This window comes from Erythrobacter sp. S249 (genome assembly GCF_057364975.1).
Genome location: NZ_CP200287.1, coordinates 1884829 through 2342796 on the forward strand (window position 1 = coordinate 1884829; position 457968 = coordinate 2342796).

Genomic DNA, 457968 nt, shown 5'->3' on the forward strand with positions numbered 1-457968 from the left:
AATCGCCGCGCTGCTCACGTCAACAATGTTCGCCGCTCCAGCCTTGGCGGATGCTGGCGATCCTATCGAGATTGGTGAAGGCGTGACGCTCGATCCGATCCTCGATGTGCGGTTTCGGATTGAAACGGCCGATCAACCAACTTTTCCCGACAATGCAAGCTCGGTCACTGTTCGCGCACGGGCAGGCGCTCAGATCGCCAGTGGAGGGTTCTCTTTCCTCGCCGAAGCGGAGGGGACCGTCGCGCTCGATGACAATTACAACGATACGATCCCGGGTAATGGGATTGAACCATTTCCGGTCATCGCGGACCCGGACAGTTTCGACCTAAACCGGCTGCAAGTGGCCTATAAGGGCGACAATTTCGGCGTCACCGTTGGTCGCCAGCGGGTCATCCTTGGCGACGCGCGCTTTGTCGGCAATGTCGGCTGGCGTCAGAACGAACAGACCTTTGATGCTGTGCGCGGGACCGCGAAATTCGGCCCGGTCTCGCTCGATGCGACCTATGTCATTCAACAAAACACGATCTTTGGCAGCGAAAGCCCGAACAGCGATTTCGACGGCGACTTCGTTTTCCTGAACGGCAGTCTCGACCTCGACGTGGTGAAGGCAACCGCATATTCCTACACAATCGATTACGACACACGGCTGGCGTTCTCCAGCCAGACCTTTGGCGGCGTGGTATCCACGAGTATTCCGGCTGGCCCGCTCAAAATCGGTCTTCGCGCAGGAGTGGCGACACAGTCGGACATCGGCGGAAATCCTATCGTTTATGATGCTGGATACCTCGTCGGGGAAGCAAGTGCACAATTCGCAGGCTTTACCCTGCGCCTGCAATATGAAGAGCTGGGCAGTGATAATGGGATCGCCGCGTTCCAAACCCCGCTGGCCACCGCGCACAAGTTTAACGGCTTTGCGGATCTGTTTCTTGTGACGCCCGCCACGGGCCTGCGCGACAGCAATGTGCGCCTGGCCAAGAAGTTCACCATCCCAGGGCTCACCACTTTCACAGCGGCCGTGACCTATCACGAATTCGACAGCGATTTTGGCGGTATCGACTACGGTACGGAATTTGACGCTGTCGTAAGCTTCAAGGCCGGGCCGTTCGGTATCCTTGCCAAATATGGCAGCTACAACGCCGATAATTTCGCCGTCGATACCGACCGTTTCACGCTGCAAGCCGGCATCAGTTTTTGATCCTCAGACACACGCAATCAAGCAAACGGAGAGAGCAAAGTGAACGCGCAAACAAGCTTTGAAAGCGGCGCAGGTTTGGAAGGCCGCGAACGTCTGGTCGTGATCGGCAATGGTATGGCGGGCTGCCGCGCGGTGGAGGAAATCCTTGCCGCTTGCCCGGATCGCTATGCCATTACGATCTTCGGCGCAGAGCCTCGGGTCAACTACAATCGCATCATGCTCTCTCCGGTATTGGCAGGCGAAAAGACCTTCGACGAAATCGTCATCAACACCGAGGAATGGTACACTGAAAACGCGATCAAGCTGATTGCAGGCGATCCCGTGGTTCATATCGATCGGGAGGCACAGCAAGTCGTATCGCGCGGCGGGGTGATCGAGAGTTTTGACAAGCTGTTGATCGCCACCGGCTCTGATCCTTTCGTCATCCCGGTGCCCGGCAAGGATTTGGACGGTGTCGTGACTTTCCGCGATCTCGATGATGTCGAAACAATGCTGGCCGCCGCCAAAACCAGCACAAAAGCTGTCGTGATCGGCGGCGGTTTGCTGGGGCTTGAGGCGGCGCACGGACTTTCATTGCGCGGTATGGAAGTGACCGTTTTGCACCTGATGCCGACGCTGATGGAGCGGCAGCTTGATGAAGCGGCAGGTTTCTTGCTCAAGTCCGAGCTGGAAGGCCGGGGCATGACCATCCTTACCGGCGCTGACACAGGTGAAATCGTCGAAGCGGATGGCAAGGTCGCTGGCGTCAAACTGAAAGACGGCACGGAGATTGAAGCCGATCTGGTCGTCATGGCGGTTGGCATCCGTCCCAATGGCACACTAGCAAAAGCATCCGGGATCGACGTTGAGCGCGGCATTGTTGTCGATGACCACATGGTCACATCGGACCCCAATGTGCTCGCCGTGGGCGAATGCGTTCAGCATCGCGGCGCGTGCTACGGCCTTGTCGCACCGCTGTGGGATATGTGCCGTTCACTGGCGGCTGGACTGGCTGAGCAGCCCAAGGGGTATGAGGGTTCCGTCACCTCCACCAAGCTCAAAGTTTCAGGCGTTGACCTATTTTCCGCTGGTGACTTTTCCGGCGGCGAGGATTGCGAAGACATCGTCATGCGCGATGCCTCTCGCGGGATCTACAAACGCGTTGTCGTCAAGGATAACAAGGTCATCGGCGCCGTCCTCTACGGCGACACCCAAGACGGCAATTGGTATTTTGACCTCCTCAAGAAGGAAGAAGATGTCTCGGATATCCGTGAAGCCCTGATCTTTGGTCAGGCTTTCGCTTCAGGCGGCGTATCGCTGGACCCTGAGGCCGCCGTTGCAGCATTGTCCGACGACGCAGAAATCTGCGGCTGCAACGGCGTATCAAAAGCTCAGGTCGTCGGATGCATTAATGATGGCGCAAACAGCGTCGATGCGGTGCGCTCCACCTGCAAGGCCTCGGCCAGCTGCGGATCGTGCACCGATCTGGTCGAGAGCCTGCTCGCGCTGACATTGGGTGACGAGGTTGAGAAAAGCGCCAATACGATGTGCGGCTGCACTTCGTTTGGTCATGACCATGTGCGCCGAACCATTGTCGAGCGTGAATTCAAGTCCATTCCAGAGGTCATGCAGGAACTGCACTGGTCGACGCCGGATGGCTGCTCCAAATGCCGCCCGGCGCTCAATTACTACCTGCTGTGCGCATGGCCAGGCGAGTATATTGACGATCAGAAAAGCCGCTTCGTCAATGAACGCCTGCACGCCAATATCCAGAAAGACGGCACCTATTCGGTTGTCCCGCGCATGTGGGGCGGTGTCACCAATCCGCGAGAGCTGCGCGCGATCGCTGACGTGACCGAGAAATACAATGCCCGCATGGTGAAAGTCACCGGGGGTCAGCGGCTCGACATCTTTGGGATCAAGAAGGAAGACCTGCCTGCCGTTTGGGCCGATCTCAACGCTGCGGGCATGGTGTCAGGCCACGCCTACGGCAAGTCGCTTCGGACGGTTAAGACCTGCGTGGGGTCCGAATGGTGCCGCTTTGGAACGCAGGATTCCACCGGGCTTGGTATCAAGCTGGAGCAGATGAGCTGGGGCAGTTGGATGCCGCATAAGTTCAAGATGGCTGTCTCTGGCTGCCCGCGCAATTGCGCTGAGGCGACGATCAAAGACTTTGGCGTGATCTGTGTCGATTCTGGCTACGAAATCCATATTGGCGGCAATGGCGGCATCAAAGTGCGCGTCACCGACCTGATCGGGCGCGTCGAAACCGAAGAGGAAGCGCTTGAGCTCTCCGCCGCCTTTATCCAGCTTTACCGGGAAGATGCCTGGTATCTGGAACGCACGGCACCTTGGGTGGAGCGCAAGGGTCTGGAATGGGTGAAATCGCAGCTGTTTGATGATCCCGCGACCGTGCCCGCTTTGGCTAAACGTTTCCGCTTTTCACAAAGCTTTAGCCAGGATGATCCATGGGCGCAGCGTGCCTCTGGTGATCGCGCTGACCTGCACAGCCATCTTGGTTCTATCGGAGCGGGTCCGCCCACCGATGGCGCGATCAAGCAAGTGGAGCCAGCAGAATGAGCGCGCCAGATTGGGTAAGCGTTTGTTCGAGCAGCGCCATCGAGCCCGGCATGGCTGGCACTGTGCCGGTTGATGGCGGGCCAGAGATTGCGGTCTTCCACACGATCGGCGGCGATTTTTACGCGCTTGTCAATTCCTGTCCGCACAAAGGCGGTCCGCTCAGCCAAGGCATCGTCCATGGCGACAGCGTTTCGTGCCCACTTCACAATTGGCGTATTTCGCTCCGCTCCGGCGAGGCGCTGGGGGACGATGAAGGCTGCACGCCAACCATTCCGTTGAAGGTTGAAGACGAGCTGATTTGGCTTGACCGGGCGGCGATAATGGCCCGGCAAGGGGCCTGAGTTACAGCCGATGGGATCGATCAAAACCACTTGTGCCTATTGCGGTGTCGGATGCGGCATCCGCGCCGAGGTGACAGGGGAACGGTCGGTCACGATTGCAGGCGACACGGCGCACCCCGCCAATCGCGGTTCGCTGTGCTCAAAGGGCACGCATCTGGGGGAAACGGTTGGGCTGGAAGGGCGCCTGTTGCACCCCATGATCAATGGTGAGCGCGCCGCTTGGGACACAGCAACCGCCGAAGTTGCCGCTCGCATGCAGGCCTGCATTGACGAACACGGCCCCGATAGCGTCGCGTTCTATGTCTCAGGGCAATTGCTCACCGAAGACTATTACGTCGCCAACAAGCTGATGAAGGGCTTCGTTGGTAGCGCCAATATCGACACCAATTCCCGGCTTTGCATGGCGAGCGCGGTGGCCGCGCATAACCGCGCCTTTGGTGAGGATGTGGTTCCTTGCACATATGACGATCTGGATGCGGCGGATCTGGTCCTGCTGGTCGGGTCGAACACCGCTTGGTGTCACCCCGTCATCTGGCAGAGGTTGGAAAAAGCGCGGGATGAGCGCGGGACAAAGCTGGTTGTCATTGACCCACGCCGCACCGAGACCGCCGAACGGGCTGACCTGCATGTACCCGTTGCTCCGGATGGCGATATCGCATTGTTCAATGGTCTGCTGGCGGCGCTGCGTGACCGCGGGCTGATCGACCAAGCGGCGCTTGAGCAAACGTGCGAAGCGCCCGGCAATTTTTGGGACGATCTGGCATGCGATCCCGGGATTGACCCGGAATTATTCGAAAAACTGATCGATCTCGTCATCGCACATCCGCGCATGATTACTCTGTTTAGCCAGGGCGCCAATCAATCCGTTTGCGGGACGGATAAGGGCAATGCCATCATCAATCTCCACCTTGCCACGGGGCGGATCAACGCGCCCGGCATGGGACCGTTCAGCATAACGGGACAGCCCAATGCGATGGGCGGACGTGAAGTGGGCGGGCTTGCCAATATGCTGGCATGCCATCTTGGCTTTTCGGCCCCTGAGCGCGAGGGTGTCGCCGCGTTTTGGCAGGCTGATCAATTGTGCAGTGGCCCGGGCCTGAAGGCAGTCGACTTGTTTGAGGCAGTGCATCGCGGTGATGTGAAGTTCATCTGGGTCATGGCCACCAATCCGGCGGTTTCCATGCCCAATGCTGGCCGTGTGCGAGAGGCGTTGGCGAAATGTCCGACGGTGGTCGTATCCGATGTGATGGCCGATACGGATACGGGCAGGTTTGCACATATCAATCTGCCAGCTCTCGCATGGGGCGAGAAAGATGGCACTGTGACCAATTCAGAGCGGATGGTGAGCCGTCAGCGCGCCCTCTTCGCGCCGCCGGGTGAAGCGCGCGCTGATTGGCGGATCATATGCGATGTGGCGAGCGCGATGGGTCACGCAGCGGCATTCGATTTCCCGACCAATGCCGATGTTTTCCGCGAATATGCGGCCATGACCGCCCTCGCCCAGCAGCATGGTCGCAAGCTGGATCTCACGGCATGGGCGGAGTGTGCCAATACGCAATATGATGCGATGGAGCCGTTCCGATGGGGCGGTGAGCACCCGTTCAGCTCGCGCTATTCCACACCCAGCGGCAAGGCCCAGCTACTTGCCGTTAACCCACCTGCAGCGCGCCAGGTCGACCCTGATTTTCCGCTCCGGCTCAATACGGGTCGTTACCGCGATCAATGGCACACAATGACTCGCACTGCGCTTAGTCCGACACTCTCCCTTCATCGCCGTGAGCCGCTGGTCGAAGTCCATCCCGAGGATGCGCAGAAATTTGCGCTGACGGATAAAGGATTGGCTGAAGTCAAAACGCCTTATGGCGTATCACTTTTCCGTGTTCACATCACGGATGCCCAGACACCCGGCACGATCTTCACACCAATGCACTGGACGGATATCTTTTCGGCTGCGGGACGGACTGGTTATCTTGCGAAGCCAGAATGCGATCCATACTCCAGCCAACCTGGGTTTAAGGATACGCCAGCAACGCTCGCTTTGTTCGAACCTGAATGGCGAGCCTTTCTCGTTAGCAAAGATGCGGCTGCGCCAGAGTGTGAATACTGGACCACCAGCGCCGTTAAGGGCGGCTATCTCACTGAATTGGCCGGCACCGGATCGATTGATCTGGAGGGATTATTGCCAGCCGGAGCACGCTCAGAAGTGTCTGACATGGCCCGCGGCATGCGGCGCGTCGCGGTATGTGACAGGGATGGCCAATTACTGGCCGCTGTGTATCTCACGCGTTCTGGCGAGCTGCCCCAGCGGGATTGGGTCGCTGCGCAATTGGGCCAAAAGGGCAGCGTGCTTGCCGAATTGCTGGCTGCACGGCCAGCCAAACCACTTCCGCCGACAGGACCGATTGTGTGTGTGTGCCACGGCATAGGGGAACAACAGATCCTGGCCGCAATTGATGGCGGCGCGCACAGCGTCTCGGACATTGGCAGCTGCACCAAAGCTGGCACCAATTGTGGTTCATGCCGCCCGGAAATTGCCCGCATGCTGGGACAGGTCCAACCCGCAATCAAGGAAGCTGCGCAATGAGTAACATGACCATGAATGACTTTCCCAAAGGAAGCGTCTGGCTGGTCGGGGCCGGGCCGGGTGATCCAGAGCTGTTGACGCGTAAGGCAGAGCGCCTGCTGAAACACGCAGATGTCGTGTTTTACGATGCTCTGGTTAGTGACGGGATACGCGCCCTCATCCCGGATCAGACACCGCAGAATTCGGTTGGTAAGCGCTCCGGCAGGCATTCTGTCCCACAACCGATGATCTGCGATTACATTGTCAAAGCGGCCCTGTCTGGCAAACGCGTAGTTCGTTTAAAAGGCGGCGATCCTTCCATTTTTGGCAGAGCCAATGAAGAAATTGACGCCTGCCATGATGCGGGCATACCGATCCAAGTCTGCGCCGGTGTTACCACCGCGAGCGCAGCGGCAGCATCGCTTACCACATCTCTCACCACACGCGGTCTCGCCCGCCGGCTCACTTTCGTGACCGCGCATACAAAAAATGGTGCTGTTCCTGATCTCGATTGGGCGGCCCTTGCCGACCCGCAGGCGACAATTGCGGTTTACATGGGCAAAGCCGCCGCTCCGCATATATCCGGCGGTCTTATCAGCGCAGGACTAGCGCCCGACACGCCCGTAGTGCTCGTCGAAAACGTCAGCCTGCCAAGCACGCGTGAATTTCACACGCGGCTCGACATGCTGCCTATCGCGGCGATATCGGCGCTGGGCGATGGCCCGGCAATCATCCTGATCGGGGAAGCCATGCGGTGCAGCGCAGAACGTGCACCAGCCCGCGCGCACGCAATCTCAGAATTGACGGAAAGTTTGGCTTAGTGCTTGCGCTGCGAGTGCGCACCTGCACAATCATTCCATGACGAAACTTGTCGACATTCCCGTGTGCATCTTGGCCGGTGGTTCGGCGCGGCGATTTGGTTCAGCCAAAGGCTTGGCCAGTCTCAATGGCGAGCGACTGATAGATGTTGTGATCAATCGATTGCGGGACCAGACCTCTGGCCCAATCGTCATCAATGGAGAAACCGGCGGTCCCTACGCCGAACTTGGACTGCCCATCATTGCTGACCGCTTGAAAGAAGTCGGCCCATTGGCCGGAATACATGCCGCAATGGTCTGGGCAGGCGCATCCGGATTTGATCACGTGGCAACCTGCACGATCGACGTACCGTTTCTGCCGACCAACACCCTTGCCCAATTGGCGGAGGGCGCAGGGCCATCAATTTGCTCCAGCGCAGGCCGCTGGCATCCGCTTATCGGGTATTGGCCAGTTGAACTGGCTGGCAAACTTGAGGTGTTCCTTGGTTCTGGACCGCGTTCCGCACATGCGTGGGCCGAGCATTGCATGGCAATTGTGAGGGAATTTCCCTTGGGTCCAGAGGGGCAAGACCCGTTCTTCAATATCAACACCGAAGAGGATCTGGCAAAAGCTGGCAAATAGATGCCCGCTTTCGCCCCCAATAACAGGCGCTGTCACCGCCCGCGTCAGGTCTTCGCGCGCACACTTGGGCCGCAGCAAGGGCAAATTTGCTGCAGCGAGTTACCTACTCGACCTCAAACTCCCTCACATTCCCCGCCTCATCCACCATGAACAGCGTGCCGTAATCCTGCTCGGTCAGCTCCGGCGCAGTGTTGCCGCCGAAACGCGTCACCAGGTCGCCAACGGTGTTGCTATGGCCGACCACCAGCACTGATCCTTTGCCCGCTGCAACCTCAGCGACCAGAGCATCGGGATTGCGCGGATCGTACGGTGTGATTGCAACGCCGAACTGGCCCGCGAGCGGTGCGCCCGTCTCCATCGCGCGGCGCGTGCGGGTGGCGTAGACCGCGGTGATGTTTGTGTCCGCCAGCATGGCGGCAAGGCGCTGAGCGTTGGCGGCTCCCTCGCTGGTGAGGACGGGATCGTCGCCTTTCGCCTTTTGCAGATGCCTGATGATGTAAACCGCGCCTGCATCTGTGTTTGATGCGCTGGCATCTAAACTGCCCGACGGAGCAGACATGCATGCCCCCACTGAGAGCACCAAAAGCAAGACCATCGCTCGCAATTTAGTCATAGCATGTCTCCGTTTTGCTCGGCGCTCTTACAAGCCGCGCCAGATCTTTGCGCGGACCCCGTCCTTTGCTCCGTAGCGGCTTGATGTGCAGCGGGCCGGGCGGAAGCGTTTGTTGTAGCACAGCCGGATTTCCTCCAGCCAGCCTCGGCGGTTCAGCTTCACGCCGACTTGGCTGGCGCTCCACCCGCCATTGGCATCCGCGAATGCTTGGCGGATGCGCCCGGCGGTGAGGCCATCCTCGCGGCTGATCCGGTCATAATCGGGAATGCGCAGGCTCTCCCACAAAATCCGTGTGACCTTGAAATAGGTGTCGGGTCGTTTGGTCATGCAGCTGCCGTGTTTCGCCCATTGCCGCGCGACCAGCCGCGCACTTGGCATCATGCACATATTGCGGCGCGTTTCGGTGGGCGTAAGCCGCCCCTGCGTGGCGCACCATTGCGGCCATGTCCGCCCGCTTTCCGGCCACAGGCCATGGACGATCAGGCCAAAACTGCCGTTGTCGCCGCTGCATTGGGTAGAATGCGAGCGGCTGTCCTGCCGCGTGCGGCAAAAGGCCGGCGACCAGCTAAGCGCCATAGTGTAGCCGGTGATCGGCAGCTTGCGCGTCTGTCCGTTCGCCGAGACCTGCGGTACGCTGCTGATCCGGGGCATCTCGCATTGATAGGCCTGGGCGCTGGCCTGAGCCGGCAGGAGGGCGAGCACAGCGCCAGTGCAAAGGGCGCTAGTCAAATACCGCAAGATCAGGCTCCTTAGTTTGGCGAAACCAGCGATTGGCGCTGGGTGTGAACAGCATGATGAGCGCCAGCGCAATCAAGACTGGTTCGCGCAGATACATGATATTGATGTACGGGCCTGAGACCCACAGCATGAACATTCGCGGGAAGCTTAAAAGTTTGAGCAGTGAGAACCCGGTAACAAGCCAGCGCGCCACCCGGCTCGCGCGCAGATAAATCCATGCCACCGGAATGAAAGCAATGGAGAGGATCGCGGACAGGGCAACGATCGTCCAATCTTGTGACCAACCCGGCCAGGGAAGATAGAGCGCAAATATCTCTTGCTGGATCGGCAGATTGGTCAAGTTCAGGACATAGGTCGATATCGCTGCGGTCAGGAAGAACGCCGCAAACAGCTTGATTGATAGCGGACGGGGGCCTTGCGCCAGTTTCATCGACTATGCGGCCTTAAACCGGCTTGAAGTCCAGACCAATGTCCGCGGCTGGCGCGCTTTGTGTCAGGCGCCCGACTGAGACGAATTGCACTCCGGTGGCGGCCTTGGCCTTGATCGTGTCGAGATTGATCCCGCCTGATGCCTCGCACGGCACGCGGCCATCGACCATCGCCACCGCCTCGCGCAGGGTCTCTGGCGACATATTATCCAGCAGCAAGTGATGCGCGCCCGCTTGCAGGGCTGGGCCGATCTGGTCGAGTCGGTCGACCTCGCAGATGATGTGCTCAACCCCTGCTTCCCACGCGCGGCGCACCGCTTCACCGACAGAGCCCGCGACGGCGACGTGATTGTCCTTGATCATCGCGGCATCCCACAGGCCCATGCGGTGATTGCTCGCCCCGCCCATGCGGGTCGCGTATTTCTCCAGATGGCGCATGCCGGGAATGGTCTTGCGCGTGTCGAGCAGGGTGCAATCGGGGTTGTCCATCGCGGTCACATATTCGCGGGCCATGGTGGCAATGCCGGAGAGGTGCTGGACGGTGTTGAGCGCGCTGCGCTCTGCAGTGAGGAGCCCGCGCGCATTGCCGGCAAGCCGCATGAGGTCCGTGCCCGGCTCCACCGCATCGCCATCTTGCACGAGCAGTTCGATCTCTATCTCTGGCTCCAGCGCGCGGAAAAACGCCTCGGCAATGGGCAGGCCGGCGACGACGATCGCATCGCGGCTGTCCATTACGCCAGCAAAGCGGGCATCAGCGGGGATGACGCTTTCCGAGGTGACATCGCGCCCACCGCCGATCAGTCCTTCGCCCAAGTCCTCCGCCAGAGTGCTGCGGACGAACTGGTCGAGATCGAAGCCAGGGATGGTGAACGTCATTCAATATCTCCGTTCGCCCTGAGCCTGTCGAAGGGCTGTTTTTCAACTTATGCACGAAGCTAAGAGGAAAAGCAGTGCTTCGACAAGCTCAGCACGAACGGTTTTGCAAAAAAGGGCCTTAAAACCTGCCCTTGCGGTGCCTCTCGTCGAATTCAGCCCTCAAGCTAGCTAGCTCGCGCTAGTTCGAACCCGATAGGGTTCGCAAGGCCGACTGGCCGCCCGCAGGTGCACCGTAGCGAAGCGGAGGAGCTGCACCGAGGACGAAGGCGCGGATGCGCCTTCGAAACAAACTAATGCACAAACCGCGCGACGACATCGCGGTAGCTGCGGCTCACCTTCACCTCAGCACCCGAATCCAGCACCAGGAAGCACTCGCCATTGGTGTGCGGCTTCACTTGGCGCACTTGGTCAAGGTTGACGATGGTGGAGCGATGCACGCGCTGGAACTTACGCGGGTCAAGACGGCGCTCCAGATCCTTCATCGTCTCGCGCAGGATCAGCGAATTGTCGCCGGTGTAGATGCACATGTAATCGCCAGCCGCCTCGATGTGTTCGATCGATTCGACCTCTACGCGGAAGATCTGTCCGCGATCTTTGACATTGATCAGCTTTTCAAAGCGCTCAGCGGTCTCCGCTGCGGCTTCGCAGAACTCATCGGCTTTGTCGGGTGCGACTTCGGCCAGCACGTCTTTCAGCTTCTCGGCCTCTTCCGCCGATTTCTTCTCTGTAATGCGTTGGCGCACCCGCTCCAGCGTATCGGCGAGCTTATCCTCGTCGACCGGCTTCATCAGGTAATTCACCGCATTGGTCTCAAACGCGCGGATCGCGTGTTCTTCAAAGGCGGTGACGAACACGAACAGAGGCGGTTCGATTTCCATCACGCCTTTGACGACAGAAAATCCGTCGAAGCCGGGCATTTGGATGTCGAGAAACACCAGATCGGGCTTTTGCGTCTTGATTTTGCGAATGGCTTCGCGGCCGTTTGAACAGGTGTCGATAATTTCGACATCGTCAAACGCCTCGAGCCTGAGTTGCAGGCCTTGAATGGCCAGTTTCTCATCGTCGACTAGGATTGTGCGTATGGTCATGCAGCAGGTCCAATGGCGCGTCTGGGATTAAGGGTAATCACCGACGCTGGCTGGGGGTTGGTGCCGGGGGCGGCAGAATTGGCATCCGCGGGGTCGGAGCCGGTTGCGCTTGCGCCTTGAGCATCAGGGCCAAGTGCAAATTCGTCTTCCATCTGGAAGGGGATTTCAATCGTGACGGCAAAGCCGCCGCCGGGATCAGAGTGGGTCTCAAACTTATGATCCGGGCCGTAAGCCTGCATCAGGCGGTTGCGAATATTGGCCAGGCCAACGCCGGTGGAGACCGGCTGGTTCGCTTTGTCTTGCTCATAATCGAGCAGCTCGTGCCGAACGGGGGCATCGGTGCCCGGGCCAGTGTCTTCGACCATGATGCGCAGGCGCCCGGCCATGATCCGGGCGGACAGCGTGATCTGCGCGCCTTCTTCCTGCGCGGACACAGCGTATTTCACTGCGTTTTCGACCAAGGGTTGAAGCAGCATCGAGGGCAGGCGCGCATCCATTGCGTCGTCTTCGATGGCGAATTTGGTGCGCAGCCGCTCTTCAAACCGCATCCGCTCAATATCGAGATAGAGTTGCAGCGTTTCGACCTCTTGCGCCAGGGTCACCTGACTGCCCGGTTCGCTGACCAGAGTGTGTCGCAGGAAGCTGGAGAGGCGAGTGAGCATCGCATTGGCGGGCTCGGTCTGTTTCAGCAGCACCAAAGTGCTGATCGAGTTCAGCGTATTGAACAGAAAATGCGGGTTCAGCTGATACCGCAGCATCGCCAGCTGAGCGCTGGTCGCTTGCGCCTCGAGCCGTTCCAGCCGGTCGGCCTGTTCTTCAACGGTGAGGAAGTAACTGATCGCGTAATACAGCGCACTCCACCCGCCCAGCAGGGTCAGCGGGATGAAGGAGCTGCCGATCAGGCGCTGCGCAAAACTCGTCTCGCTCGCGCCGCCGATGTAGAGGTTTTGCACCCAGGCATCGATCGAGGCGTGAATCATAACCGCCACGAACACCGCGACAGCGGTTGTTCCCCAGGTGACGATGGGCTGGCGCCCAATCAGCTGGCGATAAATCACCGACAGCACCAGCGTGATGGAAAAGCCGGTAATAGTCGTCAGCAGCAGCAAGACCACCAGATCAAGCGGCTGATCATTGGCGACCGCGACGACGGTTCTCAGCAGAAAATACCCGCCCCAGCCGGAGAGCTGGAGGGTCCAGAACGCTCTGTTCTTGCTGGCAAAGAACGGCGTAGGCTGAATAGGTAGCATTGCCATGGCCGACCCTTGTAGACGAATTGTGCGATGGATGGCAGCTAGTTTTGCTTGCGGGTGATCGCGTGGGCCGCACTTTCTGCCCCGGAAAACCGCCGATTGCGTAGAGAATTGAGCGGTTTGGCCTGCCCAAAGGTTAGTCAGTTAGTCGCTTTGCGGGCGGCCTTGATAGGGGTGCTGCCCGAAAATTGGGCACACCGTGAGCTGCGAATTGCAGGGTTCCGCACCCTGCCTATTTCTTAGGCGCAGAGCCGGGATCAATTTCGCGGCGGAAGCCTGTTCGCCAATCGGCTCCTTCAAATTCGGGCGATTTTTGTAGGGCTTCGATCAATTCAACCTCTGCTTGAATGAACTCGGCGCGCTCGTCCCAGCCGTCATGTGTGCGCCCGCGAAACAGGCCGCCATCGTGCTTTGGGCCCCATCGCAGCATGAACCGGTGCGCCGCGCTCGGCTCATAGCCCGCATTGGCGAGCAGCCACGGCATTAGCCGGTCCGCCTCGCGCTCGGTCAGGCGCACGTTTTTTCGTTTGCGGCCATTGGCATCGAGCCATGCCCGGTGCCCCAGCAGATTGTGCGCCAGCTCATGCGCAATCGCGGCGGCGAATTCGTCTTCCGCATAGCCAAAGCCAACAAATTTCGAGCCAATCACAACGCGCGAACCCTCTGCCAGCGCGCGCTTGCTGCCGCCTGCAAGCTCAAAGCGGGTGGCGCAGGCCTTTTCTGAAGGGATCAGCAGATCGCCGCCGCTCGCCAGCCCGATCATGATCCGGCCATCCTCGGCCAGCACGGCATCGACATAATCATGCGCGCGGGTCAGGCGCTGCCAATGGGAGCTATTTTCCGCGGGCCACTGATTGATCTCTTGCTCGTTCAGCCGCGTGATTTCTCTGCCAAAGCTGAGGCCGCCTGCATTCCAGGCGGGCGATCCGTTAGCGACCGTCTGCACCGCGAAATCACCGGTAAGGCCAAGGGCGGCGCGTGGCGAGGTCGGCTCTTTAAAGGCGACCATATCCTGCAATTGCAGACCGATCGATTGCACAGTTTTTGAGCAGTAATCGGCGTTGCCGCGCACCAATTTCCAGCCAACATCCTGCAGCCTTTGGTCGAGCGCGTGATATTCTTCCAAGGCGGTCAGTTTTGCGGAGGGTTTTAGCTCAGAAGGTGCGGCGTCGCTTTGCGCCAATCCGGGCGTGCCTAGCAAACAGGCAAGCACTCCAGCCAGCGCGCGGTGCCGAAATTGACCTTGCCTAAGCATTAGGCGCCAGAGGAATATTGCGCTTCTGCGCCAGCCTCGCTCAGCGCTTCTTTCAGCCCGTCATAACCGACCGCTCCGCCGATCACTTGATTGCCGGTCACCCAGGCGGGTGTGCCGGAAAAGCCAAGCTGCTGCGCAAGCGAGAGATTGCGGGCCAGCTCCACGCTGACCGGATCGGACACGGCGTCTGCCTGTGCCTTTTCCCAGTCGAGGCCCGCTTCGCGTGCGGCGGCTTCAACCGTTTCAGGTGTTGCCGGGCCAAGGCGGAACATTGCCTCGTGGAAGGCCACGTATTTGCCTTGCATTGCCGCGGCCAGCGCCATGCGCGCGGCGCCTTCGCTGCCGTCAAAGATCGACCATTCGCGCACGACCACCTTCAATTCGGGGTCTTCCGCGACCAAACGGTTCACATCCTCAAGGCTCGCCTCGCAATAGGGGCAATTGTAATCAGTGAATTCGACCAGAAGCTTGCTGCCATTGGGATTGCCGATCACTGCGCCGGGGAAGGGGGTGACCACTTCTTCGCGGACATCGGCCAATTGCTCAGCGGACTCCTTATTGCGCAGCGCCTCGACCATTTCGGGCAGCATCTCAGGATTTTCCATCATGAAAGCCCGGGTGCGATTGTCTGCGAGGCCAGTGTAGGACCAGGTCGCCGCGCCCAAAAAGCCAAAGACGAGCGCCAGAAACGCGGTTGCGAATGTCTTGATCAAAATGCTGTTCCCAGTGTTTGCGCGGCCAGCAAAGGCATGACCGCTCTTGGCCGTGCTTTAGCGGCTATCGCGCAGGCGTTCCAGTTCGCTGCGCGCTTGCAGAGAAATGTCTTGCGCTCTGATCCAATCGGGCGTGCCCACGGGCAATCCTGCTTCGGCGGCCTGCGCGCTGCGCAAAGCCTCGGGATAGCGGCGGGTCATCACCTGCTGTTCAGCGCTGGCGAGGCGGGCACGCGGCATGTCTCCGCGCGCGGCATAGACCACGCCGAGCTGATACCAGGCGAAGGGATTGAGCCGGTCGCGCGATACGGCGGCGCGCAGCACGCGCTCGGCCTCGGCAAAGTTCGCCTCATCTTCGGTTGCGATCAGAGCGTGGCCAAACATCGATGCGATCAGCGGCTGGTTGAGCGTGATATCGGTTGCGCGGCGCAGCGGGATCAGCGCCTCTTCCGGCTTGCCGGATTCGAGCAGGATTTGCCCCTTCACTTCGAGGAAATACGGGTTGTCCGCATTGATCGCGAGCAGGCCGTCGGCCTCTGCCAGAGCGCGCTCGATCTGCGCATCCTTGTGGAAAGCATAGGCGCGGGCGTAACGCGCCGCGACGCTTGTGTCGCTTTCAGGGAAGCGGTTCAGCGTGCGCTTGGGATCTTGCAAAAAGCCATAGAGCTTGGCCTTCACCCGCTCGAACCGAGCCTGAAGCGCGGCATCATCAGGCGCGTCCCATGCGGGATCAACCGTGTAGACCTCGCGCAGGCGGGCGATGCGATTGCTGGACAGCGGGTGGGTGCGGGTGAATTCGGCTTCGTCATCGCGGGCATAGCCATAACGGCGCGCTTGACCTTGCAGTTTTTCAAAGAACGCGATTGAGCCGCGGCCTGAAATGCCCGCCTCTGAAAGATAGCGTGCGCCCGCCGCATCAGCGGCGCTTTCTTGCACCCGGCTAAAGGCGAGGAACCGGCCGAGTGCCGCGCGCTGGCCCGCCATAATCGCGCCGATCGCTGCATCGCCGGCCCCGGCCAGAGCCGCGCCAACGCCGATCAGCAGCGAGAGGATTGAGATGTTGCTGGCGGCGGTGGTGCCCTCGTTAAAGCGCACGATGTGCCCGCCGGTGATGTGGCCCAGCTCGTGCGCGATCACGCCCTGCACTTCATTGGCGGTGTCCGCCGCATCGATCAGGCCGGAATGGATATAAACCACCTGACCGCCCGCGACGAAAGCGTTGATCGATGGATCATTGATCAGGACAATATCGACATTGCCCGGTTCCAGCTCCGAGGCTTCAATTAGCGGCGCGGCCATATCGGCCAGCAGCGCCTCGGTTTCCGCATCGCGCAGGATCGATTGCGCCGAGGCAGTCTCTACCGCCAGCGCAAAACTGGCAATCAGCGCAAACGCTGCCGCCGCGAGGCGAGAGGAAGGCTGGGCGAAAGGGTGCAAAAGCGCGCGCATGCCCGCAGGACTAGCGCGATTCGTCCTGAACCGGAACTGAAGTCTTCGCCTGCGCGGCAACTTCTTTCGCAAATTGCGCGATTGTCTCGTCCACATCGCGCGAGTTCCGCCATGGCGCGGCCATCGAAACGAGCGGGTCTGTATGATCCATCTCAGGATAGAATTTGGTCTGCACGCTGCCGCCAGCCGCCGTAATCTGTTTTTCGAGCTCGCGGGTGTTGCGCGGATAGACGACCGTGTCCGCCTCTCCGTGGATCAGCAGCATCGGCGGGGCATCGCCGCGAATGTGATTGACCGGCTGGGTCGCCTCTGGGTCTTCAGCCGGGCCGAAGGAGTTTTTCGTCGAATCGCTGTCGAACGGATAGAAATCATAAGGGCCAGACAGGCCGACCACACCGGCGATATCACTGGTGGAGAGCGCGCGCGCGCTGAGCCATTGCTCCTCCAGCGCGGCCATCATCACGTTGTAAGCCCCGGCAGAATGGCCAGCGACGAAGATCTGCTCTGGATCGCCGCCAAATCGATCAATCTCCGCTTTGGTCCAGGCGATTGCTCCGGCGGCGTCTTCCAGCATGGCGGGATAGACCGCCTCTGGGTGCATGCGGTATCCGGCGAGCACGACGACAAAGCCCTTGGGCACGAAAGCGCGGCCGATAAAGCCATAGTCTTCTGGATCGCCGGAGCGCCAGCTGCCGCCGTGAACGAACAGTAAGACCGGCCGTTTCGCTGCGTCCTCGTCCGCATTTTCAGGGCCCCAGACAAATAGGTTTTGCGCCTCGCTCTCGCCGAAAGAGGCCTCGGTTAGCAGCGCGACATCGTCTGTGCCGCCGGTCAGCCGATCAACTGCGGTCAGTACGGCGGGGCCATTGCGCGAAATCGCAAATTGCAGCGCCAACCCGCCCACCAGAACCAGCGCCACGATCGCGGCAAGCACCCACAGCATAACGCGCACCTTCTTGCTCTTCATTGCATGCCCCAAAAGGCCTTTGGCGCTGCTATCTTGCCAAGAGGCTCTCGATTGAATTGAGCGCGCGCGATAACGCCTCCGACCCTATGCGTATAGGGCCGAAGGCGTCAAAAATTCGCGAGGCTGTAAGTTCGCTCTGGCGGTGTTAGCCGACCAGCTTGCGGGCAGCGCGCTCGATCATTGGAATGTCTTGCTCGATCTCGCCCAGCAGCTCGACTTCGCCAAGCTCATTACGGCGGACCATGACCAGGCCAAATTCTGGCCCTTCATGTCCCAGCGCTTCCAAGGTGAGAGCTTCGAGCTCGCGCAGCTTGTCGGCCAGCTCAGCGCGGACCTTGCCAGCGTCTTCAACCGGCTTGCCCGCTTCTTCGCGGCGCAGACGGCGCTCTGTGCTGACGACGCCTTTGAGGCCGCCGTCCGCTTCGCGCAGGAAGCCAGCGAGGCTGCCCCGTTCCAGACCAACACGGTGCGCATGGGTCAGGACGGTGGCATATTCGGTGAGACGCGTTTTGTCGTAATCGCTGCCGAACACCAGTTTCACAACCGGGGTCATCGGCGCGCGTTCTTGGACGGTGAGGCCGCTTTCCGCGATCAGGTCAGCATAATCCTCTGGCGCATCCTTAGCGGCGAGCGAGAAGTCGTAGGCGCGGCCAACAGCGGCATAGAGCGCTTGGCGGCTGCGATCTTCTGAGGCGTTTGCGGTCTCAGCGAGTTCGCGCGCTGAGGCAAGGCAATCGTAAAGGCCTGCGTCCTCTGGCAGTTCGTCGGCAAGGCTGATCGCATCGGCCACTTCGTCGAGCGACGCGGTTTGCGGCACTGCCGGCGCGGTTGGTGCTTCTTCTGCCGCTGGGGCAGGGGTTTCGGCTACTGGCTCAGGCGCAGTGATCTCTGGTTCTTCAGCGATAGCCTCTTCAGCGGGGGCGTCTTCAGCCACAGGCTCAGGCTCGCTGACAACAGGTGCCGCAGGAACAGGATTTAGCGGACGCACGTCATTTGCTGGCTCATCATGCTCTGGCTCTGCGTGATCATCGGCGTAATCCGCCGCATCATCATTGCCAGCATTGTATTCTGCCGGAGTGAAATCGCTCGGATCGTAATCGGCTGGATTGTACTCGCCCGAACCCATCTCAGCGTTTTCGCTTTCGAGCTCGTCTGGATCCATTTCCAGCGCTTTCGCCTTTTTGGTCGGCGCTTCGATGTAATCGGTCAGCGAGGCAAAGCTGTAATCGGCTGAGGAATCTTCTTCCTCGTCCTCTTCTTCCGGCTCGTCGAGCCCGTATTCGCCAAAGGCGGGCATGGGCAGGTCTTCGCTGTCCTCTTCGCCGTAGTCTTCGTCTTCGTCGTCATAGTCGTTCGCAGAACCTACCGCGCCGCCAATGGAGGCCATGCTGGCAAATTCGCCCAGGTCGAGCGGTGATTTTTTCTCTTCAGCCATCTCGTCCAGCTCCAGCACTTCTGGTTCAGGGGCTTCGGCGTCTTCAGTCTCGCTCATTTCGGTCGCAGGCGAATCGGCCCACTCAGACAGAGCGTCGGCCGCATGCTTTTGCGGTTCATCCGCTTCGGCTTCGATTTCTTCTTCGCTTTCCAGTGCCTGATCAATCTCAAGCAGCAGCTCATCGGCTGTCACTTGGTCGGCCATTTCCTTCCAATTGATCACGCCATAGATGAAATCGATGGTGTCATCATTGCTGGAAAACGGAAGCAGGATGCCGCGATACAGGATCGCAATGCCGCGCTGATTTACAAACTCTGCTTCAAAACCAATCGGGGCCTGATTGGCGAGAATTTGCATATAGTGATCGGTGATCCGGCTCAGCAAAGAGCGCGGCGGAACATCGGAAAGCTGCGAGATATGGCCTTCTGCGCCGCATTCTTCGGCGAGCAGGCCACCCAAGAAGCGCACAGCGGGATCATCAATGCCGCCCGAGAAATCGAGCACGACGGAATAGGGCCCGAAATCGGGCAGGTTTTCCGGCTCTAGCGAATCAATCGCAGGGAAGTTGCGCTCGCCCAGCAGGCTGGCCCAGTGATTATAGGCGCGCACTTGCATGCGGCGCTCATCCTGGCCGATCGAATCCGGCGGCAGGTCGCGTGCGTCCTGCTCTTCACCCGTATCCCAATCCTGATTGTCGTCGGCTGGTTCCGTAGAATCGAAAGCGCCCCGAAGATTGTCCATGGCCCGTATTTGCCCCTTGTTAAACGGTTCTTGGAAGCGTTTTGAAGGTGCATGGTAAACATGTCGTTAAGTTGCGCGGGAAAGTTGTGCCGTCATCAAATTTCGCACCTTTGCGCGCAGCAACGGCAGTATTGCTGGAATGACGTCGCGAGGTTTTACTTAGTCTGGCGGTTAAGATCGGACCGCGCCCTAATGCGTCTCCGGCGCGTTGGCGTCAGCCAGCCAATTTTCCGCGCCACACCGGCTCACAGCATATAGCGCATCTTGATCGTCATCGCCTGTTTGGCGGTGCCATGCTCAAACACGGCGTCCTTATATTTGGGCGGGCCCATGCGAACCTTGGCGTCGCGCGAAAAGCCGAACCCTTCCTTGGGCATCATGCCAAGCGCTCGGTCTGCTTTGCCATTGTCATTCTCATCATGCAGCAGCGCAATCGCATAGCTGCCCGGTGCAACGCCGGTGAAGCGGATCTTCGCATTCTTGGTGGCGGGCACGACGACACGCAGGGCATTGGGATCTTTGCGGCAATTGGGAAAACTTTGCTTTTCCTTGGTGAGGCAAGCGCGCACCACGCCCTTGGTCGAGCGAATATTGGTGACCGAAATCTCCACCTCGCTCGCCTGAGCCGGGGCGGCCATGCCAGTCGCAGCGGTGCCTGCGATCAAGCTGGCGGCGATGATCCGGCTCATACCGGCGCGCGTCCGGCCTGTTCGACTATGCGGCGCGACAATCCGGAATCGGTTTTGCAAATTCTGTCCCATATTCTGAAATAAAGCCCGAAATTGCATCGATAATCCTCATGATGTCGCTCGTGATGGCTGGCTGTTATCACCCAATTCCCCAACGCAGAGTGAACAACCCAGCGCGGAAATATCTCCCACCCCATGTGATTGGTCACCCCCATCACCGTCATCACGGTCAGGACAGTGCCCAGCATCACCAAGTGAATGGGGATCACAAACATAAGCAGCGGGATGATCACCGCGCCGCTCACCGCCTCAATCGGGTGAAAGCTCATTGCGGTCCACGCCGTCGGCGGGCGGCTGTCATGGTGGACGCGGTGCGCCAGCTTAAACCAGCGCGGGCGGTGCATCAGCCGGTGGGTCCAGTAGAACCAGGTGTCATGCGCCAGCAGATACAGTATTAGCGACACTGGCAGATACCACAGCGGATAATCGCTCATATCGCTGTACAGCATTGTGAGGCCGTGATGGCGCCAGCTCCAAATCGCAGCGGCAGCGGGCACGCCGAATATTCCAGCTGACAGCAGCGACCAACGTATCTCGCGCGCAATCTGCTTGCCTTGTCCATCATACAGTCCGGGTCGTACCTTGCGGGTTATGAGGTCAAACAATCCGCTGGTCAGCAGATAACGCAGGGCAATGATCACCGTCACCGCCGCGCTGCCCAGCGCAATCGTCGCCGGGATGCTGTAGCCCTCAATCATAAACCGTGCCCATTGACGTGAGTATGACTGAGAATGGCCGCTTTGCCCATGGGGTTGTGCGCCCGGTCTTCTGTTCGCGGGGCTAGCCGAGCGCCAGATCACTGCAGTCAGGATCGAGTATCGCGGTGTGCCGCCGCATCGCTGCTCTGGCCAGGCGCTCAACCTGCGCTTTGCGCCGCGCCGGGGCAAGCGGTTGCAACGGTGCATGGCGCAGGATTTCTGCGTCATATCCATCGGCAACGATCACGCCGCAGACATCGGGCTGATAGGCCTCACTGTCCAGCGGGCTGCGATCCAATCCGGGGGCAAGGCCCCAGAAAAAGCGGTCGCAAAAATCCAGGTAATCGGGCCATTTGCTATCGCCGAGCAAATCACTGCGCGCGACCTTGATCTCGACGATCACGATCTGCCCTTTGGCATCGACCCCCATCAAATCCGCGCGACGCCCGTTTTTGAGCGGCATTTCCGGCAGGCACCAAATGCCATTGCGCGCAAACAGCCGCATGATCCCGCGCGCCGCGTCTTTGGCGGTCACAGGGGGCGGGCAGGCCGCTGCACCGCCAAGGCGCTGCGAATCGATAATGGTGGAGGTCTCACTGGTCATTCAGCGAAATTGGAACATAGCAAGAACTTGGTCAAGCCTCTTGCGTCATATTCGGCTCAATTTTCAGGCGGCATTGCGCCCGATAGCGGCGCTGTGATCCGCGCCGGTCAGACGCAGGATCGCACCGCGCGCGCAGTGAAACTCACGCCACAGCGCCAGCGCCGGCACCGACGCATCTTGGCCGCGCGCGGTGATCGTACGCAGAGCGGTCAGCCCCGGCTGCAGCATCGCATCAATGTCCTCGATCCCCTGCCAGGCGAGTTCTTGCGCTGCTTCACCAGCATCACAAAGATGACCGGGGAATGCAGCAATCTCACCCTCGAACTTCTCGCGGGACAGCCCGGCAAGCTCCGCCACTTCGCCAGCCTGATCGTGCAGACGCTGCCAATCTTGCGCAAATTGGGCGTGTGGCTTCGGCGCGGCGGCGGTGCGGCGCATGGCGCGGGCTTGGTCGGGATAGAATGCTGACATAAGGTCATCAGGACTAGCCTAGGCGAGTTGCCGATCAGTTAACTGCGCGCGGCCAAATGCGCGCTAGCACGCGTTTTTGGGTGGTGCGGCGCTGAGGAGCTTGCTAGAGGCGCGCCCCAGATGCCATGAGGCGTCGCGGCACCCGTAGCTCAGCTGGATAGAGCGCTGCCCTCCGAAGGCAGAGGCCAGAGGTTCGAATCCTCTCGGGTGCGCCATTATTTTCCAATAAAATCAGATGTTTGTGCTTTGTTGGTGGCTCGTGGCGAACCACGTCGTTCACAGAATGTGCACAGAACGAAGGTCTTTGGCCCTCCAGACCGATGGCCTAAACGAAAAACCGCCAGAAGGGCTGGCACCCTTCTTGGCGGCAAATTTCATAGCTGCGTAGCTACTTATCTTGTTTACTCGACCGATGAATCAGCTGCAAGGTTAAACCTTGCGGGAGGTGCCAGATGAGCATGTCCCTTACGCACAGTGGCTTGCCCGATGGAGCAAGCCAGTTTGGTCTTTGCGACCTCATCGACCAGATTGCTTCTGGCAGTTGCAAGGAAGAGCGGCTCTCGGCGACTGCGGTACGCCTCCTGCAATACTTCATTCGAGCATGCCGACAATCCGACTTCGAGCCTGGCAAAATCTGCGGAACATGGGAGCAGCCACAGAGTATTGCAGCTTCGTTACGAATCTCGACCAAGGTCCTGCACAATGCCGAGGCACAGCTCCGCAAAGCTGGATTTATCGAGCGCACCTATAGTCCGCATGCCCGGCGTAGCGGGAAGCGGTATGATGGAGCGATCGTCGCACTGGCTGGGATCAGTCTGCGACCGCTAATTGATGACTGGGCGAAATGGCAGGCTCGGCGCGAAGCAATCGAGCTGCAAGCGAAAGCGGTGTTTTGCCTAAAGCAGGAGGTTGCAGCACTCAATCGCGAAGCGAGGGCCTCAAGCAATCCTGAGGTGAGCGAACGAGCACAGGAGATCCTGCCAAACGGCCGTATCTCGCGCATCAACAATCCGGAGAAGCTGGAAGCGATCAGGGATGCGCTTGAAGCGCTCCTCGTGTTGCTGGAAGTTCCGTCTGGTGCAACGAAGTCTTCCGACCGGACGGAAGAAATCGTTACACCCATTATACCTGAATCAAACTCATCCCAAAACCGTAGCAGGGCTCGTCGCGACAGAAGTGACGAGGATCGTGTGACTAAGATCACGCCCGAAATGGTCGCTGGAATTGCTAGCTCCGACTATAAAAGCTTGTTGCCGAGACGAACGTCGCCAAACTGGCGCGATCTGGTCGATGCGTCAGCCAAGGCCTGTCGCTGGCACGGCATTTCACCGGCCGCATTCGGCGCAGCATGCGAGAAGTTGGGGCGCGAGCGAGCAGCGCTCTGCGTCGTGGTTATCGATCGAAATGCCCGATTGCCTGGCGAACACAGCTATCGCGCACGATCAGGTCGAAAATGCTTAGCTGGACTGGTGTGCAAACCCACCGGTCTCTTGCCGATGCTCAGGGCAGCACAATGCTATCCAGAGGGACGATTGGGCGAAGATCCATTCACACCAGAACCGCCGAGCCAGGATGATCAAGGTAGCTTCGGAAACCTTGCCTCTGTGGCCTTGGCAAAGCTGGCCAGATGAGGTGCAGCATGACCTCGCTGAAAGAGCGCCGCAAGATGGCGCTGAGGATCTTGAAGCTGCGGTCGCGCAATATCCGACGGCACCCACAACATCAAAAACGCTGGAGTGCGTCGAAGCCGTTACCATGAGCAATTCTCAGTCCGTGCTATTCGTGGATGTACCGGTAGCCGATGGCAAGATTGCTACGATGTGCTGGATCCAACCAAGTTGACTCATTTGTCGAAGCGGGGCTGATTCTGCATTTTCCCTCTGGGACCGCACTCGCTCCTTATGTTCCCGAAAGCCGACTTTCCGCTTACGACCCAAAATCGGACTTTGTCCAACCCCAGCGCATTGCAGCCTACTGGCGAAAGCAGTATCGTCCAACGACAACACGCCAAATAGACGGGTACTTACAAGAACAAACCGATGCGGATTGCAGTTCTAATCTTCGCTTGGATCGCTCTACTTGGCTGCGCGCAAGGTGCAAACTTAAATGCATCCGAGATTTCAGAACCAAATGATCGGTGCGCCTTACCAGATGGGTGGGAGGCGATTGCCGAACGTGATCCTGAGTTTGTTGTTTTTGGAGAACGGCATGGCACTCGCGAAGCACCTGCTTTCTTCGGCTCGCTTGCCTGTCATCTCGTCCAGAATGGCGAACGGGTCTTGGTCGGAGTCGAGTTCGGATCTTACTACAATGACGCATTACAAACCGCCTGGAAGGCGAATGAGGAGCAGTTTGAAAATCTATTGCTTGATGCTGGCTGGCGCGGGAGACGCGATGGCGTTGGCAGTCAAGCAATGTTCGAAATGCTGAGAGATCTTCATCGTCTGCGCCTCGAAGGATACGCAATAGATATCGTCGCATTCAACGGCGTTCGAGATGACGACCAAAGGGCTCGTTTTGCTAACCTCCCCAGCCAAGGTCCTCACGAGGCAGCACAGGCAGAAAACATTGGAAGGGCTGCTGAGGCCGGTTCATATGACAGGGTGCTCGTCCTTGTGGGCAATCTTCATGCACTCAAGCAGCCTTATAATTTTGGCAGCGGACGCTTCGATCCAATGGCGAAGCGACTTGAGTTTTATGGCTCAGTTTTGTCCTTTAGCATGAGACATGCCGGCGGGACGAATTGGAGTTGTCAGCGCAACTGCGCAGCCAACCTAGCCGAGGCTAACGGCTCTTTTGGCCGCGCGCCTTTTATCGCCTTCAATGACGATCAGGCTGATTGGCTCGAGTCGAAGTATGATGGATTCTATTGGGTCGGGGCTATCTCCTCATCTCCTCCAAAGGCACCCGATTACGAATGAGTCCCAATTTCAATCGAGCCCGAGCTTACAGTAAGCGTAATTCCGAGCAGCGTCACAGGCTCGGCCAAATGCAGCTAAAAACTCTTCTGGTTGCTCGATTTAGCTTGCTCAGTACTGATTGCACTACACAGTATTTTCATGGCCCAGATCACCTTTCGATGGATACAAGTGCACGCGGTGCAAAATTAAGCAAAGAGTAGCCCAATACACTTCACCGTAAATTCTCAACGTACCCATATATTCAGCGCGATCTTTTGACCTACTGTCACAGGCATTCCTTGATGCTCAGCCTGCCATCTTATTCGTCCATCAGGCAGTATATTGTCCCACGAAATGCAGCGGCCCGCGACTGGGCTGAAAGTCTGCCCAATACGACCAAAACGTGTTTCTCCGCCCACGAAATCGTCATTAACATAAATTAGGAACGTCTTCCTCCTTAACGTTGGGACGCCTCCATCAAAATGCGGGCCGAAAAACTCATTCACACCATATCTCACTAGCTGGATTAGTTCGATCGCAGTATCGCTGCACTGTTCAAGAGAGCAAATCTTTTGCCGCAAATCTTGGGCCCATCGATTTTTAGAGTGCGAGACTCCGATCGAGGAGCTTACACGGATCTTTGCGTCTGAACCTTTAGCCACAAGTCCGTTTCTATCTGAAACGCGGCTCGGAGCCCATGAGGTTTGGTTTGCGAATTCAAGAATTTGCAATCGTAGCTTCTCATCAATAAAATCGTTTCGAACCTCTATTGAGAAAGGTGAGCTAAGCCTGTCATCGCAATCAAGTTGGTCTGATTCTGGCGAGTGCACACACACTATTGAACGCGCGGATTTATCTCCTAGCTTGGCATTCGATAACGTCCAGTGAGTACTCATACCGTCGCGATCAACAGCTCTAAAGGACTGGCCCTCTATGCCCCTGACGATCATCGGCCAGGACTGATCTTCTTTGTGAGTACCAAAAAGAAGAAATGGAACGTCTAGAGCTGCAAGATCCTGATCATCAACTGTCGCCAGTTTTAGCGGAACTCTATTGCTTTCAAAACCAGACTGGATTTCCCCGAGTGTTAATCGAGAAAAATCGGCGCATTTCATCAGCAACCTATCTAGCGCATCGATGGCTCCTGGTTCCGCATGGGCAGCAAGCAGTTCGGAAAAGGCGGAGGCAAGATGCGATCTTACATTCTTATTGTAAGTCGAGGCGTTGCTTTCAGCCAGTTGATCGATAACTTCGCTCATATTCGGCTAATTCCCTCTTGCCATTTGACCAAAATATCTCGCAACGGCTGCAGAGAGATCTGGTGCGCCTTCAACTCTCTGAAGTGCCATCCACTGACCGCTTGGATTACATTCAAAAAAGACCTCGCTTCCATCTTCACCCACAGCGAAGTCCAGGAGCCCAAGATCAAGATCGAGGTGCTTAAGAAGTAATCGGATGCTCTCGCTTAATTCCGGCGGCAGTGTGGTGTACGAGTAGATTGAGAGATCCCGTTCCCCTTTTCGCCAGTCAAGAGACGTCAACTCAGATTTTTGCGAGTCAATCTTGAAGGCGAAGATCTCAGACCCAACTGCCAAAACTCTCAGTTCGTATGACTTCCGAACCTCCTCCTGAATCAGGAGTGGTACGGATTCAATCTCCATCGGAGTGTGGGAATCTACCTCTTCTCGGGTTATACGCTCAGTCATGATCCAGATAGGATCGTACTTCCTTCCTTGACCGTCATAGCAGCCAGGGACAAGGTTTTTGCCTAGAGCCTTGCAGATGCTGTTTTGGTTAGAAACAAAATTGAGAAGCTTGGCTTTGGACGTACTTACAATCGTCGCGGGGGTGCGCAAGCCAGCTTTGTGCGCCGCCGAAATTTGAGATATTTTCTCATGCGATCCGAGCAGATCTTTGCCGCGATTAATCACGGGCAGCTCAAATAGATCGATTAATCCCTCAACGAATGTCTGCCGGGTGTGCAATTCCAAAAAGAGTCGTTGATCCACATCATCTACGTAATTTTTCTGCAACATCTTTCTACGAAGCCAAACCAAAGGTTTAACTTCGTCGTCGATGCGAAGCCCATTGATATTCGCGCTTACCTTACCGTCGGAACTTTGAAGTGATACATCAAAGTGGCCATGGTCGGACACAGGAGAAAGAACCTCCACGAGTAGACCGCTCTTCCGAAGGCAATCCACCACACTGTAAACGTGGGGGTCATCGTCAAACCCAAAAACTAGAATGTCTAAAGTGCTTTGATCTGAATCAGTATCCACACCGCACTCCAAAAACACGAAACGCCTCTTGCATATCTTTTGGGGACCTAATTCACTAAAGTTCAGTAGATGGCCTAGGCTAGTTCTGACATGAGAGTGATGAGGATGAATCTGTCAGGCAAAATCATTTCCGGATTAGATTTAACTGTCATCAGGTATGTGTATTTGCAAAATAATGGCCGCCCCTGAAGGCGGCCATTATTGCGTTCAGACAGCCCTCATGGATTGTCGACACGTGCCGACCGCTCGTTTGGGCCGTTATTGTCGTAGGTCCATTCAATTGGATCAAGGTTGATAGGCTCTCGCTCACCATTGCCGCCGACGATCAAGTCTTTTTCAGATTCTGTAAGAGGTGTAAGTGTCGCACTCTGCTTAGAACGCTTCGAAAATGCTAACGGGTTCATACAATATCCTTACTTTAAAGTGATTGCGGCAGAATAGCCAATAAAGAAGGTATAGTGATAGAATGGTGTTTTCAATAAAAAATATCGCAATAAGCGGGCAGTTGAGCGCAGATATTAGTTTTTGAATGAAACTTTAAAGTGATCGTGTTGCCTTGTGCTGAAAGCCACACCTGTCACAAATCCTCGACCCAACGAGAAAGCTGTTTACGGGTAAAGTTTCATTTGTATTGTACATGACTTATGGCAGCGCAAGTGCCCTGATTCGCTGAATAAATCGAGAGCAAAATGTTTCGAACCGAAGTCTTGAATAAGTCGCAAGATAGGCTCTCAGGAAATGTAAGCATAGCCGTTCCAATGTCGTGGACTGTGATTGGCTACCTATTTTTGACTGCGTTAGTTGCAATGGTAACTTTTCTATCGTTTGCCAGTTATTCGAGAGTTGAGAGCGCAAACGGTTCGATAACTACGGACAAAGGTATTTCGGCGATACCACCATCGCGTCCTGGCGTTGTAGTCGAACTGAGGGTGTCAGAAGGGGATAGGGTAGAAGAAGGCGACTTGCTGGTCGTGATCCGCACGGAGGAGGACAGCGACGAGGCGCTATCGTCAGCAGCCCAAATCGAGCAAGCTATCGCCATGCAGGACCGTAGTCTTGAAGCGCAAATTGCCGCAGACAACGCGGCGGCTTCCGCTCAACTAAGTCAACTATCCGCCGAGCAAGCTGGTATTAAGGCTGAGATCGAGCAGATCAAATCGCAAATTTCTTTGCAGAGGACGCTAGTCGATAAAGCACGCGAAGATCTCGACCGCGCGCTCGAAGTAGCTGAGCGCGGCTTTATAAGTGGTCGCGACCTGCAAATTCGCGAAGAGGCATTGGTGGCACGTCAGCAGCGTTTGGCTCAGCTCAATCAAACTTTGGCAGCGCAATCGACTGCGCTGATTGCAGCTCAGCGGTCCAACTCCCAAATATCGGCCCAAGCGCGAGCGAACGAAGCCAATTTAACGGCAGCGCGCTCTCAGATTGGGCAACAAGCTGCTAGTGCTGCTGGGTCGCGCGCCTACGCAATCAGAGCGCCGATCGGCGGTACGGTCACTGCTTTGACCGTGTATGTCGGTCAGGCAGTAGGTACGGCATCCCCCCTCATGGCGATTTTGCCACAAGGTGCGGAGCTTCAAGCGCAGTTGATAGTACCGAGTTCAGCGATCGGTTTCGTTAAAGAGGGACAACAAGTGAACCTCGCTATTGATGCTTTTCCCTATCAGCGCTTCGGCACGGTTTCAGGGAAAATCGTCACAGTTGCTGAGAGCGCGCTAAGCCAAAAGAGTCCGGACGGGAACGCGATCGCAGTCTATCCGGTTCGAGTGAAGCTTGAGAGTCATGAGATCACAGCTTTCGGACGGAATGAAAGGCTTATGGCGGGGATGACGCTTTCAGCACGCATTGTTACAGAAAAGCAATCCCTAATTGAGTGGTTGTTCGAGCCACTTTTCGCCATCCAACGACGCTGAGCGTAACCATGCTTGACCTTGGCCTTTTCGCCCGATCGCAGATCAGAATCGTCAGGCAAACCGAAATCGCTGAATGCGGATTGGCTTCGATAGCAATGGTAGCTAGCTATCACGGCTTCGACACGGACATCGCAGCACTTCGCCGTCGTTTCTCTCCATCTTTGAGAGGCTCAAATATACGTTCTTTGATGGCGATTGCGGACGGAATCGGGCTTACGCCACGTGCAGTCAAGCTATCTTTGGACGATCTGGACAGCTTGCAAATGCCTTGCGTGTTGCACTGGGATATGAACCATTATGTGGTTCTTGAAAAGATTGAGCGCGGCTTGAAGGGCCAGAGCGCGCTAATACACAATCCCGAGGGCTACTCAATCATGATGCCGATTGAGGAAGTGTCACAGCATTTTACCGGTGTTGCGTTGGAGTTGTTACCAAGCGATGATTTTACAATTGGTAGTGAACGTCAGCGTCTCAGACTTTCCCAATTGTGGGGCAGTATAACGGGGTTCAAGCGCGCAATCCTTCAAACACTGGTTCTTACAATAGTGCTGCAAGCTTACGTCCTGGCTTTACCCTATTATAGTCAGATTGCGATTGATACTGCATTGCCCGCACTCGATCTGAGTTTATTGGCAGTTTTAGCTATCGGTTTTGCCCTATTCACGATCCTAAATGCCGGAGCCGAGTTTATTAGGTCTTACGTGGTGTTGGTGGCCGGAACAACGGTTGGTTACGCGCTCGCTGCGAACATAGCGCGACGGCTATTTCGTCTGCCGATTGATTGGTTTGAGCGGCGGCATACCGGTGATATTCTCTCTCGCTTTCAGTCGGTCATACCAATTAAGGATATGCTTACCCAGGGGACTGCTGCTGCCATTGTGGATGGCTTGCTAGCGATTCTGACTCTAGCGCTCATGTTCTGGTATAGTACTTTGCTGGCAGTTATAGCAGTTGTTGCTTTTGCCCTATTTGCCATTGTCCGCTTGGCCCTGTTTTCAGTTGAACGTGAAGCGCAAGAGGCCTCGATCATAACTCGCGGTGAGGAACAAACAATCCTCATTGAGACGCTGCGCGGGATGACGACGCTTCGCCTATTCGGGCGCGAGTCCCTTCGTCATGCCTTTTGGCAAACGAAACTCACTGACGCAGTGAACTCCGATGTTCGTTTGGCGCGAGTTGGGATCTGGCAAATGACCGCCAACGCACTAATCTTTGGTATCGAGAATGTTTTGGCACTCTATCTCGCTGTTTCGTTCGTCATCGACGGCGGCGGTTTCAGTCTTGGGATGGTGTTCGCTTATATGGCTTACAAAGCTCAGTTTGTGCAAAAGTCAGCAACTCTGATCGAGAGCGCGCTCGCCTTCCGGATGCTCAGTCTGCATCTTGAGCGCTTGTCAGACATTGCGCTGAATGAAGAGGACATTAGCTTTGGTGAGAGTTTTGAGCGGCAGACAAAACTAATCGGCGAGTTAGAATTGTGCGACGTTTTTTATCGGTATGCACCAACGGATCCGATCATCCTTCAGGGCCTCAACCTTAAAGTTAAGCAAGGCGAGTTTGTTGCAATTACCGGCCAGTCTGGTGAAGGTAAGTCGACGCTTGTCAAAGTGATGCTTGGCCTTGTTGAGCCCGAAAGTGGCGAAGTGCTAGTCGATGGGTTGCCGCTCAGTCGCTTTGGTCACAAGAGCTACCATCAACAAATTGCCTCCGTGCTTCAGGAGGATTCCCTGTTTGCTGGAACATTAAGCAGCAACATTGCTCTGTTCGACGAAAATTTCGATATGGATCGGGTGGTAAGTGCGGCGCGGGCCGCCGCGATCCACAACGATATCTTGCAGATGCCGATGCAGTACCAGACGCTCGTTGGTGACATGGGTTCCACACTATCTGGGGGGCAGAAACAAAGAATATTGCTGGCTCGCGCATTGTATCGCAAGCCTCGTTTGCTGATCATGGACGAAGGTACAGCGCATCTTGATCTAGAGCATGAAAGAGCGGTCAATACCGCCATCAAAGAAATGGGCATTACCCGTATTATTATTGCCCATCGGAAGGAAACGATCGAAGTCGCCGAGAGAATACTCGTGATGAAGAACGGTCGTCTCGAAGATTTGAAATGATCTCAGTTGTAGGTACGCTCTCACAGCATAACGAATACCAAGGTCCGCAAAATGGATAGACGCTAGCGCAAGTGAGAACAGGCATTGGTCAGATAGATCGTATGCAACGTAGAGCTTATTAGGCAAAGTTGCATTCTGCGGAAGATTTTTTCTCGACCTGTAAACTTCAAAATCTAAACCGAAATTGGGCGATTGGAGGCTGCTGTGTTGGGGGCGGGTGCAGTATTTAACACCCGATCAACTGAGCTAAGTGTTTACTTCGGAGGCTTGCAATCGTGACTGAAAGGCGCTTTCCTAAGAAAGTCGAGCGGTGTTCTTCAAGGTCGAAAACGAACGTCTGCTTTTACCCCAGTCTCGGTCATTTGGCCGCTCCAATGAGTCGATCGCAACTAGACGCAGGAGTAAATTTGATCGGGATCAGCACGTCACAAATCTCCATCCGCCCTTTCTCAGACCTTCCTCTTCCACGCCTGGCAAACTCGGCCTATAATTAGATCAGAGGAACTCTTTGATGACCCAACTAGTGGACCCCATAAAGATGGACCCAGCTGAGCAGCTGGCGAGCATTCGCAGGCGCATAGCGGAAATCGATCGAGATCAGGAGGAGATGGCACGGTTTGTGGCGGAGCTCAAACCGGGGAGGACCTTAATCGGCGGCATGCTGTTTGGCGCCGCCCTGTCCGCAGCGACCATAGTGTTAACCAAGCTTTTCCTGTAAGACTTCGCAAAAGGATAGCGAATGAGCGGCGCGGCAACGCGCCGCTCATTTTTTCATATAAGCACCCAAATGGAAGACCTCGCCACTCTGGGTGCGCGAGCCAAACTGAATTGATTGTGGTGTGGCCTAGCGTCCATCGGAGCACGTCCGAAAGAGCCGTTTAGGGATCATCCAGCAAGCCGATGAGCGCCGCATCGAGCATGTTGAAAGTGCCTGTAGAAAGTAAGCAGACCTTATACGGCTGCCCCGTGAGCTAAGTGATTGAAACTGTAGGATGTACACCATCGTTAACGGTGCACCATCGTTTACTTGGGCTGTGCACGATGGTGCACAGCCTGATTCACGCATATATTCAACGTATTAGCGGGCGTGGAGCGCGTGCACATATGTGCACGCGATTCATTCCAAAATTTTGCAAATTGGACCCGTGAAAATGGAACTTGTCAGCCCAACGCCCGCCCCGTAGATATTACAATGCGATAACTCAGCCACAGACCTCCAATTGGAGCATTCATGTGGTTAAAAATAGACTCACCAGCATCGGCGTTAGATTGCCGCCCACTTTTCTTGCGCAAGTTGATGACTTTGCAGCAAGTCGAGGTATCAGCCGAACAGAGGTGATGCGTATCTCTGCTATGCTCGGCCTGCCTCTGCTCAAAGCGGGCGTCTCACCAGACATCCGGCGCGTCATCCTTTTGCTCGAATATCTGAATTTGGGAATGACCCTGCTGCTTGAGAAAGAACACTTCCACTTGCTCGATAGAATGGCCGAGCTGGCCGAAGAGAACGTAGAGCTGTTCCACGGATAAAGTCGCCCGCGAAACGAGATCCGTTCCAGTTGAGAGTAGAGCCACCGATGGCGTCTAACCATCCGGCAGGCGCTGCGAACACACTTGTATTCATCTTCCATGCCCAAAGTCGAGAGGGCGAGGGTTCAAACTGGGCTGTTTCCTGACTGTGCGGATTTCGTTGTGCGGGATTGGAAAGCAGACGTTGAGCGGGCTCGTGTCTTAGCTGGAACGGCGTGATGTCTCTGTCTCCAGCCTAAGGTTGGAGGTGAGGCTTGGTTTCACCAAATTTTGCATCGCAACGGCTAGGACCCTGCTTCAGTGCTACGCGAAGAAACACAACAGTCACTACTTTCGTCCAATCTTGCGTGTGACCCATTTCCAAAGGCGCTTCCACCATGGAGCGTAGAGATCATTGTAGTAGCGTTCGCGGCGAACCTGCTCGGCTCGTCGACCTGCTAAGATTTCTTCTTCTGTCCATTGCGCACACCATTCAACTTGACCGTTCGTGATGAAATAGTGCGAGCGGCATGGCCTCTGCCAATTGCCGATGGAAGGACGAAGCGTCGGTCTAGAATCTGGACCGGTTAGGTGCCATTCGGTCGGAAGGATAGGCGTACGTATCTTCGAACCGCAACCACACGCGCACAAATGCGCTGCGGTCTCGAATTCCTCGGACACATAAAGTATCTCCGGCTCGAGCTGCTTCGGCATGAAATGGACGCGCTCTACCTCAAAAGTCATCTATCGATCTCACGTTGATGATGCTCAGGTCCGCTATTTCAAAGAGGCTGTTGATGCTCGATTCATCATTCCGATAGAATAAGCGAAGCTGCTTATAGCGGATCATGGCAATACATGCGTTCAGTGCGTTGAGTTCACCGATTTGGATGTTCTCGCGATAGAGATTGTCCACACCATCTTTCGTCTCGGCCAACCCTTTGGCTTTTAGCTCACTTGCAGCGTCAGGCTGGAAATACGTGGTCCTCATCATTCCGCTAATTGGCCCATCCTTGCGTTTTAGGCCCATGCCGACGTCGATAAACGGGATGCCGAGCTCGATCAGTAGGTCAAAGATTTCGTTTCGTGCGGAACCTTTGTCGACGCAAACGAAAGCAAACGTAACCCCTTTGAACTCATCACCTGATTCACTTGTGATGTAGGTGGCTCTTAGCGTGAGGCCCCGTCGGAAAGGCTCATATCGCGCCTGATAAACATCCGCCTTCTTGCGTCCGAGTTCTTCCTCGTCGAGCTTACCTGGTGATCGGTAGGCATTATGGACGTGAAAATCGTCGCCATCGAACCCGACGATCTCGGGTATGCGGGCCTTCACAACATAATCGAGGAGGAATGCGCCAGTGCCGCCCAGTCCGATGATTGCGATTTTCTCGTTGGCAAACCCAGCATTAAGTTCTGCGATGCCCGCTCTGCTGGTCAAGGTGTCCTGGAGTTTGAATATCGGATCTGAAACTTCGGTTTTGTCCGCTCTGTAAGTGTAGGGCGTGGCCCCATGCTTCTCGATCGCCGGACCGGAAATGATGGCCACGTAGCTCTCGATTTTGGCAAAATGGTCGGCGAACTTTCCGGTGTTCTTTGGCTTGTTCGAGAACGAGCGTTGCACGACAACGTCCGAATGCTCAGCAGCTAAGGCGATGGAGGTCGCACCACCACCCAGGTTCAGTATAGGCTGCCCTTGGAGGTCATGCGGATGCGATCCTGCGAAGTAGATCTGGTGATCCTGCTGTTGTATCACCTCGCCATCGACCGCGACCAGTTTGGAAACGATTGCGCCTGATTGCAAATTCGCATTAGGGTCTAGGTAGGGAATGTCTCTCACTATCAGGTGACCTTGATCAAAAGCCACGGCGTAACCTCGCTCGACAAGTCGAGCGAGGTCCGGATTACGACTGACCAGTTTCTGAAACACTGAACCGCATTCCCTCTTTGACCTTCACAGAAGCGCCCGCAACGAGCGTGCCTTCCGGCTTGTTGCCCTGGCCCCGCTTGTAGGTCACCGAGTAGGTGATGTTTGGATTGCTCGCGAAGCAAGGTTCTTCGAGTGTCACGACCTCCTCGTAGCTGATCTTGCCCTTGGGCCACTGATGCGGGGTCCCCTCCACGAAGATTGTTACTTCCTTCTCTCTATCCTTAGCCATGCGGCTGCCCTTTATGTTGTGACACGCCGCCATGTTCAGCACCGCTTCATCACTTAATAGCTAAATAGTAGCTATCGCAAGGCTAGTCAATAGCCATTGTGAATTGACAATTTGGCTTTAAAGTGTATGTGGACGTACCCGAATGGAGACAGGACATGGCAACCAAACGAACAATGACACTCAACCTTACCGACGCGGAAATGTCGGTGGTTGAGAACTTCAGTGCGCGAAAGGACATGAGTAAAACCGCGGTCATGCGGCAGGCCTTGCGCCTATACCAACTGCTCGAAGCTCGTGTTGAAAAGGGCGATAAACTCTATGTCGAGAATGAAGTGACGAAGGACAAAGCCGAGATCATGATGATATGAGTGAGAATGCTTTAAAGGTAACGTTGCTCGATACCGCTACAGGAGAGCCTCGCGAAGCAGAGCTACTGTCGTCGATTACCGAGAAGCAATTGACCGATGTGGAGGGTGAGTGGAAACCCGCCCTTTATGACCACTTCCGTGAATTCAAGCGCGCGGGTAAGCCCCCGACTGAGTGGCCTGGCGCCGAGAACAGGCATTGGGATTGGCGCCAAAAAGTTGGGATGCTGCAAGGATTGCTCTCGCATGATGGCTATTGCTTGACCTGCCAAGGCATGACCGAAGGCATGATGCTGATCGATACGAGCAGTTATCGCTGTCGCTTGCCCGAGAACGAGAAGCGAAATTTGGTTTATATTGACTATGTCGAGAACGCGCCCTGGAATAGGCCGGAGCTCGAACAGGTGCCTCGCTATCGTGGTATCGGCAGCATCTTGGTGGGTGCCGCAATCGAACGCAGTATCGCCGAAGAGTTCAAAGGCCGCATCGGGCTCCACGCCCTTCCGCAGGCCGAGACTTTCTACAGTGCGACCTGTGGCATGACCGACCTCGGACCCGACGAAACAAAACAGGGATTGCGATATTATGAGATGACGGCTGCGCAAGCAGAAGCGTTCATCGCGAAAGGAAAGAATCGATGAGCACCCATATGACCAAAGAGTGGTGTCTTAGAATGGCAGAGCTCGAAGGCGACGCTTCGATCGCTGCTGGCGTGCTGGCGCTTGACCCGGTTTTTGAAGAAGCACCAGATGTGACCGATACAGATGAGGCCAATGTTGCATTCGGCCGCTTTGTGCGACTCATGCGTCGCTCGCAAAAGATGTCGCGTGAAGAGCTCGCCGAGGATGCGGATATCGACATCAAAGAGCTTATCGAGATTGAGGACGATGTTCGGCATAAGCCGGATATTCGCTCGGTCTATCAGCTCTCCGGCGTCTTCAAACTCCCTAGCGCGAAGCTCATGCAGGTTGCTGGCCTCGCCAAGGCCCGCAACGACAATATCGAACGGCATATGGAGCGATTTGCCGCACGCTCGGATCCTATGGCAGACCTTACGGACGAGGAGCGTGCTGCTTTAGAGGATTTCGTTGCGCAGCTAAGCTCTGACAATTGATAGATAGGCGCCAAAGGGGGCACGATTGGCAAAGAACCGAATTCTTTCGGAAAGAACTGCGGCAGATATCGACCTCCGGGTTGCGAAGGTATTGGATGGCCTTGGCAACCCGGAGCCCCCTTTGGAGTTGTCCGACGTTCGCCAGCTTCTGCGGCTAGATAGACAATTCTACACAGCTGCCGACACGAGTGCTGTTCGAGAAACTGTTAGCCGAATAAAGGTCGCGACGGTTCAAATCTACGAGCGGCCCAAGCTCCTCCTCGAAGCTATTCGGAAAATGTCGCTGAAGGCACTCTACCTCCCAGACCAACGCCGGATCCTGCTTGATGAGAACGAGCCGAAGTTGAAACACCGATGGAACGAGGGGCACGAAATTGGCCATAGTTTGCTCCCGTGGCACCACGACGTCATGCTGGGCGACGATGGCTTTACCTTATCTCATGATTGCCACGATCAGATCGAAACTGAAGCCAACTATGCGGCCGGCCAGCTACTGTTCCTCCAAGGTCGCTTCGCCGACGAAGCCTTGGATCTCGCACCAACGCTCGACAATTTGAAAGAGTTGAAGGGCGCGTTCGGCAATACGTTCTCGACTACGCTGTACCGCTTTGTGGAGCATCGTGGCCGGGAAGTACCGATGGTGGGGATGATTAGCGCCCACCCACATCGATCAAGGCGACCAGCGAACTTTGATCCAGCAAAGCCTTGCCGGCATTTCATTCAGTCGCCTGCATTTGCTGAACGTTTCAGCCGCCAATCGGAAGTTGAAGTGTTTCGAACCATAGCCAGCTACTGTGGTTCTCAAGGAGGCGGCCCGCTCGGTGAAAGTGAGCTAATTCTGACTGATGACAATGGCGCTCAACACCGCTTTTTCTTCGAAACCTTCTTCAACCGGTATGACGCTCTAACGCTTGGCTCATATCTGCAGCCGGAGCCCACCAAAGTTTATGCCTCGGCCTCGATCCCTTAGTCTGTCGAGCAATGTCATCCCGTTCACTCCGGTTTCGTTTGAATGTTCGCGGACCACATCCAGACAGCCAAGGCCCGTAGGGCATAAATTGGTCCGCTATCGGTAGCTCTACCCTAGAGAGTGAATGTCCGATATTGGGGCGCGAAGCCGACGCTTTGGCTGTCAGCGCCCGCGACGTTGGCTGCGCTACGGCCTCAGCTCTGCCTGGGCAAAATTGCGAAGCAACGAGTACAATACGCGGCAAAGATGGAGAAGAGCATGACTTGCCCGCTGCCTACTGTTTTGACGAGCTTGAAGGGCGCATCGAAATAGTCGGGGCAATGTCGGTTGGTTAGAAGAGCGCTTGGATGCGTTTGTCGTGCACTTTGCGATGAGCCTCTCTGTAGACGCGACGCATTTTTGGGCCAGTTTCAAAACGCCATTGTTCAGCGTCAAACGGGTTCCCGCCTCTCAAAACCAATTTGCCGAGAATCTTCTCAAATTGCTCCACGAGTAGCCACAATCCCGTTGCAGCAATCAAAATCCCCAACGCGAATGCCTTCGCTTCTGGAAAGTCCGGCGTTGCCAAGAAGACAAAGTACGAGCTTACGAAAAGCGTGAGCAATACGATCGGCCTCACCCAGGCGAAAAAGTGCGCTGCTGACCTGAGGATATGCCGAATTTGTTGACGGCTTACCTCTAACGCGATCGATTGCGAGACGATATGGGCTTGCGCCTGTGCTCTATTGGGGAAGTGTTCCTCGCAAAAAGCAATCAGATCTTTTTCCGCACGAGCATCTTGATCGTTGTCATTCGTTGGCTGCAAGTTTCTGCCCAAGGGTATTTGCCATTTCATCGGATATCTCACCATTCTCCGTCAAATACTGAAAAAACAACTTAGCCAAAGCGAGCTGTTTTTCCCAATTCGGTGCCTCGGTGTACTTCAAGTGGAAGTCCCGAGATAGTCGAACCGCTCTTTCGAACAAAGCTAGCTCGTCGTCGCGGTTCGGAATTCCTGTTCCGAGAAGCAACCACGAAGGGCTAACGCTGTACCGCTGGCACAATGCAGACATGGCTGATGCTGGTGGATCACGTCCATTACGCTCGTAAGTGACTAGCGCGGACTGCGACACGCCAAGGTTGGTTGCGAACTCTGACTGAGTTTCGCCAGCTCGGCGTCGCACCTCAAAAAACCGATTCCCAATGGACAAAAATACACCACGCCACTTGCGTAATATCACGATTGTGATAAATCGGTACGATATTACTAATTTCAGATCATCAACCAGCATATGAGGATTTTCGTATCATGCAAATGCTCACCATCCCTCAATTAGCGAAAGCCTCAGGATGGCCGGAACCGAGGATCAGAAAATTAATCAAGAAAGGAAGACTTGATCATCTTCCCGATGATGGACTGACGTTACTGCCTCACGACGCAATCGAGAAATACATCAAGCAGAATTTGGTGAAAGCATGCCACGACAGTCACAAGGACCAAGCCTTCGAATGCGGCCGCGTCGACCAAATTGGTTCATCAGATATAAGGAACCGAAAAGCGGTACCTTCCGATATGAATCAACTGGCACTTCGGATCGCCGAGAAGCGGAGCTAATCTTCGCCGAGTTTCTTCTCAAGTACGATGAACCGATTGAGAAGCGACTGCGACGTGACGGAATGCTCATCTCCGAAGCGCTTGCGCGATACGCCCTACGTCCGGTGAAACCTGAAAAAGAAAAGTCGAAAGACAGGTTGAGCTATTCAATCAAAAACCTCGTGCCTCTCATTGGCCATCGGCGAATCTCTGAAATCGATGAGGATCTCATTGTTGAGTATCAGCTCGCCAGCCCAGAACGGGCCAAGTCAACCATACGGCGCGAGCTGTCGGATCTCCGGTCTGCAGTAAACTACGTCGCGCGAAAGCGATTTATAGAACCTATCATTTTCCCTGAATTGCCGGAGGATGGCGAACCGAGAATGCGCTGGCTGACCGAGGCGGAGTTTGCCCATCTTCTTTGGTGTGCTCGCAAGATCAAACTCTCTAGGTTCAACCTTCTGACCTTTCTTATGATCGCCTTCTACACTGGGGCGCGCAAATCAGCGATCATGGCTTTGGAATGGTCTCAAATCGACTTCAAAGACAATGAAATCCGGTTCTTGAAAGAGCGCAGCTCTCAGTCCAACAAACGAAAAGCGGTCACGCCGATCGCTAAACAATTGCGCCTCCACCTGCAGCGCCGCCGCCGGATGCTGGGAACAGAGAGTCAGTTTGTCTTTGTTCAGAAGAGGTTTCGCGAGAGAAAAATCTCGTCCGTTGACACCGGCTTTGAGACAGCCGCGAGAATGGCTGGCTTTACCGATGTAACTCCCCACACTCTGAGGCATACGCGCGCAAGTCTGATGATTCAGGCAGGCATTCACATGAAGGTGACTTCTGCCATCCTCGATATGTCTCTTGAGACCTTAGATAAGATCTACGCCCACCTTTCGAAGAAAGAACTGAATGAGATGGGCGATTGGATGGGGCGCAAAGCCACGATGCGTGCGCAGAATGTGCGTACAACACTCGACCGAAAAAGGAATGATCGCGCAAAATCGAAAAGATAGGAGATATTTCGAATGCAACAAAATGATTTAAATATAGATGCTTACTGCTACTCTATGTCCTCCGAAGGCAGAGGCCAGAGGTTCGAATCCTCTCGGGTGCGCCATTTTGGTTTGGCCGGTTGAGACCTGAGTTCTCGGCATGCTCGGCTGCACACACACCCACACTAATATCGCGGGTTACGCCGCCTTCTTAAACGACAGCAGCTTCCCACTGCGCTGCTTGATCGATTTCGACAGCCAGCCGCCTTTTTGCCGTGAGGTGATTTCTTTGAGTTCTGCGGCGGCGCGTTGCAGGGACACTTGCTCTGCAATCAGCGCTTTGTAGATCTTGTCAGAGGTGCGGCGGCGGCGCACGGCATCGCTTGGGTCGATAAAGCCCTCGGCCATGTTGATCAGGCGGTCGGCGGCTTCTTTGAGAGCGCTGCGCGTTTCATCATCGCTGCCATCTTCATTCGCATCGACTGGATCCTGCGCGCGAACTTGCTTGTCGAGCCGCGCGGCGAGAGCGTCCAATTGCGCGGACGAAATGCTCGGTACGGAATTGAGGTGTGTGCGGGCCGAGTCGATGCTTTCCAGCACGGCGCGCTCGCTCAAAATGCCAAATTCCTGGAAGCTGGCGAGTGCGCGATATCCGCGCTCGATCTCGGCTGGTTCGTCAGAGGCGAGTTGTTCGCAGGCCTTGGCGACGGTCTCCCACGCCTGCCAGCGGTACACCCAATCAAGGCCGGTGCCCTTGATGTTTTGCATGCCCATGATGCGGTTGGTGAGGCCCGGCGGGGTGCTGTCGGCCACCAGACGTACAACCGCCTCGCCCTTAGTATAGGTGTCGCGCACCGGCAGCAGCTTTGCCTTGAACGCCTTGCCCAGCAGCGCGCGCATTTGCGCATCTAACGCAGCTGCGTCGCCGCCTTTGGCGACCGCTTGCTGGAGCTCGGAGAGGGCGCGTGTGCTTTCCGCCATGGCCTCGTAATGCGAAAGAATGGCCTCATGGTTCTGGATACCAGCGCTGTTCAGGGTTTCGGCAAGCTGACCAGTTTTAGCCGCGGTAATCGCGTCTGCTGCGCTCAGCACATCCGCCTGCGGCGCCAGCATAGCGGCGAGTAGCCCGTCGAGGCTTGCTTGGTCTTGAGCGACGCGCTGATGCTTGGTCAGAGCTTCCAACTTTGTCAGTGGCTCGATGTCGTCCTCAAACAGGGTGAGGTTGGCGGCATAGGCCTCCCATTCCTCGTTGATGAAGCCGATCAGCCCCTCAACATTGGATCCGATCAACACGTGGCGATCGGCCGCGACATCATGCACCAGCATGCGCGCAAACACGCGGCTGCGCGGCACGCGGTCGGCGCGGTTGTTGACGACGGTGCTGATGAAGATCTCTGGGTCTTTCGCAAGGTCATGCTCGGCCATGCCCATGCGGTCCCAATTGCCCATCGCGCCAAAGCGTTCATTGGCCGACATGCCCATGATAAATTCCAGCGTGCGGCCATTGATGGTGGAGCGCGGATAGGTTTTCAGCACGCCCAAATCGGCCACCACCCGGTCCGACATTTCGCGCACGCAGTAATCGTGTTCCAGGCCCAGCTCATCGCCCATCGCCGTCACCAAAGCGATGTTGTAGGGGTGCTCTTCATAGGGAAAACGGTCGAGCAGATCCTGATGCACTAGGCCGGCCTCTTTCCAGCCGACGGTGCGCATGTCCGTCTGACCTCTGGCCGCGCCCTCTTGCAGGATCGGCAGCATTTCCTCTTCGGTCGTGAGCAGCTGTGATCCGTTCGGGATGAACTCGCACATGACCTCTGGAATATTACGTCCAGCCGGGCCTTGGATATCCTCATGATCGGGATAGGTGTTGGTGATGGTTCCGATATCATCGCGCATCCAATCCTGCTGCAAGACGCGGACGTAATCGGGATTGAGACCCATGCATTCCCACAGGAATACCCGGGTTTTGAGGCCCTTGGAGGTCTTCATCAGGTTGAACTGTTCCCAGATCGTCGCCTTATCATAGGGGCGGAACAGGAACATTTCCGTGAGCCCGCCAAACGGCGTGCCGATCAGGAACATCGCCTCACAGCCCGTGGTTTTCGAGACGATGGATGGGCCCACCGCATTCATCAAGCCTGCCTTCAGCCGCTCTGTGCCGGATTTGCCGCGCGTGCCCCAGCCGCCGAGCACCAGGCTCAGCGATTTGCGCAGTCGCCGGGCGTACCAGCCAAGTACGATGTGCCGGGTGAAGAACCACAGGCTGGCAGCGGCGAGGAAAATCGCCAGCTCAATGAGATTGTTCTCATAGACGGTGGAGGCATAGACAAAGGCTTTGTCGACCAGTGGGGAGAGCGTATCAATCATGCTGGCTCCTCCGCTCCGAAGAACTTGGCGATTTCAGGATTGGCTGGCTGCTCCGCATCATAGCCGCGGAATGCGGTGTCGATCCCATGTCCGCGCAGAGCCTCAAGGTATTCCGCAGGCTCTCGGTTGCGCTGATTGGCGAGCGCCGCGAATTCGCGCGAGATGCGCCAGAATGCGCGCGCGCGGTTGAATAGGCCGGCTGGCGGGGTCAGGGTTGTGATCCCGGCGCTGGTGAAGATCTCGAGCGGCTGGCCATGGTCGAGCGCGGCCAGCACCATATCGATCAGCGGAAGGTAATTGCGCCAGCCGCCCTCGCTGCTTTCAAACAGAGGTTCGCCCGGCACTTTGGTTGGGGCAAGTTCGGCCATGCGCGCGCTTGGGGCGAGCACTGTGCCGAAATAATGGCGTCCGGTGGTGTGGATATGCGCCTGGCGTTTGTCGGTGGCGGAATTGCGCCCCTCGAACAGGACGCGCCACAGCCGCCGTTTGATCCACTCGCCGCGCTGAATGCGTGGGCGGCGACCATTTTTGAGCGAGAGGCCAAAATCATTCTGGGCGAGCACAGCCATCACCCGGCCCACGCGCTCGCTATTCTCAGCGAGCCAAGGTTTGAGCGCTTTGATCGGGCGGATATCGGCTTCCCGCTGATCACGCGTCACCTCGCGGATGGATTCGGCAATTTCCAGCGCATCAATGTCAGACATCAGCCATGCGCGCTCAGCCGCTTCATCGGCCCAACGCAGCAGCTTGGGCGAGAGGCGGCGGGCCTGAAACGCCGTGATGTGCTGGCGGATTTGCGCGATGGTCCGATCGGATCCCAGGTCGCCGGATTGGCGGCAAAACGCGGCAAGCGCAGAGGCCGCGTCCAATGTGATGCGCAGCACAAATTCGTCGCTATCATGGGCCAGGACGTGGCCGATATGCACCGCATAGTCGTCTGGTGACATTGCCTGCAGCAGGCGCGGCACATCGGCAAAGATCGCGGCGCGAACTTGGTGGTCGCTGTCATCGCGCAGGGCGACGAACGTCTCCGCTGCGACCGGCTTTGGCAACAGATGCAGCGTATCGGCGAGCGATTGGCGCACGGCGCCGCTTTCGTCTTCGCCGAGCTTCTTAAGTAGCCGCGCAAACGCCTCATCCAGCGCGAAATTTGCGCTGAGCAGGCGCACCAAATGGCGGCGCAGGAACAGTTCATTGTCCGCAGCGCGCGCAGGCTTGGCCGAGAGCGGCTGTTTCAGCCGCGCGTTCACAGCGGTCGCGATGGATTTGGGCGAAAGCGCGAGCAATGCGTCAAAGGCGGCGCATTGCACCCACACATCTTCACTTTCATCGAGGCACACCCGGCGCGTTGCGCTGAGCACCGCCTCCAGCCACGCGCCGAAGGGCCAATGGTCGATTTGTTTGGCAATGGTCGCCAGGCAAGTGTGCGCGGCGCAGCGGATGCGCGCATCCCCGCGCCAGCTGCGCATTGCGTCCAGCAGATCGTCGAACAGATCGACGAAGAATGCGGTGTGGACCATCATCGGGTCGGCGGCGACGGCATCGGCGGCGATCAGGCCGAGCCGCTCAACCGCATGGGCTAATGCCCGCTCGCGCTCACCGACGCGCTTGTGGAAGCGCTCGACGGCTGCATCGGCATCGAAATAGACATCAAACGCCTTGCGGTCGCTGTTCAATTGCTTGCGGTCTGCGCCCAATGCTCGGGCGAAATCGAGGATCGCAGCGCGCTCTTCCGCTTGGTCAATAGCGTTGGCGTGGCGGGTCTGAAACTCGCGCTCGGCAGTGGCCAGCGCGGCGATGGAGTCACTTTGCTGAGCGCAATATTTCGCCAGCAGCTCGGCGTGCACGCGCGGATCGGCAAATTCGCTTTGCTTGTCGGTCAGCGCCAAAATTTCGGCGTGGACGTCTTCGAACACGGGGCGCATTTTGGGCGCGAGCCCAGCGGTCAAACGGTCGGCCAGCAGGCGTTCCTGCGGCGCGGCGAGCCCGGCATCAATTTTGGTGTGGACGCTCATGTCGCGGCCTCCACCAGGCACGCGCCGAGCTTTGCCCGCAGGGCGCCATCCTCGATCATGGCTGCGCGCAGGTCGGCAGAGATTTCGATATGGACAAAGCCGTCGAAACCGGCCTCGCGCAGCAATTGCCCCTGAGCGTTGGACAGCGCGCCCAGCTCGCCAGTGTCGCCGGGATAGACGAGCACGGGAACGGGCGCGAAGGCCATGCTGAGGCAATCCGCTAGATCAAGCAGACGCTCGCTCGGCTCCTCAGTACCATTGCTCAGAATCATGCCAGCACTTTGCGCAGCCACGCTGTCTCGGCGATCTCCGTCAAAGCCGTGCAGCTGCACGTTGAGGCCATTTGGCGCAGCCTCTGCAAAAGCAAGCGCAAAGGCGCTGAACAGGTGATCCTTGGTGCGGGCCAAATCGAGCGCATACTCGCACCCGCTGGTCTTGCGGCGCGGCGCAGAATTCCACGCGGCGGCCCGCGCGCTGGTTTCTAAGAACAGGGCAGAGGCGAGGCTGCCGGTGTGACGATCTGAACCGCGATGCGGCGCAGTGATCGCGAGTGGCGGCCCGGCCCCTTCGCGCACCCAATAGATCCCGCGTGCCTGACAATCGCCAGCGCCTTCGCTTAGCAGCATAGCGCCTTCAGCGCCGGGCACAGCCGAACCATTAAGGCCCAGCTCTGCAAGGTCAGCCAAGCGATCCTTGTTGCCGGCAAGCAGTTCAGCAAAGGCGCTTTGCGCGCGGGCCAGATCGGCATTATCGGCAAAGGCTGTGCCTTGTACCTCGCCAAAGGGAGGGAACAGATAGGCTGCGCCCGCGAAAATTGCGGCAGCAGCGCCGCCCGCTAGGATTGGTTTTGCGCGGCTCATGGCGCATCACTTTCGCCAAAGCTCTCGGAGATATCGTCGCGCGATGCCTCATACAGCACCAGCATGGTGTAATCACGCCCGCTAATGCCCAGCGGACCCACCGCACGCCATTGGTTGCGGCCCAGGTAAAAGCGCTCTTCACGGGTGAGCATTTCGGCGGGAAAGGCATTGGCCTCGGTCAGGCGGTCACGCGTCTCATCGCTTAGCCGCCGATACGCTGCGAGCGATTGCGCGCCGAGATAGGTGCGCTGTTCGAACACCTGCACATCCACGCCGACAATGCCGCGCTCAATGTCGAACATTTCCAGTTCCAGCCGCGCGGCGGGCACGGGGCTTTCGACCAGCAATTGGTCTTGCTCGGCGACCAATTCGGCCTGAGTACGGAAGAACCGCCAGGTGTTGCCTGAGGCAAACACCACGTCCGGCGAATCCGCTTGCAGATAGGCGTCATGGACAGAAATCTCTTCGCCATCTGCGCTAATCCAGCGCATCCGCAGGCCGTAGACAAAGCCTTTTTCGAGCCCGCGCACATCCTCTGTCACCGAAGGGGCGAGCAGGATTTTGGCTTGGGTCACCGGCTGAGAGAAGGTGAAGGCCAGCTCGTCATTTTCTGGAATTCGGTAAACGATGGAGCGTTTTGAAATGCGGGCATCGCGCGCGGTGATATCGCGCACATCGGTGAGATAGTTTGCGAGCGGGATTGCATATTCGCGCCCGGCCCAGCCCGAGGCCAGCGCCAGCACAGCAAACACCAAAGACTTGGCGAGCATGGACAAAGTCATTCTGCACGCTCCCCGATGCCAGGGAACATTAACCAGCCAAAGGCATAGCGCCGCTCGCTGGTGCTTTCGAAATAGCGCAGCGACATGCTGGGACGAGCCTCCATGCCCGCCTGATTGTGAGCATTGGTAACCGTTTCAGCGCGCAGCCCGGCGCTGCGCAGGGCAGAGATGACCTCGCCAAATGCAGGCTGTTCTGGCCCAATGCGGTCTTTCGCCACCAGCACATCAACGCCGCCGCGATAGTTGACTGCTTCACGTGGGCGGGCGCGTAATTGGAAGACCATCGGATCCTCCACGCCTTCTTGGCTGCGGACCCATTCCTGCCATGTGACATCAAAGATCGTGTGCGGATCGCGCAGGAAACTGTCGCTTCGGTTGGCGACGAACAAGGCGTTTGAACCCCATTTGCCATGCACCGCTACGCCAACCCGGGCGGGCAGGACGCCGCGTGAGTTTTCAAAGGTCAAAACTGCTTTTTGCGGCTCTTGCCCCTCGGCGAGGAAGATATTGCCTTCATCGCGGCCAGCCGCCGACAGGCTCCAGTGCGTTTTGGAGCCGAAGCGGCAGCGAGTGATGTCCATGCCGGCCATTTGCGCCCCGGCGCTGGCAATTTCTGGTGTTTCACCAGCACGGACGCGCTCGATCATAGGCGCAGCGATTTCGAACCGGGCAAAGGCGAGTTGAGGCAGGTCGTCCCAATGGCTGTCTTCAGCCGCGCTGCGGGACAGGGTGCACACCTTTGGTTGTTCAGTCGGCCGTGCGGGCGTGGTCAGTCCGGCGATATGGCGCAACGACGCCTCGCTCAGCTCCAAGGTTGCATAGTCACCGCGCAGCCCGCGCCCTTCGCCAGCCAGGCTGACTTTGAGGTCGGGCGCGACTTGGCGCAAAGCCGCAACGTTGGCGGCGGCGGCTGCGCCATCGGCAAAGGCAAAACGCGATTCAGCATCCGGGCCCGCTGCGCTGACCACGATATGCGCAGTTTGCGTTGCATCGATAAAGATCTGAGCGATATTGCTGTCGCTAGTGCGTCCGGCTGGCGCTGGCGCAGCAAGCACGAGCCAGCGTGCATCCTGATTGCGTTGCAGAGCTAGCGCGGCATTGGCGAGGCCTGGCATGGCTGTGGGGTCAGGCAGGATGATCGCCTGATCGCGGGCAGCATTGGGGTCGAACACCAGCAATTCTGCGCCTTTGTCGTCATCGCGGATAATCGCGAGGCGACCGTCCTCGATCCGCAGCAAACGCCAACCGCTGGCGCGTTGATGAAATTCCGGCGCGATTTCAGGCACGCCTTCTTCGATCAGTTCAACCAGCCGCGAGAGGGTGCGACGGCCCTCGTTCGACAACGGCTGAGCCGCGCCGCGCATCACGCGGGTGTGCGCATCGCCGACCGCATTTACGATCAGCGCGTTGAGCTGAGGCGAATTGCCAGAGCGCAGGCCGTCAGCCTGAACCGGGCCATCGTTCCATGGCGCACGCGCGGTCGCAGCGGTCAGTGTAAAGCCAACGAAATTGCCGATCACCGCGCCAGCAAGGCTGACCTGCAAGGTGGAACGGGCAACGCGCGGGAAGATGTCTTTGTCATGCGCTTTGATCGCGATCAGCGTGGAGAGCAGATAGCCGAAGCCGAAGAAGTCGGTCGTCTTTACGTCAATCCCCTGCCACACGATGAACCAGCCCAGCGCCATTTTCCAAGCGAAGCTGATGTTGAAGAAGAGCAGCAGTTTGCGCCCGCCCTCCAGCGTGACATTGGCCATAAACGGCAGCTGCAGGATCATCCGTGCGATGCAATAGATCAGGATCGCCTCGCCGAACGAGGTCAGGATTTTGGTCGGCTGATACCATTGCAGCGCGATCAGCGCCGGGATCAGAATGCCGGAGAAATCCCAGCCATATTTGACGTTGTAATGGCTCGCGATCAGCGCTGTCAGCGTCAGGATGATATAGGCTTTGGGGCTGGCGAGGATCGAGCTTGCGAGCCCTTCATAGAGGTAGAACACGCCGCTGATGCGGAAATTGGTGATCTCCATCAGGCCGTAGCGAACGATCAGATAGGTGAGGCCGATGGTGACGCAGGCCATTGGCAGGCCGCGTTTGAGGCCCGGTTTCCAAAACTGGTTCGCCATCAATGAGATGATGACGAGGCCGAAGCTTTGCAGATTGTTTTCCCAATCGATCCGCCGGTCAAAGTTTTCCTCCAGCCAGCCTGAAAATTCCGGCAGCAGCAGGCCGTCAAACGACAGACGCACCGCGATGCTGGCGAGGATCAGACCCATGAAACGGTCGCGGCCAAACAGGCTGGGGAAGCGACCCGGCGCAATCTTTTGCGAGAACACCCAGACGATGAGATACGCGACGATCGCCTCAACACTGATCACGAGCGCCGCGAACGGCTTCACGATCATCAGCGGGACGAGATAGCCCGGCACCACCAGACCCGACAGCACCCAGCCATAGCGCAGGTTGAAAAAGCACATGACGAACACACCGACCCACACGGTCGTGATGATCGATCCGGCCAATCCGCCTTCAGGAAATATGGTGAGAGGAAAAAGGTCCACGGCGTATTATCTCAGCCCTGCTCCGCCGCTGGTTCAGCCGATACCGGCGCGCTTCCACCCGCCAGCGCGCGGGCTGCGCGTTTGACCAGTTCAGCAGGCTCCACCGGCTTGCGAGCGATATCGACCACACCCAGGGCATGATACTGCTCGGTCAGCTTCTCTTCGGTTGCAGAGGACACGATCATCACTGGCGGGCGATGCGCGCCGCTTTCGGCCAGCAGACGCAGGAATTTGATCCCGTCAATCTTGGGCATAACAAGGTCGAGCAGGATCAGGTCAAAGCACGTTGCTTTAACCTGTTTGAGGCCTGCATCTCCGTCGCTTGCGACGTCTACGTCATAGCCTTCTAGCTGCAGCGTCAGCTGCAACAGCCCCGCCAGAATGGGATCGTCATCGATCACCAGAATACGCGCCGCCATCAGCCGACCCCCCGCAAATCTACATTAAATCCAAAGCCATTGGACTGGCTGCCCCAATAGGAAACGCTGGCTGACCAGCGCGTGACCTTGGCCATGCCCTCGCCGATCACGCGGTATTCGCCGACCGCGCCTTCTTCGTAATTGGCGATCAGCCACAACAGCCGGTCAAAGCCGATTCCGAAGCCGCCAGAAATGCGGATGTGCGTGCGTCCTTGCAGCTCCTCGAGCTTCAGTTTGACCACGCCGTGCTGCGGCGTATCGGCGATCACCACGCGCAGCATCGCGACCAGCATGTCAGCCAGCGCATTCGGCTCTGCCAGAGTGAAACCGCTGACGCTGGGGTGCTCTGCTTCGATGATAACGCCAAGCTCGTCGGCGAGGGTGGAGGCGCGCGCGATTGCGTCTTTGGCAACGGCGGCGGCATCCACTGGATAACAGGCCTCGGTAAGGTCGCGCGTGTCAGAACGGATCAGCCCAGCAACCTCGTCCAGGCGGCTGGTCGCGCGGCGAGCGGTCTCGCTAATGCGCTCAACCACGCTGCGCACTTGCTCGCTGGCCAGGCGCTCGTCACTGGCGAGCTGAGAGCCGAGCAGGATCGCCTCAAAATCATTGCGCAATTGCAGATCGATGAATTTCGCCACCGCTTTTCGCAGGTCAGCGGCGCGGTTCACGTCGCGCATATCAATCGCTTCAAGCACCAGAATGCGGTCCGCCCCGTGAGCATGGCTGACAGGCGCGGCAAGTCGGAGCATCCGCTCGCTTTGGCGATTGCCGTCGCCCAGATCGCGCATCGGCATGCGCATTTCAGAGCCGTTGAGCATCAGATCTTCGATCAGCGCCTCGACCCGCTCTGCATCGAGCTCTGTCAGCGCCAGCAATGCCTCCGACAGCGAGGTGTCGAACAGGCCTAGCCCCGCTTCACGGTACAGCTCCTGCATCGCTTCATTGGCGTGCAGGGGAGAGCCGATAAGGTGGAAAATGATGACGGCGGTGTCGATTGTGTCGAACCCGCGGCGCACTTGCTCAGATTCGTTGGCGACCAGCGCGATGGCGCTTGCGACCTTATCATCAAGCGGCAGATAGCGGCTGTCCTGGCTGGCCCGCGCGTTAAGCTCAGCGCGCCAGCGGAACAGCTCGCGGAAACTCGTGACAATGGCGCGCACCAGATGCGCCGATTTGCCCGGTGTTGCGGTGTCGGGCCGGGTGTGGAGCCAGAACAATTGCTGATCGCCCGCACCGACCCAGCCGATGCGTGCTTCGCCAGCCCAGCTGGGGACGATGTCGGCGGCATCGCGCACGGCAAAGGTCGCGCGCAGGTCTTTCAGGATCGCGGCGAGTTGTTTCGGCGCAATGGCAATGTCTTCAATCGAGGCATTGTTTGCCGCGACCGGCTCCAGCTGGCCATTGGGCAGCAATTCGACCAGCAGGCTGCGCTCAACCCCGGCATATTGCGCGGCGGAACCAAGCAGCTGCGGCAGGCGCGCGCCTTCGCGCAAGGCCGAGCGGTTGAACGAGGTTTGCACTGCGCGTGAGGCGGTGCGTTCCAGGCGGCGATCTTGTGAGGTTTCGCGCTCGATCACGCGTTGGAACGTGATGATCCACGGCGCCAGCATCAGCGCGGCGACGGGCAGCAGGGTGTTCGTAAACAGCAAAACGGCCCAGCAGGTCGCGGCGATGAGCAGACTGAAACTGATCGGAACCAAGACCGCCAATCGCTTGGGATCGGTCTCTCGGTAGACCAGCGCCAGCAGCGCGCCGAGCGCCAGCAGCATGACCCAAACTTGCCAATCGCGGGCGTAATAGCTGATTTGATCCGTTCTCAGCGCGTTCACCGCATGGGCGCGGAAAATCGCCTCGCTGGTGGAATGATCATTCGGGCTGAGCGGTGTGCTGAGCGAACCGCGCAGTGCCTCTGGCCGCACCACCATTGCGACCAGCCCGGCCAGTTCGCCCGGTTGGATCTCGCCGCTGGTTAGCTGGCTGGCCTTCAGGATCGGAATGCTTTGACGGCTTGGCATCGGCACCAGAAACTCGCCGCGCGCCGGGCTTTTGCCCGCGAGCGCAGCGCCAAACACAGGAATGCTTTCGCTGCGTCCCGGCAGAACCGCCGATTGCGCGCGGTTGATGCCATATTGCGCCGGGGCCAGGGACCGAGCCGCTGGGATCGCTGATCCGGCATTGCCTGCGGCCTCTAGCTCCCAGCTTTCATTTTCGGGCAATTGCTGCGCTGGCAGACCAACAATGACGGGAACAGAGCTTGACGCCACGCGGCCGCGATCAGCGCCGAGATAGCCGATCCGCTCAACGCCCAGATTGGCAAGCGAGCGCTCCAATGCAGTAAATTGCGCTGGGTCTTGCGCGGCAAATCTAGGATCGCGCTCAATCACCACTACGCTGGGTTGGCTGCCTGCTTGATTGACGGTGACGGCATCGAAGAAACGTCCATCCATTTGCGCAAAGGCGCCAAACTGATGGAGGACGGCCAGCGCAATCGCGACCAGCAGCGGACCGAGCCATTGGCCCAGCAGCTCTCGCCGGACAGCGCGCATGCGCCGCGAGCCGCGCGAGTTCGTGCGCGCGGGTGCGGAGCTTGATGGTTTGCTGTCTTCCAGCGCAGGTGTAGGCGAAAGCGCGGTCACGATGTGTATGGGATCAGCAGATGATGGAGCATTGCGGCCTCATTCGCCCCTGCCGCGATGCGGGCAGATACGAGAATGACGACAATGCTTACCCAGCTGCCAATATGCCCCAGACCCCCTTTGTTTTCCCGCCCAAGCTGGCCGTTTCATCGGCCATGAATGGGTGGGCGCGGCCGGAGCGATCCGGCCAAGCAGCCAGCAAAGCTGCCTTTCATGGTTATTACTCAGGGTCTGGCGCTAAGGAATTATCCCTAATTAACCGTTAATCATCACGGGCTTGTTTATTAGGGGGCTGTGCGGCCTGTGCAGGAAAGACGGCTGCAGAGCACGCGAGATGTAAAATGACGTCACGAAGGAGTGAACGCGTTTTCAGCCCGCTGGCTTAGGTAAACATCGTTAGCTCCGTCTTAATCATATTCTTACATAAGCGCCGGGTGAAACAAGCATCAAACACCCAGTGGGCGACCGCCAAAGCCGGTGCCAGCGCGAAAGCGCTGCGCGTTCTGCTGGCCGAAGACACGCCGATCAGCGCTGAGGCGATGCGGGCCATGGCCGAGCATTTCTCGGTCGAGATGGATATTGCCGCCAACGGGCTGGAAGCGATCGACATGGTCGAGGCTGCAAAAGCCGAAGGACGGCCCTATTCGCTGATGCTGGTCGATGTGATGATGCCGATTTTGGACGGTGTTGAGACCACCAAGCGCCTGCGCGCTCGCGGGTTCGACGCCGACGCGCTGCCGATTATTGCGGTCACGGCCGCCACCAGCTTTGACGAGATCCGCTCCTACCGCGCCTGCGGGATGCAGGCCTTTCTGGCCAAACCGGTCGCGCTTAAGGATCTGGGCGCCACTTTGGAGGCGTGGGGCCACAAGGCGGATAAACGAGGATCAAAACCAGCCTCCACGATTGAGCCAGCGCTGATGGAGGCGCTGGAACAGCAGTTTCGAGACCGCAATACGCGCACGCTGAAACTGGTTGAGGCCGCGATCAAAAACGCTGATTTCAGCGATGCAACCATCGATGAAATCAGGCACTTGCTGCATCAAATCGCTGGAACCGCGACAACGTTTGGCGACCCCAAGCTAAGTGAGATGGCGCGCCGCCATGAGCATGCGCTGATCGAAGCAGAAATGGATGAGGAGGAGCTCAAGGAGCGCCTCCGGAAGGCTGCGAAAAGCCTCAATGAAAGGATCAAGCCGTGAAGTTTCCGTTTGTTATGGCCATGCCGCAACGCATGAAATGGCTCGGCCCGGCTCTGGCTTTGGCCGTTCTCGGCTCGCCTGCGGGCGCGCAGGTGACCGGCCCGCAAGAGGACGTGGTCGCCGAAAAAACTGCCATTGAAGACCGCGTCCAGTTCGACGGTCTGGTCGAAGTTCGCGGCGTCGAATCCGATCTGGATTTCGACCAAGGCGATGCGATAGACAGCTCCGGCGTCGGCATACGCGCTCGGCTTGGCGTGACATTTGACCTCAGCGAGACGACCAGCGTCCGGGCGGAGGCCGAAGGACGCCTGTTTGAGTTTCGCGATGACGGCCGCGACGGCCTGGAAACGGCGGTTGGACGTCTGCACGTGACGCATCAGGTATCTGACGAGTTTCAGCTGCGCGGGCATTTGCGCCGTTATGAAAATATTGCGGTTTTGGAGGCGTTTAGCGCCGATCAGACCAGCGTCGGCGCGCGCGTGCAATGGCAGCGCGGCAACGACCGTGTGCGCGCCACCGCCGAATATCGCGAGCGCGAATATGACACCACTGTGGGCGGTGATGGCGATGGCTATCAGGTGACCGCGCAATACAATCGCCGCCTTGGCCCCTATCACTGGGTTCGCTTGGACGTCCGCCAAGAGGACATGCAAAGCGATAATGAGCCGCGCCGCAGCTTTGAACGGCAAAGCGCGCGGGTGAAATACAGCCTCCCGATTGCCAAGCGTCTGCGTTTTCGCCCGTCGCTCGAATATCGCCAGTGGGATTATGACGCCCGCGTGGCTCAGGGCGATCCCAACGGCGCGCTGCGTGAAGACAGCTATGTCGCGCCCGCAGTGGAGCTTGCCTGGGGACGCGCATCGCGCGGTCTCTATGCCAATGCCAGCGCGGAATACCGTCTCAAATCCTCCAATGATGAACGGTTCGACGATGACGCAATCCGGGTCGGTGTGCGGGTAGGCTATCGCTTCTAAGCTGGGCTGAAGAGCCCCTCAGCGTCGCCTGATCGGCCCATGGCGACGATTCGCTTTGCCGTGATCGACCTGTGCAAATTAAGGGGTTCAAAATCCGCTCTACCGGGCGTGAGGGCCCGAAAATTAACTTCCTTTTAGGTACATTGGTTTCCTTTTTCTAACGAGGTCCATGCGTATTGTTGCTGAGCGACGGGCACATCAGTGTCCATGATTCGTTTAGGAGACCAAATAATGAAAACCGCATTGATTGCCGCTGTTGCCGTACTCTCGGCTAGCACCTCAGCTTTCGCTCAGGATGCGACCAGCACAGACACCGACGTAACCGTCGATAACGATCTGGTTGATGTCGATACTGACGTGACCATCGTTGAAGACAGCTTCGACGACAACACCGACAACTTTAACGATAGCTTCGACGATAACTCGGACAACAACAGCTTCAACGACAACTCAAACCGTGAGTTCAACGACAGCTTTGATGACAACCGCGATTACGTTGACAGCTTCGACGACAACTCGGACAACATCGCTCAGGGCGTAGGTTCGAACAAAAACTACAACTTCAACGGCGCTGCAATCGTTGCAGACACCGCTCTCTCGAACGTCGTAACCGGCGTCGACGTTGACTACGGTGATCTTGGAGACACATCTCGTCTCAGCAACAATCTCGTCAACCGTGGCAGCTCTTTCCGCAATTATGCAGGCAACAATGCGCTGAACCAGAACACTGGTGTGGGCGCATCGCAAAATGCCAGCGTTACCATCGCTGTTTCAGGCGACAGTTTCGGCGGAAACTAAGTCGTATTTCAGGTCTGCCTCGCGCCGCCTTCTCGCATGGGCGGGCTGGCGCAGGCACCTGAAAAACAAGGAGTCTAAGCTATGACTAAGATTAGCATGGCATTTGCACTGGCTGCCGCTGCGGTTGCTTCTCCGGCACTTGCCGAAGACGCGAAACCAGCGATTGCAGAGCAAAGTGCGCCTGCGGCAAAGTCAGTTTTTGCTGATGCCACTCCGGTGGACGAAGGCAAGCTGGCGAAAATCGCTGGTAAAGAAGATCTCACTCAGCTGACCAATTCGGATCAGACGAACAGCGTTGGCGGCAATAGCGTCGGCGACAATTCGAACACGGGTACGATCTCAATCAGCGACAATGCCTTTAACAACATGAATGGCATGACCATTCTCAATGCCAACACCGGCAATAACGTTGCGATCAACGCCTCTATCCAGGTGAACATCGCGCTTCCGGCGCAATAAGCCAGTACTGCACTATGGCATTTCGCGGCGTCTCACGAATGATCACGGCAATGGCAGGGGCTATGCTCCTGCCAGCTTGTGCCGCTGTGCCCGTCGATGACGGCGGGTTTCAGCTCACAACACATGCCGGCTCGCTGGCGCTGGAAACCGCGCCGCGCAGCATGGTCGAGACGCGCTATGACACGGTCGTTCGGCAGCAATTTGATTTCAGCTGCGGTTCTGCCGCGCTAGCAACGCTGCTGACGTACCATTACGGGCGCGAACAGGGCGAAGGCTTGGTGTTTCGCGGCATGTGGCGTGATGGCGATCAGGCGGCGATTCAAAAGCAGGGTTTTTCCCTGCTCGACATGAAACGTTACCTCGCCGCTCAGGGAATTGACGCAAACGGCTATAAGGTTTCGCTTGACCAAGTTCGCCAGGCTGAAACCCCGGGCATCGCGTTGATCGCGCCGAATGGATACCGCCACTTTGTGGTGGTTAAGGGCATTGAAGACGGCTTCGTCCTGGTCGGAGATCCCTCGCTGGGGCTACGCCGGATGGACCGCGAAGAATTCGAAGAAACCTGGAACGGCGTCTATTTTGTCGTGACAGGTGGAGCAAATATTAACCATCTTGCCTTTAATGCAGACGCGCAATGGGGCCGCGTCGCAGCATTTGGGGCGGACCAGGGCATGTTCCAGCCGGTGAGTCAGCAAGTGCTGAACCTTACCGCGCCGGGCTACGGGGAATTTTAATGACGCGATTTATTCGCTTTCTTGCTGTGATACTTGCCTTTGTGGCTGCACCTGTCGCTGCGCAATCGCCATTTGGCGTGGTTGCCGCGATGGATGACGCTGCTTTGGCGGGCGAACGCGGCGGATTTATTCTTCCCGGTGGCATCGATCTGGACATGGCTATCACCCAGGAAACCAGCATTGATGGAGAGCTCGTATTGCGCTCGTCCTATGTGCTGGCTGAGGGCGGACCCGTTGTATCGATTGAGCAAGTGTCTCAGGACGTGTCGGTGGAAACCGATGGCGACGATACAGGCAGCCGTATAACCATTTCGGTTCCTCAAACTCAGGTTGTTCACCTGGCAGGCCGGGCAACCGGCAGTATCATCACCAATTCCGCCGATGATCGCACCATTTCGACCGTCACCACCGTTGATCTCGACCTGTCGAGACTGGCAGTTGGTCAAATTGGTTCGCTTATTCCGTCTCTGGGTTCGCTTGCTGAGGATGCAGCAAACTTCAGTTTCGACTGACCTTAGTCGCGACTGTCCGGACGGATGGTAATACACAATGCGCAACGCATTTCTGAGCTTCGCTCTTATGGGCGCCGCTTTGCTCGCAGGGCCCGCAGCGGCCCAGGACGCTGGGCAAGGCGCTGGCACGCAGACGCGCGAAATCGAAATGGTTTCGCGGCCCGTGGTGCAGCCTGTTGGCACACGCTCTGCCACACCAGCGGCGCGCGTTGCTACAAAGCCGGACACACAGACTAAAACTCCCACAAATGCAGCTGAACTCGCGCAATTGCGCGCGGAAGTGTCGGCGCAGCGGGATTCGATCGCGCAGCAGATTAGCGCGCTTCAAGCTCAGCAAAACCAATTGGACGCGATGGAGCGGCGCTTGGCGCTTGCTCTAGGCGAAGAGCCAGTGGCTCGCCGGGCGGCCGCTACGCCTTCTCAGGCTCAGCCTGAGGCCGCGGCGCGCCGTGTCGCCTCTGCCGCTCCACAAGGTACTCAGAATGCGCCAGCGAGCGGTTCTCAGGGCCGTCCACAGGGCGCCGTGGGTGTTGCACCGGAAGATGCCGATCGCCAGCCAGAAATTGCCGCGCTGGGCCGTCAGGGCAGCGCAATCACCCAAAAGGGCAAGTTGAGCGGCGAGGTTGAGTGGAGCTATGCCCGCGCAGACCGCAACCGCGCCTTGTTCCGCGGCGTGGAAGTGGTCGAATCCGTCCTTGTTGGCGTGTTTGACATCAATGAAAGCCGCCAGGACGTGTTCACACAAAAGGTTGGCCTGCAATATGGCCTGACCGATGATCTCGAAATTGGCGTCGATGTGCCGTTTATCGCCCGTTGGGACACCTCAGTCCTGACGCCGGTCGCTGGGCCTGATGCCAACGGTGAAACGCGCGAGATCGACAACAGCGCCAACGGCTATGGCATTGGCGATGTCGAAGTGCTGCTGCGCAAGCAATTGCATGCTCCCAAGGGCTTTGGGGCCTATTTGATCGGCAATCTGCAGGTTGATATTCCAACCGGAAAAGGCCCATTCGAACTCACTCGTAACCAATTTGGTGAAGCGAGTGAAGCGGCAACGGGGTCAGGCTTCTGGGGTGTAACACCGGGCATCACCGCAATTATTCCAAGCGATCCTGGCGTTCTGTTCGGTAGCCTCAGCTACACCAAGAACTTCGCGCGTGACGTCAATGCGGTATTGCCGCCAGTGCAGATCGAGCGAGTGGATCCCGGTGACGTCATTTCCTTCAGCGCTGGGGTTGGCCTTGCGCTCAACCCGCGCCTGTCGCTCAACTTTGGCTATGCCCACAGCTGGGGCTTTGGCACCGAGACCACCACCCGGGCTCTAACCGAGGGTGCGGAAGCGGTTACTCAAAGTTCACGCGATCTCCAAATTGGACGCTTCCTGTTTGGGACGACCTATAAGATCAATCCGAAGACGAGCGTGAATTTCGGGATCGAAGCGGGCCTCACCGATGATGCCACCGATATGCGGGCGGTCATTCGCTTCCCGTTCGTATTCTAGAGAATCTTTTTTGTGGCGCGGTTCGTCTTAAAGACTCAAATCACGCCCAGCCGTTTTCAAGAAATTCCAGCGCGCAGCCAGCGAGCATCGCTGCGCCTCTAGGCAGTGCGCTCTCGTCAACATGCATACGCGGTGAGTGAATGGCGCAGCAGCTGCTCCAGTCCTCCCCATCCGGCGCCACGCCGAGGAAGAACATCGCGCCCGGCACCTTTTCCAGCACGTAAGAGAAATCCTCTGCGCCCATGATCGGGTCGGCCAGGTCGCGCCAGGCGTCTGATCCGCTGTCGCTCAAAGCACTCGCAACCTTGCGGCCCAGCTCCACCGCGCGGCCATCGCACAGCGTCACGGGAAAGCCCGGTTCGATCTCGCAAGCCGCCGTGACGCCATAAGCCGCCGCCGTATTAGACGTGACGTCAGTCATCAGCCGGTGCACTTTCGCGCGGTTTTCTGCGGTTAAAGTGCGGATCGTGCCTGACACAGTGGCGTCATCTGGGATGACGTTATGCGCCGTGCCAGTGTGGATTTGCGTCACAGTGACCACGACGGCGCTGGCGGCATTGAAGCGCCGCGTTACCATGGCCTGCACAGCGCCAACGATGGCTGCGGCGGCAGGAACGGGGTCTTCGCAATCATGCGGCATAGAGGCGTGGCCGCCCTTCCCCGTCACGGTAATCGTGAATTGGTCGGCGGCTGCCATCAGCGGCCCCGGCTTGCCCGCAACCACGCCATACGCAGCGTTCGGCATGATGTGCAGCGCAAAGGCGGCATCGGGCAACGGGCGATCGCCCACGCCTTCCCCGCCAAGCAACCCATCTTCCAGCATAAAGCGCGCGCCGTGATATCCCTCCTCACCCGGTTGAAACATGAAATCGACCTCGCCTGCGATATCGGCGCGGCGCGCAGCGAGCAGCTTGGCAGCTGTCACCAGCATGGCGGTGTGGGTATCATGCCCGCAGGCGTGCATTCGCCCCGGGATCGTGGAGGCAAACTCGAGATCGGTTTTCTCCGCCATCGGCAAAGCGTCCATATCTCCGCGCAGGACAACCCGTTCGCGGCCCGATGTGCCCGGTTTCGCGCCTTTCAGCGTCGCGACCGCTCCGGTGCAAGAAGTGCCGATCCGCCATTCAAGATCGATATCAGCCAGCGCCTCGCGCACTTTCGCCAGCGTTTTGGGTGTCTCCAGGCCCAGTTCCGGTTCGGCATGGATCGCACGGCGCAGAGCGACAAGGCTAGGGCCAAGCTCCTCAGCAGAGGCGGCAAGATCGGGCGAAATGAGCGCGGATGTCAGCATAAGACGCAGTCTAACCCCGCTCACCACCTGCGGGCCAGCCCGAATTGTGCGCGCTGCACCGTATCTGCTGCACAGATGCCTCGGACGGTCGCAAAACTGGGCTTGCCATGGGCAATTTAGCCTCGATGTAACCAGCAGCGCCCGCCAACCGTAACGTCAGCAGAGCGAGAAATTTCTGGCAGACTAACCCCGTTTGCCGCTAGGAGCCGCAATTATGGGCACGTCGATATACGAATTTCCGCAAAGTTCGCAGCCGGATGCTGCGCGCGGAGCCGTGTCTGCGCCCCGTTCTGGGCCGCGCCGCCCGCGCGCGCCGGGTGAAGCGCCGACTGTTGGCGTGATCTACAATCCGCGTAGCCACCGCAACAAAGGCCAGGACTTTGACTGTGGGATCAGCCCGGATGTTTACATCGTGCAGCCCGGCGATCGCAATCAACTGCCTCAGGCCCTGTCCAGTCTCGCCAAGCGCGGGATCGATCTGCTCGTCATCAATGGCGGCGACGGAACCGTGCGCGATGTGCTGACCTGCGGACAGAGTATTTTCGGCGATGATTGGCCGCCGATTGCGGTCTTGCCGAAGGGTAAGACCAATGCGCTGACGGTTGATCTCGATGTACCGCTCGATTGGACGCTGCAAGGCGCGATCGATGCGCTCGATAATGGCGGCCGGATTTTGCGCCGCCCAATGGCGCTGACCGCGCTGACCGGACCCAAGTCACGCGTTCTGGGCTTTATCATGGGCGCGGGCGCATTTGCCCGGGCAACCACGCAAACTGGCCAAAGCGCGCATCGGCTGGGTGCTTTCGATTCCGTCGTTGTGGCCGTGGCCACCGCATGGGTGATCCTGCAATCGCTGCTTGGTTCGCCTACTAATGTTTGGCGCCGCGGCGCGGAGATGGAACTGAGACTTGGGCCGAACGGCGCGCTGATGGAACATAGCGGACACGGCGATCCTAAACGGCGGCAATTGCTGTTTGCCTCCACCTTGGAGCGCTTGCCTGCTGGCCTTAAGCCATTTGGCAAGCTCACCAAGGGCCTGCGACTGGTCGCACTCGATCAAATCACCCGCCGTACCGCTGCTTTGCTGCCGATTTTGACGCGCGGGTGGACGCCGAAGAACCTGCGGGAACGCGGCATTCATCAGGTTAGCGCGCCCAGCTTTACGCTCGATATTGATGGCCAGGTGATTTTGGACGGTGAGGCATTTCCGGCTGGGAAATACCGGATCGAGCAAAGCCAAGAGCTGGAATTCGTAACCCCGTGAACGCGCAGAAGCAGGCGCCAGCGGCGCTTGAGGCGCGCATCACCAAACAATTGGCCGCGCCGATTGGCGATGAAGTGCGCAGCTTTGCAGCCGCTCTGGGCGAGGCGGCGGGTGCGCGCGCAGTGCTGTTCTATGGGTCGAACTTGCGCACCGGATCGCTTGAAGGCGTGCTCGATTTTTACGTCCTGCTGCCTGGTGATCAGATCGAGCGGATTTGGCCGCGCGTCAGCTATCATGAGTGGGAGATTGGCGGAGGCGTCACGCTGAGGGCCAAGGTTGCGACCATGTCTTTGGCCGCTTTTGCGAGAGCCGCGGCAGGAGAACTCACCGACACCACGATTTGGGCGCGCTTCGTTCAGCCCAGTGCGCTGATCTGGACCAGTGATGACGCTGCGCAGGCTGACGTCACGGCGGCTGCCGCACAGGCAGCGATGACCGCGGCACGGCTGGCCGCCGCGCTAGGGCCCAAAACTGGCAGCGCAGAGGATTATTGGCGCGCTCTGTTTCAGGCGACTTACAAAGCGGAATTCCGGGTCGAAAAAGCGGGACGCGAGAACGATATTCTCTCGGTCAATGCGGAGCATTTTAGCGGCCTGCTACCACTTGCACTCGCCGCACAAGGCATTGAATTTGATAGAGATGGTGAGCAATTAACGCCGCACCTCCCGGCGGCCGAGCGTGCGCGCATATTGGCTTGGTGGAGCAAGCGCAGACGGCTAGGCAAACCGCTCAATTTCCTGCGGCTGATCAAAGCCAGCACAACCTTTGAGGGCGCAGCGCGCTATGCCGCGTGGAAGGTGGAGCGCCACACCGGAATGCCGGTCGAAGTGACGCCGTTTCGCGAGAAATACCCTCTATTGGCGGCGCCCGGCGTGCTGTTTGCACTGTGGCGGCACCGCCGTCAGAGCTGAGCCTTAGCTGAAATACTTCATCTGAATGGCAATCGAGCTGACGCCTGCGCCGGCGTTAAAGCGCGTTTTGCTCACACTCGGCTTGCCCAGATTGAAGATATTGATCGATGGGTTGCGCGACATCGCGCCGCCATCCTGACGAATATCGGTTTCGCCATTGCCATTGGCATCATGTCGCGCGGCGATCGCATAGCTACCGCTCGCGGGCACGGGCATGCAGAACGTCATATTGCCCTTGCGCGCGGGCACCTCAATCCGGTTGAGCCAGCGCCCTTTCGCAAGCCATTCGGTCTTAGTACCGCGATACAGCTGCACCCGAACCTTGCCGGTTGCGCTTTTGATGCCGGACACGGTCACGCGCACGGCGGGCCCTTTGCCAGGCGCGCATTTGCGCATGTCATTGGAGATTTTCTGGCGATATTCGCTCTGCGCTGCGGCGGGCGTGGACAGCGCAGCCGCGCCTGCCAGCGCCAGTCCAAGCGCGCTCAATCCTGCGAAAATAGTCTTCATACTAACCTTCAATTTCTGTCTTTTGCCCCGGCTGCGCCGTTTTGATACGCAGCGTTTCTAACCCATTGTTGGGCCTGTACACCCACGCTTATGGCCGTGCCGCGCTGAATTACGGCTGAATTCGTCTGATTTGATGCGTTCAGGCTTGGTAGAGGCGCAGCTCGGCTTAACTCCCGTGGAAAAGGGTAAAACGGCGGTTGTTCGCCGATTCGCAGGCCCTTACTTCGGCATTAACCTGGCATAGTGCAAATTTCGTGTCGCTAGGACACACGGCAATGGACCCGTCATGGCAGCACCGCTGATTTCTCCCTCTATTCTATCGGCTGATTTTTCGCAGCTCGGCACAGAAGTGCGCGCGATTGATGAGGCGGGCGCTGATTGGATCCACATTGATGTGATGGATGGGCATTACGTGCCAAATATCACCATTGGTCCTGATGTGGTGAAGGCGCTGCGTCCGCACACGGCCAAGACGTTTGACGTGCATTTGATGATTTCGCCGGTTGATCCCTATCTTGAAGCATTCGCTGAGGCGGGCGCGGATATCATCACCGTTCACCCAGAGGCTGGGCCGCATTGCCACCGGACATTGCAGGCGATCCGGGCGCTCGGCAAAAAGGCGGGGGTGGTCTTGAACCCTGGCACACCGGTCGAAGTGCTCGACAATCTGATTGACCTTGCCGACCTGATCCTGGTGATGAGCGTCAATCCCGGCTTTGGCGGGCAGAGCTTCATCCATTCGCAATTGGCCAAGATTGAGCGCATTCGCGCGATGATTGATGCGACGGGCCGCGATATTCACTTGGAAGTGGATGGCGGGGTGAACCCGGAAACCGCTCGGATGTGCGTTGATGCCGGGGCCGATGTGCTGGTTGCCGGGTCTGCCACGTTTAAAGGCGGACCAGATCATTACGCTGCCAACATTTCTGCGCTGAAGGGCAAGGGGTAATGGACTCGCTGTTTCGCGACACTGAGGGGGAGGCCCGCGATGAAGCGGGGGCAAACGCGCCTGCTCAGCCTAGCGAAACAGAAACGGATGAGCGCCAGCCCAGCCTCGCGATCCCGCTGCCCGATGGCGATGAGCGGTTGATTGCGCCAGCGGGTGACGGCTCTGACGGCGCGCCTGAATATGGCGAGACGCCTGCACCCTTGGCGGCTGACCGCGCGCTAGCGCTAACCGATGTGATTGCCCCGCGGGCCAGCCCGGGCGAAGCGATGCTTCGCTTTGCTTACCGTCTCGGCGTGCCGGGTCATGCATTGTCCGCGCCATTCCGCCGCCCGCGCAAAACGCGCGTTTTGGCGACGGTCGACAGCCCTCTGAAGGGGGATCGGTCTTCTGGCATTGCGCTGAGGGCGGGACATTTCCTGATCAATGGCGCGAAATTGCCAATTGCGCGGGTTGAATTTGATTCCTCCAATCGTCTTGGTCCTGTGTTTGATCAGCTCGTTCACGGCTTTGGCTGGCTGCGCGATCTTGCGTGCAGCGCGCCGCGTGAAGACTGCGTGCCTGTGGCAGAGCGGATCACCCGCGCCTGGCTCAATTCCTGCCCATCGACCGGCAAAGGCCGGGCCTGGGATGTGGAGCTGACCGGGCAACGGCTGCTCGCTTGGTTGGTTCATGCGCCGCTGGTGCTGGCGGGCGGCGATCCAAAGCTTAAGGTGCGGCTGCTCAGCGTGATCGAGGACACCGCGCGCTGGCTTGATCGCAATGTCTCCAACAGCGGGGTCAGCGGGCTGGGTCAACTCGCCGGTTGGTCTGCGATCACCGCTGCGGGATTGTTGCTGCCAGAGGGCCGCCCTCGCCGCCTCTATGGTGAGGCTGGCCTGATCCGCGCATTGGGCGATCTGGTGGCGGAAGATGGCGGCGTTTTGTCGCGCTGTCCCGATGCTCAAATGCTCAGCCTCGCGCTGCTGATCGATCTTGATGCCTGTTATGAGGCGGCGAATATCGAGCCTCCGCAAGCCTTTGGCGTGATGCGCGAATTGCTCGTGCCGCCGCTTTTGACCTTGCGCCATGGCGATGGGGCGCTGGGCAATTGGCAGGGCAATGGCGCGATCAGCGCGGACCGGGTCTCGGCTTTGATCGCGGCAAGCGGCATTCGCGCGCGTCCGCTCAAAGATGTCGAACATTGGGGCTATCAGCGGCTGCGCGGCGGCCAAACGGTGGTGCAATTTGACGCGGCCCCGCCGCCGCGTGCGCGCCACACCCGCTGCGGCTGCGCCTCCACTCTGGCGTTTGAAATGTCCGACGGGCCTCAGCGTTTGGTTGTCAACTGCGGCGGCTCCGCGCTAGCTGGCGGGCAAATCCCTGCCCGCATTCGCCAGGGCCTGCGCGCAACAGCGGCGCATTCCACTCTGGTGCTGAACGATGCCAATTCCACGGCAGTGAAACTGCACGGTAAGCTCGGCAAAGGCGCGGAGCTGGTCGAGGTTGAACGGCGCCTGATCGGAGAGGGCAGCTCTGGCAAAGGCAGCCATGCGGCGACCTTGATTGAGGCCAGCCATGATGGCTATGCGGCCCGCTTTGGCTTGACGCATCGCCGCACATTGGCGCTGCGCGGCGACGGCACGGAGCTGTCTGGGCAAGATGTATTGCTGCCCGCATCGCGCAAGACCAAGCGCGGCAAGATCAGCTTTGCCATCCGTTTCCACCTTGGGCGCGGGGTTGAGGTGCATCTGTCCGATGACAAGCGCGGGGCCAGCCTGCTGCTGCCCGATGGCGGCCTGTGGCAATTCCGCATGCGCGGCGATGACGAGACGGCCACTTTGAACTGCGAAGACAGTCTGTGGGTCGACGGCGCAGGCGCGCCGCACGCGACCGAGCAATTGGTTATCGAAGGTATGACATCGCGCAGCGGAGGGGAATTCTCCTGGCTGCTAAAGAAAATGGGGTAAGGCCCGGAGGGCCCATCTATGGCTGATAAAACGATCAAACGGGCATTGCTTTCAGTGTCCGACAAAAGCGGATTGGCAGAGCTGGGCAAGGCCTTGGCAGCGCGCGGGGTTGAGCTGGTCAGCACTGGCGGCACGGCAAAGGCGCTGCGCGAGGCGGGTCTGGACGTGCGCGATGTTTCTGAGCTTACCGGCTTTCCAGAGATGATGGATGGCCGGGTGAAAACCCTGCATCCAACGGTGCACGGCGGATTGCTCGCGCTGCGCGACAATGATGAACACGTTGCTGCAATGGATGAGCACAGCATTGGCGCTATCGATCTGGTTGTCGTCAATCTCTACCCGTTTGAGGCAACCGTTGCGAAAGGCGCGGACCGGGCCGAGATCATTGAGAACATCGATATCGGCGGGCCAAGCATGGTCCGCTCTGCGGCGAAGAACCACGGTTTTGTGACGATCATGACCGATGCCGCTGATTACGCAGAACTGCTGGAAGAGCTGGACGCCAATGATGGCGCGACGTCAGATGCGTTTCGCCTCCGTATGGCGGGCAAGGCCTATGCCCGCACGGCGGCCTATGACGCGGCGATTGCCAATTGGTTTGCGTTCGGCGATGCCTTTACCAATCCGCTGGGTGCAGAGGCGCTGAAAGCGACGCCATTTGTCGACACCATGCCACTGGCGTTCAAACGTTCAGACACTTTGCGTTACGGCGAGAACCCGCATCAGCAGGCGGCGGTCTATGTTCCGCAATCGGTTGGCGCAGCGGGCGTTCCGCAGGCGGAGCAATTGCAGGGCAAGGCGCTCAGCTACAACAATTTGAACGATGCGGATGCGGCGCTGGAATTGGCGGCGGAATTTGCGGGCAGCGACCCAGCGGTCGTGATCGTCAAACACGCCAACCCTTGCGGTGTCGCTCAAGGTTCCAGCCTGGTCGAGGCATGGGATGCGGCGCTCAAATGCGACAGTGTCTCTGCCTTTGGCGGGATCGTTGCGGTCAACACGGAGCTGGACGGAGCAACCGCAGAGCAGATCGCCAGCATCTTCACCGAAGTCATCATCGCGCCCAAAGTGAGCGCCGAGGCGCGCGAAATCTTCGCCAAGAAGAAAAATTTGCGCGTGCTCGAATGCGGCGCTCTGCCGGATCCGCGCCGCGGCGGCTTTATGATGAAGACCATTGCAGGCGGCATGCTGCTGCAGATGCGTGACAATGGTGCGGTGCTGCCGGATGATTTGAAGGTGGTGACCAAGCGCGCGCCGACGGAGCAAGAGCTGAAGGATTGCCTGTTTGCGTGGACCGTCGCGCGGCATGTGAAGTCGAACGCGATTGTCTATGCCAAAGACGGCGCGACCGCAGGCATTGGCGCAGGTCAAATGAACCGGCGCGATTCCGCCCGGATTGCTGCGATCAAAGCGGCGGAAGCGGCGGAGACCTATGAATGGGATGCGCCGCGCACTCAGGGCAGCGCCGTGGCCTCAGACGCCTTCTTCCCATTTGCCGATGGCTTGATCTCCGCCGCAGAGGCGGGCGCGACCGCTGTTATTCAACCAGGCGGATCAATCCGCGACGAAGAAGTGATCGCAGCCGCCGATGAGGCGGGCCTGGCCATGGTCTTCACCGGGATGCGGCACTTCAGGCATTGATCTCTTGCGAGGGCGCATCTGCGCCCTCGTCCTCGGCGATACTCCTCCGCTTCGCTACGGATCGCCTGCGGGCGCCCGGTCGGGCTTGCGGTCGGCTAGTCGCCGACCGAGTTTCGCGACCAAAGCAGTAGAATTGGACTGAATCGGCGCCGTAGGCGTCGCAAGGGCGACTGCCCGCCCGGAGCGCTTTGCGCGGAGGATAGCCAAGTGAGCGGATGCGAACGCCGGCGCTTGAGGCGAAACAAGGAATTCCGAGGATATCGCGCGCCGGATGGCGTGCGGACCAACAAAGACGCAACTTTTTTGCGTGCCCATGCGTAACTTTTGTGTTTGATCCAACGAAACACAGTCTGAAGCCATCGTTCACCAGTTGGAAAGCGCCGGGTGTTAAAGACCCTCGCCAACAACAATTAAACTGTAAGAGAAACCCCATGGGACTGTTCAAATCTGACCTCTATCGCAGCTTCGCCGTCGGCTTTGCCGTTGGTGCTGTTCTGGTGGGTTTGAGCGCGACCGACGGGCTGAGCGGCGATTTCGCTAGCCCGGCTCAGGCGGCAGAAATGCAGAAATTTGATCCGGTGCAAGCTTCGAGTGAGTTCATCATCGAGAGCGAATAATGAAGTCTTTTGCCATTCTAGCTGCCAGCGCGGGCCTTGCCCTGGCTGGTTGTTCTTCCCCCGCTGAGGCGCTTGAAAAACCGGTCAATGCCCCCGCTTCCAAGACTATAGCCAAAGAAGGCGCGGGCCTGAAAACGGCCGTCTTTGCCGGCGGGTGTTTCTGGGGTGTGGAAGGCGTGTTCAGCCATGTCAAAGGCGTGAAATCGGCCGTCTCCGGCTATCACGGAGGCAAGGCTTCAACCGCGAAATACAACACCATCATCAGCGGCATGACCAATCACGCCGAAGCGGTGCGGATCACTTATGATCCCTACGTCGTGCGCTATGATGAGCTGCTGCAGATTTTCTTTTCTGTTGTGGCTGACCCAACCTTAAGGAACCGCCAAGGCCCCGATGTAGGCGCGCATTATCGCTCTGCGCTTGTCCCGCAAAATGCCGAGCAGCGCCGCGTTGCGCGCGCTTATCTCAAGCAGATGGGCGCGTCGGGCAAATGGCGCGGACCGATCGTGACGAAGATTGAGAGCTATAAGAAGTTCTATCCGGCTGAACGCTATCATCAGGACTTTATGCGCAAGAACCCGCGTCACGGATATATCGTGCGCTGGGACGCGCCAAAGGTGCGTGCGCTCAAATCCATGTATCCTTCGCAATATCGCGCATCGTTCCTCAGCGACGGCTGACTAGAAACGCAGGTCAAAGGCGCCTATATTGCTGCGCATGGCAACAGCGCACGATCACCACTCGCATGAAGAACACTCTGGCGAAAACCTGATTGAGGCCGCTCAGTCGGCGTTGATCGCGGCCGGCGAGCAATGGACCAGCATGCGCGAGGCGGTGTTCTCCGAGCTTGCCAAGCATGAACGGCCAGCCTCCGCTTACGATATTGCTGACAATCTTTCTGCCTCGCGCGGCAAGCGTGTGGCGCCCAATAGCGTGTACCGCATCCTCGACCTGTTCGTGAGCAACAATCTCGCGCTCAGGGTTGAAAGCGCGAACGCCTATCTTGCGAACACCCATCCCGGCTGTGCGCATGATTGCATTTTCCTCGTTTGTGATGAATGCGGCGATACTGCGCATATTGATGATGACGAGGTCAGCCGCACTGTTCGAGGCTTGGCCGGCGCCCGCGATTTTCAAACGCGCCGACCGGTGTTGGAGATTCGCGGCCTGTGCCGCGCATGCACCTAAGCTGCTGGCGAGCGACACAGCGTTGCATTTCTCGCATCGAGCGACGATGAAGCGTGCTTCATAAGCGACAAGGCGTTCATCGACAGTTTTGTTTTGAAGGTGTAAGGCTCTTCAAATGACATCTAAGCCCGACACTCCGCTGCTCGATACGGTCAACAATCCCGCGCAACTTCGGGAGCTTAAGACCGAGCAACTCCGCCAACTATCTGACGAATTGCGTGAAGAGATGATCGATGCGGTCAGTGTCTCTGGCGGGCATCTGGGGTCGGGTCTTGGCGTGGTCGAGCTGACTGTGGCGATCCATTATGTCTTCAATACGCCGGACGATAAGCTGGTGTGGGACGTGGGCCACCAATGCTATCCGCACAAAATCCTGACCGAGCGGCGAGACCGTATTCGCACCTTGCGCAGCGGCGGCGGTCTGTCTGGCTTCACCAAGCGGGCGGAAAGCGAATATGATCCGTTTGGCGCGGCGCACTCGTCCACCTCGATTTCAGCCGCGCTCGGCTTTGCCGTTGCGAATAAGTTGAAGGGTGAGCCAGGTCGCGGAATCGCGGTGATTGGCGATGGCGCGATGAGCGCTGGCATGGCCTATGAGGCGATGAACAATGCCGCTCAAGCCGGCAATCGCCTGGTCGTGATCCTCAATGACAATGACATGTCGATTGCGCCGCCGGTTGGCGGGCTGTCGGCCTATCTCGCGCGCATGGTCTCCTCCAGCGAATATCTCGGCCTGCGCAGCCTTGCGAGCCGCGCGGTCAAGAAAATGAGCCGCCGGATGCATCAAGGCATTCGCAAGGCAGAGGAATACACGCGCGGCATGGTGACCGGCGGAACATTGTTTGAAGAGCTCGGCTTTTATTATGTCGGCCCGATCGATGGGCACAATCTCGATCACCTGATCCCAGTGCTGGAAAATGTGCGCGACACATCCGAAGGTCCGGTCCTGATCCATGTCGTCACCACCAAGGGCAAGGGCTACAAATTCGCTGAGGAAAGCGCCGACAAATATCACGGCGTGCCAAAATTTGACGTGGTCACCGGCGAGAAGAAAAAGGGCGCGGCTGGCCCGCCTGCATACCAGAACGTGTTTGGCGACACTCTGGCAAAGCTGGCCGAGACGGACGAGCGCATCTGCGCGATCACCGCGGCGATGCCGTCGGGCACCGGGGTGGACCGCTTTGCCACTGCCCATCCGACACGCAGCTTTGACGTCGGCATTGCCGAGCAGCACGGCGTCACTTTTGCCGCTGGTTTGGCGGCGCAGGGAATGCGCCCCTTTGCCGCGATTTACTCAACCTTCCTTCAGCGCGCCTATGACCAAGTGGTGCATGACGTCGCGATCCAAAACCTGCCCGTGCGCTTCGCGATTGACCGAGCCGGTCTGGTCGGGGCCGATGGCGCGACCCATGCGGGCAGCTTTGACATCACCTATCTCGCCACCCTGCCAAACATGGTGGTGATGGCGGCGGCCGATGAAGCTGAGCTGGCGCATATGACCTACACAGCGGCGGAGTATGACGAGGGGCCGATTGCCTTCCGCTATCCGCGCGGCAATGGCATCGGCGTGCCGATGCCAGAAACGCTGGAGAAGCTGGAGATCGGCAAAGGCCGGATCGTGCGCGAAGGCACCAAGGTAGCGATCCTCTCGCTCGGCGCGCGACTGGAAGAGGCCAAGAAGGCCGCCGATCAGCTGGAGGCAAAGGGGCTTTCAACCACCATCGCCGATATGCGCTTTGCCAAGCCGCTCGATGAGGAATTGATCGCCAAACTGATGCGCACGCATGAGGTTGTGGTGACGGTCGAAGAGGGCGCGATTGGCGGGCTGGGCGCGCATGTGCTGACCTATGCTAGCGATGAAGGCCTGACGGATGGTGACAGTGGCACGGCCTTGAAGGTCCGGACTTTGCGCCTGCCGGATACGTTCATCGATCAGGATTCCCCGGACAAGCAATATGACGAAGCTGGCCTCAACGCGCCGCAAATCGTCGATTGCGTGCTGAAAGCGCTGAAGCACAACAGCGCAGGCGTTTCCGAGAGCGAGGCAGAGGCGAGGGCTTGAATAATTCTGTCGAGAAGGCGGACTTAGAAAAGCTCTGGGCGTTTGTCCGCGATGATCTTACTCCTCGCTCTTCACCTCACTGGTGGCGCGATTTGCAGATATGCGAGGCCTGCCGAACGAATTGGCTCGTTGCGCAGGAAGAGCGCATTTTCGACGAATGGTTTATCGCTCGGCTGACAGATAGCGAATTTGCTTTGGCGAAAAATGGCCATTGGCCCGAACGTTTCTCAACGTATTATGACGTCTTGGCTGAAGGCCGAAAGTTGGCGACTCCGTGTGTTTTCTTTGACGTAAATGCTCACAGTCTCGTTTGTACCGTTGAGGACATGCTGCGCGAAAAACCCGACATTGAGAAACAGGAAATCGCTTATCTGCTTGGTGTTTCGGAAAGAAATGTCGATCAATTGATTAAGAACGCCCGAGCAAATCACAATTAGGCTGAGACCCAAAAGGACTTCCTGCTCAATGACCCTCCTCCAAACCACCCGTGACGGTCCTGTCACCACCCTCACCATTGACCGTGCAGATAGGATGAACCCGCTTGGCGCGCCCGGCGATGGCGATGAATTTCGCGCCGCTTGCGATGCGATCAACCGCGATATGGATGTGCGCTGCGTTATCCTGACCGGGGCGGGCCGCGCCTTCTCGGCGGGCGGCGATATCAAGGCGATGCAGAGCAAGACCGGCACGTTTGGCGGGTCTGCGCCCGCCATCTCCGACGGTTACCGTGACAACATCCACCTCATCTTGCGCGCGCTGTACGGCCTGCGCGTGCCTGTGATCGCGGCGGTCAATGGCCCCGCGATTGGGCTCGGCTGCGATGTCGCCTGCCTTGCCGATATCCGCATCGCCTCCGACAAAGCGAAATTCGGCGTTACCTTCCTAAAGCTCGGCATTATTCCCGGCGATGGCGGCACGTGGATCCTGCCGCGCGTCATCGGGCAGGCCCGCGCGTCTGAGCTATTCTACACCGGCGATGTGATCGGTGCGGCCAAGGCGGAGGAATGGGGCCTGGTCAGCCGCGTTGTCGAACACGATGCCTTGCTGGAAGAATCCCGCGCTCTGGCGAATAAGGTTGCGGTCATGCCGCCCCATGCCCTGCGCCATGCCAAGATGCTGCTGCGCCAGGGCCAGCAAGTCAGCTATGACAGCGCGCTCGAAATGGCGGCCAATACGCAGGCGCTGATGCACACGACACAGGATCACGCAGAGGGTGTTGCGGCCTTGATTGAGAAGCGCGTGCCTGAGTTCAAAGGCGAATAGCCCGCCATGACTGCGATCCTGATCCGCTTGCTGCTGGTGGGCGCGGCGCTGTATCTGGCGCTGATCATCCTGCTTTGGACGATGCAGGCCAAGATGATCTATCCCGCGCCGCAGGATGCCGCGCCGCTGATCCCCGGCTATGAAGAGGTCTCGCTCACCACTGAGGATGGCCTGGCCCTGCGCGCGTTTTATCGTTCCGCGAGCGGCAACCTGCCAACGCTGGTGTACTTCCATGGCAATGGCGGTTCGCTGACCGGGTCGGGCGTGGCCAATGCCGCGCTGGCAGATCGCGGGTTCGGTGTGCTGATGGTCGAATACCGCGGCTATGGCGGTAATCCGGGTGAGCCATCAGAGGAAGGCCTCTATAAGGATGGCGATGCGGCCATCGCTTGGCTGCGCGCGCTCGGCATACCGGCGGCGCAAACCGTGATTGTCGGCAATTCCATCGGCGGCGGCGTGGCGACGGAAATGGCTCTGCGCCATGATCCCGCGGCGCTGATCCTGGTCTCGCCGTTCACATCCCTGCCAGAGGCAGCAGCGGCGAACCTGTGGTGGCTCCCGGCAAAGCCACTGGTCCGTGATCAATACCGCAATCTTGATAAGATCTCGCAGCTTAATATGCCGGTGCTGGTCCAGCACGGAACGCGAGATGGCCTGATCCCGCAAAGCCAAGGGCGCGCTTTGGCTCAGGCGGCGCCTGATGCTGAGTTTCAATCTTTCGACGGGTTGGGGCACGAGCTGTCGTTTGTGCGCAGCTCTGGCGAGGCGCGGGCTGATTGGATTCTTTCCTTAGAGCTGGGGGGCTCAAACGCAGAAGCGCCGCGAGCGCTGCCTTAGAACCAGCGCCAGATCCCAGCGGAAAATCCGCCCAGCGGCGTGTGCAGCCAGCTAAGGAAAACGAACAGGATCAGCCCGGCGGTCCATGGCAATGCGCCCGCGCCGAGCAGCTTGCCCCATCGCGGCCAATAGCTCGTCTTGCTCTCCCACTGGACCCACGCATCGCCCATTAGGACTTGCTTCTTGCTGTCCTGCATCTTCGCGCCGACCAGCGCCAAAAACCCCATCGACAGCGCGACGATCATCGTACGCCAAGACCAAAAGAGGATGATGTGAGAAAGCGCCCACAGCGCAAAGCTCCACATCATTGGATGGCGAGTGACCGCAAACACGCCCCTCGGCTCAGCGCGCGCTTGCTCTTCGGCCATAGGCGTCGGCAAGGCGGGATTGCCGATGTAGGACCCGGCGAGCAAGACCAGCGCTGGCAAGGTCAGCACTGTGGCGATGATCCATCCGATCTCGCCAGAGCCGGGCAAATCGCCGCTCGGCGCATCGACAAAGGCGAAATAGACCCAAGCTAGTGTCGTTGCGCTCACCAGCGAATAGAGGATTTGAAAGCCGACCTTGCTTGTCATGCGGACGAGCCCCGCGCGCAGCGGGTGCGACATCGCAAAATGCGTGCCGACAAAGGCGGCGTTAGCGGCGGTGAGTTCAAGCAGAGCGCTGTTCATGGCTGGGAGCCTAACATTGAAACAGCGCGCGCGACAAATCGCTTACTCGGCGATCGCGATCAGCTCTATTTTGAAGATCAGCGTCGCATTGCCTGGAATGGACCTGCTGCCCCGAGCGCCATAGGCGAGGTCAGCGGGCACCGCGATTTCAATCGTCTCACCCACTGCCATTTTTGGGATCGCAAGCTGCCATGCCGGTATCAGCCGCGCGAGTGGGAATGTTGCTGGCTCGCCGCGGCGATAGGAGCTGTCGAATACCGTCCCATCGATCAGCGTGCCTTCGTAATGCACCGTAACCGTGTCTGAGACGTTGGGGCGGTTCTCGCTGCCATTGTATTCGAGCCAGCGCCAGCGGATGCCGCCGTCGATATAGCGCCACCCATCGGCGGGTTTCAGGCCCAGCAGATAGGTTTGCTGCGCGGTGTGCCATGACAGGCTTTGCGCATCGTCAGCGGCGCTAGTTTCTGGCGCTTCACTTTGCGCAAAGGCCGGGGCGGCAGACAGGAAAACGGCGCACGCACCAGCACAAAAACCTTCAGTCCATTTTCGCATTGTTTGCTCTCAGTTCCCGACCAATTGGCAGTGTTTATCACGAGACGAAGTGCGATTGCCTGAAATCAAAACTGATCACCCACCGTGCGTCCTTGCTCTCTCGCCTCTCTCCAGAGTTTTTTGCGGAGCAAGCGCTTCAGGTATTTCTTGTCTGAGCCTTTGTCTAACAGCGTTTGCGCATCCATGCCTTCGACCGCCCAACAAAAATAATCGAGAAACTTGTTATACGATGCTCTGGTGCTGTGACCAATCCTGCTGCTGCCACGATAGCCAGCCCATTGATCATCCATTCGGCCATCATCGAGGAAAGCGTTGGTCGAGCGTGCCACCCAACCATCGATGTGCTTGTCTCTATAACCCCAGATTGTCGAATAACCCAGGTTTTGGGCGCTTCTTCCGTGAAAACTGATCCTGAAAAAAGACTGCACGATCTCGACCCGCTGGAACCTGCTGGCATCGCTCAGCACACCATTCAAAGACTTCTGCAGCGCTTCGGGGCTGTCACAGACAATTACTGCGGCGGCATCATCTTGCGCACTGGCGGCTGGTACTGCCGCAACGGATGAAACGAATAAGGCGGTGGCGAAGGCGCGGACGTAAAGCATGATGGCTCCTAAAAGGCTCTGTTTTTATAGGCTTAGACCAAATCACCGCCTCTGCCTAGCTGAGACGTGCTTTGTCCCTCACCAGTCATACGCCTTTGGCAGCTGGCTCTCATCAAGATCGAGATAGCGCTTGGCCAGCTCGCTCTGATGATTGTCCAGCGGTTGTTCGATACCGGCAATGAACACTCTGCTCGGCACGGAATCGACCTCCAAAGGGTCGCCGTCCCAGATCACGACATCGCCGATTGCGCCCGCTTTCAGGACGCCGAACTTGCCGCCGTGTCCGGCGATTTCTGCCGGAATGGAGCTGATCGTGGCGAAGGCCTGACCCCAGGACAGCCCGCTCGCGCCGGGCACTTTTCCCAGGGCCACCAGATTGCCCGCAAATTGTGCGGCGCTGCGTGGATGGCCATCGGTGCCCCCGGACATGCGCCCGATTGCGACCTTTACGCCCGCGGCTGCCATGCGGCCGACATTGGATTGAGTCGCGCCCAATTGCTCAAAACTGGCGGGCAGGTCATCGAGTGCATCAGCGATCACCGGTACGCGCGCGGCGGCAATTTCACTCGCCACCAGCCAGCCTTCGCTTGCGCCAACCAGCACCAGATCAAGCTTGGGATACGTACGTTTCAGGCCGAGCACATTGCGAATATCCGCTGCGCGTTCGACCTCGACATAAAGCTCCTGCGAGCCATTGATCACCGGCACCAGAGCGGCGGCATCGGCGCGGGTCAGCAGAGTTTCCTCGCCATCCCACGATCCGCTGGCAAAGGCGCGGGCTTCACGCAGCGCGTTTTCCAGTTCTACATAGGCTGCGGTGCGGCTGCCCCCCGATAGACGCGCGCCTTGCTCGCCAAGGTTGGCCATTTGGAAGGCTCTGGCCTCCATCACCGCATTGGCGTCTGCTCCCAAGTCAATCACTGCGCCTTGTCCGGCAAACAGCGAATTCCCGTGCGCTGGCGTAACCAGTGCGCGGGTAACGCCGCCAGCGCGGCTGACCTTTATGTGCTGAGAGCTGGGGTTGATCGCAGGCGCCACATCGAGCGCGGCGTTAAACCGTGCATCACGCGCAGACCTGTCATTGCTCGCGCCGACAGCGCCGACATCATAGAGGCCTAGGTCGGTGACCGCGGCGACAATGCCCGGGGTGACGAATGCGCCCTGTGCGTCAATCAAAGTCTGAGTTTCAAAGGTCCGGCCTTGGGCCGTGCCCGCATAAACGACTTTGCCGCCGTCAATCACAACCGCGCCGCTTTCGATGGGTTCGCTGCCATCACCAACAACGATCTTTGCGTTGTAAATTATCACGTCTTGCGCTGCGGCAGGAGCGGCAAATGCGATCGCGGCACAGGCCGCGCTGGTCAAAAGACGCTTCATCATTTCACATCTCCTGCACCGGGCTGGCCAAGTTCAAAATCGCTCACCGGCCTGCGTTTTGGATCATTTGCATCGTAGAGCAGAGCGCCATCAACCCAGACTTTCTCGGGCCGTGAATAGACACTTAGCGGGTCGCCATTCCACAGCACCACATCGGCCATTTTGCCAGGCTCAAGGCTGCCGGTCATATCATCAATGCCCATCGCTTTCGCTGCGTTTAGAGTGATCCAGCTGATCACGTCAGCATCGCTGATATTGACGCCCATACGCGCGCCGGCGGCCTGCGCTTTCGCGGCCTCTTGGTTCAAGCGTTGGATTGAGTTTTCATCGTCTGAGTGGATGACCACGCAGGCGCCTTCGCGTTGAAGGTAGGCGGCGTTTTGCGGAATGCCGTCATAGCTTTCCATTTTAAAGCCGTACCAATCGGCCCAGATGGCGCTGCACACGTCGTTTTCGCGCAGCAGATCACCGATCTTATAGGCCTCAACCGCGTGGTGAAACGCGGTGACTTTATAGCCCATTTCCTTGGCCATATCCATCACCAGCGCCATCTCATCCGCGCGGTAGCAATGGTTGTGAACCAAGATATCGCCGTCCAGCACGCCGACCAATGTTTCCTTGCCCAGATCGCGCTTGGGATCATCATTTTCAGCGTAGGCAATCGCGTCGAGCCAGGTCTGGCGATTGACCGCGAAATTGCCCATCCGGGTCGAAGGCTTGCGCCCGCGCCCGCCGTAAACCCGCTTTGGGTTCTCACCGCAGGCCATCTTAAAGCCATAAGGCGCGCCGGGGAATTTCATGCCCTGCACGGTGCGGCTCGGCACGTTTTTGAGCGTAACTGAACGACCGCCCATCAGATTGGCAGAGCCGGGTAGGATTTGCAGGCTGGTGATCCCGCCATTGGCCATGGCGCGGCTGAAGCCGGGGTCTTGCGGCCAGACCGAATGCTCGGTCCATACATCCGGCGTGGTGGGCGCGGTGGCTTCATTGCCATCGCTATGCGCCGGGACGGAAGGGGTGGGATAATCGCCCAGGTGTGAGTGAATATCGATGATGCCGGGCGTTACGAACTTGTCCGAACCATCCACGACATTGGCGACCTCTGGCGGAGCGGTGGTTGGCCCGCCAACGGCCACGATCTTGCCATCGCGAAAATGCACCCAGCCATTGTCGATCCGCCCGCCTGCACCGTCAAAAACGGTGGTCGGGATGATCAAAGTGTCCGCTCCGGGATAAGCGCGGTAGGTCGAGGGGAAGGGCACATTGCCGTCTTCGCCCAGAAACTCCGTGCGCGTATCGCCGGTGTTGGCGGCAGAGGCCGATTTAACCGAGCCCTCGCCCGAACCGGCCGCGGTGCAGGCGCTGAGCGCAAAAGCGCCGCCCACACTCATGAGAAGCGCTTTTGCTCGCATCATATTACCCCGTTTTCCTATTATTCTGCCGGACGCGTGGCCGGACGAATGCCTGCCTCTTGCGCTTCCAAACCGGCCTCTGCTGCGCCAGCCAGACCTTCATCGTCGGTCAGCGTGTCGAGGTGCATCAGCTTCTTGATCAGCGGACTGATCACCAGCACGCCGATGCCAACCGCAACGGCCACCCAACCAACGGTCGAGTAAACATCGAGAACGACTTGCTTGCCAGCTTCTTCGCCGACGCCTTCCGCCCCCGTGGCGGCCGCAATCAAACCAGCGGCGAAGTTGCCCGTTGCCGAAGCAAAGAACCACATGCCCATGATGAGCGATGCCATGTGTGCAGGCGCCAAGCGATTCATCGCTGACAGGCCAACAGGGGAAAGACAAAGCTCACCCGTGGTGTGCAGCAGGTAGATCAGGAAGATGAAGATCACCGGCGTTGGCACGTCAATGCCAACCGAGCTTGCACCCCAAACCAGCACCAAGAAGCCCAACCCGACCTGAATCACGCCGAGGCCAAACTTAAATGGCGAGGACGGCTCCACGCCCTTGCGTCCCATCCATGTCCATGCCGTTGCAAAGAGCGGCGCGAGCAGGATGATGTAGATCGCATTGATCGATTGGAATGTCGAAGCCGGCACACCGCCGCGATCAACATGGCGATCGGTGAACAAGTTGAGCGACGAGCCCGCTTGTTCAAACAAGGCCCAGAAGATGATCGAAGTGATGATCAGGAACATCGCTGCGAAAATCCGGTCACGGTCTTCTGGGTCAAGCTTGGTGACCGATGTGAAGATCACATAGGAAACCAAGAGAAGCCCAAAAATGCCAAGTAGCCAGCCGACAACTTGCTGATACTGAATGAGTACCCAGCAAATTGCGACGAGCGCCGCGCCGATGCCGTACATCTTCCACTCGGTTGCTTTTGCCAACGGTTTGGGTGGCTCACCCCGACCTAGCAGCATTGGCTTGCCCCAAGTGAATACGAGTAGGCCAAACAGCATGCCGATCCCTGCGAGGCCAAAGCCGTAAGCCCAGCCATAAGTCTCACCAATGTAGCCGCACAGCAAAGAGCCGAGAGCAGCACCGAGGTTAATGCCCATGTAGAAGATCGTGTAAGCGCCATCACGGCGCACGTCAGTGCGCGGATAGAGCTGTCCAACGATCACGGAGATGTTCGCTTTGAGGAAGCCCGAGCCGACAATGATCAGCGCCAAGGCTAGCCAGAAGACATAGATCACCGGATTGTCGGTGTTGCCCGCGGCGGCTTCGCCCTCGAAGGCCATAAAGAAGTGCCCCAGCGTCAGCAGAACAGCGCCAAAGGCCACCGCCTTTCTTTGCCCCAACACCTTGTCGGCCATATACCCGCCGACAACCGGCGTGATGTACACCAAGGCGGTGTACGCGCCGTAGATGATGCCGGCATCGCTATCTGAAAACAGCCAATGTTTGGTCAGATAGAAAATGAGCAGAGCGCGCATGCCGTAGTAGGAAAAGCGCTCCCACATTTCGGCAAAGAATAGGACGAAGAGGCCCTTGGGGTGGCCGAGGATAGTCCCGGCGCTGTCCCCATGAGCAAGTTGCTGAGTTGCCATTTGAGTGTGTAATCCCTCTTGTGTGGTCACCCTCCCCAGGGAACCAGAATGACGCGCACCCTAGCGCCTGTTTCTCGCCTGTGAAGCCTTAGTTACACGCAAATGGGGCGCGGCTGGCCGCAAAATTGCAGCGAAAGCGGATTGTTCGGGAACTTGACGCGCATGAGTGTATTATGTCACTGATGCACCTAGCGAGGATCTATGAGCCAAAGTCGACCCGTTTATCTTAAGCTGCGCGATCAAATCGCCGCCGCCATTATCGAAGGCAAATACCCGGAAGGGGAGATGTTGCCATCGGTTAGAGCGCTCGCGGCGGAGCAGGGGGCCAACCCGCTGACAGTCGCGAAAGCCTATCAGCAATTTCAAAATGACGGGCTCGTAGAGGTCCAGCGCGGGGTCGGCATGTATGTCGTCATCGGCGCGGCAAGCCGGCTGTGTTCGAGTGAGCGCGAGCAGTTTTTGCGCGAAGAATGGCCAGAAATCCGCAATCGGATGGAGCGGTTGGGCATTGACCTGGCGGAACTCGCGGACACCTTAGAGGCAAATTAAGCAAATGTGGGGCGAGTGTTTGCTTGCAAATACAATATATTAAACGCTTTAGACTCGCCCATTGGACAGTTTTGGACTATTCAGTTCGGTAATATTTTGGTGCTGACTTGCAGGAATGGCTCCGCTCTGCCAGTGTGCGTTGCATAGTTCGCAACCCAGCGGGTCGGGGTTAGGCAATAATTTGGGGGAGACCCCGCGGGCGGCGTCGTAGAATGACGTAGGCCAGGAGTTCGACATGATCAGATCCGAATTGCTCCAAGCGCTGCACAAGGACAACCCTGAGCTGCGCGCTGAAGAGATTGAGCAAGTCGTCGACATTTTCTTTGATGAAATCTCGCAGAGACTTGCCGAAGGCGGCCGGGTTGAGCTGCGCGGGTTCGGAGCGTTTTCGACCCGTGAACGCGAAGCACGTCAGGGTCGCAATCCGCGCACTGGCGAGTCCGTGAGTGTCCCTGCGAAACGCGTGCCTTACTTTAAGGCAGGCAAGGAAATGCGCCGCCGTCTCAACGGCGAGTAAGCATCCGCCGACATTGTTACTGTTATAGCCTGCGCAGCTGCGCTGCGCTTCATGCTGCGTCCTGCATTGTTTCCGTTCGAAACTTGCTCTGCAATGCTCGGCACTTTGCTGGCGCAAGATGGCGCTGGTGCCCATGGCTGCTCGCGCATTGCAGCGCGTCAAATCTCTCGCTAGGGCAGCGGCCGAGCGGGTGTGGCGGAATGGTAGACGCCGGGGACTTAAAATCCCCTGATCTTTTGATCGTGCGGGTTCGAGTCCCGCCACCCGCACCAGCAAAAATCTCGGAAACTCTGGTTCAAGGCTCTTGGTCGATGACTTCTTCGATCTCCCAGGCTGCTCTAAGTTTGATAGTGCTTTTGCATATTGTTAAAGTCGCGCCAGTTGGGCCAGAAATGATGTCCCTAAATCGGAGTTGGATGGTTGGATCGTGAGCAGACCGAAAATTCGGAAGATGGCCTGCTCGCTACATTAATTGAGAACGAGGACAGCCTTCTGCGGTTCTTGATCGCTCGCACTCGAGACCGTGATCTGGCCGAGGACTTGATGCAAAATGCGCGGGTCAAGCTGCTTGAAAAAGTGGACAATCAGAGCGTTTCTGATCACTTGCCTTATCTCTACCGGCTGCTTGAAAACTTGGTCCGCGATTATCGACGATCCGAGCGGAGCCGCGACCAGCGCAACCAAGATTGGGGAGACGGCGGAGAGGGCATAACCGCTTTACGCGCGGACCCAATAACGCCCGAACGCGCTGCGATGGAGCGGGACTATCTCGACCGGGTCCTTGCTGAGCTGGACAACCTGCCTGAGCGCACCCGAAGTATCTTTCTGGCTTACCGTGTTGAGGGTGTAAGCCAGAGAGACATTGCCGCCCAAAACGGCATCAGTTTGAGCGCCGTCGAGAAGCATTTGCAACGCGCCTATCGCTTGGTGATGAAGCTGCGTGAGAAATTTGATGCGGGAGTTGGCCGATGACATCGTCTTATGAAGCAGGGGACAAGTCGGCGATGCAAGAAGCGCGTATGCAAGATCAGGCCATCAAATGGCTGCTTAAACAGTCGGACGGCACCATGAAAACTGCCGATTGGGAGGCGTTTACGCTCTGGCTGGAGGAAGACGATCGCCACGCAGCCACTTTTGATGCTGCGGTTGAGGCGGACCAAGATTTAGAGGCGCTTTCCGATAATCAGCACATCGAAGAACCAGAAGTGGCCGAGAGCCCGGTTGCCGCAAATGACAATCCGATTTCTCGTATTCTTCCCTGGGCAATGGTTGCTGCTGCCGTAATGGCAATGGCTGTATTCGTTTTCCCATTTGGCAGCGGCACCCCGCAGGCCACAATTGTTGCGACAGCGCCGGGTGAAATGAAGACTCTGGCTCTCACTGACGAAATCTCGGTCACATTGAATGGGGCCAGCGAAGTCACAATTACCGAGGGGGAACCCACCATTGTGGTCGAACGGGGTGAAGTGGCGTTCGCCATTGATGCCGCCGAACCCACTCGGCTCAGAGTCGAAGCTGCTGACCTCGTGCTCACTGATTACGGAACTGTCTTCAATGTTTCGCTCGACGATGACAACCTGACTGTGTCCGTTGCCGAGGGGATCGTTATTGTGAACCCCGATGGGGAAGGCCTTCAGGTCCAGGCAGGCGAGGCAATTGGCAAGTCGCTGGGCAGTGCAGAACTGACCTATCGAGATGTCGAGGCAGAGACTGTCGGATCATGGCGTGAGGGCCGATTGGAGTTTGATGATACGCCTCTTGCGCAGGCGCTTTCACAGATTGAGCGGAGCACCGGATTGAAGATCGAAGTTTCGTCTAGGCTTGCGCAAGCCCGATTGACCGGATCGATCTTGATCCCTCAAGACACCGAGGCAGAGACAGGTTTTGTATCTTCGATTGCCAGCTTTGCGGGCGGCAGCGCGAGGCGTGTGCAGGATGGCTGGATTATCGAATAACTGCTGACGGCACGCCATCAGGCCAGTCTTGCTTGCAAGATTGCGGTGATTTACTGCGCGGTGATGGGCATCTGGAAACGATTTACGGCGCTTCAGCTGCGGGCTGCAATCGCGACCGCGACCGTGCCGACCATGTTGATGGCGACGCTTGGCGCGCCTCCTGCTGTTGCGCAGGCGCGAGGTCAAATTCAAGTCGACATTCCCGCAGGCCGCCTTTCCAGCAGTATCAGAATTCTCGCTAGGCAATCGGGCCTTAGCATCGCAACGAGTGACAGCGAGATCCGCCGGGTACAAGCTCGCGCCGTGCGCGGCCGCATGTCCCCGGACGAAGCGCTGCGCCGGCTGCTTGACCGAACGCCTTTTCGCGCTGTTTCCATTCGCGGGGGGTACAGGATTGTCCGGCGGCCCGCTATCCAGCGGCCAAGCGCTTCGCCCGCCCCTACGGTCGCTCCCGTTCAACCACCGCCCCCGCCTCCGCCCCCCAAACCCATTATTGTGGAAGGGACGAAAAGAGCGTTTTCCGCTGCCGATTATCCAGGTGGCATCAAATTGGTGGCGACTGACGCACTGGGTTCGCAAGCCGCCGGGCAGACCCTTGATGAGGTTCTTGCAGATGTGCCTGCTATCAATGGCACAGCGCTGGGATCAGGGCGCAATAAGGTGTTCATCCGAGGCATTGCCGACAGCAGTTTTAACGGACCGACCCAAGCGACTATTGGGCTTTATCTAGGCGAACAGCGGCTGATCTTCAGCGCGCCTAACCCGGATCTTCGCCTCTATGATGTCGAGGCGGTCGAATTGCTGGAGGGGCCGCAAGGCACACTATATGGGGCCGGCACGATTGCCGGACTGTTGCGGATCAATCCGAACAGCCCCGACGCTTCGGGTGTCGAAGCAGAGGGGTGGGTGCGGGCAGGAACCACAAGCGGCGCAGGAGAAAGCTGGGAGATTGGAGCCGTCGGCAACCTTCCCATCAGTCAAGATGCCGCTATCCGAGTTGTTGGTTATGGCGGCGAAGACAGCGGGTACATCGACGACCCTTCGCGCCGCATCAGCGATATCAACCAAGAGAAACACTATGGCGGGCGCGCAGCTCTCGCTTGGGATATCGGGCCAGACTGGCAAGTGGAATTAAGCGGATTTGGCCAGCACGTCGAACACCGTGATGGCCAATATATCGACGGCGCGGTTCCGGGTTTGGCGCGCACGGATCTGGTGGGCCAGCCTTTTATGGGCCGCATCTATGGCGGTAACCTGACCATTCGCGGTTATTTGAACGATGCTGAACTGGTTTCTACCACGGGGATTGTTGATCATTATTTGCGCACGGTCTTCGATTCTTCGGCGCTCACAGATGATATGTCGCGTCAGACATTTCGGGAGACCCGGAAAATTCGCCTCCTCAGCCATGAGACCCGGCTCTCTGGAGGCGATACCAGCAGCTTGAGCTGGCTGGTGGGTCTGGGTGCGATCAGCAATCGTGATGGCATGAGCCAGTTGATCGTCAATCTTAATGGTGCCGATCCACCGCCATTCGCCCGGCTTACCTATCGGCTAGACGAAATCGCAGCATTCGGAGAGGCAAGTTACAGCTTCGCATCCGATTGGTCGCTTACCGCGGGCGCACGCCTGCTCTATACCAACGCAAGCGCAGAGCGCTCTTTCACAGATGACGTCGTAAGCGAACCCAGTGATGGCCCGGTCCGCGTGCTGCCAGCGCTTGCAATATCCTACTCGCCGCGTCCTGATTGGATCACTTATGCGCGGTATCAGCAGGGCTTTCGCACAGGCGGCGTCACGATTGAACGGGACGACAATCGCGATCCGAGCAGCACCAGTTTCGATCCGGATCGAGTGCGATCTTATGAAGCCGGTTTTCGTGGCCAATTGGGGGAATTGAGCCGGTTGCAGCTCGCAGCAACTGTCCACCACACCAATTGGCGCGATATTCAGGCGGATTTGCTCAATCTGGAAGGGTTCCCGCTGACCCGGAATATCGGAGATGGGACCGCGACAGGCATTGATGCGAGCGCCACTCTCGATCTTCGTCAGGACTGGCAACTGCAAGTCGCAGGGACATGGACCGACACGCAAGTGGATCGCATTCTGCCCGAAGGCCAAACCGTGCAAGTCCAATTCCCCAATGTCCCAGAATTCTCAGCCTTTGGCGAGGTGTCCAAACGCTGGCGGACCCAGGGAGACGATGAATTCGGTCTTTCCCTATCTGGCCGATATGTTGGGCGATCCTTCCTGGATATCGATCAGCAGGTCCGCATCGAACAAGGCGACTTTGGTTCGTTAGATGCTGCGGCGTGGTGGACTGCAAAGCACATGGGTGTGCGCTTGGAAGTGCTAAACCTGACAGACGCCCGGGGCAATCGCTTTGCGTTTGGCAATCCCTTCACTGTCCGACAAGAGGATCAAGCCACTCCACTGCGGCCCCTCACTGTCCAAATTCAATTCAGCCTGCGCCGCTAAATTCGGCGCGTTTTTGCGCTACTTGTAAATAGTTCGCAAAAAGACGTGCGGGTTTTCGCGCGCAACTCCGTCTCATCACTAGGGCTCCCACTTTCGGATCAACCGCGAGCCCATGAAGACGGAGGATTAGATGCAAATTTCAAGGCGCAATATGATGGCCGGCGCAGCGGCCGGGATGGCGATGACAGGACTGGCGGGCTGCGCGACAGCTTCGTTTGGCAGTCGTTCAAGCTATCTCACCAACATTGTTAATCCGCAAAACAACAACACGGTCTATCATTGGGTCGATATCATCATGCAGCAAGTGCGCGACCAGCGTGTTGCGCCGCCGCGTGCTGCCTACAATTTTGCAGCGCCCATGGTGGCTGGCTTTGCCGCTGCCAACGCGATCATTGGCCGCTATGACATGCCTTACGATTTCGGCGAGGCTCCTAAGGGTGCTGATCCTGAAATCGCCTATGGCGTGGCCTTTGCAACCGCCGCTTCGGAGTGTTTCCAGCAGCCATTCCTGTGGGAACGCAACAGCTTCAAAAACCGCTTCCCAGATGGCGAAGCAAAAGAGCTTGGCATCAAATGGGGGCGCCATGTTGGCATCGCCATCAACAAGATGCGCACCAATGACGGGGCGGAACCGAACAAGGTCAATTATTACCTCGGTCGCTACCCGCGCCGCAAGGATGAGCTGAAATGGACCCCAACCGGCCCATCATACAGCGCCAATCCCGGCCCGCAGGTCGGCGCCTATGAACGCGGCCTGTTCCCCGGTCATGGCGATATCAAGCCTTGGACAATGACCAGTTCTTCGCAATTCCGCGTGCCGGATTTCCCCGATGTGGGGAGCCCGGAATTTGCGGAACAGTTCGAACTCGTCCGTAGGTTGGGCGGAAAAGACAGCACCACTCGCACGGCTGACCAGTCGGAAATCGCCCTGTTCTGGGAAGATGGCCCTTGGGGCATCACGCCGCCAGGTCACTTCCTCTACATCGGGCTGCAAGTGATGCAGGATCGCGGCTTTGATTTCCTCGACCATGCACGCAACTTTGCGCTGATGGGTGCGACCCAGGCAGACGCGTCAATCCAAGCATGGGACAGCAAATATCATCACGATATCGTCCGACCGGAAACAGCGATCAAATTCCGCGGTGAAAGCTTTGGCAATAAAGATCCGCGCGTTGCAGCGCAGTCGAATTGGGAGAGCTTTATCCCCACGCCGAACTTCCCTGCCTACACGTCTGGCCACTCAACCTTTGGCGCAGTGGGTGTGGAGATGATCAAACTGCTGATTGGCACAGACGCTGTGACATTCAGCCATGAGAGCCCCGATCAGGTCTTGTGGCCAACTCTTACTGGCAAGGCGCGTCACTTTACGAGCCTCGATCAGGCCGCGCATGAAAACGGTTGGTCCCGGCTGTATGGCGGCGTGCACTGGCTCGAAGATCACGACCAAGCAGATCGCGCCGGACGTCTTATCGCCCGGCACGCGTTCGACAACATGTTCAAAAGAAAGGCTTAGTTTCATGAGCCGAATGATGAAAATCGCGCTGACCAGAGGGTCGGCCCTGACACTGCTTTGCCTGTTTCCAGCCAATGCAATGGCTCAGGACGTTAATCTCAACTATGATCGTTTGTCCTCGCTTGAGGAACCGATCGCATTCGATCTGGGCGATGTCACGGTCGAGATATCGGGTGTTGTCGATACACCGGTGATCGCTGAGTTCGACAATATCACTGATACTGACAGTGTGGAGGCCGAGTTCGTCGGCAACTTCCAAATCTCGGCGCAGACCCAATTGGCCAATCGCTGGACGGTCGGCGCCGCCTATTTTGGGCAATACGCAACGGGCGCAGTCGATGCGTTCGATGGAAGCGATGGCTATACCGACAATGTCGCGGCATTTGTCGGGACGAGCGTCGGGACTGTGCTTGCCGGCAATGTAAACGGGCAGGTGCGTGAACTCACTCGCCGACAACGCGGGGTTGGCAATGGTGTGCTCGCTTTTGACGACTTCTATGGCCAGCTCGACGATTGGGGCGGTGCCTATGTTGGGCGTTTTGGACCATCGGTCATTGGCGCTGTCGTCGATGAAAATGGTGACTTTGAAGTCGGTGCTGCGTTCCAGCGCCCCATCGGCGAGCGGGATATTCGCTTCTCAGGCAGGGTGCGGCGATCGAGTTTTCTCGCTGGAGATGGGCTGACCGAATTTGATAGCACTGGCGTCGGTGTCGTTGGCGAGCTGGTTTATGGCAGCAGCATCTTCGATCTTGGTGCAGGTTACGAACGGCTTGATAGCGATGCTGTCGATTTGAACCGCTGGTTCCTGTCTGCTGGAGCGCAAACACAGCTGGGCCCGGTCCGACTTTCAGGCGAGGCCCATTACGGACAGGCTGCCGGCGATGACGAGATATCCGCTTCGCTGGGCGCGGCCTATGACATTGCGCGGGGTCTCTCGCTCAATCTCGGGCTCAATTACGCGAAAGCGACCGTCGAACAAGGCGGAGTTTTTCTGGTCGAAACCGATGAAGTCAAAGCTATTGCTTCCCTCCGCTTTAGCTTCTGATCAGGGTTGACCAGTTGGAAGCGGGCACCGCCCATTGCCCGCTTCCACTTTTCGGCGTTGTCATGGATTGGATCAGACCCTCGTCGAGGGACCCCTTATGACAACGTTATCCTGCTCTTAACCTGATTTCATCTATCGAGATATTAAGAGTCGCTCCGTGGAAGCGGCAGGCAAGCCAGATGAGCTGGTGGACAAGGTTGGAAGTGCAGCATGGATCAAGCGGCAAAAACGCCTGAATTTGACGAAGCCACTCCAGAAGTGGTCGATGACCCACGCCGTGCGCAGCGGGTGACTATTCTCATTCGCGCCGCGAAACTGATTTCCGGTCAGGGTGAGTTCGTCTGCGTCATTCGTGACGTTTCCGAAATCGGCATCAGTGTCCGGATGTTTCACCGGCTTCCCTCGTGTGAGACGATGGAGCTGCACATGCCTAGCGGTGCGATCTATGAGATCCGCACCATTTGGGAACGCGGCAATGAGGCAGGCTTTGAGTTTGCCCATCCAGTCGACGTGGAAAAGCTGGTCGAAGAGGCTGGCGAATATCCCAAGCGTGGTATGCGTCTCGGCATGTATTTCCCGGTCGATGTGGCGACCCTTTCAGGCAAACACGAGGCGTTTGTCGAGAACCTGTCTCAGCAAGGCGCGCGCTTTGAATGCGAGGGATTGTTCGCAATTGATCAGACTGTGACTCTGGTTGGGGAAGGCCTGAAAGAGGTGCGCGCAAAAGTGCGCTGGCGGCGCGACAACCATTATGGCGTCGTGTTTGACGACACTTACACTCTGGGTGAATTCGCGCGCCTCGCTGCTGAACTGCAAGCGCCCGTCCTGCTCGATCACGACTAGGCCCGCGCTACTCCCGCGTTCAGATCAGGCCGGGACAAAATCCATCGCGACGCCATTGATACAGTGGCGCTTTCCGGTCGGTTTTGGCCCATCACCAAAGATATGGCCCAAATGCCCGCCGCAATCGGCGCAGTGCACTTCGGTGCGCGGATAACCAATCTTGTAATCGGTGGCAGTTCCAACCGCGCCGGGCAGAGCCTTCCAGAAGCTCGGCCAGCCGGTCTTGCTGTCGTATTTGGTGGCCGAGGAATAGAGTTTGTTGCCGCAGCCCGCGCAAACGAACGTGCCTTTGCGCTTTTCCTTGTCGAGCGGTGAAGTGAAAGCGCGCTCTGTTCCGGCTTTCCGTAAAATACGGTATTCTTCGCGGGTTAGCTTCTTGCGCCACTGCGCATCGCTGTGCGTGATAGGGAAGCTTTTGGCCTGTGCTGGGGCAGAACCGCAGGCAGCAAGCATAGGCATTGCCGCGCCTAGGCCGATTAGGCCGAGGAACGTGCGGCGGTGAGAGACAAAGTCTTGTCTGATGTCAGTCATGGCTAAACTCGTGCGATCTAAGAATTGTGTCACCCTTAGATACGCACGCAAGCGGCAAAAGGTTACATTCTTGGCGAAAAAATCCGCCTCAAATCCGCCTAAAACTCAGTGATTTCGACTTCCAATTTGCGGAAGCCATGGACGAAGTTCGCGCGCACCCGCTCCACATCACCGGCGACATGCACGCGCATGCGCCGTTTGTGCATTTCTTCCAGCAAGACCTTCAGTTGCAATTCGGCCAGCCGAGCCCCGACGCAGCGGTGAATGCCATAACCAAAGGCGATGTGCCGCCGCGCATTATCGCGCGTGATATCGAGCTTGTGCGGGTTCTCAAACACCGTCTCTTCGCGGTTTGCGCCGAGATACCACAGGACGACCTTATCGCCTTGTTTGATAGTCTGGCCGAACACTTCGGTGTCCTCGGTGCAGGTGCGGCGCATATGCGCCAGCGGCGTTTGGAAACGGATGCATTCCTGCACCGCATTGGGGATCAGTTCGGGCTGTTCCTCGAACAATTTGCGCTGATCAGGAAACTTATCGAAGGAATGAACAATGCCGCTCATCGTGTTGCGAGTGGTGTCGTTCCCGCCGACTATCAGCAGTACCAGATTGCCCATGAATTCCTGCGGGCTCATCTGGTTCATCGCATCGGAATGGATCATCATTGAGATCAGATCATCGCCGGATTCTTCTTGCGTTTTTCTGACCCACAGCTGCTGAAAATAGGCCGCCATTTCGTGTAAAATGCCGCGCCGGAACTCATCGAGTTCGCGGATTGAGCCGAGCTCTGTATCGCCCGACCAGTCCGACCAGAAGGTCAGCAAGCGGCGGTCTTCCCATGGGAAGTCGAACAACAGGGCGAGCATGCCAGTGGTCAGCTCAATCGAAACCTTGTCGACCCAGTCAAACACTTCACCGCGCGGTAGCGAATCGAGCAGTTCGCCCGTCCGCGCGCGGATGTCACCTTCCATCGCAGTCATTGCGCTGGGCGTGAATTTGGGGGCGACCGTACGTCGCTGTCCGGTGTGTTTGGGCCGGTCCATGGCGATGAACATCGGCAGTTCGAAGCGTTCTTCTTCAGGCTTCGCCTCTTCCTGTTCTGGCCGCTCCAGAATGGTGATGCCGCCATATTCCCAGCTGGAGGAAAACGCCTCTGGCAGGGCTTCAATGTGCTGGATCGCCTTGTGGCCGACCACCGCCCAATAGGGGCCGTAGGGGCTTTCCGGGATGTAATGCAGCGGGCCTGCATCCTGCATTTCCTTGAAGATCGGCTGCCAGCGATCCTCGTAATAGATGTCTGACCGGCTGACGTCCCATTTGTGCGGATGCTGCGGACGTTCTTCGGGATGCTTGGCAAAATGCTCCATGAGCGCATCATGCGCGGTGGGCGACGTGCGCCATTCAGGTGCCGAATTCTGATCGCTCGCTGGCGGCGCAATGGTTGCCATGTCTCTCTCCTGTCCGGCGGCTTTGGCCGCTCTGGTGAGTCGCATGGTGCCTTAACTGACAGCAGTGTCAATAGTCGGTTGCGATAAGGAACCTATTCAGCAGGCTCAGCCGCTGGCGGTTTGCGCTGCCAGAACCGGCGCTTTTTCGCGCCACCTGGTCCCGACTTCATCACGCGCTTGCGGAACAGGGTGGAGCCGCCTTTGATCAGTATGAACACGGCAAATGCCTGCCAAACCAGAGCGACCGCATGCGTCCAAAGCGTTTCTTCCAAAGCGGCTCTGGCCATCATCGCAAAGGGCGAGGAGAGCGGGAAGACCACTGACGTCAGTTCCAGCGGTGTGCCGGTTTGCCCGATGTTTGCCGCCGAGAGGAAGAACACCATGATTTGCAGCATGGTGACCGGCATCGACATGGTCTGCACCTCGCGCACGCTGCTGGCCATGGCGCCAATGGTGAGGAATAGCGAGCCGAGCAGCAGATAGGCCATCGAGAAATAAATGATGCCGAGCGCGATGAACATTGGCCAGCCGATTGCCGGGCCGGGAAGCTCGCGGAAATTGGTTTGCGTGACGGTGACAATGGCGTCTTCGGCGACGGCCCAGAATGCCCAACCTGTCGTGCCCCACACGGCAATTCCAACAAAGGAAACGCCCAGCATGGCGAACAATTTGCCCATAAACACCGCGTCCATCGGCAGAGCGGCAGCGAGAATTTCGATGATCTTATTGCCTTTTTCTTCGGCAAGATTGGACAGCACCATGCCGCCCAGCAAAATGGTCAAGAGGAACAGCACCATTTGTGCAGCCTGCGCGGTGCGCACGCGGCTATACCGGTCGGAGGCTCCGCTGGAGACGACAATCTCGCTCGCCGCATCGGGATAGCGGCTGGGTGCAGAGGCGCTGGCCGTGGCCGCAAGCAGTTCAATCCGGCCTTTCCAGCGGTCGACTTGGCTTTGCGTGCCGACCAGCTTGGGTTCTTCGAGCGTGCCTGTCAGTATCGCGACATAGCTGCGTCCGCCGCTGTCGAGGAAGGCGCGCGCGTCAAAATCACCGGCGCTTTCGGCCTCGGGCACGCGTGTAAGCACAGGTGAAGCGCCGCCCAATTGCGGGCGGAGTGTTTCGGCGGCGGCCTCCATCGCGGCGTTGTCTGCCGCGCTCATCGCCAGACCGATTTCAACGCTATTGGCCTGCTGAGACGTGGTCTTGCCGATGCTGCCAGCCAGTCCGCCGATCAGCACTGGGAACAGAGGTCCGATCAGGAAGAACAGGAACGCGCGGCTGAACAGCACCGCGACGAAATCGCGCCGGGCCACAACCCATGCCGCCTGAAAATAGCTCAGCCGAGGTTTGGCGGCGATTGCTGCCTGATCAAAATTGCTCATCAGCTTTGCTCTCCGCCAGCGGCATCCACTTCGAGCTGCCGCGCAGCCGCTTCGCCCGCAATATGGACGAAGGCATCGTGCAAACCGGCCCGCTCAATCGAGAGCGAAAGAATGCCAGCCTCGCCTTCGATCAATGTCCGCAGCAAAGGTTCAATTCCGCTGTCGGGCAACGAGAAGGTGAAGAAATCGCCGGTGCGCCGGGTGTCTTCGGGCAAAGCAGCGGTCCAGCCGCCCTCGCGCGCGCGCGTTTCCAGCCGGACCTGCGCAGGGATGCGGTCGCGGGCGGCCTCAACACTGCCAGCATAGGGCACTTCGCCCCCGGCGATGATCGCCACGCCTTCGCACAGGCGCTCTGCGTGGTGGATCACGTGGGTGGAGAAGATCACGGTCACGCCGTCATCGGCCAGAGCGCGGATCATCCCCTCCAGCTTGCCCTGGTTGATCGCATCAAGCCCTGAAAACGGCTCATCCAGCACTACCAGTCGCGGTTGGTGGACTAGTGTGCCAAGCAATTGCACCGTCTGCGCCATGCCTTTCGACAGCTGGCGAATTTGGCGTTCGGCGGCATGGCCCAGCCCGTGGCGTTCGAGCAATTCCAGCCCGCGTACGCGCCCCTCGGCCAGCGGCAGGCCGCGCAATGCGCCCATAAAGGCAATCGCTTCGATCGATTTCATCGCCGGGTATAGCCCGCGCTCTTCCGGCAGATAGCCGATCAGCCGGCCAATATCGTGCGGTTGGTCATATCCGAACACGCGGCGCACGCCTTCGTCGGGGTCGATAATACCCAGCAGCATGCGCAATGTCGTGGTCTTGCCCGCGCCATTTGGCCCGAGCACACCATAGATCGCGCCCTCAGGCACTTCGAGGTCGACCCCGCCCACGGCCAAGGTGCCGTCAAAGCGTTTGACGAGCCCGCGCGCCTCGATTGCGAGAGGTTTCTGCTCATTGCTCAAGATTGTTTGATCGCTTACCGCCATATCCATGGCCCGCACCGTTAGTGGACGGGCCTAAACGGGAGTAACCCTAAGCGTGGTTAACGCAGGCACAACACTTGATCTTGGCAAACGCCTTGAAAACAAAGCGCGCGAGCTTGGCTTTGCCGCCTTTGGAGTGACGAGCGCGGCGGAAGATCCGGTGCGTGCGGAGCGGCTGGAGCAATGGCTGGGCGAGGGGCATCACGGCTCTATGGAGTGGATGGAGACCCGCCAGCATCACCGCCGTTCGCCTCAAGGGCTGTGGCCAGAGGCGCAGCGGGTGATTGCGCTGGGCATGAGCTATGCGCCCGCGCACGACCCCTTGGCTTTGGAAGCGCATGGCGAGCGCGCGCGCATCTCTGTCTATGCGCAGGGCAAGGATTATCACGATCTCGTCAAGAAGCGCCTCAAAGCCTTGGCGCGCTGGCTGGTGGCGGAGGCGCCGGAGGCTGAGGTCAAAGTGTTCGTCGACACCGCCCCGGTGATGGAAAAGCCCCTCGGCGAAGCCGCCGGGATCGGGTGGCAAGGCAAGCACACCAATCTGGTCAGCCCAGAACATGGCAGCTGGCTTTTCCTTGGCGCGATCTACACGACGATTGGCCTGCCTTTGACCGAGCCTCAGCGGGACCAATGCGGGTCGTGCCGTGCGTGCCTCGATGCATGCCCGACCGACGCTTTTCCGAGCCCTTATCGGCTCGATGCGCGGCGCTGCATTTCCTATCTCACCATTGAGCACAAAGGCCCGATTGCGGAAGAGTTTCGCGCGGCGCTGGGCAATAGGATCTACGGCTGTGATGATTGTCTGGCGGTGTGTCCGTGGAACAAGTTTGCGCAAACCTCCCATGCTGCGCGGGAATTTCTGCCGCGCGCAGAGCTTGTCGCGCCGCGTTTGGCTGAATTGCTTGCGCTCGATGATGCTGGTTTTCGCGCCGTTTTTTCCGGCTCTCCGATTAAACGGATTGGCCGCAACCGGTTTGTGCGCAATTGCCTTTATGCGGCGGGCAATAGCGGGGATGCCGGCCTACGTGCTCCGGTAGAAGCGCTACTAGACGACAAGGATCCGGTAGTTGCGGATGCCGCGCGCTGGGCTTTGGACAGGCTACCCGCTGGCTAGCGCTAAGGCTCTATCTGTCAAAGCCGTCCGAAGCATCGCCCAGATTGGGCGCTGGTCGCGGGTTTGATGGGCTCCATTCAGAGAACCGCGTCGGTTCGCGCAGGTTCAGCACCGTGCCCTCGGTCGGATGCTCGCTGCGCTGGAAAAAGCCAACGGCGTCCAAATGCGGGTCGGCTGTCATATTCTGCATATCGCGAACCGGCATGGCGGGCATTTGCGCGCCTCGCATGATCGCCAGCACTTCGTCGGTCGTCTTCTGCGCGGTCAACTCGCCAATGCGGCGATAGATGTCTGCGCGGCCTTGGACGATCCCTTTGACGCTTTGGAACCGTGCTTCTCGTGCGAATTCTTCATCACCCAGAAGCGCCACAACTTTGAGGAAATGGTCGATCTGATAGGGGACAATGGAGATATAGCCGTCGCTGGTCGGGAAAGGCTGACGGTCCGGATCAATCTGGCGGCTGTAACAGGCTGGGCCGACCGGCGGATCGAATGTCAGCCCGCCCAAATGCTCTTTCAGCATAAAGTTCGAAAACGCCTCAAACATCGGCACCTCAAGGAACTGACCCTTGCCCGTGCGCAGCTTGTGGATCATCGCCGCCATTGAAGCATAGGCGGCATGCAATCCGGCGACCTTGTCTGCGATCAGCGAAGGCAGATAGCGCGGCTTTTCATTGCCATCGACGCGGGGCAGCAGAGTGGCCGCGCCGCTCGCCGCCTGGATCACATCGTCATAGGCGTGCAACCCGCCATATGGCCCGTCAGAGCCAAAGCCGACGCAGTGAACATAGATGATTTCGGGATTGAGCGATTTGGCGGCCTCATATCCGAACCCAAGCCGTTCGATCGCCTCGGCCCGGATATTGTGGATCAGCATATCTGCTTCCGCTACCAGCTTGCGCAATTGCGCTTTGGCCTCGTCGTCTTTCAGGTCCAGCAGCAGTGATTTCTTGCCGCGATTGAGCGCGAGAAAGCTCGGTGCCATCCCGTTCGTCTTCGCAGGCTTGGCAGAATACCTCAGCGCATCGCCGCCCGGCGCTTCAACCTTGATCACGTCGGCGCCAAGATCGGCGAGGATTTGCGTGCAATAGGGCCCAAACACGACGGTGGTCAGGTCCAGCACCTTCAGACCCTGAAGCATGGAGCCGCCATCGCCTGTTTGCATGAAAATGCCTCTTTCTGAATTCGCATGTAGGCTGCCGCTGAGGCTCTAGAGCAATTCCTTGAGCGGCGTTTCAGGGTCAGCGAGCAGAGCTTTGTCAGCCGATTGAATGCCGTTTTCGAGCAATTTGCGCCCTTGGACATAGTCTTTCATCGCATTGACGCAGTCGAAGGCAATCGGACGGCCCTCTTTCAGATAGACGATCGAAAATTTGCGTGCAGCAGGATCGCCGCGCAGGATTGTCTCGTCATAGTCGAGACTGAGGCCAGCGGTTTGCAGTTTGAGATCATATTGGTTCGACCAGAACCATGGCAGCGCGTGATAGGGCTGTTTATCGCCCATGATCGCACGCGCGGCCGTGTTCGCCATATCATGCGCGTTCTGGACCGATTCCAAACGGATCACTGCGCTGTCGGCAAAATCATTGGCATGAGCGGCGCAATCGCCAATCGCATAAATATCGTCCAGGGTCGTGCGGCAATAGACGTCGACGTCAACGCCATTTGACCCCGCTGCGCCCGCCGCGATCAGGGGCGCGACCGAGGGGATGATGCCAATCCCGGCGACCACCATATCGCATTCGAGCAACTCGCCGCTCTCGAGCAAAACGCCGCTGGCCTCGCCGTCTGTTTCCGATATCTCCTGGACATTCGCGCCGAGCCGAATGTCGACGCCGTGACTGCGGTGCTCCTCGGCGTAAAAGTCGGATAGTTCCTCGCCCGCGACGCGCGCTAGCAGGCGGGATTGAGCCTCTAGCAAGGTCACCTCGACGCCCAGCTTGCGCAGCACAGCGGCCGCCTCCAGCCCGATATAGCCGCCGCCGATCACAACCGCACGTTTCGCGCCGCCCTTAATCGCGGCCATCATCGCATCGGCATCGCGCTTGTCACGCACATAGAAAACGCCGTGCAGATTGGCACCGGGGCACGGCAGCCTGCGCGGGTCGCCGCCGCCTGCCCAAATCAGCTTGCGATAGCCAATCCGGCTGCCATCCATCAGCACAATTTCATGCGCCATCCAGTCAATTTCGGTGACCCCCTGGCCCAGCCTCAGGGTGATATCCTTGTCTGCCCAAAACTTCTCAGGCCGGATCAAGATCCGCTCAAACGGCTTGTCCCCGGCGAGATATTCCTTCGACAAAGGCGGGCGTTCATAAGGCGGAACGGCGTCGCGCCCAACCAGTAGAATCGATCCCTCATGCCCCTGTTGGCGCAGAGCAATGGCTGCTTGTGCGCCGCCATGCCCGGTGCCCACGATTACGATATCGGCGCTATCCATGGCGTAGACGCTTGCCCCAAATTTGGCTTAGGTCAAGCGTCTTGCGCGCTTTGGACGGGGTGATGACGGCTTAGGGATCGAGCAGATTGCGGGCCTGGCTTGCGATTTGCGCGAGCACTGCTGGCGCCACTGGCGTGTGCGCTTTTGCTCGGCCAACCATCGCCTCAAACTGGCGGATTGCAGGGGCATTGTCGCTGGCCCATTGCTCCACTGCATTTGCTGGATCAGACTTGCCTTTCTTGCGCCGCACCAGCTGGCGCAGGAAATCGAGCCGCATCTGCTGATAATCGCGCGCCAGGCCAGCGACCAGCAAGCGCTCCCAAACATCGGATGGCTCCATCAGCGCGGCGGTTGCCTGCGCCCAATCGAGACCCAGACGCACGCCCATATCGGTGAAGGCATCGGTCAGTTGCAGCGCCGCCACATCGGCATCGCGCGCGAGTTTCGCGAGACCAATTGCGCCGTCCATTTCGAACAGGTGCACGACCTTTTTGGCCAGCGCCTCGGGCGCGCCCGCTTCGACCAGCTCGCTGAGCATTTTGTCTGACTGTTGGCGCGATTCGCCAGCCAGCAGAGCCTCGGTGGCATCGTGCAGTTCTTCGATCCCGCCGCGCAATTCCTCGATCAATTCAGCGGGAGGCCGTTTAGCCGCGCCAGCGCGTAGCAGGTCTGCCATGTGTCCTCTTAAACCGATGGCGACCCGCTCAAACAGCATGATGCGCGTTGTTTCGCTCATCTTGGCTGTGTCGAGCTCTTCCCAAATCGCGCGCGTTCCAAACAGGCGGTCGGCGGCGACAAAGGCATTGGTCACCGCGGCCAGCGATGCGCCTTCTTCTTCGGCGAGCTCGAATGCGGGCAAGATGCCCATGCGGTTGATTATGCGATTGGCAAGTTCGGTCGCGACCAGCTCGCGCCGCAAGCGGTGCTGCTTGATCTGCTCCGCATAATCTTTTTGCATCGGCTCTGGGAACATCGCGATCAGCGCGTCCTCCATAGCCTCATCGCCGGACAGCGGGCTCTCCTCGATCGCATCTTGCAGAGCGAGCTTGGCCGATGACAGCAGCACGGCTAGCTCTGGCCGGGTCATGCCTTGGCCCTCGCCCGCACGTCGGATCAGCGCTTCGCTTGAGGCCAGGCCCTCTGTTTTGCGATCAAGATCGGCCATGTCTTCGAGCGTCTCGATCAGGCGCGTGTAAGACGCAGTCGCCTCGCAGCCGCCAGCCTCCGCAATCGACAGCGCGAGCGCTTGCAGCCGGTTATCCTCCAGCACGATTGCCGCAACCTCGTCGGTCATCGCTTCCAGCACGGCAACGCGCTTCTTCTCGGTCAGCTTGCCATCGCGTTTGGCCGCTGCGAGCGCGATCTTGATGTTCACTTCGTTATCGGAGCAGTCAACGCCGGCTGAATTGTCGATGAAATCGGTGTTTATGCGCCCACCATTGAGCGAAAATGCGATCCGGCCCGCTTGCGTAACGCCCAGGTTTGCGCCTTCGCCAATCACTTTCGCGCGCACTTCGGCTGCGGCGACGCGCAGAGCATCATTGGCGGGATCGCCCACAGCTGCATCGCTCTCGCTTTCAGCTTTGATGTAGGTGCCGATCCCGCCAAACCAGATCAGATCAAGGTCCGCCTTTAGGATCGCTGTTACCAGATCATCGGGCGCGATCTCAGCCTCTTCAAGCCCGAGCATTTCGCGCGCCTTCTTGGGCAGCTTGATGCTCTTTTGATCGCGCGCGAACACGCCGCCGCCGCTGGAGATCAGCTTGGAATTGTAATCCTCCCAGCTGGAACTGGAGAGCTCGAACAACCGATTGCGCTCTTTCCAACTTTTGGCCGGATCGGGATCAGGATCGATGAAGATGTGCCGGTGGTCAAAGGCCGCGACCAGTTTGATCGCTTTCGACAGCAGCATACCATTGCCGAACACATCGCCTGACATATCGCCGCAGCCCGCCACGCGGACGCTGTCGCTTTGCACGTCGATGCCCATTTCGAGGAAATGCCGCTGGACAGACACCCACGCGCCGCGCGCTGTAATGCCCATGGCCTTGTGGTCATAGCCGTTGGAGCCGCCGCTAGCGAAGGCATCATCGAGCCAGAAATCGCGGCTTTCCGCGATGCCATTGGCCACGTCAGAAAAGCGCGCCGTGCCCTTATCGGCGGCGACCACGAAATAGGGGTCCTCGCCGTCGTGCACCACCACATCGGCTGGATGGACAACCTCGTCCTTCACGATGTTGTCTGTGATCGACAGCAAGGTGCGGATGAAAATCTCATAGCTCGCCTGACCTTCTGCGGCCCAAGCATCGCGGTCTTTCGCAGGCGATGGCAATTGTTTTGGATAAAAGCCGCCCTTCGCCCCGGTCGGCACGATCACAGCGTTTTTGACCCGCTGCGCCTTCATCAGGCCGAGGATCTCGGTGCGGAAGTCATCGCGCCTGTCCGACCATCTGAGGCCGCCGCGAGCGATTACGCCAGCGCGCAGGTGAATGCCCTCCACCCGGCGCGAATAGACGAAAATTTCGCGCCATGGCACGGGCTTCGGCAGGTCGGGAACCTGCGCAGAATCGAACTTAAACGCCAGCGCTTCATCCGCTGCATCGGCAAACGCATTGGTGCGCAGTATCGCGCCGATAACTGCATTGTAGAGCCGCAGCAGCCGGTCATCATTGATCGCAGAAACCTTAGCCAGCCCGCGCGAGAAATCGCTGCGAGCCTTCTTCTCGGCCTCTTCGCGATTGCCCTCAAACTTGGGATCATGGCGCGCGGTAAACAGCGCGATCATCGCCTTGGTCACTGGCACAGCAGCGGCCAGCGCATCGACGACGGTGTAGATCGTAAAGCCCATTCCGGTCTGACGCAGGTAGCGATAGAAGGTGCGCAGCAAGTTGGCTTCCTGCGCGCTCAGGCCCGCTCCGATCACGAGCCGGTTGAACGGGTCATCTTCGGCACTGCCATTGAGTACGGCGGCGATGGCTTGTTCGATAATGTCCGCACGCTCCAGCAGCGGTGCGGCTTCGTCCCCTTCAGGCAGAGCCAGGGTGAAATCATGGATCGAACCAAGCGCACCATTATCAAGCTCGGTTGGGATTTCGGTGATCACACGAAAGCCGAAATTCTCAAGTGCGGGCACAGCATCAGACAAAGGCAAAGCGCCGCTGCTTTGATAGACTTTGAGCCGCAGATTATCGGCTGTGTCGCTATCGAGATGGTACAAGCGCACATCGCGCAAGGTCGTGTCATCATCACCGCCGGTACGGACGCTGAGCGCGCGAATCCGTCGGATGTCAGTCGCCGCCTCTGCGGTGCCATAGAGCAGCCGGTAATTGGCCGGAAAAGCTTCTGCAAAACGCGCCGCAATCGCCATGGCGCGCGCGGGGTCTTCGCTCTTTGCAAGGTGGCGCTCGACCCCCTCGCCCCAGCCGCGCAGCATATCCTCTAGGCGGCCTTCCAGCTCCGCTGCATCCGGCATGGCTTTGGCTTCGCGAACATCAAGCACGAATTGCAGCATCGCCAGATTGCCGCCTTCAACCTCAAGGCTCCAATCGAGAACTTTCGCATCCGCCTCAGCGGTTAGCAGCTCCTGAATTTGCAATCGCACTTGGGTGGAGAGCAGATCGCGCGGCAGCCAGACAAAGGCAAACACATGCCGGTCTAGTTGCGAACTGGCGAGCGAAAGGCGCGGGCGCGGCCGATCGACCAGGCTCATCATGGTGGTTGCGAGGCGGCCAATATCTGCGCGGTTGAACGCAATCAGCAGATCATGCGGCAGCGCGGTAAAGGCATGGACCAGCGCTTTGCCGGTGTGCCCGGATGGGTTGAAGCCCAGCTCTTTGGTCAGCGCATCGAGGTTCTCGCGCAGATGCGGCACGTTGGCAGGCGCAGACGCCAGTGCGGCGCTGGTCCAAACCCCGGCATGAACCGACAGGGCCTCCACTTTGCCTTTCTTGCGGATCGCCACGATAAACAGGTCGAGCGGCACGCGGCGGTGAACCTTGGCGGTGTGGTTTGATTTGATGATCAGCAGTTCGCGCGTGCGGCCATCGGGGCGTTTCTGCCCAAACCATTTGAACGCCTTGTCGTAGGACGCATCGGCCAGCAAAGAACGCGCGCTCTTACGGCAAATCCCGAGCAGGCCCGATTGGCTGCCATCGCGGCGGCGGGTTACATGGCCCAGCTGGGTCAGCATCCCGCTGTTGAGCCAGGTTAGCAGGTCTTTGAATTCCGGCTCTTCGACCCGTTCGATGTCCGCTTCCATGGCGGATTGCACCTTGGGCCAATCGTTCACGGCGGCGCGGACATCGCCCAGGGTCAGCCGCAGTTCTTTCAGCAATTCGCGGCGTTGGCGCGCATCAACCCGCGGCGTCTCGATATAGATCATAAACTCGCGCGCTTTGCCTGAACCAAGCTCAGTAAGTTTGCCCGACTTGTCGCGTTTTACCGCAATGATCGGATGCACCAACCGGTCAATCGTGACCCCTTGGGCGGCGAGCGCGGAGGCAACCGAATCGACCAAAAACGGCATGTCATCATTGACCAAAGCGATGCGCATAATGCGCCGCTCATCGGTTTCAGTTTCCATGACCAGCGAGGCGCGGTCCGTCTCACGCTTCTCAGCCGCGGACAGGAGGAAGGCGGTGGCCTCTTCCAGCGCTTGCTTTGCAAAGGGCGTATCACCGGGCAGGATCGCATCGGCGAGCCGCTTTGACAGAGCGGTATGATGCTTGCTTCGGCGCGGGTTGCGCGCCGTTTTCTGCTTGGCTGAAGCTTTTCCTGCGAGCTTTTTAGCGGGTTTCGAAACCATCCTCGCCCCTTTGAAACAATATTATTCTTGAGCGTTCTTATGCGTCGCCGATAGGCCTCTTGGATACGTTTGCGCAACCGTGTTCATTATCTAGCTGCGCGATTTTTGTGCCACTCAGCGCTAGGAGGCCAGCGCACCAGTGAGCGCTTTCATGGTGATTTCTAGCGAGCGAATTCGCGCCGCTGGATCATAGGTCGCGCCGCACAGCATGATCTCATCTGCGCCGGTGCGCCCAATAAAATCGCTCACTTGGCTTGCCACCATATCGGCGGTGCCAATGGCTGCGGCTTGGCCAATATGATCTAGCATGGCGCGCGCTGGCGCTGGCAGGGTGGTGGTGTAATCCTCAATAGGTGGCGGCAGCTTGCCGGGATTGCCGCTGCGCAGGCGGACGAAGCTTTGTTGCTGGCTTGAGGCAAGTAGGCGGGCCTCTGCTTCGCTTTCGGCCGCAAAGACATTCATCGCCACCATTACATGCGGGCGGCCAAGCGCGTCTGATGGCTCAAAGTCTCTGCGGTACACTTCCAATGCGGCGTCCAGATGATCGGGCGCGAAATGCGCAGCGAAGGCATAGGGCAGGCCGAGCCTTGCTGCGAGCTGCGCGCCAAACAGGCTGGAGCCGAGCATCCACATCTCTGGCTTTGCGCCGAGGCCAGGTGTGGCGGCGATGGGCAGGTCGAGATCGCCAGTCAGAAGCGCGCGCAATTCCGCGACATCCTGCGGAAAATATTCAGCCGCCTGATGCAGGTTTTTGCGCAGGGCGCGCTGCAATTCCGGCCCAGCGCCGGGGGCTCTGCCTAGGCCGAGGTCAATTCGGCCCGGAAACAGAGCATCCAGCGTGCCGAATTGCTCTGCGATCTGAAACGGCGTGTGGTTGGGCAGCATGATGCCGCCAGAGCCGATCCGGATCCGGCTGGTCGCATTGCCGATATGGGCGAGCACAACCGAGGTCGCGCCGCCCGCAATGCCATCCATCGCGTGATGTTCAGCCACCCAAAAGCGCTTGCAGCCCACTCGCTCTGCCGCGCGCGCCAGCTCTGTCGCATCGGTCAAAGCCTCGGCCACGCTCCCGCCTTCGCGAACCGGGATCAGATCAAGCACGGAAAATTCGGTCATGGCAGCCCTCTTACTATTGGGCTGGCGTAGCAGGCCCCAGCTGTTTCAGATAGCCGCTAGCGGTCTTTGCCTGCGGACTATCAGGCGCAGTGTCGATCACGGATTGCCAGCTGGCGCGGGCGGCATCATCGCGCGCATCCAGTACGGCGATAACGCCCGCCTCCAGCCCGATTTGCGGATCGAGCGGGGCGAGACCCGAGGCCTTTTCAATAGCGGATTGCGCCTCTGGTAATCTGTTTTCACGCCGCAGCAGGGTTGCTTTTAGCAGCCATGCCTCAGCATCGCCGGGCATCAGGCGCGTTGTATTGTCCAATTCAATGAGAGCTTCTTCCGGCTGATCAATCTCAACCAGGGCGCGGGCCATGTCGAGTGCTGCTGCTGCTTGAAGTGCACCAGATGCAGCGGTTTTGGCGTCCGTGCGTGCCTCTCTCAAAATATTATAGGCGTCAGCCCAAAGCGTGTTTGCGAGGGCGGCATTGCCGGCCATAATGCCAAAACGCGCTCGTGCTCGCGGTTCATCCGCCGGTGTCTCATCGCGCGCTGCGGTGAAGGCGACAATCGCATCGTCCCATAGGCTCAGTTTTGTCGCAGCGAGTCCGAGGCAGTGATTGGCGATGACCCTCGCATCACCGGTTGTCTGGTTGCGCTCAATCTGCGCTTTGGTGTGCGCGCGGGCCGGGTCGCTTTCGACCAGATCGAGGCAATCGGCCAGCCAAATGCTGAGCGGATCGGTGGGCTGCGGCGGAGCAATTTCATTGGTGGTGCGCGGCGGGCGGTTGAGCAGCTCATCGGGCGCGCCTTGGATCGCGCCAGTGCTTGGGTTGGGGCCGACCTGAAGCAGCATGAGAATGAGCGCGCTGGAAAAAGACACGTGGGTGTTCGCCTAGTAAAACTGATCGACCGTCGCTTGCAGCAGCGCAATATCATTCTCGCGCGACAAGCGGTGATCGCCGTCTTTGACAAAGGTCACCTGTACATTGTCCGAACGTATCGCCTTGGCGAGGCGCGGGCTGATTTCCCATGGCACATCCTCGTCCTTTTGGCCGTGCAGCAGGCGAACCGGGCAATCAATCGCGATTGCGCTGTCGAGTTTCAGATTGGCCTCGCCATCGGCGAAAAAGCCGGGATGCGTCGGCGTTGGCTCTGGCCCGTAGGGATTGTCTTCATACAGCACTTCACCCGCCGCCATCTGCGCGCGCTGCTCGTGTGTGAAGCCCCAAGTCGTAAAGTCTGGAGCAGGCGCGATGCCGATCATTCCGGTCAGCCGCTCGCCCAAAGCCTCACCCACCATCAGCATCAGCCAGCCGCCCATAGACGAGCCGATCAGCAGCACGCTGCCGTCGACATGAGCCTCGACCAAGGCGAGCACTTCATCGCGCCAACGGGACAGGGTGCCATCGGCAAAATCACCATTGCTCCGCCCGCAGCCGGAATAATCGAGCAGCAGGCAGGCCCGCCCCATTTCCTGCGCGCGGGCAAACATGGCGGTCGCCTTGCCGCCGTCCATGTCTGACATATAGCCTGGCAGAAAGACTAAGCTCGGGCCGCTGCCCGGCGCATGGCGAAAGGCGATTTTGCGGCCATCGTCAAATTCGTGAAAGTGTATCTCGCTCATGCGCGCCCTCATGCCCGCAGGCGGCGGGTGCGCGCAAGAGGGCTAAAACTGGTTCGAGCCTTAATCTGCGGTCTCTTCAAGAGCGCGGCGAAGCTCGGTCTCGAACAGCTCAGGTTGGTCAAACATGATGAAGTGGTAGCTGTCTTCGACTATTCGAATATCAGCAGTTTCGAGCGATGCGTAAGCATCTCGGTAGAGCGCCTCTATCCGCGATCGCGGAGCGAAGGCATTGCTCGCTGCGATAATGGTCGTGGGCGTGTTCATGTCCTTTAGTGCAGGGCGCAGATCGGTCGTCATCAGCGAATATATGGCGTTTGCAAAGGTCGCCCTATCACTGGTTATCGACCAATCGGCTATGGTGCCCTGGTACTCACTGTTCTTTACCAGAGAACGGACCCCGGCTTGCTGAGTTTGCGCAAACTCCTCGGCGGATTGCCCGAGAATTTGCCTCTTGAACCCGTCGGCTTGCGCTGCGGCTGTTTCAGCGGTTGCTTTGGGCGAAAATAGAAGCGGAAAGAATGGCAGGGCATCGACGATGACCAATCTTTTGATCCGATCAGGATGATCCTTTGCCAGCTTGAGGCCAAGGAACCCGCCAAGTGAATGGCCCGCGTAAAGCGCGCTTTCAATTTTGTTGCAGTTGAGATGGTCGACAATTTCTTGGGCGGCGCGCGCAACAATCGTTTCTGGTGACCCGTTCGGAGCACGACCGGCGAAGCCTGCAACATGCACAAGATGAACCGTGTAGCTCTCGCTGAGGGTGTCTTTGACACCGTCCCAAGTTGCCGGTGATGAGCCAAGCCCAGGTGTAAGGATCAAATCAGGGCCCGCTCCGAGCGTTTCGTATGGCGGGCAAGCCTCCTGTGGCTCATCCGCGAGTGCGGCAGTAGACCCAAGGAATGTGAGGCCTGTGACAATGCTGGTCCAAAGCTTCATTGTTCCGCTCCTTCTCGTTGGAAAATCTCTTCTATCGCAAGGCCGAATACGTCGGCGATCTTGAATGCGAGCGGCAGGGACGGGTCATAGCGCCCCTTCTCAATCGCATTGACGGACTGGCGGCTGACATTCAGCTGATCCGCGAGGTCTTGCTGGCTCCAATCGCGTTCTGCGCGCAGCACTTTGAGGCGATTGTTCACACCGCACCCCACGCGCCATATTCGACGCGGTTTGATGCAGCGCCAATACCTAGACCAGCGAACCATACCACGGCCCACCAATAGGCGTCGGCATGTGGGACCGCGTCAGCAATCTCGAGGAAGCCCCAGACACTCGCGATGCTGAGCGTGATTGCGGTTGCGATCAGCGATTGGCGGACCACAAGCATACGAACAAACTCATCCTGCTCTTCTACGATAAGCCGTCCGATGGCCCAAAAGACACCGATGATCGCAAGGCCGGGCGGGATGGCTGCAAGAATTCGCCACGTATCGGCGATACCTTCCGCATTTTCGGCAAAGACCAACCCAGCAATGGCGAGCATATAAATCGAAGTCGAAATCGCCACGCGCTTCAAATACCGCTTTTGCGCCTCACCTTTTGCGAAGCAAGCATTGCCGCCGGAATCTACTCGGCGATTGGCGGATTTGATCAAAGGGACCATCATGACCATAGGCACGAGCATCAGTATCAATAGCGCTGTGCCTTCGATCGCGCCGGTCATCGCCAGACCGCCAAGCGCCGCATAGGAAATGCCCATAAGCGCACCCCAAAAGGCAGGACTGCGGCCCATCACGGCTGCGTTCTTTTCCGTTTGCTCATTCATAGCAGGCACTTCTTGCTGCTCTTGCAGCCGCCATTGAGCATGCCAATCGCTGCGCCGCTCAGGCCGCCTATGATCCCGAAGGACGCGCCATGGCTCAGTTCGCTCGCAGATAGAAACAACGCGGCGGTGATGATGATCACTGCCCATAGAATCGCTTTGTTTCGAATTGTCATTGGTAAAGCTCCCTTTCAACTATGGAAAGTATACTTGTCATTGGTTCGCCTTTTTGTCAAGCACACTTTCCATAATGGAGCGGGTGCTTTCCGATTGATGCTGCGAAACACGGGTAATGACATCACCATTCGCCGCGCCTATATCTGCGCTCATGGCCAACCGTGTGACTACCACCACCACTACCACCACCCCGGATTTCCGGGGCCGGTTGCTGTTGGTCTGATCCAGCCACACCCGCGCCCCGAACTTTCGGTTTCGGGCGGCGCGGTGTCAGCCTCCTGAAAAAGCTGAAAATACCAAGACACCGCTCTTCAAGAGCGCGCATGAGTGTGTCATGGGCGTGAACGCAAACGAGACGGAAGAACGATGACCGAACTGCTCAAGATCAGCCTGCCCGATGGCACCACGCGCGAAATGCCTGAAGGCAGCACGCCCGCCGATGTGGCCGCTGCGATTGGCCCTGGCCTTGCCAAGGCCGCACTGGCTGCGCGCGTCAACGGCGAGGTGCGCGATATTGGCCGCCCGTTTGAGGGTGATGCTGAGCTTGAGCTGATCACCAGCCGGGATGAGGCCGATGCGCTGGAACTGGCGCGGCATGACTTTGCGCATGTTCTGGCTGAGGCTGTTCAGGCGCTCTATCCCGGCACGCAAATCACCTTCGGTCCCGCTACCGATGATGGCTTCTACTATGACGTAATGGCCCCGGCTGACCGCGAGCCGTTCAGCATGGATGATCTGCCCGCGATTGAAGAGAAAATGCGTGAGATCATTGCCGCGGATAAGCCATTAGTGCGCGAAGTATGGTCGCGCGCTGATCTGATCGCGAAATGGGAAGCGGACGGCGAGGCATTTAAGGCTGAATGGGCCAAAGAGCTGCCCGAGAACGAAGAGCTGACCGTCTATTGGTCGGGCGAACCGCGAAGCGAAGGCGCATGGCTGGACATGTGCCGCGGTCCGCATCTGGCCTCCACCGGCAAACTTGATCCGGCGGCATTCAAACTGATGCGGGTGGCAGGTGCCTATTGGCGCGGTGATCAGCGCAATGCCCAGCTGACGCGAATTTACGGCACCGGCTGGCTCAACAAGAAACAGCTCAAACAGCATCTGCACCGCTTGGAAGAAGCCGCCAAGCGCGACCACCGCAAGCTGGGCCGCGAGATGGATTTGTTCCACCTGCAGGAAGAAGCGCACGGCAGCGTGTTCTGGCACCCTAAAGGCTACCGTATCTGGCGCGAGCTAGAGGCCTATATGCGCCGCAAGATGGACGGCGGGGGCTACCGCGAGATCAAGACGCCTCAGCTGATGGATATCCGCCAGTGGGAGCAATCGGGCCACTGGGGCAAATATGCTGAAAACATGTTTGCCGTACCTGACATGGTGCCCGAAGTGGACGAGGACAGTGATGGCCCGGCCAAGCCTGCGGTTGAAAAAGACGCCGATTGGATGGCGATTAAGCCGATGAACTGCCCGGCCCACGTGCTGGTGTTTAAGCAAGGCATCACGTCCTATCGCGATCTGCCGATCCGGTTGGGCGAAATGGGCTGCTGTCACCGCAACGAGCCGCATGGGGCGCTGCATGGCCTGATGCGGGTCCGCCAGTTCACTCAAGATGATGCGCATATTTTCTGCACCGAAGAACAAGTGGTCGAGGAAGTGCGCAAGTTCTGTAAGCTGGCAGCGGATGTTTACGAGGATTTCGGTTTCAAGTTTTCGATCAAACTCGCGCTGCGCCCGGAAAAACGGTTGGGCACTGATGCTGATTGGGACAAGGCCGAACAGGAATTGCGCGACGCTGTAAAAGATGCGGGCATGATGAACGAAGAGTTCGGCTGGGAAGAGCTGCCCGGTGAAGGCGCGTTTTATGCGCCAAAGCTCGAATGGCACCTGACCGATGCGATTGGCCGGACGTGGCAAGTTGGCACGATCCAAGGTGATCGCGTCCTGCCCGATCGTCTTGATGCGACCTATATTGGCGAAGATGGTGGCAAGCACCGCCCCGTGATGCTGCACCGCGCGATCTTCGGTTCTTACGAGCGCTTTATCGGCATTCTGATTGAGCACTATGCTGGGCGCTTGCCAGCATGGCTCGCCCCGGTTCAAGCCGTGGTCGCCCCGATTGTGTCGGATGTTGATGGCTATGCCACCAAGGTTATGGCCAAGCTTGAGGCGGCGGGCATCCGGGTAGAAGGCGATCTTCGCAATGAGAAGATCAATTACAAAGTGCGCGAACACTCGCTGGCGAAGGTTCCGTATCTGTTTGTGGTCGGCAAGCGCGAGGAAGAAGAGGGCACGATTGCCTTGCGGACTCTTGGCGAAAAGGACCAGCAAGTGCTGTCTTTGGATGATGCGCTGGCGCTTATCACAAAGGCGGCTACACCGCCTGATCTCAGCGCTTAATCGCATTTGACCGAATAGATCATGGACTGGCTGGCCGGGCTTAACGCAGCGCAGATTGCGGCGGCGTTCGCAGCGACCATTGGCGCGTCTTTCGTGCGCGGGCTGGCCGGGTTCGGCATGGCGATCCTGCTGGTGCCGGTTTTGGCGCTCGCTCTGACTCCGGTTGAGGCGGTGATGATCGCCAATTTCCTGATGCTGTTTATCGGCATGTTGGAGATACGGCGACTGGTTCTGGGCGCCGAAAAATCCGCTTGGGTGATCAGCGGCCTTGTTGCAGTCACCACTGCGCCGGGATTGCTGCTGCTGTCTGTGACGCCGCCTGATCTTGCGCGGCTGCTTATTGCGATGGTGGCCTTGTCGGCCTTTGCGCTCGTGCTCCTGCCTCAGCGTTCTGCGAGCTTGCCTGGGACGCTCCAGACCGGGGTAACAGGGGTGACTAGCGGCATTCTTACCGGCTTTGCTGGGATGCCGGGGCCGCCGGTTGTTCCCTACTATGTCGGCCGGGCGATCCCGCGCGATACGGCTAAAGCATCAATGCTGCTGATCTTCACGATTGCTGCAATTGCGGCGATTGTCTCCGGGTTTTTGACCGGTGTGATTGATCAGCGAGTAGTGCTGCTTTCAGTCGGGCTGTTTCCCGCTGTGCTGCTCGGCAATTGGCTTGGCGGTCTCGCTTATGGCCGGGTCAGCGACACGGTCTGGCGGATCTTTGTCGGCTTGGTGCTGTTCGCCGCTGCCTTTGCCGCCCTTACTCGTCTGTTCTAGCGCAGCCAGCGCGCAGCAAGGACCCGCCCGCCGTTCGGCTCGCGCAGGACCAAAGCATGCGCATCCGCACCCGGTGTGGTGAGCCTGTCCTGGTGCAGCTCAACGCTTGCTGTGCCGCCGTCCCAGCGGGCGAGCACTTTTTCATCAAGCAGCACATTGGTGTAGGAGATGCGGCGGCCGCCGTTTTCTCCGCGGCCAATCGCGACGCTTTCCTCGCTTGATACCGCCATCAGCACTAGCTCAGCAGGTTTTTCAGCCGCGCCGCTGAGGCCAATGCCATAGCCCAATCGGCCCGCTGGCTTGATGCGAATGGCGGCGCTTTGCGAACCGCGCGCCAGCGCGATGTGGCGGCGATTGACGCGCTCGTTGGAGCCAACCTGCCCAAGCTCTCCATCGATTACCAATTGCGGGGTGTAGACGCCGTTATATCCGGCGAGGCCGCGGCGGGCATAATCGCGCTGAAGGCTGGTGTTGTCTTCGCGTGCGAGCGTGTCTTTCCAGCCCAAACGGTCCCAATAGGTCACAGGGCGAGCGATCACGACCAGGCCATCTTCGCGCGCAAGCTTGGCTGAAAGGCGGTCCGCTGGTGGGCAGGAAGAACAGCCTTGGCTGGTGAAGAGTTCGAGCAGCACAGGCTCGCCCAGAGTGCCGGTTTGCTCAGGCGGGTTTTGCGCTTGGCTGAAATCTGGCGCCGCGACAGAGGCGATGGCGAGCGCGGCGGAACCGACGGCCAGACCGAATAGAGTTTTTGTCATGCGCGCACCTCACAAACATCCGCTGAGCACTGCAGGGATATTCGCGATGAAGCGCCGCTTGGTTACAGCAAGCGCGCGCTTAGAGTGGGATTGGTTGCCCGGCAAAGATGAGCGCCGCGCCGCATGCCAGCACGATGACTGAACGGGCGATATCGGCCGGATGGGCCGCTGCAAGCTGCAAAGGCTTGCGAGTGATGGCGATTGCTTTGTCCATGAACCGCACGTTCGCGGGCAAATGCTAACAGGTCGTTAAGATTAACCAGGATTGCCTAAATTAGCGCTGAGGGCATCTGCTGGCTGGCGCAGTGAAATCCGCCGCCTCCGGCCAGTACAGCATCCGCTGGAAGGCCGATGGTCTGCCGATCCGGGAACAGAGCAGCGATCGCTGCGACGCCCGCTGCATCGTGCACTGAGCCAAAGGTCGGCACCGCCACCAGATGCGTGGTGATGGCGAAATTCGCATAGCTTGCCGGTTCAACCGCGCCATCGCGCTGGATCAGGCCAGGTGAAGGGATCGTCACTACCTCCACGCTGAGTGCTTCAGCACGCCGCTTTGCGTCTGCATAGATCGCCGCATTGGGATCATCATTGCCCGTGGCCTCAGGAACGACCAGCCGGCCCGGACCGACAAAGCGCGCCAGATTGTCGACATGGCCGTCGGTGTGGTCATTGATCAGGCCGTCGCCTAGCCAAAGCACCCGGTCAAAGCCCAGCGTGTGCTTAAGCTCCGCCTCGATCGCAGCGCGCGACATGTCAGGATTCCGGTTGGGATTGAGAAGGCATTGCTCGGTCACTGTGCACAGTCCCGTGCCATCGCCATCCACCGCGCCGCCTTCCAATATCATTGGTGAGGTTTCGAGCGGCAAACCCGCATCTCGCGCCAGTTCCGCGCCAATGCTCTCATCGCCCGCCATCCGATATTTGCCTCCCCAGCCATTGAAACCAAACCGGCGCGCGGCGCGTTCGCCATTGCCCGATACGATCAGTGGCCCGGTGTCGCGCAGCCAGATATCGCCGTAGACCCGCCGCTCCAATCTCACTGCGTTGCTCACCAGAGCGCGGGCGCGCGCCTCGTTCGCTTCATCGCGCACGAGCAGACGGACAGCCTGACCGCTGTCCGCCACAGCATTAGCGAACGCCGCGATCTGCTCCTGCGCCGCCTCAAGGAAGCCCGGCCATTCCTCGGCCAAATGCGGAAAGCCGATCCACAACCAATCCTGCGGCGCCCATTCAGGAGGCATCAGGACGGTCATGAATCGGCTTTCAATTCGTCAGCTAAACGGATGCTGGATCAGCAGCCCGTCTCGGCGCTGGCGCAGCTTTCGTCGCGAGCGGCTTTAAACTCATCGCCCTCGTTCCAATTCGGCCAGCTGCTGCTTTCTGCCATCATCCGGCCAATGCGGTAGAACAATTGCAAATCGCTCATCACGCCGGACCAATCCCACTCTTCGTTGAACTCGTCCTTTGGCCCGTGATAGCGATTGTCGCGGTAGTCCTTGGACACTGCTGCGCCTGCATCGCGTCCACCCTCGACCAGGTCTTGCCCGCCATTGATGTAGAGCATTGGCACGCCCTGCTTGGCAAAGGCGAAGTGGTCAGAGCGGTAGTAATAGCCCGCCTCTGGGTTTGGATTGGGTGTCATGGTGCGGCCATCGGCCTCAAGTGCGCCCATCATATAGGCATCGAGCTGAGACTTGCCGGGGCCAACCACGGTCACGTCTTTCGCTGGGCCAGCCACCTGGAAGGCATCCATGTTGATTCCGCCAACCGTCTGATCGAGCGGGAACACTGGGTTTGAGGCGTAGTAATACGCGCCGAGCAGGCCGGATTCCTCAGCCGTTACGGCCAGGAATACGAGGCTACGCTTAGGCGCGCCAGCTTTCGCATGCGCCTCCGCCAAGGCGACCAGAGCTGCTGTGCCGGTCGCATTGTCGACTGCGCCGTTGCAAATGTCATCGCCATCGGGCGCTGCTTTACAACGGCCAAGGTGATCCCAGTGCGCGGTGTGAATGATGTATTCGTCTGGCGCTTCGTTGCCGGGCAGAATGCCGATCACATTTTGCGATTGGAATTTGCGAATGTCATTTTCAAAGCTGGTGGAGGCGGACATGCCCAGCTCAACCGCTTCAAATTCTTCCGTTTTCGCTGCCGCTGTCAGCGCATCGAGATCTTGCCCCGCTGCGGCCAGCAATTCGCGGGCGGCCTCTTTCTGGATCCAGCCGTTCATGGTGGTGAGCGGCGGAGGATTGTCTCCGCGAGCGGGATAGGCTTGCGGGCCGGACCAGCTGCTTTCAACCACGTTCCAGCCATAGCTGGCCGGTTCGGTATCATGGACGATTAAAACGCCTGCTGCGCCTTGGCGTGCGGCCTCTTCATATTTGTAGGTCCAGCGGCCATAGAATGTCATCGCGCGGCCGTTGAATTTCCCTTCAAGGCCGGATGTTTCATAGTCAGGGTCATTGACCAGCACGACCACGGTCTTGCCCGTGACATCCACGCCTTCGTAGTCGTTCCAATCGCGCTCTGGCGCGTTGATGCCGTATCCGACGAACACCATTTCGCTGTTGGCCAGCTGCGTTTGCGCATCTTCGCGGTAGGTCACGCCGACCCATTCACTGCCGAAATCATAGACCAGATCGGTCTCGCCATTGGTGATGGTGAGCGGCGCGAAGTTCTTGCCGGTGATTTCCACCAGCGGCACTTCCTGCACCCAGCTTTCGCCATTGCCTGGCTGAAGGCCAGCGGCCTCGAACCGTTCGGTCAGTAAGGCAACGGTCAGTTCCTCGCCCTTGGTGCCGGGCATGCGCCCCTCAAACTCATCGCTGGAAAGCGTGCGCGTGATGTCGATCATTGTCTCTTCAGAAAGCTCGCCTGCTGCGACTTCTGGAATATCCATTCCGTCCGCGCCAGTGTCGCCGCCGAGCGAGCTCATCGCATCGCATGCCGTCAGCGCGAGTGCGCAAGCGGCCAATCCGCCAAGCTTCAATGCTTGTTTGATCATTGTCGGTGATTCCTCTCATCCAAAATCATTGCGCGCACCTTTTGCAGAGCGGAGCGCGGCTCGCAAGGCGGATTGATGGCCGGAGCGCTTGCGAGACAAGAACCAGCGCGCCATGGAGGCGGAGATGGCGCAGGCGAATTCGCATGACTGGGTTGGAGCATTGGCGCGGGCGCGGGCCGAGGCGCCGTTTTTGGCGCGCGGACTGGAGCGGATGCCGCCGCTCGCCGAATTGCTGAGCAGCGGAGATGGTGAAGGCGCTCTCGCATGGGCCAAATCCGCTGGCGATGGCGTAGATGATTTGGGCGCAGGTTTGCGCCGAGAGCGCCTCGCGCTGTCAGTGGCGCTGGGGGTTGGCGATCTGGCTGGAGCCTTCTCGCTAACCCGCGTGATGCAGGAATTGTCAGACTGCGCAGACGGCTCGCTAGACCGCGCTATTTCCCACGTCATTGCAGAGCGCACGGATGGCGAAGCGGCACGGGGGCTTTATGCCTTGGCGCTGGGAAAACAAGGCGCTAGGGAGCTCAATTACTCCTCCGACATCGACCCGATCCTGCTTTATGATCCGGAGACACTGCCGCGGCGCGCGAAGGATGAGCCGGGCGAAGCAGCCGCGCGCTACGCCCGCCAGATCGTGCAATTGCTTTCCGAAAACACCGCTGATGGCTTTGCCTTCCGGGTCGATCTCAGGCTGCGGCCCGCCAGCGAGGTAAGCCCGCTGGCCGTATCGGAAGGCGCGGCTCTCTCACACTACGAAAGTGCCGCTCTAGCATGGGAGCGGGCGGCCTTTATCCGGTCGCGCGCTTGCGCCGGTGATATTGCCGCCGGAGAGGCGTTTCTGGCGCGGATCCAGCCCTTTGTATGGCGCTCCAGCTTGGATTTTGGCGCGATTGAAGAAATCCGCCAGCTAACCGCGCAAATTCGCGCGAACCATGATGGCCCGCGCCGCCCTGGCCCTGGGTTCGATGTGAAGCGCGGGCGCGGCGGCATTCGCGAGATCGAGTTCTTTGCGCAAACGCATCAACTTATTCACGGTGGGCGCGATCCCAGCCTGCGGGTGAAGGGCACGCGGGCCGCGCTTGCTGCCTTGGTGGCGGCTGGCCGGGTGGATGGCGATGAGGCGGCTTTGCTGGGCTCGACCTATGACCGGCTGCGCGTGATCGAGCACCGATTGCAAATGGTGAACGATCGCCAGACGCATATCCTACCAGAAGGCGCAGCGCTGGATGCGGTGGCCCGGCTTGACGGCTTGGCAGATGGCGCGGCGCTGATCGCAGAGCTGGACGGCCTGACGCAGGCGGCAGGCGCTGTCTATGACAAGCTTATCGGCGATGATGTCAGCGCCTCTCCGCCCGTGCCAGAGCCGCCGCAAGCTGAGGCACTGACAGAGCAATTGAGCAATCTGGGCTTTGCTGAGCCGGACGCGTTGGCGGGGCGGATCAAGGGGTGGCGCGAGGGGCGCTATCAATGTCTGCGCACCCCGCAGGCGCTGGCTGCGTTTGATGCGCTGTTGCCGGAATTGATCGCTGCTTTCGCTGGGGCGGATGATCCAGACCGCGCGCTGAACCGATGGGAGAGTGTGCTTGCCAATGCGCCCTCTGCGATCAACCTGTTTCACTTGTTGACTGCCCGCCCGGCGCTGCTCGCGCAATTGGTGGGTGCGCTCACTTTGTCGCCGATGCTGGCCGATGAGCTTGGCCGGCGCCCGGAATTGCTCGACATTCTGATCGATGAAAGCGCGTTGGAGCTGCCCGGCTCTGCCTGCGAAATTGCCGAAGATATGCGGCGGATCGCCGCCCGCGACGATTACGAGGCGCAATTGGACGCCATTCGCGTGGTCACTGGCGAGCAGCGCTTTGCGCTCGGCGTTCAGCTGATCGAGGCGCTGAGTGATCCGATTGATATAGCCAGCGGCCTATCGCGCGTCGCCGAGGCGGGACTGACAGTGGCCGCGGATGCAGCCGCGCGCGAATTCGAGCGTGTGCACGGACAAATCACCGGCAGTGAGGTCTGCGTCTTGGGCCTCGGGCGATTTGGTGGCGGGGCGCTGACCCATGCCTCTGACCTGGACATCATCTATCTGTTTTCAGGCGACTTTGATGCGCAGTCCGATGGTGACCGGTCGCTCGGCGCGACGCTTTATTACAACCGCTTGGCCAGCCGCATTAGCGCAGCTCTATCTGTCCCGACGGCGCAAGGCGCGCTCTATGAAGTGGACACTCGGCTGCGCCCGCAAGGCAATCAAGGCCCGCTCGCAGTATCGCTTGAGGCCTTCGCCAAATATCAGCGCGAGGCGGCCTGGACCTGGGAGCATATGGCGCTGGCAAGAGCGCGGGTCTTGATCGGGTCGGAGGCGGCGCGCGCGCAGCTTAACGACATCATCACCGGGGTGCTGTGCAAGCCGCGCGATCCCGCCGAATTGCGGACAAATGTGCTGACCATGCGCAGCGAAATGGCGCAGCATAAGCCTGCTCGCGGACCTCTGGATGTGAAGCTGCTGCGCGGCGGCTTGGTGGATTTTGAATTCCTCATCCACTTCCTGCAATTGCGTGATGGCAAGGGGCTTGATCCTGACCTTGGCGCAGCCATCCCCATGCTGGTGGAGGAAGGGGCTTTGCCGCAGCCGCTGATCGCGGCCTATGATTTGATGACCCGCATTTTGGTCGCCGGACGCCTGCTGGCGCCCGATGGTAAGGAGCCGCCGCCCGCTGCCGCTGATGCGCTGGCGCGGGCCTGTAAGGCCAAGAATTACAAAGGCCTCTTGCGCAGCCTCACCGAGGCGCGGCATGAGGTCGCGAAAGCTTGGGAGACGATTCTCAAGCACCAGTTGGAGATTGACGAATGAGCGATTCTGTAAGCGTTGGTGACGCCCTGCCAGATATTGAAATGGGCACCCCTGATGGCGGCACGGTGAAGCCATCGGATTTCCACGGCAAGAAGCTGGTGCTGTTCTTCTATCCCAAAGACAACACGCCTGGCTGCACCACCGAGGCGAAGGATTTCACTGCGCTTAAAAGCGACTTTGAAGCGGCGGGAACGGAGCTGCTTGGCGTCAGCAAAGACAGCGCGAAGAAGCACCAGAACTTCATCGCCAAACATGATCTCACGACCCCTCTCGCGACTGATGCCGAGGAAGGTGGATTGTCCGACGCGCTCGGCGTTTGGACCGAGAAACAGATGTACGGCAAAACATACATGGGCATGGTCCGCACCACCTATCTGGTCGGCGCAGACGGCAAGATTGCGCAGGTCTGGAACAAGGTGAAGGTGAAGGGCCACGCTGAAGAAGTGCTGGCCGCCGCAAAGGCGCTCTAAGCCAAAATGCCAACGCCAATGCCATCCTTAGCCTCCGCCATTCGCGGCGCTTTGCTGACCGCTGATCCGCGCGCAAAATGCTTTGCGACGCGCGACGTCGTGCGCCGCTGGAACAAGGGCGCGCTGGCGTGGCAGTTTGACGTCACGATGCCAGATGAGCCTGCGCGGCCCAGCGAGCCTGAGCTGTTGGCGCCAAGCCAAATGCCCAAGCGCGGCAAGGGCGGATCAGAGCGAGGAAGGATCGCCTTGTGGCACAGCCTGGCGCATATCGAGTTCGTCGCGATTGATCTTGCGCTCGACATGGCGGGCCGCTTTGGCGAGCAGATGGGCGAGGAATTCGTGTCCGACTTTTTGAGCGTTGCCGCCGATGAGGCGATGCACTTCGCTCTGCTCGATCGCAAGCTCAAGACGCTGGGCAGCTACTATGGCGCGCTGCCGGCGCATGGCGGATTATGGCAGGCCGCCGATGAGACCAAGCATGATGTCCTGGCCCGTCTCGCGATCGTGCCCATGGTTCTGGAGGCGCGCGGATTGGACGTCACGCCAGCAACCTTGGAACGGGTTCGGGCAGCAGGCGATGAGAATGGCGCAAAAATTTTGACGCGAATCCTTGACGACGAAATTCGCCATGTCGCGTTTGGCACCAAACACTTTATCACATTGGCCGAAAAGGCGCAGGAAGCGCCCGAATCAACGTGGAAAAGGTTAGTGAAAACTTACTTTCGGGGCGCCGTTAAGCCGCCATTTAACGACTCAGCCCGTCTTGCAGCCGGTTTATCGCGGGACTTCTACAGTTAAGTTGCTCTTTAAGATTTGAGCCCGATAACCATCACAACGCGGCGAACAGAGCCTGTTTTGCCACTAGGATCATTACGTACCTGGCTTCGGAAAGTTCCGCGGCAACGCCAGAAAATTTGGCGTTTGGGGTATTAAAGGCGTCGAAGCGCCTAGACGAAGGACCGGGTCGTTCATGTTTACGCTCAAGAAGCGTCATTTCGCAAAAGCGCTAGCCGCTGCAGGATTGGCAACCGTTACTCTAGCTGCAGCGCCAGCTTCAGCTAACAGTTCAGCTAACGCAGCTGTTGATATCAGCGAACCGATCCGCGCTGCTCAGGATGACAATCTGACGAGCGGCGACGTGCAATTCCGGCAGCTGTTCGCCAATTGGCAAGCGCTTGATAGCGCAGGGCCAAACGCTCCGACTGAGCAGCCGAGCATCGCTATCCCGTCACGCATGCCTTTGGACGGTTTCAAGCTGACCAGCGGTTACGGCATGCGCAATCACCCGGTGCTGCGCCAACGACGCGCTCATAAAGGTGTCGATCTTGCCGCGCCAACGGGCACTCCAATTTTTGCAACTGCTGACGGTATTGTTGGCAAGGCGCAGTGGTTTTCTAGCTACGGCCTTTACATTCGCATCGATCACGGCGCTGACCTTGAAACGCGCTATGCTCACATGTCGAAACTGGCGGTTGCCGCTGGTGAGCGTGTGAAAAAGGGCGACATCATCGGCTATGTCGGCTCAACCGGTCGCTCCACTGGTCCGCACCTTCATTATGAAGTCCGGATCGACGGGGTTGCGGTCAATCCTATTCCCTATATGGTAGAGACACAGGCGCAGCAGCAGTTCGACCGCCAAGCCGTCCTTGAAGGACGCGGCGGCGAATAAGCCCTTAGCGGTTTAGCGCGCTTTTAAGAGTTTCCCCGCTGAACGCGGGATCGAACATTGGAGAGGGTGTTCGAGCATAGGCGGCGGGTTATCCCGCCGCCTTTTTTCTTGGTACGCTCCTGCTCGTTCAACGGCACCCACTATTTCTGCGAATTGACTTGCGGGCTGCGCCGCGCAAGCTAGGTTTCGTCTCGCAACTGACGGCCTCAATGGCCGCATGGGAGAGATATCGATGAGCCTGCATCCAATTGCGCATGCGCAAAACCGACCTGACCAAGCCGCCGTGATCATGGCGAGCAGCGGCGAGACGGTGACCTTTGGCGAGATGGAGGGCCAGGCGAACCAGTTTGCGCATCTGCTGCGCGCGCGCGGTGTGAACCCAGATCAAGCCTTCGCAGTTCTGCTGGAAAACCGGATGGAGTACTTCACCATCATCTGGGGTTCGCAGCGCGCAGGCACGATGCTGGTGCCAATATCAACTCGGCTGACCGGGCCAGAGATCGCCTATATCTTACAGGATAGCGAGACCAAGCTGCTGATCACTTCGGGCGCATTCGCGGATGTGCTGGAGACAGTGCGAGCGGAATGCCCCGACCTCGACATGCTGATCATGGACAGCGGCGATGCGCAGGATTTCGGCGCGGCATTGAGCGCGCAAAGTGCAGAGCCACTGGCTGAGCAAACCGCTGGTTTGGTGATGCTCTATTCCAGCGGCACCACGGGACGGCCCAAGGGCGTGCGACCCGCGCCGCCGGAAGATCCCGATCCGCAGGCGCCCAATCCGCTCATGGCGCTGGGTATGATGGGCGCTGGTATGCCGGCGGATGGCTCGATGATCTATCTCTCACCAGCGCCGCTCTATCATGCCGCGCCCATTGGCTGGTGCTCAACCGTGCACCGCCTCGGCGGGACGGTCGTCCTGATGGAGAAATTTGATCCAGAGAACGCGCTCGCCGCGATCGAGAAATATAAGATCACCGACAGCCAATGGGTGCCGACCCATTTTGTGCGCTTCCTGAAACTGGATGAGCGGACGCGCTCAAAATACGACCTCTCCAGTCACCAGCGCGCGCTGCATGCTGCCGCCCCGTGCCCTGTGCCGATTAAGCGCGAGATGATCGAGTGGTGGGGCCCGATTGTGAATGAATATTACGCGGGCAGCGAAGGCATCGGCATGACCTTGGTGAAGGCGCTGGACTGGCTGACCCATCCTGGCAGCGTTGGCCGCGCGATCCATGGCAAGCTGCATGTCTGCGGCCCCGACGGCGAAGAAGTTGGCGCAGGCGAAGACGGTCTGATCTATTTCGAGAACGACATCCTGCCGACCTATCACAACGACCCCGACAAGACCGCTGAGGCGATGCATCCCAAAGGGTGGATGACATTGGGTGATATTGGCCATGTTGATGCAGACGGCTTTCTCTATCTGACCGATAGGAAGAGCCACATGATCATTTCTGGCGGGGTCAATATCTATCCGCAGGAGGTCGAAAACCTGCTGCAAACCCACGCCAAGGTGATGGATGCCGCGGTGATTGGCGCGCCCTGCCCAGATTTGGGCGAGAAAGTCGTCGCCGTGGTGCAGCCGGTGGACATGGGCGATGCTGGCGAAAAGCTGGAGGCGGAACTGCGCGAGTTTCTTGCGCCCAATCTCGCGCGCATCAAAATGCCCAAACTGTTCGATTTTCGCCCCGATCTGCCGCGCGAGGCCAATGGAAAGCTTTATAAGCGAGAGCTGCGCGATGAATATGAGGCCAAAGCAAAAGCGGGTGCGGCCTGATGGCGAGCGCCCCGGTGCTGGAGGCGGAGCTCGCCCGCGCGGTTATTGACCCAGCGAGCTATGCTGAATGGGACAGTCTGCTCGACCGGTTCGATGCGATCCGAGCGGAAACACCGGTGGCCTGGATCGAAGGGCAAGAAGGCTTTCACCGGCCGTTCTGGCTGGTGACCAGCTATGATGCGGTGATGCAGGTGTCGAAGGACAATCAAACCTTCCTCAACAATCCGCAAACAGTAGTGTTTTCGCTCAATGAGGGGATCGAGTTTGCCAAGGCCATGACCGGCGGCAGCGAGCATATGGTTGCCAGCCTCGTCACCTTCGATGCGCCGATCCATATGAAATACCGCAAGCTGACGCAGGAATGGTTCATGCCTAAGAACCTGCGAACGGTTGAGGCGGAGATCCGCAGTCTGGCCAAGCGCACGGTCGACCGGCTGATTGCGGCTGGACCAGAGGCTGATTTCGTAAAGCTCGTCTCCGCGCCTTATCCATTGCATGTGGTGATGCAGATCCTTGGCGTGCCGGAAGAGGACGAGCCGCGCATGTTGATGCTGACCCAGCAGATGTTTGGCGGGCAGGATGATGATCTCAACCAGTCAGGCATGGCGAATATGACGCCGGAGCAGATCACGCAGCTGGTCGCGGGTGCAGTGAAGGATTTTGAGGCTTACTTCGCCGGAATTACCGCGCAGAAGTGGGCCAAGCCGACCGGTGACGTCGCGAGCGTAATCGCCAATGCGACGGTTGATGGCGCGCCGCTGAGCGACCGCGATATGATGGGCTATTACATCATTTTGGCGGCGGCCGGGCATGATACGACCAGCGCGTCCACTGCGGGTGCGATGATGGCGCTGGCCCATGATCCAGAGCAATTTGCGCGGGTAAAGGCGAACCGCAGCCTACTGCCCGGGATCGTTGAGGAGGCGATTCGCTGGACCTCTCCGGTGCAGCATTTCATGCGCACAGCGGCGGAGGATGTGGAGCTAGGTGGGCAGACGATCCGTAAAGGCGACTGGCTGATGATCAATTATGTCGCGGCCAATCATGATCCAGCGCAGTTTCCTGATCCCCGGCGCTTTGACGCGGGCCGCTCGCCCAATCGGCATCTCGCCTTTGGCGCGGGCGCGCATCAATGCCTCGGTTTGCATCTCGCGCGCCTTGAAATGCGCATTCTGTTTGAAGAATTGCTCGACCGGATTGAGAGTGTTGAGCCAGCAGGAGAGGCCAAACGCGCCAAGTCGACATTTGTTGGCGGTTTAAAGGCCTTGCCGCTGCGAATTGCAGCCACCTAATCCCTAGATATGGGGAGTATTTGCAATAAAACAAGGCCTGCATAACAATATCGATGGTATTGGCGCATTAATCGGGCTGTGTTTACGATTTTTCTGTTATTTGCTTGCAACATGTGTTAACACTGCGTTCATGGGAAAAACTTGGAACAGAGGCGTTGCTATTGGTGCAGCGACGGGCCGTTGAGCCTGCTTGAGACACACAACCTGCCATTTGCGATAGCGCTAATGCTGCTCGCAATCATTGCTATCGCGCAAGTGGTGGGCGTGGCTGATATGTTTGATGGGACAGATGTCGACGTCGATTTAGACCTCGATGTTGATGTCGATGCTGATGGGATCGAGGCCATCACATCCAGCGGGTTTATGGACGGGTTGCTAAGCCTGCTTGGGTTTGGCCGCGTGCCTTTCCTGATCTGGCTTGCGGGTCTGCTGCTGGTCTTTGCGTCAATTGGCGTGATTGGTCAGTCCGTGATCGCAGGTTTGCTCGGCGCACCGCTGCCCGCATGGCTGGCCGCGCCGCTTGCCGGTATTGCCGCCGTGCCCACCAATGCTGCTTTCGTCAGGCCTGTCGGGGCACTGCTGCCTAAGGACGAGACGAGCGCGGTCGGGCTGAGCAGTTTGATCAGGCGTGATGCGATCATCCAGACGGGCACGGCTCGCGCCGGTTCACCAGCGCGGGCCAAAGTGCTGGATCGTTTCAAACAACCTCATTTTGTCATGGTTGAGCCCCATGATCCGAGCGCGGAATTGCGTGAAGGCGAAACAGTCCTGCTGGTGCGCCGCGAAGAAGGGACGTTCTTCGCCATTCGCTATGAAAACCGCTTGCTCGAATTGAACTAGGCCCAGCCCAAAAATTGAAACCTCATAGGAGAGAAAATGCCAGAATTTTTTGACTTAGCTATACTGATAGGCGCAGGCCTGCTGTTCTTCATCATCGTGATCGGTTTCCTGATGCGGCTTTACCGCAGGGCGTCGAAAGAAATCGCCTTTGTGCGGACCGGTGTTGGCGGCGAAAAGGTCGTGATGAATGGCGGTGCGTTGGTGCTCCCGATTTTTCACGAGACCATGCCGGTTAATATGAACACTTTGGTGCTCGCCGTTGTTCGCCGCGATGGAGAGGCGCTGATCACGCTCGACCGCTTGCGGATCGATGTGAAGGCGGAATTCTATGTCCGCGTCCGTCCAGACTCCGAAGCGATCGCGATGGCCGCGCAGACCCTGGGTCAGCGCACCATGCAGCCAGAAATGCTCAAGGATCTCGTCGAGGGTAAATTCGTCGATGCGCTGCGCTCCGTTGCGGCGGGCATGAGCATGAACGAGCTGCACGAACAGCGTGCGGACTTCGTGCAAAAGGTGCAGCAAGTTTCGTCAAACGATCTGGCTATGAACGGTCTGGAACTCGAATCGGTCTCGTTGACCGGCCTTGACCAGACGAGCATTGAGCACTTCAACGCTAACAACGCGTTTGACGCGGAAGGTCTCACCAAGCTGACTGAGCAGATTGAAGCGCGTAAGAAACTGCGCAACGATATTGAGCAGGACACGCGGGTTCAGATGGAAACGAAGAACCTCGAAGCTGATGCAAAATCGTTCGAGATTGGCCGTGATCAGGAATATGCACGGCTTGCGCAGGAACGCGAAGTTGAGGTGCGCCGCGCGGCTCAAATGGCGGAAATCGCCCGCGAGCAGGCAGAGCGCCAGCGCGAGGCCGATGCAGCGAAGATCGAGGCGAAAAAGCAGGTCGATGCGCAGCAGATTGAAGCGGATCGCTTGGTTGAGGAAGCCCGGATCGATCAGACCCGAGCGCTCGAAATTGCCCGCCAAGAGCAGCAGATTGCGGTTCAAAACAAGAGCCGTGAGGAAAGCCAGGCTAAGGCGGAGGCTGACGCAGCCCGCGCCAAAGCGGTGGCTGCTGAAGAGCAGGTTGCAACCTCTCGTGAAAGCGAGATCGCAGAACGTCAGAAGAAGATCGAGCTGATCGAAGCGGCGAAGGTCGCGGAGCGTGAAGCGATTGGCATCAAGGTCGAGGCTGAAGCTGAGAAAGATGCGGCTACCAACCGCGCTGAAGCAGCCCGGCTTGAGGCGAAAGGTGACGCGGATGCTGAAATCCTGCGCGCCGAGGCTGACCGGGTCCGCTTTGAAGTCGAAGCAGCCGGTCAGGAAGCGATCAATGAGGCGGCCAACATCCTCTCGATGGATCAAATCAGCCTGCAGACCAAGCTGGCCCTGCTCAAAGTGCTGCCTGAGGTTATCCGTGAAAGCGCGAAACCTATGGAAGCGATCGACTCGATCAAGATCGTTCAGGTCGACGGGCTCACCAATGGCGGCTCTGGCAATGGCGCGGCCAATGATGGCAGCGGTTCAAGCGGCGGTTCAGGCAATCTTGCCACCGATGCAGTCTCTGCGGCACTGGCCTACCGCGCTCAGGCGCCGGTGCTTGACGGGTTGATGAAAGAGTTGGGCCTTAATGGTTCCTCGCTCGGATCACTCGTCGAAGCGGCTGCGCAAGAAACCGGCGACGGGGATACGCCAACGCTGACTGAAGTTCTCAGCGATGTTAAAAAGCAGGTTATCGAAGCAGAGGCGGATCACGGGTCAAGTCCCGGCGCCTCGTCAGCTGGCGGCAGCGGCGCAAGCCCAGAGCCTGGCGAATAATCTCGATCAAGAAGGCCTCTCGGTCTTCACGAGCTCGCATGCCTCCCGGTTGGCTTCACGCTGATCGGGAGGTTTTGTTTTTGGTATGTCTAGGGATCAGGGCCTGTTGCAAAGCCGAGCACTAGCGCAGCAAGCGCTCCGCCATTGCGCGCACTTCCGCACCCAAATCTTCGCGCTCCAATGCAAGGGCTAGGGTGGCTTCGACAAAGCCCAATTTGCTGCCACAATCATAGCGATTCCCATCGAAAGTCACCGCATGGAACGGCTGCGAGCCGATCATGCGCGCCATCGCATCGGTCAGCTGGATCTCGCCGCCTGCGCCTTTGCCTTGCGTCTCCAGCGTTCGCATGACCTCGGGCTGCAGGATATAACGCCCTGAGATGATCTTGTTCGACGGCGCTTCATCCACCGGGGGTTTTTCAACCAACCCGCGCACTTCGGTCAGCGTCCCGTTCTCAGCCCCAGGATCGATCACCCCGTAACTTGAGACTTCATCGCGCGGCACCTCCAGCACGCTGATCAGATTGCCGCCGGTCTGCTGATAGGCATCGACCATCTGCTTCATGCAGCCGCTGCCGCCTTGCTTGCCGATCATCAGTTCGTCGGGGAGGAAGATCGCAAAAGGCTCATCACCAACAATCGCGCGCGCACACCAGATCGCATGGCCAAGACCCATTGGCACTTGCTGACGAACGGTAATGATGTCGCCGGGTGTGGCGCGGGTCGGTTCCAGTACAGCCATACTCTTGCCGCGCTCGCTCATTGTGCTCTCGAGCTCATAGGCGACATCGAAATGTTCAACGATTGCCGTCTTGCCGCGGCCGGTGACGAAGATCATCTGCTCAATGCCTGCCTCGCGCGCTTCGTCCACCGCATATTGAATGAGCGGGCGATCAACGATGGGTAGCAATTCCTTCGGGATCGCTTTGGTCGCAGGCAGGAATTGTGTGCCGAGGCCGGCAACGGGGAAAACTGCTTTGTTGATCGGTTTTGGCGCGGTCGCGTTTTGATTGGTCATGGATCAACGGATACGGACGCAAACAGAGCCGCGTCAACTGGCGCGTGCATAGCGGGCGGAGATGCCGTTTGCGCGGCACGTGTTTTTGGCTAAGGCATGGCGATGGACAAATTGCTTATTCGGGGCGGCAATCGCCTTTCAGGAACTCTTCCGATCTCTGGCGCGAAGAACGCGGCGCTCACGCTGATACCGTGCGCTTTGCTGACCGAAGAGCCGATGACCTTGCGCAATTTGCCGCGCCTTGCCGATATTGACGGGTTCCAACATTTGATGGGGCAATTTGGTGTCTCGGTGAGCATTCAGGGCAAGCGACCTGAGGATTTTGGGCGCGTCGTCACCTTTGAAGCTCAGCGTCTGACCTCGAATGTCGCGCCTTATGATCTGGTCCGCAAAATGCGCGCCTCAATCCTTGTGCTTGGGCCGATGCTGGCGCGCGCGGGCGAGGCGACCGTCTCAATGCCGGGCGGCTGCGCAATCGGCAATCGCCCGATCGACTTGCATCTCAAGGCCCTTGAAGCATTCGGCGCAGAGATTGAGCTGGCGCAAGGCTATGTCAAAGCGATTGCCCCTGATGGAGGATTGCCGGGCGGGGACTTTGATTTTCCAGTGGTGTCTGTCGGAGCGACAGAAAACGCATTGATGGCAGCTGTGCTAGCCAATGGCACAAGCCGGCTGTTCAACGCCGCGCGCGAGCCAGAGATTGTCGACCTGTGCAACCTGCTCACCGCGATGGGCGCAGAGATCGAAGGTATCGGCACATCCGATCTGATTATTCACGGTGTTAAGCGCCTCAACGGCGCCACCTATAAGGTGATGGCGGACCGGATCGAAGCAGGCTCCTATGCCTGCGCGGCGGCGATCACGGGTGGCGAAGTGCGGTTGGAAGGTGCCAATGCCAGCGAAATGACAGCAACCAATAACGCGCTGCGCAATATCGGGGTGGAGATCGAAGAGGACGCACGCGGCATGACAGTGCGCGCCGACGGCCCGCTGAAAGCAACTGACCTCACCACCGCGCCCTACCCCGGCCTCGCCACCGATATGCAGGCGCAATTGATGAGCCTGCTGTGCAAGGCGCATGGCACCAGCGTGCTGAAAGAAACGATCTTCGAAAACCGCTTCATGCACGTGCCAGAGCTGTCCCGGATGAGCGCGGATATTGCGACTGAGGGCCGTACGGCAATTGTAAAAGGCCCCTCAGAGCTGACCGGCGCCGAGGTGATGGCAACCGATCTGCGCGCATCCATGAGCCTCATCATCGCGGCGCTCGCGGCGGAAGGCGAGACTACAGTGCGCCGGATCTATCACCTTGATCGCGGCTATGAGCGGTTGGAGGAGAAACTTCAGTTGGTCGGCGCGGATATTGAGCGGGTGGACGACTGATATTGGCGAGGAGCTAAAGCTCCCGGCCCATGCTCATGCGTTCTTCGACCGAAAACCCAAGGTGCCGATAGAACGCCGCAACCGGCTCGTTGCCGGCGCGAATTTCTAGGTTCACCTTGTTGCAACCGCGCTTGCTTAGCTCTGCCAGAGCATGATTGACCAGCTTACGGCCAACCCCTCGGCGTTGGCAATTTGGATCGACAGCAACCGCGTATAGCCAGCCTCGGTGCCCGTCCCATCCGGCCATGATAGAGCCGACAACCGAGCCTGATGCGTCTTCAGCGACCCAGAACAGTTCATCGCCTAAGGCGAGCTTTTTGGGAATGGCAGAGCTGGCTTGATTGCGAGGCGGGTCGTCTGGAAAGACAGTGCGCCACAATTGATCGACACCGCTGAAATGCACTTCGCCATAGGTGACGACTTTGATCATCCTATCGGCTCCCACTTACCAACCAAATGCGGATCGCTCCTGCGAGGCCTGGCGGTGTCTCCGCCTTGATTCGCTCTTCGTCGATCCGCCCGACCAGCGCATTGATTGGGACATCTTCTGCCTCGGCTGCGCGGCGCAGCATATCCCAGAATACTGGCTCCAGGCTGATCGAGGTCTTGTGCCCGGCGATCTCGACCGAGCGTTTGACCGGAGGGTGATAGGGTGTGTTCGCCATAGCGCGGTCGGCGATAGCGCACCGATTGTGCCTTGCCCATTGGCGATTGACGTGTGCTGGGCGATCTGGTGCTCTCGCGTCGTAATTTGGAGGGTAGAATGGTCGAGATCGTCACGGGTGAAGATGAGGTTGAGCGTTGCGGCTGGTCGAGTGCAACACCGCAATATGAGCAGTATCATGACGGCGAATGGGGCTATCCCGTTGGCGATGATCGCCGCCTGTTCGAGAAGATTTGCCTTGAGGGTTTCCAATCAGGGCTAAGCTGGCGCACGATCCTGGAAAAGCGAGAGAATTTTCGCGCTGCTTTCCATGATTTCGACTTTCACAAAGTGGCTGATTTTGACGAAGATGATGCCGAGCGCTTGCTCCAAGACGCAGGCATTATTCGCCATCGCGGCAAGATCGAGGCGACGATTAACAACGCCCGGCGCGCGCTCGAATTGGTCGAGGACGAGGGCTCTCTGGCAGCCTATTTCTGGCAATATGAGCCGCGCGATCGCCTGTGGGATGGCAAGAACATGCCAGGCTTCACAGAGGCTTCCAAGGCTCTTTCCAAAGACCTGAAGAAGCGCGGATGGAAGTTTGTTGGCCCGACCACAGCCTATGCCTTCATGCAGGCGATGGGCCTGGTGAATGACCATGCCCCTGGCTGCGCGGCGCGGGACAAAGTTGAAGCAGCACGGCGAGATTTTATTTTGCCCTAGACACCACACAAGAAATTCGGGGTGGCCGCCTTTGGTAGTGCGGCTAGATTACGGTCATGAATAGTGGACTCCACACTTTGACTGACAAGGAAAAGGACACCCTTCGACTGATCTTTCGCGGTCATGATGCGAAATCAACTGCTCGCGCGCTCGACCTTTCGGTGCATACGATCAACGAGCGTCTTCGCGCCGCGCGGCGTAAACTTGGTGTGACGAGTAGCCGTGAGGCGGCGCGATTGCTCTACGAGTGTGAGGGGCGACCCGACGAAAATGTTGCATACAAAGAAATAGGGGATGCCTATCCGCACGTTCCTCGCGACGATCCTTCTATCCCGCGACCGGTTTGGAGGCGGGCCATTTGGATTGGAGGAGTTATGATGTTTTCTATCGCGCTAGCCGCCATTTTCTCGATGTCAGTTTCTGGTGACGACTTCCAGAAGGATACTGCTGACAAAGGCCTAACAGCCCAACTTGCGAGCCGAGACGAAGCTCACGTGCAGATTGCGAGTGATTGGCTAGCATTGGTTGATACGGGCGAGTGGGAAAACAGTTTTGAGGCTGCAGGGACGAGTTTTAAAGAGCTCAATACGGTGGAGCGATGGCAAAGTGCATCCGAGCAGGCGAGGGTCCCACTCGGCGCAGTGATTAAGAGGGAAGCCATCGCCGTCGATCACCTGAATGCGCCCGCGCGAGGCTATATCAGGGTGCGCTTTCTAACGGCGTTTGAAAATCGTGAAGCGGCGATCGAGGACGTAACTATTGAGCGCGAAAATGGGGTATTCAAAGTGGTAGGCTACGTTATCGAATAGCCGCCCCCATTAATACATATGCTGGCCGCCATTGATGCTCATGGTTGAGCCGGTCGTGAACGCGCCGTTTTCGGAGGTGAAGAAGGTCACGCCGCGCGCGATCTCTTCGGCTTGGCCCAGACGGCCGACCGGGATCTTTGCGACGATCTTGCCGAGAACGTCTTCTGGTACTGCGGCGACCATATCGGTGTCGATATAGCCGGGAGCGATAGCATTGACGGTCACGCCGAACTTGGCGCCTTCCTGTGCGAGAGCTTTGGTGAAACCGTGAATGCCGGACTTGGCCGCAGCGTAGTTGACCTGGCCATATTGACCGGCCTGCCCATTGATTGAACCAATATTGACGATCCGGCCCCAGTTGCGCTCACGCATGCCGGGGAATGTCGCCTTCGCCATATTGAAGCAGCCGCCCAGATTGACGCGCATAACGTCGTTCCAGTCTTCAAAGCTCATCTTGTGCAAAGTGCCATCGCGCGTGATGCCGGCATTGTTGACGACGATATCGACCGCGCCATGTTCTTCAGCCACTTTGGCGCAGCCTTCGAGGCAGGCTTCGTGATCGCCTACGTCCCATTTCATGGAAGGGATGCCGGTTGCCTCGGTAAAGGCCCGGGCGCTTTCGTCGTTGCCGCCATAATTGGCGATGACGGTATGGCCTTGGCGTTTCAGACGCTGGCAGATGGCCTCCCCGATGCCGCGTGTGCCCCCAGTGACGATTGCTACTTTGCTCATATGCCTGTCATCCCTCTGAGTCGTTTTATCCTTTTCAGGGATAGACTTGCCGTAGCGTCAGGCAACAAAAAACCCCGCGAAAGCGAGGTCTTGCATACGAATTTCTCTGGCCCGAGCGAGCGGGAGGTGGGTCAGAACTTAAACTGAGTTCCCACGTAAACGGCCTGATTGTCTTGATCGGCATTGGTCAGCGGATCCAAACGATCGCGCTCTTGCGACAGCCGTACACCGGCGGTCACATTGAGATTGCGCGAAATCCGGTAAGCGCCGCCCACATCAAGGGTCTGCCGCTCCAGTGCACCCAGAGTGTTGGGCGAGCTGCCAGCGACCTTGTCGCTTTCAAGTTCAATGCGCGGCTGTAGACGGCTTGGCTTGTCCTTGGCGGTTGGGCCAGCAGGCTCAAACGTCGCAAGATCAGGCATCGACAGATTGCGAACCGTATCAGGCAGCGCAACCGGGCGTGCGAAGCTGTCGTAGCCGCGTGCAATGCCGAGATTGTAGCGATTTGGCTGAACGGCTGCGATGCCGCTGCTAACACCGGGTGCCGCGTCGATTGCAGAGCGCACCGAGATTGCCTCAGCGATATCGCTGTCCACTCGAACAGCGACGGTAACCGTGCGATCACCATTGCCAGCGTTTGCGGCACCAGCCGGAGTGAAGCGCATGCCATCACCGCCAACCTCGCTTGCGAACATCGCAGCAAGTTCTGGATCTACCGATGCCGGTGTGAAAATATCGAGGGCTGAGCCTTCTAGTCCAGGCGCGCCCTCTGTCAGGCTTACCAAGGCGAGGCCCGTCGAAGGAACGCCGAGCGCCAGCGCACCAGCGGCAAGCATCAGCGGCAGCTTGCGCTGCGCCTTACTTCCAATCTGGTTAGCCTTGCCTGACATGGCGTTCACTCAAATCCTTCGATCACTATCGTCCTGATCAAAGCATCCCCTGCCTGAACATTGGCTGAGTTTGCCCCAAAACGACTCGCTGCTTTTATGCAGCAACGAGAATATTAGAACCATGAGTCGCCACTAGGCAATCCTCCGGAGGCTGAATCCCGCCTAACCCTAACGTTTTTGGCAAGACTCTCGCGAATCTGTTGCATTGTGCACACAATTGGATTTGCAGAATGTTTTTCCGTCCGATGCCGCAGTTCAGCCGCCATAAAGGCGCATGCAGCGCTAGAATACGCGGATAATTGGTCCCGAATGGCCGTGTGACCGCTTGCCGCGCTGCTACGCGAGGCTATAGAGGCACTTAATGATGCAAAAGGAATTTATTGCTGTGACCCGCGCTCAAACTACGCTTTCTCGTTCGTTCCGCGTTCTGCTTGCTGGATTGGGAGCGGCTTCGCTTGCCGCATGTGGGGGCAGTGAACGTCCCAAAGCGGATATGGCCGCCTCTCAGGTCAACACGATTGGCGTTAATTCCTATCTCTGGCGTGCATCGCTAGAAACCGTCAGCTTTGCACCGCTGCTTCAAGCGGACAGCGCGGGCGGCGTGATCGTCACCGATTGGTACGCCAACCCAAGCAATCCGAATGAGCGCGTGAAAGTAACCGTGACCATCCTCGATCAGGATTTGCGGGCCGATGCACTTCGTGTTGCTGCCAGCCGCCAAGTCGCTCAGGGCGGCGGATGGGTCGATGCGCCGGTCCAGGCCGCGACCGTTCAGAAGCTGGAAGACATTATCCTGACGAAAGCGCGCGATCTGCGCCGCAAAGCTGTAGCCAGCTAAGCCAAACTTCCCTAGCGGGGTTTCATGACTGATACGCGTTTTGATCCGTCCAGTGCCGACGGGCGCTGGCAACGTGCGTGGAGCGAGGCGGGCACTTTTACCGCTGACAGCTCCTCGTCCAAGCCCAAGAGCTTCATCCTCGAGATGTTCCCCTATCCCTCGGGCCGCATCCACATGGGGCATGTGCGCAATTACACTATGGGCGACGTGCTGGCGCGTTATAAAAAGATGCGCGGGCACGAAGTGCTTCACCCGATGGGGTGGGACGCATTCGGCATGCCAGCTGAAAACGCGGCGATGGAAAAGAAGGTCCATCCCGGTTCATGGACGCGGGCGAATATCGAGGCGATGAAGGCGCAATTGCAGCGCATCGGCTTTGCGCTCGATTGGACGCGCGAGTTCGCGACCTGCGATCCGGAATATTATGGCCACGAACAATCGCTGTTCATCGATATGTATGAGGCCGGGCTGGTTTACCGCCGCAGCAGCGAGGTGAACTGGGATCCGGTCGACATGACCGTGCTCGCCAATGAGCAGGTGATCGATGGCAAGGGCTGGCGCAGCGGCGCCGAGGTTGAAAAGCGCAAGCTCGATCAGTGGTTTTTGAAGATCACAGATTTTGCCGGCGAACTGCTCGATGGGCTGGGCGAGCTCAAAGACTGGCCCGAAAAAGTCCGGCTGATGCAGGAAAACTGGATCGGCAAATCCACCGGTCTTGAGTTTTCATTTGAGCTTTCAAACGGCGACAAGCTGCCGGTTTATTCGACCCGCCCGGACACAATTTTTGGCGCGAGTTTCTGCGCAGTCGCAGCCGATCATCCGCTGGCGCAGCAGGTCGGAGCGAGCGATCCGGCAGCAGCGACCTTCATTGAGGAATGCAAGCGCGGCGGGACGACCGCGGCGGAGCTCGAGACCGCTGAAAAGCTCGGCTTTGATACCGGCGTGACGGCAAAGCATCCCTTTACGGGCGAGCCTTTACCGGTGTTCATCGCCAACTTCGTGCTGATGGATTACGGCACCGGCGCGGTGATGGGCGTGCCCGGCCATGACCAGCGCGACTTTGAATTTGCAACCAAATATGACCTGCCAATCGCGCGCGTTGTCGCCAGCGATGTGAGCGAAGCGGACGCGCCATTGGAGGGCGAAGCGGCCACCGGTGATGGCGTGATCGTCAATTCGGATTTCCTGAATGGCATGAGCGTCGAAGACGCCAAGGCTGAGGTGAACTCACGTGCAGAAGCTGGTGGTTGGGGCGAAGGCACTACTGTCTGGCGACTGCGCGACTGGGGCGTTTCACGCCAGAGATATTGGGGCACGCCGATCCCCTTCATCCACTGCGATGCCTGCGGCGTTGTGCCGGTGCCGCAAGACCAGCTGCCGGTCACGCTGCCTGAGGATGTCGATTTTGAGACACCGGGCAATCCGTTAGAGCGCCATCCCACCTGGAGCAAAACGGCCTGCCCCAAATGCGGCGGCGATGCGCGGCGCGAGACTGATACGCTCGACACTTTCACCAATTCCTCGTGGTATTTCCTGCGCTTTGCCAGCCAGCCTGTGGATGCGCCCTTCGACGCGGAAGAAGTCGCCAAATGGATGCCGGTGGAGCACTATATCGGCGGGATCGAGCACGCGATCCTGCACTTGCTCTATGCCCGCTTCTGGACCCGTGCGCTCAAACATATCGGCAAGATCGATGTGGCGGAGCCGTTCGCTGCGCTCTTCACACAGGGCATGGTGACGCATGAGACGTACAGTCTCGGCGATGGCAGCTGGCTGTCGCCTGATGAAGTGCGCAAAGACGGATCTGATTGGACCCGGATTGAGGATGGCGCGCCGGTTACCGCTGGCCGCGTCGTCAAAATGTCCAAGTCGAAGAAAAACGTCGTCGACCCAGATGGAATTATCGATGAATATGGCGCAGACGCAGTGCGTTGGTTCATGCTGTCGGACAGCCCACCAGAACGGGACCTGCCTTGGTCAGAGGCCGGTATTGAAGGCTGCGGACGGTTCGTTCAGCGGCTTTGGCGTTTGTTCGAAAGCCTCGATCCGGCCGCCTCAGGCGAAGACAAAGCGCTCGCTCGCAAGGCTCATCAGGCCATTGTTGCAGTCGCCGAAGACATCGAAGCGCTGAGTTTTAACAAAGCAGTGGCGCGCATTTACGAGCTTACCGGAGCGGCGGAAAAGGCAGCGCCCAGCGAAAGCCGCAATTTCGCGATCCGCACCATCCTGCATCTCGTCAGTCCAATGATGCCGCATTTGGCGGAAGAGATCTGGTCGAGGCAGAATGAGAGCGGCCTCATCGCCGACGCCGCCTGGCCTTCGCATGATCCCGCCATGCTGGTCGAAGATGAAGTGACCATTGCCGTCCAGCACAAGGGCAAGCTGCGCGACACCCTGACCGCGCCCAAAGGGGCTGCGAAAGAAGACCTCGAAGCGCTTGCGCTGGCGAGCGAGAAGGTCCAGCGTTCACTTGATGGAGCGGAGATACGCAAGGTGATCGTGGTGCCTGATAGACTGGTGAACATCGTTACGTGATGCGCCGCGCGCTTGCCTTGCTCGCGTGTCTCGCGCTGTCGCCGGCTCTGGCGTCCTGCGGGCTGCAACCGCTCTATTCGGCCGATGGCACCAATGCCGGGGTGACCAATGGATTGGCCGCCGTCCAGATCCCGACCATTCCGGGACGCGGCGGATGGCTGCTGCGCGGAGAGCTTGAAGACCGTTTGCAAGTTTCGGGCGCTGTTGCTCCGCGTTACCGCCTTGATGTGCGGCTCGATGATGCGCTTGAGGCGCTAGGCGTGCTTAATGATGACACGATCAGCCGCGAGCGCCGAATTTTGCGCGCGCGCTATCAATTGATTGATATCGCCAGCGGCGAAATCTTGCTCGATGCAACCGCGGGGGCCGATGCGGGTATCGATGTGGTCAGCTCCGAATATGCGACCATTGCGGCTGAGCAGACTGCGCTTGAAAACCTCTCCAAAGAGGTGGCCGACCGGATCGTCACGCAAATCGCCCTCACCTTGCGCACGCAAGCCAGCGCGCCTGACAGCGCGCCAGCGGGCCAATGAAGGCCACCCAGCGCGACTTTGCACGCGGCCTGCCCAGCGGCGCGGCCAATTGCTCCATCTTCTTTTTCTGCGGACCCGACGAGGCAGGCGCCTCTGCCGCAGTCACCAAGATTATCGAAGGCCTGCCCGATGCGGGCGAGCGGATCGAGATATCGGGCGGCGACCTCAAACGAGACCCGGCGATGCTGGGGGACGAGGCCCGCTCCGGTTCCTTGTTCGGCGATAAGCGCCATTTGTTTGTCCGCGCCAATGGTGATGAAGCCCATGACGCGGTCAAAGCTCTGATCGAGACGAATGATGCGGGCGCCGGCGAGGCGGCTCCGGTGCTGATCGTCGCCACCTCCGCGACGGACAAAGCGCGCACAGCCAAGCTGATCGAGAAACGCAAAGACGGCATGGTCGCGATGTTCTGGCCGCCGGATCTGTCCTCTGTGGCGGTCTCTGTGCGGGCGATGGCCGATGCGGCCGGCCTCCGACTGGGCGGCGATTTGGCTGAGCGGATTGCGCGGGCCGCGGGCCTTGATGTGCGGCTCGCGCAATCAGAGGTGACCAAGCTCGCGCTTTATTGCGGTGCTGATCCGCTGGAGCCGAAGACCGCCTCGATCGAGGATTACGGCGAGATTGGCGCGGCGACCGAGGAAGACGGGTTCCAACCGCTTGTGAATGCGGTGATGGGCGGCGAGCTGCCCCGGATTGACCGCGAAATCCGCCGGATGCGCGAGCTGGGGCTAAACCCGGTCGGTTTGCTGTTGGCGATAGAACGGCGCGCGGCGCAATTGGCTCAGATCACCGCGAAGCTCGGCCCGCGCGGCTCGCTCGACAAGCTAGGCAAGGGCGAAAAGGCGCAGCTCGGCATATTCTGGCGCGAGGAGCGCGATATTCGCCAGCAACTCACAAAATGGCATGCGCGCAAGCTGGACCGGCTGATCCCGCGCCTGATCGAGATGCACAGATCGCTGCTGTCGAACAGTCAAGCGGCGGAGATGCTGCTGGCTCAGGGACTGGCTGAAATCGCGAGATTTGCTGCCAAGCGTTAGCTCTTGGGGCTAAACAATTCTCAATACAATTCGCATTGCGGAACCAGTTGCATTAGGCTTTATCTAGGTAGTAATATCTGGGTCGTAGAAATGGTGCTGATTGGTCTATGAATAAGCTATCTGGATCGATTGTTGCTAGCGGACAGTCGCAAAAGACACAGCTGCGATCGGCGCCCTCATTAGAGCATCGGCGACTTCGCGCCTATATCGCGATGCTGCTCATCGACCTTATTTTATTGTATTTCGGATTTGTATTCGCCGCATTCGCCTATGAAAATGTATGGTGGGAGCCGCACGCTGTGCTGGCGACGGCGATTCTTTCGCCGATCTATTTCTCGATCGCGCTCTACAACACGAGCTATTGCGCAAGGTCGCTGACCGATTGGGTCTATGCGGTTAGAAAGCTGGCGGCTGCTCTGGTGATCTCGGTTGGATTGCTCAACTTTCTTGCTTTTTTCGCCAAAGCCAATGCGGAGTTCTCTCGCGTTGCCATGTCGCTGGGACTCATCTTGTCCTTCACCCTGATGGCGCTGGCCCGGCGCGGATTGGTGGCCTTTATCGCCCGGTTTTGGGGCGGGAAGATCCGCAACTATCTCGTGATTGATGATGGCGGCCCGGCTTTTTCACTGCGCGATGCGACTGTAATCGACGCACGCAAGCTTGGGCTTGATCCCGGCAGTCACGATCCGCACATGCGGGACAGGATTGGTCAATTGCTGCGCAATCAGGACAATGTGATTATTTCCAGTTCCCCCCTACGGCGCCAGCAATGGGCGTTCCTGCTCAAGTCAGTCGGGGTGTTCGGCGAGATTGTAAGCGAGCCTGCGCAGCGTTTGGGGGCAATCGGCGTGCAGCGATATGGTGGGTGGGACGTTACCTCTCTAGTTGTGTCAATTGGTCCGCTTGGTCTGCGCGCGCGGGCAACGAAGCGGTGTTACGACATTGTTTTAGCATCGGCAGGGCTGATTGTTTTGTCTCCAATGCTCGCTGTCTGTGCGCTGCTCATCAAGCTGGAGGATGGCGGGCCTGTGCTGTTCGCTCAGCGGCGGGTTGGGCGCGGCAATGCGTTCTTCAACATGCTCAAATTTCGCAGCATGCGCGTCGAAAGCGGCGATGAGAGCGGTGAGCGGTCAACCGCGCGCGATGATGCTCGTGTTACCCGCATTGGCCAGTTCATTCGCTCAAACAGCATTGATGAGCTGCCGCAGCTCTGGAACGTGCTGCGCGGTGAGATGTCGATTGTGGGGCCGCGCCCCCACGCGCTTGGTAGTCAGGCGGGCGATAAGCTGTTTTGGGAGGTTGATGGCCAATATTGGCGGCGCCATTCGCTCAAGCCCGGGCTTACCGGGCTGGCTCAAGTTCGCGGACATCGGGGCGCGACCGAGCAGGAGTCCGACCTTACCGATCGCCTTCAATCCGACCTTGAGTATATCGCGGGCTGGACCTTGCGCCGCGATGTGGAGATCACTTTGCGCACCTTGTCGGTGCTGCGCCACGATCGCGCTTTTTGAGCGCTGTTTACTCGCCGTCTTGCGGGACGGAGAAGCTGCCTGTGACCCGTCCGTCCGCGCCTTCGGTTGTGCCAGCTGGGCCGCCTGAGGTCCGGCCATCAACGCTGGATAGCCCGGTTCTAAGATCGATCACCAAGCGCCCGCCGTTCAGCCTATCGCCCCCGCGTGCGAGCCGCACATTGCCCGACATGGTGATGATCCGGCGGCCAAAGTCATAGATCGCAACGTCGCCGCTCGCCCGCTCATTGCCGCGCGACACGGTAACGCCGCCGGTTGCGGTGATCCGCTGGATATCGAGCGATCCGCTGTCACTGTAGTTCACCAGCATGCGATTGGATTGCACGGTGAGGCCAGCCTGACGCACGGTCACATTGCCTGACAGCGCGACGCGGTTTTCCCGATCCTGCAGCTCAATTCGGCCCGCGTCAAAGTCCACCGGAGCGCGGCTGTTGTGCGCAGCAATGCCCTGAGCGCCAACCTGGATCGCGCCCAGAAAGGCAGCGGTGCTGACAAATCCGGCGAGCCCCCAGCGGGCGGCAGTACGTGTCAGTGAAGGAGGTGCGGTGTGCGTCATGGTATCCTCAATTCGCCCGGTATCATGGACAGTTTGGCATTGCCTTCCAGCGTGATGGTGCGCGCAGGCAGGTCCGCTCTCAGCGTATTGGCGCTGAACGTGCCAGCAGGCACGGCGCCTTCGACCCCGTCATCGCCGCGCATGGCGCGTTCTTCAAGGTCAACGGACACCCCGCGCGCGGTCATGGTGTAGCCATCGGCGGCGCGCAGGCGCACTGCGCCGTCGACGTCGACGATCTCTTCGTCAATGTCATACGCGCCGCCCGGTGCGCTGATCCGGGCAGGCCCTTCTGGAAGCAGCAGCTGCGCGATCAGATCGTCCATCCGCACGATGCCTTCCGCGCTAGACCGCTGCACGGCCTCGCCCGCTTGGATCGAGAATGGCCGGCCGCGTTCATCGCGCCCGCGGTACATGGCGTTATCGACGCTAAGCCGTTCGTTGATCATCGCCACTTTGTTGCGGTCGAGCAGAAACGAGATTTCGCCGCGTGGGCTGAGCGGCGTGATGATCATCAATGCCGCCATGACACCAACGCCCATCGGTAGCGCGCGCGCCAGGAACCCGACGAGCTTGTCATGCGATCCACCAGGCGCAGCAAAGTCTTGGCGCTTGCCGCGAAGCGCCTTTGCTTTGTTTGTTTCGATGCGGCGTTTGGTGACCATAGGAGTGCTTTGCCCAGCTTCGCCTTACATGTGGCTGAAGATGTCGTGCTCTGACCAGCCGGCCATGTCGAGCAACGCTCGCGTCGGCAGGAAGTCGAAACAGGCCTGAGCAATCTCGGTCCGCCCTTCGCGCTCGAGCCGCTTGATCAGCTCCTCGCGCATGGCGTGGAGATAGCGCACGTCAGAGGCGGCGTATTCGCGCTGCGCCTCGCTTAGCTCCGGCCCGCCCCAATCGCTCGATTGCTGCTGTTTGGAGATTTCCGCGCCGAGCAGCTCATGCGCAAGGTTCTTCAAGCCGTGGCGGTCTGTGTAGGTCCGCACCAGCTTGCTGGCGATCTTGGTGCAGAACACCGGCGCGGCCATCACCCCGAGGTAGTAATGGATCGCGGCCAGATCGAAGCGCGCATAGTGATAGAGCTTTATCCGCGCAGGGTCGGCCAGCACCGCCTTCAAATTAGGCGCGGCATAGTCGCTGTCCGGGCCAAAGCGCACCAAATGCTCATCCCCTTTGCCGTCGCTGATCTGCACAACACACAGCCGATCACGGTGGGTGATCAGGCCCATGGTTTCAGTATCAACGGCCACGGGGCCATCGGCGAGCACGCCTGCGGGCAGGTCTTCTTCATGGAAATGGACTGTCATAGGCTCAGTCTCCTAGAAGCATTGGGGAAAGAGGGGAAGGGGACATGGCGCTGGGATGCGCTGGCAGTGTAGCTTTTGACAGATGAGCAGTGATCCTATCCCTGAAAGCTGGCGCGCCGCGCTGGAGCCGGTGCTGGCCAGCACTGAGGCGCGTAAGCTTGGCGGATGGCTGCGTGCGCAGGAGGATGCGGGCAAGGTGATCTACCCTCCGCGCGGGGAGCGCCTCGCCGCGCTCGCCATGACCCCGCTGGAGGATGTGCGCGTCGTCGTGCTGGGTCAGGATCCCTATCACGGGCCGGGGCAGGCGCATGGCCTGTCGTTCTCGGTTAAAGACGGGGTGAAGCCGCCGCCCTCGCTTGCCAACATCTTCAAGGAGCTGGAGAGCGATCTGGGCCTTGCGCCGCCCGCCACTGGCAATCTCACCCCCTGGGCCAAGCAGGGCGTGCTGCTGCTCAACAACACGCTGACGGTTGAGGCTGCACAAGCGGGCAGCCATGCGGGGCGCGGCTGGGATGCGATCACCGATGCCTGCGTCGCGGCGGTGGCGGAGCGTGGAAGCCCCTGCGTGTTCGTGCTGTGGGGCAGCCATGCGGCGAAGAAGGCGGGCCGGGTAAAGGCTCTTGGTGGCGGCCCGCATCACCTGGTGCTCACCAGCCCGCACCCCAGCCCCTTGTCGGCCTATCGCGGCTTCTTTGGCTCCAAACCCTTCAGTCAAATCAACGCCTTCCTCGAAAGCCATGACCTCACACCGATTGATTGGGCGCTGTAGCGGCGTGGAACACAGATGCGATTTTCGAATCTGTGACTTTTGGTGGAAAATCACGCAATTACAGCGCCCTACCGCCATTCGCACGCGGCAAAGTGTGATTTTTGAAATGTTGGAATTGCGGCGCGGCGCAGCGGGGTCAATCATGCCGCAAACTTGCCTCAAACCGCGTGCTGTAGGAAAGTCCGATCATGACCCAGGATGAGGCCCGCACCGCCCTGCTCAAACGGCAGGAAGAGCTCGCAGAGGAAGACCGCATCAGCACCGAAAGCCGCGAGCCAGTGACTTTGCAGCAGGACAGCGTCGGCCGGCCAAGCCGGATGGACGCGATGCAGCAGCAGGCGATGGCGCAGGCGCAAGAGCGCCGCCGCGCAGGCGAGCGCACGCGCATTGCCACCGCGCTTCGGCGCTTAGACGAAGATGAATGGGGATATTGCGCCACCTGCGGCGAGGACATCGCCGAGGCGCGCCTGCGCCACGATCCCAGCGTTCCGACCTGTGTGAAATGCGCTGGCGGCGGGGATTAGTCCGCTTGCGCGCGCTCCGGTCGCGGCATCACTTTACGCAGCTCCAATTGGCCCAAGCGCGGGTCTGAATTGGGGCTCGGCGCGAATTTCAGGACATTGCCCTCCAAAACGCCGATCATACCGGTGAAATCCGCCACGCCCAGATCATTGCGTTCAAACGCAAAGGTTATCGTGCTGCCCGGTTCCCAGCCCAAATCTTCCACGCGATGCGTCGCGGATTGCACATCGTAAATGCTCTCTTCCAGCCTCAGTGAGACGGGTTTCGGGCATTCCCCTAATGGGGGCGACCAGCCTTCTGCTGGGACTTGATCAACCAAGCGCGTGCCATCCTCGCAATCCAACTTTACGGTGGCATATTGGAAGGGTTCTGAATTGCTGGCCCAGACCACCTTCACCATGGGTGCGCCGGGATATGTTTCGGAACCGAGCCAGCTGAATTTGGGCGGCACAGGCCTGGGTGTGGAAGTGAGGATGACAAATTCGCCTTCCTGATCCCACGTCCCGCGCGCCCGCATGTCGAGCGCGCCGACCGACAGGCCCCAGCCAAACGTCCCGTCAGCGGCGATTTCCATGCCCATCGCGGTCTCGAAAGAGCCGCCATTGTACCGCCCGATAAACTTGGAATCGGGGTCAGGCTTGGCCGGTTTGGCGGCTGGCGGCGCGGAGGGCGGAGTTTCCTGCGCAGCGGCAATGGCGCTCGCCTGTACCGGAGTATCGCCCGTCACTGAGCCGCTATTGGCGCATCCCGAAAGGCCAAGCGCCAGTGCACCGAGCACGAAAAACTGACGCTGTTTCAAGCGCCGTAATTTAGAAGGTTGCATTCAGCCTCATCCCCAACAGCACGCCTGTATCGCGCGCTGCGACCGCGCTGTCTATAAGCTGAGCGTTGGCGGTGACTTCGAATTTGTCGGCGAGGCCCACCGTGTAGAACAGCTCCACGCCTCTTTCATCTTCCAGGCCCAGCCGCGTGGCGAGCACGCTCACCAGCTCGTCGGTCAGGGAATATTGAAACACCGCCGCGCCAAATCGGTCCTGCGGGCGGCCGCGCGGATTGCCGGAAACACCGATAAAGCCGCTGTAATCAAGGAAAGTTGGATCGCCGAGCGAGCCGTAAACTTGGCCGAAAATGCCCCAGCCTTTTCCCGGTGCCTCAGGATAGACATCCAAGAATTGATAGCCAGCAAACACAGCCGCAAACTCTCCGCGCGTATTGCCAAAGCTCGATCCCGGCGCCGGGATCAATGCGGCTGGCAAAGAGCGCGCATTGATATCGTTACGGGTCGAGCCGGACAGTTTGAGCGCGTAATAGCCCGGCTTGCCGCCAATCTTTACTGGCACCGTAACCGATCCGAGAAATCCGACGCCGCTGCCAAAGGCGGTTTCAAATCCGGTCCGCTCAAACTGCGAATCCGGGTCGAACACCCACAGACGGTAAAGCGCATTGTCGGTCGGCACCTCCAGCAGCGCGCCGGTGAGCGTATTGGCGATGATCGCGGACGGCGGCAGAGCGACGCTGAGGTTTTGAAAGCCGTGGTGCCCATTGCTGCCAACCACGGGCAGCTTACCGCCAAGGTCCAGCACATTGACCTTGCCCACCGTCAGCTTGGTGCCCGATTTCCAGCGCTTGGAGACACTGGCCGAGAGGTCAAAATCCCCCGCACCCTCGCCGCGAAACAGGGCGGTGTTGTTCGGGATCAGGCCAATTACGCCATTGGAATCCTTCCCCCAAGTGAACTCAGGCCGCAGCGTGAATGTCCAGCTGTCATCGAGGCCGAGTGTGCTGCCCTGAACATCGATATAGGCATCGGCTCGGCCGCTGTAGCGAAACGTGCCCGGCGCATCGCCAGCAACCGGAACATCGACGAATTGCGAGATCGAAAGCTTGGCCTCAACCGGCTTGGAAGGCGGCGGAGCCGGCGGGGCGGCGACCGGGACGAGCACTGGGAGAGGTGCGGGTGGTGGGTCGCTGCTTTGCAAAGCGCCGGTGGATGCGGTCCCGACATCGATGTTTGAGTTGGCTTGCTTTGAATGCGCGGCACGAGCCTTAGTCTCCGCAGGAGCAAACACCGCGTCGAATTCATCCTGAAGCGTGGTTCCAGCGGCGACTGGTTGCGCGGCGGCGAGCATGCCTGCGCTCATTGCCGCAGTAATGGCGGCAAGGCGCGCCAAGTGAGGCTTGTGCGAACTTTTCGGTGCGACCCGCATAGTGTTTCTGTACAATCCGCCGTGCCACCGCACCGCCAATCGCTTCTCTCCCGCCGTATTGTGGTTTGGTGCCCGACAAAAATAGGCAGGTCAAGCACTTGGCTTCGGTTAGGAGCGGCGTAACAAAAAGACCTATGACTTGCCAAATTGTTGGCGGTCTCAAAACTTCACTCGCAGATCAGCAATAATGCCTCGCGCTACTTACGCGGCTAGGCACGCAAAATTGCGAGCGCTTTGTAAGTTCTAAGCCTACTTTACGCGTTTTCTTAGCGCGGCAGAGAGCTTGCACCCATCAGAGCTTCATCGACGCTGCGTGCGCATTGCCGGCCTTCGCGGATCGCCCAGACAACCAAGCTTTGCCCGCGCCGCATATCGCCGCAGGCATAGACCTTCTCCACGCTGGTCGCGTAGTCGTCTTCGTTTGCAGAGACATTACCGCGCGGGGTAAGCTCAACTGCTGCTTGGTCGAGCAGGCCGGTCTTCTTCGGGCCGACAAAGCCCATCGCGAGCAGGATCAAGTCAGCGGGGATTGTGAACTCGCTGCCGACAATCTCGCGAATCTGGCCATCGACCCATTCAACCCGCGCGCATTCGATGCCTGTGACTTTTTCGCCGTCGCCAACCACGCGCTTGGTCAGAACCGCCCAATCGCGGTCCACGCCTTCTTCATGGCTGGAGGAGGTGCGCAGTTTGAGCGGCCAATCGGGCCAGGTCAGCGCTTTATCTTCCTTCTCAGGCGGCTTGGGCATGATCTCCAGCTGGGTCACGCTCTTCGCGCCCTGCCGGTTGGAGGTGCCAACACAGTCAGAGCCGGTGTCACCGCCGCCGATCACGACCACGTCCTTGCCGGTCGCGAGCAGGCTGCCGCGCGGGGCAGCGCGCAGTTCGTCGTCGCCGGCGTTGCGCTTGTTCTGCTGGGTCAGGAATTCCATCGCCAGGCGCACTCCGTCCATCTCCGCACCGGGAATGGAAAGCGCGCGGGCGTCTTCGCTGCCGCCGGACAGGACAATCGCATCGTAGTTTTCATTGAGGCTCTGGAACGAGACATCAACGCCAACTTCTTTGCTGGTTTTGAACTCAACCCCTTCGGCCTCCATCTGGACGCAGCGGCGATTGATCAGTTGTTTTTCCATCTTGAAGTCAGGAATGCCGTAACGCAGCAATCCGCCGACCCGGTCGCTTTTCTCAAACACGGTGACGGTGTGGCCAGCGCGCGCCAATTGCTGGGCGCAGGCCATGCCTGCGGGGCCTGATCCAACCACAGCAACGCGCTTACCAGTTTTCTTGGCGGGCACCTGCGGCTCAATCCAACCCTCTTTCCATCCGCGATCGACAATCGCGCATTCGATCGATTTGATCGTCACGGGCTGGTCAACGATGTTGAGCGTGCAGCTCGCCTCGCATGGGGCGGGGCAGATGCGGCCGGTAAACTCCGGGAAATTGTTGGTCGAGTGCAGGACGGAAAGCGCGTTCTTCCAATCGTTCTCGTAAACCAGATGATTCCAGTCTGGGATCATGTTGTTTACGGGGCAGCCGTTGTGACAATAGGGAATGCCGCAATCCATGCAGCGCGCCGCCTGATTAGACAGCGTCGAATCATCGGGCTGAACCACGAATTCGCGGTAATTGTTCAGTCGTTCCTTGGGGTCGAGATAGTCGCGCTCGCGCCGCTCGATTTCGAGAAATCCGGTGTCTTTGCCCATGGTGTCTACTCTGTTTCTATTCTGCTGCGACCGAGGCGGCTTCTTCGCGCTCAGCTTCGAGAGCCTTTAGCGCGCGTGCATAATCGCTCGGCATAACTTTCACGAACTGGCTCAGCGATTGCTCCCAATTGCCAAGCAATTCGCCAGCCTTGGTGCTGCCCGTGTGCAATTGGTGGCGCTCGATCAAGATCTTGAGCCGCTCTGCATCATGGCGCAGCATGTCGCCCATGCCGAAATCATGCACGGAGCTGGCGCGCTGCGCCGGGCGTCCGGTGCCGTCTTCGGCGTCGGGCTCTGCGGAGATTGGCAGCAGGTCGACCTGCGCCTTGTTCACCAGGCTCTCAAACGTGCCGTCCGGGTCATAAACATAGGCCACCCCGCCGCTCATCCCAGCGGCAAAGTTGCGGCCCGTCTTGCCCAGCACAACGACAACGCCGCCGGTCATATATTCGCACGCATGGTCGCCTGCGCCCTCAACCACGGCAATCGCGCCGGAATTGCGCACGGCAAAGCGCTCGCCCCCGACCCCGCCAAAATACGCCTCGCCCGCAATCGCGCCGTACAGCACAGTGTTGCCGACGATGATGTTCTCGCTTGGGTCGCGGTTTGCCGTATCTGGTTGGCGCACGATGATGCGCCCGCCTGATAGACCCTTGCCGACGTAGTCGTTGGCATCGCCTGACAGATCAAGCGTGACGCCGTGCGCGAGCCATGCGCCAAAGCTTTGGCCAGCCACACCGCTCAAATTGATGCGGATCGTCTCTGGCGGCAGGCCTTCGTGACCATGCGCAGCTGCGATCCGGCCAGACAGCATCGCGCCAGCGGTGCGGTTTTTGTTGGCGATCTCATAGGTCAGTTGAACCGGCTTCTTCGCCTGAATTGCCTCTGCGCAATCCGCGATCAGCGCATTGTCGAGCGCGGCGCTAAGCCCGTGATCCTGACCCTCGGTGTGCTGCAATGATGCGCCTTCCGGCAGCTCTGGCATGTGCAGCAAACGCGAGAGATCAATTCCGCTCGCCTTCCAGTGGCGGTGCATCCGGCTCATATCGAGACGGTCGGCGCGGCCAACCATTTCATCGACCGTGCGGAAGCCCATTTCAGCCATGATTTGACGCAGCTCTTCGGCAACGAAGAACATGTAATTGACCACATGCTCTGGCTGGCCGGTGAAGCGCTTGCGCAGCTCTGGATCCTGCGTGGCGACGCCTACGGGGCAGGTGTTGAGGTGGCATTTGCGCATCATGATACAGCCCGCCGCGATCAACGGCGCTGTGGCAAAGCCGAACTCGTCCGCGCCCAGCAGTGCGCCAATGGCAACATCGCGTCCGGTGCGTAGGCCGCCGTCGACCTGCACAGCGATGCGGCTGCGAAGATCGTTGAGCAGCAGGGTTTGCTGAGTTTCGGCGAGGCCGATTTCCCAAGGGCTACCCGCGTGCGTCAGGCTGGTCAGCGGTGATGCGCCGGTCCCGCCGTCATAGCCGGAGATGGTGACATGGTCTGCGCGCGCTTTTGAAACGCCAGCGGCAACCGTGCCCACGCCCACTTCGGACACGAGCTTGACCGAAATACGCGCCTCTGGCTGCACGTTTTTCAAATCGTGGATCAGCTGAGCGAGGTCTTCGATCGAGTAAATATCGTGGTGCGGTGGCGGCGAGATCAGGCCAACACCCGGGGTCGAATGGCGCACCGCGCCGATCCGCTTGTCGACCTTGTGCCCGGGCAGCTGACCACCTTCGCCGGGCTTTGCGCCCTGCGCCATCTTGATCTGGATGTCGTCGGAGTTGGCGAGATATTCCGTCGTGACGCCAAAGCGTCCCGAGGCCACCTGTTTGATCCGGCTGCGCATCGAATCGCCATTGTCCAGCGGCGTGAAGCGGAATGGCTCCTCGCCGCCTTCGCCAGTGTTGGAGCGCCCGCCAATGCGGTTCATCGCGACCGCCAGGGTCGAATGCGCTTCGTGGCTGATCGAGCCAAAGCTCATCGCGCCGGTGCTGAAACGTTTGACGATTTCCGATGCGGGCTCAACCTCGTCGAGCGGGATCGCCTCGTCGGCTTTCTTGAACTCCATCAGCCCGCGAATGGTCAGCAGGCGTTCGGATTGCTCGTTCACGCTCTTGGCAAATTCTTCGTAGTTTGAAGGATTGTTGCCGCGCACGGCGTGCTGGAGATCGGCCACGTTCTTTGGCGTCCAGGCGTGCTCTTCGCCGCGCAGACGGTATTGGTAGATGCCGCCCACATCGAGCATGCTTTCATAGATCGGGTTGTCACCATAAGCCTGCGCGTGGCGGCGCACGCTTTCCTCGGCGACCTCGGCCAAGCCCACGCCTTCGATGGTAGTCGAGGTGCCGGTGAAATAGTTTTCGACAAACGGGGTGGACAGGCCAACCGCGTCAAAGATTTGCGCGCCGCAATAGGACTGATAGGTCGAAATGCCCATTTTGGACATGACCTTGCGGATGCCTTTGCCGATGGCCTTGATGTAGTTCTGCTCAACCTCGCGCGGGTCCAGCTCAAGGTGCTTCTTGCGGCGAATATCCTCCAGCGTTTCAAACGCCATGTAGGGGTTGATCGCCTCTGCGCCGTAACCTGCGAGCACGCAGAAATGGTGCACTTCGCGCGCTTCGCCGGTTTCCACGACCAGGCCGGTTTGCATCCGCAGACCTTGGCGCACCAGATGGTGATGCACAGCGGCCGTGGCGAGCAAAGCGGGCATGGGAATGCGGTCTGCGTTTTGAGCGCGGTCTGACAGCACTAGGATGTTGTGGTCTTGCAGCACCGCCTCGGTCGCGGCCCAGCACATTTCCTTGATCGCAAGCTCAATGCCTTCGACGCCTTGCTCGGCGTCCCAGGTCATATCAATCGTGGCGCAGCGGAATGCCCCGTCCAGCGCGGTTTCCACCGTTCGGATCTTGGCCAGATCGTCATTGGTCAGGATCGGCTGTTCGACCTCGAGCCGCTTGTGCGTGCCAGCCTCCCGGCCGAGCAGGTTCGGGCGCGGACCGATCATCGATAGCAGGCTCATCACCAGCTCTTCACGGATTGGATCAATCGGCGGGTTGGTGACCTGCGCAAAGTTCTGCTTGAAATAATCGTAGAGCAGGCGCGACTTGTTCGACAGCACCGCAATCGGCGTGTCAGTGCCCATCGATCCCAAGGGATCATCGCCCTTCACCGCCATTGGCTCGAGGAAGCGCGAGATGTCTTCCTGAGTGTAACCGAATGCCTGCTGGCGTATCAGCAGCGAATTACCATCGGCTTCATCGCGCTCAACCACTTCGGACAGTTCCGGTTCGATATCGGCGATATCTTCCAGCTTAAACTGAGCCTTCTTGAGCCAATCGGCATAGGGCTCTGCGCCCGCCAGATCAGCCTTCAGCTCGTCATCCTCAATGATCCGGCCTTGCTCCAGATCGATCAGCAGCATCTTGCCCGGTTGCAGGCGCCATTTGCGGGTGATGTCTTCCTCGGCGAACGGCAAAACGCCGCTTTCCGAGGCGAGGCAGACGATGTCGTCCTTGGTAACGCAAAAACGCGCCGGGCGCAGACCGTTGCGATCCAGCGTCGCGCCGATCTGGCGGCCATCGGTGAAAGCGACGGCAGCGGGTCCGTCCCACGGCTCCATCAATGCGGCGTGATATTCGTAGAACGCGCGCTGGTCGGGATCCATCAGCTCGTTCTTGGACCAGGCCTCTGGGATCAGCATCATCATCGCATGCGCAAGTGAATATCCACCAGCAAGCAGCAGCTCGAGCGCATTGTCGAGGCAGGCCGTGTCAGACTGGCCATGCGGAATGATCGGCCACATCTTATCGAGGTCAACGCCGAGCAGGTCGCTTTCCATCGTGCGGCGGCGGGCGTTCATCCAGTTTACATTGCCGCGCACCGTGTTGATCTCGCCATTATGCGCAATCAAACGGAATGGGTGGGCCAGTCGCCAGCTGGGGAAGGTGTTGGTCGAGAAACGCTGGTGCACCAGGCCGAGCGCCGAAACGCAGGCTGGATCGCGCAGGTCGTTGAAGAAGCTGCCAACCTGATCACACAGCAGCAGACCTTTGTAGACGATCGTGCGGCTGGAGAAGCTCGGCAGATAGAGCTCGGTCAGGCCGGGCAGATCATGCTTTACCGCCAGCTTGGCGAGCGGGTTTTGCACCTGCTTGCGAATCACCAGCAGCTTGCGCTCAAACGCGTCTTGATCGGCGCAGTTTTCGCCGCGCGCGATCACCGCTTGCTGGATCACCGGCATCGAATCGATCACCGCTTTACCCAGGCCATCAAGTGTGGTCGGGACATCGCGCCAGCCGACAAAACGCTGGCCTTCTTTGGCGGTGAATTTCTCAAATTGTTCGGTCACAAATGCGCGCGCTGCGGCGTCTTGCGGCATGAAGCACATCGCCACCGCATAATCGCCCGCTGCGGGCAGATCATGGCCAGCGTCGTCGGCCCAATTGCGGAACAACGGGTCTGGAATTTGCAGCAAAATCCCAGCGCCATCGCCCAGCAATGGGTCCGCGCCCACGGCGCCGCGGTGGTCGATCCGGTTCAGAATCTCGAGCGATTGCTCAATGATGGAGTGGCTTTTTTCGCCTTTAATATGCGCGACCATGCCGACGCCGCAGGCATCGTGTTCGTTTCGAGCGTCATAAAGGCCTTGGGCCGCGGGCTGTCCCATCGAAAAATCCATTCTGTCAGATGCCGGCACTGGCGACAGGCCCGGTGGGCTTGTGGCCGGCAGAATTGCCTGCAGAGCGGCCCATGCGGAGCGCGATCTGCATCACTTCAGAGCCTTTTGCCGACAGAATCGAGATTTTGCAACCGCGAAGAACGTAGCATTCTTTCGCATAGCTATGCCTGAGCTTTAGCGCGATTGCGCACCGCTCAACTAAGCCGGGGTTTTGTTGCGTTTTTGTTTAGCCTCAAGCGCCGGCGTTCACATCCGTTCACTTGGCTTTCCTCGCTCATGCGACCTGAAGGTCGCGTCGCTGCGGGCGGGCACAAGGCCCTTGCGACGCCTGCGGCATCGAACCAACGCTTCCCAAATGGCTTGGTGGCGGAGCACGGTCGCGCCAGCGACCGCAAGGCCCTCGTGGCCGCCCGCAGCAGCGCGGACTTGTCCGCAAGCTGCGAGGACATCGCGCGCCCGGATGGGCGTGCGGAAAACAAATTAAGCAGCGCCGCTGAGCTTTTGCAGTTTTGCCAGCGCATCGCGCAGTTCGCGCTCAGTCTGCTGGGCGCGCTCGGAAAAGCCATTCGCGCCGAGCGCCGCTGTGCCTTCGAGGCTTGAGCCATCGGCCACCGCTGCGGCGGCTGGGATTTGCGCCATCTCGGCCTCGCCTTCGGTGAAGAGCGAGAGCGCGCGCAGGGCCTCGGCAAGGGCCGCATCGCGGCGCGGCTGGGCGCCTTCGCCATGGATCGCCTGATGCGCGTGCAGGGCAGCGGCAAAGCGCTCCACCATCTGCATCAGGCTGAGCTCGTCCTTGGGGATCTGACGCAGGCTTTCCAACGCGGCTCCGCGCAGGAAGTCTGGCGCGTCCTCTGGCAGAGGTGGCGGGGCCTCCACCACTTGCTCTGGTGCTTCGGCCTCTTCTGAGAGCTCCAGAACTTCGGTGTCGAGCACCAGTTCATCCTCTGGCAAAACCTCAGCGATCATGGCCAGATCGAGCGGTTCGTCTTGCGGTTCAGCGGTTGCTTCCCCTGCGAATTCCTCAGCAGTGAATTCTTCGGTCGGAACTTCAACCTCAGCTTCGAATACCTCGGGCTCAAACTCCGGTTCGCTAAGCTCGTTTGCAAACTCTTCTGTCTCAGCGGCAAATTCGGCTGTAAGCTCTGGATCAATCGGCGCATCGAGGCTTTCGCTGCCTAGCTCTGCGCTCGGATCAATCGGGCGAACCCGGTCGTAATCGCTGTCCAGCGCGGCGGCGATGTCATAGCGGCTTGATGAGGCTGAATTGCTCCACGCGCGGGCAATCGCAAAGGCGATCAATCCGCCAAACAAAGCCGCGAGCAATGCGAGTACGATCCGGCCAGCGCCGCCCAAAACGGTCAGCTGAGCGGCTTGCATGATGCCCGTGATACTGGATGCGGGCAGAACCGCGACCAGCAGACCGGCAAGGGCCGCGCCCCAACCTGCGAGCAGCGGGACAAACGCCTTATGCGCAGCGATCGAAGTCTTCGATGCGCGCTGCTTTTTTGCAGGCTTGTTCTCGCTGCGGGCTTTCGGTTTCAGCCGCTCAAACAGGGATTGGCCCTCGCCGCGTGCATCTGCGCTTGCGAGTTCAGCGTGTTCACGCGCAGCTTCTCTTTTGCTGTGCAATTCTTCGCGAAAGCCCATCTTATCCGTTCGCCCCAAGTTTGTTCGCGCCGACGCCGTCCATGGCGTTTGGCGCTTCGTCCCGGCTCGCTAGCAAGCTTTGGTAAACGTCCCGATAACGTTTGGCGTTTTGCGCCCAGTCGTGGCTGCGGCGGACATGCTCCAACCCGCGCATTCGCACGCCGTCCCAGCTTTCGCGCGCGCTCAGCATATTGGCCAGTGCATCAGCGCAAGCGGCGGGATCGTCTGGCGGGAAGAGAAAACCGGTCTCATTATGCGTGATCAGCTCGCGGTGGCCGCCCACATCGGATGCGGCGACAATGCGCTGCTGCGCCATCGCCTCCAGCGGTTTGAGCGGCGTGACAAGATCAGTGAGGCGGCTGTGCTTGCGCGGATAGGCCAGCACATCGATCAGCGAATAATAGCGCTCAACCTCAGAATGCGGCACGCGCCCGGTAAAGATCACAGCATCGGGATCAGGCAGCTTTGCCGCCTGCTCGCGCCACTCGGCCTCCATTTCACCGCCGCCCACCAGCAGCAGCCTGGTGCCCGGATGCTGCTCTTGCAGGCGGGGCATGGCGGCGATCAGGTCGTCCAACCCCTCATAGGCGTAGAAACTGCCGATAAAGCCGATCACTGGCGAATCAGCGCTGATATTCAGCTTACCCGCCAGCCGCTCATCGCGCGGCGGCGGATCGCCAAACATGGCCATATCCACGCCGTTGCGCATAATCCCAAGTTTGCCGGGATTGATCCCGCGCCGGACCAGATCGCTGCGCAGGCCGTCGCAAATGGTGAAGACTGCATCTGCGCGGCGGACAATTTGCGTCTCCAGCGCGCGGGTCATGCGGTATTTGATCGATCCCTCACGCCCCGTGCCATTGCCGACCGCTGCATCTTCCCAAAAGGCGCGGATTTCATAGACGAGCGGGACATCCAGCGCGCGTGATGCGCGCCAGGCCGCGCCGCCGCACAGCGCCGGGGAATGGGCATGAATGATGTCGGGCCGCCACTCTTTGGCGAGCTCCTGAATGGAGAGCGACAAATGCGTCATCTCGCGGATTTCGTTGATCACCGGCGGGCCGCCGGCCAAGCCGGTGCTGCGGTGGAAAGTCAGTCCATCGACCACTTCTGGGTCGGTAAGAGCGCCCTCATCACTGTGGCGCAGGCCCGTGATCCCGCGCACTTCGATCCCCATCGCGGTTTGCGCCTTTAGGATGGCGCGCGTGCGAAAGGTGTAGCCGGAATGCAGCGGCAGCGAATGGTCGAGAACGTGAAGGACGCGCATGATAAGGGCGCTATGCCTGATTGTCCTTAACGGGACGTCAACTGCGTTTGGTTAGAGCGCCTGACTGTGGGCGATTGTGCCTGCCCTAAATCATGCGGGAAACACGCGTAGAATGATCGACTATTTCGCCCTTGCACTCGGCCATGGCTTGCTCGCCATTGTGCTGCTGCGCTTGGTGTGGCGCGATGATCTGGACGTGGACCCTGCGATTGCCGAAAATCAGGCGACGGAAGAGCAGCGGCGCAAAGACGCGCTGACGGCCCGCAAACAGGCCGCACGCGGCGGATCGGCCAATCCCGCCCCGCCTGCGCCCGATGAGACAGCGGTCTAAATGCTCGATCTCATCTTTCTCGCCTTTATCGGCTTTGTCCTGCTGCTTGGCCTCAGGCGACCCTATTTGTGGGTGCTGCTGTATGTCTATATCGACATTCTCGCGCCGCAGCGGATCGGCTATTCGATCATCACCTCCATCCCAGTGTCCTTCATCGCCTTTGGCGCGGCCTTTGGCGGTTGGCTGCTGCTGGATCGCAAGGAAGGTGGGCGCTTTTCCGTGCGTCAGGGCCTGATGCTGGCGCTGCTCATCTATTGCTGGTGGACGACGCAAAATGCCGATTTCCCTGAGGCGGCACAGGCGAAATGGGAATGGGTTTGGAAGGCATTGCTGTTTGCGATTTTCATGCCGCTCACCATCACCACCCGGCTGCGGCTGGAGGCGCTGGCCTTGGTCATTGTCCTGTCAGTGGCAACGATTGTGATCGGCACGGGGATGAAAACTGTGCTGGGCGGCGGCGGATATGAGAACCTCAATTTCTTCGTCAATGACAACAGCGGCCTGTACGAAAGTTCCACCCTCGCAACAGTTGCGATTGGCCTGATCCCTCTGGTCTGGTGGCTGGTGCGGTTTGGCACGATCCTGCCCAAACATTGGTCGGCCAATGTGTTTGCCGTAGGCCTTACGTTCGCTTCCTTGCTGGTGCCCATCGGCACAGAGGCGCGCACGGGCCTCGTCTGTATTGCGGTGCTGGCCTTGCTGCTGCTGCGCTATGTCAAACGGCGCTTGCTGTTCATGGCGGCTGGCGGCGTTCTGGGCGTTATTGCCCTGCCGTTTCTGCCGCAAAGCTATTACGAGCGGATGGCCACTATTGCTCAACCGGGCGGAGATGAAAGCGCCTCCACCCGCGTCGCGGTGTGGACTTGGACCTATGAATACGCGTCGAAAAAGCCGTTTGGCGGCGGCTTCAATTCCTATCTTGGCAATTCCTTCACCTACGAACTGCCCGTTCGCGAAGAGGTCGGCAACACGACCTCGGTCCAATACCGCGATGTGACGGATGAGGCGCGCGCTTTCCATTCCTCCATCTTTGAAATGCTCGGCGAGCAGGGCTGGCCCGGCCTCATCATCTGGGTGTGGCTGCAAGGGCTAGGTGTGTGGCAGATGGAGCGCATCCGCAGCCGTTGGAAAGATGCGGGCAGCGAACGCGAGGGGTGGATTGCGCCTTTGGCCGTCGCTTTGCAGCTCGCCAGCCTGATCTACCTCACCGGCGCTCTGTTCCAAGGCATTGCCTATCAGCCAATGTTCTACAAGCTGATCGGCCTCCAGATTGCCCTCTATTCCTACTGCCGCAGGCTCGATTCGAAGCGTTTCAAAAATGGCCCGGAAAAGCCGCGCGAAATCGGCGCCACCGCGCGGCGCAGGGCGCAAGCCAGCGGACAAAGCAGCGCGGCTGGTGCCAATGCCGTAACGGCAAGTTGACGTTTACGGAAACCTCATTGCGCTTCCTGCAATGATGCGCCATTACTCCGCCTAAGCGCCGCACCCGGATTCGGGTGAGAAGCGCGTAATTTTGGCAGGAGACACGAGTATGACCCCCCAAGATCTGGCCGCAAAAGTCGGCGAAAATATCGGCACCAGCGAATGGGTCGAGATGAGCCAGGAAAAGATCAACATGTTCGCTGATGCGACCGGTGATCACCAGTTCATTCACATCAACGAAGAAGCCGCCAAAATGACGCCGTTCGGCGGCACCATTGCGCATGGCTTTATGACGCTTTCGATGATCCCTTACCTGTCCGCGAACAGCGACATGCCGAAGATTGACGGCGTGAAGATGGGCGTAAACTATGGCGGCAACAAAACCCGCTTCATCAACCCAGTCCGTTCGGGCAAGCGCATTCGCGGCCATTGGAAACTCACCGAGATGATCGAAAAGCGCCCGGGGCAATGGCAGCAAACTTCTGAAATCACGATCGAGATCGAAGGCGAAGAAAAGCCCGCTCTGATCTGTGAATGGATCACAATGCTGTTCGTTTAAGTTTTAACCTCGTCCCCCCAGCGAACGCTGGGGTCTAGAGCTACAAAGTACACACTTCGCCGCCTGAGATTCCAGCTTTCGCTGGAATGACGCAGGTTAGGTATTGAAAATAAGGAATTCCCCATGTCACGTGACGCAGTCATCGTCTCCACCGCCCGCACCCCAATTGGCCGGGCTTACAAGGGCGGCTTCAACGCCACCCCTGGCGCCACCCTTGGTGCCGCTTCGTTCAAACCCGCTGTAGAGCGCGCTGGTATCGACGCCGCTGAAATCGACGATGTGGTTTGGGGCGCAGTCCTCACTCAGGGCACGCAGGCCGGCAATATCGCCCGCCAGGTCGCTCTTCGCGGCGGCGCGCCAGTGTCTGTCGCTGCGCAAACCATTGACCGTCAGTGCTCTTCGGGCCTGATGGCGATCAGCACGGCGGCGAAACAGATCATCGTCGACAATATGGATGTCGTCGTCGGCGGCGGCCAGGACTCGATCTCAATGGTCCAGACCCCTGAAATGCGCGTCGCGATGGACAAGTCGCTGCTCGCGATGCATGGCAATGTCTATATGCCGATGCTGCAAACCGCCGAGACGGTGGCCAAACGCTATGACATCAGCCGCGACGTGCAGGACGAATACGCACTGCAATCGCAAATGCGCACCGCCGCTGGCCAGGAAGCTGGCAAGTTCGACGACGAGATCGTCCCTGTCACCACCACGATGATGGTCAAAGACAAGGAAACCGGCGAAGTTTCCGAAGTCGAACACACGATGACCAAGGATGAGGGCAACCGTCCGACCACCACTCTGGAGGGCCTCCAAGGTCTTCAGCCGGTGATGGGTCCGGGCAATGTCATCACCGCCGGTAACGCATCGCAGCTGTCCGACGGCTCGTCGGCTTCGGTTCTGATGGAAGCGAAACTGGCTGAGCAAAAGGGTCTCCAGCCACTTGGCCGCTATGTCGGCATGGCGGTTGCAGGCACAGAGCCTGACGAGATGGGCATTGGCCCGGTCTTCGCGATCCCGAAATTGCTCAAGCAAACCGGCGTGAAGATGGACGAAGTTGGCCTGTGGGAGCTGAACGAAGCCTTCGCCGTGCAGGTCCTCTATTGCCGCGACAAGCTCGGCATTGATAACGACATCCTCAACGTCAACGGCGGCTCAATCTCCATCGGCCACCCATATGGCATGACTGGTGCGCGCTGCGTTGGCCACGCTCTGATTGAAGGCAAGCGCCGCGGTGCGAAATATGTCGTCGTTACCATGTGTGTCGGCGGCGGCATGGGCGCAGCGGGCATGTTCGAGGTGTTCTAAGCCAGTATTTCGCCTTAGCGCCCAACATGAAAAAGGGCCGAACCCGGTTAGAGGTTCGGCCCTTTTTCGTATGCGAGCGAAGCTACAGCTTGCTCAGCCTTCTAGCGCTTACAACACCGGTTCTTCATCGAAGTCGACTACGCGATATCCGCGTTCTGTCATTTCTTCGCGATAATCGCTTTTGGCATCACGGACCTCGTTGTTATATTCCGCATAGGCTTCGCGGCGGTCTTCTTCATCAGTCGCGCGTTCAAGGTCGCTCTTCAGCTCGCGTTTCGCCTCGCTAATGTCGGTTTTGTAATCCAACCAGAAGCTGTTTGTGTCGTTGTTGGGTGCTTCTTGGAGTACATCGGCGCGAACAATAATGTCGCGATCATCGTCGGCGGCGGCTGGTGCAGCAAGAAGCGCAATCGCAGCGGCAGCGGCGGTGGTGAATGTCTTAATCATGGTCATTCTCCTTTCGTTTCGTGTGACCTTGCCTAACCAACGAGCGCCCGAGCGTGTGGTTCAGATCGATTGGTTGAACCGTGCCCCTTGTTTCGACGAAGCGTTAAAGGTGTGCATCAGCTGCGACGAACCGTTGGCCTGAGGCGTGTGGTTGGCAAATATTAGCCATGAAACCAGATATTTGCGATGTGCAGTCGCGTTATGACGGCGGTCACCGCGAACCCAAAAGGGCGGCGCAAGGAGTGATCCTGCGCTGCTTTGCCTCTGCGCACGAACTAAGCGGCCGTACTTAAAGACGCGGATCGTTCTTGGTCTGCCATTGAGGGAGCCACTCACTCGGAGGGCCACCCGGCAACCCATGAAACGGCCGTGTTTCTAAGCCAAGCGTCGGACCTTGGATTGCCTCGCCCTCGGCTCGCAATGACGAATAGTTGCGTTGATGAACCTTACGTCGCACTATGCACGTATGGGCATAATGGAAATCATCGGGATTGCGGGAAGCGTCAGCCTGCTTAGCGGTTGGCGTCTCTATTTGTGCGTGTTTGCAACGGGTCTGGCGATGCGGCTCGATACGATTCCGATCCCGGAGCATCTCGCTAGTCTGGGCGTGCTTGAAAACCCATGGGTGATGGGCATTGCCGCGCTTGGTGCGCTGGCGGAGTTCTTTGCCGACAAGGTGATGTGGCTCGATTCCATCTGGGACACGGTTCACACATTGGTGCGCCCAGTTGGCGGCGCGCTGTTGGCGTTGGCGATTGTCGATCCTTCGGACCCGGCGATGCAGGTGGTAGCGTTTCTGCTGGGCGGCGGGGCGAGCTTTCTGGCGCATGGCGGCAAGGCGAGCGCGCGGGCCGTGGTCAACACCTCGCCCGAGCCGGTCAGCAATGTGATGGCCTCCAGCGCAGAGGACGTTGCGACCGTGGGCCTGCTCTATGTCGCTTACGAATACCCACTGGCGGCAGGCGGGATCACGCTGGTTCTGCTGGTGCTGGTGGTCCTGCTGCTGCTGTGGGCGCGGCGGGTCATAAAGCGGCTGTTTTTCAGAACGCCGAAGGTTGAGGGTTGATGTTTTGGCGCACGGCCAAGTTGCGGCCAAGCTAGTCGATCATCGCCCCAAAGGGCTGAAATCCATACAAAACAATCGATAGCGATCCGTGCTCTGTTCTGGCGACGTGTTTGTCAATTGCGGCGCTGACGGATTTGCCAGCATGCGTCAGCTAGCTATTCTGAAGCCGTCTTCTCATTCACAAGTTCAATCTGAAATGCGGCCTTGGCGCGTTCGAGCAGGGCTTCATAAACTGCATCAAGCGCAATTGTGTCGGCACCTGCTTCCCTAGCCTCATTGATCTGCAATACCGAAGGCACGAGATTCTCGCCGTATAGCAGCAACATTTCCTTGCGAAGGTCCGGTGTTGGCAAGTGCACAAAGCGAACGGTCAGAGCGCCATGCGGTAATGTGTAGCCATTATCGGAAAGAAGCTTCTGCATTTGACCTGCATCAGATCCTTCCGGAGCAGATCCGCCACTTTTCCCGGTAGAGACATCCGGCCTCACATGAACGCTGAATGGGCCGAGATCGGTCTTTTCTGGGTTCGAAATAGGGTAATCAAATTTCAGCTCTGGCCGCGACGGCAAATATGCCTCGAACTGAATGAGATATAGGCGCTCGACGACCTTGTCTTTGTCAGCCTCAACAAAGAGATAAATTTCCGCATCCACAACGCCATACAACGGCCACCGCACAGCACCGACAAATGTTGCATTCTCGGGCACAGTAATCCGAACCGCAGGATGCAACTCGGAAATTACGGTGTTACCTTCGATCGTCCGCGTCGGTTCGATCGGATCATCGTTGGCAAGCGACGAAGCTGGCACTGCCGCGAGTGCTAAGGCGAGAAGCATGTGTTTTAGTGACATACGGCAACAATACACAGGGCAAAAAACCGGTCAATCCGTATCGTGAGCTGTGACCGTCTGCTTGCGGGCGCAGAGCTGATGCAAAACGGAGGTGGTTGCGCTCAACTCTGTTTGCTCACTTGAGCAATATGCCCTTCTCTTTTAGAGGCCAAGGCGATTGCAAAAGCCAGCTTCAGACGGATCAAAATTGAATGGCCCTACATCACGTCCTTGTTCGACAAGCAATTGGACTACCACTCTACTATTTTGCGACGGTTTTTATCGGCGGCGCGCTAGCGACGAATTACAGTCATATCGGGCAGCACGTGAGTGAGCTGGCGATAAACGAACAACCAGCTGCAAAGTTGGTTTTTGACATTGGCATTAGTCTTTCCGGCGTTTCCATGATTGCGCTGGGGATTGGCATGTTGCTCGGGTGGAAAGGCAAATTTCTTACCTCCGCTTTGCTCGCCATTTTGATGGGCATCACATTCCTATTCGGGGTTGTATATCCGATCGGTTCCCCCTGGCACGGCGCTTACGGTATTGGAATCGCTTCTGTGGTCTTACCGATCACATTTCTGTTTGAAGTTGGACGAGACAACGCCAGCGCCGCGCTTAAATTTATCGCTGCGGCTGCGACATTTGTTTTGGTTGGCTACTTCTGGTTGATACTCGCACAGCTTTATCCGGTTGAGGAGCGGGGCTTGGCGCAGCGAGTGTTTGGGGTCGCGCTCTTCGGATTTTTCAGCATGGCAGCATTCACCGTTGATCGGACTCTGCGCACCAATCACTAGAAACGCGCTTGAGCCCGCCGCAGCTTAGATGGTGGACGCCCTAGTAAACATGCCGGGCCAGTTCATCTGCATGGAGAGGTTCACCCGTGCGTCGCCTCGAATTCTTCAGCTACCGGCGCGGTTCCCGCTCGTCTGCAGAAAACCTGATCGCGCTCCTGCTGCTATGGGCGCTGCGCGCTGCGGGTAATCAAGCAGCTGTTCTTTAGGAAGCCGAAGGCGGAAGTTTAGCTTGCCTTGGCAAGTTCAAGGAACAGCGCATTGGCCTCGCGTTCAAAAGCGACTGCATCGCTCCGTTCTGGCACCTCGTTTGCGCGAGACAATTCATTCGCGATCAATGCGTCGAGGTCAGGCCGAGACTTGATGTCGCCCGTCTCGCGAGTTTCGGCCTTTAGCGCGACCAGATCGTCGATCTGTGCGGTCAGGTCAGTCGGAAAGTCGCATCGGGCCATCAGATCCTGCAGCTTCATAGGCGGGCGCTGTGAGGCGTCTAACCGCAGACACCGCAATGCGAGCGCTGGTCGCAGCGCGTAAAAGTACTTCTTGACCGTCGGAGGTTCCCCTCCGGATAGCCAGCGATCAAGCATTCCCTTGCCTAGACTGGCATAGTGCTTCGCATAGCCATGCGGGTCGAAGAAGCGGTCACCCAGCTCGGCGAGGCGCGGGATGATCTTGTCATCGGGCCGGTAGCGGATGGGGCTTTCAATCCATTCTGACACCACCGCATTGTTCTTGAGCATCAAACCCAGGGCCTTGCGAATGTCCCACCCGTTTAGGTCAATTTCATCGACAATCGGACGTTCGACGACATCGCGCCTTGGTTTCAGCGCCAGATAATCGTCCAGCGGGCGCACATAGATAAAACGCACATCGTAGTCGCTGTCAGGTGAAGGGAAGCCCCAGGCGCGTGACCCGGACTCGATGGCAAGCAGGTAGCGAATCCCCTCTTCGCCTTCGATGCGTGAAAGCCTTCGCTCGATCTCCGCGCGAAACTCAGGTGCGATCTCAATCATATCCGATTGATAACCAGGACAGATGGTTCATTCCAGTCTAACTGTGCGCCGCTACAAACTCTTCCACCACAGGCGCCACCTTGGTCCGCCAGCGGCTGCCGTTGAAGATGCCGTAGTGCCCCGCGCCCTCGGCCATGTAGTAGCGCTTCTTTTTCTCGGATAGGCCGGTCGCCAGTTTCAGCGCGGCCTTGGTCTGGCCGATCCCTGAAATGTCATCGCGCTCGCCTTCGATGGCTAGCAAGGCGGTGTCGGTGATCTGGGTCAGATCGACGATCTCGCCCTTGTGCTCAAACGTGCCGTTCGGGATCGAGTGCTTTTGGAACACTTCTTCGACTGTCTGGAGATAAAACTCCGCCGTCATGTCGCACACCGCGCGGTATTCGTCGTAGAAATCCTTGGTCGCATTCGCGCTGTCATCATCGCCAGCGGTCAGATGTTTGAACATCTCGTAATGGCTCATCATGTGGCTTTGCAGGTTCATGCTCATGAAGGCGGACAGCTGCATAAAGCCGGGATAGACCTTACGCCCGGCGCCGCGATATTTCATCGGCACGGTGGCGATCACAGAATTGCGGAACCATTCGATCGGCCGCTTCATCGCGTGATCATTGACGCTGGTCGGGCTTTCGCGCGTATCAATCGGGCCGCCCATCATGGTGAGTGTGGCTGGCGCAGCGGGCGATTTGTGCTGGTTCATCAGTGCGGTCGTCGCAAAGGCGGGGACCGAAGGCTGGCACACGGCCAGCATATGCGGGCGCTGGCCCGGCTTTACCGCCTCGATGTATTCCAGGAATTCGGTGAGGTAATCGATATAGGTGTCGAGGTCGAAAGTCCCCTCGTGCATGGGCACGGTCTTCGCATCGGCCCAATCGGTGATGTAGACCTCAAACTTCTGCAGCATCCGCTCCACCGTGCCGCGCAGCAGGGTGGCGTAGTGGCCGCTCATCGGGGCGACGATCAGCATTTTTGGACGTGTGCTCTCTTCGGCATTGTCCACACCATCGAGGCGGAAGCGCTTAAGATCGCCAAACGGGCGGTTGACCACGGTTGCCTCGATCACTGGCCACACCGTGCCGTCCACATCGACCTCTGTAATGCCAAAGGCGGGCTTTCCATAATCCGCCGTCGCATGGGCGAACACGTCAAGCGCATTGGCCGTCATCGACATCATGCCCATTTTGGCAAACGGATTGGCCGGATTGGCCATGACCGATGAGCTGATGGATGCGATTGAGCTCACTGAATTCATCCAGCTGCGCTGCAATTCATAGGCGTGGTAAAGCAAGTCGTTCCCCTGTTGTGGCTCAGCGCGAAGGCCGCTGCTGAGATCGCCGGGTCGTCCAGAACCCGTATCAAAAAGGCGCCTCTTCTCCGGGCGCTTACGGGGTATAGGTGGGCCTTTATGAACAATTGTGCAATGCACAATATTTTACGATTCCACCAGTTTTGGGCGGTTTCGGTGGGAATGTGCGATTTTTGCACGTGAAAACCCGCCAGTTTGTCCCTAGATGAGCGGTTCGATGGACGGGGATCTCACACAATCAGACGAAGCGCCGCCGCAAAGGCGCGGGCTGTTTGGACGCGGGCGTAAAACGCGCGCGGACGAGGGGGCTGGCGAGCCCGCCGAGAAACCGGCAAAATCCTTGCGCCCGCTGCGGATGATCTACTCGACCGCCGCGCAATACCCTACCCAAGTCGCATTGGCGCTGATCGCATTGCTGATCACGGCCGCAGCAACATTGGCCATTCCATGGCGCTTCAAAGTGATCATCGATGAGGCATTTGGCGGCGGGGCCACGAATGCCCAGATCAATTCTGCGTTCCAATATCTGCTGATGATCGTCGTGGTGCTGGGCATTGGCACGGCGCTGAGATTTTATTTCGTGAGCTGGATTGGCGAGCGCGTGGTCGCTGATATCCGCCGCGCGGTTCAGCGCAATCTGCTGCGCCAGGCGCCCAGCTTCTATGAGGCGAACAGCCCTAAAGAAATCTCCAGCCGGATGACGTCGGATACGGCGGTGATTGAGCAGGTTGTCGGAACCACGGTGTCGATCGCCTTGCGCAACACGCTGATGGCGATTGGCGGCACGGCGCTGCTGTTTTACCTCCAGCCGCAAATGACGATGGGTCTGATGCTGGTGATCCCGGCAGTGATCATCCCGATTACCGTGTTCGGGCGGCGACTGCGCAATGTTTCGCGCACCAGCCAGGACCGCGTGGCTGATGTCGGCGCGATGGTTACCGAAGTGCTGGCGGGCATGAAGATCGTGCAAAGCTTCAATCAAGAGGCGCGCGAGGCGGATCGCTTTGGCGAGGCGGTGGAGGCGACATTCAGCACTGCGAAGCGGCGGATTATGATCCGCGCGGCAATGACGTCGGTCATCATTATGCTGATCTTTGGCGCCATCACTTTGCTGATGTGGCGCGGCGCCATTGCGGTCAGCGATGGCTCTATTTCGGGCGGTACGATCTTCGCCTTTGTAATCACTGGCGGTCTGGTGGCGGGTGCATTTGGCGCCCTGACAGAGGTGTATGGTGACCTATTGCGCGGGGCAGGCGCGGCGAGCCGTCTCGCTGAATTGCTCGATGCAAAACCCACCATTTCCAGCCCAGAGCGCGCGCAGGCCCTGCCCGTGCCGCCGCGCGGCAATCTGTCGTTTCGCAATGTGACATTCCGTTATCCCAGCCGCCCAGAAGTGGCCGCTCTGCATGACTTCACTTTGGAGGTTGAGCCGGGCGAGACGGTCGCGATTGTCGGCCCATCGGGCGCAGGCAAGTCGACGATCTTCCAGCTGGTTGAACGGTTTTACGATCCGCAATCTGGCACCATTCGCTTGGATGGGATTCCCCTGACCAAGGCTGATCCCGCTGACCTGCGTGAACGGCTCGCATTGGTGCCGCAGGACGGCGTGCTGTTCAGCGGCAATGCCCGCGACAATCTGCGCTATGGCCGGTGGGATGCGGATGACGAGGCGATTTGGGAGGCCGCGCGCGCTGCCAATGCGGAAAGCTTCTTGCGCGATCTGCCGAAGGGTCTCGACACGGATCTGGGCGAAGGCGGAACGCAGCTGTCGGGCGGGCAGCAACAACGCCTGGCGATTGCGCGTGCGCTTCTAAGGGATGCGCCGATCCTGCTGCTGGACGAGGCAACCAGCGCGCTCGATGCAGAAAGCGAACAATTGGTGCAGCAAGCGCTTGATCAGCTGATGGTCGACCGTACGACATTGGTGATCGCTCACCGGCTGGCGACCGTGCGCAAGGCGGACCGGATCATCGTGCTCGATGAGGGCAAGATTGCCGAGCAAGGCACGCATGACGCTTTGGTGAAAGCAGGCGGTCTTTATGCGCGGCTCGCGAAGCTTCAGTTTGCGAGCAACCAAGCGGCTTAGCCTAAGATACCGTAGCCACCCGCGCCCTCCACGATTTCTGTTTCACGGCCGTAGCCGCCCGCCTCCCCACCCGGCCACCATATTCTGGTGCTTACCATTGGTGACCGGGTGGGGAGGCGGGCGGCGCGGTTCGAACACAAACTCCACCCCTAACCCCAACTAATCGACCAATTGCGACCGCAATCGGACAAACGTCGACTCTGCTTGCCCACGCGGTTTAAAGAGACTGCAGGACAATTTTGAACAACGATAACCACGGGACTGGTATTATGATCAAACGAACAGCTCTTCTCAGCGCTGGGCTTGCTGCCCTGGTGTGCGCCAATCCGGCACTGGCAGGCGGCGCGCATGATGCAGATGCGAACACTGGCATCGAAACACTGCTGGACGACACAGCCGCTGAAGGTGCAGCGGACGCAGCGCAAGAGCCCAGCACGCCGACCATGAGCTTTGGCTCTTGGGGCGTTGATCCAGACCTGATCTCGAACGATGTCGATCCCGGCGATGACTTCTTCAAATACGTCAATCAGAAATGGCTCGATGCGAACCCTCTGCCAGCGGAATTCAGCCGCTTTGGCGCGTTCAACCTACTGCGCGAGAAAAGCACAACCGATGTGAAGGCTCTGATTGATGAGCTGGTCGCCAAAGACCCGGCCACGCTCAGCAATGACGAGCAGCGGATCGTGAATGCGCACAACGCCTTCCTCGATACCGCTGCGATTGATGCCGCCGGCCTTGCTCCGGCGCAGCCTTATTTTAACAAGATCATTGCGGCGAGCTCGATGGATGAGCTTGCAATGCTGTGGGCATCCCCTGGCTATGCATCGCCAATCGGCGGGTTTGTAAACGTCGATGCGAAGCAGCCTGACCGCTATGTTGCCTATATCGGCATGGGCGGAATTGGTCTGCCAGACCGCGATTATTACACCGACACCAGCGAAAAAGGGCTTGAGACGATCAAGCTCTATAAGGACTATCTCACCTTCCTGTTTGGCGAAGCGGGCTATGCCGACCCAGCGGGTGCAACCGCAGCCGTTTATGCGTTCGAAGAACGGCTCGCGAAAGAAGTGCTGTGGGACCGCACCGTCAGCCGCAACCGCGACCTCACCTATAACGCCGTAACCAAGGAAGAAATGGCCGCAATGGCGGGCGATATTCCGGTGGGCGCGATCATGGACAAAATCGGCCTGTCAAAATCGCCGATTTATGTCGTCGGCACCATCCCGCCGAGCGAAGAGCGGATCAAGGAACTGGGCCTGGATGAGGCAACTGTCGCCAAGATCGGCAAAGGCCTGCCCGGCATGTTTGAAGTGCTGTCTGAAACCGATTTGGCGACGCTGCAGGCATGGACCATCAAAGAATTCCTCTCGGACAATTCCGCCGTTCTGCCGACCCGTTTCGATACGGCGAGCTTTGAATTTTTCGGCAAGAAACTGCGCGGCACGCCAGAGCAGCGTCCGCGTTGGAAGCGCGCGATTGATGCCACAGAGGGCGCCTTGGGCGAGCTCGTCGGCAAGAGCTATGTTGAGCGCTATTTCCCGGCTGAGAACAAAGCCGCGATGGACGAGCTGGTCGCCAATCTGCGCCTTGCCATGGCGCAGTCCATCGAAGAGATCGATTGGATGAGTGCGGAAACTAAGGTTGAAGCCAAAGCAAAGCTCGATAGTTTCGATCCCAAGATCGGCTACCGCGACAATCTGGAGACCTATCCTGGTCTTGAGATGACCGCCGACAATCCGCTGGAAAATGCGATTGCGGCGGGCGCTTGGAACCTCGCTGATAACATCGCCAAGCTGGGCGGGCCGATTGACCGGACCGAGTGGTTTATGACCCCGCAGACGGTCAATGCTTATTACAACCCGACCAAGAATGAGATCGTGTTCCCGGCGGCTATTCTGCAGCAGCCATTCTTTGGCGTGAACGCGGATGTTGCGGTCAATTACGGCGCGATTGGCGGGGTGATCGGTCATGAGATTGGTCACGGCTTTGACGACCAAGGCTCCAAGTCTGATGGCACCGGCAAGCTGCGCAATTGGTGGACGGATGAAGACCGCGCCGCCTTTGACGAGCGCGGCGATGCTTTGGTCGCGCAATACAGCGCATTCTGCCCGTTCGATGAAGGCGAAACCTGCGTGAATGGCCGCCTGACGCTGGGCGAGAACATCGGCGATGTTGGCGGGCTGTCGCTTGCTTACCGCGCCTATAAGATCGCCACCGCAGGCAAAGACGTGCCTGTGATCGACGGCTTTACTGGCGATCAGCGGTTCTTCCTCGCCTGGGCGCAGGTCTGGCGCTCGGCGCAGCGTGAAGAGAACTATCGCCTGCGTCTGCGCACCGGCGCGCACAGCCCAGAGGAATACCGGGTGAACGGCGTCGTGCGCAATCTGGACGCTTGGTACGAAGCCTTTGGCGTCACGGAAGACGACGCGATGTACATCCCGCCAGAAGAGCGCGTGAAAATCTGGTAATTGAGCTGAATCGGGCTGCCTTGGTACAGCCCGCAGCGACGCGGTTTTTGTTCGTGACGACCTAGCCGCCCGCACCCTCCACCCTTCCACCCGGAACAGTTTCGGATACGATCCGGGTGGAAGGGTGGAGGGTGCGGGCTGGCCTGGTTCTAGGCGTGAAATTCAACAAAAAGTTGACTTGGCACCGACGCATGCCAAGGCAGTGACGTCATGACTTTCCTACAATTACTCCTGATTGCAGTCGTCCAGGGAATCACGGAATTCCTGCCGATTTCCTCGTCAGGCCATCTGATTCTCATCCCCTATCTGACCGACTTTTCGGACCAGGGCCCGCTGATCGATGTCGCGGTCCATGTCGGCTCTCTGCTCGCGATCATTGTCTATTTCTTCAAGGATGTGGTCGTGCTCGCGCGCGGCGGATTTGCCAGTATTGGGATTGGGCAAGCCCCAGAGGCGCGCAAATTGTTCTGGTGGATTGTGGTTGGCACGATCCCGGCGGTTGTGTTTGGCCTGTCGATCAAGATGGGCCTGTTCAATGGACTTGCGGAAAGCGTGTTTGGCGTCACCATTGTTGATGGTGATTTGATGGCCTCGATCCGCTTCACTGATCTGATCGCCTTCAACCTTATTTTCTACGGTATCCTATTGGGCGTGGCCGATTTTTTTGGGCGCGAGGATAAGGCGTTTGAAAACATGACGTGGCGCGACGGCTTGCTCGTTGGTCTCGCGCAGGCGCTGGCGATCATACCGGGCACGAGCCGGTCGGGCGTTACCATGACGGCGGCCCGCGCGCTTGGGTACAGCCGGTTTGAATCGGCGCGCTTTTCCTTCCTGCTTTCGATCCCTGCGGTTGCGGGAGCCGGTGTGCTGATTGTGCCTGAGATTTTTGAGGCTGGGGCAACGCTGGCTTGGGACGCGCTGATTGCCGGCGTTCTCACATTCATCGCGGCATTTTTGACGATGGCGTTCTTGATGAACTTCCTGAAGAAGGCATCAATGCTGGTCTTCGTGCTGTACCGCGTGGCGATGGGCGCCGCCTTGCTGATCATTTTCTAGAGCGCGCGAGGAGCGACTAATGGCAATTCTCATATTGATCGTGATGGGCGCGATGCTGGGCTGGTTCGCGTCGATTCTGGCCCGCACAGAGGATGCGGGCGGCATTTTCCGCAATATCGGGCTTGGTCTGTTGGCGAGCGCGATTGGCGGGTTAGTGATGAACGGAGGCGCGCTGCTTGGCGCGCTCGGCTGGCTGGCGCTGGGCGTGGCCGCACTCGCGGCGCTGGTCGTGCTAGCGGCCTATAACCTCATCTTCGTGGTGAAGTTTTAGAAAAAGGTGCGCGGTTGAGAGGGATTTCGCGAGCCGAAGGCGAGTGCAAGGGCCTTGTGCCCGCCCGCAGCGACGCGACCTTCAGGTCGCATGAGCGAGGAAAAGCCAAGGCTGCGGATGCAGCCGCCGGCGTTTGAGGTCAGATAGGCTCCGCATTGCTCCCGCGCCCGCCGCGCAAGTGATATTCTTGGCTTCCGCGGTTCACCACATTGTCGACATCGATGACTGCGCTGTTCGCATAGGTGAAGCTGGCAGCTAAGCTGCGATAGAGCCGGTCAAAATCGCGCTCCACTGTCTGGCGATAGAGGTCTTCGAAGCTCTCAATCACAAAATATGTCGGCTGCAGATCGCTGATCACATAGTCGGTGCGCATGGCCCGGTCGACATTGAGCATGATGCGGTTGGGGCTCTTCGCCTCGGTCGCAAACACCACCTCTGTGGGGCCGGACAATATCCCAGCGCCGTAAGCCTTGATGCCGTCCGTCTCTTCGAGAAGGCCGAACTCAACCGTGTACCAATAGAGCGCGCCCAGCGCCTTTAGGCGGTTGTAACGCATCGCCTTCCACCCGGCCCGGCCATATTCCTGCATGTAATCGGCGAACACCGGGTCGGTCAGCATCGGCACATGGCCGAACACATCGTGGAACACGTCGGGTTCCTGGATGTAGTCAAAGGTCTCGCGCGTGCGGATGAAATTGCCTGCGGGAAAGCGGCGATTGGCGAGGTGCCAGAAAAACACGTGATCGGGGATCAGCATCGGGACCGGCACAACTGTCCAGCCGGTCAATGCATTCAATTCCTCTGACAATTTGCCAAATTCTGGCACGCCGCCGCGCCCCAGGTCGAGCTTTTCCAGGCCCGCCATAAAGGCGGTTGCCGCGCGTCCGGGCAGCACCTTCATCTGGCGCGCAAAGAGATCGTTCCAGATCGCGTGATCTTCCGATCGGTAATGCGCTTGCACCGGCTCAATCCAATCCTCACCCAAATGGTCAGGTTTTTTCAGCGGCGCGGTAAAAACGTCCTCCGGCAGTTCGGGGAGGCGCGCAAAATCGGTTTCAGGTTCGCTTAGTGTAGCCATGGCCTTCAGATTTGGACTACCACCGCGATAGTGCAAGGGTAAATCGCTCAAGAGAGGCAGGCGCATGAAGGGTAAGAAATTTCGCGAGGCGCTGGAGCCGCTGACCGAGGAACTGGTTGGAATGGCGCGCTGGGCGCGCACAACAGGCGCGCGGATCGTGGTGTTGTTCGAAGGGCGCGATACAGCTGGCAAGGGCGGCGCGATCCGGGCGGTGCGAGACAAGCTCAACCCGCGCCAATGCCGCACCGTCGCGCTCAGCAAGCCGACCGATGAAGAGCAGACGCAGTGGTATTTCCAGCGCTATATCGGGCATTTGCCCTGCGCAGGCGAGATCGTGCTGTTCGACCGGTCTTGGTACAACCGCGCGGGCGTGGAAGATGTGATGGGCTATGCGAACAAGGCCCAAGTTTCCGCCTTTCTGGAGCAGGCGCCCGTGTTTGAAAAAATGCTGACCGATGATGGCATTCTGTTGTTCAAATATTGGCTGACGACGGATCAGGAACGGCAGGAGGAGCGACTGGCCGAGCGGCTCGAAGATCCATTGAAGCGTTGGAAATTGTCGCCAGTCGATCTGGCTGCGCGCGAGAAATATGATGATTACACCCGCGCCCGCGAGGCCATGCTGCGCGCAACGCATACCGACAATGCGCCATGGACCTTGGTGGATTTCAACGATCAGAAGCGTGGGCGGCTGACGCTGATTCGTGATCTGCTCGACCGCTTGCCGGACACGCATGTGGAACCGCCAGAGATCGATTTTCCAGCGCTGAGCAGCGCGCCCAAGGCGGAAAGCTACGGCGTGATCGAGCCGCTTGCCGACTTTCCCGATTCAGATTGACAAAACCGCCTCATGATATAAATATGATATCATAATTATATCAAAGGAGGCATGGAATGTCCGACACAACCAACATTATGACCCGCAGCAGCGAGCGAGCGGGATCGGCCTATAATGGCTACGTCATGCTCGCGGTGCTGGCCGTGGTCACCGCTGCGGTGCTCTTCGTCATATTTGGCGCGGTGCCAGAAAGCGGCGCGACCAAGCCAGAAAAGCTGGCGTTTGTCGGCACGATCGCGCTGGGAATTACAGTTGTACTGATCGGCGCAATCGGCTTTTTCATGATCCAGCCCAATCAGGCAGCGGTGATCACCCTGTTTGGCGAATATCGCGGCACCGTGCGCAAAGAGGGCCTGCAATGGGTCTGGCCGTGGATGATCAAGAAGAAAGTCAGCGTCCGCGCGCACAACATCCACTCTGAGAAGGTCAAGATCAACGATCTGCGCGGCAACCCGATTGAGGTTGCTTGCAATGTCGTGTGGCGTGTCTCTGACAGCGCGCAGGCGGTGTTTGATGTCGATGATTACAAAGAGTTTGTGAACATCCAGATCGAGGCAGGGCTGCGCACCGTGGGCGCGCGCCACCCCTATGATGATATGTCGGATGAGGACGAAACGACCCTGCGCGGCAGCGCCGATATCGTGAACGCGGAACTGCGTGAGGAGCTCAATGAGCGCCTGATCGTGGCCGGGATCATCGTCGATGAAGCGGGCCTTACCCACCTCGCCTATGCGCCGGAAATCGCCGGCGCCATGCTGCGCCGTCAGCAAGCCGATGCGGTGATTGCTGCGCGTAAGAAGGTCGTGATCGGCGCGGTCGGCATGGTCGAAGATGCGCTGTCCAAGCTCTCTAGCGATGGCATCGTCGAGCTGGATGATGAGCGCCGCGCGGCGATGGTTTCCAACCTGATGATTGTCCTGTGCGGGGACCGCGAAGCACAACCAGTCGTCAACGCCGGTACGCTCTATCAATAAACCGTGACAACGGGAGGCAGCCATGGCTGCACCGAAGAAAAAGGCTTTTGCGCTGAGACTCGATCCGGCGGTGCATGCGGCGATAGAACGCCTCGCTGCCGCCGAATTGCGCTCGGCCAATGCCGAGATTGAAATGCTCCTGCGCGAGGCTTTATCAGCACGCGGGATCAAGCTGGAAAAGAGCGAGCCGCCCCGCCGCGGGCGGCCGCCGAAGCAGGATTAGGGCGGGCTTAAGTGCTCGCCTTCGCCTTTGTGACTTGGCGGCCATCGGCGGAAAAGGCGCCCATTTCATAGCCATCATCAGATCGCCGCATCACCAGGTGCAGCGGCTCATCGGCGACCGCTGGCGAAGCCCCGCGAAAGCTGAAACTGCGCAGCTTGTTTTCGCCAAGTTCGCGCGCGGCCAATTGCAGCAACAGCGATGCAGTTAGCGGCCCATGCACCACCAATCCGCGATAGCGCTCCTGCACCTCAGCATAGGGTGCGTCATAATGGATGCGGTGCGAGTTGAAGGTCAGCGCTGAGTATCGAAACAGCAGGCGCGGGTCCGGCGTTAGCTCACGGTGCGCGTCCCACTCGGATGGATCGAACGTGCCCTCTCCAAGCTTTGGCGGCGAGAGCGGTGCATCTGCCGGTGCAGCCTCGCGGAAAACCAGAGTCTGCGTCTCGCTTACGGCGAGCGTGCCGTTTGCGCTCGTCTCGTGTCCGACATTGACGAACACCAGCTCGCCCGAACCGCCCGATTTTGCATCGACTGATAGCACTCGGCTGGTGCGGGCAATGCTCGCGCCAAGAGGGATTGGGGAGACGAACCTGATCGCGCTGGAGGCCCACATCCGGCGCGGCATTGGCACCGGCGGTAGGAAGCTGCCCGCGCTGTCATCTCGGGCGGGATGGCCATCTTCGCCCAGGTTCGCGGTTGGGGCATCGGGCGTACATAGGGCTAGGTGAATGCCTTGCGGCATCAGCGCGGGCTCTGGCTTGGGCAGATCAAATGTCGCCAGCCAGCGCGCAGCTAGCCCCTCGTCGAGCCTGTCAGAGCTGCGCTGTTCGCGCCCGATCCATGCGTCCCATTCGCTCATCAGACTGCTCGCTCAAATACGGCAGCGATGCCTTGCCCGCCGCCAATGCACATCGTCTCCAGCCCGTACCGCGCGCCGCGCCGATGCATCTCAGCGGCCATGTCGGCAAGAATGCGTCCGCCGGTCGCGCCAATTGGGTGGCCGAGAGAGATACCCGAACCATTGACGTTGAGGATCGCGCGGCGGCTGTCATCCTCGGACCAGCCCCAGCCCTTGAGCACTGCCAGCACTTGCGGGGCGAAGGCCTCGTTGAGCTCGACGAGGTCAATGTCGTCCCAGGAGTATCCGCGCCGTTCGAACAGGCGCTGCGTCGCTGGGACGGGGCCGATGCCCATGCGGCTCGGGTCGCAGCCCGCCGCCGCCCATCCGCCAAACCACAGGCTTGGCTCCAGGCCCAATTCTTCAAGCTTGTCCTCGGCCACCACCAGGCATGCCGCCGCTGCGTCATTCTGCTGGCTGGCATTGCCAGCGGTGACGATGGCGTCGGGATCACGCTTCAGGTCGAGCGCGCGCAATTTCGCGAGGCTTTCTTCGGTGGCATCAGCGCGGAAACCTTCGTCACGCGCGACTGTGATGGGGTCGCCTCGCCGCTGCGGCACATCGACCGTCACCAATTGCTCATCGAACTTGCCAGCTTCCCATGCGGCGGCGGCGTTCTGGTGGCTGCGCACGGCAAAAGCGTCGGCTTGTTCGCGGGTGATTTCATAATCCTTGGCGAGGTTTTCCGCCGTCTCAATCATGCCGGTGATCACGCCAAAGCGCTCGATTGGCTGGCTCATTAACCGCCCGCGAGACAAGCGATCATGCAGGGTGATGTCGCCCATGCGCGCGCCGCCGCGTCCTTGGATGGTGTAGTGTTCGACGTTCGACATGCTCTCGCACCCGCCCGCGACCACAACGTCGGCCATACCGGTCTCAACCATCATCGCCGCATTGGCGACCGCTTGCAGACCTGATCCGCAGCGGCGGTCAAGCTGATATCCCGGCACTTCGAGAGGCAGACCCGCCGCAAGCCAGGCCCAGTGCCCGATCGCGGGCGCTTCGCCATTGCCGTATCCTTGGGAGAAGACGACGTCGTCGACGCGGGCCGGATCAATCCCGCTGCGTTCCACCAGCGCCTCGAGAATGACCGCGCCCAATTGCCCGGCGTCGAGGCTGGAGAGCCCGCCCAGAAACTTGCCTACGGGGGTGCGGAGGGGGGAAACGATGGCTGCTCTTCTCGACATTCAAATCTCCGTTTGCCCTGAGCTTGTCGAAGGGCTGCTCTTCACTTTGTGCACGCAGCTAGAAGAAAGTGTAGTGCTTCGACAAGCTCAGCACATGCGGTTTCTAGGTGCGGTCTTTATCTGAGAGGGCCACAGTTCCTGCATCCACCAGTTTAGCAATAGCGCCCGATGATAGGCCGAGCCGCTCAGCGAGCACTTCTTCGGAATGCTGGCCAAGGAAAGGCGCAGGCGCGGGGTCTCCGGCCTCATGCTCCGGCATATTCGCAAAGCTGCGGGTCGCCGGATATTCGAAGCCCGATGGGTTCGCAGGCGAGGGGCCGAACAGCGGATTGTCGTCCACCAGCACCGGGTCGGTTGAGGCCTCATGGTGCGAGCGGTATTTCTCAAAGGTGCAGCCCTCGGCCGCCATGCGGGCAGAAAGCGTCCAATAATCTTGGGTTTCCGCTGCGCTTTGAAACAGGTCGAATAGGCGGTGGCGGTTCTCAAACCTAGGCCGGTCACCGGCGTTGAAATCAACACCCAGTTCAGTCTCAAGCGCGGTGATTTGCGCCGACACTTCGAATGCCTTGACCAGGCCAGTCCACTGCTTTGGTGTGAGCGCGGCGACCATAAAGCGGGTGCCGCACATGGTCTGAAAATCGCGCCCGAACGCACCCCAGATCGCATTGCCCAGCCGCTCGCGGTCCGATCCGCGATAAAGCATTTCAGCAAGGGTGCCCGAATTTGCCATCGTCCCAATCGCGACATCGCCCAGGGGCACGCGCATTTCTGCGCCGTGTCCAGTTGCGGTGCGATTATGAAGCGCCGTCATCAAGGCAAAGGCTGAATAGGCACCGGTGATGAAGTCCCATGCGGGCAGCGGCTGGCTGACCGGCGGCGCAGTCTTGGCGTCCCATTCTTCCGGTCCCGTCATCAGCGGATATCCAGCGGCGGCGTTGACGGTGAAATCCATTGCCTGCCTGCCATCGTGCCAGCCCATGATGCGAACCGAGATCATATCGTCACGCTTCGCCTGCATCGCCGCGTGGCTGAGGAAGCTCTTTTCCGGCAGGTTGGTGATGCACTGCCCGGTCTTCGCGGCCAGCTCGACACACAGCTCACGCCCCTCGCCAGAGCGCAGGTCGAGCGCGACCGACTTTTTGGCGCGGTTGAGGTTCTCCCAAGAGAGGCTGCGGCCTTCTTCGGTCAGCATATAGCGGTCGTAATCGAGCCCGCCTGCCTTGTGATCGACGCGGATCACCTCAGCGCCCATTTGCGCGCAATACAGGCCAGCGGTTGGCGATGCGACAAAGCTGGAGACTTCGACGATCGAGAGGTCATTGAGCAGTTGGTACATAGTGTTTCCTGTCTTAGCGGTTAGCTACCGCTCGCGGACCAAGCCACCCGCACCTATTCAAACATTCTTCTCCCACTCGCGCAGCATATGCTTGGCAATTTGAAGCTGGAGAATTTGCGTGGTGCCCTCGTAAATCCGGTAAATCCGCGCATCGCGGTAGAAGCGCTCTGCGTCATATTCAGCGAGGTAGCCCGCGCCGCCATAAATCTGCACGACTCTGTCCACGACGCGGCCACACATTTCCGATGCGAAGACTTTGAATGCGGCCGCCTTGGTGATGATATTCTCGCCGCGATCCGCGCGTTCGGTCACATCGCGCATCATGCATTCAGCCGCATAAATTTCGGTTTCGCTGTCGGCCAGCATCGCTTGGATCAATTGAAAGCGTGCAATCGGCTCACCAAAGGCTTGGCGTTCATTGGCATAGCGCAGGGCGGAATTGAGCGCGCGCCGGGCATAGCCGGTTGCCGCCGCGCCCACTGAAATGCGGCCATTGTCGAGGCTCTGCATCGCAAAGCGGAAACCCTTGCCGGTTTCTCCGCCCAGCAAAGCATCGCCGGGGATCTTCACATCATCGAGCATGATGTCGGAGATATGGCTGCCGGATTGGCCCATCTTCTTATCCGGCGATCCGGTGGAAATGCCCGGAGTGTCCATCGGCACCAGAAACGCGCTGACATGGGCGTTTTTGGGCAGGTTCTCTTTTTCGGTCCGCGCCATGATCAGGGCGACATCGGCATGCGGGGCATTGGTGATGTAACGCTTGGTGCCATTCAGCACCCAGCCATTGCCATCGGGATCAGGGGTCGCGGTGGTTTGCAGGCCGGCGCTGTCGCTGCCCGAACCCGGTTCAGTTAGGCCAAAGCAAGCGATCTTGCCTTCGACCAGCTTTGGGTACCATTCGGCCCGCTGCGCCTCGGTGGCGCCGTTCTTGAGTGCGCTCGCAAACATGCCAACATTGATTGAGAAGATTGAGCGATAGGCGGGCGCGGCGTAGCTCATGGCGTTGACAACGCGGGCATATTGGCGGGTGTTTAGGCCTGCGCCGCCATATTCTTCAGGTACGGAAATCCCGAACAGGCCCATGTCGCGCATCTCATCGACAATCTCTGGCGGGATCGCATCGTTTTCTGATGACGTCGTTTTCGCCCGGGATCAGGCGCTCTTTGACATAGCGGTCGAGTTGCTCGGCGAATTGCTCAAACGTGTCGTGATCCATTCCAGCGTTGGCTTGGCCTGCACTCATTATCGGTATCGTCCTTTGGCGCTTATGCGGGGGAGCTATTGCGGATTGTCGCTTGTGCTTTCTTCTGCGCTTTCGCCGGTTGTTTCAGATGGGTCTGGAACGACGGGCGCAGCTGTGGGCAGCACCTCTGGCGGCAGTCGCCGCTCATCCAGCATTTCAGCGGCTTCATCGAGCGCTTGGGCCTCACCTTCGCTCACTGCGCCGGGGCCCGTATCACTGCCTCCGCCGCCGCAAGCAGCCAGAGCCAGCGAGATCGGCGCGCCAATCGCGGCGCGCGAAAATGGGAAGCGGGCGGCGGCGCGGCTGTTTTCGCTGCGATCTGCCAATGCCCGCTTCCCGATCATTGAGTGGATTACTCGGTCACTGCTTCAGCAGCATTTTCCGCTGCGTCGGCGACTTCATCTAGGCTCGAGCTAGCCGCTTCGGCGGCTTCAGCTGCGGCGGCTGCTTCGTCGGCTACCACTGCGGCTGCGTCTGCGGCTTCGGTGGCGGTTGCCTCGTCCACGGCAGTGTCCGCTGGATCAATGTCTTCAGCAACCGCTGCGCCGTCTTCAACCGGCTCGTCTACGATTGGCTCAAGCGCATCATCCGCTGGCATCTCAACCGTATCAGCGGTGGCATCGACCGATGCATCGTCCGCGCTGCCGCAGGCGGCGAGTGCAAAAGTGGCTCCAGCCACAGCGATTATGCTTGTTAGTTTCTTCATGGGTTTTCCTCCTGAGTGACCCTGATTTGTTTTGGTAGGGCGTGTCCCCACCCTTGCCCGGCGCTGGTGTAGCCGCCTGAGGCCCCGAACGCCAAGCGCGAATTCAATATTCTGGCCGATAGTTGTACCGCGCAGGGACGCAGGGCGATTGCCCGGCGGCGCGGGGCCAAGCTGCTGCTATTATTGCGTTCATGAACAAAAAACTCGCTGTATCCGCCTTGGCCCTCGCAATTTGGGCTCCTTCCGCTGTCGCTCAACAGGGCGGCGGGGATTTCACCATTGTTGAGACCGGACGTTCCTATGGGTCGCTGCAAAGTGCTGTAAGCGCGGTCGGATCAGGCAAAGCCACCATATCAGTGGCTCCGGGCACCTATCGCCAATGTGCGGTTCAGGAAGCGGGCGTGATCACTTACACGGCTGAAAAGGCGGGCAGCGCCGTTTTTGAACGCACCGCCTGCGAAGGCAAAGCGGCGCTGGTGCTGCGCGGTGCGGGCGCTGAAATTCGCGGGATCACATTCCGCGGCATTTCTGTCGGTGATGGCAATGGCGCTGGGATACGGCTTGAGCGCGGCAGTCTCAACATTGCCTATTCGCGCTTTGAAGACAGCCAGCAAGGAATCCTCACCGCCGACGACGCGCGCGGTTTCATCTATATCGCCCGCTCGACCTTTAGCGGGCTCGGCACGTGCGAGCATTCGGCTGGCTGCGCGCATTCGATCTATGTCGGCAATTATGGCGAACTTTCGGTGGTCGACAGCCGCTTCGAACGCGGAACCGGCGGGCATTATGTGAAGGCACGCTCTGGCAAGGTGACGATCCGTGGCAATTCGTTCGACGATGCGAGCGGGCGCGGGACCAATTACATGATCGACCTGCCCGCCGGTGCGCGCGGCACGATCACCGGCAATTGGTTTGTGCAAGGCCGCGATAAAGAGAACTATTCCGCCTTTATCGCGCTAGGCGCAGAGACGGTAATCCATCCATCCGATGGCCTGCGGGTTCAGAACAATGAGGCGCGCTTTGTACCCGGCCTCAGCCGTTCCAGCGCGTTTTTGGCTGATTGGACCGGATCAAAAGTGGTGATGTCAGGCAACCGTTTGATGGACGGCGTGACGCAATATCAACAGCGCTAAGGCTCGGGAGGCTGGGCTTCACCCAAATGCGGGCGCGTATTTGACCTCGCCTTTGGGCAGGTCGCCTGTCAGCAGCAGGCATTGGAAGTATTCCGCAGGCCCGCCTGCATAGGTCAGCTGCGGCTCATGCTTGAAGCCGAAGCGCGGGTAATAGTCCGTGCTGCCAATCAGAATGATGCCGCTTGCGCCGAATTCTCGCATGTCCGCAATGCCGCGCCGGATCAGCCGCCCGCCAATATCCTGCCCTTGCAATTCTGGACGCACGGCGAGCGGGCCGAGGCCAAACCAACCCTTTGCGCCGTCCGCGATCGTCACCGGCGAGAAGGCAATATGGCCGACGATTTGCGCGGCATCCTCCGCGACCAGGGACAGCGTTAGATCGCCGTCCTTGCGCAATTGATCGATGATACCGGGCTCGCTGCCATTGCTGAACGGCATCGGGCGAAAGGCAGCTTCCGTGATCGCATGGATTGTGCCTTCATCACCGGGAGCCTCGGGCCGGATGGTGATCGCCGTCATTTCAGCAAATGCCCTGATTTGTCGCGCTTGGTCGCCAGGTAGTGCGTGTTGAACGGGTTGTCGGGCAGCTGGTGTTGCACGCGCTCGCTGATGGTCACGCCCGCTGCGGTGAGCGCTTCAACCTTGCGCGGATTGTTGGTCATCAGGCGAATGGTACGTGCACCGAGCAGCTCCAGCATTCGCGCCGCCACAGGAAAATCGCGCGCTTCATCGGGCAGGCCTAGGCGCTCATTGGCCTCCACCGTGTCAAACCCGGCGTCTTGCAGGCTGTAGGCGCGCAGCTTGTTGATGAGGCCAATGCCGCGGCCTTCTTGCCGCAAATACAGCAGCACGCCCCAACCGCCCGATGCAGCCTCGTCGGCCATGGCGGCCAGCGCGGCGTCAAGCTGAGGCCCGCAATCGCATTTGAGGCTGCCCAGTATATCGCCGGTCAGGCATTCGGAATGGAGGCGGACTAGCGGCTGTTTGTCGCCGCTTTGTGTGCCAATGATCAGCGCCACATGCTCGCGCGTATCGGCGCTAGAGCGGAAGGCAACAATCTCTGCTGTTTCACTGGCGCTCACCGGCAGCCGAGCCCTGGTTGCGATGCTGAGCGCCCCGGTTTCGGAATAATGGGCAAGGTCGGTGGCCGCGATACTTTGCGCCTCACCGGCATTGTCGGGATTGACCAGAAAGGCGGGCAGTATTCCCGCAATCCGCGCCAGTTCCAGCGCGGCGGCGGCGGTCTCTTCCCAGTTCAAGCTTTCCGCGCGAAAGGGTCCCTTTAGCGGGTTGCGCAGATCCAGCGCCGGGTCCGCAATCGGCAATGCCTCGCGCAGCCCAAAAGGCTCCCCGCCGCAGATCAGCACTGGGGCATGCGGGACAGCGGCGGCGCGCTGATTGGCAAGCTTTAAGGTTGCAGCCCGTGCCGCTGAAATCAGCATTTGCGGGGCGGTGGCCTCCCGCGCGATCGCGGTTTCTACCGGCAACAGAACGGGCCCACCGACAAAGGCCAAGGGCCAGCCATGGCGCAGGGCATCGACCGCTTGCGCCGCGCGCCGAGCGGGTGAAGGATCAGAGGCGGGCGCCTCGTTCAGAGCGAAAACTCTGTGATCAGCGGAATGTGATCAGATGGCTTTTCCCAGCTGCGTGCATCCTCCACGATGCGGTGGCCGGATGCCTTAGCCGCCAGCGCCGGGCTCGCCCACATGTGATCGAGCCTGCGCCCGCGATCATTCTTGCGGTAGTCGGGCGAGCGGTAGGACCACCAGCTGTAATACCGCTCTGGGTCTTTGATGAACTCACGCCCGACATCGACCCAATCATGGGCCGCCTTGAACTTGTCCAAAGTGTCCACCTCCAGCGGAGTGTGGCTGACGACTTTCAAGAGCTGTTTGTGACCCCAAACGTCGCTTTCCAGCGGAGCGATGTTGAAATCGCCGACGATCATGGTGGGCTGATCAATCGAGCCCGCCCAATCGGTCATGCGGGCCAGAAAATCGAGCTTCTGACCAAACTTTGCGTTCACTTCGCGGTCGGGCACATCGCCGCCAGCGGGCACATAGACATTGTCGAGGCACATCAGGGCGTTGCCATCTGGCGCATCGAGCAGCTCAACGCCGACATGGCGTGCCTCACCATTGGCCTGCCAATCGTGCCGCGAATATTCGCGCAGTGGCACCCGGCTGATGGTGGCCACGCCGTGATAGCCTTTCTGTCCGTGCACCGCGATGTGTTCGTACCCCAGCTTCGCCAGCGCATCGGCGGGAAATTGATGCTCCTGACATTTGATTTCCTGCAGGCACAGGACGTCGGGCGAATGCTCGGTCAGAAAGCGCTCAACCTGGGGGAGGCGCAGGCGGACAGAGTTGATATTCCAAGTGGCGATAGAGATCATGCGATTGCTTTAGGTTCGCACATATCGCCTTAGCAAGCCGCGATGAGAGAAAAGCGATGGATCATGCTGTAGTTTCACTTTCCTGTAGCATCAGATGCGGATAGCGAGGACGCATTGTTTTTCGGAGGCCCAATTATGTCACTCACCCGCACTTTCGGCTTGATCCTCGCTGGGACAGCGCTGTCTTTGGGCGCATGCTCTAATCCAGAAAGCCGCCAAGGCGTGGCGAGTGCTTCGACGTTGCCACCGCCATCAAACGAGGAAATTGCGGCTGAAAAGAAAGCGAAGAACGTCATCCTGTTCATAGGTGATGGCATGGGCATTTCGACGATTACTGCCGCGCGGATCTATGCAGGGCAAAAGCGCGGGCAATCGGGCGAGGAATATGTCCTTCCGTTTGAAAAGTTTGACAATGTCGCGCTGGTGAAGACCTACAACACCAACGCGCAGGTGCCCGATAGCGCAGGCACTGCCACTGCGATGCATTCGGGCAAGAAGACCAAAATCGGCGTGCTGGGGGTCGGGCCAGAGGCGGAGCGCGGAGACTGCGCATCCGGTCTGGCGAATCCCCTGCCGCTGCTCGGCGAAGAAGTGAAACAGCGCGGCCTTGCGCTGGGCATCGTCTCCACCGCGCGGATCACCCATGCGACACCGGCGAGCGTCTATGCCCGCAGCCCCGACCGCAATTGGGAGGCGGATGCCGCCATCCCAGAGGATGAGCGCGGAAAAGGTTGTGAGGATATTGCGACGCAGCTGATCGGCTCTAGCTTTGAGGTCGCGCTGGGCGGAGGGCTCGGCGCGTTTTACGGCAGTGACGTCGGCGGGCGCCGCTCGGAGGCCACGGCCAATCTCCCAGGCCTATGGGTTGCGCGCACGGGCGGCACGTTTGTGCGCGACAAGGACGCCTTGGCCGCTGCTCCAACCGACAAGCCTGTGCTGGGCCTCTTCTCCGGTAGCCACATGACCTACATGGCAGAGCGCATGGACGGCAGTGACAAAGGCGCGAGCGAGCCGACCCTGACCGAGATGACCAGCCAAGCAATTGCACGGCTGAAAACTGATCCAGAGGGCTATTACCTGATGGTCGAAAGCGGCCGGATCGATCACGGCCACCATGCGGGCAAGGCGGGCTTTGCATTGGAAGAAACGGTCGAGTTTGCCAATGCGATCCAATATGCGATCGAAAACACGGACCCGGAAGAAACGCTGATCATGGTGACGGCGGATCACAGCCATGTGTTCACCATCTCTGGCTATCCGCGGCGCGGAAATGACATTCTCGGCCTCGTCGTTCCGCCAGAAGGTGATATTTCCAACCCAGACGAGCCCACGCTTGCAGAGGATGGAAAGCCTTACACAACATTGGGGTATTGGAACGGCCCCGGCGCGCTGCATGATCACAGCGAGCGACCCGCGCCGGAAACCGGCGTAAATGCACAGCAACAAGCGGCAATTCCGCTTGGTAGCGAAACGCACGCTGGCGAAGACGTGGCGCTTTATGCTCAGGGCCCCGGAGCAGACAAAGCGCGCGGCGTGATCGAGCAGAATGTGGTGTACGATATCATCCGCAATGCGTTTGGCTGGGAATAAAACCACGCAGGTCGCCTGATTTTCTTTTCCGCACGCCGTCCGGCGCGCGATATCCTCGCTGATGCGATCAGAGATCGCGTCGCTGCGGGCGGCCGCAAGGGCCTTGCGGCGCTGCGCGCCGTGCTCCGCGACCAAGCCTATGAGATCGAGCTGGTTGGGTCTGTAACCAGCGGACCGCTAAGGCCGGATGGCCTGCGCCCGGCGCTTGAGGGCACAGAGAATATCCAACAAAAAACCCTCACCCCGGGGGCAATGGGGCGAGGGTTCCATGTGAGCGTTCGTCACGCTTGTACAAATCAGTCTGAACGAGGGTTGGGGCAACAGGGGGGAAACCCGCCCTCAACCGATTTGCAAAAGAAAATTACGCCTATTCGCCTTACAGGTAAATGAATATGTGCCGGAGTTTGTCGTATTCCTACAACTAAACGCGGTTAAACCGTTCAACCTGGCCGACGAGATGATTTGCGCGGATCTCTGAATCGAAAGGCGCTGTCAGCAACGGACATTCCATAGCGATGATTCTTTAGCCGAACGGTGGTGCGGTGATTCTGCGAATCAAGCGCCACCCAGTGGGTCAACTGCCATCCGCCAGGCGCCGTGCCATCGCGGACAAAGATCATATTGATCACGCCAAATTCGGGCCGCTTGGGATCGCGCACTTCGACGCTGATCACATCGTCATTGCCGGTCGGCATCATCTTGCCGAATTTCTTCACATCGCGCGTGGGATCAAGCAGCGCGCCGAGCGGCGAGTTCTGGATTGGCCAGCGTTCAACCTGATCAACGGTGTAATCGATCAAATAGAGCGATTTGCCGTTGGAGACGACAAGCAGATCGGTCCCCTTCTCATATTCGAAGCGGATCTTACCCGGCCGTTTCAGCGTCATTTCGCCTGCGATGACATTGCCCTGACGATCAATCTGCGAGAAATCCGCCTTCATGGTCGAGATCGCGCGCAATGCGCCAGCGGCTACGTCTAGGTCATTCGCCTGCGCATAAGCAGGCGGCGCGGGGGCAAAGCTGGTTTCTGCTGGCAAGCCAAAGGCTGCGGCAATGGCGGCTGCGCTCGCGGCGGTGGCGGCAAGCGGCTTTGAATATCTAAAAATGTTCATGCTCATAACCTGTGCGATTAATGCGTTGGCGTTGAACTGCGGCTGAACTGAGCGTTTTGCAAGCGCTTAAGCGCGCCAGTTACAGCGCAGCCTGCGCCATACAACGCAAAACCGCGCCGAAGCGCGGTAGTGGACGCCATATGCGGGGCGCATCCGCTGAAGATCTGGAAGCACCGCAGGCAATCTGCCGGGCCAAGGCCCGCTGCAGAGCTGCGGTCAGAAGCTTACTTGATTTTGGCTTCTTTGAATTCGACGTGCTTACGAACAACCGGATCGTACTTACGGAACACCATCTTTTCGGTGATGTTGCGCGGGTTCTTTTTGGTCGTGTAATAAAAACCCGTGTCGGCGGTCGAGACGAGCTTGATCTTGACGGTTGCGGGCTTCGCCATCGCGTTATCCTAATTCTATCTGGTGGGCCCACCCAACTAAGCGCGTTTGAGCCGAAAAAAATCAGGCGACGCGCGGAGCATCGCCTTGCAAGCCGCGCCATTTATCGATTCACCGCTCAGAGTCAAGCAAATCTGACTATTCGGCGTGGGCGTGAGCCTACCAATCAGAGCGGCTGGGTTTGCTGCGATTGGCCTTCACCGTGCCGCGCGCTTTCTTCGATTTGAGGCGCTTGGTCTTGCCCACCCGGTTGATCCGGGTTTTCGCCCGGCGTTTGGGCTGTTTATGGGCCTCCTCCAGCAGGTTCTCCAGCTTCTCTCGTGCAAGGCCGCGATTGGCCTCTTGAGTGCGGTGTTCGCGCGCCGTGATCAGCAGTTCGCCCGCCGCCGTCAGCTTGCTGCCCGCAAGCGTTCTGAGCCGTGCGAAAACCGGGGGCGGCAGGCGCAGGGCGTAGATATTAACGCGCAGCTGCACTTCAGTCGCGACCTTATTGGCGTTCTGCCCGCCGGGGCCGGAGCCTGCGAGGAAGCTCTCCTGCGCTTGGGCGTGCGCGCGTTCGAGCAGGTCTTTATCCATCGTCCTGTTCGGCGTTGATGGTGGGTTCGGCCACTTCGGGCGGTTCCGGCGCGGTCAGGCCAGCGCGCACGAAATCCTCTGGAAAGGGAGCATGGGCGGTGATCGTCGGCTTGGTGCTGCGCGCGATGCCAATGGTTTCAGCGTGCAGCATGGTGCGGCGTGCGCCCTTGTTCTGACCGCGCACCGGGCCGTAAACCGGATCGCCCAGCAACGGCGCGCCTAGGCCCAGCAGCGCATGAACCCGCAATTGGTGCGTGCGCCCGGTCTCTGGGCGAAAGCGGATTAGGGAGCGCTGCTTATCGCCCTCGCCAATGGTCTGCAGCACCTCCCAATGCGAGATTGCAGGCTTGCCCTTTTTCGCCGCGATCATGCGCCAGCCCTTTTCCGGTGAGCTGATCTTTGAGAGCGCCAGTTCAATCGTGCCAGACGTTTCCGCTGGCACCGCGTCGAGCACGGCCAGATAGGTCTTGGATACGGCGCGGTTTTCAAACGCCTTGTTGAAGCGTTTGAGCGCCTTGGGATTGCGAGCCAGCAGCAGGCATCCGCTGGTGTCTGTATCCAGTCGGTGAACCGCATGCGGCAACCGCTGAAACCCCAGCTTCAGCTCATCGAGGTGATCGAACAGGCAGGGTCCGCCGCGGCGCGGACGATCCACTGGCAGGCCGGCAGGCTTATCGATCACGAGAGCCTCGCCATCTTCGAACAATATCGGGAGCATTGGGCAGGGCGCCTTTATGAAAGTTTGAGCCGGGCTGGATTTAGCCCGCGCAAGGCATTGCCTAGCACAAAACCATTTTCGAGGTCGGCAAGTGTGAGCTGCGCTTCGACCGCGCGGCCTTCAGCGATCAGGTGTTGGCGCAGAATGCCGGGCAGCAGACCGAGCGTGGCGGGCGGGGTCAGCAGCACGCTATCCTTATCGCCTGCGTCTTTCGCCACAAAGATATTGCTGAAACTGCCTTCCGTCACGAGGCCATCGTCGCGCACAAAGATGGCTTCATCCGCGCCGTGGGCGCGCGCAGCCGACAGCCCGTCTTCGTAAAAGCTGCGATCGGACGTCTTGTGTGCCAATCGCCAATCGGACGGATCCAGCGGCAGCGGTAGAGCGATGCACTCAAAGCCATTGTCTTTGGGAGCGGGCAGCGGGCCTGTTTCCAAAGCGAGCGAGCCGAGCCGAGAGACGAGCAGGCGAACCTTGCACGCCGCCTCCAGATCAAAGCACAGCGCCTGGATCTGATTGCGCGCAGCGTGGCGATCAAACGAAAAGCCAAGCGTCGCCGCGCTCGCTTTCATGCGGCCCAGATGCAGCTCCAGCAGGTCGATCCCGCTTTCCGGCTCAAACCGCATGGTCTCAATCAGGTCCACTTGCGGGGCGGTGTGATCGGGCGAGGCGCGCCGTACGAAGCCAGCTTTCACCTCGCTCTCGCGCCGCTCTGCAATCATCTCACTATCGGCAACAATAGCGGAGCCTACGCCCAGCACGGCATTGCCTTGCGCGTTCTCAATCGGGGTCAGGCGCAGGGTTCGAATAGCCACATTGAAGGCCGCCGAGCCATCTGCATCAATCCGGCCAATCGCGCCGCAATAGGGCCCGCGCGCATCGCGCTCATAATCACCGATCAGTTCCATCGCGCGAATTTTCGGCGCGCCGGTGATCGAACCGCAGGGAAACAGGGCGCGCACCAGATCAACCGGGCCATTGTCCGCGGTCAGGCGGGCGCGGACGGTGGAGACCATTTGATGCAATGTCGGATAGCTCTCGACCGCAAAGGGCTTGTCAACGCGCACGCTGCCGGGCTCTGAAATGCGGCTGAGATCGTTGCGCATCAGATCAACAATCATCAGGTTTTCGGCTTTATCCTTCTCCGACGTCGCCAGATCATCCGCCAGTGCCGCATCGGACGCTGCATCGGCTCCGCGTGGGCGCGTGCCCTTCATCGGTTTGGCTTTGGCGTCTTTGCCATCGAGCGCGACGAACAGCTCTGGCGAGAAGCTCAGCAGCCAGTGCGAGCCGTCAAACACGATCCCGCCATAACCAGCGCTCGCCGCGCTGCGCAGCTGGGCATAGATCGCCAGCGGATCGCCGCGATATGACCCGGCGAGCGGATAGGTAAGATTGGCCTGATAAATATCGCCTGCGCGGATCGCCTCTTGCAAGGCCTCGAACGCTTTGGCGTATCCTCCGGGGGAAAGCTGAGGGTCGAGCGGACCGATGGAAGATGCGCCCGCGCTGCCCGCGTCTGTGCCGCTGTCCTCAGCGCGCGCCGCCAGCCAGCCCGGCACATTGCAAGCGGGAATTTCCTGGGCCGCATCAAACAGGCCAAACCACACCAGCGGACCGTTCGCGCCGCTGCGGCTGACGGCGAGTTTTGCGAGCTTTGGCTCGAGCGCGAGGCCCGCTTCATAGGCGATATAACCGGCGAGCTCTCCGCCGTGCTCAGCCTGCGCAGCGCGCGCATCAACCAGAGCGCGTTCCACCTCGTCTGGGCGGTGGGCGGCAAAGATTTGTCGTGGGTTTTCATACAGGCGCGCAGGCGCAGCGGCGGCGCTGTCTGCATTTTCCTCGCGCGCATCGTCCAGCAGAATAAACGCAGTCACCTCACCCATATGCCCAGCCTTTAGAGTATCCACGCTTCAAGTCGACCACCTATGTCGCTGCATACGTTGCCGCGTGCAAGCGACACCTTGACCGCTTGGCCCTCTCACTTCACACATTCGGCAAGACAAAATGATAAAAAAGGGCGTTTTGCGAACATGAGCGATAAACCGGGCGAAATCTTTCTGGGGCTGGGCAGCAATGGCGAGAACCAGCATCTAGCGCTCAGTCGGGCGAACCGTCACGGGTTGATCGCAGGCGCAACCGGCACGGGTAAGACGGTGACCTTGCAAGGTCTGGCCGAAAGCTTTTCTGCCAATGGCGTGCCGGTGTTCGTTGCCGATGTGAAGGGCGATCTGTCCGGTATCGCCATGCCCGGCAGCGCGAAGTTCAAGCACGCCGACAAGCTTGAAGGCCGCGCCAAAGAGCTCGGCATGGACGACTATGATTATTCCGATAACCCAGTGGTTTTCTGGGATCTGTATGGCGAGCAAGGCCATCCGATCCGCACCACCATTTCTGAAATGGGGCCGCTGCTGCTCGCCCGCCTGCTCGATCTCAACGACACGCAGGAAGGGGTGCTACAAATCATCTTCCGCCATGCGGACGACAATGGCCTGCTGCTGCTCGATTTTGGCGATCTGCAAAGCATGCTGCAATGGGCGAATGAGAACGCCAAGGAACTCTCGGGCAAATATGGCAATGTGTCGAAGCAATCGGTCGGCGCGATCCAGCGTCAGCTGCTGAGCTTTGAAGCGCAGGGCGCGGATTATTTCTTTGGCGAACCTGCGCTCGAGATCGACGACTTTCTGCAATGTGATGAGACCGGGCGCGGCATCGTGAATGTGCTCGCGGCGGATAAGCTGATGCGCAGCCCGAAGCTCTACGCCACCTTCCTGCTGTGGCTGCTGGCGGAGCTGTTTGAGAGCCTGCCCGAGGTCGGCGATCCTGAAAAACCCAAGCTCGTCTTCTTCTTTGATGAAGCGCACTTGCTGTTCGACGATGCGCCAAAAGCGCTGGAGGAGAAGATTGAACAGGTCGTTCGCCTGATCCGTTCAAAAGGCGTTGGCGTATTCTTCGTCACGCAAAACCCGATCGACATTCCTGAAGAGGTCGCGGGCCAACTCGGCAACCGCGTGCAGCATGCCTTGCGCGCCTTCACCCCGCGTGATCAGCGCGCGATCAAGGCGGCGGCGGAAACCTTCCGGATCAACCCGGATCTCGATGTCGAGGAAGCCATCACGGAACTGAAAGTGGGTGAAGCGCTGGTATCGACCCTCGACGAAGACGGCGCGCCGACCATCGTACAGCGCACTTTGATCAAGCCGCCGCGTTCGCGCCTCGGCCCGGTCACCGCCAAAGAGCGCGCGATCATTCAGTCGATCAGCCCGTTTGAAAACAAATATGACGAGGCGATCGACCGCGAGAGCGCAGAGGAAATTCTGGCCGCGAAAAGCGCCGATGCCGTCGAGACCGCGCAAGAGGTCGAGGAGCAAGGCGAGGAAGAGGTGCGCAAGCGCCCGCGCAAGACCAAGAGCATGTGGGAAAAGGCCATATCGCGCGGCACGAAGGTGGCCGCAGGCGGAATGGCCGGCGCTGCAGCCTCTGCGATCCTCGGCAAGAAATCGCGCGCCAACCCAATGCGATCCGGGATCACATCTGCGGCTGGTTCCATCGCCACCGATCTGGCTGGACCAGTAGCCGGGCGGTTTGTGAGGAACCTCATCGGCGGCTTGATGCGCTGATCACGGGGCTTTGGCCCGCATGCTTGCTGCAAATCGACCCGTTCTGTGCTTCCGGTGCTCACGTGCTGTAAGCACGCTGCGCGCCGGTTCTCAAACGGATCAATTTTCGCCGACGCCTGCGAACCAAATCTCCCGCGATCAGGTTGGGGCTAAAAAGCAATGCACTGGCCTCAAACGCTCAAGACGTGATTTTCAAACTTTAGCCGTGCGGGCATTTTGAATTCGAACAGCGCTTCGCCGCCGGCTGAGTGCAGCATGTCCTCGCAAGCCTCGCGGTCTGAGCCGTCAAGCGAGGCGAGATAGTCGAGCCCGCGTTGGAGCATCCATAGGCTGAAGGGTGCAGCAATACGCTGACCCTTTGTGCCCTCAATCGTGAAATCGGCCATGCCGACCGCGCGCGGGATCTCTGTGTCCGGATTGGCGGTCAGCCACTCACCAAACATGCCCGCTACTTTCGCAAGATAGGGCACTTGCTCGCTCATCATTCGCGCCAGCACCGGCAGCAATGTTTCGGGAATTTCGTCATTGGGCAGGAACTCGCCGGATAGCGGCTCCTGCACGTCGACCATGCGGCGGACCCATTCGGTCACGCGCGGGGCCAAACGCTCCATAATCTCGCCCGATGCCGGGTCGCGGTAAAGGTGGGCATAGAGCGGTCCGATCAGGCCCAGATCACCGATCGAAGGCCGCGATCCCAATAGGAACGGATGCATCGCGAAATGCGCGTCCAGATCGGTCAACAGAGCTTCATAGCTTGCTTCAATTGCCGGGATTGTCGCCTCATTAATGCCGAGCATGGGGACGAAGCCGCGAAACATGCTGCCGCGTTCTTTGCCGGTCGCATATTGCTCCTCCGGCGTGCCATCCGGCAGCGCGGTCTTGCCAAATTCGCCGTAAACCCACTCTTCGTTGTAGTTCCAGCGGTAATGCATCGCTGGGATCACGAGCCATTCATCGCCAAAACATTCCAGCAGCAGCGCGGCAAGACGCTGGCGCGGTGTATCGGGATAGACCGACGGCCCGCCTTCGCTGGCTTCAAAGTGATCGATGATCAGCGTGGTGTCTTGCAGGATCGAGCCATCATCTTTCTGCATCACCGGAATAACCGGGCGCCCGACATTGGGGATGATGACCTTGGCATAGACATCGGGGGTGGAGAGCACCTCTGTGTAATCCACCTGCTTCCAATCGAGATAGCTGCGCGCCTTGCCGGAATAGAGCGAGAGCGGGGCGGCGTAGAGTGTTTGGGGCAAAGGGGAACTCCGATTGTGCTGTGCGGCGCTAGTCTTGCCCGGTGTTCTCGCCCTTTGGAAGCGCAATCTCTGCCCGCAGGCCAATGACCGTTTCGCCCTCGCGCAAATTGGAAAGTGTCAGCGTCCCGCCGTGCTGCTCAGCAATGGCGCGCGCCAGCGTAAGGCCGAGGCCAGCGCCGCCTGTTGCGCGGTTGCGTGAGGCCTCTCCGCGCATAAATGGCTCCATCATTGCCTCAATATCGCCTGCCGGAATTCCGGGTCCCGTATCATCGACGCGCAAGATGATCGCCTCACCCTCTTCGAGGAGAGAGACCTTCGCGCTTTCACCATAACGCAGCGCATTGCCGATCAGATTGCGCAGCGCCCGCTTAAGCCAAGTGACCTGCGCGCGCGCGACAATGCGCGCCGGATCATCGAGCGTGATCGGCTCGCCCAGATCTTCGAATTCTTCCGCCACGCTGGTCGTCAGCGCCGCCAGATCGACATCCTCAAAGCCATTGTTCACCCGGCCAACCCGGGCCAGCACCAGAATGTCGTCCAGCGTCTTGGTGATGTCTTCGATGCTATCCGCCATGCGCGCACGCTGGGTGTCGTCAGGCACGCTTTCAATCCGCACGCGAAGGGCAGCGAGGGGCGTCTTAAGGTCATGGCCAATCGCGCCGAGCATCACGTCTTTCTCGTCCAGCAAGGCGGCAATGCGCGCTTCCATCGTATTATGCGCCGCGATCAATCGCCGCATGTCGCCGGGGCCGCGTTCTTCCAGTTTCACCGCTCGATCGGGCTGCCGAGAGAAGTCCGTGACACGCGTTGTCAGCGCCGCCAGGGGCTGGGTGATCCGCCGCAGCACGAAATAGAGCAGCGCGAACAAAATGGCGAAAATGACGGCGGTTTGCAGCAGGATGGTGCCAATTGCATTGCGCGGCGTGCGCGGATCGGTGACGCGGGCGATCAGCCATCCCGCTTGATCAGCGCGCTCAACGGCGGCGACCAGAATTGTACGTTCTTCCCAGCCAGCTGGGCGCAGTCTCGGCCGATCTTGCACGCGCTCTCTTACGAAAGGATCATCGCCTGCGTTCCGCCGGGTGATTACGATATTGCCTGCCTCTACGTCTTGCTGCGCCAGAATTTCGCGCAGCGCGTTTTCATATTCAGGCAGCCGTGTCTCGCGGGAGCCAATTGGCAATTCTTCATTGTATTCAATGCCTAGTCTAAATGGCCGGGCGAATGGACGGCCTCCGGGTCGGCCTTCGCCGTCAGCGCGGCGGTCTCTTACTGGCAATCCGCGCGCAATCCGATCCGCTCTGCGCGCTTCGCGGCGTTCGGCCCGGCGCGCTTCTCTCTCCGCCAGATCAGGACGCCCGCTTTCCGCCACCAGTTGAAAGGCGAGTTCGCTGACGAGGCCGATTTCACGGCGTTGCTCGGCTGCGCGGTACAGCAAGGCGGCGGATATCGCTTGGCCTGCCATCAGGCCAATCGCCAAAACCAGCATCACTTGGCCCAGCAGGCTTTGAGGCAGCAGGCGTTTCATTCAGGCGTATCGGGCGCAAAGCGGGTGACCTGAGCGGCAAAGCGATAGCCGCCGCCGCGCACGGTCAGGATCAGTTGCGGGTTGCGGCTGTCGGCTTCAATCTTGCGGCGCAGCCGGCTGACTTGATTGTCGACCGCCCGGTCAAACAAATGCGCCTCTCGCCCCTGGACCATGTCGAGCAATTGATCGCGGTCGAGCACGCTGCGCGGATGATCGAGCAAAGCGCGCAGCAAGCGGAATTCGGCGGTAGAGATGGGGACAGTGACGCCCTCTGGATCAATAAGCTTGCGCTTGAGGGGATCGAGAGACCACCCTTCAAAGCCATAGTGCAAATCTTGGGCATCGGTGGGGACGGCGGGCCCGCGGTGCGCGCGGCGCAGGACAGAGCGAATGCGCGCCACCAGTTCGCGCGGCTCGAACGGTTTGACGACATAGTCATCGGCGCCCAGTTCCAGCCCGACGATCCTGTCGGTCGGCTCTCCGCGTGCGGTCAGCAGGATGACCGGCAATTGCTGGGTTTCAACCAGATGGCGGCACAGCGAGAGGCCATCTTCGCCGGGCATCATGATGTCGAGCAAGACGATGTCAGGCTTTGCTTGAAGCAGGGACGCGCGCGCGGCAGCGGCGTTTTCAGATTCGGTAACGGCGAACCCCTGACCGGTCAGATATTCGGCCAGCGGTTCTCGAAGCGTCGCCTCGTCATCGACGAGCAGGATCGATGTGTTTGCCGGATCGGTCATAGTCTGTGCAGGCATGGCGTGCGCCGGCCCGCTGCGCAACTCGTAAGTGAGCGGCGAGCGGGCCGGGCCACATGCTTTGGGTTAAGCCACGGCGCGATCAACGTGATCCGCGGCGTTCCTTACGCTGTTCGCGGCGGGCGTCGCGTTCAGCCTTGCGTTCTTCAGCCGTGATTGTGCCAGACCCATCGGTGTCTACCCGGGCAAACCTAGCCTCTACCGCAGCGTCATATTCGGCGCGGCTAACCGATTGGTCGTTATTGGTGTCGGCCTGACGCATCATGCGCATCATGCGGTCGCCGCCTTTGCGCCCGCCGCGCCCGGCCTTATCGCCGCCGCGCCGGTCACCGCGCCGTGCTTCGCGGTCGCCGCCGCCGCGTTCACCGCGGCGCGCTTCACGCTGCTCGGCACCAGCTGCCAATTCCGCTTCGCTCAGGCCGCCGCTGCCATCGGTATCAAGCCGGGCAAAGCGTTCTTCAGCGCGGTTGCCGCGGCGTTCGCCTCGACGTTCTTCGCGTTCTGCCTGACGAGCCTCGCGTGCTGCAGCCATTTCAGCTTTGGACAGCTCGCCATCATTGTTGGTGTCTGTGGCGGCAAAGCGCTGTGCGCGTTTAGCAGCGCGGTCTTCCGCGTTCAAAACACCGTCAGAATTGGCGTCCATCTTGGCAAATCGCTCTGCGCTCTTCGCCTTCATTTCCTCTAGCGAGACGACACCGTCGCCGTTGGCGTCTGCTTTGCCTTTGCTACCGTGGTGGTCTGCCAAGGCAGCGCCTGCGCCGCCAATACCAAGTGCCAGTGCTGCAGCGGACAATGTAAGGGTGATCTTTTTCATGTTTTTGTTCCTCTTGAATGGTTTATCAAAAGAGTTGCGGCGGCGCACAGGCTAGGCGCTTCAATGGGAGGGTTCAAAGGCCTGCCATAAGCCAGTCTTAGGGGAGAACTTGGCTTATCATGCGGGGGTATGTCGCTTTGCACGTCCACCGCAACTCACAAGACCCCTTCTAGACCGCTTGTGTCGCAGGATTATCTCGGATCGGCCCTAAATTGTCGCGTTTTGTATCAAGCAGCTATGGGCGTTCATCTTGATGAAAGCCGCGTCCAAACCGCTGGCTTAGCGAGGGCGGTGCTCAGTGCCCTCTCCAGCGGTAATGAAGATCGCGGTGGCTTCGTTTGTCACGTCTGCTGTGTGCCAGACACCCGGCGGGTTGATCGCATAATCGCCTGCACCAAGCGGCACTTTTGCCACCTTTCCATCTGGAAACTCCTGGGTCAGCACCATTTCACCAGCGGTGCAGATCACCACTTCGCTGCCTTTGGGGTGCATTTCCCAGACATCCCAATCTTGCGAAAAGCTATATTGTGAGACGAGCCGTCCCTCCGGCCCGTCTTCGCCATGCCGCGCGCCGTAATCGGCATACCATTCCATTCCAGTAAAGGGTGGCTGGGCATGAGCGCTTCCGCCCAATCCCAGATGGATAAAGCTATCGCTCAATTTGCGCGCGGTCATGATGTGCTCCTCCGGCCGAATTCAGCCGCCTTGGGTCATGCAAAAGACGTTGAGCTTATTGCCGTCAGGATCGCGGAAATAGCCAGCGTAAAAGCCATCATCGCCGCGCGGGCCCGGCGCGCCTTCGTCGCTACCGCCCTTCGCCATTGCTACGTCATAAACTGCCTGCACCTTCTCCGGCGTCTCAACTTGTAATGCCACCATAGTGCCATTGCCAGGGGTGGCTTCTTGCTCGTCAAATGGCTTGGTCGCGGCCACGCCCGGCGCGCCGCCCATTGCGCCCCAGGCGATGAATGTCTCAAATTCCATCATCCGGCCAACGCCAAACTGCTCTGCAATGGCGTCATAAAACTCCGCCGCGCGCGGCAGATCATTGGTTCCCAGGGTTACATAGCCGATCATAATTGTTCCTCCTCAAAAGTGCGCGTATCGGCTCAGTGCCAATGCGACTCGATAGATGGAACATTATAGGAACAAGGGGCCGCTCGCAAGCGCGCTAAATTCGCCTTTGGATACCGCCGGTTACAGCGGCGCGCATTCCCGTTCCAGCCATGCAAGGTCTTCGCCATCCAGCTGCGGCGCTAGCAAAGCGCGCACCTGCTCGTGATAGCTGTCGACCCATTTGATCTCGCTTTGTGTGAGCAGCGCCTTGTCGATCAGTTTGCGATCGAGCGGCACAAAGGTAAGCGTTTCAAAGCCGAGGTAGGTGCCCTCTGCGCGTTCGATTGCACGTTCCTCTACCAGCACCAGGTTCTCGATCCGAATGCCAAAGGCATCGGGTTTATAATAGCCCGGCTCGTTGGAGAGGAACATGCCAGCGTGCAGCTCGTGATTTGTGCCCGCCTGCCCGCCCAATGGCTTGGCAATGCGCTGAGGCCCCTCATGCACGGCGAGGAAGCTGCCAACGCCGTGGCCGGTGCCATGGGCATAATCGACCCCAGCCTCCCACAAATATTGCCGCGCGAGCACATCCAATTGCCCGCCGCTGGTGCCCTGCGGGAATACCGCCTGCGCAATCTGGATATGCCCTTTCAAAACGCGCGTGTTGCGGTCACGCATTTCCTCGCTCGGCTGAGCGCTGCCATCAGCGGTGCCGATCCATACTGTGCGGGTGATATCGGTCGTGCCGTCGGAATATTGCCCGCCGGAATCGACCAGATAAATGCTGCCCGGCGGGATGGTGATATTGCTATCCTCATCCACCTTATAATGCGGCAGTGCGGCATGGCCGGCGGCAGCTGAAATCGTGTCGAAGGAAAGATCGCGCAGACCGCTGTGCTGGCGGCGAAACTCTTCCAGCTTTGCTGCTGCGCTGAGCTCGTCCACCTCGCCGCTAGGCGCTGTCACCTCCAGCCAGCGCAGGAAGCGGGCAACCGCCGCCCCGTCGCGGGCCTGAGCATCGCGGTGCCCCTGCTGTTCGACCGGGTTCTTGATCGCTTTGGCAAGGATAGTCGGGTCGGCTTTCATCGCCACTTTCGCGCCCGCTTTGGTGAGGGTCTGGGCAATGGCCGCCACCCCGAAATTGGGGTCCACGCTCACGCTTTTGCCGCCCATTTCGCTGAGCGCCGCGCTAAACTCATCGCGCGCGCGAATCGTCACTGCATTGCCTAGGTGCTGTGTCAGTTCTGGGGTGACCTTCTCAGGCGCAATAAACAGCTCGGCGTGTCCATCTGCATGGGCGACCAGATAGGACAATGCGACCGGCGTATGCGTCACATCTTGGCCGCGAATATTGAGCAACCAGGCAATCGAATCGAGCGCGGATACCACCAGCGCATCATGGCCGTTCTCTTTCAGCCAATCGGCGATTTGCGCGCGCTTTTCTGCTGAGTTTGCGCCCGCATGAGCATCCTCATGGGCAATCGCGGGGGCGAGCGAGGGCTCTGGCTGATCCTGCCACACGGCATCAATCGGATTGCCGCTGGTGGCGACGAGTTCCAGCCCGCTGTCTTTTAGCTGCGCGCCGGTCTGCTTCGCCCAGCCTGCCGTATGCAGCCATGCGTCATAACCGATTTTCGCGCCTTGCTCGGCGTGTTTGGCCAGCCACGCGGTGAAGCTGTCGCCCGGAATGCTGCAATATTCATACAGCGCGCCGTCTACCTGATCGCGGACCTGCACGGTATATCGGCCATCCACGAACATTGCGGCATGATCGAGCGTGACCACCGCAAAACCGGCCGATCCGCCAAACCCGGTGAGCCAGGCGAGCCGCTGAGCATAGTCGCCGACATATTCGCTCATATGCTCATCGGAAATGGGCACGACAAAGCCAGTAAGATCGCGGCGCTTCAATTCCTCGCGCAGGGCAGACAGGCGGGCTTCGTGGGTTTGCATCAGCATTTGGTCGTTTCCTAAAGGGCCATGCGCTTGCGACGCGCAATCGTTCGGCTATGACAATAGCATAGTGTGCGGCGCGCGGTGTTTAAAGCGCTGCGATAATTTGGCAAAGGATCGGCTCTATCCATGGCAAGCATGCGTATGCCCTCGCTTTCGAGCGTGTCAGCCTGCGGGCTCACGCTGGCAATCGCGCTGGCCGCCCTGCCGACCCAATCCGCTCAGGCCCAATCTGCCCAGTTAACGACCCAAGAGGACCAATCCAACGTGACCAGTGAAATGGGCCAGTCGGCCCCTACCTCTCCGCCGATAGCGGAAAAGCGCGAACACACATTCACCCATCACGGGATCACGGTTTCTGATCCCTATCACTGGCTCAAAGACCCATCCTATCCGGTGATCGATGATGAAGATGTGCTGGGTTATGTGAAGGCGGAAAACGCTTGGTTTGAGGCAAATATGGGCGCTCAGGCGGGCCTGACTGAGGCGCTGTTCACCGAAATGCGCGCGCGCATCAAGGAGGACGACAGCACGGTTCCGCAAAAGGATGGCGACTACCTCTATTGGTCAGAGTTTGAAGAGGGCGCGCAGTACCGCAAGCATTATCGCAAAGCAGTGGCCGGTGGGGACGCGGCAGAGGCGCATCTTATTCTGGACGAGAACGTGCTGGCCGAAGGGCTGGAGTACTTCCGCCTTGGCGCGGCATCGATCAGTCAGAATGGCCGTTTCCTTGCCTATTCCACCGACACCAGCGGAGCAGAACGCTACACCGCGCGGATCAAGGATTTGCAGACTGGCGAGCTGCTGCCTGAAGAAATCCCGAACCTGCGCAGCGGCCTGACCTGGGTCGCGAATGACACAGCGCTGGTTTACGGCCCTTCGAGTGAAGAATGGCGCACGCTCGAAGCAAAATTGCACATCATCGGCACGCCATCGGAAGAGGACGTTGTGCTCTACAAGGAAGCCGATGAGAGCTTCTCCGTCGGCACCGGCCTAACCGCACAGGAAGACTGGCTGGTGATCGCCAGCGGCGACAATGAGACCAGCGAAGTGCGGCTGGTACGCGCGGACAACCCGACCGGCGAACAGATCCTCGTGAAGGCGCGGCAAAAGGGCGTCGAATATTCCGTCGATGTTCGCGATGGCGAGCTGTTCATTTGGACCAATGATGAGCACATCAATTTCCGCCTGGCCAAGGCGAGCATTGATGCGCCGGGCACTTGGGAAACAGTGATCGCGGGTTCAAACGAGTTCTACCTCACCGATTTTGAGCTGTTTAAGGACTTCTTCGTGACCGAGGGGCGTTTGAACGGCCTCGATCAGATCCAGCTGCGACAATATGATGCGCCGACGGTGGTCAAGCCAATCTCCTTCCCCGAGGCGAGCTATAACGCCGGGCTGTCCAACAATCCTGAGTATGATGTGTCGAAACTGCGCCTGTCATACGAGAGCATGGTCACCCCGGATTCGGTCTATGATTACGATGTGGCGAGCGCTGGGCTAACACTGCTGAAGCAGCAGGAAATCCCAAGCGGTTATGACGCCAGCCTGTACGCAACAGAGCGGCTGGAGGTTGAGGCCCGCGATGGCACGATGGTGCCGGTCAGCATCGTCTATCGCAAAGACCGTAAGGATTTGCTTGCCGCGCAAGGGGTGGAAGGCCCTGGTCCGCTCCACCTCTATGCTTACGGTGCCTATGGCTATGCCGTGCCGCCGGGCTTTTCGACCACGCGCCTCAGCCTGGTTGATCGCGGTTTTGCCTATGCCATCGCCCATATCAGAGGCGGTGATGATCTGGGGCGGCGCTGGTATCTTCAGGGCAAGCTGAATGAGCGCACCAACACCTTCAACGATTTCGTCGATGTCGGCCGCGGGCTGATCGCTCAGGGCTACACCGCAGAGGGCAAAGTGACCGCCAGCGGCGGTTCCGCTGGAGGCGAATTGATGGGCGCGATCATCAATCAGGACCCGGCCCAATATGGCGCCATCGTCAGCCATGTGCCGTTCGTTGATGTGCTGAACACCATGCTGGATGAGAGCCTGCCTCTGACGCCAGGCGAATGGCAGGAATGGGGCAACCCAATCGAGAGCAAGCAGGCTTTCGCCTATATCCTCAGCTACTCACCCTATGATCAGGTGACGGCTCAGGATTACCCGCCGATGCTGGTGACAGCGGGCCTCAACGATCCGCGTGTCACCTATTGGGAGCCAGCCAAATGGGTCGCCAAGCTGCGCGACACCAAGACCGACGATAACATCCTGCTGATGAAGACGAATATGGGCGCTGGGCATGGCGGCCAATCGGGCCGGTGGAATTCCTTGCGCGAAACGGCGGAGGAGTTCGCTTTCATCCTGTGGCAGATAGGGATGACGGATGAGGCAACGGAAAAGGCGGGCAATTGAGCGAGCAACCGCGCGGCCAAGTGACTGGAAAGTTCGCCCGCACCTACATCGCTGAGCCGCAGCACATTGACGAGCTTGGTCATGTGAACAATTCGGTCTGGGTCCAATGGATTCAAGACCTTGCAACCACGCATTGGGAGGCAGCGGCTGACCCTGCGCATGTCGAGGCGTTCTTTTGGGTCGTGATCCGGCATGAGATTGATTATCGCGGCAACATTGCCGAGGGCGAGAGCTGCGAAGGCACCACCTGGATTCCAGATGGTGCCAAAGGGGCGAAGTCAGACCGTCTGGTCGAATTCCGTAATAGCGAGGGCAAGCTGCTAGTTGCGGCGCGCACCACATGGGCCATGCTCGACCGCCAAAGCCAGCGTCTTGCGCGGGTCCGCCCAGAAATTATGGCGCCATTTCAACCGGACAATATCTAATGACATCTGCACTTTTTGAACCTTTGACGCTGCCGAATGGCACAGTCCTGCCCAATCGCATTTGCAAGGCGGCGATGGAGGAGAACCTGGCGGTCCAACCCGGCCAATCGCCGGGTGAGAAGCTGTTTGGTCTGTATCAGCAATGGGCGGACGGCGGCTCGGGTCTGATCCTGTCAGGCAATGTCATGGTTGACCCATCGGCGCTCACTGGGCCGGGCGGCGTTGTCCTGCAAAACGGCACTGATCTTGCCCCGTTCAAGCATTGGGCAAAGCTCGCCAAATCAGGCGGAGGTCAATTCTGGCTTCAGATCAGCCATCCGGGCCGCCAGCTGTACAAAAGCCTTGGTGAAACCGCTGTTTCGCCGTCCGGCATCGAGCTTAACCTGGGCAAGTTTTCCTCGCTATTTGCGCCCGTCCGCGCGCTCGAGGCGGATGAGATAACGGCGATCATCACCCGCTTTGCCGACACCGCAGAGCTGGCCGAGGCGGCGGGCATTGACGGCGTTCAGATCCACGGCGCACATGGCTATTTGGTCAGCCAGTTTCTCTCACCGCTGACCAATCAGCGCAGCGACGAGTGGGGCGGCAGTTTGGAAAACCGCGCGCGTTTTCTACTCGCAATCGTCGATGCAGTCCGCGCTCGGGTGAACAAAGGCTTTGGCGTTGGGATCAAGCTCAATTCTGCAGACTTTCAGCGTGGCGGGTTCGAATTCGAAGATGCGCGGCAGGTCGTTCAATGGCTGAAAGGGCGCGGTATCGACTTTGTGGAGCTGTCCGGCGGCTCTTATGAAAGCCCGGCGATGCAGGGTAATCCGCAGGAAGAAGCGCCCAGCAGCTCGACCGAAAAGCGCGAGGCCTATTTCGTCGATTTCGCCCGCGATATTGCAAAGGTCGCCGACATGCCGATCATGGTGACGGGCGGGATCACAAAGCTGGACGTGGCCGAGGCGGCGCTGGCGCTGGATGAAAACGGGTTTGGTGTTGAGCTGCTCGGCATTGCCCGCGCTCTGGCCGCTGATCCTGCACTGCCCAACCATTGGCAAACCAAACAGAACGCTGATGTGAAACTGCCAGAGGCCAATTGGTCGAACGATACGCTGAAAGCGCTGGCGACAATGGCGCTGACCAAGGCGCAATTGGAAAACATGGCCAAGGGTAAGCCCCCGGGCGATGGCGGCTGGCCGGTTAAGGCATTGCTGGCCGATCAATGGCGCGCGGCGCAGCGGGCCAAACGCTACCGCGCTTGGCGAACATCGAGCGCCAACTAGGCCGCGCTCTGCCGGGTGCGTCGTTTTGGCGAGCCAGCAAACAGGGTTAGCCGCTCATAACTCATGCGGTTTCGGCCCGCAGCCTTCGCTTCATACAGCAATATATCCGCGCGGGCGTACATGTCGTGGAAGGTCATCATGGTCGTGTCATGGCGCGGCAATTCGATCAGGCCCATGCTGGCGGTGACCGGCATATCCAGCCCCTGAACCTCGTGCATGATGCGCACTGGAATGGCCTCGCGAAATGCCTCGGCACGTTGGCGCGTGTTCTTGCCGCGCAGCAGGATCACAAACTCTTCGCCGCCCAGACGCACCGCAATGGAATCGCGGTTTTCGCCGCCGCGAATGGCCTCCGCACAGGCGGTTAGAGCGGCATCGCCGATCTGGTGACCAAACTTGTCATTGACCTGTTTGAAGCGATCGAGATCAAGCAAGGCGAAGGTGTCAAATCCCTGCTCGCGCAGGTCGTCAAAGCGCGTTTCCACCGCCCGGCGGTTGAGCAGTCCGGTCAGCGGGTCATGCTCTGACAGGTGGGTGAGCTCGCGCGCATCACGCAGCGCGCGGTCGCGTTCGCGGCGGATTTGCAGGAAGCGGTCGGCCACACCCAGCGCCGTGCCAATGCCCTCTGACAGGATGCCGATGTAGAAAATCGGCAGCGCGTCTTGTTGCACGCCGAGCGGGAAGACGTGGGTCACGATCTGGATGAAGGTCGCCAAGAACATCGGCGCCCAACCCAGCAATTGGAACTTTACCGAACGGCTGCCGCGGCGCCACGCGTCGATTAAGGTCATGACCAGAACGATGATCGGTATCGCCATGCTGAAGGAATGGAAGTTCCCGCCAAGTGGCCGAAGCACGTCGAAAGATGCGGCGTGGATGATGCTGACCGCAATCGTCCAAACCGCTGCATAGGGAATGATGCGATGGAGCTTGGCCGAGATTTTGCCCGGTTCAATAAAGCTGCGGGTGAACATCAGCGCCACCGCCACGCCCAAACCCATGCTCATAATCAGGCTGACGCGCAGAAACTCCGCGCTCATCGGCATCAGCAGGCCAAACAGATTGGCCCGCGTCGCGATCATCACAGCGAACACCACCGAAAGAGCAATGTGCCAGGCGAGGAAGGATTGGCGCAGAACCAGCAAAAACGCGCCATCGAGCGCGATTGGGATCAGCAGCACGCCGATCAATGCGGCCAATGCCAGCAAGACTGCGATATCGCTCTCACTTAGGCCCGGCGCTTCATCAATCAGCTTCGCCCGGGTCAGCGTTGGCCCATGACCATTGCCGGTAAAGGCGGCCAGCACTTGGCGCGGCGGCGCGGCGCTGCTCGGCAGGTCGGTGTAGATGTATGGAGAGCCAATCGCGCTGTGCATATCAGCGAGTGTTTTCGTCTCATATGTCCACTGACCGCTGGCATCTTGCACTGCCAGATCGAGCTGATCAAAATGGCCGAGCCGCGTGTAAAGCACTCGCGGAGCCTTTTCGCCATCAGCGACATCGAACCGCAAGGTCCAATCGCCGCCAGCGGGCTCATTGGTTAAGGGGTTGCAATTCCAGTTCTGCTTGTCGTGCGCAGCAGTGTTAACCTTTGGGGCGTCGCCAGACGCGTCGACCAACACACCTGAAACAATGCAGGGCGCACGCGTTTCCGCCGCTACAGCAGGGGATATGCCCAGCGCAGCGACCAGCGCAAAAATCAGCGCCAACAGAAAATGATTAACACCCACCCGCATTACGCTACGTTAACTACGGTGAAACCCCTTAGAGCAGGTTAAAATCTTGTAAGAAAATCCGACGTTTGTTTGGCCGCGCAGAAATACCCGCGAGTGTTGGTTTGAAGGCTCTATGATCGAGGAGAGGTGGGGCGCTTGTTACAGTCAGCTATACCGCACCACCGTATCATTCGCCCTGTTGAAAAGTTACGACGCCTATTGTCACTAATCCGTCGCATAACGGTCATAGGGGCGTCTCGAATCTGTAAAGGTTAGGGAACCCGATGATACGTAACGTTTCACTTATTGCACTCGCTGGCGCCATGGTGGCCTCCGCCCCTGCCGGCGCCCAAGACAGCGGTGATTTGCGCGAAGAAATGGCGCAAATGCGCGCGCAAATGGCGGCAATGGCCGCTCGCATTGATCAGCTTGAAGGCGAGCTGGAAGATGTCGAAGCAGAGGCTGTTGCGGCAAAGGCTGAGGCGCAATCTGCCGGAACAGCGATCGCTGCGGTTCAAGAAACCCAGAAAGAGCAAGACACAGCCAGCATCGAATTTAAAGGCACACCTCAGATTGAGGCCGATGGCGGCTGGAGCTTTAAGCCGCGCGGGCGGCTGCAATATGATGCCGGGTTCATCAACGCGCCGGATTCTACCGGAGCCGAAGAAGGCTTTGGTAATGATGTGCGCCGCGCGCGTCTCGGCATTTCTGGCGATATGCCGGGCGGATTTGGCTATAAGTTCGAAGTTGATGTGGCCAACAGCGACCTCACCGTCACCGATGCGATCATTTTGTACGAAGCGGGCGATGTTGATATTCAGGTCGGCCAGTTCAACAATTTCCAAGGTCTGGAAGAGCTGACCAGCAGCCTGCACACCTCTTTCATTGAGCGTGCAGCCTACACCGATGCGTTCAACTTCATCCGCCGGGTCGGCGTTGGCGTCACTTATGGTGCTGGCGATGTTCTGGTTCAGGGCGGCGTGTTCACCGACAATATGGACCGCCTCTCCAACCAAAATTGGAGCGCCGATGGCCGCGTGGTCTACATGCCAAAGCTCGGCGATGCTCAGCTGCACCTTGGCGGATCGCTGCATTATCGCTCTTATGAAGATGACAGCACGGTTCGCTATCGCCAGCGTCCGCTCGTTGGCTTCACCAGCGAACGCTTCATCAACACCGGCAATCTGGACGCAGAGAGCGAGACTGGCTTTGGCCTAGAAAGCGCAATCATCTCTGGCCGCTTCCACGCGGTCGCAGAGGGCTATTGGCAAAACCTTGAAATGCCAGTGGGTATGGATGATCCAAGCTTCTTCGGCGGCTATGCCGAGGTTGGCTATTTCCTGACCGCTGGCGACACTCGCGGCTATAAAGGCGGCAAGTTTGACCGCACCAAGCCAGCCAATCCGGTTGGCGAAGGCGGCATGGGTTCGCTCCAGATTAACGCCCGTTATGACCGGCTGGATCTCAACAACAGCGGGATCTTTGGCGGCACGCAGGACGGGTACTTTCTATCGCTGGTGTGGAAGCCAACCGATTACACCATGCTGCTCGCCAATTATGGCCGCTTGCAGTACAATGATGCCGTTCTGCCAACGGCAACGGGCGATACGTCTTACGGGGTCGATGCCTTTGGCGTTCGCGCTCAGATCGACTTTTAATTTCGCGGCGGCGGCATGGCGCGGCGCGCATCTGCGCTTCGCCTGCCGCTGTCATAAGCATGTCACACAGGCCGCATAGCGCGCCTTTGAATTCTTCTATCAAGGACCTTCCTGATGAAACTCACGAAAACAATTGCATTCTCTCTTATGGCCTCCGTCGCAGTCGCTGGTTGCAGCGAAAGCGGAGGCGGCGCTGGCGGCTCGCGCGATTCTATCCGCGCGGTTGGCTCTTCGACGGTTTATCCGTTCGCTAAGCAAGTGGCTGAAAGCTTCGCTCGCTCAAACCCTGATTACAAATCACCATTGATCGAATCGACCGGTTCCGGCGGCGGCATCAAGCTGTTCTGCACCGGCGAAGGCGCCGACACACCGGACATGGTCAACGCATCGCGCCGCATGAAGGTTAGCGAGTTTGAAACCTGCGCATCGAATGGCGTCAATGACATCATCGAACTGCAAGTTGGCCTCGACGGTATTGCTTTTGCCTCTGCGCAAAATGGCATCTCGCTGCAATTGACGCCAAAGATCGTCTACGAAGCGCTGGCGAAAAACCCATATGGCGGTGAACAAACCGCCAAGACCTGGGCCGATGTTGACCCATCGCTGCCTGCGGAACCGATCCTCGTTTACGGCCCGCCATCAACCTCTGGCACGCGCGACGCGCTGAAGGAATTGGTGCTTGAAGCTGGCTGTGACAGCAATCCAGAAATGGACGCGCTGAAGGCAGAAGACGAAGACAAGCATCAGCAAGTATGCACCGAAGTGCGCAGCGACGGCGCCTATGTTGACCAGAGCGAGCAGGACAATCTGATCGTTCAAAAGATCGAGAATGATCCGGGCGCGGTTGGCGTGTTCGGCTTCTCTTACCTTGAAGAGAACGCGGACAAGGTCAAAGGCCTGCCGATGAACAATGTCGATCCAACCTATGACAACATCGCCAGCTTCGCTTATCCCGGTGCGCGTCCGCTCTATGTTTACGTGAAGAAAAACCACATGAACGCGATCCCAGGCCTCGACCTGTATCTCGCTGAATGGGTCAAGAACTGGAAGGCTGACGGCCCGCTTGCCAAGATCGGCCTGGTCGCATCGCCAGCCGACACGATGGCAGCAAACGAAGCGCGGGTAACCGACCTTCTGACACTGACCAAGGCTGAGCTGGAAGCGCCAGCAGGCGAGTAATCAGCAACACAATATGCGCTTGGGGCGCGGTCTGGCATGACGCCGGGCCGCGCCCTTTGTTTTTGAGGTGGAGCGCCGCTTAGACTGGCCGCAGCCGCCCTTTATAATGGACCAGATTGCCGATCAGCGGCAGGGCCATGGCCACATCGAAAATGAAGTCTTCGCCATCCTGGGTCTCGCTGGCCTGTACGCGCGGCGCGAGCATCATTGGCATGGGAATGCCAAAGGCGGTCCAGCGGATGATCTGCATCTCCAGCCCTTCGTCGCTAACCGGTAGGTTGAAAGTAAACCGCATAGGGCCAAAGCGCTCGGTCAAATGGCCGCCCACCTCGGCCAGAACACTGTGAAAGCGGCGTCCACTGAAATCGCGGATCCATTTTTCGCGGCCGTGATCCTCGCGAAATTCAAGGTGCAGCTGGTGTTCTCCGGCCTCTGGAAAGCGGATGATTGCGGCAATCATCCGGGCGAAAATGTTTGTACCGCGCGTGACCGTGGCGCTGCCCTGCGCGCCAGCATCCCCGCAAACCATATGCAGGTCTCGCACGGCCTTGGGCAGATGCTCGAAGCTATCGCCCAGCACTCGTTTGTAGAGCGGAATGTAGCGCTCCGCGCTGGTGTCCGTCTCCAATTCAAGTTCGCCAAACAGCGGCTCAAATTGCGCTAGGCTTAGTTCTTGGTGGGCCGCTCTTGCGCCAGCGGGAACTTCTCCCTCTGCCAATGCATTGGCCAGCAATTGCGCGGCGAACACAGGGATTTCCGGCCCGTTTCCATCCCGTGCAATCAAATGCCAAGTGCGTTTCTCAAAGCCATCGGAGCTTTTGACGCACGCGCGCACCGTCATAAAGCTGTTGCCGTCGGAAAATCGCTGGGTGAGCTTTTGTAGCGGCAGCAACAGCCCGCGCAGTCCAACCAAAGAACGCAGCCAGCCCCAGCGCACCGTCCAGCTGAGCAGCCACATGGCAATCACTTGGAAGCCGAATTCCGGCCCGGCGCTGAACCGCGTCGCGGGCTTTCCGGGCAGAGAAGCGGGGACTAGATCAAGATCGGGCACATCGGCCAGAGCCACTAGCCGTGAGATGCGCGCGCCGTCCTTCGCCTTTAGCCTTATTCGCTCCACCTGCTGCCAGCCATGAGAGGTGCCCCACCGCTGGCCCTGCCAGAGGCGCAGCTTTTGACCCACGTAAGACAGGATTGCGGAAGCGACCGAAGTGCCTGCGCTGGCCTTGTCAGAAGCGCTAATCGCCATGTCGACCCGCGTGACGGCCTCGCAATCTTGGGTGAGGTCGCGCAGCACCGCGCCAGACAGCGCGGGAACGCTGGAGGCCCCTGAAATCACGGCGACGGCCGCATCCCGCGCTCGCGCGTCCATCGAACTGATGCCGGTCACAAATGCGCGCGCATCGGCAAGGTCGAGATAGTGCACGCCGAGAGCGCAGCAGGCCTCGGGCACCCGGTTGTCACTGTCTTGAAACGGCCCGGCTGCGTCTATGAGCAGAAAGGGGCTGTGCGCTTTAAGGCTTGGGGCGATGTCGCCGCTGCGATCAAGCTGAACTCCAGAGGCGGACTGTAAGGTGCTCGCCATTGCATTGGCTTTCTCGGCGTTCCTACCCGCAATGATGAGGTGCCAACCATCTGCGTCCAATCGGCGCGCGAGCCGCGCTCCAAACCCGCCATAGCCGCCGATTATCAGCGCGCTCTTCACAGCATGCGGTCCCGCAAATGTTCTGGCGGCAGCCAGCAGGTGTCGCGCTTCCCGAAAATCTTATAGCGATTGCGCGCGATCAGGCGGTAGACCGGGTCGCGCAGCGCGCGCGGGAATATGCGCAGCACTTTGGCCGCTTTCCACGGCCAGCCCAGCCCTTCGTAAATTGCGATCACGGCATCGCTGTCGCGACGGGCTGTGTCCCCTTCGACGACGATGATTGTGTCGGGATCGCTAGGGTCAATGCCGAAGCGCCGAAACAGATTGGCACCGGCATCGCTTTGCATGGAGGCGAGGCGGAAACGAGCCGCGTGGTCGAACTTCAGGACGAAGCGCGCATTGGCTGAGCACAGCACGCATTCAGCATCGAACAGGATGATCGCATGGTCGCGCTCGCCCGGCTGCATGGTTTTATCGGGCATGGTCAGCCGCCCTAGAGCGGGTTGCCGTCCTGATCGCGGTAAATCTCGCGCCGGCCGACATGGTTTGCCGGGCCGACCAGGCCTTCGCTCTCCATCCGCTCAATCCATTTCGCCGCCGTGTTGTAGCCGACGCCCATTTGCCGTTGCAGCCACGAACCGCTGGCCTTTTGCGCTTCAAACACTGCCTGGCAGGCTTGGCGATATTTGCGCTCGGCCGGATCATCGCTGGCGGTCATCTCGTCTTCAAAGGCGAACCCGCCGCCGTCTTCTGGCTCTTCGGTAACCGCATCGACATAGTCAGGCTTGCCCTGAGCGCGCCAGAAATCGGCCACCGCTTCGACCTCTTCGTCCGATACGAACGGGCCGTGGACCCGGATCATCGCACCGGTGTTCGGCTTGTACAGCATGTCGCCTTTGCCCAGCAGCTGCTCTGCGCCTTGCTCGCCCAGAATGGTGCGGCTGTCGATCCGGCTGGTGACCTTAAAGCTGATGCGGGTCGGCAAGTTGGCTTTGATCACACCGGTGATAACATCGACCGATGGGCGCTGGGTTGCCATGATCAGGTGGATACCCGCGGCGCGCGATTTCTGGCTGAGGCGCTGGATCAGAACTTCGATCTCTTTGCCCACGGTGACCATCAAATCGGCGAGCTCGTCGACGATAATCACGATCAGCGGCAATGGCTCGTAATCGAGCTGTTCTTCTTCATACAGCTCTTCGCCGGTTTCCGGATCAAATCCGGTCTGCACCCGGCGGCCCAGCGGCGTGCCCTTGGCGGCAGCCGCGCTGACTTTCTCGTTGAAATTGCCGATATTGCGCGAATTGACCGAGGACATCATGCGGTAACGCCGCTCCATCTCTTCCACCGCCCATTTGAGCGCGCGCACGCTCTTATGCGGCTCTGTCACCACGGGGGATAGCAAGTGCGGAATATCATCGTAGCTTGCGAGTTCCAGCACCTTGGGGTCGATCAGGATCATCCGGCATTCGGCCGGTGTGAAGCGGTACAGGAGCGAGAGCAGGATACAGTTGAGGCCAACCGATTTACCCGAGCCAGTGGTGCCCGCGACCAGCAAGTGCGGCATGGCGGCAAGATCGGCGATGATTGGCTCACCGGCGATATCCTTACCCAGGATCATCGGCAGTGCGCCCTTGCTTTCAGCAAAGTCCGCGCAGGCGGCGAGCTCTTTCAGCATCACCATTTGGCGGTCTGCATTGGGCAGCTCAATGCCCATCACGGTTTTACCCGGGATCGGCGAAACGCGGGCCGAAATGGCGGACATGTTGCGCGCGATATCTTCGGCCAGGCCAACCACGCGGCTGGCCTTGATACCCGGTGCAGGTTCCAGCTCGTACATGGTGACGACGGGGCCAGTGCGAACGGCAGTGATCTCGCCCTTCACATTAAAATCGTCCAGCACGTTTTCGAGCAGGCGCGCATTGCGCTCCAGCGCCAGCTTGTCGAGCTTGGGCGCGAAATCCTCCGGCGGCGGGGTGAGCAGATCGAGGCTTGGCAGATCGTAGGTCGCGAACATGTCGCGCTGCTTCGTCTTGGCCATGGCCGCGCGCTTGGGCGGGGCGGATGGATCGGTGATCTCCGGCGCGCGGCGCGGGGACGGCTCAATGACCGGCTCGGCCTTGTCCTTACCCTTGGCTTTGGCCTTTTTCGGCTCTCCAGAAAGCTTTGGCAGCGACAGGTCCGGCCCGTCGGGCAGGGCTCCAAAGCCGGGTACGCGCGCGAGCAATTTGCCCCGCACAAAGTCTGGCAAGGTCAGCAGCGCCCGCCAATCAATCGCGAAGATACGGGTGAGCAGCGCAACACCGGCGGCGAGCGAGGCGAGCGCCAAGCCAAGGATGACCCAGCCCTCTGCGCCTTCGCCAAACCTTGCAGCGACGGCTTCGATTGCGGAGGCTCCGAGCAGGCCTGAAACTCCGCCCAATTGCGCAGGCAACGTGCCGCCGGTCCCGTCAAAGGCAAGCGAGAGCACGGTTGAGAGCAGGACCATTGCGATCAGCAACAGCCCGGTCGGCAGCCACCAGCGCGTGGTCTCTTCTTCATCGCCATTTTCAACATCGAGCCATAATTTGCGCGCCGAAATATAGAGCAGTGGCAAGAGCAGGATCGCGGTCAGGCCAAATGCGAATAGCACCCGGTCGGCTGCCCATGCGCCCCATACGCCCATCCAATTGGCGACTTCATTGGCCGCGGCGGCGGTTGAGGGGCTGGGGTCGGTTTGCGTGTAGCTGGCGAGTGAGAGCGAGAGAAAGCCGAGCGTCCCGATCAGCGCGGCCGCGCCTGTCATCTGCGCAAAGCGGCGCATCGACCGGCGGAATGCGGCCCGCCAGTCAGGATTGGCTTTTCTGGTGTTGATGGCCCGTGTCGCCATATTCTCGCGTCCTTTGAATTGGTGGCCCAAGAATCGCAGAGCGAGGACTCGGGGTCAAGCCAAGAGCGATAGTGCGGTGAAACTGTTGGAGGGCGCGGGCGGTGGAGGCCAGTGCCTATTGCTTCAAGATAGCCCGTCGATCGCGGCCCAGCGGACCGGACGATTGCGGTATACAAGCCGTTTAGCGCGCTGAGCGTTCATCCCGCCGAGCGCGATCACGGGCGCTTCGCAATACTGGCTAAGGCGCTGAAAACGAGCGGTTCCAAGCACTTTGCCGCCGGGATGGGATCGGGTGGGGAACACCGGTGAGAGCAACACCGCGTCCGCGCCAAAGCGGTTCGCAAGGCCGATTTCATGGAGGTCATGTGCGGTGGCGAGATGCAGCATGTCTCTGCGGCGCGGAGTCAATGAACGGGGCGGGCCATAGATGCCATCCGCGCCCCATTCCCGCGCAGTTAAAGCGCTATCGGCCAAAATGACCACATGCCCGCGCGCCTTTGCGACTATGCGCAGCGCGCAAAACCGCGCCCATCGGGCCGGATCATCCAAGTGATAATGACGATAGATAAACCCGCTGCCGCGCGGCAATGCGCTAAGGGCCTGCTCCAGCCCAGTATCATTGCGCGCATCAGAAATGAGCCACAAATTGGGCAAGCCGGCAGCGATGGTCTGGTGTGACGCCATGGCTCCGCTATAGCGCGGGCAAAGGACAAGACGATATGGAAATAGCTCAAACCCCGCTTGGCGAAGTGCAGGCCAAAATTGCCAAAATGTGCAAGATCGCCCGGCGCGAGACCGAGGATGTGACCCTGATCGCGGTCAGCAAAACCCATCCGGCGGAGCGGATTGTACCGCTGCTGGAAGAGGGGCAGCGCGTGTTTGGTGAAAACCGCGTGCAAGAGGCGCAGGACAAATGGCCCGCCTTGCGTGAGCAATATCCCGATGTCGAACTGCATCTGATCGGCCAATTGCAATCGAATAAGGCGGAGGACGCGGTGGAATTGTTCGACTGTATCCACGGCCTTGATCGGGCGAGCCTGCTGAAGGCTTTGGCCAAGGCGATGGAAAAGACGGGCCGGAAAGTACCGTGTTTTATTCAGGTCAATATTGGCGCCGAAGAGCAAAAGGGCGGCTGCGCTATTGCCGATGTGCCGGATCTGCTCGCCAAGGCGCGCGAGGCTGGTATTCCGGTCGCGGGCCTTATGTGCTTGCCGCCAGCGGACATTGAGCCTGCGCCGTTTTTTGCGCTGCTCCATAAGCTCGCGCAGGACAATGGCCTTGCTGGTCTCTCCATGGGGATGAGTGGCGATTATGAGACGGCGGTGCAATTGGGCGCGACGCATGTTCGCGTCGGCACGGCTCTGTTCGGTGCGCGCGGGGGCTAAAGCTTCATGAGTGCCGCGGAGCCTGATGATCTTTCCGAGCTAAAGGCCTTCGGCGCCGACTGGCTGGGGCCGCTTGGCGCGGTGGCGGATGTCCGTTTTGAATATGCATCGCGAGAGGAATGCTTTGATGCGCCCAGCGTGATTGCCGACAGGTTCGTCGCTCAATTTGGCTTCAAACAAATCGGCTTCAATTGGGAAATGCTCGATGCGAGCGCTGAGGCCAGCGGAGCGAGAGCTGCGATGACAGTTATGTCGGACGCGTTTGAGCGCGAGATGGTTCAGCGGCAACAATGGCTAGGCATGGGGCGCGCGCGGGCCTGTGCAAACGCGTTCATCAACGCCCTTGAACCAGCGCAGCGCACCATTCTGAGCAATCGGTTCGACGGGCTCTGGAACCCGATTTCTGACGCGACCTTTGAATGGGCTTTCGTCGGTTTTGATAGCCGCAAGATCGCACTGCTATTGGTGATGGCGCGCGGGTAGTTTGGTGAGGCTACGACGCCCAGACCAAGACGGTCTCAAACCTTTTCCAATTCGCGCTGTTTCTTATCACTGGCGGCTTCCAGCAGAGCGCTGCGAATTTCATTCAGCCGCTCTTTTGCCGTTACCTTGGCACCGGTCAAATCGGTGACGTAGAACGTATCCGCCACCCGCTCACCATAGGCGGTGATATGGGCTGATTGGACGATCAGGTTCGATTGATACAGCGCATGGGCCAAGCGGTTGAGCAAAGCTGGGCGATCGCGCGCGGTCACCTCGATCAGGGTGAAGCGGCCAGAGGCCTCGTTGTCGAAATTGACGCGCGGAGCGACAGAAAACGCCTTGGATTGGCGATGCGGCAGCGGGCGAGCGGCGAGTTTTGGCACCAAAGAGGTTTTGCCGGTCAGCGCGTCAGTGATCGCGGTCTTCAAACGGGCAATCTGGGTCTCTTCGCTAAACGCTTGGCCATGCTGGTCCTGGACCAAGAAATTATCGACCGCATAGCCGCTTTTCGCGGTGTGGATGCGGGCATCGATAATGTTCGCCCCAGCTAGGTGAATGCCGCCAGCAATGCGGTAAAACAGGCCCGCATCATCGGCTGCGATAACGCTGACGAGAGTGGCACCGCGTTTCTCATAGACCTCGCAATGGATTGATAGGTGATCTTCGATTTTGCGAGCCACGTCATATTGCACGAGATTGAGCGCGATGATGTCTTCGGGCTCTGCTATCCAATAGGCATCGCCCAGCAGATCGCCGACTTCCTCGACCAGCGCCGATTTTTCACCCAGCAATTCGCTCGCCGCTGCTTTCTTGGCCGCGACGCGTTCCTTGCGGCCATGGCGCATATGGCCAAGTCGCAGGCGCTCTTGCGCACCGTCAAACAATTCGCCGAGCAGCTGACCCTTCCAACTGTTCCAAGTGCCGGGGCCAACCGCGCGAATGTCGACTGCGGTCAGGATCGCGAGATTGCGCAGACGCTCCAGGCTTTGCACTTCGGCCACGAAGGTCTCGATGGTCTGCGGGTCGGTGAGGTCGCGTTTCTGCGCGGTGGAGCTCATCAGCAGATGTTGCAGCACCAGCCACGCAACCAGTTCGGTCTCTTCCTCGTCCAGGCCAAAGCGTGGACACAGCTCTTCGGCCACTTCCGCGCCCAGCACCGAGTGATCGCCGCCGCGCCCCTTGGCGATGTCATGCAGCAGCACCGCAACATAGAGCGCGCGGCGCGATTTTAGCTTGTGAATGATCCGCGTGGCGCGCGGATGGTCATCCTTCAGCTCACCCTTCTCGATTTTGTTGAGCAGGCCAATCGCGCGGATCGTGTGCTCGTCGACGGTGTAGTGGTGATACATGTCGAACTGCATCTGAGCATTGACCCGGCCAAAATCGGGCACAAAGCGTCCGAAAACGCCCGCCTCATTCATCCAGCGCAGCACAGTCTCAGGATCATTGCGCCCGCCGAGCAGCGACAGGAACAGTTCATTGGCGCGTTTATCCCGGCGGACCGCGCGATTGATCAGGCGGCTGTCCCGGTCGGCCTGACGCATGGTTTCGGGATGAACCTCAAGACCCTCAGCCTCAGCCAGCTGGAACAGCTCAATCAAGCGCACCGGATCATCGCGGAACCACTTGTCGTTTGGGGCCTTAATCTTGCCGCCGAACACAGTGTAGCCTTTGAGCGTACGAGACTTTTGACCCCATCCGGCAAAGAAGCCGCTGGCGGCGCGCTTTTTCGCGAACTTCTGGTCAAGGTGAGCGAGGAAGACGCCGGTCAGGCTGCCCACGCGTTTCGCTTGAAGGAAATAGAATTGCATGAAGCGCTCAACCGCGCTCTTGCCTGGCCGATCGGCGAAATTCATTCGCTCCGCCACTTGGCGCTGCAGATCAAAGGTTAGCCGGTCCTCGGGCCGGTCGGTGAGATCGTGCATGTGGCACCGCACCGCAAGTAGATAGCCTTCTGCGCGGCGGAAACTGCGATATTCTTGCCGCGTCAACAGGCCGACATCGACCAGATCGGCGGCGTTGCGGGCGCGGTGGATATATTTGCCGATCCAATAGAGCGTTTGCAGATCGCGCAGGCCGCCTTTGCCCTCTTTGATATTCGGTTCCACGACATAGCGGCTGTTGCCCATCCGCTTGTGCCGCTCGTTGCGCTCGTCGAGTTTCTGAGTGAGGAATTGCCGCTCGCTTCCGCTGACAACCTCGCTCCAGAAACGGGCGCTCAGCTCATCATAAAGCTGCTGGTCGCCCCAGATAAAGCGCCCTTCGAGCAATGCGGTGCGGATCGTCAGGTCCTCCTTCGCCATGCTCATCGTGTCGGAAATTGTGCGGCTGGAATGTCCGACCTTCAGGCCCAGATCCCACATCAGATAGAGGATCGCCTCGATCACCTGCTCGCACCAGGGCGCGCGTTTCATCGGGGTGATAAAGGCGATATCGACATCGGAATGCGGAGCCATTTCTGCGCGGCCATAACCGCCGACCGCCAGGATCGAGAGCCGTTCAGCGGTGGTGCGATTGGCGATCGGGTAGACATGGACCGTCACGTAATCGTGGATCACGCGGATCAATTGATCGATCAGGAATGAATGTCCGTGAACGCATTCATAGCCTGCAGCGGGTTTTTGCTTAAGCCGCTCAGACAGCTCCGCGCGGCCTGCGTCCAAGGCGCTGCGCAGCGCCTCGACAATCTGCATGCGAGCATCAGCGCCGTGCTCCTGAGCCAGAGCAGCAATTTGCTCCGCCAGGAGGCGGCGATCGACGATTGCGCGCTGCCGGGGCACGCGCGGCGTCTTCGCGGGACCGGGCACAGCCGTCATGTTTTATGCAGCGTGCCCGGCGCCCTCATGCTCGTTCCATTTGCGCAGTGAATTGCTCGCGCAGGCTCTTCTTGTCGATCTTCTGCGTGCCGAGGCGTGGGAGTGCCTCAGCGGAGATGAAGATATGCTCTTCCAGCGGCACCTTAAACGGCGCAATCCGGCTGAGCAGGAACTCGCGCAGCTGCGTCTGGCTCATCGCCGCTGCGCCGTCTTTCACGCGGAAAATCGCCGCTGGCACTTCGCCCATGCGTTCATCCGGCAGGCCGAATACAGAGCATTCTGCGATATCGGCATGGGCATAGATCGCATCTTCCACTTCGATGCAGGTGATGTTCTCACCGCCGCGAATGATGATGTCTTTCTTGCGGTCGACGATGAAGAGATAGCCGTCTTCATCAAGATAGCCGAGATCGCCAGTGCGGAAAAACTGATCGTCGGTAAAGGCGGCGGCGGTTGCCTCGTCATTGTTCCAATAGCCGCGGAAATTCGCGACCGAACGGATGCACACCTCGCCGATGTCGCCTTGAGCCAGTTCAGCGCCGTCATCATTGAGGATGCGCAGATCAACCAATGGCTGGCTGGCTTTCCCGGTTGAGCCGGGCTTTGCCAAATAGTTCTCATTGAAATTGCCGCAGCCCACCGCATTGGTTTCGGTGAGGCCATAGCCGAGCAGCGGGAAGCCCTCTGGGAAGGCTTCTTTGATCTTGTTGACGTGTTCAACCGGGCGCGGCGCGCCGCCAGCGGCAAAGCTCTTACACGCGGTAAGATCATAGCTGCTGCGATTGGGATGGGTCGCAATTTCGTAGCTCATCAGCGGAACGCCGACGAAATAGGTGACCTTTTCGGCCTCCATCAGGCGCAGCGCTTCCTCCGCGTCCCATTTCGGCATCAGCACCAGCTTGCGCCCAATCGCATAGGATTGGAGGAACAACGGAACCTCACCCGTGACATGGAACAGCGGCACAGCGATCAGCGCGCATGGCTGGTCCGTCAGTTCCTGACCCTGGCTTTCCAGCAGCAGCTTAGCCATCGCGCTTTGCGCGACATAGTTCATCGTGCCGCTGACAACACCGAGGTGATCGGACCAAGCGCCTTTCGACTGGCCGGTCGATCCAGAGGTGTAGAGAATGGTCGCCAGATCATCTGCGCCCAGCTGTCCGAGCATCGCCATGGCGGTTTGCCCTTCGGCCCAAGTAGCCTTGAGGCCTTCTGATGGCGCGCAGTCATGCTCGATCATGATCAGCTTGGCGCTGTGATCTGTGCCCTCCAGGCGTTTCGCCCGGCCCGCATCAACCACCACCGCTTTGCATTCAGCCAGGCGGATACCATAGGCTAGCTCATCACCTGACCAGAAACCGTTGAGCAATGTTGCGCAGCCGCCCGCCATGATGATGCCCATATAGGCGATCATCCAATTGGCTGAGTTGCGCGCGGCAATCCCGATGCGGTCGCCTTTCTGCACGTCATGCTGGGTCGCCAGACCATGCGCGACATGGGTCGCCGCGTGCCAGCATTCGCCAAAGGTCAGGCGCAGATCGCCATCGACCAGAAACTCGACATCTTTGTGCTCGTTACAGAAATGCGCGAAATAATGCGCCAGAGTTGGCGGCGCGCCGAGGAACGCGGGCATTTCCACCCCGCCGCGTTCAACCTGCTTGGTGACAAATGGCTGACCTTCTTTGGTCATCGCGGCGATGATCGCCTCTAGTGCAGTGTCCAACTGTGTGGGCATGCGAATCTCTCTCCTTAGTTTTTATTCTTTTTAGGTGAGCGCCAGCGTGCGGCAAGCGCAAACCGACCTGCGTTTTCCTCTCACTTGTAATGCGCGCCGGTAACGGAGGGTTCCCCCGGACCATCCGCTGTGCCAAAAGCCGCGCATCAAGGACGCATCGCCTGTGCTTTGACGTCTCATTTGCGTGAATAAGAGGTTCGCTTCGTGCTGTCACTACTCGCCGCCAGCGGCGCCGCCGACCCAATCTATTGGGCAGAGCTTGGGTTTACGCCGGGCATCGATCTGGGTGCCATTTTGCCCGGAGTTGATAAAGGGTGGCTGATCCTACGGTACTACTCGCTGGCTTACTTGCTGGGCGTGATCTTTGCCTATTGGCATGTCTCCAAAATGCTCAAACAGCCCGGCGCGCCGATGGCTCAGCGGCATGCCGATGACCTGTTCTTCTATTGCACACTCGGCGTGATCCTTGGCGGGCGATTGGGTTATGCGATGTTCTATCAGCCTGAACTGTTTACCGATTTTAGCGGTGAGGGGTTTGTCAGCTGGAAACTGCTGAGGCTGTGGGATGGCGGCATGAGCTTCCACGGCGGCTTGCTGGGCGTGATGCTGGCGATGGGCTGGGTGTCTTGGGCGGGTAAGCTCGATTTTATCCGGGTCACGGATTACGTCGCCACAACGGTGCCAATGGGCATGTTCCTTGGCCGGCTGGCGAATTTCAACAATGGTGAGCTGTGGGGCCGCCCCACGGATGTGGCCTGGGGCATGGTCTTTCCCGGCGGGGGTGACGTCGCTCGCCATCCCAGCCAGCTCTATCAGGCGGGGCTCGAAGGTCTGCTGCTGCTGATTATCCTGCTGCTGTTGTTCTGGAAAACTGGCGCGCGCTATCGCCGCGGCTTGCTGGTTGGCGTCTTCCTGCTCGGCATTGGCGCTGCGCGTTTCATCAATGAATTCTTCCGCGAGCCTGATGCTCAGCTGGCCTACCGGGTCGCTGAAACGGGCCTTAGCCAAGGGCAATGGCTTACAATTCCCGTCATTCTGGTTGGCCTGGCGGTCACCCTGATGGCGGTCATGAAGAAGCCTGTCGGCACCGGCGGGAGCGCGTCGGCCTCCGCATGAGTGAGCGCGCCACTGGCGAGCTGACGGCCATGTTTCGCCGGTTGATCCGCGAGACCGGTCCGATCAGCCTGCTGCAATTCATGGGTGAGAGCAACGCGCGCTATTACACCAGCCGCGATCCGCTGGGCAGTGGTGGCGATTTCATCACCGCGCCTGAGATCAGCCAGATGTTCGGAGAGCTGATCGGCCTGTGGCTCGCGGATCTGTGGTCGCAAATGGGCTCGCCAGAGCGGGTCCACTATGTCGAGCTTGGCCCGGGGCGCGGCACTTTGGCCGCTGATGCTTTGCGCACGGTGGCGCGTTTTGGACTCAAGCCCCAGGTGCATTTTGTGGAAGGGTCGGAGAGCCTGCGCGCGATCCAGCGCGGGGCTGTGCCGGGCGTTACGCATCATGATGATGTCAGCACCCTGCCCGATGATGCGCCGATCCTGCTGGTGGCGAACGAATTTTTTGACGCTCTGCCGATCCGCCAATTGCTGCGCACGCCGGGCGGCTGGCGCGAGCGGATGGTCGGGCTGGAGGGTGACGACCTGGTCTTCGTTGCCGGAGACAAGCCGATGGACGCTGCAGTGCCGGAGCAATGGCGCGGCGCGGATGAAGGCACATTGATTGAAACCTGTCCCGCCGCTGCGAGCGTTATGGCCGAGATTGCCGAGCGGCTGGCGGGCCAAGGCGGCGCGGCGTTGGTGGTGGATTATGGCGCGGCTCGGCTAAGCCCTGGCTCAACCCTGCAAGCGATCCGGGCGCATCAAAAGGTCGATGTCTTCGCGACGCCGGGTGAGGCAGACCTCACCGCGCATGTCGATTTTGGCCAGCTGAGCGAGACAGCGGCGCAGCACGGCGCGCATATCATGGGGCTGACGACGCAGGGGCAATGGTTGAGCGTACTCGGGATAGACGCGCGGCTAGAGGCCTTGCAGCGCCAATCGCCCGGCAATGCACCGAAGCTTCAGCGGCAGCGGGACCGGCTGGTCGAGGCTGAGCAAATGGGCGAGTTGTTCAAAGTCATGGGACTGTCGGGTGGCGGTTGGCCAAAACCGGGCGCGGGTTTTTGAACGCGATGTAACCACTGGCGCTGCGCGTGCGAATGTCCTTTTATAATCGCGCTTATGGTTTGGGAGAATCTGATGCAGCTGCGCCTTGCTATTGTCACCCCTGTTTTGGCTGCCATTGCGGCGGCTGCCAGCCCCGCCCATGCGGCCGATCCGATCACGGGGCGGTGGGTCACGGAAGACAAAGACGCCGTCGTTTCGATTGGCAAATGCGGTGCGACAACATGTGGCAGGATTGCCCGCTTTCTCGTCACTCCGCCTGACGGAGCCGATCAGCGGGATATCTACAATCCTGACAAAGCAAAGCGGAACCGCAAGCTGCTGGGCCTACCTATTCTGACCAGCTTCAAACAGGATGGTGATGTCTGGCGCGGCCGTATTTACGATCCAAATGATGGCAAAAGCTATCGTTCGGTTTTGCGCCGCAAGAGCGCCAACGTTTTGGAGGTAAAAGGTTGTATCGGGCCATTCTGCCAAACTCAGCTATGGCGCAAAGCGCGCTAGTCTAAGCCAATCTCATCGGCCAATTGCTTCGCCGCCTCTTTCGGGCTTAGCTTGTCCTCTTGCCGGTCGACCGCGAAATTTGCCTCGCGCATTGCGTCCACGCTGATTGCTCCAATCAGCGGTTCCAGCACAGCGATCAAAGCCGCATCATTCGCGCGGCGTGGGGAAATCATCAGCATCGCATCATAGCTGGGCAAAGCCTCGCGCGGGTCCTCCAGCACTACCAATCGGTCCGCCGCAATGCGCCCGTCGGAGGTGTAGGCGCTGATCACATCGGCCTCGCCCGAGGTCAGCGCATTGTACATGAAGGTGGGGGAAAAATTGCGCGTTTGGCCAAAGCGCATCCCGTATGCATCGCGCACCGCGATCCATTCGGGCCGTTCGAAGAATTCAGGGTCGCCTCCCACGGTCAGCTGCGGCGCGACACGGACCAAATCCTCCAGCGAGGTGAGGCCCAATTCCGCCGCGCGGTCTTCGCGCATGGCAAAGGCATAGGCGTTCTCAAACCCCAGCCGCCCGAGCACGAGCACACCGTTCTCCTGCGCCTCCCACTCCTTGATGGTCTGATACATCGCCTCGCGCCCGGGGTTGTCGGTGCGCTTTAGATTGTTGGTCCAGATCGTGCCGGTGTAATCGACCGAGATATCAATTGCGGAACTGGCGACTGCATTGTGGACCACCGCCGAGCCCAGACCGTCGCGATATTCCACGGCATAGCCCGCCGCCTCCAGCCGCGAACCGATCAATTGCGCGAGGATATATTGCTCGGAAAATTGCTTTGACGCGATGATGATCGTGTCTTCTTCCTCCCCGCCAAATTGTACGCTGAGCGCTGCGATAATCCCGGCAGCAACCGCGATCAGCCCGCTGCCCCACATGACCTTTGACCGGCGGGCGAGACCGCGCTCAATCAAGCCCAGCAAATTGTCGGCGATCAGGGCGAGCGCCGCGCTGGCGAAACAGCCGGCTAGCACCAGCGCCCAGTTTTGCGTTTGCAGTCCGGCAAAGATCGGATCGCCCAGGCTCGGCTGGCCAATCGTGGTGGAGAGCGTGGCCGCGCCGATGGTCCAGACGCTGGCGGTTCGAATGCCGGCCATGATGAAGGGTGCAGACAGCGGGGCCTCGACCAGGCGCAATTTCTGCCAGCTGGTCATGCCGACGCCGTCGGCGGCCTCCAGCACGCCGGGGTCGAGATTGGCCTGCGCGGTCACCGCATTGCGCAGGATCGGCAGCAGTGCGTAGAGCGCAAGAGCGAGCAGCGCGGGCAGGAAGCCCAGCGTGGGTAGGCCCTCGCCAAATACGGCGCGCAGGCTCAGCAGAATTGGGAAGAACAACGCGAGTAAAGCCAGCGCCGGGATCGTCTGGACGAGGCTGGCAAAGCCCAGCGCGACCCGCGCAACATTGCGTGAACGGCTTGCCCAGACGGCGAGAGGCAGAGCAACCGCGATGCCGAGGCCAATAGCGCTGGCCGCGAGCACGATGTGCGCGGTCAGCTTGTCGCCGAGGCCAAAGAGTATTTCGAGAAATTCGCTCACTTTGGCCCGCTCGCCTCCATCGCTGCGAGCTTTTCCGCTTGCTGGCGCGGTACAGCGACCAGGCCTTGCGCTGTGTCTCCACCTTTGCCTGCGAGCAGGGCATGGGGCGTTTCATCGGCGACAATCGCGCCCGCCTCCATCACCAGCACTCGGTCAGCCAGCAGCAGAGCCTCGGCCATATCGTGGGTCACCATGATGGTGGTGAGGCCGAGCCGCTCGTGCAGCTCTCTGACGGTTTCGCCCAAGGCATCGCGCGTGATCGGATCGAGCGCGCCGAATGGCTCATCCATCAGCAGCAACTCCGGCTCAATCGCGAGCGCGCGGGCGACGCCGACCCGCTGGCGCTGGCCGCCCGATAGCTCATCCGGCATTCTGTCCGCCATTTCGCCTTCCAGCTCGACCAGCTCCAGCAGCTCGGTGATGCGCTCGGCGCTCAATGTCTCGCCTGCAAGGCGCGGGCCGATTGCGATATTCTCCCCCACGCGCAAATGCGGGAACAGGCCGATCCCTTGAAAGACATAGCCGATCCGGCGGCGCAAAGCGGCTGGCGGCTGCGCGGCGACATCATCGCCTGCGAACAGCACTTTGCCGGCGCTCGGCACCTCCAAAGTGTTGACCATTTTGAGGAGCGTCGATTTGCCAGACCCCGAGGCCCCGACCAAAGCGACGAAGCTGCCCTTGGCAATCTCAAGATCGACCGAGCCGACCGCGATCACATCGCCATATCGGCGGCTGGCGCTTTCAAATTTTAGCAAGGCCTGTGAGGTGATGGCTTAACCCTCACCCTCGGCAGGGACCGCGTCATTATCTTCGGCAGTGGGCGCCGGCGCGATATAGGTCACGCGTTTCAGCTCAATCGTTCGGCCAGTGCCATCGGTGCTGCGCATGGTGCCATCATCATCGACCGCGCTGGTTGACCAGCATTCGCCGCGCACTTGCTCGCCCGCAGGGATCAGGCACAGCCGCGCATCTTCTCGCCGTTCCCAGCTGCCTTGCTGCACCGGATCGCCATTGCGAAAATCGCGGTAGGTGCCGTCGGCATCAAAGAATGTGGTGTAGACTGCGCCGTCTGTGCCGATTGCGACCCAGCCCGTTTCCGCCATGGGCGCATCATCGGATGCCGCGGTCGCTTCAGAGCTGTCGCTCGGCGTTTCGGACGAAGTGTCTGCGCTGTCGGAGCCGCTCTCTTCCTCTGGCGCGCAGGCGGCGAGGGCTAAAGTCAGGCCGCCAAGGAAAAGGCTGAGTGGGCGTGATCGTAAGAGCATGGCGCAAAGCCTACTGGGTTAGGCGCTCTCGCGGAACCCTTATGGTGATGATCAGGCCGCTTTTCTGCCAGTCCTGGGTCATGCTGCCGCCCAATTGATGATTGATGGCCATGCTGATCAAGCGCGAGCCAAAGCCGGAGTCTTGCGGCTCAGTGGTTTCTGGCCCCCCGCTTTCGCGCCATGTGATCGCGACATCATCGCCTGTCTCAGCGATATCAATCGCAACCCGGCCAGTGGGGACACTCAACGCACCATATTTGGCCGCATTGGTTGCCAGCTCGTGGAATATCAGCGCCAGTGGGATGGACGCGCCGCCGCCGAAACTCACATTATCGCCCGTGATGCTGACCACGTCAGAGCTGTCTGCGCCATAGGGGGCCATCAACACTCGCAGCAGATCGGCCAATGTTTCGCCGCGGCTGCCGCTGACCGGCATGGCGAATTCCTGAGCCCGGGCGAGTGCGCGAAGATTGGTGTTGAGCTCTTCGGCGAATTTCTGATTGGCCTCGTTCCCGCGTGATCGAAGCGAGATCAGCCCGGTGATCACGGAAAAGATGTTCTTGATCCGGTGTGCCAGCTCGCCCGCTAGCAATTCGCGTTCCTGCGACATCCGATAGCGATCGTCGATGTCGGTCAGCGTGCCAAACCAGCGCGCCGTGGCCGGATCATCGGTCGAGGGGACCGCGCGCGAGATGACATAACGATACGAGCCGTCGGCCTGACGCAGGCGCCATTCATCGGCAAATTCGCTCGCGGTCGTTATGGCTTGCTCAAACTTGGCCAAGGACGCCTCAAAGTCGTCGGGATGAATGAACGCGCGCCAATCATCCACGCTGCTGGGCGGCGCACCTCCGGTTACTTCGGTGAAGCGCGCGTTGAAATTGTCGAACACGGGGCCGGGCGCCGCCGACCAGGCGATATCGGGCACGCCGTCGAGGATGAACTGCACCCGCTCCGCGCTTTCCTTAAGCTCGAACACGGCGAGATGCGCTTGCCGATGCGCTTCCAATCGGCGCTTTACCGCATCGGCCAACACGATCAGGCCGTCTCGCTGAAACTCTGACAACCCCTTAGCGCGGGCCTTTGTATCTATCACGCATAGGGCGCCCATTGGAGCACCTTCGGAAGAGATCAGCGGCGCACCAACGTAATAGCGCAGATGCGAGTCCTCGCGCACCAAGGCGTAATCCCGGAACCGCGCGTCACTCGCCGCATCCAGAACCTCGAGCAGGTCATCGCCGAGCATGGTTTGCGCGCAAAAGCTGGTCGACCGCGGAGTTTCGGTGATGTCGAGCCCTTCGCTGGCGATAAAGCGCTGCCGCTCTTCTTCGACCAGGCTGACGGAAGCCGAGGGCGCGTCACACAATTTTGCGGCGAATCTGACCAGGCGAACCAATTCTGGATCGCCGCTGACACCGTCCAAATCAAAACTCGCCAGCACGCGCAGGCGGCTGCGTTCGTCACAAAATTCCTTTGCGGGCGACTGGTCAGATGGCCAGGGGGGCGAGTCCAAAAGTGTCAGAGACTTGGTCCTTTCAGGCTTCCCATACATGAAACGCGTCCGAGCTCAAATTGAGGATGAGCACCGAGGTATCGGCGCTCAGAAAGTTTGCGCTTAGCCTGCGCAATGATATGGCGGGCGGAACATATTATTTCACGCAAGGTAATGAAAAATGCGCGCTACCCCAGACTTTGACTTTCAACTCGGCGAAGCGGCGGAGATGATCCGCGACAGCGTTGGCCGGTTTGCCGATGAGCAGATCATGCCGCTGGCAGAGAAGGCCGACCGCGAAGACTGGTTCCCGCGCGAATTGTGGAAGCCGATGGGCGAGCTGGGCCTGCACGGGCTGACCGTGGATGAGGCCGATGGCGGCCTAGGCCTAGGCTATCTGGAGCATGTGATTGCGGTTGAGGAAGTTAGCCGGGCATCGGCCAGCGTGGGCCTATCCTACGGCGCGCATTCCAACCTCTGCATCAATCAGATCCGCCGCTGGGGCAATGAAGAGCAAAAGGCGAAATATCTGCCCGGCCTTATCAGCGGAGAGCATGTCGGATCGCTGGCGATGAGCGAGGCTAGCGCTGGCTCTGATGTCGTCTCGATGAAGCTCAAAGCAGAGGCGGTTCAGGGCGGATATGTGCTGAATGGCACCAAGTTCTGGATCACCAATGCGCCAGAGGCAGATACCTTGGTGGTCTATGCCAAGACCGACGGGAATGCGGGCTCGCGCGGGATCACTGCCTTCCTGATCGAAAAGGACGACGAAGGCTTCTCGATTGGTCAGAAAATCGACAAGGTCGGCATGCGCGGATCGCCCACGTCAGAGCTGGTGTTTGACGATTGCCACATTCCAGAAGGCCGCGTGATGGGCCCCGTAAACGGCGGCGTCGGCGTGCTGATGAGCGGGCTGGATTATGAGCGCGTTGTTCTCGCCGGGCTTCAGCTCGGCATTATGCAGGCCTGCCTCGATTGCGTCATTCCCTATCTTCGCGAGCGCAAGCAGTTCGGCAAGCCCATCGGCAGCTTCCAATTGATGCAGGCCAAGGTCGCCGACATGTATGTCGCGCTGCAATCGGCGCGCGCCTACACCTATGCCGTGGCAAAGGCGTGCGACGGCGATCAAACCACTCGGTTTGATGCAGCAGGCGTGATCCTGCTCGCGAGCGAAAACGCGTTTCGCGTCGCGGCCGAAAGCGTGCAGGCGCTGGGCGGTGCAGGCTACACTAAGGATTGGCCGGTAGAGCGCTACATGCGCGATGCAAAGCTGCTCGATATTGGCGCGGGCACGAACGAAATTCGCCGGATGCTGATCGGGCGGGAACTGATAGGGGCGGCGGGTTAACCAGCTGCGTGATGCCAACCATCGCCAAGATCATCTGGACCGGCGGCTTTGTGATCGGGACGGTCACGCATACGCTCGACATCTTCTATGGCGGCTGGCTACCTTATGATTTCCGTCCGTTGCCATGGAATATCTATTGGACCAGCCTTGTGTTCCTCGATCCACTCGCAGCTATGTTGATTTGGCTGCGTGAGCGCTGGGGCGTGGTGCTTGGCACATTGATCATGGCATCAAATGTATTGGTGAACGGCTACACTGCTTTTGTTGCCGGATACGAAGAATTCTATTTTAGCCTCACTTTGCAAAGTGCCTTTGCGGCATTTGTGTTTTTTGCTGCATGGGAGCATTGGCGAGGCTTGGAGAAGCAAGAGTAACAATGACCGCACCCGTTCTCACATCAAAACTCGACATTGAAAGCCCAGAGGCCAAGGCACGCGCTACGCATAACAAGGCGCTCGCCGCAGACCTGCGTTCGACGGTCGCGGAGGCGGCGCTTGGCGGTCCCGAGCGCAGCCGAGAGCGGCATGTCTCGCGCGGCAAGCTGCTGCCGAGGGAGCGGGTGGAGCGCTTGCTTGATCCTGGCTCGCCGTTCCTTGAGATTGGCCAGCTCGCCGCCAATGGTCTTTATGACACTGACATTCCCGGTGCGGGCATGATCGCAGGGATTGGCCGCGTGTCGGGCCGCCAAGTGATGATCGTGTGCAATGATGCGACGGTTAAAGGCGGCACCTATTATCCGATGACGGTGAAGAAGCACCTTCGCGCGCAAGAGATTGCCATGGAGAACCGCCTGCCGTGCATCTATCTGGTCGATAGCGGCGGGGCCAACCTGCCGCATCAGGCCGAGGTCTTTCCGGACCGCGACCACTTTGGCCGGATATTCTTCAACCAAGCCAATATGAGCGCGCAGGGCATTCCTCAAATCGCCTGCGTCATGGGCAGCTGCACCGCAGGCGGCGCCTATGTGCCGGCGATGTCGGACGAGACGGTGATTGTGCGCGAGCAAGGCACGATCTTCCTCGCCGGGCCGCCGCTGGTGAAGGCGGCAACGGGCGAGGAAATCACCGCAGAGGATCTGGGCGGCGGCGATCTGCACGCGAAGAAATCCGGCGTCGTTGATCACCTAGCCGAGAATGACGAGCACGCGCTGACGATTGTGCGCGATATCATCTCGCACTGCGCCCCCGCGCAGGCGGGGGCCTCCCTCGGATTGCATGAGATCCCCGCCTCCGCGGGGATTCACTCAGGCATCAAAGACCCGCGCCCGCCGAAGTTTGACGCGGACGAGTTGTACTCTGTCGTGCCCGATGATGTGCGCGCGCCCTATGATGTGAAAGAGATCATCGCGCGGCTGGTCGACGGCAGCGAATTTCACGAATTCAAAGCGCATTATGGCAGCACTTTGGTGTGCGGCTTTGCCCATATTTGGGGCATGCCGGTCGCGATCCTGGCCAATAATGGCGTGCTGTTTTCGGAAAGCGCGCAAAAGGGCGCGCATTTTATTGAGCTAGCGCAGCAACGCCGCATTCCGCTGCTGTTCCTGCAGAACATCTCCGGCTTTATGGTCGGCGGCAAATATGAAGCGGAGGGCATCGCCAAGCATGGCGCGAAACTGGTGACGGCAGTTGCGACCGCGACCGTGCCCAAGATTACCGTGGTGATCGGCGGGTCTTTCGGCGCGGGCAATTACGGCATGTGCGGGCGGGCGTACTCTCCGCGTTTCCTGTTCACCTGGCCCAATGCGCGGATCAGCGTGATGGGCGGAGAGCAAGCCGCATCCGTGCTCGCCACGGTTCACCGCGATGCTGACAAATGGTCGGAGGATGAAGCCGAGGCCTTTAAGGCCCCGATTCGGCAGAAGTATGAGGACGAAGGCAATCCCTACTACGCGACCGCGCGCCTGTGGGATGATGGGGTTATCGACCCCGCGCAGACCCGCGACGTGCTGGGCCTGGCCTTCGCCGCAACATTGGAAGCGCCGATCCCAGAGCGGCCAAGCTTTGGCGTGTTCAGGATGTGATGATGAAGCTTTGCCTGCCGGAAGGGCGCGTGCTCGCGATCAGTGAAGCAGAAGAGCTGAGCTCGGCATTGTTAGGATTGGCGCAAATCCCTGATGGCGGTGTGATTGAGCTGAAAGAAAATGAAAAGTACACGATCCGAGCCAAGCGGGATGATGCTTATTGGATCGTTACTGCGAAGCGGCGAGGTTGGTGGTTCCGGCAATTTCTAACGACTGGCGATTGGATTGACACTTCCAAACGAGTTCGCAAACCTTTCTGGGTTTATCGCGGGACATTGAGCGACGCGAAGGTCCGAACGGTCTTTCTGGAATTCTTTGAAGGCAAAAAGTTCAGCCAGCCAATCGAGGGGGCTTAACTGAAACCCTCATCCCTACCCTTGCGTAACTGTCTACAATAAGGGCACAACGCCCTCGCCCAGTTGCTGGGGGGAGAGAGAATTGACCGAAACCATACCGAGCGAAGAGCCGCGCAAACCGACGATCCTCTCGCGGATCGTGCGCCGTATTATCTTGGCGATCTACAAATTCCAGGGTTGGAAAATCGACACCAGACTGCCCAACATCCCGAAGTTTGTCATTGCGGGTGCGCCCCATTCCTCGAACTGGGATTTTGTGTTTTTTGTGGGTGCGACCGAGGCGGAAGATGTGCGGCCCAATTTCATGGGCAAGCACACGCTGTTCCAAGGGGTCTTGCGCAATTTCATGCTCGATATGGGCGGCGTTCCGGTTGATCGTACGAAAAGCAACAGTGCGGTGGAGCAGGTGGCTGAGGAGTTTGCAGCGCGCGAAAAATTGGCGCTGGTCATGGCCGCTGAAGGCACGCGGAAATCTGATGGCAGATGGAAGTCTGGCTTTTATCACATCGCGCAGGCGGCCAAAGTTCCTATCGTGCTGGCTTGGGTTAGCTGGGAAGACAGAGTTTTGGGTTTCAGCGAGCCGATGATCCCCAGCGGCAATTACGGCGAAGATTTGGCGAAAATTGCCGCTTGGCTCCGTTCAAAGCGCCCCGACTATCCGCGCTACAAAGTGCTGGAAGCTCAGGCTCAAGCGATCATCAACGGGACAGAGGCGATTTAAACACGGCCGAATGAAACGGCCCAGCGGGTAGTTTATCAGACCAGAGCTGCAATATGCCTTTAACACGCCCCGCCGCGGCCCTACATAAGCGTCTCGATTAGGAGGGTGGTCCAATGCCGTTGACCAAGCATGCAATTGAGAGCGAGCGTGAGCGGATCGCGCAGCTTGCGCTTGATCTGGTGGACCAGCGCGGCAGTGCAATTGAGATGCAGACCGTGATCGGTGAGAGCGGCCTGTCGCGCGCGCGCTTCGATGAAATTTACGAGAATGAAGATGACTTCTTTGACGCTGTCGCGGCGCGATGGCTGAAGCCGAACATTGCGGCGATGGAAGAAGTGATGGCGAGCGATCTGCCGCCAAACCGCAAGATTTACGAATTTTTCCGCCGCCGTTTCGTCATTTCGCGCGATCGCTACCGCGAGAACCCGGCATATTTCGCGATCATATGCGAGCTGGGCACTGCCAATTTCGAACGCATCCGCTCCAACATTGATCTGGCAGACCATTATCTGTGCGAGTTGATTGCAGAGGCTCAGGCCGATGGCTTCTTTGCCGGGCTGGAGATTGATCAGGCGCTGTCGCTTATCAATCAAATGGTCAGCATCTACACCCTGCCTGATGCTTTGGTGATGATGGGCGATAAGCTGACCGAGGAAAAACTCGCGCGGATTATCGATACGATCTTTGCCGGACTTTCAGGCGAAACGGGAACTAGCGCGGGCGGGGTAAACACCCTGCGCATCGCGCCCTAATCCTTGCGATCCCTAAATTGCAGCACATTGTTGGGGCGCGGCAGCGGGCGGCGCGGTTTGCTTTGATCAGACAAGGCGTACTTCAGGCTCGCCCCGATCATTAACGTGGATGTGGCGATCAGCGCCGCGGCCCAGAACCAATGCGGCAGCCACAGCGCCGCTTCAATCGCGCCGGTATCCGACAGCATGGAATTGCCGCCGATCACTGCGCGCTCGGTAAACAGATAGTCGAAATCGCGCAGCAAGCTCATCGCCGCCAGCATGCCGAGAAACTGCAGCGCAAAGCGGGCCAGCCCATCGGGCGCGCGCCACGCGATCACGCCGATCAGCATGCCCACCAGCGGTAGCATCGCCAGACCCACGCCGGAGCGGACATAGAACACCGTGGAGATTGCAATCGCTCCGGCCAGCGCAAACAGAGCCGGCCGCCAATATTTCGCATTGGCGCTAGCGAGGATCAGCGCCGCTCCAACCACGCTGGGCGCCAGCGGACCGCCAGCGGCAATCGCGGCTTTGGTAAAGGGGCCGGCATCACCGTCGAGGCGACTCTCGGCAACGCCCGATCCATCGGCATAGATCAGCAAGCGCTCAAATTCCTGACCGGTTAAAATCGCGGTCATCCCGTGCCCCATTTCGTGGAACCATGTGGTTAGGATTGAAAACGGATAGATGATGTAATTGCCAAACGGCAAAGCGGGGATGAACAGGATCACCACCACGGCCAGGATGAGCCGCCCGACCTGCTCGGCCTGGCTGCCGGGTTTGACCATAGACTGCATTACTGGGCGCTACCCGATATTGTTTGGCTGTCTCTCACCCATCCAACATGGGCAGGGCGAGCGAATTTTTCAATCCGCCAGCGGATCGGTGCGGCCGCGAGTGCCCTACAGATCAGGGTGCAGCGGGAACGCTTTCCTCGCCCTCGGCGCGCTGCTCCTGCAGGATCGACCAGCTGGCCAAGAACAGTCCCGCGACCAGCGGGCCCAGGACAATGCCGGAAAAGCCTGCAAAAGCGATGCCGCCCAATGTCGTGACCAGAATGATCCAATCAGGGATGCCGGTGTCGCGGCCCACCAATATGGGGCGCAGCACATTGTCTGCCATGCCGATGATCAGCGCGCCGGAAAACAGGACGAATACGCCCTGCCAGATCTCGCCCACCGCCAGCAGATACAGCGCCGCGGGCAGCCACACGAGCGCCGTGCCCACTGCCGGGATCAGCGAGAGTATCGCCATGACCACTCCGAAAAGAATCGCAGAGGGAATGCCCGCGATCCAGAATGTTGCCGCGCCTAGCGCACCCTGAACCAGACCGACAACCAGCGAACCTTTGATCGTGGCGCGCACGATGGAGAGGAATTTCTCGGCCAGACGGTCTGCAATCGGGCGCTCCAGTGGCAGGCTAGAGAGGATCGTCTCGCCCACCCGCTTGCCATCGCGGATCAGGAAGTATGTGACATACAGCCCGATCGTGAAGCTGAGGAAGAAGCCGAGCGCACCGCCGCCTACAGCGACCGCTTGGCGGGCGATGATCCCGGCGCTTTCGCCGATCACTTCCTGTGCGCGGGCCTGAAGATTGGAAAGGTCGGTCCAGCCTGCGGCTTCGAGGGACTCCCGGATCGACAGCGGCACAGCGGCATAGATGGTGTTGAACCAGGCGGCGATATCGATCTCGCCATTTTGGAACGCGGCTACGACCGTCGCGGCCTCGTCAATCACCAATCCGCCGATAAACATCGCCGGCAGCAACACCGCAAAGGTGATGATCAGCATGGTGATTCCAGCCGCCGGGTTCATCCGCCCGCCAACCCGCGCCAGCACCCAGCGGTGCAGCGGGCGAAACATCACCGCGGCCAGAGCAGCCCACAGCAGCGGGTTAAAAAACGGCCAGACAATCACTAGCAACAGGATGGTGACAGCGGCGACCAGCAATAGGAAGCTGGACTGCTCTAGCGGGGTTTTGTGATGGACTTCGCTCATAGCGTTCCATCTCGGCTAAAACACGGGCGGTTTCAAGAGTCTCCGCGCCATAAGGGCCACCAGCGATGACGGATGGGTAAGGGCTTTGGAGCCGCCGAGCGGCCCCGCTAGCCTCTACACATCCAGGTTCGCGACATTGAGAGCATTGTCCTGAATGAACTCGCGGCGTGGCTCCACCACATCGCCCATCAGGCGGGTGAAGATCTCGTCCGTCACGTCCGCATCTTCGACCTTCACTTGCAGCAGTACGCGCGCCTCTGGATCAAGCGTGGTCTCCCATAGCTGCTCCGCATTCATCTCGCCCAGCCCCTTATAGCGGCTGATCGAGAGGCCTTTGCGCCCAGCAGCCAGCACCGCATCGAGCAATTCTGTCGGGCGGGTGATCGCATCATCACCGTTGGCGGCGACCGGCGCATCATCGCTGCTCTCATCGCCCGCGTCGTCGCTATCGCTGGCGGTGGATTTCACCAGCACATTCGCCGTGTCGTAGACATCCGCCTCTTCGCCAGCGACGCTGTGCATTTTGCGTGCCTCGGCGCTTTCGAGGAACTTTGCCTCAAACAAATGCGCATCGGTGACCCCGCGCCACAGGCGCTCAAAGGCGATGCTGCCATCTTCGGTGCGGCGCGCGCTCCATTTCGCATCGGCATCGCCTGATTGCAGGCGCGCGGCGGCTTTATCGAGCGCTTCAGCAGAGCCGAGATCATCGGGATCGAACACACCAGCGAGGGCCATCGCCTCGACAATGGCCGAGTTATAACGGCGCGGTGCGAAGGCGATGAGGTTGCGCATGCGCAGTGCGTGATCGACCAGCGCCTCCAGCTCATTGCCGCTGCGCTGCGCGGCTCCGCTGTCGAGGACGCGTCCCTGCAATCCGCCTTGGATCAGATAGCGATCAAGCTCGCGGTCGTCCTTCAGATAGACCTCGCTGCGGCCTTTCGCGACCTTATACAGCGGCGGTTGAGCGATGAAGAGGTGCCCGGCTTTCACGATCTCCGGCATCTGCCGGTGGAAGAAGGTGAGCAGCAGCGTGCGGATGTGCGCGCCGTCGACGTCAGCATCGGTCATGATTACAATTTTGTGATAGCGCAGCTTTTCAAGGTCGAACTCATCGCGAATGCCGGTGCCCATCGCCTGGATCAGCGTGCCGACCTCTTTCGAGGAGATGATCCGGTCAAATCGTGCGCGCTCCACATTGAGGATCTTACCTTTGAGCGGCAGGATCGCCTGGGTCTTGCGGTCGCGCCCTTGCTTGGCAGAACCGCCAGCGGAATCGCCCTCTACTAGGAACAGTTCGGCCTTTGTCGCGTCGCGTTCCTGACAATCCGCGAGTTTACCGGGGAGGGATGCGACCGACATTGCGCCCTTGCGGCTCATTTCGCGAGCGCGCTTGGCCGCTTCGCGAGCGGCGGCGGCATCGATGATCTTCTGGATGATGATCTTTGCCTCGGCTGGGTTTTCCTCCAGCCATTCGGTCATCTTTTCGCCCATCAGCGATTGCAGCGGCTGGCGCACTTCAGAGCTGACCAGCTTGTCTTTGGTCTGCGACGAGAATTTCGGGTCAGGCAATTTGACGCTGACGATGGCGGTCAGCCCTTCGCGCATATCTTCGCCTGATAGCGTGACCTTCTCTTTCTTGAGCAGGCCGCTGGACGCAGCATAATTGTTGAGCGTGGTGGTCAGCGCCGCGCGGAAGGCCGCGAGGTGCGTGCCGCCATCGCGTTGTGGAATGTTGTTGGTGAAGGTGAGGACGTTTTCGTAATAGCTGTCGTTCCACTCCAGCGCGACGTCGATCCCAATGCCTTCCTTCTCAGCCGAAACAGAAATCGGATTGGTGATCAGCGCCTCTTTATTGCGGTCAAGATAGCGCACGAATGCGGCAATCCCGCCCTCGTAGAACAGGTCATGCTCCTGCACTTCCTCGCCGCGATTGTCGCGCAGGAGGATGCGGACACCGGAATTGAGGAAAGCAAGCTCGCGGTAGCGGTGCTCCAGCTTGTCAAAGTCGTATTCGGTGACGTTTTTGAACGTGTCGTTCGAATGATGGAAGGTGACGCGCGTCCCCTTTTTAAACCCGTTATCGTCCGGGTTTTGATCCACCTTGGGCGCATCACCCAGAATTTCGAGGCTGTTCACCGCCTCGCCGTGTTCAAAGCGCATCCAATGCTCTTTGCCGTCGCGCCAGATTTTCAGCTCCAACCATTCAGACAGAGCGTTGACCACAGACACGCCCACGCCGTGCAGGCCGCCAGAAACCTTATAGGCGTTGTCGTCAGAGGTGTTTTCAAACTTACCGCCCGCGTGCAGCTGGGTCATGATGACCTCTGCGGCGGAAACGCCCTCTTCCTTGTGCATGCCAACGGGAATGCCGCGGCCATTATCTTCGACGCTGACGCTGCCATCGGCGTTCATCTCGATCAGAACGAGGTCGCAATGCCCCGCGAGCGCTTCGTCAATCGCGTTGTCTGACACCTCAAACACCATATGGTGCAGGCCCGATCCGTCATCGGTGTCGCCGATATACATGCCGGGGCGTTTGCGCACCGCATCAAGGCCTTTGAGAACCTTGATCGAATCGGCGCCATATTCGCCCTGTTGTTTTTCCGGCCTGGAGCCAGTTTCAGGAGTGTTTTCGGGTGTTTCTGAGGTGTTGTCGTCCATGCCCATCATATAGGCGCTCTGCGGGCGAACCCCAAGCGAATGCAGGGTAGAGTTCGAGGTTTTCCACTGTCCGCCTGAAACCGGATTTTTGGGCTTGGTCTGGCGGGGGTTTTGTCGCTGTCGCCGGGCTGATCTTTGCGTGGTGAACGGGCGCGAAGAAACTGCGTCGCCGGCTTGAAGCATTGCGCGGCGCGCGCTGACCATTAAGGTCCGCCGATATGACAATCGACACAATGCTTGCCCGTCTGACGCAGCCCTATGGTTCGTTCTCCGAAACCCTTAGCGCTTGGGCTGAAATTCAGCCTGATAAGCCCGCATTGCTTGATGAGCAGGGCTCGGTCACTTGGGCTGAGCTGGATGCGCTGACCGCAAGGCTGGCTGCGCGGCTGGTGGAGACGGGGCTGGAGCGCGGGCAATCGGTCGCGATCCTTGGCACGTCCTGCATCAACTACGCCTTGGTGTTTCTGGCCGCCGTGCGCGCGGGCGGCGTGGCTGCGCCGCTGACGACCAGCGCATCGCCAGAGCAACTGGCTGGCATGGGACAGGATTCGGGCGCGCAGCATCTGTTTATTGACAGCGCGAAGGCGGATGAGCTGGGCGCTGGGTTTCTGACAGAGCTTGAGCATGTCCCGCTTGAAGATGTGCGCAGCTGGATGGCGCCCGCTGGTACGCTTGCACCTAAGTTCGAGCCTGATCCCAAAGACGCCTTCAACATTATCTATTCCAGCGGGACGACCGGCATTCCCAAGGGAATCGTTCATTCGCATCAAATGCGCTGGCGGCAATTCGCCGCGACCGCTGCCTCTTATTTGGAGGCGGGGCTGGAGGTCCGCTCGCTCGCCAGCACGCCGCTCTATTCCAACACGACCATGGTCGCCTTTCTGCCGCCACTGCTGGCGGGCGGGACGGTGCGCATTATGGGCAAATTTGATTGCGAACGCTGGCTCACCCACGCTCAGGCGGATCGCAGTAATGTGACTATGCTGGTGCCGGTGCAATATCAGCGTTTGATGGATTTTGCACAGTTTGACGATTTTGATCTTTCGTCGCTTGCACTCAAATATTGCACCTCTGCGCCGTTTTCCGCTGAGCTGAAGCGCGAAGTGCTTGCGCGCATGCCGGGCGGGCTGATCGAGATCTATTCGATGACGGAAGGCGGGGTTGTGTGCCTGCTCGCCTGTCACGAATTTCCGGACAAGCTGCACACGGTCGGGCGGCCCGCGCCGGGCAGCGAGCTTAAAGTGCTGGATGATGAAGACAAACCCGTGCCCGTTGGCACGCCAGGCAATCTGATCGGGCGATCCCAAACCATGATGGCGGGCTATAAAAACCAGCCTGGCAAGACCGCAGAGGCCCAATGGAACGATCCCGCGACCGGCGAAGCGTGGATGCGGATGGGCGACATTGGCCGCGTTGATGAGGATGGCTTTGTCGAGCTGGTCGGCCGGGCCAAAGACATGATCATCTCTGGCGGGTTCAACATTTACCCCAGCGATCTGGAGGCGGAGCTGGAGAAAGAGGCTGACGTGCTTGAGGCCGCAGTGGTCGGCATCGCGTCAAAGCAATGGGGCGAGACCCCGGTCGGCTTTGTGGTTCTGGAAGGGGCGGCGCGTGACGTGGCTGAGATATGCGGCGCGGTGAACGCGCGGCTGGGCAAGACCCAGCGATTGTCACGCTTGCACGCTATCGCGGAAATGCCGCGCAGCCACATTGGCAAATTGCTGAAGACTGAGCTGCGCGAGCGGGCAGAGGCGCTCGCCGAATAGGCTGAGCGCTGCAAACTCAGAGCGTTTCTTTGAAGAGGGGGGATGCGCGGCCACCAGCCTTTCAGGGGGGTCAGGGGGGTGAGCCGGTGACCGCGCATTGTGTTGGCTCAAGTCAGGGTGGTCTTGAGCGTACACTATGAAGTTCGCGGGGTTTGCCGATTGGGTTACAAGCGCCTGCGGACTTTTTTCATTTCCGGCATCTTTTCGATCAGGGATCTGAAAAGATTGGGAAATTATTTTCAGATTTTAGACGAGAATAGCCTGAAGCGAAGCGCCGCTAACGGCGAGGGCAACGGTCAGGGCGAGAATTTTCTCAGAGATGATACGCATTTTGAATTCCTTTAAATGGGTCGTGAACTTGGTGTCAGCGGTTAGTTCGCAAGGGCCGCAATAAAGTTACATAACGCCATGCGTTCATTACGCATCTTCGATCACATATGTCGCAGACGGTCAGGCGCAGTGGAAGCATCGCGCCGCATATGCGCCGCAATTTGAGGCCGTTCCGTTCGATATGTAGATCGCAGGCAATCGAGACGCGGCCGCCATTGGGGCCGAGTGTGGGCCCTGAGGGAGGACAAGCCGGCCGCGTCTCTTATGCCTGCTGGGCTTATCGCCCCCTTCGCACGGGAAGGGAGGGTCCGCATTATGCGCCTGAGGTAGGGCGCTGGCGGGCGGGCCGGGTCGGGCTGGGCCGTGCGGCGCGATTGCTCGCGCCTCAGGTCTTCCGCGTCCGCTGGCTCGCTTGGCCCCGTACCGGGGGCGATAAGCAGGCTGGCGATGGCTAGCGGGGGAAGCTTTGCCAACGCCTTTGCGACAACGAAAAGAGCGGGAGAGGAGGCTCGTTTCGTTGTTGCAAGAGCCAAATGGTGTTTCACGCAATCGAACACAAATGCCAAAATTCGCAAAACATTTGCGTTTTTTGCAACATAACTGATGCACGCTTCGCATGATTGCGCAAAGCCGCGCGCGCGCCACTAGACTTGGCCGCAGCCGCTGCTTAACCCGGCCCGCATGTCAGACACCCATACGCCCGATTCCATCCTGATCGTCGATTTCGGCAGCCAAGTGACCCAGCTGATCGCGCGCCGCGTGCGCGAGGCCGGGGTCTACTCAGAGATTGCCCCCTTCACCCAGGCGGAGGAAGCCTTTCACCGGATGAAGCCGAAGGGCATTATCTTGTCCGGCTCGCCAGCCGGCGTTCCGGATGAGGGTAGCCCGCGCGCGCCGCAGGTCTTGTTTGATGCCGGCGTGCCGATACTGGGCATTTGTTATGGCCAGCAAGTGATGTCGCATCAGCTTGGCGGCGAAGTGCGGCGGGGCCATGAAACGGGTGAAGGCGGCGAGTTTGGCCGTGCGTTCCTGACCGTGACGAAATCCTGCGCTCTGTTCGATGGCCTCTGGGCCGAGGGTGAGCGGCATCAGGTGTGGATGAGCCACGGCGATAAGGTCACTAAATTCGCCCCCGGTTTTGAGATTGTTGCGACCAGCGACGGCGCGCCCTTCGCCGTCATCGCCGATGAGCAGCGCCAATATTACGGCACGCAATTCCACCCAGAGGTCGTCCACACGCCCGATGGCGGCAAGCTGCTGGCAAACTTCGTGCATAAGGTCTGCGGGCTGGCGGGCGATTGGACCATGGCCGCTTACCGCGAGACAAAGATCGCCGAAATCCGCGAGCAGGTTGGCTCTGGCCGGGTAATTTGCGGCCTATCCGGAGGAGTCGACAGCTCTGTTGCCGCAATTCTGATCCACGAGGCAATCGGCGATCAGCTGACCTGTGTGTTCGTCGATCATGGCTTGCTGCGCCTCAACGAGCGAGAACAGGTCGAGAGCCTGTTCCGCGATCATTACAACATTCCGCTGGTCGTGGTGGACGCAGAGGACCGCTTTATGGCGGGCCTTGACGGCGTCTCCGATCCGGAGGCGAAGCGCAAATTCATCGGCGGCGAATTTATCGCCGTGTTTGAGGAAGAGGCGAACAAATTGGGCGGGGCCGATTTCCTCGCGCAGGGAACGCTCTATCCCGATGTGATCGAAAGCGTCTCTTTCACCGGCGGGCCATCGGTGACGATCAAGAGCCACCATAATGTTGGCGGCCTGCCAGAGCGGATGAAGATGGAACTGGTCGAGCCGCTGCGCGAATTGTTCAAGGATGAAGTGCGCGCGCTGGGCCGGGAACTGGGCCTCGACGAGCAATTCGTTGGCCGCCATCCCTTCCCCGGTCCAGGCCTCGCGATCCGCATTCCGGGCGAGGTGAACAAAGAACGCTGCGATATCCTGCGCAAGGCGGATGCGATCTATCTCGAAGAAATCCGCAACGCCGGATTGTACGATGCGATCTGGCAGGCGTTTGCCGTTCTGCTGCCGGTCAAAACCGTCGGCGTGATGGGCGACCACCGCACCTATGACAATGTCTGCGGCCTGCGCGCGGTCACCAGCACTGACGGCATGACGGCCGATGTCTATCCGTTCGACGCGAGCTTCCTAACCGGCTGCGCAACCCGCATCGTCAACGAGGTGCAGGGCATCAACCGCGTGGTCTATGACTACACCAGCAAACCGCCCGGGACTATTGAGTGGGAATAGGCTTTCCTGCAACCAAATGCCGTGCTGAAACGTAAACATTGCAGGTAGTGAATTCGCTGTTCTCACTTAAGAGGTTTACTTCGTGACCAATTTCTTTCGCCCCGCCGCCGCTGCATCCCTTCTCGGCCTCGCCGCTTGCTCTCAAGCCCCCGCTGTGCCCGCTGCTGTGACGCAGGGGACATGGGCGCTGGATGCTGAGGCATCAGAGCTGTCCTATGTTTCGATCAAGGCGGATGAGATCGCTGAGATCAACAGCTTTGAAACGCTCTCCGGTAGTGTCGCCGCCGATGGCGCAGCGACCATCGAAATAGACCTCGCCTCGGTTGAGACCGGGGTGGATATCCGCAACGAACGGATGCGCGACATCTTCTTCATCGTCGCGGACAATCCCACCGCGACCGTGAGCGCGCAGATTGACCCGGCGGCGTTTGAAGGCCTCGCTGTTGGGGCCAGCACCGATGCAACGCTGGATGGGACACTGTCGCTTAAAGGTGCAGAGGCTCCGTTTCAGGCCGAGGTGACAGTCACACGCATCGGCGAAAACCGCGTTATGGCAGTCTCGGACGCGCCTGTGATCGTAGAGGCTGCGCGGTTGGATCTCACCGATGGGCTGGACCAATTGCAAGAGCTCGCTGGACTACCGTCGATCACGCCGATTGTGCCCGTGACATTCAGCCTGACTTTCGAACGCTAGACACGCCCCGCCTTTGCCCACCATCTTCACCCACGCCATTGTCCCGCTAGCCATCGCTGCTGCCGCTGGGCGGGGGCGTATTTCGCCTAAGCTTGCCATTGCCGGGGCCGCCTTTGCGATCCTGCCGGACGCCGATGTCATCGGCTTTCCGCTTGGGATCGATTATGCGCATGAATGGGGCCACCGCGGCGCGACGCATTCGCTCGCCTTTGCCGCATTGTTTGCCGCCGCCACCGCGCTGATCTGGAAAGAGGCGCGACATTTGGGCGCCTGGGCTTTCCTGACCTTTGCGATGGCCAGCCACGGGCTGCTCGATACGCTGACCAATGGCGGGTTGGGCGCGGCATTGTGGTGGCCGGTTGATAACACGCGCATCTTTGCGCTTTACACGCCGGTGCGCGTCTCGCCGATTGGGGCGAATTTCTTCTCCGCGCGCGGGGTGGCGACACTGGCCTCTGAGCTTCGATGGATTTGGCTGCCCTGCATTGCACTTGCGCTTGCCGGGTGGGGGCTGCGGCGCGTATCGCGAGGCAATGCAACTCGACCTCGGCTCTGATCCGCGCACCGAAATTCTGCGCCGTTTGCAGGCGGGGCTGACCGCGACTTTCGGACGGATCATTCGCCCGGATGATAAGCGCCGCGATCCTGTGTGGGTGCTAGTGCACGGAGTGATCGGGGCGCAAACCAAGACGGCGGCCTCCAACGCATCGACCGACGCCTTGCTGGCGGAATATGGATCGTGGGAAGCGGTGGCCGAGGTGGATGAGGCAAAACTGGAGGCGCGATTGCAGCGGCAGACCTTCCCCAGCGTCGCGGCCAACCGGCCCAAGCAGTGCCTGAACGCGATTATGGAAGAGCGCGGCTCGGTGGATTTGCGGCATCTCTCCAACCTGCCCACCGAGGAGGCAATGGCGTGGCTGGAGACGCTGCCCGGTGTCGCGCGCAAGAACAGCGCAGGGGTGATGAACGCCAGCACCTTCAACCGCAAAGCGATGGTGATTGACGGGCATCACCGGCGGATCATGCAGCGTATGGGGATTGTCCCGGCCAAGGCAGACACCGCGCGCACTTATGATGCGCTGATGCCGATTGTGCCGTCTGAATGGAGCGCAGAAGATATGGACGAGCATCACCTGCTGCTCAAGAAATTGGGTCAGACCCATTGCCGCCCGCGCAAGGCCGCTTGTGAGGGATGCCCTGCGCGCGACAATTGCGACACGGGCCGGGCGGAGCGGCCATGAAGGGCGGTGCGCTGATGACGGCATTGCTAGCTGCGCTGGCGGTCGCCGCCTTTGCTGGCAATTCGCTGCTGGCGCGGGCCGCTTTGGCAGATGGCGCGATTGAGGCGGGGGCCTATTCCGCGATCAGACTGGCGTCGGGCGCATTGGTGCTGCTGCCGTTTCTTGGTGCGAGGCCATCGGGTCGCGATTTGCCCGGAGCGTTTGCGCTTGCGGCCTATGTCGCCGGATTCTCGCTCGCCTATCTCCATCTGGGCGCAGGGATCGGTGCGCTGATCCTGTTTGGCTTTGTCCAGGCGACGATCATCACCATCGGCGTGGTGCGCGGCGAGCGATTGATCATGCGCGGCTGGCTCGGCCTGATGATTGCGCTGGGCGGCTTGATCTATGTGCTCGCGCCGTGGGAGGCGGGGCGCAGCGCGGCGGGCCTCTTGCCCGGACTGCTGATGGCGGGCGCGGGCATGGCCTGGGGCGTGTACACTCTGATCGGGCGCGGCTCTGGCGCTGCGCCGGGCGGGGCGACGGGCAGCACCGCGAGGTATTTCCTGATCGCTAGTGTGATCGTCGGGCCGATGCTCTTGCTCGACAGCACCATGCCGCGCTGGGATGGCGCGCTGCTGGCGGTGGTCTCTGGCGTGGTCACCTCGGCGCTGGGCTATGTCGTTTGGTACAAGGTCGCGCCCAAACTCGGCCTGGCAACGGTCGCCAGCGTGCAATTGGCAACACCGGTCGTCGCGGCGCTGGGCGGGGCATTGTTCCTGGCAGAGGCGCTGACAATGGGCGTCGTCATTGGCGGCGCGCTGATCTTGGGCGGCATTGCGCTAACGGTGAATGCGGCGGCACCTCGAGATCAGTAGCACTGCGGAACTTTGCAACGGCCCGCTCGCTGATAAGGCATGCTGAGCGAAACCGAGATTGAGACCGTCTATCGCCGTTTGTCAGAGGCCATGCCGGGGCGGACGAAGAATGCGAAGGGGCCAAAGGGGCAGCCCGATGCCTTTCGCTCCTGCATCTCTTGCATGCTGTCTGCGCAATCGCTCGATCGCAACACGGCCGCCGCGACGAAGGCTCTGTTCAAGCTCGCCAAAACGCCTGAAGATATGCTCGCGCTGGAGGATGAGGCGATTGCCGAAGCGATCAAACCGTGCGGGCTCTACAACAATAAGACCCGCAATATCCGCAAGTTTTGTGGCGCTCTGATTGAGGAGCATGGCGGCGTGGTGCCGGACACGCGCGAGGGCTTGATGAGCCTGCCTGGCATCGGCCGCAAATGCGCCGACATCGTGATGAGCTTTACCTTTGGCAAAGGCGTGATCGCGGTCGACACTCATGTGCACCGGGTGTGCAATCGGATCGGTCTGACCGAAGCGAAGACGGCGGAGAAGACCGCGCAGCAGTTGGAGGCGCGCAGCCCAGAGTGGTCGCTCGCCGATGGGCATTTCTGGCTGATCCAGTTTGGCAAGAAAGTGTGCCGCGCGCGCCTGCCCAAATGCGAAATCTGCGTGGTTAGCGATCTGTGCGAGACCGGGCCGATTGAGAAGGCATAAAGCTGACGCTACGGCTTAGGGCGGCGGCGAAACGGCGCTTGCAAGTGCGGCGAAACTCCGCTTGTTTCCCCGTCAAACAACGACTCCGGGAGAACCACAGCCATGAAAACCGCAATCACCGAAATGTTCGGCATTCAGCACCCAATTATCCAGGGCGGCATGCATTATGTTGGCTTTGCCGAGATGGCGGCGGCGGTTTCCAATGCGGGCGGGCTGGGGATTATCACTGGCCTGACGCAAAAGACGCCGGCGGATCTCGCGAATGAAATCGCGCGCTGCAAGGATATGACGGACAAGCCGTTTGGCGTGAACATCACCATCCTGCCGACGCTGACCCCGCCAGACTATCCGGCGATTGTGAAGGCCGTGATCGAAGGCGGCGTGAAAGTGGTTGAGACCGCTGGCCGCAATCCATCGGAATTGCTTCCCCCACTGAAGGATGCCGGGATCAAGGTGATCCACAAATGCACCAGCGTGCGGCACAGCCTGAAAGCGCAAGAGATCGGCTGTGATGCCGTTAGCGTTGATGGCTTTGAATGCGGCGGCCACCCGGGTGAAGATGATATTCCAAACTTCATCCTGCTGCCGCGCGCCGCGGATGAGCTGGAAATTCCGTTCGTATCCTCTGGCGGCATGGCGGATGGCCGTTCACTCGTCGCCAGCCTGGCAATGGGGGCGCAGGGCATGAATATGGGCACGCGCTTTATCGCCACCCAAGAAGCGCCCGTGCACGAAAACGTGAAGAAGGCGATTGTCGCCGCCTCCGAGCTCGACACCCGCCTGGTGATGCGCCCGCTGCGCAACACAGAGCGCGTGATGACCAACGCCGCTGTTGAGCGCCTGATCGAGAAGGAAAAGCGGCTCGGCGATGATCTCAAGTTTGAAGACATCCTTGAAGAGGTCGCAGGCGTCTATCCGTCGATCATGATGGAAGGCGACATGGACAAGGGAGCGTGGAGCTGCGGCATGGTGGCCGGCCTGATCAATGATATTCCAACCTGTCAGGAATTGATCGATGGCATCATGAGCGAGGCGGAAACGATCCTTGCGCGCATGAACGGGCAAATGGCCGCGGGCTGATTTTTGGACCGCTTAGGCGGTGCCGATTCGCGGCTGGCGCGCTGATTGGTGGGCGCCGCCGCTGCGTAAACTTTCCTATGGATTAACCATTAGTGCAGACCACGTAAGGGCGCGCGCGGCAATTGTGCTGAGCAAATCCTTACCGCGTGACTGCGTAGTCAACCGAATGAAAAAAGCGGAACCTTTCGGGTAGTTAGGTTTTACAGCGCGCCGGAAACGGCCTGCTGCGGGATCGACAACTTGGAAACGCTGCACCGGCGGAGGAGCTGGCGCATAATCGGGGACTGCCCATGCAGGAATTTATCGCACTTGAAGTTTGGATTTTAGCGATTGCAGCGCCCTGCATTCTCAGCTGGGTCCTCGGAGAAGTTCACGGCGCCGCGCGGGTGCGCAGCTATATGGAGCAGCGCCTGCCCACGGTGGAAGAAGCCGCGAGCATTGCCGGCACACCGGGCAGTTTCACGATGCAAAGCCGCGCGCTTGCCGCAGCCGAAGAGCCCCGCTCTACCGCGCGGCCCGGCCGCGGCCTAGCCGCCGCCAATGCCGCACTGGGCAGCGCAATCGACGCCGCCATCCGCCCGCAGCGAGTTATTGCCGCAACGCGTGACCTATCGGCCACCGAGCGCAGTGCGCTTTACAAGGAAATGCCAACGCGGGCACAGCGCAGCGAAGAGGCCGATTGGCGCCGCAAGGAATTGGCCGCTTTGCTGCTTGAGAACGAAGGGCGATTGGCACCAGAGGCCGCCGAAGTGCTGAGCCAATATAAGGTGTCGGTGACGCAAATGGCCGAGGCCAATATCCAGAAAGATCTGGATGACGCCTTGGCTGCATTTGCGCCGCCGATTGATGAACCGCGCCCGCGCAGCCGCGCTTACCGAGACGCTTTGGAAGTACGCTATCAAACTGAGGTGCAGGAACAGATTGCCTGCCCCGCACGCTCAGTAAATGCTTGAGGCCGAAGCCTTAGCCGTCGGCGTTTTCCGGCGTCTTGACGCGGGTGTAGGGTACAAAATCTTCAAAGAAGACCGCGCCTGTGAAGAAACCGCTGAACCGGTCAACCGTGGTGATTTGATCGAGGCGGCATAGCTGGGATGAGCCGAACTTGCGGATCACCAGAATGTCATCATCATCGATGCTTTCCGGGCGCCGGGTGCGCTGAACATAGATCGTATTGCCACTGCCATAGACATAGGCTGTGTCATTGATTGTGCGCATTCTGCGGTTGGCTTGCTCGCGGATACATCGCACCGGTTCACCGGCGACGCGTCCTTCGAGCATTTTTTGAAGTTTCTCTTCGCCGGTGGGCTTGTCTTTGGCCATCACAGCAGGGGCGCCAAACGCAGCGGCACCGGCCAGGCTGGCGGCTGCAAGGGCGAGAAATTTAGACGAGCGAACCATAAACATTCTCCTACGCTAAGACCCTTAAGACTAGCAGATAAAGCGTTTCAGGTGAACGATGGCTGACTATGTAAAGCGAGGCACCGAGGCCGCGAAATTGCTGCTGGCTGCTCCGCCAGCAAGCGCAGTGTGCCGATCACCGGTGGCCGGGGTCGCCGCCTTCGGAAATGTCGGGCAGGCTCGCTTGATCCACGCCGTCAGCTGGGCCGCCCTTCAGGACGAAGCGCCGGTCGCAATAGCCGCAATCGACATAGCCGTGCTCGTCAATCTCCAGATAGATGCGCGGATGGCCCAAGGCGGCGGGGCGATAGTCCTTGCCGCCGCGAATGCCGCTGGCCCCGTCACAGCTTACGCGGCGGGTTTCAACGATCAGCACTTCTGGTGGAGCGGTATTCATAAGGACGCGCGATAATCGCGAAGCGGCGCAAATTCAATCTTTCGTTTGCACGTTTTGGCGGATGACAGGTTGGGCGCAAGGCTTGCACCAATGCAGCGCTTCTTTATGGCTTGCGCGCATGAGCAACGAACCCGCCATTTCGATCCGCAATCTCACCAAAAGATACGCCGCACCCAAAGGCGCGACAGGCGCTGATGCCGCTGGCAAGCTGGCGCTGAATGATGTGAGCTTTGATGTGCCGCAGGGCCAGATATTCGGCCTGCTTGGCCCCAATGGTGCGGGCAAATCCACGCTGATCAACACGCTCGCCGGGCTGGTGAACAAGACCAGCGGCAATGTGAACATCTGGGGCTTTGACATTGATAGCCAGCGCCGCAACGCGAGCCGCGCGATTGGCATTGTCCCTCAGGAAATTGTGTTCGACCCGTTCTTCACGCCTTACGAAGTGCTGCATAACCAAGGTGGGTTTTATGGCATTCCGGCCGCCGATCGGCGCAGCGAAGAATTGCTCGCCGCGGTCCGCCTCGCTGACAAGCGTGATGCCTATGCCCGCACCTTGTCGGGCGGGATGAAGCGGCGGCTGCTGGTGGCAAAGGCCATGGTGCATTCGCCGCCGATCCTGGTGCTGGACGAGCCGACCGCCGGGGTTGATGTGGAATTGCGCCGCCAATTGTGGGAGCTTGTCACCCAGCTCAATGATGACGGCGTCACGGTCGTGCTGACTACGCATTACCTTGAGGAGGCGGAGGAACTCTGCGACCGGATTGCGATCATCAACCACGGAGAGCTGATTGCGGATAAACCCACGCGCGAACTGGTGGATATGGCGCGCGAGAAAATCGTTGCCGTCACAGTTGATGCCGACCTTACCGAGGCGCCCTCGCACGAGGCCTTCACCAAGGTGGAGCTCGCCGGCGAGCGCGGGGTCGAGGTGACGTACGACAAAGACGAGCTCAACGCAGGCCAAGTGCTGGCAATCCTGCAAAGTCAGGGCCTGACGATTGAGGATGTGACCACCCGCGAGGCGGACCTGGAGGATGTGTTCGTCCAGCTCACGAGCTAGCGGAAGATCGGCATGACGGCGACCTATGACCGGATCGGGATCGACTATGCGAACCTGCGCAGGCCAGACCCGCGAATAGCGGCGCAGATAGAGCAGGCGCTTGGACCTGCGGAGACGATCCTCAACGTGGGCGCAGGCGCGGGTTCCTATGAGCCACTTGGCCGTCAAGTCACCGCGATTGAGCCATCTGCAGAAATGATTGCGCAGCGTGCCAAAGGCGCGGGGCCAGCGATCCAGGGCAGCGCGGAACACCTGCCCTTTGCGGACAATTCGTTCGATGCGGCGATGGCAGTGCTGACCGTGCATCACTGGTCCGATCAAGCAAAGGGCCTTAGCGAAATGCGCCGTGTGTCGGGCGGGCCGGTGGTGATCCTAACCTATGATCCCACATTCCGAGGCGTCTGGTTGGCGGATTATTTTCCAGAGCTGGTCACACTGGATGATGGCCAAATGCCGCCACTGGAAAATTATGCCGCTGCGCTGGGACAGGTCAAAATTGTCACCGTGCCCATCCCGGCTGATTGTACTGACGGCTTTCTCTATGCCTTCTGGCGTAGGCCCGAGGCTTACCTCGATCCCAAAATCCGACGCGGCATGTCGTCATTCTGGAGAATCGCCGGAGTTGAAGAGGGGCTGGCTCGGCTAGAGGCGGACCTTGCCTCTGGCGTCTGGGCAAGCCGCTATGCTGATCTGCTGGATCAAAACAGCTATGATGCGGGATATCGTCTGATTGTCAGCGAGGGATGAAGGAACGGATATGCGCGCTTTGACTAAGAGATCGGCCAGCACAAGAGCGGCACTGGCCCTTTGCGCCTCTAGCCTACTCGCGGCCTGCGGGGCGGCCAGCATTGGCAGCGATGCGCAGGCTTCCACCGCCGACACAGAGGCTAACGTGGCCACCAACATCCCTCGCGGTGAACAGCCCGCCCAATGCCCGAGCGAAGGCGCGGCCTTGCAAGTGCTGGGCAGCGGCGGCCCGATTGCCGAGGCGGACCGTGCCGGCACCAGCTATCTGCTATGGATCGATGGCGAGGCGCGGCTGCTGATTGATGCAGGGTCGGGCAGCTTCCTGAGGTTTGCGCAGGCGGGCGGTACGGTCGCGACGCTCGATGCGATATTCCTCACGCATCTTCATGCAGACCACGCTGGCGACGTCATCGACATCCTCAATTCCGGCGGTTTTGAAGGCCGCAGCGAGCCTTTGGCCGTGGTCGGCCCCGCTGACGCGCCGCGCTTTCCCAGTACCAGCGAATTCTTCGCGCGCTTGCTTGGCAAAGATAGCGGCGCATTTGCCTATAACGGCGGATATGGCGACGGCTCAGAGGGCAAGCCAAAGCTCGACATCCGCGATGTCCGCTCGTTTGAGGGGAATGGCGATGTGACCCCGCTCGATGTGTCGAATGATTTTTCCGCCTTTGCTTATCCGGTGGCGCACGGCGTTGTCCCGGCGCTGGCGTATGAGGTGAAGATTGGCGAGAAGGCCTTTGTGATCACCGGGGATCAAAACGGGCGGACAATGTTCAACCTCATCATGGACGAGGCGAAGCCAGACATCCTGTTCGCGCATCATGTGATCAATGGTCAGCCGGGCCAACCGCGCGGCCTGCACCGCACGCCGCAGCAGATTGGTGAGTTGGCCGCTGCGATGAAGCCAGCACGCGTCGTGCTGACCCATAATATGAAGCGGTCATTGGATGATCTGGACAATGGGCTGGCCGCGATTGCCCAGAATTACACTGGCCCGGTCAGCGTCGCACAGGATTTGGACTGCTACGCGCTTTAACCTGCGTTCAAGCGGTCGATATCCTGCCGCAGCTGGCTCTTGCGAAAGCCGCCGCCTGAGATCAGGCGCTTCCAATCGGCGAGATGATCAAAATGCTGCAATTGCCGGTGGTAATAATTGACATATTCGAGCACCGCAAAAACACCGGCGAAGGTCGCGGCCCAGCGGTCGGCTGTGCCCACCGCGAAGCCCGGTGCCGTCCAAGCGGCGACGGCAGTGGCGGCCGCGACGACGCTGGCAATCGCCATCGGTAAGTCGAGCGCTGCGATCCGGCGGATCGTTTCATCCGGAGACGTGCCGCGTTCAATCTGGTGCAGCTTCGCACGCCAATAGACCGCCCCAATCGCCAGCAGAGCCATCATCGGAAGCGTTGCCAGCAGCGATGCAATGCCAAGCTCACGTTCGGCCAGAAACACCATAAACGCGGGTATCACTACGACATTGCCCGCCTCCAATTTCCAATAGTTGGAGAGGCGCGCGATCAGGCCTTGCCGTGATGTGGGTGGTGTGTGTTTCGCCATGCAAGCGGATTGGCGCGCGCTTTGCGGCCTGGCAAGCCCGACCTTTCAAGAGGAACCCCTGCGCGCCAGCAATTCGCGCAAGGACGCTTGCCCGGCTCACAGCTTCGCGGCATGAGGCCCGCATGACAGACGCACAACACGACATTATCGTTATCGGCTCAGGCGCGGCGGGCCTCACCGCGGCGCTGGCCATGGCTCAGACCAAGCGCGTGCTGGTGCTGGCCAAGGGTTCGCTGACCGGCGGATCAACCGCATGGGCGCAGGGCGGGATCGCCGCTGTGCTGGATGCGGGCGACACCTTCGACAATCATGTGCGCGATACGATGGTGGCGGGCGCGGGCCTCAACGACCGCGAGACGGTGGAGTTTGTGATTGAGCAGGCCCCGGCGAGTATCGACCGTCTGGTTGAGCTGGGCGTGCCGTTCAATCAGGATTCCGGCGATCTGCATTTGACGCGTGAAGGCGGGCATTCGCATCGCCGCATCGTGCATGTCGATGATGCGACCGGCTGGGCGGTGCAGGAGGCGCTGCTCAACGCCGCGAACGCCAATCCGAACATCACCATGCTTGCCGGGCGGACCTGCATTGACCTCATCACCGATCGCCACCGCACCAGCTATTCCGGCGCGGGCCATGTCTGGGGCGTCTATGCTCTGAACGAGGAAACCGGCGAGGTTGAAAGCCACGTTGCGCGGGCCACCGTGCTGGCGGCGGGCGGCGCTGGGCGCGTCTATCAATTCTCCACCGCGCCGCGCGGGGCAACCGGCGACGGTATTGCGATGGCATGGCGCGCGGGCGCGCGCGTTTCCAATATGGAGATGATGCAGTTCCACCCGACGTGCCTCTATAATCTGGAGGTCAAAAACTTCCTGATCACAGAGGCGGTGCGCGGCGAAGGCGGGCATTTGCTGCACCCGGAAACCGGGCACCGGTTTATGGCGGATTACGATGCGGAGCGGATGGAGCTTGCCCCGCGCGATGTTGTGGCGCGCGCGATCGATGATCAGATCAAGCGTTACGGTCTCGACTATGTCCATCTCGACATCAGCCATCAGCCACCGGAATTTGTGCGCGAGCATTTCCCGACCATTGATGAAAAGCTGACGGGTCTTGGCATCGACATGACCAAGGAGCCGATCCCGGTTGTCCCGGCCCAGCATTACACCTGCGGCGGGGTGGTCGTGGGGCTGGATGCGAGCACCGACCTGCCCGGCCTGTGGGCGGCGGGCGAATGCACCGAAAGCGGCCTGCACGGTGCGAACCGGCTGGCGTCGAACAGTCTGCTGGAATGCTTTGTTTACGGCGAAGCAGCGGCCTCTGACATACTGTCGAAATGGGACGACCTGCCGCCGCCGCCCACCATTCGCGAATGGGATGCGACCCGCGTGGCGGACAGCGACGAGCAGGTTGTGATCAAACAGAACTGGACCGAGATCCGCCGCTTCATGTGGAACTATGTCGGGATTGTGCGCACCACCAAACGGCTGGAGCGCGCGGCCAACCGGATCGATCTGCTGAGCCAAGAGGTCGAGGATTATTACGGCAGCTTTGTCGTCACCACCGACCTCATCGAGCTGCGCAATCTGCTACAGGCGGCGAAGCTGATCGTAAGGAGCGCGCTGGCGCGGCACGAGAGCCGGGGCCTGCACTACACGCTCGACTATCCGGGGATGGATGACGTGCCGCAGGATACGGTGTTGGTGCCTTGACCAGGCGTCGAGATTGATTAACTACAGTTGTAGTCGATCTTCTCTTGCCTCAGGATCCACCCTCTATGATCAGCCGTTATCAGTCTTTCTTGGCGACAGCCCTTTGGGCGCGCCTTAGTCTGGCCTTTTCGCTTTTGGCCGCTTCATTTTTGGTGGCGACGTCTTCTGCCGATGCTCAGGCAAAGGTCGAACCTCTGCAATTTGAGGCAAACGGTTTCCAATTGTCCGGCATCCTCACCATTCCCACAGAAAAGGAACCGCAGGCACTGGTGGTGTTGGTGCATGGATACGGTGCAACCAATGTGGTGGAGGAAAAGTGGTATTTTGAGCTCAGAACCCGCTTGGCAAAAGAAGGGGTCGCAACATTTGTCTGGGACAAGCCGGGGTGCGGGGCGAGCGAGGGTGTTTTTGATCCAAACCAATCGGTGGACAGCAGCGCATCTGAAGTGCTTGCAGCTATGCAGCATTTGCGCAGCATAGAGGCGCCGGGCATCACAAAGGCGGGCCTTTGGGGGGTTAGCCGCGCTGGTTGGATTGCTCCTTTAGCGATGGCTCAGGATCCTGAGATTGGCTTTTGGATTTCGGTAAGCGGTGTCGATGCGCTTGAGAGCTTTGGCTATTTGCTGCGTTCAAACTGGGCCATTTTGGGCTATTCTGAGCAGCGCATCGAACAGCTTTATGCGCAGTGGCAGGCGGGCAACCGGATCACGCGTGAGGGCGGAACGCATTCTGACTATTTGGCGGCGACCAAGGAGCTGAGAGCGGACGCATTTTTTGGCTATATTTCCCCTGCAAGCGTTGAGGTTACCAAAGAGCAATTCGAAGCGTCCGTTCAATCGGTTCAAGCATTGGCGCAGCCTGTCGATCCGCAAACCAGTCTTGCGGTATATGTCGATGATTTTGAGGCGATATTGAGCGGGCTAAATGCCGATGTTTTGGCAATTTTCGGCAGGCGCGACAGCATTGTTGATTGGCGCTCCACGCGGGCGTTATATGCCTCAACCATTGGCCAAAACCCCGACGCGACGCTGAGTATTGCCGTGTTTGATGATGGCAATCACAATCTGCACCAAAGCAAGACTGGCGGGTTTGAAGAGATGATCGAAATCCTCGCGCAGCCGCAAATGGTAGATGGCTATTTTGAGGAGATCATCGGCTGGATGCGTGGGCAAAGTATCATCAATTGACGCCGTTCGTGGACCGATGCTGGAATTCGCAGTAGAGTGGCGGCCCTATGACTATTCTAAAGGCCTTTTTTGCGGTGTGTTGTGTCAGCGTGTTGGTATTGGCTAGCCCCGCCCACGCAACCCCGCCGGATGTTATCGACATTCGCGAGGAGCCGTTTGGCGTTAGCGACACGCATCTGTTTGTCACCCGCACATCGACCGACAATCTTGGTCTGTACGAGTACCGGCGGGCCGAGAGCCATCTGGTGCGGATCGACCTTGAAACGGGTGAGGAGACGAGCTGGGTGCTCGACCGGGTCACGCAGTTTCGTGACTATGACGATGAAGGCGATCAGCTGGATTTTGTGACCAAGCGTGATGAGGGCCTAGAACCTCCAAACCCTTATGCAATTTTGATTGAGCACGGCGCGGTGCCATGGGCTGCTGCGGCGAGTGACGGATGGATCACGCCACAGATTATCCCGGGCGAAGACGCCATCTCGGTCAGCTATGGCGCAGACACGGATTATCGCATCACGCTGGATGAAGTGGCGAGCGCTCAGTCCAATGTGGTTGAGTTCATGGCGCGCAGCGTCGCCGATTATCGCCGGATGTCGACCATGTCGACGCGCGCAATGTTTGCAGACCGGAAATTGCCGGTGTCGTACTGCACGGCCGATGAAGTGCTCCACTACTTCGCCATGGGCCGGGGGCCGGGCCAGCTGATCCGGGTCAATTGCACCAGCGGCGAGGACGACGGCCTGACTTCATTTATTGTTCAGCTGAAGGCTGTTGATGTGTCCGATATCAGCGAATAGCCGCGTCATTTAGAAGGCCATCATTATGCAGCGTATTGCCGGATCGGCGGCGTGTCTCGCTGCACTTGCCGTGATCGTAGGCGCGCCGCTTCAAGCTCAGGACACCGCCGCGCCGCCTGCCGCCAGCGCCACCAACTCTATCGTCGTCACCGCTCAGCGATCCGGCGCGCCGATGTGGACCATCGACACCGCCACCGGCACCATCATTCTGGTCGGCGAAATTGCCGCCGTGCCCAAGGCGACGCCGTGGCAGCCCGATCGGTTGAAAGAGGTCGCGGGCGAGGCGCAGCGCGTTATCCTGCGCGCCCAGCCCAAGGTGTCGCCGGGTGATGTCTTCCGCCTGATTTTCAGCGGCGGGAGCTTTACCAAGCTGCCTAAGAAAACCGTCGCCGCCGATTACCTGGATGAGGCGCAGCTGGCGCGGCTGAGCGCGCTGGAGGCGGCCTATGGCAAGGATTACGCGCGCGGCAGCTTTCTGATGACTTCGTTTGATCTGCTCGCGCGGCGGCTCAATTTCGATGATGAGACGACCAAAGGCGCGACCGATATCGTGCGCAAGGCGGCGGATAAGGCCGATGTGCCGATTATCCGCCCAGAGCGGTTTCGCGGCGAAGATCTGCTCGATGATCTGGCCGCCGCTGAACCTGCCTCGCACATTCCGTGCTTAGAGGCTGCGATGACGGCGACCGAGATCGGGTCAGAGCTGATTGAGAAACGCGGTGATGATTGGCGCAGCTTTGATGTGCCCGCCGTGATGGCGAACCCGCTGGAAATTGCGCTGGGCCAATGCTGGCCGTGGGCGGATCAAGAACTGGGCACGGAAATCCGCGACCAATGGACCGGTCTGATTGCTGATGCTGGCCGCGAGGCGGGGGTAACTTTGGCCGTTGTTCCCTTGCGGGTGCTGGCTGAAGAGAACGGCGTTCTCGATCAGCTAGAGGCAGAAGGCATGCCGGTCGCCGGGCCTGACTGGCGACCTTGATACCTTCCCTTACGTCACCTTGCCGGTTTGCTTGCTCGTGGTAAGGCATGGGAAAAGACGAGAGGAAACCGAACGTGCCACATATCACCGCCAATGGAATTGAACTGTTTTACGAGGAACATGGCGATGCAGGCGATCCGCCTGTGCTGCTGGTGATGGGGCTGGGCGCGCAGATGACATTATGGCCGATTGAGCTGGTCGAGGCTCTGGTGGCCAAGGGCTTCCGCGTGATCCGCTATGACAACCGCGACATTGGCCTGTCCCAGAAATTCGGCAGCGTCCGGGCGCCCAAGGTCATTTGGCAGGTGCTGCGCGCAAAGATCGGCTGGCCGGCGAAGGTGCCCTACACGCTGAGGGACATGGCCGATGATGGCGCGGCCTTGCTTGATGCCTTGGGCATCGGCCAAGCGCATGTGGTCGGAGCCAGCATGGGCGGGATGATCGCGCAATTGATGGCGGTGCATCACGGGCACAAGCTGCTGTCGCTGACCTCGATTTTCTCCACCACGGGCGACCCCAAGCTGCCTCAGGCGGATAAGGCAGCGATTGAAACACTCACCGCGCCGCTAACCTCTATGGAGGAAGACGATCTGGTCGCGCACGGCATGAAAGTGGTGCAGGCGATTGGCTCGCCCGGCTACCGTGCCGATCCCGATTGGCAGCGAGAGCGGGTGCGCGCCGGTGTTCAGCGCAGCGTCTATCCCGCTGGCCTGCCGCGCCAGCTTGCAGCGATCATCGACGATGGCGACCGCACCGCTCGGCTGGCCAATGTCAGCACGCCAACCTTGGTGTTGCACGGCGAGGATGATCCGCTGGTAAAGGTCGAAGGCGGCCGCGCAACCGCAGCAGCTATTCCTGGCGCAAAGCTGGTGACGATCCCCGGCTGGGGCCATGACCTGCCGATGCCGTTGATTGATCAGATCGTGGGCGAAATCGCCGAGCATGCAGCGTCAGCCAGCGCGAGCGCAACTGTCGCGGCTTAGCCTTCGAGCTTTGCCAAAGAGCGGGCGATGTTACTGCGAGCCTTCGCTTCAAATCGCTCTTCGCCCCATGCACTGAAATAGAGATCGTCCCGCTGCGCAAAGTGGCGCAGGACCTTCGCTCTGCCGTCTTTAAAGGCGGCATCGGGCACGTGTGCATATTCGCGGCGGATCTGATCCTCATAAATGTCGAAGCGCTCAGCATCTGCGCCCAAAATCGCGAGATCCATGTCGAGAAAACGAGCGCAATCTGATCGCGCTTCGTCCGCCAACTCTTCCGGCAGAAAATGCCCTTCGGTCGCCTCGATCATTCGCCGCGCGAGCAGCAGGCTCGCCTCCGGCAGTGGCGGCTCGCTTTCTATCAGCAGCTTCGCGCTCTGGCGCTCATTGTCTTTGGCATGCGGATCATAGACCGCGTCGTGAAACAGGATCGCGTATGTCACCGCTTGCTGGTCGTGCAATGCGCTGCGCTGCGCATCCATATGGCGCAGCAGAGCATCAATATGAGTCCAGTCGTGATAGTGCCGCTGAGGCTCAGCATGGCGAGCCTTGAGGGCCGAAAGCATGGAGGCTGGGACAGAACTAAGCATAGGCGGCCTAGTCGATGTTTGCCGCAAAAGCGGCATAAGCGCCGTATGATGCGACGACGAAGGGCACCAGGTACGTCAGCGCGACTTTGACGAGGTCGGGGGCTTCTCCGGCTAGAATAGCATCGCCGTGATTGATCGCGGTCAATGCGGTGCCGACCACCACCGACACTCCGAAAGAGCGCTTCAGCACCGATCCGCTAAAGCTGCGTTGGAGCGCTGATCTGTTCATTGCGTCTTGCCTGCCCTCATGATCAGGTAACGCGTGTGTCATTTTGCGCGTCTACGCTCAAGCATATTCAAAAATTGCGCGGCTCGATTCGAATGATTCAAAGGGCCTTCACCACGGTTTTGCCCGCAAAAATTTTTTCGCAGATTCATTTTAGGGCTTGCGCGTTTGACGAGCCTAGCATTTCCGGCGCGTCGCGGCGTTGCAGCGATATAACACACCAGCGGTTTGAGCCGATCTGGATGGTAAATTTACATTTACCCTCTTGCGTCTGAGGCCCCGCTGATTCAGTATTTAGTGGTCCTTACCGCAAGGACACCCACAAGACCTAGTTAAAGTCAGGCGCAGACACCATATCTGCGAAGGGGGCAGATTCGGTCTGAAGATGGGTGAAAATGCGGCCAGGGCTGTGGGTAGCGGGGATAAGTAATTCGCGCCCCGGGAGACAATTAATGCTAGGTGAGGGACATCTCGCCGAGTCGAACACATAAAGAACATCGCATGGGTAAGGATAAAACCAGTGCGAGGCACAAGCGGGGCTAGGATATAATGGATTTTCGGAACGGAGATGATGCAGCCATGGGTGTGACCGACGGTCTCGACCAACAGACTGATGTGGCCCCAACAGAGGCCAAAGCAGGCGAAGGCAGCACAACCGAAAAGCAGGCGATTGACATGCAAGCAGACGATAGAGGCAGCGAAGAACTGGTCGCCGCGAAAGCGGGCGAGGCCTTGGCTGGCGCAATGACAGAAGCGGCAAAAGCTGCGGTTGAGCCTGACAGCAAGAAGGTCAACGATCGCCGGTTCGATGTGAAAACCGATCCCTCGCGCGATGATAATCTGACCGAGTTCGGTAAAGAGACGCTGATCGATCGTTACCTGCTTCCCGGAGAAAGTTTCCAGGATCTGTTCGCCCGCGTGGCCGATGCTTACGCCGATGATCAGGACCACGCCCAGCGTCTGTATGACTACATTTCAAAGCTGTGGTTCATGCCTGCGACCCCTGTGCTGTCGAACGGCGGCACTTCGCGCGGCCTGCCGATCAGCTGCTATCTGAATTCCGTTTCAGACAGCCTCGACGGCATCGTTGGCACTTGGAATGAAAACGTCTGGCTCGCATCAAAAGGCGGCGGCATTGGCACCTATTGGGGCAATGTGCGCGGCATTGGTGAGCCGGTTGGCCTCAACGGCAAGACCAGCGGCATCATCCCATTCGTACGGGTGATGGACAGCCTCACTCTGGCGATTTCGCAAGGCTCGCTGCGACGCGGTTCGGCGGCGTGCTATCTCGACGTATCGCACCCGGAAATTGAGGAATTCCTCGAAATCCGTAAGCCATCGGGCGACTTCAACCGCAAGGCGCTGAACCTGCACCACGGCGTGCTGCTGACCGACGAATTCATGGAAGCGGTCCGCGCGGGCGACATGTTTGATCTCAAATCGCCTAAGACGGGCGAAGTGCGCGGCGAAGTCGATGCTCGCAGCCTGTTCCAAAAACTGGTTGAGACCCGCCTTGCCACTGGCGAGCCTTACATTGTGTTCAGCGACACAGTGAACCGCATGATGCCCAAGCATCACCGCGATCTCGGCCTCAAGGTTTCAACCTCGAACCTGTGCAGCGAAATCACTCTGCCAACCGGCATTGACCACCTTGGCAATGACCGCACGGCTGTATGCTGCCTGTCCTCGCTCAACCTTGAAAAATGGGATGAGTGGAACGGTGACAAGCAGTTCATCGAAGACGTGATGCGCATGCTCGATAACGTCTTGCAGGATTATATCGACCGCGCGCCGGACGAAATGGCCCGTGCCAAATATTCTGCTGAGCGAGAGCGCAGCGTGGGTCTGGGCGTCATGGGCTTCCACTCTTTCCTTCAGCAAAAAGGTCTCGGCTTTGAATCGGCCATGGCTAAGGCGCTGAACCTGAAAATGTTCAAGCATATTCAGGCCAAAGCGTCTGAGGCGAGCATGCTGCTGGCGCAGGAACGCGGGCCATGCCCGGATGCGGCCGACATGGGCGCGATGGAGCGCTTCAGCTGTAAAATGGCGATCGCGCCAACCGCGTCGATCTCGATCATTTGCGGCGGCACATCGGCCTGTATCGAGCCGATCCCGGCGAACATTTACACGCACAAAACCCTGTCGGGCAGCTTCATCGTGAAGAACCCATACCTGGAAAAAGTGCTGCGCGAGAAGTCGAAGGATTCCAACAATGTCTGGAATTCAATCCTGGAGAAGGGCGGCAGCGTCCAACACCTCGACTTCCTGACCGACGAAGAAAAGGCATCGTTCAAAACCAGCTTTGAAATCGATCAGCGCTGGCTGCTCGAATTCGCCGCTGACCGGTCGCCTTATGTCGATCAGGCGCAATCGCTGAACCTGTTCATCCCGGCCGATGTTGAGAAATGGGATCTGATGCAGCTGCACTTCCAAGCGTGGGAGAAGGGCATCAAATCGCTCTATTATCTCCGCTCTAAATCAATCCAGCGCGCGGGCTTTGCCGGCGGAGTGGAGGCGGACAACACCGCCAACGCACCAGAGATTGAGCTGAAGGCCGATCTGGGTGTGCCAGAAACAGATTATGATGAGTGCCTGAGCTGCCAGTGATCGGGGAAGAATTTTCGAATTTTCGGTTTTCATAACCGGAAAAAACTGAGGCCCGAACCAGCGGTAACTGGGACGGGCCTCTGACAAACCACCACAAGGGGCGGCCGCCGTTTCAAGCTCACATTCTTCGATGTCAGCACAAAGGTCAATGCCCCTATCAACAGAGGACTTTGACCTGTGGCAAAGAATGAGAAGACGAGTACGAAAATCGGAAAAATCGCGAGCAAGGGCCTGAAAGCTCCAGGCTCTCTGACTAAAAATGAGATTAAGTCCCTATCGGCATCGGCCCTGACCCAAAGGCCTGATAGGACGAAAAAGTCTTAACAAGTTAGCACTTTGAGAGAGCCCCCGCGAGCGCCATGCTTTCGGGGGCTTTTTCGTGGTCCTTTTGCCCAGTGATAGGCCATTAGCGCTGCGATCTCCGCATCGCATTCTTCCTTCCCCTCATGCAATTGCGTATAGGGGCTTTTCTTTGCGTCAAAGTCATGGTTGAATGTCTAACGCTATGAAAACTCGGCAATCTACACGTGTCCCGCTCAACGCCACTGGGTCATACCGCACATCGCGCGGGATGCAGTGGGACGTTGATCTGGAGGATTTGTCCGCTGGCGGCTGTATGATCCACGACCGGCACGGGCGGCTCAATCTTGGCGAATATGTCCGCCTGTACATCGCGGGCACGGGTCCGCATCTGGCCGAGGTCGCCTGGCAGATCGGCGGCAATGCGGGCTTGGCTTTTAGCCGGCCTTTGCCGGACCGGGTCTTTACCGCGCTGGCGGCGGCGGATTGGAATGCAGCGGCAAAAGCATACAGTGATGAAAGCAGGGGCGGATCGGCCCGACGTTTTGTCTAAGCGCCGCCCGACGCTCTTAATCCATGCGAGGCATACATGACCCTAGATATTGTGCTGCCTGGAATTCTGCTGTTCATCGCGATCACCGAAGTTCCGATCTTTATCTTCATGCGCGCGCGCGGACTGGTGGGCAATAACGCCGCCAATCTGATGATGCTCGCCTCAGCATCGCTTCCGTTGCTGGCCTATGTTATCTTGAAATTCCTCTTGCCGGATATCGGCGCAATCGAGGTGTTTTAGTGATGCAACCCCAGATCTTGATTGGAATAGCCGGGACGATTTTTGCGCTCGCTTTTATCTTCAATGGTTGGCGCAGCAGCCGCGGCGATCAGTCCGGCCACGCCGCCAATGCTGGGCGTTTGCATATTGTGATGGGCCTCGTCTTCCTACCGTTCTTGTGGGTTGCGATTGTGGCGACGATGTCATGAGCCCGCTGCGCATCATCACCGCCGCCGGATTGATTGTGCTGCTGTCGGCCTGCGCCAGCCAGATTGATGCCGGGGTCGCGGCCGAGGAAGGCACGCCGGGTTTCCTATGGGGACTTTGGCATGGGTTCGTCTTCCCATGGGCCTGGATTGGGTCGCTCTTCAATCCAGAGATTGCCGTCTACGCCGTGCCCAATAAGGGCGCGTGGTATGACTTTGGCTTTTTCCTCGGCATTACGGTGCTGGGCGGGGGAAGCTTCTTTGGATCAAAAAGCCGCAGCTCCGGCTAAGCGCGCCGCTGTGCGCGCAGGCCTCAAGCGCTGAGGCGCAGCGGCTTTTCCACCTCGACCACTTCGACCCGGTCCCGGCCGCCGCGCTTCGCATTGTAGAGCGCGGCATCCGCCATTTCGATCAGATCTTCGCGCGGCAAGGCCGCCTTGGCGGGTGCCAGAGCAACGCCCACAGATGCCGTTATGCGCGATGCGCTGTTCACATTGGTGGGCAGTTTCATCGTCGCCACTGCCTCGCGAACGTCCTCGGCCAGGCGCGCGGCATCGCCGGGTGTGCGTTCACAGATGGCGGCGACAAATTCCTCCCCGCCATAGCGCGCGACGATCCCTTCGCTGTCGCTGAACACGCGCTGCAATGCGCGGGCGACCAGTATCAGGCATTGATCGCCCGCCTGATGTCCATTGGTGTCGTTGAACAATTTGAAGCTGTCCAGATCGATCATCATCACCGCGGTTCGCCCGCGTGACAGCATGGCGCCGGCATCATCGCCCTTGGCTGCCAGTGCAACCTTCTTGGCAAAGGCTTGTTCAAAATGGCGGCGGTTGGCCAATCCGGTGAGCGGGTCTCGCTCTGACAGTTCGCGCAGGGCGCGGTTCGCTACGGTCAGCTCTCGCGAGGTCGCCGAGGCGCGCAAATGGAGGAGGAAATTGTGCTGGCGCAGCCGCTCGAACCGGTATGCCAGCGGCACGGTCGACGCGGTCACCACGCACAGCAGCGCAAGATAGTCGAGGTAGGCAAGATAACTATACTGTGCGGTCAGGATCACGGTGCCGAACGTGCCGATGATAAAGGCGGCGTTGAAGGCCAAAAGCTGGCGCATCGAAAACGGCAGGATAACATTGGCAATGCCAACAATCAGCGCCGTCGTGGTTAGAAAACGGGCGGTGTTTTCCGCTGACATTTGCAGGCCCAAATAGGCCATGATCACGGCGAAAGCCACCGGTGCTGCGCCCAGGCAAACTGACATAACGCGGTGCCATCCGCGCGCCCCCGCCACCAGGCCGAGCACGGTGATCGGCAGGATCGTAAACGCCCTCAGCCATGCGCCCGTCGCGGCCACTTCGGGGTGCATCATAAAGTCCAAAACAATCGTGAGGAGCGTGACCAGAAAGCCCAGCACTAGCAGAAACTGGTGATCCGATTTTTGCCGGGCCCTGGTCTCGCGCACATAATTCTGGCGGATCGCCAGTGGCCAGGCATGTTTCGCAGCGCGATTGCGGATGACCGTGTCGAGCGCGGCAGAATCGAGGTGCGGCCCGCTGGTTTGCGCGCCCTCAGCCTGCGCATCGCCGGCCTGTTGGGTGGGCGCAAATGGCGCGGTTGAGAGCGCTTGCGGCGTCAGGTCCGGTGCCAGATCAGGCACGCGGGCAGGCGCCGCATTCACGCGGCCGCTCGCATCCGAGCCATCAACCTCGCGTGACGCTTGCGCCAGCGCGTCATGCGCTGGAAAAAATTGTTGCAGAACTCCCATTACCGCGCGCCTAGCAAGAGGTGCTTAATTCTGGGTTAGGATCGCATCATATGCTATGCCCTTGGTGCGCGCAGAGGATGACACTTGCACCAGACGCGCGCGGGGCCGTTGCATGGTCTGCAAGAGCGCGGGCTAGCCCTTACGTGCTCACACGGTTCGACTCACATTTTGCACGGTTTATCCCCGGCGTTGAGTCCATCCTTGCCTTCGTTTTCGTAGTTTGATTCCCTATAAGAGCCAAAGAACACCAATCTAAGGAACACCACATGTCGTTGCTCGAAGCCCGTAAGACCTACAAGCCGTTCGAATATCCGTGGGCTTACGACTTTTGGAAACGTCAGCAGCAGATCCACTGGATGCCAGAGGAAGTGCCGCTGGGTGAGGATTGCCGCGATTGGGCGCAAAAGATCACCGAGCACGAGCGCAATCTGCTCACGCAAATCTTCCGATTCTTCACTCAGGCCGACGTCGAAGTGCAGGATTGCTATCACGACAAATATGGCCGGGTGTTCAAGCCGACCGAGATCAAGATGATGCTCACCGCGTTCTCCAATATGGAGACGGTGCACATCGCGGCGTACAGCCACCTGCTCGACACGATCGGCATGCCGGAAAGCGAATATTCCGCCTTCCTCGAATATGAGGAAATGGCCGACAAGCACGATTACATGCAGCAATTCACCGTCGACACCGACGAGGATATCGCCCGCACGCTCGCCATGTTCGGCGGCTTTACCGAAGGGCTGCAATTGTTCGCGAGCTTCGCGATGCTGATGAACTTCCCGCGCTTCAACAAGATGAAGGGCATGGGGCAAATCGTCAGCTGGTCCGTGCGCGACGAATCGCTGCACTGCGAAGGCATCATCAAGATGTTCCACACCTTCGTGGAGGAACGCGACTGCCTGACCAAGGCGGTGAAGGAAGACATCGTCGATGTCTGCCAAAAGACCGTGCGCCTCGAAGATGCGTTCATCGACCTCGCGTTTGAAATGGGCCCGGTTAACGGGATGAGCGCGAAGGAAATCAAGAAGTACATCCGCTACATCGCCGATTGGCGCCTGGGCCAGCTGGGCCTCCAGCCGATCTACATGATCGACGAGCACCCACTGCCATGGCTCAGCCCGCTGCTGAACGGCGTTGAGCACGCAAACTTCTTTGAAACCCGCGCGACCGAATATTCAAAAGGCGCGACCAAGGGCGACTGGAACACCGTATGGTCCAGCTTCGACAACCGCCAGAAAGCCAACGCCGCAAACGAAGTGGCCGCGGACAGCGACGGCCCGGATATGTTCGGAGAAACCGAAGCGGCGGAGTAGGGTTTGCGTCTAGTCTATTTTGACGAATGCAAGGTTCAAGATGGCGTCCAACCATATTATTGGTTGGGCGCCATTTCTATTGATGCTGATCGCGTCCATGAAGTGGAAGAGCAGATAAGCTCGCTGGCTGAAACGTACTTTGGCACTAAGGTCCTCTCACGAGAAACTGAGTTCCATGCAAAGGACATTTTTCACCGCAAGCATCAATTTCGCGAATGGTCCGACACCGCGAAGAGGGTTGAATGTTTAGAGAAGCTTGCATCTGTCGTTGGAAATGATGAGCTAGTTAGGCGGCTTTATGTGAGGATTGATCCAGCTCGAATGCTTAGAAAGCATGGGTGGGAGGACGACGCATTTATGTATCTCGTCGAAAAGATACAGCGCGATTCTCGAGAGCTCGATTGTCAGTCGATCATGATTGGTGACTTGGACGGCGCGTTTTCCGAAGCGTCGGTAGCAAACCTGTCTCGCTACCGTTCCAAAGGAACAGAGTATCATTTCGGCATTGAAATAGACCGTATCATTGATTCGGTCTATTTCATTCCTTCGCATCACAGCCGGATGCTGCAGCTTGCTGACATCTATACGTACTGCCTTCAGCTAAATGACTCCCCCTTAAAAGAGAACTATCCGCGTAAACGCTTAAAGGAACATTTGCGGAGTGAGACTTCTCTCTTGCGCCCACATAAATACAAGGAATGGCCAACCGAGTGGTCTTGGCGCAAGTAAGAGTAGAGTTCTCCGCCACAAAGCGCACCTAGCGATCAAGCGCACAATTTACTGTACCCTCGGCGTTCAAGAAGCGAGAGGGCCGAGAAGCTTAGAGTAAGTCAGTCCCCCTACCGTTTACGGGAGGGGTTAGGGGTGGGCGAGGCTTGGTCTGATCGCACCCGAGGCACGTCTAGCTCCGGCAAGGCTCTGTCCTCGAGCAAAAACGCTCACCCTTTAACACGCGCGATTTCCTCGCGGACAGCCGTCACCACCCCATCATTATTCTCAAGCACCTCCGCATTGGTAAATCGCAAGACATTGTATCCCTGTGCGACCATCCACTGATCGCGGGTCTCATCGCGCTGTGGACTGACATCGTGGCTATGCCCATCGAGCTCGATGACGAGCTTCAACTCGCGACAGAGGAAATCCGCGAAATAGGGGCCAACTGGCATTTGCCGACTGAACTTCACGCCAAGTTGACGGCGCGACAGGCGCTCCCATAAGGAGCGCTCTGCTGGTGTCGCTTCATTGCGCAAGGCACGGGCGCGTTTGGTATTGCGAGGTTGCCAATTGGGCATGGTGTTCTTTTGCCCACCCCCAGCCCCTCCCGCAAGCGGGAGGGGAGTAATTAGAGTTAGCGACTGCAAGCCTCGCGGATGCGCTTGCGCAGCACGAAAAAATCAAGCCCCGCTCAGCAGCACCTTCGAATACCACACATGAAACGGGATCGCCGCTTTGACGAGCGGGCGGTCGTGCCGTGTTAGCCAGCTGCCAAACATCAAAACTGTGCTGCCCTCGCCGGGCTGAACCGACAGCCAGCTCGCGGTTGCGCCAGAAAAATCGCGCAGCAGGATTTGGGGGTTTTTTGTGTTCCGCAGCGCATCCGCGCTGCGATCTCCTCGGCCCTCGCGGGCCTGCGGGCGGGCGGTCGCCCTTGCGGACCCTGCGGGTCCGTGCTCCGCGGCCAAGCCATCTGCATCAGCGTCCCAACGCTCCACCACATTCCACGCTGCGAATTTCTGTACCTCGCCGCGCGCCAGCTTTGCCGCATCGTCATTGCTCGCGCCGCGCCCGATCAGGCCCAGCGCCAGCCGCTCCGGCCGGAACGCCATGCTGCAATAAAACCGCTCAATAAACGCCGCCAGCGTCACCTCCCCCGGCACCGCGCGCGCATAGCAATCGCGGTAATCATCCGGCCCGCCAAATTCGGCGAGCAGGCTGCCCTCTGGCACATCGCATGCGGTTACCTTTGCCATAGGGCCAGCATAGACCCATCGCAAAACCATCCAAGTGCAATGCGCACACCGCCCCTTGATTGCTCTTCATTCGCGTGTATTATCTTCATAACACACCTTCGGGAGTCTTTATACATGACCATCATCCGCGTTTTGGCCGCCGCTCTGGCCCTTACCCCCATAAGCGCGGCGACTTTCGCCCCCGCCGCCGCTGCGCAGCCGGCGACCACCGCCGCTCCGATCCCGCCGATTGACGAAGCGCGCAGGCAAGTGATCGCCAATGATGGTGCGCTGTTCTGGGCCGCGTTTGAGGGTTGCGATGCGGACCAGTTGGAGCCGCTGCTGGCCGACGATTTCCGAATGCTTCACGATCTGGGCGGCCTGGTCGCATCGGACAGGGCAGGCTTTATCGGCATCGTGCGAGAGCAATGCGCGGCGCGCCAGCCGGGCGGTAAGAACGCCGGATATATGAACCGCCGCCTGTCCGTGCCCGGCGTGCGCCAGATCACCAAGCTGGGCGATTGGGGCGTGCTCGAACGGGGCTCTCACACTTTTCAGGAGCTACGGACCCGGCCAGCGGGCACATATGGCGCGGATGATCCCGGCGGGCCAGCATGGGTGCAGGTTGGCGGCGCGCGCTATATCCATGTGTGGAAATGGATGGCGGCAGAGGGGCGCTTTCGCCTGCTCGAAAGCCTCAGCATCGATCACGGCGCCGCGCCGCAATATCCACCAGCGGGCGAGTAACGGCCGGGGCACCGGCGGCTCCTGTGGTGCCGCAGCGCCCAGACTTTCTCGCTTATCGCCAGCGGGCTTCTGGGGCGCCGCATGGAACGCAATGCCGCCTGCCCTGTTGGTGAAGGGAGACATATAGGAGAACGCCATGCGAAAGCTAACCACGTCACAATCACCCGCCCTGATCGCCGCCATCGGTGCGTCACTCGCGCTGGCCGCGTGTAGCGGCGCGGCAGAGGACACCGCAGCCGAGGCGGAGACCGGTGAGATGCAGGGTATCGAAGACGCCATGGCCGCCGATGACACCGTGACCGGCGCAGAAATCGTCGAGGCTGTGCCCGGCGTAGAAGGCGCCGCCCCCGAAGGCGACACGCCCAACACCGCCGAATTGGAAGAGCCGGAAAATCTCAACACCAACGAAATCGGCGAAGATCAGTAGCGCAGTAAAGTGATGGGCGCGCAGGTCGCGGGCAGCATCGCTTTCCTACAGCGGCCTTGCGCGGGTACACGGCGCGGATGGACCACGCGCGACTTCAATCGGAAAAAGCGATCAATACGCCGTTTTGTGATCGATTGGATTTAAGCGCTAAGACTGTGTTCCAGGCGTTCCAAGCGTGGCTCAGCAGCGACGAGCTGAGTGCGGGCGCGGCGTGCAGCTACACTTGGCCCCAAGCTGCGGGCGGTGCCTCCACCTCATTGGCGAGGTCGAACTCAACCCGGAAGGTGCGGCCCATGTAGCGGGCCTCGCAGGAGCCATCATCGCCCTTGTCGCGCGCCATGCGGATCGGGCGGGTGAGGGTGTAGGCGAAGGTGGGCGTCTCGCTGCCCGCTGGATCGGCCTCGACGCTCCACGTGTTGACGATGGAGGCGCAATAGGCGCCCTCAAACTCAGGGCGTTCAAACAGGGCGATGCTCTCTGCGTCGACGGGGAACTCCTGACGCGATGCGGTGCCGGCATTCGCGGTGTCGCCGCCATACATGGTGACGGCGTCCTCCTCGCCGTCCTCATGGCGGTGGTCATGCTTGAGGCGCAGGCCGGTGTCGGTCTTGGTGATCAGCCAGGTGCGCGATCGGTCCCAGACGCCAGGCTCGGTCTCGATGTGAAAGGGGATGGCGATGCGCGTGTCGCTGCATTCGCGGACCTGCATGACCATGGCCTTGCCTACGAAGTCCGCATCCGCCTCGTCCTCGCTGGTGAGCTGGCCGGCATAGGCCTTGCCGCAGTGGGTGGAGAGCGCGGCCCAGAACTCAGCCTGAGTGTCAGCGCCCGCCGCTGGCGACGCGGAGTCATCGGCTGGCTGGGTGCAAACGGCGGTGAGCGCCAGGGCGGCGATGCCGGTGGCGGCGAATCTGAGGGATGTGATCATGCCGCTTGGTATCAGCGCGGCCTGCCTCGCGCCACCCGCTCAGCACCAGTCGATGCGCAAACGAAAAGGGGCCAGCGCGTGGCCGGCCCCGATCGTGGGTCAAGCGCTGCCAGCAGCGCGGTTGTGAAGCGAGCCTTAGAACGCCAGCGTCTCTGGGTCTGGCATAGGCTCTTGCTTCTGCGCTTTGAGGAAGCTCATCACGCTGCGCACGCCAACCCAGACGGCGATAACTGGTAGTAGCAGCAAGCCGATCAGCACGAAGGTCAGCAGACCTGCGACGATTGAGGCTGCGAAACCAATCCAGAACGTGCGGATCAGATAGGTGTAGTGCGAAGCCATCCATGGCTCCTGATCCTCGCCCTTCCACACATGGGCGAGAACGATGCCAACAAGGCCGGTGATTCCGGTCACAAAGCTGGCGAGATAGAGCAGGCTGATGATAGTCGGACGGTTGGCGTCAAAGCCGCCGTTGTGCGGCGCAGGTTGGCGATTGCCAGAGCTAGGCTCTGGGCTGTTGGTGTTGGTGTCGTTCATTGCATGATCCCCCATGAGATGCGTTTACGTGTTCCTACGTAACGTAACGTGCGTGTTGTGCAACTGCTCCCATCCACAACACGGCGCCGCGTCCTCGCGCTCACTCGCACCAATCACGCGGTGTTGTGCCCCAGCCCAATGCGGCGGCAAGATCGCGTTCGATCATTGTATCGGCCAAATACTCATAGCGATTGCCGGATTGCTTGCGCCGCACCTCGCGCAGCTCGCGGCCATATTGGTCATAGGGCGGCTCGTCCGCGCCGCTCCACTCAAACGCGCCCTCGCTGAGCCAAGCATGGAGGAAATCGCGAGCCTTGATGGCGCGGGTTCGCTCCGCCTCGCAGGTTCCGTCCAGCTCCGGTGCGTCGTACCCGGTGAAGCGGATGCGGCGGGCCTGCTCGCCAAAGCCGATGGCCAGCGTATCGCCATCGATCACGCAGCCTTGGACGGCCCCGTCGCTGCGAACGCCGCACAATCCGTAGTCGTTCTCGACCGCGATCCATTCGTCTGTCGCAGTGAGCGGGCGATACACAAACCACCACAGCGCGGTGACGACGGCGGCCAGCACAATCACGCGCGCCGATGCCCACCAGCTTCGTCGCCGTTTGCGTGCTCGTCCTTTGAACATGGCGGGCGTGTAGCAGTCTCCCACTTGCCAAAGCAAAGGGCCGCTCAGGATTACTCCCAGCGGCCCTTACACGTTTCAGGTCCGGGTCAGCGCCCGGATGTCCGCCAGCTTAGGCGGTGATTTCGGTCAGCGAACCGTTGCCGTTTGGCGTTTCGATGTCGACGCATGTGCCAGCATCAACATAGGTCCAGGCGTTGCCTTGATAGTCTTCGGTGCTGGTGCCAGCACAGCTTGTGCCTGGGCCTGCTGCACAGTCGTTCTTGCCAGCGAGTGAAACGCCGAAGCATTTCTCTTTCTCGCCGCCGCCGGCCGCTGCCAGAGCTTCTGCTTCGGTGGTTGCTGCGCCGTCTTCAGCCGGGGCTGAGCCGCCGCCTGAACACGCTGCTGCAAGGCCTGCAGCGATCGCGAGAGTGAAAGAGCCTTTAGTGCGAGTAGTGATCATAATGTCCTCCAAAAAATCCAATCGGCGGTGGTAATGCACGCACCGCCCACTGAGCAGTTCGCAGTCCGCAAGGAAAAGGTTACGCGCCGATGCAATTCAATTGCAAGTCTGCGCGTGCAATTTGACGTGAGCGCAGCTCTGCACAGCGCTTTCCAGCGAGCGAGTTAGCCGCTAAGCGCTGCGCTCAGCGTCCGGGTCATCACAGCCTCGGGCGCGCCCGCAAAGTTTCAGCAAAGAAGAGCGCTATCCATGACCGCATCCAGCGAGCCGCAAGCCCAAGAGATCGCCAAAGCGCAGGTCTTGATCGAGGCACTGCCCTATTTTCAGCGTTATGCTGGGCGCACTTTTGTGGTGAAATATGGCGGGCATGCGATGGGCAACCCTCAGGCCGCGCGCGACTTTGCTGAGGATATTGTGCTGCTGAGGGCGGTCGGGATTAACCCGGTCGTGGTGCACGGTGGCGGCCCGCAAATTGGCGAGATGCTGGAGAAGCTGGGCGTTGAGACCACCTTTGTTGATGGGCTGCGCGTTACCGATGAAGCGACCGCAAAGGTCGCAGAAATGGTCCTCTCTGGCGCGATCAACAAACAGCTGGTCGGTTGGCTGGCAGAGGCGGGCGGCAAGGCGCTGGGCATCTCTGGCAAGGATGGCGGGCTGGTGCGCGCACGCAAGGTAGAGCGGACCACGCGCGATCCGGAAAGCCACATTGAACAAGTCGTAGATCTCGGCTTTGTAGGCGAACCGGCGGAGGTCGACACCAGCGTGATCGATACCGCGGTTGCCGCTGGCATGATCCCGGTGATCGCGCCCATCGCGGCGGGTGAAGATGGCGCGACCTATAATATCAACGCCGACACGATGGCCGGGGCGATTGCAGCCGCGCTGGGGGCAGCGCGCCTGTTTCTGCTCACTGATGTGGCGGGCGTGCTCGATGCAGACGGCGAACTTTTGACCGATCTCAACCCGGCGCAAATCGGGACCTTGCGCGACAGCGGCGTGATCAAAGGCGGCATGGTGCCCAAGCTGGAGACCTGCGTAACGGCGGTCGAATCTGGCTGCGAAGCGGCGGTTGTGCTGGATGGCCGGGTGGCGCACGCAATGCTGCTCGAATTCTTCACAGCACGCGGCGCTGGCACGCTGGTGCGCGCGTGAAACCGCTGTTAATGCTGGAATGAAGCGTATTAGTCGGGTAATACGGCCTTAGGGACTTCAACCGAGTGGTGCAGCATTTGCCCCACCCACCAATGAAAAGACCAAACGATGCAAGGATTATACGCCGTTTACGACATTGTCTCGCTGCTCACGAGCGCGCTGATCATGCTCATCATCATTCAATTTGTGATTGGCCTGCTGTTCGCCTTTAACGTGGTGAGCCCATCCAACCAGTTTCTGATGTCGTTCTACAATTCGATCAACAGCCTGCTGGACCCGGTGCTGCGCCCAATCCGCAACATCATGCCCGCAACCGGAGCGATTGATTTCTCGCCCTTGGTGCTGATCATCACGTTGCAAATCATCCTCATCATCCTGGGCGCCGTGATCAACAGCGTCTGACCTCACGTAAATCAATGGGAAGCCTGCCAGAATGACCGCCACACGAATTGACGGAAAAGCCTTTGCAGCCAAATTGCGCGAGCGTGTTGGCGCATCGGCGGCGGCATTTGCCGAGGCAGCCGGGCGAAAGCCGGGCCTCGCCGTGGTGCTGGTGGGAGAGGATCCGGCGAGCAATGTCTATGTCCGCTCCAAAGGCAAGGCGACCGTCGCTGCCAATATGGAGAGTTTTGAGCACCGTCTGCCCGCAGACACCAGCGAGGCGGAATTGCTCGCGCTGGTGGATCAGCTCAACAATGATGATGCGGTCGATGGCATCTTGGTTCAGCTGCCGCTGCCCAGCCATCTCGATGAACAATCGATCATCGCCTCGATCAGCCCGGATAAGGACGTCGATGGCTTTCACGTGATCAATGCCGGGCGTCTTTCGGTCGGCCAATCGGGGTTTGTCCCATGTACGCCGCTGGGCTGTATGATGCTGCTGACGGACCGGCTGGGCGATCTTTCCGGTCTGGAAGCGGTTGTGATTGGTCGCTCCAACATCGTGGGCAAACCGATGGCTCAGCTGCTGCTGGATGCCAATGCCACCGTCACCATCGCGCACAGCCGGACCAAGGATCTCGCGGCCGTTGTTAAGCGCGCGGACATCGTTGTTGCCGCAGTTGGTCGTCCAGAGATGATCGGCAAGGACTGGCTAAAGGATGGCGCGACTGTGATTGATGTAGGCATTAACCGGCTGCCGCCAGAACCCGGCGCAGAGAAGGGGCGGCTCGTTGGCGATGTCGCCTATGACGAGGCCAGCGAAGTCGCCGCCGCGATCACGCCCGTGCCCGGCGGGGTTGGTCCGATGACGATTGCTGTGCTGCTGCGCAACACCTTGGTTGCCGCGCATCGCAACGCGGACCTCGCCGTGCCAGAGGGGCTCTAGCATAGTCTGAAGATCCCGTTCGCCCTGAGCTTGTCGAAGGGCTGCTCTTCCTACAAGAGCATTGGTGTAAGTATAAGAACAGTGCTTCGACAGGCTCAGCACAAACGGAGTAGTTGATGATCTGCGCATTCAATCGCACATTGGTGCTGGCGAGCCTTGCCGCCCTGTCAGCCTGCGCTGCCCCTCAGCGCGGCCCATCAAACGACGTCATCAACCGCGTTCTGGTCGGCGTCCCGGGTGAGGCTCAGCCAAGCCGCATTGTTGCGACTGAGGTCGCCTTTTCCCGCACCGGTAAAGAGCAAGGCGTGCGCACGGCGCTAAGGCAATTTGCGACTTTGGGCGGCCAGATCCACTTGGGCGAAGGCGTGGTCGATGTCGCCACTGCTGGCGGCTTTAACAACGACCCAAATGAAGCCCCGGAATTTGGCACGCGCAGCGTCTGGATGAGCTGCGATGGGGCGACCGCCGTTAGCCAGGGCCGCTTCCGCGACAAAGACGGCATTGTCGGCAATTACACCGCCGTGTGGGAGCGTCAGGGCGTTAGCGACTATCGTTATTCCTATTTTGTATTCGGCCCAGACAACCCTCAGCCGCCGCCGCGTGAGGCGCCGCAAGAGGGCGATATTGTGGTGACTGCGCTCGATACCATTCGCGCCGATGTGGCTGATTGTTCGCGCCGCGGCGAAACCATTCCCTCACCGCCGCCCGTCACTATTGGCGAAGGCTACACCGAGGGCGGTAAGCTGTCGCGCGATGGCACTTTGCGGTGGCGCTGGGTCCATTATGACGACACGCGCCGGCGGTTCGTGCTTGATTATCTCAGCAAGGGCAGCTGGAAAACGGCCTATGATGAGTTGTTCAACCTGGCGCTTGAAACAGAGGAATAGCAGCGATGCTGCCTGAACTGTTCGTCTCTGCTTTTATCACTCTGTTCGTGGTGATCGACCCGCCCGGCTGCGCACCGATTTACGCTGGCCTGACCAAGGGCGCGACCCCTGCTCAGGCGCGTAATATGGCGCTGAGGGCGAGCGGAATTGCCGCGGTTATTCTCGTGATTTTTGCCTTCTTTGGCGAAGATTTGCTCTCCGCTTTGCATATTGAGCTCAATTCGTTCCGGATTGCGGGCGGGCTGATGCTGTTCTGGATTGCGTTTGAGATGGTGTTCGAAAAGCGCACACAGCGCCGCAATGAACGCGCCGATAAGGTCAGCGCTGCTGAGGTTAAGGACGTCTCTGTCTTTCCGATGGCCATGCCGATGCTTGCCGGGCCGGGCGCGATTGCTGCGGTCATGCTGCTGATGAACGAGGCGGATGGGTTTGAAGAAACTGCTGAGGTGTTCGCTGCGCTTGGTCTGGTGCTGATAATTACCGCGATTGCGCTGGTTGCCGCCGGTCCGTTGATGCGCATCTTCGGCGATAAGGTGGAGGCGGTGATCACTCGATTGCTCGGTGTGCTGCTTGCCGCGCTCGCTGCGCAATATGTGATCGACGGCCTGCGCGGCGCCTTTGCGATCAGCGGCCCAGCGGTCTAATCGGTAATTTCAGTTTCAGGATAGCCAATTAGGTCAAGCGATGCGCGGCCTGCGTCGAGGACACGTGTCGGCTCTGATGCCAAGCGCGCCGAAGCAAATGCGCCGTGAAGCAATTGGGCGAGCGTGCGCCCGAGCGCCTTGGGATCGCCTTTTGCATGGCCGGAGGCGATCGCATCCGCTGCAATTTCGCACATATGGGCCTCGATTGCGTCAAATACCCGCGCTGCTTCCAAGCGCACCTCTGGCATGTCTTGGCCAAGTTCCAGCGCAAGACCGACAATCGGGCAGCCATGTACATCGCCTTCTTCATCGCAGGTGTCGGCATGGACTTGATAAATATGGCGATAGATCGCCGCGAGCCTGGCCTGAGGCGCTGCATGGTGCTCCGCGCTAAACCGGAAAACCCGATCTAGAGTTGCGGCGCCATGCTGCTTGACAACCGCCAGAGCGAGGTCACGCTTATCGGCGAAATAGCGATAGATCGTCGCCTTGTTCACCTCCGCAGCGCTGGCGACCTCGTCAACGGCAACACCGTGAAAGTTGCGGCGCCAGAACAGGCCGGCGGCAACGGAGATGATGTGGGCGCGGGTGCGCTCACCGCGCGTGGCAAAGACCTGTACGTTCATAAGTAACCGTTTAGTTCGGTTGATGGCGGGCCGCCAGCCTTGAGCTGCGACGCGGGGTTGCAGAAGCTGTTGGGCGGCATGTTCAAATGCCGCCTGCTTGCGTTTCTACTCCCTCTCATTCCGCTCATATTCATGCTCTCGCCGTCAGTCTTTTTTTGGAATTGTCTAGGAGGGTGCGTGATTCATTTAGAAAAGTCTTTGCGGGCGGGGCTCGCTCCCATCTGGCCAATCGCGCTGGCTCTGGCGTGCTCGATGCCTTCGCTCGCCGCCGCTCAATCCCGCAGCGAACCCTTGGCGCAGCTGACCCTTGAGGAGGTTGAGGCGCAGATTCAGGCCGGCGACCTTGGCAAGATCCGGGCGCTGTCTGCCGAGCAGCACGGCGAAACCGTCTATCGCAAGCGCTTTGGCAAAGGCGAAGTTGGCGACCGGGTTGATATCAAATCGGCTGGTAAATCGATCACGGCGCTCGCCGTGGGCGCGGCGATTGCTGATGGAAAGCTCGCCGGGGTTGATGTGAAGGTGTGGCCCTTTCTCAGTTCGCCGCGCGAAGGGCCGCACGGCGCGATAACCATTGGCGATCTGCTATCAATGTCATCCGCGCTTGATTGCAACGATTGGGAGCGCCGTTCGCCGGGTCAGGAAGAAAAAATGTATCGCACGCGCATCTGGCGCGATTTTGCGCTTGGCCTGCCCGCGCGCGAATACACTCGTGATGCAGACGGCGACGGGCCATTCTCCTATTGCACGGCGGGCGTGTTCCTGCTGGGCCAAGTGGTTGAGAAGGCGGTGGGCGAGCGGTTTGACCTGTACGTTCAGCGGCGGTTGTTTGATCCGCTGGGCATCGATGGCGCAGACTGGCGGCGCTCGCGCAGCGGCGAGGTGCAATCGGGCGGCCAGCTGACGATCAGCGATACCGCCTTACTCAAAATCGGCCGGATGGTGCTGAACATGGGAGTTTGGGAGGGCGAGCGGATTGTCCCGCGCGAATGGATCAAATCCATGCTGACCCCGCGCCATCAGTTGGGCGAGCATGTCTATTATGGCAGGTTGTGGTGGGCGATACCGCTGCGCTCGTCGCGGGGATTTGAAGCGGCGTGGATGATGAAGGGCAATGGCGGCAATATTGTCGCCGTCGTGCCGAATATGGACGCTGTGCTGGTTGTGCAGACCGAGAATTACAACAAGAGCAATGCCGAGCGCCGGGCGTTTATGGCGCTCACCGCTTTGCTAAAGAGCCTGTCGGTACCGGAGGAGAAATAGCCGCCAGTCGGCGCGGTGCGCGCCGAAAGGCCAGGTCAGAGCTCGCGCTACTGCAGCGTCATAATCTCCTCGCCGCCATCGCCGCGGCCAAAGAACTGCATCAGCTGGATCAGCAATTCGCAGCGCGCGTGGATGTTCTCTGCCTCCAGCAATGCTTGCTTTGATGCGGGATCGAACGGCGCGATTTGCGAAACGCCGTTGATGAGCGAAAAATCGTCAAGCCGCTCGACCGAATCCCAATCAACGCTGTAGCCCTGTGCGCTCGCGAACCGGCGCGCCTCTTGTTCAAAGCCTGCGCGCTCAATCGCGCTCAGCACGTCGTTCTCATCATCTTCGATCAGCTCGCCCTCGACCTGGCGAAAGGCGGTGGCGACATCCAATTCGCGGATCAGTTTAAAGCGCGCCTCGCCCTCAAGGATGAGGTTGTATCGGCCATCTTCCATCGCCTCGACTTCGCCAATGCGCCCGACACAGCCGATCGTGTAAAGCGGCGCGCCGTCGATGGAGCGCTGCGGCTGGATCAGAGCGATCTTGCGGTCCCGCACCAAGGCATCTCCCACGAGCGAGCGATAGCGCGGCTCAAAGATGTGCAGCGGCAATTGCAATCCCGGAAACAGGATCGCGCCGGGCAGAGGGAAGATCGAGAGGCGGGTCATGCTGGGCTTAGCCGAACAGGATCTTTGACAGGCGGCGGCGCGTGGTGACGACCCACTCGTCTTCGAGACCAATGGCCTCAAAGATTTGCAGCAGTTTCGCTTTCGCCGCGCCGTCGTTCCACTCGCGGTCTGCGGTGACCATAGCGAGCAGCGTGTCCGCCGCCGCGTCGCGCTCTCCGCCGGCAAAGGCGGCCTCGGCATAGGCGAGCTGCGCATCCATATCCTCTGGGGCTGCCTTGGCGGCGCTTTGCAATCCGGCCAGCTCGCTGTCGTCCACTTGCGTGCCAGCAAGCTCTAGCGCGCTTCTTGCCGCGGCAATGGCCGGGTCCTTGGCAAGGTTCTCGTTTTCTTCGATCGCGGCCAGAACTTGGGCCGCTTCCTCGGTCTTGCTCAATTGGATCAGCGCCCGGACCAGGCCGGAATGCGCAATCCCATGGTTGGGGGCAAATTCCGTGATCTGAGCAAACATGCCGGCTGCGCGGTCGGCATCGCCTTCCATCAGCGATTGCTCAGCCATGCCGATGGCTTGCTCGATCTCTTCTGGCGAGGGGCCTTGCGGCTCTCCATCGGCCGCGCCCGCCTGGATCGGCAATTGCGAGAGCAGTTGATCAAGCGCGGCCTTCATTTCCGATTCGCTGCGTGCGCTGGTCAGGTCGGCAACCGGCTGCCCCTGAAACATCGCATAGACGGTTGGGATGGACTTGACCTGAAACTGCCCGGCGATGAATTTCTCTTCATCGACGTTGAGCTTTGCCAGCACCACGCCCTTGTCGGCGTATTCAGCGGCGACCTTTTCCAGCATCGGGGCCAGCGCCTTGCACGGCCCGCACCATTCCGCCCAAAAGTCGAGGATCACCAGTTTCGTCTGTGACGGCTCGACCACTTCGGTGCGGAACCGATCAACCGCTTTTTGCTCTTCGAGATTGAGACCCATGCTGGCCAAGGGTTTGCTCCTGTTTGTGCCGCGCGTTTGCGCGCAATTGCTGTGACATCACGCAATGTGGGGCGCGGGGGGTGGAATGTGAAGGTCTGAGTTTTGCTGGCGCGAGCACGTTTGGCAATCGATCAGTTGCCAAAACATGAGACTTTTTGCGGCAAATGACTTTTAGGCTTGCAGGCCTGCGTGCTCGCTGCTAGCTGCCCACCTCCCCGGCGAGGAATAGCGAATCTATCGCATCCACGCAGAGCGTCAGTGAGCGGGCGTAGCTCAGGGGTAGAGCACAACCTTGCCAAGGTTGGGGTCGGGCGTTCGAATCGCCTCGCCCGCTCCATTTCTTTCAATTTGCGAATGTATCCCCCTCGGGGGAGTTGCATGTGATCGGCATGGCGTATTCGCTTGTGTGCTCGCCTCGTGCCGGGCGCAGTGCGGGTCACGGTGCCGCTCATCGGTCATTCACAGCGATTCGTCGAACCACAAGAGAAGATGCTTGCAAGCGTGAGCGCCTCTGCTAGGGGCGTGATACGTTATCACATCTAACTACTCTCGATCAGGGACGATCATGAAACCGACAACCTCTCATTTGGCGCTTGCCACTGCTCTTTCGCTTGGGCTGATTACAACCCCCGCCGCTGCACAGGCACAGGCGGAGCCAGAAAGCGATCAGGCCGAAGAACGCCTTGCCGATGATCTGCACAATCGCCAGGTCGATGCCGAAGGCAATATTATCGTCAGCGCCGCCGGTCTGGCGCAATTGGACGTGCTTGCTGGCACTTCGGTGCTTGAAATTGAAGACATACAGAAAAACCTCAACGGGCAGATCGGCGAAGTCCTCGCCAAATTGCCCGGCGTATCCGCCACCAGCTTCTCTCCCGGCGCATCACGCCCTGTCCTGCGCGGCTTCCAAGGTGAGCGCGTACGCGTCTTGGTTGATGGCCTCGGTACGGCCGACGTCTCCAACACCTCGGCTGACCATGCGACCACGATTGAGCCGCTGACAACCGAGCGGATTGAAGTTCTGCGCGGCCCAGCTGTGCTGTTGTTCGGCAGCCAGGCAATCGGCGGCGCGGTCAATGTCATCGACAAGCGTATCCCGCGCCGGATGCCAGACGAGGCGTTGCATTTCGATGCGATTGTGGCGGCAGACACTGCAAGCGATCTGCGCAACCTTGGCGCGTCGCTCGATCTGCCGCTCGGCAACAGCTTCGTGTTCCACGTCGATGGCAGCTATCGCAACACCAATGATCTAGAGATTGGCGGTTTCCAAATCGCGCCGGAACTGCGCGCTCAAATCCTCGAACTGGCTGACGAAGAAGAGGCCGAGGGTGAAGTTGAAGAGGCAGCGGAACTGCGCGAAGCAGCCGAAGCGCGCGGCGTCATCCCGAACTCCGCAACCGAAACCTGGACGGCCAATGCTGGCCTCAGCTTCATTTCCGGCAACAACGTCTTTGGCGCCTCGATCGGCTTTTACGACACCGATTACGGCGTCCCCGGCCGCCCGGGTACGGAGCACGCCCACGGCGAAGAAGGTGAAGAGGAAGAAGAGGGCGAGGAAGAGGGTGAGGAAATCGTCACCATTGGCCTTGAGCAATTCCGCGCAGACTTCCTGGCCGATCTCGATCTTGGCGATGGCTTCTTCGAGCGGCTGAAAATCCGCTTTGGTTATTCCGATTATACCCACACCGAATTTGAAGGCGACGAAATCGGCACCGTATTCGATTCTGAAAGCCTTGAGGCGCGGGTCGAACTCTTGCAAAGCGAAACCGGGCCGTCGCGCGGCTCGATTGGCCTGCAATACACGTACCGTGATTTCCAGGCGATTGGTGAAGAGGCCTTTGTCGCCCCTAATGTTACCGATCAGCTCGCTCTGTTTGCGCTGCAGGAATTTGGCCCTGGTCCGATCCAAGTTGAGGCCGCTGGCCGCGCCGAATTCACTGATGTCTCCTCGCAGGAGCTGGGCGTCTCGCGTGATTTCACCAATTTCTCAGGTGCACTGGGTCTGGTCTACGAGGCTGACGATGCCTTCCGCGCAGGTGTGAACGTCTCGCGCGTCGAACGCGCTCCGGCGGCGGAAGAATTGTTCGCCAATGGCCCGCACATTGCGACCCAGCAATTTGAAATTGGCGACACCACACTGGTAACCGAAAGCGCATGGGGTGTCGAAGCCTTCGCACGCGGCCAAGTGGGCCCGGCAAAATTCAGCCTCGCGGTCTACAACCAATGGTTCGACGACTACATCTTCCTGTCCGGTACGGGTGAAGAAGAGGACGAGCTGCCTGTGTTCGTCTTCCTTCAGGATGATGCGAACTATTTCGGCATCGAGGGCGAGGTTCAATTCCCGCTGTTCAAAAACGGCGGAATGGAACTGCTGGCGGACCTGCGCGGTTCCTACGTTCAGGCAGAGCTTGACGACGGCACCGCTGTTCCGCGTATTCCGCCGATCGAATTGCTCGGCGCGCTGGAGCTGCAAACCGATGCATTTGACGCGCGTGCGGAAGTGCAATGGTTTGGCGAGCAAGACGATGTCGACGCGTTTGAAACAGAAACCGATGCGTTTGCGTTTGTGAACCTGTCGGTGGCTTGGCGCCCTCTGCCTAGCCGTGAGAACGTGACCCTGGTGGTCGGCGTCGACAATCTGTTTGATGTGGTTGGCCGCCGCCATGCAAGCTTCACGAAGGATTTCGTGCCGCTCGCCGGACGCAATCTGAAAGCGAACGTCCGCTTCAGCTTCTAACTTCGCCGCTTAAGCGGGAACGCAATAAAAAGGGCAGGCCCGGCGAATGCCAGGTCTGCCCTTTTTGCGTGCTTATGGTCGCTTTGCCTGCAGATTAATTCTCCAAGGCGAACGTCAGGTCAGCATGCTCCTCGAGCCGCTTGACCAGATCCTCGCCCATGAACGAACCCGGCGTGCCAATGCCGCCTTCCGCCTTGCAGCTGAGCAGGCCAATCGCGGTTTCTGCGATCATCCGGCTGGTTGAGCCATAGCCCGGATCATACTTGCCTTTGACGCCGTAATGCAGGCTTTCGCCGTCGGGCATGTCAGCGACGAACAGAACGTCGTAAAATCCGTTTTCGCGCTCTTCCTTGCTGGGGCCTTCACCCGGCTTGGGCGGTTTTGCGCCGAACGGGTTCTTCATCATTTCCGCGGCCGCATTGGCCATCTTCTTGCCCGCGTCGCCCGGGCTGGTCAGCACCATTTCATCATAGACGAAGTCTTCGCCATATGGGTGGCCAAGTAGGAAGTTCGTGCGGTGGACGTTCTTGGTGTTGATCGCCGCCATCACAAACGGAGCGGCCCATTTGTCGAGGTCTTTCTCATAGGTCGGGACCATGCCGGAGGGCTGGCTTGGCCCCTCAAAGCCTGGGGTCAGACCGAAGGAGCTGCGTAGTACGTTGATGAGCTTGGGGTTCTTTGCCACCGCCTTCATCGTTTCGGTCATGCTGGCAACCGTGCCGCCTGATGCGCCGCCTGCCATTGCGCGCACGCGCCCGCGGATTTTGGGTGCTGGCTTGCCAAAGCGCTTCATCGCTTCTTTCTGAGCCATCAACACGCCGAGGTCGAAGGGGATAGAATCGAACCCGCTGGAGAAACAGATCCGCGCGCCGCTGGCCTTGGCCGCATCGCCGAACTGGTCGATCTTCTCCCGCATCCATGTCGGCTCGCCGCACAGGTCAGTGTAATCCGTGCCGGTTTTGACGCAGGCCTCAACCAGATTGTCGCCGTAAAGCTGGTATGGTCCAACCGTGGTCAGTACGACTTTGGTCCGCGCACACATCGCCTCCAGGCTGGCCATGTCATCGGCATCAGCCACCACCAAAGGCGTGCTGGCCGGCGCGCCAATTTCGTCGCGCACCGCCTCCAGCTTTTCTAGGCTGCGCCCGGCCATCGCCCAGCTGGGCCCATCATCGCGGCTGCCATAATGATTGCTCAGATGCTCAGCAACGAGCCGTCCGGTAAACCCGGTGGCGCCATAGATGATGATATCGAATTCGGTCTTAGCCATGTTTTGTCTCCTTTGACCCGTTCAATGCGCTTCGCATGTCTGAGAGTCAAAGCCGCTACGGCAGCTCCGGTTCCAAGATGCCGCTATGCAAAACCCTTGTTGGTGATAGGCAATGGTTCTTCTAAGCCTGTGTCAAAACAAGGAGTGATTACGCGGCATGACAATGGACAACATGGTCTTTCTTTCGGGGGTCGAACTCGAAGACGGAACGCTTATGGTTGCCGCGCAAAACGGCGAGTTCGATATCCGGGAAACGCCGCACACCATCATCTGTGATCGTACGCCAGATGGCGAATGGCGGCACGCTGCGCACACCAGATGGGTGACGACCGGGATTGCGCCCAATCTTGCCAAAGATGGGATTGCGATCCTCTCTCCTCATTCGGATTTTGTCCAATTTGCGCGATCAGGGCATGGCAAGAAAAAAGTGCTTGAAGAGGACGGTGATCGGCCTCCTACATTCCGGTGTCTCGAAGCGATTGGTGAGCGACTCTATGCAGGAGCCACAGACAACCACCTCTTTGAGTTTGACGGCTCGCAATGGTCACAAATTGCACAGGAAGCGACCACTGAGGCTGAACGCATTAAGAGCTTTGATGGCGTGACTGGGTTTGGCCCCGATGAGGTGTATGCCTTTGGGTGGTCAGGATCGGTATGGAGCAATTCTGGGGGCACCTGGCATCAGGCGAAGTCACCTTCAGATCGAATGCTCTCCGCCGGGACGGTCACAGATGATGAGGTGTTTATCGCCGGTCAGCTCGGCACCATCTGGAAAGGGCGAGGGAATGATTGGGAACTGGTCGATAATGACGGTTTCAACATCGACATCTGGTCCGCCACTGCTTTCGAGGGTGCTGTCTACTTTGGCACAGCGCAAGGCATCTTGCGGTTCAAAGATGGCAAGATAACCCCGTTCAAATCTCTTTCAGCCGATATGCGAACCTGCATGTCGGTGTTCACTGGGCCAAGCGGGCTTTGGTCGATTGGCTCCTCAGACATCGCACTGTTCGATGGGTCGGACTGGCATTCGATCACTCAGACCTAAGACCAGGTTGATGGACTTGCTCTGAGACCGAAGCTTTGAACTTTGCTGACTCTACAACCTCGGTAAGGTCACGCCGCGTTGGCCCATATATTTGCCGGCGCGGTCTTTGTAGCTCGTCTCGCAGCGCTCATTGCCCTTCAGGAACAGGAATTGGCACGCGCCTTCATTGGCGTAGATTTTGGCGGGCAGCGGCGTGGTGTTGGAAAACTCCAGCGTCACATGCCCCTCCCAGCCCGGCTCCAGCGGGGTGACATTCACGATGATCCCGCAGCGCGCATAGGTGCTCTTGCCTAGGCAGATCACCAGCACGTCGTCGGGCACGCGGAAATATTCGACTGTGCGCGCCAATGCGAAGGAGTTGGGCGGGATGATGCAGACATCGGTCTTGCGGTCGACCAAGCTGTCCGCGTCAAAACTCTTGGGATCGACCGTGGCCGAGTTTACATTGGTGAAGATCTTGAACTCATCCGCGACCCGCGCGTCATAGCCATAGGATGAGAGGCCATAAGAGATGACGCCCTCACGCCGCTGAGCCTCAACAAAGGGCTCAATCATGCCGTTGGTCTGAGCCTGCTTGCGAATCCACTTGTCTGAAAGAATAGTCATTCGTGATTGATTCCCGATTGGCACGTTACCGGCAAGCAGAGCGACTATCTTATCCCGATGAGTCTTTGTCCGCTTCGATGAAGTCGCGAGGGTCTACTAGCCGAGCGGCTTCCGTTTCGCGGATGAAACGGTCAAGCAGATAGATGTGCCCCGAACCGTAGAGCACCAGCACCCGTTCTCCCGGCTCCAAAACCGTTTGGATATTATTGAAGATACGCAGATTGCGCGCATACCAACTGCCAACCCATGCTGCGCCGGGGTTGAAGGTATTGTCACCAAAGCGTGCGAGTTTGAAATACTGCCTATGGTCCCGAAGGCGCGCATCAGGAGCGTTCAGGTCGTAATACCATTGCGAGATTGACTGGCCGCGCATGATAGCAGCTCTGCGATTGAGTTCTTCCTGCTCCGTTTGGATGAAGTTTGCCAGTTCATCTTCAGCGCCATTATCCTTGGCCCAGCTGAGAAAGTCATACTCAGACCATTCGCCGGGCGCGCTCTCGTTCCAATCAGCTGCATACACTTTCGTATGGCCAAGCTGCCTGGCAAGACGCATTCCGATCTGGTTTCGCTCATTGGCGCTTGGGGCGAGTTCGCTGCGAAGATAGCTCTGATATTCCTGATCAAGACCTGTCTGATCAGAAAAGTCCCATTCGAGTACAACACGGGTTGGCTTCCATCGCGCAAGGCTATTCAGCAAGTGTCCGATATCGTCCTGACGTTCAGTGGTTAGAACGTCTTCGATTGGCATGTTTATGAGGTCGCGATTGTTGTTCGCAAGGTGGAACGAGGCCAACAGCATGATCTCAGCTTCGGATTGCCGGACGTCTGCCTCTTTGGCAAAACTCGGAGTTGTGATGGCTGCTACTCCTATGAAGATTGCACTGAACGATCGCCAGAAGTGGGACCTCCTCACTTAATCACCTTCGCACCCAGCGCCGGATTAAGCCCCGTCACATGGTTCAGCCATTTCTTCGGGCGTCTCAACATATTGTCGGGGTAGTTCACCTTTAGCCCCGCGATCTGCGCCATTGCGCCGACAAAATGGATGCAATTGCGCGTGTCGAGATCGTAATATTTGCCCGGCGCACTGCGCCATTTGCTGACCTCGGCCTTCACCCGCTCATATTGCGCATCGGTCAATCGCACACTGAAATGGCGGTTGGTCTTCTTGAGATATTTCGGCTTCTCAACGCTGATGTCGTGCACCACCGGCCCTTGCAAAATCGCAGGCGAGACCTTCTTGGCGGTGAAGCCATAATTCTCGTTCACCACCTTGCCCGATCCCAGCGTCCCCTCCAGCACGATGAAGGTATGGGGATAGCGCCCAAACAGCACCGATCCATTAAAGCTGTGAAAATGCATGGTCACCGCCGCAAAGGCGGGCCCGCTCCAGATGAGCGCGAGTAGCGTGACGATGAGGGTTGCGATCCGTTTCATGGCCGGCGTGATAAATCGAAGCCCGCTTAGTTCGCAAGGGTTGGCGCGGCCGGCTGTCCCAAAAGGCTGGCATTGCCGCCTGCCGCCGTTGTGTCTGTGCAACTGACGCGCTCGGTGGCGAAGCGCGCGAGGTAATGCGGGCCGCCTGCCTTTGGCCCGGTGCCTGATAGGCCTTCACCGCCGAACGGCTGGCTTTCCACCACCGCGCCGATCTGATTGCGATTGACGTAGAAATTGCCAACCCGCGCGGCGGCCTGAACCCGCTTACGGGTGTTCTCGATCCGGCTGTGGAGGCCCAGTGTCAGGCCAAATCCCGTGGCGTTGATGTCGGCAACAACTTGGTCGAGCCCGCTTGCCGCGAACCGCGCGACATGCAGGACGGGGCCGAAATTCTCACGCTTTAGATCGAGGATCGAATCAATCTCAATGATGGTCGGCGCGACGAAGCAGCCATGCTCTGTGCCGCTGGGCAGTTCGCTGCGCCAGACGGTGCCGCCCAGCTGTTCTCGCCGGGCCACATGGCGTTCCAGCGCGGCCTGCGCATCGGGATCGATCACCGGGCCTACGTCGGTGGAGAGCAGGTGCGGGTTGCCAATGCTCAGCGCATCGAACCCGCCGCGGATCATGGCCAGCATTTCGTCGGCGACATCTTCTTGCAGATAGAGCACGCGCAGCGCGGAGCAACGCTGGCCCGCGCTTTGAAACGCGCTGGCCAGAACATCGCGCACGACCTGCTCTGGCAGGGCCGAGGAATCGACGATCATCGCGTTTTGCCCGCCGGTTTCCGCGATCAAGGTGGCAATCGGGCCGTCGCGGCCTGCCAGTGCCAGGTTGATGGCGCGCGCCGTCTCTGTGGAGCCAGTGAAGGCCACCCCGGCAATACGCGGATCGGACGTGATCATTTGCCCGACATCGCCGGCGCCGGGGAGCAATTGCAGCGCCTCTGCCGGGATGCCTGCCTCGTGGCACAATTTCACCGCCAACGCCGCGATCAGCGGGGTTTGCTCGGCAGGCTTGGCGATCACGCTGTTGCCAGCGGCCAGCGCGGCGGATGCCATGCCGATGAAGATGGCAAGCGGGAAGTTCCACGGGCTGATCGTGGCAAACACGCCGCGCCCATGCAGAGAGAGCAGGTTTTCTTCGCCCGTGGGGCCGGGCAGAACGGTCGGCTCGGCGAATTGGCGACGCGCCTCGCACGCGTAATAGCGCAGAAAATCGACCGCTTCGCGCAGCTCCAGCACCGCATCGGGCAAAGTCTTGCCCGCCTCACGCTGGCATAGGGAGAGGAACTCTGCCGAATGCGCCTCAAACAGATTGGCGGCTTCATCGAGCAGCGCAGCACGGCTTTCCCCGCCGAGTGCATCCCAGCCCGGCTGGATGGCGAGCGCGGTGGTAATGGCGTAATCGACCTCCTCCGCCGTGGCGTCGCGGCGCGTGCCGACCTGGCTGCTAAGATCATGCGGCATGGTGATCGGCGCGATCTCGCCCGGCTCTTCGCTGACGAAGGTTGGGCTGGCGTTCCATTGCTGTGTCGCCAGCTCGCTGAGGCGAACCTCCAGCGGGCCGCGCACAAGCGGGTCCGACAGATCGATCCCGGCGCTGTTCGTGCGGTTTTCAAAAATATCGGCGGGCAAGGGAATGTTCGGATTGCGAAAGGGCGCGCATTCGGCGAGCTGCGCAACTGGGTCTCCGGCGAGTTCAGCAGCCGGAATATCGGCATCGCCCATGCGGTTTACGAAACTGGTGTTGGCCCCGTTTTCGAGCAGGCGGCGCACGAGATAGGCGAGCAATTCCTTGTGCCCGCCAACCGGCGCATAAATGCGCACCGGCGTGCGATTGTTGCCTTCAAGGGCGCCGAGCGCATCATACACTTCCTCGCCCATGCCGTGCAGGCGCTGAAACTCGTAGGATTTGTCTGCACCAAGACCTTTAATCGCAGCGATGGTATAGGCGTTGTGCGTCGCAAAGGCGGGGCGGATCACATCGGCGTGCTCAAACAATCGCGCGGCGCAGGCGAGGTAGCTGACATCGGTGGCGAGCTTGCGCGTGAACACCGGATAATCGCTGAGGCCGCCGACCTGAGCGAGCTTGACCTCGCTGTCCCAATAGGCGCCTTTGACGAGGCGGACGAACAGCTTGCGGCCATGGCGGCGGGCGAGCTTTGCGGCCCAGTCACACAGTGGCAGCCCGCGTTTTTGATAGGCTTGCAGCGCGAGGCCAAACCCCTCCCAGCGTGATCCATCGGCGCGCACGAACAGGCTGTCATCCGCCATCAGCGCCTCGATAATGTCGAGCGAGAGTTCGAGGCGTTCGGCCTCCTCGGCGTCCACGGTGAAATGGATGTCGGCATCGCGCGCCTTTTCGGCAAGGCCGCGGACGATGGGCACAAGATCATTGCGGGCCTGATCAGCGTGCAGAAAGTCGTACTTGGGATGCAGCGCCGACAGTTTGACGGAAATACCCGGCGAAGGGCCAACCCCGCCCTTGGCTTCTTTGGCGAGCCGATCGAGCGCGCCCTCATAGGCCTCGCGGTAGCGCGCAGCATCGGCGAAAGTCATCGCCGCCTCGCCCAGCATGTCGAAGCTGTGCGTCAGGCCGCGCGCGCGTTCAGGCTTGGCCCGCTCCAGCGCTTCGTCAATGTCGCGGCCAAAGACGAATTGCCCACCCAGAATTTTCATCGCCTGCAAGGTCGCCTTGCGCACCACCGGCTCGCCGAGCCGGTTGACCGCGCGTTTCAGGCTAGAGCCCATGCCGCGCTGATGCGCCTCTGGCGGGTCGATCACTTCGCCGGTCAGCATCAGCGAAAATGTCGCCGCGTTGACGAAGGTGGAGGCGCTTTCGCCCAAATGCTCCGACCAATCGATCGCGCCAATCTTGTCCTTGATCAGCGCGTCCGCTGTGCTCGCATCGGGCACGCGCAGCAGCGCCTCGGCCATACACATCAGGGCAATGCCTTCTTCGGTGTCGAGCCCGAATTGCTGCAGGAACGCGTCGATCCCGCTCGCCTTTTTCGCGCGCGCGCCTTCGATCAATCGGGTCGCCAGTTCAGCCGAGGCTGCGTGCATGCGCGAGGCGGGCGCGGCCTGCTCTATGCGTTCTGCAATGCAGGCGTTCTCTTCGGCGCGATAGGCGCGGCGCAGGTCAGATCGGTCGAGCGGTTGAAGGTTCGTCACGGCTTGCGATTCGCACCTTGAATAATTGCACTGATCCAGTGATCTGAACCCGGATGGATCGCCGCGCAAGCCCTTGCAGCATCGGCGAATGCGAGCGCCGCCGGGTGCGCGGTTAGAGCGGCCCGATCAAACGGGCTGCAACCGCATCCAGGCGGGCGATCAATTCGGGATCATGCTCATCAGGTGCGGTGATCACCGCATCATCCAGCGCCGTGTCAATCGGTGAGGGTTTGCGCCCATCGGGCAGGGCATTGATCAGGCGTACAATCATCTCGCGCGCCAAATCGCCATTAGCCTGCATCTGGGTGACGACTTGGGACACATCCACCGCATCGCCTTCGCGCCAGCAATCATAGTCCGTGACCATGCCGACCAGCGCATAGGGCAGCTCCGCCTCGCGGGCGAGCTTTGCCTCTGGCATGGCGGTCATCCCGATCACATCCGCGCCCCATTCGCGGTACATCCGGCTTTCCGCGCGGGTGGAGAATTGCGGACCCTCCATCGCCAGATAGGTCGCCCCGGTGGTGAATTTGCCCTTTGCTTCGGTGATTGCATCAGCGGCCATTTGCGACAGCCGCTCGCACACCGGATCGGCCATAGAGACATGGGTCACAAAGCCTGAACCGTAATAGGTTGAGGGGCGGCCCTTGGTCTGATCGATGAACTGGTCGACCACCACGAAATGGCCCGGAGGCAGCTCTTCGCGCAGTGAGCCAACGGCGGAAATGGCCAGAATGTCGGTGCAGCCAGCGCGTTTGAGCGCGTCGATATTGGCCCGCGCATTGACCTCGCTCGGGCTGATCGGGTGGCCCCGGCCATGACGCGGCAGAAAGCGCACGCGCACATCGCCGATCCGCCCGCACAAAATCTCGTCCGATGGCTCGCCCCAAGGGGTTTCAACCGCGATCCACTGCTGCTCTTTCAGACCTTCGATATTGTAGAGGCCAGAGCCTCCGATGATCCCGATTGTCCATGGGCCGGCCATGCGTGTCATCCTTTGAATATTGCGCGAAAGAGCATGCCCGATGCGGGCTGAACCGCCAAGAAAGCGTTAAGTCAGATCAATGCGTTCCGGCAAGCCTTTGCGAACAGCCTTGTCGGCCTGAGCGAATGGTCCGGCAATCGATGGGCGCGCCCGCATCCGCTCAAAATGCGCGGCAAAGCGGGGCCATTTATCGAGCGGCGTTTCCGCCACCAGCGAGACTTGCATCAAGCAGCACGCAATCGCAATGTCGGCAATCGACAGGGCGTCGCCTGCGAAAAACTCATTCTCGCCCAGCGCGCCTTCAAGATAGTCAAACACCGGCGGCAATTTGGTGGCCCAGGTTTCGCGCGCGGTCTCCAGATCGGGCTCCTCGCCTTTGGTGATTGCAAAGAAGATCGGGCGAAAGATGCCGAGCCCCCCGGCCAGCGCCAGCGTGGTGTCGGCATATTCTTCAAAACTCAGCACGCGGCCGTAGGCAAAGGGTTCTGCCGGGTACAGCGCCGTCTCAGGATGCTTGGCCTCGATATAGCCGCAGATTGCCGAGGAATCGGCGATGGTGCCATCAACGCCTTCGGTGGCGATTGATCGATCGCGCAGCACGGGAATGCGCTTCATCGGCGAGATGTCTTTGAACCATTGCGGCGGGTCGAACACATTGACCGGCTCAACGTCAAAGCCAGCGCCTTTTTCCAGGCACACGGCGGCGACTTTGCGCACGAATGGAGAGACGGGGCTGCCATAAATGACAAGGTCGTTTGGAGCGTCAGACATATCGTGTTCCTCTTTGCGGGCCGAGGCCAGATTTTCGGTTGCACTGTGCAATTGATCGCGGTCGCTGGCGAGCGCAAGCATTATCGTGCGACCTGCAAATGCAATTGAACTTTGCCGGTCAAAGGTCCACCTAGATCGGCGAGAGTAATCAAAAAAGATTCGAGAGAGGCATTCCCATGGTCACCCAGTACAAAAATCTCATCAATGGCGAGATGATTTCCACCACCGACATGCTCGACGTGGTCAATCCAGCCAATGAAGAAGTCATCGGCCAGGTGCCAGCTTGCGGCCAGGCGGAGCTCGACCAAGCGGTCGCCGCCGCTCGCGCCGCCTTCAAGACATGGAAGAAGACCTCGCTCGAAGAACGCCGCGCGGCGATCATGGCGATCTCTGGCGCGATCAAGGAAAACGCCGACGAACTGTTCCGCTTGCTGACCAGCGAGCAAGGCAAGCCGCACCAGCAAGCGAAGGGCGAGATTTACGGGGCTGCCGCCATTTCTGCGGCGCAATCCACCCTTGAGCTGGAAGATGAGATCAACGAAGACAGCGATGCCCGGCTGAGCCGCACGCGCCGCGTGCCTGTGGGCGTGGTCGGCGGCATTGTGCCGTGGAACTTCCCAGTGATGATGGCGATCCAGAAAATCGTGCCCGCCATGCTTTCCGGCTGCACGATTGTGCTGAAAACCTCTCCGTTCACCCCCCTTACCACACTGCGCATTGCAGAGCTGATCGCGGACAAAGTGCCAGCGGGCGTCGTCAACATTATCACTGGCAATGATGATTTGGGTCCGATGATCACATCGCATCCGGATATCGACAAGATCACCTTCACCGGTTCCACCGCGACGGGTAAGAAGATCATGGAAGGCGCAAGCGCTGATCTTAAACGGATCACCTTGGAGCTGGGCGGTAACGACGCCTCTATCGTGATGCCGGATGCCGACCCTAAGAAGGTGGCAGAGCAATTGTTCTGGTCCAGTTTCCAGAACGCAGGCCAAGTCTGCATCGCGGCCAAACGCATCTACATCCACGAAGATATTTATGACGAGCTGTCCGCTGCGATCGCCGAATATGCGAGCCAGGTGAAGGTCGGCGACGGCGCTCAGCAAGGCACCGGCGTTGGGCCGATTCAGAACAAGAAGCAGTTTGACCGCGTGGTTGAGCTGATCGAGGACGCCAAAGACAATGGCTATAAGTTCCTGGTCGGCGGGGAAACCGATCCATCGGGCTCTGGCTATTACGTGCCGATCACCATTCTCGACAATCCGCCGGAAGACGCGCGGATCGTGGCCGAAGAGCAGTTTGGCCCGGTTATGCCGCTGATGAAGTTCTCGACCGAGGAAGAAGTGATCGAGCGCGCGAACAATTCAGAATATGGCCTGGCGGGCGCGGTCTGGACGGCTGACCCTGAAAAGGGTGTTGAGATTGCAGAGCAGCTGGAAACCGGCACTGTTTGGGTCAACGAATTCATGCATTTGTCGCCATTCGCCCCGTTTGGCGGACACAAGCAATCCGGCTTTGGCGCGGAATACGGCAAGGAAGGCCTGAAGGAATTCACCTATCCTCAAGTAATTACTGTAAAGAAAGACAATGTTCCGGCATAATCGGTATGTCTGAAGTTTGATTAGTAAGAGGGGGTCGCAAACCATGGCACTCAAATTTTCTAAGTCGCGCGGCATCATGCTGGCAGCTGTGGCTGCTGTTGCAGGGCTGGGCGCAGCAATGCCTTTGCAGGCACAATTTAATGTCGGCAACGTCGTCAAATCCGCCAAAAAGGTGGCCGAGGCAGCGAGCTATTCTGACGAGGAAATCGTCACTTTTTTCAGCCAGATGTCTGAGGAAATGGACAGCCAAAACCCGGTTGCCACAATGGACGACCCCTATGGTCAGCGCCTCGCTGCGCTTACCGAAGGGCTCGACAGCTATGATGGCCTTGACCTCGATATCAAAGCCTATCTGGTGAAGGACGTGAACGCGTTCGCCATGGGTGATGGCACCGTGCGTGTCTTTGCGGGCCTGATGGACAAGTTCGATGATGACGAGCTGCGCTGCGTGATCGGTCATGAAATCGGCCACGTGAAGCTGGAGCACGGCAAGAAGCGCATGAAGCGCAGTTTGCAGCAAGACGCGGCGCTGAGCGTGGCTGGTACGGCGAGCAGCGATGTGCGCCGTCTGGCAAACTCAGAGCTGGGCAAAATGTTCGGCAATGTGATCACCGCTCAGCACTCGCAAAAGGCAGAGCGCAATTCGGACGACTATGCGCTCGAGTTCATGAAGGCGAACAATTACAACGCTGAGGCGTGCATCACGGCGATGGAAAAGCTGGGCACGATGAGCTCTGGCGGCGGAATTGATTTGCTCAAGACGCACCCAAGCCCGCAATCGCGCGCCAAGCGGATGCGTAAGAAGTTGAGCTAAACGCGCTTTACCTTTTCAAGACATTTGCAGCGGCCGCTCAGGAGACTGGGCGGCCGTTTGCTTTTGTGCCGGCGTATGCGGGTGCGCGCGGTTTTCCTACTCGCGGGCTTGCGAGTAGGTGTGGTGAGGCTCTTTGAACCGTCTATCCCCACGCGTGACCGTTTGTTTTCACTCGGCCAAGGCGCCCATTTGCGTCAATTCTCTCAAAAGTCACACTTTGCGCTGCATGACCTGGCCTAAGATTCTGAAAGTGTGAAGCTTTCCGTCAAAAGTCACACTTTCGAAAACGCGAAACGTGTTCCAAGCGCTGACCAAATGCTGATGGATCGAATACGCGCTATTCGCCCGCTGGTTTGCGCAGCATATCCAGGCCCACGGCCCAGCGGCGCTGGAACCCGCGCCAATGCTCCGCCTCGTCCGGTCCGGCAAACTTGCCATTGAGCTGTTCGCGAAAACTGGTTTCCCAGTTGCTGTCATTGGAGTTCGGCGCTGGCACATCGAGATAGCTCGCCTTGTCCGCATCGCCCTTCAGATGCAGATCGAGGAATGCGGCAACGAAATGCTGGTTGATGCCGTTGATGCGGTCTTGTCGCCAGACCGGTTCGGCCAGGAACTCTGCGACGCGGAATGGCGCATCATCCGGAACGGCAAAGTCATTGCCCACGGTGTTGTGACGGGCCTCGCGGTAGACCAGCATGTGCCGTGCCGTCCCGGTCAATTGGTCGAATATCCAGCTGATCCCATCAGCGTAATTGGAGACGTCGTCCTCGCTGCCAGCCACCAGCAGCACAGGCGCGGTGATCTGGCCGAGCGTCTCGGCGCTCCATACGCGGTTGTCGGGTTGCCCGCCCCACGGGGCGAAGGCGACGACGGCATCCACGCCTGCTTCTTCGCTCGCCGCCTCGCGCAGCTGCGCCAGCGCATCCTCGGGCACTTGGCCGAAGGTATCGCTGTCATAGTCATAGGCGCCGCCCGCCGTCGCCAGCGCGCCGTAACCGCCCATGGAATAGCCGATAACTGCGATCTGCTCTGCGTCGATCAGTCCAAACGGACCCGTCTGGTCAGAGGCGCTGCGCGAAACCAGTTGGCTCAAGACCTGGCGCTGATCGAGAGAGCGATCGACCAGAACCTTGGTGAACGAGTAAACGAAATCGGTCACGCCCTCGATCCGCATATCGCCGTGATCGATGGAAGCGACGACATAGCCGCGCGAGGCGATGTGTTCCGCCAGATTGCTGAACTGCGTGCTCCAGCCATTGAAGCCATGGCTCATTACAACTAGCGGGAATTGCTGGTCTGCCACCGGCGCCCCGCCTGCAAAAGCGCGCCCCGTATACTCCAACGGCACCGGCTCCATCGCGGGCGGCATCATGGTGTGCTCGTACGTGATTGGCTCCGCGCCGGAGGCTGCGCTGGCTGGATAGAACATGCGCACTTTGAGCTCGCGCGTGTGCTCCTCCACCTGCCCGCTTGCCAGACCCAGCTTTGTGAAGGTCAGTCGGCCCGGCAGGCTAAACACGCTTTCCTGCGTCCCCACCTGATACTCGCCATAGCGGCCCAGCTCCGGGGTCTCGCCATCCATACCCTCGTGTACGGTTGGGCTGGCGACATAGGCCGCGGTGCCTGCGCCAATTGCAAGCAGGGCGAGCGCGCTCAGCGCTACGTATCGTTTCTTCATTGCGGTCGCCGTCTTTCCATTGCGGGTAAGCGAGAGCTTGCCGTCGCTCATCTCTGCGTGCACTTCTTACAGCGAATGGACGCGAGGGGAAGTGATGACATTGAGCGCCGATGATCTGACAGAGGGGCTGAGCCGGGTTTTGGCGCGCGCTGGCATGGAGGCTCCGACAGGGCTGGAGCGGTTGACCGGCGGCGCGACAATGGAGAGCTGGCGGTTCTCAAGCGGCGGCGAGGCGTTCGTGCTGCGACGCGCGCCCAGCTTAGAGTTCATGGCGGACCGCCCGTTTGGTCACGATACCGAGGCGGCGGTGATCGAAGCAGCACGGGCCGCGGGTGTGAGCGCGCCTGAGGTTCTGGCGGTATTGAAGCCGGAGGACGGGATCGGCAGCGGCTTTGTGATGCGGGCACTGCCGGGGACGCCGAACCCCAAAGAGATCCTCGCGATGGAAGAGCCGGGCAGGCTGCTATCGGAATGCGCCGCGAATTTGGCGCGGATCCACTCGCTTGGACGCGGCGACGTGCCAAAGGCTGTGCCAGTGATGGATTACCGCGAGGCCATTGCTGATCTGAGCCAGCAATTCGAGGAGGCAGGCGGCGACCGTCCGATCATCGCATTGGGCCTCAAATGGATGGAGGACAATTGCCCCGATCCCATCGAACCTGCGCTAATCCATGGCGATTTCCGCATGGGGAACCTGCTTGCACAAGATGGCTCGCTAACCGGTGTGCTCGATTGGGAGCTGGCGCATTTCGGTGACTATCACGAAGACCTCGCCTTCGGCTGTATGGCAGTGTGGCGGTTCGCCCGATATGATCGACCTGCGCTGGGTCTGGGCGATCTGGAAACCTATTTCGGTGCCTATGAAGCGAATGGCGGACGCAAAGTGGACCGCGAGCGCTTCCGCTATTGGCTGGTCCACCGCACCGTGTGGTGGGCGCTGGGTTGCCTGAAAATGGCGCAGATTTGGCGCAGCGGCGAGGACCGGATGCTGGAGCGAGTAGTGATCTCGCGCCGGACAAGCGAGCAGGAACTGGACCTGCTGATGCTGCTGGAGGAGGATGCGCCGGAGGCGGAGAGACGCCGGGAAGCGGGCGGGCCTCTCGACAACTCTTTTGGATATGGCGAAGCCGATTGCGCAGAGATGGCCGATGCTATCGTAGAATGGCTCGAAACGATCAAGGATCAGATGACAGGACATCATCGCTTCCAGCACGCGGTTGCACGCAACGCGCTGGGCATAATCGCGCGTGACTGTCGGCTTTACCCGCACCCATATCGCGCTTCGGGTCTTGTTTCTGACATCATGGACGGAACATCCGAACTTGGAGAGAAGCGTCTGTTGATGGACTTGAAGGACAGTGTCTTAGAAAAGGTGGCTGTCGACTCGCCCAAATACCCCGCGCTCGCCGTCGCGCGTAAAAAGTGGACCGGAGACGACTAAATGGACTTCGCAATTCCCGCAGACCTTCAAGCCTATCTCGACGCGCTCGACGCCTTTATCGAGGCCGAAATCAAGCCGCTGGAGCAGCAAGACGACAACAGCCGCTTCTTCGACCACCGGCGTGAGGATGCGCGCACCGACTGGGAGCGTGAAGGCCTGCCCGATCACGATTGGGAAAAGTTGCTTCAAGAGGCCACCGCGCGGGCCGACAAAGCCGGCCACTGGCGCTTCTCCGCGCCTGCGCGATATGGCGGCAAGGATGGCTCCAACCTCTGGATGGCGGTGATCCGTGATCACTTCGCTCAGCGCGGCCTTGGCCTCCACAATGATCTGCAAAACGAACACAGCATCGTCGGTAACTTCCCCTTCGTCGCGATGTTCGACACTTTTGGCACTGAGGCGCAAAAACAGGAGTTCATCGCGGGCGGCTTTGAACGCACAAGGCGCGTCGCTTTTGGCCTGACCGAAGCGGAGCACGGCTCCGACGCGACCCATATGGAAACCCGCGCGGTCAAGGAAACGCGCGATGGCGTGCCGGGATACCGGATCGACGGCGAGAAGATGTGGATCACCGGCATGCATGTCGCCACGCATTGCGCGGTGTTCGCGCGGACCGATGGCGAGGCAGGGGACGCGCGCGGCATCACCTGTCTGCTCGTGCCGAACCCCACGGACGGCCTCAAGATTGAGGAATGGATGTGGACCTTCAACATGCCCACCGACCATCCACGCCTCTCGCTCACCAATGTCTGGGTGCCGGAAAGTGCAATGCTGGGCGAGGAAGGCAAAGGCCTCGCGCTGGCGCAGAGCTTCGTTCACCAGAACCGCATTCGCCAAGCGGCGTCTTCGCTGGGCGCGGCGACCTATTGCGTGGAGGAAAGCGTCAAATACGCGCGGGAACGCAAACCCTTTGGCGAGGAGCTTGCGAAAAATCAGGCGATCCAGTTCCCGCTGGTGGAGCTGGCGACGCAGTGCGAAATGCTGAGGATGCTGATCTACAAGACCGCGTGGCAGATGGACAATATGCCGCACAAGGAGATTGAGCGGAGCATCTCGGACAAGGTTTCGATGTGCAATTACTGGGCGAACCGGCTGGTGTGCGAGGCCGCCGACCGAGCGATGCAAGTGCACGGCGGGATCGGCTATTCACGGCACAAACCGTTCGAGCATATCTATCGCCACCACCGCCGTTACCGGATCACCGAAGGCGCAGAAGAAATCCAGATGCGCAAAGTGGCGGCCTATCTGTTTGGCTATCTGGGGCCGAAGAAGGGGACGATGGGGTGAAGAATTCACAGGTTTCGCAGACCATAGCGGTAGCCCTGACCTTGCTGATTGCCATCGCTGTAGCTCTATCAACATCAATTCAGACCGATGAAACGCGAGTGATACGCGGTATCTTCTTTGCAGAGTTCGAAGGCTTGAGTTTTGTCGAGGTCGAGAGCGTCGAAGACCTCTCGACCAAGGCATGGGGTGATGTTGGCTGGCTCGTAGTTGAAGGCACCAAACTCGATGCCATGATCAATGACAGTTATGATGCGGAATGCCGGGATTATACCACGACCGCATTCCGGCTGGAGTTCCGGGGCAAAAGGGTCTCTGGCGAAACGGGCCACGGTGGGTTGTGGTCTTCGGAATATCAAATCAAAGAACTGATTGAGGTTGAAGGCATTGATTTGAAGAAATGCGAGAATCCAGTTCGGCCTCTCTTGTACGAGGCATTCTCGATCTCTGACTTAGGACGGGCTGGCGCAATTCGACTAACGACTTCTATCAAGCTCTAGCAATATCCTTACGCCGCGTTAGTCTCGGCCCCAACACAGGGAGAGTCTCATTATGCGCTGCTTCGCACCGCACTTCACCGCAACCCTTCTCGCCGGTTCTATGCTCGCTATGCCCAGCGCGGCCTTCGCGCAGGATGACGCAGATGAGAAATGGGACGTCGAGGCGCCGCGCGGGGCCACCGTCGAACAAGTGCCGATCGAGACCGATGAAGGCACCTGGATGGATGTCGATGTCTCGCCTGATGGCCGCACGATTGCCTTCACCATGCTTGGCGATATTTACACTCTGCCGATTGCCGGCGGTACGCCTAAGCGCATTGCCGAGGGGCTGAGCTGGGAAGTGCATCCGCGCTTCTCGCCCGATGGCACGCGCATCGCCTTCACCTCTGACCGGGGCGGGGGCAACAATATTTGGCTGATGAATGCCGATGGCTCTGACAAGCGGCAGCTGACCAAGGAAAGCTTCCGCCTGCTGAATCAGCCGACCTGGTCACCCGACGGGCGCTTTATCGCCGCGAAAAAGCACTTCACCACGCAGCGTTCGCTCGGCACGGGTGAGATCTGGATGTACCACATCTCAGGCGGCGGCGGTGTGCAAGTGGTGAAGCGCGCCAATGAGGCCTTGCAGAAAGAGCTCGGCGAGCCGGCCTTCGCGCCCGATGGCAGCGCCATTTACTACACTCGTAACACGACGCCGGGGAACACCTTTATCTACGCGCAGGATTCCAATGCCGGGATCTTCGCGATTGAGCGGCACGATCTGGAAACGGGTGAGGTGACCACAGCGGTCGACGGCTATGGCGGGGCGGTGCGCCCGGCGCCTTCACCCGATGGCAAAGAGATCGCGTTCGTGCGGCGGGATAAAGACACCTCGCAGCTATGGGTGAAAGAGATCACGAGCGGCAAGGAGCGGATGATTTACGACGCGCTTGACCTCGATGTGCAGGAAACCTGGGCGGTGACCGGGGTCTATCCTAATATGGATTGGACGCCGGACAGCCGATCCATCGTGTTTTGGGCAGGCGGCAAGCTAAACCGGGTGAACCGCGATGGTTCGGGCCATGCGGTGATTCCGTTCAGCATTAGCGACACGCGCGGCATTGCCGATGCGCCGCATCCTGAGATTGAGGTTTCGCCTGATCGCTTTGCCACCAAAATGGCGAAGTTCGGCACATTGTCTCCTGATGGCACGCGGGTGGTGTTTGAAAGCCTTGGGCGGCTCTACACCAAGTCTGCGCGCGGGCGCGATGCGCCGCGTCCGCTGACCAGTGGCGGTAACGCAGTCGAGGCGTTTCCGGCCTATAGCCGCGACGGCTCGCGTATTGCCTTTGTCCGCTGGACTGATGAGGGGCTGGGGCAGATCGTCGTCGCCAACGCCAATGGCTCGGGCGCGCGGGTGATCTCCGGCCAGCCGGGGCACTACGCCAATCTCGCCTTTTCTCCCGATGGCCGCATGGTCGCCTATGAGAAGCGCAGCGGCGGCTATCTGACCGCGCCTGAATTCTCCGAGAACACCGGGATTTACCTGCAGCCGGTCGGTGGCGGCGCTCCGATGATGGTCGCGCGCTCCGGTTCGCGTCCGCAATTCGGCGCTGATAGTGACCGAGTCTTCATGATCGGCCGCGATGGGAGCAAGCTCGCGCTGATGTCGGCTGACCTGGATGGCGAGAAGAAGCGCACCCATGCGACCGGAACTCTGGTGAATGATTTTCAGGTTTCGCCGGATGGCAAGACGATCGCCTTCCGCCAGAATTACGAAGTGTTTGCCATGCCGGTTATTCCGGGCGGTAAGCCGGTCGATGTAAACGAAACCAAGGGGCCGGTCCCTGTCACCAAAGTGTCTAGCGGCGGGGCGGATTATCTCGGCTGGGCGCGCGGGGGAGATACCCTATTCTGGTCGATCGGACCGGAGCTGAAGCAAGCGCAGGTGAGCGACTTTTTCCGCAACGCGCCGAAGGGGGATGATGACGCAGATGGCTATGAAGAGCCGGACAGCGGCATTTCGATGGCGGTCACGGTCACCGCTCAAAAACCCAGTGGCACGGTCGTAATTACTGGCGCGAAAGTGCTGACTATGGCCGCGGGACTCGATGCCGAGGACGCAGGCATGATCGAAAACGGCGTGATCGTGATCGAAGGCGACCGTATCGCGGCAATTGGCGCGGCGGGTGATGTCACCATCCCGAGCGGCGCAACCATGGTCGATGCCAGCGGCAAGGTGGTGATGCCTGGCTTTGTCGATGCGCACCATCATGGCCCCCATGGTACGGGCGACCTCGTGCCGCAGCAGAACTGGAGCCTGGTGCAGGATTTGGCGCTTGGCACCACGACTACGCACAATCCGTCGAGCAATTCGAGCCTGATCTTCGCCTCGGCAGAGCGGCAGATGGCGGGCACTTTGCTTGCCCCGCGCATCTTTTCTACTGGGGAGATCATCTATGGCGCAAAGGCACCGAGCGTGTATGCGCGGATCGACTCTTATGACGATGCGCTGGCGCATGTCCGCCGGATCAAGGCGCAGGGCGGTATTTCGGTAAAGAACTACAACCAGCCCCGGCGTGATCAACGCCAGATGGTGGCGCGCGCAGCGGCCGAGGAGAATATGCTCAACGTCGCTGAAGGCGGATCGCTGTTCGGGATGGATATGAACCTGATCGCGGATGGCAATTCCACCATTGAGCACAATGTGCCGGGCGATGTGTTTTACGAGGACGTCCTGCAGTTCTTTGGCCAATCAAACTCGAACTACACCCCTACACTCAACGTGACCTATGGCGGGCTTGCTGGTGATCCGTATTGGCGGCAGGCGACCGATGTGTTCGATCATCCATTGATGATACACACCCCGCCCAAGGTTCTGCTCGCGGCGACGGCGCGGCGCACGAAAGCGCCTGAGTGGGCGTTTGTTGACGACAATGCGGCGCGCGAAGCGAAGAAGATTGCGGATCGCGGCGTGAAGGTCTCTATCGGCGCGCATGGGCAACAGCCTGGCATTGGCGCTCACTGGGAGATCTGGACCTTTGCGCGCGGCGGCATGAGCCCGGTTGAAGCGCTCAAAACCGCGACCATCTGGCCTGCGGAATCGCTCGGTATGCAAAAGGACGTGGGCAGTCTGGAAGTCGGGAAGCTGGCAGATTTGCTGGTGCTGAGCGCTGATCCAACCGCGAATATCCGCGACACCGACAAAATCGAAAGCGTGATGATCGGTGGTCGGATGTACGGCACCGCGACCATGCAGGAAGTCGCAACCGGCACTGGCGGACGGCGCGCCTATTGGTGGGAGAGCGGCCAAGGCGGCAATGCGGGCGGATCAGAGGCAGCAACCCATGCGGGCGGCGGCCACAACCACGGCGATGGTGACGGGGGCAGCCAATAAGGCCTAGTCTGCCTCGATCAGGGCGCGCAAATCCTTCAGAGCTTTGGCTCTGAGTTGGTGCACGCGCGGGACGCTGACCTCCAAAACCTCTGCGATCTCGGTGAGGTTCATTTCCTCAACGAAGAACAATTGCAGCACCAGCTTTAGGCGGTCTGGCAATTCAGTCATGGCTCGGATCAAGCGCTCGCGATCTTCCATGTCCGACAGAACTTCGAATGGGTCGGGATCATCGCTGGCAAAGGCGGTGCTAATCTCGTCATATTCCTCTGAGATTGAGGTTACCGTGACGCCGGAAGCCTCAATTTCGAGCAATTCGGCATCTGATATTTTCAGGCGCTCGCCGATTTCTGCGCGGCTGGGTTCACGCCCTAGGTCTGCACGCAAATCGCTGAGTGCAGCCTCGTATTGGGCGCGTTTCTTTCGCGCCGTGCGGCTATCGTTCATCAGCTTGCGGATCTGATCAAGCATGGCCCCGCGGACACGGATTTTCGCATAGGCGGCAAAGCCATCTTCAGTGGGGCCGGAATGCCGCATGGAGCATTCGGTCAGCGCGATGACGCCGACTTGCATCAGATCTTCGACCTCTAAGCCTTCACGGCCCATCCCATAGACATGCCAAGCGGTTCTGCGGACAAGGGGCATGAAACGGCGAACGCGGTCGTCTATCTCTGCCCGGTTCGATGAGCCATAACCGGCCGCCCCGGTGGGCGCGCTTTTTGCGAAGCTGTTTGGGTCGTGTTTCATGCGGCCATTGCTCCTGGCTCGTCTTGGGCGGCCGTCGCCGCTGTTTCATCTGGCAACGCGGCGGCGGGTTCAGCCTCCCCACCAATCACCCCGACCACCTCGACCGGCTGGGTCGCTGGCAATTCATTGATCGACAAGACGAGGCACCGGGGCACTCGCTGACTGAGCAGGGTGGCAATCGAACGGCGCACTGGGGGCTGAACGATCAGCGCGATTGGCTCGCCCTCTGCTTCCAATATCTGGGTCAGGGTTTCAGCGATCATGCTACCACATTCCGGCTCGATCAGCGGCTGGCCTGTCGCCGGATCTGGCACACTGCCGAGGATCGCGGCCTCAAGGTTTGCATCCAGAGTGGCTACTCTTAACCGCGCACCAGGCTCACAAATGCGCGCGATCAGTTTCGCGCCCATATCGGCGCGCACAGCATCCACCAGCAGGTCAAATTCCTGCGTGCGTTGCAGGGCGAGCGCGAGGCTGGTGAGGACTGCCTGTGGATGGCCCAGACCAATGCCATCGGCAATCAAGGCGCGGAAAATGCGGGTGATCGCGGCCAGCGACAATGGCTCTGGATGGACGGTTTCAACCAGGCTGGGTGAGCTTTCCTTGAGCGCATCGAGCAATTCGCGCACTTCCTCTGGCCCGAGGAGTTCTTGCGCCTGCGTAAGCAGCGCTTGGTTGGCGTGGGTGGCGATGACTGTGCTGGGGTCAACGGTTAGGAAACCTTCCGCAATGGCGTGGTCACGCTCGCGCGGCTCGATCCAGATTGCCGGGCAATCGAAGCTGGGATCGCGCGTTGCCTCCCCAGTTAGGCCATGACCTTGGCGAACATCGCCTGCGTCGATCGCTAGCAATCGGTCGGGGCGTACCCGGCCGCGGGCCAGGCTAACCCCGCCCAGCAACACTTCGTAATCCTGAGCGCCCATTTCGAGCTCGCGCAGGAGCAATTGCTCACATCGGGCGCCTTTGCCAGCGGCGAAGATAGCGTCGGAGAGGGCACCTTGCGGTTCCGCTTCGGCACAGTGGATGGGCCGAGATTCACTGAGGACACGTCGAACACCCCGCTCGAAATTGCGGTCGAGGCCAGCGACACATTGGAGAGCTTGGCCGGTAAGATCACTAGTGCCAGCGGCGGCGCTCTTACTGCATACGTTGCCGAAGGCACCAATGGCGCGCAATTGGTGATCAAGGGCGAAGAAGGCGCGGCCAATGGCTTCTTGATCGAGGGCGAAAGCAGCGCCGCTTCGCCAACCGCAACGCCGGGCGATCTGAGCTATCTCTCTTGGAATCCAGCCACTGACAGCGGCGAACTGCGCCAATCCTCTCGCGATGCACTTTTCTCACTCGATACGGTCGAGATCAGCAGCGCCAGCAACACCGTCACTGGCCTACCCGAAAACATGACGCTGGAGCTGACCGCGACCAATGTCGGCGCGCCAACCACCATTAGTTTCTCGAACAACACCTCGGCGATCACCGGCGTGATGGGTGATTTCGTCTCCGCTCTTAATGAGCTGGCCCAGCAATTGAACGAAAGCGCCAATGCATTCAGCGGCGAACTGGGCGCGGACCCTGGCGCGCGTGAGCTTAGGCGTGATTTGGGTCGTTTGAGCAGCGAGATCGTGATGCCAACGGCGCTAGAAGGCGATCCGCGGACGCTTGGTGATTTGGGCCTCTCGCTCAACCGCGATGGCACATTCCGTTTGGATACGGAGCGCTTGAACGAAACCTTGGCGGCCTCGCCAGAGGCAGCGGCGGCGATGTTCACCACCGGGCCATTTGGCCTGTTTGCGACCATGGACAATCTAACCCGCGCGAACACGACCAGCGGCGATCCGGGATCACTCGGCGGGTCAGTGGCCCGTTATCAAAGCCAGATTGAAAACAATGAAGATCGCCTGATCAAAATTGCCGAGCAGCAAGAGCGTCTGCGCGAGCGCCTCTCTAGCAACCTCTTGGTCGCTGAGCGCCGCGTTACCGCCTCCCAGTCGACACTGGACTTCCTGCAGGCGCAGGCTGACCTCAACCGCAATTAGGGAACAGTAAATGAGGCCATTTCCCCAAAATCCCGCTGCGGCGTATCGCAAGGTCGACCTCGATGCCCGGATTGAAGCATCCGGCGGTGATGACCTCACAAGAATCTGTCTGGAGGAGGCGGTGACAGCTTTGCGCCAGGCGGAGCTTGCCTGCGCAGCCGGCGGATCGTTCGCGCGCGATCCTTTGTCGCGCGCACATGGGATCACCCTATGGCTGTGCCGCGGGGTCGCTTCTGACAATCCTTTGCGCGAGGCTCTGGTGCAATTCTACGGCGGGCTAGCTGCGCAGATCCGGCGCAATTTGGCCCAGCCAACTTTGGCCGAAATCGTGGCTGTGCGCGGCGATCTCAACGACCTTTTGCAAGCGGCAAAATCGCTCAGTGCGCCGGGCAGTGTGAACGGGGCCGTCCCCGAGGCGGCATAGCTACGGGTCCTTGCCGGGGTTAGTCGAGCAGCGCCTCAGCGATAATCCGCGCGGCATCCTCTGGGTCTTCCAGCGGGTGAAAATGCGTTCGATCTGGCCTGTGCATGTCGGTCGCATTGGGCATCGCTGATGCCAGCTCCGGCCAAGTCGGTGAGGATTTGAAATCGCTGAGCCCGGTCTGCTTTGCCCGCACGATCAGCACTGGGATGGTCACCTTGGTAGTGGCCGCATGAATGCCGCTGTTGCTGCGGCTGCTGGCATAGACGCCCGCCTCCACCTCTGGCGAGCATGCCAACTCCATTCCATCGCCATTCTCAGCAGGCACCAGCCCATATTGGCAATAATCGGCGAACACACGGCGGTCGAACAGGCTGTAAGGCTCGCGGTCCTCAAACCGTTCCCTCATCGCCTGGACCGAGGCAAAATCGCGCTTGCGCCGCACCGCGGGATGAGGGTTCTCGGCAGTGAACAGGTCTTGTCCCAGCTCATAGAACTCAGGCGGCAGCACGGTTGGATCAAACAGAATGTGCTGCTTGAAGAGGTGCGGATGGTCATGCGCCGCTTGCAGCAATGCGTGCGCGCCCATCGAATGTCCAATTCCAATCACCTGGCTCAGGCCGAGGTGACTGAGTATGGCTGCAATGTCATCGGCGATTTCAGCCCAATTGCCTATTGGACCACCTTCTGACCGCCCGTGTCCGCGCAGGTCAAACGAGATGATCCTGCGCTCCGGAAAGCGCTCGATGATCGGATCAAACACCCGGCCATGGAAGCCTGTTGCATGCGCAAAGACAAACGGTGATCGGCGATCCTCGGAGGCGCCGCCCCACTCCCAGTAGGCGAGGCGGTGGCCTCTGATTTGGATTGTCTGTAGCGCGGGTTCTCTCATGCCCTGTGCTGTAAGCCCCTCAAATCAGGACGCAACACTTGCTGCTTCTGTCGGAGCCTGGGCAGGCTCTTTGGGCAGGGAAATCTTCAGCAAGAAGAAGCCTGCCAGAGCCGACACCAGCGATCCCGACAACACGCCTAGCTTGACCGCATCAACCTGAGCCGGGTCTGCAAAGGCGAGATTGCCGATGAACAGGCTCATGGTGAAGCCAATGGCTGCGAGCAGGGACAGCCCGTGGATCTGGCGCCAGTTTACGTCTTCTGGCAGCTTAGCGATGCCTGCCTTTACGGCGACAAAGGCAAAGCCGAAGATGCCGATCTGCTTGCCGATCAACAGGCCGAGCGCGATCCCGAGTGGCAGCGGCGCCGCGAGATCAGCTGGTGAAATGCCGGTCAGGCTGACACCAGCATTGGCAAAGCCGAAAATCGGAATGATCATGAACGCAACCCACGGGTGCAAGGCATGCTCCATGCGTAGCAGCGGCTCTGATCCTTCGCGAGCGACCAGCGGAACGGTCATTGCCGCGGCAACGCCGGCCAGCGTGGCGTGTACACCGGATTTCAAGACGAAGACCCACATTACAATGGTCAGCAGCACATAAGGAATGCTGGACCCAATCCGCATGCGGTTGACCGCTATTAAAGCGGCAAAGGCGGCCGCTGCGCCGACCAGCATATCGGTGTCGAGCGTGCCTGAATAGAACAGAGCGATAATCGCGATAGCGCCAATATCATCGATCACCGCGATCGCGAGCAGCAAGGCTTTGAGCGCCACGGGAACACGCGGGCCGAGCAGCGACAAGATGCCGAGCGCAAAGGCGATGTCGGTCGCCGCTGGGATCGCCCAGCCAGCTTGGTTCGCCGGAGTGCCGGAGTTAATTGAGAGGAAGATCAGCGCCGGGATTGCCATGCCGCCAATCGCCGCGACGAGCGGAAGCGAGGCTTTGTCCCAACTCGATAGCTGGCCTTGGATAACCTCGCGCTTCACTTCCAATCCGATGAGGAAGAAGAACACCGCCATGAGGCCGTCATTGATCCACAAGATCAGCGCCTTATCGATGGAGAAACTGCCAACAGCAACGGTCACTTGCGTGCCCAAGCCATCGAAGTAGGCGGCGGCGAAAGGCGAATTGGCGGCCAGCAGAGCCAGTGCCGCCGCCGCGATCAGGACTATGCCGCCCGCGCTTTCCTGCTTGAGGAAGTCGCGTAGGGCTTCGCTCACTTTGTTAATCACGTGTCAGTTCCTCGGGTCAAAATGTGTATTTCGTTTCTGACCCAACGCTCGAGAGTGCCGCTGTTTCCCGAAAATCGGAGCGAATACGTCTTATTTAACTGAAGGCACTGAGATTGCGGGGTTATCCGCCAAGCCAACGCGCGGCTATGCCGGTACCGATTGCCGCTGAGATGCCTCCGGCCAAACCCAAGCAAACGAGCGCTCTAAGTGTTGATCCACCGCTGTTGCCTGCCACTGGCCTGTCGAACTTACGTGAGCCAGTGATCATCGGGCCGATGAGATTGCGCTTGCCTAGGAACTGGTATCCAAACACCGCGAGCAAATGCAGCGCGATCAAGGAGACAAGCACCCAGAAGCCGGTCTCGTGCCAGTCGGTCAGCCAGTCAGCTGTCATCACTCCAACCAGCGAATTGAGCGGTCCTGTCGCGCCATCATAGGGGTCTCCAGCGAACAGACCCATGCTGGCCTGAGCGAGCATAACGAGCAGCAAGGCGGCAACGCTCCACCCGCCCGACGGGCTGTGACCGATCGCCGAAGGGCTGCGCTTGTGACGGCCTATGAGGTCCTGCAGGCCTGCGATCGGTGAGCGGAGGAAGCCGGAGAAGCGTGCCGTCTCACTCCCGATCAAGCCCCATAAGATGCGGAACAGCACGAGCGCCAGAAGCACAAGGCCAAAGCGCATGTGCCAGCCCATCTCGCCATTCTCTGCGGTCCACCACATAGCGGGGACGAGCAGGACAAAGCCCCAATGCGAAAGCCGCACCGGCCAATCCCAAATCGGTGTTTTCTTCGGCAACATGGATCACTCCTGAGCCGGTTCGAGAGATGCTCTTTCCGCGAGCAGCACGTTCTCCATGCCGCCCGGTAAGTGCGCCTCAATCAGTCCTTGTCGAGGCGGAAGTTGTCGTGGCAGGCCTTGCACGACCCGCCCATGTTTTTCACGCCTTCACCCACGGCGGCCATATCGCCGGTGCCAGCGGCGGCGGCCAAAGCGGCGCTGGTGTCGACCAGCTTTTGCGCAGCGGCTGCGAACTCTTCAGGCTTCTCCCAAATGCTTTCCAGCGCTTCGGTGTCGGCGCCCGAGTCGACGCCGGTGCCCTCTGGGAAGTGGTCCGGGATCTTTTGCGCATTGGTGTTGATCGTGGTCGCGCTCGTTTCGATCAAGCTGAAGTCAGGCGCATCGGCTTCGAGCTGTCCGCGGATCGCCTTGAACGCGTCGCCGATTTCCTCAAAGTTGTTCTGCCGCACCTCGATGATGGAGGCGTCTTCACTGGCGACATCTACCGCCTCGGGCGCTGCTGCATCGTCAGCGGTTTCGCCGCAGGCTGCCAATGCGCCGGTCATTGCGAAGGCCAAAACAGGGCGGGAAAGACGATGTGACAACATAGAGCGGCTCCTTTTGCGAGAGTATGATGGCAAGGCCTCTATCACGTTTGTGGCTGAAATGCCTCGATAATTTTGCAAGAGCTTTGAGGTGGGCATGTTGTGCTTGGAACACCTATGCGATTTGCAAAAGTGTGACTTTTGGGATTTTACGCTTAATAACAGAGGTTTAAGCCTCTTCAAGATGTAGGATGTGTGACTTTTGGCAGATTGGCGTTCCAAGCCCAAAAACCAGCCTTCAAAGTGGCGCTTTGCGAAGATCAGCATGGTGGCTGAAATATCAAAGTGCGGACACGTAGGAAAATCTGCGATGCCTAAGCCGCACCCTAAAGACGCTTGAGCCAGTCTGGCTTCAGGCGGCGGCGGATTGCGGCATGGGTACGCCGAATTTCCATTTGTCGCGGAATGCCTTGGTGTTGGCTGCGTGCCGCGCCGTTTCGCGCTGATGCAGCCATAGCCCGCCTGCGATTGCCGAAGCACCGATGGCGAACAGGGCGGTCACTGTGCCGAGGGCAATTTCTGGGGTCTCAGGTATCACCAATGCGCCGGCGCAATAGCAGATCACCAGCAACCCGCATCCAGCAACAGGAGCTCCAATCCAGCTGCGTGAAAAGGCTATCCTATGCTCGTCAATATATTGCTTGGATGGCGCTCGCCACAATTCCCGCCACAGCTCAAAATCAGCCCAGGGCAGGTCCTCGCCTGATTTCTTGAGCCGCCTTTGATGGAATAATGTGCCAAAGATTAGAAGAAGCAGCGCCACCCCAGATGGAACCGCTGACATGGTTGTGTACGCCAAGGCAACAACATCATCTTCCACTTGGCGTGCGAAATGAGCCGATAGGCTTATCAAATGAAGTCCAGCGGCAAAAAGTGGCCAGATCCTCTTTGCATTGAGCGCGATAGCCCCAAAGGCAACAAAGCCTATCGCGTCGGCTAACAGGCCGACTGCATCTACTTCCCAGAACTTAGGGGCAACGGAAGCGTAAGCTATACTCTGCACCAGGAATGTAGCGGCCACGAAACTGGCCCCAGCTCTTTCAGGGGCGCCGCCGCGAAAGGCTGCCAGACCCAGCGCGCCCAGCCAAATGCTGTAGTACAGCAAGATGCCGGGTTCGCTGAAGTCTGGCAGTGACAAGGATTTTAGCTCGCAATCTTTAGCAATTGTGCTGGTGTTGAAGTCGACGCACGCTCTGGGCATTCCCAAGGCCCGTTCGTCTCTTTGATGATCTTATCCATCGCGGCGTGCGCCAATGCAAGGCTCTTGCGGGCGGCGACAACGCTGCTCATCGCATCGGTCAGGTGACTGATCGGGCGCTGACCTTCGATGACATCAACATCCATCTCGATCCGGGCTTTGGTCGCCAGGCTGAGAAGTTCGCCGATCTGGCCCAGATTGGTGTCAGTGTCAGCTGCAAGCATGTGATTAAGTTCGCTGATTTGGTTGGCGAGTTCGTGATCTTGTGCCGTCATTTTCATAATATTCTCCATGCGCACCAATGTGCATTAGGGGGATGCAGGCATGGTTAGAGAATATCGCCTATCGTAACGCTGATTGCGGTTACGACCAGGGCTGTTGCGGCGACAACGAAGGCGATCGTGAAAATCACCAGCAACCGCCACCAGGGGCCGTATTTTCCATCCAATACCTCAAGGCGCGATGGCGGAAAATCGAGCGACGAATAGTCATCAGCGGCTAAATCTGGCTGCGCTGGTCGATTGTCTTGGATCGCGTCTTGAGACCGGATGTGGTCGAGTTCAGGCTCAGGATCGAGATGGGAAAATCCATATGTGGTTTGGCCGCATATGGCGCGCAGGCGAACATATTCACGGATGGTCGATGCGCGGTCATTGGTTTGGAGCTTTGCCTTCACATATTGAAAGCGTTGCTCAATCGTGCTGGGTGATAGGCCGAGTTTGCGGGCGATTTCTTTGTTCGGCAAATGGGCGGCGGCATGCTCCATCACCTCTGTCTGACGGTCAGTCAAACTGGCGAGCAAGTCGGCTGCGTGTTGCCGTTCGATTGTCAGGGGATCTGGATTTTTCACGTACCGTGGTTAACGGAATCGCTCGATTCGGGCAAAATCACATTGCCAGAAATTCGTCCAGATTTGATCAGATATGACCGCGCAGCGGCGATAATTACCGATTTTCAAGTGGATGAGCCGTCCCCGGATTTTCCGCCAAAATGGTCATTTTTACGTAGTTCGATGCTAAGACATTGGCGTCCTCCCGTTCGTACTGCGCTGGATTTAGAAGCGGTATGGCAGCCGCAGGCCGACCACCATGTCTGGGCTGTCATCAGTCAGGCCAATGCCAACAGTCGAAACCAGCGAGAGCTGCTGGCCTAAAGAGAACGTAGCGCCCAAATTGACCAGCCCAACATTGGCTTGGCTGCCGACGATGCGTTGCCAGTCTTGGCCATCCAATCGAACACGCGATCGGGCCACGACGCGCTGCGAATAGGACATCGAAATGCTTGAGCGGTCATTGAGCGCAAAGGCCAAACCCGCGCCCAGCTGAACCGCATCGCCGACATCGACCCGGCCAGGCTGCGGGCCCGGGCCTTCGTCAATATCGTCAAAATTGCGTTCAAAATTATGGAAGTAATTGACGCTGCCGAACACGACCAGCGGATCAAGCGATTTGAGCACGGAAACGCCAAGCGAGGCGCCATAGACGCCGCTGCCCGTGGCGAGCTTTTCTGGCACTTGCAGATTGCCTTCACTGCCGACGACTTCGACAAAATCAATCCCGAACGGTTCTTGCCCGGTCGGCACTTTGAGCCGGCCGCTCAACACGACATTCGGGCGGCGCAATGTTTCGGAGAGCAATTGATAGCTTGCCCCGACGCTCATATCGCCGAGCCCGCCATCGCTCACGGTGGCCTCAACCGGCGTGTTGGCCGCGCCGCCTGCCCCGCCGCTGCGGAAGGTTGAGGTGCGATAGAGGAAGGGCGCGCTAGCATCGAGGAACAGCTTGTCACTGACGCCGTAGCGCAAGGTTGCCTCGCTGGTGAAAATGTCTGCGTCCACTTCATCAATGCTGATCGTGCCGAGGAAGATTGCATCCAGTGCTAGGAAGCCATCGAGGTTGATCCGGGCATCGCTAAAGCGGGAATAGCTAACCGCGAGGTCCGCGCCCCAGCGGCTGGTTTGGAGGCCCTGTTGTTCCTGCACGATGTCTTCAACAGCGGCGGAGGCATCGGGCGCTTTCTGGACGCTCTCCTCCTCTGGTTGATCGCTCAGTCCGGGATCTTGCGCGGCGTCTTCCGCCTGCTGGATCTGCACCAGCTTCGCTTCGCCTTCGCGGGTGAGTGTTGGATAGGCGCCGCGGAAATTATCTAGCGAGGGGTTGAGCGTCATCGGCCGGGTTTGAGCCGGTACGGCGCGGCCTCTGATGGTCAGCGCCTCGTCGGGTGAAATCGGCTCTGCCTCGATGCGCAGCAGCCGGGCTTCCAGCGCCTGCAAGCGGGCATTGGCGCGTGCCTCTCGCTGTTCCATCTCGGCAACTTGCGCGCGCAATTGCTCAACCTCGGTCTCGAGGTCTTGCGCCGATACCGAGAACGGCAGCGTGAGCGCGGCTGCGCTGCTCGCGATCAAGGCGGCTCGTATATATGTGCGGTCCATGACTTTCGTCCCCTTACCTGACGACCCGTCTGGTTAAGCTCATCCGCAGTTACGGATTGAGCAGCGTCCAAAGCGTGGCCGGATCGGGCACGCCGGTTTCAAAAAGATCACTCTGTTTCTGGAATGCGAGCAGTGCATCGCGCATCTGCGGCGAGTAGTTGCCGTTTTCCTCGCCCTCATACAGCCCGCGCGAACGCAGGGCGGCCTGAGTGCGGCGCAAGATGGTTTTATAGACAAAGGCGCGGTTCTCGCCCGCGCCAACCTCAACCATTGGCGAATAATCGGCAACGCGCACTGGGCGCAGGGCCGAGACCATTTTCTGCGCGACACCGACGATCGTGTCCTCGGGATTGTCGCTGCAGTGCTTCTCCAGGATCAAGTCAAACGCCGCCGCATTGTGCCACGGTGACAGATCAAAGGTGTTGGGCTCATAGCGGTTGGCCGCGCTGAGGTAGCCCTCGACAAAGCCGATGAGGCGCTGGAATTCTGCTGAGCCCTTGTCGCTGCGCGCATCGGTGAAGGCGGCGCAAGAAAGCCTGCCTGGTCCTTCGACGGCGAATTGCCCGCTGGCGTTTTCTGCCTGGGCTGGGGCGGATGCCGCAAATACAGCCGCCGCTAGCGTGATGAGAGATAGATTTTTCATGGCCTTACCACCTTTGAAAATTGCTGCTTTAAAAACCGTGGCCGCGCATCACGGACAGGGCTTCTGTCGCGCGCACGGCGTTGAATTCGGCCCGCCCGATATCCGTCCCGATGATGATCGCGGCCGTGTTGCCGACCAGATTGCCATCGCTGTTGATGGTGGTCTGCTGCAGCATCCGGCCAAGATCACCGCCGACGCTTTGCAGCGCGCTGTCGCTGCCGCCATTGCCGGACAGAGCGAGGGCTAGTTCATTGGTGCCGACGCGGAATTCCAGCATGTCGCCATCGGCAAAGGAAGTGCCGGTTGTCTCGGTGATCGGGGTGAGGCCATCGGTATTGAGGGCTGCAATGTCTGATGACGGAACCAGAGCGATCTGCATGCCATTGATCGCAGAGTTGTCTGCGCCTGCGATAATGTTCGCTTGTGCCGCGCCCTGGGTGCTGCCGAGCTCACCCACGGGGAGCACTTCCTGCGCTGTGATGACAGGGGTGTAGCCGGAATGGCTGTCGGTCACATCCATCGCTGGGTCGCCCTCGCGGGTCCAACCCACCAGCAATTGTGGAGACGGATCGCCGCCGCTGCCATTGTCCAGAAAGCTGACATTGAACATCAACCGTGCGGTGGTGGTGATCCCGCTTTCATCCTGCCAGCTGGTCACCATGGAAATGCCAAAGAACGACACTTCCCCCGGGCGGATGAACTTGCCGCGCACCTCGCCCAGCTCTTCGTCATCCACCGGCGCGCCAAGATCGCTCAGCGCTGAGAAATGGTCTTTCGCCGCCGCCGGAGTGGCGCCCGCGGCGTATACGAGGGAGAGGGAGAGCGCCGCTGCTGTGACACTCGATTTTAGAGCCGTTTGTCTGGTTGTTGGCGTGCGCATGGCATCCTCCTTGGGGGCCGTAGGGGGTTAAAAATCATATCCGGGTGAGAAGCCGTATTCGGCGGCTTCGGTGGCGGGCAGGCTGGCGGTCGTCATCAGCAGGCGCCGCGCAGACAACGGTGAGGGCGGATCGACCAGAACGCTGTCCGGGTCATAGCCTTCGCCCACGACGACAAACGCAATGCCGTTCCACGCGCTTTTGAATTTGTCGCGGGTCATGGTGCGATTGCCGAGGGCCGGGTCACCGATCGCGATCCTGTCTCCGAAGACCTTGCGAGCGATGACGAAATGTTTGTAGCCGCGCACATCAATCAGGACGATGGCTGGGAATTCCAGGCTGGCGAGTTGATCATAGCTGATCCGATAGCCTTCGGCGCTCATCCCAAGAGACGTCGCATAGGTCTTCATATCGAGCAGCGAGAAACCCTTTTGCCGGACAAGGTCAGGGTCTGCGATCTTGAGCATGTTGACCAGCACCTGCCGCTCGGTCGTGTCGTAGCCATAGGCATAGTTGAAAATCGTCGCGAGCACCGCTGCGCCGCAGCTAAAGTCGGCCTCTTGCCGCACAAGATGATCGAATTTCTGAGCTTTCCAGCTGCGCGGCTGCGCGCTGATCACTGGGGAACCTGGGGAGATCTGGCCGAGCCAGACCGGGGTCTTTCCAGCCGGAGCGGTGCTGCAGGCGGAGAGTATCGCCGCGCACACGCCAGCTAACGCTAAGCAGCGCATTTTTGACCGGAAGAGTGAATTCTGAGACATTATAAACCTGCTCCATGCTTCGGGCAGAGGGCTCCCCTCGCTTTTGCGAGCGGGGGACCTTCCCCACGCCGTTTGCGCGGCTGGGGAAGGTGGGGGAGGGGAGAAGGTAAGGTCTCCTCTCCCCCGCCCGCGCGGGCAATCGATCAGCTGCCGTCGCCAGGAGCGCCGCCACCGCCGGCGTCACCGCCGCCTTGCGATGCTGCGATCGTCAGCGAGTTGGTTTGCTGGTTGCCGACACCAGCGGCGAAGTTCACGCCGATGTTGCCTGAGGCACCGCTGATATCGAGACCAGAGATCGAGTTGATGCTGTCTTGCTGCTCAACCCGGCTCAGAAGAGCGGTTTGAACCAGACCAGCATTGGCCTCTGCCAGATCGGCATCGTTTGCGGTGGCCAGCGTCATCAGGTTGGATTGCTGATTGAGGCTGCCTGCCGCCACGTTGACGCCGATATTGCCTGATCCCGTGATCGTCGCACCAAGGATGGTGTTGCGATCGCGGAAGTTGTTGCGGCCGCCGCCTGCTTCGGGATCATCCTCGTCGAGGAAGTCTTCAGAGGCGAATTGTGCCACACCGATCAGCGATTGCAGCCCGGTGGTGGACGCTTCCGCCCAGCCGCCTGATGCTTCAGGATCGCTGTTTGCCGACACAGAAATCGACGCGCTGTTCATTTGCTGGTTGAAATAACCAGCCGCCAGGTTGACCCCGATGTTACCCGAGGAATCAACGTTGAACTCATCAACCGTGTTGATGATCGGCGCAAAGAAACCAGCGCGAATTTGTGGCTGCAAATCACCATCGAAGAAATCTCCGATCAGATCGCCTGGCTCACTATAGCCGGGCCCATAGACAGCGTCGACAAAGCCGTTTTCGCCGTTGAGCTCGTTTTCCTCGCGGTAGTTTACCACTACACCGGTGAGGAACTGTTTCGCATCGGTGACCGCAACAGCTGAGCTGTCGACGTCGATGGTTCCCCGGAGACGAACGGCACCGCGCAGGGCGACGTCTTTCTCATAGGTGACATCGGTGGTCACGCTGGTGTCGATGTTGTTCGCATAGCGAAGATCAACTTCAAGGCTGGATTCGCCGTCTTGGCCTCCAACTTCGCCGCCGTCTTGTGCCATGGCGGGGGCAGTTACGGCCAAAGCCGAAACCGCCACCGTAGCTAGCATTACCTTTTTCATAGTCCTTACTCCATTGCTTCGGTTCAAGGTTTGCCCCCGGCCGAGATGTTCAGCGCGAAGGTGTTGGCAGAGGAATTCCTCTCGCCTCCGACAACATTCACCTGCACAAGCCCGCTGTTCCCAGCGAATGCGGCGTCATCGATATCGATGCGATCATTGCTGGTTGTGAGGGCTTGGGCTGACGAACCCGCCGGATCTGTGGGAGCGCTCGACTGGGCGAGCATCTGGTCAGAGACCACTCCATTGTTTCCTAAAGCCAGTGCCGCCAAATTGGCTGACTGGTTGTGTGTCCCGGCGGTGAGATTGAGGCTCACCATGCCGGTGTTGTTTGACAGCGCGCCTGCGCCGATTGTGATCGAGGTGGCGCGGTCAGCGCCGCCGGGCGCGTCCATCAATTGCTCGGCGCTGTGGCCGGTGATCGCGATGTCACCCATCGCCACGATGGCGCTGCCCAATTGCTGATTGCCATCGCCAGCGGCAATATTCACCGCGACGCGTCCGCCATTTTCGCTGAGCGTGTCTGCTGCGATCTCTATGCTGTCTTGCTCTGCCCCCGCTTCCGCTTCAGCCTCTTGTGCTGAGAGCGGCGCCGCCAGAACGGGCAGCAGCAAGGCTGCGCTGCTTAAAAGGAGGTGCGCGGTTCTCATTGTCCGCTCCCCGCTGTGCGAGAGATTACGCTGAGCGCAGATGGCAGCACACTGAGGCCGCTCCTGACGATGCCGCCAGTGGAACTCGCGCCGCTTTCAGAGCGGGTGAAATCGCCAGAACTTTCCGGTCCTGTGATAGGGGTTAGTCCGATGCTGACCGCTTGGTTCGCCACATTCAGGGTGCGGGAGAGTGGGGCTGTGACACCAGCTTGGTCAGCATCGGACATCGGCTCTAGGCCGATAAGCATTGTTTCGAGGATCAGTTTGGATTGATCAGGCGCCACCGTACTGGCCTGGCCCTGGGAAATACGCCGGGTGGCAGTGCCATATGGAACATCGCGAGAGTAGACGATCTCGCCAGGGTGCTGATCCTTATTGGAAGGAAATTCGCCTTCCTGCGCGGCGGCAGGGACGGCTGTGATCGCCAAAAGGCTGGCACCAGCTGCTAGAATATTAGCGCGGGCTGCAAAACTTGGCAGTGTTTGTAGAATATACATGTCGCCTATCCCTGTTCAATACAGTGGTTCATCAAGGCATACGCGGCATGTTTGCCGTCAAACCAAGACGAAGGAGCGATTGCTCCAGACGACCCGTTCATCGAATATGATTGAAGGTATAAACCGATTCGTTTTCGGCCGCATCACACAGGTTTAGTAGTCAAATGTGACTATGGAAATTTGTAAAAAGACGACATGTTTCAATATATTACTGTATAATTTCGGAAAAATGACCGCCGTGTAATTTGGAAGTCAGTTTTTTGGTCATACTGCAACGTCAGGCATGGAGAACCGCCACGGCCCATGCGATTGATGCGGCCTTTGGCGGACCCTGATCCTAGATTTGATAGGGCGCGAGTGTCTGCCACAACTCTTCGCGAGAGCTTACGCCCAGCTTGTCATAGCAATGACGCAAGTGCGCACGCACGGTGTGGACCGAGATATTCAGCTCTTCGCTGATCTTGGAAGGGCCGTGACCGCCCAGCAGTAGCTCGACAATATGGGCCTCGCTCGGGGTCAGGCCAAATGCCTTGGTCAGATCGACCAGTTCAGCGCCTTGTCCGGGGCTGGCGATGTGCAAGCTAAGCAAAATGGTGTCTTGGCAAAGCCCGGTTGCGGACAGCAAAACGTGGCCGCCCACGGTGCTGCATGGGACAATCGCGCTGTCGACTTCGCCTGCCTCCAGCTTCAGCATACGCTCTAGCGGCTCCTTGGCGTCGGTTTTGTGGGCGATCAGCTGGCGGTCCCTGATGGAATAGCAGCACAGCTCTGCGATGCGGGACTTGGCCCGCTCACCAATGGCGAGTATCGCGCCGGTCCGGTCGAGCATCACATGGGTGCGTTTGTTCAGCCGTTCTTGGGCGGAAAGGATCGCATCGGTGCCGTGCATGGCTGCGCCAATCGGCGGGAAAGTGGCTGGCGGCGTAACGACGCGGCTGAGCGTGTGCCCCCCGTCAATCAGCGCCTGCGTGTCAATTTGCTTCATCATCTGGCATTGCCCCTCTGCGGCCGGCAGCAGCCGACCTCACGCGCACCTTACCTAACGCATTGTCTTCCAAAAATTGCCCATGCAGCCAGAATTGCAACATGCCTTACCGCATGCCGAAACCTGACCCGATGGTTTTGTTTTTATCTAATTGCCCTGCCTTAAAGGTTCAGGGATTGTAGCTTGCTTGCGCCCAAAGCTACGTGCGCTGATGCGACATCAAAGCACCCACAAAGACTGCGCCTGTTTTGAATTGCAGTCAACGCAACTCACCTTGCATTTATGGCCATTCGTCGCAGATTTCCGGGCCTGAGCGGCCTTCTCCGGTTAACAACAGTGTTAATAAGCAGCAGCGATTTTGCCGAAAATCATGGCTTGGGTGGGGACGGGATTTTTAGCTCTCTTGAGTCACATGTTCTGTAGCTTCGGAATTCCCGCAAAGGCTCCGAGCGGCGTAATTGCCGGGCGATGGGGTAGCCTTAGTTTGGAAATTGGGACTGTATGGTGCGCGGTGCAGTCCCGAGCGAACCTGTCTCGCTCGGCATTTCCCGTAATAACGGGAAACTATCGGGATTTTCCCTTCGAGCGTGAGAAATTCTAAGACCACTCCCCCTCGTTTATGCGGTTAGCGGCTGGAATTCCCGTTTGGAATGATCGGGAATTCGTGAGCTTTCGCACGTGAAGAAGCGGGCCATTTGCGGGAATGGCAGCGCGGCTTAGCCTCAGGTTGCTATCGGACAGTGTTGTGATAGTCCGCCGCCAAGACTTATGGCGTGACCAAGTCTAGGTGGCTGGTGCCAAGGGCTTGCGATATTTCGTAGATAGAGACGATAGTGGGGTTGCGTCTCCCACGTTCTAGGTCGCTGATATATTGCTGGGAGAAGCCAGAGCGCTCGGCGAGTTCTTCTTGCGTCAATCCTCGTTCCTTGCGGATCCGGGCACAATTCTCGCCGACAAGTTTCCGCATATCCATAGCCAAAAACCATTGGCCATGTGCTGCACTGATATTTATCAACTATAGTATGTTAAAACATCATCCTATTATTAGCGCGATTGCTGTCAGTCTGATCACCGCAGGCTCGGCTCCAGCATATTTTCAGACTGTCGAAGCCAAACCTGCTCATGGTGTGGAGCTTTGGAGAGGGCTTGCAGAAGGCATGAGCCCGGAGAGTTTACTTCCTTATATAAAGGCGATTGAGGGGGTGAAACGAGTGAAGGTTGTAAACGTGCGCAAACCGGATCAGCCCAAGCGGGCAAGGATCACGCATGAAGCCGAAGACATTCAGATCGGATCTTTGCCGTTTAAGTTGGATTTGCGTTTTTCAGATGCCGAGCTCGCGCAGGTTTGGCTTGCCTCCACCAATTAGTGCGGCGAAGATACCGAGCAGATCTACAAGAACCTTTCGGCGGGACTTGTAGCGAAATATCCGCAGGTTATTTACGAAGCACCGTTGCAGCGCGGCGATGTCTTACGCGCTTACAGCCGTTCACGCGAAAGCGGCGAAAGGCAGGCAATCACTCATATCTTTGCAAACGATAATGTTGCGGTCCTTTTGACCTTTGCACTTTTGCGCGAAGGTCCCCCACCAAACCCCGGTTATGGAAACCGGCTTGCACGCACCCTCTATAGCTATGCGCTTGGAGAGTACCGTAATCAGAAGAGTGAATGTGGGGGAACTGGTGACCGACGAGTTGATGTAATGCTTCAATATATGTCGCGCGCAGCGTTTGATGAGCAAGCGCAAGCCACATCAGCAGAAATTGAAGCAAAGCAAGATGCGCTAATAGATCAGCTATGATCGTGACTGCTGCGGGTGAATGAGGCGCGATCCCAATCAAAGCCGGTGGAGACAAATCTCATAACCTTCGACTTCTCGGCTCGACATCACGCGGCGGCCAGAAGACGCAAAAGTGAACTTCGAACTTCGCGAACGATGCGCACCCTCTACCGCATAACGCAGCGCATCGATCACGTGGTTGTGTTTGTCAGCAAGCACGTTGAGAATTTCGCCTGTTTGGCGGTCTGTTGCCCAAGAATAATGAACAAGCTCATCTATAAGGTGCTGGCAGCGCGGATGAACCGCGATGTCATAGCTTTTGAGGAATTCTATTCCGTCCTGCACTGAACCTGCACCTTTGGTCGCAGGCTCAATCCGAAACCCTGCGCGTTTCATATAGTCGATTGTCTCGGGCCGCGCGCTATCGGCGATAATTATTGATTGGAGCGAGCGCTTGATATCAGGATAAGCATGCGTGTTGATCCACCGCGGCGGCCGCTTAGTATCGCTTCCTGTAAACAAGGCAGGGGTCTGATTGATCGGACAGCCAATCGCATAGGCCTCGCGGTCAACAAACAGCACCTTGCCCTTGGGATCTGCGACCGCTAGCCGCTCGTCGCTCGCCTCGCCTTCCCTCCAACTACCAATGAAGCTGCGAATGAGGACGGTTGGGTCTTTGCTAAAGCCCCAATCCGCACCAAACCTGAATGCAGCATCATCAGGCGTTTCAAATGGGATCACTTGCCAGTTCTGGAACACCTGAGCCTCACTGCGCTGCAGGTAACGCCCCTCCCAGATGTGAGCGTGCTTTTCAGGATCGCGCAGGCGGTCATATTCCATGTCGCGTTTCAGAACCGCCGGAAACCGGGGATTGTCGCGCCAATGCACTTCGACAAGGACCGTCCCTAACGGCAGTGTGCCCGCACGGAAATATGCGTCTATCGGATCGTGAGGATAGCGCGGATTAAAGCTCCACCAGATCTCGCTATACTTCTTGTCCTTTGTAGTCGCGGATTGTCCCGATCAGGTCGCCCTCAAAGACGTATCTGCGCTCTTTTTAGCCGGCCTTCGCCAGATGCGTATCAAACCAGCGGTCCATGGCTGCTCGGACGCGTTCTTGGTGTTCGATCAGCGTATGAGATCCGTCTTCCATCACCAGTGCTTCAAATGATCGATTAAGCCGGGCAAGATGCGCTGCCATCGTCAACGTATTTTGAACTCCTACGCGCTCATCCTTAGCCCCATGAATCAGCATAATCTTCGAGTTCGCAGACAGACGCTCTGGCCAAAAAGATGCTGAAATGGCTTTTAGTGCAGCGTCTGGGTTGCTTTGATAACCATCGACAATCTCGGGATAGACATGCTGGTGAAATTCTTCGCGCCGAGGAGAGTTCACAGCATCCGCTGGAGCGCCAATAAGCACTGCAGCGCGAACTACATCCGTCGCAGCCAGTGTTCGATACCCGAGGCCGCCACCTCGTGAAAACCCCCAAAAACCTATCCGCTCTGCGTCAATCGAGGCGACTTCTGGCGCAAGCTCAATTAAATTGAGCATATCAGCGCGGTCGCCTGCCCCAAGGTTCGGTTTTCCATCACTGCCGCCTTCACCGCGCAAAGCCGAAGCCAGCACGCAGTATCCACGTTCTGCAAGGCGCAGCATCTCAAGCACATCAAAAAATGTAATCCGGCCCCATTGCGCCACTCCACCATGCGCAAAGACCACGAGCGGCAATGGCCCCTCAATTTTCTGAGGCGTAAAAGCAAACCCCTTAATCGATAGGCCGTCACTCAAATACTCGATGCGCTCTGCCCGTACAGTTTGCTGCGCAGCGAAACGGTCAAAAGCGATCTTTGGAACGAGGTCACGCATCCGCGCAGACTGCCATGCCGGATCTGGTGCACGGTCCATAAAGGCAAGCCAATCATCGTATTGGCCGAAAGGGAATTCGTACGTCTGCCTCGAGATTAGCAAAGATTGCGCTGCAACTGCCCTAGGAGTCATCGCAGCAATCGGCATTGCTAAGGCGGATTTGGAAAAGGCGCGGCGGCTGATCAAACAAAAGGCTCCGTCTTTGCGCTCGCTTCTTGATGAAACCTATGCCGACTGCATAGCCGGCTGCGGCTCACCCCATGCTGGAAATGGGTCATCCATCTTTGCCCAAACATCCAAAGCGAGCGTTTCTTGTGCAACCAAGCACTGATTGAGCGCGGCGGTAATAGCCGATTGATCCATGCCAATGCCAATAAAGACCAGCTCTTGGCGTCGATCCCCCCAAATTGGGTCCCAATGCTTCAGGACGATCTCTTCGAACGATCCATCATCAGGCCATTGGTTCTTGGGCACTGCCGCCCACCAGCGCCCCATTCGGCTCACAGTTTTTTGGGTCCCTGCAATAGCGAGCTCGCCAAGGAATTCTGAGCGCGTTGCGAGCCAAAAATGCCCCTTGGCGCGGATCACATTGTCGAGGTTCTCACCGACTAGAAACTCGTAGAACTTGGCTGGATCAAAGGGACGCCGCGCGCGGTAGACGAAGCTCTCAACACCGTATTCCTCGGTTTCTGGCCTGTGGCTAGCGAAGTCATACAGCTCCTTCAACCATAGTGGATGCTGCTCAGCTTGCTCCTCATCGTAAAGCCCAGTGTCAAGTACATGATCGAGCGCAACCTTCCCATAATCCGCCTCGATTATCCGAGCATCACCATTGAGAGAGGCGACGACCTTTTTGACCATCGCAAGCTGCTCCGCGCTGACCCACTCGCCTTGTTGACGATTACCACATCGGCGAACTCTATCTGTTCGACCAGCAAAGCAACGAGGCTGCGGTCATCACCTTCACCTGCCGTCTCGCCTCGCGCTGAAAGAAGGTCGCTGCTTGAGTAGTCGGCCAGCAAATTCATCGCATCCACCACGGTGACCATCGTATCGAGCTGCGAGACATCGCCAAGGCTTTCGCCTTCTTCGTCGCGAAACGTGAATGTGGCTGCTACGGGTAGCGGCTCCGAGATGCCTGTGCTTTCGATGACAAGATAATCAAACCGGCCATCCTCTGCGAGACTGCGCACTTCCTTGAGCAGATCATCACGCAGAGTGCAGCAGATGCAGCCATTGGTCATTTCAACGAGCGATTCTTCTGAGCGTGACAGACTTGCTTCGCCACCGCGCACCAAGTCCGCATCGATATTTACCTCAGACATATCGTTGACGATCACTGCCACCCGCTTACCTTCGCGATTGGACAAAATGTGATTGAGCAGAGTGGTTTTCCCTGCCCCCAGAAAGCCAGAGAGGACAGTTACAGGTAGACGCGGATCAATCTGTTTCATGGATGTTCCAATCATTCTTGTTCAGTAAGGTTCAACACAAAAAGAGCGGCTTTGTGTTCGCGTCGGCCTGGAAGGGCCAAACGATTGTCTTAGGCGGCACTCAGAAGCAATTACTCCATGTCTGCTGAGAGCGCACGTCTCCGGACCGAGAGACTGCAATCCGCCTGTTCGTTCAAACGCAAGATGGCCCGGTCATACGCAATGCGCGTGGCTGAAGCGGATTTTGCTAGCATTGTAGTTGAGCTTCCCGTGAAATGTATGTAACGTTGTAACATATCCAATACACTTAGCAGTCGGTGGGTTCAAGAGTGAGTGGGCAATACAAACAGAAAAACGCGGCATTGGACTGCGTTGGCATCTCTTTGTCAGCATTATGCTTGGTGCATTGTCTCGCCTTGCCGCCGCTGATCGCAGCACTGCCCTTAGTTGCGGTCTCTAGTTTTCCTGAGTGGTTGCACGAAAGCGAATGGCTTCACGCTGCTCTACTCCTCCCCGTTGTATTTGTGAGCGGGCCGGTGCTTTTGCGAGCAGCTCGGGACGTTGAGTGGCTTGGGGCAATGGCAATCGCCGCCTTTGTGGCATTGTTTGGAGCATTGCTGGCACCAGAGGAATGGCAAGAGCAGTGGCTGACCGTATTGGGTGCGGCCATGCTCTTTATTGCCCACCTTGCGAACCTCAGACGCCGGGCGAAGCAATGAGCGCCAAAACCAAGGGAAGGCCGAGGCGAAGGGCCAAAGTGGTCGATGCTTTTGTTTTGAATGCGATCGCGGGTTCGGCAAAACCGATGACGGCCTATGCGTTAGTTCGGCATAGTCGTGACGCTAGGCAGCTGTTAGCAGCCACGCAGGTATACAGAAGTCTGGAACGCCTCCTAAAAGAGGGTAAAATCGAGCGCATAACCAGCTCAAATGCGTTCGTTGATTCCTGCGTTTCGCATTCTATGCACTTTCTTTGCGCTGACTGCGGTTTCTACGAAACTGCAGAGGCCCGGCGGGTGCATAAGCTTCTGATCAACATATGCCGCGAGAAGGATTTCAAAGCTCGCCAGCCTTACTTGGAGATTTCAGGCCAATGCCGGAAGTGTAAACTAGCCTCAATTGAAGATGTGATATAACGTTTCGCCATTATGAAGAGATTGTTTGTTGTTGCCGCATCGGCCCTCGCCCTCTTTGCATCCCCTAGCGTTGCAAGGGCGTGCGATCTCGATGGTATGGCCGGAATGCACCGCTTCAATCCTTTTGGGCAGGTTTCGGGCTTTCGCGGATTGGCACCTCCTCCCCCGCCGCCAACAAAGGCTGCGACGGCAAAGCCGCAGAACAATCGTAAGGGTGAGACGCCCAAAACCAACAAACGCCGCGCCGAAGAAATACCTGTCCGCGAATGGGAACGCGACGAAGGCAACGGGCCTGTTACAGCCGAGGACCAAGCGACCTTCACCTGACAATGGAACTTGCAGTCCAACAAATCGGCAAGGCTTATGGTGGCCAGTCGGTCTTGTCCGATATCACCTTTGAATTGAGCAAGCAGGAGCGCGTCCTGCTGCTCGGCCCGTCTGGTTCAGGCAAGTCCACACTGCTCAACATCATCTGCGGGCTACAGTCTGCTGATAGTGGGTCAGTTTCGCTTGGTTCTGAGGCGATGACTTCAACCAGCGGCGATGTCCTGCGCAAGCGGAACATGGGTATCATCTTTCAATCCCTTCGGCTGGTGTCGGCGCTCAATGTGCGCGCAAATCTATCACTCGCGCAAAGGCTGCAAACGGGAACGACGGACCCAACATTAATTGCAGAAACGCTTGAGCGTCTAGGGATCGCTGATCGGGCGAAAACCCGGCCATTCGAACTAAGCCAAGGCGAGGCGCAGCGCGCTGCGATTGCGCGCGCACTCGTGGTGAGGCCCAAGATACTGATTGCTGATGAACCAACGTCTGCTTTAGATCATGCCAACACTGAAACGGTCGCTGAACTGCTTTTGGAAGCGGCAAATAATGCTGGAGCAACTTTGCTGGTCGCTACGCACGATGACCGGTTAAAGGCGCATTTTGAGCGGACACTTACACTTTCGCACGGGCGGCTTGCAGCATGATCAGCCTGACGCTCGCCTATTTGAGAGATCGCCCGCTAACTACGGCGCTGAATGTTCTTTTGCTTGCAATCTCGGTCGCGATGCTCGTGCTGTTACTTTAGTTTGGCAATCAGGCTAGTGATCGGTTAGAGCGCGATGCGCGCGGCGTCGATTTGGTCGTTGGCTCGAAGGGCTCGCCGCTACAGCTGATCCTCTCCAGTGTGTTTCATGTGGATCAGCCTACCGGAAATATTCCGCTGAGCAGCCTGCAACTGCTTCAGCGCGACCCAGCTGTGGCGCGGGTCGTGCCACTCGCGCTCGGTGATAACTTCGGCGGCTACAGGATCGTCGGCACAGACAGCAGCTTTGCCGAGCTATACCAGACAGAGGTTTCCAGCGGACGGGCATTTGAACGCCCAATGGAAGCAGTCATGGGGGCCAAGGTCGCCTTGGAGACTGGCGCAGGTCTAGGACAAAAGTTCATCGGCAGCCACGGCTTTGCTGAGGATGAAGATGGGGATAAAGGTCATGACCATGCGCCCTTCAAGACCGTCGGCATATTAGAGCCGACCGGTACAGTCGTTGATCGCTTGATTCTTACCTCATACGAGAGTGTTTGGGGGGGCACGGCATTGCGCATGATCATGGCGGTCACTCTCATGACCACGCCGATGAAGTGCCTGCCGTTTCTCAGCCAGATCAGCAACAGCGTGCGGCTAGGCCCGGAATTCTTCAGGCCGCTGGATCAGGTCTTGCCCCAGAATTGACAGCACTACTCGTTACATATCGCAACGCATCAGGTGCGATCCGCATCCCGGCGATGGTAAATCGTCAAACGGAGATGCAATCCGCCGTACCAGCAACAGAAACCGCCAGGCTACTTGAGCTGCTCGGGGCAAGCATCGATGGGATACGAGTGTTCGCATGGCTGCTGGCAGCCACTGGCGGGCTCGCGATCTTTGTCGCACTGCTCAACATGGCGCGAAGCCGCGAAGGTGATTTGGCCTTACTACGAGTGATGGGCGCAAGCCGTATTCAGGTCTTTCTGACGGTGATTTTGGAAGGATTGATCACGGCTGGTGCAGGCGCCGTTTTGGGTTGGGCGGCAGCACACTCACTAATTGTAGTTGCTCGGTCGAATTTTCCTACTCTGTCTGATTTGGGACTCACTGCTTGGGAACCTGCTTCGGCTGAGGCAGGTTTGGTGTTGGCGGTCCTTGCTATTGGCGCTGTCGCTGCATTGGTTCCGGCGCTGCGGGTCTACCGCATTGATCCAGCCCGTACGCTGGCGAGGGCATAAATATGATTTCTCGGGAGAATTTGGAAATGCTGCTGTGGAGAACCACATTGGTAATATTCGGCGCATTGTTCGGGTTGAGCCTGGCAACGACGCTCTTTGCACAAGCGCCTGGCCCCAAGACTGGTCCAACGGTCGAAGACATTTGGAAGCCTGCTGCAACGCCCAAAAGCGGCGTCTCGTGGAAGGTGCTTGAAGCGACCGGAGAGACAACACGCAAAGATGCGCAGGGCTACATCGTTTCAAAACCGAAATTCACCTCCCAAGTGAGGCGGCTTTCAGGCAAGCGTATCAAAGTGGCTGGCTGGATGATGCCGCTCGAAAATGGCGCAAAGCAAAAGCACTTTGTCTTACTGGCATACCCACCAGGTTGTCCGTTCCACTTTCATGCTGCGCCGAACCAGTTCATTGAAGTGTATGCCGACATGCCGTTTCCCACAAATGAGACCAAGGTCCACGTAGTTAGCGGGGTCTTGGAACTGACCGGACAAGATGAAAGCGGGATTTTTTATCGTCTCAAGGCAGCGAAACCGAGTTAAGGCCTTAAATGCTCCGCTCCATGCACCGGTGAAGGCGCTTCCTCATAAACAAGCAATATGCACCTTTCGATTTGGGCTCTGGTCAGTATCAGATTAGTTTGACCTGCCTTTGCTTGGATAGTTCAGCACATCATCGCTGGCATCCTCGGCTACCGCTATGTCGAGCGCGCTGCGCGCCCGGCCTTCCAATCCTTGGAGTGATTTTGCATAAGTCTTAATGTCCTCGGGCATGACCATGGTTAGACTAGACGTCAAAGCAATCATGATACACTATCTCATTTAGACTATGGCGCGTCGTTATTTCGGCGCTAACTGCAAGGTACGTTCATGAACAATTCTCAATATTTTGCGCTTGGCCTGCTGCTGCTTACCACTCTCAAGACCCCACTTGATGCGAAAGAAGGGATGTTCACTCCTGACCAACTGCAAGAGATTGGCGGTCAGCTCCAAGAGGCCGGGCTTGAAATTGATCCAGATGCGCTGGCCGATCTAACTGGCTTTCCTATGGGTGCAGTGGTTTCGTTAGGAGGCTGCTCCGCTAGCTTTGTATCGCCCCAAGGGCTGGTGGTGACCAATCACCATTGCGCACGTGGGTCGGTGCAGTACAACTCGACCGCTGAAAACAACTACCTTGAGAACGGTTTTCTCGCCAAGACCAAAGCTGATGAGCTCCCCGCAGCACCTGGCTCGCGCATCTACGTCACAACCGAAGTCACCGACGTGACCGACCAAGTTCGTGAAGGCTCTGAAGAGCTGGAGCCGCTTGAGCGCTACGAACTGGTCGAGCAACGCCGCAAAGACATCATTGCAGGTTGCGAAGAAGCGGCAGGTTATCGTTGCCAGGTCGCCAGCTTTTATGGCGGCGCGCAATACAAATTGGTGAAGCGTTTGGAAGTACGCGATGTACGGATTGTTTATGCACCTGCAGATTCGATCGGAAAATATGGCGGCGACATCGACAATTGGCAGTGGCCGCGTCACACGGGTGACTTCGCCTTCTACCGCGCCTATGTCGCCCCCGATGGCTCAGCGGCTGATTTCAATGAAGCCAATGTACCCTACCAACCACAGCATCACCTCAAGGTAAGCGCAAGCGGGCTTGCTGATGGCGATTTTGTGATGGCCGCCGGCTACCCGGGATCGACCAGTCGCTACACATTACTCGCCGAAGTCGAGAACACGTTCAATTGGAGCTATCCGACATTTGAAACATTGCTCAACGACTGGATCGCGACCATCGAAGCAGCAGCACCTGAAGGTTCGGATGCGCGCGTGAAATACGAATCCCGCTTGGCTGGTCTCAACAATTTCTCCAAGAACCTGAGCGGCCAGATCGAAGGAGCACGCCGGGTCGGATTGGTCGAGCGGCGCCGCGATCGTGAAGCCGCACTTAGCGCGTGGATTTCAGCAGATCCATCGCGAGCAGATTATGGCCGGGCCATCGCGCAGCTCGCCGCCTTGTCGGAGGAAACCGCTCAGGCTTCGCGCACAAATTTCTGGTACAGTAATGTCTCACGCCCATCTTTGTTCTCGGCAGCTCGACGTCTCTACAGGCTGTCAAAGGAACGGCAGAAGCCCGATGCGGCTAGAGAACCTGGCTATCAGGAACGTGACATGACATTTTTCCGCCAAGGCCTGCAGGCCTTAGATCGGCGGTACGACCCAGCGGTCGACAAGGCAGAGTGGGTGCTGTTCCTCAAAGGTTATATCAACCAGCCGATGAGCGAACGAGTGGTTGCGTTTGATCAGGCCCTTGGACTGAGGTCCGATACCACAGCCGACGAATTGCCCGCTTTGGTTGATCGTTTCTACCAAAATACGTCGCTTGGCGACGCCGATACCCGGCTAGCGCTGATGCAAGCGTCAACCTCGGATTTGGAGGCAAGCGAAGATCCCTTCATGCAATTGGCGGCCGCAATGTATGATTACGGGTTCCAGCTGGAAACCGAGAGCAAAATCCGGGCGGGTCGCTCACTTGCTTTGCGCCCTGCCTACATGGATGCCATCACTAAGTGGCAACGTGAAAGCGGCGACCTAACCTACCCTGATGCTAACAGCACTCTTCGTATCACATTTGGGAGCGTACTTGGCGGAAGTCCGCGCGATGGAATGGCCTATTTGCCTTTTACAACGCTTGAAGGAATCACGGACAAGAACACTGGTCAGGACCCGTTCAATTCTCCCACCAAGCTGCTCGATCGGATAGAGGCTAAGGACTACGGGCCTTATGCGCTAGAGAGCATCGGTTCCGTACCAGTGAATTTTCTATCTGACTTGGATAGCACCGGCGGGAATAGCGGTTCGGCAACGCTCAATTCGCGGGGCGAGCTCGTTGGGCTGCTATTTGATGGCACCTTCGAAAGCGTCAATTCCGATTGGGATTTTGACCCGCGCACGACCCGAACGATCCATGTCGATACGCGCTACATGCTATGGGTGATGGACAAGGTAGACGACGCAAATGCGCTGATCGAAGAGATGGATGTCGTAAGGTAGAGGCCATTTGGCCATATCGTGCGTGTAGCCAGTTTGGGCTCCCGCACTTCGCAATAAGTCTTAGTGCTTTTAGGGGTACACAATGCTTCGATTTCTCACATCCGCAGCCTTGATAGCAAGCATCGCCACGGGCGCTAATGCCAACGACCAGCCACGCCTGTTCTCAGCTGAAGACGTTTTCGAGCTAGAGTGGGCAGATGAGCCTCAGATTTCTCCGGATGGACGAGCAGCCATCTATGTGCGTCGTTCCAATGATGTTATGCGTGATCGCACAGTTTCCCGCATCTGGCATGTAAATCTGGGTGATGGTGCACACGAGCCACTTCTCGCCGACAGCGGATCCTATCATTCGCCGCGCTGGTCGCCGGATGGGACGCGCATTGCCTATCTGAAAAGCGTTTCGGGGCAAACAATGCTCTATGTCCACTACATGCGATCTGGCCGCGCCGCGCTTATTGGCACATTTGGAGAAGCGCCAGGCGATCTAGTCTGGTCGCCAGATGGAAAAATGCTGGCTTTTTCAATGGCTGTGAAAGCAGAAGGCCAACGTCTGGTTAGCGCGCCCAAACCGCCAGAGGGTGCCAAATGGGCGAAGGCGCCGCGGGTCATTGACCGTGCACGCTATCGTACAAACGGCGCGGGGTTTGTGGACTTAGCCTATGATCATATCTTCGTTATGCCGGCCGAAGGGGGCACCGCTCGTCAGCTAACCACGGGAGACTTCAATCATGGAGGCGCATTGTCGTTTACTCCTGATGGCGAACAAATCTTGTTCTCCGCAAACCGGCTAGAAGGTTGGGAACTTCAGAGCCGAGAAGCGGACGTCTTCGCTGTAGATGTCGCGACCGGTGGATTGAATCAGATAACTGATATGAGGGGCGTCGAGGCGTCCCCGAAAGTCTCGCCAGATGGCAAACTCATTGCCTATCTCGGAACGAGCAATGAAACCGAGCCATTCCTACCCACCAACGTGTTCATAATGGAGCGCGATGGTAGCGATATTCGAAATCTGACGGACGGGCTCGACCGCCGCACAGGTAACCTCCAATGGCTTTCAAATCGCGAGATTGCATACACCTTTCAAAATCGGGGGCAAAACAACATTGGCGTGGTCAACACGTCAGGCAATCGGCGCGTGGCGGTCGAGGGGATTGGTGGCACAACGATCGGTAGGCCTTATGTCAGTGGCACTTATGATGCAGGTAAAGACGGCGCACTCGTTTATACAAAGGGCAATGCCCACCGACCCGCCGACCTGTTTTCTTACCGTTCAGGCCAGACGCGGCAACTTACTTCACTGAACGAAGACTTGCTCGCGCATCGCGACCTCGGTGAACTGCGCAGCTTTACATACAACTCCTCGCTTGATGGACTTGAGGTCCAGGGATGGATGATAACTCCGCCGGGGTATCAGGAAGGCAAGACGTATCCGCTCATTATCGAAATCCATGGCGGGCCGCATCTCGCCTATGGCCCCCATTTCTCCGCCGAACTGCAAAGAATGGCAGCCGCGGGTTATGTGGTGATCTATGACAATCACCGTGGCTCGATTGGCTATGGCAGCGAATTCGCAAACCTGCTGAAATACAAATATTCCAGTCCCGATGACTTTGCCGATCACATGTCGGCTGTTGATTGGGCGATCGAAAATGGCTTTGCGGACGAGGACAACCTCTTCATCGCGGGAGGATCAGCGGGCGGCATCGCTACAGCGTATGCAATCGGCCTCACTAACCGTTTCAATGCCGCCATGGCAGCCAAGCCGGTGATCAACTGGGTCTCAAAGGTTCTTACTGCCGATAGCTACATCGGCCAGATCGCCAACCAGTTTCCAGGTCCGCCCTGGGAAAACCTAGAACACTATTGGGAGCGCTCCCCGTTGTCATTGGTGGGTAATGTAGAAACGCCAACGATGCTTATCACTGGCGAGAATGACTATCGCACGCCAATCTCTGAGACTGAGCAATTCTATCAAGCGCTGCAATTGCGCGAAGTACCAAGCGTAATGGTGCGCATTCCGGACACCAATCATGGCATCGCCAGCCGACCATCGCTTCTCAATGCCAAGACGGACTACACTCTGGCTTGGTTCGAAAAGTATCGCGTAGACAAAGGAATGGGAGAATAGGGTTGCCCCTAATGAGATCAATGTTTGTTGCCGCGAGCCTGCTCTCGCTGCCCACCACCGGCATTTCTATTGCGGTCGCTCAAGAGCAATCGGCGTCTGTCCCGCAGGGCTCGAAAAAGACCGGCCCCAATCGCACCTTCAATGGTGAGGACTTGTTTGATCTCGCATTCGCATCTGATCCGCAGATCAGTCCCGATGGTAGCACGATCGCCTACGTCCGGCGCCAGAACGATATCATGGCTGACCGAGCGCTCAGCTCGATCTGGATAGTGAATGTTGCAAGTGGTGAGCAAAGACCTTTTGCTGGACACAATGGCAGTGCGTTTTCGCCGCGCTGGGCACCTGATGGATCGCGCGTTGCCTATGTGTCGACTGATGGGGGAAACCCACAATTGTGGGTCAAATGGCTCGAAAGCGGCGAGGCCGTGAGGCTGACTGGCCTGCCCAACAGCCCATCGAACATCGCCTGGTCGCCTGATGGTCGCTCAATTGCTTACACCATGCTTGTCGAAGATCCCGCACCGTCCTTGGGCTCTGCACCTTTCAATAAACCAGAAGGTGCCAAATGGGCAGACCCGCTGGAGATCACCAATCTCGTCAATTTCAGAGCTGACGGAGAAGGCGAGTTGACACCCGGATTCGAGAAGATTTTTATGATTTCCGCGACGGGCGGGGCGGCGCGTCAGCTAACTTTCGGCAAGTATCATGATGGCGGACCGCTGAGCTGGTCGCGAGATGGGAGCACGATCTATTTTAGCGCCAACCGCAATCCCAACTGGCAGACCGACCCCGTCGAATCCGATGTTTGGGCGTTGGATATGGATAGCCTTGGTCTGACGCGATTGACGACCCGAGACGGCCCAGATTTTGGAGCACAGGTCTCGCCCGATGGTCGGCGGCTTGCCTATCTTGGCTTCGATGATGAAGGCCGAGCTTACGAGAATACCGAACTCTATATCATGAATGCCAATGGTGACGGCCGACGCGCTCTGACGGCGGACTGGGATTTCAGCGTCGATGCCTTCCAGTGGGATGCGGATTCGCGCGGAATCTACATTCAGTACGATGAGCGCGGTGAAACCAATGTCGCGCGTATCGCACTGAGCGGCTCGGTTCGTACCATTGTTGAGGGTTTGTCCGGTGGCGGGCTGGATCGTCCCTACACTGGTGGCAGCTTCTCAGTCGCAAACGACGATACAATCGCCTTCACAGGTGGGACGGCGACGCGGCCGCCTGAGGCTAAAGTTTCGAAAGGCGGGGATACGCGTCACCTCACCAGTCTCAATGAAAACCTACTCACAACAAAGTCACTCGGTGAAGTGCGTGAAATCAGCGTTGCTTCGAGCTTCGATGGTCAGGAGATTCAAGGCTGGCTAACCCTTCCGCCCGGCTATGAGGAAGGGACCCAGATACCTCTCATTCTTGAGATTCACGGTGGCCCCTTTGCGGCATACGGCCCGCATTTCTCGACCGACAACCAGCTCTACGCCTCGGCTGGCTATGCCGTGCTTTCAGCCAATCCGCGCGGTTCGACCAGCTATGGTGAAGCGTTCGCTCAGGAAATCGACAAGGCATACCCGAGCCAGGACTATGATGACCTGATGAGTATCGTCGATCGCGCCATCGCAATTGGCGTTGCCGATCCGGATAAACTGTTCGTCACAGGTGGTTCGGGTGGCGGTGTGCTCACCTCGTGGATCGTGGGCAAGACCAACCGATTCCGTGCTGCGGCAACGCAAAAGCCGGTGATTAACTGGACAACGCAAGCTTTGACTGCGGACGGCATCGGCTATTTTGGACTCTATTGGGTGGGCTCCCGACCGTGGGAGAACCCTCAGAAGTTCTGGGAGCAGTCCCCGCTATCCTTGATCGGTAATGTCCAAACACCGACATTGGTCGTAGTTGGAAGCGAGGACTACCGCACTCCCGTAAGCGAAGCGGTACAATATTATTCCGCACTGCAGCTCGCAGGAGTACCCACTACGCTCATCCGGGTACCCGGTGCTAGCCACGCTATAACCGCGCGCCCTTCGCAGAGCGCGGCTAAAGCGTCCGCGATCCTGGCTTGGTTCGAGCGCTATGCTGAGGATGGAGGGCCAGATAACGCCAATTCAAAGCCTTAGGCTTGCAGAATTGATAGGTCGCAAGCTGATTGGAATCTGATCGATATCGAGGAAAAATGAACATGTTTTCAACCGGTCCAAGCCGTCGTCAGTTTCTTGCTGCTACCGGCAGCGCGTTCTCAGCTCTCGTCGCCAGCGGGTGCATGATCCGCGGCACAAGCGTGCCAGATGCACAACCCTCGCGCGCGGGATACGGTCCACTTGTTCCCGATCCGAACGGCATGCTGGACCTGCCTGAAAGCTTTGCGTACCGGGTGCTTTCCAGCCTCGGCGACGCGATGGATGATGGCGGCAGTGTGCCGGATAAGGCGGACGGAATGGGTTGCCTTGATCTCGGAAATGGCGAGATCGTGCTCGTGCGCAACCATGAACTGGTGCCAAGCGACGATGCCGGTGGCTCTATCGCCAATGGCTTCGGTACCCAAAACGGCAAGATCGTCCCGGGCGGTACGACCAATATCGTGCTCGATGCGAAGACGCTTGAGGTAAAGCGCCAGTTTCGTACGCTCGGCGGAACGATCCGCAATTGTTCGGGCGGCGTGACACCATGGGGAAGCTGGCTGACCTGTGAGGAGGCACCAACCGGACCGGGACAGCGCTATGGCGATGGACTGGCAGTCAATCACGGATGGGTTTTTGAGGTGCCTGGTAATTCTACAGGCCTAGTCGATCCGGTCCCGCTGCGTGCGATGGGGCGCTTCAATCACGAAGCCGTCTGCGTCGATCCTCTCACTGGATATATATACCAGACCGAAGACCGAGACGATGGCGCGCTTTATCGTTTCCTGCCAAGCACACCAGGGAAACTCTCTGATGGCGGCAAACTACAAGCGATGGTGATCGACGGGCTTGCGGATACGCGAAACTGGGACGCCAGACGTATGCCCGTTGGCAAATCCTATTCGGTCCGGTGGACCGATCTTGATAACGTCGAAGCACCCAAGGACGACCTGCGCAAACGCGCGGCGTCGAGAGGAGCGGCGTTAATCGCACGGGGTGAGGGCATTCATATGGGCACAAATGAGCTCTTCATCTGCTCGACAAGCGGTGGTTCGAAGACGCTTGGCCAAGTTTTCCGTTTCGTACCCGGCCGTGGACAGGGCAGCGACCGGATCGAACTGTTTTTCGAGAGTGAAAGCACGGATCAGTTCAACTACGGCGATAACCTGTGCGTAGCGCCCAACGGCCACCTTATTGTCTGCGAGGATCAATACACCGAGGTGGTCGATAACCACCTGCGCGGTATCTCACCCACAGGCTTACCATACGAGTTTGCGCGCCTGCGAATGCAAACCGAGCTAGCGGGCGGCTGTTTCTCACCAGATGGCAAATGGTTCTTCGTCAATGCCTATGCGCCCGCCCGAACACTCGCGATCACCGGCCCTTGGATCGTTTGAAACTTGGTGCAGTTTTGAAGCTGTTTTGTGGCAGGCAAAACCCCAACGATGGGATCAGGTACTCTTCGCACTCAGTACCAATTGCAGAGCGCAGAGCAAATTTGGTCCCACGCCTAATATCCAGTCCGGTTGACTACGTTGGGGAAGGCTATCCAAAACCGAGATTGCGTCGAATATGACTCAGGTTGGGCCGCCAACCGCGAGCCCGTTTCGCGCCCTTGGCACCTCCAAACCAGACGGTCCGCTCTCGATCCAATTGCGGTCGCCAATCTTGCTGGTATTCTATGAAGATATCTAAGGCTGGATGTATCTCGCGACGGATCGATGGATTAGAGGCTGAATATCGCTCGCAACTGATCGTAGCACTCTCTGAATGCGCCAAAGGTCGATGGGGACCGTTTGGTCAGAATGAGCACCTTGGCAACTGGTGGCATACGGAAAAATTAGATGCCCTTCACACGAACAACCTGCGCGGGAGTGCAACTGATGAAAACGACTGTGAAAATTTAGACGGGCCTTGGAGTCGCAACCGCAATGATGGGTTCCGGTCTGGCTGGTTGCGCTGACGAAGCGAACGCCGACGCAGCCACTTCTTACGGCGACGCAGCAATCGATGCAGGCTCGTTGTCACGGAGTCTCTCAGAGCAGCCCTGTTCAGGCATAGCGTCGACATCTGCCTCCTCTTAAAAGCTCTTCGTAATCTCTGAAATCACCTGCTCTGGATGGCGATAAAGCAACAGCTGGCCTTCATCAGGAAAGGAGTGAAACTCGGCATTGGGAAGTTCCGCTGCAAAACCCTGCGCTGTTTCATGCCTCACAACTGGGTCATGGCCCCCGTGAAACCATCTAATTGGGCAAGACGGTGGATTGCTTTTGTCGAACCAATCAGTTGTAACGATTGAGGCATCCAGTTTGAAACCATGATAGCCATTCTGTGTTGACCAGCGATATTGATCAGCGAGTATTTCATAAAGTGAGTGGCGCTCGATGAAGTCTCGGTCTGGCGTTTCGCTTTCAAACAAAGCATTCACAAAAGAAGCGCAATGCTCCGTGTCAATTTGCGACATACCAATCCGCAGCAATGGTGGGAGTATGCTGGGGCAATAACGCGCGGTAAGTGCAACGACCCTTTGACGCGGCGCCATTGCTCGAATTTGTTTGCGTGAGCGGATTGGAACCGCGCCGGATATGTTCACGATGCCCGCTACTTCATCCTTCAGCGCACTAGCGAGCGAGAAAGCATAGGCGCCCCCTGACATATGGCTAAGGACTACGCATCGTTTTAGCCCCAGCTGGTCAGCAAGATAGACAATATCCTCTGTGACCAGACGCTGTGCATCTTTTCCATAAGCCGCGATAGTATCGCCCTCGCCAAAGCCCGGACGGGCAGGACAGATGACCTTAAGGCCGGCCTGCCTGAAGGCTTCATCCATAAGCATCGGCCCACCAAAGGCATCCATCATCCCATGCAGAAACAATACTGGAGCGCCATGCTCATCACCAAAATATCGTACAGTGGTCGTCCGGCCGTCGGGGAGGATAAACTCGTCGAAATGCTGATCAGGTTGGGCCGGCCCGGCGTCGCCTCGAGAGGTTTCAATGACAGTTGCGAGCATCATCATTGTGCGCACAAGTTCGGTCTGGGTTTTTGAATAGGTCTTGCGAAAAATGGCCTTCAACTGAACACGCACAGTTTCGATTGAACGTGCTTTGGCTTTAGCCACCTGCTGCAACGACAGCCCTTCGACCATTAACCTGCTGAGCTCCACCTCGGCAGGCGTGAGCTTGAAAATTATGACGAGCTCATCCGTCAAAGCTTGAGACCAGGGAATGGTCAAAGATTGCAACGCCAAAACTTTGCGCCTTCCCGCGAGCTCAGTTTGCATCGTCACAGACAGATATTGTGTGGCTGCACCGGAAAAATCATCGGCTGGGATCGTCAACAAAGTCACGAATTGGCCGGGATGGTAGTCGCTCAATCCACGCAATGCAGTCTGCAGCCTTTTGACGGAATCGACATCGCACGAATCGTAAAGGGTGGCCAAAGTCACCTCACAACCAAAATGGTCGCGAGCTTCGTCATTACTGCTGAGCACTCGGCCATCCTCATTGATCACAATGCTAAGCCGGGTGCGAGGTTTGGAGGGATTGAGAGGTTTCTGAGATCGCCCAATCTGATCTAGAATGGTTTCGGCGCGGATTAGGTGACTTTGAATGTTGGCCAGGTCCTCTACGGATCGGCTCATGGTTTCTGAACGACGAGTGATGTCGTCCTTCTCCGTTTGCAATTCCAGATAATCATTCCACGCATGGATCAGCGCATCATACCCATTTGGGTTGATTGTGCTGTCATAGATAAGCGAATAAAGATGATGACTGTTCATATTTGTAAGAATGCGCCAAAATACTTGTAAGAAAGCGACAAAATATCTGAAAACAATAGGTTTATGCCATTCTACCCTAAATGGGTTATGCGTAAAGAAAAATGAAAATCTAGCTCCTGATTTGCGTGCCCAGCAGCAGTTTTACTGCAGCACGCTGACTACAAAACGGCTCCATACGAGCCATTCAGGAGAGCTAAGATGGAAGAATCTGTTAAAATCAGCTTTGATGAATTGCGCGACGCCGCAATCGCATTGAACGAGTTCGAAACAAGCTTCGGTGCATCGATGTTGACAGATGCAATTGAGGTAATGCTGGCGGGCAAATCTCGAACCGCACAGCAGTTGTCTAGCGTGATTATGAAAGACAAAAATGCTCAACGCGCTTTGGCTAATTCAGAACGTAAATTCGATGGTCAAATCGCGATGCCTTGGCACAAAGCGCGAATGGCAAAGGATGTCGCTGAAATTGGTGCAGACAAGGTGCTGAAATACCTTCAGCAGTCGGCAAAAGAGCTAGGGGATGACCGCAATCGCGAAGCTTTGGTGATGGCAAAGTCAGCCAAAATGATCGATTTGAAAGGCGCGCAAAGTGTTTTTGACCGTCATTCACTTACCAAGATGCTCGCACCGCTTGGGCTAGATCGTAAGACTGGCAAGGCGATCACAGATCAGCAAGATGCAAAAGTTCGCAGTGCAGCAATTGCCGCGCTGTCGAAGCTCACGCCAGAATTACGGTACCAAATTCGTATTTGGTCCGGCTCGGCCCCGCTGCCGAAATTGAAACGGCAATACCTTCGCCGGATCTGGGGTTGGAGGTTCTTTCCCGGCGGTGTGATTGTCGCAGCGCCAGTATCATTTCCTGGTACAAGCACGCCTACTCCTGCACCCGCACCGACACCTCGCACTGAACTGCGTTTCAATCTTCACCGGGTAGATTGCCTTAGTGATACTAACGGCGGAGAAATCGGCGCGGATGAAATTGAGCTGGGCGGGACCGATACCTCGGGTATGGAGAATGCACCTACCGATGCAACCGTCGGGATGTTCGGCCCGATGTCAGCTGGCAGCTATCGTACGGGTGATGACCGCTCGTTTTCACCGCCTTATGTGCTGAACAATTGGGGCCTCACGGGGCTTGATTTTCCGCATACGTTCTTGGTCAATCTGCTAATGTCAGAGAAGGATGCAAACGATAAGTTTGTTGAAATTCTGGAGGATCTAGCAGTGGCTAGCTCAGCTGATCTGAGCGCTTTGATTACCGCGGTTTCGGTTGCGGCTGGCACAGCCATTGGTGCGGGCATTGGTACAGCTCTGGGAACATCGATCGCTCCTCTAATTGGATCGCTGATTGGGCTTGTTGTTGGCGCACTGGTCGGTTTGATCGGCGCTTGGATTTCCGGCGCAGTCAATCCAGAGGTGTTCGAGAACGTTCGCAGCATGGCGGTGATCCTCAACGTGCCGGATGAGTTCCTCGACGGCTCAACCAGCACGCCACATGAAACAGTGACATATCTTGATCATGGCGGGCATTACATGGTCCGCTGTAACTGGACGCTGCATTGATCCAGCGTTGATTTCGAAAGCCATGTTGACCCCCGCGTACATAACGTGCGCGGGGGCGAGCGTTCGTAAAAACAGACACTGCGCGCAAGGCTAGAAAGGATACGCGTGTTTTTCTCTTCGACGTGAGCCATGTCGTAAATCTGCGGTATCGCTTGGGCCAAGCTACGTTTCTGATCCGAAGTTTTTGTTCCGCTTTCACCTCCAGTTTCGGTCATCGAGCAATGGCTCAAGATGGGCCGACAGCAGAACATCGACTTCTGACCGATCGATGCTCGATGCCGACTGTCGGCAACCGACCCAATAGCCGACGCTCTGCGAGCCCTCGTTGGTCGGCGTTCTGTGCTCATTAGCAGTGGCCTGTTTTCGCTGGGGCAGCAATCGGTCGATTCTGACTCCTTATCTTCGCAGCGCTCAAAAGAAATTCATTTTGCAATTGACTCGCAAGAGCAACATGGTCACGAGGCTCCGCATTCGAATACCGAAGGGGTCATCACTTGTTTAAATCATCGACTACGCCGCTCAAGATAGCGCTGCTCGCATCCACATGCTTTGCATCTAATGCCTATGCGCAAGACGCGCAGGATGCCAGTTCATCCGATACCGAAGCCGAAATCGTTGTCACCGGCGAAGTCTCAACATTCGGCGCAACCAAGTCCGAAACGCCAATCCTAGAAACCGCTCGATCAGTTTCGGTCATCACCAATGATGCGTGGCGCGAGCGTGGTGCGCTCACTCTAGATGACACTTTGAACTACACCGCTGGCGTGGTTGGTGACACATTCGGATTCTCGACACGGGGAGACTTCCCCCGGGTTCGCGGTCTCGATGTTCCTGAATATCTTGACAACATTCAGGTGCTGTTTGGTTTCTACAACAACGCCCGCTCTGATATTTATACGCTTGAACAGGTCGAAGTTCTCAAAGGACCAGCGTCAGTTCTCTATGGGCAAGGATCGCCCGGCGGTATCCTCAACACCGTCAGCAAGCGTGCTGGGCCAGACAACATTGGCAGCGAAGTGTTCGTTGAATATGGCACATTCGATCGGGCCCAGATTTCCGCCGATATTGGCGTCGATCTTTCCGGTGATGGAACCGTTACCGGGCGCCTAGTCACGCTCTACCGCGATGCCGGGACGCAGGTTGATTTTGTGAATGATGACGCATTTATTATCGCGCCGTCGATCACGTTCGATAACGGCCAAACCGCGCTTACATTGCTAGCCAACTACACGGACCGGGAAAGCGATACTGCGCACCAGTTCTTGCCACTGGCAGTGACAGCATGCGCGAGCGATAATGTCGCCGTTTCAGAGCCCAATATCTGCTCAGGCGGCATTACGGAGGAAGTTGACGGATCGCTTTACGTGGGGGAGCCTGCTTTCAATCGCTATAATAGCGAAAGCTTCTCGCTTACCGGATTTCTCCAACACCAATTCAGCGACGCCATCGGCTTCGAGGCGACCGCTCGTTATCGCGACAACAGCGCGGATTACAGCCAGACATGGGTGTCATTCCTTGGCGATGGCACTCCGCGTGTTTTGGCCGATGGAACGGCGATCGGGCGCAGCTGGTATGACGCCCCTGCAAGCTCTGACCAGTTCGCCATCGACGGACGCTTCCGCGCTCAATTCTCAACCGGTGCGATTGAGCATGAGGTGCTAGCAGGCATCAATTACCAGACTGTCGACACTCTGTTGGAAGCCGCGTTTCTCTATGCGCAGCCGACCACTTTCAACCTTTTCACCCCGGTCTATGATGGATCAGAAATCCCCGCTGATGCTCTGTTTGAGGCGGCACGCGGGAGCAGTGTGAACGAGATCGATACGGTCGGCTATTACATCAACAATCAGATGACTGTCGGCAATCTCGTCCTGAATGCAGGCGTTCGATTTGATGAACTGGAGACCGGCAACGGCACCACCACGCAAGATGACGATGCCACCAGCCTGAGTTTTGGCGCGCTCTACAAGACCGATATCGGCCTCAACCCCTATGTCAGTTATGCCGAGAGCTTTCAGGCTGTCGTTGGCAATGACACGGTCACCAACGAGCCATTGCTGCCGCAGGAAGGTAAGCAGATCGAAGTCGGGGTGAAGTTCCAACCGCGCGGGACGCGCACTTACATCACGGCCGCGTATTTCGACATTGAACAGTCCAATCTGCCCAACCCGGCGGCCTTGCCCAACGCCTCCTCGCAGCAGGAAGGGGTTGCGAAGATCAGTGGCTTCGAAATCGAGGCTACGACCGCCATCGGGGATGTTTCGATCGACGCAGCCTTCAGCATCATTGATACCGAAGACCCAGACGGCGTTCGCTTCCCAAGTGTGCCTGAGTTGCAGGGTTCCGCTTGGGTCGCTTGGAAGCCTTCGTCAGAGCAACTGGATGGGTTGGTTGTCGGCGCTGGCATCCGCTACGCCGAAGGCAATGAAAGCAGCGGCACAGCTTTTCTTGCCGCCAACGGTTTCGCGCCGACGCCGGTCTTGATTGAAACCGATGGCTACACCGTCTTCGATGGTTTGATCGGCTACAGCTTTGATCGGTATTCCATCACGCTGAATGCGCGAAACATCTTTGACAGCGAGTTTTACGGAACCTGCCTGTCGCGCGGAGACTGTTTCCCCGGCGAAGGTCGCACAATCCAGATCCGCGCTGGCGTGCGCTTCTAAGGGGTTCGCATTGTGTTGATCTGGCAAATCCTGGGATTGGCGCTGGCGGCGATGGGCGTTTGCTCGCTCTATTTCGCATGGCAGCGCAAGGCGCGCAGTTGGCCGCTCGTGGTGGCCGGCTGGGTGCTGGTCTTGGGCTCAATCATCTCATGGAGCCAGACCAGCGGCGTCGACAAGGGACCAGCCTTGGGTGTTGTCGCGGTCACACTGGTCGCTTTGATCGCGATTATCGCAGCCGCGCTCAAAGCGCCGGTAAAGACGCGCCGGACGATCACACCTCGCCAGCCACAGCAAAGCGGGCAAACCAGCGTCGGGCATGAGGGATTGTCCATCACGGCATCAATCCTTGCGATTGCAATCCTTGCCCTGATCGCCGCGCTGGCGAGCTGCACGGCTCTGTTTATGGCAGGCCGCGCGGCGGGATTTGAGCACGCGGCCAATCTGACATTTTCAATGTTTGCCTTCCCGATGACTTGGGCGGGCCTTGCGACGTTCATCGGCTATTCGACGAGCACGTTTTTGCGAGCAGCCGTGCTGCTTGGGCTCGCCATTGTCTCGGCGGCGATCATACTCGCAACAATGCAAGGGGGCGGCTGAGATGTCAGCGTCAAACTCAAAGGCCTCGGCAACCCGCGTGGCAAAGTCGCTTGAGGCGCATAGCCTGATCGCGGTTATCTTTGGCGGGCTGATTTACATCCTTGCCGTCACGGGCACCCTTTCGGTGTTCAATCATGAATTTCAGCGTTGGGAACAGCCGAACGTGCCAGAGATGGAGAGTATCTCTCCAGAGGCGGCTGAAATGGCAGCGCTGGAGGTGTTCAGAAGCGAAGAGACGCCGACGACGCACCTTTATGTGAACTTCCCGCAGGAGGATTTGCCGCGCACAGTTATCACCACCGATACGCAGGCGTTCTTCGCTGCGCCCGACGGCACGATCGCTGCGAAGGAGGCGTTTCCCTGGACGCAGTTCCTGCTCGACCTGCACTATTATTTGCACTTGCCACAAATCCTTGGCCTCACCGTAGTGGGAGCGTTGGGCGCGATGCTCATCGCAATGTCGTTTTCGGGCTTGCTGGCTCACCCGCGCATCTTTCGTGACGCGTTTACATTCCGCAGGGGTGCGGGGCGTCTAACGACCGTTGATCTGCATAATCGCCTGAGCGTTTGGACGTTGCCGTTCCATCTCTCCAATGCCCTGACAGGTGCGATACTCGGCCTTGCCAGCATCCTCGCTTTTGCCATCGCAGCGGCGGGTTTTGGCAACGATACAGACGCTGTGTTCAACCCAGTCTTTGGTAGTGAACCGGCAGAAAACTCGGCCCCTGCCGAGGTGGCAACGATAAGCACGCCTTTGACATATATGGCGCGCGAATTCCCGGATCTCGATGTCACCTATTTCATTCTCCACGACCCCGGTACGGCGGGGCAACACAGCTCCATTATCGCGGAACACCCTGATCGTCTCATCTTCGGTGAATATTATAATTTCACCGCAGAAGGCGGCTACGAAGGGAATGTTGGAATATCCGACGGTACGGTGGGACAACAGATCACTGGCGCGGTTTACAATGTGCATTTCGGCAATTGGGGCGGTCTGCTTGTAAAGCTGGCCTACCTGGTTTTCGGCGTTGGCCTCTGCATCATTATCGCCAGCGGCTTGAGCATCTACTTTGCGAAACGCGAGGCGAACGGCAGGCCAGTACCGAAGCTTGCTGCGGTATGGATTGGGCTCATTTGGGGCACCCCTGCAATGCTCGCCTCGACCTTGGCGGCTGCGCTGATTGGCATGAGCGGTGGTAGTTTGGTCGCGATGTTCTGGATCGGCCTTGTCGCGGCGCTAATTGCTTCGTGCTTTGTCGGGCGCGAAAAGACTCACAGCCTTGGTCGTGCGTTCATGCTGACAAGCTTGGTCTTAGTGCTCGCCATTTACGCTGGCCGTTATGGATTGGACGCTCTTTCCAATGCAGGCCTAAGCATCTCACTTTTGGGCGTTGCCTTGGCTGCGGGGCTGGCATGGTGGAGCCTGAAGGCGCGCAAGAACCAGCGTGGCCGCCTTCAAGTGGCAGACGATGCCGAAGCACAACCGGCTGAATGACAGTACTAATCGCAATAAACGAACAACCTGCGCGGGAGTGCAACTGATGAAAACGACTTTGAAAATTTGGACCGGCCTTGGAGTTGCAACTGCATTGATGGGTTCCGGTCTGGCAGGTTGCTCTGAAGAGCCGAACGCCGACGCAGCCACTGCTTACGGCGACGACGCGGCGCAAACGGGCGAAGCTGGCGAAGGTGAAGGCGGAGAGGGCGAAGGCGGTGTTGAAGTTAGCGCTGCTGGCAACGACCCAGTTGTCTACGGAACGGCGCTCGCCATTGTTGAGGCGCATGTCATTGCGGCGCGTGATGCTTTCGTACTCGGGAAAACCGATGCAGCGGCTGAGATGTTTGCGCATCCCGTATCCGAAGTCTTGATCGACATGGATCCAGTTTTTGAACAGCGCGGGGTGGCTGATTTCAAACCACTCTTGGTGGCCGCATCGACGGGCGCTCTAGACGGCGAGAGCGCTGCGCAAATAAACGCCCACTATGATGGCATTATTGCGGCGTTGCGCGGTGCCGCCAATAAAGCCCCAGACAATGGAGTTGATGAGGCAGATGTTTCCGCAAGGATCGTCGCGGACATGATCGACAGGGCCGTCTCTATGCATGGGGAAGCAGCCAGTTCTGAGCGATATGAGCCATATTTGGACGGCTATGGCTTCTACAAAACCGGCGTCACTGCCTTCGCTGCTTCCAAAGATGCAATCAAAGCCGCCAACGAGCCGCTCCATGAGCGGATCACAAAGGCTTTGGATTTGCTCGCCGCAGCTTACCCCAGCGCAGAGCGACCTGATGCCCTTAAAGCAAATCAGGGCGAGCTGTCAGCCGCAAGCTCAGGCGTTCAGCTAGCGCTCCCCGCGCAATAGCTAAGCGCACGTTGGCGGCTTTCTGGAGCGAACCTGCACAAAAAGTGCGAACTTCTATACCACGTTCTCAACCAACCTCACGTCAGCCCCCGCCCCCAAAAGCAGACGCTGCGTCATTCGGCGCCAGCGCCCAATTCCAGTCAGATCTCGGTCTTCTCGGCAAGTGTGAGAGCTTCCTCTATGTCGGCGCTGAGGTATCGAACAGTGTTCTCAATATTCGAATGACCAAGCAATATCTGGATTGCCCGAATGTTACCCGTAGCCTTGTAAATGATCGAAGCCTTAGTGCGGCGAAGAGAATGTGTCCCATATTCTTCTGGTCGAAGGCCGATGGCCGCAACCCACTCATCAACAAGCTGAGCGTATTGTCGAGTGCTCAAGTGCCGGGTGTGATCAACTCGGCTCGGGAAGACGAAGTCCTCGACGTCACCTCCTCTTAGCTCAAGCCATGCCAACAGGCTTGCTCGCGCGTCAGCCGCTATCTCGAACTGAACGGGGCGTCCTGTCTTGCGCTGCGTGACCGTCGTGCGCGTCCTGATTTCCGGACCACTTACTAGGTCACCAATCTTCAGCTCAACGAGATCACAGCCTCTTAGTTTACTATCGATGGCCAAATCAAACAGCGCTCGATCTCTGATGCGCTTCTCCCGATCTAGGAAGAAACAGATCGCCCAAATCTGCTTCTGATTGAAGGGTCGCTTCGGACCGATCTTCGCTCCAAAGTTCCAAGGCACTCGGTTCTGGGCAGCGGGGTCAAAGTGTGAATACGTCATTGTCATTCTCCTTGGCCGGAATGGCCTCGGGTAATGTCTGCTTTCGGGCGCTAAGATCTCGAATGGCTACGTCTTGGATTGGGGCGCGTTGCCGTCATTCACTCAAGACGCGAGCCTCACGGACTAGCGCGGAGATTCTGTCGCTCGAATGCTCCAGTTGATCCAAGACCGCATTCAGTTCGTCTGAGGGTTCGGAAGAAACTTTAAGCGCTAGGAAGTTGTTGTCTTCCATCTCGATGCCGATCTGAGTGCAAATGCCGACAATCAACTGTTTGGTGTGTCTATCCACACAGCCACCAAGCCATCGATCAGCGCACAAGTCCACTCACGAAAACATGGTTTTGCAGCCGAGTTCTGCGCGAATGGAGGCTTTAACCCAATTTCGGTGAGTTATTCGCAGGCATCGCTTAAATCTCTGGCTGCAAGCTTGAGGCTGTTGTCACCATGGCGGCGCAAAACCCCGCCTTTGCAGGCAGAAGATGCGTACTCAGGTAACTGCAGTCTGGAAATCAGGACTGTTTGGTGCGGTCGAGAAGACTCGAACTTCCACGGGCGTTAGCCCACAACGACCTCAACGTTGCGCGTCTACCAGTTCCGCCACGACCGCACACAGTCTGCAGGGGTAGGCGGTGCCTCTCCCCTCGGTAGGAGCGCGCCCCTAGCAAGGGGTATCGGCCACGGCAAGCACTTTGCTGTGTCGCGGCAAAATTGCATGGAAAATGCGCTTAGTTCGGAGCCCAGCCGATTTCCGCAAAGCGGGCGGTGGCGGGCACATCGGTGATCGCTTCGGTCACTGTCATGGTCTCGCCCGGGGCCAGCTGAGACTGGGGCGGGGCGACATTCCAATCGAACACGATCCGCTCTCGCTCATCGCGCAGGACGATGCGCAGTGAAGGCACGTCAACTGTTTCGCGCCCCGTGTTGGTGATGGTGCCGCGCGCGCGGAAAATCTCCGTGCCGCTAGGCAGGGTTTCGGTACGCTGCTCAGCGGCGGGGAAATCCAGCTCCAGGTCGGACTGCCCAATCCCGAACACAGGCCGATTGAACGGTGCCCAATCGGGCATGCCGTAATAATTCACAGCTACGATTGTGCCGCCGGCAAGCAATGCGAAAATCGCCGCGGCTGCCGTCCACATTTTGAGCGGGTTGCGGCGCGCGGTGAAAGGCGGGCGGTAATCAAAACGCGAGCCTTCGTCGCTGTCATATTCTTCTGCCTCAGCGGGCTCGTCGGCATCCTCTCTGCCATAGCTGCTCTCGCTGTAAGACACGGCTGGGCCGATATCGGCATTGGCGCTTTCTTCAGCAAAGTCCTCGGCGGCGTCACTTGGCACTGCTCGGTCATCGAACTCAGGCTCTTGGCCAAGCGGTGTGCGGTCTTGATGAATTGCCGAAGCGGCTGAGGCCGCCGCTGCGCTGACGGCGTCCGTTGCGGCAGCGGGGCGGTCGCTGGTGCGCCAATGGTTGATCGAAGGCGCGCTGGGCGCTTCGTCCGCATCTGCCTCAGGTTCTGGAGCAGGCGGTGGTGGAGCCGGAGGCGCAGCGGGTGGAGGTAGCGCCGGCTCGGCAACTGGCTCTGGCGCGGCGACCTCATCCTGCGGCGGCAAATCAAACACCGCCTCTTGAAACCAGCTGTGCTTGCACTTCGCGCAGCGCACAGTCCGCCCATCATCGCCAATGGCGTTGTCCGGGACAACATAGCGTGTGTTGCAGGCGGGGCAGGCTATAATCATGGTTAGTAAGGCAATACGCGCCCGTAAGTTGCGCACAAGTGCATCGGGGCCTTTGGGTCGCAAATGTTGGCTTTTTTCCACATTGATGCGCTTGTTTCGCGCGTTGAGCACTATGGGCTTTTCCCCTCGGCAGGCATCGGATAGGGGCATGGCTATGAATGAGCGCGCAGGCGATACGGTGAATTTCGACAATGTCGGGCTGCGTTATGGCACCGAGCCTGAGGTGCTGAGCGATCTCAGCTTCACGCTCTTCCCCGGCAGTTTCTACTTCCTCACTGGAGCCAGCGGGGCTGGTAAGACCAGCCTGCTTAAACTGCTCTACCTGGCTCAGCGTCCCTCACGCGGCGGCATCCGCATGTTCGGCAAGGACATGATCACTCTGCCGCGGGAGCAATTGCCGACCTATCGCAGACGGTTGGGCGTGGTGTTTCAGGACTTTCGCCTGGTAAAGCACCTAACCGCCTTCGATAATGTTGCATTGCCGCTGAGGCTGGCCGGTGTGCCGGAAAGCGAGCTGCAAAAGCCGGTCGATGATATGCTCGATTGGGTTGGGCTTTCGCACCGCGTGAAGGCTCGCCCCGCGACAATGTCTGGCGGAGAGCAGCAACGCGTTGCGATTGCGCGCGCGGTGATCGGGCGGCCCGATATGCTGATCGCTGATGAGCCAACCGGAAATGTGGATCCGGAAATGGCGCTCAAGCTGCTGCGACTGTTCGAGGCGTTGAACCGGCTTGGCACCACAGTTGTGGTCGCCACTCACGATGTGCACTTGCTCAAGAAAGTGCCAGAATCGCTGATTATGCGTCTCAATAAAGGCCGCCTTACTGATCCAACGGGCGCGCTCAAGTTTCCGCCGCGCAGCACTGGACCGATGGGGGCCAGGCAATGAGCACGCCGCCATTTGCAACAGAGCTGGCCGATAGCACGCCAGCAAAAGCGCCGGGGCGGCTGAAGGGCAGCGCCGCTGCGCTATTGGTGCCGCAGGCGCGGCTGTCTGGACCGATCCCTTGGGTGATTGCGATTATGATTGCTCTGGTCGTGATCGCAGCTGCTGGCGGGCTGGCCTTGAACAATCTCACGGGCAATGCTCGCGCTGAATTGTCAGGCGCGGTTACGATCCAAATCACTGAGGCGAATGAAACGCTGCGGAACCAGAAGGCGGCGACAGCGGCTGAAGTGCTTACCGCCCAAGACATCGTGGCGAGCCTTAGGGTGGTGCCAGAAGAAGAGCTGGATGAGATGCTACGCCCATGGCTGGGCGATGGCGCTGGCAGTCAGGATTTGCCGATTCCGGCGCTGATTGATGTGCAGTTGAACAGCGCCAGCGGGCCAGAGGAAATCGCGCGGCTGCAGGCGGCGCTTGATGCCGACGTGCCGGGCGCCCGCGTGGATGCGCAGTCAGACTGGCTGCAGCCGGTTTATTCGGCGCTGTCTTCGCTGCAATATCTGGCGCTTGCCCTGATCGCCTTGCTCACCTTTGCTTGCGCCGCAGCGGTTTGGCTGGCCGCTCGCAGCGCCTTTTCCAACCACCGGGAAACGGTTGAGATCATGCATTTGCTGGGCGGAACCGATGCTCAGATCACACGGATATTCCAGCGCTCAGTTGTGCGCGATGCGGCCTTTGGCGGGCTCGTGGGCTTAGGGCTGGGCGCGGGCGCGGTCTGGCTGCTCGGACGGCAATTTGCCGCTTTGGATAGCGGGATGGTCGCGGGCGGCGTTCTGGGTATGAGCGATTGGATCATCATCGCGCTTATCCCATTTGCGGGCGTTGCACTGGCCCTGGTAACTGGGCGTTACACCATTCTGATGGCCTTGCGGAGGATGCTGTGATCAAACGCATTCTTTCCGCGATCTTCCTTTTTTGGGCGATCGGGTTTCTGGCCTTCGCCACCACTCTGCCTCAACCATCACCGGTTGCTGGCGAGGCGGCAACGAAAACCGATGCGGTGATTGTGCCGACCGGCGGCGCAGGCCGGATCGCGCGCGGGCTGGAAGTGCTCGACAGCGGGGCGGCGGAAAAGATGCTGGTTAGCGGGGTCGACCGCGAGGTGAAACCGGCGGAATTCGCCGCCGAGTTCGCCGTTGCTGACGCGCGCATGGAATGCTGCGTCACGCTTGGTTTTGCGGCTGTTGATACGCGCAGCAATGCGTCTGAAACGGCGCAGTGGGTTAAAACCAACGAGATCAAATCTTTGCGGCTGGTCACAACCGATTGGCATATGCGGCGCGCGGCTGGCGAATTGTCGCGCAAGCTGCCCGACGGCGTCGTCGTGGTGCGCGATGCGGTGACCTCCAACCCCAGCCTTTCCAGCCTATTTCTTGAATATCACAAGCTGCTGGCGAGCTGGGCGGCGGGCGTGGTCAATCTCTAAAGAGCGTGGCGATGTTTAGGAGCCTTATCAGCGCGTTACGCAGCATGGTGTTCTATCCCGTGTTCTACGGGGTTAGCGCGATGCTGGTCGTGGCCGCTGTTTTGGCGCTGACTTTCCGGCAAGAGGCGCTGCGCGGCATTGTGCGGCGCTGGACCGATTGGCACCGCTGGTGCCTGCGCGTGATTGTTGGCATCACGGTTGAGGTCGAGGGCGAGCTCGCGACCGGACCCGTGCTTTATGTGATCAAGCATGAGAGCTTCTTTGAAGCGATTGACACACCCACATTGCTGCGCTGGCCTGCTGTGTTCACGAAGCGGGAGCTGTTCGACATTCCCGGCTGGGGCCGGGCTGCGATAATCTATGGCCTCATCCCGGTTTCCCGCGACGGCGGGGCCAGCGCTCTGCGCAAAATGCTAAACGCGGCGAAGGGGATGGTGGCGGAAGGACGACCCCTCGTGATCTTTCCAGAGGGCACCCGTGTGCCGCATGGTGAGAGCCCGCCAATGCGCGCGGGCTTTGCGGGCATCTACAAAATGGTCAAATTGCCGGTGGTGCCTGTCGCCGTGAACAGCGGGCCGCTTTACCATGGCTGGATCAAGCGCTCTGGAGTGATCACTTATAAGGTGGGTGAGATGGTCCCGCCCGGCCTACCGCGCGAAGAGGCAGAGCAGCGGGTTCATGAAGCGATGAATGCGCTCAATGATCCCGGCCAAAGTCTGGACTCTCATCGTCCTGACCTTCTTCAATAATCTTGCGCCGGATTGTCCGCGTTCGGCTAAACAATTCCTCCAGCGTTTCACCATCACCTGATCGGATCGCGCGCTGCAATGCGGTTAGGTCTTCGCTGAAACGCCCCAGCATTTCGAGCACGGCAGCCTTGTTGTTCAAGAACACATCGCGCCACATAACCGGATCGGATGCGGCGATCCGGGTGAAGTCGCGAAAACCACCGGCGGAATATTTGATCACTTCGCCGCGTGTCACCTCTTCCAGATCGCTGGCGGTGCCGACGATCGTGAAGGCGATGAGGTGCGGGATATGGCTGGTCACGGCCAGCACCAGATCGTGATGCTCGGCATCCATGATCTCGATCCGCGCGCCCAGCTTTGTCCAAAAGCCTTTGAGAGCCTCCAGAGCAGCCGCATCCGCGCCATCAGGCGGAGTGAGGATGCACCAGCGATTGGTGAACAGCGAGGCAAAGCCAGCCTCCGGCCCGCTCTGCTCGGTCCCGGCAACGGGGTGCGCGGGGATAATCGTGTGGCCGGGCAATGCTTCGGCGAGATCAGCCAGAACGCTGGTCTTGGAGGAGCCAACATCGCTGATGATCGCATCCGGCTTAAGCGCGCCAGCAAGAGCTTTTGCGGCGCTCGCCATCGCGCCGACAGGCACGCATAGAATAACGAGATCGGCGCTGCGCACGGCGTCTTCGGCGCTGTCACAAACTTGGCTGGTTAGGCTACGCTTGCGGGCGGCGTCGCGCACGGCGGGGTCCGCATCATAGCCGAAGGTTGTGATCTCTGGCGCATGTTCGCTCGCCGCGAGGCCGATAGAGCCGCCAAGCAGGCCAAGGCCGATGATGGCGACCGACTGAATGGTCATGCTGGCTCTCCGCATAGCGCGCGCAGAGTGGCGACAACCTCTTCCATATGCTCCTCGCTGCCAATCGTGATGCGCAGCGCATTGGGCAGGCCCTGGCCCGGCATGTGGCGCACGGCATATCCCGCTTCGCTGAGGGCTTGGAGCGCGCTTTCGGCGCTGACATCGCCTTCAAACAGGACGAGTGTAAAGTTCGCTTGGCTCGGGATCGCTCGCAGGCCGTGATTGCCAAGCGCGGCGATTGCTTCGTTCAGCTTCGCTCGGCCCGCGGCATTCACTTTGCGCGAGTTTGCAACGAATTGCTGGTCCGCCAAGGCCGCAATCGCGGCGTTTTGCCCTTGGGTTGAAACGTTGAAGGCCCCGCGCAAACGGTTGAGCGCATCAATCAGATTGGGCGCACCCGTTGCCCATCCGATCCGCAGACCGGCCAGTCCATAGGCTTTGGAGAATGTCCGCGTCACCAGTACATTGTTAGCGCTTGCTGCCAGCTCAAGGCCGCCATCGTCCATGTCGTCCTCGACATATTCGCCGTAGGCTTGGTCCAGCACCAGCAGCACGCTGGGCGGCAGGCCTGCATGCAGGCGGCGCACTTCGCCCTGGCCAATTGCGGTGCCGCCCGGATTGTTTGGATTGTCGAGTAGGACCACCTTGGTCTTGTCAGTGACGCCCTCAAGGATGTTATCGACCGATGCGACAAAATCATCATCCTCGACAAATACCGGTGCCGCGCCAATTTTGCGCGCGATCAGCGGGTAGAGCGAGAAGGAGTATTTTGAAAACAGCACCTCATCGCCCGGTCCCGCAAAGGCCTGGACCGCGCAGTGCAGCAGCTCTCCAGAACCGGTGCCGCAGACAATCTGGGCGGGGTCAATGCCGTGCAGCTTGCCAATCGCATTGGTTAGAGCAAGTGCGCCGGGATCAGGATAAAGCTCTGGATGGCCGGGTTCGCGCAGAGCTTCCAGCGCGGCCTTGCTGCACCCCAATGGGTTCTCATTGGCTGACAGTTTGATCAGTTCGCGCCCGTCGTCGGCCTTGGACTTGCCAGGCACATAGGCGCGGATTTCGTTGATCCAGGGCTTCAGTTCAGGTTGTGTCGGCATAGTAGCCGCGCGCATAACCGCTCTTGCTGATAAAAAACAGCGCAATTGACACTCGCGAGTTGCTCGCCCAATCCCCGCAGCCCAATGGCCACACCGCCCGCCTCTAAGAGCTTTGCGCTCCCCAATGATCTGCCGCTCGATTGCGGGCAGGCGCTGAGCAATGTGGAGATTGCGTATGAGAGCTATGGCGAGCTGGCGGCGGACAAATCCAACGCGGTTCTGATCTGCCATGCGCTGACCGGCGATCAATATTTAGCGAGCCCGCATCCCGTGACTGGCAAGCCCGGCTGGTGGGAGCGGATGGTCGGCCCGGGCAAACCAATCGACACAGACCGGTTTCACGTGATTTGCGCCAATGTTATCGGCAGCTGCATGGGCTCCACTGGGCCGATGAGCGACGGGCCAGATGGCAAGCCTTACGCCATGCGGTTTCCCGTCATCACCATTCGCGACATGGTGCGCGGGCTCGTTGCTCTACTCGATGGCATCGGCATTGAGCGGCTTCATACGGTGGTGGGCGGCTCAATGGGCGGGATGCAGGCGCTCAGCCTCGCTGCCAATTGGCCTGACCGGGCCGAGCGCGTGTTGGTGATTGCCTCAACCGCGCGGCATTCGGCGCAGAACATCGCCTTTCACGAGGTTGGCCGCCAAGCGATTATGGCTGATCCAGCGTGGCAGGACGGCGATTATTATGCCAGCGATACCTCGCCTGATAACGGCCTCGCCGTGGCGCGGATGGCGGCGCATATTACCTATCTTTCCGAAGAAGGCCTGACCGCGAAATTTGGCCGGCGCTTGCAAGACCGCTCTTCCAAAAGCTTCGGCTTTGATGCGGATTTTCAGGTGGAAAGCTATCTGCGCTATCAGGGCAGCGGCTTTACGCAGCGGTTCGATGCCAATTCCTACCTCTATATCACCCGCGCGATGGATTATTTCGACCTCGCAGAGGAGTTCGCGGACACGCCGGGCAGCGGCAAGCTGGCGGATGCTTTTGCCGGACATGCGATGGGTGAGGGCGCTCGTTTTTGCCTCGTCAGCTTCGACACTGATTGGCTCTACCCTACCGCGGAAAGCCGTCATATCGTTCATGGGCTGAACGCGGTTGGCGCGCCAGTGAGTTTCGTCGAACTCAGCGCACCCTATGGCCATGACAGTTTCCTGCTCCCACACGAGCCATTAGACCGTGTAATAAAAGGGTTTATCGATGGATGACTTGGTTTCACCATATGTTTTGGTGGAGGGAAGTAGCCAAATTGATGCTGCGGCTACCCATGCGTTTCTGTCCGAGGCCTACTGGTCAAAGAACATCCCATTGGGGACGGTGCAGCGCGCCATATCCAACAGCATATGCGTTGCTGTGCGGTTTGAAGACAGGCCGGTTGCGATGGCGCGCGTTATCACTGACCGTGCGACGTTCGCCTATCTCGCGGACGTTTACGTGGTTGAGGAACATCGCGGGAAAGGACTTTCGTCCAGTATGCTTGCGCGGCTTCATGATCATCCGGACCTTCAGGGCTTGAGGCGCTGGATGCTTATGACGCTAGATGCACAAGGACTGTATAAGCGGTTTGGTTGGCAGCCGCTTGCCAACCCGGAAATGGCGATGGAACTGCACAACCCTGCAGTTTACCAATGACTTTGCGGCCAGATCTTGAGGTCATTGCGGCTCATGTCGCCCCTGGCACCCGCGTGTTGGATGTGGGCTGCGGTGATGGCATGTTGCTGGCCGAGCTTCAGGCGCGCAGCAATGTAGATGCGCGGGGCATCGAAATTGATGCAGTGCGGGTGGAGAAAAGCGTCGCGCGCGGTCTGTCTGTGGTTCAGGGCGATGCGGATAGCGATCTTGCCAATTATCCAGACAAGGCGTTCGACTACGCCATCCTCAGCCAGACTTTGCAAACAGCAAAGCGGCCTGACCTGATGCTGGATGAGTTGCTGCGAGTTGGCACAAAGGCATTTGTCAGCTTTCCCAATTTTGCCCATTGGCGCACCCGCGCGGCGTTGATGTTTGGTGGGCGTATGCCGGTGACCAGCGCGCTGCCGCTAAGCTGGTATGAAACGCAAAACATCCACCATGTGACGATTGATGATTTTCGCGAATTGGCGCGGGCCAAAGGCGCGCGGATCGAGCGCAGCTGGTTCTTTGCGGGCGAAAAACAAATCGGCGCACCAGCAGCTAACTGGCGCGCCGAATTCGCTGTGTTTGAACTGAGCCGTTAGTTTCTTTTCGGCGCGGTTGGCCCGGTCAGTCAGAACTTATCATGGCCGATGGATGCCGCAGACCTTGTGGCCGTCTGGATCGGTGAAATAGCACAGGTTCATTGTGCCCATTGATCCGTTGCGCGGGCCGGGTGGGTCTTCGATGCTCGTGCCGCCATTGGCGACCGCGACATCATGCAATTCCTGGATCTGTTCCATCGAGCTGCACTTAAATCCGATTGTGAAGCCATTCGACGGGGTCACAGGCTCGCCATTGATGGGCTCGCTGACCGAGAACGTATCGCCATTATGGCTGTAAAACAGACGCGTTTGCCCCGTGTCGTTGACATGCGCCATTGGCTCACCAGCGCCGAGAACGCCGAGAACTTTGTTGTAGAACGCCTTTGACCGTTCAATATCGTTGGAACCGATCATGATGTGGTTAAGCATTGTGGGGTGTCTCCTCTGTGAGTCTCCACGAAGCTGGTAGCATGGCGTTCAGATTGATTGCTATAGGCAACTGGTATGAGCTCTCTTTCCCTATTCGCCGCTTTGCTGTTGGCGCAAGCTGGCCCTGCGGTCGCCCTCACATCTGTCGCTGATGAAACTGCTAGCGCCGCTAGTCTCTCCAGCGAGAACCGCGCGATTGTGCGCTGTTCAGCGGCGTTTTCACTGGTCGCTTATGGTCAGGCAAACGGCAATTCGGATGCGCAAAAATGGCCTGCAATGGGCGAGCGCGGGCGCGAGTTTTTCGTGCGCGCGCTGGCGGGACTGATGGATGAGACCGGGCTAAATCGCGATGGCGTGTCGCAATTGGTCTCGAAAGAAGCGCAGCGCCTTTGGGATACGGACACACTCAATGATGTGATGCCGGCCTGCCTGTTGATGCTGGAAACCTCAGGGGTTTAGCTGAGGCCGGCCCGTTTGGTGTGCTGTGCTCCCTTGGTTCAGGTTCAGGTCATTGAACATGAACTAATGCATGGGCAACCCAAATTTTCAGGAGGATTTTCCATGCGCGCTTTGCCTATTGCTGCCGCCGCTGTGTTGGCGCTCGCCACCCCGTCCATCGCCTTTGCGCAGGAGGCCGCAGATATCTCTCGGAGCAACGCGGAAAGCTCTCTCTCGCAATTGTCTGAGAAATTGTCCGACCCCGCGTTTCAGGATCAAACTGCCGTTTTGGCGCAAGTCCTTCTAGGCACAGTTCTGGAATTGCCGATCGGGCCGATGGCTGAGGCTTTGGACAAGGCCACCGGAGGCCAAGGTCCCGACATTGATCCCGACGCCCGCGTGAGAGACCTCGCGCCAGAGGCAGGCGAACTGCCTGAGCAATTATCGGATGAGCTGCCACGCGCGATGAATGCGATGAGCGGCATGGCAGAAGGCTTGGAGCTGATGCTGCCTGCTTTGCGCGATATGGCGGAGCGGATGAAGGGCGCATTGGATGAGGCGCGCGTACGCTAAAACGCGGCCCGCAGCTTGCAATCGCAGGTCGCAGGTTCGATTCACAAGACTTTACGCGAAATCCAGTGGACGCGGAGCCTGCGGTAAGGCATGAATCTAAGCGCTATGTACCGCCTTCACCAATTCCCCCTCTGCCCCTTCAGCCGTAAGGTTCGGCTGCTGATGGGCGAGAAGAATATCGCCTATGAATTGGTGCGCGAAGACCCGTGGGCGGCCTCTGACATGTTCTTCAATCTCAATCCCGCTGGCCGCACGCCAGTTCTGGTCGATGCAGAGCGCGAGATCGTGATCAGCGACAGCCGGGCGATCGCGGAATATTTCGAAGAAACCGTCGACACCGCGCCGATGATCAACGGCACGGCAACGGGCCGCGCGGAGATCCGCCGCCTGGTCGCTTTGTTTGACGAGAATTTCTACGCCGATGTCACTGCGCCGCTTTTGTCGGAGCGGATGAAGAAGCGGATTGTTCTGCGCCAGCCGCCGGACTCCAAGGTTCTGCGGGTGGCGATGAAGCTCGCTCATGGCCATTTGGACTATATGGATTGGCTGATCGACAATCGACCGTGGCTCGCCGGATCGACCATGAGCATGGCCGATCTTGCCGCCGCCGCGCAGTTATCGGTGGCCGACTATCTCGGCGGAATTGATTGGACCGGGCATGAGCAAACGCGCGGTTGGTACGCGGTATTCAAGAGCCGCCCGAGCTTCCGCCCGCTGCTGACTGAGCGGATGGATGTGATCAAGCCGCCTGCGCATTACGCGTTGGTCGATGGGTAGGAAAACGCGCGCTTACTCCCATATTTGGCAACAGACGGCCCAGAGGGCCGCAAGGCCGACTGGCCGCCCGCAGCGACGCGATCTTTGATCGTGTGAGCGAGGATAGCCAAGGGACCGGATGGTCCCGCCGGCGCCTGAGGAGAAAACAAATGACCGACCCCAAGACTACGACCGATGCCGAATGGCGCGAGAGGCTCTCGCCAGAGCAATATCATGTGCTGCGCGAAGCGGGCACAGAGCGGGCCTTCACCGGCGAATACGACAAGCATTTTGAAGAGGGCGAATACACCTGCGCTGGCTGCGGCACGGTGCTGTTTGCCAGCGATGCGAAATACAACAGCGGATGCGGCTGGCCTGCGTTCACGAAACCTGCCGATGCTGAAACCGTCGAGGAAAAGCGCGATGTGTCGCACGGCATGATCCGTACAGAGGTGCTGTGTTCCGCATGCGGCGGGCACCTGGGCCATGTCTTTCCCGACGGTCCGCCAGAGGCAGGGGGCATGCGCTATTGCATCAACTCCGCCAGCTTGGATTTCGCCGCGGACGATTAAGGCGTTTCGCAGCAATAACCCGTTTTGGAGGCAGGCTGCATTGCGAATATTGTTCACGCCGGGTTAGGACAGACCCATGCAGGTCAATTGCGGGTGAAAACGCGCGATTTTGGGCGCGAAAAGGATAGGCCAAGCCGGTAATGTCGAAACGGGGAAACCAACTGCAAAACAAAGGCAAGCGCGGCAGTCGCCGCGCCGCCGCTGAGCGTGCGGGTGGGTCCAAGCGGTCGAGCAGCAAGGGCAAAGTCAAATCGGCCAAGGATGCCAAGCCGCCATCTGCGTTTCGCAAATGGCTCAAGCGGATTGTCCTATGGGGCGGCGGGGTCGCGGTTCTCGGCGTGATCTTCCTCGCCGTTGCGGTTGGTTTTGCCGCACGCGAACTCCCGAGTTTTTACCAGCTGAAAGCAACCCAGAACGCGCAAACCATTCTGGTGCGCGCGCGCGATGGGACAGAGATTGTCGAGCTAGGCCCAAGTTTCGGCGAATGGCTGGCCTATGAAGAAATCCCGGAAAATATGACCAATGCCATGATCGCGGTGGAGGATCGCCGCTATCATTCGCATTACGGGATCGATCCGATCCGCCTGACCGGCGCGATTATCGAAGGCGTCACTGGCTCCAGAGCGCGGCTGGGCGGCACGTCCACCATCACTCAGCAGCTGGCCCGAAACCTGTTCCTCAATTCCAACCGCACCGTCGACCGCAAGGCGCGCGAGGCTGTGCTGGCGATGGCACTGGAATGGAAGTTTTCAAAAGAGCAAATTCTCGAGCTTTACCTCAACAAGGTCTATTTCGGCGGCGGTGCCTACGGCATCGACAGCGCCAGCCGCAAATTCTTCAGCCACCCGGCCAAAGAGCTGAGCGTGGCAGAGGCCTCGATCATCGCAGGTCTTGTAAAGGCGCCGAGCCGCTATTCGCCGACCGCCGATGTGCAGGCCGCCGTTGACCGCGCGCAAACCGTGCTGCGCTTGATGAATGAGCAGGGCTATATCACCTCTGAGGAAGCCTCGGTTGATGTGAGCGCGGTGAATTTGCGCCAGCAGAGCGGGCAGAACTCGGTGCGATATTTCACCGATTGGGCTCTGCCTCAGCTCGATTTGCTGCTGCCAGAAACTTATGAGCCGATTGAGGTTTGGACGACGCTGGATGTGGGTATGCAGCGGGCGGCAACCGCTTCGATTGATGCGAACACGCCTGACGGTGCTCAGGGCGCTCTGGTCAGCCTCGACCGAGACGGCGCGATCCTGGCGATGGTTGGCGGCACGGACTATGTCGAAAGCAATTACAACCGCGCGACCAATGCCATGCGCCAGCCCGGGTCCTCGTGGAAATTGTTCGTCTATCTCGCCGCGCTAGAGGCCGGATACACCCCGGATGACCGTGTCGTTGACACCCCGGTTACCATTGACGGCTGGACCCCGCGCAATTCCAACGGCCGCAATGTCGGCGAGACGAGCCTGCGAACCAGCTTTGCCTTTTCGATCAACACGGTTGCGGCGCAATTGGGCAATGAGGTTGGTTTTGGCACTGTCGCCTCCATGGCGCGCCGGTTTGGTGTCACGACGCCAATCTCCACTTTCCCGTCGATGGTGCTGGGTTCGTCGGAAGTCCGCCTGATCGATATGACCCGTGCTTTCGCGGCTGTCTCCGCGCGCGGAAAGGCCATCGAGCCTTACGGCATCTTGCGCGTGACGAGCGCGAATGGCGAGGTGATTTACAAGCATGAGAAGGCGACTGAGACGACTTTGGTGCCGGATTATGTCGCCGCTGGCATCACGGATCTGCTTCAAAGCGCGGTCGCGACCGGCACAGGCCGCGCGGCGCAGATTGGTCGCCCGGTTGCAGGCAAGACCGGCACCACCAGCTCTAACAAGGATGGCTGGTTTGTCGGCTTTTCGTCTGGCGTTACCACCGGCGTCTGGATGGGCCGCGATGATGCGAAGCGTGTGTCGGGCCTTCAGGGTGGCCGCGCACCGGCGCAGGCGTTCGCCGCCTACATGCGCTATGCGGTGAAGGATCGCCCGGTTGAGAAGTTTGATACGGACCTCAACCTGCCCGAATGGCAGCTCGAGCCGGATGACGAGTTCCTCTATGGCGATCCGGACGATTATTACTTCATCGATGAGCAGGGCAATCTGGTCGAGCCGGGACGGCGCGAGGCAGAGAGTGACGTGCCGTTCGGTATTGAGGGCGAGCGCACGCATCCGAGCGGCCCGCAAGAGCCGCCTCAGGCCGCGAGCGATGATTTCCTAGAGCAGGCCACAGGGCAGAATCTGCCGCTTGATCCGGGGGCACCGGGAGATGTGCCGAGGCGTGATCCCCCGCCGCCACCACCGCGGCAAGATCGCACGGGGCAAGAGGGTCTGACCTCTATCAATTAGTGATGGTGCGGTGTGTTGCGGCGCAAGTCGCGGCAATCCGCGTGCACTCTATTGGCTATCGCCCGCTGCTATCGCCCACTTTCTTTCCGCCACTACGAAAAGAGGCGCCGCGGTCTGCCCGCAGCGCCTCTCTCTTTGATCGATTTGTCTGCTCAGATCAGCGCAGGCGCACCGGCAGGTAACGCGCTGGCTGGCCCGGACGCTGCATGCGCAGCAGCAGGGCATCACGGTCATCAGCCTCAGCCTGAGTGATGATCTCGCGCAGATCGTCCACGCTGGAGATATCCTGATAGTTCGCGGACAGAATGATATCGCGCCGGCGCAGGCCTTTCCGGCCAGCGTCGGAATTTGGATCGACTGCGGTGATTGCCACCCCGGTCGTGCCTTCTTCTGCGCGCAGCTGACGGACGATCTCAGGGGTCAAGTCAACAACCTGAAGCCCGAGTTTCTCTTCGATGAAGCCATCGGAGTCGCCTGGCGTCATTTGAGCATCATCGTCATCTTCGCTGAACATCTGCTGTTGACGAAGCTCGTCCTCGGTTGGACGCTTGCCCACGGTCGCGTTGACAGTGCGGCGCTGGCCATCACGCAGCAGCTCAATCGGGATGCGTGTGCCGGGAGAGATATTGGCGACGAGGAACGACAACGTCTGTTCGTTAGTCACGTCCTTGCCGTCAATTTTCAGGACTACATCACCCGCACGGATTCCCGCGACGTCCGCTGCGGCGTCATCCTGCACACTTTGGACGAACTCGCCGCGATTGCGTGGAAGCCCGAGCGAGTCGGCCAGATCGTCAGTGATGGGCTGAATGCTGACGCCCAGGAAACCGCGCTCAATTTCTTGACCGCTCTTAAGCTGCTCGACGATTGGAACAGCGACCTCGGCAGGGATGGCAAAACCGATCCCGACACTTCCGCCGGTTGGCGAGAAAATCGCATTGTTGATGCCGATTACATTGCCTTGCATGTCGAACAAGGGACCGCCGGAATTGCCGCGGTTGATGCTGGCATCGGTCTGGATGTAGCGATCATACGCGCCGCCGCCGGTGTTGCGCAGCACCGCGGAAACAATGCCGCTGGTCACTGTTCCGCCAAGGCCGAACGGGTTACCGATTGCAACGACCCAGTCGCCGACTCGCGCTTCAGCGGAATTGCCGAACTTCACGAATGGGAAGTCATTGCTTGATTGGATTTTGAGCACCGCCAGATCGGACGCGGCATCGGCGCCCACCAATTCAGCCTCATATTCCGTGCCATCAGGCATAGTGATGGTGATCTCTTCCAGTGTCGCCCGCTCGTTTGGGGCGACGACGTGGTTGTTAGTGACCACAAAGCCATCAGCTGAAATGATAAAGCCCGAACCCAGCGATTGCGCCTCGCGGGTTTGCGGCTGTGCTTGACCATTGCTGCCGCCGCGGCGGCGGTTGAACAGGTCAGCAAAAGGCGTGCCTTGGAACGGGTTGCGGCTTTGCACCTCGACCCGCTGACGGGTGGCGATGTTGACCACCGCTGGCTGCAATTGCTCGGTGAGATCGGCAAAACTGGCCGGGGCACCTGCGCGGGGGACCACTTGGCTCATCACCCGGTCATCATTTTGCGCAACTTGTGCGCCAGCAGGCTGGCCGGTCACCAGCGAAATTGTCGCGCCGCCCACAAGCAGCGCACTCGTCAGTCCATAAACATAACGCACTTTGTTCACGTCCTCTCGTTCCTTTTACAAGTTTGCGCTTAGCACGCCCTCATGAATACGAGCGAGCACGCTAAACAGTTACGCCCCTACAATGGCCCAAGACGCACTTAACGCAGTTTGAACGACAAATGTAGTCGGTCAGACCCGCTAGGCGGTTCGTCGGAAGTCGGCCGATTCCCGGTGCAACGCGGCATCAGGCAATCGGCCGAGGGTACTATTGCCCGCGAAACTCGCGGAAATACTCATTGTCTTCCGACAGGACCATCGAGCTGTCGCCCTTACCGTCGATAAAGGTCCGGCGATAACTCTCCATCGCGCGGTAGAAGTTGTAGAAGCTTGGATCCTTGCCATAGGCCGCAGCATAGGTGTTCGCAGCATCAGCCTCCGCCTCAGCGCGAATGATCTGAGCATTCTTGCGGCCTTGCGCGCGGATTGTCGCGGCTTCTTCCTGACGGTCCGACTGCATCCGGGTAAAGGCTGCTTGCAATGGTGTACCCTCAGGCAAATCGGCCGCTTTGATGCGAACGTCGATGATTTGCACACCGTATTGGCGAGCCTGAGCATCAAGCTTGTCGCGGATATTGTTCATTGCATTGCCACGCTCTGCGGTCAGCAGGCTGGCGAAGGTGCGGCGCCCCAATTCCTGACGCAGAACCGAGGTCAGGATTGGCGACAATTGTGAACGCAAGCGGTTTTCATCGCCCGCGCTCTGAACCATCGTCACCGGTTGGATTATCCGGAACCGCGCATAGGCGTTCACCTGCAGACGTTGCTGGTCGCTGGTGAGCACTTGCTGGTTATCCATGTCGAGGTCGAGGACGCGGCGCTCCACCATCTGCACCCGATCAACGAATGGAATGCGGTACCACAGGCCCGCCTTCGTATCGCCAAACGGTACGTCTGGACGGAAGATATTCACCACCGAATGCGGTTCACCCGTGCGGATGATAACCGCTTGCTTGCTCTCTGGGACGATGAACAGACTGGAGGCAGTAGCCACCAGCAACACGCCGAGTGCGATGAAGGCGAAGCGATACTTTTGCCAAGTTGCATCCATGATCATTGCCCCCCTTGCGGTGCGGGTTGCGCCGGTGTGGCAGTTTGCGCGGCGTTTGAGCGGCGCTGCACTTCACTCAGCGGTAGGTAAGAGGTGACCCCATCGGCTTCGATGATGGTCTTGTCGGTGTTCGCCAGAACAGCCTCCATGGTCTCATAGTAAAGCCGGCGGCGGGTAACCTCTGGGGCAAGGCGATACTCGCCATAGATCTGGTTAAACTCTGCCGCATCACCTTCTGCGCGGGCCAGCAATTGCTGGGCATAGCGGCGGGCCTGGTTGATTTCCTGCTCTGCGTTCTGCTGCGCAGCGAGCACGTCGTTAAATGCCTCGATCACCTGCTCTGGCGGGTCGGCTTTGTCGATCTCGATACCTTGGACCGCAATGCCGGAGCCATAGGCATCCAAAATGGTTTGCATCCGGGTCAGGACGTTTTGCTCAATGTCTGCCCGGCCTTCACCGGAGATCACAGCATCCAGCGTCATCTCCGCCACAGAAGACCGCATGGCGGTTTCCGCCGCCTCTTGAACCGTCTCAATTGGCTCAGCGAGCTGGAATTCAAACTGCGTCAGATCCTTGATGTTCCAACGAATGAGATAGCTCAGATCGACGAGGTTTTGGTCGCCGGTCAGGATCAACTTCTTCGGCACATCAACAGATCGGATTTCGCTGACGTCCTCGGCCTTCACCTGCTGGATTGGCCAGGGCAGGGTGAATTCAGTGCCGGGATTGAGCGTTTCAGAATATTTGCCGCCGAACCAGGTTACGACCGCTTGCTCGCGCGGTTGGATAAAGTGGACGCTGGTCGCGAACAGCCAGATTGCGCCGATGCCAACCGCGATGATTGGTAGCCAGCTCTTGCCGCCCTGCCGCTCTGGCAGCCGGAATTTGGGTCCGCCCGGTCCGCCGCCGCCGCCGCGATTGGGGCCTTCTGGCCCGCGGTTCTTGAAAATATCTTCGATGCTGGCGGAACGGCGCCCACCGTCCTTTGAACCGTCGCCGCCGCCCGGCAGCCACGGGTTGCGCGGTCCGCCGCCTTTGTCACCGTCGCCCGCGTCATTGCCGCCATCGTCGCCGCCGCCTGAACCCCAAGGGTTCTTCTTGCCAGCCATCGCCAAGCCGATTGCGCCAAGGCCATCGGTCCCCTCATCAGAGGGGCGCGAAACGAAACGTTTTTTCAAACCGTCAAAAATTCTCATATGCCTTTTATAGGGTGCCCTTTTGTGAAAAACAGGCCCTATGCAAAAACAAGGATTACGTGGGCGATTTTGCTGCTAGAGGCGTGTCACCATGAGCGAGCCTAAAAACGCCACCGATGATCAAGAGCGATTGCTGAACGCTATCAAGGCGCAGGCCGGCGATGACCTCGCGCAGCGCATCACTTCCGCCCGAATGGTTGCAGGCCGCGCTGTCGTGGTGGTGGAAGCGACCGGGCTTTCTGGCGGCGAACGCAAAGGTGCAGAGCAGCAGATCGAGGCTGCTCTGGGCCCGCTGGAAGGGGTCAGCGAAGTTCGCGTTGCCCTGATGGGAGAGCGGGTGAAGCGCCGGATTGTCGCGGTGGGCTCGGGCAAAGGCGGGGTGGGGAAGTCGACGCTGACGGCCAATCTTGCCATCGCGCTTGCCGCATTGGGCCACAAGGTTGGCGTGATCGATGCAGATATTTACGGACCTTCTCAGCCCAAACTGCTCGGCACCGAAGGCGAGAAACCGGTTGCTGAGAACGAGCAATTGATCCCGCTCGACAGCCCGCATGGCCTCAAAATGCTATCCATGGGCAACCTTGCGAAACCGGCGCAGGCGCTCGCATGGCGCGGTCCGATGGTTGGCAATGCGCTCACCCAATTGGTTGAGGGCGATTGGGGTGACACCGAATTGCTGCTCATCGACTTGCCGCCGGGCACTGGCGATGTGCAACTCTCGATGCTGCAAAAGCATAAGCCCGATGGCGCAGTGCTGGTATCTACCCCTCAAGATCTGGCGCTCATTGATGCCGCGCGCGCTGGCCAGCTGTTTGAAACCGGCAAGGTTCCGATCATCGGTCTGGTTGAGAATATGGCCGGTTATGCCTGCCCGCATTGCGGAGAAATGAGCGATCCGTTTGGCAAGGGCGGGTTTGAAACTTTGGCTCAGCGGCTCGACATTCCATTCCTAGGCCGTATTCCGCTCAGCATGGATGTGAGAGTGGCGGGCGACAAAGGCAGCAATCTGGTCGCGACAGACAGCGACACTGGGGCTGCCTTCCGCTTGATCGCGCAGCAGCTCGCCAGCTGGCTAGAGCAAGAGGCAGGCTAGCGCGATGGAGCTGACACGCCGCGGATTGCTCACCGGTGCTGCCGTTGGCGGCGGATTGGTGGTTGCCTGGTGGCTCTATCCGCGCACCTTTCCCAGCCCGCTGATCCCGAGCGAGGGCGAGCATGTGTTTGATGCTTGGCTCAAGATCGCTGAGGATGGGGTGGTGACTGTGGCGGTGCCTCAGCTTGAAATGGGCCAGGGTATCACAACTCTTTTGCCGCAGATTGTGGCGCAAGAACTCGGTGCCGACTGGCGGCAGATTGCGGTCGAACCGGCTCCGGTTAGCGGCGCCTATGCCAACATCCCGCTCGCACGCAAATGGTCGGCGCTGTGGGATGGCTGGGGCCAGGGCCTCTCTGAAATGAGCGATGAGTTTCTGGCCGCGAAATTTGCTCGCGATGGCCGCTTTTCCGCCACGGCGGATGGCACCAGCATCGCCGCCTTTGAGGAACCGTGCCGATACGCCGCGGCTGCCGCAAGGGCTATGCTGGCGCAGGCCGCTGCGGATCGCTGGGATGCCTCATGGGAGCAATGCGTCGTCGAAAACGGCTTCGTTCGCTACGGCGAGGAGCGCGTGACCTTTGGCGAGCTTGCGGCCGAGGCAGCGACCAAGGAAGCACCCGATCCGCCGCCTTTGCAAACCACGGCTCCTGGCGAGAAGCCAGTCGTCGGCGAGGACGTAGCGCCGCTGGCCTTTCCGCGCATTGATATGCCGTCAAAGGTCGACGGCACGCATCAGTTTGCCGCTGACGTGCGCCTGCCCGGTATGCTCTACGCGGCGATCCGCCATGGCCCGGTGGATGGCGCCACGCTGACCGGCTTTGACAAGCGCCGCAGGCGCGGGGTCATCAGCGTGATCGAAGGCAAGCGCTGGCTTGCCGCAGTCGCCAGCAATTGGTGGGCGGCGCAGCGCGGGCTCGCCGCGATGAAGCCGCAATTCGCAGCCGAGTTTCCCGCCGATAGCGGCGCTATTGCGGCCCGGCTTGAGACGATGGTAACCGGCGGCGATTCCTTCCGCATCGCCACTGAGGGCTTTGGCGAGGAGGGGATCAGCAGGATTGATTTCGCCCGCCAGTACGAGGTTGAGGCCGCGATCCCCGCCCCGCTGGAGACCGCGAGCGCAACTGCCAGATATGAAGACGGCACGCTGGAGCTGTGGATGGCGACCCAAGCGCCAGAGAGCGCCCGTATTGCTGCGGCGCGCGCCATCGGAATTCAACCAGAAGATGTCGTCCTGTATCCCATGCCGGCGGGCGGCAGTTTTGATCGGCGCCTGGAAAATGATCACGCCATTGAAATTGCGCTCATCGCCCGAGAGCTGGCCGAGAGCCACGGCGCGCCTGTGCAATTGGTCTGGTCGCGGCGTGAGGAGATATTGCAGTCGCGTCCGCGCACTCCTGCCTCGATGCTGCTCGGCACGCAGCTGTCGCCGGATGGATCGGGCCGCATCGATGGCCTGCGCACCCGGATCGCTTGTCCGCCGAGCAATCTGGAATTTGGCAAAAGGCTGTTTGAAAACTTCACCCCATCCGCCGCGATGCGCGAAACGGCCGGCGCGAAAGACGCTCTTGCCTGTGAAGGCGCGGTGCCCGCCTATGCCATCCCTAGTGTGATTGTCGATCATGTGCCGACAGAGATTGGCCTGCCAACCGGGCGGATGCGCGGCAATGCGCATTGCTACACCGCCTTTGCGACCGAGAGCTTGATCGACGAGATCGCCGCTGAGCACTCTCGCGAGCCGCTGTCATACCGTATCGCTATGCTGGGCAAGGATGTGCGGCTGGCGGCCTGCTTGCAGCGCGCGGCCCAGATGGCGGAATGGGACGGCGGGGCCGATCAAAGCGGGCAAGGGCTGGCTTGCCACCGGATCGGCGATGCGACTACCGGCGGGCGGATCGCTTGCATCGCCACCGCGCGAGCTGGCGAAGGCGGCGTGCGCGTAACGCGGCTGACGGCGGCGGTGGATATCGGGCGGATCATCAACCTCGACATCGCGCGCCAGCAAATCGAGGGCGGCCTGATCTTTGGTATCGGCCTCGCTCTGGGCGCGCCGATCCGTTACTCCGAAGGCATGCCGACGGCGCTCGATATGGACGAGCTTGGCCTGCCAGCATTGGCCGATTGCCCGGAGATCGAGGTTGAGTTTATCGCCAATGAAGCCGCCCCTGCTGACCCGGGTGAATTGGGCGCAGCGGTTGCCGCTCCAGCGATTGCGAATGCATTGTTTTCGGCCACGGGCTTGAGACTTCGCCGCCTGCCCCTACTTTCAGGCGGTATATGATTGCTCAGCAACGCCTTTTTAGCGCCAAACGCTCATGACTTGGCAGCCTCAGCTCCTGCCCAATGACCATCCGCCGGTCTCCAGCGGATCGGTTGGCGTGCTCATGATCAACCTGGGCACACCAGAGGCGCCGACCCCCAGTGCGGTGAAAACCTATCTTAAGCAGTTCCTCTCGGACCGGCGCGTTATCGAAATTCCGGCATTGCTGTGGCAGCCATTGCTGCGCGGGGTCATCCTCAACACCAGGCCAAAGAAAAGCGCCGAGGCCTATTCGAAGGTCTGGACGGAGCGCGGTTCACCGCTCGCCGATATCACCGCGCGCCAATCAGAGGCAATTGCTGGGAAAATGGGTGAGAATGTGCAGGTCGAATACGCTATGCGTTACGGCTCGCCGTCGATCGAAGAGCGCTTGCGGAAACTGACCGAGGCGGGCTGTGACCGAATTCTGATCGCACCGCTCTATCCGCAATATTGCGCCGCGACGACTGCGACCGTTTTTGACGAGGTCGCGCGGGTGCTGGGTGAGATGCGCTGGCAACCGGCCTTGCGGTTTTTGCCGCCTTATCACGATGATCCGGCCTATCTCGATGCGCTGGCAGAAGATTTGACGCGGCAGGTGGAGGCTTTGACGTTCAAGCCTGAGGTGCTGCTGCTATCGTTCCACGGAATGCCGATGCGCACGCTGGAGCTGGGCGATCCCTATCATTGCCATTGCCACAAAAGCGCGCGGCTGCTGCGAGAGCGCTTGGAAGGTCTGCCGCAGTTTGCTGGTGTCCGGTTTGAGACGAGCTTTCAGTCCCGCTTTGGCCCGGCCCAATGGCTCGAGCCTGCGACCGACGACACGCTGACCAAAGAAGGCGAGCAGGGGACGAAGCGCATCGCGGTGGCTGCCCCTGGGTTCTCGGCTGATTGCGTCGAGACGTTGGAAGAACTCGCGCTTGAAGGGGCAGAGATTTTTGAGGAAGCAGGCGGCGAAGATTACGCTGTGCTCGATTGCCTCAACACCAGCGCGTCTGGGCTCACTTTGCTCGAAAGCATGGTGAAGCGCGAGCTCGGCGGCTGGATTTAGAACGCCTTAGCAGATCACTCTGGATTTGGCGTCCTTCGCTGCTTACAGTGAAGTAAGTTGTAAATCCGAACCTGATCAAGGATGCGCTAATGGCCACGCTCGCCGATACAAACGCCGCCGCTGAAAAAGCGCAAGAGACGCCGCCGTCGCATTGGACTGAAGGCAATCCAGAACCAAAAGAACTGGCGCATATCCCCGGCGACGCTGGCTGGCCGGTGGTGGGCAACACATTCAAAATGCTGGCCGACCCCCACGCCTTCACCAGCAATATGGTTGAAACCCATGGCCGGGTTTATAAGAACCGCGCCTTTGGCGGCTGGAATGTCGCTTTGGTCGGCGCAGAGGCCAATGAGCTGGTACTGTTCAACAAAGAAAAGATCTTTTCCAGCGAGCAGGGCTGGGGCCCGGTCCTCGATCAATTGTTCCCGCGCGGGCTGATGCTGCTTGATTTCGATCATCACCGGATTGATCGGCGAGCGCTTTCGATTGCGTTTAAGCCTGGGCCAATGCGGCATTATTCCGGCGCGCTGAACAAAGGCATGTCGGCTGAGGTCGCAAGCTGGGCGGGCAAGATGGAGTTTTATCCGGCGATCAAGAAACTGACGCTGGATTTGGCGGCTGACAGCTTCATCGGGATCGAATGGGGGCCAGAGGCCGACAAGATCAACGAGGCTTTTGTTGATATGGTGCAGGCATCGGTCGCGCCAGTCCGATCACCGCTGCCCTTCACCAAGATGAAAAAGGGTGTCGATGGCCGCGCCTTCCTGGTCGATTATTTCACCAAGGAAACGCATCGCCGCCGGGCCGAGGGCGGCGGGCAGGACATGTTCAGCCAGTTCGCCACCGCCACCCGCGAAGATGGGTCTTTGCTGCCGGTCGACGAGGTGGTCGACCACATGAACTTCTTGATGATGGCCGCGCACGACACGATCACATCAAGCGCGACCTCACTGGTCTATCTGCTGGCCAAAAATCCAGAATGGCAGGCGAAGCTGCGCGATGAGATTATCGCTGTCACGGGCGGGCCGGACGGCTCGGGCGAGCCGCGTCCGCTTGATTATGATGATATAGGCAAGCTTGAGCTGACCGAGATGGCGTTCAAGGAATCCTTGCGGATCATGCCGCCGGTCCCTTCAATGCCGCGCCGCGCGCTGAAGAGCTTTGACTATGGCGGCTATCGCATCCCCGCCGGAACGCCGGTGGGCATCAACATCTATTGGACGCACCACAGCACCGACTATTGGGATGATCCCTACACCTTCGACCCGATGCGCTTTACGCCAGACCAGGTAAAGGCGCGGCATAAATACGCTTGGGTGCCGTTTGGCGGCGGCGCGCATATGTGCCTCGGTCTGCACTTTGCTTACATGCAGGTGAAGGTCCTGATCGCGCAGATATTGCAGCGCTATGAGATCGTGGTTGAAGAAGGCTACGACCCTGACTGGCAGGCTTGGCCGATCCCTCAGCCTAAAGACGGTCTGAAAGTGGAATTCAAAGCACTTTAAAAATCCCAGGCGATGCCTTCGCGTTCCCAATCGCCATAGCGAGTCGGCGATAGTTCGCGCGGCTCGTCCTTCAGCGGATCGACCGCTTTGGGCTTTGGCACGGGGTCATTGCCCCAATGCGCAGGCTTGGTGAAATTCTTCGCAGCTTCTGATTTTTGTTTTGTCATCGCATATTAGAAATGCGCGAGCTGGCACTTAGTTTCAAGTGCGGCTATTCGCCTGAGCCATGCCAAGTATTTCTGGACTTCCCGCGCGCCGCGCTGCGCTGCAAATGCTCGACGCTGTATTGCGGCGCGGCGAAACTTTGGAGCAGGCCGAGGGCGCTGCCACTCGCAAGCTGCACACCGGCGAGGATAAGGCGCTGGCCCGAGCAATTGTCAGCGAGGCGCTGCGCTGGCTGGTTGATTTTGACGCGCTGATCGACAGCGCGACCAAGAAGCGGCTGGCCGACGATGTGAAAGTGCGCAGCGTTCTGCGCCTGATGCTGGCTCAGGCCTTGCGGCTGAACACGCCGCCCCATGCGGTAATTGCGACGGGTCTGCCGCTGCTGTCTGGCGGTCCGCGCCGGCTCGCGCATGGTGTCTTTTCCGCTTTGATCAAACGAGAGCTGACCCTGCCAGATGCGCCAAGCCTGCCTAAGCGAGCGCTTGAGCGATGGGGCGAGCGAGCTGCTGAGATAGCGCCAGGATTGGCCGATCCTCCTGAGCTTGATCTTCGGCTGAAGAATCCGGCCAGCACCGCGGAACAAGCGGTGGCTATGGGCGGGGTCAGCCTTGCGCCGGGCCATATCCGCTTGCCGCGCGGAACCTCGGTCGAGAAATTGCCCGGCTTTGCGGATGGCAATTGGTGGGTGCAGGATTTGGCGGCGCAATTGCCTGCGCATCTGCTTGGGAACGATGAAGGTCGCCACGCGCTCGACCTGTGCGCTGCGCCGGGCGGCAAGACCATGCAACTGGCCGCGCAAGGCTGGAATGTGACCGCGCTGGATATCAGCAAGCGGCGGCTTGGCTTGCTCAAGGACAATTTGAAACGCACCGGGCTGAAGGCTTCTCCCGTGCGGGCAGACGCGGCCAAGTGGGAGCCAAAGCATCACTATGATGCGATCCTGCTAGATGCGCCGTGCACCGCGACCGGCACCTGCCGCCGGCACCCCGATGTGCTCCACCGCATTGGCGGCGCTCAGATTGAAGAGATGACCAGCCTGCAGATCATGCTGATCGAGCGGGCTGCGCAGTGGCTGAAGCCCGGCGGTCAGCTGATATACGCGGTGTGCTCGTTGGAGCCAGAAGAGGGCGAAGCTCAAGCTCGCCGCATTGCGGAAGAGCACGGTCTAAAGGTGGTGCCAGTGACCGCGGCGGAATTGCCCGATGGCATTGAGCCAAGCGAAGAGGGCCACGTCCGCACGCATCCCGGCATGCTCTCTGATCAGGGCGGGGTCGATGGGTTCTTTATCGGTCGCTTCGAGAAACCCGAATAATCAGACTTCGGCCCATGTCATTTTTAGCACCGCGCAAGACCGGCCAAGTTGGCTGACGCGGAGCACTGCTGATGTGCCTTGCTGCTTTTCAATCGCGATCGAAATCTCCGTACCCAGCTCGATATAGCGGTGCATGTCCATCTCACCCTGAGTGATCCGTATAGCGGCCCCATTGCACAGTAGGCTTACCGCCTGCCGCGCCAATTCGGAGAGATGTGGTGCGTTCACATGGTCACCGGACCCACTGAAAAAGGGATGACCGGGCATCAAGCCGTTCTGTTTGGTCACCAGCGCTTTGGTCATGGGGCCATCTGGACCTTCTACCAAGGTTCCAATCAAGGGTGGCTCGGGCTCAGTAAGCCCCAACAGTTCGCGTGTTGCATAATCGAACCGCACCGAGGCGGGCGCATCTTGCTTGGCCGAGGCTTTCGAGCCCTCGCGCCATTTCTCAAAATTGCGGGTTCTAAAGACCACGCCCTTGCCGCCGATGCGCGTGATTAGCCGGTCCTGCGCATCGAACAGCTGAGTGGTGAACGCCAGCTCGCCGTCCTCTCCGCTCAGCGCAAAGACGCCGCGCGCCGCCTGACCTGCATCAAGCTCGCCCAGCGCCCAATCCGTCCAGGTTAGTGCGCTCCATTTGCTGTCATCGCGTGTGCCCAGAGCGGCGGTGGCCCCAACGCTGGTCCAGAAATTCTGGGTCTGGATGACGAGCGGATGCTGCGCAGGCAGAGCAAGCCAAGGCCATTCGGCCTCATCTTGCGAACACTCAAACGCGACCGAGCCGTCGCTCAGGATCTTATGATTGGCGGTGTAAGACCGGGTCAGCTGCATTGTTCAGGCGCGCATCACGCCTTCACTTTGCTTTGAAAGCTCTTGCGCAGCTTCATCAGTTTCGGCGGGATTGTCGCCAGGCAATAGGGATTTCGCTGGCCTTCGCCGTCCCAATATTCCTGATGGTAATCCTCCGCCGGATACCATTCACTTGCGGTCTCGACGGTGGTTACAGCTTCGCCAGAATTTTCTGCATTCCATCGCGCAATCGCTGCCTCTGCCTCTTCGTGCTGAGCGTCGCTAAGCGGGAAGATCGCGCTACGATATTGGGTGCCAACGTCATTGCCCTGCCGGTTCAACTGGGTCGGATCATGGGTGCCCAGAAACACATCGAAAATCTCAGGCAGGCTGATCACGGCCGGGTCAAAGGTCACTCGGATGCCCTCGGCATGGCCGGTCGCCCCGGTGCACACTTCCTTGTAGGTCGGATTGGGTTTGTCGCCGCCAATATAGCCGCTTTCGACCTCGCTCACGCCCACCACATCGCGAAAGACCGCCTCGGTGCACCAAAAGCATCCGCCTGCAATAATTGCCTGTTCCATCGATCAAAACTCCTTGTTGGCTGAGGAGATAAGAACGCTGAGGTGGTTTGTCATTAGCCCGCTCTCGTCACGCCTCGGTCGATCCGCAACTTGTCATCGCCTGCCCAGCGGCTATTGAAGGGCGCAATCGTTCGACCAAAATGAGGACACCCCCAATGAAACCCCTATTTTTTGCCCCGTTTGCCGCTCTTGCTGGTCTCGCCACCTTGTCGCCTGCCGCGCCTGCGATGGCGGATGATCACGCCGCTGCGCCTAGCCTCGCCGAAGTGCTCGCCCACGAGCGCCGCGACAATGACCGTGCGCGCGATCAATATCGCAACCCGGCTGAAACGCTGGCGTTCTTTCAGGTTGAGCCGACTCAGACTGTAGTCGAGTATGGCCCGGGTGGCGGCTGGTACACCCGCGTCCTTGCACCTTATCTGATGCCTGCCGGCAAATATATCGCGATCAACCAAGATAGCGATGGCCGCGAATACCGCTCACGCGCTCAAGAAGCGCGCAGCAAGGGCTGGACCGAAAGTTTCAAGTCAGGCCTTGCAGAAGCGATGGGCGTTGAGGCCGATGCCGTCACCGCGTTTGAAACCGATGAAATGCCAGAGGACGTCGCCGGCACAGTCGACCGCGTTTTGATTTTCCGCTCCATGCACGGCCTCAATATCGGCAACCGCGCCGATGATGTGCTGAAAGCAGCGCGCATGATGCTGAAGGATGACGGCATGGTCGGCGTTGTGCAGCACCGCGCGCCAGAGGGCGCAAGCTACAATGATTATGGCGCGCGCCAACGCGGCTACATGCGCAAAGCCGATGTGATAGCCATTTTTGAAGCCAATGGTTTTGAGCTTGCTGCCGAGAGCGAAGTCAACGCCAATGCCTCTGACCCGGCCAATTGGGAGCGCGGCGTTTGGACCCTGCCTCCGGTGCTCGCAACCGGCGAAGATGATCCGCGCCGCAGCGAATATATGAGCATCGGCGAAAGCGACCGTATGACGCTGCTGTTCAAAAAAGCGAACTGAGTCTTACGCCAAGGAGAAATCCAATGATGCGATCTTTGATACTAGCCGCTGCGAGCGCCTTTGCCCTGTCGGCTTGCGCGCCAGAGGCGAGTGAAAGTGCAGCAAGCGAAACCGCGGCTGAAAGCAGTGCGCTGGAAAATGTCTTGGCCGCTGATCTGCGCGCGGATGACACAGCGCGCGATGCCTTCCGCAATCCAGCCGAGACCTTGGCGTTTTTCCAGGTTCAGCCTGACCACACTGTCATCGAATACGCGCCGGGCGGCGGGTGGTACACGCGTATCCTGGCGCCTTTGGTAAGCAGTGAGGGCAGCTATATTGCGGTTGGCTTCCCGCCAGAGGCAGGCGCGAATATCAGCGAGGAATTCGTTGCCCGCGTGCGCGAAGGCGGAGAGACTTTCGCTGCAACACAATCGGAAGCGCTTGGCATTCCGGCGGAGCAATTGCCGTTCTATTTCAGCAATGCGATCCCGGAGGAGCTGAACGGCACAGTCGATCACGTGCTGATCTTCCGCATGATGCACAATTTGAAACGTTGGGGCATCGATGACAGCGAAATCACCGCTCTCAAAGCGGCGCTGAAACCCGGCGGCATGCTGGGCGTGGTTCAACACCGGGCCAAAGCAGATGCAACCGATGAGTTCGCTGATGGAAATGCCGGTTACCTCAAGCAAGCGGATCTGATTGCCTATTTTGAGGCACAAGGCTTTGAATTGGTGGATACGTCAGAGATCAACGCCAATCCCAATGACACCACCGATCACCCGAACGGCGTATGGTCCTTGCCGCCCAGCTTCGCTGGCGGTGACGAGGGACGGGAAGAACTCGCCGCCATTGGCGAGAGCGACCGCATGACCCTGTTGTTCAAAAAGCCTGAATGATCGCCAGCGGCGGCGGCAGCAGAACGAGGTAAATCCGCGCGATGACCAAGCTCACTGTCGCCGCCCTACAGCTCGCCCTCGGCAGCGAAGAAGAGGCTAAAAACATCGCCGCCGTCAGCGCTCTGGTGGAGGAAGCGATGGGGCAAGGCGCTCAGCTGATTTTGCCGCCTGAGCTGTTCTCCGGCCCCTATTTTTGCCGTGAGGAAGACGAGGCTTTGTTCGCGCTGGCACGGCCCACGGCAGAGCACCCAAGCGTCATTGCGATGTGCGCGCTGGCGGCCAGGCTCAAAGTGACCATTCCAACCAGCTTTTTCGAGCGTGACGGCCATCACTATTTTAACAGCCTCGCCATGATTGGCCCCGATGGTGAGATCATGGGGACCTATCGCAAGAGCCATATTCCGGACGGTCCGGGATATGAGGAAAAGTTCTATTTCCGCCCTGGTAATGATGGCTTCAAAGTGTGGGATGTGCCGCTGGGCGGCGGAGAAACTGCCCGTATTGGCGTCGGCATTTGCTGGGATCAATGGTATCCAGAGGCTGCCCGCGTCATGGCTCTGAAGGGCGCTGAGATGCTGCTCTATCCGACCGCGATTGGCTCAGAGCCTTACGACGCAGAGCTCGACACCAGCCGCATGTGGCGCCGCGCGATGGTTGGACATGCGGTTTCCAATTGCATGCCAGTGGTCGCCAGCAATCGCATCGGTGCAGAGGGGCCAGACGAGGCCGCTCAGAATTTCTACGGCCATTCTTTCATCACTGATGAGTGGGGCGATCTGGTGGCGGAATATGGCGCGGAAGAAAGCGGCGTTTTGATCGCAGAGCTCGATCTTGCCCGCGCTGCTAAACACCGGGCTGGCATGGGCTTCTTCAGAGATCGCCGCCCGCAGCTCTATGGCAGAATTACCGAAGATATTTGAGGTCGCCGGTTTGAGCGCAGACACCTACCTCATTGCGCTTGGCTCGAACATGCGTGTTCCAGGCATTGGCCTGCCGCGCGAGGTGGTGCGGACAGCATTTGCGGCGCTTGGTGAAATCGGTGATGTGCTCGCCGTCTCTCCCATTGTCGCGAGCGCGCCAATCGGGCCATCACAGCGCACCTATGCCAATGCGGCGGCGGTTATCGAATGCGGGCTTGCCCCTCTTGCTCTGCTGGACGCTTTGCAAATTATCGAGGGGGAGTTCGGCCGGAGCCGCCGCGGACAGCGCTGGCGTGCGCGCCCACTTGATCTCGACATCATTCTGTGGAGCGGCGGCATTTGGGCCAGTGATCGCCTTTCAATCCCGCATCCGCGCATGCGCGAACGCCGCTTTGTGCTCGGGCCAGCAGCGGCAATTGCGCCCGCTTGGCGCGATCCTGTAAGTGGACTTTTTCTAAGCCAGCTCAATGCACGCTTGACCCGTCCGCTCGCTCTATCTAGGTGAGCGCTCCGGCAGCGCTGCTTGCGGCGCGATTCCATGCCATGTGTGGGTCCTTAGCTCAGTCGGTAGAGCAACTGACTTTTAATCAGTAGGTCGCTGGTTCGAACCCAGCAGGACTCACCATCCATTTCCATCGAACATCGGTTTCTGGAATCTCCGCCTGCGAGGCGGAAATTGTGCCCGCAATTCCGGGGCTTTGCGTGGCTGGAATTTCGGTAAGGGGCTGACGGAGACGTAATGACCTACCAAATCGCGAGCGAAATGTGCGAAGTTCTCCGTGGTCGATTTGGTGACCTACTTGTTGGATTTCAGGAGTTTGAGAAGCCGAGGGCTTCGCGTTGATTGGCGAAGCGGATCGGTAGCTGACCCATGCGCCAAAGATTCCGAGCGCCGAGGCTCTTGGGTTGAGTGCCGCTCAGAATGCTACGGATGATCGTGGGGTCAAGATAGCTGATCTTGGCAAGTCGCTGAAGGTGACGGAGCTTGGTGGTCCTGGTTGATCGGGCGGCGGCTTCGTCCATTTCGAGCAGTTCGTCTCTCGCAGCAAATGCCCGGCCAAGCAGTTCGACGAGTCGGTCGTCTTTCACCACACGATCAGGCTCGGATGGCTGCAAGCGGAGCCGCGGCTCATGACCATGGGTCCGTTGATCGAGTGCGATTGCGAAACTCGCTTCAACTCGTTCGGCGTCCTCATTTTTGGCCAACGCTAAGGCGGCTGCAGGATCGAAATTTCCGACAACAAGTTGATCGCTTACTGAAATGTGCAGCCCAATCCGTGAGAGAGTTTGGCTTGCGGCACTGATCGGAAGGTGTTCGATATCGCTGGCCAATTGATTTGCCCTACTGAAGATTGTCTGCTTCTCATCAGCGGACCTCGATGCAACCAACTGCTGAATGTTTGCATCAGTCCTCAACCACTTGGCGACGGCACGACGGACGGCCTGCTCGATCTCGCTGGCAGGAAGCCGAAGTGCAGGTGCTCCTGCGTCACCATTCATGTTCGAGGCATAGTATGTGTATCGCCGGCCGTGGTTTTGCGTGTGGGTGGGGGACATAGGTCGTCCGCGATGATCGCGGATCATTCCTGCCAATAGTGCCAAGCGCCGTTTGGGACCTGCGGCAGAACCCGATGAGGCGCGCGCTTTGAGCTTTTCTTGGACCGCGTCGAATGTCTCTCTGTCGACGATGGCGTCATGTTGACCTGGGTATGTTTTATCCTTGTGCCGCACCTTCCCGACATAGAGTGGATTGGAGAGAAGCCAGGTCAGCGATCCTCGCTTGAATGGATTACCACCCTTTGCATTGCCTCTTTTCGACACATTCCGCTTACTGACAATCCCATCGCGTCTCAGTTCGCCGACTAATGCTCTGATCGACTCCGCCTCCAGGTAGCGTCGCATGATCTCTCGGACGGTTTCGGCTTCCTCCGGGATGATGACGAGCTTGCGATCGACGGCCTTGTAGCCGAGCGGCACGCTACCACCCATCCACATGCCCTTGGACTTGGAAGCGGCAACTTTATCCCTGATACGCTCTGCTCCAACCTCCCGCTCAAATTGGGCAAAAGACAAAAGAACATTGAGCGTAAGTCGGCCCATTGAGCTTGTTGTTGAGAACGCCTGCGTCACACTGACAAATGACGCTTCGGCTTCATCGAGTACGTCCACGATCTTAGCGAAGTCGGCGAGGCTGCGTGTGAGGCGATCGATCTTGTATACGACAACCACATCGACCTTGCTCGCGCGCACATCATCAAGCAGTTGCTGCAGAGCAGGATGTTCTATTGTCCCACCTGAATGCCCTCCGTCATCGTAAAGCTCGGGTAGCACACTCCAACCTTCATGCTTCTGGCTCATCACATAGGCGGCGCATGCTTCCCGCTGGGCATCGAGGCTGTTGAAGTCCTTGTCCAGGCCCTCATCGGTCGACTTTCGGGTATAGATAGCGCAGCGCAGCTTCTTCTCGGCCCTAGCCATTAGCAGCCACCTTCAGCTCACCGAGCCGTGGGCTCTTCAACCCGAAGAAGCGAGGCCCTGACCACTTGGCTCCAGTTATGTGACTTGCCACCGCGCTCAATGAGCCAAAAGTCTGTCCGCGATACTCACAGCCGCTTTCCAGCACGACGACCTCATGCACCTCTCCATGCCATGTTCGCGACAGCCATGTCCCCGGTTTAGCTTCGCTTGATATGCGACCTTCCTTGCGGCGCTCATCTTTGCGACCGAGTGCACCAAGCTGTCGGAGCTCCACTTGTGTGAGTTTCCCAGCTTCGGGTTCCTGTAAGCGAGCCGCTAGGGCTCTTCTCATTAGAGCAGCGCCCAGAGCTGGAGGCGCTTGGATCCCATATGTGTCGCGCCAAGCAGCTCGTAGCTCTGATGGTCTCATTTCCTCGAGGGCGGCGATCCTGTCTTCGATATCCATGACTGCATGGATGCTCAAATGACCGCACTAGTCGAGTGCTTTCTGGAAGCCTTCATTCTTTCCAGTGGACTTACAGCGACGTTCGAGCATTGCGGTACCCATGGACGACATCGACCGCGAACTAATCAACCTGCTTTGCACCAAGATCGGCATGCTGATGGAGGACTACAGCGTGCGGGCGTTAATGGTGGGAGGTCAATCCGAAGAAGAGCGCGAGGCCGCTATTGGCGAGCTGGCCGATGCATCCACGAAGATCGCAACGCTAATTGCTGCTACTCATTCCATCGCAGAATGACTGCAATGTGCCGCAATATCGGACACCGCTGCATCGCAGCCGATTGTCCGAAGGCGGACATTGGGACGATTGGCTTGCAAGGGAGTCATCAAAGAAAATAGTGTGCTGCGATCTTCTCACGACACGCTATCGATTATTGCGCAGCATTCGGTGGAAACGACTACCACTTCACCAAGGCACAGATTGCCCTGCTGTTGCTCGCCCATGCCAACAAGCCTTTTCAAGCGAACCGGTACGATTACTTCCTCAATCAAGATAGGCGCAAACTTCGTTCTGGCAGAAGGTTCCGATTTGCCGGAAACCGTAAGCCGATTTTCGCTCGTCGGATGATCGAGATGCCGAAGGTGAAAACGGTCGCAAGTTGGGCGAGCTCTGATGATTTGCCCTTTGTTTATGGCCAGATCTGGAGTCAGAAGAAAGACTTGAGAGACCGTCTTTGATTGACCAAGCAGACCTCACTTTTATCAATTTTTGATAGCATCGGAGATATTAAGCGGCGATTTTTACTGATACGCGGGCTGTACGATAACAGGGGTTCCTCATGGGTAAACTTGCCGAATGGTCGGAGAACAAACCCGACTGGGTAAAAGACGCTCTCCAGCGCGCTGGATGCAACGCGCATGTAAGCGAAGAAAATGTCAATGCGGTCATGAACCGTGTGGCTATTGCTCACGGTTTCGCGGTCGAAGGCGATCACCCTTGCCTCGCATTTGACGAAGCAAGTCTTATCGATGTGGATGCCGTACCAGATGATATCGTACTATGCTCAGTCGGCCCGCTCCAAGGGCTCGATAGGCTGGTAGCGGATCAGGTGCTCGAGTTCGCGAACAACGGTATTACTATTATCTTTGGTGATAATGGGGCCGGAAAGAGCGGTTATACCCGCGCAATGCGACAGCTTACGCGAGTTCGCGAAGAAGCAGTTCTCGAAGGAAATGTTTTCGATTCTGGCCCCAAGCCTAAAAAGACTGTGACCTTTAGCTACCGCAAGGGCGGAGGAGAGAAGCTATCAGAAGTGTGGCAAGAAGGAGAGGCAAAGCCTTCTTCGTTAGTCGGCATCACTCTCTTAGATACCGACAACCTGCGGGTTTATGTCAGCGGCAAAAACGACATTCTTTACATGCCACCTGAGGCTGCATGTGTCGGGCGACTTGCCGAGCTTTATCAGGCCGTAGCAGGGCGTTTCCGGGCCGCGATCGACACAGCAACACAGCAAAGCTCGCCCCCGCTCGGCGGTGGTCTCAAAGCTGGTTCAAGCGCTGCGGCGTATATGGCCAGACTAAGTCTGAATACAACCGAAGCTCAATTGCCAAGCGAAGAAGAGCTGCGCCAAAACGCTAGCTGGACTGCGGAGCACCAAGCGGAGCTTGAAGCCCTACGACTAGAGTTATCGCGAGGGCCCGCAGTACAAGCCGCAGCAAGCGACCGTATAGCAGAAGCATGCGCAAACGTTGCCGCTGCGATCGAAGCAAATGAGCCCTCACTGTCGGACGACGTCATGGCAGGCGATACGGTGCTTCTCGAAACCAAACGCGCTACGTGCCAAGCCACAGACGCCTTGATTGCTGAGCAAATTGGATCACAGCCAATTGGTGCTACGGGCTCAGATGCGTGGCAAAACCTTTTCCGGATAGCGCGTAAATTTGCTGCAGAAGCCGGAGTTCGATCTGTTGAAGAGCCTTTCCTACCGGGAGACCCTTGTCCTCTTTGCCAGCAGGATCTTGATGAAGAGGCAGTTGTTCGGATGTCTTCATTCGACAGTTACATCAAAGGTGCCGCGATGGATCAGGCGCGAGCAGCAGAGAACGCTGTTGCGCAGCGGCTTCAATCTCTTCGCGGATTATCATTCAAGAGTTCCGATGAAATCGGCGCACTGCTAGCGGAGGCAGCGGCGCAAGACACAAATGCAAAGGCTCTCGTTTCAGAGGCGATTGCCTATAACGAGGCTCTGCGAGCACGCCGTGATGAACGTCTTGGGCAATTCGAGGCGGCTACGATTGGAGACTTTCCTGCGCTGCCAATCAACCCGGTGGTACGTATTAAGGCATGGACTACGCAGCTTCGCGAGTACGCCAACCAACTCCGCAACTCTGATGACCGGACTGCGGTCGCGTCGGCAAGAGTTTCCGAGCTGGAAAGTAGACAACAGCTTAGCAATCAAATCGAAGAGGCTGTTGTTCGTCGAAATCAGTTAGCGAGCATTCATCTCTGGAAGAAATGCGAGGACGCGCTTGGTACTCGTTCTTTGTCGCTACTGATGAGTGCATTGAGGAAAGAATTGACGTCGCCTGCACTAGAGGCGCGAATAAAGGAAGAGATCGCGAATTTTTGAATGGAACACGTGCCGCTCCGTTTCACGGATGCCACAAACCATGGCACTAGCGTCTTTGAGGTTGGCTTGGCAACGGACCAAGCGGCAAAGAAAGCCCGTATACTAAGCGAAGGCGAACAACGGGCCCTCAGCCTCGCCTGCTTTATGGCAGAAACTCATGTCGCCGAACGAAGATCAGGCATCATCCTAGATGATCTTGTGACCAGTTTGGACCATATGCGAATTCGCAAGGTCGCTCGGCGTCTGGTCGATGAAGCGGCTAAAGGGCGGCAGATCATTATCTTCACCCACAACCTGGTTTTCTACAACGAATTGATGCTCGCCTGTACGGATCGAACAGTGCCGGTGCCAGCCCTCCCTTGCTTAATCGAACAAGGCGGGACCGAAGAGTTCGGGGTGGTTACGGTCGACAGCGCGCCTTGGGTGGCTCGAAAGGTCAAAGAGCGCGAACAATCATTGAAAGCGATGCTCGACCAAGTGCCAGAAGAGGCATCCCCTATAAGTGGCGAATATCGACGAGCTTGCACGCGGTTTTACGCCGCGCTGCGAGAGACTTGGGAAAGAGCCGTGGAGGAAATCGTGCTAAACGATGTCGTCAGGCGGTTCGGCTCAAATGTCGGAACATTGCGTCTCAGCGGTGTCGACGTAAGTGACGAAGACTATCTGGTCATTCATCGCGCCATGTCGCGCGCTTCTGAGCATTCTGGGCACGACCAGGCCGCAGCAAAGCAGATCGAGATGCCAACCAAGACACAGATGCGTGCAGAGTTGGACGAGCTGGCAGCTTTCCGAGCGAAGAAGTCAAAGTCAAACAAGGTGGCAGAATCTCGGCGAAAAGACGCAGCTACGAAGCCACCAAAGGCTGCAATTGGTTAAACATGGCGGTGAATAGCCTTCGCTATGACATTGGCTGAGCGCCAGACAGTTTAAAGGCCGTTGTAAGTTCACACATGGTTAGCGATCATCGTAGAGATGAGATCAAGTCATTGCTTGAAGCAAGTACGCGCAAACGCGGATGGCGCTATATCTCGCCCTTCAGTCTAAGGCTCCGGCTTCGGCAATGGTTTGCCATGACCTTTTTCCAGTAGGCTGATATTTATCGCTGTAAGGAGTTGGTCGAAGAACGCCTCTACGAGCATTAGGTGCTCGGTATAGATGACCAGCTGCTCACCGGCCTTCAGATCGAGCCCTAGCTGAGGCTGTTCTGCACAAAGCCGGCCTAATTCCTCAGAGACAAAGTCTTCTCCATGGGTGACGTGATGGCGAATAAGACCGACGGTTTCTATAGCTTTCGCCCACGATCCGATGTCACTCTGGGCGTACCAACTGGGCCGCAGCAAACCGGCTTTCTTGAAATATGCTGCGAACACTTTGTGCAAACCGTCGTAAGCGCGTTTCCTGCGCCAGCTCTCTAAGCGCTCACTCCATACCTCCTGATACTTAGTCGCTGTTTCGGGGCTCGTTTCTCGGTCGCGATAGAGTTTGCGAAGGCGCTTGAAATCATCCCCCTTCATCAACACCTGAGGACGGGCGTCGAGATAGATTTCGTACAGTTCGAATACGACCTCTTCCAGCGCACCATACATATCCTGAACGCCATAGCCGCCCATGAGAGGTATGCAGGCTTCGTAGTTTCTTGACGCTTCTTGGCCATGCCAAAGCGCCAATTCGACGCGTTCAGGACCATCGGCGCTCGCTCTCACCGTATCAACGCGAAGACCGAGGTTTGGATGTGATTGATAGCGGTCGCGCGCGACGAAAAGCGAATTTATGGTAATCGCCCAGCGCATATAGACGCTTCGAAAGACCGATCTGAAATCACCGATCATTTCAGTGGACTTCTCAATCCACTTTTTCTCCTCATCGTCTGTCCGATAGATTATGTTTTGGATCGGTGGCGGTTCGGCGAGCGCAGGATCATTCGCTTCAAAAATGTTCTGCTCGAGGAATTGCACTCGGTTCCTGAAACTTGGTCGCATAAAATGTCCTTAGGTTGTCCAATTTGATGGGCACAGGATAGCGCTGATTGCGATCCCCCCCCTTGTTCTGCCCTTGTTCTCTATGTAGCGTCCCCAGCGACATGGCAAAGCAATCATCTGATTTCAGCTTCTATGAGTTCTTCGCGGGCGGTGGCATGGCGCGCGCTGGGCTTGGTGCCAATTGGACGTGCTTGTTCGCAAATGACTTCGATAAGAAGAAGGGAGCGACATATGCCCGCAACTGGGGCGACGGCGATATTGTCGTCGATGACATTCGGAACGTCGATCCGCTGACGTTGCCGGAAGAGGCAGATATGGTGTGGGGCTCGTTTCCATGCCAAGATCTGTCACTAGCGGGCGGGGGAGCAGGCCTTAAAGGCGACCGGTCCGGAACATTTTGGCCGTTCATCGCAATCATCGATGAGCTTGCCCGCGATGGACGCGCGCCAAAAATCATCGCGCTCGAAAATGTCGTCGGTACGCTGACGTCTCACAAAGGCAAAGACTTCGTGGCCATCTGCGATGCGTTACACGGTCTGGGATATCGGTTCGGTGCCGTTGTGGTCGATGCGTCGCTTTTCGTACCACAATCCCGCCCACGTCTGTTCGTCATCGGTGTACGCCACGATTTGGCTGCGACCAACACGGAGAGCGAGCCTCAAAGCCCATGGCATACTCCCGCTATCAAGCGTGCGTATGATTCATTACCCCAGGTTCTAAAGGAAAGCTGGCTGTGGTGGCATATGCCGACGCCGCCCAAGCGAAAGCAGGATTTCCGGGATTTGATTGAGGATAATCCCAAGAGTGTCAAATGGCACACGGCCCGCGAAACGCGCAATCTCCTTTTAATGATGAGCGATGTGAACTTGGCTAAAGTTGAGACGGCCAAGCTTGCCGGTGTACGGATGGTTGGCGGCGTATATAAGCGCACACGCTTCCATCACGGGATTAAGGTCCAGCGCGCGGAAGTTCGGTTTGATAACATCGCCGGATGCCTGCGCACGCCTGCGGGTGGCTCGTCGCGTCAGTTGATCTTAGTGGTAGAGGGCGAAAACATTAGGTCACGTCTGATCTCGTCAAGGGAGACCGCACGGCTTATGGGCCTTCCCGACAGATACAAGCTACCCGACGGCTACAATGAGGCCTATCATCTGACGGGGGATGGAGTGGCGGTTCCAGTTGTCAGGCACTTGGCGAAACATCTCTTTGAGCCGATAATCGCTCATTCAATGGCCAAAGAGGACGTCAGCGCCGCATGAATGATCCAATTCCGTGCCGAAAAGATCCTGATCTTAAGCGTCAAATCGAAGAGTTTTCAGAAACCCTCAAAACGAGGTCGCACGAGCTGAATACATTCGGTTTGAGTGAGAAGGACTTTTATGAAAGCGGTATCTTCCAAGGCTCGATCCAGCGCGTCAGAGGCCAAATTTCCGCCTCGATGGCAGAGAAGAAAGCATTCGTTGCTCACATCCTCAATCACATGGAGGATGCGGGCTACATCAAGAATTGGATCGAGGCAGGCAACGCTAACCGCCACGACTATTCCGTCACGCTCAAAGACGACAAGATCGCAGCTATCGAGCTGAAGGGCTGCCTGGACGGCAACAACACGAATATCTCGGCTCGGCCGCCACATGCGAACGAATTCATCGTGTGGAGCGTCTGCCAGAACAAAGGGGCCGATCCACGCCACAACGTTTGGTCAGGCATTCATGTACGCTTTTCCGCCGATGTGATCTCGGAGAAGAAGCAGGTTGATGGATTGATCGTCTGGGATTGGCTTTGCGGAACAGCAGCTAGAGCCTGTCCAAAGATTGACGACGCGCCAGAGCGAGTAAACGAGGTTGGCCCCTATCGCTTGCCGCCACCTTGCATCTATCTTTTTCCAGCCACTATCCCAAGCCCACGCAACAATCCGAAACCGCCGCCACGGCCTTTAGCGGAGGTTGGCTTTCTTAAGGCAATGCATGACTGTTTTGGCGGGTTCGATGCCGAATTGAACTCCGTGACCTTTGAAGCTGGCATGGACGGAGTAGACGTAGTTCGCACCACGACGATCGAACGAGATGGATATGTGCGAAAGCAATCGAAGGCGACAGCTATCCGCCGAGCTTAATCGAATGACCGGCCCGACAATTTACGCGCCGCTGATTCCAGACTGATTGGCTAATGTGTCCGGTTTTGAGTGACCAATCGCGACGGACAACTGAACGACTTTGACTGGTTAGCAGAATGACCGCATTTCGATGAACTCTGCCGAAACCGGACCGACCGGTTTCGGCCCAATTTCAATCGAACTGTGCCTGTGGGTTAATTGCGCTGCTGGTAGCTTGTTGTTGTTTTGTCAGAGTTGCCTTGACGCATCACAATGGCAGGCTTGAAGGATCACGTCCCTTCATTTTTCTATAGGTCTGCCGAGCGAGGTTCTCATTTCTTTAAACACACCCTTGCTTTGTAGGACTTTGACAGCTTCATTGCGGGCAAACAGTGGAACACGCGCTTTCGAGTCGGGAGTGCGCAGGCACAATTGGGGGCATCCGAAATGATACGAGTCACACGCCTATTGGTTAGCGCTTCAGTCGGTGCGCTCAGCGTTGTAGCGATGAGTTCTGTCGGAGCCCAGTCAACTACTGCTAGCACAGAGACTTACACCTATGACGCGCTTGGCCGGTTGATTAAGGTCGAGACAAGCGGCGGGCAGAACAACACCGAGAAGCGGGTTATCTGTTACGACAAGGCGGGCAATCGAACAGAGTACAAGGCAGCCTCTGGTTCTACGACGCCAACCTGTCCGCCTCCACCGCCGCCTCCTAGCAATTGATTGAGCGGTTTTGGATGCATGAACTGCGCATCCAAAGCCCTTTCACCTGTTTGAGCGGCTGCTTGCCAATTGCTCTCCAAACTCTTCCCGCAAATCCTCGCACAAATCGAGCCGTACGCATGAACATCAAGCCACAAGCCCAGCCAACCAGCAGCAGCGCAAAATCAAAAGGGCGATCAGCATTTTGGGCTGCGTCCCTCACTGCATCAGCTTTGTTCCTTACTCCCGCCAACGCGCAGGACTTCCCTGGTGGGGGTGACCCAGGTGATAGCGGCGATGCGCCTACGGATACTTCTCCGCCACCTGAAAAGCTCTCTGTCACCGACACGGGCGTCGACATGCGCACGGGCCGATTTGCTTATAGCAAGACCGATCTAAGCGCTGGCTCGCTGTCTTTGACGCGGCAGATCTCGAACGATGCGCGCGGGCACGAGCAGCCTTTTGCCAATATGGCGCACAATTGGGATATCTTCATCGCCGAACGCGGTTTTGATATGACCAAGAACCTGCCGCCAATTGCAGGCCCCGAGGGCAACGGAACTGACTTCCAGCTCTTTGTCCATTACGGTGGGTCGAAACAGACATTCGCAGCGAGAAGCTACAATACTGGTCCGGGGCACGAATCTTCCGCCGGTGGCTTCCTCACAGTATCGGGGTCCAGATCTTCGGCAGCGGCTGTTTATACGTTCGAGACATTAGACGGGACTCTTGTCGAATTTCGCCCGATCGGCAGCGGCGATTGTTCCACAGCCTATCGCTGCGCCTATGTGTCGAAGATTACTCAGGCCAATGGCGAGATACTGACCTTCTCCTACAATCATGGAGGACCTGCAGGGCATGCGTCACGCTTGTCGCGCGTCGAGTCCAATCTCGGCATGGCGATCGGGCTTGAATATGGTGGCTCGGGCGCGACCTGGCATCAGGTGACCAAGGCATGCATCTTCAACCTGGCCGAGGCAGCATCCAGCACGACGTGTAATGCCAATGCGCTGCAGACCGTTTCATACACCTACAATGGCAAACTTGCTTCAGCGACCGATGTGAATGGCGAAGTGTGGCAATACGGATATTCCGGGGATGACATGGAGTATTACTATCCCGGCGAGACCACGCCCTATCTCAGCAACAGGTTACAAGCCAGAACGACCGATCAGCTTGAGACGAACGATATCGTCACGAGGCAAGAGCGTGCCGATGGACTGGTGGTCACCTATCAATATGATGAAGCGCCGTATCAGACCGGATTTAATGATCCGCCGTATCCGTTTATTCCCACTCTTGCTGGCGGCAAGATGAGCGACAGCACAGGGCGCACAACCGAGGTGAAATTCGGCTTTCCGATTGTGCCGGGCACGTGGCAGGGCACCTATCCTGCTGGATCGCCGGTAAATCTCGGTGATGTGAAATATCAAACCACATCAGGACCGGTTTCGATCACCGATCCATTGGGGCGTGAGTGGACGATGGATTATTGCGATCCAGTAGCCGCGGCAGGCTATCCGCAATCTGAGCGACATCGCTGTCTGGTTAACCCCAACATGCAGTCTTATACCGATCCAGAAGGTAACGTGACAGAATACAAATATGATGGTTTTCGCTTCAGAAACGTCATCGAGACCCGGCGCAAGGCCAAGCCGGGAAGCGGTGAGCCTGATATTGTTACGAGCGCAACCTACGACTGCCATCAAGGGGCTCGCAGCATTTGTAAGAAGCCGCTCACGACCACCGATGCGGAGGGCAACACGACGGATTACGAGTATGCGGCGGCGCACGGGGGTGTGACGCGGGTACGTGCTCCGGCTGCGAACCCGGGCGATCCTCGCCCAGAGACGCGCTATACCTACGCTCAGAAATATGCGTGGTTGAAGAATGCGGGCGGCGGATACACTCAGGCGGCGACGCCGGTGTGGGTGCAGACCTCGCAGTTCAGCTGCAATACGAGCGCGATGCTGGCCAATGGCGATTGCTCGGCGGGCGCTAGCGATAAGGTGGTGACCACCTACGAGTATCAGGAAGGCAATGCGAGCAAGGGTAGCAATGTCTTTCGGGTTGGCATGGCGGTGACGGCGGACGGTGAAACGCTGCGAACGTGTTACGGCATTGATGAGTACGGCCGTAAGATCTCAGAGACCCAGCCCAAGGCTGGCCTGGCGACATGTCAGTGAGGGGCGGGATGATGAAGCAGCTTCTTACAGCCGCCGCGTTCGCCGTAACGGGTGCAGTCTTGCTGGCTCCGCACGGGGCAAGCGCACAGGCGTCTGCATCGGATTACACCTCGGCCACGCGCTATGATGCGTTGGGCCGGGTGGTGGGCACGATTGCGCCTGATCCCGATGGTGTGGGAGGGCCGCTGAAGCATCTGGCCACGCGCACATATTACGATGCGCGCGGCAATGTGATCAGGCAGGAGACTGGCGAGCTTGCGAGCTGGAAAGATGAGACCAAGGATCCCCATACGCAGTGGGGCGACTTCACTCTCCAATCCTTCGTTCTCACTTACTACGATGCGCTAAATCGCAAGACCTTTGAACGGGTGAACGGCGTAGGCAATGTCACGGTCTCGGTCACCCAATACAGCTATGACAATGTCGGGCGCCTCGAATGCACCGCGGTGCGCATGCGTCCGGTGGTCAACAGCAGCCTGCCAGCCAGCGCCTGTGTGCAGGATCCTGGAGCGAGCGAGCCGGACCGGATTACCAGGACGATCTACGATGCAGCGGGTCAGGTGCTGCAGGTGCGCAAGGGCGTTGATACCCCGATTGAGATCGCGGACTCGACCTATTCCTATACGGATAATGGTCAGCTGGAGCAGGTCGTGGATGCCAACGGCAACCGCGCAAAGATGGTCTATGACGGCTTTGATCGTCAGATCCAATGGATCTTCCCGGCCAAGACCCGGCCAAGCTCGTTCAACGATACGACGCCAGCCACCGCGCTCAGCACAGCAGGCGCGCTCAACACAGGCGACTACGAAGCTTACACCTATGACGACAATGGCAACCGTCTAAGCCTGCGCAAGCGCGATGGCTCCGTCATCACTTACGAATACGACAACCTCAATCGAATGACCAAGAAGGTCATTCCCAATAGGGCTGGTCTATCCAGCGCGCACGAGAAAGACGTCTATTACTCGTACGACCTGCGCGGGCTGCCGATCAAGACCCGCTTTAACTCGCTTGAGAGTGTTGGCCAAACCAACACTTATGACGGGTTCGGTCGGCTCGATTACACCACTGACAGCACGATGGGCCAAGGTGCGCGGCGGATCTTCTACGAATACGACGCGAACGGCAATCGGACCGAGATCAGGCATCCTGATGGCACCGTGTTCCGCTACAATTACGATAAGCTCAACCGGCTTGCGGGGATCAGGCAGGGCTCCACTTGGCTAGGCAATTTCTGGTATAACCAGCGCGGTTTGCCTGATCGTCTATCGTGGCAATACCACGCTTTGAGCGATCACATGCGCAGCTTTGAGTATGATGCGGTTGGGCGGCTCGAAGAGATTGATCTCGATGTCCACTATGGTTCATCTGACGTCACCTGGAACTACACCCGCAATGCGGCCTCGCAAATCCGCACAGAGACGCAAAGCAATGATGCCTATAGCTGGGACGGTCACGTCAATCTCAACCGCAGCTATCAGACCAATGGGCTCAATCAATATGAAAGCGCCGGCTCAGAAAGCTTCACCTATGATGCCAATGGCAACCTGACCTCTGACGGCACCAATACCTACCTCTATGATGTCGAGAACCGCTTGGTGCGGGTGGTCACGGTCGATCCCAATGCCAATCAGACCTACACGGCCAATCTGTATTACGATCCTTTGGGTCGGCTTTATCGCACTGTGTCAGACAAGCCCGGATATGGTCAGGTTAACTACCTCTATGATGGCAATGCGCTGATCGCGGAATACCTCAGCAATGGCACTATGGCCAAGCGCTATGTTCACGGCGGAAACCCGGGCGCAGATGATCCGCTGATTGAGTACCAAGGCGCGTCGATCTCCAACGCCTATCGCAAGTTCCTGCATGCTGATCCGCGCGGCAGCATCGTCGCGGTAACTGAATATCGCGGTGCCACCATCGCGAAGAACACCTACGACGAATATGGCATCCCCAGCACGGCTAACACCGGGCGGTTCCAATACACCGGCCAGGCCTGGATCCCAGAGATCGGCCTCTATTACTACAAAGCCCGGTTCTACTCACCCACCCTCGGCAGGTTCCTCCAAACCGATCCCATCGGCTACGAAGACCAGTACAACCTCTACGCATATGTCGGAAATGACCCGATAAATGGGATAGACTTTACTGGTGAGAAAGGCGCGCTTCTCGCATTCGACTTCATCGTAGAAGTTGCAGATCAGGCGATTACGAAGGGCGAAGTTGATATCGGTGAAGCGATAGTTGAAACGGGGAAAGGTGCAGTGAATCCTGTAAAGACGCTAAAAAACGTCGGGCGAGCGGGCAGATTAATCAAGCAGGGATTCGACAAAGTACTTGGCGGTTCCAAAAAGAAAACTTGCTGTTTTGTCGCCGGTACGCTGGTCGATACCGAAGCAGGTCTTCGTCCAATCGAAGAGATCAACGTGGGCGATCTTGTCTGGGCGCGCGATGAGGTAACTGGTGAGACCGCACTCAAGTCTGTTACCGACCTTATCCGGCGCCATGACCGGGTAATATGGGAAGTCTCGCTTACTGGCGTTGACGGGGCATCCGAGTTTTTCGAAACGACTGATGATCATCCTTGGTGGATTGCTGGACAGGGTTGGAAGAAGACTGAAGAGCTAAGGGTTGGCATGTCAGTGGTTACACGTGATGGCCGCGGAATGATCCTTGCGTCGATTATCGAGACTGACAGGACTGATGCCACCTTCAATCTGACTGTTGCCGATTTTGAAACCTACTTCGTTGGCGAACAGCAAGTGCTGGTGCATAATTGTCCGACCGGCTCTTACACAAATCACCACGAGAGCGGTACGCGGTACCATGGAAAGGGAGACGCATCTCGTGCCGCAAGCTCTGGTCGGCGAGAGGCGAGACGGAATAATGACCCTCATGTTCGCACGGAAACAAGATCCGCATCCAGCGACCGAGAATCCTTCAAGCAGGAGTCAAGGGCGTTGGAGGCAGATGGCGGGCCAAAGAGTGACACGAATTATAATCGGATCGATTCTCCTGGCACCAAGTACCGCCGCGAGGACGGAGAAATTGACTGATGGTTGAAAGAAAAGATTACCCGAACGACGACGATGGAGAAGTGCTCTATCGCTTAGCAAAAGAGGGCGCAGACCTTAGCCTAAAAAGGGAAATCGAATTTACATGCTGTGCAAGCGATAGTAATGCTGCCAACAGGATCATTAAGGACTTAGACTCCTACGGATACAACAGCACGACTTTCGTTGATGATGGCCCAGGTGGCAGCGGCAATGTGTCAGTCTATGCAAGCATTATGATGCTTCCGGATCATGAATTGCTTCTGGCTGAGCAGAACCGATTGAATGCCATCCTGAAGTTCCATGGGACGTCATGCGATGGCTGGGTCACCAAATCCTCATAGCTTACCAGCAAGCTTCAATGCGCTCCATAGAACGATTTGGCTTCCTCACTGAAAGTTCCGCGAAGTTCCGGGAACAGTAGATTTAATTGGTGTTGGTAGATTATTGTCCTGTCGCCTTTGCCATGATGGGATGTGAACGCCTCACCACTCCCAAGGCTGACTGCAATATAGGCTAGCACTGCGTCGCTAATGGTCAGCGTTCTTTTTGGATAATGGCCAGCGGGAAAGTCGCGATACACGCCGCGCGGTAGATGTCTTGGTTTTCCTACTGCGTAGCCTTGCGCTAACTCTTCTACAGCTCTTTCACACCGTCAACATTCCCTCTCGGCCAAGGCAAGTGCAGCCTCGCGCGCGGCTCGCAAACCCTGCAATGCGCACAGGCCACTCATCCGCCACGCTCAAAAGTCACACTTTCGCGTTTGCATCTCGCGTTAACAGACTAAGAATCATGCCCTTTTCACAAAAGTCACACTTTTGAAAACCGCATATGCGTTCCAGCGCCTCAGCGTCGCCGCTGATCAATCGCTCCTTATCGACGCCCCAGCATAGGGATCATAATCCGAAGGCGGTAGGTCGCCCCGCGCGCCAAGACCCGGCTGCGCCTCGATCACTTGGCTGACCGGCGCATAGGTTGGCGAGCTATCACCCATTTGCAGAAACCCGCTCGCAATCACCGGCGCGCCCAGCAGCACAAAGCACCCCAGCACCACGCGCACGCCATGCCGCATCGGTAGTCGTCCCGTGAGCAACATCAGCCCACCACCAACGAGTGCGTTGTTCTCAAGCCAAACGAGTTCTCTAGTGTTGCCCAATGCTGACCGACGTGTAATCTCTCAACGGAGAACTTGGGGATTCGATTTTGTCTGAAGAACTGCGCCGCGATACGCTATTTGTGGGACTAACACGCCCGCAGATGTTTGCTGGTGTTACCTTCACCTTCTTCATCATCAACGCGATTATTGCTGTTGAGCTGTTTTTGATCTTTCGCGCGTGGTGGGTCTTGCTGGTCGCTGTTGTGATCCATGGCATTGGCATGCTCGCCTGCCTCGATGAACCGCGTATTTTTGATCTTTGGATTACGCGTGTCCGCAACTGCCCACGCGTCAAAAACTACAGTCTGTGGCGATGCAATTCCTACCGCCCCTGACCCGTGATCCGAAAGTCATTGCTCGCGAGCAGGCCGCTGGAGTCCATTTGCCCTATGCTCGGCACATTGACGATGTGACGATCGAAACGCGTGACGGCCTGCTGATGCAGACGATCCGCATTGGCGGCCTGCTGTTTGAAACCGCCGATAGTGATGAGCTGAATTATCGCAGCGGCTTGCGCGATGCGATGCTGCGCACGCTCAGCAGCTCTCGCTTTGCGATCTATCACCATGTTGTCCGGCGACGCGCCGATGCGACACTTCAGCCTGTGACCACCGACGATTTCTCAGCTCGGCTCGATGAGCGCTGGCAAGAAAAGCTGTCAGGTAAGCAGTTATACGTAAACGAGCTGTTCCTCACGATTGTCAGGCGTCCGCTTCAGGGGCGGATCGGGTTTGCGGATCGGATGCGCAATTGGTTTGGGCGCAGCGCCAATCGCAACGCTGGCAGGATAGCGGCAGAAAAACATGCGTTGGATCGTGCGCGCGAGGCGATGATGGCTGCGCTGAGCGCTTACGACCCGCGCGTTCTATCTGTTTACGATACCGACGAGGGGAAGCGCTCCGAGCAACTTGAGTTCTTATCCTGTCTTTTCAATGCTGATATGCATCCGGTGGCTCTGCCGCACGGTGACTTGGGACACTTTATCCCGTCGCGCCGGATCAGTTTTGGACAGGACAGTGTTGAACTCGCCCCAACTAGCGACTTGCCGCGACGTTTTGTTGCTCTTGTTTCAATCAAGGATTATCCGGGAGCGACCTTTCCGGGCATGTTTGACGAGCTCTATCGCCTGCCGTTTGAACTCAACGTCAGTCAGAGCTTTGCTGTGGTTGAGCGCGCGCAGGCGCTGGGCGCGATGAACCTGACGCTGCGGCGTATGCAGTCAGTAGAAGATGATGCGCTTTCGTTGCGTGACGAGCTGACCCTTGCAAAAGATGAAGTTGCTGCTGGCCGTGCGGGGTTTGGAGAGCATCACTCAACTATCGCCGTTCATGCTGATGATCTGGCAAGCCTCAATGATCATGTCGCAGAAGTTATCGCCCTTCTCGCTGATCTTGGTATCAACGCAGTGCGCGAGGATATCGCTTTAGAACCCACGTTCTGGGCGCAATTTCCGGCAAACTTTCGGTATATCGGACGGCGCGGCCTTGTCTCCACGACGAACTTTGCCGGCCTGGCAAGCCTGCACAATTTCCCCGTTGGACGCGCGCAGGGCAATCATTGGGGCGAGGCGGTAACTCTGTTTGAGACGACCGCGGCGGGGCCCTATTTCTTCAACTTTCATCAGCAAGACTTGGGCAATTTTACAGTCATCGGTCCATCTGGTTCAGGCAAAACAGTCGTTCTCAACTTTCTCTTGGCGCAGGCCCGCCGTTTCGCGCCGCGAACGATTTTCTTCGACAAGGACCGCGGGGCAGAGTTGTTTATCCGGGCAATTGGCGGGCAATATGACCGCCTCAGGCCAGATGCGGCCTCGGGTCTCAATCCGCTCCAATTGGAAGATAATCCGGCCAATCGCCAGTTCCTGATCGAATGGCTCGATTTGCTCGCAGGCAGCCCATCAAGCACAGAACTGGACCAGATTCGCGATGCGATCGAGACCAATTTTCAGCAGCCAATGGGGAAACGCAGGCTGCGCCATCTGGCTGAATTGTTCCGAGGGCATGACCGACCGCATGCCGATGATCTTTACGCGCGGCTGAGGCCGTGGTGGGGCGAAGGTGAGCGGGCTTGGTTGTTCGATAATGAGCGCGACTTAACGGATCTGTCGGCGGAAACAGTTGGGTTCGATATGACTGCTATCCTGGATGATCCAGCGGTGCGGACGCCAGCTATGTTCTACTTCTTCCACCGGGTTGAGCAGCGATTGGATGGCAGCCCAGCGATCATTGTGATCGATGAGGGTTGGAAAGCGCTCGATGATGAGGTCTTCGTTCGCCGCATCAAGGACTGGGAAAAAACCATTCGTAAACGCAACGGCGTGGTTGGGTTTGCGACACAAAGCGCGGCAGATGCGCTTGAAAGCAAGATCGCCAGTGCAATTATCGAACAGGCTGCGACGCAGATATTTATGATCAACCCCAAGGCTCGGGCCGAGGACTACATCAATGGCTTTGGCCTTAGCAGGCATGAGTTCGATCTGGTGCGCACATTACCTGACAGCTCGCACTGCTTTTTGATCAAGCACGGGCGCGAAAGCGTTGTTGCGCGGCTTGACCTTTCGGGTGAGCAAGACTTGCTGACCATCTTGTCAGGACGTGAAAGCACGGTCCGCTTGTTTGATGAGCTGGTCGGGAAAACTGGGCCAGATCCAGCCAATTGGCTCCATCTGCTGCTGGAGAAAGCGGCCTGATGGCGTGTCCACCGATCATAACCGGGGATCAGTTCCTCACCCGAACGCTGACACATATCGATTGTCAGGCGCAGGTGATCGGCAGCTACGGCTATCAAGCTCTAGGGCAGCCCGGCTCACTCGCATCCACGCTGGTCGCTGGATTGCTGACTTTGTTCATCGCCTTCTTCGCGATCCGCTTGCTGTTCGGTCCTCCACCAGGCGCGCGCGATGTAGTCTTCGATGTGCTCAAGATCGGAATTGTGCTGACGCTCGCATTCTCTTGGCCTGCGTTCCGAACGGTGGTCTATGACGTAACACTGAAAGGCCCCGGTGAGGTAGCGAGCGTGCTTCAGGAAAGCAGCGCCAATGGCAACAGCGCCAGTCTCGTGGGAAGGCTTCAATCCGCTGACAATGCGATAGTGCGGCTCACTGAGTTGGGAACTGGCAGGAACAATGCCGCCCTTATCGATAGCCAGGCTCCGGGCGGCACTTTCCAAGGCACTGCTCTAGAAGACAGGTCCGCATTCGGTACGGCGCGCCTCACTTACCTCTCTAGTGTGATCGGCTCTGTCGCTCTGCTTAGGATTGCCGCTGGGCTATTGCTTGCTCTCGCACCCGTGGTGGCGGGGCTGTACTTTTTCTCCCAATCGCGCGGCATTTTTGCAGGCTGGCTCAAAGGCCTAGTATTCACCATTAGTGGATCAATCGGAGCAACGATTGTCCTAAGCGCGCAGCTTGCTATCCTGGAGCCATGGCTGACAGACGCCGTGCGCGTGAGGGAACTTGGCTATGCCACGCCTTCAGCACCCACGGAGCTTTTCGCGATCATGCTCGCTTTCGCGATCGTGCAATTCGCTATGCTCTGGCTGCTTTCCAGAGTGGTGTTTTATCGCGGCTGGATCACCTTGCCCGATTGGCCGAAGTTTACCCAGACCAGTCAGTCAAAGGGAGCGGTATTTTCTCCGACAGCCGAACGACCCCCGGTCGAAGTGCTGCGCGCTGAACGCATCAGCAACAGCATTGAGACGTCGATAAAGCGGCAGGAACAATCAGCTGCTGATCGATATGTTCGCGGGCCTGCATTGGCCTCGCCAAATGGCACGGTTGATGGACGAGCTATCCTAGCGCAGCCGCAGCGCCTTGGCAGCACCTATCGCCGCTCGTCCGTTCGCGGTTTTCGCTCCAGCCAAAGGCGGGATAACAAATCATGACTGCCCATCAGGACATCGACCCCATCGATCTCCCAGTTGCAGACAGCTGGGCCGAGAGCGTCACGTCTGACCTTGAACGCTCCAGCAAGCGCGCATGGATCGTGGCCATCATCGCTGCCGTAATTGCGCTGCTTGAAGCAGTTGCTTTGATCTTCCTCATTCCTTTGAAGACGGTCGAACCCTACACGCTATTGGTTGATCGTCAGACTGGTAATGTGGAGGCGTTGGCACCGTTGGATGCCCAGGTGGTCACTGCGGATGCAGCGCTGACAAGGTCGTTCTTGGTTCAATATGTCATCGCGCGCGAAAGCTTCAGCGCAGACGCGCTGCAGGATGATTATCGCAAGATTTCGCTCTGGTCTGACGGAACGGTAGGGCGGCACTATCAGAGCGCCATGAACGCAGAGAACCCTGCAAGCCCGCTTGCTTACCTGCCGCGGGGTGCCACGATCCGCACAGAGGTCAAAAGCGTATCTCAACTCGCGGAAGGCCGGGCCTTGGTTCGTTTTGCGACCCAGCGAATTGACAATGGCGGTGCGCCGCAATTGGCGCAGCATTGGGCGGCCATCGTCAGCTATGAGTTCAGCGGCGCGCAAATGAGCGAAGCAGACCGCCTGATCAATCCGCTCGGCTTTCAGGTGACCAGTTACCGCCGCGATGCGGAGACCCTGCCCGAGGCAGGGATCGTCAATGGTGTGCAGCAATCACAAGTGAGTGAGGAGGCCCCATGAGAAGCACCGCTCTTGCTTGCCTCGTTTTGAGCCTCGCGTGTCCTGCGGGCGCGCAAGTCGTGCCCACACCTTCCGAGGCATCGCCGCGCATTCAAGAGGCGGAATGGCAAGAGGGGCAATCAATTCTCCTGACCGCATTGCCTCAGACGCAGCTCACCGTACTGCTTGAGCCAGGCGAGATTATTCGGCGCGCTGTTATCAGCGATGGGCAGAACTGGAGCGTGCAGATATCTTCCGATCAGGACGGCCTGTCCGTCCTGCCAGCGGTCGGCGCGCGGCCAGCAAGCCTTACTGTCGAGACCGGAACGCGCGAATATCGCTTTTCCTTGGAAACCTCTCAAAGCCTGCTCGCAGCCTATCTGGTCCGCATCGCCCCGCTGCGCGCCGTCGAAGCCGAACTCGGCCCTCAAATTGATCCGAACGCGCCTACCTACAGCTACCGCCTTCGCGGAGACAAATCGGTGAGACCATCCTCGATCATTGATGATGGTAAGAAAACCGTGATTGAATATGCTGATGGGCAGCCTCTGCCCGCTGTCTTTGCGATTGGCGCCTCCGGCGATGAGGAAGTGGTTGATGGCTATATGCGCGGCGATAAGTTCGTGATTGACCGCGTGCATGAACGCTTGGTGTTCCGCATCGACAAAGAAAAAGCCACGGCTCGCCGTCAAAACGCCGCAGATGGTGCGTCATGAGCGGGACTGCAGCGCCAGACATTGATCCGCGCGATATTAGACCGATTGTCGCAACTGGGCAGCCAAGCAATTGGGGCATGTGGGCTTTTTTCGCGGTCTTAGCGATTGGCGGGCTTGTTATCTTCAACGCACTCGCGGCCTCGCGTGAAGCAGCGGAAGCTCCCTCAGTCTTGGTGCCAAGCGAGCAGAGTGCGGGCAGGATTGCAGCGCCGCCGCCAATCGGGGTTCCGGCGCGGTTTCTAGAACCGGTCAACGCTGAACCTAGGCCCAGCGAAGTCGCTCGCCCGCCGGTGATAGTGCGCTCCTCTGCGCCATCTGCCCCTTTTACGCCGCCACCCCTTCCCTCAGTCTTTGCCCCGCCGCCTGCACCACTACCTGTGCCTGAACCGGCGGGCCCTCAAGTCGTGTTCGAGAGCCGCGGACCTTCAACGCCTGCTCCCGTTCAAGCGGCAGAAGAGGGCGCGGTTGACCGGGTAAAAGCGGGACGTTTTGAAAACCCGTCGCGCACAATTCCCCAAGGGACCGTCATCCCCGCCGTCCTTGAAACCGCACTCGATTCCACCCGTCCCGGCGGCGTGCGCGCGCTCGTCCAACGGGACGTATTGGGCTTTGATGGATCACGCGTGCTCATCCCACGCGGCAGCAGACTGTACGGCGAGTACGAGGCAAACCTTCAACCAGGGCAGAACCGCGCGCTCGTGCAATGGACCCGTCTCATCACCCCAGCTGGCGTTACCGTTGCGCTCGATTCCCCATCTTCCGATCCGCTTGGACGCGCAGGGGTGCGCGGGAAGGTCGACAGCAAATTCCTGCAACGCTTTGGTGGGGCGATCCTGCAATCAGTGCTCGATATCGGCGTGGGCATTGCTACCCGTGAGGCCAGTGACGGCGTAATCGTGGCGCTACCGGGGAGCACTCAAAGCGTTCAGATCACGGACCAGCAAGCCATCCAACCCACGCTTAAGGTCAAACATGGCACCAGCGTTTCCGTCTTCGTTGCGCGCGATCTCGACTTTTCGAGCGTCGATCCATGAGGTCAAGCGAAACGGGTTACTACCTCGACAGTTTCCTCGCGCCGCTTGCGCCCTTTCTTCAGCGGCCTGATGTCACCGACATCTGGATCAACAGTCCCGGCGAGGTTTGGACAGAGAGCATTGGAGGCGGCATCGAAAGACAGGCCGAGCCTTCGCTTGATGCCAAACTGCTAGAGCGGCTTGCGCGCCAGATCGCGGCCCACTCCTCGCAAGGGATCAGCCGATCTCAACCTTTGCTTGCTGCGACGCTGCCTGATGGCTCACGGGTGCAAGTCGCTGCCCCGCCTGCGACCAGAGGTGCGCATGCCTTCGCCATCCGCCGCCATGTGTCGGCGAGCCTATCGCTCAGCGATTGGGAAGACGCGGATGCGTTTGAAGAGATCGAAGGCGGCGCCGCAGTGCTCGCCGAAGAGCGCGAATTTCGCGCAGTGCCAGCACGCCAAGCCGCAAGCATACTGAGGCAGTCGGTAAAGGCTCGGAAGAACATATTGGTCTCAGGCGGCACATCCACCGGTAAGACGACGTTTCTGAACTCGCTGCTTGCCGAGATCTCGCCGGAGGAGCGACTGATCCTGATCGAGGATACCGCTGAACTTCAACTCGCACATGAGAACGCCGTCGGCCTAATCGCCGCTCGCGGAGAGCTAAGCGAGGCCGAAGTCTCCGCCGAGGATCTGCTTATCGCGGCGCTGCGCATGCGGCCAGACCGAATCATCCTAGGCGAGCTGCGCGGGGTGGAAGCATTCACTTTCCTGCGCGCGGTCAACACCGGCCACCCTGGTTCGATGACCACCATTCACGCCGACACGCCGCAGCGCGCCATCGAGCAGCTCGCGCTGCTGGTCCTCCAGGCAGGCTCCAAGCTCAGCCGGGAAGATGTGCGCCACTACGTGCGTGAGAGCATCGATGTGTTTGTCCAACTCGAACGTCGCGGCGGCAAACGGCGGGTCAGCCAAGTGCTGGTGGCGGAGTAAGCAGAATGGCATTTTCACCACAAAGCAGCCTGTTTGAGCCCTCGCCGAAGCCGGTGGTGGGAAGCTCCGTAGACTGGGTTAGCGATGTGATGTTTGGCGAGATCGCGCTGGGGCTATGCATGGTGGCGGTCGCGTTTTTGGGGCTGATGTTGCTCTCGGGGCGGCTGCCAGTGCGGCATGGCATGCGCACCGTGCTAGGGTGCTTTGTGCTGCTGGGCGCACCTGTGATTGCGAGCGGGTTTATACAGATGGGTGAGAGCTCGCCAGCGTATGCGACCGTAAGCCAAGTGATCGAGGCGCAGCCAGGTCTTGGCGCGCGGGGCGACCTGCCGCCTTCGGACTATGATCCCTATGCCGGGGCGTCGCTAAGGCGCGATTGATTGGCGGCGGCGCTGGAACGCCTATGCGTTTTTCAAAAGTGTGACTTTTGGCAAAAAGCGCATGATTTTTCGTGTGTTAGCCCAAGGCATGGACGCGAAAGTGTGACTTTTCGAACTGGGAGGTGCGCAGTTCGGAAGTGGCACGCGCATTTCGCTGCGGTGACGCTGTCCTATGGTGCGGGGATCGACGATTTAAAAGAGCCAGCGCTAGGCTAGCGATCACACAACAGGTAGGAAAATGTCCGAGGCAAACTGGTGTGGGAGCGGTGTAACGAGCTAATTAATGCACTGTCACCGTGATTGAAAACCGTCCGTCAAAATCCAATTCATATGGGATCAAAGCATCGCGAAGCCCTATCGACCGCGTGCGCGCCCCGCCCAAAACGGGTCGCATAAAAATATCCTTCTGATTCATTGAGGAGAAATATGTATCGGCAACCGGGCTTGCAGCAGTCCACGTCGTAATGGCTTATCTGCGCTGAAACGACAACAGCAATGGTCGTCTCATTGAGCTCACCCAATAAAACGTGATCGATGCTTATAGTCGTGACGATAGCTTCGCCCAGTCCATCAATTGATCTAATCTCAGTGGAATTCGGCGTTCCTACGACAATGTACTCGGCTTCAGCTACTTGCCTCTCAAATTCACTTCTGTGATCCTTGACAGGCTGCTGTTCATTCATGCTGGCAAAGGCTATCAAGAATAGAGAAAATCCAAACATGCTTATCTCCGCCTATTAAATAGATCGCTCAACGGCCTGCGGCTTCCTCGATGCTCATCTGGCGTTCTGGTGGGCAAACCCAATTCTCTCCGGATTTGATTCTCCATACCAATACCATCAATGAGTTCGGTGGCCGTCGCATTTGGGACAGCATGTACCGAAATCTCATGCGCCAATATTGTGCCAGGAGTCCCTTGGGTGAATTTCCCATCGGTTCCTACGTGTACAACAGATTCCCCAGAGATATTTACACTCTGATCGGTGTCAAACCCACCTATGGTGATGCCGCCGTCAGAGTTTTGCATATTCCTAGTACCCGCGGTGAAATCCGGATCAATTGCTACGGTTATGTTGTTTTCAGCGGCAATACCGGCATTCAACGAGTCGGTATATGTCAGCGACCCATTTTCATTTACTTGATCAGTGGCAACAAGAAACCCGTCATTATCAGTCTCGTACTGTGTGTATGAGACTTCGTTGATCAGACCGAGAGCCTCCGCCCGCGTTTCCTCCAGGAGTTCAATTGTTTCCCCAGTCGGATCCACCATATTTATCGGGTCATTTCCGACATATGCGTAGAGGTTGTACTGGTCTTCGTAGCCGATGGGATCGGTTTGGAGGAACCTGCCGAGGGTGGGTGAGTAGAACCGGGCTTTGTAGTAATAGAGGCCGATCTCTGGGATCCAGGCCTGGCCGGTGTATTGGAACCGCCCGGTGTTAGCCGTGCTGGGGATGCCATATTCGTCGTAGGTGTTCTTCGCGATGGTGGCACCGCGATATTCAGTTACCGCGACGATGCTGCCGCGCGGATCAGCATGCAGGAACTTGCGATAGGCGTTGGAGATCGACGCGCCTTGGTACTCAATCAGCGGATCATCTGCGCCCGGGTTTCCGCCGTGAACATAGCGCTTGGCCATAGTGCCATTGCTGAGGTATTCCGCGATCAGCGCATTGCCATCATAGAGGTAGTTAACCTGACCATATCCGGGCTTGTCTGACACAGTGCGATAAAGCCGACCCAAAGGATCGTAATACAGATTGGCCGTGTAGGTCTGATTGGCATTGGGATCGACCGTGACCACCCGCACCAAGCGGTTCTCGACATCATAGAGGTAGGTATTGGTGCCGTCAGAGGTCAGGTTGCCATTGGCATCATAGGTGAAGCTTTCTGAGCCGGCGCTTTCATATTGATTGAGCCCATTGGTCTGATAGCTGCGGTTGAGATTGACGTGACCGTCCCAGCTATAGGCATCATTGCTTTGCGTCTCTGTGCGGATTTGCGAGGCCGCATTGCGGGTGTAGTTCCAGGTGACGTCAGATGAACCATAGTGGACATCGAGATCAATCTCTTCGAGCCGCCCAACCGCATCATACTCAAAGCTGCGCATGTGATCGCTCAAAGCGTGGTATTGCCACGATAGACGATCAGGCAAACCGCGCTGGTTATACCAGAAATTGCCTAGCCAAGTGGAGCCCTGCCTGATCCCCGCAAGCCGGTTGAGCTTATCGTAATTGTAGCGGAACACGGTGCCATCAGGATGCCTGATCTCGGTCCGATTGCCGTTCGCGTCGTATTCGTAGAAGATCCGCCGCGCACCTTGGCCCATCGTGCTGTCAGTGGTGTAATCGAGCCGACCGAACCCGTCATAAGTGTTGGTTTGGCCAACACTCTCAAGCGAGTTAAAGCGGGTCTTGATCGGCAGCCCGCGCAGGTCGTACGAGTAATAGACGTCTTTCTCGTGCGCGCTGGATAGACCAGCCCTATTGGGAATGACCTTCTTGGTCATTCGATTGAGGTTGTCGTATTCGTAAGTGATGACGGAGCCATCGCGCTTGCGCAGGCTTAGACGGTTGCCATTGTCGTCATAGGTGTAAGCTTCGTAGTCGCCTGTGTTGAGCGCGCCTGCTGTGCTGAGCGCGGTGGCTGGCGTCGTATCGTTGAACGAGCTTGGCCGGGTCTTGGCCGGGAAGATCCATTGGATCTGACGATCAAAGCCGTCATAGACCATCTTTGCGCGGTTGCCGTTGGCATCCACGACCTGCTCCAGCTGACCATTATCCGTATAGGAATAGGTCGAGTCCGCGATCTCAATCGGGGTATCAACGCCCTTGCGCACCTGCAGCACCTGACCCGCTGCATCGTAGATCGTCCTGGTAATCCGGTCCGGCTCGCTCGCTCCAGGATCCTGCACACAGGCGCTGGCTGGCAGGCTGCTGTTGACCACCGGACGCATGCGCACCGCGGTGCATTCGAGGCGCCCGACATTGTCATAGCTGTATTGGGTGACCGAGACCGTGACATTGCCTACGCCGTTCACCCGTTCAAAGGTCTTGCGATTTAGCGCATCGTAGTAAGTGAGAACGAAGGATTGGAGAGTGAAGTCGCCCCACTGCGTATGGGGATCCTTGGTCTCATCTTTCCAGCTCGCAAGCTCGCCAGTCTCCTGCCTGATCACATTGCCGCGCGCATCGTAATATGTGCGCGTGGCCAGATGCTTCAGCGGCCCTCCCACACCATCGGGATCAGGCGCAATCGTGCCCACCACCCGGCCCAACGCATCATAGCGCGTGGCCGAGGTGTAATCCGATGCAGACGCCTGTGCGCTTGCCCCGTGCGGAGCCAGCAAGACTGCACCCGTTACGGCGAACGCGGCGGCTGTAAGAAGCTGCTTCATCATCCCGCCCCTCACTGACATGTCGCCAGGCCAGCCTTGGGCTGGGTCTCTGAGATCTTACGGCCGTACTCATCAATGCCGTAACACGTTCGCAGCGTTTCACCGTCCGCCGTCACCGCCATGCCAACCCGAAAGACATTGCTACCCTTGCTCGCATTGCCTTCCTGATACTCGTAGGTGGTCACCACCTTATCGCTAGCGCCCGCCGAGCAATCGCCATTGGCCAGCATCGCGCTCGTATTGCAGCTGAACTGCGAGGTCTGCACCCACACCGGCGTCGCCGCCTGAGTGTATCCGCCGCCCGCATTCTTCAACCACGCATATTTCTGAGCGTAGGTATAGCGCGTCTCTGGGCGAGGATCGCCCGGGTTCGCAGCCGGAGCACGTACCCGCGTCACACCCCCGTGCGCCGCCGCATACTCGTAATCCGTCGTGTTGCCCTCCGCATCCGTCACCGACACAGGCTTGTTGCAGGTTTTGCGTGTCGAAGAAGTGCAGGAGGAGGGATAAGAGGCGGCGCGTACGAGTGTGTTCGCACTTCTAGATTTATCTACGTTGGTTGAGCTGGTTAGATTGCCTCGATCGTCGTAGCCAAGCTCAATTTTGTTGCCTTCAGGTGAAGTTTGGGAGGTCTTTAAGCCCGCTCCGCGTGGACCGAACACATCGCCGGGATAAGTATAGGTTGCGCGGGTTATCCGACCCAGGGGATCCTCCATTCGCTCGACCTTACCCCCAGTAAGGTAGGTTTTCGTCAAATTGCCAGCCGTGTCTTCGAACTCTGTATAAGCGTAGTTGGGCTCACCTTCTTTGGGGCATTCTTCCGAGATCGGATCTTGAGAAAAATCGTTCGAGTGACTTACTCGACCAATTCCATATGTATATTGCTCACCAGTAATGAAATCCTGCCGGATGACACGCTCGGAAAGGTGCAATTCCGGATATAAGGCACCAGGAGCGCCGTTCGCGTAACTTCCATCCTGAAAGCACGTGCTGTATGCTATTTGCACTCGGCATTGGGATTGCCCAGGATCCTTTGCACAATCGACATGCCCGCCATCGTCATATTCATATGACGTTGTTTGGTTTAGTGAATTTTTCACCGAAGTAAGAGCCTGAACAGTTTGTGTTCCAGCGATCGAACCGCCTACACGGCGATATTCTAGGGCGATATCAGAGTAGTTATAAGTCACATCTAGAGCGGAGGCAGGGCAGGCGCTTGATAGATTCACGGATTCATCGGCCAAGTTTACGATGCATGCTTTGGCGATCCTTTGAACCCCGTTCGAATGCTGTACATGATCGAACATCAGAGCATATCCAGTACTGGTCACAATGCTTTGGATCAGCTGCCCGCTGTAAGTGACATCTGCACGAATTCCCTGTGGCGCCACGATGTAGGATATCTTGGGGCCACTAGGCGATGCAGCCGGATTGAACACATACAAAGTGCCATCACTATCGATGAATTCAAAATGTCCATTCCCGTTGTGATTGCTCCCACTTGGAGCTGGTTTGAATGCCAGTTCCTGATTGAAATTATGATCTTCAACCGGGATATACAGTCCTGGAATATTCTGTGCTGTTGCCGTGCCGGTTTGGCCATTGGTAAACTTGGCCGAACCATTGCCAAAATTTACGACCGTGTAGTACTCTTGAGTGATCGTATTGCAGGTCTGATCAAAATCAGGACATTGAGGATTTCCAATATCTCCCCCTAGTGGATCATTAGGTATCGGCGTGTGGGAAACACGCATAGCCCAATTGTGGGACCAACCTTGAGCATAAAAGCCCGCATAGTAACTGAAATTTCGCCCAGTGCTGCTGTTATAACTTCGCACCAAAGTAAGGCCGTCAGGGAAAGGGCCTTGGCCAATTTGAAGGTCACCGTCTTGCATGGAAAAAGCACCAGAGGTCAAATCAACGCCGCCTGGACTGGTCGTCTCAATACTTGGAGGTGGGGAGATATTCTCTTCAGACTGAGCCAATGCGTTCGTCGGAAAGCCCAATGCAGCAAGAATGGAGAGAGTACTGGCAAAGCCCAAACTTCTAATCACTGATGGAATATGCCGAGAGTGAACCTGAAGCCCACCTTCCAATTTTCCGTTCCTGCTAACTGGTTGTGCTTTTAGTTCAACGTTCATGCGTGCGGCTCGATTTGTGTGTGTGGGTTTGCGGGAGGGCATTGGAAAGCTGGCAACCAGCCACTCAAGCAGGTGAAAGGGCTTTGGATGCGCAGTTCATGCATCCAGGGCTACTCAATCAAATGCTGGGAGGAGGTGGCGGCGGAGGACAGCTTGGCTGCGAAGCGCCGCTGGCCGTCTTGTACTCTGTTCGATTGCCCGCTTTGTCGTAGCAGATCACCGCTTTTTTCTTGTCGTTGCTGCCGCCAGAGGTCTCAACCTTAATCAACCGACCAAGCGCGTCATAGGTGTAGGTCTCGGTGCTCGACTGTGCACTGGCAACATTAGCAATTGCTAGAGCCGCCAAAGACGAGGTGAAAGCGAGTGTTCGAAGCTTCACAAGATTCCCCTGTTATTTCTGCAAAGAAACCAGCACTTGAATATGACTTCGTCAAGTCAAGACGAAAATAAAATGGTGAAAGTCATGGCGCGAGCACTCCTTTTATATCCTACCCAACCCAAAATCCGAAAGTCGAACAAGCCCAAGTTCGCCGCAAAGGCTCATCTCAATCGGTTTTGAGAGGTTAGAAAATCTACAAAAAAGGTGGTCTGTAACGTGGCTTGAAAAGAGCAATCTGATTTAAATTATTGTGAAAGCGGACTTTTTTAAGGCTGAATGTGCATCTCGACCGCAGATCAGACAATCATCGTCAGACAAGAACAGCGAAGTGATCTTAGTGTTGTTTTGCTGCTTGTTTTGCCTCTTCACCAAACGATGACGAAATCTAATCGACCAGTTGACCTGCTCTCACATTCAGAGTTTTTGCCAGCCTCTCAATGATATCAATCGACGGGTTGCGAGCCGCACGTTCGAGATCGCTGATATAGGTTCGATGAATATCGGCCTGATGGGCAAACTCCTCCTGGCTCCATCCCTTTTCAAGACGGAGCTTGCGCAAATTTGCGGCGAGGCGTTGACGAATATCCACACTCGCAGTTGAGGCGCATGTCGCCGATCAATCTACAGACGATCAGTGACATTTTACTTGACTGACTTCGTATATCGAGCAGTAGTCAATGTCACTTATCGACTACACAACAGTCAGACCTAGTTTCTGTTTGGCTGCAAAGGAGGATCAGACAATGCTCGCAAATGCACTCACCGTTGCAAGTATGCTCATGGCTCAGGGCGCAACAGTTTCTGAGCCGGTACGCCTCGTCATCGAGGACCTCGAAATAGTGCTCGATGATCCGGACAGCGTAACTGACCTTGTGGTGTGTGATCCGGGGCCGTCCCGGCCTGGTAAGTCACAGCATTTCAGCGTGGTGTTTCGCGCCCGAGGACCTGAAGGCGGGCTTCAGCAGATGCTGCGCGTCTATAAGATCCGCGATGGTGTGGTGCGGCGCTCTCAGGAAGGTAACTCAGCAACTGAGTACGGCACATTGGATGCAAGTATTGACCGAGGCGCGATCCGCACCATCCGCCGAACTTGCAATAAAATCTCGGATGAACAAATTGCTCTGATCAAGGAACAGATCAATGAATAGGTCTGGAACTCGCGTATCGCTCAGCGCTGCACTCATTGCCCTAACGGCACTTTCTTCTTGCAGCTCAGGTTCTCCCCTTCCAGGTCACACCGTCGAACGCGAGCCGCTTTACGACAATAATGCGCGGGTAACGGTGCAGGTAAACGCCGACATCACCCGCACCGAATGCGAAGCACTGATCGGTGAGTATCGCTCTATCGCTGGACCGACCGGTCAGGTTGCAGTTCGAAAGCCCAGCCCCAAACTCGAAGGCCGCATGCTACCTTGGTGCGTCGACAATCAAAATGAACCTGGCGTGTTCTTCAACACCGAACTGTTCTGAATGATCAACTGATTAATCCTGAAGAACCCGAGATCTTATCTCAGGCGATCAGATGGGGATCATCATCTTTGGCCTCAGCATGACGGCGGAAATCGATATGCCCGTCTGCACCGATAAAGAACTCCCAGAGCCCCACGACTGGCTCAATAGCTTTGGGATCGACGGGTTCGACTTGCTCTCCCTCTTTGTGATCAAGGTAGGCGTAAGTGCGCTTCATGATACAAGCGTAGAGCGACAAAAATTCCATCCCCAATTGCTCAAGGTTCCCGACGCGTTCAGCCGCAATAGCCTCTTCCTCTGGTCCGTATTTGCTGAAAAGATCAAGCATTTTAAAGTACGATGCATCTGAGCCGTCTATGATGATCTTCTGCGCGCGTTTGATCATAACTTCAGATACGGGCTTGGCGAACTTACCGTCGCGGCCGGTAAGCTCAATGCGATCGCGGAACAGCTTCTTGAGTGTTCCTTCAGCACTGGAGACACCCTTGGGCCTGCCGGGGCCTCCTGGGTTGCCCTTCTTAAACTGTGTTTCGATCGCCGGGTTTTTGTGCCCCAACGGCTTAGTTGGATCATGCGGAGTGCGTTTGGGCTTTTGGGCCATGACTAGAGTCCTCGGTCTACGTGAGTGTGTGTTCGTTAATTAGTGATTGTTGCCAAGCTCGAGAAACGATGCGCCATCTTGGTCGATAGCATCGTCGCCAATTTCCTTAAGCAATCGCTCAACGGTGAGGTCGACATAGTAGGGATCGATCTCGATCCCGTAGCAGTGACGCTTGGTGCGAGCTGCAGCGAGCGCAGCCGTGCCTGAACCAAGGAAGGCATCTGCTACAAGATCACCCGCAGAGGTCGTGTCCATAATTGCATCGGCAATCATCTGGCTGTTCTTGACAGTAGGATGCATCGCAAGGTTGTCCTCGCGATCTTCGCTAAAGCCGGTACAACCGGCATACTCCCAGACATTCGTCCGAAAGCGGCCATGCTTACCGAGCTCGACATTGTTCTGGTGCGAAGCCCCACCTTTGCGGAACAAGCAGACAAGCTCATGGCGTGAGCGATAGAGGGACCCCATACCCGCAGCTGGCTTAACCCAAACGCACAGATTGATCAGGCTCTCATAAATCTTGCGCCCTTCGCGGATCATCAGTTCGACCGAGCGCCAATCGATGAATTGGTATGAGAGCGAGCCGGGGCGAGAGTGATGTTCCTGAAGCTCAAACGCCTTGGCAATGAAGCAAGCGAACTCTTCCTCGCTCATTTCGCCGGACCCTTGCGCAAACTCGCTATGCTGGCCTGAAGAGCTCACGTGCCCATTCACGGGAACATTGAACGGCATGTCGCTGATGACAACATCGGCCTCGCGACCGTTCATCAGCTCAGTCCACAGTTCAGGATCAAGCGCGCTTCCGCAAGCAATTCGAATAGGACCAATCTGCCAGATCGTGCCATGCTCGGAGATGGCGTCCCGATCACGTGAGGGAGTCGGCGGTGCTTCTTCTTCCTCTTCGTCGCCCTCGCTGCGAAACGCCTCTGCAAGCGCGTCCGCTTCACCGACTTCGAAGCCCAATGCCTCTGCGTCGAACTCCATGTCCCAGTCCATTTGGAATGCGATCTCTTCTTGCAATAGCTCGAGAGACCAATCGCCTTTCAGGGCAATGGCATTGTCCGCGACACGGTATGCCCGGCGTTCATTCCCGTCGAGATGAGGGAGAACGATGACCGGCACTGTCTTCATCCCGAGACGTTCGGCAGCGAGTATCCGGCCATGGCGTGCAATCAATTCGTGCTTGCCCGTTTGCGTATCGCCGGGCGCAACAAGAACTGGATTGTTGAAGCCGTGCTTGTTGATGCTCTTTGCCAACATCGCGATTTGTTTGTCAGGATGCTCGCGAGGATTGTCTTGGTAAGGCTCAATGTTATCGAGCAGCAGTTCGGTGATTGCGAGGATTTTGGTATTCTTCAGCATTGGGGCCTCCGGGAAATGGAAGCTTCTGATTATTCACATGCCAATCGCTAACACAAAAGGGTGTCTGCAAGATTGGCCAGCTATCTGACGGTCATTCGCTTTCTTGCTCTGACTTCACGGTCCAATAGGTTCCAGATAGTCTTCCATTCCATTGTTGGATCAACGTGCTCGAAAAACAAGCGGACAAGACTTGGTAAAGGTGCAAGACTCTCCGGTCGGCCAACCGTCGTCTTCTCAGATGAGTGGATCTCATGGATATCGATAATAGCTGAAACAACTGCGTGAAGGTCGTTGTTGCCGTCGTCACCGCCTTTCATCGACGCTGCGGCCGATGCGGCTGCAGTCTTGACCGTCGCGATATCTGGTTCGGCGCGCAGCCACTGGACAGCAATCAGACCATCCGGCCAATCCGGAGCCGATAGCAATTGAGCCCAAAGGTAGGTCTCAGTATCCCGGTCCAACTTGAGCAACAGCGATTGAAGCTCGGCTACTGACTCGACTTTTGAGATCTCGTGGAGCTCACTGCGAACCACCTCGCGCGATGAGAATGTGGTCTCTTTCGAAGTCAGGTACGACCTAGCGAGATCAGTTAGATTGCCCATCGCGGATTTTGATCCCTCACCGTCTACCTTCAGGAAACACGCGAACTGCTGCGCAATTCCTGCAGAAAAGCTGAACTCGACGAGGTCTCGCCATTCGGGCCGGACCGGTCCTTTTGCGACCAGTGGATTCTCGGCATCGATTACGGATGCGTGATGTCTGCACTACCATTCCCGAATCCCAATGCAGTCCCTGCCGATTATCGAGTAGTGTCTCCCGTTATTGAGAGATTGTATTCCCGTATTAGAGATATTCAAGGAATCGGGTAAACCCCCGGGAATTAGAGCTGACTGGATAGCCATTCCCTCAAAAGTTGGCGAAAATCCCGTTAAATTCCCGTTTTTCCGGGAATCCAAGCGCCAAGACTGGTTAGCGCTGGACTGTGCCATTCACCACCGTTTCCCCACCATTAACGATTGTGCCGCGATTAGGCGTACGAGGGCCTCTGCTTGCCTCTTGCCGGGCGGTCCAAAGCTGCTAGCTTTCGCTGCAATGCAACAAGGGGAATACGTTTGAAACTGCCGGCTATCGCTCTCGCTTCGTCATTACTCCTTAGCTCAACCGCCCTTTTGGCGGAGACTGTTGTCGTCACCGCGGACAGCATGGTCGATGTTGAAAGCGGGCGGTTGCTCGATGACCCGGTGATCACGATCACCGACGGCGTGATCACGGAGGTTGCATTTAGCGAAACGGTTTCCGCAGAGGCTGATGAGGTCATTGATCTCGGCGACATGACAATCCTGCCCGGCCTGATCGACATGCACGTTCACCTCACCAGCGATTCCGACACGCATGGGTATCGCAGGCTTGCGATCTCTGATGAGCGCGCGACCATCACTGGGGTGGTAAATGCCAAGACCACGCTGATGGCTGGCTTTACGACGGTGCGCAATGTTGGTGCGGGCAGCTTTGGCGATGTGGCGCTGCGTGATGCAATCGCAGAGGGTGATGTCCCTGGACCTCGTATGTTTGTCTCTGGCCCACCGATCGGGATTACCGGCGGGCACTGTTCGGACAACAATCTCTTGCCGCCAGAATATGAAGCGACCGGCGAAGGCGTGGCTGACGGCCCGTGGGCTGCGCGTTCCAAGGTTCGTAAGAACCGCAAGTTCGGCGCGGATTTGATCAAGACCTGCTCGACCGGCGGTGTTCTTTCCAAAGGCACGAAGGTCGGTGCGCCGCAATACACTGTGGAGGAGCTCACTGCGCTGACCCAAGAGGCGCACAGCCACGGGATGAAGGTCGCCAGCCATGCCCACGGAACCGAGGGTATCATCAATGCCCTGAAGGCGGGTGTCGACACGATTGAGCATGCAAGCTTCATCGATGACGAAGGCATCCGACTTGCGAAGGAAAACGGGGCATTCCTGTCGATGGACATCTACGTCACTGAGTTCATTCTGGGCGAGGGTGAGGCCGCGGGCATATTGCCGGAAAGCTTGGAGAAAGAGCGCATGACGGGCCAGACGCAGCGCGAGAATTTCCGCCGCGCTCACGAAGCCGGTGTGAAAATGGTGCTGGGCACTGATGCTGGGGTCTATCCTCATGGCGATAATGCGAAGCAACTCTCGCGCATGGTGCGCTTTGGTATGAGCTCCACTGAGGCTCTGCGCGCAGCGACTTACAATGCGGCTGATGCTTTGGGACAAAAGGGCAATGTCGGTGTGATCAAGACTGGCGCGTCGGGCGATATCATCGCGGTGCGCGGCAATCCTCTGGAGGACATCTCGCTGCTCGAAAACGTGACTTTCGTCATGAAGCAGGGCGAGGTGTACAAGTCTGAATAGACATGGCTAGCTAGCCATTCGCGCCTGCACAATTTGAGTGGGGGCACTTATAATGCGTTGACGGGTCGCAATATGCGCGCGCACTCGGCCAAATGCGTGCATTTTTGCAACAAAAGTGCGCTTGGGCCGCCTTTCGGGCGGCAATCCTGCCATCCCGACTTGACACTATGCTGCGTTGCAGCAAGTTTTCCTGTGGGAAGAGAACATAAAACACAGGGAATTTTATGCGCAGCTTTAAACTTTCAGGTCACGCACTGCTCCTCGCCGCCACTAGCATGGTGCCATTTGCCGCTCATGCGCAGTCCGCGCCGGATGAGGAAGCGGTCGAAGAAGGGAATGCAATTGTTGTAACTGGTTCGCGTATCGCGACGGACTCCACGACTGCTTTGCCAAGTCCGGTTCAGGTGCTCACTGCCGAAGAATTCCGGAACGCTGGTGAGATCGATATCTCTCAGACGTTGCGCGAAATTCCCGCTTTGCAGGGTTCCGATCCATCGTCTCTCGACACCGCGCAGGGCCTTGCTCTGTCCGGTGCCAGCACCTTGAACTTGCGCCAACTGGGTACCAACCGAACGCTCGTCCTACAGGATGGTCGTCGCCACGTTCCAGGCCTTGCAGGCACTGCGACCGTTGACGTCGGTTCAATTCCCTCAGCGCTTATTTCTAGGGTGGAAGTGCTGACCGGCGGCGCATCGGCTGTTTATGGTGCAGATGCTGTTTCGGGTGTTGTCAATTACATCACCCGCACTGGGCGAGATTTTGATGGCCTCGAGTATCGCCTACAAGGCGGTATAAGCGATAAGGGCGATTCCGAAGAGTTTTTCGGTTCGGTTGCGGGTGGCGGAACCTTTGGCGATGATCGCGGCAGTGCCGTTTTCGCTGTAGAATATTCGCAATCCGAAGGCATTTTGAACGGAGATCGGCCTGGTTTTGCTGGAGCCGGCTTCTCATCGTTGAACAACAGCAATGCGTTCTTGAACGAAATCTTGGGACTTGATCCAGATGCAGAGCAAGCCTTTGTACCGAACCGCACACTCCCAGTGTCCAGCGCTGGCTCTACAATTGCTGTTGACCCAACGCCGTTTGCGTTCCCTTTTGGTGCCTTGGGTTCGTTCGTAACCAACTTTAACCCTGCAACAGACTCCGTACCATTTATTCCGGGTACGACCATTCCGGTGTTGCAGGTTATCGATCCAGTAACCGGCGAAGTTCGGGCGTTCAATCCTGGTATTTCAACTGGTGCGTTTAACGCCATCGGCGGTGATGGTATTCCGATCGGTCAGACCGCGCCCGGCCTCAGTCTGATCCCTGATCAGACTCGAATTGTAGCAGCAGCCGGCGTGGACTACGAAATCACTAGCGGGATTACGTTTTTTGCTGACGCCAAGTTCGCGTACACAGAATCGAGTAATATTGCCGGTATCCCGTTCTCTGATGATATTCCGATCGCCTTGGACAACCCATTCCTTCCGCAGGCTATTCAGGATCAAATTCCGATCCTTGATGCGTTGGATCCAGCCTCGACTCCAAGCATCTTTGTCGCTCGCGACAACCTCGGCTCGGAAATAGGCGCGGGGACAACTGTCGAGCGATCGACAATTCGTGCGACCGGCGGTTTCAAAGGCGAGATTCCTGGAACAAATGTCGATTTTGAAGTGTCGTATTCATGGGGACGTACTGATGTGAATAGCATTGGTCGAGCCTCTCGTCTGAATGACCGTTACTTTACCGCGATTGATGCAGTGGCATTGACTGCAGCTGACCTTGATGGGACCAACCCGAATGCCGCGTTCGCAGCTGGCGGACCTGGTACGCTCAATGCAATTCGCGGTGGTCAGGATTTGGTTATTGATGCCGGAACAGCCCAGGTTGGCGATATCGTTTGCCGGTCAGAACTTACCGGTCTGCCGTCGCCAGCTGCTCTTTTCGTTGGCGGCCCGCCACTCTTTGCAGCCGGCACGCAGATCGTCGGTGCCGATGGTAACCCGACTGACGTTGGCAGCTTGACCCGTCCGGTCACGTTCGCGATCGGCGATGGCCAATGCGCACCCTTAAACATCCTTGGATCCCAAGCCATTCAGGGGGCAGGAGCAGCTTTCGCCTTTGTTGACCTTGAAAACGACACTACAATTGAGCAGCAGCAATTCCTTGCTGTCATTTCTGGCGACACTGGAAACTTCTTTGAACTTCCAGGCGGACCAGTGGGCTTTGCAGCTGGTTTCGAATGGCGGAGAGATACATCTCAGTTCATTCCTGACAGCTTCCGTTCAATTGAAGGCAACGTAGTTGGTAACGCCAGCACGGTCGTGAATGTCTCTCCGACTGACGGCCAAGGCATCAGCGTTTACGAAGGTTTCGGTGAAATCAAACTGCCACTGCTGGCTGACCTCCCATTCGCTGACTATTTGGAAGTGAGTGCCTCGGGCCGTATTTCTGATTACAATACGATAGGAAGCACTGAAACCTATTCGTTCGGCGCTACATACCGTCCGGTCGATTGGTTCACTGTTCGGGGCACACTGTCGCGTGCTATCCGCGCTCCGAACATTGGTGAACTGTTCAATCCGCAGTTGGCTGCATTTATTGGCGTGGATGCTGACCCTTGTGATGATGGTAACATCAACAATGGTAGTGCCAACCGTCCGACCAACTGTGCAGAGTTCGTTGCTGCAGGATTCGATTCATCTGACTTCTTGACGGCGTTCGTGACCGGAACGACTGGCGGCAACCCAAACCTAACGGAAGAAACCTCTGACAGCCTTACAATTGGCGGCATCTTCGAACCAGGTAATAGCATTTTCGGCGGGGCCTTGGATGGCTTGGTCGTACTTGCCGACTACTATGACATCGAGATTACCGATGCTGTGGGTAGCTTGACTGGCGCTGCGATTGCTTCTGCCTGCGTTGACTTGCCATCAACAGACAACCAGTTCTGTGATGCGATCCAACGCGATGCCAACAATGGCGGCGCGATTTCTGGCTTTACCTCCGGGAATATCAACCTGTCCGTGCTTCGTGCTCGCGGCGTTGACTTCGAAGCTCGCTACAACTTCGAGGCCCCGTTCGGAAACGGGCAGTGGGGCGAGTTCCAACTTTCTGCCGCTGGCACGCACTTCATTGAGCGTTTTACGGAAAGTGACCCGGTGATTGCGCAAACGATCGCTTCCGAACCCGACCCGCTTCAGCAGCAATTGTTGATTGCCGACCAAGCAACGGTCAGCGATCTGCTTGGCGTTGTTGGAAACCCAGACTGGATCATCAATTTTGGCGTCAACTGGGAGTTTGAAGGCTGGAACATTGGCTGGAGAGGTCGCTTTGAAGACTCTGCATTACAGTTCTCGAACGCTGCAGCGACGGATGTTGAGATTGTTGATGGCGCTGTCGTCGTGTCGCCAAACGTCGGCCTGGCTGATCCTTCTCAGCTCACCACCGGCAGCTCGCTCGAACATGATATCAGCGTAAGCTATGATCTGAATGATGATATCCAGCTGTTTGGCGGTGTGAACAACCTGACAGACGAAGAACCGTTCCTTGGCAGCCTGGCTCGCCCGGTTAGCCCACGCGGTCGCTTCTTCTTCTTCGGCGTATCTGGATCGTTCTGACCTAAACTAGGTATGCGGACGACTTGAACCGCAAACAGTGACACCAAGGGGCGGGGCAGTTACCACACTGCTCCGCCCCTTGGTGTTTGGGCTGTGTGATGAACGACGAGGTGATGGATGCTGCGTAGGGTGGTTTTGAGCGTGGCGGCATGTGCGTCGCTGATGGCGTGCGATGCGATTGGGGGCACTTTCGGTTCGGGCTCCTGCACCGTGCCAGAGCTGGCCGTAGCCAGTGCCAATCTCGGCAATGTTGAGGACCATTCCTTGGCGGAGCTTGCGCGCATGATGGAGGCGGGCGAGACCTCGAGCGAGGCCATCACCGCAGCTTATCTGGCGCGCATTGAAGAGCTCGACGATGCCGATGGCGGGCCTCAGCTGAACGCTGTCCTCTCGCTCATGCCTGATGCGCTGCAACTCGCGCAGGCCAGCGATGCCGCGCGCTGCGATGGCGAGGAGCTGGGCAGCCTCCACGGTATTCCTTTGCTGGTGAAGGACAACATCGAGGTCGCTGGCCCAGTCCCCACCACCGCTGGCTCCACCGCGCTGAGTGACAATGTGACAGACCGCGATGCTCCGCTCATCCGCCGCCTCAAGGATGCTGGCGCGATCATCCTGGGCAAGACCAACCTCTCGCAATGGGCGAACTTCCGCTCGACGAACTCCACCAGCGGCTGGAGCGCGGTTGGCGGGCTCGTCAAGAACCCGCACCGCCTGCCGTTCAACTCCTGCGGCTCCTCCAGCGGCAGCGGCTCTGCCATGGCGGCGGCGCTGGCTGCGGGCACGATCGGTACAGAGACCGACGGCTCGATCATGTGCCCGTCCTCGGCCAATGGCGTGGTCGGTCTGAAGCCGACCGTCGGGCTCGTCTCGCGCACCCATGTCGTCCCGATCAGCCACACTCAGGACACCGCCGGGCCGATGACGCGCAGCGTGATGGACGCTGCCATGATGCTCACCGTTATGGCCGGCACCGACCCGGATGATGCCGCGACCGCAGAGGCGGATGCGCAGGCAAGCGACTACACCGCAGGGCTGAGCGCCGATGGCCTCAAGGGCATGCGGATCGGCGTGATGCGCGATCAGGTTGGGGGCAGCCCCGCGATCATAGAGCAGTTCGACGCCGCTCTCGCCGTGATGGAGGCGCAGGGCGCGGTGCTGGTCGAGATCCCGGATCGCGGCATTTCTGACGCTGACCAAGAGGCGCTGGGCGAGGCGGAGTTCCTCATCCTGCTGACCGAGTTCAAGGCCGATCTCAACGCCTATCTCGCCACCACGCCGAAGGCCGTGACCACGCGCACTCTGGCCGATCTCATCGCCTACAACACGGCCAATGCCGAGGTTGAGATGCCGCATTTCGGCCAGGAGCTGTTCGAGCAGGCGCAGGCCCAGGCGGGCCTCACCGATCCGCGCTATCTGGAGGCGCTCAAGACGACCAAGCGGATCGCAGGCGCTCAGGGCATTGACCGGCTGCTGCGCGAGAACGACGTGGCCGTGCTGGTCTCGCCGACGCTGGGGCCGGCATGGCTCTCCACCCTGGGCGATGGCGACACGTTCGCCGGGCCCAGCGCGAGCTGGCTGCCGGCGACCTCTAGCTATCCGCATCTGACGGTGCCGATGGGCGGGATCGAGGGCCTGCCGATTGGGATCAGCTTCTACGCGGGCAAGTGGTCGGAAGGCCTGCTGCTGAAGGCGGGCTATGCCTATGAGCAAGCCTCGAACAAGCGACTGACCCCGCAGTTCCTGACCGAGTAGCGCGCCCGCGCCGTTGCGCTTGATGGCCGCTCCACTCGTCGCTGGTGAAGCACGCTTGGAACGGCTGGAACACAGTACAGGGGCGAAAAGCCAATCGATCACAGAGGGACCGATTGATCGATTTACTCGATTAGTCGGATGTTGGAGCGCGGCTGGCAAAAGCATAGCCCAGAGATAGCCATTCGCCCTCGAGTAGGAAAACTTGCTCGTTATCCGACAACTGCCATCGTCATCCGAGCGAAAGCTGGGTTCTCAAGCGGCAATGTGATGCACTACGAGGCTCTAGACCCCGGCCTTCGCTGGGGTGACGAGGTTGGTGAAGTTATTCGTCACCCTGAACTTGGTTCAGGGTCCATCCCCTGCACGAGCATCTAAGATAGTACCGTCTGTGGTGGTCTGATATGTTTTGTGGACAAGCCAGCCAAAGACAATCCTATATCGAAGAAAAATTCGATAAGCTTAGAGAAAGAACTTGGAAGGTGATTCTATTTGGCAGATATCTCAAACATCGTCAGCGAAATTGAAGCAAGCCGTCGCGAAACTCTTGCAGATGATTTCGATTTTCAAGATCTCCGTGAAATGAATAGAGACTCGGACGGCTCTCCGCTAAACGATCAAGTTGATCTTTTTCTGGATTGGGCCTCAGCTCTACTTCGACGAATTCCAAAGGATTGGAAAAAATATACAAAGCAACCCCCTGCCGATCTTCATAGTCTGTTCGAAGATACTGCAAAGCTCCTACAGACAATACAAGGGGCAAGCTCTCAGACAACAGGGGCCCGGGGGGCGCATCTATCCAATCTTAGTGGCCGCATCCAAAGTACAATGGTCAGGACTGTCAACTCCAACAAGGAATTGCTGTTCCTCCAAATGATCGGCGATGATCGCAGCTCCGACGCCGCTATACTGCGAGAGCGTCTAAATGTGTCGTTGTCCGATATGGACAAGACTCTCAGAGATTCGCAAGCCAATGCCTCGAAACTAAGGGAAATGGCCGACGCCTCCAAAGAAGCTACGGCAAAAATCGCAGCTAGTGGCAGGGCGCGTGTCTTTCACATCGAGGGAAAGGGTTACGAAGACGCTGCATGTATGTGGCTGGGTGCCACAGCGGTTTTGGCGGCGCTTCTGACTTTTCTTGCCTTTGCTTTCGCCTTAGGATGGTTGTTACCACTCGAAAACGGGGCAGACGCGGGCCAGATCGCTGCGCATTTGTTCAGCAAGGCCCTAATTCTTTTTACACTCGGTGCGGCCCTGACTTTCTCTGCAAAACAGTACAGCGCTAACCGACATAACGCGGTGCAAAATTACCACCGTAGTAGCGCGCTCAGAACTTACCGAGCACTGCTAGCGGCAACGCGAGAGGAAGCGGTACACGAAGCCATTCTCCAGCAAGCTGCTCAGGCTATCTTCTCACCAAGCGACACGGGCTATTCCAAGCATGCAGCACAGTACGATCAGACACCTATCGTGCAGCTTGTGCAGGGAATGACGAAAGACGGTACGCCACCTGCCTAGTGGTTGTGACGCTCCAACATTTCCAACCTCACCCCCGCGCATCAAGCCACTTCGCGAGGCGCACGCCGCCGGTGATCAGGAACGGCACCAGCACAATTGACAGCGCGACCTTGGCGATCACTTGTCCGATCAGCAGGTCCATAATCGGGAACAGGCCGTAGAAGGCGAGGGTGATGAAGATCACCGAGTCCACCGCTTGGCTGAGCGCAGAGGCCACCGCGCCGCGGATCATCAGGCCGATTGTGCTGGCCTCTCCGCTGCCGCGCAACCGGTCAAATATCCAGATATTGAGCAGCAGCGAGACGATGTAAGCCGCCGGGCCCGCTGCCCATACACGCCACACAGTGTTGTGTACCCGCTCAAACGCGGCAAGGTCGTCTGCACGCCCGCTCAGCATTTCCACTGAGGGTGGCAGTGCCAGTACCAATTGCATCAGCACGCTGGCGATCAGCAGCGGCACAAACCCCAGCCAGACGATCCGGGTCGCGTATTTCTGACCATAAAGCTGTGACACTGTGCTGGAAATCACGACCAGGATGAGAAATGCGAAAATGCCCGATTCCACCGCCAGATCGGTCGGCCATAATTGCACTTGCTTAAACGCCAGCACGCCGGCCAGCACCGTCATCCCGCCATACAGCATCAGATAGACAAACAGCCCGCGCGGCATTTGCATCATGCCGGCCGCGCTGGCGGCTGGGGAGGGTTCGCTGGTGGATGGGGCCTGCGCCGGTGTCGCTGTGTTCATGGATAAGGCTTAAGTCGCGCGGGAGGAAAAGAAAAGCGATGGCGGGCGCGCTATCAACGTCTCTCACACTCGCGAGAATTGACTGTTTGCGCGCAAGCGGCAAGGTTCCCTCCCGCGTGCCGAGAGATCGCGGCGCGCATGTTGTTTGCGCGGGACACGCGCATTTAGGGGAGCCTCGCGCTTAAACATGCCGCCATTTGTCATGAGCCTCATCGGGATCGCTGCGATCCTGGCCATCGCCTTTCTGCTGTCCAATGGGAAAAAGCGCATCAAATTGCGCGTGGTGGGCGCCGCCTTTGCGCTTCAGGCGCTGATGGCGCTGCTCGTGCTGCGCACGGATTTTGGCGTTAGCGCGATTGAATTTATGTCGAACGGCGTGATCGCCTTGCTCAGCTATTCTGTGCAGGGGATTGAGACCCTGTTCGGCCCGATGGACAGCAACCCCTTTGCCAACACGTTCCTGATCGCGGCCTTGCCAGTTATCGTGTTCTTCGCGGCGCTGGTTTCGATCCTCTATTACCTTGGCATTATGCAGCGGCTGGTGCGCTGGCTGGGCGGGGCGATTGGCTGGTTGACCGGGATCAGCAAGGTTGAGGCGCTGGGCAGCGCGGCGAACATCTTCGTCGGCCAATCGGAAAGCCCGTTGGTCGTGCGGCCTTATCTCGCCGCTCTGCCGCCATCACGATTGTTCACTTTGATGTGCGTTGGCATGGCCGGGGTCGCGGGCACAATCCTTGCGGCCTATGCCTCGTTTTTGGGCGATGAGGCGGTGCCGTATTTGCTGGCAGCGGCGTTTATGTCCGCGCCGGGCGGCATTCTGATGGCGAAGATCATCATGCCGGATGATCCGGAAGAGGCGGCGGCGCACGACGCCCTGATTGCCGATGCGACCGTGTCGGAGACCTTCGAAGAAGGCGAAAAACCCGCCAATATCATCGAAGCGGCGGCGCAAGGCACCACCACTGGCGTAAAGCTCGCCGTGGCCGTCGGCGCGATGGTGATGGTGTTTGTCGCTCTGGTTGCGCTGGCCAATGGTCTGCTCGGCGGGGTTGGCGGCTGGTTCGGCTATCCCGACATCTCGTTCCAGCAATTGCTCGGCTATCTGTTCGCGCCGGTGATGTTCCTTATCGGGATTTCAGACTGGGATCAGGCGCAGATTGCGGGCGGATTGTTTGGGACCAAGATCGTGCTCAACGAATTTGTCGCCTTTATTGAACTGGGCGCAGTGGAAGGTCTGACCGAGCGCAGCCGTGCGGTCGTCACCTTTGCTCTGTGCGGCTTTGCGAACTTTTCCTCCATCGCGATCCAGATGGCGGTGACGGGCGGCTTGGCTCCGAACCAGCGCCCGGTGATCGCGAAGCTTGGGCTAAAGGCGCTCGCCGCTGGTAGTCTCGCGAACCTGATGAGCGCGGCGCTGGCTGGCCTGTTCTTGCCGCTGTAGGCTGGAACAATCGCAGCATAGGTATTACGTACTGAGCTATGACTGACACCGCCCCCGATATCGCAATCGTCTCGCTCGCTCAGCCGCTGGAGACGATCTCTGACGAGCTTGGCCGCAGCTTTGCCGAATATGGCTTCGCGGTGGTGCGCGATCATGGCATCCCGCAAGAGCTGATCGACCGCGCCGAGGCGCTGTCCAAAGAATTCTTTGCGCTGCCAGATGACGTTAAGCGGGCGTATAAGATCGAGGGCGGAGGCGGCGCGCGCGGCTACACCCCGTTCGGCACGGAAAAGGCCAAGGATGCAAGCGTCCATGACCTCAAGGAATTTTGGCATGTTGGCCGGGGTCTGCCCGCGGATCACCCGCTGGCGGAGTTCATGGGGCCGAACGTTTGGCCCGCTGAAGTCGGCGGTTTTGAGGACACTTTCAGCGAGCTTTACGCCGCGTTCGAAGAGGCGGGCGGACGTGCGCTGGAGGCGATTGCACTGCACCTCGAGCTGCCGCAGGACTTCTTCGCCGCGACGGTTGAGGACGGCAATTCTGTGATGCGCCTGCTGCATTATCCGCCGCTCGGCCCCGATGCGCCAGAGGGCGCGATCCGCGCCGCTGCGCATGGCGATATTAACACGATCACATTGCTGCTGGGCGCTGAAGAGGCCGGGCTCGAACTGCTAACCAAAGCCGGCGAGTGGAAGGCGATTGACGTGCCAGAGGGCGCGCTGGTCATCAATGTCGGCGATATGCTGGAGCGGTTGACGAATGGCCGCCTGCGTTCAACCACGCACCGGGTTGTGAACCCGCGCGGACCGGCGGCGCAAAGATCACGCTATTCCATGCCGTTTTTCCTGCATTTCCGGCCTGATTACCTGATCGAGCCGCTGGCAAGCTGCGCCGACGGATCAAGCGACTCGGCCCCTGCAGAGCCAATTTCGGCGCATGACTTCCTGATGCAGCGCCTGCGCGAGATCAATCTGGCCTGATCAGCCCTCAACTGACCGAAACCATCACGAATCTAATATTTTGTTGCGCTGCAGCAACACCAGCCCTCTAACCTGCAGGAATCCGCGAGTCCTGCGGTGGAAAACTCTTTCCTGATCGCAGTCTGCCAGCCGAGCAGTGGATAGCGTAACGCAATTGTCACAAATCGGTCTTTTTAGCGTCCCGCAACGGCCCTAATGGGGGGCGTGTTCACATCCATCCACTGTGATCAGGGGACCCTACTAATGAAACTCAAGTATCTTTTGGCAGCGAGCGTCGTCAGTCTCTCAGCCGCCGCAACTATCGCAGCGCCAGCCGCCGCACAAAGCATTACATCCGGCATCGAAGGCTCGGTAATCGACGTGAGCGGCAACGCGCTTCCAGGTGCGACCGCAACCATCACCGATACGCGCACCGGCGCCGTTCGTGACGTAACCGCAGGCGCAGATGGCAACTTCCGCGTCGGCTCACTGCCGCCCGGCGGCCCATACACGGTGACTGTCACCGCACCTGGCTACGAAGGTCAGACGGTTGAAGACGTGTTCACCAGCATTTCCGGCAACACCGCATTCCGCTTCACCCTCGAAGCAAGCGCAGCCGGCGGCAGCGACAATGTCATCATCGTGACCGGCGCCCGCGCTGGCGTGACCCAACTCGCTGTTGGTCCAGGCACCGCTTTCGATACGCAAACGCTGGAAAACTTTCCATCGATCACTCGCGACGTTCGCGACATCATCCGCATCGACCCTCGTGTCAGCCTTGAGCAGAGCAACGACGTTGATCGCATTTCCTGCCTCGGTGGTAACGATCGCGGCAACACCTTCACCGTTGACGGTATCATCCAATCGGACGTGTTCGGCCTGAACGGCACGCCGTTTGCGGCACGTAACTCGCTGCCGCTGCCATTCGACGTTGTTGAGCAAACCTCGGTTGAATTCGCTCCGTTCGATGTCGAATATTCCGACTTCACCGGTTGTCTCGTGAACGTTGTTACCAAGGCCGGTACCAACGAGTTTAGCGGTTCGGCGTTCTACACCTATTTCGATGAAGGTCTTCAGGCCGACACGCTCGAATTCGCAGACGGCGAAGTTCAAGAAATCAATGCCGGCCGCGAAGAGCGTTGGGGTGCCACACTTTCTGGCCCGATCATCCCTGATCGCTTGTTCTTCTCGCTCGGCTATGAAGAAGTAACGATCGCTGACGGTTACAACGATGGCCCAATTGGGTCCGGCGCAGCCAATGAAGTGCCGTTCGCAACACAAGCACAATTTGATGAGTTCGCGCGTATCGCCCGCGAAGTCTACGGCCAAGAAGTTGGCGAACTGCCAACGACCTTGCCTGAAGGCAACGTGCGTTACTTCGGTCGTCTCGACGCGATCATCAACGATGATCACCGCCTCGAGGCTACCTACCAACGTCTCGAAGAAACCAATGTCGAATTTGATGGTGGCGGAAACACGCTGACCGGCATCAATTCGTTCGAAGATGAAGGCACGGTTTCGGACTACTACTCTGTCCGTCTGTACTCAGACTGGAGCGACAAGGTCTCGACCGAATTGCGTCTCAGCCGCGCAGACGTCGCTGACGTTCAAGGTCCGGTTGGCTTCGGTGAAGCCCAATCAGACGATCCAACTGTTCGCCTCGTGGTTGGCCTGCCCAACGCAACCAATCCGGATGTCATCGCGGCAGTTGGTGCTGACGAAGCTGATAACGGCGGTTTTGCCACGGGTCCTGGTATTTTCCGTTCAGCCAACGCGCTGAATACGCGGATTGATCAGGCGCGTTTCGTTCTGAACTATGACGCTGGTGATCACCAGTTGAAGTTTGGTGCGGAAATCAACGACCTCGAAGTGTTCAACCTGTTCGCGATCAACGCAACGGGTACATTGTTCTTTGACGGTCTTGCCGACTTCGAAGCTGGTCTGCTTGCCAACGGCACCGGCGGCGATTTCGACGGTCCCGACGAGATCATCGAATCTGGCGCAGGCGGCGGTACGATCCGCACCGGTATTGATGGCGACATCAACAATGCTGCTGCACAGTTTGGCCGCACGGTTTACTCTGTCTTTGTTCAAGACGATTGGTCTGTAAACAGCCAGCTTGACGTAACAGCCGGTGTTCGCGTCCAGCTCTATGAAGGCGATGCGCCTCGGAACAACCCGCTGTTCGTACAGCGGCTCGGTTTCAGCAACAGCGTCTCATTCGGCTCGATCGATCCTGTTGTGTTGCCGCGTCTTTCTGCGACGTACAACTTCGACAACGAGGGCTTCTTCTCAAACACCAGCGTAACCGGCGGCATCGGCGTATTTGCTGGCGGCGACCCGGTCGTGTTCTTCTCTAACGCATTCTCGAACGATGGTTTTGCATCGGTCAACGGAAACACCGGAGATTGCGATGCGGCTGAACTGACCACTGATCCGGTTACTGGTCAGATCTCCGTTGTTTCTGGCGGTGCTTTCACCGGCTTCCCGCAGTGTGCGATTAACGCTGGCGCGGATGGTGCGGCCGCTGGTGGCGGTGAAGTTCAGAACATCGATCCTGACTTCAACATCCCAACCGCAGTGCGCGCCAACATCGGCTTCGCCACTGACGTTGGCACCGAGACCGGGTTCTTCTCGAACTGGAAGCTCAACGTCGATTACATCTACACGCGCTTCAACGACACGCTGGCTATTCGCGATCTCTTGCAGGTTGTCGATACTCGCCAAGCGTTGGACGGATTCACTGTAGATGGTCGCCCGATCATCGCAGCGATCGATCCTCTTGCGGATAACTGCAACGCGACGTTTGATCGTGATGCGGGCACGTTTGTGGGCGTAACAGACCCGTGCTTCTCCACGGGTCTCGATGAGTTCTTGCAGCTCACCAACGGTCCAAGCTTTGACAGCCACAACCTGTCATTCATCTTGAGCAAGCGTTTCAGCGAAGGCCTGTTCACCGAGAATGGCGGCGTAAACATCAATCTCGGCTATGCCTTCAACGACAGCGAGCAGACCATCAACTCTCGCTCCGCTACGGCAGGCTCGCAGTTTGACGGCACCGCAGTGTTCGATCCGCAAAACCCGGCTGTATCTCAGTCTGGCTTTGAAACGCGGCACAACTTCACGCTGTCGATGTTCTTCCGTGAAGAGTTCTTCGAAGGATACGATACCGGTCTCGGCATCTTCTTCCGTGCTTCGGAAGGCCGTCCGTACAGCTTGACCTTTGATGATGGCTTCCCGGACTTCCGTGACAGCGGTTCTGCCGAAGAGAACATTCTGGCCTACATCCCAACGGGAATCGACGATCCAAATCTCTCACCACTGAGCGATTTTGATGATGTTGCGTTGTTCCTTGATGCCATCAATGGTGGCGACAGCATCGTTAGCAACTTGAACTGCGAGTTTACGCCAGGTCAGACCATTCGTCGTAACACCTGCCGTAACCCATGGTTCTTCGATGTCGACTTCCGCTTGAGCCAGGAACTGCCATTCATCGGCAGCCTCACCGGCATCAAAGACGACCGCATCGAAGTCTTCGCTGACTTCTCGAACTTCCTGAACCTGCTCAATGGCGATTGGAACGTTCGGCGCTCACTCGGCGACTTCGATGGCCGCGTAGCTTTGCTTACCGGCGAATTCGATGATCAGGGGCGCTATGTTCTGGAAGACTTCCGGGCCTTTGAAGGCGAAGCGTTCACCGCCATCAACAGCAGCATCTGGCGCATCCAAGTTGGCGCACGCTACGAATTCTAATTCGTCGCTAACCGACTAGCTAAACAAGCGGCGGGGCCTCAGCGGGCTCCGCCGTTTGCGTTTGGGGGCAGGGTCAGGCGCGGGAGCTGCTGCTTCGGGGTTCGGATTGATCGCGGTCCTCAGCAATGCTGAGGGCATCTCGCAGCAGGTTGAGCTGCGCCGCAGGATCAAAGTCACCGCGCAGCGCTTGCTCCAGCATGGCGGCTCTGTCGCCCAGTTCTGCCTCGCCGAACATGGCGGCGGTGCCGGCCAATTTGTGCAGCAATTGCAGGAGTTCGTCCTTGCGCTCTGCATCAAAACCGCCGCGCTTTAGCGTATTTCGCAGCGCTTCTAGCGCCTCCTCGCGGCGAGCCTCCCAACGCTCAATCAGAGCGGGCGAATGCGACTGGAATTGCTCGCTAGGCGGGGCAGGAAAGTCGATAACTTGCGATTCCTCGGTCAGCTCCGGCTCTGGGTGGCATGCGGCTTCGCTTTGTTGGTCTGAGGCACGCTGCGCCCCGGGCGCGTCCTCGTATTCCGCAGGAGTGCTTTCCTCGACGATCCGGGTTGGCAGCCAGCGCTGAAGAGCGCGCGCCAATTTCGCGAATTGCAGCGGTTTGGCGAGGTGCGTTTGCATCCCAGCGTCGCGCGCCGCCGCAATGTCTTCGGGAAACACATTGGCGGTGAGCGCAATGATTGGCAGGATGTCGCCGCCAATCCCTTCGCCTCGGATCGCGCGGGTGGCGGCATAGCCATCGCAGCCCGGCATCTGCACATCCATCAGCACAAGGTCATAGGGATCGCCGCGCAGGAATGCGTCGATCACCATCGCGATGGCTTCATTGCCGTCATGCGCGATCGAGACATTCTGGCCGCATTGCTCCAGCATTTCGGTGACCAGCAGACGGTTCACATCGTGATCTTCTGCCAGCAAGATCCGCGTGCCGCGCGGTAATTGCTCCGGCTTTGCCAGATCCAAGGCGGGCTCAATTTCTGGCAGAGGTTGCGCCTTGGAGAACGGCAGTATCAGCGTGAAGCATGAGCCGCGCCCGGGTTCGCTTTCCACCTCTAGGGTACCGCCCAGCAATTCTGCGAGCTGGCGGCTGATCGAGAGGCCGAGGCCCGTTCCCCCGAAACGGCGCGCGGTGGTGCTTTCCCCCTGAGTGAACGGCTTAAAGATACTGCCTAGACGCTTGGCACTGATGCCAATGCCGGTGTCGAGAACTTCTATGACGATCTGCCCGTTCTCAATCCGATAGCTGACTGTGACGCGGCCGAACTCAGTGAATTTGATCGCATTGGCGATAAGGTTGAGCACGATTTGCCGCACCCGAAGGCCATCTGTTGTGACCCAGGGCTCTCCCGCATCGCTTTCGAAATGCAGCTCCAGGCCTTTTTTCTCAGCGCTGGGGCGGTGGAGTGCCGCGCATTCCTCCAGCGTGGCGTCGAGGTCCAGCGCTTGCTCGTCGATGGTGATTTCCCCGGCTTCGATCTTGGAGAAATCAAGGATGTCATTGAGGAGCAACATCATGGAACGGCCCGATTGCACAATCAGATCGACATTGCGGCGTTGCTCAGAATCAAGCTCACTTTGCAAGGTAAGCTCAGCAAAGCCGAGCACGCCGTTCATTGGGGTGCGGATTTCGTGGCTCATATTGGCGAGAAATTCTGATTTCGCGCGCGCTGCACGTTCCGCCTTGCGCCGGGCGCGGGTGAGAAGGAGTTCAAGCTCCACCCGCTCTGTGACATTGCGAGCGGACACCACAATGCCTTCGCGCTCTCCGGTTTCCGGGCTGTAAGCGACCGCGCATTCCGCCTCGATAAAGACCGGCAGCCCATCGTCGCTGTCGGTAAAGCGCCGGTAAGTGAAGCGCTCATTCTCGCTAACGCCGGTGATGAGGCGCTCCTGTGCCTCAGAGATGAGTTCGCGCGATTCCTCGTGGGTTCGCTCGCTGGGACGCTTGCCGATAAAGTTCTCTGGCGGCTCCCCCATCACGGTTGCAACCGATGGCGAGGCATAGGTGCAGCGGCCCTGAAGGTCGAAACACATCAAGGCATCGGTTGTGTTCTCAGCCAGTAGGGCCAGCTCGCGTTTGCCCTGTTCCAGCTCCTCCATCATGCGTTCTCGCCCGGCCAGAATGACGGCAACGGGAAGGCCAGTGAGGAAGTTTGCCGCGACAAATGCCTGGAGCAAATGCGCCTGCATCTGAGGGGATACGCCGGCTGCGGCGATGGGGCCATAGCCGCTCCAGGTCATAGTCATGGCGACAAACGCCAGCAGGGCGACGAAGATCGCGGTCCCTGTGTTGCCCAGACGAAAGGCGTGCAGCAAAGTGATTGGCGGGATCAGGAACAGCAGCGGATAGCTGGGCTGGTAAAACACCATAAAAGCGCATCCACAGCCCGCCACCAACATGACTGATCGCTCGACCAGCTGCGAATTGGTGGGGCGTTGAAAGTTGCGAATGGCGTCATGCAGCAACAAAGCCGTCGGCACGATCAGCACCATTCCCAGACTGTCGGTGAGGAACCATGTCTGCACCGTCTCCTTCATCGCCGCCATATTGGGCACCATCGCCAGGACAGCGACGAATGAAGACAGAAATGGGCCAACCAACCCGCCAATCAGGACGATTTTCGCCAAATGCTCAAGGTTGGTCATGTCCGGGCGCAAACCGCATGCCAATCTTACCAGGAAGACAATGCTCGCAATGTCGACGATATTGGCCGCGGCAAACACCAGTGGCTGATGAATGGGAAACTCGGGGCTGAAATTGCTGACAAAGCCCGACACAAAGATCGCGGCGAGCAACAGGATTTCGTTATTCAATCGGGCGCGCAGCAGGAATGCAACCGCGACCGCATTGGGCAGCCAAATTTTGGCGAGCGCGCCGCCAAATCGCGACAGCTCCAGGCTTAGGACTGCGAGGGCTGCAAACACGACAAAGCCCATCGCCGCGGCCACCACGCTGCGGCGGTCGATTGCGCCAATCGCAAAGTAAGCCAGACGCGCCGGCTCTTGGGTTTTTACTGCGTGCACGTGGCTTGCACTCCATCGCTAACCCTTGAACAATGGCGTATAGAGCATACTGCCGCGTTCGAAGTGAGATGCGGGCAAATACTTAGAGGCGCAAAGGACAGCGGGGAGGTTATGGCAAAAGCAAACTATGCGGCGCGTCGCCGCCGGCCGCGTTGGCCATTGCTGGTGCTGATTGTGCTGTTGCATGTGGTCGCGCTTTACGGCCTTGCGCGGGCGTTTGCGCCGGATTTAACCGCATCGGTTGAACGCAGCGTGGTCTCCACCTTCTCGGTGACGATCACAGCCCCGCCGGACCCCCCGCCGCCCGAAAACGAGCCTCAGCCGGATGAGGGCGCGCAAGGCGATCCCGGGCGGCAGGCGGTGCCAAAACCCGTTACTGCGCCGACGCCTAAGGTGCCGGTCAAGCAAGACCAGCCTCAGCCGCGCGCTTCCTCCACCGGCACGGCGGTCAATTCTGGCGCGCGCGAAACCGGCGATGGCACGGGCGCAGCGGGCAGCGGCCTTGGCACGGGCAGCGGCAATCAGGGCGGCGGGCAGGGCGGCATTGCGGTCAGCAAGCCGGTGCACATCTCAGGCTCGATCAACAATGCGCGCGATTATCCAATTCCAGAGGGCGGGCGCAATGCGCGCCGCGGCACCGAAGTGATTGTGAAAGTGACGGTTGGGACCGACGGACGCGCGCGCAATTGCTCAGTCTATCGGGCAAGTCCCGATCCAGAGGCTGATCGCATCACTTGCCAGCTGGTCGAAGGCAGGCTGGGGTTCCGGCCTGCTCAGGATGCCAGTGGTAATCCTGTTGCAGCGCCGTTTTATTGGCGGCAAAGGTGGTTCTAATGTTTCGGTTACCCATCGTTAGTCCCTCCCGAGCTAAGCCGCCCACACAATGACCTCAGCCAAAATCCACCCTGTTATCTTGTGCGGCGGCGCGGGCACCCGGCTGTGGCCGGTGAGCCGCCGGGACAAGCCCAAGCCGTTCCTGCCGCTGATTGGCGAGACGACCTTGTTCCAGCAGGCGATTGAGCGGACCAGCGACGCCGGCCAGTTTGCAGCGCCCTTGATCGTGGCGGGTGAGGCGCATGCGGATCTGATTGAGCAGCAATTGGCCGACATGTCCTGCACCGCCAATCTGATCATTGAACCTGCGGCGCGCAACACGGCACCGGCGATAGCGCTGGCTGCAGCGCGGCTCGACCCGGCGGCGATCATGCTGGTGTGCCCGAGTGACCATCACATCGCCGACACTGCGGCTTTCTGCGCGGCAGCGAGCACTGCCGCTGAGCTGGCGGAGAATGATTACTTGGTCTCCTTCGGTATCGCAGCGGACCGCCCTGAAACGGGCTATGGCTATCTCAAACGCGGCGAGCCCTTGCCAGGCAGTTTTGCGATTGAGCGCTTCGTTGAAAAGCCGGATTTGACGACCGCGCAGAGCTATCTCGAAAGCGGCGAATACAGCTGGAATGGCGGAATTTTTGCCTTTCGCGCAGGCGCATTTCTGGATGAATTGGCCCGGCATCGCGCGGATATGGCGGCGCTGGTCCGCCGCGCTGTCGATGATGGCCGCGAGGACGGTTCGCGGTTCAATCCGTCGAGCGACGCCTTTGCGGCGATCACCGGAGAATCGGTCGATTATGCGGTGATGGAAAACACCGCGAGCGCGGCAATGGTGCCCGCCGATATGGGCTGGTCCGACATTGGCAATTGGGCCGCATTGCACGATGCCCTGCAAGGTGATGCGGGCGGCAATGTCGCACCAGAAAACAGCGAACTTGCTGATTGCACAAATGTTCTCGCGATCAGCGATGGGCCGCGCATTTCGGCAATTGGTCTTGAAGATGTGTGCATCATCGTCGATGGGGACGAGGTCTTGGTGACCACGCGCGATGGCGCGCAAAAGGTCGGCAAACTCTCAGGACCCAATGAGCAATGAGCGCTACCCCACAGACTGATCATGCCGCGCGTAAGCCGGAGCGCTTCGCACGCAAGCTGGCCACGCGTCGGGTCGAGAAAGTGTGGGGGCGAACCAATCTGCCAGCGCCGTTTGATCGCCGTGCGGTTGCGCGTAGCAAGGGGCCGGATGGACGGCCCATGCTGGTGGGTGAGGTGTGGTTTGAGCCGCCGCCAGAGCTCGAGCAATTGCTGGTCAAATACCTTTTCACCAGCGAGAAATTGTCGGTTCAGGTGCATCCCGGCGATGATGATGCTGAGGGTGATGAAGCGGGCAAGGATGAGTGCTGGCTGGTGCTGGATGCAGAGCCGGGCGCAAAGCTGGCGATTGGCTTTGAAAAGCCGGTCACATCTGAGCAAATGAGAGAGGCCGCGATCAGCGGCGATATTGAGGATCTGCTTACCTGGTATGAGGCGAAGGCGGGCGATCTGTTCTTTCTGCCAGCGGGAACGGTCCATGCAATCGGACCGGGTTTAAAGCTGATTGAAGTCCAGCAGAACAGCGATACCACGTTCCGCCTGTATGATTACGGACGCCCGCGCGAGTTGCATTTGGAGCGCGCGATGGCGGTTGCGAGCGGCGGCCGGTACGATGCCAGCCATAAGGGTACAGTCGCGGCGCGCGGGCAGGTCTTGTTTGATGCGCCGCATTTTCGGGTCGACCGGGTTGAAGGCGCTCCGGATGCAGAGACTTGCGCAGCTCTGGGTGGACCGATCCTGGTGCTGCCGATTGAGGGCGAGGTTACGTGGGGCGCCGAGGTGGCAGATGATGCTCGAGACACCCGCGCCAAAGCGGGCGAATGCGTGGTCGCAAGCGGTCTTGAACTGTTCGATTTTTCAGCTGCCAAAGTGACCTTGGTTGTGAGCGCCAAGTAGGCTTAGGCGCGCTAGCCTAGGCCTCGCTCACTCCAAGCACGTGGCTGATATCTTCGCGGCCATAGGGCTTTCGCAAGAGCCCGTCTGCGCCGATTTCGTCCAGCTGGTTTTCCATCTCGCCATAGCCGGTTGCGAGCACGAATGGCACGCCAGCCTCGCGTAGGGCGCTCGCCACCGGGGCGCTGGATTCGGTGCCGAGGTTAAAATCGAGGATCGCAAAGTCTGGGCGCCGCTTGCTCAGCTCATTCAGCGCACCGTCGACGCTGCTTGCGACCGCGACATGCTCCACACCCAGGCGTTTGAGGCTTTCCTCGGTGTCGAGTGCGATGATCATGCTGTCTTCAACCAGCAGAACCGATTTGGGCAATTTGGCAAGCTGCGCCGCCTTGGCGGCCGCAATCTTGCGTTCTTCTTCGGTGATATATTCTTCGGCTTGCGCCTCAGCCTGCGCGATAAAGTGCGCTGGAATCACAAATTTCGCTTCTAGGCCGGTGAGCTTAAAGCGGACATCGGCCTCTCCCTTCAGCTCATAGGGGATCGAGCGTTCAATGATCGTCGAGCCAAACCCGCGCCGCGTTGGCGGCTTGACCGGCGGCCCGCCTTGTTCCTTCCAGTGAATTTCCAGATCGCCGCTGGTGGTGTGGTCGAGATCAATCGAGAGCTTGCCATGGCTATCACACAGGCTGCCATATTTGGCCGAATTGGTGACCAGTTCATGCACCACCAGCGCGAGCACGGTGTAGGCCTCTGGCTTGATCAGGACTTCCTCACCGTTCAGCATCAGCCGGTCGCGTTTCTCGTTGAGATAGGCCTGCAGCTCCGTCTTCAGCAAAGCGGACAGCGGCGCGGGCGCCCAATTCTCTCGCGTGATATTGTCATGCGCGCTGGCCAGCGCATTGATCCGGCCGCCAATGATATGGCTGAAATCAATGATGCTGCTGGCGTCATGTTGAGACTGGTTCACCAGGCTGCGGATCAGATTAAGGATATTGCGCACGCGGTGATTGAGTTCTGAGATGAGCAGCTCTTGCTGTTCCTGTGCCCGGCTGCGTTCGCGCGCGACTTCGTCTGTCATGCGCAAGATCACTTCGAGCAGGGTCACCCGCAGGCTCTCGGCGATTTGCAGCTCTGGCTCGGTCCACTCCTCGCTGGTGCCCTCTATCTCACTGCGCCAAGCTGCAAAGCTGCCGCGTGGCTCCAAGCGCTCACCCTTTGCAGCTTTCGCCTTTTCGGGATCGCCCGCCCAGGTGACAACCCGTGTGAGCGGCCTGCGCCACAGCACCAGAAAGTCGCGCGGCGCACGCGAGATCGGCAGGAACAGCGCCCCGCCGGCCACATCCTGCAATTCCTTCGCCGCCGGAATTTCGTCTTTGAGCGTATGGGTGGAGATAATTGTGCTGATCGCCGCGCTGTTGAGCGCGGGCAGCAGCGAGCGAAACTGCTCTTCACTCGGCGCGATCCCGCTGGAGGTGTAGACCCCGTCGACCATCACGGATGAGCCATCATGCGGGATGACGTTCTTGAGCAGCTCGTGCAGCATCGGCAGGTTCTGGCTGAGCGATGCGCCACCGGCCAAGCGGACCATCAATTGATCGTGCAAAGCCTGCCCGCGCTTGCGTACCTGATCCGCCTCATCGATCAGGATCCGGTCGAGCATCAGCGAGAACATTTGCGAGAACATCTCTCCCACCGTGCGCAGTGAGAATGCGGGCACACGCGGCGAACAATGGTGGCCGGAGATCAGCCCCCACAGCTTGCCCTGTCGCACGATGGCAATCGAGAATGACGCATCCACGCCCATATTGACGAGATATTTCATGTGCATGCGCGAATGCGCGCGCAGCACGCTCATCGATAGATCGAGCGGTTCGCCCGTTACGGCCACCTCAGGCTCGATCGGCACTGGCTCTGCCTTAGTGTCGCTGATTATGCGGAAGCGATTGCGCTGAAACAGGTCGCGCGCCTGCTGAGGGATGTCGGCGCGCGGATATCTAAGCCCCAGGAATGGCTCCAGGTCGCTGCGCTTTTCCTCGGACACAACTTCACCGCTGCCATCATTTTGAAAGCGGTAAACCATCACCCGGTCATAGCCGAGCATTTCGCGCACCAGCTTTGCCGCGTGATCGCACAGTGTTTGCACATCGCGCAGCGGCTCCAGCTTAGAGATCAGCGGGCCGATGAGCGCCAGATGTTCGGTGTATTTGTCCGTTTCATGCGGTTCAAATTCGATGATGATCTTCGGGCCAGCAGAGTGCAGCGCGATATCAAACAGCTCACCGCCCGCGCTCAGGCGAACGCCAAACAGCCGCTCCACCTGATCGACCTGTGTGACGCGGCCAATCCCTTCGCGCAGAATTTCGAGCGCGCGCGGCTGAAAGATCGCGGCGAGCTCCTCGCCTGGCTCCGGGTTCTTCTCAAGCCCCAAAAGCTCGGCGCAATTGGCGGAGCGATGCGCGATGTACCAGTCGGAATTGAGCGCGATCAGCCCGCCAAAGGGTTGGACAGCGGCGATGTGGTGGATCGCCTCGCGGTCGCACTCGGTCAATTCCTGCTCAGTTGCGGAGAAGCTCATACGGGCTCTTTCGTCGTCTTGGGTTTTGCGCCGGCCTGGTGGCTCTCATTGGCGCAGTCTTCGGATGGTATCAGTGTGTCGTCTGCGCCAGCGTCATCAAGCATCGGGGGCGTTTCTGGGTCGCAGACTGGTGCGCAACTGTCTTGTTCCGCCTTAGCTTCACCGCGCTGCTTCGCCACAGCGATGAAATGCGCGAATGTCGCTTGCGCGGCCTCAGTCGCCGCATTGGCTGCCTCGGCGCTGGTCGGTGCCTCAATGCCGGGCCGCATCGCGTTCCAGAAGGCGAGCATAGCGTCATCGCCCAGGAATTTACTGGGCCAATCATCATGTCCATTGCGGCGAAGTTCGTGCAGGATCGAGCGGTTGCCCAGGGATGATCCAGCCAGCACCCAAGCGACGCCTAAAATGCTGGCCTGTGCATGAGGTCCGGCGATGTTAAGTTTGAAATCAGATGTATTTGCGGGAAGCTCCACGCAAAGCGCGTCCAGATCAGAGGCGATCAAAGGAGATTGCGGGGGTGGGCAAAGTCCCTCAGGGGCATGGGCTTCCAACCAATCTTCCACGGGGCGCCGCGCAGCATGTTGCAGGCTAAGAAAGGCAGCGTAATCGACCGAGGTGGTCCAGCCAGTGGCCGCGCGCATCGCCTCATCAAGCTGGTCGTGCGTATGGGCCGTCGCCTCGCGCAGGATTGCCCGCAGACTTTTGGTATCGGTAGGCTGCTCGATAGCGAATGCTCCCCGTAGCGGCCGCGCCATTCACCATAAAATAGGCGCAGCACGAGCGCTAATGGCAGGAAGTTATCGCTGGCGCAAATGCTTGGTTGAGATGATCCATCCGATCTGGATCAAATTAAAGTACAGTATTCAGATCGATTGTGCCAAACGCAAGTGAGTAAAAGATCCGGTTCAGCGCTTTTCGAGCAGTCGGCCGCCTTCTTTGCGAACGGCCTTTTCAATTAACGGTTTGGCCATGCTTAAGATTACTGGCAGTTCAAACTCAATGATCGCCTGCGTATCTTCCACTTCTACAAAGCCGGTCACACTATGGCCGAAAACACTGACTTGCAGGTCCATTCTGTCTTCATGCGGCCAAGACGTTTCGACCTCAGCCATGCCTTCGGGGAAAAATCCGCCAATTTCACCGGCATGTTCGTGCATGCGGCGGCGAACTTCCTCGCGCCCCAATTCGTGCGGCAGGGCAATCCTCATTTCGGTGTGTCCTCCAGCGCCTCAGCCCCGCCATAACGGTATTCGAGATAGCGGTCTTTGATCGCCAGATCGTCGAGCGCGCCCTCGGCCAGGCGGCGGGTCACGCGGTCTAGCTCGCCGCTGATCTTGCCAAGGCTGTCAGCCAGACGGTCATCAGCCGATTTGCCGACATGATCTTCGCGGCGCAGATGCTCCGGGATCTTGCGGTAATTGTCGATCGTCTCAGGGATGTACTCGCCCACCAGCTCGCGCACTTCGGCGACGCTGGGATGGGATTGATCGACGGTTGCCAGTTGCAGCCCCAGCGCATCCAATTGCACGCCCAGCTGGTCGACCAGCTTCACCGCCGGTGCGGGCAGAGCCGGGCGCTGAGCCTCCAGCCACAGCTCGGTGCGGGCGACCATCTGCTTGGGCTCGCCTTGCTTGAGCTCCGTGCGCTTGGGTACTTTGACCTTGGGGTATTGGCTGAGCAGATAGAAGGCACCGAGGGAGGCGATAACTGCGGCTAGAAAGCCCATTGTGCCAAGCCCACCGATAACCGCGCCCAAGAAGCCTAAGCCAACCCATAAAGCGACGACCCCAAGAACAGCGTTGCGCAAGCGCTTTAGCCAATTGGTCTTCTTTATTCCCGCCGACCCCTTACCTATGGAATCGCCGGGCCGGTGCGTGCCGCCTTCGCGCTGCACTTGCAGGCTCTTGCCCGCCGCGCTCAGGATCTGGTCCGATTGTGTGGTGGTGTCTTGCATCGCCAGCCTTAGCTATCCAGCGCCAGCAGTGACGGCTCAGAGGCGACCTTGGCCTCAGCCTGTGCTTGGCCTTCCGCGCGGGCGATATAGCCTTTCGATTTCTCGACCTCATCGGTCAGCACAGTGACGGTTTCCTTCATGCTGGCAAGCGCCTTCACCTTGAACTCGTCAACCTCGTCCATCGTGTCATAGATGTTCTGGAAGGCGCGCTGCAGCGTTTCCAGCGGAATGGTGCTGGAGGCGGCTTGCTCGTGGATTTGGCCGGTCTGCTCGCGCAGCAGCGTGCTGGTGGAATCGATAATGTCGCTGGTGGTCTGGTTGAGCGCGGTGATCTGGCCGAGCACAAGCCGCTGGTTGGTCATCGCCTGAGCCACCGTTACCGCGGTGCGCAATGCGCCCACGGTGGTGGTGCTGGCGCGGTCGACGCCTTTGACCAGCTCGACATTGTTTTTCTTCACCAGATCAAGGCTAAGATAGCCCTGAACGCTGACGGCCATTTGCGTGAGCAGATCCTGCGTGCGCTGGCGGACATAGAACAAAGCGCTCTCGCGCAGGGCTTTTGCCTTGGCCGGGTCGGTTGCATCCAGCTCATCGGCTTTCGCTTCGAGCTTTTCATCGAGCTTCTTGGCGATGTGGATCATCTGCTCCAACTCGCCCATTGCCGCCCACAGCTTTTGCCGCTCGACATCAATCGCTGCATTGTCCTCGTGCAGCTCTTTCTTGCCGGAGGACAGCCGCTCCAGGATGGCCTGAATGTGACCCTGCGAGGAGGTGTAGCTGTCAAAATAGTTTTGCAACTTGTTGCCGAAGGGGATGATGCCAAACAGCTTGCGCGGTGCCAGCAGCTTGCCCTTGCGTCCCGGATCGAGGTCTTCGACGGTGCGGCGCAATTCAGCGAGATCGGCGCCGACTGTGCCGTCGCCGTCCATTGAGCGCACGGGGCGATCGAGGAAGCGGTTGGACATGGCGGCGGCGGCGCGGATTTGCTCCTGCCCCATGCGGGTAATCTGATCGACCTTCTCGCCAAAGGCCGGTGAATTGGCGTCCTCAGCGACGAGTTCCGTTACAAAGCCGTCAACCTTCTCATCGAGCTTGGACTTCTTTTCCTCATCCACTGGCACCAGGCCTGCGGCCTTTTCAGGCGCAACCGCTGGCACGGGATCCGGCGGGCTCAACTCAAAATCGGTGGCCGTCTTGGTGGTGGTTTCCGTCGTATTCATCGGGCTTCTTCAACTCCCTGAAGTCGTGGCTTACGCCAGCCTAAATGCTGGTGGCAGCGGCTTGAACTGGCTGCATCTCTCTTACTGTATTAGTAATCTAAGACACACTATTCAAGATATTGCCTTATCGCCGGGCATGCGTCCATCCAAAAGCGCGCAGGCGATGGCTGCGTGAAAAGCGGGCTTTTGCAAGTATGCTTTTGTTTGCGCGCGTTTCCGCGTAACCGGACTGGCGTGAGCATAGAAAGACACGGACATAATCATGAGCAATAATGGGGATCGCAGGGCGGACTTGGGCGAGGACCAGGATACCGCGCGCAATACGGGGCAGGGCTCGGCCATGGCGGCGGCGTCATCGGCTGCCGGCACGTCTGCGGCTTCTAAGGCGACCGGTCACCCCGATCCGATCCCATCTAAATCGAGCTTTTCGCGGGTGCTGTTCAGCTGGCGGCGGTGGTGGCTCGAAGATGTCGTCGGCACGGTCCAGCAATCAAGCGTCATTGAGAAGCGGCGCGAGGATTGCGCGCTGTCGGAACGCTATCTGTTTATGACTGCGATGAGCGGCGGGATCGCGATCCTCGGCCTGCTGCTGTCCTCACCAGCGGTTGTGATCGGCGCGATGTTGCTCTCCCCGTTGATGGGGCCAATTATGGGGCTCGGTTTTGCTCTGGCGATTGGCGATTATGAGTGGCTGAAACAATCTGCGCGCAGCCTCGCTTGGGGCAGTGTGATGGCGGTGGCGCTGTGCGCGCTGATCGTGTTTTTCTCCCCGATCCAGACGATCACACCAGAGATCGCGGCGCGCACCCGGCCCAATCTGTTCGATCTGATGGTTGCGCTGTTTTCCGCGCTGGCGGGCGCTTATGCGATGATCCGCGGGCGTGAGGGCACGATTGTGGGCGTGGCGATTGCGACCGCTTTGATGCCGCCACTGGCGGTGGTTGGCTTTGGCCTGGCGACGTCCAACTGGACGGTCTTCTCCGGCGCGCTGCTGCTCTACGTCACCAACCTGATCACGATTGCGCTGGTCGCCTGGGCGATGGCGCGCCTCTATGGTTTCCGCCACGCGCTCAGCCAGCGGCAAACGTACTTTCAAAACCTCATGGTCGCGGTGGTCTTCATTGCACTCGCGGTGCCGCTCGGCCTGTCGCTCAGCCAGATCGCGTGGGAGGCCAATGCTCAGCGGATCGTTCGCAGCGAGATCGTCGAAACCTTCGATGATCGCTCGCGGCTTAGCGAAATGGAGATTGAGTTTAGTGGCGACGGGCTGGGCGTGAACGCCACGGTCCTGACGCCGCGCCTGCGCGCTGATGCGGAGACCGATGTTGAGCGCGCTTTGATGACGCGGCTGGGGCGACCGGTCGAGTTGACCCTGACGCAATACCAGGTTGGCACCAGCGCCAGCGCGGCTGAGGAGGCTGAAATCTCTGCCACCCGCGCAAACGAAGAGGCCGCCGCGACAGCGCGCGCAGAAAACTTGGCACAGCGATTGGCGCTGGTCGCGGGCGTTCCAGCTGAGGATGTCTTGGTTGATCGCACCCGGCGCAAGGCGATGGTGCGTTCACAACGCCTCGAAGGGGCGTCTTTGTCCGCCTATCGCACGCTGGAGCAGCGGATCGCCGCAACAGAGCCGGAATGGACAATTGAGCTGCTGCCGCCGATGGGCCGCTTGCCAAGCATCATCGCGTTTGGCGAAGATGGACCAACGCCTGAAGGTATGCAGGCGCTGAGCACGATTGAATGGGCGGCCAAGCGCATTGATATACCGGTTGTGCTGTCAGGCAATGAGGAAGAATTGATGCAGGCGTCCGAGATTCTATCCCAGCGCGGCGTTGCGCCGCAGATTGAGATCACGCGCGGCCCGGTCAATGCGCGCTGGGGTTCTCCGGGGGAATAAGGCTTTTGCCCGGTGCGGCACCGAAACTTTGTTTAGATTATCGCCGTTCGCCCTGAGCTTGTCGAAGGGCTGCTCTGTCTTTTTGGCGCAGTTACAAAAGAAGAAGGGCAGGGCTACGACAAGCTCAGCCCAAACGGTTTAGTTCGGCGCTGTTACGCAGCCAGTTCCAGCGGCACAATCTCGCCTGACAGATACAGCTTCTTCGCTTTTGCGCGGCTCAGCTGATGGCGGAAACGGTCTTCAGGCCAGCATTGCGGTGAGCCCAGGCACCGTGCGTGCTGGGCTATTCTGTCTAAATGAGCCTGCGCGCTTTCGCGTTATGCAGTCTGTTAGTGGCTAAGATTGAACAGGAACCGATACCTGTGACTACTTGCAGTATGGCTTGGAATAGCCAAGTCAGCCTGTACCACCTTCCTCGCTTGTATTGCGCTCCGTACCGACTTCAGATCCGGTACCACCAGTTGTCTGTTGATCTGCGATATTTTCACTAGTTGATCTTGGGCGTGTCTGGATTTGATCTTTCTCGATGGCGGTACGAACTAAGCGCAAAATGCTGGCCGGCGTGCAGATCATCTGGTGGTCAATCAATTCCTGTACGGCTGGATCAAATCCACTGGGTTTGTTAGCCAGCGCTTCATCTTGGTCCTCTTTTAGTTTTTTCATAGTCAGACCACGCACGGCATCGATATTGTCTGAGTCGAACAGAAATTGTTCTTCATAAAGATCAATTCCAGCGCTGGTCAGCGTAGTGCCGACAGCCAATAGGGCAAGCGCATCACTTTCTCGTCGTTCACTGCCAAAATTGATTACCGAAAAAGTTCCGGCTATTGCTGTCGTCAAAGGTTGGACAAGCCCACGAATTGCTTTTGCATTTGTCTGTCTAGATGCTTTAACAGCAAAGAAATCATTACATCGCGTCTTGACCAAGGTGAATCCGCTTTGCATCATTGCTCTCGCGTCACTTCTCTCATTACCGGCACTTGAGTGAAGGGATTTGCAAACATTGTTAGAGAAGTTGTGAGATAAATTATACTGAGCTAAATTATCTGTAGGATATTTTTTTTGGCCGTTTCCCAAGTTTATGACTTTGTTTTGTTGAAATTTTCCTTGCTTACACTGAAAGTTATCTTTGCCAACTGCACCATCAATATGAGCAAGGCGAACGGGACGAGGTGGGCCAATAAAGCCGGGCGTATTACACGCACTTAGGCCAAGGCTTGCGGCGGATGCAAGAATTATTGATTTACGAATCATTTTAGAGCCCCCTCTGTTACTACAAAGAGCGCAGAATAGTTATAGGGAGTCAACTAACTTTGTATTACAGGTTCTAAAACTTCGAATATCTTGCGTTCTGGAAAGTCAGTGCCGCAGTGAAGTATTCATACTAGAATTAAGTAGGGTAATCTGAAGAACTACGCCGCCAATTCCAGCGGAACAATCTCGCCTGACAGATACAGCTTCTTCGCCTTCGCGCGGCTGAGCTTGCCAGAGGAGGTGCGCGGCAAGGTGCGCGGCGGCACCAATTCCACGACGCAGCTCATTCCGGTGACAGAGCGGACCTTGTCGGCGATCTGTTCGCGCAGGTAAATCCGCTCCGCCGGGTCAGAAACGCGGCAATGGACCAGCACAGCGGGCGCTTCTTCGCCATTGTCGGTTTCAATCGAGAACGCAGCGATGTCGCCGTGGTTGAAGCCGGGCAACTGCTCCACCGCCCATTCAATATCCTGCGGCCAGTGGTTTTTGCCGTTGATGATAATCATGTCTTTGGCGCGGCCGACGATGAACAAATAGCCATCGGCCAAATATCCCATATCGCCGGTGTCGAGCCAGCCATCGACGAGGCAATCCTCGGTCGCTTCTTCATTGCGGAAATAGGAATGCATGACGCTGGGGCCGCGGCACCAGACCTTGCCGATTTGATGATCGCCGCGCGCATGGCCATCTTCGCCGCGAATTTCGACTTCCATATCGGGCAAGGTCTTGCCGCAATTGACAATCGCGCGGTAGCGGGCCGGGCGCGATATATCTCGCGGCGTGCCCGACAGGCGCTCTTCCTCGACCAGCTCAACCCGAATGCCTTCGCCAGGCGGCATAACGGTGACTGCCAGAACTGCCTCAGCGAGGCCGTATGACGGGGTAAAGGCGCTTGCCTTAAAGCCAGCATCGGCAAAGGCGTTGACGAAGCTTTGCATGACGTCCGGGCGGATCATGTCCGCACCATTGCCAGCGACGCGCCAGCGCGAGAGGTCAAAACGTTCTGCAACATTGCTTTGGCTTGAAATGCGACGCGCGCAAATGTCATAGCCAAAGGTTGGTGAGTAAGAGAGCGTGCCGCCTTTATTGCGGCTGATCACGTCGAGCCATGCCAGCGGACGGCGGGCAAAAGCGTCGGGCTTCAGATAGTCGCCGGAGACCTGATTGGCGATCAGCGACAGGAAACAGCCGACCAGACCCATATCATGATACCACGGCAGCCAGCTGACGCAGCGCTCGTTCTCGCCCAGCTGCATGCTGGTGGAATGGCCATAAAGATTATGCAGCAAGGCCCGGTGCGTCACCGCAACCCCGGTTGGGAAACGGGTCGAACCAGAGGAATATTGCAGATAGCAAATGTCTTCTGGATCAGCCTTCGGCAGCTCGCATTCAGGAGCCTCGCGTTTCGCAAAGTCCTCATAGCTTTCGCTGGCGCAATCTTGGCGATCCGCCGCCGCGCTTGCCATTTCAGCGATCTCTTCTGGGTAGATCAGGATCTTCGGATCGGAGCTGTTCAATTGCACAGCGAGCTGATCGATGAAGCTTTCCTTGCCGCCAAAGCTGGTCGGCAGCGGCAATGGCACCGGCCACGCGCCAACATAAACACAGGCGCAAAACAGAGCGGCAAAGTCCGGCCCAGTTTCCGCGATCAGCGCAATGCGATCTTCCTTTCCAATTCCGCTCGCGATGAGGCGGCGGGCCATGACAAGAGCGTCTTCGCGAAGCTCAGAATAGGGATATACGCGCTCTAATTGTCCACGCATATCATGGAAGTTGAGGCCCTTTTGGCTCTTCGCAGCGTAGTCAATGGCGTCGTTGAACGTATCGAACTGCGCTCTGATGCGCGGCAATTCGCAATCATTCGGCGTCGGCGTCAATGCGGCGTCGGTCATAATTTTCTAGCGAAACCCGTCAGTTACAGCGCGGCACAGCACGCCAAATCCCGTCTGCGTTACGCGCTGGACATCATATCCAACACGCTTCACACTTAGGTATTTGATAACGAGTGTGGCACGAATAAGGCAAGATGGTTTCAAAAGATACCAAAGCGTTCTCGTCGCCCGGCGCTAAAAAGGGCGCAAGAAACGACCGAGCGAGCCGTAAACGCCGTCCGCTCGACGAAACTTCCTTGCGTGATTTGGCACTTTCTTATGTCGCTCGCTTTGCGACCAGTGGGGCGAAACTTGAGGCCTATTTGGCGCGCAAAATTCGCGAACGCGGCGTCGCGGGGGCGGAAGACGACGAAGACGGCGCTCAGCTCCGGCTCGATGTGCGCGCGATTGTCGAGAGGCTGATCGAGCTCGGCTATGTCGACGATGCGGCCTACGCCAAGGCAAAGAGCCGCGATATGATGGCGCGCGGCCTTGGCGCGCGGCGGGTGGATCAAGCGCTGTATGCGGCAGGCATTGAAGAAGGCGTGCGCAGCGATCAGGCGCCGAGCGAGGCAGCGGCCCGGCATGCGGCGATATTGCTCGCAAAGAAACGCCGCTTTGGCCCGTTTTGCCAGAAAGACATGGACCCCAAGCTGCGCGAAAAGCAGATTGCAGCAATGTTAAGAGGCGGGCATGACTTTGCCGCCGCGCGCTTTATTATCAGCGCTGAAAACGAGGAAGAGATCGAACAATGGTTAGCCGAGGCGCAGGACGAGGACGACGAGAGCCGGGAATTTGGCCGCACGGGCGGGGGGCTGTGGTGAGATCTGCCGCGTTCGTGCTCGCAGCCATGCTGACTGCATGTTCGCCCGCTGAAGCCGGGCCAGAGGCTGCGGGCAGCCAATCGGCTAGCGGCGGCGCCGATACGGCGCAGGCAAGCAATGAGGCCGTGCGCTATCATCCGGTCTCAACGCTGCAGGTGATCGATGTCACCATTGAAAGCGCGGCCGGCACGCATGTGTTCAACACAGAGCTGGCCATTACCCCGCAAGAACAAGCGCGCGGACTGATGTTCCGCACGGAGCTGGGCGATGATGAGGCGATGCTGTTCCCGTCTTACCCGCCAGAGCAGCGCAGCTTTTGGATGAAGAACACGCCGCTCTCGCTCGATATCATCTTCATCGGGACCGATGGCCGGATCACCAATATTGCCGCCAACACCGTGCCTTATTCGCTCGAATCAGTGCCTTCAAAAGGGATCGCCAGCGCTGTGTTTGAAGTGCGCGCGGGCCTGTCAGAAGAGCTGGGGATCAAGCCGGGTGACGCCGTTACCTACAAGCTGCCAGAGTAACCTGCGCTCTGGTTGGCGCGCGAAGGGCTACGAGAATGCCCAAATCCGCGTGCTGAGGCGCTTGAAGCCAGCCTCGAATCATACTAATCGCTTCGCCCATGGGATTATTCGGAAAAATCTTCACTTGGTGGGACGGCGCCACCATCGGCACGCTTCTGTGGTCTGGCCGCAATGGCGAGCACGTTGGCAGCGATGCGCAGGGCAATAAATATTATCGCCAGAGCAAGAACCCGCGCGCGGATGGCAAGCCTGATGGCTCCAACATCAGCCGCGAGCGGCGCTGGGTGATCTACAATGGCGCCAACGATTCCAGCCGGGTGCCATCAGAATGGCACGGCTGGCTGCACGGCTCGTTTGATGACGTGCCAGAGAGCAATCTGCCCCCGGCGAAGATTTGGGAAGCGGATTACACCCCGAACGCCACCGGCACAGCCCAAGCGTACCGCCCGCAAGGCGCGCTGGAAAAAGGCGGCAAACGCGCCCGCGCTGTCGGAGATTACGAGGCGTGGACCCCAGAGGGGTGAGCCTGATGCGCGCGGCCTTCATTCCCGTCTTGGCGCTGGCCTTGGCTGCGTGCGACAGCGGCGCTCCTGAAGCGGAGCCTGCCGCCCGCGCGACCGAAGTGCCCGAAGGCTTGGAAGGCTCTGAAGTTTCCGAAATTGACGTTGAGGAAGTCGAGGGCGCAACCCCGATGACCGAACGCGTGGCGACCATTGGCCTGCTGAACAAGCGCAACAATGTAAGCCAGGATTTTGAGATTAAGCCCGGTGAGACCCGCCGTTCTGGCCCGGTCGTAATCCGCTTGCAGGCGTGTGAGCGCACCGCTCCATGGGAAATGCCGCAGGAAACCGGCGCCTTTGTCCAGTTGCTGGTGCAAGAACGCGGCTCAGATGATTTCGGTACGGTCTTTTCCGGCTGGCTGTTCAAGAACTCGCCCAGCCTGAATGTGGTCGAGCACCCGGTCTATGACGTCTGGGTCAAAGACTGCGCGATGGCCTTCCCTGGCGAAGAGTGAGGCGGGGAATGAATGCCGGGATCGGCGAATTCTCTAAACGCTTGATTGAGACGGAGCCGAGGCGGCGCCTCGCGGGCTTGCTCGACCAATTTCAGATAGTCTGACTGGGGCATTTCTACCGCGCCCAAAGAGGCGAGATGGTCGGTCATGAACTGGCAGTCGAGCAGCTCATATCCCGCGTGCCGCAGCAGCGCGACGAGCCACACCAGCGCAACCTTGCTGGCATTGTCCGCGCGCGAAAACATGCTCTCCCCGCAGAACACCCGGTCGAACGATACGCCATAAAGCCCGCCTGCGAGGACTGGCGCGCTGGAGTCGCCCTCGTCCTCTGGCGTGATCCAGCATTCGATCGAATGCGCCGATCCATGCGCGTGCAGCTCTTTGTAGCTGGCAATGATCCGCTCGCTGATCCAGCTTTCTGGATGGCCCGGACGCGGCGCGGCGCAGGCCTGCATCACCGCGGCGAAATCGCGGTTGAGCGTGACGGTAAAGCGATCCTGGCGCACCGTCTTGCGCAATGATTTCGACATGCGAAACGTATCGAGCGGCACAATCGCCCGCTCACGCGGCTCGACCCAAAACACATCGGGATCATCGCGCCTGTCCGCCATTGGGAAAATGCCGCTTTGATAGGCCAGCAGCAGCATGTCGGGCGGGATCGGCGGAGGGAAGGGCGAGTGCATATCGCGCCTGCCTATAGCAGGATGACAGGCGGCCTCACCATAAGTATGTTGATCTTGTGTTGCCTATCGCGATTTGCTGATCTAATGCGCAGCCCGCCCATGCAGGGGCGTAGCTCAGTTGGTAGAGCGTCGGTCTCCAAAACCGAAGGTCCAGAGTTCGAGTCTCTGTGCCCCTGCCATTTTTCCCGCATTCGAAAAACAGCACCAGCGACTCGAGCGAGTTGTGCCTGCGCGCACACGCCGTTTGGCTGGGCGGCGACCCAATGCGCCACTGAAAACTGGCCCGCCGGAGAGATTGTCGCGTTCCGACAATTATTGGCGGGTCAATTGGGGGTACACCGTAGTTGAACGGTCGTTCCTTGCGAACGACTTTGAGCCATACGAAACCCCGGCCCGGCGCGATGACAATCTCGGTAGGCCAGCAGCATGGAGCTATTCATGGAAAGGCGTCTGTCAGGTGTAATCAGCCCAAGCGTCAGCAAGCGAGATCGCTGGTCTAGCCCTAGACCATACACCGACGAGCTGCTGCGGCGGAAAAAGCATGGCCCCATCCGCTCGATGGACTGTGATGAACCTGGCGCAGGCGAACGCTTTGTTCGCTTGTTTTTCAAACGCTGAACCACGGGCCGCTTTCTCGCGGTCCGATAGCTTCTCATGTCTCATACCCTAAAAAGGGCCGGCCTGTACCTGGCAGACCGGCCCTTAATGGTTTTGGTGAAGGGATGAGGCCGCCCAGTTCAGGCGGCCTTAGCCTTAGTACTCTTCAGGCTCTTCCGGTGTGTCGGCCCGGTAGTCCTTGCCCGCTGTCTTATCGCCTTGGGCGAGCTTGAACACCACGCCCGATAGCAAGACCAGAGCCAAGAGGTTCGGCAATGCCATGGCCGCGTTTGAGATATCGCCGAGACGCCAGACCAAAGTCAGGTCGAGCGTGCTGCCGAGGTAGATTACAACGCACCACAGAACGCGCCAAATCATGTGCAAGATCTTCTCGCCGCCCCGGGTCGAGCCCGGGATACGGTCATAGATGAAGGTGATCGCGCGTTCGCCGTAATAGCTCCAGGTGAGCAGGGTGGTGAACACAAACAGGATCAGCGCAGTCGATGCGATCAGCGTTCCGATTGGAATGCTTGCGATCTCAAGTGGGAAGGCTGCGGCGAATGCGCCGGACGTCATGGCAAAGCCCTCGAGGTCCGAATTCCATGCATGTGCCACCGCGACACCGTCGCCAGTGAAGTCGCCTTGCACCGTCAGGATCACCAGCGCGGTCATGGTACAGATAACAATCGTATCAATGAACGTGCCCAGCATAGCCATGCGGCCCTGCTGCTGCGGATCGTTGGTTTGCGCCACCGCGTGAGCGATTGGGGTCGAACCCTGACCTGCCTCGTTAGAGAACAGCCCGCGCGCAACACCGGCCCTGATCGCCAGCATGATCGCTGCGCCAGCAAAGCCGCCGGTTGCCGCCTGGGGGTTAAACGCACCGTGGAAGATCAGGCCAAAGGTCGCCGGAATGTCTGCAATGTTCAGGATCAGCGCGACGATTGCCATGATGATATAGGCACCCGCCATGAACGGAATGATCTTCTCAGCGACGCCGCCGATCGATTTGATCCCGCCGATGATCACAATGAACACCGCAATGGCGACAATCGCGCCGCCAATGGCTTCTTCAATGCCAAACAGCTCGTTGAGGCCATCTGCAACCGCATTGGCCTGGATCGAGTTGCCGGTCACAAGCGCGGAGAACAAAGTTCCGATACAGAAGAAGATCGCCAGCCAAGTGTATTTCGGCCCTAGCCCCATCATAATGTAGCTCATCGGGCCACCGCGATAGACGCCGTCGCTGGTCTTTTCGCGGTACCGGATCGCGAGCGAGCCCTCAGCAAATGCCAGCGCCATACCGATCAGCGCGGTCACCCACATCCAGAAAATCGCGCCCGGTCCGCCGAGTGCGATGGCGGTTGCCACACCGGCGAGGTTACCTGTGCCAACTTGGCCAGATAGAGCGGTCGACAGGGCGGCAAATGGAGAAATCTCCCCCTCGCCTTCGCCCTTGCGGCTTTTGAACAGCCCTTTGAAAGAACTGCCCAATTGGCGGATTGGGAAGAACCGCAGGCCGAACATGATGTACAGGCCAATGCCCAGCAAAATGATCGTCATCGGCGGAACTGGCTGACCCGCGATCTGCAGGACCTGCTCGCCGTTCCACGTGCCGCCCCAGATGAAGTCTGAAACATTGGTGACGCGATCAATCAAACTCATAGATCCGGTGTCTGTTGCTGCCATGATTCGGCGATCCCCCAAAGGAATTGTATTTGTAGCGAGCGCCCAGGGTAATCCCATGGGCATGAAGCCGCGCACGCTAGAGCCGTGCCTGCGCCTTGGCTAGCATTTTAACTTTCCCTGTGTAAGCGGGCTTCGAAATCCGATTTCGCCATTGAGAACGCTTGCTATTGCTGCGGCTCGCGAGTAAGCACGCAGCCGTCTTTCAGACATTGATAATCAGACCAGCCCCTCCCGGACCTTGTCCGGGGCGGCGTAGAACCCTACCTGAAAGTCTATGGCGGAAAGACCCGCGAGAGTATTCAAGGACGATAAGGCTTAGCATTATGGCCGAAGAGAAAAAGAGCAGAACATCACCCGCTGAGTTCATGAACCAGGTTCGGTCTGAGACCAGCAAGGTTGTGTGGCCGACGCGTGAAGAGACGATCCGCACTGCGATCTTCGTCTTTATCATGATGGTGATCTTGTCGTTGTTCTTCCTTGCCGTCGATTCTGTCTTCAGCGCTATCGTCAGCTGGCTGCTCACACTCGCATAATTTGACCGTGCGGCGAGGTTCCCCTCCCGCTCGGCTCACCGGTTCATTTTCGACTTTCTAGGGATTAATCATGGCTCGCTGGTACATCATCCACGCTTATTCGGGCTTCGAAAACAAGGTCAAAGAGGCGATCATCTCTGAGGCTGAGCGGCTTGGCTTGTCCGAGGGCGTCGAAGAAGTCGAAGTGCCGACCGAGACCATTACCGAAGTGAAACGCGGCAAGAAGGTTCAGGTCGAGCGTAAGTTTATGCCGGGCTATGTTCTGGCGAAGCTGCGGATGAATGACGACATTTATCACCTCGTCAAAAACACCCCGAAGGTCACCGGCTTTCTGGGCAATAACAACAAGCCGCAACCAATCAGCGAAAAAGAGGCCGCGCGCTATTTTGGCGGCGTCGAAGAAGCGAAGGCTGCGCCCAAGCAGCAGGTCAGCGTCGATTACGAAATTGGCGACAGCGTCAAAGTGCTCGACGGTCCATTCGCCAGCTTCAACGGCGTGGTGGAAGAGCTCGACTTCGACAAAGCGAAGGTCAAGGTCTCCGTCTCGATCTTCGGCCGGGCAACCCCGGTTGAGCTCGACTTCGAACAGGTTGAACTGGTCAAGTAGCTTGTTGTCGTTGCACTAGAGGCGGCAAAAGCGCCTTCTGTGAAGACCAAGCCCTCAATCTGCCGCAAGAAAGCGCGATTTGCCTCTGTCGATGAGGCTGAGGCTGCCGCTGAGGCTGCCCCATTTAAGCTGCGCGCCTATCGCTGCGAGCTATGCCGCAGGTACCACCTCACCAGCCGAACCAAGGGTATGAAAACGCCGCGCGCTGAGCTGGCGCGTTGTCGCGGGCAAAGCTGAGCCGTTTTCAGGCTGGTTTACAGACCGCGTCTGACCGTCAATTTGCTTGCTTTTTACCTGCGCCGCGTTATGTGCGCTGCTTCCTCGGCAGAGCATTGTGCAATGCGGCGGAAAATCTCGTGCGGGAGGCTCATGTAAATGGGCTGTTTGACCGCTTAACATGCAGGTGGGCTGAAACGCGCATCTGACAGTGTGAAAGGAGGCCCTACGTGGCCAAGAAAATTGAAGGCTATATCAAGCTGCAAGTTCCAGCTGGTACAGCAAACCCATCACCGCCAATCGGCCCAGCATTGGGTCAGCGCGGCGTGAACATCATGGAATTCTGTAAGGCGTTTAACGCCGCAACACAGGACCTTGAGAAGAACGCTCCGATCCCAACCACCATCACGGTTTATGCGGACCGCTCGTTCACCTTCACCACCAAAACCCCGCCAGCATCGTACTTCATCAAGAAGGCTGCGAAGCTGAAGAAAGGCTCTGGCGAGCCGGGCAAGGTTGTTGCTGGATCGATCAAGACCAGCGCGCTGAAGGAAATCGCTGAGGCGAAAATGGCTGACCTCAACGCGAACGATATTGACCAGGCTGTGAAGATCATCGCGGGCTCTGCTCGTTCGATGGGCCTCGAAGTGGTGGAGGGCTGATCATGCCGAAGCTTACCAAAAATCAAAAACTGCGCGCTGAGCTCGATTTAGAAAAGCTCTACGGCGTTGACGACGCGATCAAGACCCTGCGCGAGCATGCGTCCAAGAAGTTCGACGAAACCGTCGAAATCGCGATGAACCTGGGCGTTGACCCGCGCCACGCCGACCAAATGGTTCGCGGCATGGTGTCGCTGCCATCAGGCACTGGTAAAGACGTAAAAGTTGCTGTGTTTGCGCGCGGCGACAATGCGGACAAGGCGACTGCCGCTGGCGCTGATAAGGTCGGCGCGGAAGACCTTATGGAAGACATGCAGGCTGGCAATCTCGACTATGACCGGATCATCGCGACCCCGGACATGATGGGCGTTGTTGGCCGCCTCGGTAAGGTGCTGGGTCCAAAGGGCCTGATGCCAAACCCGAAGCTGGGCACGGTCACTCCAAACGTTGAGCAAGCCGTTAAGGACGCCAAGGGCGGCCAGGTTGAGTTCCGCGTTGAGAAGATGGGCATCGTCCACACCGGCATCGGCAAGCTGTCGTTCTCTGACGATGCGTTGAAGGCAAACTTTGAAGCGCTGACGCAAGCGATCGTCAAAGCCAAGCCAACCGGCGCGAAGGGCAAGTATGTGAAGAAGGTCACTCTGACCTCGACCATGGGCCCAGGCGTTAAGATCGACTTCGCGGAAATCGAAGGCGCTTAATTTGACTGGGGTGAGTGCGCATCCGCGCTCTCGCTTCCTCGCTCATGCGACCTTACGGTCGCATCGCTGCGGGCGGCCAGTCGGCGTTGCGGTTCCTTCGGAACCGATTGGTTCAAACTGATAGAAAGGGCTGGGAGCTTACGCTTCCGGCCCTTTTTGTATCTAGGCCCTTAGCAAGCCGCGCATTTTGCCGAGCGCGCCGGTGCGAGCTGCTAGGCTCTTTGTGCCAGCGACCAGATTGTCGAAGCCTGCTCGTCCGCTCAGCAGAGCGCGGTTGGCCAGCGTTGGCTCCAGCAATACGAAGCTAGTGCAATCTGCGCTGTCGGTGCCGAACATGGCTTTGTGCGAGCCCGTGCCTTCGGTGAAATCAAAGTAAGCAAAGCGCTCTTCCGCGAACAGCCGCTCCAGCGCCTCCATTTGCAGCACAGTGCCCGGTGACCAGCGCGACCAGTCCGGGTCGTAGCCAAGATGCGCATAGACCAGAGTTTGGCCGGTGATCGGCAGCGCGAGGTAAGCAATCGCTTTGCTACCAGCGTGCAGCAGATAGCAGCGCATTTCACCCGTCTCAGCCTTGGCGAGCATTGCTGCATGCGCCTCGGGTGTCTCTGGCAGGCCGGCATCCAGCAAGCGCGCCTGATAGGTCTTGGCTGACAAAGGCAGAGCGGCGTTCAGAAACGCCTCAACCTCTTGCGGAGTGCGGTGCTCTGTGATTGCGAAGCTCTCTCCGGCTTCGCTCGCCAGCTTGCGCTGCTTGCGCCTCAGCGTTGAGCGGGTTTTGCCGGAAAAGCGGGCGAGGTAGTCTTCATAGCTGGGGCAGATCGCGGGGCGCATATCGATATAGTGGCGCTGATAATCCTGCCGCCCGCCGATCAGATGCTGCGGGAATTGCGCCTGGATCGCCGGCACGGCGGAACGCGGCGCGGAGAGGACGCGCACTCCGTCGGGTCCGGACTGCGGAGCGTTTGGTGGCGCGTCATCGGCTGCCAGCACATCTTGCAATGAAAAGGCCCAAGTCGATAGCTCCCGGCCAACGGACAGCAGCCGCCGCGAACCGACTGTGAAGTCAATCGAGGTGCTAGCCCCAGCCATCAAAGCGAGCCGTAAAGCGTGTTCGAGGCAAGCTGCTCGGCCAGACGCCAGCCTGTGCGCAGCGGGTTCGCGGGCAGCGGATCAGACGGCAGCGGGTTAGAGGCCGAGCCATGCAGCGGCGGGGTGTCACGGTAATTGCCGCTGGTCACGCCCTCCATATCGGCGAGCGCTTTGCACAGCCCCTCAAAGCGTGCGTTTACGACCCGGTTCAGCGTCATCTTGCTGCGATTGACCAGTTCAAAACTGTGCGTCACCAGCGTGAAGCTGGGCTGATTGGTGCTGCGCGCATAGCGCAATGCGGCGGTCATCTCGCCCAGCGATAGCGCAGTCAGCTGAGCATGCCGCAGCCCGCCGGTGATGGTCGCAATCGCGCCCACGGGCACTTCGATGATGCCCTCGTGCAGCATTGGCGAGCGGTCGCGCTCTGTCAGGTCAATCTCGCACGGACCGCGCCCAACCAGAGCGGGGCAGTGGCTGCTGTCATAGCGGATGCCAATGGCGGCCAGCGCCCGCAATGTATCGTTGTTTGCGCCATAATTGCCCGCTCTAAAGGCAACCGGTTTGGGCGCGCCCGCCGCGATCAGGACATCGCGCGCATATTCGAGCAGTTGGCATTGCTCTTCGAAGGTGAAATCTTTGATATGGCCGCCTGTGCGGTCTTTGAGGACGGCTTTGGACCCGGCCAATTCCAGCCATTCGGTGTGGCAATGCAGCTGAACATCCTGGCCAGCCTCGATGATCGGCCCGACCACATCTTCGATTGCGGCAATGCCCCAGATCATGGCGGGCATCGGATCGACGAAAAACACCGCCTTCACATCGTGCTCGGCGAATTTGGCGAGCTTGTGGGTGATCCCCGCTGGGCCATCGGGCGTGATGCAGGCGATCGAGCGCGCAAAATTGTCTTCGCGCGCAGCCTTATCCGCGCCGGTAAACAGCCCCGAGGAATACTCGGTATCAATCGTGATAAATGCCTGCGTCATCGCGCCTGCGGGATAGCGAAAAAGGGTTAAAAGGTCGTTTGATCGACCATGCCAAAATCCCGTTATGCGAAGGCTGAATGCGCCATCGCCATGGTAAACATTTGCGCGTTGATCCGGATGGAGGAGGGGAACACGCTCGCATCGGCGACATAGAGGTTGCCGGTGCCGTGCACTTTCAGGTCTGCGCCCACCACAGAACGGTTGGGATTGGAGCCCATCACATTGCCGCCTTGCGGGTGGGACGTGCTAACGATGAAGTCGTGCCCGTCCTTGAGGTGTTGCTCCACCAAAGCCTCAATATCGTCGCCCGGCCGCACGGTGACATTGCTGGAGGTGGGGAGATAAACCTCTTCTGCTCCACCGGCGAAGTGCATCTTGACGGCATCAACAACAAACCCACGCAATTGCTCGCGGTGCTTGCGTTTCAGCTTAACGCGGAAATTCCCGCCTTTCACTTCGCCCATATCGCTGACCGGCATAAGGATGCCGAGGCACACGAGGTTGGAATAGGATTCCATCCGGCGGACATATTCGCCAAACCATCCGCCCATCGAGGCTGAGAATGTCGCGGGCGGGTGGAACCAGCTCTCGATCAGGTGATCGCCGCGGTCGACATAGGTTCCCATTTGCACGCCGTCCCAGCTGTTCACCGCATGCGGCATTTTGGCGATCACGGGGCAGGCGAGATTGCAGGCAATCTGCTCACCAACATCGGCAAAATCGAACCGCTCCATCAGCGCCGAGGAGGCGCCTGTACCGGCGGCAATAATCGCGCCCTTGGCCGGGCGAATGCGCACATGGCGGCCATTTTGCCGCGCCTCAACCGATTTCACCGGCTTGTTGTGCAGGTTCCAGCCGATATTGATGCGAAAGGCGGCGGTGTTCTCTGCAATGCGCGCGCCAGCTGCCAGCGCGTCTTTCAGCAGGGTTTGGACCACCGAGCTCTTGCGATCATAGGGGCAGCCAGAATTGCAATAGCCGCAGCCCCAACATTCGCGCGAGCCGTGGCCATAATTCTTCTCAAACCGCGCGGCCTCGACATTGGCATCGTCGGCGCGGCCATGACCCTGAGCCTTAAACGCATTCCAGGCGTTGCGCAGATGCGCGCCGTTGGGCCCGGATATTTCCTCGGGGATCTCGGCAATGCCCAGCCGGGTCCACAAATGATCGAATGCGGCAGTCAGCTTGCCGCCCGCGTTCACATCAACGCCGTATTCGTCTTTCCAATGCTGGATCACATCCTGCGTGCGCGGATGCGGATTGGGCTGATCGGGGCGAAAGCAAATGCCATTGTTCACCAGCGATGATCCGCCAATACACTCGGCCTGAAGGATCGCAATTTCGCGGTTGCTGGAGGTCATCAGCCCGCCGCCAATATACATGCCGGCATATTGCTCTGCGTCGCGGTGACGGATTTCCGCCGTTGACCAATAGTCACCCTTTTCGATGATCAGAACATTGTCGCCTTTGGCCGCGAGCGCGGCAGCTGCGGCGGCTCCGCCCGCGCCGGAGCCAATCACGAGCCAGTCACAATCCTCGGTATCGGCTAAATCGCTGCAGGTGAGATCATCCGTGTCCGCAAATGGCTTTGCATTGGCGCGTGATTGCGGCGGGACGAACCCGATCCCGTTCCAGCTGCCAGGTTGCTGATAATAGGCGGAGTAGAACACTGTCCTCAGCCGCCCAAGCGAGCGGATGATGCCAAAGTCAGCCTCCGCAATCTTGTCGGTCAGGCGCTGCTGACGCTCTGCAATGGATAGCTCGGTGAAGCTGCGCCGCAGCCACAGCTCCAGCAGAAACAGGCCGCGCTTTACGTCTACGCGCGTGCTGTCGGGCAGGATCGCGATCCAGCGCATCGCATTGTTGACGACGTCTTCGATTGTGCCGCTGGGCGGAGCGCCGCCAAACAGGGCCTCGACATAGGCGTGTTCAAAGCTTGCGCGGCGCTGAGCCACAACTTCGATCAGATTGTCATCCACCTGGATGGAATTGGCCTCAGCCCGGTTGATCGCCTCGCCTTCGAGCGCCACCGCGCCGGCATCGCCTATAATATAGTCCGCGCGCTCACCATCTGGTCCGGCTTCCACGCGCACAACGGGATGGCCATCAGCAGTCTTTCCCAAGGGGCGCACATTGCTCGGCGCAAGTGCGGTAATGACGGAAGGTGATGGGTTAGGCATCGCACAATCTCCCCTTTGCTCAGGCAAGCAGAAGATGACGCAATTTGCTTTTGTCCGAAATAGAAATAACGGCGATTCCTTGTAAGGACGCGCCAATCTTTGCCGGTTTCTGGTTAAATACCGCCCGGCGTGAAATCATAGCCGCTTGTTGCTAGCCCATCGCACAGCGAATCTACAGCAGACTTGAGTGTGTCTTTTTCAGTTGAGCGCAGGACGAAATTGGCGCCCACTTTGCCTTCGCGAAAGAAGGGGTAGGAGCCGATCTGGCATCCCTCATGGGCCTGTTCGACCTCGATCAACAGGTTTGCAACTTCGCTTTCCGCGATCCAGCAGCCGACGGTTTCTGTGATCAGCGGCGCGCCGCCTTCCAGCTTTCCGGTGAGCGCATCCAGCATGCCAGCGGCGATATGCGGAACGCCTGCCATCAGGATCACATTGCCCCGCCGGATACCGGGCGCGCCGGACATGCGATTGGGGATCAGCTCGGCGCCCTCGGGCACGCGGGCCATGCGCAGCCTGCCTTCGTTGATGCCGCCCTTGTCTTCATAATACCGGGTCAGCAGCGCGCGCGCTTCTTCATTGATGACAACCGGCACGCCGAGCGCCTTGGAGACGGCATCGACCGTGATGTCGTCATGCGTTGGGCCGATCCCGCCGGTGGTGAAGAGATAGTCATTGTCCGCGCGCAGAGCGTTGACCGCCTCAACGATCGTGTCCTCCACATCGGGCACCACGCGCACCTCTGCCAGACGGATGCCTTGCACCTGAAGCCAGGATGCGACCTGTGCAATGTTCTTGTCTTGGGTGCGGCCGGAGAGGATCTCATCGCCAATAATGACAAGGCCCGCTGTCCAGATTTTGTCCGATGTGGTCATGGGCAGGGGGTTAGGAGACTCTTGCTTTGACCTCAAGCGTTTGCGCGTCTGGCCGACGTGCCTATTCTGCCGCTTCCAGCTCGCCGCCGGATGCACCTGCGTCTTCGCTGGCATTGCTAAACTTCAGCCAGCCATCGTCGAGCGGATCGCTCGCCATGCGTTTGCGGTCGAGCACATATTCCTGATTGAGCCGCCATGGGTATTCGACCGCGTTCCTTGGCATGATGTGCTTGCCGCGCTGGATATAGCCGCTGGAGAAGTCGAAAATATCGTCCTCTTCCAAGGCGGCTTCGGCCTCTGGCGTGAGGGCTGGGGTGGCGATGGCCGCGCCGGTCTTGCGCATGTGCTCCAGCAAACGGCAGATGTAATCTGAGTTGATATCCGCTCTCAGTGTCCAGCTGGCATTGAGATAGCCGAACACCACCGCAAGGTTGGGAAGGTTCGAGAACATGCAGCCTTTATAGTAAAAGCGCTGGCTTAGATCGGTGGGCACGCCATTCTGGCTGAGCGCGATCTTGCCCGCGACGGCGAGCTTTAGCCCGGTCGCCGTTACGACGATATCCGCCTCGATCAGCTCGCCTGATTTCAGGCGAACGCCTCCTTTCTCAAACTTCGCAATATGCCCGGTAACAACCGCAGCCTTGCCCGCATTCATCGCCGCGAAAAGATCATCGTCAGGCACCAGGCACAGGCGTTGATCCCATGGGTCATAAGGCGGGGTAAAGCTCGCCTTGTCGTAGTTCGGGCCGAGCGCTTTCTCGATCTTCTTATGCAGCGCGTCTTTAACTTTCTCCGGCTTCTTTCGCGCCGTTTTGAAGACGAAATCCTGCATGCGGATGTTTTTAAACCGAGTGATCCGATAGGCGAGACTGTCCGGCAGGATCTTGCGTATGGTGTTGGCGAACCAATCCTTCGCGGGCTGCGACGCCATCCAAGTTGGCGTGCGCTGGAGCATGGTCACATGCGCGGCTTTGTCCGCCATGCTGGGAACAATCGTGACCGCCGTCGCGCCGGAGCCGATCACCACCACGCGTTTGCCGGTGTAGTCTAAGTCCTCTGGCCAGAATTGCGGGTGCAGAACCTGACCTTCAAAATCACCCAGATCAAATCCAGGGTCGAACGGCTCGTCATAGTCGTAATAGCCAGAGCCGAGGTAGAGGAAGTTCGCTGTGATGCGGGTGCGCGTGCCGCCTGCCTGCTCCAGCTCGACATGCCAGCGCGCTTCATCATCGCGGAAATCGGCAGCGATCACTTTGTGGCCGAAGCGGATGTGCTGGCGAATGCCGCGCTCATCCGCGATCCGGTTGAGGTATTCGAGGATCGACGGCGCATCCGCGATGCTTTTCTCATGCCGCCACGGCTCAAAATCAAAGCCAAGCGTGTGCATATCGCTGTCAGAGCGGATGCCGGGATAGCGGAACAGATCCCAAGTCCCGCCCAAATTGTCGCGCTGTTCGACGATCGCATAGGAGTGATGCGGCGATTTCATTTGCATGTGCGCGGCCATGCCGATGCCGGAAATTCCGGCTCCAACAATCAGAACATCAACCTCTGGTGCAGTGGCCAGCATCGTCTTCTCTCTCCTGTTGGTGTGGAGGTAAGCACACGATGGCCGCAAAAGCGAGTCACGATTGCATTTTGCAACTGACTTGCGGGCGGGGTTCGTCTAAGCGGCGGCCCATGTTGAAAATGCGATGGTCGCTGTCGGCCGCTCTCCCCCTCGTTTTGTCCGCACCGCTTTATGCCCAAGACCAAGGATCTGATGCCGATGGCGATGACAATGTGATTGTCGTCACCGGTGAAGGGCTGGAGCAGGCAGCCTCCACCGGCGTCTACGCGACGAGCGAGATTGACCGTGATGCGATCATTGCCACTGGCTCTGGCCGGATCGAAGATGCGCTGCGAAATGTCGCTGGGTTCCAGCAATTCCGCCGCTCTGACAGCCGTTCTTCCAACCCCAGTGCGCAGGGCGTTACCCTAAGGGCGCTAGGCGGCAATGCGACCAGCCGCGCCTTGGTCGTGCTGGACGGGGTGCCAATTACCGATCCGTTTTTTGGTTTCGTCCCGCTCAGTTCCATTGCGCCTGAGCAATTGGGCCGTGTTCGTGTGACGCGCGGCGGCGGCTCGGGTCCGTTCGGCGCAGGCGCGTTGGCGGGCACGATTGAGCTTGAAAGCGCGAGCCTCGAGACGCTTGGCCCGGTCAATGCCAGCCTGTTGGTGAATGACCGCGAGGGAACCGAAGCCAGCGCCAGCCTGGGCGCAAATCTCGGCTCCGGCTTTGCCGTTGTGAGCGGCCGTTGGGACCGCGGGCAGGGCTTCTTCACCACGCCGCAGGATCAGCGCGTGCCCGCAACAGCGCGCGCCGCTTTCGACAGCTGGAGCGTCGGTGTGCGAGCCGCTGCGCCATTGACGGATGACGTCGAATTGCAAGCGCGGGTGCAGGTCTTTGATGACGCCCGAACGTTGCGCTTTGACGGCGCAGACTCCACCAGCGAAGGCCAGGACGCGAGCATTCGTTTCGTGGGCCGGGGTGATTGGCAGTTTGATGCGCTGGCCTATATTCAGGCGCGCAATTTCTCCAACATCGTGATCAGCTCCACCCGCTTTGTGCGCGTGCTTGATCAGCGCAACACGCCCTCGACCGGGCTTGGCGGCAAGATCGAAGTGCGCCCGCCGGTTGGTGGCGGGCATAATGTCCGTCTGGGCGTCGACTACCGCCGCTCTGATGGCGAATTGCAGGAGGAGGCGTTTAGCGCCTTCACTGGAGCACTGACGCAGCGCCGCCGTGCGGGCGGCACCAACAGTGATCTCGGTCTATTCGTCGAGGACGATTGGCAAATTGGCGCGCTATTGCTGACGGGCGGATTGCGGGCCGATCGCACAGTAATCTCGGACGGTTTCTTCCGGGCAGTCGATGCCAGCGGGGCCTTGGTCAGCGAAACAATCGCGCCGGATCGAAGCGATTGGACGCTCTCCTGGCGCGCGGGCGCATCCTATGATGTCGGCGGCGGGCTAGGCCTGCGCGCAGCGGCCTACACCGGCTTGCGGCTACCGACCCTTAATGAGCTGTACCGTCCCTTTGTGGTGTTTCCGGTGGTGACGCAGGCCAATGCCGCGCTCGAAAATGAGCGGCTTGAAGGATTTGAGATTGGTCTCGATTGGCGGCCCAATGACAATGTCAGCCTGGCTCTGACCGCGTTCGACAATCAGGTTGAGAACGCGATTGCCAACGTCACTCTCACGCCAACCCTGCGGCAACGGCAAAATCTGCCAGCGATTGAAGCGCAGGGGATCGAGGCGGCGCTTGGGCTCCAATTTGGTCAGGTGAGCTTTAACGGCTCGCTGGCCTACACCGATGCTGAGATCGCGGGTTCCGGCGCATCCATCGCGCTCGACGGCAATCGCCCTCCGCAAACGCCAGAGCTCGCTTTCTCCGCCACGCTCGCGTGGGAACCTGCCGAAGGCTGGCGGCTTGCCGGAACTTTGCGTCATACCGGAGCGCAATTCGAAGACGATCAGGAAACGACCTCTCTGCCTGCAGCAACCACTTTGGATGCGTTTTTCCAGGTGCCGATTGCAGGTGAGTTCTCAGCCGTGCTGCGCGGTGAGAACTTGCTTGATGAAGAGGTCGTCACCCGCAATTCGAACGGCGCGATTGACTTGGGCGTGCCGCGCACTGTGTGGTTTGGCCTGCGCTACGGGTTCTAATTCAGGCTCTAGGTCGGTTTCGCTACAAAGCGGCTAACCTCAGCTAACTCGCAAGTATATTTCGCAGCCGCAGCAAAAAGTGCACATTTGCTGCGGCTGCAGCACAGTATGTTGCATTTTTGCATCAATTTTTGAGAACCCACGTCGCGCTCTTGCGAATTGAATTCGCGCGTGACTAGTCTGCGACCTAAAAAAATAAGACATCGGTTTGTTGGAGAGGAAACCTATGACGAAAAAGTTCGCAGTTTACGCGGCTGGCCTAATGGCGACGAGCATTCTGGCTCAACCAGCCTTGGCTCAGAACAATGAAACAGATGCGGAGGAAACGGCCCGCGATAATGTGATTATCGTCACCGCCACCCGCCGAGCCGAAGATGTCCAAGACATCCCCATTGCGGTTACTGCGGTCACGCCCGAACAGCTTGATAAGCAAGGCGTCGTCAACGTTCAGAACATCACTCAGGTTTCACCCAGTTTCTCGACATCCAATGCGCAAATCGCGTCGGGTTCGGTCGTGCTGCGGATTCGCGGCGTGGGTACGACGTCTAACAACATCGGTTTTGAAAGCGCGGTCGGCATCTTCGTTGACGGCGCGTATCAGTCGCGTCCGGGCATCGCGCTTGGCGAATTTGTCGATATTGAGCGGGTTGAGGTTCTGCGCGGTCCGCAGGGCACTCTGTTTGGCCGCAACACCTCCGCCGGTGCGCTCAACATCACGACCCGCCGCCCCGATCTCAACGAGTTCGGCGGCTTTGTGAACGGCACTTACGGAAATTTTGACCTCATCAATGTGCAGGGCGCGATCAACGCGCCGATCGTTGAAGACACGCTCGCGCTCCGTCTGACGGGCGCTTATCGTCAGCGTGACGGGACGGTCGATATTATCGATGGCACCGGCGCGCAGATCGGCGAATCGAATACGATCGATCAGTTCCTTGTTCGCGGGCAGCTGGGTTATGAGAGCGAAGGCGGTGTCAGCGCTCGCTTGATCTTCGATTACACCGAGAGCGAAAACCAGTGCTGCGCAGCGATTGAAGTGCTTGCGAACACAGCTTTCGAAGGCGCAGTCACCGCGGTGGGCGGTCCCGCTCGGGCTGGCATGGCAACGCCGCTTCCAGCCACTCAGCCGTTTGACGTAACCGCCGCTCAGCGCGCGATAGACAACCGGGTTGCAACGGCCAGCCGCGTTCCGCTTGCCAGTGTGGAGCAATGGGGTGTCGTCGGCGAAATTGAATTCCCGATCAGTGACAATGCTGACCTTATCTTCATCGGCTCTTATCGCGACTTCTCATCCTCTGAGAATTACGATTCTAGCTTCTCTGGCCTAGACGTGTTCGATGTCGATCGGCTCGACACCAACATTGAAACATTCACCGCTGAGCTGCGCTTACAAGGTGAGGCATTTGACGGCGCATTAAGCTGGCTCGTGGGCGGCTATTATTCCGATGAGACGATTGATTCGGATATCGATTTCTCACTCGGTGCGGACTACGATCTGCAGATTGCCGGACTGTTTGGCGGTGCATTGGGCCCAGCGCCGCTCACGCTTCTCACAGACCTTATTGTGGACGGCATTCCCAATGGTAACGGCATCAGCCCAAATGGCACGTCGGCAACCAACGTCTATGCTCAGAGCAGCGAAAGCTGGTCTATCTTCACTCACAACACGCTCGACATCACTGACAACCTCAGCCTGACTTTGGGCCTGCGTTATTCGGATGAGAGCAAGACCGGCGGGTTTGCTCAGACTGCGAGCAACAATCCGGTTTGCCTGACATTGCTAGGCGGCGTGCCGACTATTGCTGCAACCGTCGGGCCGGACCTGGTTGGCAGTGTGCTAGGCACGGGCTGTTTCGCCTTCACCGCGCCTGCGATTGGAAGTGATGCGATTGCATTCCCGCTGCCGCGGGAATTCGAAGTGCCATTTAGCGACAGCGAGCTGATCTATACCGGTAAGATTGCGTATCAATTTGATGCACCGGTCACGGCCTATGCCAGCTTCACGCATGGCTATAAGTCGGGCGGTATCAACCTTGATATTACGGCGAATGCTGGCGGCGCTGACCCAACCTTCCTCTCGGAAGAAGTCGATGCCTATGAAGTCGGCGTGAAGGCGCAATTCCTGGATGATGCCGTCACGCTCAACGTGGCCGGGTTTGTCGAGGAGTTTTCAAACTTCCAGGTTCTGGAATTTACCGGCGCTCAGTTCACTACCTTCAATGTTAACCGGGCGATTTCGTCAGGCGTTGAGATTGAATCGGTGATCCGGCCCACACCGGAGCTGACCTTCAATGCTGGCCTGACGGTGACAGACGCGCGTTATCCCGAGGATTGCGATGGCGGCGTGCCAAACGCCAACGTCACCTCGCTGTGCGGAAACTCGCTCACCAATGCGCCCGATATCGTGGCCATTGCTGGTGTGAACTACGATAAGGATATCGGCAGTAATCTGCGCGGTTTCTTCTCTGGCCAGATCCGGACAGAGAGCGATCGCCGCACGTCAACGCAAGCGACCACCGTGCCAAGCGCGGCGATCATCGCGGGCTTTGGCGGCGATATTCAAGCCGCGGTTGATGCAGCGCCGCTGGTGCCGTTCGATGTTCAGGACAGCAACACCAAGGTGAACTTGCGGGTTGGCATTGGCGCTCAGGATGAGAGCTGGACGGTCGAAGTTTGGGGCGTGAACGTGACCGACGAAGTGACACGCGGTGTGACGTTCAACACCGTGCTGCGCGGCTCATCACGCTCTGCATTCGCGCAAGAGCCAGCAACATATGGTGTGACCGTTCGGGGCAAGTTCTAAGGCTCACACCACGACCAGGTCCGCCTAGCGGCGGCTTGCCTTTGGGAGAGGGCAAAGAGAAGGGGCGGTCCGCACAAGCGAGCCGCCCCTTTTTGTTTGTGCGTTGGTTTTCTGAACTTAGCCAGCCCGCGCCCTCCACCCTTCCACCCGGATTATCACACCGGGTTACGATCCGGGTGGAAGGGTGGAGGGCGCGGGCGGCACGGTATCGTGACGCGAACCTACATCCCGCGCGCGATCACCATTTTCATCACTTCGTTTGAACCGCCAAAGATCCGCGTGATGCGGCAATCGCGGTACATGCGGGCAATCGGATAGTCGTTGATGAAGCCAGCCCCGCCGTGGAACTGCAGGCATTTATCGACGACTTCACCCTGCAGCTCTGTGACCATCAGTTTGGCCATGCATGCGGTCGGCACATCCAGCTCGCCCTTCAGGTGCTGTGCGATGCAATGATTGACGAAGACCCGCGCCGCGGTGCTGCGCGCGGCCAGTTCCGCCATCACAAACTGCGTGTTCTGGAAATCCCAGATCGTCTGGCCAAAGGCCTTGCGATCCTTGACGAACTCCATCGTGGTCTCGAGCGCTTTCTCGATGCCGGTCATGGCGCCCATCGCAATGATCAAGCGTTCCTGAGGAAGTTCGCCCATCAGCTGGTAAAAGCCTTTGCCCTCAACCCCGCCGAGCACGTTTTCCGCTGGCACGAACACATCGTCAAAGAACAGCTCTGAGGTGTCGGCCGCATCCATCCCGATCTTGTCGAGCTTCTTGCCCCGCTCGAACCCTTCTGCGCCCTCGGTCTCGAGCAGCATCAGCGAGATGCCCTTTGCCCGTTCGTTCGGGTCGGTCTTGGCGACTACGATGATGAAGTCGGCTGTCTGCCCGCTGGAGATATAGGTTTTGGCGCCGTTGATGCGGTAGCCATTGCCATCTTTAAGCGCGGTGGTTGTGATGCCTTGCAGGTCCGAACCAACGCCGGGCTCAGTCATCGCAATCGCGCTGACCAGTTCGCCGGTCACCAGCTTAGGCAGGTACTTCTTCTTCTGCTCCTCGGTGCCGTGGCGAACGAGATAGGGCAGGATCACGGTGTTGTGCAGGCTGGCGGCAAACCCTTCGACGCCGTGCTTTGCCTGTTGGTCAAGCACCACGATGTCATGACGGAAATCGCCGCCGTGCCCGCCATATTCCTCCGGCACAGAGACGCCAAGTAGACCCGCCTCACCGGCTTCGTTCCAGAACTCACGCTCCACCTGACCGTCTTCGCGCCATTTTAAAACGCGCTTTTCCGGGGCGTGCTGCTGATAAAATTTGCCTACCGCGTCGGCGAAGATCGAAATTTCTTCGTCTTCCATGAATTCCGGCTGCGCTACATTGATGACTGACATTTCTCTCTCCTGTGCACCGGGGCCACCCGCGCCCTCCACCCTTCCACCCGGAGCCTACCGGGATACCACCCGGGCGGAAGGGTGGAGGGCGCGGGCGGCCCCGGCTTTTCAAGCCAAAACTATTTCTATTTACCCTTCCAGTTCGGCGCGCGCTTTTCGGCGAAGGCCGCTGCGCCTTCGCGGGCGTCTTCGGAAACGAAGATGGGTCCCATCAGCTTGGCTTGTTCTTTCCAGCGCTCGTCATCAGCCCAGAGGCGCGATTCGGCGACGATCTGCTTGGATACCCTGACCGCGAGCGGGCCATTGGCGGTGATTTTTTTGGCCAGTTCCAGCGCTGCGTCGAGCGCTGGGCCATCGGTTACATGATTGAGCAGGCCGAGTTCATAGGCGCGCTCTGTGCCGATGAACTCACCGGTCAGCGCCAATTCCATCGCAATCTTTGGCGGGATCATGGTTGGCAGTTTGATGAGGCCGCCGGCTGCGGCGACGAGGCCGCGCTTCGCCTCAGGAATGCCGAATTTTGCGTCTTTGTTGGCGACGATCAGGTCGCAGGAGATCATCAGCTCCATCCCGCCGGCAAGCGCATAGCCTTCAACGGCGGCGATCAGCGGCTTGGCCGGGCCCTTTTCCGTGAGCCCGCCAAATCCGCGACCTGGCACGCTTGGGGTCTCTCCGCGCAGAAAGCCTTTGAGATCCATGCCGGAGCAGAACGTGCCGCCAGCGCCGGTGATGATGCCAACGCGCAGGTGATCTTCTGCGTCGAGCCGATCAAGCGCCGCCGCAATCGCTTCGGATGCCGCTTTCGTCATCGCGTTTTTGGCTTCTGGCCGGTTGATCGTCATGATCAAAACGCCATCGCGTTCCTCGGTCAGCACTTCCCTTGTTGCGCCTTCGCTCATTCGCTCTCTCCACTTTTTTCAATGGCATTTCATTTTGCCATTTCGATTTGAAACTGAATTCTTGTGTCAGTGGTGCAGGCGGTTTACGGACACGTCAACTGAAATTGGAAAAGTGGAAGAGGAAATCATGGCTGAGGCATATATCATCGATGCGGTGCGCACCCCGCGCGGAATTGGCAAGCAGGGCAAAGGCGCTCTGGCGGCGGAGCATCCGCAGCATCTGGCAGCGACCGTGATGCGGGCGATCAAGGATCGCAACAGCCTCGACACCAGCACCGTCGATGATGTGATCTGGTCGGTTTCGACTCAAGACGGCATGCAGGCGGGCGACCTTGGCCGCATGGCTGCGCTCGATGCGGGCTATGACATTACCTCCAGCGGCACGACGCTCGACCGCTTCTGCGGCGGCGGTATCACCTCGGTCAGTCTCGCTGCAGCGCAAGTGATGAGCGGCATGGAAGATTGCGTGGTTGCCGGCGGTACAGAGATGATGAGCCTGACCGCTGCGATGATGCAGGAGAAGATGAAGGCCGGGATCAAGCCTCCGATGATGGGCAGCTACAACGAGCGTCTACAAAGCGTTCACCCGCAATCGCATCAGGGCATTTGCGGCGATGCGATTGCAAGCATGGAGGGGTTTACCCGTCAGGAACTTGACGAGGTTGGCTACCGTTCTCAGCAGCGCGCCGCCGCCGCGATTGAAGCGGGCAAGTTTGAAGCGTCGGTTGTTCCAGTGACGGACGATGCGGGCAATGTTCTGCTGGCAAAAGATGAGTATCCGCGTCCAGAGACAACGCTGGATGGTCTTGCAGAACTCCAGCCTGCCTTTGCAAAAATCGCCGACGTTCCGCTGGATGCGAATGGCACGACTTTTCGCGGTCTGATCAATCAGAAATACCCCGATCTTGAGATTGAGCACTTCCACCATGCGGGCAACAGCTCCGGCGTGGTCGACGGCGCGGCGGCGGTTCTGGTTGCGAGCAAGGATTACGCCCAGAAAAACGGCCTGAAACCGCGCGCGCGGATCGTCGCGACCGCGAATATGGGCGATGATCCAACGCTGATGCTTAATGCGCCGGTGCCAGCGGCCAAGAAGGTTCTTGAAAAGGCGGGTCTAACGAAGGACGATATTGATCTGTTTGAAATCAATGAGGCGTTTGCAGTTGTGGCGGCCAAGTTCGTCCGCGATCTTGAACTCGATTGGGACAAGGTCAATGTGAACGGCGGCTCTATCGCGCTTGGTCACCCGATTGGCGCGACTGGATCGATCCTGATCGGCACCATGGTTGATGAACTGGAGCGGCAAGACAAGCGCTACGGCCTCGTCACGATGTGCGCAGCGGGCGGTATGGCGCCAGCCATCATCGTCGAGCGCGTCACCGACTTCGTCGATTGATCCGCACGTGACCATTGCCGACAACACGCCGGTCATTATCGGCGCCGGCCAATATTCCGAACAGGTCCAGCAAGCGGGCTACGAAGCGCTCTCTTACATGGACCTGGGCGGAAGGGCGCTGGCCGCTGCGATCACCGATAGCATGGCGAGCGGCAATGTCGCGGCGGCAATAGATACGCTCGCGGCAATTCGCGCGTTTGAGATCTCGCGCCCGGACCGAAAGCCGCCCTTTGGCGGTTCGGACAATGTCCCGCGCAGCTTTGCAAAGCGCGTGGGCGCGGACCCAGAGCGCGCGATTCTCTCGACCACTGGCGGGCAATACAACCAGCATTTGGTTGGCGAATTTGCGCGCGATATTGCCGAGGGCAAGTCGGACTGTGCGGCAATTGTTGGGTCAGAAGCGATCTCGACCGTACTCGCCCTGGCGGCAAAAGGTGAGAAGCCGGACTGGTCAGAAGAGGTCGGCGGGCAATTAGAAGATCGCGGGTTTGGCAATGACGGGTTGATGGAGCTGGGCCTGTTCGCGCATGGGGCGACTGGTGCGATCCCGCTCTACGCTCTGGCTGAGAACGCGCGTCGTGCGAAGACTGGCAAGAGTCTGGACGAGTATCGCCGCGAGATTGGCGAGCTGTTTGCGCCTTTCACCAAGGTGGCAGAGAGCAATCCGCACGCAGCGGCCCCAAAAGAGCGCAGCGCCGAAGATCTGGCGACCATCACCGAGCGCAACCGGATTGTCGCGGAGCCTTATGCACGGATGACGGTGGCGCGCGATCAGGTGAACCAGGCGGCTGCCATTATCATAGCCAGTGCAGGCAAAGCGCGCGAGCTGGGCGTGCCCGAAGACCAGTGGGTGCATATCCATGCGGTGTCATCGGCAACAGAGCTCGAGCTGTCTCAGCGGCCGGACCTGTCGGCCAATCCAGCCTCCATCGCCAGCGTTGAAGCGACCTTGGCCCGCGCTGGCAAAGGCATCGCCGACATGCAATTCCTCGATTTCTACTCCTGCTTTGCGATCCCGGTGTTCAACCAATGCGAGCATTTCGGCATAGCGCATGATGATCCGCGCGGCTTGACGCTGACGGGCGGTCTGCCGTTCTTTGGCGGGGCGGGAAACAATTACTCAGCCCACGCCATTTGCGAAGCCGTGGAACGGGTCCGCAGCAATCGCGGCGCATATGCTTTGGTGGGCGCGAACGGCGGCTGGATGAGCAAATATGCGACCGGTGTCTATTCCACGGAACCAGCGGATTGGTCAGAAAGCGACCGGTTCGAAAAACTGCCCATGGCCACAAATGCGGTGCCGCGCGGCGAGGGACCTTTCGATAGCGCGACAGTCGAAACCTACACCATCAACCACTCCAAAACGGGCAGCGATGTTATCTGGCTCGGCCGCAATGCCGAACGACAGCGGGTGAGCGGCAATGCGGACCTCAGCGATGAAGCGACCGCAAACGCCTTCCTCGGAGGGCAGCCGTTCGGCGCAAAACTGGCCGTCACTCAGGACGAGCGCAGGCGCAATATTGGGCGTGTCGTCTAGCGTTGCTTGGTCGGGGTCAGCCCCAAGCGATCCATCTAGCATCAGTGCGTTTGCCCTTTGACAAATCCCTGCGAACAGCGTATTTAGTTACAAACGTAACCAATTAACTCTTGAGTAGGCGCGCACATGACCAAGCATCCATCTGATCTGTTCGACAACCCGGCTGGCCTTGATGGCTTTGAGTTTGTTGAGTTTTGTGCTCCTGAAAAAGGCGTGCTGGAGCCTGTTTTTGAAGCCATGGGCTTTACCCATGTGGCGACCCACCGCTCAAAGGACGTCGATCTGTGGCGTCAGGGTGGCATCAATCTGATCGTGAATTACGAACCGCGCAGCGCCGCTTGGTACTTTGCGCGTGAGCACGGCCCTGGCGCTTGCGGCATGGGTTTCCGTGTGCGTGATGCCGCCGCTGCATATGAGCATGTTTTGGAGCAGGGCGCGGAGCCTGTTGCCAACGCTCCCGGCCCAATGGAGCTCAGCATTCCAGCCATTCGCGGGATTGGCGGATCGATCCTCTATCTGATTGACCGCTATGCTGATGACGCGGGCGAGGGCCTGTCCATTTACGACATCGATTTTGAATACCTGCCCGGCGTCGAAAAGCACCCTGAGGGCTGCGGTTTCCAACTGATCGATCACTTGACGCACAACGTCTATGGCGGGCGGATGGCCTATTGGGCCGATTTCTATGAGAAGCTCTTCAACTTCCAGGAAATCCGCTATTTCGATATCAAGGGCGAGTATACCGGCCTCACTTCGAAGGCGCTGACAGCACCCGATGGCAAAATCCGCATTCCGCTGAATGAGGAAGGCGAAAACGGCAAGGGACAGATCGAGGAATATCTGCGCGAATATAACGGCGAAGGCATTCAGCACATTGCTCTTATCTGTGATGATCTGGTTGCGTGTTGGGACCGTCTTAAGCAGCTGGATGTGCCGTTCATGACCGCCCCGCCTGAGACGTATTATCAGATGCTGTCGGAACGCCTGCCGGGCCATGGCCAGGACGAAGCGGCGCTCAAATCGCGCGGAATATTGCTAGATGGAACGACCGAAGGCGGCAGCCCTCGCTTGCTTCTCCAAATCTTTGCAGAACCGCGCATTGGCCCGGTCTTCTTTGAATTCATCCAGCGCGTGGGTGACTACAAAGACGGTTTTGGCGAAGGCAATTTCAAAGCTCTGTTTGAAAGCATTGAGCGCGATCAGGTCGCGCGCGGTGTGCTTGATGTTGAAAAAGAGCCGGCTGAATGAGCGCGGCCGCTAACTCGCATCCCGTGAAACTCGGCGGTGTCCATCACGTGGCCTATCGCTGCAAGGACGCCAAAGAAACCGTCGAATGGTACGCCCGCGTCATGGGCATGGAATACACCACGGCTTTTGCCGAGGACCATGTCCCATCGACCGGCGATTACGACCCTTACATGCATGTCTTCCTCGATGCGGGGAACGGCAACATCTTGGCGTTCTTTGAGCTGCCGAACCAGCCGGACATGGGCCGCGACGAGAACACACCGGCCT

Annotated in this window: 420 protein-coding genes, 6 tRNA genes and 1 pseudogene (2 of these 427 cut by a window edge); 229 read left to right on the forward strand and 198 right to left on the reverse strand. The window is 58.7% G+C overall.

Annotated elements, in window-relative coordinates:
- The 6 genes in view from AC0V6V_RS08970 to mobA are tightly spaced (at most 39 nt apart) and all read left to right on the forward strand, a layout consistent with a single transcriptional unit that may run on beyond the window.
- Positions 1-1195, forward strand: the 3' portion of a protein-coding gene (locus tag AC0V6V_RS08970) for an alginate export family protein (RefSeq protein WP_486165047.1). 17 nt of this gene lie to the left of the window's left edge; only the last 1195 of its 1212 coding nucleotides appear in the window; its start codon lies beyond the left edge, outside the window; its stop codon occupies positions 1193-1195.
- Between the two features lie 39 nt (positions 1196-1234).
- On the forward strand, positions 1235-3754 hold the full coding sequence (gene nirB, locus AC0V6V_RS08975) for a nitrite reductase large subunit NirB (RefSeq protein ID WP_486165048.1): 2520 nt from the start codon (positions 1235-1237) through the stop codon (positions 3752-3754).
- Positions 3751-4095, forward strand: coding sequence for a nitrite reductase small subunit NirD (nirD, locus tag AC0V6V_RS08980; protein WP_486165049.1), 345 nt, complete (start codon positions 3751-3753; stop codon positions 4093-4095). Before nirB ends, nirD begins: the two co-directional genes overlap by 4 nt.
- Before the next feature lie 10 nt (positions 4096-4105).
- On the forward strand, positions 4106-6679 hold the full coding sequence (locus tag AC0V6V_RS08985) for a nitrate reductase (RefSeq protein WP_486165050.1): 2574 nt from the start codon (positions 4106-4108) through the stop codon (positions 6677-6679).
- A gap of 5 nt (positions 6680-6684) precedes the next feature.
- Positions 6685-7479: a uroporphyrinogen-III C-methyltransferase gene (cobA, locus tag AC0V6V_RS08990; protein ID WP_486166075.1), complete on the forward strand. Its 795-nt coding sequence runs from the start codon at positions 6685-6687 to the stop codon at positions 7477-7479.
- 37 nt (positions 7480-7516) lie between these two features.
- Positions 7517-8098 (forward strand): molybdenum cofactor guanylyltransferase, encoded by a 582-nt coding sequence (gene mobA / locus AC0V6V_RS08995; RefSeq protein WP_486165051.1) that lies wholly within the window; start codon positions 7517-7519, stop codon positions 8096-8098.
- Between the two features lie 103 nt (positions 8099-8201).
- Here mobA and AC0V6V_RS09000 read toward each other — a convergent pair whose 3' ends face one another.
- The 15 genes from AC0V6V_RS09000 to AC0V6V_RS09070 form a co-directional block, all read right to left on the reverse strand.
- Positions 8202-8657: a SixA phosphatase family protein gene (locus tag AC0V6V_RS09000; RefSeq protein ID WP_486166301.1), complete on the reverse strand. Its 456-nt coding sequence runs from the start codon at positions 8655-8657 to the stop codon at positions 8202-8204.
- An 81-nt stretch (positions 8658-8738) separates the two neighbouring features.
- Entirely contained in the window at positions 8739-9449 is a 711-nt protein-coding gene (locus tag AC0V6V_RS09005; protein ID WP_486166302.1) for a ribonuclease T2 family protein, read from the reverse strand.
- Positions 9433-9879 carry a hypothetical protein gene (locus AC0V6V_RS09010; protein WP_486165054.1) on the reverse strand — a complete coding sequence of 149 codons (447 nt, stop codon included), beginning with the start codon at positions 9877-9879 and terminating at the stop codon, positions 9433-9435. The genes AC0V6V_RS09005 and AC0V6V_RS09010 overlap by 17 nt, the downstream gene beginning before the upstream one ends.
- 13 nt (positions 9880-9892) lie before the next feature.
- Positions 9893-10753, reverse strand: a complete 861-nt coding sequence (gene nadC, locus AC0V6V_RS09015; RefSeq protein ID WP_486165055.1) for a carboxylating nicotinate-nucleotide diphosphorylase — start codon at positions 10751-10753, stop codon at positions 9893-9895.
- Positions 10754-11043: 290 nt separating this feature from the next.
- Complete coding sequence (locus tag AC0V6V_RS09020) at positions 11044-11841, reverse strand: LytR/AlgR family response regulator transcription factor (protein ID WP_486165056.1); 798 nt, start codon at positions 11839-11841, stop codon at positions 11044-11046.
- Entirely contained in the window at positions 11838-13097 is a 1260-nt protein-coding gene (locus AC0V6V_RS09025; protein ID WP_486165057.1) for a sensor histidine kinase, read from the reverse strand. The genes AC0V6V_RS09020 and AC0V6V_RS09025 overlap by 4 nt, the downstream gene beginning before the upstream one ends.
- A gap of 229 nt (positions 13098-13326) precedes the next feature.
- The gene (locus tag AC0V6V_RS09030; protein ID WP_486166303.1) at positions 13327-14277 is read right to left on the reverse strand and encodes a M48 family metalloprotease; all 951 of its coding nucleotides are present in this window, start codon (positions 14275-14277) and stop codon (positions 13327-13329) included.
- A 71-nt stretch (positions 14278-14348) separates the two neighbouring features.
- The gene (locus AC0V6V_RS09035; protein ID WP_486165059.1) at positions 14349-15062 is read right to left on the reverse strand and encodes a DsbA family protein; all 714 of its coding nucleotides are present in this window, start codon (positions 15060-15062) and stop codon (positions 14349-14351) included.
- 57 nt (positions 15063-15119) lie between these two features.
- The gene (locus AC0V6V_RS09040) at positions 15120-16511 is read right to left on the reverse strand and encodes a M48 family metalloprotease (protein WP_486165060.1); all 1392 of its coding nucleotides are present in this window, start codon (positions 16509-16511) and stop codon (positions 15120-15122) included.
- A 10-nt stretch (positions 16512-16521) separates the two neighbouring features.
- Positions 16522-17478 carry an alpha/beta hydrolase gene (locus AC0V6V_RS09045; protein WP_486165061.1) on the reverse strand — a complete coding sequence of 319 codons (957 nt, stop codon included), beginning with the start codon at positions 17476-17478 and terminating at the stop codon, positions 16522-16524.
- A 145-nt stretch (positions 17479-17623) separates the two neighbouring features.
- The gene (locus tag AC0V6V_RS09050) at positions 17624-19654 is read right to left on the reverse strand and encodes a PAS domain-containing protein (protein ID WP_486165062.1); all 2031 of its coding nucleotides are present in this window, start codon (positions 19652-19654) and stop codon (positions 17624-17626) included.
- A 245-nt stretch (positions 19655-19899) separates the two neighbouring features.
- Positions 19900-20343 (reverse strand): DUF2141 domain-containing protein, encoded by a 444-nt coding sequence (locus tag AC0V6V_RS09055; protein ID WP_486165063.1) that lies wholly within the window; start codon positions 20341-20343, stop codon positions 19900-19902.
- A complete protein-coding gene (locus tag AC0V6V_RS09060) occupies positions 20340-21101 on the reverse strand; it encodes a sterol desaturase family protein (RefSeq protein WP_486165064.1) in 762 nt (253 codons plus the stop codon). Before AC0V6V_RS09060 ends, AC0V6V_RS09055 begins: the two co-directional genes overlap by 4 nt.
- A gap of 82 nt (positions 21102-21183) precedes the next feature.
- Positions 21184-21705 carry an MmcB family DNA repair protein gene (locus tag AC0V6V_RS09065; RefSeq protein WP_486165065.1) on the reverse strand — a complete coding sequence of 174 codons (522 nt, stop codon included), beginning with the start codon at positions 21703-21705 and terminating at the stop codon, positions 21184-21186.
- A 63-nt stretch (positions 21706-21768) separates the two neighbouring features.
- On the reverse strand, positions 21769-22176 hold the full coding sequence (locus AC0V6V_RS09070; protein ID WP_486165066.1) for a hypothetical protein: 408 nt from the start codon (positions 22174-22176) through the stop codon (positions 21769-21771).
- Between the two features lie 138 nt (positions 22177-22314).
- On the opposite strand from AC0V6V_RS09070, the gene AC0V6V_RS09075 reads away from it, so the two are divergent.
- The 3 genes from AC0V6V_RS09075 to AC0V6V_RS09085 all read left to right on the forward strand — a co-directional run bounded on the left by AC0V6V_RS09075 (position 22315) and on the right by AC0V6V_RS09085 (position 25097).
- Positions 22315-22391, forward strand: a tRNA-Arg gene (locus AC0V6V_RS09075).
- A 237-nt stretch (positions 22392-22628) separates the two neighbouring features.
- Positions 22629-23807, forward strand: coding sequence for a replication initiation protein RepC (gene repC, locus AC0V6V_RS09080; protein WP_486165067.1), 1179 nt, complete (start codon positions 22629-22631; stop codon positions 23805-23807).
- A gap of 408 nt (positions 23808-24215) precedes the next feature.
- Positions 24216-25097, forward strand: a complete 882-nt coding sequence (locus AC0V6V_RS09085; RefSeq protein ID WP_486165068.1) for a hypothetical protein — start codon at positions 24216-24218, stop codon at positions 25095-25097.
- Between the two features lie 224 nt (positions 25098-25321).
- Here the strand turns inward: AC0V6V_RS09085 and AC0V6V_RS09090 are convergent, their stop codons facing one another.
- Both AC0V6V_RS09090 and AC0V6V_RS09095 read right to left on the reverse strand, forming a co-directional pair.
- Entirely contained in the window at positions 25322-26335 is a 1014-nt protein-coding gene (locus AC0V6V_RS09090; protein WP_486165069.1) for a prolyl hydroxylase family protein, read from the reverse strand.
- Positions 26336-26341: 6 nt separating this feature from the next.
- On the reverse strand, positions 26342-27358 hold the full coding sequence (locus AC0V6V_RS09095) for an MvdC/MvdD family ATP grasp protein (protein WP_486165070.1): 1017 nt from the start codon (positions 27356-27358) through the stop codon (positions 26342-26344).
- A 689-nt stretch (positions 27359-28047) separates the two neighbouring features.
- Here AC0V6V_RS09095 and AC0V6V_RS09100 point away from each other — a divergent pair.
- The 4 genes from AC0V6V_RS09100 to AC0V6V_RS09115 all read left to right on the forward strand — a co-directional run bounded on the left by AC0V6V_RS09100 (position 28048) and on the right by AC0V6V_RS09115 (position 32918).
- Entirely contained in the window at positions 28048-29271 is a 1224-nt protein-coding gene (locus tag AC0V6V_RS09100) for an HlyD family secretion protein (protein WP_486166304.1), read from the forward strand.
- An 8-nt stretch (positions 29272-29279) separates the two neighbouring features.
- A complete protein-coding gene (locus AC0V6V_RS09105) occupies positions 29280-31391 on the forward strand; it encodes a peptidase domain-containing ABC transporter (protein WP_486165072.1) in 2112 nt (703 codons plus the stop codon).
- Between the two features lie 511 nt (positions 31392-31902).
- Positions 31903-32109, forward strand: a complete 207-nt coding sequence (locus AC0V6V_RS09110) for a hypothetical protein (RefSeq protein ID WP_486165073.1) — start codon at positions 31903-31905, stop codon at positions 32107-32109.
- Positions 32110-32729: 620 nt separating this feature from the next.
- The gene (locus AC0V6V_RS09115) at positions 32730-32918 is read left to right on the forward strand and encodes a hypothetical protein (RefSeq protein WP_486165074.1); all 189 of its coding nucleotides are present in this window, start codon (positions 32730-32732) and stop codon (positions 32916-32918) included.
- Positions 32919-33245: 327 nt separating this feature from the next.
- Here the strand turns inward: AC0V6V_RS09115 and AC0V6V_RS09120 are convergent, their stop codons facing one another.
- From AC0V6V_RS09120 to AC0V6V_RS09130, 3 genes are read right to left on the reverse strand one after another with little or no spacing between them, the layout of a single operon-like run.
- A complete protein-coding gene (locus tag AC0V6V_RS09120) occupies positions 33246-33641 on the reverse strand; it encodes a ubiquitination-like system serine protease family protein (protein WP_486165075.1) in 396 nt (131 codons plus the stop codon).
- Complete coding sequence (locus AC0V6V_RS09125; RefSeq protein WP_486165076.1) at positions 33631-34824, reverse strand: ThiF family adenylyltransferase; 1194 nt, start codon at positions 34822-34824, stop codon at positions 33631-33633. Before AC0V6V_RS09125 ends, AC0V6V_RS09120 begins: the two co-directional genes overlap by 11 nt.
- Positions 34799-35053, reverse strand: a complete 255-nt coding sequence (locus tag AC0V6V_RS09130) for a multiubiquitin domain-containing protein (RefSeq protein WP_486165077.1) — start codon at positions 35051-35053, stop codon at positions 34799-34801. The genes AC0V6V_RS09125 and AC0V6V_RS09130 overlap by 26 nt, the downstream gene beginning before the upstream one ends.
- A 155-nt stretch (positions 35054-35208) precedes the next feature.
- Between AC0V6V_RS09130 and AC0V6V_RS09135 the strand changes: the two genes are divergently transcribed.
- Genes AC0V6V_RS09135 through AC0V6V_RS09150 form a run of 4 tightly spaced genes read left to right on the forward strand, consistent with a single transcriptional unit; the run spans position 35209 to position 37502 of the window.
- Positions 35209-35421 (forward strand): transcriptional regulator, encoded by a 213-nt coding sequence (locus tag AC0V6V_RS09135; protein ID WP_486165078.1) that lies wholly within the window; start codon positions 35209-35211, stop codon positions 35419-35421.
- Entirely contained in the window at positions 35418-36059 is a 642-nt protein-coding gene (locus tag AC0V6V_RS09140) for a GNAT family N-acetyltransferase (RefSeq protein ID WP_486165079.1), read from the forward strand. Before AC0V6V_RS09135 ends, AC0V6V_RS09140 begins: the two co-directional genes overlap by 4 nt.
- Positions 36056-36532 carry a helix-turn-helix domain-containing protein gene (locus AC0V6V_RS09145; protein WP_486165080.1) on the forward strand — a complete coding sequence of 159 codons (477 nt, stop codon included), beginning with the start codon at positions 36056-36058 and terminating at the stop codon, positions 36530-36532. The genes AC0V6V_RS09140 and AC0V6V_RS09145 overlap by 4 nt, the downstream gene beginning before the upstream one ends.
- 25 nt (positions 36533-36557) lie before the next feature.
- Positions 36558-37502, forward strand: a complete 945-nt coding sequence (locus AC0V6V_RS09150) for an ImmA/IrrE family metallo-endopeptidase (protein ID WP_486165081.1) — start codon at positions 36558-36560, stop codon at positions 37500-37502.
- A 331-nt stretch (positions 37503-37833) separates the two neighbouring features.
- Here the strand turns inward: AC0V6V_RS09150 and AC0V6V_RS09155 are convergent, their stop codons facing one another.
- Positions 37834-38337: a hypothetical protein gene (locus tag AC0V6V_RS09155; RefSeq protein ID WP_486165082.1), complete on the reverse strand. Its 504-nt coding sequence runs from the start codon at positions 38335-38337 to the stop codon at positions 37834-37836.
- Entirely contained in the window at positions 38291-38773 is a 483-nt protein-coding gene (locus AC0V6V_RS09160; RefSeq protein ID WP_486165083.1) for a helix-turn-helix domain-containing protein, read from the reverse strand. Before AC0V6V_RS09160 ends, AC0V6V_RS09155 begins: the two co-directional genes overlap by 47 nt.
- A 17-nt stretch (positions 38774-38790) precedes the next feature.
- Between AC0V6V_RS09160 and AC0V6V_RS09165 the strand changes: the two genes are divergently transcribed.
- Positions 38791-39096: a hypothetical protein gene (locus AC0V6V_RS09165; protein ID WP_486165084.1), complete on the forward strand. Its 306-nt coding sequence runs from the start codon at positions 38791-38793 to the stop codon at positions 39094-39096.
- A gap of 62 nt (positions 39097-39158) precedes the next feature.
- On the forward strand, positions 39159-40088 hold the full coding sequence (locus AC0V6V_RS09170; protein ID WP_486165085.1) for a tyrosine-type recombinase/integrase: 930 nt from the start codon (positions 39159-39161) through the stop codon (positions 40086-40088).
- Positions 40089-40265: 177 nt separating this feature from the next.
- Here AC0V6V_RS09170 and AC0V6V_RS09175 read toward each other — a convergent pair whose 3' ends face one another.
- The 7 genes from AC0V6V_RS09175 to AC0V6V_RS09205 are packed head-to-tail and all read right to left on the reverse strand — an operon-like array spanning position 40266 to position 51617.
- Positions 40266-42434 carry a hypothetical protein gene (locus AC0V6V_RS09175; RefSeq protein WP_486165086.1) on the reverse strand — a complete coding sequence of 723 codons (2169 nt, stop codon included), beginning with the start codon at positions 42432-42434 and terminating at the stop codon, positions 40266-40268.
- A complete protein-coding gene (locus tag AC0V6V_RS09180; protein ID WP_486165087.1) occupies positions 42431-44449 on the reverse strand; it encodes a hypothetical protein in 2019 nt (672 codons plus the stop codon). Before AC0V6V_RS09180 ends, AC0V6V_RS09175 begins: the two co-directional genes overlap by 4 nt.
- Entirely contained in the window at positions 44446-45309 is an 864-nt protein-coding gene (locus AC0V6V_RS09185; RefSeq protein WP_486165088.1) for a hypothetical protein, read from the reverse strand. The genes AC0V6V_RS09180 and AC0V6V_RS09185 overlap by 4 nt, the downstream gene beginning before the upstream one ends.
- On the reverse strand, positions 45306-46091 hold the full coding sequence (locus AC0V6V_RS09190) for a hypothetical protein (protein ID WP_486165089.1): 786 nt from the start codon (positions 46089-46091) through the stop codon (positions 45306-45308). The genes AC0V6V_RS09185 and AC0V6V_RS09190 overlap by 4 nt, the downstream gene beginning before the upstream one ends.
- A complete protein-coding gene (locus tag AC0V6V_RS09195; RefSeq protein ID WP_486165090.1) occupies positions 46088-48649 on the reverse strand; it encodes a poly-gamma-glutamate biosynthesis protein PgsC/CapC in 2562 nt (853 codons plus the stop codon). The genes AC0V6V_RS09190 and AC0V6V_RS09195 overlap by 4 nt, the downstream gene beginning before the upstream one ends.
- 11 nt (positions 48650-48660) lie before the next feature.
- On the reverse strand, positions 48661-49068 hold the full coding sequence (locus AC0V6V_RS09200; protein WP_486165091.1) for a response regulator transcription factor: 408 nt from the start codon (positions 49066-49068) through the stop codon (positions 48661-48663).
- The gene (locus AC0V6V_RS09205) at positions 49068-51617 is read right to left on the reverse strand and encodes a hypothetical protein (protein WP_486166305.1); all 2550 of its coding nucleotides are present in this window, start codon (positions 51615-51617) and stop codon (positions 49068-49070) included. Before AC0V6V_RS09205 ends, AC0V6V_RS09200 begins: the two co-directional genes overlap by 1 nt.
- Before the next feature lie 524 nt (positions 51618-52141).
- On the opposite strand from AC0V6V_RS09205, the gene AC0V6V_RS09210 reads away from it, so the two are divergent.
- The 7 genes from AC0V6V_RS09210 to AC0V6V_RS09240 all read left to right on the forward strand — a co-directional run bounded on the left by AC0V6V_RS09210 (position 52142) and on the right by AC0V6V_RS09240 (position 57887).
- Positions 52142-52909 carry a response regulator gene (locus tag AC0V6V_RS09210; protein ID WP_486165093.1) on the forward strand — a complete coding sequence of 256 codons (768 nt, stop codon included), beginning with the start codon at positions 52142-52144 and terminating at the stop codon, positions 52907-52909.
- Positions 52906-53883 carry a hypothetical protein gene (locus AC0V6V_RS09215; protein ID WP_486165094.1) on the forward strand — a complete coding sequence of 326 codons (978 nt, stop codon included), beginning with the start codon at positions 52906-52908 and terminating at the stop codon, positions 53881-53883. The genes AC0V6V_RS09210 and AC0V6V_RS09215 overlap by 4 nt, the downstream gene beginning before the upstream one ends.
- 231 nt (positions 53884-54114) lie before the next feature.
- Positions 54115-54681 (forward strand): hypothetical protein, encoded by a 567-nt coding sequence (locus tag AC0V6V_RS09220; RefSeq protein ID WP_486137709.1) that lies wholly within the window; start codon positions 54115-54117, stop codon positions 54679-54681.
- An 81-nt stretch (positions 54682-54762) separates the two neighbouring features.
- Positions 54763-55140: a hypothetical protein gene (locus AC0V6V_RS09225; protein WP_486165095.1), complete on the forward strand. Its 378-nt coding sequence runs from the start codon at positions 54763-54765 to the stop codon at positions 55138-55140.
- Positions 55141-55202: 62 nt separating this feature from the next.
- Positions 55203-55874 (forward strand): C39 family peptidase, encoded by a 672-nt coding sequence (locus tag AC0V6V_RS09230; protein ID WP_486166306.1) that lies wholly within the window; start codon positions 55203-55205, stop codon positions 55872-55874.
- Entirely contained in the window at positions 55874-56386 is a 513-nt protein-coding gene (locus AC0V6V_RS09235) for a hypothetical protein (protein WP_486165097.1), read from the forward strand. Before AC0V6V_RS09230 ends, AC0V6V_RS09235 begins: the two co-directional genes overlap by 1 nt.
- 37 nt (positions 56387-56423) lie before the next feature.
- On the forward strand, positions 56424-57887 hold the full coding sequence (locus AC0V6V_RS09240; RefSeq protein WP_486165098.1) for a transporter: 1464 nt from the start codon (positions 56424-56426) through the stop codon (positions 57885-57887).
- Between the two features lie 40 nt (positions 57888-57927).
- Here AC0V6V_RS09240 and AC0V6V_RS09245 read toward each other — a convergent pair whose 3' ends face one another.
- On the reverse strand, positions 57928-59178 hold the full coding sequence (locus tag AC0V6V_RS09245) for a M20 metallopeptidase family protein (protein ID WP_486165099.1): 1251 nt from the start codon (positions 59176-59178) through the stop codon (positions 57928-57930).
- 214 nt (positions 59179-59392) lie between these two features.
- Here AC0V6V_RS09245 and AC0V6V_RS09250 point away from each other — a divergent pair, with 214 nt between their 5' ends.
- Together AC0V6V_RS09250 and AC0V6V_RS09255 are read left to right on the forward strand one after the other, a co-directional pair.
- On the forward strand, positions 59393-60442 hold the full coding sequence (locus AC0V6V_RS09250) for a diacylglycerol/lipid kinase family protein (protein ID WP_486165100.1): 1050 nt from the start codon (positions 59393-59395) through the stop codon (positions 60440-60442).
- Complete coding sequence (locus tag AC0V6V_RS09255; RefSeq protein WP_486165101.1) at positions 60439-61353, forward strand: hypothetical protein; 915 nt, start codon at positions 60439-60441, stop codon at positions 61351-61353. Before AC0V6V_RS09250 ends, AC0V6V_RS09255 begins: the two co-directional genes overlap by 4 nt.
- Positions 61354-61356: 3 nt before the next feature.
- Here AC0V6V_RS09255 and AC0V6V_RS09260 read toward each other — a convergent pair whose 3' ends face one another.
- Positions 61357-61863: a DUF2141 domain-containing protein gene (locus tag AC0V6V_RS09260; RefSeq protein ID WP_486165102.1), complete on the reverse strand. Its 507-nt coding sequence runs from the start codon at positions 61861-61863 to the stop codon at positions 61357-61359.
- A 286-nt stretch (positions 61864-62149) separates the two neighbouring features.
- Between AC0V6V_RS09260 and rpe the strand changes: the two genes are divergently transcribed.
- The 10 genes from rpe (at position 62150) to AC0V6V_RS09310 (ending at position 72366) form a co-directional block, all read left to right on the forward strand.
- The gene (gene rpe / locus AC0V6V_RS09265) at positions 62150-62812 is read left to right on the forward strand and encodes a ribulose-phosphate 3-epimerase (RefSeq protein WP_486165103.1); all 663 of its coding nucleotides are present in this window, start codon (positions 62150-62152) and stop codon (positions 62810-62812) included.
- Complete coding sequence (locus tag AC0V6V_RS09270) at positions 62812-64758, forward strand: heparinase II/III family protein (protein ID WP_486165104.1); 1947 nt, start codon at positions 62812-62814, stop codon at positions 64756-64758. The genes rpe and AC0V6V_RS09270 overlap by 1 nt, the downstream gene beginning before the upstream one ends.
- Positions 64759-64776: 18 nt before the next feature.
- Complete coding sequence (purH, locus tag AC0V6V_RS09275; protein ID WP_486165105.1) at positions 64777-66399, forward strand: bifunctional phosphoribosylaminoimidazolecarboxamide formyltransferase/IMP cyclohydrolase; 1623 nt, start codon at positions 64777-64779, stop codon at positions 66397-66399.
- Positions 66400-66830: 431 nt separating this feature from the next.
- Entirely contained in the window at positions 66831-67016 is a 186-nt protein-coding gene (locus AC0V6V_RS09280; RefSeq protein WP_486137697.1) for a hypothetical protein, read from the forward strand.
- Positions 67016-67696, forward strand: a complete 681-nt coding sequence (gene msrA, locus AC0V6V_RS09285) for a peptide-methionine (S)-S-oxide reductase MsrA (RefSeq protein ID WP_486165106.1) — start codon at positions 67016-67018, stop codon at positions 67694-67696. Before AC0V6V_RS09280 ends, msrA (AC0V6V_RS09285) begins: the two co-directional genes overlap by 1 nt.
- A gap of 37 nt (positions 67697-67733) precedes the next feature.
- Complete coding sequence (locus tag AC0V6V_RS09290; protein ID WP_486165107.1) at positions 67734-68204, forward strand: Fur family transcriptional regulator; 471 nt, start codon at positions 67734-67736, stop codon at positions 68202-68204.
- A gap of 115 nt (positions 68205-68319) precedes the next feature.
- Positions 68320-70266, forward strand: a complete 1947-nt coding sequence (gene dxs, locus AC0V6V_RS09295; protein ID WP_486165108.1) for a 1-deoxy-D-xylulose-5-phosphate synthase — start codon at positions 68320-68322, stop codon at positions 70264-70266.
- Positions 70263-70703, forward strand: coding sequence for a hypothetical protein (locus tag AC0V6V_RS09300; RefSeq protein WP_486165109.1), 441 nt, complete (start codon positions 70263-70265; stop codon positions 70701-70703). Before dxs ends, AC0V6V_RS09300 begins: the two co-directional genes overlap by 4 nt.
- 28 nt (positions 70704-70731) lie before the next feature.
- Positions 70732-71529, forward strand: coding sequence for a crotonase/enoyl-CoA hydratase family protein (locus AC0V6V_RS09305; protein WP_486165110.1), 798 nt, complete (start codon positions 70732-70734; stop codon positions 71527-71529).
- A gap of 6 nt (positions 71530-71535) precedes the next feature.
- Positions 71536-72366: an alpha/beta hydrolase gene (locus AC0V6V_RS09310; protein ID WP_486165111.1), complete on the forward strand. Its 831-nt coding sequence runs from the start codon at positions 71536-71538 to the stop codon at positions 72364-72366.
- Here AC0V6V_RS09310 and AC0V6V_RS09315 read toward each other — a convergent pair.
- The 6 genes from AC0V6V_RS09315 to AC0V6V_RS09340 all read right to left on the reverse strand — a co-directional run bounded on the left by AC0V6V_RS09315 (position 72363) and on the right by AC0V6V_RS09340 (position 78578).
- Entirely contained in the window at positions 72363-73037 is a 675-nt protein-coding gene (locus tag AC0V6V_RS09315) for an NnrU family protein (protein ID WP_486165112.1), read from the reverse strand. The genes AC0V6V_RS09310 and AC0V6V_RS09315 overlap by 4 nt on opposite strands.
- 42 nt (positions 73038-73079) lie before the next feature.
- Positions 73080-73589 carry an FKBP-type peptidyl-prolyl cis-trans isomerase gene (locus AC0V6V_RS09320; protein WP_486165113.1) on the reverse strand — a complete coding sequence of 170 codons (510 nt, stop codon included), beginning with the start codon at positions 73587-73589 and terminating at the stop codon, positions 73080-73082.
- A 65-nt stretch (positions 73590-73654) separates the two neighbouring features.
- The gene (locus AC0V6V_RS09325; protein ID WP_486165114.1) at positions 73655-74194 is read right to left on the reverse strand and encodes a hypothetical protein; all 540 of its coding nucleotides are present in this window, start codon (positions 74192-74194) and stop codon (positions 73655-73657) included.
- A 78-nt stretch (positions 74195-74272) separates the two neighbouring features.
- Positions 74273-75571 (reverse strand): amidohydrolase family protein, encoded by a 1299-nt coding sequence (locus tag AC0V6V_RS09330; RefSeq protein ID WP_486166076.1) that lies wholly within the window; start codon positions 75569-75571, stop codon positions 74273-74275.
- Complete coding sequence (locus AC0V6V_RS09335; RefSeq protein WP_486165115.1) at positions 75571-76962, reverse strand: amidohydrolase; 1392 nt, start codon at positions 76960-76962, stop codon at positions 75571-75573. The genes AC0V6V_RS09330 and AC0V6V_RS09335 overlap by 1 nt, the downstream gene beginning before the upstream one ends.
- A gap of 41 nt (positions 76963-77003) precedes the next feature.
- Complete coding sequence (locus tag AC0V6V_RS09340) at positions 77004-78578, reverse strand: peptide MFS transporter (RefSeq protein ID WP_486165116.1); 1575 nt, start codon at positions 78576-78578, stop codon at positions 77004-77006.
- Between the two features lie 201 nt (positions 78579-78779).
- On the opposite strand from AC0V6V_RS09340, the gene AC0V6V_RS09345 reads away from it, so the two are divergent.
- From AC0V6V_RS09345 to AC0V6V_RS09385, 9 genes are all read left to right on the forward strand, one after another.
- Positions 78780-79127, forward strand: a complete 348-nt coding sequence (locus AC0V6V_RS09345) for a GntR family transcriptional regulator (RefSeq protein WP_486165117.1) — start codon at positions 78780-78782, stop codon at positions 79125-79127.
- A 235-nt stretch (positions 79128-79362) separates the two neighbouring features.
- Complete coding sequence (locus AC0V6V_RS09350; RefSeq protein ID WP_486137683.1) at positions 79363-79644, forward strand: integration host factor subunit beta; 282 nt, start codon at positions 79363-79365, stop codon at positions 79642-79644.
- Positions 79645-79830: 186 nt separating this feature from the next.
- Positions 79831-79916 (forward strand) — tRNA-Leu (locus AC0V6V_RS09355).
- 148 nt (positions 79917-80064) lie between these two features.
- Positions 80065-80616, forward strand: coding sequence for an RNA polymerase sigma factor (locus tag AC0V6V_RS09360; RefSeq protein WP_486165118.1), 552 nt, complete (start codon positions 80065-80067; stop codon positions 80614-80616).
- Positions 80613-81599 (forward strand): FecR family protein, encoded by a 987-nt coding sequence (locus tag AC0V6V_RS09365; RefSeq protein WP_486165119.1) that lies wholly within the window; start codon positions 80613-80615, stop codon positions 81597-81599. Before AC0V6V_RS09360 ends, AC0V6V_RS09365 begins: the two co-directional genes overlap by 4 nt.
- A 315-nt stretch (positions 81600-81914) precedes the next feature.
- A complete protein-coding gene (locus AC0V6V_RS09370; protein ID WP_486166077.1) occupies positions 81915-84077 on the forward strand; it encodes a TonB-dependent receptor in 2163 nt (720 codons plus the stop codon).
- Positions 84078-84207: 130 nt separating this feature from the next.
- Positions 84208-85590 (forward strand): vanadium-dependent haloperoxidase, encoded by a 1383-nt coding sequence (locus AC0V6V_RS09375; protein WP_486165120.1) that lies wholly within the window; start codon positions 84208-84210, stop codon positions 85588-85590.
- 4 nt (positions 85591-85594) lie between these two features.
- A complete protein-coding gene (locus tag AC0V6V_RS09380) occupies positions 85595-86635 on the forward strand; it encodes a hypothetical protein (protein WP_486165121.1) in 1041 nt (346 codons plus the stop codon).
- Between the two features lie 210 nt (positions 86636-86845).
- On the forward strand, positions 86846-87478 hold the full coding sequence (locus tag AC0V6V_RS09385) for a PilZ domain-containing protein (RefSeq protein WP_486165122.1): 633 nt from the start codon (positions 86846-86848) through the stop codon (positions 87476-87478).
- A gap of 24 nt (positions 87479-87502) precedes the next feature.
- Here AC0V6V_RS09385 and msrB (AC0V6V_RS09390) read toward each other — a convergent pair whose 3' ends face one another.
- The 4 genes from msrB (AC0V6V_RS09390) to AC0V6V_RS09405 all read right to left on the reverse strand — a co-directional run bounded on the left by msrB (AC0V6V_RS09390) (position 87503) and on the right by AC0V6V_RS09405 (position 91822).
- A complete protein-coding gene (msrB, locus tag AC0V6V_RS09390) occupies positions 87503-88009 on the reverse strand; it encodes a peptide-methionine (R)-S-oxide reductase MsrB (protein ID WP_486165123.1) in 507 nt (168 codons plus the stop codon).
- A 98-nt stretch (positions 88010-88107) separates the two neighbouring features.
- On the reverse strand, positions 88108-89457 hold the full coding sequence (locus AC0V6V_RS09395; protein WP_486165124.1) for a cytochrome P450: 1350 nt from the start codon (positions 89455-89457) through the stop codon (positions 88108-88110).
- Positions 89458-89549: 92 nt separating this feature from the next.
- Positions 89550-90839 (reverse strand): ABC transporter permease, encoded by a 1290-nt coding sequence (locus AC0V6V_RS09400; RefSeq protein ID WP_486165125.1) that lies wholly within the window; start codon positions 90837-90839, stop codon positions 89550-89552.
- Positions 90839-91822, reverse strand: coding sequence for an ABC transporter ATP-binding protein (locus AC0V6V_RS09405; protein WP_486165126.1), 984 nt, complete (start codon positions 91820-91822; stop codon positions 90839-90841). Before AC0V6V_RS09405 ends, AC0V6V_RS09400 begins: the two co-directional genes overlap by 1 nt.
- Positions 91823-91868: 46 nt before the next feature.
- Between AC0V6V_RS09405 and queG the strand changes: the two genes are divergently transcribed.
- Positions 91869-92927 (forward strand): tRNA epoxyqueuosine(34) reductase QueG, encoded by a 1059-nt coding sequence (gene queG / locus AC0V6V_RS09410; RefSeq protein ID WP_486165127.1) that lies wholly within the window; start codon positions 91869-91871, stop codon positions 92925-92927.
- Between the two features lie 10 nt (positions 92928-92937).
- Here the strand turns inward: queG and AC0V6V_RS09415 are convergent, their stop codons facing one another.
- From AC0V6V_RS09415 to AC0V6V_RS09460, 10 genes are all read right to left on the reverse strand, one after another.
- Positions 92938-94092, reverse strand: coding sequence for a CaiB/BaiF CoA transferase family protein (locus AC0V6V_RS09415; RefSeq protein ID WP_486165128.1), 1155 nt, complete (start codon positions 94090-94092; stop codon positions 92938-92940).
- 45 nt (positions 94093-94137) lie between these two features.
- Complete coding sequence (locus tag AC0V6V_RS09420; RefSeq protein ID WP_486165129.1) at positions 94138-95367, reverse strand: NAD(P)/FAD-dependent oxidoreductase; 1230 nt, start codon at positions 95365-95367, stop codon at positions 94138-94140.
- Between the two features lie 70 nt (positions 95368-95437).
- Positions 95438-100171 carry an NAD-glutamate dehydrogenase gene (locus AC0V6V_RS09425; RefSeq protein ID WP_486166307.1) on the reverse strand — a complete coding sequence of 1578 codons (4734 nt, stop codon included), beginning with the start codon at positions 100169-100171 and terminating at the stop codon, positions 95438-95440.
- A 120-nt stretch (positions 100172-100291) separates the two neighbouring features.
- Positions 100292-101287, reverse strand: coding sequence for an LLM class flavin-dependent oxidoreductase (locus AC0V6V_RS09430; RefSeq protein ID WP_486165130.1), 996 nt, complete (start codon positions 101285-101287; stop codon positions 100292-100294).
- A 13-nt stretch (positions 101288-101300) separates the two neighbouring features.
- Positions 101301-102158 carry a tetratricopeptide repeat protein gene (locus AC0V6V_RS09435; protein ID WP_486165131.1) on the reverse strand — a complete coding sequence of 286 codons (858 nt, stop codon included), beginning with the start codon at positions 102156-102158 and terminating at the stop codon, positions 101301-101303.
- A gap of 12 nt (positions 102159-102170) precedes the next feature.
- Complete coding sequence (locus tag AC0V6V_RS09440; protein ID WP_486166308.1) at positions 102171-102902, reverse strand: alpha/beta fold hydrolase; 732 nt, start codon at positions 102900-102902, stop codon at positions 102171-102173.
- A 60-nt stretch (positions 102903-102962) separates the two neighbouring features.
- Complete coding sequence (locus tag AC0V6V_RS09445) at positions 102963-103838, reverse strand: alpha/beta fold hydrolase (RefSeq protein ID WP_486165132.1); 876 nt, start codon at positions 103836-103838, stop codon at positions 102963-102965.
- Entirely contained in the window at positions 103835-104038 is a 204-nt protein-coding gene (locus tag AC0V6V_RS09450; protein WP_486165133.1) for a helix-turn-helix transcriptional regulator, read from the reverse strand. The genes AC0V6V_RS09445 and AC0V6V_RS09450 overlap by 4 nt, the downstream gene beginning before the upstream one ends.
- Positions 104035-104664: a hypothetical protein gene (locus AC0V6V_RS09455; RefSeq protein ID WP_486165134.1), complete on the reverse strand. Its 630-nt coding sequence runs from the start codon at positions 104662-104664 to the stop codon at positions 104035-104037. Before AC0V6V_RS09455 ends, AC0V6V_RS09450 begins: the two co-directional genes overlap by 4 nt.
- A complete protein-coding gene (locus AC0V6V_RS09460; RefSeq protein WP_486165135.1) occupies positions 104661-104837 on the reverse strand; it encodes a hypothetical protein in 177 nt (58 codons plus the stop codon). The genes AC0V6V_RS09455 and AC0V6V_RS09460 overlap by 4 nt, the downstream gene beginning before the upstream one ends.
- Positions 104838-104931: 94 nt before the next feature.
- Here AC0V6V_RS09460 and AC0V6V_RS09465 point away from each other — a divergent pair, with 94 nt between their 5' ends.
- The 3 genes from AC0V6V_RS09465 to AC0V6V_RS09475 all read left to right on the forward strand — a co-directional run bounded on the left by AC0V6V_RS09465 (position 104932) and on the right by AC0V6V_RS09475 (position 108000).
- On the forward strand, positions 104932-105120 hold the full coding sequence (locus AC0V6V_RS09465; protein WP_486166309.1) for a hypothetical protein: 189 nt from the start codon (positions 104932-104934) through the stop codon (positions 105118-105120).
- 84 nt (positions 105121-105204) lie between these two features.
- The gene (thrS, locus tag AC0V6V_RS09470) at positions 105205-107235 is read left to right on the forward strand and encodes a threonine--tRNA ligase (protein ID WP_486165137.1); all 2031 of its coding nucleotides are present in this window, start codon (positions 105205-105207) and stop codon (positions 107233-107235) included.
- A 21-nt stretch (positions 107236-107256) separates the two neighbouring features.
- Complete coding sequence (locus AC0V6V_RS09475) at positions 107257-108000, forward strand: sulfite exporter TauE/SafE family protein (RefSeq protein ID WP_486165138.1); 744 nt, start codon at positions 107257-107259, stop codon at positions 107998-108000.
- Here the strand turns inward: AC0V6V_RS09475 and AC0V6V_RS09480 are convergent.
- From AC0V6V_RS09480 to AC0V6V_RS09495, 4 genes are all read right to left on the reverse strand, one after another.
- Positions 107997-108755, reverse strand: coding sequence for a DUF1223 domain-containing protein (locus AC0V6V_RS09480; RefSeq protein WP_486165139.1), 759 nt, complete (start codon positions 108753-108755; stop codon positions 107997-107999). The genes AC0V6V_RS09475 and AC0V6V_RS09480 overlap by 4 nt on opposite strands.
- A 79-nt stretch (positions 108756-108834) precedes the next feature.
- Positions 108835-108969: a hypothetical protein gene (locus AC0V6V_RS09485; RefSeq protein WP_486165140.1), complete on the reverse strand. Its 135-nt coding sequence runs from the start codon at positions 108967-108969 to the stop codon at positions 108835-108837.
- Positions 108970-109024: 55 nt separating this feature from the next.
- A complete protein-coding gene (locus AC0V6V_RS09490; protein ID WP_486165141.1) occupies positions 109025-110008 on the reverse strand; it encodes an agmatine deiminase family protein in 984 nt (327 codons plus the stop codon).
- A 38-nt stretch (positions 110009-110046) separates the two neighbouring features.
- On the reverse strand, positions 110047-111756 hold the full coding sequence (locus AC0V6V_RS09495; protein ID WP_486165142.1) for a M28 family metallopeptidase: 1710 nt from the start codon (positions 111754-111756) through the stop codon (positions 110047-110049).
- Positions 111757-111880: 124 nt separating this feature from the next.
- Here AC0V6V_RS09495 and glnE point away from each other — a divergent pair, with 124 nt between their 5' ends.
- From glnE to AC0V6V_RS09535, 8 genes are all read left to right on the forward strand, one after another.
- Positions 111881-114598 carry a bifunctional [glutamate--ammonia ligase]-adenylyl-L-tyrosine phosphorylase/[glutamate--ammonia-ligase] adenylyltransferase gene (gene glnE, locus AC0V6V_RS09500; protein WP_486166392.1) on the forward strand — a complete coding sequence of 906 codons (2718 nt, stop codon included), beginning with the start codon at positions 111881-111883 and terminating at the stop codon, positions 114596-114598.
- Positions 114595-115068 (forward strand): peroxiredoxin, encoded by a 474-nt coding sequence (locus AC0V6V_RS09505; protein ID WP_486165143.1) that lies wholly within the window; start codon positions 114595-114597, stop codon positions 115066-115068. Before glnE ends, AC0V6V_RS09505 begins: the two co-directional genes overlap by 4 nt.
- Positions 115069-115074: 6 nt before the next feature.
- Positions 115075-115866, forward strand: coding sequence for a ferritin-like domain-containing protein (locus tag AC0V6V_RS09510; RefSeq protein ID WP_486165144.1), 792 nt, complete (start codon positions 115075-115077; stop codon positions 115864-115866).
- Positions 115867-116038: 172 nt separating this feature from the next.
- Positions 116039-116737 carry a M23 family metallopeptidase gene (locus AC0V6V_RS09515; protein ID WP_486165145.1) on the forward strand — a complete coding sequence of 233 codons (699 nt, stop codon included), beginning with the start codon at positions 116039-116041 and terminating at the stop codon, positions 116735-116737.
- Positions 116738-116969: 232 nt separating this feature from the next.
- Entirely contained in the window at positions 116970-118517 is a 1548-nt protein-coding gene (locus tag AC0V6V_RS09520) for an acyl-CoA synthetase (RefSeq protein WP_486165146.1), read from the forward strand.
- Positions 118517-119809, forward strand: a complete 1293-nt coding sequence (locus AC0V6V_RS09525; protein WP_486165147.1) for a cytochrome P450 — start codon at positions 118517-118519, stop codon at positions 119807-119809. Before AC0V6V_RS09520 ends, AC0V6V_RS09525 begins: the two co-directional genes overlap by 1 nt.
- A gap of 180 nt (positions 119810-119989) precedes the next feature.
- Positions 119990-120649, forward strand: coding sequence for an OB-fold-containig protein (locus AC0V6V_RS09530; RefSeq protein WP_486166078.1), 660 nt, complete (start codon positions 119990-119992; stop codon positions 120647-120649).
- A gap of 36 nt (positions 120650-120685) precedes the next feature.
- Positions 120686-122464 carry a flotillin family protein gene (locus AC0V6V_RS09535; RefSeq protein WP_486165148.1) on the forward strand — a complete coding sequence of 593 codons (1779 nt, stop codon included), beginning with the start codon at positions 120686-120688 and terminating at the stop codon, positions 122462-122464.
- Positions 122465-122585: 121 nt separating this feature from the next.
- On the opposite strand, the gene AC0V6V_RS09540 is transcribed toward AC0V6V_RS09535, so the two are convergent.
- A complete protein-coding gene (locus AC0V6V_RS09540; protein WP_486166310.1) occupies positions 122586-123482 on the reverse strand; it encodes a UTP--glucose-1-phosphate uridylyltransferase in 897 nt (298 codons plus the stop codon).
- Positions 123483-123584: 102 nt separating this feature from the next.
- Here AC0V6V_RS09540 and murA point away from each other — a divergent pair, with 102 nt between their 5' ends.
- On the forward strand, positions 123585-124865 hold the full coding sequence (murA, locus tag AC0V6V_RS09545; protein ID WP_486165150.1) for a UDP-N-acetylglucosamine 1-carboxyvinyltransferase: 1281 nt from the start codon (positions 123585-123587) through the stop codon (positions 124863-124865).
- Positions 124866-124878: 13 nt separating this feature from the next.
- Here murA and AC0V6V_RS09550 read toward each other — a convergent pair whose 3' ends face one another.
- Together AC0V6V_RS09550 and AC0V6V_RS09555 are read right to left on the reverse strand one after the other, a co-directional pair.
- Complete coding sequence (locus AC0V6V_RS09550) at positions 124879-125295, reverse strand: GNAT family acetyltransferase (protein ID WP_486165151.1); 417 nt, start codon at positions 125293-125295, stop codon at positions 124879-124881.
- Between the two features lies 1 nt (position 125296).
- Positions 125297-125530, reverse strand: a complete 234-nt coding sequence (locus AC0V6V_RS09555) for a ribbon-helix-helix domain-containing protein (protein ID WP_486165152.1) — start codon at positions 125528-125530, stop codon at positions 125297-125299.
- Between the two features lie 98 nt (positions 125531-125628).
- Between AC0V6V_RS09555 and AC0V6V_RS09560 the strand changes: the two genes are divergently transcribed.
- Positions 125629-126234, forward strand: a complete 606-nt coding sequence (locus tag AC0V6V_RS09560; RefSeq protein ID WP_486165153.1) for a DNA-3-methyladenine glycosylase I — start codon at positions 125629-125631, stop codon at positions 126232-126234.
- 77 nt (positions 126235-126311) lie between these two features.
- Complete coding sequence (locus AC0V6V_RS09565; RefSeq protein ID WP_486165154.1) at positions 126312-127043, forward strand: helix-turn-helix domain-containing protein; 732 nt, start codon at positions 126312-126314, stop codon at positions 127041-127043.
- A gap of 9 nt (positions 127044-127052) precedes the next feature.
- Here the strand turns inward: AC0V6V_RS09565 and phbB are convergent, their stop codons facing one another.
- Entirely contained in the window at positions 127053-127775 is a 723-nt protein-coding gene (gene phbB, locus AC0V6V_RS09570) for an acetoacetyl-CoA reductase (protein ID WP_486165155.1), read from the reverse strand.
- 131 nt (positions 127776-127906) lie between these two features.
- Positions 127907-128665, reverse strand: a complete 759-nt coding sequence (locus AC0V6V_RS09575) for a hypothetical protein (RefSeq protein WP_486165156.1) — start codon at positions 128663-128665, stop codon at positions 127907-127909.
- 385 nt (positions 128666-129050) lie between these two features.
- On the opposite strand from AC0V6V_RS09575, the gene AC0V6V_RS09580 reads away from it, so the two are divergent.
- The 5 genes from AC0V6V_RS09580 to AC0V6V_RS09600 all read left to right on the forward strand — a co-directional run bounded on the left by AC0V6V_RS09580 (position 129051) and on the right by AC0V6V_RS09600 (position 135119).
- The gene (locus tag AC0V6V_RS09580) at positions 129051-129503 is read left to right on the forward strand and encodes a DUF3576 domain-containing protein (RefSeq protein ID WP_486166311.1); all 453 of its coding nucleotides are present in this window, start codon (positions 129051-129053) and stop codon (positions 129501-129503) included.
- A gap of 24 nt (positions 129504-129527) precedes the next feature.
- A complete protein-coding gene (gene leuS, locus AC0V6V_RS09585; RefSeq protein WP_486165158.1) occupies positions 129528-132038 on the forward strand; it encodes a leucine--tRNA ligase in 2511 nt (836 codons plus the stop codon).
- On the forward strand, positions 132038-132571 hold the full coding sequence (lptE, locus tag AC0V6V_RS09590; protein ID WP_486165159.1) for an LPS assembly lipoprotein LptE: 534 nt from the start codon (positions 132038-132040) through the stop codon (positions 132569-132571). Before leuS ends, lptE begins: the two co-directional genes overlap by 1 nt.
- Positions 132568-133608 carry a DNA polymerase III subunit delta gene (holA, locus tag AC0V6V_RS09595; RefSeq protein ID WP_486165160.1) on the forward strand — a complete coding sequence of 347 codons (1041 nt, stop codon included), beginning with the start codon at positions 132568-132570 and terminating at the stop codon, positions 133606-133608. Before lptE ends, holA begins: the two co-directional genes overlap by 4 nt.
- Before the next feature lie 107 nt (positions 133609-133715).
- On the forward strand, positions 133716-135119 hold the full coding sequence (locus AC0V6V_RS09600) for a sugar transferase (RefSeq protein WP_486166312.1): 1404 nt from the start codon (positions 133716-133718) through the stop codon (positions 135117-135119).
- 7 nt (positions 135120-135126) lie between these two features.
- Here the strand turns inward: AC0V6V_RS09600 and AC0V6V_RS09605 are convergent, their stop codons facing one another.
- From AC0V6V_RS09605 to AC0V6V_RS09615, 3 genes are read right to left on the reverse strand one after another with little or no spacing between them, the layout of a single operon-like run.
- Complete coding sequence (locus AC0V6V_RS09605; RefSeq protein ID WP_486165163.1) at positions 135127-135693, reverse strand: LptA/OstA family protein; 567 nt, start codon at positions 135691-135693, stop codon at positions 135127-135129.
- On the reverse strand, positions 135690-136355 hold the full coding sequence (gene lptC, locus AC0V6V_RS09610) for an LPS export ABC transporter periplasmic protein LptC (protein WP_486165164.1): 666 nt from the start codon (positions 136353-136355) through the stop codon (positions 135690-135692). Before lptC ends, AC0V6V_RS09605 begins: the two co-directional genes overlap by 4 nt.
- 24 nt (positions 136356-136379) lie before the next feature.
- Positions 136380-136997: a ribonuclease D gene (locus AC0V6V_RS09615; protein WP_486137632.1), complete on the reverse strand. Its 618-nt coding sequence runs from the start codon at positions 136995-136997 to the stop codon at positions 136380-136382.
- Between the two features lie 82 nt (positions 136998-137079).
- Between AC0V6V_RS09615 and ung the strand changes: the two genes are divergently transcribed.
- Both ung and AC0V6V_RS09625 read left to right on the forward strand, forming a co-directional pair.
- Positions 137080-137766, forward strand: coding sequence for a uracil-DNA glycosylase (gene ung / locus AC0V6V_RS09620; protein ID WP_486165165.1), 687 nt, complete (start codon positions 137080-137082; stop codon positions 137764-137766).
- A gap of 188 nt (positions 137767-137954) precedes the next feature.
- Entirely contained in the window at positions 137955-138290 is a 336-nt protein-coding gene (locus tag AC0V6V_RS09625; RefSeq protein WP_486165166.1) for a TraR/DksA family transcriptional regulator, read from the forward strand.
- Here the strand turns inward: AC0V6V_RS09625 and AC0V6V_RS09630 are convergent.
- From AC0V6V_RS09630 to AC0V6V_RS09655, 6 genes are all read right to left on the reverse strand, one after another.
- On the reverse strand, positions 138287-139111 hold the full coding sequence (locus AC0V6V_RS09630) for a hypothetical protein (protein WP_486165167.1): 825 nt from the start codon (positions 139109-139111) through the stop codon (positions 138287-138289). The genes AC0V6V_RS09625 and AC0V6V_RS09630 overlap by 4 nt on opposite strands.
- Entirely contained in the window at positions 139098-140417 is a 1320-nt protein-coding gene (locus AC0V6V_RS09635) for a carbohydrate porin (RefSeq protein ID WP_486166313.1), read from the reverse strand. Before AC0V6V_RS09635 ends, AC0V6V_RS09630 begins: the two co-directional genes overlap by 14 nt.
- A 344-nt stretch (positions 140418-140761) precedes the next feature.
- The gene (locus AC0V6V_RS09640) at positions 140762-142198 is read right to left on the reverse strand and encodes a glutamate synthase subunit beta (protein WP_486165169.1); all 1437 of its coding nucleotides are present in this window, start codon (positions 142196-142198) and stop codon (positions 140762-140764) included.
- Positions 142199-142214: 16 nt separating this feature from the next.
- Positions 142215-146867 carry a glutamate synthase large subunit gene (gltB, locus tag AC0V6V_RS09645; RefSeq protein WP_486165170.1) on the reverse strand — a complete coding sequence of 1551 codons (4653 nt, stop codon included), beginning with the start codon at positions 146865-146867 and terminating at the stop codon, positions 142215-142217.
- Positions 146868-147359: 492 nt separating this feature from the next.
- A complete protein-coding gene (locus AC0V6V_RS09650; RefSeq protein WP_486165171.1) occupies positions 147360-148526 on the reverse strand; it encodes a hypothetical protein in 1167 nt (388 codons plus the stop codon).
- Position 148527: 1 nt separating this feature from the next.
- Positions 148528-149793, reverse strand: coding sequence for a TIGR04063 family PEP-CTERM/XrtA system glycosyltransferase (locus AC0V6V_RS09655; RefSeq protein WP_486165172.1), 1266 nt, complete (start codon positions 149791-149793; stop codon positions 148528-148530).
- Between the two features lie 112 nt (positions 149794-149905).
- Here AC0V6V_RS09655 and AC0V6V_RS09660 point away from each other — a divergent pair, with 112 nt between their 5' ends.
- From AC0V6V_RS09660 to AC0V6V_RS09675, 4 genes are all read left to right on the forward strand, one after another.
- Positions 149906-150124: a hypothetical protein gene (locus tag AC0V6V_RS09660; protein ID WP_486165173.1), complete on the forward strand. Its 219-nt coding sequence runs from the start codon at positions 149906-149908 to the stop codon at positions 150122-150124.
- Positions 150125-151546, forward strand: coding sequence for a putative O-glycosylation ligase, exosortase A system-associated (locus AC0V6V_RS09665; protein ID WP_486165174.1), 1422 nt, complete (start codon positions 150125-150127; stop codon positions 151544-151546).
- 109 nt (positions 151547-151655) lie between these two features.
- The gene (locus AC0V6V_RS09670; RefSeq protein WP_486165175.1) at positions 151656-152105 is read left to right on the forward strand and encodes a MaoC family dehydratase; all 450 of its coding nucleotides are present in this window, start codon (positions 151656-151658) and stop codon (positions 152103-152105) included.
- A 123-nt stretch (positions 152106-152228) separates the two neighbouring features.
- Complete coding sequence (locus tag AC0V6V_RS09675) at positions 152229-153410, forward strand: acetyl-CoA C-acyltransferase (protein ID WP_486165176.1); 1182 nt, start codon at positions 152229-152231, stop codon at positions 153408-153410.
- Between the two features lie 108 nt (positions 153411-153518).
- Here AC0V6V_RS09675 and AC0V6V_RS09680 read toward each other — a convergent pair whose 3' ends face one another.
- Positions 153519-153857: a hypothetical protein gene (locus AC0V6V_RS09680; protein ID WP_486165177.1), complete on the reverse strand. Its 339-nt coding sequence runs from the start codon at positions 153855-153857 to the stop codon at positions 153519-153521.
- A 466-nt stretch (positions 153858-154323) separates the two neighbouring features.
- Between AC0V6V_RS09680 and AC0V6V_RS09685 the strand changes: the two genes are divergently transcribed.
- Positions 154324-154923 (forward strand): DUF4126 domain-containing protein, encoded by a 600-nt coding sequence (locus AC0V6V_RS09685; RefSeq protein ID WP_486166079.1) that lies wholly within the window; start codon positions 154324-154326, stop codon positions 154921-154923.
- Positions 154924-155078: 155 nt separating this feature from the next.
- Here the strand turns inward: AC0V6V_RS09685 and AC0V6V_RS09690 are convergent, their stop codons facing one another.
- Positions 155079-155774, reverse strand: coding sequence for a hypothetical protein (locus tag AC0V6V_RS09690; RefSeq protein WP_486166314.1), 696 nt, complete (start codon positions 155772-155774; stop codon positions 155079-155081).
- A 191-nt stretch (positions 155775-155965) separates the two neighbouring features.
- On the opposite strand from AC0V6V_RS09690, the gene AC0V6V_RS09695 reads away from it, so the two are divergent.
- Positions 155966-156550, forward strand: a complete 585-nt coding sequence (locus AC0V6V_RS09695; protein ID WP_486165179.1) for a DUF998 domain-containing protein — start codon at positions 155966-155968, stop codon at positions 156548-156550.
- Positions 156551-156774: 224 nt separating this feature from the next.
- Here AC0V6V_RS09695 and AC0V6V_RS09700 read toward each other — a convergent pair whose 3' ends face one another.
- Positions 156775-157560, reverse strand: coding sequence for a nucleotidyltransferase domain-containing protein (locus AC0V6V_RS09700; protein WP_486165180.1), 786 nt, complete (start codon positions 157558-157560; stop codon positions 156775-156777).
- 37 nt (positions 157561-157597) lie between these two features.
- The gene (locus AC0V6V_RS09705; protein WP_486165181.1) at positions 157598-158845 is read right to left on the reverse strand and encodes a polyhydroxyalkanoate depolymerase; all 1248 of its coding nucleotides are present in this window, start codon (positions 158843-158845) and stop codon (positions 157598-157600) included.
- Positions 158846-159218: 373 nt separating this feature from the next.
- On the opposite strand from AC0V6V_RS09705, the gene AC0V6V_RS09710 reads away from it, so the two are divergent.
- The 4 genes from AC0V6V_RS09710 (at position 159219) to AC0V6V_RS09725 (ending at position 164744) form a co-directional block, all read left to right on the forward strand.
- The gene (locus AC0V6V_RS09710) at positions 159219-160949 is read left to right on the forward strand and encodes an ABC transporter transmembrane domain-containing protein (protein ID WP_486166080.1); all 1731 of its coding nucleotides are present in this window, start codon (positions 159219-159221) and stop codon (positions 160947-160949) included.
- 269 nt (positions 160950-161218) lie between these two features.
- Positions 161219-163417 carry a M13 family metallopeptidase gene (locus AC0V6V_RS09715; RefSeq protein ID WP_486165182.1) on the forward strand — a complete coding sequence of 733 codons (2199 nt, stop codon included), beginning with the start codon at positions 161219-161221 and terminating at the stop codon, positions 163415-163417.
- Between the two features lie 210 nt (positions 163418-163627).
- On the forward strand, positions 163628-164473 hold the full coding sequence (locus AC0V6V_RS09720) for an undecaprenyl-diphosphate phosphatase (RefSeq protein ID WP_486165183.1): 846 nt from the start codon (positions 163628-163630) through the stop codon (positions 164471-164473).
- Between the two features lie 19 nt (positions 164474-164492).
- Complete coding sequence (locus AC0V6V_RS09725; RefSeq protein WP_486165184.1) at positions 164493-164744, forward strand: hypothetical protein; 252 nt, start codon at positions 164493-164495, stop codon at positions 164742-164744.
- Positions 164745-164883: 139 nt separating this feature from the next.
- Here the strand turns inward: AC0V6V_RS09725 and phhA are convergent, their stop codons facing one another.
- Complete coding sequence (gene phhA / locus AC0V6V_RS09730) at positions 164884-165822, reverse strand: phenylalanine 4-monooxygenase (RefSeq protein WP_486165185.1); 939 nt, start codon at positions 165820-165822, stop codon at positions 164884-164886.
- Positions 165823-165886: 64 nt separating this feature from the next.
- Between phhA and ppk2 the strand changes: the two genes are divergently transcribed.
- The 3 genes from ppk2 to AC0V6V_RS09745 are packed head-to-tail and all read left to right on the forward strand — an operon-like array spanning position 165887 to position 167857.
- The gene (gene ppk2, locus AC0V6V_RS09735) at positions 165887-166660 is read left to right on the forward strand and encodes a polyphosphate kinase 2 (RefSeq protein ID WP_486165186.1); all 774 of its coding nucleotides are present in this window, start codon (positions 165887-165889) and stop codon (positions 166658-166660) included.
- Between the two features lie 56 nt (positions 166661-166716).
- Complete coding sequence (locus AC0V6V_RS09740) at positions 166717-167634, forward strand: SPFH domain-containing protein (protein ID WP_486165187.1); 918 nt, start codon at positions 166717-166719, stop codon at positions 167632-167634.
- A gap of 22 nt (positions 167635-167656) precedes the next feature.
- Complete coding sequence (locus AC0V6V_RS09745) at positions 167657-167857, forward strand: type II toxin-antitoxin system antitoxin (RefSeq protein WP_486137610.1); 201 nt, start codon at positions 167657-167659, stop codon at positions 167855-167857.
- A 7-nt stretch (positions 167858-167864) separates the two neighbouring features.
- Here AC0V6V_RS09745 and AC0V6V_RS09750 read toward each other — a convergent pair whose 3' ends face one another.
- From AC0V6V_RS09750 to AC0V6V_RS09775, 6 genes and pseudogenes are all read right to left on the reverse strand, one after another.
- Complete coding sequence (locus AC0V6V_RS09750) at positions 167865-168716, reverse strand: HTD2 family dehydratase (RefSeq protein WP_486165188.1); 852 nt, start codon at positions 168714-168716, stop codon at positions 167865-167867.
- On the reverse strand, positions 168716-169942 hold the full coding sequence (locus AC0V6V_RS09755) for an acetyl-CoA C-acetyltransferase (protein ID WP_486166315.1): 1227 nt from the start codon (positions 169940-169942) through the stop codon (positions 168716-168718). Before AC0V6V_RS09755 ends, AC0V6V_RS09750 begins: the two co-directional genes overlap by 1 nt.
- 103 nt (positions 169943-170045) lie before the next feature.
- Complete coding sequence (locus tag AC0V6V_RS09760) at positions 170046-171278, reverse strand: CoA transferase (RefSeq protein WP_486165189.1); 1233 nt, start codon at positions 171276-171278, stop codon at positions 170046-170048.
- A gap of 57 nt (positions 171279-171335) precedes the next feature.
- Positions 171336-172497 (reverse strand): annotated as a pseudogene (locus AC0V6V_RS09765) (acyl-CoA dehydrogenase family protein).
- Between the two features lie 62 nt (positions 172498-172559).
- On the reverse strand, positions 172560-172868 hold the full coding sequence (locus tag AC0V6V_RS09770) for a hypothetical protein (RefSeq protein ID WP_486165191.1): 309 nt from the start codon (positions 172866-172868) through the stop codon (positions 172560-172562).
- Positions 172869-172876: 8 nt separating this feature from the next.
- Complete coding sequence (locus AC0V6V_RS09775) at positions 172877-173230, reverse strand: hypothetical protein (RefSeq protein WP_486165192.1); 354 nt, start codon at positions 173228-173230, stop codon at positions 172877-172879.
- Positions 173231-173421: 191 nt separating this feature from the next.
- Here AC0V6V_RS09775 and AC0V6V_RS09780 point away from each other — a divergent pair, with 191 nt between their 5' ends.
- Complete coding sequence (locus tag AC0V6V_RS09780; RefSeq protein ID WP_486165193.1) at positions 173422-174363, forward strand: right-handed parallel beta-helix repeat-containing protein; 942 nt, start codon at positions 173422-173424, stop codon at positions 174361-174363.
- Between the two features lie 18 nt (positions 174364-174381).
- On the opposite strand, the gene AC0V6V_RS09785 is transcribed toward AC0V6V_RS09780, so the two are convergent.
- The 3 genes from AC0V6V_RS09785 to AC0V6V_RS09795 form a co-directional block, all read right to left on the reverse strand.
- Positions 174382-174882, reverse strand: a complete 501-nt coding sequence (locus tag AC0V6V_RS09785) for a GNAT family N-acetyltransferase (RefSeq protein ID WP_486165194.1) — start codon at positions 174880-174882, stop codon at positions 174382-174384.
- Positions 174879-175850, reverse strand: a complete 972-nt coding sequence (gene ribA, locus AC0V6V_RS09790) for a GTP cyclohydrolase II (RefSeq protein ID WP_486165195.1) — start codon at positions 175848-175850, stop codon at positions 174879-174881. The genes AC0V6V_RS09785 and ribA overlap by 4 nt, the downstream gene beginning before the upstream one ends.
- Positions 175851-175954: 104 nt before the next feature.
- Positions 175955-176758, reverse strand: coding sequence for an exodeoxyribonuclease III (locus tag AC0V6V_RS09795; protein ID WP_486165196.1), 804 nt, complete (start codon positions 176756-176758; stop codon positions 175955-175957).
- Between the two features lie 135 nt (positions 176759-176893).
- Here AC0V6V_RS09795 and AC0V6V_RS09800 point away from each other — a divergent pair, with 135 nt between their 5' ends.
- Positions 176894-178348 carry an alkaline phosphatase gene (locus AC0V6V_RS09800; RefSeq protein WP_486165197.1) on the forward strand — a complete coding sequence of 485 codons (1455 nt, stop codon included), beginning with the start codon at positions 176894-176896 and terminating at the stop codon, positions 178346-178348.
- 440 nt (positions 178349-178788) lie between these two features.
- On the opposite strand, the gene AC0V6V_RS09805 is transcribed toward AC0V6V_RS09800, so the two are convergent.
- From AC0V6V_RS09805 to pabB, 5 genes are all read right to left on the reverse strand, one after another.
- A complete protein-coding gene (locus AC0V6V_RS09805; RefSeq protein ID WP_486165198.1) occupies positions 178789-179460 on the reverse strand; it encodes a LolA family protein in 672 nt (223 codons plus the stop codon).
- A gap of 224 nt (positions 179461-179684) precedes the next feature.
- Entirely contained in the window at positions 179685-179852 is a 168-nt protein-coding gene (rpmG, locus tag AC0V6V_RS09810) for a 50S ribosomal protein L33 (protein WP_472639973.1), read from the reverse strand.
- Positions 179853-180009: 157 nt separating this feature from the next.
- Complete coding sequence (gene arfB, locus AC0V6V_RS09815; protein ID WP_486165199.1) at positions 180010-180426, reverse strand: alternative ribosome rescue aminoacyl-tRNA hydrolase ArfB; 417 nt, start codon at positions 180424-180426, stop codon at positions 180010-180012.
- Positions 180419-181144: an RluA family pseudouridine synthase gene (locus AC0V6V_RS09820; RefSeq protein WP_486165200.1), complete on the reverse strand. Its 726-nt coding sequence runs from the start codon at positions 181142-181144 to the stop codon at positions 180419-180421. The genes arfB and AC0V6V_RS09820 overlap by 8 nt, the downstream gene beginning before the upstream one ends.
- Positions 181145-181158: 14 nt before the next feature.
- On the reverse strand, positions 181159-183030 hold the full coding sequence (gene pabB / locus AC0V6V_RS09825) for an aminodeoxychorismate synthase component I (RefSeq protein WP_486165201.1): 1872 nt from the start codon (positions 183028-183030) through the stop codon (positions 181159-181161).
- A gap of 147 nt (positions 183031-183177) precedes the next feature.
- Here pabB and AC0V6V_RS09830 point away from each other — a divergent pair, with 147 nt between their 5' ends.
- Complete coding sequence (locus AC0V6V_RS09830) at positions 183178-184764, forward strand: helicase HerA-like domain-containing protein (RefSeq protein WP_486165202.1); 1587 nt, start codon at positions 183178-183180, stop codon at positions 184762-184764.
- A gap of 170 nt (positions 184765-184934) precedes the next feature.
- On the opposite strand, the gene AC0V6V_RS09835 is transcribed toward AC0V6V_RS09830, so the two are convergent.
- The 7 genes from AC0V6V_RS09835 to AC0V6V_RS09865 all read right to left on the reverse strand — a co-directional run bounded on the left by AC0V6V_RS09835 (position 184935) and on the right by AC0V6V_RS09865 (position 192129).
- Entirely contained in the window at positions 184935-186017 is a 1083-nt protein-coding gene (locus tag AC0V6V_RS09835; protein ID WP_486165203.1) for a glutathione S-transferase family protein, read from the reverse strand.
- A 28-nt stretch (positions 186018-186045) separates the two neighbouring features.
- Positions 186046-187545 (reverse strand): sensor histidine kinase, encoded by a 1500-nt coding sequence (locus tag AC0V6V_RS09840; RefSeq protein ID WP_486165204.1) that lies wholly within the window; start codon positions 187543-187545, stop codon positions 186046-186048.
- Positions 187542-188285: a response regulator gene (locus AC0V6V_RS09845; RefSeq protein WP_486166081.1), complete on the reverse strand. Its 744-nt coding sequence runs from the start codon at positions 188283-188285 to the stop codon at positions 187542-187544. Before AC0V6V_RS09845 ends, AC0V6V_RS09840 begins: the two co-directional genes overlap by 4 nt.
- Before the next feature lie 97 nt (positions 188286-188382).
- Positions 188383-189114, reverse strand: a complete 732-nt coding sequence (locus tag AC0V6V_RS09850) for a hypothetical protein (RefSeq protein WP_486165205.1) — start codon at positions 189112-189114, stop codon at positions 188383-188385.
- 279 nt (positions 189115-189393) lie between these two features.
- Positions 189394-189789, reverse strand: a complete 396-nt coding sequence (locus tag AC0V6V_RS09855) for a cupin domain-containing protein (protein ID WP_486165206.1) — start codon at positions 189787-189789, stop codon at positions 189394-189396.
- A 21-nt stretch (positions 189790-189810) separates the two neighbouring features.
- On the reverse strand, positions 189811-190191 hold the full coding sequence (locus tag AC0V6V_RS09860; RefSeq protein WP_486137589.1) for a VOC family protein: 381 nt from the start codon (positions 190189-190191) through the stop codon (positions 189811-189813).
- Positions 190192-190311: 120 nt separating this feature from the next.
- The gene (locus AC0V6V_RS09865; protein ID WP_486165207.1) at positions 190312-192129 is read right to left on the reverse strand and encodes an aminopeptidase P family protein; all 1818 of its coding nucleotides are present in this window, start codon (positions 192127-192129) and stop codon (positions 190312-190314) included.
- Positions 192130-192252: 123 nt separating this feature from the next.
- Between AC0V6V_RS09865 and AC0V6V_RS09870 the strand changes: the two genes are divergently transcribed.
- From AC0V6V_RS09870 to AC0V6V_RS09880, 3 genes are read left to right on the forward strand one after another with little or no spacing between them, the layout of a single operon-like run.
- The gene (locus AC0V6V_RS09870; protein WP_486165208.1) at positions 192253-194526 is read left to right on the forward strand and encodes a S9 family peptidase; all 2274 of its coding nucleotides are present in this window, start codon (positions 192253-192255) and stop codon (positions 194524-194526) included.
- Between the two features lie 20 nt (positions 194527-194546).
- On the forward strand, positions 194547-194951 hold the full coding sequence (locus AC0V6V_RS09875; protein ID WP_486166082.1) for an acyl-CoA thioesterase: 405 nt from the start codon (positions 194547-194549) through the stop codon (positions 194949-194951).
- A complete protein-coding gene (locus AC0V6V_RS09880; protein WP_486165209.1) occupies positions 194951-196219 on the forward strand; it encodes an NADH:flavin oxidoreductase/NADH oxidase family protein in 1269 nt (422 codons plus the stop codon). The genes AC0V6V_RS09875 and AC0V6V_RS09880 overlap by 1 nt, the downstream gene beginning before the upstream one ends.
- Here the strand turns inward: AC0V6V_RS09880 and AC0V6V_RS09885 are convergent.
- Entirely contained in the window at positions 196216-197928 is a 1713-nt protein-coding gene (locus tag AC0V6V_RS09885; protein ID WP_486166316.1) for a GGDEF domain-containing protein, read from the reverse strand. The two genes, AC0V6V_RS09880 and AC0V6V_RS09885, sit on opposite strands and share 4 nt — an antisense overlap.
- 290 nt (positions 197929-198218) lie before the next feature.
- On the opposite strand from AC0V6V_RS09885, the gene AC0V6V_RS09890 reads away from it, so the two are divergent.
- A complete protein-coding gene (locus AC0V6V_RS09890; protein WP_486166317.1) occupies positions 198219-199592 on the forward strand; it encodes an OprO/OprP family phosphate-selective porin in 1374 nt (457 codons plus the stop codon).
- A gap of 114 nt (positions 199593-199706) precedes the next feature.
- Positions 199707-200771 carry a substrate-binding domain-containing protein gene (locus tag AC0V6V_RS09895; RefSeq protein ID WP_486165212.1) on the forward strand — a complete coding sequence of 355 codons (1065 nt, stop codon included), beginning with the start codon at positions 199707-199709 and terminating at the stop codon, positions 200769-200771.
- Positions 200772-200850: 79 nt separating this feature from the next.
- Here AC0V6V_RS09895 and AC0V6V_RS09900 read toward each other — a convergent pair whose 3' ends face one another.
- The 4 genes from AC0V6V_RS09900 to AC0V6V_RS09915 all read right to left on the reverse strand — a co-directional run bounded on the left by AC0V6V_RS09900 (position 200851) and on the right by AC0V6V_RS09915 (position 205966).
- Complete coding sequence (locus AC0V6V_RS09900) at positions 200851-202473, reverse strand: saccharopine dehydrogenase family protein (RefSeq protein ID WP_486165213.1); 1623 nt, start codon at positions 202471-202473, stop codon at positions 200851-200853.
- Entirely contained in the window at positions 202470-202895 is a 426-nt protein-coding gene (locus AC0V6V_RS09905; protein WP_486165214.1) for a thiol-disulfide oxidoreductase DCC family protein, read from the reverse strand. The genes AC0V6V_RS09900 and AC0V6V_RS09905 overlap by 4 nt, the downstream gene beginning before the upstream one ends.
- 11 nt (positions 202896-202906) lie before the next feature.
- The gene (locus AC0V6V_RS09910; protein WP_486165215.1) at positions 202907-205282 is read right to left on the reverse strand and encodes an FtsK/SpoIIIE family DNA translocase; all 2376 of its coding nucleotides are present in this window, start codon (positions 205280-205282) and stop codon (positions 202907-202909) included.
- 123 nt (positions 205283-205405) lie between these two features.
- On the reverse strand, positions 205406-205966 hold the full coding sequence (locus AC0V6V_RS09915) for a thiamine phosphate synthase (RefSeq protein WP_486165216.1): 561 nt from the start codon (positions 205964-205966) through the stop codon (positions 205406-205408).
- Positions 205967-206001: 35 nt separating this feature from the next.
- On the opposite strand from AC0V6V_RS09915, the gene AC0V6V_RS09920 reads away from it, so the two are divergent.
- Together AC0V6V_RS09920 and AC0V6V_RS09925 are read left to right on the forward strand one after the other, a co-directional pair.
- Entirely contained in the window at positions 206002-206667 is a 666-nt protein-coding gene (locus AC0V6V_RS09920; RefSeq protein WP_486165217.1) for a YggS family pyridoxal phosphate-dependent enzyme, read from the forward strand.
- Positions 206668-206673: 6 nt separating this feature from the next.
- Positions 206674-207150 carry a hypothetical protein gene (locus AC0V6V_RS09925; protein WP_486165218.1) on the forward strand — a complete coding sequence of 159 codons (477 nt, stop codon included), beginning with the start codon at positions 206674-206676 and terminating at the stop codon, positions 207148-207150.
- Between the two features lie 35 nt (positions 207151-207185).
- Here AC0V6V_RS09925 and AC0V6V_RS09930 read toward each other — a convergent pair whose 3' ends face one another.
- Together AC0V6V_RS09930 and AC0V6V_RS09935 are read right to left on the reverse strand one after the other, a co-directional pair.
- Complete coding sequence (locus AC0V6V_RS09930) at positions 207186-209966, reverse strand: [protein-PII] uridylyltransferase (protein WP_486165219.1); 2781 nt, start codon at positions 209964-209966, stop codon at positions 207186-207188.
- 25 nt (positions 209967-209991) lie between these two features.
- Positions 209992-211698, reverse strand: a complete 1707-nt coding sequence (locus AC0V6V_RS09935) for a class I adenylate-forming enzyme family protein (protein ID WP_486165220.1) — start codon at positions 211696-211698, stop codon at positions 209992-209994.
- A 204-nt stretch (positions 211699-211902) separates the two neighbouring features.
- On the opposite strand from AC0V6V_RS09935, the gene lgt reads away from it, so the two are divergent.
- From lgt to AC0V6V_RS09950, 3 genes are all read left to right on the forward strand, one after another.
- Positions 211903-212814, forward strand: a complete 912-nt coding sequence (gene lgt / locus AC0V6V_RS09940) for a prolipoprotein diacylglyceryl transferase (protein WP_486165221.1) — start codon at positions 211903-211905, stop codon at positions 212812-212814.
- On the forward strand, positions 212811-213869 hold the full coding sequence (locus AC0V6V_RS09945; RefSeq protein WP_486165222.1) for a class I SAM-dependent methyltransferase: 1059 nt from the start codon (positions 212811-212813) through the stop codon (positions 213867-213869). Before lgt ends, AC0V6V_RS09945 begins: the two co-directional genes overlap by 4 nt.
- Before the next feature lie 72 nt (positions 213870-213941).
- Positions 213942-214370 carry a DUF2147 domain-containing protein gene (locus AC0V6V_RS09950; protein WP_486165223.1) on the forward strand — a complete coding sequence of 143 codons (429 nt, stop codon included), beginning with the start codon at positions 213942-213944 and terminating at the stop codon, positions 214368-214370.
- Here the strand turns inward: AC0V6V_RS09950 and AC0V6V_RS09955 are convergent.
- Genes AC0V6V_RS09955 through AC0V6V_RS09970 form a run of 4 tightly spaced genes read right to left on the reverse strand, consistent with a single transcriptional unit; the run spans position 214367 to position 218683 of the window.
- On the reverse strand, positions 214367-215905 hold the full coding sequence (locus AC0V6V_RS09955) for a glycine betaine ABC transporter substrate-binding protein (RefSeq protein ID WP_486165224.1): 1539 nt from the start codon (positions 215903-215905) through the stop codon (positions 214367-214369). The two genes, AC0V6V_RS09950 and AC0V6V_RS09955, sit on opposite strands and share 4 nt — an antisense overlap.
- Positions 215902-216660 carry an ATP-binding cassette domain-containing protein gene (locus tag AC0V6V_RS09960; protein ID WP_486165226.1) on the reverse strand — a complete coding sequence of 253 codons (759 nt, stop codon included), beginning with the start codon at positions 216658-216660 and terminating at the stop codon, positions 215902-215904. Before AC0V6V_RS09960 ends, AC0V6V_RS09955 begins: the two co-directional genes overlap by 4 nt.
- Before the next feature lie 18 nt (positions 216661-216678).
- On the reverse strand, positions 216679-217170 hold the full coding sequence (locus AC0V6V_RS09965; protein ID WP_486165227.1) for a hypothetical protein: 492 nt from the start codon (positions 217168-217170) through the stop codon (positions 216679-216681).
- 10 nt (positions 217171-217180) lie between these two features.
- Complete coding sequence (locus AC0V6V_RS09970; protein ID WP_486166318.1) at positions 217181-218683, reverse strand: sensor histidine kinase; 1503 nt, start codon at positions 218681-218683, stop codon at positions 217181-217183.
- Between the two features lie 160 nt (positions 218684-218843).
- Here AC0V6V_RS09970 and AC0V6V_RS09975 point away from each other — a divergent pair, with 160 nt between their 5' ends.
- The 6 genes from AC0V6V_RS09975 (at position 218844) to AC0V6V_RS10000 (ending at position 223859) form a co-directional block, all read left to right on the forward strand.
- Positions 218844-220010 carry an isovaleryl-CoA dehydrogenase gene (locus AC0V6V_RS09975; protein WP_486165230.1) on the forward strand — a complete coding sequence of 389 codons (1167 nt, stop codon included), beginning with the start codon at positions 218844-218846 and terminating at the stop codon, positions 220008-220010.
- Positions 220011-220021: 11 nt separating this feature from the next.
- Positions 220022-220384, forward strand: a complete 363-nt coding sequence (locus tag AC0V6V_RS09980) for a DUF6163 family protein (RefSeq protein WP_486165231.1) — start codon at positions 220022-220024, stop codon at positions 220382-220384.
- A gap of 2 nt (positions 220385-220386) precedes the next feature.
- Positions 220387-222030 carry a carboxyl transferase domain-containing protein gene (locus AC0V6V_RS09985; RefSeq protein ID WP_486165233.1) on the forward strand — a complete coding sequence of 548 codons (1644 nt, stop codon included), beginning with the start codon at positions 220387-220389 and terminating at the stop codon, positions 222028-222030.
- Entirely contained in the window at positions 222030-222386 is a 357-nt protein-coding gene (locus tag AC0V6V_RS09990) for a hypothetical protein (RefSeq protein WP_486165234.1), read from the forward strand. Before AC0V6V_RS09985 ends, AC0V6V_RS09990 begins: the two co-directional genes overlap by 1 nt.
- An 82-nt stretch (positions 222387-222468) precedes the next feature.
- A complete protein-coding gene (locus AC0V6V_RS09995; RefSeq protein ID WP_486165235.1) occupies positions 222469-223107 on the forward strand; it encodes a lysophospholipid acyltransferase family protein in 639 nt (212 codons plus the stop codon).
- 113 nt (positions 223108-223220) lie between these two features.
- Positions 223221-223859 carry a hypothetical protein gene (locus tag AC0V6V_RS10000; RefSeq protein ID WP_486165236.1) on the forward strand — a complete coding sequence of 213 codons (639 nt, stop codon included), beginning with the start codon at positions 223221-223223 and terminating at the stop codon, positions 223857-223859.
- On the opposite strand, the gene AC0V6V_RS10005 is transcribed toward AC0V6V_RS10000, so the two are convergent.
- The 3 genes from AC0V6V_RS10005 to gyrB all read right to left on the reverse strand — a co-directional run bounded on the left by AC0V6V_RS10005 (position 223856) and on the right by gyrB (position 228509).
- On the reverse strand, positions 223856-224638 hold the full coding sequence (locus AC0V6V_RS10005) for a M50 family metallopeptidase (RefSeq protein WP_486165237.1): 783 nt from the start codon (positions 224636-224638) through the stop codon (positions 223856-223858). The genes AC0V6V_RS10000 and AC0V6V_RS10005 overlap by 4 nt on opposite strands.
- Before the next feature lie 112 nt (positions 224639-224750).
- A complete protein-coding gene (locus AC0V6V_RS10010) occupies positions 224751-225839 on the reverse strand; it encodes an AI-2E family transporter (RefSeq protein WP_486165238.1) in 1089 nt (362 codons plus the stop codon).
- A 114-nt stretch (positions 225840-225953) separates the two neighbouring features.
- Entirely contained in the window at positions 225954-228509 is a 2556-nt protein-coding gene (gene gyrB / locus AC0V6V_RS10015) for a DNA topoisomerase (ATP-hydrolyzing) subunit B (RefSeq protein ID WP_486166083.1), read from the reverse strand.
- Positions 228510-228718: 209 nt separating this feature from the next.
- On the opposite strand from gyrB, the gene AC0V6V_RS10020 reads away from it, so the two are divergent.
- From AC0V6V_RS10020 to AC0V6V_RS10060, 9 genes are all read left to right on the forward strand, one after another.
- Positions 228719-230266, forward strand: a complete 1548-nt coding sequence (locus tag AC0V6V_RS10020; RefSeq protein ID WP_486165239.1) for a class I adenylate-forming enzyme family protein — start codon at positions 228719-228721, stop codon at positions 230264-230266.
- Between the two features lie 1011 nt (positions 230267-231277).
- A complete protein-coding gene (guaA, locus tag AC0V6V_RS10025) occupies positions 231278-232852 on the forward strand; it encodes a glutamine-hydrolyzing GMP synthase (RefSeq protein ID WP_486165240.1) in 1575 nt (524 codons plus the stop codon).
- A gap of 82 nt (positions 232853-232934) precedes the next feature.
- Complete coding sequence (locus AC0V6V_RS10030; protein ID WP_486165241.1) at positions 232935-233546, forward strand: YceI family protein; 612 nt, start codon at positions 232935-232937, stop codon at positions 233544-233546.
- Between the two features lie 13 nt (positions 233547-233559).
- The gene (locus tag AC0V6V_RS10035; protein ID WP_486165242.1) at positions 233560-234102 is read left to right on the forward strand and encodes a metal-dependent hydrolase; all 543 of its coding nucleotides are present in this window, start codon (positions 233560-233562) and stop codon (positions 234100-234102) included.
- The gene (locus AC0V6V_RS10040; RefSeq protein ID WP_486165243.1) at positions 234080-234787 is read left to right on the forward strand and encodes an endonuclease III domain-containing protein; all 708 of its coding nucleotides are present in this window, start codon (positions 234080-234082) and stop codon (positions 234785-234787) included. Before AC0V6V_RS10035 ends, AC0V6V_RS10040 begins: the two co-directional genes overlap by 23 nt.
- Before the next feature lie 14 nt (positions 234788-234801).
- On the forward strand, positions 234802-235641 hold the full coding sequence (locus AC0V6V_RS10045; RefSeq protein ID WP_486165244.1) for a DMT family transporter: 840 nt from the start codon (positions 234802-234804) through the stop codon (positions 235639-235641).
- 39 nt (positions 235642-235680) lie between these two features.
- Complete coding sequence (locus tag AC0V6V_RS10050) at positions 235681-236331, forward strand: endonuclease III domain-containing protein (RefSeq protein WP_486165245.1); 651 nt, start codon at positions 235681-235683, stop codon at positions 236329-236331.
- Positions 236332-236433: 102 nt separating this feature from the next.
- Positions 236434-237411, forward strand: a complete 978-nt coding sequence (locus AC0V6V_RS10055) for an NAD(P)H-dependent flavin oxidoreductase (protein ID WP_486165246.1) — start codon at positions 236434-236436, stop codon at positions 237409-237411.
- A gap of 290 nt (positions 237412-237701) precedes the next feature.
- Positions 237702-238364 (forward strand): hypothetical protein, encoded by a 663-nt coding sequence (locus AC0V6V_RS10060; RefSeq protein WP_486165247.1) that lies wholly within the window; start codon positions 237702-237704, stop codon positions 238362-238364.
- 10 nt (positions 238365-238374) lie between these two features.
- Here AC0V6V_RS10060 and AC0V6V_RS10065 read toward each other — a convergent pair whose 3' ends face one another.
- Entirely contained in the window at positions 238375-238809 is a 435-nt protein-coding gene (locus AC0V6V_RS10065) for a hypothetical protein (RefSeq protein WP_486165248.1), read from the reverse strand.
- Positions 238810-238945: 136 nt separating this feature from the next.
- Positions 238946-239206, reverse strand: coding sequence for a zinc-finger domain-containing protein (locus AC0V6V_RS10070; RefSeq protein ID WP_472639917.1), 261 nt, complete (start codon positions 239204-239206; stop codon positions 238946-238948).
- A gap of 118 nt (positions 239207-239324) precedes the next feature.
- Between AC0V6V_RS10070 and AC0V6V_RS10075 the strand changes: the two genes are divergently transcribed.
- Genes AC0V6V_RS10075 through AC0V6V_RS10085 form a run of 3 tightly spaced genes read left to right on the forward strand, consistent with a single transcriptional unit; the run spans position 239325 to position 242052 of the window.
- A complete protein-coding gene (locus AC0V6V_RS10075; RefSeq protein WP_486165249.1) occupies positions 239325-240269 on the forward strand; it encodes an ABC transporter ATP-binding protein in 945 nt (314 codons plus the stop codon).
- Between the two features lie 12 nt (positions 240270-240281).
- Positions 240282-241016 (forward strand): class I SAM-dependent methyltransferase, encoded by a 735-nt coding sequence (locus tag AC0V6V_RS10080; RefSeq protein ID WP_486165250.1) that lies wholly within the window; start codon positions 240282-240284, stop codon positions 241014-241016.
- A gap of 10 nt (positions 241017-241026) precedes the next feature.
- Positions 241027-242052 (forward strand): MBL fold metallo-hydrolase, encoded by a 1026-nt coding sequence (locus AC0V6V_RS10085; RefSeq protein ID WP_486165251.1) that lies wholly within the window; start codon positions 241027-241029, stop codon positions 242050-242052.
- On the opposite strand, the gene AC0V6V_RS10090 is transcribed toward AC0V6V_RS10085, so the two are convergent.
- Entirely contained in the window at positions 242049-242573 is a 525-nt protein-coding gene (locus AC0V6V_RS10090) for a hypothetical protein (RefSeq protein WP_486165252.1), read from the reverse strand. The two genes, AC0V6V_RS10085 and AC0V6V_RS10090, sit on opposite strands and share 4 nt — an antisense overlap.
- Positions 242574-242695: 122 nt before the next feature.
- Between AC0V6V_RS10090 and nadB the strand changes: the two genes are divergently transcribed.
- The 5 genes from nadB (at position 242696) to AC0V6V_RS10115 (ending at position 248231) form a co-directional block, all read left to right on the forward strand.
- The gene (gene nadB / locus AC0V6V_RS10095; protein WP_486165253.1) at positions 242696-244282 is read left to right on the forward strand and encodes an L-aspartate oxidase; all 1587 of its coding nucleotides are present in this window, start codon (positions 242696-242698) and stop codon (positions 244280-244282) included.
- Between the two features lie 65 nt (positions 244283-244347).
- Positions 244348-245469, forward strand: coding sequence for an alpha/beta hydrolase family protein (locus AC0V6V_RS10100; protein WP_486166319.1), 1122 nt, complete (start codon positions 244348-244350; stop codon positions 245467-245469).
- Between the two features lie 47 nt (positions 245470-245516).
- Positions 245517-246266, forward strand: coding sequence for a hypothetical protein (locus AC0V6V_RS10105; protein WP_486166320.1), 750 nt, complete (start codon positions 245517-245519; stop codon positions 246264-246266).
- A 25-nt stretch (positions 246267-246291) separates the two neighbouring features.
- On the forward strand, positions 246292-247248 hold the full coding sequence (locus AC0V6V_RS10110; RefSeq protein ID WP_486165256.1) for a TraB/GumN family protein: 957 nt from the start codon (positions 246292-246294) through the stop codon (positions 247246-247248).
- 74 nt (positions 247249-247322) lie between these two features.
- Positions 247323-248231, forward strand: coding sequence for an alpha/beta fold hydrolase (locus AC0V6V_RS10115; RefSeq protein WP_486165257.1), 909 nt, complete (start codon positions 247323-247325; stop codon positions 248229-248231).
- Here the strand turns inward: AC0V6V_RS10115 and AC0V6V_RS10120 are convergent.
- Both AC0V6V_RS10120 and nrtS read right to left on the reverse strand, forming a co-directional pair.
- Positions 248228-248818 carry an HD domain-containing protein gene (locus tag AC0V6V_RS10120; RefSeq protein WP_486165258.1) on the reverse strand — a complete coding sequence of 197 codons (591 nt, stop codon included), beginning with the start codon at positions 248816-248818 and terminating at the stop codon, positions 248228-248230. The genes AC0V6V_RS10115 and AC0V6V_RS10120 overlap by 4 nt on opposite strands.
- A 7-nt stretch (positions 248819-248825) precedes the next feature.
- A complete protein-coding gene (gene nrtS / locus AC0V6V_RS10125; protein ID WP_486165259.1) occupies positions 248826-249047 on the reverse strand; it encodes a nitrate/nitrite transporter NrtS in 222 nt (73 codons plus the stop codon).
- 546 nt (positions 249048-249593) lie between these two features.
- Here nrtS and AC0V6V_RS10130 point away from each other — a divergent pair.
- The 5 genes from AC0V6V_RS10130 (at position 249594) to AC0V6V_RS10150 (ending at position 253219) form a co-directional block, all read left to right on the forward strand.
- Positions 249594-251651 (forward strand): ribonucleoside-diphosphate reductase subunit alpha, encoded by a 2058-nt coding sequence (locus tag AC0V6V_RS10130; protein ID WP_486165260.1) that lies wholly within the window; start codon positions 249594-249596, stop codon positions 251649-251651.
- 505 nt (positions 251652-252156) lie between these two features.
- Positions 252157-252504 carry a PilZ domain-containing protein gene (locus tag AC0V6V_RS10135; protein WP_486166321.1) on the forward strand — a complete coding sequence of 116 codons (348 nt, stop codon included), beginning with the start codon at positions 252157-252159 and terminating at the stop codon, positions 252502-252504.
- Positions 252505-252540: 36 nt separating this feature from the next.
- A complete protein-coding gene (locus AC0V6V_RS10140; RefSeq protein WP_486165262.1) occupies positions 252541-252744 on the forward strand; it encodes a hypothetical protein in 204 nt (67 codons plus the stop codon).
- A gap of 2 nt (positions 252745-252746) precedes the next feature.
- Positions 252747-252932 carry a hypothetical protein gene (locus AC0V6V_RS10145; protein ID WP_486165263.1) on the forward strand — a complete coding sequence of 62 codons (186 nt, stop codon included), beginning with the start codon at positions 252747-252749 and terminating at the stop codon, positions 252930-252932.
- Positions 252929-253219 carry a hypothetical protein gene (locus AC0V6V_RS10150; RefSeq protein WP_486137537.1) on the forward strand — a complete coding sequence of 97 codons (291 nt, stop codon included), beginning with the start codon at positions 252929-252931 and terminating at the stop codon, positions 253217-253219. Before AC0V6V_RS10145 ends, AC0V6V_RS10150 begins: the two co-directional genes overlap by 4 nt.
- A 23-nt stretch (positions 253220-253242) precedes the next feature.
- Here the strand turns inward: AC0V6V_RS10150 and AC0V6V_RS10155 are convergent, their stop codons facing one another.
- Positions 253243-254691, reverse strand: a complete 1449-nt coding sequence (locus tag AC0V6V_RS10155; RefSeq protein WP_486165264.1) for a GGDEF domain-containing protein — start codon at positions 254689-254691, stop codon at positions 253243-253245.
- A 266-nt stretch (positions 254692-254957) separates the two neighbouring features.
- Here AC0V6V_RS10155 and AC0V6V_RS10160 point away from each other — a divergent pair, with 266 nt between their 5' ends.
- The gene (locus AC0V6V_RS10160; protein WP_486137535.1) at positions 254958-256007 is read left to right on the forward strand and encodes a ribonucleotide-diphosphate reductase subunit beta; all 1050 of its coding nucleotides are present in this window, start codon (positions 254958-254960) and stop codon (positions 256005-256007) included.
- A gap of 3 nt (positions 256008-256010) precedes the next feature.
- Positions 256011-256736 (forward strand): DUF3800 domain-containing protein, encoded by a 726-nt coding sequence (locus tag AC0V6V_RS10165; protein ID WP_486165265.1) that lies wholly within the window; start codon positions 256011-256013, stop codon positions 256734-256736.
- A gap of 209 nt (positions 256737-256945) precedes the next feature.
- Here AC0V6V_RS10165 and AC0V6V_RS10170 read toward each other — a convergent pair whose 3' ends face one another.
- Together AC0V6V_RS10170 and AC0V6V_RS10175 are read right to left on the reverse strand one after the other, a co-directional pair.
- Positions 256946-257299: an endonuclease domain-containing protein gene (locus AC0V6V_RS10170; protein ID WP_486165266.1), complete on the reverse strand. Its 354-nt coding sequence runs from the start codon at positions 257297-257299 to the stop codon at positions 256946-256948.
- Positions 257300-257401: 102 nt separating this feature from the next.
- Positions 257402-257977, reverse strand: coding sequence for a hypothetical protein (locus tag AC0V6V_RS10175; RefSeq protein WP_486165267.1), 576 nt, complete (start codon positions 257975-257977; stop codon positions 257402-257404).
- 114 nt (positions 257978-258091) lie between these two features.
- Between AC0V6V_RS10175 and AC0V6V_RS10180 the strand changes: the two genes are divergently transcribed.
- Both AC0V6V_RS10180 and AC0V6V_RS10185 read left to right on the forward strand, forming a co-directional pair.
- A complete protein-coding gene (locus AC0V6V_RS10180; RefSeq protein WP_486165268.1) occupies positions 258092-258703 on the forward strand; it encodes a DUF4440 domain-containing protein in 612 nt (203 codons plus the stop codon).
- A gap of 136 nt (positions 258704-258839) precedes the next feature.
- The gene (locus AC0V6V_RS10185; RefSeq protein WP_486165269.1) at positions 258840-259130 is read left to right on the forward strand and encodes a hypothetical protein; all 291 of its coding nucleotides are present in this window, start codon (positions 258840-258842) and stop codon (positions 259128-259130) included.
- 217 nt (positions 259131-259347) lie between these two features.
- Here the strand turns inward: AC0V6V_RS10185 and AC0V6V_RS10190 are convergent, their stop codons facing one another.
- The 4 genes from AC0V6V_RS10190 to AC0V6V_RS10205 form a co-directional block, all read right to left on the reverse strand.
- Positions 259348-260058 (reverse strand): hypothetical protein, encoded by a 711-nt coding sequence (locus tag AC0V6V_RS10190; RefSeq protein ID WP_486165270.1) that lies wholly within the window; start codon positions 260056-260058, stop codon positions 259348-259350.
- A 135-nt stretch (positions 260059-260193) separates the two neighbouring features.
- Positions 260194-260592, reverse strand: coding sequence for a DUF4870 family protein (locus AC0V6V_RS10195; protein ID WP_486165271.1), 399 nt, complete (start codon positions 260590-260592; stop codon positions 260194-260196).
- 100 nt (positions 260593-260692) lie between these two features.
- The gene (locus tag AC0V6V_RS10200) at positions 260693-261220 is read right to left on the reverse strand and encodes a thermonuclease family protein (RefSeq protein WP_486165272.1); all 528 of its coding nucleotides are present in this window, start codon (positions 261218-261220) and stop codon (positions 260693-260695) included.
- Positions 261221-261329: 109 nt separating this feature from the next.
- The gene (locus tag AC0V6V_RS10205; protein WP_486165273.1) at positions 261330-261662 is read right to left on the reverse strand and encodes a BufA1 family periplasmic bufferin-type metallophore; all 333 of its coding nucleotides are present in this window, start codon (positions 261660-261662) and stop codon (positions 261330-261332) included.
- A gap of 249 nt (positions 261663-261911) precedes the next feature.
- Between AC0V6V_RS10205 and argB the strand changes: the two genes are divergently transcribed.
- From argB to AC0V6V_RS10230, 5 genes are all read left to right on the forward strand, one after another.
- Positions 261912-262814 (forward strand): acetylglutamate kinase, encoded by a 903-nt coding sequence (gene argB / locus AC0V6V_RS10210; protein ID WP_486165274.1) that lies wholly within the window; start codon positions 261912-261914, stop codon positions 262812-262814.
- Between the two features lie 108 nt (positions 262815-262922).
- A complete protein-coding gene (locus AC0V6V_RS10215) occupies positions 262923-263216 on the forward strand; it encodes a YggT family protein (protein ID WP_472640829.1) in 294 nt (97 codons plus the stop codon).
- Positions 263217-263247: 31 nt separating this feature from the next.
- Complete coding sequence (folD, locus tag AC0V6V_RS10220; RefSeq protein WP_486165275.1) at positions 263248-264141, forward strand: bifunctional methylenetetrahydrofolate dehydrogenase/methenyltetrahydrofolate cyclohydrolase FolD; 894 nt, start codon at positions 263248-263250, stop codon at positions 264139-264141.
- A 116-nt stretch (positions 264142-264257) separates the two neighbouring features.
- Positions 264258-265028: a hypothetical protein gene (locus AC0V6V_RS10225; RefSeq protein ID WP_486165276.1), complete on the forward strand. Its 771-nt coding sequence runs from the start codon at positions 264258-264260 to the stop codon at positions 265026-265028.
- Between the two features lie 5 nt (positions 265029-265033).
- Entirely contained in the window at positions 265034-265672 is a 639-nt protein-coding gene (locus tag AC0V6V_RS10230; RefSeq protein ID WP_486165277.1) for a MarC family protein, read from the forward strand.
- Here AC0V6V_RS10230 and AC0V6V_RS10235 read toward each other — a convergent pair.
- Complete coding sequence (locus AC0V6V_RS10235) at positions 265669-266298, reverse strand: TetR/AcrR family transcriptional regulator (protein WP_486165278.1); 630 nt, start codon at positions 266296-266298, stop codon at positions 265669-265671. The two genes, AC0V6V_RS10230 and AC0V6V_RS10235, sit on opposite strands and share 4 nt — an antisense overlap.
- A 177-nt stretch (positions 266299-266475) precedes the next feature.
- Between AC0V6V_RS10235 and AC0V6V_RS10240 the strand changes: the two genes are divergently transcribed.
- Positions 266476-267558: a serine hydrolase domain-containing protein gene (locus AC0V6V_RS10240; RefSeq protein WP_486165279.1), complete on the forward strand. Its 1083-nt coding sequence runs from the start codon at positions 266476-266478 to the stop codon at positions 267556-267558.
- Positions 267559-267605: 47 nt separating this feature from the next.
- On the opposite strand, the gene AC0V6V_RS10245 is transcribed toward AC0V6V_RS10240, so the two are convergent.
- Entirely contained in the window at positions 267606-268214 is a 609-nt protein-coding gene (locus tag AC0V6V_RS10245; protein ID WP_486165280.1) for an LON peptidase substrate-binding domain-containing protein, read from the reverse strand.
- A 7-nt stretch (positions 268215-268221) separates the two neighbouring features.
- Positions 268222-269148 carry a tetratricopeptide repeat protein gene (locus AC0V6V_RS10250; RefSeq protein WP_486166084.1) on the reverse strand — a complete coding sequence of 309 codons (927 nt, stop codon included), beginning with the start codon at positions 269146-269148 and terminating at the stop codon, positions 268222-268224.
- A gap of 262 nt (positions 269149-269410) precedes the next feature.
- Here AC0V6V_RS10250 and AC0V6V_RS10255 point away from each other — a divergent pair.
- Together AC0V6V_RS10255 and AC0V6V_RS10260 are read left to right on the forward strand one after the other, a co-directional pair.
- A tRNA-Gly gene (locus AC0V6V_RS10255) sits at positions 269411-269485 on the forward strand.
- Between the two features lie 228 nt (positions 269486-269713).
- Positions 269714-271885: a TonB-dependent receptor gene (locus tag AC0V6V_RS10260; protein ID WP_486165281.1), complete on the forward strand. Its 2172-nt coding sequence runs from the start codon at positions 269714-269716 to the stop codon at positions 271883-271885.
- Between the two features lie 94 nt (positions 271886-271979).
- Here AC0V6V_RS10260 and AC0V6V_RS10265 read toward each other — a convergent pair whose 3' ends face one another.
- Complete coding sequence (locus tag AC0V6V_RS10265; RefSeq protein ID WP_486165282.1) at positions 271980-273155, reverse strand: saccharopine dehydrogenase family protein; 1176 nt, start codon at positions 273153-273155, stop codon at positions 271980-271982.
- A gap of 157 nt (positions 273156-273312) precedes the next feature.
- Here AC0V6V_RS10265 and AC0V6V_RS10270 point away from each other — a divergent pair, with 157 nt between their 5' ends.
- Positions 273313-274200 carry a beta propeller repeat protein gene (locus tag AC0V6V_RS10270; protein WP_486165284.1) on the forward strand — a complete coding sequence of 296 codons (888 nt, stop codon included), beginning with the start codon at positions 273313-273315 and terminating at the stop codon, positions 274198-274200.
- Between the two features lie 51 nt (positions 274201-274251).
- On the opposite strand, the gene dcd is transcribed toward AC0V6V_RS10270, so the two are convergent.
- The 6 genes from dcd to AC0V6V_RS10300 form a co-directional block, all read right to left on the reverse strand.
- Complete coding sequence (gene dcd / locus AC0V6V_RS10275; protein ID WP_486165285.1) at positions 274252-274806, reverse strand: dCTP deaminase; 555 nt, start codon at positions 274804-274806, stop codon at positions 274252-274254.
- A gap of 49 nt (positions 274807-274855) precedes the next feature.
- Complete coding sequence (locus tag AC0V6V_RS10280) at positions 274856-275605, reverse strand: DUF5694 domain-containing protein (protein ID WP_486166322.1); 750 nt, start codon at positions 275603-275605, stop codon at positions 274856-274858.
- Between the two features lie 110 nt (positions 275606-275715).
- A complete protein-coding gene (locus AC0V6V_RS10285; protein ID WP_486165288.1) occupies positions 275716-276243 on the reverse strand; it encodes a hypothetical protein in 528 nt (175 codons plus the stop codon).
- A 26-nt stretch (positions 276244-276269) separates the two neighbouring features.
- A complete protein-coding gene (gene putA, locus AC0V6V_RS10290) occupies positions 276270-279416 on the reverse strand; it encodes a bifunctional proline dehydrogenase/L-glutamate gamma-semialdehyde dehydrogenase PutA (protein WP_486165289.1) in 3147 nt (1048 codons plus the stop codon).
- A gap of 112 nt (positions 279417-279528) precedes the next feature.
- Positions 279529-280401, reverse strand: coding sequence for an S-methyl-5'-thioadenosine phosphorylase (gene mtnP, locus AC0V6V_RS10295; protein ID WP_486165290.1), 873 nt, complete (start codon positions 280399-280401; stop codon positions 279529-279531).
- A 66-nt stretch (positions 280402-280467) separates the two neighbouring features.
- Positions 280468-281253, reverse strand: coding sequence for a glutathione S-transferase family protein (locus AC0V6V_RS10300; RefSeq protein ID WP_486165291.1), 786 nt, complete (start codon positions 281251-281253; stop codon positions 280468-280470).
- 95 nt (positions 281254-281348) lie between these two features.
- Here AC0V6V_RS10300 and AC0V6V_RS10305 point away from each other — a divergent pair, with 95 nt between their 5' ends.
- Entirely contained in the window at positions 281349-282776 is a 1428-nt protein-coding gene (locus AC0V6V_RS10305; protein WP_486166323.1) for an aldehyde dehydrogenase family protein, read from the forward strand.
- Between the two features lie 43 nt (positions 282777-282819).
- Entirely contained in the window at positions 282820-283590 is a 771-nt protein-coding gene (locus AC0V6V_RS10310; RefSeq protein ID WP_486165292.1) for a M48 family metallopeptidase, read from the forward strand.
- A 337-nt stretch (positions 283591-283927) separates the two neighbouring features.
- Here the strand turns inward: AC0V6V_RS10310 and AC0V6V_RS10315 are convergent, their stop codons facing one another.
- Positions 283928-285319, reverse strand: coding sequence for an alpha/beta hydrolase family protein (locus AC0V6V_RS10315; RefSeq protein WP_486165293.1), 1392 nt, complete (start codon positions 285317-285319; stop codon positions 283928-283930).
- Between the two features lie 43 nt (positions 285320-285362).
- Between AC0V6V_RS10315 and AC0V6V_RS10320 the strand changes: the two genes are divergently transcribed.
- From AC0V6V_RS10320 to AC0V6V_RS10335, 4 genes are read left to right on the forward strand one after another with little or no spacing between them, the layout of a single operon-like run.
- Entirely contained in the window at positions 285363-286709 is a 1347-nt protein-coding gene (locus AC0V6V_RS10320) for a phosphotransferase (protein WP_486165294.1), read from the forward strand.
- The gene (locus tag AC0V6V_RS10325; RefSeq protein WP_486165295.1) at positions 286710-287996 is read left to right on the forward strand and encodes an acyl-CoA dehydrogenase family protein; all 1287 of its coding nucleotides are present in this window, start codon (positions 286710-286712) and stop codon (positions 287994-287996) included. It begins immediately after the preceding gene.
- The gene (locus AC0V6V_RS10330) at positions 287993-288493 is read left to right on the forward strand and encodes a hypothetical protein (protein ID WP_486165296.1); all 501 of its coding nucleotides are present in this window, start codon (positions 287993-287995) and stop codon (positions 288491-288493) included. Before AC0V6V_RS10325 ends, AC0V6V_RS10330 begins: the two co-directional genes overlap by 4 nt.
- Positions 288494-288545: 52 nt before the next feature.
- Positions 288546-291869 carry an amidohydrolase family protein gene (locus AC0V6V_RS10335; RefSeq protein WP_486165297.1) on the forward strand — a complete coding sequence of 1108 codons (3324 nt, stop codon included), beginning with the start codon at positions 288546-288548 and terminating at the stop codon, positions 291867-291869.
- A 3-nt stretch (positions 291870-291872) separates the two neighbouring features.
- Here AC0V6V_RS10335 and AC0V6V_RS10340 read toward each other — a convergent pair whose 3' ends face one another.
- Both AC0V6V_RS10340 and AC0V6V_RS10345 read right to left on the reverse strand, forming a co-directional pair.
- Positions 291873-292613, reverse strand: coding sequence for a sigma-70 family RNA polymerase sigma factor (locus tag AC0V6V_RS10340; RefSeq protein ID WP_486165298.1), 741 nt, complete (start codon positions 292611-292613; stop codon positions 291873-291875).
- On the reverse strand, positions 292610-293557 hold the full coding sequence (locus tag AC0V6V_RS10345) for an FHIPEP family type III secretion protein (RefSeq protein WP_486165300.1): 948 nt from the start codon (positions 293555-293557) through the stop codon (positions 292610-292612). Before AC0V6V_RS10345 ends, AC0V6V_RS10340 begins: the two co-directional genes overlap by 4 nt.
- Here AC0V6V_RS10345 and fliD point away from each other — a divergent pair, their 5' ends adjacent.
- Positions 293558-294646 carry a flagellar filament capping protein FliD gene (gene fliD, locus AC0V6V_RS10350; RefSeq protein WP_486165301.1) on the forward strand — a complete coding sequence of 363 codons (1089 nt, stop codon included), beginning with the start codon at positions 293558-293560 and terminating at the stop codon, positions 294644-294646.
- A 10-nt stretch (positions 294647-294656) separates the two neighbouring features.
- Positions 294657-295070: a hypothetical protein gene (locus tag AC0V6V_RS10355; RefSeq protein ID WP_486165302.1), complete on the forward strand. Its 414-nt coding sequence runs from the start codon at positions 294657-294659 to the stop codon at positions 295068-295070.
- Positions 295071-295089: 19 nt separating this feature from the next.
- Here AC0V6V_RS10355 and AC0V6V_RS10360 read toward each other — a convergent pair whose 3' ends face one another.
- The 16 genes from AC0V6V_RS10360 to AC0V6V_RS10435 all read right to left on the reverse strand — a co-directional run bounded on the left by AC0V6V_RS10360 (position 295090) and on the right by AC0V6V_RS10435 (position 308769).
- Positions 295090-295959, reverse strand: coding sequence for an alpha/beta fold hydrolase (locus AC0V6V_RS10360; protein ID WP_486165303.1), 870 nt, complete (start codon positions 295957-295959; stop codon positions 295090-295092).
- A 24-nt stretch (positions 295960-295983) separates the two neighbouring features.
- Complete coding sequence (nhaA, locus tag AC0V6V_RS10365; protein ID WP_486165304.1) at positions 295984-297192, reverse strand: Na+/H+ antiporter NhaA; 1209 nt, start codon at positions 297190-297192, stop codon at positions 295984-295986.
- A 121-nt stretch (positions 297193-297313) separates the two neighbouring features.
- Entirely contained in the window at positions 297314-297991 is a 678-nt protein-coding gene (locus AC0V6V_RS10370) for a cytochrome b/b6 domain-containing protein (RefSeq protein WP_486165306.1), read from the reverse strand.
- Positions 297992-298071: 80 nt separating this feature from the next.
- Positions 298072-298578 carry a c-type cytochrome gene (locus AC0V6V_RS10375; RefSeq protein ID WP_486165307.1) on the reverse strand — a complete coding sequence of 169 codons (507 nt, stop codon included), beginning with the start codon at positions 298576-298578 and terminating at the stop codon, positions 298072-298074.
- Positions 298579-298927: 349 nt separating this feature from the next.
- Positions 298928-299359, reverse strand: coding sequence for a hypothetical protein (locus tag AC0V6V_RS10380; protein WP_486166324.1), 432 nt, complete (start codon positions 299357-299359; stop codon positions 298928-298930).
- Positions 299360-299718: 359 nt separating this feature from the next.
- Complete coding sequence (locus AC0V6V_RS10385; protein WP_486165310.1) at positions 299719-300054, reverse strand: hypothetical protein; 336 nt, start codon at positions 300052-300054, stop codon at positions 299719-299721.
- Positions 300055-300101: 47 nt separating this feature from the next.
- Positions 300102-300623 (reverse strand): LuxR C-terminal-related transcriptional regulator, encoded by a 522-nt coding sequence (locus tag AC0V6V_RS10390; protein ID WP_486165312.1) that lies wholly within the window; start codon positions 300621-300623, stop codon positions 300102-300104.
- Positions 300624-300827: 204 nt separating this feature from the next.
- Positions 300828-302204, reverse strand: coding sequence for a transporter family protein (locus tag AC0V6V_RS10395; RefSeq protein WP_486165313.1), 1377 nt, complete (start codon positions 302202-302204; stop codon positions 300828-300830).
- 49 nt (positions 302205-302253) lie between these two features.
- Positions 302254-302847 (reverse strand): peptidoglycan-binding domain-containing protein, encoded by a 594-nt coding sequence (locus AC0V6V_RS10400; RefSeq protein ID WP_486165314.1) that lies wholly within the window; start codon positions 302845-302847, stop codon positions 302254-302256.
- 28 nt (positions 302848-302875) lie between these two features.
- The gene (locus AC0V6V_RS10405) at positions 302876-303727 is read right to left on the reverse strand and encodes a hypothetical protein (protein WP_486165316.1); all 852 of its coding nucleotides are present in this window, start codon (positions 303725-303727) and stop codon (positions 302876-302878) included.
- A gap of 27 nt (positions 303728-303754) precedes the next feature.
- Positions 303755-304345, reverse strand: coding sequence for a C39 family peptidase (locus AC0V6V_RS10410; RefSeq protein WP_486165317.1), 591 nt, complete (start codon positions 304343-304345; stop codon positions 303755-303757).
- Positions 304346-304629: 284 nt separating this feature from the next.
- Entirely contained in the window at positions 304630-305667 is a 1038-nt protein-coding gene (locus AC0V6V_RS10415) for a hypothetical protein (protein WP_486165318.1), read from the reverse strand.
- Positions 305668-305690: 23 nt separating this feature from the next.
- Entirely contained in the window at positions 305691-306314 is a 624-nt protein-coding gene (locus AC0V6V_RS10420; protein ID WP_486165319.1) for a hypothetical protein, read from the reverse strand.
- Positions 306311-306811, reverse strand: coding sequence for a hypothetical protein (locus AC0V6V_RS10425; protein WP_486165321.1), 501 nt, complete (start codon positions 306809-306811; stop codon positions 306311-306313). The genes AC0V6V_RS10420 and AC0V6V_RS10425 overlap by 4 nt, the downstream gene beginning before the upstream one ends.
- A gap of 337 nt (positions 306812-307148) precedes the next feature.
- A complete protein-coding gene (locus AC0V6V_RS10430; RefSeq protein WP_486165322.1) occupies positions 307149-307799 on the reverse strand; it encodes a helix-turn-helix transcriptional regulator in 651 nt (216 codons plus the stop codon).
- Between the two features lie 763 nt (positions 307800-308562).
- The gene (locus AC0V6V_RS10435) at positions 308563-308769 is read right to left on the reverse strand and encodes a helix-turn-helix domain-containing protein (RefSeq protein WP_486166085.1); all 207 of its coding nucleotides are present in this window, start codon (positions 308767-308769) and stop codon (positions 308563-308565) included.
- Positions 308770-308818: 49 nt separating this feature from the next.
- Here AC0V6V_RS10435 and AC0V6V_RS10440 point away from each other — a divergent pair, with 49 nt between their 5' ends.
- On the forward strand, positions 308819-309163 hold the full coding sequence (locus tag AC0V6V_RS10440; RefSeq protein WP_486165323.1) for a hypothetical protein: 345 nt from the start codon (positions 308819-308821) through the stop codon (positions 309161-309163).
- Between the two features lie 84 nt (positions 309164-309247).
- Complete coding sequence (locus tag AC0V6V_RS10445) at positions 309248-309595, forward strand: hypothetical protein (protein WP_486165325.1); 348 nt, start codon at positions 309248-309250, stop codon at positions 309593-309595.
- Between the two features lie 36 nt (positions 309596-309631).
- Here AC0V6V_RS10445 and AC0V6V_RS10450 read toward each other — a convergent pair whose 3' ends face one another.
- From AC0V6V_RS10450 to AC0V6V_RS10465, 4 genes are all read right to left on the reverse strand, one after another.
- Entirely contained in the window at positions 309632-310414 is a 783-nt protein-coding gene (locus tag AC0V6V_RS10450) for a PBSX family phage terminase large subunit (protein ID WP_486165326.1), read from the reverse strand.
- 217 nt (positions 310415-310631) lie between these two features.
- A complete protein-coding gene (locus AC0V6V_RS10455; RefSeq protein ID WP_486165327.1) occupies positions 310632-311483 on the reverse strand; it encodes an alpha/beta hydrolase family protein in 852 nt (283 codons plus the stop codon).
- Positions 311484-311669: 186 nt separating this feature from the next.
- Positions 311670-312305, reverse strand: coding sequence for a CobW family GTP-binding protein (locus tag AC0V6V_RS10460; protein ID WP_486165328.1), 636 nt, complete (start codon positions 312303-312305; stop codon positions 311670-311672).
- Positions 312260-312898, reverse strand: coding sequence for a GTP-binding protein (locus tag AC0V6V_RS10465; RefSeq protein WP_486165329.1), 639 nt, complete (start codon positions 312896-312898; stop codon positions 312260-312262). The genes AC0V6V_RS10460 and AC0V6V_RS10465 overlap by 46 nt, the downstream gene beginning before the upstream one ends.
- Before the next feature lie 308 nt (positions 312899-313206).
- On the opposite strand from AC0V6V_RS10465, the gene AC0V6V_RS10470 reads away from it, so the two are divergent.
- The 7 genes from AC0V6V_RS10470 (at position 313207) to AC0V6V_RS10500 (ending at position 316798) form a co-directional block, all read left to right on the forward strand.
- Entirely contained in the window at positions 313207-313596 is a 390-nt protein-coding gene (locus tag AC0V6V_RS10470; protein WP_486165330.1) for a MerC domain-containing protein, read from the forward strand.
- Positions 313597-313682: 86 nt separating this feature from the next.
- Complete coding sequence (locus AC0V6V_RS10475; protein ID WP_486166393.1) at positions 313683-314012, forward strand: transcriptional repressor; 330 nt, start codon at positions 313683-313685, stop codon at positions 314010-314012.
- A gap of 12 nt (positions 314013-314024) precedes the next feature.
- On the forward strand, positions 314025-314339 hold the full coding sequence (locus tag AC0V6V_RS10480) for a hypothetical protein (protein WP_486165332.1): 315 nt from the start codon (positions 314025-314027) through the stop codon (positions 314337-314339).
- Between the two features lie 2 nt (positions 314340-314341).
- Positions 314342-314983 carry an ABC transporter ATP-binding protein gene (locus AC0V6V_RS10485; RefSeq protein WP_486165333.1) on the forward strand — a complete coding sequence of 214 codons (642 nt, stop codon included), beginning with the start codon at positions 314342-314344 and terminating at the stop codon, positions 314981-314983.
- Between the two features lie 209 nt (positions 314984-315192).
- Positions 315193-315729: an ABC transporter permease gene (locus AC0V6V_RS10490; RefSeq protein ID WP_486166325.1), complete on the forward strand. Its 537-nt coding sequence runs from the start codon at positions 315193-315195 to the stop codon at positions 315727-315729.
- A complete protein-coding gene (locus tag AC0V6V_RS10495; RefSeq protein WP_486165336.1) occupies positions 315726-316262 on the forward strand; it encodes an FtsX-like permease family protein in 537 nt (178 codons plus the stop codon). Before AC0V6V_RS10490 ends, AC0V6V_RS10495 begins: the two co-directional genes overlap by 4 nt.
- Before the next feature lie 2 nt (positions 316263-316264).
- Entirely contained in the window at positions 316265-316798 is a 534-nt protein-coding gene (locus AC0V6V_RS10500) for a DUF3299 domain-containing protein (protein ID WP_486165337.1), read from the forward strand.
- Between the two features lie 93 nt (positions 316799-316891).
- On the opposite strand, the gene AC0V6V_RS10505 is transcribed toward AC0V6V_RS10500, so the two are convergent.
- Entirely contained in the window at positions 316892-317062 is a 171-nt protein-coding gene (locus tag AC0V6V_RS10505; RefSeq protein ID WP_486166326.1) for a hypothetical protein, read from the reverse strand.
- A gap of 63 nt (positions 317063-317125) precedes the next feature.
- Between AC0V6V_RS10505 and AC0V6V_RS10510 the strand changes: the two genes are divergently transcribed.
- The 4 genes from AC0V6V_RS10510 to AC0V6V_RS10525 all read left to right on the forward strand — a co-directional run bounded on the left by AC0V6V_RS10510 (position 317126) and on the right by AC0V6V_RS10525 (position 324942).
- Positions 317126-319294 carry a S46 family peptidase gene (locus AC0V6V_RS10510; RefSeq protein ID WP_486165339.1) on the forward strand — a complete coding sequence of 723 codons (2169 nt, stop codon included), beginning with the start codon at positions 317126-317128 and terminating at the stop codon, positions 319292-319294.
- An 82-nt stretch (positions 319295-319376) separates the two neighbouring features.
- Entirely contained in the window at positions 319377-321422 is a 2046-nt protein-coding gene (locus AC0V6V_RS10515; protein WP_486166327.1) for a S9 family peptidase, read from the forward strand.
- Positions 321423-321433: 11 nt separating this feature from the next.
- Complete coding sequence (locus AC0V6V_RS10520; RefSeq protein WP_486165341.1) at positions 321434-323545, forward strand: S9 family peptidase; 2112 nt, start codon at positions 321434-321436, stop codon at positions 323543-323545.
- Between the two features lie 56 nt (positions 323546-323601).
- Positions 323602-324942: an alkaline phosphatase PhoX gene (locus AC0V6V_RS10525; RefSeq protein WP_486166328.1), complete on the forward strand. Its 1341-nt coding sequence runs from the start codon at positions 323602-323604 to the stop codon at positions 324940-324942.
- A 683-nt stretch (positions 324943-325625) separates the two neighbouring features.
- On the opposite strand, the gene AC0V6V_RS10530 is transcribed toward AC0V6V_RS10525, so the two are convergent.
- Positions 325626-327326, reverse strand: a complete 1701-nt coding sequence (locus tag AC0V6V_RS10530) for a bifunctional helix-turn-helix transcriptional regulator/alpha/beta hydrolase (protein WP_486165344.1) — start codon at positions 327324-327326, stop codon at positions 325626-325628.
- 198 nt (positions 327327-327524) lie between these two features.
- On the opposite strand from AC0V6V_RS10530, the gene AC0V6V_RS10535 reads away from it, so the two are divergent.
- The 5 genes from AC0V6V_RS10535 to AC0V6V_RS10555 all read left to right on the forward strand — a co-directional run bounded on the left by AC0V6V_RS10535 (position 327525) and on the right by AC0V6V_RS10555 (position 334518).
- Entirely contained in the window at positions 327525-328889 is a 1365-nt protein-coding gene (locus tag AC0V6V_RS10535) for a hypothetical protein (protein WP_486165345.1), read from the forward strand.
- A 494-nt stretch (positions 328890-329383) separates the two neighbouring features.
- Positions 329384-331555: a TonB-dependent siderophore receptor gene (locus AC0V6V_RS10540; RefSeq protein ID WP_486165346.1), complete on the forward strand. Its 2172-nt coding sequence runs from the start codon at positions 329384-329386 to the stop codon at positions 331553-331555.
- Between the two features lie 12 nt (positions 331556-331567).
- On the forward strand, positions 331568-332152 hold the full coding sequence (locus AC0V6V_RS10545) for a hypothetical protein (protein ID WP_486165347.1): 585 nt from the start codon (positions 331568-331570) through the stop codon (positions 332150-332152).
- Between the two features lies 1 nt (position 332153).
- The gene (locus tag AC0V6V_RS10550; protein WP_486165348.1) at positions 332154-333650 is read left to right on the forward strand and encodes a PepSY-associated TM helix domain-containing protein; all 1497 of its coding nucleotides are present in this window, start codon (positions 332154-332156) and stop codon (positions 333648-333650) included.
- Positions 333651-333696: 46 nt separating this feature from the next.
- On the forward strand, positions 333697-334518 hold the full coding sequence (locus AC0V6V_RS10555; RefSeq protein ID WP_486165349.1) for a hypothetical protein: 822 nt from the start codon (positions 333697-333699) through the stop codon (positions 334516-334518).
- A 140-nt stretch (positions 334519-334658) separates the two neighbouring features.
- On the opposite strand, the gene AC0V6V_RS10560 is transcribed toward AC0V6V_RS10555, so the two are convergent.
- The 3 genes from AC0V6V_RS10560 to AC0V6V_RS10570 all read right to left on the reverse strand — a co-directional run bounded on the left by AC0V6V_RS10560 (position 334659) and on the right by AC0V6V_RS10570 (position 337021).
- Positions 334659-335291 carry a tyrosine-type recombinase/integrase gene (locus tag AC0V6V_RS10560; RefSeq protein ID WP_486165350.1) on the reverse strand — a complete coding sequence of 211 codons (633 nt, stop codon included), beginning with the start codon at positions 335289-335291 and terminating at the stop codon, positions 334659-334661.
- Between the two features lie 520 nt (positions 335292-335811).
- Positions 335812-335898: transfer RNA gene (locus AC0V6V_RS10565), tRNA-Leu, on the reverse strand.
- A gap of 118 nt (positions 335899-336016) precedes the next feature.
- Positions 336017-337021, reverse strand: a complete 1005-nt coding sequence (locus tag AC0V6V_RS10570) for a zinc-ribbon domain-containing protein (protein ID WP_486165351.1) — start codon at positions 337019-337021, stop codon at positions 336017-336019.
- Positions 337022-337175: 154 nt separating this feature from the next.
- Between AC0V6V_RS10570 and ftsE the strand changes: the two genes are divergently transcribed.
- The 4 genes from ftsE to AC0V6V_RS10590 are packed head-to-tail and all read left to right on the forward strand — an operon-like array spanning position 337176 to position 340142.
- Positions 337176-337910, forward strand: a complete 735-nt coding sequence (gene ftsE, locus AC0V6V_RS10575) for a cell division ATP-binding protein FtsE (protein ID WP_486137454.1) — start codon at positions 337176-337178, stop codon at positions 337908-337910.
- Entirely contained in the window at positions 337907-338851 is a 945-nt protein-coding gene (locus AC0V6V_RS10580) for a cell division protein FtsX (protein WP_486165352.1), read from the forward strand. Before ftsE ends, AC0V6V_RS10580 begins: the two co-directional genes overlap by 4 nt.
- Positions 338848-339393 (forward strand): YdcF family protein, encoded by a 546-nt coding sequence (locus tag AC0V6V_RS10585; protein ID WP_486165353.1) that lies wholly within the window; start codon positions 338848-338850, stop codon positions 339391-339393. The genes AC0V6V_RS10580 and AC0V6V_RS10585 overlap by 4 nt, the downstream gene beginning before the upstream one ends.
- 11 nt (positions 339394-339404) lie before the next feature.
- Positions 339405-340142 (forward strand): lysophospholipid acyltransferase family protein, encoded by a 738-nt coding sequence (locus tag AC0V6V_RS10590; protein ID WP_486165354.1) that lies wholly within the window; start codon positions 339405-339407, stop codon positions 340140-340142.
- Here AC0V6V_RS10590 and AC0V6V_RS10595 read toward each other — a convergent pair.
- Both AC0V6V_RS10595 and hisC read right to left on the reverse strand, forming a co-directional pair.
- On the reverse strand, positions 340090-340992 hold the full coding sequence (locus AC0V6V_RS10595; RefSeq protein WP_486165355.1) for a prephenate/arogenate dehydrogenase family protein: 903 nt from the start codon (positions 340990-340992) through the stop codon (positions 340090-340092). The genes AC0V6V_RS10590 and AC0V6V_RS10595 overlap by 53 nt on opposite strands.
- The gene (hisC, locus tag AC0V6V_RS10600; protein ID WP_486165356.1) at positions 340989-342089 is read right to left on the reverse strand and encodes a histidinol-phosphate transaminase; all 1101 of its coding nucleotides are present in this window, start codon (positions 342087-342089) and stop codon (positions 340989-340991) included. The genes AC0V6V_RS10595 and hisC overlap by 4 nt, the downstream gene beginning before the upstream one ends.
- A gap of 84 nt (positions 342090-342173) precedes the next feature.
- On the opposite strand from hisC, the gene metX reads away from it, so the two are divergent.
- Genes metX through metW form a run of 3 tightly spaced genes read left to right on the forward strand, consistent with a single transcriptional unit; the run spans position 342174 to position 344309 of the window.
- Complete coding sequence (metX, locus tag AC0V6V_RS10605) at positions 342174-343301, forward strand: homoserine O-acetyltransferase MetX (protein ID WP_486165357.1); 1128 nt, start codon at positions 342174-342176, stop codon at positions 343299-343301.
- Positions 343294-343725 (forward strand): GNAT family N-acetyltransferase, encoded by a 432-nt coding sequence (locus AC0V6V_RS10610; RefSeq protein ID WP_486165358.1) that lies wholly within the window; start codon positions 343294-343296, stop codon positions 343723-343725. The genes metX and AC0V6V_RS10610 overlap by 8 nt, the downstream gene beginning before the upstream one ends.
- Positions 343722-344309: a methionine biosynthesis protein MetW gene (gene metW / locus AC0V6V_RS10615; protein ID WP_486165359.1), complete on the forward strand. Its 588-nt coding sequence runs from the start codon at positions 343722-343724 to the stop codon at positions 344307-344309. The genes AC0V6V_RS10610 and metW overlap by 4 nt, the downstream gene beginning before the upstream one ends.
- A gap of 39 nt (positions 344310-344348) precedes the next feature.
- Here metW and AC0V6V_RS10620 read toward each other — a convergent pair whose 3' ends face one another.
- Positions 344349-344738 (reverse strand): VOC family protein, encoded by a 390-nt coding sequence (locus AC0V6V_RS10620; RefSeq protein WP_486165360.1) that lies wholly within the window; start codon positions 344736-344738, stop codon positions 344349-344351.
- A gap of 75 nt (positions 344739-344813) precedes the next feature.
- On the opposite strand from AC0V6V_RS10620, the gene AC0V6V_RS10625 reads away from it, so the two are divergent.
- The 5 genes from AC0V6V_RS10625 (at position 344814) to AC0V6V_RS10645 (ending at position 349458) form a co-directional block, all read left to right on the forward strand.
- On the forward strand, positions 344814-345197 hold the full coding sequence (locus AC0V6V_RS10625; protein WP_486165361.1) for a hypothetical protein: 384 nt from the start codon (positions 344814-344816) through the stop codon (positions 345195-345197).
- Positions 345198-345299: 102 nt separating this feature from the next.
- Positions 345300-345749: a hypothetical protein gene (locus tag AC0V6V_RS10630; protein WP_486165362.1), complete on the forward strand. Its 450-nt coding sequence runs from the start codon at positions 345300-345302 to the stop codon at positions 345747-345749.
- A gap of 105 nt (positions 345750-345854) precedes the next feature.
- Positions 345855-346526, forward strand: a complete 672-nt coding sequence (locus AC0V6V_RS10635; RefSeq protein WP_486165363.1) for a glutathione S-transferase family protein — start codon at positions 345855-345857, stop codon at positions 346524-346526.
- 149 nt (positions 346527-346675) lie between these two features.
- Complete coding sequence (gene msrB / locus AC0V6V_RS10640; protein WP_486165364.1) at positions 346676-347077, forward strand: peptide-methionine (R)-S-oxide reductase MsrB; 402 nt, start codon at positions 346676-346678, stop codon at positions 347075-347077.
- Between the two features lie 140 nt (positions 347078-347217).
- Complete coding sequence (locus tag AC0V6V_RS10645; protein WP_486165365.1) at positions 347218-349458, forward strand: transglycosylase domain-containing protein; 2241 nt, start codon at positions 347218-347220, stop codon at positions 349456-349458.
- A 157-nt stretch (positions 349459-349615) separates the two neighbouring features.
- Here the strand turns inward: AC0V6V_RS10645 and AC0V6V_RS10650 are convergent, their stop codons facing one another.
- From AC0V6V_RS10650 to hflK, 3 genes are all read right to left on the reverse strand, one after another.
- On the reverse strand, positions 349616-351157 hold the full coding sequence (locus tag AC0V6V_RS10650) for a Do family serine endopeptidase (protein ID WP_486165366.1): 1542 nt from the start codon (positions 351155-351157) through the stop codon (positions 349616-349618).
- A gap of 205 nt (positions 351158-351362) precedes the next feature.
- Positions 351363-352205 (reverse strand): protease modulator HflC, encoded by an 843-nt coding sequence (hflC, locus tag AC0V6V_RS10655; protein ID WP_486166086.1) that lies wholly within the window; start codon positions 352203-352205, stop codon positions 351363-351365.
- Positions 352206-352207: 2 nt separating this feature from the next.
- Entirely contained in the window at positions 352208-353314 is a 1107-nt protein-coding gene (gene hflK, locus AC0V6V_RS10660) for a protease modulator HflK (protein ID WP_486166087.1), read from the reverse strand.
- A gap of 178 nt (positions 353315-353492) precedes the next feature.
- Between hflK and AC0V6V_RS10665 the strand changes: the two genes are divergently transcribed.
- From AC0V6V_RS10665 to AC0V6V_RS10680, 4 genes are all read left to right on the forward strand, one after another.
- Entirely contained in the window at positions 353493-354494 is a 1002-nt protein-coding gene (locus AC0V6V_RS10665; protein WP_486165367.1) for an Mrp/NBP35 family ATP-binding protein, read from the forward strand.
- A gap of 4 nt (positions 354495-354498) precedes the next feature.
- Positions 354499-356775, forward strand: a complete 2277-nt coding sequence (locus AC0V6V_RS10670; protein WP_486165368.1) for a molybdopterin cofactor-binding domain-containing protein — start codon at positions 354499-354501, stop codon at positions 356773-356775.
- 34 nt (positions 356776-356809) lie between these two features.
- The gene (gene hemH / locus AC0V6V_RS10675; protein WP_486165369.1) at positions 356810-357844 is read left to right on the forward strand and encodes a ferrochelatase; all 1035 of its coding nucleotides are present in this window, start codon (positions 356810-356812) and stop codon (positions 357842-357844) included.
- An 89-nt stretch (positions 357845-357933) separates the two neighbouring features.
- Complete coding sequence (locus tag AC0V6V_RS10680) at positions 357934-359349, forward strand: cytochrome P450 (RefSeq protein ID WP_486165370.1); 1416 nt, start codon at positions 357934-357936, stop codon at positions 359347-359349.
- On the opposite strand, the gene AC0V6V_RS10685 is transcribed toward AC0V6V_RS10680, so the two are convergent.
- On the reverse strand, positions 359346-359516 hold the full coding sequence (locus AC0V6V_RS10685) for a DUF1674 domain-containing protein (protein WP_472644174.1): 171 nt from the start codon (positions 359514-359516) through the stop codon (positions 359346-359348). The genes AC0V6V_RS10680 and AC0V6V_RS10685 overlap by 4 nt on opposite strands.
- A gap of 59 nt (positions 359517-359575) precedes the next feature.
- Between AC0V6V_RS10685 and AC0V6V_RS10690 the strand changes: the two genes are divergently transcribed.
- Complete coding sequence (locus AC0V6V_RS10690; protein WP_486165371.1) at positions 359576-360826, forward strand: RsmB/NOP family class I SAM-dependent RNA methyltransferase; 1251 nt, start codon at positions 359576-359578, stop codon at positions 360824-360826.
- Here AC0V6V_RS10690 and AC0V6V_RS10695 read toward each other — a convergent pair whose 3' ends face one another.
- Both AC0V6V_RS10695 and msrA (AC0V6V_RS10700) read right to left on the reverse strand, forming a co-directional pair.
- Positions 360827-361657, reverse strand: a complete 831-nt coding sequence (locus AC0V6V_RS10695) for a hypothetical protein (protein ID WP_486165372.1) — start codon at positions 361655-361657, stop codon at positions 360827-360829.
- Between the two features lie 14 nt (positions 361658-361671).
- The gene (gene msrA, locus AC0V6V_RS10700; protein WP_486165373.1) at positions 361672-362199 is read right to left on the reverse strand and encodes a peptide-methionine (S)-S-oxide reductase MsrA; all 528 of its coding nucleotides are present in this window, start codon (positions 362197-362199) and stop codon (positions 361672-361674) included.
- 155 nt (positions 362200-362354) lie between these two features.
- Here msrA (AC0V6V_RS10700) and AC0V6V_RS10705 point away from each other — a divergent pair, with 155 nt between their 5' ends.
- From AC0V6V_RS10705 to AC0V6V_RS10725, 5 genes are all read left to right on the forward strand, one after another.
- Positions 362355-363212, forward strand: coding sequence for a class I SAM-dependent methyltransferase (locus AC0V6V_RS10705; RefSeq protein WP_486165374.1), 858 nt, complete (start codon positions 362355-362357; stop codon positions 363210-363212).
- 23 nt (positions 363213-363235) lie between these two features.
- Positions 363236-364090: a class I SAM-dependent methyltransferase gene (locus AC0V6V_RS10710; protein ID WP_486166329.1), complete on the forward strand. Its 855-nt coding sequence runs from the start codon at positions 363236-363238 to the stop codon at positions 364088-364090.
- A gap of 41 nt (positions 364091-364131) precedes the next feature.
- Entirely contained in the window at positions 364132-365010 is an 879-nt protein-coding gene (gene aguB, locus AC0V6V_RS10715; protein WP_486165376.1) for an N-carbamoylputrescine amidase, read from the forward strand.
- A 10-nt stretch (positions 365011-365020) separates the two neighbouring features.
- Positions 365021-365515, forward strand: a complete 495-nt coding sequence (folK, locus tag AC0V6V_RS10720; RefSeq protein ID WP_486166330.1) for a 2-amino-4-hydroxy-6-hydroxymethyldihydropteridine diphosphokinase — start codon at positions 365021-365023, stop codon at positions 365513-365515.
- Between the two features lie 44 nt (positions 365516-365559).
- A tRNA-Lys gene (locus AC0V6V_RS10725) sits at positions 365560-365635 on the forward strand.
- A gap of 185 nt (positions 365636-365820) precedes the next feature.
- Here AC0V6V_RS10725 and AC0V6V_RS10730 read toward each other — a convergent pair.
- Positions 365821-367488, reverse strand: coding sequence for a recombinase family protein (locus tag AC0V6V_RS10730; protein ID WP_486165378.1), 1668 nt, complete (start codon positions 367486-367488; stop codon positions 365821-365823).
- Positions 367481-367933, reverse strand: coding sequence for a DUF2924 domain-containing protein (locus tag AC0V6V_RS10735; RefSeq protein WP_486165379.1), 453 nt, complete (start codon positions 367931-367933; stop codon positions 367481-367483). Before AC0V6V_RS10735 ends, AC0V6V_RS10730 begins: the two co-directional genes overlap by 8 nt.
- A gap of 100 nt (positions 367934-368033) precedes the next feature.
- On the opposite strand from AC0V6V_RS10735, the gene AC0V6V_RS10740 reads away from it, so the two are divergent.
- The 3 genes from AC0V6V_RS10740 to AC0V6V_RS10750 all read left to right on the forward strand — a co-directional run bounded on the left by AC0V6V_RS10740 (position 368034) and on the right by AC0V6V_RS10750 (position 371436).
- The gene (locus AC0V6V_RS10740) at positions 368034-368228 is read left to right on the forward strand and encodes a hypothetical protein (RefSeq protein WP_486165380.1); all 195 of its coding nucleotides are present in this window, start codon (positions 368034-368036) and stop codon (positions 368226-368228) included.
- A gap of 541 nt (positions 368229-368769) precedes the next feature.
- Positions 368770-370560: a hypothetical protein gene (locus AC0V6V_RS10745; RefSeq protein ID WP_486165381.1), complete on the forward strand. Its 1791-nt coding sequence runs from the start codon at positions 368770-368772 to the stop codon at positions 370558-370560.
- A 144-nt stretch (positions 370561-370704) separates the two neighbouring features.
- Positions 370705-371436, forward strand: a complete 732-nt coding sequence (locus AC0V6V_RS10750; protein WP_486165382.1) for a hypothetical protein — start codon at positions 370705-370707, stop codon at positions 371434-371436.
- A gap of 164 nt (positions 371437-371600) precedes the next feature.
- On the opposite strand, the gene AC0V6V_RS10755 is transcribed toward AC0V6V_RS10750, so the two are convergent.
- Positions 371601-372515, reverse strand: a complete 915-nt coding sequence (locus tag AC0V6V_RS10755; RefSeq protein ID WP_486165383.1) for a hypothetical protein — start codon at positions 372513-372515, stop codon at positions 371601-371603.
- A 125-nt stretch (positions 372516-372640) separates the two neighbouring features.
- Here AC0V6V_RS10755 and AC0V6V_RS10760 point away from each other — a divergent pair, with 125 nt between their 5' ends.
- The 6 genes from AC0V6V_RS10760 to AC0V6V_RS10785 all read left to right on the forward strand — a co-directional run bounded on the left by AC0V6V_RS10760 (position 372641) and on the right by AC0V6V_RS10785 (position 380925).
- Positions 372641-373798 carry a DNA cytosine methyltransferase gene (locus AC0V6V_RS10760; protein ID WP_486165384.1) on the forward strand — a complete coding sequence of 386 codons (1158 nt, stop codon included), beginning with the start codon at positions 372641-372643 and terminating at the stop codon, positions 373796-373798.
- Positions 373795-374655 carry a hypothetical protein gene (locus tag AC0V6V_RS10765; RefSeq protein ID WP_486165385.1) on the forward strand — a complete coding sequence of 287 codons (861 nt, stop codon included), beginning with the start codon at positions 373795-373797 and terminating at the stop codon, positions 374653-374655. Before AC0V6V_RS10760 ends, AC0V6V_RS10765 begins: the two co-directional genes overlap by 4 nt.
- A gap of 486 nt (positions 374656-375141) precedes the next feature.
- Positions 375142-375360 (forward strand): hypothetical protein, encoded by a 219-nt coding sequence (locus AC0V6V_RS10770; protein ID WP_486165386.1) that lies wholly within the window; start codon positions 375142-375144, stop codon positions 375358-375360.
- Positions 375361-375479: 119 nt separating this feature from the next.
- A complete protein-coding gene (locus AC0V6V_RS10775; protein WP_486165387.1) occupies positions 375480-377525 on the forward strand; it encodes a hypothetical protein in 2046 nt (681 codons plus the stop codon).
- An 11-nt stretch (positions 377526-377536) separates the two neighbouring features.
- Positions 377537-380584, forward strand: a complete 3048-nt coding sequence (locus AC0V6V_RS10780; RefSeq protein ID WP_486165399.1) for an RHS repeat-associated core domain-containing protein — start codon at positions 377537-377539, stop codon at positions 380582-380584.
- Entirely contained in the window at positions 380584-380925 is a 342-nt protein-coding gene (locus AC0V6V_RS10785; RefSeq protein ID WP_486165398.1) for a ribonuclease E inhibitor RraB, read from the forward strand. Before AC0V6V_RS10780 ends, AC0V6V_RS10785 begins: the two co-directional genes overlap by 1 nt.
- Before the next feature lie 518 nt (positions 380926-381443).
- On the opposite strand, the gene AC0V6V_RS10790 is transcribed toward AC0V6V_RS10785, so the two are convergent.
- Positions 381444-381677, reverse strand: coding sequence for a hypothetical protein (locus tag AC0V6V_RS10790; protein ID WP_486165397.1), 234 nt, complete (start codon positions 381675-381677; stop codon positions 381444-381446).
- Between the two features lie 161 nt (positions 381678-381838).
- Here AC0V6V_RS10790 and AC0V6V_RS10795 point away from each other — a divergent pair, with 161 nt between their 5' ends.
- The 8 genes from AC0V6V_RS10795 to AC0V6V_RS10830 are packed head-to-tail and all read left to right on the forward strand — an operon-like array spanning position 381839 to position 389433.
- Positions 381839-382072 carry a VirB3 family type IV secretion system protein gene (locus AC0V6V_RS10795; RefSeq protein ID WP_486166088.1) on the forward strand — a complete coding sequence of 78 codons (234 nt, stop codon included), beginning with the start codon at positions 381839-381841 and terminating at the stop codon, positions 382070-382072.
- Positions 382051-384426 (forward strand): VirB4 family type IV secretion/conjugal transfer ATPase, encoded by a 2376-nt coding sequence (locus tag AC0V6V_RS10800; protein ID WP_486165396.1) that lies wholly within the window; start codon positions 382051-382053, stop codon positions 384424-384426. The genes AC0V6V_RS10795 and AC0V6V_RS10800 overlap by 22 nt, the downstream gene beginning before the upstream one ends.
- A complete protein-coding gene (locus tag AC0V6V_RS10805; protein ID WP_486165395.1) occupies positions 384426-385619 on the forward strand; it encodes a type IV secretion system protein in 1194 nt (397 codons plus the stop codon). The genes AC0V6V_RS10800 and AC0V6V_RS10805 overlap by 1 nt, the downstream gene beginning before the upstream one ends.
- On the forward strand, positions 385616-386350 hold the full coding sequence (locus AC0V6V_RS10810) for a VirB8 family type IV secretion system protein (RefSeq protein ID WP_486165394.1): 735 nt from the start codon (positions 385616-385618) through the stop codon (positions 386348-386350). Before AC0V6V_RS10805 ends, AC0V6V_RS10810 begins: the two co-directional genes overlap by 4 nt.
- Positions 386347-387045 carry a TrbG/VirB9 family P-type conjugative transfer protein gene (locus AC0V6V_RS10815; protein ID WP_486165393.1) on the forward strand — a complete coding sequence of 233 codons (699 nt, stop codon included), beginning with the start codon at positions 386347-386349 and terminating at the stop codon, positions 387043-387045. The genes AC0V6V_RS10810 and AC0V6V_RS10815 overlap by 4 nt, the downstream gene beginning before the upstream one ends.
- Positions 387042-388079: a TrbI/VirB10 family protein gene (locus AC0V6V_RS10820; RefSeq protein ID WP_486165392.1), complete on the forward strand. Its 1038-nt coding sequence runs from the start codon at positions 387042-387044 to the stop codon at positions 388077-388079. Before AC0V6V_RS10815 ends, AC0V6V_RS10820 begins: the two co-directional genes overlap by 4 nt.
- A complete protein-coding gene (gene virB11 / locus AC0V6V_RS10825; RefSeq protein WP_486165391.1) occupies positions 388076-389053 on the forward strand; it encodes a P-type DNA transfer ATPase VirB11 in 978 nt (325 codons plus the stop codon). Before AC0V6V_RS10820 ends, virB11 begins: the two co-directional genes overlap by 4 nt.
- 5 nt (positions 389054-389058) lie before the next feature.
- Complete coding sequence (locus AC0V6V_RS10830) at positions 389059-389433, forward strand: TrbC/VirB2 family protein (protein ID WP_486165390.1); 375 nt, start codon at positions 389059-389061, stop codon at positions 389431-389433.
- A gap of 326 nt (positions 389434-389759) precedes the next feature.
- Here the strand turns inward: AC0V6V_RS10830 and AC0V6V_RS10835 are convergent, their stop codons facing one another.
- The 5 genes from AC0V6V_RS10835 to AC0V6V_RS10855 all read right to left on the reverse strand — a co-directional run bounded on the left by AC0V6V_RS10835 (position 389760) and on the right by AC0V6V_RS10855 (position 395939).
- A complete protein-coding gene (locus AC0V6V_RS10835; RefSeq protein WP_486165389.1) occupies positions 389760-390155 on the reverse strand; it encodes a hypothetical protein in 396 nt (131 codons plus the stop codon).
- Positions 390156-390157: 2 nt separating this feature from the next.
- Complete coding sequence (locus AC0V6V_RS10840; RefSeq protein WP_486165388.1) at positions 390158-392830, reverse strand: RHS repeat-associated core domain-containing protein; 2673 nt, start codon at positions 392828-392830, stop codon at positions 390158-390160.
- Positions 392831-392841: 11 nt separating this feature from the next.
- Complete coding sequence (locus AC0V6V_RS10845; protein WP_486165400.1) at positions 392842-394971, reverse strand: DUF6531 domain-containing protein; 2130 nt, start codon at positions 394969-394971, stop codon at positions 392842-392844.
- Positions 394972-395089: 118 nt separating this feature from the next.
- Positions 395090-395350 (reverse strand): hypothetical protein, encoded by a 261-nt coding sequence (locus AC0V6V_RS10850; RefSeq protein WP_486165401.1) that lies wholly within the window; start codon positions 395348-395350, stop codon positions 395090-395092.
- 385 nt (positions 395351-395735) lie between these two features.
- Positions 395736-395939: a helix-turn-helix domain-containing protein gene (locus AC0V6V_RS10855; RefSeq protein WP_486165402.1), complete on the reverse strand. Its 204-nt coding sequence runs from the start codon at positions 395937-395939 to the stop codon at positions 395736-395738.
- An 88-nt stretch (positions 395940-396027) separates the two neighbouring features.
- Here AC0V6V_RS10855 and AC0V6V_RS10860 point away from each other — a divergent pair, with 88 nt between their 5' ends.
- Both AC0V6V_RS10860 and AC0V6V_RS10865 read left to right on the forward strand, forming a co-directional pair.
- Complete coding sequence (locus AC0V6V_RS10860; protein WP_486165403.1) at positions 396028-396498, forward strand: hypothetical protein; 471 nt, start codon at positions 396028-396030, stop codon at positions 396496-396498.
- Positions 396491-396820 carry a hypothetical protein gene (locus AC0V6V_RS10865; RefSeq protein WP_486165404.1) on the forward strand — a complete coding sequence of 110 codons (330 nt, stop codon included), beginning with the start codon at positions 396491-396493 and terminating at the stop codon, positions 396818-396820. Before AC0V6V_RS10860 ends, AC0V6V_RS10865 begins: the two co-directional genes overlap by 8 nt.
- A 40-nt stretch (positions 396821-396860) precedes the next feature.
- Here the strand turns inward: AC0V6V_RS10865 and AC0V6V_RS10870 are convergent, their stop codons facing one another.
- The 3 genes from AC0V6V_RS10870 to AC0V6V_RS10880 all read right to left on the reverse strand — a co-directional run bounded on the left by AC0V6V_RS10870 (position 396861) and on the right by AC0V6V_RS10880 (position 399385).
- Positions 396861-397421 (reverse strand): DUF5681 domain-containing protein, encoded by a 561-nt coding sequence (locus tag AC0V6V_RS10870; protein WP_486166331.1) that lies wholly within the window; start codon positions 397419-397421, stop codon positions 396861-396863.
- A 39-nt stretch (positions 397422-397460) separates the two neighbouring features.
- Positions 397461-398783, reverse strand: a complete 1323-nt coding sequence (locus tag AC0V6V_RS10875) for a site-specific DNA-methyltransferase (protein WP_486165407.1) — start codon at positions 398781-398783, stop codon at positions 397461-397463.
- 80 nt (positions 398784-398863) lie between these two features.
- On the reverse strand, positions 398864-399385 hold the full coding sequence (locus AC0V6V_RS10880) for a hypothetical protein (protein WP_486165408.1): 522 nt from the start codon (positions 399383-399385) through the stop codon (positions 398864-398866).
- Between the two features lie 510 nt (positions 399386-399895).
- On the opposite strand from AC0V6V_RS10880, the gene AC0V6V_RS10885 reads away from it, so the two are divergent.
- The 4 genes from AC0V6V_RS10885 to AC0V6V_RS10900 all read left to right on the forward strand — a co-directional run bounded on the left by AC0V6V_RS10885 (position 399896) and on the right by AC0V6V_RS10900 (position 408039).
- Positions 399896-401170 carry a Xaa-Pro dipeptidase gene (locus AC0V6V_RS10885; protein ID WP_486165409.1) on the forward strand — a complete coding sequence of 425 codons (1275 nt, stop codon included), beginning with the start codon at positions 399896-399898 and terminating at the stop codon, positions 401168-401170.
- A gap of 224 nt (positions 401171-401394) precedes the next feature.
- Complete coding sequence (locus tag AC0V6V_RS10890; RefSeq protein WP_486165410.1) at positions 401395-404772, forward strand: TonB-dependent receptor domain-containing protein; 3378 nt, start codon at positions 401395-401397, stop codon at positions 404770-404772.
- A 117-nt stretch (positions 404773-404889) separates the two neighbouring features.
- Complete coding sequence (locus AC0V6V_RS10895) at positions 404890-406524, forward strand: amidase (RefSeq protein ID WP_486165411.1); 1635 nt, start codon at positions 404890-404892, stop codon at positions 406522-406524.
- 489 nt (positions 406525-407013) lie between these two features.
- Positions 407014-408039 (forward strand): hypothetical protein, encoded by a 1026-nt coding sequence (locus tag AC0V6V_RS10900; RefSeq protein WP_486165412.1) that lies wholly within the window; start codon positions 407014-407016, stop codon positions 408037-408039.
- A 28-nt stretch (positions 408040-408067) separates the two neighbouring features.
- Here the strand turns inward: AC0V6V_RS10900 and AC0V6V_RS10905 are convergent, their stop codons facing one another.
- Positions 408068-408787, reverse strand: a complete 720-nt coding sequence (locus AC0V6V_RS10905) for a queuosine precursor transporter (RefSeq protein ID WP_486165413.1) — start codon at positions 408785-408787, stop codon at positions 408068-408070.
- A gap of 187 nt (positions 408788-408974) precedes the next feature.
- Between AC0V6V_RS10905 and AC0V6V_RS10910 the strand changes: the two genes are divergently transcribed.
- From AC0V6V_RS10910 to AC0V6V_RS10920, 3 genes are all read left to right on the forward strand, one after another.
- Positions 408975-410228: a NupC/NupG family nucleoside CNT transporter gene (locus AC0V6V_RS10910; RefSeq protein ID WP_486165414.1), complete on the forward strand. Its 1254-nt coding sequence runs from the start codon at positions 408975-408977 to the stop codon at positions 410226-410228.
- A gap of 38 nt (positions 410229-410266) precedes the next feature.
- Positions 410267-411208: an isopenicillin N synthase family dioxygenase gene (locus AC0V6V_RS10915; RefSeq protein ID WP_486165415.1), complete on the forward strand. Its 942-nt coding sequence runs from the start codon at positions 410267-410269 to the stop codon at positions 411206-411208.
- 243 nt (positions 411209-411451) lie between these two features.
- Positions 411452-414940 (forward strand): TonB-dependent receptor, encoded by a 3489-nt coding sequence (locus tag AC0V6V_RS10920; RefSeq protein WP_486165416.1) that lies wholly within the window; start codon positions 411452-411454, stop codon positions 414938-414940.
- A gap of 73 nt (positions 414941-415013) precedes the next feature.
- Here AC0V6V_RS10920 and AC0V6V_RS10925 read toward each other — a convergent pair whose 3' ends face one another.
- Complete coding sequence (locus tag AC0V6V_RS10925; protein ID WP_486165417.1) at positions 415014-417959, reverse strand: hybrid sensor histidine kinase/response regulator; 2946 nt, start codon at positions 417957-417959, stop codon at positions 415014-415016.
- Positions 417960-418070: 111 nt separating this feature from the next.
- Between AC0V6V_RS10925 and AC0V6V_RS10930 the strand changes: the two genes are divergently transcribed.
- The 3 genes from AC0V6V_RS10930 to AC0V6V_RS10940 are packed head-to-tail and all read left to right on the forward strand — an operon-like array spanning position 418071 to position 420779.
- Positions 418071-418793 (forward strand): TonB family protein, encoded by a 723-nt coding sequence (locus tag AC0V6V_RS10930; RefSeq protein ID WP_486165418.1) that lies wholly within the window; start codon positions 418071-418073, stop codon positions 418791-418793.
- A 49-nt stretch (positions 418794-418842) separates the two neighbouring features.
- Positions 418843-419886 (forward strand): mannose-1-phosphate guanylyltransferase, encoded by a 1044-nt coding sequence (locus tag AC0V6V_RS10935; protein ID WP_486165419.1) that lies wholly within the window; start codon positions 418843-418845, stop codon positions 419884-419886.
- Complete coding sequence (locus AC0V6V_RS10940) at positions 419883-420779, forward strand: class I mannose-6-phosphate isomerase (RefSeq protein WP_486165420.1); 897 nt, start codon at positions 419883-419885, stop codon at positions 420777-420779. The genes AC0V6V_RS10935 and AC0V6V_RS10940 overlap by 4 nt, the downstream gene beginning before the upstream one ends.
- Before the next feature lie 16 nt (positions 420780-420795).
- Here the strand turns inward: AC0V6V_RS10940 and AC0V6V_RS10945 are convergent, their stop codons facing one another.
- The 5 genes from AC0V6V_RS10945 to AC0V6V_RS10965 form a co-directional block, all read right to left on the reverse strand.
- A complete protein-coding gene (locus tag AC0V6V_RS10945) occupies positions 420796-423351 on the reverse strand; it encodes an HWE histidine kinase domain-containing protein (protein WP_486165421.1) in 2556 nt (851 codons plus the stop codon).
- A complete protein-coding gene (locus AC0V6V_RS10950; protein ID WP_486165422.1) occupies positions 423348-424106 on the reverse strand; it encodes a biliverdin-producing heme oxygenase in 759 nt (252 codons plus the stop codon). The genes AC0V6V_RS10945 and AC0V6V_RS10950 overlap by 4 nt, the downstream gene beginning before the upstream one ends.
- Positions 424107-424256: 150 nt before the next feature.
- Positions 424257-424559: a polyhydroxyalkanoic acid system family protein gene (locus tag AC0V6V_RS10955; RefSeq protein ID WP_486165423.1), complete on the reverse strand. Its 303-nt coding sequence runs from the start codon at positions 424557-424559 to the stop codon at positions 424257-424259.
- Entirely contained in the window at positions 424556-425305 is a 750-nt protein-coding gene (locus tag AC0V6V_RS10960) for a hypothetical protein (protein ID WP_486165424.1), read from the reverse strand. Before AC0V6V_RS10960 ends, AC0V6V_RS10955 begins: the two co-directional genes overlap by 4 nt.
- A gap of 8 nt (positions 425306-425313) precedes the next feature.
- Positions 425314-426525, reverse strand: a complete 1212-nt coding sequence (locus AC0V6V_RS10965) for a toxic anion resistance protein (protein ID WP_486165425.1) — start codon at positions 426523-426525, stop codon at positions 425314-425316.
- Between the two features lie 262 nt (positions 426526-426787).
- Here AC0V6V_RS10965 and AC0V6V_RS10970 point away from each other — a divergent pair, with 262 nt between their 5' ends.
- Complete coding sequence (locus tag AC0V6V_RS10970) at positions 426788-428422, forward strand: TIGR00341 family protein (protein ID WP_486165426.1); 1635 nt, start codon at positions 426788-426790, stop codon at positions 428420-428422.
- A gap of 396 nt (positions 428423-428818) precedes the next feature.
- On the opposite strand, the gene AC0V6V_RS10975 is transcribed toward AC0V6V_RS10970, so the two are convergent.
- Both AC0V6V_RS10975 and AC0V6V_RS10980 read right to left on the reverse strand, forming a co-directional pair.
- Positions 428819-429676: a hypothetical protein gene (locus AC0V6V_RS10975; protein ID WP_486165427.1), complete on the reverse strand. Its 858-nt coding sequence runs from the start codon at positions 429674-429676 to the stop codon at positions 428819-428821.
- Between the two features lie 158 nt (positions 429677-429834).
- Positions 429835-431568 (reverse strand): fatty acyl-AMP ligase, encoded by a 1734-nt coding sequence (locus tag AC0V6V_RS10980; RefSeq protein ID WP_486166332.1) that lies wholly within the window; start codon positions 431566-431568, stop codon positions 429835-429837.
- Positions 431569-431804: 236 nt separating this feature from the next.
- On the opposite strand from AC0V6V_RS10980, the gene AC0V6V_RS10985 reads away from it, so the two are divergent.
- From AC0V6V_RS10985 to AC0V6V_RS11000, 4 genes are all read left to right on the forward strand, one after another.
- Positions 431805-432371, forward strand: a complete 567-nt coding sequence (locus AC0V6V_RS10985) for a regulatory protein RecX (protein ID WP_486166333.1) — start codon at positions 431805-431807, stop codon at positions 432369-432371.
- Positions 432368-432898, forward strand: a complete 531-nt coding sequence (locus AC0V6V_RS10990; protein ID WP_486166334.1) for a DUF192 domain-containing protein — start codon at positions 432368-432370, stop codon at positions 432896-432898. The genes AC0V6V_RS10985 and AC0V6V_RS10990 overlap by 4 nt, the downstream gene beginning before the upstream one ends.
- Before the next feature lie 98 nt (positions 432899-432996).
- A complete protein-coding gene (locus AC0V6V_RS10995; RefSeq protein WP_486137400.1) occupies positions 432997-433422 on the forward strand; it encodes an NADH:ubiquinone oxidoreductase subunit NDUFA12 in 426 nt (141 codons plus the stop codon).
- Positions 433423-433427: 5 nt separating this feature from the next.
- Positions 433428-433913 carry a DUF2155 domain-containing protein gene (locus AC0V6V_RS11000; protein ID WP_486165431.1) on the forward strand — a complete coding sequence of 162 codons (486 nt, stop codon included), beginning with the start codon at positions 433428-433430 and terminating at the stop codon, positions 433911-433913.
- Here AC0V6V_RS11000 and aat read toward each other — a convergent pair.
- Positions 433862-434596 (reverse strand): leucyl/phenylalanyl-tRNA--protein transferase, encoded by a 735-nt coding sequence (gene aat / locus AC0V6V_RS11005; RefSeq protein WP_486165432.1) that lies wholly within the window; start codon positions 434594-434596, stop codon positions 433862-433864. The two genes, AC0V6V_RS11000 and aat, sit on opposite strands and share 52 nt — an antisense overlap.
- Positions 434597-434699: 103 nt before the next feature.
- Between aat and AC0V6V_RS11010 the strand changes: the two genes are divergently transcribed.
- Positions 434700-434775 (forward strand) — tRNA-Trp (locus tag AC0V6V_RS11010).
- Between the two features lie 574 nt (positions 434776-435349).
- Here the strand turns inward: AC0V6V_RS11010 and AC0V6V_RS11015 are convergent.
- Complete coding sequence (locus tag AC0V6V_RS11015) at positions 435350-436882, reverse strand: alanine/glycine:cation symporter family protein (RefSeq protein WP_486165433.1); 1533 nt, start codon at positions 436880-436882, stop codon at positions 435350-435352.
- 323 nt (positions 436883-437205) lie between these two features.
- Here AC0V6V_RS11015 and secE point away from each other — a divergent pair, with 323 nt between their 5' ends.
- The 4 genes from secE (at position 437206) to rplA (ending at position 439598) form a co-directional block, all read left to right on the forward strand.
- Positions 437206-437415 carry a preprotein translocase subunit SecE gene (gene secE / locus AC0V6V_RS11020; protein WP_486137396.1) on the forward strand — a complete coding sequence of 70 codons (210 nt, stop codon included), beginning with the start codon at positions 437206-437208 and terminating at the stop codon, positions 437413-437415.
- A 70-nt stretch (positions 437416-437485) separates the two neighbouring features.
- The gene (gene nusG / locus AC0V6V_RS11025; RefSeq protein ID WP_472644252.1) at positions 437486-438022 is read left to right on the forward strand and encodes a transcription termination/antitermination protein NusG; all 537 of its coding nucleotides are present in this window, start codon (positions 437486-437488) and stop codon (positions 438020-438022) included.
- A gap of 446 nt (positions 438023-438468) precedes the next feature.
- The gene (gene rplK / locus AC0V6V_RS11030; RefSeq protein ID WP_472644255.1) at positions 438469-438900 is read left to right on the forward strand and encodes a 50S ribosomal protein L11; all 432 of its coding nucleotides are present in this window, start codon (positions 438469-438471) and stop codon (positions 438898-438900) included.
- 2 nt (positions 438901-438902) lie between these two features.
- Positions 438903-439598 (forward strand): 50S ribosomal protein L1, encoded by a 696-nt coding sequence (gene rplA, locus AC0V6V_RS11035; RefSeq protein ID WP_486166335.1) that lies wholly within the window; start codon positions 438903-438905, stop codon positions 439596-439598.
- A 162-nt stretch (positions 439599-439760) separates the two neighbouring features.
- On the opposite strand, the gene AC0V6V_RS11040 is transcribed toward rplA, so the two are convergent.
- From AC0V6V_RS11040 to AC0V6V_RS11060, 5 genes are all read right to left on the reverse strand, one after another.
- Positions 439761-440687 (reverse strand): GNAT family N-acetyltransferase, encoded by a 927-nt coding sequence (locus AC0V6V_RS11040; RefSeq protein WP_486165435.1) that lies wholly within the window; start codon positions 440685-440687, stop codon positions 439761-439763.
- Complete coding sequence (locus AC0V6V_RS11045; protein ID WP_486165436.1) at positions 440687-441670, reverse strand: polysaccharide deacetylase family protein; 984 nt, start codon at positions 441668-441670, stop codon at positions 440687-440689. Before AC0V6V_RS11045 ends, AC0V6V_RS11040 begins: the two co-directional genes overlap by 1 nt.
- 62 nt (positions 441671-441732) lie before the next feature.
- Positions 441733-443850: a GMC family oxidoreductase gene (locus AC0V6V_RS11050; RefSeq protein ID WP_486165437.1), complete on the reverse strand. Its 2118-nt coding sequence runs from the start codon at positions 443848-443850 to the stop codon at positions 441733-441735.
- A 113-nt stretch (positions 443851-443963) separates the two neighbouring features.
- On the reverse strand, positions 443964-444725 hold the full coding sequence (locus tag AC0V6V_RS11055) for a competence/damage-inducible protein A (RefSeq protein WP_486165438.1): 762 nt from the start codon (positions 444723-444725) through the stop codon (positions 443964-443966).
- A gap of 61 nt (positions 444726-444786) precedes the next feature.
- Positions 444787-446295 (reverse strand): flavin-containing monooxygenase, encoded by a 1509-nt coding sequence (locus tag AC0V6V_RS11060; RefSeq protein WP_486165439.1) that lies wholly within the window; start codon positions 446293-446295, stop codon positions 444787-444789.
- 110 nt (positions 446296-446405) lie between these two features.
- Between AC0V6V_RS11060 and AC0V6V_RS11065 the strand changes: the two genes are divergently transcribed.
- The gene (locus tag AC0V6V_RS11065; protein ID WP_486165440.1) at positions 446406-448433 is read left to right on the forward strand and encodes a TonB-dependent receptor plug domain-containing protein; all 2028 of its coding nucleotides are present in this window, start codon (positions 446406-446408) and stop codon (positions 448431-448433) included.
- Between the two features lie 226 nt (positions 448434-448659).
- Complete coding sequence (locus AC0V6V_RS11070; RefSeq protein WP_486165441.1) at positions 448660-451236, forward strand: TonB-dependent receptor; 2577 nt, start codon at positions 448660-448662, stop codon at positions 451234-451236.
- A 221-nt stretch (positions 451237-451457) separates the two neighbouring features.
- On the opposite strand, the gene AC0V6V_RS11075 is transcribed toward AC0V6V_RS11070, so the two are convergent.
- Together AC0V6V_RS11075 and AC0V6V_RS11080 are read right to left on the reverse strand one after the other, a co-directional pair.
- Positions 451458-452621: an acyl-CoA dehydrogenase family protein gene (locus tag AC0V6V_RS11075; protein WP_472644263.1), complete on the reverse strand. Its 1164-nt coding sequence runs from the start codon at positions 452619-452621 to the stop codon at positions 451458-451460.
- Between the two features lie 125 nt (positions 452622-452746).
- Positions 452747-453520 (reverse strand): crotonase/enoyl-CoA hydratase family protein, encoded by a 774-nt coding sequence (locus tag AC0V6V_RS11080; protein ID WP_486165442.1) that lies wholly within the window; start codon positions 453518-453520, stop codon positions 452747-452749.
- Between the two features lie 127 nt (positions 453521-453647).
- On the opposite strand from AC0V6V_RS11080, the gene AC0V6V_RS11085 reads away from it, so the two are divergent.
- The 4 genes from AC0V6V_RS11085 to AC0V6V_RS11100 form a co-directional block, all read left to right on the forward strand.
- Positions 453648-454916 carry an acetyl-CoA C-acetyltransferase gene (locus AC0V6V_RS11085; RefSeq protein ID WP_486165443.1) on the forward strand — a complete coding sequence of 423 codons (1269 nt, stop codon included), beginning with the start codon at positions 453648-453650 and terminating at the stop codon, positions 454914-454916.
- A gap of 7 nt (positions 454917-454923) precedes the next feature.
- Complete coding sequence (locus AC0V6V_RS11090; RefSeq protein WP_486165444.1) at positions 454924-456453, forward strand: acetyl-CoA acetyltransferase; 1530 nt, start codon at positions 454924-454926, stop codon at positions 456451-456453.
- Positions 456454-456579: 126 nt separating this feature from the next.
- Entirely contained in the window at positions 456580-457701 is a 1122-nt protein-coding gene (hppD, locus tag AC0V6V_RS11095) for a 4-hydroxyphenylpyruvate dioxygenase (protein ID WP_486165445.1), read from the forward strand.
- Positions 457698-457968: the 5' portion of a VOC family protein gene (locus tag AC0V6V_RS11100; protein ID WP_486165446.1), read on the forward strand. The gene runs 302 nt beyond the window's last position; 271 of the gene's 573 nt are visible here — the first part of the coding sequence; the start codon lies at positions 457698-457700; its stop codon lies beyond the right edge, outside the window. The genes hppD and AC0V6V_RS11100 overlap by 4 nt, the downstream gene beginning before the upstream one ends.

Excerpts from the sequence above, each read along its gene's own strand:
- nirD (WP_486165049.1), top strand. The coding sequence starts at position 3,751 with ATGAGCGCGCCAGATTGGGTAAGCGTTTGTTCGAGCAGCGCCATCGAG.
- AC0V6V_RS08985 (WP_486165050.1), top strand. The coding sequence starts at position 4,106 with ATGGGATCGATCAAAACCACTTGTGCCTATTGCGGTGTCGGATGCGGC.
- cobA (WP_486166075.1), top strand. The coding sequence starts at position 6,685 with ATGACCATGAATGACTTTCCCAAAGGAAGCGTCTGGCTGGTCGGGGCC.
- mobA (WP_486165051.1), top strand. The coding sequence starts at position 7,517 with ATGACGAAACTTGTCGACATTCCCGTGTGCATCTTGGCCGGTGGTTCG.
- AC0V6V_RS09000 (WP_486166301.1), bottom strand. The coding sequence starts at position 8,657 with ATGTCTGCTCCGTCGGGCAGTTTAGATGCCAGCGCATCAAACACAGAT.
- AC0V6V_RS09010 (WP_486165054.1), bottom strand. The coding sequence starts at position 9,879 with ATGAAACTGGCGCAAGGCCCCCGTCCGCTATCAATCAAGCTGTTTGCG.
- nadC (WP_486165055.1), bottom strand. The coding sequence starts at position 10,753 with ATGACGTTCACCATCCCTGGCTTCGATCTCGACCAGTTCGTCCGCAGC.
- AC0V6V_RS09020 (WP_486165056.1), bottom strand. The coding sequence starts at position 11,841 with ATGACCATACGCACAATCCTAGTCGACGATGAGAAACTGGCCATTCAA.
- AC0V6V_RS09025 (WP_486165057.1), bottom strand. The coding sequence starts at position 13,097 with ATGGCAATGCTACCTATTCAGCCTACGCCGTTCTTTGCCAGCAAGAAC.
- AC0V6V_RS09040 (WP_486165060.1), bottom strand. The coding sequence starts at position 16,511 with ATGCGCGCGCTTTTGCACCCTTTCGCCCAGCCTTCCTCTCGCCTCGCG.
- AC0V6V_RS09045 (WP_486165061.1), bottom strand. The coding sequence starts at position 17,478 with ATGAAGAGCAAGAAGGTGCGCGTTATGCTGTGGGTGCTTGCCGCGATC.
- AC0V6V_RS09050 (WP_486165062.1), bottom strand. The coding sequence starts at position 19,654 with ATGGACAATCTTCGGGGCGCTTTCGATTCTACGGAACCAGCCGACGAC.
- AC0V6V_RS09055 (WP_486165063.1), bottom strand. The coding sequence starts at position 20,343 with ATGAGCCGGATCATCGCCGCCAGCTTGATCGCAGGCACCGCTGCGACT.
- AC0V6V_RS09060 (WP_486165064.1), bottom strand. The coding sequence starts at position 21,101 with ATGATTGAGGGCTACAGCATCCCGGCGACGATTGCGCTGGGCAGCGCG.
- AC0V6V_RS09065 (WP_486165065.1), bottom strand. The coding sequence starts at position 21,705 with ATGACCAGTGAGACCTCCACCATTATCGATTCGCAGCGCCTTGGCGGT.
- AC0V6V_RS09070 (WP_486165066.1), bottom strand. The coding sequence starts at position 22,176 with ATGTCAGCATTCTATCCCGACCAAGCCCGCGCCATGCGCCGCACCGCC.
- repC (WP_486165067.1), top strand. The coding sequence starts at position 22,629 with ATGAGCATGTCCCTTACGCACAGTGGCTTGCCCGATGGAGCAAGCCAG.
- AC0V6V_RS09085 (WP_486165068.1), top strand. The coding sequence starts at position 24,216 with ATGCGGATTGCAGTTCTAATCTTCGCTTGGATCGCTCTACTTGGCTGC.
- AC0V6V_RS09090 (WP_486165069.1), bottom strand. The coding sequence starts at position 26,335 with ATGAGCGAAGTTATCGATCAACTGGCTGAAAGCAACGCCTCGACTTAC.
- AC0V6V_RS09100 (WP_486166304.1), top strand. The coding sequence starts at position 28,048 with ATGTTTCGAACCGAAGTCTTGAATAAGTCGCAAGATAGGCTCTCAGGA.
- AC0V6V_RS09105 (WP_486165072.1), top strand. The coding sequence starts at position 29,280 with ATGCTTGACCTTGGCCTTTTCGCCCGATCGCAGATCAGAATCGTCAGG.
- AC0V6V_RS09110 (WP_486165073.1), top strand. The coding sequence starts at position 31,903 with ATGACCCAACTAGTGGACCCCATAAAGATGGACCCAGCTGAGCAGCTG.
- AC0V6V_RS09115 (WP_486165074.1), top strand. The coding sequence starts at position 32,730 with ATGCGTATCTCTGCTATGCTCGGCCTGCCTCTGCTCAAAGCGGGCGTC.
- AC0V6V_RS09120 (WP_486165075.1), bottom strand. The coding sequence starts at position 33,641 with ATGACTTTTGAGGTAGAGCGCGTCCATTTCATGCCGAAGCAGCTCGAG.
- AC0V6V_RS09130 (WP_486165077.1), bottom strand. The coding sequence starts at position 35,053 with ATGGCTAAGGATAGAGAGAAGGAAGTAACAATCTTCGTGGAGGGGACC.
- AC0V6V_RS09135 (WP_486165078.1), top strand. The coding sequence starts at position 35,209 with ATGGCAACCAAACGAACAATGACACTCAACCTTACCGACGCGGAAATG.
- AC0V6V_RS09140 (WP_486165079.1), top strand. The coding sequence starts at position 35,418 with ATGAGTGAGAATGCTTTAAAGGTAACGTTGCTCGATACCGCTACAGGA.
- AC0V6V_RS09145 (WP_486165080.1), top strand. The coding sequence starts at position 36,056 with ATGAGCACCCATATGACCAAAGAGTGGTGTCTTAGAATGGCAGAGCTC.
- AC0V6V_RS09155 (WP_486165082.1), bottom strand. The coding sequence starts at position 38,337 with ATGAAATGGCAAATACCCTTGGGCAGAAACTTGCAGCCAACGAATGAC.
- AC0V6V_RS09160 (WP_486165083.1), bottom strand. The coding sequence starts at position 38,773 with ATGCTGGTTGATGATCTGAAATTAGTAATATCGTACCGATTTATCACA.
- AC0V6V_RS09165 (WP_486165084.1), top strand. The coding sequence starts at position 38,791 with ATGCAAATGCTCACCATCCCTCAATTAGCGAAAGCCTCAGGATGGCCG.
- AC0V6V_RS09170 (WP_486165085.1), top strand. The coding sequence starts at position 39,159 with ATGCTCATCTCCGAAGCGCTTGCGCGATACGCCCTACGTCCGGTGAAA.
- AC0V6V_RS09175 (WP_486165086.1), bottom strand. The coding sequence starts at position 42,434 with ATGATTGATACGCTCTCCCCACTGGTCGACAAAGCCTTTGTCTATGCC.
- AC0V6V_RS09180 (WP_486165087.1), bottom strand. The coding sequence starts at position 44,449 with ATGAGCGTCCACACCAAAATTGATGCCGGGCTCGCCGCGCCGCAGGAA.
- AC0V6V_RS09185 (WP_486165088.1), bottom strand. The coding sequence starts at position 45,309 with ATGAGCCGCGCAAAACCAATCCTAGCGGGCGGCGCTGCTGCCGCAATT.
- AC0V6V_RS09190 (WP_486165089.1), bottom strand. The coding sequence starts at position 46,091 with ATGACTTTGTCCATGCTCGCCAAGTCTTTGGTGTTTGCTGTGCTGGCG.
- AC0V6V_RS09200 (WP_486165091.1), bottom strand. The coding sequence starts at position 49,068 with ATGGCGGCGCGTATTCTGGTGATCGATGACGATCCCATTCTGGCGGGG.
- AC0V6V_RS09205 (WP_486166305.1), bottom strand. The coding sequence starts at position 51,617 with ATGCGCGCTGTCCGGCGAGAGCTGCTGGGCCAATGGCTCGGTCCGCTG.
- AC0V6V_RS09220 (WP_486137709.1), top strand. The coding sequence starts at position 54,115 with ATGAAAACCGCATTGATTGCCGCTGTTGCCGTACTCTCGGCTAGCACC.
- AC0V6V_RS09225 (WP_486165095.1), top strand. The coding sequence starts at position 54,763 with ATGACTAAGATTAGCATGGCATTTGCACTGGCTGCCGCTGCGGTTGCT.
- AC0V6V_RS09230 (WP_486166306.1), top strand. The coding sequence starts at position 55,203 with ATGCTCCTGCCAGCTTGTGCCGCTGTGCCCGTCGATGACGGCGGGTTT.
- AC0V6V_RS09235 (WP_486165097.1), top strand. The coding sequence starts at position 55,874 with ATGACGCGATTTATTCGCTTTCTTGCTGTGATACTTGCCTTTGTGGCT.
- AC0V6V_RS09240 (WP_486165098.1), top strand. The coding sequence starts at position 56,424 with ATGCGCAACGCATTTCTGAGCTTCGCTCTTATGGGCGCCGCTTTGCTC.
- AC0V6V_RS09245 (WP_486165099.1), bottom strand. The coding sequence starts at position 59,178 with ATGCTGACATCCGCGCTCATTTCGCCCGATCTTGCCGCCTCTGCTGAG.
- AC0V6V_RS09250 (WP_486165100.1), top strand. The coding sequence starts at position 59,393 with ATGGGCACGTCGATATACGAATTTCCGCAAAGTTCGCAGCCGGATGCT.
- AC0V6V_RS09260 (WP_486165102.1), bottom strand. The coding sequence starts at position 61,863 with ATGAAGACTATTTTCGCAGGATTGAGCGCGCTTGGACTGGCGCTGGCA.
- rpe (WP_486165103.1), top strand. The coding sequence starts at position 62,150 with ATGGCAGCACCGCTGATTTCTCCCTCTATTCTATCGGCTGATTTTTCG.
- AC0V6V_RS09270 (WP_486165104.1), top strand. The coding sequence starts at position 62,812 with ATGGACTCGCTGTTTCGCGACACTGAGGGGGAGGCCCGCGATGAAGCG.
- purH (WP_486165105.1), top strand. The coding sequence starts at position 64,777 with ATGGCTGATAAAACGATCAAACGGGCATTGCTTTCAGTGTCCGACAAA.
- AC0V6V_RS09280 (WP_486137697.1), top strand. The coding sequence starts at position 66,831 with ATGGGACTGTTCAAATCTGACCTCTATCGCAGCTTCGCCGTCGGCTTT.
- msrA (WP_486165106.1), top strand. The coding sequence starts at position 67,016 with ATGAAGTCTTTTGCCATTCTAGCTGCCAGCGCGGGCCTTGCCCTGGCT.
- AC0V6V_RS09290 (WP_486165107.1), top strand. The coding sequence starts at position 67,734 with ATGGCAACAGCGCACGATCACCACTCGCATGAAGAACACTCTGGCGAA.
- dxs (WP_486165108.1), top strand. The coding sequence starts at position 68,320 with ATGACATCTAAGCCCGACACTCCGCTGCTCGATACGGTCAACAATCCC.
- AC0V6V_RS09305 (WP_486165110.1), top strand. The coding sequence starts at position 70,732 with ATGACCCTCCTCCAAACCACCCGTGACGGTCCTGTCACCACCCTCACC.
- AC0V6V_RS09310 (WP_486165111.1), top strand. The coding sequence starts at position 71,536 with ATGACTGCGATCCTGATCCGCTTGCTGCTGGTGGGCGCGGCGCTGTAT.
- AC0V6V_RS09315 (WP_486165112.1), bottom strand. The coding sequence starts at position 73,037 with ATGAACAGCGCTCTGCTTGAACTCACCGCCGCTAACGCCGCCTTTGTC.
- AC0V6V_RS09320 (WP_486165113.1), bottom strand. The coding sequence starts at position 73,589 with ATGCGAAAATGGACTGAAGGTTTTTGTGCTGGTGCGTGCGCCGTTTTC.
- AC0V6V_RS09325 (WP_486165114.1), bottom strand. The coding sequence starts at position 74,194 with ATGCTTTACGTCCGCGCCTTCGCCACCGCCTTATTCGTTTCATCCGTT.
- AC0V6V_RS09330 (WP_486166076.1), bottom strand. The coding sequence starts at position 75,571 with ATGAAGCGTCTTTTGACCAGCGCGGCCTGTGCCGCGATCGCATTTGCC.
- AC0V6V_RS09335 (WP_486165115.1), bottom strand. The coding sequence starts at position 76,962 with ATGAGTGTGGGCGGCGCTTTTGCGCTCAGCGCCTGCACCGCGGCCGGT.
- AC0V6V_RS09340 (WP_486165116.1), bottom strand. The coding sequence starts at position 78,578 with ATGGCAACTCAGCAACTTGCTCATGGGGACAGCGCCGGGACTATCCTC.
- AC0V6V_RS09345 (WP_486165117.1), top strand. The coding sequence starts at position 78,780 with ATGAGCCAAAGTCGACCCGTTTATCTTAAGCTGCGCGATCAAATCGCC.
- AC0V6V_RS09350 (WP_486137683.1), top strand. The coding sequence starts at position 79,363 with ATGATCAGATCCGAATTGCTCCAAGCGCTGCACAAGGACAACCCTGAG.
- AC0V6V_RS09365 (WP_486165119.1), top strand. The coding sequence starts at position 80,613 with ATGACATCGTCTTATGAAGCAGGGGACAAGTCGGCGATGCAAGAAGCG.
- AC0V6V_RS09370 (WP_486166077.1), top strand. The coding sequence starts at position 81,915 with ATGTCCCCGGACGAAGCGCTGCGCCGGCTGCTTGACCGAACGCCTTTT.
- AC0V6V_RS09375 (WP_486165120.1), top strand. The coding sequence starts at position 84,208 with ATGCAAATTTCAAGGCGCAATATGATGGCCGGCGCAGCGGCCGGGATG.
- AC0V6V_RS09380 (WP_486165121.1), top strand. The coding sequence starts at position 85,595 with ATGAGCCGAATGATGAAAATCGCGCTGACCAGAGGGTCGGCCCTGACA.
- AC0V6V_RS09385 (WP_486165122.1), top strand. The coding sequence starts at position 86,846 with ATGGATCAAGCGGCAAAAACGCCTGAATTTGACGAAGCCACTCCAGAA.
- msrB (WP_486165123.1), bottom strand. The coding sequence starts at position 88,009 with ATGACTGACATCAGACAAGACTTTGTCTCTCACCGCCGCACGTTCCTC.
- AC0V6V_RS09395 (WP_486165124.1), bottom strand. The coding sequence starts at position 89,457 with ATGGCAACCATTGCGCCGCCAGCGAGCGATCAGAATTCGGCACCTGAA.
- AC0V6V_RS09400 (WP_486165125.1), bottom strand. The coding sequence starts at position 90,839 with ATGAGCAATTTTGATCAGGCAGCAATCGCCGCCAAACCTCGGCTGAGC.
- AC0V6V_RS09405 (WP_486165126.1), bottom strand. The coding sequence starts at position 91,822 with ATGGATATGGCGGTAAGCGATCAAACAATCTTGAGCAATGAGCAGAAA.
- AC0V6V_RS09415 (WP_486165128.1), bottom strand. The coding sequence starts at position 94,092 with ATGCAAACAGGCGATGGCGGCTCCATGCTTCAGGGTCTGAAGGTGCTG.
- AC0V6V_RS09420 (WP_486165129.1), bottom strand. The coding sequence starts at position 95,367 with ATGGATAGCGCCGATATCGTAATCGTGGGCACCGGGCATGGCGGCGCA.
- AC0V6V_RS09425 (WP_486166307.1), bottom strand. The coding sequence starts at position 100,171 with ATGGTTTCGAAACCCGCTAAAAAGCTCGCAGGAAAAGCTTCAGCCAAG.
- AC0V6V_RS09430 (WP_486165130.1), bottom strand. The coding sequence starts at position 101,287 with ATGACCGAATTTTCCGTGCTTGATCTGATCCCGGTTCGCGAAGGCGGG.
- AC0V6V_RS09440 (WP_486166308.1), bottom strand. The coding sequence starts at position 102,902 with ATGAGCGAGATACACTTTCACGAATTTGACGATGGCCGCAAAATCGCC.
- AC0V6V_RS09445 (WP_486165132.1), bottom strand. The coding sequence starts at position 103,838 with ATGAAGCTTTGGACCAGCATTGTCACAGGCCTCACATTCCTTGGGTCT.
- AC0V6V_RS09455 (WP_486165134.1), bottom strand. The coding sequence starts at position 104,664 with ATGAATGAGCAAACGGAAAAGAACGCAGCCGTGATGGGCCGCAGTCCT.
- AC0V6V_RS09460 (WP_486165135.1), bottom strand. The coding sequence starts at position 104,837 with ATGACAATTCGAAACAAAGCGATTCTATGGGCAGTGATCATCATCACC.
- thrS (WP_486165137.1), top strand. The coding sequence starts at position 105,205 with ATGACCGAACTGCTCAAGATCAGCCTGCCCGATGGCACCACGCGCGAA.
- AC0V6V_RS09475 (WP_486165138.1), top strand. The coding sequence starts at position 107,257 with ATGGACTGGCTGGCCGGGCTTAACGCAGCGCAGATTGCGGCGGCGTTC.
- AC0V6V_RS09480 (WP_486165139.1), bottom strand. The coding sequence starts at position 108,755 with ATGACAAAAACTCTATTCGGTCTGGCCGTCGGTTCCGCCGCGCTCGCC.
- AC0V6V_RS09485 (WP_486165140.1), bottom strand. The coding sequence starts at position 108,969 with ATGGACAAAGCAATCGCCATCACTCGCAAGCCTTTGCAGCTTGCAGCG.
- AC0V6V_RS09490 (WP_486165141.1), bottom strand. The coding sequence starts at position 110,008 with ATGACCGTCCTGATGCCTCCTGAATGGGCGCCGCAGGATTGGTTGTGG.
- AC0V6V_RS09495 (WP_486165142.1), bottom strand. The coding sequence starts at position 111,756 with ATGATCAAACAAGCATTGAAGCTTGGCGGATTGGCCGCTTGCGCACTC.
- glnE (WP_486166392.1), top strand. The coding sequence starts at position 111,881 with ATGGCGCAGGCGAATTCGCATGACTGGGTTGGAGCATTGGCGCGGGCG.
- AC0V6V_RS09505 (WP_486165143.1), top strand. The coding sequence starts at position 114,595 with ATGAGCGATTCTGTAAGCGTTGGTGACGCCCTGCCAGATATTGAAATG.
- AC0V6V_RS09510 (WP_486165144.1), top strand. The coding sequence starts at position 115,075 with ATGCCAACGCCAATGCCATCCTTAGCCTCCGCCATTCGCGGCGCTTTG.
- AC0V6V_RS09515 (WP_486165145.1), top strand. The coding sequence starts at position 116,039 with ATGTTTACGCTCAAGAAGCGTCATTTCGCAAAAGCGCTAGCCGCTGCA.
- AC0V6V_RS09520 (WP_486165146.1), top strand. The coding sequence starts at position 116,970 with ATGAGCCTGCATCCAATTGCGCATGCGCAAAACCGACCTGACCAAGCC.
- AC0V6V_RS09525 (WP_486165147.1), top strand. The coding sequence starts at position 118,517 with ATGGCGAGCGCCCCGGTGCTGGAGGCGGAGCTCGCCCGCGCGGTTATT.
- AC0V6V_RS09535 (WP_486165148.1), top strand. The coding sequence starts at position 120,686 with ATGCCAGAATTTTTTGACTTAGCTATACTGATAGGCGCAGGCCTGCTG.
- AC0V6V_RS09540 (WP_486166310.1), bottom strand. The coding sequence starts at position 123,482 with ATGACCAATCAAAACGCGACCGCGCCAAAACCGATCAACAAAGCAGTT.
- murA (WP_486165150.1), top strand. The coding sequence starts at position 123,585 with ATGGACAAATTGCTTATTCGGGGCGGCAATCGCCTTTCAGGAACTCTT.
- AC0V6V_RS09550 (WP_486165151.1), bottom strand. The coding sequence starts at position 125,295 with ATGATCAAAGTCGTCACCTATGGCGAAGTGCATTTCAGCGGTGTCGAT.
- AC0V6V_RS09555 (WP_486165152.1), bottom strand. The coding sequence starts at position 125,530 with ATGGCGAACACACCCTATCACCCTCCGGTCAAACGCTCGGTCGAGATC.
- AC0V6V_RS09560 (WP_486165153.1), top strand. The coding sequence starts at position 125,629 with ATGGTCGAGATCGTCACGGGTGAAGATGAGGTTGAGCGTTGCGGCTGG.
- phbB (WP_486165155.1), bottom strand. The coding sequence starts at position 127,775 with ATGAGCAAAGTAGCAATCGTCACTGGGGGCACACGCGGCATCGGGGAG.
- AC0V6V_RS09575 (WP_486165156.1), bottom strand. The coding sequence starts at position 128,665 with ATGTCAGGCAAGGCTAACCAGATTGGAAGTAAGGCGCAGCGCAAGCTG.
- leuS (WP_486165158.1), top strand. The coding sequence starts at position 129,528 with ATGACTGATACGCGTTTTGATCCGTCCAGTGCCGACGGGCGCTGGCAA.
- lptE (WP_486165159.1), top strand. The coding sequence starts at position 132,038 with ATGCGCCGCGCGCTTGCCTTGCTCGCGTGTCTCGCGCTGTCGCCGGCT.
- holA (WP_486165160.1), top strand. The coding sequence starts at position 132,568 with ATGAAGGCCACCCAGCGCGACTTTGCACGCGGCCTGCCCAGCGGCGCG.
- AC0V6V_RS09600 (WP_486166312.1), top strand. The coding sequence starts at position 133,716 with ATGAATAAGCTATCTGGATCGATTGTTGCTAGCGGACAGTCGCAAAAG.
- AC0V6V_RS09605 (WP_486165163.1), bottom strand. The coding sequence starts at position 135,693 with ATGACGCACACCGCACCTCCTTCACTGACACGTACTGCCGCCCGCTGG.
- lptC (WP_486165164.1), bottom strand. The coding sequence starts at position 136,355 with ATGGTCACCAAACGCCGCATCGAAACAAACAAAGCAAAGGCGCTTCGC.
- AC0V6V_RS09615 (WP_486137632.1), bottom strand. The coding sequence starts at position 136,997 with ATGACAGTCCATTTCCATGAAGAAGACCTGCCCGCAGGCGTGCTCGCC.
- ung (WP_486165165.1), top strand. The coding sequence starts at position 137,080 with ATGAGCAGTGATCCTATCCCTGAAAGCTGGCGCGCCGCGCTGGAGCCG.
- AC0V6V_RS09625 (WP_486165166.1), top strand. The coding sequence starts at position 137,955 with ATGACCCAGGATGAGGCCCGCACCGCCCTGCTCAAACGGCAGGAAGAG.
- AC0V6V_RS09630 (WP_486165167.1), bottom strand. The coding sequence starts at position 139,111 with ATGCAACCTTCTAAATTACGGCGCTTGAAACAGCGTCAGTTTTTCGTG.
- AC0V6V_RS09635 (WP_486166313.1), bottom strand. The coding sequence starts at position 140,417 with ATGCTCGCCGCCGCGCAACCAGTCGCCGCTGGAACCACGCTTCAGGAT.
- AC0V6V_RS09640 (WP_486165169.1), bottom strand. The coding sequence starts at position 142,198 with ATGGGCAAAGACACCGGATTTCTCGAAATCGAGCGGCGCGAGCGCGAC.
- gltB (WP_486165170.1), bottom strand. The coding sequence starts at position 146,867 with ATGGGACAGCCCGCGGCCCAAGGCCTTTATGACGCTCGAAACGAACAC.
- AC0V6V_RS09650 (WP_486165171.1), bottom strand. The coding sequence starts at position 148,526 with ATGGGCTTTCGCGAAGAATTGCACAGCAAAAGAGAAGCTGCGCGTGAA.
- AC0V6V_RS09655 (WP_486165172.1), bottom strand. The coding sequence starts at position 149,793 with ATGCGCGTCCTTCACGTTCTCGACCATTCGCTGCCGCTGCATTCCGGC.
- AC0V6V_RS09660 (WP_486165173.1), top strand. The coding sequence starts at position 149,906 with ATGATCGACTATTTCGCCCTTGCACTCGGCCATGGCTTGCTCGCCATT.
- AC0V6V_RS09665 (WP_486165174.1), top strand. The coding sequence starts at position 150,125 with ATGCTCGATCTCATCTTTCTCGCCTTTATCGGCTTTGTCCTGCTGCTT.
- AC0V6V_RS09670 (WP_486165175.1), top strand. The coding sequence starts at position 151,656 with ATGACCCCCCAAGATCTGGCCGCAAAAGTCGGCGAAAATATCGGCACC.
- AC0V6V_RS09675 (WP_486165176.1), top strand. The coding sequence starts at position 152,229 with ATGTCACGTGACGCAGTCATCGTCTCCACCGCCCGCACCCCAATTGGC.
- AC0V6V_RS09680 (WP_486165177.1), bottom strand. The coding sequence starts at position 153,857 with ATGATTAAGACATTCACCACCGCCGCTGCCGCTGCGATTGCGCTTCTT.
- AC0V6V_RS09685 (WP_486166079.1), top strand. The coding sequence starts at position 154,324 with ATGGGCATAATGGAAATCATCGGGATTGCGGGAAGCGTCAGCCTGCTT.
- AC0V6V_RS09690 (WP_486166314.1), bottom strand. The coding sequence starts at position 155,774 with ATGTCACTAAAACACATGCTTCTCGCCTTAGCACTCGCGGCAGTGCCA.
- AC0V6V_RS09695 (WP_486165179.1), top strand. The coding sequence starts at position 155,966 with ATGGCCCTACATCACGTCCTTGTTCGACAAGCAATTGGACTACCACTC.
- AC0V6V_RS09700 (WP_486165180.1), bottom strand. The coding sequence starts at position 157,560 with ATGATTGAGATCGCACCTGAGTTTCGCGCGGAGATCGAGCGAAGGCTT.
- AC0V6V_RS09710 (WP_486166080.1), top strand. The coding sequence starts at position 159,219 with ATGATCTACTCGACCGCCGCGCAATACCCTACCCAAGTCGCATTGGCG.
- AC0V6V_RS09715 (WP_486165182.1), top strand. The coding sequence starts at position 161,219 with ATGATCAAACGAACAGCTCTTCTCAGCGCTGGGCTTGCTGCCCTGGTG.
- AC0V6V_RS09720 (WP_486165183.1), top strand. The coding sequence starts at position 163,628 with ATGACTTTCCTACAATTACTCCTGATTGCAGTCGTCCAGGGAATCACG.
- AC0V6V_RS09725 (WP_486165184.1), top strand. The coding sequence starts at position 164,493 with ATGGCAATTCTCATATTGATCGTGATGGGCGCGATGCTGGGCTGGTTC.
- phhA (WP_486165185.1), bottom strand. The coding sequence starts at position 165,822 with ATGGCTACACTAAGCGAACCTGAAACCGATTTTGCGCGCCTCCCCGAA.
- ppk2 (WP_486165186.1), top strand. The coding sequence starts at position 165,887 with ATGAAGGGTAAGAAATTTCGCGAGGCGCTGGAGCCGCTGACCGAGGAA.
- AC0V6V_RS09740 (WP_486165187.1), top strand. The coding sequence starts at position 166,717 with ATGTCCGACACAACCAACATTATGACCCGCAGCAGCGAGCGAGCGGGA.
- AC0V6V_RS09745 (WP_486137610.1), top strand. The coding sequence starts at position 167,657 with ATGGCTGCACCGAAGAAAAAGGCTTTTGCGCTGAGACTCGATCCGGCG.
- AC0V6V_RS09750 (WP_486165188.1), bottom strand. The coding sequence starts at position 168,716 with ATGAGCGAATGGGACGCATGGATCGGGCGCGAACAGCGCAGCTCTGAC.
- AC0V6V_RS09755 (WP_486166315.1), bottom strand. The coding sequence starts at position 169,942 with ATGTCGAGAAGAGCAGCCATCGTTTCCCCCCTCCGCACCCCCGTAGGC.
- AC0V6V_RS09760 (WP_486165189.1), bottom strand. The coding sequence starts at position 171,278 with ATGTACCAACTGCTCAATGACCTCTCGATCGTCGAAGTCTCCAGCTTT.
- AC0V6V_RS09770 (WP_486165191.1), bottom strand. The coding sequence starts at position 172,868 with ATGATCGGGAAGCGGGCATTGGCAGATCGCAGCGAAAACAGCCGCGCC.
- AC0V6V_RS09775 (WP_486165192.1), bottom strand. The coding sequence starts at position 173,230 with ATGAAGAAACTAACAAGCATAATCGCTGTGGCTGGAGCCACTTTTGCA.
- AC0V6V_RS09780 (WP_486165193.1), top strand. The coding sequence starts at position 173,422 with ATGAACAAAAAACTCGCTGTATCCGCCTTGGCCCTCGCAATTTGGGCT.
- AC0V6V_RS09785 (WP_486165194.1), bottom strand. The coding sequence starts at position 174,882 with ATGACGGCGATCACCATCCGGCCCGAGGCTCCCGGTGATGAAGGCACA.
- AC0V6V_RS09795 (WP_486165196.1), bottom strand. The coding sequence starts at position 176,758 with ATGATCTCTATCGCCACTTGGAATATCAACTCTGTCCGCCTGCGCCTC.
- AC0V6V_RS09800 (WP_486165197.1), top strand. The coding sequence starts at position 176,894 with ATGTCACTCACCCGCACTTTCGGCTTGATCCTCGCTGGGACAGCGCTG.
- AC0V6V_RS09805 (WP_486165198.1), bottom strand. The coding sequence starts at position 179,460 with ATGAACATTTTTAGATATTCAAAGCCGCTTGCCGCCACCGCCGCGAGC.
- rpmG (WP_472639973.1), bottom strand. The coding sequence starts at position 179,852 with ATGGCGAAGCCCGCAACCGTCAAGATCAAGCTCGTCTCGACCGCCGAC.
- arfB (WP_486165199.1), bottom strand. The coding sequence starts at position 180,426 with ATGGATAAAGACCTGCTCGAACGCGCGCACGCCCAAGCGCAGGAGAGC.
- AC0V6V_RS09820 (WP_486165200.1), bottom strand. The coding sequence starts at position 181,144 with ATGCTCCCGATATTGTTCGAAGATGGCGAGGCTCTCGTGATCGATAAG.
- pabB (WP_486165201.1), bottom strand. The coding sequence starts at position 183,030 with ATGGGTGAGGTGACTGCGTTTATTCTGCTGGACGATGCGCGCGAGGAA.
- AC0V6V_RS09830 (WP_486165202.1), top strand. The coding sequence starts at position 183,178 with ATGAGCGATAAACCGGGCGAAATCTTTCTGGGGCTGGGCAGCAATGGC.
- AC0V6V_RS09840 (WP_486165204.1), bottom strand. The coding sequence starts at position 187,545 with ATGAAACGCCTGCTGCCTCAAAGCCTGCTGGGCCAAGTGATGCTGGTT.
- AC0V6V_RS09845 (WP_486166081.1), bottom strand. The coding sequence starts at position 188,285 with ATGACCGATCCGGCAAACACATCGATCCTGCTCGTCGATGACGAGGCG.
- AC0V6V_RS09850 (WP_486165205.1), bottom strand. The coding sequence starts at position 189,114 with ATGAAAAAGATCACCCTTACATTGTCCGCTGCAGCACTGGCACTTGGT.
- AC0V6V_RS09855 (WP_486165206.1), bottom strand. The coding sequence starts at position 189,789 with ATGACCGCGCGCAAATTGAGCGATAGCTTTATCCATCTGGGATTGGGC.
- AC0V6V_RS09860 (WP_486137589.1), bottom strand. The coding sequence starts at position 190,191 with ATGATCGGCTATGTAACCCTGGGAACCAATGATCTGCCGCGCGCGGCG.
- AC0V6V_RS09865 (WP_486165207.1), bottom strand. The coding sequence starts at position 192,129 with ATGCTGATGCAAACCCACGAAGCCCGCCTGTCTGCCCTGCGCGAGGAA.
- AC0V6V_RS09870 (WP_486165208.1), top strand. The coding sequence starts at position 192,253 with ATGGCAAGCATGCGTATGCCCTCGCTTTCGAGCGTGTCAGCCTGCGGG.
- AC0V6V_RS09880 (WP_486165209.1), top strand. The coding sequence starts at position 194,951 with ATGACATCTGCACTTTTTGAACCTTTGACGCTGCCGAATGGCACAGTC.
- AC0V6V_RS09890 (WP_486166317.1), top strand. The coding sequence starts at position 198,219 with ATGATACGTAACGTTTCACTTATTGCACTCGCTGGCGCCATGGTGGCC.
- AC0V6V_RS09895 (WP_486165212.1), top strand. The coding sequence starts at position 199,707 with ATGAAACTCACGAAAACAATTGCATTCTCTCTTATGGCCTCCGTCGCA.
- AC0V6V_RS09905 (WP_486165214.1), bottom strand. The coding sequence starts at position 202,895 with ATGCCCGATAAAACCATGCAGCCGGGCGAGCGCGACCATGCGATCATC.
- AC0V6V_RS09910 (WP_486165215.1), bottom strand. The coding sequence starts at position 205,282 with ATGGCGACACGGGCCATCAACACCAGAAAAGCCAATCCTGACTGGCGG.
- AC0V6V_RS09915 (WP_486165216.1), bottom strand. The coding sequence starts at position 205,966 with ATGGCGTCACACCAGACCATCGCTGCCGGCTTGCCCAATTTGTGGCTC.
- AC0V6V_RS09920 (WP_486165217.1), top strand. The coding sequence starts at position 206,002 with ATGGAAATAGCTCAAACCCCGCTTGGCGAAGTGCAGGCCAAAATTGCC.
- AC0V6V_RS09925 (WP_486165218.1), top strand. The coding sequence starts at position 206,674 with ATGAGTGCCGCGGAGCCTGATGATCTTTCCGAGCTAAAGGCCTTCGGC.
- AC0V6V_RS09930 (WP_486165219.1), bottom strand. The coding sequence starts at position 209,966 with ATGACGGCTGTGCCCGGTCCCGCGAAGACGCCGCGCGTGCCCCGGCAG.
- AC0V6V_RS09935 (WP_486165220.1), bottom strand. The coding sequence starts at position 211,698 with ATGCCCACACAGTTGGACACTGCACTAGAGGCGATCATCGCCGCGATG.
- AC0V6V_RS09945 (WP_486165222.1), top strand. The coding sequence starts at position 212,811 with ATGAGTGAGCGCGCCACTGGCGAGCTGACGGCCATGTTTCGCCGGTTG.
- AC0V6V_RS09950 (WP_486165223.1), top strand. The coding sequence starts at position 213,942 with ATGCAGCTGCGCCTTGCTATTGTCACCCCTGTTTTGGCTGCCATTGCG.
- AC0V6V_RS09965 (WP_486165227.1), bottom strand. The coding sequence starts at position 217,170 with ATGCTCTTACGATCACGCCCACTCAGCCTTTTCCTTGGCGGCCTGACT.
- AC0V6V_RS09975 (WP_486165230.1), top strand. The coding sequence starts at position 218,844 with ATGCGCGCTACCCCAGACTTTGACTTTCAACTCGGCGAAGCGGCGGAG.
- AC0V6V_RS09980 (WP_486165231.1), top strand. The coding sequence starts at position 220,022 with ATGCCAACCATCGCCAAGATCATCTGGACCGGCGGCTTTGTGATCGGG.
- AC0V6V_RS09985 (WP_486165233.1), top strand. The coding sequence starts at position 220,387 with ATGACCGCACCCGTTCTCACATCAAAACTCGACATTGAAAGCCCAGAG.
- AC0V6V_RS09990 (WP_486165234.1), top strand. The coding sequence starts at position 222,030 with ATGATGAAGCTTTGCCTGCCGGAAGGGCGCGTGCTCGCGATCAGTGAA.
- AC0V6V_RS10000 (WP_486165236.1), top strand. The coding sequence starts at position 223,221 with ATGCCGTTGACCAAGCATGCAATTGAGAGCGAGCGTGAGCGGATCGCG.
- AC0V6V_RS10005 (WP_486165237.1), bottom strand. The coding sequence starts at position 224,638 with ATGCAGTCTATGGTCAAACCCGGCAGCCAGGCCGAGCAGGTCGGGCGG.
- AC0V6V_RS10010 (WP_486165238.1), bottom strand. The coding sequence starts at position 225,839 with ATGAGCGAAGTCCATCACAAAACCCCGCTAGAGCAGTCCAGCTTCCTA.
- gyrB (WP_486166083.1), bottom strand. The coding sequence starts at position 228,509 with ATGATGGGCATGGACGACAACACCTCAGAAACACCCGAAAACACTCCT.
- AC0V6V_RS10020 (WP_486165239.1), top strand. The coding sequence starts at position 228,719 with ATGACAATCGACACAATGCTTGCCCGTCTGACGCAGCCCTATGGTTCG.
- guaA (WP_486165240.1), top strand. The coding sequence starts at position 231,278 with ATGTCAGACACCCATACGCCCGATTCCATCCTGATCGTCGATTTCGGC.
- AC0V6V_RS10040 (WP_486165243.1), top strand. The coding sequence starts at position 234,080 with ATGCAACTCGACCTCGGCTCTGATCCGCGCACCGAAATTCTGCGCCGT.
- AC0V6V_RS10045 (WP_486165244.1), top strand. The coding sequence starts at position 234,802 with ATGACGGCATTGCTAGCTGCGCTGGCGGTCGCCGCCTTTGCTGGCAAT.
- AC0V6V_RS10050 (WP_486165245.1), top strand. The coding sequence starts at position 235,681 with ATGCTGAGCGAAACCGAGATTGAGACCGTCTATCGCCGTTTGTCAGAG.
- AC0V6V_RS10055 (WP_486165246.1), top strand. The coding sequence starts at position 236,434 with ATGAAAACCGCAATCACCGAAATGTTCGGCATTCAGCACCCAATTATC.
- AC0V6V_RS10060 (WP_486165247.1), top strand. The coding sequence starts at position 237,702 with ATGCAGGAATTTATCGCACTTGAAGTTTGGATTTTAGCGATTGCAGCG.
- AC0V6V_RS10065 (WP_486165248.1), bottom strand. The coding sequence starts at position 238,809 with ATGGTTCGCTCGTCTAAATTTCTCGCCCTTGCAGCCGCCAGCCTGGCC.
- AC0V6V_RS10070 (WP_472639917.1), bottom strand. The coding sequence starts at position 239,206 with ATGAATACCGCTCCACCAGAAGTGCTGATCGTTGAAACCCGCCGCGTA.
- AC0V6V_RS10075 (WP_486165249.1), top strand. The coding sequence starts at position 239,325 with ATGAGCAACGAACCCGCCATTTCGATCCGCAATCTCACCAAAAGATAC.
- AC0V6V_RS10080 (WP_486165250.1), top strand. The coding sequence starts at position 240,282 with ATGACGGCGACCTATGACCGGATCGGGATCGACTATGCGAACCTGCGC.
- AC0V6V_RS10085 (WP_486165251.1), top strand. The coding sequence starts at position 241,027 with ATGCGCGCTTTGACTAAGAGATCGGCCAGCACAAGAGCGGCACTGGCC.
- AC0V6V_RS10090 (WP_486165252.1), bottom strand. The coding sequence starts at position 242,573 with ATGGCGAAACACACACCACCCACATCACGGCAAGGCCTGATCGCGCGC.
- nadB (WP_486165253.1), top strand. The coding sequence starts at position 242,696 with ATGACAGACGCACAACACGACATTATCGTTATCGGCTCAGGCGCGGCG.
- AC0V6V_RS10100 (WP_486166319.1), top strand. The coding sequence starts at position 244,348 with ATGATCAGCCGTTATCAGTCTTTCTTGGCGACAGCCCTTTGGGCGCGC.
- AC0V6V_RS10105 (WP_486166320.1), top strand. The coding sequence starts at position 245,517 with ATGACTATTCTAAAGGCCTTTTTTGCGGTGTGTTGTGTCAGCGTGTTG.
- AC0V6V_RS10110 (WP_486165256.1), top strand. The coding sequence starts at position 246,292 with ATGCAGCGTATTGCCGGATCGGCGGCGTGTCTCGCTGCACTTGCCGTG.
- AC0V6V_RS10120 (WP_486165258.1), bottom strand. The coding sequence starts at position 248,818 with ATGCTTAGTTCTGTCCCAGCCTCCATGCTTTCGGCCCTCAAGGCTCGC.
- nrtS (WP_486165259.1), bottom strand. The coding sequence starts at position 249,047 with ATGAACAGATCAGCGCTCCAACGCAGCTTTAGCGGATCGGTGCTGAAG.
- AC0V6V_RS10130 (WP_486165260.1), top strand. The coding sequence starts at position 249,594 with ATGGATTTTCGGAACGGAGATGATGCAGCCATGGGTGTGACCGACGGT.
- AC0V6V_RS10135 (WP_486166321.1), top strand. The coding sequence starts at position 252,157 with ATGAAAACTCGGCAATCTACACGTGTCCCGCTCAACGCCACTGGGTCA.
- AC0V6V_RS10140 (WP_486165262.1), top strand. The coding sequence starts at position 252,541 with ATGACCCTAGATATTGTGCTGCCTGGAATTCTGCTGTTCATCGCGATC.
- AC0V6V_RS10145 (WP_486165263.1), top strand. The coding sequence starts at position 252,747 with ATGCAACCCCAGATCTTGATTGGAATAGCCGGGACGATTTTTGCGCTC.
- AC0V6V_RS10150 (WP_486137537.1), top strand. The coding sequence starts at position 252,929 with ATGAGCCCGCTGCGCATCATCACCGCCGCCGGATTGATTGTGCTGCTG.
- AC0V6V_RS10155 (WP_486165264.1), bottom strand. The coding sequence starts at position 254,691 with ATGGGAGTTCTGCAACAATTTTTTCCAGCGCATGACGCGCTGGCGCAA.
- AC0V6V_RS10160 (WP_486137535.1), top strand. The coding sequence starts at position 254,958 with ATGTCGTTGCTCGAAGCCCGTAAGACCTACAAGCCGTTCGAATATCCG.
- AC0V6V_RS10170 (WP_486165266.1), bottom strand. The coding sequence starts at position 257,299 with ATGCCCAATTGGCAACCTCGCAATACCAAACGCGCCCGTGCCTTGCGC.
- AC0V6V_RS10175 (WP_486165267.1), bottom strand. The coding sequence starts at position 257,977 with ATGGCAAAGGTAACCGCATGCGATGTGCCAGAGGGCAGCCTGCTCGCC.
- AC0V6V_RS10180 (WP_486165268.1), top strand. The coding sequence starts at position 258,092 with ATGACCATCATCCGCGTTTTGGCCGCCGCTCTGGCCCTTACCCCCATA.
- AC0V6V_RS10185 (WP_486165269.1), top strand. The coding sequence starts at position 258,840 with ATGCGAAAGCTAACCACGTCACAATCACCCGCCCTGATCGCCGCCATC.
- AC0V6V_RS10190 (WP_486165270.1), bottom strand. The coding sequence starts at position 260,058 with ATGATCACATCCCTCAGATTCGCCGCCACCGGCATCGCCGCCCTGGCG.
- AC0V6V_RS10195 (WP_486165271.1), bottom strand. The coding sequence starts at position 260,592 with ATGAACGACACCAACACCAACAGCCCAGAGCCTAGCTCTGGCAATCGC.
- AC0V6V_RS10200 (WP_486165272.1), bottom strand. The coding sequence starts at position 261,220 with ATGTTCAAAGGACGAGCACGCAAACGGCGACGAAGCTGGTGGGCATCG.
- AC0V6V_RS10205 (WP_486165273.1), bottom strand. The coding sequence starts at position 261,662 with ATGATCACTACTCGCACTAAAGGCTCTTTCACTCTCGCGATCGCTGCA.
- argB (WP_486165274.1), top strand. The coding sequence starts at position 261,912 with ATGACCGCATCCAGCGAGCCGCAAGCCCAAGAGATCGCCAAAGCGCAG.
- AC0V6V_RS10215 (WP_472640829.1), top strand. The coding sequence starts at position 262,923 with ATGCAAGGATTATACGCCGTTTACGACATTGTCTCGCTGCTCACGAGC.
- folD (WP_486165275.1), top strand. The coding sequence starts at position 263,248 with ATGACCGCCACACGAATTGACGGAAAAGCCTTTGCAGCCAAATTGCGC.
- AC0V6V_RS10225 (WP_486165276.1), top strand. The coding sequence starts at position 264,258 with ATGATCTGCGCATTCAATCGCACATTGGTGCTGGCGAGCCTTGCCGCC.
- AC0V6V_RS10230 (WP_486165277.1), top strand. The coding sequence starts at position 265,034 with ATGCTGCCTGAACTGTTCGTCTCTGCTTTTATCACTCTGTTCGTGGTG.
- AC0V6V_RS10235 (WP_486165278.1), bottom strand. The coding sequence starts at position 266,298 with ATGAACGTACAGGTCTTTGCCACGCGCGGTGAGCGCACCCGCGCCCAC.
- AC0V6V_RS10245 (WP_486165280.1), bottom strand. The coding sequence starts at position 268,214 with ATGACCCGCCTCTCGATCTTCCCTCTGCCCGGCGCGATCCTGTTTCCG.
- AC0V6V_RS10250 (WP_486166084.1), bottom strand. The coding sequence starts at position 269,148 with ATGGGTCTCAATCTCGAAGAGCAAAAAGCGGTTGATCGGTTCCGCACC.
- AC0V6V_RS10260 (WP_486165281.1), top strand. The coding sequence starts at position 269,714 with ATGAAACCGACAACCTCTCATTTGGCGCTTGCCACTGCTCTTTCGCTT.
- AC0V6V_RS10265 (WP_486165282.1), bottom strand. The coding sequence starts at position 273,155 with ATGGCTAAGACCGAATTCGATATCATCATCTATGGCGCCACCGGGTTT.
- AC0V6V_RS10270 (WP_486165284.1), top strand. The coding sequence starts at position 273,313 with ATGACAATGGACAACATGGTCTTTCTTTCGGGGGTCGAACTCGAAGAC.
- dcd (WP_486165285.1), bottom strand. The coding sequence starts at position 274,806 with ATGACTATTCTTTCAGACAAGTGGATTCGCAAGCAGGCTCAGACCAAC.
- AC0V6V_RS10280 (WP_486166322.1), bottom strand. The coding sequence starts at position 275,605 with ATGCTGTTGGCCTCGTTCCACCTTGCGAACAACAATCGCGACCTCATA.
- AC0V6V_RS10285 (WP_486165288.1), bottom strand. The coding sequence starts at position 276,243 with ATGAAACGGATCGCAACCCTCATCGTCACGCTACTCGCGCTCATCTGG.
- mtnP (WP_486165290.1), bottom strand. The coding sequence starts at position 280,401 with ATGGCCGGCCCATGGACAATCGGGATCATCGGAGGCTCTGGCCTCTAC.
- AC0V6V_RS10300 (WP_486165291.1), bottom strand. The coding sequence starts at position 281,253 with ATGCTTGCGCTCGCCAGCGACCGCGATCAATTGCACAGTGCAACCGAA.
- AC0V6V_RS10305 (WP_486166323.1), top strand. The coding sequence starts at position 281,349 with ATGGTCACCCAGTACAAAAATCTCATCAATGGCGAGATGATTTCCACC.
- AC0V6V_RS10310 (WP_486165292.1), top strand. The coding sequence starts at position 282,820 with ATGGCACTCAAATTTTCTAAGTCGCGCGGCATCATGCTGGCAGCTGTG.
- AC0V6V_RS10315 (WP_486165293.1), bottom strand. The coding sequence starts at position 285,319 with ATGAGCGACGGCAAGCTCTCGCTTACCCGCAATGGAAAGACGGCGACC.
- AC0V6V_RS10320 (WP_486165294.1), top strand. The coding sequence starts at position 285,363 with ATGACATTGAGCGCCGATGATCTGACAGAGGGGCTGAGCCGGGTTTTG.
- AC0V6V_RS10325 (WP_486165295.1), top strand. The coding sequence starts at position 286,710 with ATGGACTTCGCAATTCCCGCAGACCTTCAAGCCTATCTCGACGCGCTC.
- AC0V6V_RS10335 (WP_486165297.1), top strand. The coding sequence starts at position 288,546 with ATGCGCTGCTTCGCACCGCACTTCACCGCAACCCTTCTCGCCGGTTCT.
- AC0V6V_RS10340 (WP_486165298.1), bottom strand. The coding sequence starts at position 292,613 with ATGAAACACGACCCAAACAGCTTCGCAAAAAGCGCGCCCACCGGGGCG.
- AC0V6V_RS10355 (WP_486165302.1), top strand. The coding sequence starts at position 294,657 with ATGAGGCCATTTCCCCAAAATCCCGCTGCGGCGTATCGCAAGGTCGAC.
- AC0V6V_RS10360 (WP_486165303.1), bottom strand. The coding sequence starts at position 295,959 with ATGAGAGAACCCGCGCTACAGACAATCCAAATCAGAGGCCACCGCCTC.
- AC0V6V_RS10370 (WP_486165306.1), bottom strand. The coding sequence starts at position 297,991 with ATGTTGCCGAAGAAAACACCGATTTGGGATTGGCCGGTGCGGCTTTCG.
- AC0V6V_RS10375 (WP_486165307.1), bottom strand. The coding sequence starts at position 298,578 with ATGTTGTCACATCGTCTTTCCCGCCCTGTTTTGGCCTTCGCAATGACC.
- AC0V6V_RS10380 (WP_486166324.1), bottom strand. The coding sequence starts at position 299,359 with ATGTCAGCGGTTCCATCTGGGGTGGCGCTGCTTCTTCTAATCTTTGGC.
- AC0V6V_RS10385 (WP_486165310.1), bottom strand. The coding sequence starts at position 300,054 with ATGAAAATGACGGCACAAGATCACGAACTCGCCAACCAAATCAGCGAA.
- AC0V6V_RS10395 (WP_486165313.1), bottom strand. The coding sequence starts at position 302,204 with ATGGACCGCACATATATACGAGCCGCCTTGATCGCGAGCAGCGCAGCC.
- AC0V6V_RS10400 (WP_486165314.1), bottom strand. The coding sequence starts at position 302,847 with ATGAAAAATCTATCTCTCATCACGCTAGCGGCGGCTGTATTTGCGGCA.
- AC0V6V_RS10405 (WP_486165316.1), bottom strand. The coding sequence starts at position 303,727 with ATGCGCACGCCAACAACCAGACAAACGGCTCTAAAATCGAGTGTCACA.
- AC0V6V_RS10415 (WP_486165318.1), bottom strand. The coding sequence starts at position 305,667 with ATGAAAAAGGTAATGCTAGCTACGGTGGCGGTTTCGGCTTTGGCCGTA.
- AC0V6V_RS10420 (WP_486165319.1), bottom strand. The coding sequence starts at position 306,314 with ATGAGAACCGCGCACCTCCTTTTAAGCAGCGCAGCCTTGCTGCTGCCC.
- AC0V6V_RS10425 (WP_486165321.1), bottom strand. The coding sequence starts at position 306,811 with ATGTATATTCTACAAACACTGCCAAGTTTTGCAGCCCGCGCTAATATT.
- AC0V6V_RS10430 (WP_486165322.1), bottom strand. The coding sequence starts at position 307,799 with ATGATGAAGCAAATTGACACGCAGGCGCTGATTGACGGGGGGCACACG.
- AC0V6V_RS10435 (WP_486166085.1), bottom strand. The coding sequence starts at position 308,769 with ATGGATATGCGGAAACTTGTCGGCGAGAATTGTGCCCGGATCCGCAAG.
- AC0V6V_RS10440 (WP_486165323.1), top strand. The coding sequence starts at position 308,819 with ATGTTAAAACATCATCCTATTATTAGCGCGATTGCTGTCAGTCTGATC.
- AC0V6V_RS10450 (WP_486165326.1), bottom strand. The coding sequence starts at position 310,414 with ATGGAATATGACCGCCTGCGCGATCCTGAAAAGCACGCTCACATCTGG.
- AC0V6V_RS10455 (WP_486165327.1), bottom strand. The coding sequence starts at position 311,483 with ATGGACCGTGCACCAGATCCGGCATGGCAGTCTGCGCGGATGCGTGAC.
- AC0V6V_RS10460 (WP_486165328.1), bottom strand. The coding sequence starts at position 312,305 with ATGGTCAAAAAGGTCGTCGCCTCTCTCAATGGTGATGCTCGGATAATC.
- AC0V6V_RS10465 (WP_486165329.1), bottom strand. The coding sequence starts at position 312,898 with ATGAAACAGATTGATCCGCGTCTACCTGTAACTGTCCTCTCTGGCTTT.
- AC0V6V_RS10475 (WP_486166393.1), top strand. The coding sequence starts at position 313,683 with ATGACGGCCTATGCGTTAGTTCGGCATAGTCGTGACGCTAGGCAGCTG.
- AC0V6V_RS10480 (WP_486165332.1), top strand. The coding sequence starts at position 314,025 with ATGAAGAGATTGTTTGTTGTTGCCGCATCGGCCCTCGCCCTCTTTGCA.
- AC0V6V_RS10485 (WP_486165333.1), top strand. The coding sequence starts at position 314,342 with ATGGAACTTGCAGTCCAACAAATCGGCAAGGCTTATGGTGGCCAGTCG.
- AC0V6V_RS10500 (WP_486165337.1), top strand. The coding sequence starts at position 316,265 with ATGATTTCTCGGGAGAATTTGGAAATGCTGCTGTGGAGAACCACATTG.
- AC0V6V_RS10505 (WP_486166326.1), bottom strand. The coding sequence starts at position 317,062 with ATGATTGCTTTGACGTCTAGTCTAACCATGGTCATGCCCGAGGACATT.
- AC0V6V_RS10510 (WP_486165339.1), top strand. The coding sequence starts at position 317,126 with ATGAACAATTCTCAATATTTTGCGCTTGGCCTGCTGCTGCTTACCACT.
- AC0V6V_RS10515 (WP_486166327.1), top strand. The coding sequence starts at position 319,377 with ATGCTTCGATTTCTCACATCCGCAGCCTTGATAGCAAGCATCGCCACG.
- AC0V6V_RS10520 (WP_486165341.1), top strand. The coding sequence starts at position 321,434 with ATGAGATCAATGTTTGTTGCCGCGAGCCTGCTCTCGCTGCCCACCACC.
- AC0V6V_RS10525 (WP_486166328.1), top strand. The coding sequence starts at position 323,602 with ATGAACATGTTTTCAACCGGTCCAAGCCGTCGTCAGTTTCTTGCTGCT.
- AC0V6V_RS10530 (WP_486165344.1), bottom strand. The coding sequence starts at position 327,326 with ATGAACAGTCATCATCTTTATTCGCTTATCTATGACAGCACAATCAAC.
- AC0V6V_RS10535 (WP_486165345.1), top strand. The coding sequence starts at position 327,525 with ATGGAAGAATCTGTTAAAATCAGCTTTGATGAATTGCGCGACGCCGCA.
- AC0V6V_RS10550 (WP_486165348.1), top strand. The coding sequence starts at position 332,154 with ATGTCAGCGTCAAACTCAAAGGCCTCGGCAACCCGCGTGGCAAAGTCG.
- AC0V6V_RS10555 (WP_486165349.1), top strand. The coding sequence starts at position 333,697 with ATGAAAACGACTTTGAAAATTTGGACCGGCCTTGGAGTTGCAACTGCA.
- AC0V6V_RS10560 (WP_486165350.1), bottom strand. The coding sequence starts at position 335,291 with ATGACGTATTCACACTTTGACCCCGCTGCCCAGAACCGAGTGCCTTGG.
- AC0V6V_RS10570 (WP_486165351.1), bottom strand. The coding sequence starts at position 337,021 with ATGATTATAGCCTGCCCCGCCTGCAACACACGCTATGTTGTCCCGGAC.
- ftsE (WP_486137454.1), top strand. The coding sequence starts at position 337,176 with ATGAATGAGCGCGCAGGCGATACGGTGAATTTCGACAATGTCGGGCTG.
- AC0V6V_RS10580 (WP_486165352.1), top strand. The coding sequence starts at position 337,907 with ATGAGCACGCCGCCATTTGCAACAGAGCTGGCCGATAGCACGCCAGCA.
- AC0V6V_RS10590 (WP_486165354.1), top strand. The coding sequence starts at position 339,405 with ATGTTTAGGAGCCTTATCAGCGCGTTACGCAGCATGGTGTTCTATCCC.
- AC0V6V_RS10595 (WP_486165355.1), bottom strand. The coding sequence starts at position 340,992 with ATGACCATTCAGTCGGTCGCCATCATCGGCCTTGGCCTGCTTGGCGGC.
- hisC (WP_486165356.1), bottom strand. The coding sequence starts at position 342,089 with ATGCCGACACAACCTGAACTGAAGCCCTGGATCAACGAAATCCGCGCC.
- metX (WP_486165357.1), top strand. The coding sequence starts at position 342,174 with ATGGCCACACCGCCCGCCTCTAAGAGCTTTGCGCTCCCCAATGATCTG.
- AC0V6V_RS10610 (WP_486165358.1), top strand. The coding sequence starts at position 343,294 with ATGGATGACTTGGTTTCACCATATGTTTTGGTGGAGGGAAGTAGCCAA.
- metW (WP_486165359.1), top strand. The coding sequence starts at position 343,722 with ATGACTTTGCGGCCAGATCTTGAGGTCATTGCGGCTCATGTCGCCCCT.
- AC0V6V_RS10620 (WP_486165360.1), bottom strand. The coding sequence starts at position 344,738 with ATGCTTAACCACATCATGATCGGTTCCAACGATATTGAACGGTCAAAG.
- AC0V6V_RS10625 (WP_486165361.1), top strand. The coding sequence starts at position 344,814 with ATGAGCTCTCTTTCCCTATTCGCCGCTTTGCTGTTGGCGCAAGCTGGC.
- AC0V6V_RS10630 (WP_486165362.1), top strand. The coding sequence starts at position 345,300 with ATGCGCGCTTTGCCTATTGCTGCCGCCGCTGTGTTGGCGCTCGCCACC.
- AC0V6V_RS10635 (WP_486165363.1), top strand. The coding sequence starts at position 345,855 with ATGTACCGCCTTCACCAATTCCCCCTCTGCCCCTTCAGCCGTAAGGTT.
- msrB (WP_486165364.1), top strand. The coding sequence starts at position 346,676 with ATGACCGACCCCAAGACTACGACCGATGCCGAATGGCGCGAGAGGCTC.
- AC0V6V_RS10645 (WP_486165365.1), top strand. The coding sequence starts at position 347,218 with ATGTCGAAACGGGGAAACCAACTGCAAAACAAAGGCAAGCGCGGCAGT.
- hflC (WP_486166086.1), bottom strand. The coding sequence starts at position 352,205 with ATGGATGCAACTTGGCAAAAGTATCGCTTCGCCTTCATCGCACTCGGC.
- hflK (WP_486166087.1), bottom strand. The coding sequence starts at position 353,314 with ATGGCTGGCAAGAAGAACCCTTGGGGTTCAGGCGGCGGCGACGATGGC.
- AC0V6V_RS10665 (WP_486165367.1), top strand. The coding sequence starts at position 353,493 with ATGAGCGAGCCTAAAAACGCCACCGATGATCAAGAGCGATTGCTGAAC.
- AC0V6V_RS10670 (WP_486165368.1), top strand. The coding sequence starts at position 354,499 with ATGGAGCTGACACGCCGCGGATTGCTCACCGGTGCTGCCGTTGGCGGC.
- hemH (WP_486165369.1), top strand. The coding sequence starts at position 356,810 with ATGACTTGGCAGCCTCAGCTCCTGCCCAATGACCATCCGCCGGTCTCC.
- AC0V6V_RS10680 (WP_486165370.1), top strand. The coding sequence starts at position 357,934 with ATGGCCACGCTCGCCGATACAAACGCCGCCGCTGAAAAAGCGCAAGAG.
- AC0V6V_RS10685 (WP_472644174.1), bottom strand. The coding sequence starts at position 359,516 with ATGACAAAACAAAAATCAGAAGCTGCGAAGAATTTCACCAAGCCTGCG.
- AC0V6V_RS10690 (WP_486165371.1), top strand. The coding sequence starts at position 359,576 with ATGCCAAGTATTTCTGGACTTCCCGCGCGCCGCGCTGCGCTGCAAATG.
- AC0V6V_RS10695 (WP_486165372.1), bottom strand. The coding sequence starts at position 361,657 with ATGCAGCTGACCCGGTCTTACACCGCCAATCATAAGATCCTGAGCGAC.
- msrA (WP_486165373.1), bottom strand. The coding sequence starts at position 362,199 with ATGGAACAGGCAATTATTGCAGGCGGATGCTTTTGGTGCACCGAGGCG.
- AC0V6V_RS10705 (WP_486165374.1), top strand. The coding sequence starts at position 362,355 with ATGAAACCCCTATTTTTTGCCCCGTTTGCCGCTCTTGCTGGTCTCGCC.
- AC0V6V_RS10710 (WP_486166329.1), top strand. The coding sequence starts at position 363,236 with ATGATGCGATCTTTGATACTAGCCGCTGCGAGCGCCTTTGCCCTGTCG.
- aguB (WP_486165376.1), top strand. The coding sequence starts at position 364,132 with ATGACCAAGCTCACTGTCGCCGCCCTACAGCTCGCCCTCGGCAGCGAA.
- AC0V6V_RS10730 (WP_486165378.1), bottom strand. The coding sequence starts at position 367,488 with ATGGCTAGGGCCGAGAAGAAGCTGCGCTGCGCTATCTATACCCGAAAG.
- AC0V6V_RS10735 (WP_486165379.1), bottom strand. The coding sequence starts at position 367,933 with ATGGATATCGAAGACAGGATCGCCGCCCTCGAGGAAATGAGACCATCA.
- AC0V6V_RS10740 (WP_486165380.1), top strand. The coding sequence starts at position 368,034 with ATGGACGACATCGACCGCGAACTAATCAACCTGCTTTGCACCAAGATC.
- AC0V6V_RS10745 (WP_486165381.1), top strand. The coding sequence starts at position 368,770 with ATGGGTAAACTTGCCGAATGGTCGGAGAACAAACCCGACTGGGTAAAA.
- AC0V6V_RS10750 (WP_486165382.1), top strand. The coding sequence starts at position 370,705 with ATGGCAGAAACTCATGTCGCCGAACGAAGATCAGGCATCATCCTAGAT.
- AC0V6V_RS10760 (WP_486165384.1), top strand. The coding sequence starts at position 372,641 with ATGGCAAAGCAATCATCTGATTTCAGCTTCTATGAGTTCTTCGCGGGC.
- AC0V6V_RS10765 (WP_486165385.1), top strand. The coding sequence starts at position 373,795 with ATGAATGATCCAATTCCGTGCCGAAAAGATCCTGATCTTAAGCGTCAA.
- AC0V6V_RS10770 (WP_486165386.1), top strand. The coding sequence starts at position 375,142 with ATGAGTTCTGTCGGAGCCCAGTCAACTACTGCTAGCACAGAGACTTAC.
- AC0V6V_RS10775 (WP_486165387.1), top strand. The coding sequence starts at position 375,480 with ATGAACATCAAGCCACAAGCCCAGCCAACCAGCAGCAGCGCAAAATCA.
- AC0V6V_RS10780 (WP_486165399.1), top strand. The coding sequence starts at position 377,537 with ATGAAGCAGCTTCTTACAGCCGCCGCGTTCGCCGTAACGGGTGCAGTC.
- AC0V6V_RS10785 (WP_486165398.1), top strand. The coding sequence starts at position 380,584 with ATGGTTGAAAGAAAAGATTACCCGAACGACGACGATGGAGAAGTGCTC.
- AC0V6V_RS10790 (WP_486165397.1), bottom strand. The coding sequence starts at position 381,677 with ATGTTGCTCACGGGACGACTACCGATGCGGCATGGCGTGCGCGTGGTG.
- AC0V6V_RS10795 (WP_486166088.1), top strand. The coding sequence starts at position 381,839 with ATGTTTGCTGGTGTTACCTTCACCTTCTTCATCATCAACGCGATTATT.
- AC0V6V_RS10800 (WP_486165396.1), top strand. The coding sequence starts at position 382,051 with ATGCAATTCCTACCGCCCCTGACCCGTGATCCGAAAGTCATTGCTCGC.
- AC0V6V_RS10805 (WP_486165395.1), top strand. The coding sequence starts at position 384,426 with ATGGCGTGTCCACCGATCATAACCGGGGATCAGTTCCTCACCCGAACG.
- AC0V6V_RS10810 (WP_486165394.1), top strand. The coding sequence starts at position 385,616 with ATGACTGCCCATCAGGACATCGACCCCATCGATCTCCCAGTTGCAGAC.
- AC0V6V_RS10815 (WP_486165393.1), top strand. The coding sequence starts at position 386,347 with ATGAGAAGCACCGCTCTTGCTTGCCTCGTTTTGAGCCTCGCGTGTCCT.
- AC0V6V_RS10820 (WP_486165392.1), top strand. The coding sequence starts at position 387,042 with ATGAGCGGGACTGCAGCGCCAGACATTGATCCGCGCGATATTAGACCG.
- virB11 (WP_486165391.1), top strand. The coding sequence starts at position 388,076 with ATGAGGTCAAGCGAAACGGGTTACTACCTCGACAGTTTCCTCGCGCCG.
- AC0V6V_RS10830 (WP_486165390.1), top strand. The coding sequence starts at position 389,059 with ATGGCATTTTCACCACAAAGCAGCCTGTTTGAGCCCTCGCCGAAGCCG.
- AC0V6V_RS10835 (WP_486165389.1), bottom strand. The coding sequence starts at position 390,155 with ATGTTTGGATTTTCTCTATTCTTGATAGCCTTTGCCAGCATGAATGAA.
- AC0V6V_RS10840 (WP_486165388.1), bottom strand. The coding sequence starts at position 392,830 with ATGAAGCAGCTTCTTACAGCCGCCGCGTTCGCCGTAACGGGTGCAGTC.
- AC0V6V_RS10845 (WP_486165400.1), bottom strand. The coding sequence starts at position 394,971 with ATGAACGTTGAACTAAAAGCACAACCAGTTAGCAGGAACGGAAAATTG.
- AC0V6V_RS10860 (WP_486165403.1), top strand. The coding sequence starts at position 396,028 with ATGTCACTTATCGACTACACAACAGTCAGACCTAGTTTCTGTTTGGCT.
- AC0V6V_RS10865 (WP_486165404.1), top strand. The coding sequence starts at position 396,491 with ATGAATAGGTCTGGAACTCGCGTATCGCTCAGCGCTGCACTCATTGCC.
- AC0V6V_RS10870 (WP_486166331.1), bottom strand. The coding sequence starts at position 397,421 with ATGGCCCAAAAGCCCAAACGCACTCCGCATGATCCAACTAAGCCGTTG.
- AC0V6V_RS10875 (WP_486165407.1), bottom strand. The coding sequence starts at position 398,783 with ATGCTGAAGAATACCAAAATCCTCGCAATCACCGAACTGCTGCTCGAT.
- AC0V6V_RS10880 (WP_486165408.1), bottom strand. The coding sequence starts at position 399,385 with ATGGGCAATCTAACTGATCTCGCTAGGTCGTACCTGACTTCGAAAGAG.
- AC0V6V_RS10890 (WP_486165410.1), top strand. The coding sequence starts at position 401,395 with ATGCGCAGCTTTAAACTTTCAGGTCACGCACTGCTCCTCGCCGCCACT.
- AC0V6V_RS10895 (WP_486165411.1), top strand. The coding sequence starts at position 404,890 with ATGCTGCGTAGGGTGGTTTTGAGCGTGGCGGCATGTGCGTCGCTGATG.
- AC0V6V_RS10905 (WP_486165413.1), bottom strand. The coding sequence starts at position 408,787 with ATGAACACAGCGACACCGGCGCAGGCCCCATCCACCAGCGAACCCTCC.
- AC0V6V_RS10910 (WP_486165414.1), top strand. The coding sequence starts at position 408,975 with ATGCCGCCATTTGTCATGAGCCTCATCGGGATCGCTGCGATCCTGGCC.
- AC0V6V_RS10915 (WP_486165415.1), top strand. The coding sequence starts at position 410,267 with ATGACTGACACCGCCCCCGATATCGCAATCGTCTCGCTCGCTCAGCCG.
- AC0V6V_RS10920 (WP_486165416.1), top strand. The coding sequence starts at position 411,452 with ATGAAACTCAAGTATCTTTTGGCAGCGAGCGTCGTCAGTCTCTCAGCC.
- AC0V6V_RS10930 (WP_486165418.1), top strand. The coding sequence starts at position 418,071 with ATGGCAAAAGCAAACTATGCGGCGCGTCGCCGCCGGCCGCGTTGGCCA.
- AC0V6V_RS10935 (WP_486165419.1), top strand. The coding sequence starts at position 418,843 with ATGACCTCAGCCAAAATCCACCCTGTTATCTTGTGCGGCGGCGCGGGC.
- AC0V6V_RS10940 (WP_486165420.1), top strand. The coding sequence starts at position 419,883 with ATGAGCGCTACCCCACAGACTGATCATGCCGCGCGTAAGCCGGAGCGC.
- AC0V6V_RS10945 (WP_486165421.1), bottom strand. The coding sequence starts at position 423,351 with ATGAGCTTCTCCGCAACTGAGCAGGAATTGACCGAGTGCGACCGCGAG.
- AC0V6V_RS10950 (WP_486165422.1), bottom strand. The coding sequence starts at position 424,106 with ATGGCGCGGCCGCTACGGGGAGCATTCGCTATCGAGCAGCCTACCGAT.
- AC0V6V_RS10955 (WP_486165423.1), bottom strand. The coding sequence starts at position 424,559 with ATGAGGATTGCCCTGCCGCACGAATTGGGGCGCGAGGAAGTTCGCCGC.
- AC0V6V_RS10960 (WP_486165424.1), bottom strand. The coding sequence starts at position 425,305 with ATGCAAGACACCACCACACAATCGGACCAGATCCTGAGCGCGGCGGGC.
- AC0V6V_RS10965 (WP_486165425.1), bottom strand. The coding sequence starts at position 426,525 with ATGAATACGACGGAAACCACCACCAAGACGGCCACCGATTTTGAGTTG.
- AC0V6V_RS10970 (WP_486165426.1), top strand. The coding sequence starts at position 426,788 with ATGAGCAATAATGGGGATCGCAGGGCGGACTTGGGCGAGGACCAGGAT.
- AC0V6V_RS10975 (WP_486165427.1), bottom strand. The coding sequence starts at position 429,676 with ATGATTCGTAAATCAATAATTCTTGCATCCGCCGCAAGCCTTGGCCTA.
- AC0V6V_RS10980 (WP_486166332.1), bottom strand. The coding sequence starts at position 431,568 with ATGACCGACGCCGCATTGACGCCGACGCCGAATGATTGCGAATTGCCG.
- AC0V6V_RS10995 (WP_486137400.1), top strand. The coding sequence starts at position 432,997 with ATGGGATTATTCGGAAAAATCTTCACTTGGTGGGACGGCGCCACCATC.
- AC0V6V_RS11000 (WP_486165431.1), top strand. The coding sequence starts at position 433,428 with ATGCGCGCGGCCTTCATTCCCGTCTTGGCGCTGGCCTTGGCTGCGTGC.
- aat (WP_486165432.1), bottom strand. The coding sequence starts at position 434,596 with ATGCACTCGCCCTTCCCTCCGCCGATCCCGCCCGACATGCTGCTGCTG.
- AC0V6V_RS11015 (WP_486165433.1), bottom strand. The coding sequence starts at position 436,882 with ATGGCAGCAACAGACACCGGATCTATGAGTTTGATTGATCGCGTCACC.
- secE (WP_486137396.1), top strand. The coding sequence starts at position 437,206 with ATGGCCGAAGAGAAAAAGAGCAGAACATCACCCGCTGAGTTCATGAAC.
- nusG (WP_472644252.1), top strand. The coding sequence starts at position 437,486 with ATGGCTCGCTGGTACATCATCCACGCTTATTCGGGCTTCGAAAACAAG.
- rplA (WP_486166335.1), top strand. The coding sequence starts at position 438,903 with ATGCCGAAGCTTACCAAAAATCAAAAACTGCGCGCTGAGCTCGATTTA.
- AC0V6V_RS11040 (WP_486165435.1), bottom strand. The coding sequence starts at position 440,687 with ATGGCTGGGGCTAGCACCTCGATTGACTTCACAGTCGGTTCGCGGCGG.
- AC0V6V_RS11045 (WP_486165436.1), bottom strand. The coding sequence starts at position 441,670 with ATGACGCAGGCATTTATCACGATTGATACCGAGTATTCCTCGGGGCTG.
- AC0V6V_RS11050 (WP_486165437.1), bottom strand. The coding sequence starts at position 443,850 with ATGCCTAACCCATCACCTTCCGTCATTACCGCACTTGCGCCGAGCAAT.
- AC0V6V_RS11055 (WP_486165438.1), bottom strand. The coding sequence starts at position 444,725 with ATGACCACATCGGACAAAATCTGGACAGCGGGCCTTGTCATTATTGGC.
- AC0V6V_RS11060 (WP_486165439.1), bottom strand. The coding sequence starts at position 446,295 with ATGCTGGCCACTGCACCAGAGGTTGATGTTCTGATTGTTGGAGCCGGA.
- AC0V6V_RS11065 (WP_486165440.1), top strand. The coding sequence starts at position 446,406 with ATGTTGAAAATGCGATGGTCGCTGTCGGCCGCTCTCCCCCTCGTTTTG.
- AC0V6V_RS11070 (WP_486165441.1), top strand. The coding sequence starts at position 448,660 with ATGACGAAAAAGTTCGCAGTTTACGCGGCTGGCCTAATGGCGACGAGC.
- AC0V6V_RS11075 (WP_472644263.1), bottom strand. The coding sequence starts at position 452,621 with ATGTCAGTCATCAATGTAGCGCAGCCGGAATTCATGGAAGACGAAGAA.
- AC0V6V_RS11080 (WP_486165442.1), bottom strand. The coding sequence starts at position 453,520 with ATGAGCGAAGGCGCAACAAGGGAAGTGCTGACCGAGGAACGCGATGGC.
- AC0V6V_RS11085 (WP_486165443.1), top strand. The coding sequence starts at position 453,648 with ATGGCTGAGGCATATATCATCGATGCGGTGCGCACCCCGCGCGGAATT.
- hppD (WP_486165445.1), top strand. The coding sequence starts at position 456,580 with ATGACCAAGCATCCATCTGATCTGTTCGACAACCCGGCTGGCCTTGAT.